The organism is Carboxylicivirga linearis, from assembly GCF_018271995.1.
Classification (GTDB): Bacteria; Bacteroidota; Bacteroidia; order Bacteroidales; family Marinilabiliaceae; genus Carboxylicivirga; species Carboxylicivirga linearis.
In genome coordinates this window covers 346029-780179 of the sequence record NZ_JAGUCO010000001.1, presented here as the reverse complement: position 1 = coordinate 780179, position 434151 = coordinate 346029, and the positions used below count along the sequence as shown (strand labels likewise).

The following is a 434151-nucleotide window of genomic DNA, read 5'->3' as shown; positions in this document are numbered from 1 at the left end:
TTTGGAACGTCCAAATCAAAAACCAATCTTTTTGAAGGTAAGGTATGTTAATTTGTGTTTCGGGATTAAACACGAGGTGGTTAGGGGCAAAAATAAAATGGACTTTTTTAAGAATCACTTACAATAAGAAATTCCACCACCTAAGAAAACAATAAAGACTATCCGCTGAGAATAGTCTTTACCTTTATTTGGCATCAGAAAATGCTTTATTAATGCTTGTGGTTATGATGATCGTTACCAGCACTATCAGCCTTGTGATCTTCTTCTTTTATTTCCACAGCTTTATATCCCAATTCTTCAAATGCTTTTTTCAATGCTTCTTTATTAGTCTTATCCTCTCTGTAATTGACAGTAACTTTTTGCCCTTCCAGATCAACCTTTAATCCTTTAACACCTTTCTCGAAAGGTATATTCTTATTGATTTTTTTTACACAGCCCTGACAATCCATTTCTACTTTAAATATAACTTCAGCTGTTTTTTTCTTATCCTTGGCATTAATATTAAATACCATCATTGCCATAAATACAATTACGAGTAACTTTTTCATTGTTATTGTTTTTATTTTATACCTATTCATCTCTATCAATAAAGAATCTCATTCCAAAATATATTCTTCGACCAAGTACTGGCCCCCAGGTTAATGAACTATCAAACTCATTACCAAAAGGATTATCACCAGCAATAATCGGGTTAGCCTGAGTGAAATTTGCCAGATTCTCAGCTCCTACATACACATTCCACTTTCTGAAAAACTTAGTTACCTGAGCATTCATAATCTGATAAGAATCGAACGAATCAGGGCGTTGGTTTCCTATGGAGTTTTCCTGAGTAGAAGGCACACGACCTCCTCCATTCATTTGTAATGTATAGTCAAACTGCCACTTTTTGAGCGGTGTGGCATAGGAAAGAGTAACCAATCCTTTGTAATCACTTATCAATGGACGTTTCATCAACTGGCCGTGGTAAGTAGTTTTTACATCGTTATATCGAAAAGCTCCAACCACATCCAATCCTTTTAATAATTCGTATTTTGCTTCGACCTGAAAATTATTGGCATACGAATCTCCATCCAGATTATAGAAACTTATGGAACGTGCGCTTATATCAGCATCAGCCACCAACTGATTAATAAAGTCGGTTCGATAATACTCCATATTAATAGTGAGCTCTTTTCCGTTTACAGGAATGTATTGAGTAACATTCGCTCCATAATTCCAGGCTTCTTCCATCTCGATGTCATCAGTAATATATATGTCGCGCGAACTAGCCAGCAGGTAACTATTCTCAGCTAGCACATTGGGGCTTCTGAAACCTTTACCTGCCGATGCTCTAAGAATTGTATTAGGCGTTATATTATACTTCAGATGTAATCGTGGAGTAAAAAGAGTTCCGTATAAGTTATGAAAATCTGATCGCACACCTGCAATCAATGTAAATTTCTCGGGCAATACATATGTATACTGAAAATATAAACCAGGTACCGATTCGCGTCGCGAATAATTAGTCATCAGTTCTGGATGTTGAAAATCTATTAACAAATCTTCGTCGAAATCATCCATTTGATACGACATACCGGTACTGAACTTATTATTCTCATTGCCTAAATACGATTGAAAAATCAGATTAAAGTACAAGGAGGTTTGAGCTGCATCATAAGTTTTAAGTCCATAAAACGAATTTTGGTCGTGCTTTGAGGCATTGGCAACAATAGCCAGACTGGTAAAGTCATCATCAAAAACATATCCTGATTTAAAGAAACCTTCCAATCTTTTGGTATCGATATTTATACCATACAAATCTGCCGACGGTACATCATCATCAAAATCCATCTGCCCCCCTAAACGTTCCTCTCCAATATATTTGAATCCTAACTGAGTAACCCATCCTTTTTTGTTATTATACTCCCACCGGTTCATCACATTCACCTGATTCAGCAGTGGCTCATCTCTAAATCCGTCATCATTCAAATCATTAGATATCATATCTTTTGAATAATGTGCCAGGACGGCCGTTTTTAGTTTATCATTAATATGGATAGAACCATGTGTATTGACCTCGGCACGTCCCATGTCTGTGCCAAACAAATTGAGATAAAACTTCTCGGCATTAACAGGCTTTTTATACTCTACATTAATCTGTCCTGTCAAGGCTTCGTATCCGTTAATTACACTTGATGTTCCTTTCGAAATTTGAATACCATCCATCCACGGACCAGGGATGTAAGTTAATCCGTAAGGAGTAGCCAAACCTCTGAAGTTGGGGATGTTCTCCGTCATCATTTGCACATAATTACCCGACAATCCTAAAAGCTGAATCTGCTTGGCCCCCGTTGCGGCATCGGAATAAGCCACATCAACCGATGCATTGGTTTCGAAACTCTCGCTAAGATTACAGCAAGCCGCTTTACACAACTCCTCACCAGTAACTTTAACTGTTGACATCGGATCAATGCGCGAGATATGAGTACCTGCCTTTCTTCCCGATACCTGAATTTCATCTAGCTCCTGGTCAGGTTGCAAAATAACCTCTACATAATCTCGACTAACGACATCTACTGTATCTGAAATATAACCTATATAACTAATTACCAATTGCCCTTTACCATTGACATACGGTAGGCTAAAGCTTCCATCTGCTTGTGTAATAGTTCCATTCTGAGTATTTAACCAATACACATTTGCTCCCACTAACTCAACAATACCATCTTTCTCCTTTGCGTTTACACTTCCTTTTAAAACATCAGAAACTTGTGCAAAAACACTACAAGAGAAGATGAGAGCCAACAGTCCCAATCTTATTCTTAACATGTTATTTGAAAATTATAAATACTTCAATTAATTTTTATTAATCTACCTTGCTGACTTCTAAATCTTAAAGTCAAATCTTTCTGAAGTATCTATAAAAGAAAAACGCAATTCTCCTCTAACGTTGGTTCGTCAGGCTCGTAGAGAACTACATTGTGGAAATTTCTATTTGAATGGTTAGTAACAAAATCAACTAAAACATTATCATCATACGTTGTGTAAGGTAAATGAAACATTGCAACCTTTAACTCTAACGACGAACTGATAATACTGTTTTCAAATGTTATTCTTTTTATATCCTCTTTACATGAAGTAGAAATATGACAACAGTCTCCAGGGTTTTGAAGGTGATAACTCTCGTGCTCGTCATTCGCCGAACAGCAAATGTGCTCGTGGTGATGATGCTCGATATGGAAATCGGAGAATGCAGTAATTAATTCGTTTGATTGACAGGTGTAGCAATGATGCTGAATAATACTATATCCAATCAATGATGGTAGCATTGTTAACAACAATGCCCAACCCATTACCTGATATTTTATTTTTCTGCTTTTCATAGCTCTTAGTCGACAACAAAAGAATAAATAATATCAGGTATTTACAAGGCTATATCAACTTTTAACATGGTAATAACAGTTAACTTCCCTAAAAATGAAGAAATTAATTTGTTTGCAAACGAAGTATAACAGCTACGTTATTGCTCAAAATCCCGACACTCAAATTCGCCAGTGTTCTGGTATTCATGCACACCATTTTACAGACAGGCTCTATTTCATCAAGTAAGCTTTATTATTTTTTATGCATGGTAGAGTTTTCTTGCAGGTACTATTTACCTTTGTACGCAATGAACTCAATATATATTTATAATCCTACCTGCGACATGGCAGTTGAAAATGGCACATTAAGCTATATGCCATCAACCCTACTCAGGAAATTTGAAGAAGATATCTCACCATTAGTATCATTGATGGCTTCGGCAAAGGATATATTAATAACCAATAATCAATCCTATACTGAATTTGTAGATTTCTGGAATGAAGCAGGATTTGAACAACCCACCTATATTAATTGGGAATCTATAAAGACTCTGAACAAAGATTACAACGTTTCTCCATGGGGCTGGAGTCCGGTAATTGCTCATCGATTAAGACAATTCGGAATAGAATATGATTTTAAACTGCCTGCAACACGACAATTATTCAGCAGACAAACCAGTTTGGATATAATAACTGAGTATATTCATCAACCCGCACCACAATACCCCATAAACTTTGTGCCAAAGTCTCCTATTAAAGTTGATAACATCTTAAAAGTCGAAGAATTATTAAAGCAGCATACTAAAGGTATTATTCTCAAAACTCTTTACAGTTCTTCGGGCAGAGGTTTGCTATTTATCAAGCAAAAAAAAGAAATTACTCAGAATAGGAATTGGATAGAAGCTAAAATTAAAGCCCATGGCTATGTTATTGCCGAGCCGATTTATAATAAAATACAGGATGCTTCGCTGCAGTTTGTAATTGAGAACAGCGAATATCAGTTTTTAGGCCTAAACTATTTCGACTCTGATGGTAAAGGAAAATTTGCCAAGGAACACATTGGAATTCCCGAAAACATAAAAGTGTTACTTCCTGAAAATGACGAATGGATTCAAGAAGCTGCTGATAGAGTAATTGCTTCAATGCAAGCATTAGATCTGCATAAGAAATATTCGGGCCCCGTTGGAGTGGATGCTATTTTTTTATTTGAGGATGATGAAAATGTACGATTTCACCCGATAATAGAGGCCAACCTCCGCTGCAATATGGGTTTGATTAACATGAAACTTAAAGATCGTATTGCCAAAAATAGTACTGGTTTCTGGCAAATTGATACATTCAAACCTGGAAAAGCCAGAGAATTCTTTACTCAACAAATGAAAGAATATCCACTAAAGATGAAGGATGGAAAGATTGTTGAAGGATTTATTCCCCTTAGTTCGTTTGGCCCCAATCAGCAATTTGCTGCCTGGGGAATTATTAAATAGACAATTAGAATTCTAGACTCTTAGACGATAGACTAAATGGGAGATTAATGACTTTGTAATTCGGGCACAATATACTGCTCAACACTTTTTTTGGCTTTCTTATAACCAATCTCCACTAGCTCATCTACTTTATCGTATTCCCACGATGAGAATTTTCGCAACTTTCTTGGTTCAATATAAAAATCGCAATAATTACGACTTAACTTAACATTTTGCTCCAAAGCCAAAGAGAAAGATCGCTCAGCTATAGCTCGTGCTCCTTTTACCTCATCAACAATACCGTTATGATTAACATTTACACCAATCACCCTATCGCAACGCCCTAACAAACACTCTGCAGGTAAGTTATTGAATAATCCGCCATCAATATATGTTTGACCATTGATATGCTGAGCCGGGAAAACAAAAGGAATGGATGCCGAGGCAATTACATACTCAAACAAATTAGGACCTCTACTAATTACTTCAACACGCGCAGTATTAAGATTAGATACAGCCACAAAAAACTTTTTTTTGAGCACTGAAAAATTATTCTCTTCAATCTTATTCTCAAATATTTCTTTTAATGGCTTAAGATTAAATAATCCAGCTCCCTTCAAATTAATTCCCAATATCTTATAAAACTTTTCTTCGCGAAGAATGGTATGCATCTCATCGGGGGAAAATCCTGCCGTATAAAACAAACCTACAATAGCTCCCATACTGGTGCCGGAAACAACTTCGGGGTAAATTCCATTCTCTTCCAAAGCCTTTAACACTCCAATGTGAGCAATGCCACGAGCGGCACCTCCACTTAGGGCAATGCCTACTTTGAATTCTTCTATCGATTTAAGCTGTTTCATTGTTGAGTTATTTATTTCTCAAAAATAGAAAATGATTCCATTTGACGCTACCTGCAATTTACTTTTTGGGTGATGTGTAAATATCCATCCACTGATAAGTCCCAAACCTCCACCGATAACCACATCCGAAAACCAGTGTTTGTTTTTATATATCCGTGCAAAAGCAACGGAGGCCGGCACCACATACAACCATCGACTATAAGTTTCGGCAAAGGGAGTAAAAGCCGCAAAGGCAAGTGAGGTATGGCCTGATGGCAACGATTTATAATGATCCTCGTTATCGAATGGATAAAACGAATAAGCTCCCTCATCCATAAAAGGACGTGCCCGACCAGCCGAGATTTTAATTACTTCGGTAGAAACAGCTGTAACTGCTATTGATTTTATTGCATTCCACGAAGTTTGGCGTAGCTTATCATCTTTAAAAACATAACCAGCTCCCCAGCTTAATCCAACCGCTGGCACAATAAACATTTTCTCACCAAAAACATTGGCTCCATTAGCAAAACCATCGGCAAATCCATTCTGATTATTTTGCAAAAAACGCTGCATAGATTCATCCAATGCAAAAGCCAGAACCGCGCTAGCTCCAACAATGGCCGATATTTTAGTAACATTTTTTCTGTAATAAATCAGATCCGACTCATAATTGCGTTTACTATTTTCCGGTCTGACCTGCGCTATACTATTCAAACTGAATAATACCAATACGAATAACAGCATTTGCTTCATAGCGCTAAGATAAGGTTTTAACACAATCTTATGTTTATTCTGATTATCCATTTAATTATTCCTTTTTGATTTTTGCAGTTGACGAAAGGTAAGCTCCTGTCTACCTCAAGTAAGATGCTGACAGTCTCAGGTACGCATCTGTCAGTGTAAATGTATTCATCTGCCTGTATCTGGCAACAAGCTGACACAGTAAGGTAAGCTCCTGTCTACATCAAGTATGACGCTGACAGTCTCAAGTAGGCATCTGTCAGTGTAAATGTATTCATCTGCCTGTATCTGGCAACAAGCTGACACTGTAAGGTAAGCTCCTGCCTACCTCAAGTATGACGCTGACAGTCTCAGGTACGCATCTGTCAGTGAAAAGTGTACTCCTGCCAATCTCATTCTTAATAATGAATTAACCTCATAGATGATCCATTCGAGTATTTTCGCTGTTTTGATATAATAAGAATGAAGAAAAAGGATTTCGGAGATGATTTTCAATGGGGAACAACAATAAGTGCATTTCAAAACGAAGGTTGCTCAGATGCTGATGGCAAAGGTTCTTCCATTTGGGACACCTTTACTTCGGATCCCAACAACATCAATAATAATGATGTAATCGGAGAAACCTCTTCGTTTTATACACTTTACGAACAGGATATTGCCACTGCCAAATCTTTAGGGCTGAATGTTTTTCGCTTTTCGATTAGTTGGCCGCGCATTATACCCGACGGAACGGGAGCGGTAAATTTGGACGGATTGGAGTTTTATCATAAAGTTATTGACATCTGTTTGAATTATGGATTAACACCTTACATCACCTTATATCACTGGGATTTACCTCAGGCAATTGAAAATAAAGGTGGCTGGACTAACCGAAATATTATTGAGTGGTTTGGTAGATATGTTAAGATATGTATTAACGAGTTTAAATACAAAGTGAGCAATTGGATTGTAATGAATGAACCCATGACATTTGTTGGATTAGGACATTTTATGGGTTATCATGCACCAGAAAGAAAAGGCGTGGCTACCTTTTTAAAAGCCGCCCATCATGTTGTGTTAAGTATTGCCGATGGAGGAAGAACCATACGAAAACTGCAGCCAGATTCTAATATTGGAATTGCTCTCTCATGTTCCTATGTCAAACCGCTTAACAAGCTCCCTAAACACAAAAGAGCTGCTAAACGTATTGAAGCCTTACTAAATCGATTCTTTCTGGAGCCTTTATTGGGAATGGGCTATCCTACCGATGTAATGCCGGTTTTAAATACTATCCGAACTTTTTTTAAACGAGGTGATGATGAAAAGATGGCTTTTGATTTCGACTTTATTGGCATTCAATATTATTTTAGGGTAGTTGCTAAGCATAGTCTGACCCCACCTGTTTTATTTGCCAACGAGGTGCATCCTACTCAGCGAAAAGCTAATTTAAATGCTATGAATCTGGATGTATACCCCAAAGGTTTATACCCTTTGCTTAAATTTTACAATTCGTATCCTCAAATAAAAAAAATCATCATAACCGAAAGTGGTGTTTGCTACCCTGATTTTTTAGTTGCCGGACATGTGCATGATGCCAGACGAATGAAGTATCATCAAAAGATATTAAAACAGGTTAGAAAAGCTCAAGACAAAAACATTCCTGTGAAGGGATATTTTGTTTGGACCTTGGTTGATAACTTCGAATGGAAAGAAGGTTTTGAACCTCGTTTTGGTTTGGTTCACAATGATTTTGAAACACAAAAGCGCACTATTAAAGATTCTGGTTTATGGTTTCAACAATTCCTGACATCCAAACAATAAAAAGAGGCAACCAGAATCTGATTACCTCTTATATTTTAACTTGCTCACATAAAAATCGTCAAGTAAAATTTTATTTCTTATAAATAAGCAATGCTGAATATACAGTTACTGTTTGATCTGAGTGTCCGTTAAATTTAATGTCAATCAACTGATCGGTAGTTATTCCTTCCTTCACAATGAATTTGTTGATTTGGTCGTCCAATGATTCATCAAAATCATCCGTACCAGTATATTGAAAATGCTTAGTAATAATATTGCTCATAAATTCATCAATTAAAATTCAACAATTATTTACTTCTACTACGAGCAGCCTGCATTTTAGATACACAAAAATCGTTATTTTTTGACCAAAGTATTCAGAGCTTATTGCTGTAGCTCCATCCATTCCATAAACTCCGAAAAAGGACCATTATTTTCGGTTAACCATGCCAATACTTTTTCTTTATAAACACAATTACTTATATAATACGAATACACATATTCATGTTCGTTATGAGTAAGAAGGTTAAAAAAATCAATATAAGTAATAGCAAAAAAATCAAGCTCTTCTACCTTCACTTCTTTCATCAGAGTAAATAAATCCTGAGTTTGATCTGCCATTCTTTTTAAACCTTCCGATTCATTTTTCTCTTCATCCATCATATAGGTTGCAGCTATAGTACCAACACCAAGCTCCAGAGCCGACATTCCCGCATTTGAACCATTTAATCCTACTGAAATAGCAATTGAATTTCCTTTGTGCATGGCTGAATGCGTCCATATATTTTGCAATTGATTGTAGGCATCTATACTTCTTTTACTGTCTTGTTCAAACAATAAAAAATAGTAAAGAGGTAACATACTTTTTAATCGTTCGCCTTTAACCTGCATAATAGAAGATAACAAAAGATGACTACTCATATGTAGTTTGTTCAACTGAATAGCTTTTTCCACACACTTTTCAGCTTCTTCTATTTGGTCTATTTTGTAATAAACAAGTGCCAGATTATAATGTAACAGGTACTCATTTGGATGTTCTTTTAATATTTTTTTATAGAATCGTATGGCGCCTTTGGTTTTACCGTTATAATCAAGAGCTGCTCCATATATGAGACAAGATTCTAAATAATAGGCCGACTTTTCTTTTATCACCTCAAAACTATAATAGATAGCATCATCCCAATTCTCTAATTGTAAATAAGCATAGGCCATTTCATATTTGGCTCTCAGGTTATTTTTATCTTTTGCTAATGCTTGATTATATTTGGTGAGTGCATCGTTGTACAAACCATGACTTTGTAATACAACGCCTTGTTCTATTAAGTTATCAACCTCTTCCTGCTGAGCAAAGGCAGAGCAGAATATCATCCAACCCAAAACTATTAAAGAAAATTTTTTCATGATGTAAGTATATGGTTTTCTTACATCTATTTCAATAAATAACACTTAAGATTAAGATATTTTAACAACCTCCTTTTTCGAATCAATTGTACATATATTTTGAATTTATACTGGCATAAATGTTTTTAGAACCGCTTCCACTTCACGAACAAAAACTGCTTTATTGGGCTTAGCGGGAGCGTACACATAACCTTCGAGCATAATTAGCTGATTGTTTTCAAAATCAACATAAAAATAATCTACAAAAGGACCACCCATAAAATCACCTTGTACTTTCCACAAACCTCTTAATTCAGTCCATCTTCGGCCGGCAAATTTACTTTTTCTCACTTGTACCGGAAATTCTTCTTCTGTTGTCATAAATGATCCGGGATATTCTCCGGGAACCTGTTCGTATAGCAACTTGTTTCGTAATTCAAGTAAAGCATTAGCATTTGTATCTTCAATAGAATCGAGTGAAAACTGATAAACAAAAACTCCCAGATGGCTATCTAATCTTTCGTTTACAATCCAGGTAAAGTTGTTGTCTTTCTTTTTAAGTTGATATCCTTTGGGGAAATGTAGACTAAAAGGATATTGGTTTTTTACCAGATTTACAACCGATGGTTCAAACACTCTATTGTATGAATTAACCAAAGCATCAATATCACCATTATAAAAAAAGCTTTTTATTTTGGGCCATTTTTGAACGAACAGATTTTCCAGATCTTTAGCATCTTTAGCTATTACCTCGGCTACTTGCTGATGTAAAGCCCATTCATTTCGTCTAAATTCAACTTTATTAGTTGAGACGTCGGGTCTGATAGAAACCAATAATATATTTCGGTATGTTCGAAAATGGCGTTGAAAGTCTGAAAATTCAATTCTGGTTCTTTTAAACATGGTTTCAGCCTGTGGTAAGGCAGGAAAAATATCTTCGAGCAAAACATCTATTGTATTGCCCACCTTTGAGTTCCAGTTATCATTATTTATTACTAACAAAACCTCTCCGGGAGCACCTAAAGGTCTTGGTTTAATATTACTAACTGTATTTTTACACGATACTGCTACAAACACCGAAGTGAAAAAAATAGCAATAGAAAGCAAGATTAAATTAGATTTTGAAAGATAATTACGCATGATTGAAGAGATTAAAAGTACCGCACAAGGAATCCTTTTTATGTGTTGCTATCACTTTAGGCACGGATTATTAATAAACTTATTATCCTTGTACGGTACTTGATTATATATAGGTTAAGGAATAGCTGAAGAAAGACATTCAACTATTGTAATTTAAAGTTTACAGGAACGGTATACGATACCTTAACAGGTTTTCCACCTTGCCTACCCGGTTTCCAGGCTGGCATGTTTTGAACTACTCTAATAGCTTCTTTCGATAAATTTGCATCAGGGCTTCGAAGAACCTTAACATCGGTAACACTACCATCCTTATCCACAACAAACCCAACGTACACTCTTCCTTCAATTCCTAATTCTGCACAAATAACCGGAAACCTGATATTTTCAGCAAAATACTTCATCAGGCCCTTCATTCCTCCGGGAGGTTCAGGCATTCTCTCTACAAAGATGTAAACCGAATTATCTTCAACAGGCTCGTCTGGTAGTTCAGGAATGTCAACCGGAACCTCGGGCCAATCTTCTGATGAAAAGTTCATCTCCCCGGCATTCGGATCATTATTATTTGTTTCTTTAATAATAGGTTCCAAAATCTTTTGTGGCTGAACTGGCTGGGGCTGTTTTTCTTCTAGTTTTATGTTCTCTGGTAAAATCAAGTCTTCTTCGTATGGATCTATTTGCCCAGCCAAATCTTCAGGAACTAAGACTTCTTCTGTGCTCCATTCAAATGCAGCAAGCGAAGCTGCCAAAGCAACAATTAAACCTATTTGAAAAAACATGGAACGCTTGCGTTCTAAATCGGCGTGTTTATATTTTTTTACTTTCATAATGCGAAGGTTTAAGAGTTAATAATGTTTCTGTCTTTCTTAAATCAATGCTTGTACCAGAACAGAATCCGTTCTTGAATACAACTACCTAAACAACTTCATACACCCTGTATACATGCACTTTATATTCATTTATATTTTATTTTGAGTATTTTTTAGTTGCAAACAAAAGTCTATTCACCCGCCCAATTGGGCGCTTTTATTACATCATTTTTATCCGGGTGATTAGAATCGCCCACTAACAATAAGACACAAAAAAGCCAGTGAGTCCTGATTGATCGACTTAAATCGGAAGTTTGCAGGGTCATTCAGGACAGACCGGCTTTTTGTTTTCTGAAAAAAACGAGATCGTTATCTCATTGAAAAATTAAGGAACAACAGTAATAATCTAATTAATTATTGTAATCTAAATCGTACGGGTACACTGTAAGTTACTTTTACAGGTCTCCCACACTGTTTACCGGGCTTCCAGTCAGGCATTAGCTTCACAACTCTTACCGCTTCTCTTTCTAAGTTGGCATCGCGTGCACTAGTTGCTTTTACATTGCTAACCTTACCTTTTTCGTCTATTACAAAGGATACTGTAACCATACCTTGTATGCCATTTTCCTGACAAATAACCGGGTACTTAACGTTTTTGGCCAAGAACTTCAATAAAGCTTGTTCGCCACCCGGAAATTCCGGTTTATCCTCTAATATGAAAAAAGGTATCGGATCTCCCGATTCTTCTTCGGATGAATCAAACTGACTAAGGTCGACTTCCAGTTCCTGATCCATTTCTGTATCTTCAATATCCAACTCTTCATCCAATTCCACATCATCATCAACTATCTCAATTATATCAGACATTTTTGGTGGTGGAGGTGGTGGAGGTGGTTTTACCTCTTCTTGTCGGGTAATAGGAGGAGCTTCTTCTTCAAGCACTTCTTCCTCTATCCATCCCGTATCGGCAGTTACCACATCAGAAGTTGTCCATTCAAATGCTACAAAAACGGCACTTAAGGTGACAATTAAACCTATCTGAAAAAACATGGACCTTTTTCGTTCGAGGTCAGCCTTTTTACTTTTTTTTACTTCCATAGGCAAATGATTTAAAGGTTATTATTTGCATCACTTGCGTAATATTTTAATTACTCCTGGCTCAATATCCCCAAGAAATGATGCGTTCATTTACTTATATCCAATTGCTGTACCAGTCCATCATCCCCAAATAAAACAGGCCCCACACATACTCCCTTTTAATCTATAATACTGCACCTTACAACATCTCAACAAAAATTTACAACTACTTTTTTCATTTCTGATGTACAGGAATCAATCCGCCCAATTGGGCGCAAACAATAGGGCGTTTTCGAAAAATGAGTACTTTTGTATGAGATCTAATTAGCTGTTATATATGCCGGAAGTAAAAGCGAACAATAGTCAGGATAGCGGATTACATTTGTTACATCAGGTTCTTGATGATTTTTCCGGTAGCATGAAAAACACCTTTTTTTATTTAGTTGCAGTGAATCGACAAAATATAATTGCAGCTTCTTATTCAAGTCAGAAAAATTCGGATTTAAATTTAACTAAGGGTAGAAACTGGAATCAGTTTGAGCAAAAAATCGATTGGAATGATTCGCCTCATCACAAAGGAATTGTTACCACAATTACAGCAGCATATAATATTATTAGTTGTCACCAACAAGATCATGAAGTACCTTTTAGTGTTTATTTAATTTCATCTCTTGATATTGACTTTACCTGGTTAAATTTTGCCAGTGCTGCTATTGAAAAGGCTATTCATGCTGAATTTCATGATGCAACCATGCAGCAAAAGATAGAAGACACCAATCAGTATACTTTTGCCATGATGAATGCTTTGCGTATTGGTATTTTATCAGTTAATACTAATGGTGAGATTCTTTATGCCAATAATTTAGCCTGCCGTTGGGTCAATATCAGACGAAGAGATTTGCTGACCATACCTATTCAAAAATTAGTATCGCAATGGAAAAATATTTTTAAGGTAGTTAGTTCCGGAGAAAAGTTTGTTAATGAAGAAGTAGCTATATCTACATCCGATGGCATAGCAAAATATAATGTCAGCGTTAGTCCGATTATGAATCAGGCACAATCAAAATTGATTGGTTTGGTACTGACTATTCGCAAGCTTGAAAATGTATATAACCTTGTTAACAAATATACCGGAATGCAGGCCCGGTTTACGTTTAACGATATTATTGCCAAAAGCAAGGTGATGCGTAAATTGGTTGAATATGCTAAAAATATAGCCAATAGTCCTTCAACCGTTTTAATTGAAGCGGAAAGCGGAACCGGTAAGGAAGTTTTTGCACAGAGTATGCATAATGCAAGCAGTAGAAAAGACCATGGATTTGTGGCTATTAACTGCGCTGCCATCAGCGAAAGCTTAATTGAAAGTGAGTTATTTGGTTACGACGACGGAGCTTTTACAGGAGCTAAAAAAGGAGGTCATCCCGGAAAGTTTGAGTTGGCAAATGGAGGTACTTTATTCCTGGATGAAATTGGTGATATGAAACCAGAACTGCAGGTAAAGCTATTACGAGCTATTCAGGAAAATGCCATTACGCGATTGGGAGGAAATAAAAACAGACCTGTTGATGTTCGGATTATTGCGGCTACCAATAAAAATTTAAAGAAAGAAGTGGAAGAAGGCCGGTTTAGATTGGACTTGTATTACAGGCTAAGCGTTATTCCTTTACGCATCCCTTCATTATCGGAACGGATGGAAGACTTACCCTCGCTCATACGTTTCTTTCTGAATAAAAAATCAATACATCTTCAAAAGAATGTTCCACAACTAAAGTATTCAACCCTACAACAGTTTCTTAATTATAACTGGCCAGGTAATATCAGAGAACTGGAGAATGCCATTGAGCAATATGTCAATTTAGACGGTAACATTGAGTTTGATCAATTAACATTGAACCAAAAGAAAGTTCAATCAGACGAACTTTATGTGTCTGATGATGATTCAAAATCGACTCTTTTAGGAACAGTTAAGGAAATGGAACGGCAGTTAATTACAAATACCTTAACGCATTTTAATTATAATGTTACTAAATCTGCAGAATCATTAGGAATCAGCAGAAACACATTGTATTTAAAAGCTAAATCATACAATATTCCCCTCGTCAAAGAGCGTCCTATTATCTGACATTGTCCTATATTAGTACGTTATTGATATTTATTTGTCCTACTTTAGGACATTATTACAGATATCATTTTTAGCAGCTCCACCTTAGCATTTCTTTTCTCCTTGATGTACTGATCATTACAACTATAGGCACACCTTTCGCAATAAAAAAAACATATATCTAATTCATAATAGATAAAAAGGCCGATTCACAATATTGTAATTCATCGTGGTAGAACATGTATTCAAGATAAAATAGCTATGAACTTACAACCCATATACACCGAAACCAACGATTGTAAAGATTGCTATAAGTGCATCAGAGAATGCCCTAACAAAGCAATTAAAGTTACCGATAACAAGGCATCTATTATCGATTCAATGTGCGTGTATTGTGGCCGCTGTGTATCCGTTTGTCCTACTCAAGCCAAGAAAGTTAGAGATGGTATTTCACGAGCCCGACTGTTAATCAAAAACAAAAAAGAGGTATACGTATCATTAGCTCCTTCATATATTGCTGAATATGGAACAAACTCTGAAGCGCTAATATCAGCTATTAAAAAATTAGGATTCAAAGGTGTATCTGAAACTGCCTTAGGCGCTCAGGAGGTTTCAAAACAAGTTCATCAGTTTTTAAATATCAGGCAGGGTGGTACTTATATCTCATCTGCCTGCCCTGTGGTTGTTGAGCTAATTCGCAAGCATTATCCTCAACACTCATTATCCATTACCCCTTTTATGTCGCCCATGTTAACTCATGCAAAGCAATTAAGGAATCTATACGGTAATGATATAGGCATTGTATTTATTGGTCCATGCATCGGTAAAAAATCGGAAGCTGATTCGGCTGCTCAATGCATAGATGTTGCTTTAACTTTTAAGGAGTTGAATAATTGGCTGGAGAAAGAAAAGATTTCCATAAATGATCAACTAAACTGTAATAGCGAAACCTTCATTCCACAAAAAGCGCAGCATGGAACCATCTATCCAATAGATGGTGGAATGATTGAGACCATCAACAAAAAGGAATCAGACACAAAGGCTGAATACATGTATTTTAGCGGACTTAAAAACATTAAAAACTTACTTGACAACCTGGATTCAGAAAAAAATGACGATCTGGTATTTCTGGAGTTGTTGGCTTGCGAAACAGGCTGTATTAATGGTCCCGGCATGTCTGATCAAAAGATTTCCATCAGTAAACAATTGTCTTTAAGAAATACCTGCAAACAAAGGAGTACTGAAGATATTGAAACTGTAGAAATTCAAGGTTTAAACATTGAAAGAGATTTCTTTAACATACCATCCTTTGACAAAAAAAGCTTCTCAGAAAAACAAATTAAAGAAGCTCTGCATACGATTGGTAAAACAGAAATTAGTGATGAGTTAAACTGCAGTGGATGCGGATACGACAGTTGCAGAGATTTTGCAAAAGCCATGTTGCAGAATCATGCCGAACCAGAAATGTGCGTATCGTATATGCGACATGTTGCACATCATAAAGCCACTATACTATTACAAAAAATTCCTTCAGGAGTTATTGTTTTAGACGATGCTTATCAAGTAGTTGAAATGAATGCAGGTTGTGCCCGTATTTTGGGTGAGGATATTCAACTATGTTACGATGCCAATCCAGGAATGAGAGGTGCTCATATTGATAAAATTGGATCCTTTGGGTCTTTGTTTAAAACGGCTTTACTTACCGGTAAAGAATATTACGAGATGCCTATTATAGAAAATGGTAAGCAACTTCAGCTATCCATCTTTAATGTTCAAAAGCACAAACTGGTTACCGGTATTCTGCAAAGTGTTGCTCAACCCGAATTTCAAAAAGATATTATCGAGAAAAGAACACGCGAGGTGATAAATAAAAATATGGAGACGGTACAAAAAATTGCCCTTTTATTAGGAGAGAATGCCTCTTATACCGACTCTTTATTGAATTCAATTCTAGAAACACAGGAAAAGAAAGATGCAGAATAAACATTTCTACATAGAATCAGAAACCTGTCAGGCTAATAAACACAAGCAAAATGTTTGTGGCGACTCATGCCAATCGCGCAAAATAAAGGATGAAGACCGGTTCATCACGGTTTTGTCTGATGGATTGGGATCCGGAATTAAAGCCAATGTTGTTTCAACCATGACAACCGGTATGGCATTACAGTTTACATCACAAAATAATTCATTGGAGCACGCCTCTGAATTTATAATGCGTACCCTACCGATTGATCCTGAGCGTAAAATGAGTTATTCAACATTTAGCATTATTGATATCAATTGTTCTGGCGAAGCTCATTTGGTTGAATATGATAATCCTGGTGTTCTTATTTACCGAGATGGACACTTTATAGATCTGACATATACAAATCTTAAAATAAACAGACCAGACCAGATAGAGGCCATAGTGAAAACTTCAAGGCTGAAGTTAGAGAAGGAAGATCGCATCGTTATTGTATCAGATGGCATTACCCAATCCGGAATGGGCACAAGAGTTCATCCATCAGGGTGGGGAGAGATAGGACTAAAAGAATTCATTACAAATACCATTGAAGATAAACCTGCGATATCAGCCCATCAACTGGCAAGTAAGATCTTAGATCGAGCCAAAGCCAATGATGCCAATCAATTAAAAGACGATGCTACTTGTCAGGTAGTTTACTGTCGCGAACCCAGAAAATTAGTATTAGCATCCGGGCCTCCATATTACAAAAACTACGATAGTGTGATGGCAGAAAGACTTGCCACCTTCGAGGGAAAGAAAATAATATGCGGAGGAACCACATCTAAAATAATATCGCGCGAATTAAACCGACCGGTAGAAGTAAAAATCAGCAACAATCAACTTGATTTACCTCCTGAAGCAAGTATGGAAGGTGTGGATTTAATTACCGAAGGAATTTTAACCTTGGGCAAAGTTTCTGCTCTTCTGGAGAAAACTAAATTAAATGTAGTTGAAGGCCATGGTCCCGCAGAGGATATGGTTCGGTTATTATTAACAAGCGATTCTATTCTAATATTGGCAGGAACTCAGATAAACAATGCGCATCAGGATCCTAATCTTCCTGTAGAACTCGAAATAAGAAGAAATGTAATTAAAAAGATAGCCCATACCCTTGAGAACAAGTTTTTAAAATCGGTAACTATCGAATACTTATAAATAGAACCAAAATCAACTTATATAACAAATGACCTATTTCAACAACGCTGTCAGAACCAAAAGGGAATTATTAATTCGATTGATTCAATTGCTTGATTCCAATCAACTGTTTGAACACATCGACCGAATTCCATTAGACATGCGCCCTAAAACCAAAGCTCCTATTCGGTGCTGCGTTCATAAAGATCGCGCCGTGATCAAATACAAATTAATGGCAGCAATGGGATTTAACATCAGCGATGAAGAAGATGAATTAACACCTTTACGCGATTATGCATTGAAGGCTATTGAAGGGATTGATTCAAACGGAGAATTTTTAACGGTTGTTGATGAGGCTTGTAGTTCGTGTGTGCAGGTAAATTACACTGTAAGTAATCTCTGTCAGGGATGTGAAGGTCGACCATGCCAGGTAAATTGTCCTAAAGATGCCATAACAGTTATTAATGGTAAAGCTAATATCGACCACCATAAATGCGTGAACTGTGGATTATGTCAGAAAGCATGCCCTTTTCATGCAATTGCCTACTTACCTGTTCCTTGTGAAGAATCATGTCCGGTAAAGGCTATTAGAAAAGATGAATATGGAATTGAGAAAATTGACTTCGACAAATGCATACATTGTGGTAAATGTATGACCTCGTGTCCGTTTGGTGCCATTGCTGAAAAATCTCAGATACTTCATTTCTATAATACTTTAAAATTAAAGAAACAAAAAATGGTTGCTTTGGTTGCTCCAGCTGTTTTAAGCCAGTACAAAGCATCGAGTAGTCAAATATTAGAAGCGATAAAGTCAATTGGTTTCGATAAAGTAGTTGAGGTAGCCGAAGGAGCTGAAGTTACTACCCAGGAGGAAACAAAAGAATTAATGGAAAACATAAATCAGCAAAAACCGTTTATGACAACCTCTTGCTGTCCTGCTTACGTTTCATTGGCTGAAAAGCATCTGCCTAAATTAAAAGAGCATATTAGCCACACTCCAACACCAATGTACTTTACGGCTAAACAAGCCAAGGAAACTTATCCTGATCATGCTACGGTATTTATCGGCCCTTGCCTGGCTAAAAGACAAGAAGCATATATTTCTGGTTTGGTTGATTTTGTTATCACAACTGAAGAATTAGGATCCATTTGGACGGCTTTGCAAATTGACCCGACCTCTTTTACTGATTCTGAAATAGTGAATCAACAACTGAAACCTCAAAACAGGGGATTTGCCGCTTCTGGAGGTGTGCATCAATCTATTCTGCTTAACCTCAATAAAGATGCACAAATTAGAACCCATATAATTAATGGATTAAATAAGAAAAGCATTAAGCTTTTAAAAGCTTACACAAAAAAAGAACCCAACTTCGATTTTATTGAAGTTATGGCTTGCGAAGGAGGCTGTATAAGTGGTCCGGGTAATATTGCTACTCATGGCTTCAGCCAAAACAATTTGCAGAAGGTGATGGATGAATTAGCTCCAGAGCCCGCAATGAAATAGTACAACATAGCCGTTGTTTATATACATTCCTAGGTTAGAAGAGCCCATTCGAGAAACGTTTCGAATGGGGCTTTTTTTTATTGCAGATCCCTTACTATTTCAATACCAAATTTCTTTATTTTACGTTTCATTGCATCACGGCTGATACCTAATAATGTAGCAGCTTTTGTCTGATTCAGATCCGTTTCTTTTAAAGCTTGCTCTATCAGTAGCTTCTCATTATCATCCAAATTAAGACCTCCAATCGGTACCGATTTATCTGTTTTTGCATGACTATCTTCTTTTATCAGAAAATCATCGGGTTGTAAAGTATCATTATCCGATAATATCATGGCTCGTTCAACCATATTCCGCAATTCACGTACATTACCAGGGTAGTGATATCGTTCCAATTTAGAAACCAACGCTTCGGAAATTCCAGGCTTAGTCTTTCCTTTCTTACGGGCAAAACTCTCTACAAAATGATTTAGTAATGGGCGGATATCTTCTCTCCTTTCACGAAGAGGAGGAATATTTATCTCAATAGTGTTGATCCGATGAAATAAATCAATTCTGAATTTATTGTCATCTATCAGTTGTTCAATATTTTTATTGGTCGCTGAAATAATACGAACATCTACAGGAATCTCTTGATTACTTCCCACTCTCTTTATTTTATTCTCTTCAATGGCTCTAAGTAATTTAGCCTGCAAGGAATAGGGCATATCAGCAATTTCATCTAAAAAAAGTGTTCCTTTATTTGCCAATTCAAAGTACCCTTTCTTTTCTTCTTTGGCATCGGTAAAAGCCCCTTTAACATGTCCAAAAAACTCACTCTCCAATAGGGTAGCAGGTATCGCAGAACTATTTACAGGTGCAAATACTTTCTTTTTACGCGGGCTTCCAAAATGAATAATTCGGGATATAATCTCTTTTCCTGTTCCATTCTCACCGGTCACTAACACATTAACATCGCCATCTTCAGCAGCTTTCAATGCCATTTTAAGAACTTGTTTGATTTGAGGACTATCGCCAATAAAATCCTTTTCAATCATACTTTCCAGTTCTTTTGAAACCAGTACTTCTCGATCTTCTGCTTCAGTCAGTTTAGATTGCATCATCAAGAACTTTTCGGTACGTTCAATGGCCAGCTGAATATCCATTATCTGAAATGGTTTGCGAATAAAATCTGAAGCCCCTTTACGCATTGCCTGAATAACCATGTCCATATCGCCATATCCACTTATCATGATAATTTCAAGATTGGGGTATTCAGCTTTTACTTTTTCCAAAATATCCAACCCATTCATACCGGGTAACATCACATCCAATATTAAAACTCCAGGTTTCTCTTCATGCAACTTTTCTAATCCTTCTTTAGGGGTATTAGCCGTGGTAACCTTAAAATTTCGTTTCTCCAGATGATATTTCAGCTTTTCAGTAATTCTTGATTCATCATCAAGAATCAACACTTTTAGTTCGTTCATAATTTGCATTCAGATAATTTTAATCCATTCGTTTTTTAAAGACTGGAAGTACAACAATCATTCGGGTTCCTTCTCCATGTTCGCTTTCGACCTCAATACGACCATTCATCTCTTTTATCAAACTATAAGAAATTGATAAGCCTAAGCCCGTTCCTTTGCCCAATTGCTTACTGGTAACAAAAGGTAAAAAAATATCAGTCTTCCGGTTTGCTGGTATACCTATTCCGTTATCAGCAATTTCGAGATAAACCTGTTTTTGATCAGTATGTGTTCTAATGGCAACCTCCATTTGTAGTTGTTCCTCCGCTAATCTCCTCTCTTCAACTGCATCACGGGCGTTAGATAAAAGATTATGAATAACCTGTTCCAACCTGTGAGGATTACCCAATACTAATGGAATTGAATCAATCAGATCAAGGCGCAATTTAATATGGTGATTGGCATATTGGTTTCCTATCATTGAAACAGCATTTCTTACACATTCACTAACATTAAATTCTTCTTCAACTTCATCTTTTTGCCCACTACTAAAAATTCGAATGTGATCAACAATTTGCCTTACTCTGACAATATCTTCGAAAATTTCTTCAACAGACTGATTGATAAATCCTTTATTTGGAGTAGATTCAGCTAACTCGTACTTAATACTTTCTGTTGACAAAGAGATATTTTGCATAGGTTGGTTAATCTCATGAGCTATTCCGGCAGCCAACTCTCCTAACGAAGTTAAACTAGATTGATGCATAATTATTTGCTGTTGCTCTTCCTGCTTTTTAAGAGCCTCTGCAATTCGTTTCTCAAGATTTTTATTTTCTTCTCTTTTTAAGTAATACCGATAATAAATAACGAAAACCAAGATTGAAATGATCAAAATTGTGGATCCAAACAACAATCTCCATCGCACCAAATTCTCTTTCTCTAACTCAAGCAGATAATTCTTGTTTTTAGCCTGAAGAATTTCATTTTCTTTTTTCTTTTCTTCCAGCTCCTGCAAACCCAATACATCTACAAAATTACTCACATTCTCCTCCATCATTAATGATTCCGACAACTTGGAGTACATTATTCGGTATTGATATGCTTTTTTAAAGTCCTTCAACTCTTCATAAATTTGTGAAAGAGCTAAATAGTTATCTCGTATTAAATCATTTGCTTTCTCAATACTTTGAGCCACCGCTAAGCTTTTCTTATGACTTTTAATCGCATTATTATAATCACCTCTTCGTGAATAAATCATCCCTATATTTAAAAGGCTCATGGCTGCCTCCCAATGTTCATTATTCTCTATTTGATATTTTAATACATTTTGATAGGATTTGAAGGACTCATCCAAATCGCCTTTATAGAAATAGGCATTAGCAATATTGCTTAATAGAATGGATTTGCTTCGGTGGTCACCTAATTCATTAAGGATTGATTCCATCCGATGATAATAAACCAATGCTGTATCATATTGCTCTTGATAGAAGAAAATCTCTGCTATCTCACCTAACAATATAACTCTATCACCCTGAGCATCTTCACCCTCACCATCTTCCACCAAATCTAGTGCTTGTTTATAATAGGAAAGAGCCATTCTGTAATCGGCAATATTCTTATAAACATCAGCCATTTTTTTATAGGTCTCAGCTATTTTAATCCAATCTTTGTCCTTAATATATAGATTTAGCGAACGTTTATAACTCTTTAACGCTTTCTCTGATTGCTTTAATCTGAAGTAAGTTGATGAGAGCATTGTGATACTTCTGTCATCACCAATATCTCGATATGAACTCAACGATTTACGGTAAGATGCTAGTAACTGTTCATAATCATTTACAAAATAATAACCCATACCCAGATTGTTATAGGCTTCAGCTTCTCCTCTTTTATCTTTCAATTGAAGGGCTAACTGCAATGCCTGCCTAGCATATTTAATAGCCATTTGCGGGTCGTTATACAAATAAGTTTTTGATAACTGATTGTAAATGTCAACCTGCTCTTTGGTTGAAGCATTTTTCAACCTGCTAAGTAACTCATTGGCTTGATCGTTTTGTGCAGTAATATGTGTTGAGACACAAAGGAAAAGTACAAACAGAAATAACTGAGGAATTCTGGTTTTTGGGATTACTAAATCCATTAAGAGCGATTAAAGATTAGCTTATTTTAGTATAAAAATAGCAAAATAAAATAAAGAATAAATCCCACCTATATCCATTACTTAATTAGCTTGATTTGGCTTAATGATTTAGATAGTATTAGGCCGACTTAACCTAAATATTATAAACCTCCTTATATTATTAATGTATAATTGATTATTGAATTTACAATTACCTTAGTAAGATCTGTGAGCTTTGACAAATTTTGCAGTGTTGATATCAAACTGTAACCATGACTTTTATCAAATAGAATAAATTGTTCGAAATTTCAACATAAACTATCAAACTATGTATCAATACATTTCACACCCAATACATTTTTAGGAAAATAATATTTAAAAATTAGCGATTTTTATCATTAATTATTTCGTCAAAGAACTTACATTTGTAATGTCAAATAAGATGACAATCAATAAACACGACTAAAAATAGAATTATCCTTTCTTATTAAAGTATTTTTTTTAAGAAATAGGACAAACAAAATATTAAGATTTTCTCCTGACAAAGGTTAGGTTAATAATGGTGATAAAGGTGTAGAGCTGGTTTTGGCGAACCGGCTCTATGTATTTCTAAACCACACGCTATCCACAAGTTCTTTCAGAAAGTCTCTTGAGTGATAATCTTCATCAACAATTACATCATCAAAAATAACAATATCAAGATCTATTTCGCGTGGCCCAAATTTAGGTCTTGAACGATCTCTACCCAATTTATTTTCAATCAACTTTAATTGATCTGTTAACTCACTTTCATTAAGATCTGTTGTAATTAAAACTGCACCATTACTAAAATCGGGTTGATCGGTAATACCAATTGGTTTTGTAACTTTAATTTCCGATAACTGATCAACATGTCCCACTTCAGACAACAAGATAATTGCCTGATGAATATTTTCATTTGGATTAATATTAGATCCTATTCCAAGAATAGCAGTATGCATAAACTATCTCGATTGTGACAAGGTCATTGAAACACTCTCAGAAAAACGTAAGGCATGTAACTTATCAATTTCTACTTCTGCATATTTAACCCTTTCGTTGGCCATTATACAATCCAATACCATCCTTCCCAGAGCTTCAATCAAATTAAACTGACTTTTTTCTACCTTATTAATGATTTCTTTTGTGATTGTGCGGTAATCTAAGGCATCTTCAGGCTTATCACTTTGCTCTTCTTTAGAAGTATCGTAATCTATTGTAATATTTATATTAACATCCTGACGTTTACCTATTTCATGAGGATTAAAACCCACACAGGTTCGAAGCAGTAAATTTTTTATTTTGAGTGTACTCATTAGCGTTTTTTGTATGTTTTAATCTAAAATACAAAAATTACAGTAAATGTTGACCTGAATCACAAAACAGTACTTGACCAGTGATGTTATTATTATCTAATATAAAATCAAGTGTTTTTAAAATCGAACTTAAATCAACAGGTATTTGTAATGGTGTTTTTTTCACCACTTCTTCAAAAACAGCATCTTCTTTACCCGCAACTGGCAATACCGGACCAGGGGCGATGGCATTTACTCTAACATTTGGAGCCCATTCAACAGCAGCCATTTTGGTAAATTCTGTGAGATTTTTTTTAGCTAACAAATAGGCACTATGCTCTGTATGATTATTTACAATGGCAGCATCCAGAAAATTAACTATTATAGTCTCCTTTACAATAGAAACTAGTTGTTTTGACATTAATAAAGGTGAATAATAATGTATAGCCGTCATTTCTTCTAAAAGGAGCTCTTCGGTTTTTTCTAATTTACCAGGTGAGTACTTACTTGCATTATTAATGAGCAAATCAATCTTCTTATGCTTTTTTAAAAGATCATCAATAAATTTTCTTGCATTTTTCCAATCACTCAAATTAAACGAAACAGCATCAAAAGACTGTGATGGATATTTACCATCAAGTAAATGAGCAAGTTCCTCTGCATCCTTGATACTTCTATTGGCATGAATTACTACATTCCAACCTCTTGAAGCCAGATACTCAACCATACTTTTCCCAACTCGCTTTGCTCCTCCTGTTATTAATGCTGTTTTCATCGTTAACAATAAATTAGTGATACCAATTTTTCCAGACCTGCTTTATCTATCTCATCAAATGATCCATATTCTTTACTATCTACATCCAATACTGCAACTGTTTCACCTTTTGCATTTTTTACAGGCACAACAATTTCTGAATTACTGGCCGATGAACATGCAATGTGTCCGGGAAATTCATGAACATTTTCAACAATAACTGTTTCCTCAGTATTTATTCCAGCCCAGCACACCCCTGTATCTTTCTTTAGTTTTAAGCAGGCCACTGGTCCTTGATAGGCACTCACTACTAAATTACCATCTACTAATTCATAGAAACCAGTCCAATAATAATAATTGAACTTGTGATGTAATAAAGCATTGATTGTAGCCATTCTGGATATTGGATATGGTGTTGCTTCAACCAAACCTTTTACCTGCTCATATATTCTTTCGTAGCGCTTTGCTTTTGAATCTTTCTTCATAGATATTTTACCCTTTTTTTGTTTAATAAAAAACCGATGAAAATTACTAATTAACATCGGCTTTGAAAAACAATTCTTATTAATGATATCTATTTATCTTTTAACATTTCCTGAAGTTTCTTTCTGGTAAAAAAGATTCTACTCTTCACTGTTCCTATTGGAAGATCCAGCTTCTCAGCAATCTCCTTATATTTAAATCCTTGCGTATGCATTTTAAATGGAATACGGAAATCATCATCTAACTTCTCAACCTTTGAAGACATTTCATTAACTGCATAAACATTCTCAGGAGTTTCCGATGCATAATTGTGTTTGTAAGCTACTCGTATTGCATCTTCAGTACTATCAAATGTATTACGTGTTTTCTGATCGCGACGATAATTGTTTATAAAGGTATTTTTCATGATTGTAAACACCCAAGCTTTGAAGTTGGTATTATTTACAAATTGATTTCTATAGGTTAAAGCTTTTAATGTTGTCTCCTGTAATAAATCACGGGCATCATCATCATTCGCAGTTAAGCTCAATGCAAAATATAGAAGCTTATCTTGAAGGCTTAACAATTGCTGGTCAAACTTTTTTGCGGTCATATCAATGAGTTTAATTTTACGTTCGTTTTGTTGAACAAATGTACGCAAAATATAAACGCATTGCAATATATTAAGACCTTTTTTTCTCTTTTAGGGAATAAAAAAAGTTAAACAAACTAACATTTAACCTTAATAATCTATTCCACAACATCTTAAACAAACAAAGAGGTTATCTCCAGATAACCTCTTTTAAGTCAAAACTATTTCTTAAATACTTTAATTACTTGATCAACGGTTTCATCACCTTTCATCTTGATACAATACAATCCGGATCCCCATGAGCCAGTTGGGATGTTAATTGATTTCATACCTAAAATCGAAGCAGAAGAATAAACACTTCTGCCAGAGAGATCTGTGATTTCAATGTCAGAAAATGGTAAAGACCAAGTAAGTGTAAGTTCATTTGAAAAAGGACTCAGTGCTTTGATACTTGATCCTTCATTGGCAATATCATCAACTCCTGTCATACCATCCGATATTTTTATGGTAATTTCAGTAGCTGTGCTCTGAAGTAATATTTCAGATTCACTACTAATTTGGGATTCTGTATCATAGGTAATATAGAGTATGCCTCCATCTTTACTCAATTGACAGGATGAGCCCCAATTAATGTTATCTGATGATACAGCAAACGGAGCGGAACATGTCACCGTGATATCTTCAGATAATAATGAAGCATCAATTCCTATTTCAGCAACCGGTTGGTTATTGATTAAATTAAAATCACTTAATAAGACAGTCTCCTTTTGTGATATGATAGATGGACTTCCAACAATTATTTTATCTAAAACAACACCATATGCATAATTGGCTTCAGCTTTAAAACCAATAAATAATTCTGAACTAAGCTCAGGTAGAGGAATATTTTCAATTTTCCATTCAGGAATTTCTTTAGTGTAGGTGGCCAATTGTTTCCATTCTCCGTCTGCGGATATTTTGTAATTAACAGTCAAAATATCCTGATCTCCTTCCCAAGATACTTGAGCATGAGCAAACGATAAAACTGGATTTGTCAATAAAGAGATGTCAAATTGAGGGGTTACAAGATATGTAGTATTACCTTCGTAATTCTCACTTCTGAATACCATATTGAAGGCTCCATCAAAGGCTTTATCTGGATTTTCATTCCCTGCGTATCCACCTGTTTGATTTACCCAACCAACAGAACCTGTTTCGTATTCTTGTGACCAGCATGAAGGGAAACCATATTCAAAACTTTCAGTATATGGGAAACTACTAAATGGTTTGCATTGCACATCTAATTCGAAATTTGCAGTTACAAAACAACCATTATCGTCAGTTACCACCAAAGTGAAGGTAAATACTCCTGATTCCATTGGAATACCTGAAATTTCTCCGGTTAATTGTTTAAGTTCTATCCCTAATGGAAGCTGTCCTTCAGTAATCTCATAATTAATCACCTCTGTGGTTGCGTTAAGAACTGTAATTACTGACGAATAAAACTCATCATAAGTTGCAGGCGTTAAAACAGCATTTTCAAACGTAACATCAGGACAGCTTGATGCCTTAGTGTTTATGTAATAGTCAGATGTTAAATCGTTTGATAATGTGATGCGCCCTGTTGAATGCCCTATAACTGTAGGTATAAAATGTACGTACAGCAAACCACCTTCTTTTGGTAGATTGGCGCTTTGCGTCCAATTAACTCCGTCTAATGAAATTTCAAAATTTCCTTCAATGGAAGCCGTAATTTCATTATCAAGATTATGGCCCTCAATACTGATTGTGGTAGCTGGTCCTGCACCTCCCAAATTAGTGGTTCCTTCTACAGTCACGTTTTGACTATCAAAGCTGATCCTTGGACTTGTTGGATTAAAGGCTGTACCTGCTAAAGTTTCAACCCCTAAATTCAGTGGATCAAGCCAGGTTTTCATTTGTGTTGTTGCATCTGTTCCAAATTGATCCCAATGGTACCATAATTTACCATAATAGTTGCTTCCTATAGAATTAGCACAAGATGAATTTCCACCAGTCAATGTTCCTATAATCAAGTGATTAGAATCAAACAAGGACGAACCGGAAGATCCTCCCTCTGTTACGGAATGACCATTTTCGGTTGCTACAAATTGCAGGTTCCAGTGAGCATCTGTTGCTCCTGTAACTTCTCCGGGCCATGTTCCAGTTTCATACGTTTCAAAAGTAGATATTTTTTTTATGTCTCCGGCAGGGTGATGAATACCAACACCAACTCCAGGATTTACTTCATTACGTCTATCCCAGCCATTATAATAAACACCCCATTCGGCCGGGATATCGTCTGCCAACTCAACAAGCAAGCCATCTGATCCTCCATCAATAGGGCTGGCTACTCTTAAATAGCAACCTGTTATTGTATATGTTTGAAGAGGTTCTTCATCTTCACATCCTGGCGATTCGTATCCGAACATAAACTGCCATCGGGCTAAGTCTTCCGTTGTAGCGCCTTCATAACAGTGGAAAGCAGAGATGACATAGGGAGTTAAATCTTGAGCAGTATTGTTAATTAAGTCTCCTGAACAAACGTACCATCCCGGGGCTGATCCAGTTGAAATATACATTGTCATTTGACAAACTCCGTTTTTCTCAGTTTGCCAATCGTTTCCTTCACTACAGTTTATATTGATCATACAAGCTTCTGATCCACCTATTTCTGTATTCACAGTGGCTCTTGGAAGATGCTTAATCACAACATTGTCGAAAACATAACCAATATTGTCTATTGAAATTACAGGAATTCCATCAAAATTGCCGTTATCTAATAGAACTTTATGGTTGTTAGTAGATACATATTCAATGATAATATCGTCGCCAACAACCATTTCTGTAGAGAAAGCCCCTGATTTCGGGTGTGTAGCATTAGTATATGCACCCAAAACATGGGTTCTATCAGCATTGTAAATATAAAGTTCTGCTGACTCTGGAATATAGAAATCATCATATGATAACAGAATGGCTAAGGCTCCTTCTGCTTTCAATCGCAATTGCCACATTTCACCACCATTACCCAATTGTGTCCATTCTCCAGAATTTTCCATATCAAATGAAACAGGTATGGCTCTGGCTATGCAGGGAGGATTATTGGACTCTTTTTTACGTAAAAGATTTTCTGCCTTAAGCTTCTCGACATTCAAATTAACTTGAATGTTATTGATTTCAGGCAACGCCTTTCCTTTTATAAAACTTGGAGGAGTCCCTCCAAAACTGATTTGCGAATAAGCCTGGTTTGAAATCATAAACAGAATCCAAAGGCCTATAAACAACTCTCTATAAAATTTCTTCATAAGTACAGGTTTTATGCCAACAAAAAATGCGGCTTTAAAGGTCTAATAGGCTGTAAAAATACAGCTACTTTAACAAATGAACAACTTCATTTGAATGAGTTCTTTAATTAATAACAAGAATGCTGATATGTTTTTGATACCTTAAGTCAGGCAGTGAGTGAAGTTTTTCAAAATTGGTGAGTGTTCGACTTATTTGAAAGAGAAATAAATTGGTCGTATTGACATTCAGCAAACAATCTATAAAAAAAGGATGCCTTACGACATCCTTTTCTTTATTTTAATTTATAATCGTCTCAGAATATCACAGTACTAGAAACAGACTTTCTTAATTGTTTTGAACTTCGTTTCCCTTGAATCTCAAAATTACTTATAGGTGCACTCGATTTTTCAACACTTACCAAATCACGAGCAATAAGATTATAAATTGGTACCATCATTGATGAGGCAGTTTCCATAACAGGTTCAAACATTACATCAGAATAACCATCAACCCAACCCCCAGCAGTCTCACTACGGATCAGATATCCAGTTGGAGCACTAGTTTCATCTGGCACAATATTACCTGACATATTAAATCTCATAACTAATGGTGCATCTGTATAATATGAACCTCCATCAAAAGTATAAAGAGTCATATCATAAACTGTTTCACCAGAAACAAAATCGTCTAAAACTTGTGGAGCAATCGATATCGTACTAGTAGCTTTATCATAAGTAGCAATCACATCACCTGAATATGCAATACCAGAAATAGCTAATGTACCAGCTTCTGTTCCTTCCGAGATCATCACATCAAAATCTGCATCAGGATCTCCAAATGGACTAACTCCTGACATAGTGAAAGCACCAATGAAATCATCTTTTGTATAAGAAACGGCCTCTAATGAATAAAAGAATTTCTCAGCAAATTCACCAACTATTGTACCATCAGCATAATGAAATACTAAACCAAGAGTATAAACTGTAACACCTTTTTCTGTTGTTTCAACTGATGATTCAATATCCTCACTTTGAGAAACAAAAACCTCTTGACCAAATACTTCAGCTCCTGTTGGTTGATTTTCGGGTATTTTCACACTACCTTCTTCTTCATAATAAAAAGCAAGTCCCTTTCCTCCAGCATACAAATCAGCAAGATAATATAGATTTTTATAATCACTATCAACATTATCGGGGTCGGCATCAATGGCTTTAGCAATAGTTTGATTCCACTCATCTCCATATGCAGCAGAAGCAAATTCACCTACCTCACCTTCTATAGTTTCATACTCAACATCATTATAGTCCTCAATTTTAAGATTTGCAGCAATATAAGCCTCTTTTGTTAGGTAGATATAAGTTGGAGTAGAACAAACACTTTCAGCACCATCATTATAATCAGCCATCTTAATATACAATGAACTAGCTGGAAATGTAATCACACCATCTGCTAATGTTCCTAAAGGATAGGATGAAAGATCATCTGATAAATTCCCATAAATTGATCCTATTGAAAACATTCCATATGACCATGCTACGCCTAAATCATGTGCGGACATAAATACATCTCCTGATGTACCTGAAGGATTATATATCTCAATAGTTGTATACCAATCTTGGCTTTCATCCATTTCACCTGGCCAAGTTGCATAATACCCATCATATATACCGTCTGCATCAGGTACAGCAACCCAATCATCACCATCCCATGCTCCAGAAGCTGGTTTATAAGCATTTTTAAAGCGGTAGCGAACAGATTCACCTAATTGTGCTTTTTCGGCTTCAACATACATAGGTACAATGCTTACTCCATAAAAAGTTGAGAAAGTACCATCTACATAAACCATTGGTTCTTCTATGGCTTCCCATTTTATACGAGAAACAGAAGTTTCAACATAAGGTATTGTTGAAGCATAAGGGTTTACAAAAGCATCACCTTCAACTGCCAATTTCAAATTATACGCAACACCTTCTGCCGCAGTCGGGAATGTAATTGTAAATTCTACATCGGTTTCTCCATCTGCAAAACTAATTGAACTAGGAACAACAAATATATCATCTGTATTCATTTCAACAACGATAGGTACATCAACACTACCTGTTGATACGGTACGAGATATTGTTAACGTCAATTCCTTTTCATCATTAGGCTCTAATTCAAATAAGGCCTGATTTGATGTTGGGAAATATACACCTTGACAGCCTTCTGGAGCAGAAGGACTAGGTGTAACTTTATCTTCCCATTCACTACACCCTACAAACAAAGTAGATAGTGCAAAAAGAAAAGCTATATATAATTTATTAAACTTCATATAATTAATATTTATAGTAAAACAAAATTAGTCAATATCAGCAACAGGCTCTGGAGCTGGTGCAGCAGGATTATTATCTCCATGACCGATTAATGGGTTGGCTTCTATTTCCGGTTCTGATATTCTCCATAAAAGTATATCACTATTTGATGGAATATTAAATATAACAGATGCATTAATAAAACCAGCACCTCTTCTGTCTACTCCTTTATTTAAACGCATTATATCAAACCAATTCATACCTTCACCCCATAACTCAACACGACGTTGATGATAAACTTCCTCTTGAATACCTTCAGGACTACTTGCATTACAAACATAACTAGGATCACGATAAGACTTCACAAACGTTTCTAATGCTCCTTTACCATCTCCTCCGCTCATCGCAAGAGCTTCAGCTTTGATAAGGTACATTTCCTCTATTCGCATTAATGGAACATCGTTGGAGTTTGTTGTTGTAGCAACTTCATTATTATAGGGAGCAAATTTCACATGTGTATATGGACGGTAACCAACTTCAACCATTTGAGCTGCTTGAGCTGCATTTAGATTAGCCGATTCACCATTTTCATCTAAAAACCATCCTTTACGAATATCAGTATCAGGAATAGTATTAAAAAGTTTTTTACTTATCTGTCTTCCACCATTATAATTACAGTACCCCCAGTTAAGAGATCCTAAATGTGAAATCCAGTTAACGATACCTGAAGTAACTACTCCATCTGTTTCATTAATAATGATACCCCACATCCAATTAGATTCGTTAACAGACATAAACGAAGGCTTACCTACATCTTCCATTGTACCTGGAGTTGCATCACTTGCATCTATGGCACTTTGAGCATCAGCAGCAGCCTCAGCGTAATTATGCATAGTCAGGTTGATACGAGCTCTTAACCCATAAGCAACTGCAAGACTAACATAACGCTTATCATCGCGTACAACAGGTTCTTCAGCTTCTTCCGCATCACTAAGTAGTGCAATAGCAGAATTAATATCAGCTAACATCAGATTATAAACCTCCTGAACAGTTGCTCGTGGAGCACCTGCAAGAGCTACCTCGTTAGCGTTTAAATGAGTAACAATAGGTACACATGGTTTTGCTTCGTTACCTTTATAGTTAAACTGATATAGTTGAGCTAGGTTCCAGTAGCTAAAAGCACGAACAGCTAATCCTTGAGCAAGATAAAACTGGGAAGGAGTTTCTTCCGTTTCCTCATCAATTGATCCAATTACGCTATTACAATTATAAATAATTGAATACATGTCATTCCATACAATCTGAGCTTCGTTAGAGTCGAACTCTCTATCAGAGAAATCAAGACTACTATTAGCCCAGTTGTATCCAATAACTTCCATTACCATATCTTCACCATTTGCATCAGTAAACATCATTACTGATGGATAACCGAAGTCATTATGGCGAGTTACATCACCAAGAGCTGTATAATTTGGTGCGTATTGTGTAAACTGAGCAAAAATTGAATTTACACTAGCTTTAGCTTTAGCAGGATCATTTGCATAAACCTCCTCTTTTGTACCTTGGGTAATCTCATCCCCTTCAGGTGCCGTATTTAAACTATCTTCACACCCATAAAAAAACATCAAAACAGGTGCTAATAGAGTATATAAATATTTTCTTTTCATATCAATCATTTAAAAATTAAAAGGATAAGTTAAGACCTCCTGATATTGTACGAATTGGTGTATAACGTGCTGTTGTAGCAGTGGTAAAACTCTGACGAGGATCTAAACCTTTTCGTTTTGTCCACAAAGCAACATTTTCTGCCGCTAAATAAATTCTAACTTTTGAAATATTCACTCGACTAATAAGATTATTCGGTAATGAATATCCAATTGTAATATTGTTAAGACTTAAATAATCTGAACTTGTTAACCAACGTGTCGATATAGAATTAGTATACCTATCATTAGCATTTAAACGAGGTACATCAGTTGTTTGATTTTCAGGTGTCCAGGCATTGTAAATATCTTTATGCCAATTCTGACCAGCACTACTTGAGTATCCTCCATGCATTAAACGTCTATAACCAGCGTCATAGATTTCACCACCTAACTGGTAAGAGGCCTGTACGGAAACATCAAAACCGTAAAAATCTAAAGACGTACCAAATCCACCATATACGGTTGGCAATAAATCATCAGAAGGCTTTTTATAAGTACTAGCTAAGGCATAATCAGCAGTTTCAAACTCGTCTCCGTTCTCGTCTAAAGCAATATACATAGCTTCTCCAGTCTCATCATTAACTCCAGCATACTCAACCAGATTCATACGGTACATTGATTGACCTTCTTCATAAATCCTTGTTCCATCAACAAAGCTTCCGTTAAGATCCGGATGTAGTTCATTAATTTTGTTCTTAATAAAGGTACCATTAGCATTAAAATTCCAATTTAAATTAGAAGTTTTAATAATGTCATAAGATAAAGCTACTTCTAAACCTGAATTTGTCATTGAGCCAATATTCATTGGAATTTCAGGAAAACCGGCACTAGGATTCACTGGCTTATAGTATAACATATCGGTTGATTTACGTCCAAAATACTCGACTGTACCTGATAACCTGTGAGCAAGAAAAGCAAAATCAACTCCTACATTATAAGTAGTTGATGTCTCCCATGTTAAATCTGGATTACCTTTATATGCTAGCGCTCCATCTGAGAAAACGCCATCTGCACCACCTACTTCAAATTGATCCATATAGGCATAATAATTACCTATAGCATCATTTCCTTGCTCTCCATAAGAAGCTTTCAATTTTAACATATTAATCCAAGACAGAGAACTCATAAATGACTCATTAGTAATCATCCAAGCTGCACTTGCCGAATAGAAATTACCCCAACGATTATCAGGATGAAAACGAGATGAAGCATCCCTTCTGTAAGCCACATTAAAGAAATAGGTGTCTCTTAATGAATAATTTACACGTCCAAAGATACCTTGAGTTGCATATTCATCCTTCTTACCACCTCCACGTAATTGGTCAATGGCATTACTTACATAATAAGATTCAGGATTGTATAGGTTTTGTCCAGAAGCAAAATTATACTCATAAGTATAATTATATCCATCATAACCAGCTGTAATATCTATCTGATTCTCATCTTGTATTGAGAATTGATAATTTGCAACATATTGTTGGTTAAATCCAACAGTCCTGTATGCTTGTTGCCAAGCGGTACCTCCATATGCGGCGCTCTGGCCCATATATGCATTTCCAAGATCATTATAGCGTGTATTATCTACATTCAAACCATAACGTGCATTTATCTTAAGACCTTCAATAGGAGAAATTTCTGCAAACCAACTAGAATTTACAACATCCATTATGTAGTCTCTCTTATTGTACTTAAGATCTCCTGCAGGGTTAGCAATAGACATAAATGGACGATCAAAATTAGTACTTACACCATCACCATAGTCATATAAATTACGACCATTATTCTGCAAAATTTGCATAGTCTCAGAATCTCTTACATATATTGGGTAAATTGGAGCAATGTAATTAGCAATAAAGAATGCATTTCCACTAGAACTAACTTCAGTTTGTTCTGAAGGATAGTTACTTTCTATGCTATTAATATTAACGTTAGCTCCCACTTTTAACCAATCATTAATCTTTTGATCACCTTTTAACCGTCCAGAAAAACGAGTGAATCCAGACCCATCGACAACACCATTATCATCTAAATATCCAAAAGACATATAGAAAGAGTTACTTTGTGAACCAGCAGAAATAGATAGATTATATTCCTGTCTAGGATTTGAAGTAAAAGTTTCATCAGCCCAATTATCAGGAGTATAATAGTACTGTCCATCACTATATCCCAAAGTCGCGTTAGGATTTAGTTTTCCATTAGCCCCAATCAGATTCTCTCCATCAGGAACGGTATAAACTTGATATCCTAATCCTCCATCACCATTTGAGGTAATAGTTTCATTAGCATAAATATTCGCTTCAACAGGCGTTAGATTCATACCTAATCCTGCATTATAAATTGACTCGTAAGCTCTCTCGTAATAATTCTGTGGACTAGTTAACACATCATAGTTTTCAAGAGCACGTGAGTTCATTCCGTACTTTGCATCAAAATTAACTACAACTCTACCTGCTTTACCTTTTTTAGTTGTGATCATGATAATACCATTGGCTCCTCGCGATCCATAAAGTGCAGTTGAGGCTGCATCTTTTAAAACAGTCATCGATTCGATATCAGATGAGTTAATTGATGATAAATCCCCATCAAATGGAACCCCATCTAAAACGTATAAAGGATCTGAGTCTGCATTAATAGAACCAACTCCCCTAATACGTATAGTTGCATCTGCACCAGGCTGACCATTATTACTAAGAACCTGAACTCCAGCAGCTGAACCTGCCAAAGCCTGCGATATATTAGAGACTTGGCGTTTCTCAATCGCTTCTGCATCAACTACTGCAGCAGATCCAGTATAAGATCCTTTTGTTGATGTACCATATGCAACCACAATTACTTCATCAATATCCTCAGCATCGCTAGACATTGAGACACTGATTGTTGATTGACCAGCAATTTCAACTTCTTGCGTAGTCATCCCTACAAACGAGAATACTAAAGTTGTTGCATCATTAGGAACGGCTAAACTGTATGTACCGTCAGGTTTTGTTACAGTACCAACAGTTGTTCCTTTTACAAAAACTGATACACCAGGTATAGCCATACCATCATTTGCATCAGTTACTTTACCGGTTATATTTGTAGTTTGGGCAAAAAGTGCCTGCAATCCCACAATAACCATAAACGAAAGCGCTAAAAGTACTTTCTTCATAGACTAAAGGTTTAAATTAATAAATAGGACAATTATTCAATTCTAATGTAAAAATAACAATCTGTATTAATTTTTAAAACTTTTTAACATTGTATTTTTACTTTACTTTCCTAACTAAGGACGAGAAACCTATAATAAACAACTCTTTTATGACATCTGTCATGTTTTTGCTACTTAAATTGTTAAAACTAGATATGTTATCTATTTTAACAACCGACCATTTGGTCCTCTCATTTTCAAGAAATTATAAAGAACGATGTTTATTAAAATAATACAAATTGTTATTTTCACTAATCCAAAGATATAACCTTTTTGAGAAAAAAAAGTTTTTAAAATTTTAGTACCCCTATTTTTCACAATACCTTTTGTGATTTTTTTTGAAAATTCCACAAAATAAAAGCTCAGAATCAACCTTTCAAGTAAATAAAATACATAAATCGATACTATACTATTAAGACGTATCCTATAGATAGAAATAAAAAACCCGATTGCGTTACAACCGGGTTTTGACGATATATAGATGTATAACATCTTACTTTTCAGGAATGTCCTGTAAAGTTTCAACTAGAAACTCCCAAAACTTTTCAACCGTTTCAATATTTACTTTTTCATCCGGAGAGTGAGGAAATCGTATGGTTGGCCCAAAAGAGATCATATCCCAATGTGGATATGCGCTACCTAGAATACCACATTCTAACCCTGCATGAATTGCTTTAATTTCCGGAATCTTTCCCCATTTCTTATTATAAACTTCCTGCATTGTTTTTAAAATGGGCGAATCCATATTAGGTTTCCAGCCAGGATATTGACCTCCGAAAGTTACTTCAGCACCTGCCAGACGGAATGTACTTTCAATTGACGACTCCACATCTTCCTTTGCGGTATCAACAGAACTTCGAATTAAGCATTTGGCTTCAATAACTCCATCACCAGACTTAACCGATGCCAGGTTAGTAGATGTTTCAACCAGACCTTCCATATCATTACTAAATCGAATAACCCCATTAGGACATGCCTGAACAGCATTTATTAAATCATCCTGCACTACTTCATTTATCACCCCCGAAGGTATATCCACTGCATCAGCCAAAAAGGAAATAGAAGGCTCAACACCTTTATACTCTTCTTTGTATATATCTTCAAATTCTTCTATCGATTCTAATAGCTCGTCAGCATTATCGGCAGGTAACGTTATTACTGCAAAAGCTTCACGTGGAATAGCGTTTCGTAAACTTCCTCCATCTATTGAAGCCAAACGGACATCAAGATTTGCGATTGCAAATTTTAAAAAGCGGATCATTAATTTATTAGCATTCCCTCTGCCTCTATTGATATCCAATCCCGAATGACCACCTTTTAATCCAGTTAGGTTTAACTTATATGCAACCGAACCTTCTGGAACAGCCTCTTCTGCATATTTAAACACAATATTAGCATCAGTTCCACCCGCACATCCAACATATAATTCACCTTCATCTTCCGAATCCATATTCAACAGAATATCACCTTGCAGTAACCCAGCTTTTAAAGCATTGGCTCCAGTCATTCCAGCTTCTTCATCCATTGTTATCAAAGCTTCAACCGGCCCATGTTGAATATCCGTTGCCTTCAGAACAGCCATTGCCGCTGCAACCCCAATACCATTATCAGCACCTAGAGTAGTTCCATTGGCAGTTACCCAGCCGTCTTCAATATATGTTTCAATCGGATCAGTTTCGAAATTATGCTGTTTATCGCTATTCTTTTGAGGCACCATATCAATATGCCCCTGCAGTATCACACCTTTTCTATTTTCCATCCCCGGCGTGGCAGGCTTTCTAATAATAACATTACCCACTTCATCACGAATGGTTTCAAATCCTAAATCTTTTCCAAAGTTTTCGATAAAATCAATGGCTTTTCCTTCTTTCTTTGATGGTCGGGGAATCTGAGTTAGCTGGTAAAAACTTTCCCATAATCCTTGTGGAGCTAACTTAGCTATTTCGTTACTCATAATAATCTATTTATTTGGGGGAGTATATTATTGAATATTGTTATAATTTCGCACTTCTTTTAATTGATTGCAAGGCACCTGTTTTTTCATCTAATTGTATGGAAACTCTTTCCTCTTCCAGGATGGTTGATGGCAAGCTAATTAATTGTCCATACTGTCCAAGATAAACTTCTTGCTCTTTAATCAATTGATTACGATCGATTAATTTCACAATGACCTTGCCAGGCTTACAGTAAAACAATCCGTTTCTTACTTCATCTTTTGAAGGAGGTAGCGGAGCATCAGGTATTTTAGGTTGCTCCTCAGCTTTTATTTCAATATATACAGGAGCTCCACTTACATCCATTTTATCAACTATACCTTTTACGGAAGAGAAGCGAAATAACACATCTGATTCGGCACTTAAACTACTTGGCTCCAGATCAAATATTTTAGTTTCCGTTACGTTCACTTTTTTTCCTACAAATAACTCTAAAAACGATTGCTCAAGATCATTTAACTCCTGTATCATTACTTCATACGCCTGTCCATCAGGAGGTAGTTGCTCAAAATCACTTGCCAATATTTTAAATCTACGCTTTCGTAACTTGTAAATAAAGTTGGCTGCTTCCTGTGCCATTGCTGCCGTTGATGTTTTTTCGAGTTGTTTGCCTAGCATTGCAACATCATTAAAATTAACATCATCAACATCTGGAAGAGGGATATAATCATATTTCTTTAACGCCGAAGACTGTTCTATAACTACATCTGAATTAATGCCATACAAAACACCATCACCAGTTAAATTAATCAAAGGTGCAACATTATTTCCTTCATAACTAATTGCGAATTGCTTTGAGGGATCAGGCAAACCATAAGATGAAATATCCACATCCTTTATTTTCCACTCTACTTTATCTTCGGTAACAACATCTGTTACATTTAACATCTTCTGCGAATACCTATAAAAAGGACCTACTTTAAAAATGGTTTTTTCTACGGTTACGGCCACCTTGAGATGGGTTGTTGGCAGGCTATATATAATATTGTTTGTCGTTGCATTCTGCATGGACGAAACAGCCTTAACATTAACTTTGGATGGAATAGTTTTCTCTCCGGCGCATGATGCCAACAGAGCTACTGTTGATAAAACAAACAAAAACTTCTTCATTCTTCAATAATTTTCAAAACAGTCTATTATCGATTAATACTATTAGGGAAGCGGTAAGCATCAAAGGTAAACGAAAAAAAATGAATCACCAAGGCTATTGACCAACTGCAACAACCCTCAAAACAGTTTATTCTACAACTTTATACTCAATGCAAAAATCTAAATGCAGCTTTTAAATGATTAATAATATCACTTGCAATCAACGATTCTACATAACCATCTTCTACGAAAATATCCGCAGCTAAACCATGAATATACACAGCTAAACGAGCAGCATCTATTGAAGGATACCCTTGAGCTAGAAAGGACAATACAATTCCAGTTAAAACATCTCCACTTCCTGCAGTAGCCATTCCTGGATTTCCTGTTGGATTAAAATAGCATTTTCCATCTTTATTTATTACAGCTGTATATGCGCCTTTTAATATTAAAACAATCTGTTTCTCTTTAGCCAATACAACAGCCTTTTGTAATCTTTCAGATGCATTAGCAGATTTACCAACTAAGCGATCAAACTCTCCGGGATGTGGAGTTAGAATCGCATTTTCAGGTAACAACTTCCAACTGCGCTCATCTTTACTTATTATATTGATGGCGTCCGCATCTAAAACCAGTGCTTTACTTCCCACCTCCTGCAACAATTCAAACAATGCTGTTATAGTATTTGGTTTTGTCCCTATTCCCGGGCCAATACCAATAGCTTTATAATCCTCAAGATCGGGATGCTCGGATATTAGAATATCGGATCGATCAATATTAACCATTGCTTCAGGAACGGAACTTTGCATAATTTCATACCCCAACCGAGGAATATGAGTGGTTAGCAATCCTACACCCGATCTTAAACAAGCTTTAGATGCCAAAACAGCAGCACCCATTTTTCCGTATGAACCTGCCAATAATAATGCATGACCGAAAGTACCTTTATGATCAAATTTATTTCTCGATTTTGATAACCTACTAATTTCGGTATGATCTGTTAAAAAAAATGGTGATTCGGCATCAACAATTGCTTTCTGGTCCAATCCAATATCCACAACTTCCCAATCACCTACAAACGAGTAATTATCAGCCAGCAAAAAAGCCAATTTAGGTAACTGAAAACTAATTGTATAATCAGCTTTAATGCAAGATTTTAAATTCTCATCTGTATTATACTCACAGTATAAACCCGAAGGCACATCAATGGACACAACCTTATTATCCATTTCATTTACTTCTGATATCAATTGGGCAAAAGCACCAGAAACCGGTTTATTTAATCCACTACCAAACAAACCATCAACAATCCATTCATTAGATTGCAAGTTTATTTTAGTTGATTTTTCAACTTCTGTTATTGAGCAATTAGTATTTCTTAATCGCTTAAAGTTAATCTCAGCATCAGGTGATAATTTACCACTTGAGCTCTTAACAAGAAAAATCCGCACCTCTCTCTCTTGTTGAATCAGCATTCTGGCCACAGCCAAAGCGTCGCCTCCATTATTACCTGGCCCTGCCAAAACAACCACAGGATCATTTGGACTCAACTCTGCAACTCTTTTAAAAAAAGCTTCCGCTGCTCGCTCCATTAAATCTATAGAGGCAATAGGTTCATTTTCAATCGTCGCCTTATCAACCCCTCTTATTTGTTGTGCTTCTAAAATTTTTGTCATTTTTTTAAAGAGAAATCCAATTTTATACTATTAAGAATGAGAAATCACATTATTTAAAATGATATTAATGACTACATTTGCCAATTCGAAAATTTAGAAAATAAAAAATAAACCAAATAAAATTGACATCAAATTAAGTAACATGAGTAATAAAGATAGAGCATTTTTCGGACACCCGTTAGGATTATCCACGCTTTTTGCTACCGAGTTTTGGGAACGTTTTAGTTATTATGGAATGAGAGGCTTCTTTGTCCTCTTTTTAACTGCTGAATTAGCAACAGGTGGATTTGGCCTTGATGAAACTGGTGCCTACGCCATTTATGGATTATTTACTTCTCTTGTATACCTAACCCCAATTGCCGGTGGTATTATTGCCGATAAACTTTGGGGACAAAGATTTTCAATATATGTAGGAGCCTTAATGATGGCCCTTGGTCAGTTTGCCATGGCTGCAGGCTCATACTATGGAAAGGTTACTCACACCGGTGAATTACAACATATTCAGCAATTTATGCTTTTTGCCGGATTAGGTCTTTTAATTTTAGGTAATGGATTCTTTAAACCTGTTATCTCAACTATGGTTGGAGGTTTATATCAGGAAGGCGATAACGAAAGAGATAATGGCTTCACCATTTTTTATATGGGTATTAACCTTGGAGCCTTAGTAACTAACTTTATTGGAGGAACTCTTGCCGAAAAAATTGGTTGGCACTGGGGATTTGTAGCTGCCGGTATGGGTATGGTTGCTTCAACAATCTGGTTCTTCATCCGTGAGACTTCAGTACAACAAAGAGAAACTGGTAAAAATATTGGATTACGTCCTAATGATGACGTAATGAACAAGAAAAGACTTAATGGCACCGACTGGGGTAAAATTGTAATGTACGCGTTGGGAATTAGTGCCATGATCTTGGTTATTGTATACGGTATTTTATCATTACCTAGCCTTGTTACCAACATTATTGCAATCTCGGCAGCTGTTATTGGATTTAGTTATTTAGGAGTGACTATTTACAAAGGTACCTCTGGCAAAACAGAATGGAGTCGTGTGGGTGTTATCTTAGTATTAGCACTATTCAACATAGCTTTCTGGTCGGGATTTGAGCAAGCTGGTACATCTTTTAATACTTTTGCCAAAGACCTTACCGACAGGGTTGTTTTTGGTTGGGAAATCCCTGCATCATGGTTTCAATCAGTAAATGCGCTATTTATTGTATTACTAGCACCAGTATTTACCATTGTGTGGGATAAATTATCAGCCAAAAAAATGAATCCTCGTACGCCTAACAAATTTGGGTTTTCATTGGTATTCTTATCAATAGGCTTCCTAATTATTGCTATTGCAAACGACTATGCAGCAACTTCATTAGTAAGTCCATTCTGGCTTGTATTGGTTTACCTTTTACATACTATGGGTGAACTTTGCATGTCGCCCGTTGGCTTATCAATGATAACCAAACTATCACCTCAAAAAATCACATCAGTAATGATGGGTACATGGTTTGCATCTATTGCTTTAGGTAACTACCTGGCAGCTGCTATGACCGCCTTTTGTAACTGGTTAGGCTTACCTACTTTCTATTTTATTGCTATCTATTCAATTATTTTGGCAGGTGTAGCATTTGCTGTTGCTCCAAAACTGAATAAAATGATGAAAGGAGTTCACTAGTAGCTCGTTTTAAAATATATCTCAGCCGGTTTGTTTATAACAAGCCGGCTTTATTATGCTTAAAACTGAATTATAGGATTAAGATTACATGTATTATAAAAAAAGCGACCGAGGCCGCTTTTTTTTATTCTTAATCGTGAAGGATAAGCATTGGATGCTCGGGATGCAATACCATTTGCCTGGTAGTACTAGGATGGAACAAACGTTCGAAGAAACTCTCGTTATGTCGGACTAATGTCACCATGTCAAAATCATGTTCATCCATGAATTTTAAAATACCTTTACTAACATTTTCCCCTTCAATAAAATTAAAATTCAAATCAACTCCCTCAAAGTGACCTGCAATTTTTTCTTCTGCATCTAAACGATTAACGTATTCATCTTCTAAAACATTGACAAAACTAATTCCGGCATCAAATTGATGTGCAATATCACGCAGTGGTTGAACAACATCATCCAATTTCACATCCTTTAAATCGGTTGCAAATACAATTTTTTCTGGTTTTTTAAACTTAGCATGTTTAGGAACAACTAACATGGCAGCTTCTACATTTTTAACCACCTCATAGGCATTGCTACCTAACAAGAAGTTTTCAAGCGCTGTTTCTCCTCTACATCCTAAAACAATCAACTCGGGTTTAAAATCAGAAACTTCATTTTTTACAACATCAAGCAAAGAACCAAATCGGGAAGCGAGTTCAATACGAGCATTCGGGAAGCGCCTGTGCAAAACAGACAATTCATTTTTTAAGCCTTTCAGGCTTTCCTGTGCCAACTCTTCTTTTACCTGCATAATATATGGGCTACCGCTAAACTCAAGATCGTAGGAATTTAATAAGTCGAAATAAACCTTTTCATTTTCAAACATCTTGAGAGCATAAATAGCGGCATTCCTGGCTGTATCTGAAAAGTCGGTCAATAATAAAATCCTTTTCATAATTCAAAACTTTTTCAATTTCAAAGTTTTTCTTGTACAATGGCCGCTGTTGGCTTAGGAAGACTCTCATTCGAACTTTTTCGATGAGCAATGACTGTAATATCAATAAAACGGTAAGAATAAAAAGGAATAATTCCTTTTTTGAGAACGTTACTTATATAGTATACGAATGATGCTGGATTTTGGTTAGAATTTTAATGTAAGATAATCCACATTTAATCAATATTAAATGCATTTTGATCAATTATGTGTAACTCAAATCCGTTGTACAGAGTAATTAACCCTTTAAGATACTTTCAGACTCAAGCGCCTAAGAACAAAGCGTCCCTCAAGATCCTGATCATCTACACTATGCCCTTCAATTCTATAAGGGTCACTTATTTCAGCAATTCTATCATCCAAACAATACTCAATCTCATATGGACTCTCTAAAACAGTATAGCAAACTCCTTTTAAAAGCAATTGATTATTATCCAATTCACCAGCCACTTCTATGTCAATCATAAATTGACCATCATCATAAATATACTCTGTATAAATCAAGGAACCGGTTATCTTATTTCCGTCTTGTTTCAACAGCGCATATCCCATATCAAATCCGGCTTCAAATTGCTCAAAAAAACTCCATTGCCCTGTCAGATCCATATTAAAATTTAATAGTTTATCAGGTTAAGATTTGTATTAAAGAACAACCTTAAACCAATCAATAAAAAAAAGAGCTGGCAAATATACCAACTCTTTTATAAAAAACACTTCTTACTAATATCTTAGATTATGCTCCTGGGATACCGCCCATACCAAATACCATGGCAAGAAGAGCAACTGTTTCGATAATACCCATAGCAGCAATATACATACCTGCACCTTGCTTATCATCAACTGCTAAGTTTGAACAGGCAGCAGCTCCTGCTTTTCCTTGCATAATAGCAGATGCAGCAATTGCAATACCAACAAATAAAGCAAAAACCATTTGGTTCATATAGCTATCAGGATTCAAATCCGCACCCATTAACGAATTCATAAAAATCATACCATAAATCACCTGACTTAAAGGCATACCAACCATTGCTAAAGCCAATGAAGGTAACTTCTTTTTATCCTTAATAGATTGCTTCCAAAGTCCCATTGCACCCATGGCAGCAATACCGGTTCCGATTGCTGAACCTACTCCTGCGATTCCTAAAGCGATGGCGTGACCACCAAATCCGTTTACTACTGTTAATAATGTCATCGTATTTAATTTTATTAGATTTTACTTATTTTTTAATTTAAATGGGTTGTAATCACTACCCGAAAACTCAACACTGGCATGGCCTGCATATTCCAACATATTTAAGCGAACACCATGAACCAGGACAGCCATTGCTGCAAGTGTCATATTTAATCCGTGCCCAAGAATAAGAACCAAAACAGCTCCAATTCCTGACGCTATGGTAGTGATACCATCACCAATGGCCATATCGTTAAAACTACTTGCCATCAAAACTGTAGATAACCCTACCGCATATAAACGGATATATGAAATAACATCTGAAAAACCATTTATTACATTCAAGGGTAAATTACCCAATGAAGACAAGATGCCTTTATAAATAGGATGGCCAGGGCTTGAAAACAGTGCTACCAAAACAGAACCTCCAGCAAATAACCACACCATATAATCGGGCCCTGGAATGGCCAATACCATTTGACTTACCAGAAAATAAAGCCCCCAGATAATAGCAATCCAACCCACCTGAGCAATAACCAATACAGTATTTAGGTATTTCCAACCTTTTTGTATATGACCAATGGTAAGATGAATAGCACCAATCATGAACATGAACTGCTGAATCTTCAGGTTATCTCCTCCGAAACTTGCCAATTGCTGCACTTTTAATTGACTTAAAAATGGAATATTTGCAATGGCTTCAGCTCCAAAGTAGGTTCCTGTAAGAACACCCCAGATCATAACGGATACCGAAAGCGTATAAAACAATCCGAACTCAATCTTCTTGGCAAAGCCTGTTTTCCAGTGAGCAAAAAGTGTCAAGGCGAAAAAGATCAGACCGTAACCAGCATCTCCAACCAATATACCTGTAAAGAAGGTAAAGAAGATTAAAAATACTTTTGACACATCGATCTCATCGTAACCAGGAACCAAGCCCATAAAGCTCATTACGGGCTTTATTTTGTGCGACCACGTTGGATTCTTCAACAAAGTTGGCACTTGATCATATTCATCAGGACGAGGTTCTTTAACCACATACCCCCAACCATTTTGATCAGCTACTTCAACTACACTTTCAACTTTATCTTCCGGAACAAATCCTTCCCAACAACGAACTTTATCATGAAAAGCAATTCCTCCATACTGAACGGTGCGTACTTTTAAACGACGCTCTCTTTCAGCTAATGCTTCTTTCAACAAATCATTCTGCTTACTAAGTTGAAATAGATGCCCCTTGCCTTCTTTCAATTGAGCTGTCTTTTCTGTGATGGCAAGTTCTATTTCCGCTTGAGAATACTTAGAAAATTCTATCTCACGAAAATTCAACGAAGCTTCTTTATCCTCAGAGATAAGCGCAACCTGATTTACACCATTGAACTGCCCTACCACCTTTACGTTTTGCTGATTATGGATAGTTTTCATATCCTTCTCAGACACTTCGTAAAGCTTTAGATACACTCCTTTATTATTGATGGCCTGAATGTCATCAAGCGAGATTTTTCCCCAGGTATCATACCATTCCTGCGCTTTGGTGTATTCAGCAATTTGCCTTTCAAGATGTTTATTCACCTTGTTGATATCTAAAACTTTATCCAACAACGCAATATCACCTCTCTCAATCTTTTTATAATTGCTTACATCAACCGATGCATTTGTTTCTTCTTCACAATTATCTAATATTGAGATGGCTTTCTCCAACTGCTTTATACGGTCCTGAACACGATCAATTGAATCATCCTTAGCGGGTTGAAATGGCTTAATATGCACTAATCCCAATTGCCCTAAAACAGTTAGATCTTCATCCATATCGTTAGTTGGATGAGACATAAAGAGCAATAGTTTTTTCATTTTTATAATCATACCATCACTCCTTCCTTTTGACTGGTTTTAACCACTTTTGCTGTTGCAATCGTCAAACGCTCGTCATCCTGCAATTTCTGACCAATCTTACGAATAGCCGTTTTTGCATTCGGGATACGTCTGTTTTCAAACAGTTTGATTCGGGCACGAACATCTAAAAGTTCTTCCTCCAGCAATCGTATCTGTTCTTCCAAACATTCAATTTCAGCCATCAACTGCAATTGCACCTGCATTAGTTCAATTGCATCATCCACCCATAAAGGAGTATCATCCTCAATGGGCTTTACATTAAAATCAACACCCTCGTATTGATCCACACGTACACCGGCTACATCAATATGCTTAGTAATGACTTTATTAACCGAAATAAATGATTTTATATCTACATGAGAATCACTCATTACAGCTACCCATGGCTCTGCAGCCTTATTGTTCTTATCTATTTCCTGACGGATCTCCTCAATTCGTTCAGCAATTGTATTAATTGTGGACATTAAGGATTTCTCCATGGCTTCGAACAATGGCAACATACGCAATGATACCTTCAGAATTTTCTTCTGACGGGCACGTTCTGTTTTTGTATATTTTATCTTTTGTCCTGCCATTATACCTCCTCCTTTTTAGGTGGATTAACAACGGATGCCAATACCTGCTTTCCTTGTTCTTTATCAAACGAATTCAAACGATTTAAAATCTGCAATCGCAGTTTGTAAACCATTACATCCGTTAGTGTAAACATTTCGCCAGCCAGTATAGTATCCAATTCCTCCCACTGCCACCGCATAATTAGCTTTTCGCGTTCTAACGGATTGGCATTTATAATAGCTTGTGGAAGACGCTGTAAACCGGGTGTTCGTTTTTGAGTTTTAGCTGCTCTTATTTCCGAAATATCATTTTGCATTTCGTTTAACATCACACTAATACTCTTTAAACCAACCTTCCCTTCCGAATCGGTTGCCTTATATATATCTACCGGTTCGAGTTTTTTAAAGTGCTTTGCCGACAGCTGACTTTTGGCATCCTGGGTAAACTCCTCCATCGTAATAGGAGGTACCTGGCCAAAACTCAACGAAGGCAAACTCGACATTAAATAAACCAAGTTTGACATACTTAGTCCTCCTGGCTTTGGGTTATGCGTTCAACCAAATCTTTGTTCAACAAAGCAAACATAGCTTGTTGAATGTCACTATCGCTCAAAACAAACTGAACGCCACTCTTATCGTTTGACTGCACCTCAATTTTAGCATCGCTATTAGCCAACGGTTTTAATTCAACTTGTTGTTTTAAACCTTCGCTGGTAATAAATGCCTCCATGCCTTTTAAAGTGTCGGCAGGTACAGATACTGTTTTGTTTCCTTCGATAGAAGCTACCACGGCTTTTACCAATTCTTGCAGGTATTGTTCCTGAGTAAACAAACTCTCAGTCAATCCTCCAAAAATAGATTCCATGTATTTAAGAACAGCCACTTTAGTTGCTTCAACCATATCGCGCGAAGCTTGTTTTAAAGCAGTTTGAGCATTTTTACCTGTTTGCTCTGCTTTTGTATTGGCTTCATCTATAATGGTCTTTTTTTGAGCTTCTGCATCAGAAATAATTGCTTCCGCTTGTTTTTTAGCCTCTTCAATAATGCGTTGCTTTTCAGCTTCTCCTGCATTAATTCCTTGCTCTTTTAGCTTGGCAACAATCCCTTCCAGATTTTCTTTATTATCGTTCATTTCTTTTTCTTTTAAATAGATAACCGCTTAATTCTTATCCCAATATTCTTCAATCAGTTTTTTACTGAGGCCTGTTTCTGTAGGTTCGAAATGGCGTTTAAGAATAGACCAACATTTATCTAAAGCTGCTTCCAGCTCGATAGGTTCACCAAATGGCTCTTCGATATTCTCGATAAAGTCGGTACGATAGCGCAATAATTTTTGAGAGTAAGGGTCATTAGCCGCTCCAACCTCTGATGCTTCAAAAGCTTTTTCGGCATCGGCCAATAAAGAAGCCATAGCGGTCATGATAGCACGATGGTCGCTACGTGTTTTACCATTCACCCCTTGTTTCAAACGAGAAAGCGAACGAGCTAATTTCAATTTACCTCCATCCAAGAAGAACTGACCTTCGGTAATATAACCGGTGTTATCAGGAACCGGATCTTCTAATGATTCCAAAGTGGTTGCTCCAATAATAGTAATAGACCCAGCACCTTCGATATCGGCAGCTACCTCATATCGTTTTGCCAGCTCTGAGTACAAGGATCCAGGATATCCCTGCAATGAAGGAATCATATCCTGATAGTTGGCAACATTACGTAAGATGTTCGACCAGTTTGTCATATCAGTTAAAAGTACCAATACGTCTTTTCCCTGATCACCAAACTCACGAGCCACACTCAAGGCAACATCGGGCAACATCAAACCTTTAATCTGCGAATCACCGGCAAGGTGAGTAAACATGATGGTTTTATCAATATTACCTGATTGCGATAATTGTTCTTTAAAATACTGATACTCATCAAACTTTAATCCAATACCAGCAAAGATGATAACGTCAGCCTGAGCTCCTTGTGCAATTTGCGACAATAAGCGATTATATGGCTCTGTTGGACCCGCAAAAATTGGAATCTTTTGCGATTTTACCAATGTATTGAAAACATCAATCATTGGAATACCTGTCCACAAAGCTTGTTTTGGTACGTTACGAACAGTAGGATTCAAAGTATCCAAACGAGTTGATACTTGTTTTTCGAAGATAACCTCTGGTCCGCCATCGGCAACTTCACCAGAACCATCGAAACTACGTCCTAACATTTTATTTGAAAACCCAGCAGTCAAAGGAATCTCGTGCATGCGAATTTTAGTTCGCGTACTTAAACCGGTAGTACCATTAAATACCTGAAATCGAGTTGAATCTTCTGTAATATTAATGGCTTTAGCAAATGATAAGCTTTGTCCTGAATCGGCTTCTAACAATTCAACCACGTGATTCAGCGCTACTCCAGGATTACCCTCAACAGAAATAAGAGCTTTACCTACTTCGCTTATCTTATTAATTTCTTTTCTTATCATACGGCGTATTCCTCCTGTAAAATAAATTTATTAACTGCGCCTGGCAACTGAGCTAATTGCTCTTCGGTGGTAGCTGAATAGTTCCAATCGCGCCACCACTGACGCAGCTCATCAAACTTCTGCTTGATTGACTCTTTTAATTGTTCATCATCCATTTCGCCAGCTTCAAAATCAATATTGCTGCTAATTAAATTCTGAACCGCTTCATTGATTACTTCTAAACGTTCGGGACGAGTACAAGCATCAACTTTGTCAAAAGCATCTTGCTGCATTACACAGAAGTCGATGGTTTGACCTTTTTGAAATTGTATATAATTTGAAACAGGTACTTTTTTCAAACCAATGGTACTAATGGTTTGATCAATATCGTTTGCTGTTCTTAATGCACTAATCATGTTCTGGCGATCTTTCCATGATACAAATCCGTTATAAACCGAAGTTGTATACACCAAAGGATCGATGGCTGGATATTTTTTAGCATCGGCACGATCCTGAGAAAGTCCCCAGAAACCACCGGTTGCATCCATTGTTGCCTGTGTTACCGGCTCCTGGAAGTTACCACCCGCTGGCGATACAGTACCAATAAAAGTTAATGAACCTTCGGTACCTAAATCATCACCTGCACGTTGGTACATACCCTTAATCTGATCTGGAATATCCATTGGGAAAGCCTCTGGTCCGGGAATATCACCCTGACGACCACTACGCTCGCGTAATGCCTGTGCCCAACGAGATGTTGAGTCAGCTAACATTACTACTTTTTTACCTTGATAACGGTAATATTCACCCACTGTTAATGCGATAAATACTGAAGCCTCACGAGCTGCTACAGGCATTGAACTGGTATTACCGAAAATACACATACGATTCATTAAAGACTCACCTGTTGTTGGATCTTCCAACTCTGCAAATTCTTTAAATACCTCAACCGCTTCACCGGCACGTTCACCACAGGCAGCCATAATAATAATGTCAGCTACAGCATATTTACAAAGCGAGTGCTGTAATACTGTTTTACCTGCTCCAAAAGGACCAGGGTTACCAACTGTACCTCCATATCCAACAGGAGCTAATAGATCAATAACTCGGGTTCCTGTAGAAATAGGTTTTGTTGGGATAGCACGCTCTTTAAATGGAATAGGCGCTTTTACCGGCTGACGAAAAGCTAATTTCAGCTCATGCTTATTACCTAGTTCATCAACCACAATAGCTACTTGCTGAGTGATGTTTACCGAACTCTTTTCGATAATGCTTTCAACCGTACAAGCACCAAAGCTAAATGGAACCAAAATTTTGTGGTCCACTTTTCCTTCAGGAACTGAACCTATAACATCGCCTCCAGAAACTGAATCACCAACTTTTACACTTGGAGTAAAGTCCCATAATGTCTCTTCGTTTAAGGCCGGGGCATTCATACCCGGTTTCAAATACGAATCTTCTTCACTTAGTTTATACAAGGGGTTTTGAAGTCCATCCCATACACTGGTTAAGAGTCCCGGCCCTAACAAAACGGACAAAGGTGTACCTTTAAATACGACCTCATCACCAATTTTGGCACCGGTTAAATCTTCAAAAACCTGCATTTCAACAATGCCAGCGTCGGCATTTTTCGGATCAGGTTGAATCTGCAAGACTTCTGCCTGAAGAAATTTCCCATCGACGGAAATCTCAGCAGTCTCCCCCATTATCACATCATCAAAGAATCGTGCCTTCACCAACGAATCCTGGATGGAAATAAGGGTTCCTGTCCTTTTTTTATTGATATCCTTCATAATTTATATTTTAAAAGCAGTTGTTTTAATCAACTGACTCCCCATTACTAATTAAAATCACAACACTACTCATTTCCAATACATTAAAAACAAACAAAAAAGTTAGAAACCATTATTTGCATTTTTATAAAATAGTAAATAAACAGGAGTTGCTTTTACGCATAATTCCCGGCAAATAAGAAAACTAATTCCATTTTGAAACATTTCTGAAATGTATGCAGGCAGATTAATAAACATCAATTGTTTTTTCATTGTTCTATCGAAGAATTCTTCAATAAACCACACCTTCTTTAGCTTTCTGCACTCCCTTAAAGAAATTCTTGTTATCTGACAACCGGAGCTCTTTATGCATAATTCTAAATTTTTTCAGTAGTGAAAATATACTAATTGATTTTATAGATTTGGATCTTATTTCAAGAGTAAATACTTCGTTATTCAGAAACACCGTTAAAAAATAATCGTGTTATTACATTCCGAAAAACGCGTCACAATGTATAGATTAATCCATTATTTCGGAAGTAAAAAACGCATTAAGAAGACAAAAAATGTTGTAAAACAGATTTTCGGGTGTTTAATACGTCAGAAATAATGGATTATCATTAAGTCAATCAAAACTAATAATTAAGACTCCCCATTACCTTTTTATAATGAAGGAGATTTACTTTGTAATTTACTTTAGAGTCGATAAAATCGGCATAAGCCCTTTGCCACTGCACTTGAGCATCCAAAACATCAGTCGTTGTAACTATACCTTCATTTAATCTATTAAGCTCCATTTGTAAATTTTCATCTGCTTGCTCTAATGATTCCTCGGTAAAATCAATCTTCACCAACGACTCGTTCACTTGATAAACACATTGTTGAATTTCGAGAATTAATCCTTCTTTCGCTTTATCATAAGTTAACTGTGCTTTCTGACTTTCCATATTTTTCATTTGCATCTTCACATGACGTTCACCCCAATGAAAAACAGGTATTGAAACACTCACACCTGCCACAAAAGCCATTTCTGTTTCGTCTTGTGCCTTATGGTTTGGATTTTGAAATCCATAATTGGCAAACGAAACCAGTTGAGGCAAATAATCTGATCGCACAGCCTTTCTGTCTTCTTCACTGATATTTACCTGATTTGCCAAAATCTGTAACTCATGGCGTTCTTCTGCTTTTTGTTCAATATCAGCAACCATAACCGGCGAGTCGCTGGCTATAACTACCGAATCTTCCACAACAATATCATCCAAAATACTTTTGCCCATGGTTTGATTTAATGCCATTTTGGCTAACGATATATTATTGTTCAGATTAATTACTGATAACTTAGCGTTATTTAGCTCAACTTTTACCTTCAATACTTCATTACCTGTTAACAAACCAACATCAGCCCAGTTCTGAGTTTGCGTTACTACTCCTTCAAGCATCTTAACAGCCTTGTTCAAAACATTCAGATTTTCTTTTAAAGAAACCAATGCCCAATATTGCTGATCAACCTGAAGAATGAGGTTTTCTTTTGTATTGGTAAGATTATGCTCTGCCATACCAACTCCATACTCCGACATTTTAACGTAATGCCTTAATTTACCACCCAAATAAAGTGGCAAACTTAAATCGACACCTCCACTATAATTGTTATGATATGTCAGGTTAGTTACTCCACCCGGATAATAAACTCCACTTGGCAAGCCTCCTAGCGTTGGCAATTCAAATCCTGGAATCTCCATTATCTGAGGTTTATTCATATAATTATAGGTAGCCGAAAAATCGAACTGCGGTAAGCGCCCTAATTTACTTAGTTTATGCGAAGCTTTGCTAATGGAGTAATCCGCTTCGGCTGTCTTCACATTCTGGCTGTGCTCCAAAGCCTTGTGTCGACAGCTATCGAGCGTTAGTACCTCCTGCCCCATTGCCACATAGGCAATGAAACAGAAAACTATTGTGAAACTATATTTTAACATTATGATTTTTAATTTATTGGAAACGTTGAATTTTCTGAGATGACTCATTAAATTTCTCTCTGATACACGATAACAGAAAAGTATTTTCCTGCTGAAGCAAATTTTCAAACCCCTCGAAATTATCAGCAGACTTAGTCATTTTTGCCGCTTCAATTTCAGCATAGTGCACATTTTCGAAACGTTGCACCAACGATTCTGAGCGTTCGTTCAACTCCTCGGGATTAAACACTCGATCGACCATATTATGCTTCGATAAAACATCAGGAAAAATCTTGTCCGACAGAAAATAAACATTGATTGGATTAATAGTTGCATTGATAAACTGCTTATGCATTGTACTTCCTTTGGGAATATTAACCATATCAACATTGTTATTGTCGAGATAAAAATCTTTGGATACAATTCTTAAATCAGCAATAAAACTAAAATTGAAAAGAAAAGCATTCATTGGTTTTACCAACATCGAAACAACCACTTTTTTCAATGCAAATAACTTCAACACCAACAAGTCGAAAACTCTAAAGCTTCGCAAAACCTTTTCTTCGTAATTTTTATCCTTAAAAAATGAGTGCCACACTTGTTGATAACTCTCCAATGAAAAATTAGGATGATCATTACTTATCACAACTGATTTGACAGTTTCATCTTTCGATACTTTATCGAGCATGTCGATTAATCCATCACGATACTCATAGGTTTTGCTCTCGAGAAAAAGACAATAATTCAATCGCAAGAAGAGAATACTCCCTTTTTGTTCTGATTGATAATATGGATTATTTAAAAATTGAGTCATGACTATTAATTGTTTTCAGGTTTGATTTTATAAAACAATACATACAACAGTGGCAATACCAATAATGTAAGGAATGTGGCGAACAGAAGACCAAAAATGATGGTTACTGCCATTGATCCATACATTGCATCGGTTATAAGCGGAAACATACCAAAGATGGTAGTCAACGCTGCCAACAGCACTGGACGCATACGACTAATAGCAGCATCTACCACTGCATCGTACGGTCTGCTATTTTCTTTATTCAGATTAAGGTTGATTTCATCCATCATTACAATGGCATTTTTCAGAACCATACCAATCAATCCTAAAAATCCGGTAATAGCCATAAATCCAAAGGCTTTACCTGTTAAAAACAAGCCGGCTGAAACACCTATAATTGAAAGTGGAATAATAGCCATTACAATCAACGACTGGCGAATACTATTAAACAACATCACCACAATAAGCACAATTAATAACATAGCAACAGGCATATATGTACCAGTGGCCTCATTGGCTTCCATCGAAGGTTTATACTCGCCATCCCACATGAAAGAATAGCCTGCCGGTAAAGGAATGGCTTCGATCTTAGCTCCAACCTTTGACATAAGAGTACTTCCACTCACTTCCGGATCCAATGGATCACACTGTACTGTAATGGCTCTTTGTCGGTTGTAACGCTGAATAACGCTATTTTCAAAATTGACTTTAATAGGATGATCAACTACGTCTTTTAAAGGAACCGGCTCATTGCTATTACGGCCCCAAACCATTGAATTGGCAATTCTTTCTAAGTTGTTTTGAGCCGATTCATCTGTTTTTAGAACAATCGGACGCATTACATCATTATCGCGATACAAACCAATTGGCAATCCGGCTGATGTTGCACTTAAAATAGCTCCACCTAAATCAGAACGGGTAATTCCGGCACGTGCAGCTTTAGCTTCGGCATATTGAGGCTCCCAAACCAAAACTTCGTTACGCCAATCGTTTGTAACATCTCCACACATGGGTTCTTCATGAAAAATCTTTTCTGCCTGATCGGCTAGATCCCTTAACACAGCAGGATCAGGACCAATAAAACGAGCTTCCACTTTGTACTCAATAGGAGGGCCACCAATGTATCCTTTAATACGTAAGCGAGCATTTGGATACTTTTGTGCTATGGTATTTTGGACGATATCATTAACTTCAGCAACCTCATCCAATTCATGTGTTTCAATCATTAACTGTCCAAAACCTGAATTGTAGTTCTGAGTTTGTGCACTCAGCATATATCGTGGTGGCGTTTGACCAATACTTGTGCTCACATTTTTTACCTGAGGAACACTATCCAATAAATAGGTTTCAATTTCTGACAGATCTTCAGATACTTTATAAAGATTACTTCCTTCGGGCAACCAATAATCAACCAAAGTATAGTTTTTTTCCAATGGCATAAAAAATGCCTTTTTAGTAAATCCGAAAGCAACTATTGAAATCACCAACATCAACATCAATGCGCCCAACGATAGTTTACGATACTTCAGAATTGTTTCCAACACATTTTTAAAAATGCGATACCCTTTTCCTCCGTATGGGTTGGTTACTTCCTTACCTGGTTTTAGAAATCGCTCACAAACTAACGGAGTTTGCGACATTGCAAATATCCAACTCAAACCTAACGAAATGGCCAGCACTTTAAATAAATCCTCATTAATTTCTCCGGCACTATTAGGTGCTAGAAACACAGGCAAGAATGCCAGGATAGCAATAAATGTTGCTCCCAGCAACGGCCAGGCAGTTGTTTTACCCACATTAACAATAGACTTTCGAAGATTTAACCCTCGTTGCAAAGCCACCAAAATACCATCGGTTACCACAATAGCATTATCAACCAACATTCCCATTGCAATAATAATGGCTGATAAAGAAGTTCGGTGTAAAGAAATATTGAAAGCCTTCATTGCCACCAAGGTTCCTAAAATGGCAAATAGCAATCCACTACTGATAAGAATACCAGATCGTAATCCCATTGATACCAATAGAATAATAATTACAATAGCAATGGATTCTATTAGATTTACAATGAATACATTGTTTGCATTTTCAACCTCACGTGCCTGATCATAAATAGTATGAAGCTCCAACCCAACCGGAAGCTGCTCTTCAACCAACTCTAATTTTGCATTAATATCTTCAGCCATTTCCAGCACATTTCCACCGTTAATGGTAGAAATTCCAATACCCACAGACTGCTGATTATTGAATCGCTGCATGCTTTGAACAGGTTCGATGTAAGATTTATTAACCTCCACTAAATCCTTCACATAGAACTGTACATCACCTACCTGAACGATTGTATTTTTTATATCATCAATGCTTTGAAAAGCGGTATTACCTGCTACACGTATATTAAGTGCATCTAACTGGATCGTTCCACTTGTAGCAACGGTTGACTGATTATTAATAGCCTGAATAATAACTCCAGGGTTTATGCCTAATTCAGATAGTTTCTCGTGGTTAATAATCAAATCCACACATTCCATTCTATCACCAAACAAAATGATTTTACCAATCTGATTAACGGTTAATAACTCACGTTTGATAAATCGGGCATAATCATTTAGTTCATCCTGCGAATAACCATCGCCTGTTAAGGCATAGAACATTCCATAAACATCGCCAAAATCGTCGATAACCATTGGAGCTTGGGCTCCCATTGGCAATTCGCCGCGTGCATCATTAATTTTCTTACGTAAAATATCCCATTCCTGAGGCATTTGATTAGCCCGCATGGATTCTTTTAAATCCAATTGAATGATGGACAAACCAGCATAAGAGCTAGAGTAAATCTCATCGATATTATCCATTTGTTGAGCAGCGCGTTCGAGTTTCTCTGTTACTTCCTGCTCTACTTCGTATTGCGATGCTCCCGGATACCGGGTAACAACCAATGCTGTTTTAATGGTGAACTCGGCATCTTCTAACTTACCTACTTTAAAGTAAGAAACAACACCACCGATCAACACCAATGCCAGAATAAAGTATACAAACACCCTATTCTTTAGTGTATATTCCGCTAAATTCATAGTATTTTTCTAGAGTTGACGTCCTTTATTCGTTTTTGAAAAGCCTTTATAAACTTTTACTTCCTCACCTTGCTGCAAATAATTGGCACCGGCACTTACAATTACCTCACCTTCACTTAAACCTTTATTTACGACTGCCTCGCTATCAGACAGTACACGATTAACGTGGATATTACGAAGTTCTACTTTTTGATTTTTTAATACCCAAACACAAGTATTACCAGCATGGGTAAATAAAGATGTTACAGGGATAACATTAGTATTCCCTTCATTTTCACCTTTGTTATACAACTCCAATAGCATGGATGTTCCAGCTCTTAACTTTAGTCCATTGGTATTTTCGATAACCACCGAAATAGGGTACGATTGCTTTGTAAAACCTGATTTAGAACCTAATTCCAGAAATTTGGCATCAAAACTTAGCGTATTGTCTGCTTCTTTAACTTTACAAACAAAGCGCGTATCATCTCCAATTTTAGCCACATCATCAGCCGAAATCCAGGCAGTAACTTTATAACTCGATAAATCGATAAAAGAAATAATAGGCTGACCAGGAACCACTTTCTGAAAATTCTCAACATAAACACGATCAATATATCCCGAATAAGGAGCTCTTAATTGAGTATCCTCAAATGCATGTTTTGCATCCTCGTAATTTCCTTTAGCCAGAATATAACGAGCCTCCATTTGATCAAACATACTTTGCGACACACTTTTGCGCTTTAATAGTTCTTTGTAGCGCTCATATTCTTTTTTCGAAAGTTTGTAATTCGATTCTGCTTTATCCAATCCAACACTAAAATCGCGCTGATCGATTGATGCCACAACATCTCCTTTCTTCACATAAGCTCCTACAATATTATTAAGAGTTACCAAAGGACCTCCCACCCGAAAAGCAAGATCAACACCTCTTCTTTCATTTAAAGTGGCAGGTAAAGTAAGCTTATTGCTGCTTTCGTTCAACGACACTACCTGCGCCACTTTAACACTCCTGATTTTCTCTTCTACTTTTTTTGAATGCGAACATCCTGCCCATAAAAAACTGGCCAGAATTAACATCAAACTAATCTTCTTCATTGAATTGAATTAATAAATGTATGTAATTAATAAATTGTCGACACTATACACAGTAAACTACTTTTGAATATTTAGTTTACTTTTAATCATAAAAAAATGGCATTCTGCCAATGAGTGATTTTTAAACCTGAATACCTTTAATAATGATTTCTAACTCGGGGAAAGCCTTGTTTTTAAATTCGATAGAGGATTTACAAAAGCTGATATTATAGGTTATTACACTTTGTATAAAAACAGCTACCATATTAACATCCAAATCCTTATTAATATAGCCTTGCTCCTGACCAAGAGTAAAAAAGGTAGCAAAAGACTGATTTAGTTTTTCTTTTTCTTTCTCAACAACGCAGCCAATTCGCGGATATTCCTTCACTATATGATTGGCATTTAACAGAACAAACTCATCAAACCCTCGGGTGATAAATTCACAAAAGCCATTTAAACGTTCGGGATAAGGAGAATCACCATGTAAAAAATCAGTTTTCTCCTTAATATCACTGGTAATGTTTTTCTCAGTAACCTTAAATAAAAGGTCCTCTTTATTGCCAATTATTTTATACAAAGTACGCTTTGATACACCAACAGCATCTGAAAGCTCGTCCATATTCCAACCCTTCACACCATGATTGATCAACAGCTCCTTTGTTGTTTCAAAAACACGGTTTTCTATATCTAAATCACCAACTTTAGCCATTTGTATACTATTTTAGTCTACTTAGTTTACTTTTTGAGACTACAATTTTAACAATTTAAATAATACTAAGTAAAAGTTTTGAGATATTTTTTTAAAAGAAGTTTGCTATTTATTGCAAAAACCCCGCCGCAGCGGGGTTTAGCAAAACATTAACCATAAAAACCAAATTCAAGCCATTTTTAACAAACGGCCGAACTATTCGCCTTCTTAACCACTTCGAAGGCGTTTTCTATTTGATCTATCAAATCCTGTGGATTTTCCAGTCCTATACTAAGTCTGACCAGTGATGGTGAAATACCTAACTTCACCCTGTCTTCCGGTGATACGTCTACGTGCGTCATTGTAGCAGGATGCTCTGCCAAGCTTTCGGTGGATCCTAAACTGACTGCTAATTTAAATAATTTCAAGTTATTCAGAAACAAAAACGCCTCTTTCTCGCCGCCAGTAATTTCAAAAGCAATCATCGAACCAGTTGAAAGGCACTGTCTATCGAAGATTTCCTTCAATTCAGAATCATTTTCCAGATAGCCAAGATAGTGTATTTTTTCCACCAATGGATGGTTCTTTAAATATTTTGCAATTATTTGTGCACTTTTAGCCTGAGCTTCCATCCTCACTTTCACTGTTTCAAGGCTACGTTGCAGTAACCAACTGGAGTTCGGATCCAACTGACTTCCGAAAAAAGTACGCATCCCCTTAATCTGGCTAATCAGTTGATCTGAACCTGTGCAGGCACCGGCAACCACATCACTGTGCCCGCCTATAAACTTAGTGGCTGAATATATAACTAAATCAGCTCCAAATTGCAATGGATGCTGAAATACGGGACCAAGAAAGGTGTTATCTACCGCCAAAACACATTTGCTATCTTTAGTACTGAAATACTTTGCTATTCGCGAAGTCATTTCTATATCAATAATTGAATTAGTTGGATTACCTGGCGTTTCAACATAGATCATAGAAGGTCGACGACCCGGATATGACTTTTCAACCCTCTCAATGATAGTTTCTTCTTTTTCTCCTTTCACAAAACCAACAACTCCTATATTAAATTGAGGTAAAACATGGTGTATAAAATGGTCTGTGCCTCCATATACGGGTGAAGAAAACAACAATACATCACCTGGTTTTACAAAGGTTAATATACTGGTTGAAATAGCTGCCATACCGCTTGAAAAAAAAGCACCAGCATCAGCTTCATCCCAGGCTGCCAGTCTTTTTTCCAAAATATTCATATTTGGATGATCTAAACGAGAATAGATCATACCCATTTCTTCACCTTCTTTTTTGTCACGCAATCCATACGCCAGCTCAAAAAAGTCCTTTCCCTCTTCGCAACTATTAAAAACAAAAGTTGATGTTTGATATATGGGGCATTTGGCAGCTCCCTGATGCTCATGAGCATTATAACCAAGACTCATCATCAAACTTTCCGGTTGTAATTTTCGCTTTTTCATAACTGAACTATTTTTTATCAAAGTTACCTATATCTAGTTCATTATACCATCTATATTCATTTATATAGTTTTAATTTCTATTTATTAATTATATATTAGTCATTTATTCTATGCAATTGCGATAAAATGATTAGAAAAGAAAAATATTCGGCTATACAGTTGGATGCTACTGACAAAAAACTGATTATGCTTCTTCAGAAAGATGCAAAAATGACGACCAAGCAACTGGCTCATCATCTCAATTTGAGTATCACACCGGTGTTTGAACGAATAAAGAGGTTGGAAAGAAACGGTGTGATTGAAAAATACGTTGCCATCATCAATAAGGAAAAAGTGGGTAAAGAGTTAATAGCCTTTTGCAATGTCTCGTTAAAGGAACATTCGCACGATATAATCCGCGACTTTGAAAAAAGTATCAGTGAGCTTCCTGAGGTATTGGAATGCCACCACATTGCCGGAATGTTCGACTATACCTTAAAGGTAGTAACAGAGGATATGGAAACTTACCATCACTTTGTGTATAACAAATTATCTTCGGTAAACAATGTTGGTAATGTACAAAGCTCATTTGTAATGCGCGAAATAAAAACCGGCACAGAACTTCATCTGGAATAAAGATTATTTCTTAATTGGAATCTGAAAATAGAAACATGAACCTATACCTTCCTGGGAAGAAAGTCCTATTGTTCCGCCTAACAACTCAACCAGATTTTTTGATATCGTTAAGCCCAATCCATTGCCTCTATATAAATTACTAACATCATTTTTTACTTTCAAAAAGCGTTCGAAAATAATCCGCTGATGTACCTCATCAATTCCAATACCTGTATCCTCAACAAAAAACCGAACATGACCATCAATTACAATATATCCAAGCTTAACATGACCATGAGAAGTAAACTTTAATGCATTATTAACCAAGTTTTTTAAAACTTGTTTTAAGCGAAAGGGGTCCGTTTGTATTGTTAATTCCGTATCAGGAATATCTAATTTAAGTTCGAGTTCATCTTTATCAACCAGATACTTAGAATTAAGGAAAGAATAAAACACCTCTGTTATTACACTATTCACAGAAAAACTTGATGCCTTGGTAATAATCTGCTCAGATTCAATCATTGATATATCAATAATATCGTTTAGAAGATTCAACAATTCATCACCATTAGATTTTATCATTTCGGCATAGTCAAGTCTTTCTTTCGGATTAAGAGAGGCATCGAGCAAAAGATCGGAGAAACCGATAATTGCATTCATTGGTGTACGAATCTCATGACTCATATTTGACAGAAATGCTGATTTTAACCTATCTGATTCTTCTGCAGCCAACTTCGCTTTCTCTAATTGGGCTGTACGTTCCTGTACCTTTTCCTCTAACGATTGAGCAAACTCTTCGAGCTGTTTTTTCTGCCTTGCAATTTCATCGCGCTGCTTATGAGCAATACTGCTTTGTATTTGAAGATCGTGCGTTTTTTCCTTTACTGTTTGCGCCAGTATTTCCTTTTCTTTTCGCACCTTATGTATGCGATACCTAACCAGGAAGAAAACACTAAGCAAAACTGAAAAGGACAACAAAGCAATAAACCAAGCTGTCTCCCAAAATGGAGGAGTCACTACAATCTCTATTTGTCTGATATTATCACATAAATATCCGTCAGAATTGGTTGAACGAACTTCCAACTGATAATTACCCGGCCTTAGATCCACAAAACTCAAGTGGCTTTCATTTTGTAATGGAATCCAGTTTTGAAAGCTAGGCTTAAGTCTATAGTAATACTCTATCTTTTGGGGATTTTTATAATCCAACGAAGCAAACTTTAAGGTTAAGAAGCGCTCATCGTGCGACAGTCTTATTCTTGATGCAGTTATCAAAGACGTTCTAATAAAAACATTCTCTCTTTCACGGGCGTCGCGTATTGAACCATCTTTACCGTACAAATACAGTCCTGTATAATATATTGGTGGTTCATATTTCGAAAGCTTCAAGCTATCAGGATGAAACCTATTAAACCCATTAATACCACCCATTAAATAACTTCCGTCGAATAATTCAATCGCCGCCGGATTAAATTCATAATCCTGCACACCATCACTACTGTCGAAATTTAAAATTTCACCGGTTGTCATATTTAACCTACTGATTCCCCGGTTTGTTGAGAACCATAAATTTTCTCCATTTTCAAATACAGAATATACAAAACCATTAAGCAATCCAGTATCTTCAGTATATTGTTTTGACACCTTTAGATCTCCATCAATACAATCGACTCCCTTATCTGTACTTATCCAGATTTTATTATTCAGCCCTTCTGATATTGTATTAACGCGGTTGGATAAAATTGAGTTTGGATTACCGTCCTCATGCTTGATAACAGTAAATTGATCTGCAGTATAATCGTATAAATTCAATCCATCTTCTGTTCCAATCCAAAGCCTACCCTGAGAATCACATTTTATATCCCAAATAGAGACACTACTTATCGAATGTTTTTTATTGCTCGGCTTATACACCTTAAATGTACCATTTTCTTCATCCATTCTGCACAATCCAAAATTGGTACCTACCCATAAACGATCCTGAGCATCGCGCTCCAAAGCAAATACATCATTACTTGGCAATGAAGTTGAGTCTCCCGGAATATTATTATACAGCTTCACCTTATCAAGTACAACATCATATTTTATTAAACCACTGGAGGAACCAATCCATACAATACCAATAGGATCACTCAAAATTCTCCAGATAGCATAATCTTTGCCATCCTTAAAAATATCGATATGTTCAAATCGATTTTCCTTCACATACCATTTAGTTACACCTTGAGAGGTACCAATCCATACATTACCCTGCACATCTTGTTCAAAAGCAAATACTGCATTTCCATAAACTGAACTTTCATCGGGTACGTTGTAATAATGTTGAAAGAAATTGGGTTGTAACGGCATTTTAACAACCCCAGAATTATGAGTTCCAATCCAAAGCAAATTGGTGTCATCAATAAACAAAGAGGTTACATAGTTTTCCGGGATTGAATAGGAATCAAATCTATTATTGACAAACTTTTCTTGCTTTCCGTTTTTATCAACATGTAATAATCCATTTTCTTTGGTTCCAATCCAAAAATCGTCATCAACCCCTTTTATAATTTGTGTAATATATTGTCCTTGGGCAATGGACGGTTCGTATTCACCTGTTTGTGTACAAACTTTAAAACAACCATTATCAGTTCCAACCATCAGATAGTTCTCTTCCAACTCCACAATACAATTAATAATATTGCTTTCAAGAGTTTTATCTTCAGATACTTTATTTAAAAAAAGTTGATGACCATGGTTCTTCCTTCCAATCTTTATTAATCCCTGACCAAAAGTTCCCAGCCATATTTCATTTGTAGAACTAACTAGTAACGAAAGAGGAGATGCATCTTTTATTTCACCATCTTCACATTGATAAGTTTGATAATTGGTGAATTTTGCCGAATCAGGATGAAATGCACTTAAGCCATATGAATTGGCCATCCAGACGGTTCCTTCATCATCAATTTCCAAGTCATATAGAAAATCGGATAGAATAGAATTGCTGTCTTGCTGAACCTTATAATTGGTGAAAGTTTCTTTAGATGGATCAAATACACTTAATCCTCCTGCCGTAGCAATATAAATCCTATCACGCTCAACATCCTCAACAATATCAGTAATAGTGCTATTTAAAAGACTATTACCCTTCACTCCTGCACCCCTGAAGACATTCACTTCTAGACCATCATAGCGATTTAACCCATCATTGGTTCCGAACCATATAAAACCTCTGTGATCTTTAAAAATCGAGAATATTGTATTTTGAGATAATCCCTCATTAACTGAAATATTGTCGAAGCTGTATTTCCTTTCCTGCGCCTGCACAGATAAGAAAAAACACCCCAATAAAATCAACAATTTTATTCGAATAGTAGCAAAATATTTATCAACAATAACTCTCAACTTCTTAACCAACAATTTATCTGTTATATAGACATTTAGATACAATAGTAATAAAAACGAAATTACTAACACTCTTTAGATACACAAATTTCCTAATCACATAATTCAATCCTTCTATCAAACAAATTCTCTTGACTAACGTTTCTTCTTTTTAAAACGAATTGCAATGGATATTATTAAACAACTTAATTGGCGCTATGCCACTAAACAATTTGATAGTTCTAAAAAACTAACAAACGATCAATTAAACCTGATTTTGGAAGCAACTAACTTATCAGCTTCTTCATATGGTTTGCAGCCTTATCAGATTATTGTAGTTGAAAACCAAGAAATACGAGAAAAACTTAAAGATGCAGCCTGGGGACAGCCACAACTAACCGATGCCTCTCAAATTATTATTTTTGCGGCCAAAACAAATTTAGAAGATAAGGATGTAGATGCCTTTATTCAGTTAGTTTCAGAAGTTCGTGGAGTACCTGTTGATTCGTTGGTTGATTATTCTTCTATGATGAAAGGATCAATGGCCAACTTATCAAATGATGAAAAAACAGTTTGGGCAGCAAAACAAACTTACATAGCATTAGGTCAACTATTAACAACCTGTGCTCTTAATAATATCGACACTTGTCCGATGGAAGGATTCAACCATGAAGAGTTTGATAATATTTTAGGACTGAAAGAAAAGAATCTGACATCCGTTGTAATGGCTGCCGTAGGATTCAGATCTGAAACAGATAAATACCAGCATCTGCCAAAGGTTCGAAAACCGATTAATGAAATGGTAATTACCTACTAAAAGAAAAGGACTCCTGTCCTTTTTTTATTTTATTCTCACCAACAAACAGTGAAGAATTAATTACATTTATGAGTTAAAAACTTTAATTATGAGAATAGAATACGACATCAAATTAGGTTTTAAAGATGTAATGTTTCGGCCCAAAAGGTCCACTTTAAAAAGTAGATCGCAAGTTAGTCTGGACAGAACATTTCTGTTTAGAAACAGCCAAAAGGAATGGACAGGTGTGCCTATTATGGCAGCCAATATGGATACCGTAGGGACCTTTGAGATGGCAATTAAATTGGCTGAAAAGAGAATTTTTACTGCTATTCATAAGCATTACACTTTTGAGGAATGGGATCAATTTTTAAAGACAGCCCCCAAGGACATTGAAAAATACATTGCTATAAGCACCGGAACCGGCCAACCAGATCTTGAAAAAATAAGTAAAGTAATTCAGGCTCACCCCCAAATGCAATTTATTTGTATTGATGTGGCCAATGGTTATTCAGAGCATTTTGTAGAATTTGTAAAGCAAACACGTGCACAATTTCCAACCATGACTATTCTGGCAGGCAATGTAGTTACCGGAGAAATGGTGGAAGAATTAATATTGGCCGGGGCTGATATTATTAAGGTAGGTATTGGACCCGGATCGGTATGTACCACGCGTATTAAAACAGGTGTTGGTTACCCACAACTTTCTGCTATTATCGAATGTGCTGATGCTGCTCATGGATTGGGAGGTCAAATAATTAGTGATGGAGGTTGTTCTTCTCCGGGAGATGTAGCCAAAGCTTTTGGTGCCGGCGCTGACTTTGTTATGCTAGGCGGAATGCTTGCAGGACACGATGAAAGTGGCGGTGAACTAGTAGAGCGAGATGGTAAAAAATACAAACAGTTTTATGGTATGAGTTCATCTACTGCTATGAAAAAACATGCTGGAGGCGTGGCCGAATATCGCGCCAGTGAAGGAAAAACTGTTGAAGTTGATTACCGCGGATCTGTCGAAAATACCGTACAAGATATTTTAGGTGGGGTACGCAGTACTTGCACATACGTTGGTGCTTCAAAACTTAAAGAACTGACTAAAAGAACTACATTTATTCGTGTTGCTGAGCAAGAAAACAGAGTTTATACAAAGTAATTGAATCGTTATCAGGCAGAAGATAATAGACAAGTAACTTTTAATTTCATTGTTTTATCTAGCATTGGGGTAGAATAATTACCTTTACCCCATGCCAATAGATATAACCATAACTCAATATTTGAACGATTTTGAAGACTGGCCTCTGATTGATGTTCGCTCACCCGGTGAGTTTATTAAAGGACATATCCCTGGTGCTATCAACATAGAGCTATTCAGCAACGATGAACGTGCTCATGTAGGAACTGTATATAAGCAACAGTCGCAACAAGCAGCCATTGACTTAGGGTATCAATATGTAAATCCTAAGCTACAATCATTCATTGATCGATCAAAAGCTATTGCTCCCAACAAAAAAGTAGTGGTTCACTGTTGGAGAGGCGGAATGCGAAGTCATGCTTTTGCACAACACCTGCAAGACAATGGATTTACTGAAGTGTATGTTATTGAAAAAGGCTATAAGGCTTTTCGAGGCATAGCTCTAAACTCATTTGATGAATACAAAATCAATGTATTAGGTGGCTATACCGGTAGTGGTAAAACTCATATTTTAAATGAACTAAAAGATCGAGGGGAGCAAGTACTGGATCTTGAGTTTATTGCAAAACATAAAGGCTCGGCCTTTGGTAGCATCGGATATGGACAACAACCCACAACCGAACAATTCGAAAACAATTTGTATTGGGAATGGCGCAATTTAAATACCAACCACCCTATTTGGATTGAGGACGAGAGTCCGAATATTGGTAATGTAAACATTCCGCAATACCTGTTTCAGAAAATGCGGGCAAATAAACTTCTGTTTATCGATATTTCAAAAGAAGAAAGGGCAAAGTTACTGGTAAATGAATATGCATTGGATAACAAACCTAAACTGGCCGATGCCATCCAACGAATAAGTAAACGCCTTGGCCCTCAAAGAACAAAAGAGGCTCTTGATTTTCTGGAACAAGACAATTTTTATAAAGTAGCATTGATTACTCTTGAATACTACGATAAATATTATTTAAAAGGATTGGCGAAAAGAGATGAAGATAAAATTGAGATTCTGAAACTTGAAGATACCGATTCAAAGCGAAATGCCCAAACCATACTTGAATACTATCAAAAACATTTATATGTTGGAATTTAAACTAACACAATACAGCCATGGTGCTGGCTGCGGATGTAAAATAGCACCTTCCGTTTTGAGTTCGATTTTAAAAAGCAATATACCTCCTGTAAGCAATGACAAATTAATAGTTGGGAATGATACCCGCGATGATGCTGCTGTTTATGACTTAGGAGATGGAACTGGCGTTATTAGCACAACCGACTTTTTTATGCCTATTGTGGATGATGCTTTTACTTTTGGTAAAATAGCGGCCACCAATGCCATCAGTGATATTTATGCCATGGGCGGAACTCCGCTGATGGCGATTGCTATATTAGGATGGCCGGTAGATAAATTGCCGCCCGAGGAAGCATCAAAGGTAATGGAAGGTGGTCGTCAGGCTTGTAAAGAAGCCGGAATTCCATTAGCAGGAGGACACAGCATTGATAGTCCCGAACCCATTTTTGGTTTAGCTGTAACTGGTCGCGTAGATTTAAACAAATTGAAAAGAAACGATACTGCCACCAAAGGATGTTTACTTTACCTAACAAAACCGTTGGGTGTTGGCATTTTAACCACTGCTCAAAAGCAAGGCAAGTTAAAAGAAGAACATGCTGATATAGCTCCTGATATTATGAGCCAACTCAATTCTATTGGAGAAGAACTGGCTAATATGGATGGCGTTGAAGCCATGACTGATGTAACCGGTTTCAGTCTGATTGGTCATTTGAGTGAAATGTGTGAAGGAAGTGGACTTTCAGCTGAAATTGAATTCGACAAGATTCCAAAATTGGATGTATTGGATGAATATATTGAACAAGGTTGTATGCCCGGAGGAACACATCGCAACTGGAATAGTTACGGTGAAAATGTAAACCTGAAATCACAATCTTATAAGTCGCTTGTATGTGATCCTCAAACAAGTGGAGGTTTACTATTGGCTGTTCGTCCTGAAAAGGCAGCAGATGTGGAAGCTCTGCTAATAAGCAAAGGAATTAAAGCTGAATCTTTTGGCGAACTTACCAAAACGAAAGAAAGCTTAATTACCGTGTATTAATATAGACTGTTAGACTTATAGAAACCAGACTTTAGATTGATTGATTTACATAGCGCTTACGATTATTGTACATCCTCTTTAAATTAATAGTAGTTTATCTCATATTTTAATAGTTAACCAATCTATTCTTTATAAAGACAGCATAGTAAACAGGCAGAAAGCAGAAGTATATTCACTTTTATTCTAAGCTTCCCCTTTTGCACTGACTTACTTTCGACTATTACGGAATGAGAATCGGAATAAAGCATCCATCAACCAAACTAACACACCTGTTAACACCAATAGTAAAGGTATTTGAAGGTATTTCATATCAAAATTAAAGATGGGTTGTTGGATATAGGGAATAGAAATAGTGGCAATAATGCCAAATAAAGTACCTATAGTAAAAAACACCCACGACAATCGTATATTTTTTAAAATACCCTGACGACTTTCCTCTTCTTTATAAACCGATTGCATCACACTATCTTCAAAATCAGCGAAGGGCATATTTAGTTTACTGTCACTTAACAACTCTTTAAACTTGTTTTCTTCCATCACAATATACTTTTAGCTTCGGTTTTTAAAATCGTATTCAACTCTACCTGAAAACGCTTTCGGGCGCGATGCAAAATCACTTTTATATTACTCAACGACCAGCCTGTTACTTCCTGCACTTCGCTCATTGCCATTTCCTGCAAATAAAATAAACGCAATGCCAGGCTTTCGTTAGCTGGCATCCGAATTAACACTTCATTGATATAGAACTTACGCTCATCATCAGTAAGTTTATCCATACTGTTTTCTTCCGTCTCCTTACCTACATCATCAATGCTATCAAAAGTATGCTTCCCTTCCTTCTCGGCTACCCTAAAGGCTTTATTAATAACGATGCGATACAACCATGTACTGAATTTTGAATCGCCTCTGAATTGTTTAATATTCTGAAAGACATTTAAAAAGGCTTCCTGAGCTACATCACGGGCTAAAAATTCATTTTTAACCACCGACATTGCAACAGAAAAGGCCATGTTTTGGTATTGCCGGATAATAAACCGGAATGCCTCCACATCGCCATTCTTAACCTTTTCGATATAAATATCTTCCATTAAAGAGCCTTGTTTTATTTTTTACGATCTACAAAATGAGCTAAGATCATACCTAAACCACCAAATAAAAGCATAGATGCAAAAACCAAGCCTGGTGCAACTTGATTTAATGAATCTTTTAATTCAGGTATTGAAATGATAAACAACCCCAACACTAAACCAAAACCTAATCCACTAAGCAACAATCCAAATTTCATCCATGGAAATCTAAAAGTCTTTTTGTCATTCCTTTTTCCATAGAAGTTATTTACATCTGCTCCTTTTTCGATTAAAGCTAATCGCTCAGTATTTCTTGCTTTGACATAAAAAAACCATGCCATAAATGCTCCTGCAAAAAAAGCAAGCCAAACAATACCAATCATGATATTTTCAACAATTCTTACACTTTCCATATTCTAGTATTTTAATGTTTTGCAGGTAAGAGACTATTAGAACGAAAAAGGTTACAAGCCCACCTAAACTTATTTAGATTTTTATATTTCCACTTATTACCAGGTATCCAACAACAGCAAAAAATAACCCCAGAGCACCATATAACCAGCGAGCACCCGTTCTCCCTAATGATTTTATAATAATCTGAGCTCTACGCTGTTTAAAATACCACTCCCAGTTAATAATAACTGCAATCACCAGGAAAAGACCAAAGGCAATCATTAAATAAAATACAAATGACATATTTTCCATATCCAGTTTTTATTTCAAAATTAAGCATAAAAAAAGGGATCAAAAACGATCCCTATGCATATAATACAATGTTAAATTAATTCACTGTAGCCAACCAATCCTGAGCCTGATCAAGTGTTTCAAACGAACGTAGATCGCGACCAGACAACTTCATGACGCCGTTATAAACAATACGTTGTAAACCACCAATACCCACAACAGCTCCTGCCTTAACAAAAGGCTTATTCCCTTTTAAGAAATCGGAAAACGCATTTTTGATTTCGTTATTAAAGTGCATTCCTTTAATATTGGTTAGTGTCAATACTGATTTTTCGGATTGGCTGCGAATATATTCCGCACTCGGTTGTATTAAACCGTCAACCTCTTCACGACTCCTCATATCTGAAAAGTCCATAAAGAAAAATGTTTTACCATTATAACTGATAAATTCTGGCTTTCTCATGTTAGATTTTTCTCAATTTATAAAATTTGGATTTACGAACAATAATATAAAAAAAGACACTTCACTCCAACATTAATTACTCTTCAACTTCTTCCGGAATTTTAAAAGAACCGATATTAGTTAATTGGTAATCGGACATTACAAATGCACTTTTATCATTTTTATTGATATCTGTTACTTCATAGGTCGATTTTTCTCCATCATTCAGATTAACATGCTCACTAGCCATCATAAAGCCATTAAACACTCCATTTGAATACATCGATGATTTAAAGATGGTAGTCATAAAATCCTCACTTTTCCAATCAACATCCTGTGTAATATATACCAAGCCTTCACTCTCTTCATCTTTATACTTATATTCATCACATTTATAGCCCAAGATGGTTTTAGTATTGCCTGTTTTGGTTAACCTCGGATCAAGATTATTCATATCCTCCGGCATTTCGTCTTCCTCTTCCTCATCACTTTCATCATACATCGAACCATCCACTAAACCATCTACTCCATAAATAATACCTGATTTTTCATCATCATTAAGAATAATACTCGCCTGATTTTTCATATCCATTATAATCAATCCTTTTTGCTGATCAGGATTTGATTCGGTCTCATTGGAAATAAATTCATAGGCAAAGGTTTGATCATCAGTATTGGTATAAATCTTTATATCTCCGTTACTCGAAGTTGTACCATCTTTATCTATGCTCTCGATGTGCATGGTAATGGATGAAGAAAAGGAATAACTATCATCAATATCCACCGGTTCACCGGCATATCCCATACCGGCCAGTTTCTCTGCCCACTTAGCAGACATATCAACATCGCTCTCTGACTGAGATTCGTCATCCTCAAAGGCTTCTTCAAAAAGCTGATCAAGCTTCTTATCCATTTCCTCTTCGGTTTTTTGTTCAGCTTTTTTCTCGGCTTTCTCAGCTGCTTTCTTAGCCATTTTTTCCAGAAAGGATTGCGATTGCACATTCTGTGTTGCAAATGCAGCTATTATCACTACAACTGTGATTATGTATTTTCTCATAATAAGGTGTATTTTTGAATCAATGCAAATTACCATCAATTTGCACCATAGTCAATCAAGCTGATTATCATTCATCAACGAAACCTTATTGTTAGCGGAAATTTTTCAAGAATAACAGCAAGCGAAGCTATATGCAAAGCAAATTACTTCATTGATTGCGTATACAGATAGTCCATCACACATTTTACTACTCCTTCGTAATCAGCAATACCTTCATCCACTTTGTTGGTTTTTAGGTAAGCATCATTAACCGCTGTGGCTACTTCTTCTACATTACGATTCATTAAAGCCATCCAGTGTTTGGAAACCTTGGTATAATCCTCTTTTACTTCCGGACGAAGATATGATACCGCTTCTTTAAAGCTGCCTATACGATGGGTTGCATAAGCGAAATATCTGAGTAAATACAAGTTGGCACTGTATTTCATTTGTTGATCATCGGAGTGAGTGCAAATATACCAGGCATAAAAGTTGGCTTCAGCTTCGGAGGTTATTCCGTATCGATGCGATAATTCGTGAGACAATACCAAAGGTAATTCAACCGGCAGAAGGTGTTTATTAATATGTACTTCACTGAAAAACGGACCGTAATAGCCCGAAATGGTGGCAGCTGCAAAAAAACGACTAAAAGTCATGCTTTTGGGGTTGGTCTTACAAAGGCGTGTATCAATCTTTAAAAACTTATGATGCTTAACGTATTCGTTTTCAATAATTGAAACCCATTGCCTTTTATCAATGGAATCAACTTGGGTATAACTCTGATTCACTTCATCAATCAACCATCGGAAAGTATTCATTAATTCTGTTGTATCGGCTTGTGCTTCCTCAAACGACAAACGCTCATTTAAGTCAGATCGATAATAATTAAAGCCCCACAACCAATAGAAAGCCATATAAGTCAATGCCAGGGAACTAATAATGAGACGAAGAGATTTGGCCCATTTAATTTTTCGAAACAATGGTAAAATCAATAAAGAAAGTAATCCAAGCGAAAGAAGAATGTAAAACAGATCGTCGAGAGAAAATGAAAACCAGCCACTAATCAAAGAAAGAAAAGATGCTATGAGTGGATAAATACCCGATGAATAAAACTGATTAGTAAGTTGTGGTGATGTGGCAGCTAATTCAGTTAGGATAAATGTAATCAAGGCTAATAATAAGATGAGTACAAAGGGTTTTGTTAGCCAGGTTTTGATTCTCATAGTTGCTATTTTGTAACAAAGATATGGATTTGTTTGAAGACAGAAGAGGGAAAAGTCCGGAGTCCGGAGCACGAAGTCCGATCGATATAAATCAGATGTTTTTTTAACTTTTGACTTTTAACTTGAATTCTTTTGATTTGGATCTAGCTACAGTCGTCCTTGCAGGACTCTATCCGTGATGAATCCCTTCACAGCAATTACGTACTGTGCTTGTACAGGCGTCCCTCCGGGACTGTTTAGATGTTGGCTGTTAGCTGCTGGCTACTAGCTGATAGCTCATTAACAGTTCGGCAATTCATCAGTGAAAAGCACTGAGTCCGAAGTCCGAATAAAAAAAAGTCCGCTAAGCAATTAACTTCCCACATCGGTCCTCAGTCTTCCGACCTGATACTACTCATCCACCCTTTGAAAATGAATATCCTTCAATTGATTCTTCAATTCTTTACCCACTCTAAAGCGAATATTCACATCTTTTATACAACGCCAGGTAACTTCTTCCTTCGAATCTACACAATCACTCTTCATATGCAGGCTGAAAGTACCCAACTCGCCCAGTTGAACCGTTCGGTTTTCAGTTAAAAGAGATGGTATAATATCGCTAAAGGCAGTTAGTACGCCAATAATATCAGCACGCGACACAGTCGACATTCTTGAAATTAATTTTGATAATTCATTCAAATCAACCTTACTTCTGTCACATGCTCTAGCATAGTAAACATCTTTTGTAATCCCAACCTTATCAACTACTTCTTGTTTAATAATCTTGTACTTTAAAGCCATAAGTAAGTATTTGTTTAAATACGGATAAGTATTTCATTAATTATTTAACCGGGGTTATAATCTATTTTAACCGGGTCTTTCATTTATATTAACCGGGTTATAATCTTTTTTAACCCCAGTTAATATTGCATGTAAATGCTTAACTAATTTAAGCTTCTTAACAGGAAAAAGCAAGCACATAAGCACTCTATTTCATAAAGGTCTCTTACTGCATTGGTTTAAAATTTAGATTAATAAACCAGTCTACCATCCACCGGCAGACCTTTGAGCTGAAGGCAATTGTAGTGAAACGAAAATCGTGAATACTTTTGAATTATAAATGCGAATCAGCAGTTGAACCCACTTTGGGGTTCCTTTATAATACGTTCATATTCCACGGGTTCCACCCGTGGCTATTCTTATTAAATCCTTTCAGGATTTGAAAATGTCTGAAGGACATTAACAATAATAGCCTCGTGCGGAGCGCGGGGTGACTATTTGACTAATGATAAAACCCCGAAAGTGGGTTGAACTTTACTATAAAACAATTTGAACTATTGATTCGCATTATAAAAATATATGAACAAAAAGTTGAAGCCATAGAAGCTTAAGTAAAGAATTCTATTATTCCTTTTTTAGAAAAACCTGCCTGTCGTCAGCCTACTCTTTTAATACTTTATTGTTCAAGATATACAGTGCTAATACATAACCTTCATTTTTCTTTTAAGTATTGTATTAAATGCCATCATACTGTTTAGCTATTCTTTTGATTTTTTTGCCTCAAGCCGGCAAGGCTTTTACTTTTTTTCAACAGTCAAAAAAAGTAAACAAAAAAGGCCGCGGCTGCATTAGTGCTGATCATTTGCTATTGTAGCTCTTAAGTGCGGCCGGGTGATCTCGGAGGCAAGCTCCGAGCTTCCCGGTCTTACTAATGAACTACTGCTATCTAATAATCATCCCTAATGAGGCCGAAAAAGAGTGTAGGGAAAAGAAGTGAATGATCTATTATTGCTCAATAAATATATCGGAAAATTTAGTTAACAATAATGTGTGAAAGAGTAGGTCGTCAGCCAGGGACATCAAAAATCTTTAGGTTTGAGGCGATTGCTGCGCACCGTTGACGAACTTATGGCTTCAGGTACAACTTCTCGTTTCTCAAAGCCACCATTCCGCTATGTTCGGACCCTGTCGTTGCCAACAGCGCACTTGGCTTCATATTGTCTTCCTTCCGATTAGGCAACTCAGTTTTCTTCCAAACTGACGGATTAGTTTGCATGCGAGGCAAACCAAAAAAGCAGATCCGATAGTCGAACCTGCTTTTTGTTTATGCTGTATAATTTGCTTTTATTTTTTCATAAAGAAATATACTTTTCGCTCCTGACTACTTGGAATACCAATTATATTATTCAGGTAATCGTTTTTAACAGTAAGTCCACCTTTTTGAACATATCCCTCACCCATTGGCATGCACTGACCCCACGAGCCACTTTGCTGGCAGTTTTCTATATCGGTAATGCGTGCAATGGTATGAACACCTACTGTAATAACACAGAAATGATAATCTTTGGCTGTTTCCAATGCTTCTGCTATGGTTTCTTTATTCAAATCCATCACTTTATCAGCCTGAGCTGCTGCCAATTCTTTGATGTCAGCTATGGGCGTTCCTTCCTGAATGGTAGTATTCTCAAATTTGATAATTCCGTCTAAAAATTCAGTAAGTGTTTCCACTTTGGTTTGGGCATTAACACTAACAGCTAACACTAAAAACAGAGCTGCTAATACATTAAGTCTTTTCATAGTAATTATTTTATGTTTGACGACTTAAATATATAATAGTTCAACAGATTTTTAGGCAGATGGCAGAAGAAAATAATTTATTAAACGCTATCATAAATTGTTTTTAGCCTTTAAATATTTTCGTTAACCAGGTTTTTAGGTGCCATAGATCCATTCATTTTCTCGGTTACAATATGTCCGTCAAAAAGGTTGATGGTGCGGTGTGCATACTCGGCATGTTCGGCAGAGTGAGTCACCATTACAACGGTGGTTCCTTCTTCGTTTAGCTGACGTAACAGATTCATTACTTCTGCTCCGTTTTTCGAATCCAAGTTACCTGTAGGCTCATCGGCTAATATCAATTTAGGATTGGCTACTACAGCACGAGCAAAGGCAACCCTTTGTTGCTGACCACCCGATAATTGTTGAGGAAAGTGTTTGGCACGATGAGCTATTTGCATACGCTCCATTACTTTTTGTACACGCTCTCTGCGCTCCTTGGCCGATAATTTCAGGTAGATCAAAGGCATCTCGATGTTTTCAAAAACGGTTAATTCATCAATCAGGTTAAAACTTTGGAATACAAATCCAATGTTTCCTTTACGTAAATCAGTACGCTGACGTTCTTTGAACTTCGAGATTTCCAAGCCATCAAAATACAATTCGCCTTCCGATGGATTATCCAGCAAGCCAATAATATTCAGCAAAGTTGATTTACCACAACCTGATGGTCCCATAATGGCAACAAATTCGCCTTTCTTCACATGAATATTCACATTATTTAAAGCCGTTGTTTCAACTTCCTCTGTTCTGAATATCTTTTGTAGATTCTTTGTTTGTAACATATTTGTGAGTTTTTTTTAATTTCTTTTTTAGGGTTCTTTATTCGTAACGTAGTGCTTCTATTGGGTTGCGTGTTGCTGCGCGCCAGCTTTGCCAGCTAATGGAGGCAATAGTAATTACCAAAACCATAAAGCCTGATAATAGATAAATCCACCAACTAACTTCTGTTTTAAAAGCAAAGCTTTCCAACCATTTCGACAAAGCATAATAAATTAAAGGTAATGCTAATACAAAAGCAATCAATACTTGAGTTATAATTGATTTATTTAAAAGCTTAACTATCTCTATAGCTCTAGCACCGTTAGCTTTTCTTACGCCTATTTCCTTCACTCTATATTCGCATGAATAGATAACCATACCCAGCGAACCTATCAATGCTATAAAAAGTGCAATAATACTGGCATAAATAATTAACCTTCCTTGCTTTTCGGATTGCAGGTACTGTTTGTTTAACGACTCGTCTAAAAAGAAATAGTTTATTGGAAACCTTTTTTCGAACTTGGAATAAGTTTCTTCGATATAGTTGATTGTTTGAGCCAAATTATTTCCAGACACTTTTAAACTCAAACAATTGTGACGAGTAGATGTTAACCAGAAACACATTGGTTGCACCTCTTCGTACAATGAAGCATACTTCATATCCTTCACCACACCAACAACATCGCCTTCAAAATCAAAACCAGGCATCTTCTTTCCAATGATATTTTCCTGCCAACCAAACTTTGTAACTGCTGCTTCATTAAATATAAAGTTATTTTCATCAGACTTTATATTAGATAAGAAGGATCGTCCATTCACAATTTCAAATCCCATGAAATTCAAATATCGTTCATCAACCGGCCAGGCTTTGTAGTTAACTATTTTACCGTCTATGCTACGTCCCCATCCCATTCCTACTTCTCCGGGAACAAATTGAGAATAAGCATAATCACTTATGTTAGGGTTTTTAAGTAGCTCATCAGCGAAAGTATCTTCACTTTTAGTTATATCACCGGTAGTTCGTAATACCAGTATATTTTCCTTCTCAAAACCCAAATCGTAGTTCTTAATAAAATCCAGTTGCTTGTAGATGAGAAGTACTCCTGCCAACAGAGTAATGGCAACCACATATTGCATTACCGGCAATATCTGTTTTGATGTACCTCTTTTGATAGATAAAGGAACCATTCCTTTTAATGCTTTAATTGGTTCAACCCTGTTGAGGACACCCGTAGATAATAAATACAATGCAACACCAAAAACGAATAGCAGTAGGTATAAAACTAACAACAACGAAAAATTAGAACTCATTTTAATTTCATACCCAAACAAATCGGGATACAGATGTAAAATATTTTGAGCAATCCCCAGTCCAATAATAAAGGCAACAGTTATTATAAAACCAGCAACAAAGGAATCGTATAGATAAATTTCATTTCGGGATCCTCCACTTATCTTTCTCAAACTAACATTCTTTATCCGTTTGGGTAAGTCCGCAAATGAAAAGTTCAGGTAATTAACAAAAGCCATAACCAACAGTAGTATAGATACTATCAATAGCGTATTAACCAGTTTAATATTACCATTACCAAATGCACTTTTGAAATGCAAATCAGATAAGGGTGTCAAGGATAACTGACGTATTTGTTCACCATCATCATCATAGCAATTATCTTGCATTTTATCCAACTGGTTTAATTTAGCGTTTACAGCATCAACATTTGCCCCATCGGCAAGCTTTACAAAGGAGAAGAAACTCCATTCACTCCATTCATTCACCCAATTGTATGTTATAAAACTGCAAAAGCCATCTTGCGCATAAAATGAACTATTCACAGGTAAATCTTCATAAACTGCTTCAACGGTAAGAGGTTCTCTGTAATTTTTAAGGATCTGCTTACCAATAGGGTCTTCATCACCAAATATTCTTGTGGCTGCAGATTGAGAAAGGATAATTTTATCCTTGCCATACAGAGGTGTTTTATTGCCTCTGATAATATTGAATGTAAAAAAACTGGTAAAGGTTGAATCAACGGAAAATAATGACAAATCAAATGTATTTTCAATATCACTCTTCTTTGAATACATTCCGTCCCAAGACTTTATAGTACAATGACTCTTGATATCGCCCAACTGATCTTCAACATAATCACCTAATGGATTGGGCAAAAAAGGATGCTTCCTTCCTTGATTTAAATTATTTATTTCTATCAAATAGATATTCTCAGACTTTTGATTATTTGAGTCGAAGGTGTATTCATTGTAGATGTATAAAGCCAGAATTATAAATACCCCAAATGAAATACTTAAACCAAGAAGGTTAAAGGCCTTAATTCGTTTGGATACGCGAAGGTTACTTTTGATAGTTTTTAATATATTCATTTAGTTCAGATTTTGTCATATTTAATTAAGGGAATTTTTATTCGTAACGTAAGGCATCTACAGGGTTTCGATTAGCAGCTGTAATAATTTTAAAACCCGTTGAAACCAACAGCATCATCAAAACTAAACAACCACTAATAATATATATATCGGCTGTTATAGGTATTTGATACGAAAAGGTTGTAAGGTATTGGTTACTTATAAAATACGATATGGGTGTAACAATAATAAATGCAATAGCAAAACGAAGCATCAAATTCTTCGAGAGCTTCCAATAGATGGTAGCTACCGATGCACCAAATATTTTGTTAATCCCTATTTGCTTTTTATTACGCTCAGCAATAAAATACGATAAACCAAAAAGCGACAGAAAAGCATTGAGAATAACAATTAACACGAAAATGTTGATTAATGTTACCGTTCTATAAAATGATTTAGCTCCTTGTGATGTTGAATCTTCGTACGATTTTAAGTTAATTGGATAATTGGGATTAGCTTCACGCAAAACATGTGTAATATGCTCATAGGCTTCTTTCTTTTTACCGGGATTGATGCGAAAAATAAGTCGGTTTGCCTTATTGCCAGCACGCCTTATAATTAAAGGAGTATCTTCAAATATAGGCGGCGCAGCCATATAATTACTTACTACCCCAATTACGGTATACATTTTATCCCATACCATCAATTGTTTACCTAAAGGTTCGTCCCATCCCATGTTACTAGCCATTAATTCATTTATCACAATTGAGTTGTCTTTATCTGTTTCACGATCGGACAAGAAAAAGCGCCCTTTATTCATACGAATATGAAACAGATTTAAAAAGTCGGCTTCGCAAACAAACATATTTGTCATTTGAGTATTATCTTCCATCTTCCAATTAGAAGTAAAACTGGCTTGCATAGCCGGCATATTCTGGCTCCAGGTTACAGATTCAATTGCCGTATTCAGTAATACTTCACTTTTTATTTTATTCAAATCGCCCCAATTATGGCCATTAATGCTTATTACATTATCAGCATTAAACCCAACCACCTCATCACGGTCTAAATATCCGGCTTGCTTATGGCTAACGATCATTAGCTGAATTAATAAAATTGCCACAACAAACTGAGAGGTTGACATTACATTGCGTATTCGGCTTTTACCTGTTGTGTCACCAAACGATGACCTCAATAATAACACGGGCTTGAATCTCGACATTAGCATTGAAGGATAGAATCCGGCCAGAAACACTGTGATGATAAAAAGAACAGCAATTAAACCCATCACTGTTGAATTAAAGAGTAAGGTTAAATCTGTATCCATCATCGAATTAAAATAGGGCAAACCTTGATATACAATTACCAGAGCCAGTCCAAACCCTAGCAATGTAACCACTGCAGTATCGGTCATAAACTGACTAAAAATATCTTTTGCTTTAGCGCCATTCGAAAGGCGTATACCTACTTCCTTTATGCGAGTGGTATACATTATGGATGACTGACTAACGTAATTTAATATGGATAGCATCAAGGATAATAATCCACCAATAAACAATATGTATAAATTGGCTTTATTATTTTCGAAAACACTGTTCAAGTGAAAGTCAGTGATAGGCATTAATGCAACCGTACAATCTTCAATTTTTGATGGAAATTTAAAATTAGTCGCAATCTTCTTGTTCAGCTTTTTTATATCTGTATGAGGAGTTACCAAACAGTAAATATCGTAATCGGTTGTAAGGTAACCTTCGGGATTGTTCAAAACCTGTTTAGCCAAATTCCACGATACAATAGCATCGGTTTTTAAATGTGTATTACCCGGTAGATCTTTAAAAACGCCAGCTACAGTCAGCATTACTTCATGACCATTTAAATTCGCCTTCAACAACTTGCCTACAGCATTATTTTTGCCAAAATATTTCTTTGCCATTGACTCCGATAGGCATAAAGACTCATCATCATCAGAATAAATCTGTCCTGAGATAAATTGATATGTAAAAATTTCCATGAATCTTTCCTGCGCCAATACAATATTTGATTCGGTTAAAGGCACATTATCTTTAAAAAAGATAGAAGGTAATTGAAAGCTACATACCCCATCTGTTATTTCGGGAAAGTTAGCTGGTAAATCAATGGCAGTTTGTGGAAAACTACTTGGCAATTCCGAGAAAGCACCAAAATTACCAAAGGTGATTACCTTCGCTATTTGCTCATATTTATCATGCCCTCTTTCGTATGTAAACTCATAGTATGAGAATAGTAAAGCAAAAAGAGCAGTACTTAATCCAATAGCTAAACCAACAATGTTAATAAAGCTGGGTATTTTATTTCTTTTGATGCTTCGGAAAGCACATAATATATACTGCCTCTTCATAATCTGCTACTTTATAAATCTATTTTAACTATGCCAAATCTTATACCTCAATTATAACACACTGAATATGTACTTGTTAAAAACTCAAATCATTTTTCAACTGTTGGAATATCCAACACTGGTGTATTTATTTCCTACAATATTGTATTTCATATTGTTGTGTCAGATCTTATTAAATGTCTTATTCGTAACGTAACACCTCCACCGAATTCCTCCCCCTAAATCCCCCAAGGGGGACTTTTGAGCCGGTTTATAATCGCTGTGTTTATTTTTTCAATTACATTATCTATATTATTTTCAACTTCTTGGTTACTAAACCGGATAACCTGTATATAAAAACGTTCCAATTCTACCGATCGTCCTCTATCATATTCTTTTTGACTCTCATGAATTTTACCATCTACTTCAATAACCAATCTTGCTTGATGACAATAAAAATCAGCAATGAAAATATCAATAGGATGCTGCCTTCAGAACCTTAAGTTTAAAACTTGTTTATTCTTTAACCTATCCCATGATAACTTTTCTGCACCTGTCATATTTTTTCTTAAAGCTTTTGCCTTTTCTAAAATACCTGGTTTTGCTCCGAAATACATTGTCTTATCAAGTTCATTCATTTTAGCTATTATTTAGTTTTTGTTCGGTTCTCCCCCTTGGGGGAGTTAGAGAGGTGACAAAAACGGTTACTCATACCTCAACGCCTCCACCGGATTCCTTGTGGCTGCCCGCCAGCTCTGCCAACTCACTGTTAACAGAGCAATTCCGAGGGCTAGAATGCCAGCCAGAGCAAAGATCCACCAACTCAGTTCAGTTTTATAAGCGAAATTCTGAAGCCAAAGATTCATAGAATAATAAGCGATGGGTGTAGCTATTACAAAAGCAATGGCAACCCATTTGATAAAGTCTTTGTTAAGCAGGGTAAGAATCTCTGATATTTTAGCACCGTTTACTTTGCGGATGCCGATTTCTTTTGTGCGAATTATCGAACAATGTATAATCTGTCCAAGTATCCCCAGGCAAGTGATTAATATTGTTATCAATGACAAATAAAGCACAGCTGTTCCATATCTTTCTTCTTTTTTATATAAGGAATCAAAATGATCATCATAAAACACTACCTCAAAAGGTTGATTAGGAATAATTTCATTCCAAACTTTCTTTAGTTGCCTAATCATTTCTGGTATATTCCCTTGGGACAACCGAACATTTAAAAAACAATGGTTTTCCTCTGCAAAAGCTATATAACAAGGCTCAATCAAGGAATGAAAAGAAGTAATACTAAAATCTTCTACCACACCAACTATTTTAAATCTTCCTTCTATCTTTTTGTTTAATTGCCAAAGATCATCCAACGTTTTACAGCCACTTTCCTTCATAAAAGATTCGTTAACCATACATAAAGTATCTTTTCCTGAATCCCAAAAATCACTTCCTTCAATACGTTTTATATTCATTGTATTAAGGAAATCTTTATCTCCATATATACCATTCAACAAAATTGTTTTCTCACCTATTTGCAATCTACTTGTGTTATTGATATACCCGGGAGCACCATTACTCCATGAACTATTCTTTACAAAAGCAAGTTGATTTACTTTATCTTTTAATACTTGAAACGAATTAAAAGTAGAAGGTAAATCTATTCTAACTAATTGTTCGGAATCAAAACCTAAAGAATGGTCCTTCATAAATTTTAGTTGCATATTAACCACAATCGCACAAGCTATTAAGATTATTGAAACAGCTAATTGAAAGGTGGTTAATATTGATTTATACGAAATTGATCCTTTAGAATATTCGGATACAAGGTTTCCATTTTTGGTCTTTCGGGTAGCACTTTTAACAGAAAAAAAAGATAATAATAGAATAATAAATAATATAACTCCTCCCCAAATTGCTATTAATGTAGGATTAAAAACCTGTTTTATATTAAGGTCTATTTTAAAAATACTATTTATTAATGGCAATTGAAATATAGCAAAAACAAAAGCCAGTAGTAAAGAAGCTCCTATCAAAAGCAATGACTCAGATAAAAAATACGAATAAAGGCTTCTTATTGAAATTCCATGAATCCGTTTTATAACAACAGCTTTCTTTGTTGACAACTGCATTGATAAAATAAAATGGATATAATTAATAAAAGCAACTAATAAAATAAGGATTGCAATACCCTCTAATAATATTATTAATTGCCTATTCCCTTTCTTATTATAATCACCGATTATCTTATCACTAAGATAGATATCTTGAATAGGCTGTAAAACAATTGGATCATCATGAATTGAATACTTTGCAAGAGTTTTATTTATAGCTTGCTCAACCTGCTTATAATCTACGTCATTACCCAGTTGTATAAAATGATTAATGGGATTAATACCCTTTCCATTTTTTCTTATTTTTCCAAAGCGCAAACCTGAATTCTCCGCATTCAATAATAAATCAGCCGAAAAGCTGCTTCCATCAGGCAAATCTTCTATTATAGCAGTTACTGTTAATTGAATCCCACCCATAAAGACTATCGATTCTCCTAAGGGTTCTTGATTTGGAAATAATTTGGCAGCTGTTGATTGAGTTAATACTACAGAATTCTCATTAGCAAAAGGCTCCTTGCCTGAACGCTTGACCGTTTTTATTGAAAACATTTTGAAAAAATCATTGGTCGTACTTACAAAAGATGAAGTTTTAATAAATGTTTTATTGGTTCGAAACATAAATGGCCACTTCCCCTTTTGCCTAACTGGACAAACCATCTCAATACCCGAGTAATGCTCTTTTAAAATATCATACAAATCATAGTCAAGGTCAGCATTCCTTTTGCCTGATGAGTTTTCTGTTATTCTGTATATATTTTTATAATTATCGTAACAGGTATCTATGTTATACTCTCGATTTACAAAAAGTAGAGTAGTAATAAACACTGAAAAACCAACAGCAAAACCAGCAATACCTATACTTGTCTTGACTTTTTGTTTCATTATTGTTCGAAATGCATATTTGAGATTCATTGGCAACATAAATTTGGATGACTTTATTAATTATTTATTCTTACCCTTACAGTTGTTTGTCTATTGGTTTTCGGTTCTCAAAGCTTACAAACTATACTCTGATATCCTCACTCTCTTTTACTCATACCTCAACACCTCCACCGGATTTTTCACAGCTGCTTTCCACGATTGATAGGAAACGGTAAGTAAGGCAATTGCTAAGGCAAATAATCCTGCTAAGGCAAATATCCACCAGCTAAGGTTGGTTTTATAGGCAAAATTCTCGAGCCACTTATTCATGGCAAACCAGGCTATGGGTGTTGCAATAACAAAAGCAATGGCTACCCATTTGATAAAGTCTTTGTTAAGCAGGGTAAGTATTTCGGATATTTTAGCTCCGTTTACTTTTCGGATGCCGATTTCTTTGGTGCGAGCAAAACTGACTAACAGAATCTGTCCCAAAATCCCCATACATGTTAACACAATGGCAATAATCGAAAAGAAAGAAACAGATCGCGCCAACCGCTCTTCTTTTTGGTACATAGCCTGAAACTGCTGATCGTAAAAAGTAAAATACATAGGTTCGTGTGGTAGAATTCTTTTCCATGCCTGCTCAATGCCTTTAAGCTGAAGTGATACATTACCGGGAGCCAACCTTACCGAAAGGGTTCCAAAAGGAACGTCAGCACGATACAATAAGGCGACAGGTTCAATGCCTGCATGCAACGATTGAGTATTAAAATCCTCAACAACACCCAGAACCTGATAACCTCCATTCCTACCTTGCTGATATATTTTATTCTCTGTGCTATTCCATCCAAAACGCTTATAAGCTTCCTCGTTAATTATACATGCACTGTTTTGATCTCCTCTATGAAATTTACGACCATCTTTCAGTTTAATTCCCATCGTTTCCAGATAATCGTCTGAGATTGTAATACAGTGCATCTTAAAATTATTTTCACCTTCACCACTTCCCATCCGAAGTTTCACGTGCCCGGGATATCCGTCACTTAATGTGCTACTTACCACAAATGGCAACTTCCCAATCTCCTCTTTTATGGTTGATGGAGACTCGTAGGTATAAGGTAAATCAAAACGTACAAGCTGCTCTTTATTAAAACCAAGATTGAAATGTTTTACATATTCAAGTTGTTTAAAAATGGTTAACACACTTGCAATAAGTATGATTGATGCGACCATCTGAAAAGTAAGCATGACTTGTCTTCCGATTTGTTTTCTGTTATGCTTACTGCTCCCTGCAAGGAAATCGATTATTTTAAAACGTGTAAACATATAAACAGGAGCCATACAATTCATTAAAACTACAAGTACAATTACACTAAGCATTAAAGCAACAGCCACTCCCGCATTCACATCAGCAAAATGAATCTCCTTGCCAAACAAGCTGGCTGAATGCGGCAAAATAAGTGCAGTAAGCAATATGGCAATACAAGCAGAAATAATAATTCCCAACGATACTTCAATGAAGGCCCCTAAAAACAGGTTTGTAGCATTGGCTCCATTAATCTTTTTTATACCAAATTCTTTAAGTTTACTGAATTGCCTTGAAATTGTAAAATTGATATAGTTAATGCTTGACAGAAGCAAAATCAAGATGCCAATAGCAAGAAAAACAGACAACACATTAGAGTTTCCTTTGGCATGTGCGTCCTTCATTTGAAGTTTTGAAAGGTAAATATCTTCAATATTTTGAAAAGCCAGACTATCAACATGAACACTAATATCTTTAATCGATGAATTGATTTTATTAGCAAGTTGCTCGGGAACAACAGATTTATTTAATATTACAAAATGGGGTGTCACATACCAACATTTACCATCGTTACATGACTGAGATAAACGGAATTCTTCGAAGTCAGTATTGATAATAAGTTGAGCTTGAAAACTAGCCATTCGAGGTAAGTCTTCTATTACTGCCGTAATTGTACCTTCAAAAAAGTCAGTTTTTAGCGTTCGCCCTAACGGATTTATGGAACCATACATTTGTTTGGCAACCGATTTGGTAATCACTATTGATTTATCGAAAGCAAAAGGTTTATCAGAAAGACAAGAAATCACTTTAACAGAAAAGATATCGAAAAAGTTATCTGTTGTTCCGATAATCTGGTCTAACCTGGCACTGACATCCAACTCAGCATCTTTTACCACAATTGGAAATCCACTACTATATTCCATAGGACAAGCATCTTCAATTTCAGGGTATTCCTTCCAAAGTTTCGGATACAAACTGTAATCCAGCATTTCGGTTTTATTTTTAGCATCATAAATACGATATATATTCTCTGAATTACTGAACACTTTATTTACCCTATGCTCCGATAAGAGAAAGAGCCCAATCAGAATACAGGCTGTAAACCCTATGGCGAAACCACCTATTATAAGTGATCCATTTAACTTATCGTTTAATAGATTTCGGATAGCCATTAAAAGTCGGAAACGTAACATTGGTATAGTTTTATAGGTTTGGTAATGTATTACACTTGCTCTAGCAAAGTAGCCACAGGTAAGTCACTCTTCTTCATACCATCTTCGATGCGAATAATACGTTTTCCGTATTGAGCAAATTCCTCGTTGTGCGTAACCTGAATAATGGTTATTCCTTCCTCTTCATTCAGCTTTTTCAACAGCTTCATAATTTCTTTTCCTTGGTCGGAATGAAGATTTCCCGTAGGCTCATCGGCTAAAAGTAATTTAGGCTTGCTAATTATTGCGCGGGCGATTCCTACCAACTGTTGCTGACCTCCTGATAGTTGAGCTGGAAACAGATCTTTTTTAGCCACCATATTAAATCGGTCGAGCAAATCGGCCACCATAGCTTTGCGTTCTTTCGATTTAACACCTTTATAAATCAATGGAGTCTCAATATTTTCAGCAACCGTCATTTCATCAATCAAATGAAAGGCCTGAAAAATAAATCCCACATAGTTCCGATGAAACTCTACTTTCTTTTTATCACTCAGTTTATGTGCTGGTTGATCCATAAAGAAATATTCGCCATCATCAGCCACATCCAGCATACCAATAATATTTAACAGGGTTGATTTACCAGCACCACTGGGGCCCATAATGGATACAAATTCGCCTTCGTTGATGTTCAGGCAAAAATCTTTTAACACATAACTGCGTTGAAACTTGTTATCGTAGTACTTGAAAATGTCGTTCAGTTGTATCATGGTTTTGGTTTTAAATTTTTATTTCAACAAACTCACTTAGCCTTCTCTTAGCTTCCGTTTACCCCTAAATTCCCCCAGGGGGACTTTTAATGCAGTGCATATAGTTTTTGTCTGGTTCTCCCCCTTGGGGGAGATAGAGGGGTGACAAAAATGGTTATTCATATCGCAAAGATTCCACCGGGTTACGAGATGCAATACGCGAATATTTTATCATTGCAATAATGGCCACCATTAATAAAATACCTATACTGCACAGCAAGAAGATCCACCACTGCAAAGGCATTTTTTGAGCAAACGATTCCATCCATTTGGTAAGTATAAACCATGCCAGTCCCAAACCGATCAGCAACGATGGCAAAACCAAATACTGAAGCTCCAGAATAAAGTTGACTATTAAATCTGAAATTGAAGCACCACTGATTCGTCGAATGGCCAGCTCTTTACTACGTCGGGTTGTTTCGGTAGAAGTATAGCCTATCAAACCAATAATAGTGATTAGAAATACCACCACATTACCTGCCAGCATACCATTTCGGAAACTTAATTGAGCCTGATAACCATTAAACTGCTCATCTTCCAGACTTCTTACAACGGCATCTTTATTAGGTAAAGCCATATCAACCACTTGCTTTATTTTATTTCTGATATTAGCTTCCATACCTGTTTTTGCCTGAACCAACAGTTTAAACTCCATCGAAGGATATTTCTCTTTTTGTCTGATGAATCCTTCTTCCGACTGATAAAAAAATACGGATGGTCGCTTATCCGGCTCTACAATAGAACCTATAATAAAATCGTCGAATACACCTTTAATAGTAGATCTTTGGTGTTCCGAAACCTTAATTTCTTTCCCAATTACACCATCTTCCCAATGATTGTGAATTTTTAATAACTCAGCACACTTCTTGCTAATAAACACATCATTGTTATTGATACCGCTTGTAGAAAAATCACGGCCATTGGTGACATCTATATCAAGAATGGATAAGTAGTTCTCATCAACACTATAAAAGTCGGCTATATTAAACAGATCTTTCTTGCCGTCTTGCGAGTAAATATTATTTCCTGATTGCTGATAAACCGGGACTTCTTCGCCCATACCCACCTTTTCAACTTCGGGTAATTTCCGAAGTTCATTCATTATCATATTCAGTTTACTTCCGTCAATTCCATTTGTCGAACAGTAATAAACACCTTGGGAACGATAACCATGATCGGCATTGATCATTTTATGATACTGAAGAGTTACCACAACCAGAAGAGTCAGGATAAAAGAAGCTCCAATAAATTGGAACGAAAGCAATCCTAACTTCCATTTATTCTTCTTTTGCTTGTAATTGCGAAATGCAGCAGATACTGGAATATTGGCAAAAAATCGCCCTGGAAAGTAACTCGATAAAAGAACAAAGATGATTAAAACTCCTACTATTGGCCACAATACATACTGGTTTAATGTTGCCTCTAAACTATGAGCCACTAAATTTTCGACAAGGGGTTTTACAGCCATTAAAATTACCAGAGCTGCAGACAGGGCTAATACAAAAAACACAAACGATTCGGTAAATATAATTTTTTTTAGGTCGTTGGCTGTGGCTCCGCAGGTTTTATAAACAGCCGAACTTTTAGCCCGATTAATCAAGCTACTAAAAGTTAGCAATACATAATTCATCAACGAAACAAACAACACTGCAAGTGCGATGGTACTTAAAATGATTACCATTCCCTGTATCCTACTCACATAAACTTTTTGAATAGGTATCAATGTATATTTCAGCAGTTCACCACCATGATCTTGCTCCAGTTTTATGATATCCTGATGTTTTTCCTGCATTTTTCGAATAGCTGGTGCCAGGTCTTTTGGATTAACGCCAGCATCTAGTTTTACACAACTGTAATACCGGTCGTTACCCAACCAATTGGTTGATCCATCCCAATCAAAAAACTGAGCAATCGACGACATTGATATTAACACATCGTACTTGTAATTACTGTTTTCAGGAAGAGCTTCAAACACGCCGGCAACTGTTAGTTGAACTCCCGGATATTTTCTAAACTCAATTACTTTACCAACCGCATCATCCCCCATCGAAGCCGCAATTTTACTTGAGATAATACAGTTCGAAGGTTTTAGCATCGCTTCCTTAGCATTACCTACCAACATATTGCGGGGAATAACATCGTACACATATTCGTCGGCCAGCACACACCGCCCTTTGTAACTTTTCTGATCGGCAGTATAAAAAATCAGGTTGCCAATCGAATTTAATCGTGTTGCCACTTCCACTCCTGGCACTTCATCCTTCATTCCCGGGGCAATTGCTCCACTGGTACGATCCCATACATCCATTTCAGCATTATCATCCGACAGTCTGGCATTGGATTGAACAACATAAACTCTACTAGCTTCGGGATAAAAACTATCGAAACTGTAATAATAAAAAACCTCAGAGAGCATTAATATCCCAAAAGCTAAACCGGCAGCTAATGAGATAATGCGAGTAATAGAGTGTTGCTGTTTTTGAAACAGATTTCGGAAGGCTATTTTTAATAGATACATATTATAGTTGTGAGTTCGTTGTTCGAGTTTAGTTTAAAATTACCACTTCATTATCGCCAAAAACTTCGTATCCCGAGGTAATCACTTCCTCGCCGGGTTGCAATCCATCCAATACTTCGAAGTATTTTGGATTCTGACGCCCAATGGTAATGGCTCGTTTATAAGCTGCCGTACGATCTTTATTCAACACAAATACCCACTGGCCACCTGTACTCTGAAAAAAGCTTCCGCGTGGAAGTAAAATAGCCTGAACAGGATCGCCTAACTGTAATTTAACGTAGCTGGTTTGCCCAATGCGCAAGGCTTTTTGCATGGTTTCGTCAAAGGTCAGATCCACTTCAAACTTACCTTCAACCACCTCGGCATATACTTTAGTTAGTTCTGCCTCAATATCGCCCGATGGAAACTGGCAACTTCCTTTCAATCCTTTATGAATGCGCGAAATATAGTGTTCGTCAACTTTGGCTTTTAGTTTAAAATCGTCGAGTACATTTACTTTTCCAACCCGCGTTCCATAATTGATCACCTGACCTTCTTCGAGATTTAAAGCAGCCAACTGGCCTGTTACCGGAGCTTTGATGGTGAGGTTATCCAATCGCTGACGAATAATGTCTTGATTTTCTTCCATACGCTCTGCAGAACTCTCCAATGTTTCAATTTGTATTTTTCGATAGATCGAATCGCGTTTAAAACTCTCTTTCAATAAAGTCATCTGACGTTCCGAAGCTTCAAAATCAGTCTTATCTTTTAAATATTCATCTTCTGATATTAATCCTTCGGCAAAGAAGTTTTTTGAATTGGTATACTTACGTTTCTGAAGAAATAAGTCGCCACCCAGCTTAACAATCTGGTTTTGCAATTCCATGGCATTCATTTCCATTTGCAAACGGGCAGTACGCAACTCGTTGATGGCACGTGCCACATTGGCTTCATTATTCGAAATCTCTAATATCAGGTTGGTATTACTCAAGCGGGCAATAGGATCACCCTTTTCAACCATTTTACCTTCTTCGAGCAAAATCGACTCAACTCGCCCCCCTTCAATGGCATCCAGATAAATGGTTTTAATGGGTTCAACAGTAGCTGTCACACTTATATAATCCTGAAAATCGCCTTGTTCAACTGATGAAATAGTTATACGATCACTTTCCATCTTCACACTACTTCTATGATCGGCAAAAGCAATAAAATAGATACAACACATTAAGAAAATGGCTACTCCGGTAATCCATTTTAAATTTTTCTTCCACCAAGGCTTTTGTTCGAGTTGTCTGTCCATTGTTCATTCGTATTTGAAAATAACATGCCAAACCTCGTGCCTTTATCTTAATTCACTGATATAATGCAAACTAATACCAATTACTATTTATCTTGTGTTGGATTTTCCAACACCTATGTATGTAATTCCAACAATAATGAAGTATTTTGTAAAAATTAGATAGTAAGTTAAACAGGCAAAAGGCAGAAATTTTGCTTTCAATCATTAAATAAAAAGCCCCCGCGGCTAGAGCGGTGAAAAAATAAAGATTGCTATGGTACAATAATAACTAAATATTAATTGGAATATTTACAGCATTTTGCTTTTTCTAATCAATCCGGTTATTCTTTAATACAGATTAAATATGCCTAAAAAAGAAGGAAGTATATTAATTGTTGATGATAATAAAGACCTTTTATTAGCCCTCAAACTATATTTAAATCCTCATTTCGAGAAAATCGTTACCGAGCATAATCCTAATCGGATTAAGGAACATTTATCGAAACATGCCTTCGACATTGTTTTGCTTGATATGAATTTTAAGACGGGCATCAACAATGGTAACGAGGGCCTTTTTTGGATGAATGAAATCAAACAAGCCGATTCTGAGATGGCTGTAGTATTTATTACCGGATACAGCGATGTTGAATTAGCTGTAAGAACCATCAAAAAAGGAGCTGCGGATTTTATCGAAAAATCATGGGATGAGCGTAAGATTCTGTCAACTCTTTTATCGGTTTATCAACTGCAGAAATCCAAGAAATCAATCACTCAGCTAAAGAAAAAGCAACAACATCTGAAAGAATGCATCAACGATCAGCAAGATGTTTTTATGGGTAACTCTGAAGCTATTCAACAAATTACTAAGGTTGTTCAGAAAGTAGCTCCAACAGATGTGAATGTATTGATATTAGGCGAAAACGGTACAGGAAAAGAAGTGATGGCCCGCCATATTCATCATCTTTCTGATAGACGTGACGAGATATTTGTTGCAGTTGATTTGGGCGCCATTCATGAGAACCTTTTTGAGAGTGAGCTATTCGGGCATAAAAAAGGAGCTTTTACCGATGCTAAAGAAGATAGAACAGGACGGTTTGAACTGGCTTCGGGCGGTACACTTTTCCTCGACGAGATTGGTAACTTATCATTAGCGGCACAAGCCAAGCTATTGGCTGCTTTGCAAAACAGAGAAATCACTCCTGTTGGAGGAACTCATCCCATCAAAGTTGATATCCGATTGATTTGTGCTACCAATATGCCGCTTGAAAAGATGGTTGCCGAAGGTAGTTTTCGCGAAGATTTGCTTTATCGCATCAACACTATTTCGGTTGAACTGCCTTCATTACGGAACAGAAAAGAAGACATTCCCGGACTGGCACATTTCTTTTTGAATAAGCAGTCGGACAAATACAAAAAAGGCAAAATGAGTTTTACTGCTGATGCCATTGAACTAATGCAGGATCAGGCCTGGCCGGGAAATATCCGTGAGTTACAGCATATAATTGAGAAAGCTGTTATTTTAGCTGATGATACCACCATCGATAAAGATGATCTTTTCTTAAGTGTCAATAACAATAAAGCACTAGACGAAAACCATTTTAACCTCATCGACCATGAAAAATTGCTAATTGAAAAAGCCATTAGAAACTGCAAAGGCAATATGAGTAAGGCTGCCAAAAAACTAGGCATTAATCGTTCAACATTGTACGATAAAATTAAGAAATATGACCTTTAGGCATTTTACATTCTCGGTTATAATTCAGTCGGTTTTGCTGGCATGCACACCTGTATTGATCTATGTGCTTACTTCCACCGAAATATTTCCAACAATTGGCTATTTACTGGCCATCATATACGTTCTGCAAATATGGAAACTGATTACAACCGTTCGAAAGACCAATCGCGAGCTGTCACATTTTATCGAATCGTTTGGTTTTGGCGACACTACTATCAGCTTTAAAACAACTGATAAGGATGCTTCGTTTCAGGACTTATTCCAATCGTTTAATAAGGTAGTAGCTGTGTTTCGTCAGCTAAAAATGGATAAGGAAAAAGAATATCTGTTCTTCGAAAATGCTTTACAAAACATTGATGTGGCGGTAATGGTAGCCAATCAACGCGGCGATGTGCTAATGAGCAACAAAGCCCTGCTCAAGCTTTTTAATTTTGAATATATCCATCGCATTGATAAGTTGAATCAGTTCAAAAATAACCTTTCGGGCGAACTGCTCCAACTTAAACCCGACGATCAGCAACTGATTGAATTTGTTGTTAACAATCAAATCAGGCAGGTAACGGTTACCTCGGTAATGATGATGCAGGATCAAACCGAATTGCGTTTGTTTGCTTTTCGCGATATTCACCGCGAAATTCAGCAAAAAGAGATGGAAAGCTGGCAAAAATTGATTCGTGTTTTAACCCATGAGGTAATGAATTCCTTAAGTCCTGTTAATATTTTATCGGCAAGCTTAAAGCAGCGTTTGGATGATTTAAACACTTGCTCCGATGAAGAAAAAACCGACTGGTTCGAAGCGCTGGATGTAATTCACTCGCGTAGTAAAGGACTTACCCGTTTTGTTGAAAATTACCGAAGCATTGCCGGACTGCATTCAGCAAAAATTACATCTACACAAATCTGCCTGTTATTGCATCGGGTTGAAGTACTTTTTCATTCCCAAATAATGGAACGAGGATTAACCATTGAAACCATCTGCAGCGATGATTTACAATTTAACCTCGACGAGAAACTGATAGAACAGGTTATAATCAACCTTTTCAAAAATAGTCTTGAAGCAGTAGATGACCAAACCGGTATAATTCAATTAAAAGTAGAAAAGAATAACCGCCAACTACTCATCAGTATTGAAGATAATGGAGTGGGTATTCCGCAAAGTGAAATTGATAAGGTTTGTATTCCGTTTTATACTACCCGCGAGAATGGTAATGGCATTGGCTTAGCTCTAACACAACAGGTGATGCGCCTACACAATGGTGAAATAAAGATTCAATCCAATCAGGGAGAAGGAACAAAGATTAGTTTGCATTTTTAGGTATTAGAGATTAGAAGCTAGAAATTAGTTTCAATTCAACTCCATTGTATTCTATCCCATTAATTTGCAAGCCTAAAACATGTTTATGCGGCAACTCTTTTTGCTCTAAATAAGAACAGACCTAAAGAAGCAAGCCCAACAAAACTTCCAATCCATAATCCAATGCTGGTATCAATGGCCATTCCGCCATTTTTAAAAGGAGCTACTAGTAGATACGAGCTGCAGATAGTGGTCATAAAGGTTGCCGGAACCGACATCAACCAGTGCCATTTGCCCACTTTGGCAAAATACATAGCACCCGTCCATAAAATCACAACCGCTAATATCTGGTTAGAAATACCCACATACTTCCAGATAGTATCAAAGTCGAATTGAGTTAAAAGATATCCGATCACAAACAAGGGAATACTTATAACCAATCGCTTAGAGATCTTTGCCTGATCGTAATTAAACACATCGGCAATAGTTAAGCGTGCACTTCTGAAAGCAGTATCACCGGTGGTTATCGGACAAGCAATCACACCGATAATAGCAAATATGGCGCCCACAGCTCCCAACCAAGCCACACTTATTTCGTTAACCACCCACGCTGCATTATGCGCTTTGGGTACCATGGCTTCATTTAAACCTTCAGGGCCTCCAAAAAATGTCATTCCTGCTGTAGCCCAAATCATGGCCACTATTCCTTCGGCAATCATGGCTCCATAAAAAACATACCGACCATGACTCTCTTTTTTGATGGTTCGGGCCATTAAAGGTGCTTGGGTAGAATGAAAACCACTGATGGCCCCACATGAAATGACAATAAACATCATGGGAAACAAAATATTTTCGGTAGGATTGGAATGGAAGTTAGCAAAGCTTTGTGTTGATAATTCGGGTAAATGAAGAGATCCGCTAAAACCACCCCAAAACATCGCTCCGCCAATTGCCAAAGCCATAATTAAAAGGGTAGCACCAAAGATTGGATAAATTCGTCCTATGATTTTATTGATAGGTAATAAAGTGGCGATTAAATAATATCCAAAAATGATGTATAGCCAAATTTCTTTCCCTCCTTTGGTAAAGGTCGACAACAACCCTGCAGGCCCGGTAACAAAGGCCACTCCCACAAATATGAGAAGTACAACAGTAAATATTCGTAAGAAGTTTTGAAATCCTTTCCCCAAATATTTACCGACAATTTCGGGGATACTGGCACCTCCGTTTCTAATGGACAACATACCTGACATGTAGTCGTGAACTGATCCCATAAAAATACATCCCAACACAATCCACACATAGGCCATGGGTCCGTATTTGGCACCCATAATAGCACCAAAGATTGGACCCAATCCGGCAATATTTAAAAATTGAATGGTAAACACTTTCCAGGTTGGCATGGGCGAAAAATCAACACCATCGGGCTTATCGATAGCCGGTGTTTTACGGTTATCATCAGCTCCAAAGAAACGCTCAATAAATTTTCCGTAAATAATAAATCCTAGTATTAAAGCCAGAATAGCACCTATAAATGTCCACATGATCAACTAAATAAAGAACTACAAATCTAGTATTTTATAGATTTCAAGCAATCAAAAAACAAATACTTAATGAACACCTCGCTTTTATTTTAGAGTATCCAACATCTTACTTTCTTAAATATTAATAGCAATAAAGTCACCTCTTTGAATATGAAATTAAACTTCTGCCTAATAACTAATAAACTCACTAGAAACATATCCTGTTTTATCTGTGTTTCCTTATCTTCGTTTCTGAATGATTAAATACACATCGTCATTGTTGTATTAAACGAATCTGCGATTTGTTTTTCACTCAAGTTGCAAGAATCTTGGCTTCGCTTTTTTCAATTCATTTCTTGTCTTGATACAAGAAACGAAACAAAGAAAATCAAGGCTACATTGTTGATGAAACTTGTTTAATCGTTGAATTTAAGTGCGGCCGGGTGATCTTCGAACAAGTTCTCAGCTTCCCGGTCTTACTAAAACTTCAACTTCTTAACAACTCTCATCCTCAATGAGGCCATTCTAGTACAACAAGACTAATATCAAATAAACATGCGCACCGTAATTTTACTGATTCTGATTCTTATTCCCATTCATATTTCGGCTGAAAACCTTGCCGATTTTCTATTGCCACAACCCAAAGAAATAAAGATTAAGGAAGGAAAACTTACTATCAAGAATGGAGACATCACCATTCATAATCCCAAATTTATTGGGCCAACCTTGCTACTTCAAAATAAACTGATTGAATCGGGTATTAGTGCTCAACTAAAAAGCTTTGCGTTGTATGAACCTACTAATATTCTTCAATTCAAAGATGATAATAGCATTTGCGGTCAAGGATACCACCTATCGATTAAACCTGATGGTATAGTCATACAATCCAGCTCTGAATCAGGCTTCTATTATGCATTGCTCACCTTAAATCAAATTGGTGATTATGCCAAAGCAATAGGTTATTGGCCATGCGTTGAAATAAAGGATGAACCAGATTTTCAACGTCGCGGACTCATGATTGATATCAGTCGAGATAAAGTGCCTACCATGCATACTTTGATGTCTTTAATCGATCAACTTGCTGGTTGGAAGATAAACGAAATACAATTGTACACCGAGCACACCTTTGCTTACAAGAATCATGAACTGGTGTGGAAAGATGCCAGCCCAATGACGCCTGAACAGATTCATCAACTGGATAAATTCTGTAAAGAGCGTTTCATTGACTTAGTGCCTAATCAAAACTCATTCGGCCATATGAACCGTTGGCTGAAACATCCCAAATATACTCATTTGGCAGAACTGGAAAAACCCGGCAAAACCATTTGGGGAATGCGCTCGAAAAACACTTTGAGCCCGATGGAAGACGGTTCGTTAAAATTAATGAGAGAATTGTATGCAGAGCTATTGCCCAATTTCAGCAGTCAGTATTTTAATGTTGGTTGCGACGAAACTGTTGAACTAGGTGTTGGTAAATCAAAACAGCTATGTAAGAAAATTGGCAAAGGACAAGTATATCTGAATTATCTTCTTGAATTAAAAAAAGAGGTTGATAAATATGGACGAACCACACAGTTTTGGGGTGATATCATTTTAAATCATCCCGAATTAATAAAATATTTACCCAAAGACATGGTGGCTTTAATTTGGGGATACGAAGCCAATCATCCATTTGATAAGCAATGTAAGAAATTTGAAGATGCTGGATTGGATTATTACGTATGCCCGGGAACCTCATCGTGGTTAAGTATTATTGGAAGAAACAAAAATGCTTTTGCCAATCTGTTAAATGCTGCCGAAAATGGTAAAAAGTATAATGCCAAAGGTTACCTGACAACCGACTGGGGCGATTATGGACACTGGCAGCCACTATCGGTTTCGTATCCATCGTTTGTTTATGGATCAGCCTTAAGCTGGAATGTTGCAGGTAGCAAAAACATGAATATTGCAAAGGCTACCTCGCGTTTTGCATTACAGGATGACTCGGGTTTTTCAGGTGAAGCATTGATTAATTTGGGCAATGCCTATTTAAAAAGTGGAGTCATTACCGACAACAGTAACGTATTTTATCAGATTCTACGCCGAAACAAGTATTCCATTAAAACTGATGGTAGACTTAAACGAATAAATGCCGCTCGTCTGATTGAAACAAAACAGTATATCAAAGATCAAATTGAACTCTTAAATCAAGCGAAAATCTCATCGTACGATGCTGCAATCATCAAACAGGAACTTCCCTTAGCATCAGACCTGGCCATTCATGCTTGTAATGTTGGTATTGCTAAAGCACAAACTAAAAGTGGTTATTTTAAAGATGTGCCCAATGAAAAGAAAGAAGAACTTAAACAAGAATTATCGAATATAATTGACCGCCATAAAAGGGTTTGGTTATTGCGGAACCGTGAAGGAGGACTGGATGATTCTGCGAATAAGATGAATTTGATCCTGAAATCGTATTAGAAAGATTGATCATATTATTTGACAACTTTACAGAACTGAATTAACTATTGACCAAAATCATGTATCATTTAATAATAATATTCGTACGCTTCTAATCATTTAAGTATTCTCAAGTTAATAGCTTGATTGCTTTTATAATTTTACTTATATTATTATAGCCTCACTTTTAATTTTAGAGGTAATATGAAATACTTTAAGGTACTTTGGACAAGTATACTCATTCTATCTTTCAATTGCATAACACCTTGTTATGTTAACGCTAGTAATGCCTCAAATTACAGATTCAATCATCTGAACAATAACGATGGGTTGTCTGACAATTCAATATTTACGATTTTTCAAGACAAAGATGGTTTCATTTGGTTAGGAACATCACACGGTTTAAACAGATACGATGGTTATTCAATAACTACCTTCATGGGCAACAATAAAAGTCCATATTCTTTATCTGAAAACAGAATTCAGGCTTTAACGCAAGATGATAAACAAAACCTTTGGATAGGAACTTCACAGGGGATTGATATACTGAACTTAAGAACAAAACAGATAGATAAACGAATCAATACTAAAACATACCCTAATTTGCCAGATAATAACATCCAGTTCTTACATATGGATTATAGGCATCGCATTTGGGTTGGAACTTCATTAGGTATTGTATTATATGATACATCAAAAGATACTGTTCAGCCTTTAATTCAAGAGAATTATCCTACATTGGATTTAAAAAACAATACTCCAAATTGCATTACCGAGGATAAAAACGGAAATATCTGGATGTCGTCTTCAAATGGCTTGTATCGTTACAACAACAATAATGAAATCTTGAGTCTTTTTAGATTTAAAGGAATTGAAAACGAGCATTTAAACAATATACAGACCATACATTTACAAGATAACCGCTTATGGATAGGAACGCATAGTGGAGAATTCTTTAGCATAAACACGAATTACCCGGTTCAACTCGAAAAGTCAGAAATTTTATCAATAGGTCCCAATGAAGAAATTCCTATCAATTGTATTTCAACTTTTGAGGACCAGGTTTGGATTGGGTCTGTTGGCCACGGCCTATTTATTCATAATCAAACAAATGCAATCACTAGTAGATATATATATGATATCAATAATGATGAATCAATAAGCTGGGATGTTATTCTTAGTTTATTTACCGATCAAAATGGATCGATGTGGATAGGTACTTATGGCAAAGGGTGTGATATATGGCATCCAACATTAAGAAAATTCAAAACCTATAAAAGCAGTTATGAAAATTCGATTGATTTTGAAAGCATTACCGCTATAACATGTGATTATAAGAATCGAATTTGGGTATCGGGGTATGGAAGAAAAAATAATCTTAATATTATTGATCAGTCGAAAAATGACATTACACGATTAAATGTTGTTCGAAACAAACATTTTAATGTCTTCGCAAGAGACCTGGAGTCTGATGGCAGGTTTATATGGGCCTGTCAAATGGAAGAAGACAAACAACTGCTAAAATTTGATGCTGAATCCATAAGGGTAGAAAAGATCATCACCTTAGCAAATGAAGATATTAAACCCATAGAACTAATTGATGACACCTTAAATCAAAAGCTATGGATCGGCACTTTCAATGGCATTACGTCATTCGATAAAAAGTCTAAAAAGATTGAGCATATTAATACCATTCAAGACCAACTAAATATTCCCAGAACCTTAAAAGTCTATTCAATTCTTCAAGAAGGAAAAGAAGTCCTTTGGCTTGGAACTGATAAAGGATTAATCAAATATAACCACATTCATCAAAAAGCCCAGATAGTACAAACAGAAGACCAAAGAGGTTACTATAGAGTGCTAGATATGGTTTGGTTAGATAACCATATTTGGCTGGCTTCGTCCATTGGTCTTCTTCGCTACAATACTAAAACAAACCACATTAAGTACATGGGAGATAATGATAAGCTATTATCAACCCTTACTTTAAGCATCATTCATGATTTAGTAGGTAATTTATGGATTGGCAGTAACCTGGGTATAATTAAGTTTAATCCAACAACAAAAAAAACCACTTTATACACCAAAGATGACGGGTTACAAAGTAATGATTTCTCTCAAGGGGTCAAGTACCTAGATTCAAAAGGTAATCTTTATTTTGGTGGAACAGATGGATTCAATAAAATAAATCCAACCGAATTAATTTCTAACACATTACCTCCTCCTGTGAAAATCACTAAACTTCTTATTCAGAATAAAGAAGTTATTTATGATCCTTTATCAGACAAACCTCAAAAGATTGAGAAAGCAATTGAATATTGCGATAAAGTGGAAATCAAACACTCTGATAATGTTGTTTCATTTGAGTTTTCAGCATTAAATTATATTCAAAGCGATAAGAATCAATATTTCTATAAGCTGGATGGTTTTGAGAAAAACTGGAATAATTCAGGTAACAGACGGTATGTTACTTATACCAATTTGCCACCAGGAACATTTAAGCTAAGAGTAAAAGCTTCGAATAACGATGGGGTGTGGAATGAAAAAGGCGCTGAATTAACTCTCGTTATCAATCCTCCGGTATATAAAACCTGGTGGTTTAGACTGTTATTTATTTCATTTTTAGTTTCTTTATTTATATTCTTCTACTATCTGCGGATTCGTTTATTGAAGAAAGAAGAGGAAAGGCTGAAGCGACAAGTTAAAGAAAGAACCTCATCTTTGCATCAGGCAAATAAAAAGCTGGAAGAGCAAAAAGAAGAAATTACCGCACAAAAAGAGCTTTTAGAACAAAAAAATGAAGAAATAATCACCCAAAACGAAACCTTGGAAGATCATCGTAATCATTTAGAAGAGCTGGTTTCGGTACGAACTAAGGAACTTGAAATAGCCAAAGACAAAGCGGAAGAATCTGATAAACTAAAAACAGCCTTTCTGGCCAATATGAGTCATGAAATTCGAACTCCAATGAATGCCATTATTGGCTTTTCTACCCTTTTACGTCAAGTGGGTTTTTCTGAAGATGATAAAAATAGTTTTATCGATCAGATTCAAACCAATGGAGAAAGTCTTTTGCACCTTATAGATGACATTATTGATCTGGCTAAAATTGAAGCAGGACAATTAAACCTGATATATAAAGAGTTTAATGTCAATGATGTATTACTCGATTTGCTTAATACCTTTCAACACGAAAAATTGAGGTTAAATAAAGCTGACCTTGATTTACGTCTGGTAAATGAATCTTCACCTGATCTGATACTAAACAGTGATCCATATCGACTAAAACAGGTTCTTACCAATCTGCTTAGCAATGCTGTAAAATATACCGATAAAGGAAAAATAGAATTTGGGTATCATAAATACGACGAACTGATTGAATTTTATGTGTCAGACACCGGAATAGGGATAGAACCCAAAAATTTCTCAGCTATTTTTAATCGATTCAATAAAGCTGCCGAGGAAAAAGGTCAGTTGTATAGTGGCACTGGCCTTGGACTGGCTATTTCAAAACAAATTATCGATAATCTGGGTGGTGACATGAGTGTTGAATCAATAGTAGGTAAAGGTTCAAGGTTTAGTTTTACCTTGCCTTTGTAAATAACTATTTAAGTACTTCAATTCGATCAAAGTTTTATATTGAACAAAGGTCCATCATTTTCTATTTAAGTATAATTGCATCAAGCTTAATGGTTGCACATGAAAATGTTTATCTTTGATCTCCTAACTTTGAAGCAATTTGATTCGACAAATAATACTTATACTGCTTTTAATTTTACCTTTCTTTTCTTATTCGCAAGAAAATCTGAAAATAAAAAAGGTGAAATTCAAAGGTAATTCGGCGTTCAATAATCTTAAACTTAAAGAACAAATAAGTTTAGAACCCACTTCTTTTTTTAAAGAAAAAATATTGAAAAAGGATGCCTCTTATTACTCAAAAAATATTTACGAAGATGATGTACAACGACTGATAAGGTTTTATCAGCACGAAGGATACCTTAACGTTCAGTTTGCCCCCCCCTCTTTTGAAATCACAAAAAAAAATAAGGTTATTCTAACCTTTAACATCAATGAAAAAGCTCCAATCATAGTTAAATCAATCGATTATCTAGTAGATTCTACCAAACAGTTATCGCAAGCTCTACCCCGCAAAGAACTTAGGAACATTCGACTTCAGTCAAATTTACGCGAAGAAAATATTTTCAAGGATGAATGGTGCCTGCAAGATCAGCAGCTCATCATCAATCAATTTAATGATATAGGTTATGCCTTTGCAAATGCTGACTTTGATATTTCGGTTGATACCACATCCAACTCCGCTGATATATTATGGCTGGTTGACAAAGGCACCTTAACGCATTTTGGCAAAACTACAATAACAGGTAATAACAGAGTCTCGGAAAAAAACATAAGAAAACAACTCATTTTTGAGGAAGGTGATGTATGGTCGAAGAGTGATATTGACTTAACACAGAAACGTATTTTTAATTTAGGTATGTTTCGGGTAAGCTCTTTAAAAACCTCCCCTTTGAAAGAAGAGAGAGACACCTTACCCATTCAGGTAATTTTAAAAGAGGCCCCAAAATACACAACTCGTTTTGGTGTTGGTTACGGTCGTGAGGATAAATTCAGAGTATTTGGAGAAGTACAACGCTTAGGTTTTATTACAGACATAGGCAGACTAAACGTTAGTGCTAAACACTCAGCGTTGGAACCTTATAATTTCGATTTAAAATTTACACAACCTGCTATTCTTTTTCCCATTAATTCAATAATTATTAATCCATATATTCAAAAACAAAACGAACCAGGATATAGTGTAGAAAAAGAAGGTTTCAATTTTACTTTTCTCCAAAACTTCTCAGATAATTTCAATTCTAATATTAACTTCTTTTTTGAGGATGTAACATTAGATACAACAAACATATCGTCATACGACCCCAGCCAGTTGCCTGAATCTGTTTATTTAAAATCAGGTATTTCGGTTGGTTTTAGCTTTTTCAATGGCGAACCTAAATTAAACCCAATCAATGGACACTCCATTGCTATTAACATTAAAACCAATGGATTGTATATTACCCGTGACATGCCTTTTTATCGAAGCTTATTGGAATACAAAAGATACTGGGGCTTGAACTATGGTCTTACTTTAGCGTTTAAAGGCAAACTGGGAACAGCAAAAGCCACAGACGGATCTGATATAGTACCGGCAGAAGAACGATTCTACGCTGGTGGTGCTCACTCCGTCAGAGGTTGGTCAAGAGCTAACTTAGGACCTAAAAATGCCAATGGCACACCTATTGGTGGTAAGAGTTTATTAGAAGGTAGTTTTGAGGCACGTGTTAATATAACTCCAAAACTAATTATTGCAACTTTTATTGATGCAGGTAATGTATGGGAACCATCATTTCATTACAGACTAAATGATTTGGGGTATGCATCGGGTTTGGGAATAAGATATGATACTCCAATTGGTCCGGCTGGAATTGATTTTGCTCGACCCATTTTTAACGCTGAGAAAAGGTGGCAGATTCATTTTAATATTGGTCATCCATTTTAATATATGATAAAAAAGAGCATTAAATATTTACTGTATGCGGTGGCATTATTGTTGTCTCTGCTTGTATTATTGGTGCTTTTTACTCAAACCCCCTGGTTTGATAAGATTGTAAAAAAACAAGCCATTCAAATAATCAACAACCAATTAAACGCATCCGTATCGATTGAGGAATTAAACAGCAACTATTATGATTTTATTAATTTATTAGGGGTTGAGCTTCGACAAGAAACAGATAGTACCTTAATTACTCAGGTTGATTCAATAAATCTGCAGTTCAATCTTTGGGCTCTATTCAATAAAACAATCGATATAAATTCAGTTAATATCATTGGCTTAAACGGACACTTTGAGCAAGATGAAAATGGTAAATGGAAAGTTGCTGATATTATACCTGCTTCATCCGATACAACTAAATCATCCACTCCATTTTCTTTTACCTTACAGATTGATGCAATTCATCTGATGAATTGGAATCTTACAACTGCTTCATCGATAAAACTCATTCCTGATAGTATACAAAATCTTAACCTGAATGCTTCATTACTATACCAACAAAATATGTTGGATATTCAACTTCAGCAACTGGAATTAACATCATCAAAACCTGACCTATCTGTTAAAAGCATAAAAGGTCATTATAAACAGACGGGTTCATTATTAAGTTTCGACAGTTTATGGATAGAAACCTCGGGTTCGTTATTTGAGGCAAAAGGTAGTTATGATTCAATAAATAACAGTAGTGCTCAATTCATTGCCAATCCAATCAATAACGATGAATTAAAGATATTTGTTCCTTCGGTACAAGTTCCTTCATCTCCTGATGCTGACATTGATTATCTGACTCAAAATGATACAACTTACCTGATTGTTGATTTATCTATTAACAGGGAAAAAATACAATTACAATCACAACTTCTGAATCTGGAAGATTTCTCAAAGCAAAGAACGAATCATATCCCTTTTAATGCAAATATTACTTTTGACAATGTACATCCAGAGAACTGGTGGTTAATGAATAAAACCAATGGCACTTTAAACGGAGCCATTAACCTTAAAGGCTCCCATCTTTTCGACTATAAAACATGGAATAAAATAGACGGAGATCTGACAGGATCAAGCTATTTAGACCATCATTTTCAGATTTTCAAATTTAATGCCCGGCAAAATAACGACAGCATCCAATCCGATTTAATTGCCCAGTCATACTTAGGTAAAGCTGAGGGCAGCATTGAATTGAACAACTATACTACCCATCCATCATACAGAGCTCTCTTAAGAATTGACAGTTTACTCTTAAACAAAATTATATCTGAAGATGCAGGAATAGCAAATGGTTACCTTTCTCTTGAAGGTCGCAACTTCAACATAGATAGCATTGATGCACAAAGTATAATAAGAGTTTATCCAAGCACAATCTATAATATCCCCATTGATTCTGCCAACATTAAGGCCGAACTGAGAAACAATCATCTGGAAATATCACATAGTGAGATATTTGTTCCGAACGGTACGGTTGATGCCGTTGGAGATTTTCAATTAACGTCAAAGCTATTAAATGCCGAAGTTGATTTTTCGTTTGACTCATTGCATTTTATACAACACTTCAACATACCTGAATTAATGTTTGATGAGGCTACAGGACAAATCTCTATTACCGGTAGTGTTGACTCTTTACAATCCAATGGTCAAATCCAGGTGTCGGAATTAAATGGTTTTTCAATATCAAGCAATAGAGTCAATGCTCTTTTTGATGCTCAATTTATTCAAAAACAAATTCAGGCTAATACATCCTTTCAAATACAATCTTTGAAAAACAGTAATATATTGGCAGATTCAATTTATGGAGATCTTAACTATCGTCAAGACAACCTATTAGCAGAGATCTTTGCAATAAAAGATAGCACAGATGCCAAAATTAAAACACAAATACATCTGACTGACACGATAGGAGTTAACCTAAATGAGGTTCGTATTAACACTCCAAAGGTTCGTTATTACACAACTGACACTTTTAACTTTATTCAATACTACAAAAACGAGATTACAATCAAGGATCTGGCTTTAAAAGATGAATTATCACCGCAGTTTGCGGTACGAGCACAAGGATCTTTCGGCGCCAATAAACCAGAAGATTTCCATTTACAGATTGATAATTTTGACCTGAATTCCATCAATCGATATAATCTAATTGATGAACAATTAGGTGGTATATTCTCAATTGATCTGAACCTAACAGGCGAACCACAAAATCCGGAATTAAAATCTTATTTTGACATTAAAAACGGACAATATGATAAAATTCAATTACCTTATATCAAAGGAGACCTTGGATTAAAGAATGATACTTTAGAAAGCAATATTTTCAATCCCCAGCAGAAGAATGTCTTTAAGCTAAGCTTTTTAACACCTGTTACAGCAAAATTCGACACTACAGGTTTCAACTTCGCAATGAGCGACTATTTTGAGGCTTTCCTTCAACTGGACTCGCTCAACATTGCCACCCAAACAGAAAATATAGCCCACATGGATGCCCAGGGAAGAATTGAGGCAAATATTCAGGCTAAGGGATCATATAATAAACCTCTTTTTTATGGCGACTTTAGTTTAATTGATGGGGGTTATAGTAATCCTAGCATAGGTATTGACTACAGAAATGCACAAATAGCCTTAAATTTTGATAGCAACCAGGTTGCTATTGATACGTTTATTGTAAAACGAGATAAAGGATATTTAACCATTACAGGTGAGGCCAGTTTTGATACAAGCTTTGTGAGTGGTCACATTCATAGCTCCACCCTCGAAGCTGATGCCAAGGACTTTTACGTAATAAAACATCGCGACTATTCGGCACTTATTGATGCCAAAAGCTTTTATCAAGACATTAATGATACCGCCAAGTTTGGAGGTCAGATAAAGGTACTCCGATCTGAATTTTACCTTCCTGCCTTCACCGAGACCGAAGAAAATAACACAGCTCGAGAAGTACCTTTATTGGTACAGGCTACCAGTTCTGTTGATTCGGTTACCAATTCAACCAGACAAATTAAATTAAAAAAGAAAGATGAAGAGGAATCTTCGCTATTCATTAAAAATCTGCAGGGGCGATTAGAACTGGAGATACCTCGCAACACCTGGCTTAGAAGCGAAGACATGAGTATTGAAATATGGGGAGATCTTGAGATAGAAAAAAGTAATCCGTATTTTGAATTATATGGTGAGGTTGGTATCAACCGGGGACACTATATTTTATATGGAAAAAAGCTCGTCATTAACGAAGGACAGTTGACCTTTCAAGGTGGAGAAAAAATCGATCCGATCCTTGATTTTCAGGCAACATACACCTATCGGGGTCCGGATAAAGAAAAAAGAAACCTGAAACTATTAGTTAGTGAGAAACTGTCTGAACCATCTATCGCATTTACTCTTGACGGTGTCTCAATTCCTGAAGGCGATGCTGTTAGTATTTTGATCTTTGGAAAAACAATGGATGAATTATCTTATTCAGGTCAGAATGGAATTGCCGGCTCTATTGGTACCGACATGTTGGCCAAAGCTGTAACTTCACAGCTGAGTAAAACATTAGGAACCCGTTTTAATCTTGACATGATTGAGGTAACAGCAACAGAGAACTGGCAAAGTGCTGCTTTTGTAGTGGGTAAATATGTCACCAACGATCTGTTTGTCATCTATCAGCGAGGCTTCGGAGAGACAGACGGTGATGAGATCACACCCGAGATGATCATACTTGAATATGAATTAAATAGAATTTTATTTGTGAGATTACAGAGCGGGAGTTCCAAAGAATCAGGTTTTGATGTAATTTTGAAGTTCGAATCTAAAAACGATTAAGGTGATGATTAATTTGCGCGAATTAAAAACCAAGCACAATGCCATTTGTAAAAAACTAGCTTCGAAACGTATTAAGGATAGCCTTGATATGATTGAAGAACTGGTTAAAGATGCACATGACGGTGACTTAATTGATACTCACTATAATCTGGAATTTACCTATAAGAATATGCTGCGCTATACGGTTGAAGGAATTACAGACCCTGAGCGTCAGAAAATATACAACCACCTTGTAAAAGATGTTTACAGCCTAGCTGATCGGGCCTATAGTAAACTAATGTTAAAGTACTCCAACGATTTCATTTATGAATTACGCCGCAATAATGCAACAACTCAATTAAGCAGTTTACTGGAGGAATTTACTCAGCTTTGGAGCAATGTTGAATTACAGAAAATTGTTAATTCAGAAGCGGAAAATGATCAGGAAATACTACACATTAGCCTTAGGCTTTTTCAGTACTTATGGAGTTCGCCTGAATTAAAGGAATCTGACATCGAGAAACTTAGACAATTTTTCTCTAATGAAACATATCCTTGGCACATAAAAAGCCAGCTTGTTGGTGGCATCAACCTGGCCCTTTTGAATTCCTTTATTCCTGAATACATGGATCTATTAATGGATTTGGCCAATCATAAAAATGATGTTATCAGTTCCAGAGCAATTACCACTATAATTATTGCCTTTGCAAAATATGATGCCCGATTACCATTAAATCCGCAATTACATTCTCGTTTTTCGATGTTGGTTGAAGAAAAAAAATGGAATACGCTGATTCAAAGTATCATCATTCAATTAATTAGAACCAGAGAAACAGAACGAATTTCGCAGAAGTTACATGACGAGATTTTACCTGAGGTAGTAAAAATGCAACCCAAATTAAAAGATAAGCTTGATTTGGAGAACATGCTTAGTGAGAATCTAACTGATGATAAAAACCCGGAATGGGAAGATTTTTTCAAAGATTCGCCCAATCTCATCTCAAAAATGGAAGAATTAACCCAATGGCAAATGGAAGGGGCTGACGTTTTCTTATCTACTTTCAAACACCTGAAGCATTTTTCTTTTTTCAATTCTTTTGCCAATTGGTTATTGCCATTTTATCCAACCCATCCCGAAATAAAAAAAGCACTGGATGCTGAAAGTGATGTATTTAAAAGTTCATCGCTGCTCGACAATTTATCAGATTCAAGATTTTTATGCAACTCTGATAAATACTCTTTAATGCTGAGCATACCACATATGCCATCGATGCAAAAAGACTTAATGGGGCAAATGTTTTCGGCAGAAATAGAGCAGATGGCCGAAATCAATAAAGATGAAAAAGCATTAAAAGCACACCAAGGCAAATTAATTGCTTCTAATCAGTTTATTCAGGATTTATACCGATTAGTAAAAGTACATCCACAACGTCATCAACTGGAAGACATATTTGCCCAACGGATGGACTTCCATAATAAGTGGTTCTTTAAGACGTTATTGACCGATAACGCTTCGCTAAGAGAACTGGCTGAGTATTATTTCAAAAAAGAATATTACGATGAAGCCAATGATATTTTTACAACTATTTACGAGAAAGATAAAACAGCCGTTGATATCATTCAAAAAATTGGCTTTGGTTATCAGAAACTGAATCAATTCGATAAAGCGTTGAACAAGTACCTGCAGGCCGATTTAATTGGAGCCGAAAGTGTTTGGAATAAAAAGAAAATTGCTCTTTGCTACCGTCATCTGAAAAACCAGGAAAAAGCATTACAATACTACAAAGAAGCTGAAAATATTGATCCTGAAAATCTTCCAACACAAGCATCCATTGGAAACTGTTACCTTGAACTGGAACAATATGAGGAGGCCCTTAAATACTATTTCAAAGTAGAATATCTTGATCCGGGTAATCACAAAGTTGGAAGAGCCATTGGTTGGTGTTCTTTTGTTTTAGGCAAGTTTGATCAGGCTGAGAAGTATTACAACAAGTTATTGGTTGCAGAAACCAACAAACACGATTTAATTAATCTGGGTCATACCCTTTGGTGTAAAAAGCTCCGAAAAGAAGCATTAGCCAGTTATCAAAAAAGCATTAAGCAACCCAAACATTCATTTCAAGAGTTTTTAGAAACATTCCAGGAAGACATTCCTCATTTATTAAACCACGGCATCGAAAAGCAAGATATTCCTTTAATGTTGGATCAAATCCGATACTCATTAGAAGACTAGTATGGCAAAAAAGAAAATAACTCACGAATTATATAGTTACGGAATTTACGATCGGTGGGAACGTCAGTCAAAAGACCTTCCAAAACTACTGGAAATCACAGATCGTATACCTATTAAAGATGATATAGAATTTGGCTACGTACTTAAAATTAAAGGTGCCAAAGGCAAAAAATTAGAATTTAAAATTGATCACCCCCCCTTTAAAAATGACAAAGGAGAAACGGAACCACCATTTACAGGTGAATACTACATTAATTCTAATACGTATGAATTTTTTCTTGGTGATACTGTGTGGGAGCCATTTGAGAATAAAGCAGGTGAATGGAGGCTCTACACTTGGATGGATGGAAAGCTGATTGCAGAGAAAAGACTAATCCTTTACATGGATTAATTCATAAGCACCATTATCAAAAACATTACAAATCCTAATAACGCGGCGATCAATACTACTTCAATTATCGAATAGATGAAGATCTTCCGCTTCAATTTCAGAGTTAAATCACTTTCCTTTTTCATTCTTTTCGATTCTTTTTTGGTCATAATTTACTTACAAACATAGTCGGCATTTTCCTAATTTGCACGCGCTTTAACAGTTATTAACGTTAGATTGACATTTTTTAACCGGTATAGGTTTCGATTTGTATTTACAAAATATTATATACAAAAAAGGTCCCACTTAAGCAGAACCTTCTAAATAGATATGATTTTCAATATTATACATTAAAACGGAAGTGCATAATATCACCATCCTGCACAACATATTCTTTTCCTTCAATACTCATCTTTCCTTTTTCCTTACATGCTTGTTCCGATCCTAATGTTACAAAATCTTCATATTTAATAACCTCGGCTCGAATAAAACCTTTTTCAAAATCGGTATGTATCACACCTGCTGCCTGTGGGGCCACATATCCTTTATGAAAAGTCCATGCTCTAACTTCCTTAACCCCAGCTGTAAAATAAGTTTGTAACTCTAAAAGGTTATAAGCTGATCGAATTAATTTAGCAACACCAGATTCTTTCAATCCCATGTCTTCTAAAAACTCCTGACGCTCTTCAAAAGTTTCCAGCTCAGCAATCTCCGATTCTGTTTTGGCAGCAATCATCAATATTTCAGCATTCTCATCTTTTACGGCCTCCTTTACTGCTTCAACGTGCTCATTCCCGTCAATTACCGAATCTTCATCCACATTACACACATACATTACTGGTTTATTTGTCAGTAAGTATAAGTCTTTAGTAACTTTTTCTTCGTGCTCGGTTAACTCAATTGTGCGAGCCGACTTACCATTTTCTAATGCTTCTTTGTATTTGTAAAGAACCTCTACTAATTTTTTTGCATCCTGATCTTTAGAAGCCTTAGCAGCTTTTTCTGTTTTTTGCAGACGAGCATCTATGGTCTCCAAATCTTTAAATTGAAGCTCCATATCGATAATCTCCTTATCACGAACCGGATCAACCGATCCATCAACATGCGTAACATTATCATCATTGAAACAACGAAGTACGTGTATAATGGCATCTGTTTCACGAATATTGGCAAGGAACTTATTACCTAATCCTTCTCCTTTACTGGCTCCTTTTACCAAACCGGCAATATCTACAATCTCAACTGTTGTTGGTTGAACACGCTGAGGCTTTACTAACTCTTCCAACTTTACTAATCGTTCGTCGGGAACCGTAATAACACCCACATTGGGTTCAATTGTACAAAACGGAAAGTTTGCCGATTGAGCTTTTGCATTCGACAAGCAATTAAATAAGGTTGATTTACCCACATTTGGTAAACCCACTATTCCACACTGTAATGCCATATGATGAAATTTACTTTGCTAAAATTCAGCCGCAAAAGTACTGCAATTTTCATTAGGTAAAAAACCTGAGCTGTAGAAAAATAAAAAAGGAATGCCCTTAATTGTGAACATTCCTTAAAAATATTGGGATAATTTGTTTCTTATTTCTCTGCTGTATGAAATTCATCAAACCTTCCGTTTTGAAGGAAATCGACACTTTTTTGAATTTCTTTATACATGATTTTATCTTCCTCAACAAAAGTTACATACTCGCGATATTGCGCTAAGAAACTCTCGAGATATTCAGACGTTTTAGCCGGACGACGAAACTCCATTGCCTGCGATGCATTAAACAATTCCATTGCTAAAACACGTTCAACATTGTCGGCAATTTTTAATGCTTTAGTAGCAGCATTCCCTCCCATACTCACATGATCTTCCTGCTCATTGGAAGATGGAATACTGTCAACCGAAGATGGCGTTGCCATTTGCTTATTTAAACTAACAATTGATGCTGCCGAATATTGAGGAATCATAAAACCACTGTTCAAACCAGGATTGGCAACCAAAAATTCAGGCAATCCGCGTTCTCCAGAAATTAAACGATAGGTACGACGCTCAGAGATACTACCAATCTCACTCATGGCAATTCCTAAAAAGTCCATTGCCAAAGCCAAAGGCTCACCATGGAAGTTACCTCCTGAAATAATCATATCATCTTCAGGAAAAACAATCGGATTATCAGTTACCGAATTAATTTCCGTTAATACCACTCCAGCCACATAGTTGATCGCATCCTTAATGGCTCCATGCACCTGAGGCACACATCGGAATGAATACGGATCCTGAACATGTTTTTTATCGCGGGTAATTAACTCACTTCCTTCCAAAATAGCTTTAACATTTCGAGCTGTCTCCATCTGCCCCTTATGCGGACGAATAGTATGCAACTGCGGGAAGTAAGGTTCAATACGTCCGTCAAAAGCATCCAATGATAAAGCTGCTATGATATCAGCATACTTCGACAGACGGAAAGCCTTCAACAAAGTATACACAGCATGCGAACTCATAAACTGAGTTCCGTTTAATAAAGCCAAACCTTCTTTAGCCCCCAGTTTAATAGGTTGCCATCCTTTTTCATTTAAAACATCAATGGCCGGACGTGTTTCGCCATTGTAATGCACATCTCCTTCACCAATCAATGGCAAAAACAAGTGAGCTAAAGGAGCCAAATCACCTGATGCTCCCAATGATCCTTGTTCAAACACAATCGGATAAATATCATTATTAAAGAAATCGATCAAACGATTAACAGTAGCCAGTTGCACACCTGATTTACCCAGGCTTAAAGCATGAATCTTCAGAATCAGCATTAACTTCACCACATCGCGTGGCACTTCGCGACCAATACCACAGGCATGGCTCTTCACCAGATTCTCTTGCAATCGGCTCAAATCATCTTTGGAAATTGAGATGCTATGCAAGGCACCAAAACCAGTATTGATACCATAAACCGGTCCATCTTCTTTGGCTATTTTATCATCAAGATACTTTTTACAAGTCTGAATCAATTCAACTGATTCATCAGACAATTTTAAATGATATCCTTCGGAAAGAATGGTTTCGATTACTTCGAAAGTTAAAGGCTTGGTTGAAATTTGATATATTTTACTCATAAGTGAAATTACAATACAATGATATTAATGAATCGATAGATTTGCGTTGAAAATATTTATCGGTATTCAACATGCAATTTAAGAAGTACCTGAATCAAGGGCAACGAATATCGCCACCAAAAGAGCTAATAATCAGATTACTGTTTTTTAAAATTCTACCCATAAAAAAGCGGATAAAGTAAATAAATACCTTATCCGCAAAAGTATGTAATTTCGTTTTTAGATGCTGATGACTTTTATCAATTCGTCAACACCCAATTTGCTTTGTTCACCTGTTTCCATATTCTTCAAAGTCACTACACCTTCTTGTCGTTCTTCCTCGCCAGAAAGCACAACAAAAGGAATTTCTTTTTTGTTGGCATAGTTCATCTGCTTCTTCATTTTGGCATTATCTGGGAATAATTCAGCGTTAATCCCTGCCTTACGAATTTGCGAAAGGATACCTAAGGCATACAACTCATCCTCACCTCCAAAATTCACAAACATAGCACGTGTTTTGGCTCCATCGGCTTTAGGGAATAATTCCAACTGGTTCATTACATCGTAAATACGATCGGCACCAAAAGAAATACCTACACCCGAAACATCTTTCAAACCGAAAATTCCGGTTAAATCATCGTAACGACCACCACCGGTAATACTTCCAATAGCAACATCTTTAGATTTTACTTCAAAAATAGCACCTGTATAATAGTTCAATCCGCGAGCCAATGTCAGATCCAACTCCACTTCCAAATCAAGATTTAAAACATCCAGATAATTCAAAACAGTCTCTAACTCATCTACACCTTTCAATCCAACCTCAGAAGCAGCTAGTACTTCACGCAATTTGGCAACCTTTTCTCTATTGGTTCCGCTCAACATGATGATTGGCTGTATGGTTTGAATAGCTTCTTCGGATAATCCTTTTGAAGCCAACTCTTCGTTTACTTTTTCCAAACCAATTTTATCCAACTTATCAATGGCAACGGTAATATCAACAATTTTATCAGAAGCATTGATGATTTCGGCAATACCAGAAAGTACTTTACGGTTATTCAGTTTTAACACTACATTGATGTTTAAAAGCTGATAAACCTCATCAACAATCTGAATCAACTCCACTTCATTCAGCAAGGAATTACTTCCAACTACATCCACATCGCACTGAAAAAATTCGCGATAACGACCTTTTTGAGGACGATCGGCTCTCCAAACAGGTTGAATCTGATAACGCTTAAAAGGAAAAGAGATCTCATTTTGATGCTGAACAACGTAACGAGCAAAAGGAACCGTTAAATCATATCGAAGTCCTTTTTCGCTCAATTGAGTTATCACCTTATTCGAAGCTTTTTCGGCCAGCAATCCAGCATCGGCTTTTTTTAGATAATCTCCCGAATTCAATATTTTGAATAATAATTTATCTCCTTCTTCACCATATTTACCTAATAAGGTTGATAGATTTTCCATGGCAGGAGTTTCAATAGGTAAGTATCCATACTTCTGAAAAACAGATTTTACCGTATCGAAAATGTAGTTACGTTTCACCATCTCCACAGGCGAAAAATCCCTGGTACCTTTAGGTATACTTGGTTTCTGAGCCATATTCTTGTTTCGTTATTATCGTAATTTATTGAGCTGCAAAGATACTAAAGCTTATCGAAACTTAATATTTAAGCGGAAAAGGTATTTAGATTTTTTTGAAATCTTAATAATCCAGACAATATCAACTACCTACAATTAGGTATTTATTATGCATAAATATCCTAATATATTTGAGTTATGTTAATTATAAACCCATTTATTATGAACAAACTTTTTACCCTTCTCGCATTATTCGGTATGCTTTCAATTGCATATTCAGAAAACAATACCACCGCAGCATATGATGGTGGTGACGGAACAGAAAATGATCCTTTTCAGATTGCCTCACTTGATCAACTTAGAACACTTTCTGAAACAGTTGCTGACTGGGATAAGCATTTTATCTTAACTTCCAACATCGATGCCAGTGCTAGTTCGACATGGAACAGTAGCAATGGTTTCTCGCCCATTGGTAATAAAACAAACAACTTCACTGGTTCGCTGAACGGACGGAATCATACGATTAGCGGATTAACTTGCAATGTACAATATACCGATTACCGGGCTTTATTCGGTTATATTATAAATGCCTCAATCATTAATGTTGGAATGAAAGACTGCAATGTAAAAGGCAAAGAATATACAGCTACTCTGGTAGGATATGCCAACCAGTCAATTATTAGTAACTGTCATGCAACAGGTGGATTAGTACAGGGCGCAAACGGCAATACCGTAGCAGGATTAATTGGGATGGCAACCACATACAGCGAGGTTACCTATTGTTACACTAACCTGGAGATTCAGACAGGATACGGTTATACAGGTGGCTTAATGGGAAGTTTGGTAGGTAGTTCATCTATGAGGTACTGTTTCTCTTTTAACAGCATAAACAGCACAGGAGGCTATGGAGCAAAATCATTTGGCGGATTGGTTGCTCAGAACCAGACTTCCACTATTGAAGATTGTTACTCACATGCCTCTGTTCATGGTTATCAATGGGTAGCAGCCTTTGCAGGTAGAAATTACTCAAACGAAACCACTTTTGCATCTATCTCCAACTGTTATGCCACAGGTAATGTGAGCGGAACTTACACAACTGCCGGCTTTATTGGCTCCAACGAAGGAGCATCAACAGCAACGAATTGTTATTTTGATACCGAAACAACAGGCCAAACAAATGCAATAGCAATCGACGAAAATTCCCAGACAGCATCAGGTTATGAAACCTCAATGTTTTCCGATGCTGATAATTTTCCCGGGTGGGATTTTGATGAAATATGGGTGATTAAAACTGTGACTGAATATGATGCTAACCCACGACCATACCTCCAATGGCAATTTGGTTATAATTTAAACTTCGTAGCTGATGGAAACGGAAGCATAAATGGAGAAACAATTCAGATTGTGCAACGTGCCGATAACGCATCAACTGTTGAAGCTATACCTGATGCTTCAAGTGAATTTATAGAATGGCAAGCTGAAGACGGCACTTCATATTCAACCGAAAATCCACTTACCATTCAAAATGTAACATCCAACTTAAATCTTACAGCTGTATTTTCAATCACTACTAATATTGAAACATCCTCAGGTACAGGTACACTAATCTATCCAAACCCAACTAAAGGAGACCTGTTTATCAAAGCTGAAGGAATCAAAAATGTAGAATTAATGAATCTCAACGGATCGGTTATAAACATTTTCAACATTAGCGAGAACCAAGATCACATAAACCTATCAGACTATGGAAAAGGTCTATACATTGTAAGAGTGACAACTACAAAGGGATCGTTTTCTAAAAAAATAATTGTCGAATAGAATTAATAAGGATAGGGTTAAATAGCAACCGCGTTGCACTAACAAATTACGTCAACGCGGTTGCATTACTTCCTAATCAGCAACAACTTGAATACCCATTTATAAATCCTTACATTTGAATAAAAGGACAATCTATGAAACCAAAACCTCAAGATCACTTTATGTTTGTCCATTCTCTTAAATTAATTCCGTTTTACTCTTTAAGAATAACACTATCGTTTGTATTCCTTGCTTTTATCCCCTTATTTATTTATGCTAATAATGCCGAAATAGACAGTTTACAATCAAAACTCAAGAATTGTACAAACGACTATGATCTAGCCCAAACCAACCTACATCTATCAAAACTTTATGAGCGAATTGACTTAAATCTTGGGAAAAAACATGCTCTGGAAGCTTTACACTATCAATCAAACGATTCGATTCTTGCCGAAACATATAATCAGCTTGGACGCAATTATTTTTATCGAACGCAACTTGATTCAGCCATCTATTATTTTGAAAAAACAAAAGACCTACTAACGAATATTGGGAACACAGAGCGTGCTTCTATTGTAGATATTAGTTTGGGTGCTATTTATTTGCGACAAGGCAATTACAACCTGACTATTGAAATATTAACTGAAAGTGCTACGTATTTCGAAGAAGTAGAGGATGACCTGAATGCTGCCAAATGTTACAGCAATATTGCCAGCGCAATGGCAGAGCTTGGAAAATATGATAAGGCTATTGAATTTAGCAATAAAGCTTTGAGCATTTTCAAAACAAATAACCTGACTCAATATCAACTCATAACTTTACCGAATCTTGCTGCGCAATATTATAAAGTTGGCGATACGGTTACTGCCATTAAATATAATTTGGAAGCCGAAGAACTAGCTAAAAAGCAAGATAATACACGATCGCTTTCAATCATTTATAATAATTTGGGAAGTATTTACCTGGATAAAGATCCTGAAAAAGCTAAATACTATTTGAATAAAACCATTGCTTTAAAAAAGCAATTAAACTTGGTAACAGGCTTGGAAGTTACCCTAGGAAATCTGGGATATATTCATTTAAAAAATAAAGAATTCACGAAAGCCTTACACTATTACAATCAGGTAGCTGAGAAAGTAAATGGTACACAACTGGTTTTTGCTTACGACCAAATCGCAAAATGTTATAAAGGATTAAATCAATTTGCAAAAGCACTGAACTATGCCGAACTCTCAAGAACTCTCAACGATAGTTTAATGAATGCTCATGACCAGAAAGTATTCAATGAAATTCAAACCAAGTACGAAACTCAAAAAGCAAAACGCGAGCTGTCTGAACTTCAGGTAACCAATCTAGAGATTGACATAGCGCGAAACCGAAATCGTATTTTTTTGTTTATTGTACTTGCCTTGCTCATTGTTTCTTTGCTCTTTGGATACATCCACCAAATATGGACTAAACGCAAGCAGTTACTCATCAAACAGGAGTTTAAAATTAAAGAACAGGAAGTAGAACAAATTCTCAAAAGACAAGAACTTCAAGGTATTGATGCCATTATTGACGCACAGGAAAAAGAAAGGAGCCGAATTGCCAACGATCTTCATGATAATCTGGGAAGTAAAATTGCCACTCTTAAATTATACATCGAGGGTATAAAAGCCTTGCCTGATGAGAGTATTGACCAGATAAAACCCGAACTTGACCACCTGCAATCTTTATCTGAGGATACTTATCAGGAAATCAGAAAAATTGCGCACAACAAAAATACTAATGCATTAATTGCCAAGGGGCTGATCACTGCAACTCAAACAATTGCAAACCAGATTTCAGAAAGCAATCAATTGCAAATTGAAGTTATTAATGTAGATGTTGATGATAAAATAAATATTAATTCAACCATTGAAATTCAGCTCTTCAGAATAATTCAGGAACTACTAACGAACGTCATCAAGCATGCCAAAGCATCAGAATGCATTATTCAATTCTCTATCGACGAAAATCAGCTGGTTTTAATACTGGAAGATAACGGAACAGGATTCGATATTAAAGAAATAAAAATAGGATATGGTCTTACAAATATCGAAAAGCGGATTGATAAACTAAACGGTCAGTTTAATATTGACTCTGCTAAAAACAATGGAACTACAGTAATATTAAAGGTGCCTTTATGAGTATAAAAGTTATCATTGCCGACGATCATCAGTTATTTATAGATGGCATAAAATCGATACTAGCCCCTGTCAACAACATTACCGTTATTGCAGAAGCGTGCAATGGATTTGAATTAATAAAACATCTCGAAAATGGATTAACGCCGAATCTTATCATTACAGATATTAGAATGCCTGTTATAGATGGCGTCTCCGCTACCAGAGCTTTATCTAAAGATTTTCCTGAGATACCTATTCTAGCTTTGTCAATGTATGATCAGAGTGCTGATGTTATTGAAATGCTGGATGCAGGAGCAAAAGGCTATATTACTAAGAATGTCGAACGAAATGAGCTCCTGACTGCCATAAAAACTGTTATTCGCGGCGAATATTACTTTAGTAAAAAACTACCTTTAAACGTTGAAGATTGGAAGAAACAAAGAGTGAATGCTGAGCTTGGGAAGCTTACCAAACGCGAGAACGAAATACTTGAGCTAATTGCAAAAGGAAGAAGTACTCTGGAAATTGCCCAGCAACTAAAAATTAGCAAATTCACCATTGACACTCATCGCAAAAACATTCATAAAAAACTTGGTATTAAGTCTAATGCAGGTTTAGTTAATTACGCATTAAAAGAATCTGATCTAAAAAGTTCCTTTGACCAATAGTCCTCACAAATTTTATCTAAAATTTCAGATGCGTGTTTAAACCAATAAAAGTAATAACTGTTAGCAAATGGATATTATTGCTATCAAATTCATTTGTCGGATATGAAGCAATAATATAACAAACTTAAATTCTATAAAATGGAAACAACAGACAAAGTACTGGACGCAATGAAGAAAGCAGCCAAACCCTTAAAAGCAGGTGAAATTGCAGAACTAAGTGGATTAGACAAGAAAGAAGTAGACAAAGCCATGAAAACATTAAAAGAAGAAGAGAAAATAGTTTCGCCAAAGCGTTGTTTTTGGGAACCTAAATAAGACATATTAAGCTTTGAAAAAAACATGCTTACGTTTTTAAAAAACGTAACTATGATTTAAAAAAACGTGCTTATGTTTTGGTTAAAACATAAGCGCGTTTTTTTCTTCCATGCCTTACCAATAAAAACAGGCATTTTATAAAAGTAACTTTTTCAGTTTTTCGTTATAAGAAAGTGCATCCATATCACCCTCTTTGGGTGCCCAGGTTGCAAAGTTTTTATCATCTAACGGAAAATATGGTCCATCTTTTACCTCATAAACAACTGTATCCGCTTCTAAAGCTATAATAGAGTGAAATACACCGGCATCAATATCGTATCCATAATTTCCCAATGAATGGTCAAGAATAGCAGATTCAGTAATCTCTCCTTCTGCGCTAAAAATAATTACTAATAAACGTCCTTTCAGAATAATAAAGGCCTCGCGCTTATCTGGATTTTCATGTTTATGAGGCTGCACATAGCTATCGGGCTGCAATACGTTTATCATTCTTTGCAATGGATCCTCCATTTCTTTATGAAAATTATAATTCTTTCTTCTTCTGTCATTATTCTTTGATTCAAGAATAACAGGCTTCAGTAATTGGTCATTAATAATCATACGTTAGTCATTGAGTTAAAAAATACACAGTAAAAATAGAAAGCTTCATCAATACATAAGCACCTTCTACAAAAGATACGTAAATATATAGCTTGTATTTGCGTACACATGAATAACTTTCGCAACAGATTTATTAACGAATGGTTAAGAAGATATTAATTGTAGATGACTCTCCTACCATAATTGCTTTTTTAAGTAATTTGGTTCGTGATAGCTATGAAAATGCTGAAATAGAAACAGCATCTGATGGCAGGGAAGCTTGTAAACAGGCCATTCGACATATGCCCGATTTAATTTTAATGGATTGCGAAATGCCAGTTATGTCCGGTATAGAGGCAGTTTCCAAACTTAAAAGTAATGAATTAACACTTGATATTCCTATTATACTGCTTTCTGCTGCTGACTCGCCAGAGGATATTAAAAATGCTTTTGAAGCCGGGGTAATATACTTTGTAAAAAAGCCTATTGATCCATCATACTTATTGACTCGTATACAATCAGCGCTTAACCTTTCTGCTCAAATTAAAGAACTTAAACAACAACGAAATCAACTCATTTTATCCAATCATATAAACGACACGATACTTCGCTCCATTCTTCCGGACCCTATTTTAAAACAAATTAAACAATACGGTTCGATACCACCCAAGTGTTATCGTAATACAGTAGTTATGTTTGTTGACATGGTCGATTTTACCTCTAAATCAGGTAAGATGTCACATGGTACATTACTGCGTGAACTACAAGATACTTTTAAAGAATTCGATAATGTCATTGAATCTGAAAGTTGTACACGCATAAAAACTATTGGAGATGCTTATATGGCCGTTTGTGGAATGTTCCATCAAACTGATAATGTAGAATTACGTGCTGTGCAGGCCGCGGTTAAAATACGAGAAGCTATAATTGAAAGAAATAAGACCAATCAAATTAAATGGGAAATAAAAATTGGGCTTTATAGCGGTGACGTCATATGTAGCTCAGTCAGCACTACCAATTTATCATTTGACATTTTTGGAGAAACCGTAAATATGGCTGCCCGCATGCAAGCTAGTTGCGAACCCATGCAAATAAATATTTCTGAGTCGATTCAAAAAAAAGTCAGTACTAATTACCATACCATTGCCCGATCGGCCAGAAAAGTAAAAGGTAAGGGAACCGTACCCATGTACTACATTCACAAGGAACTTAATTTGAAAGATAGCAATAAACAAAAAGGAGTTACTACGATGAGTAACCCCTTGATTCAGATGAATTAATCTTTCATCAGTTTCTTATATTTAATACGATGTGGAGTTACATCTCCCAACCTTCTCTTTTTATTTTCTTCATACTCTGTATAAGATCCTTCGAAGAAGTGAATTTTTGAATCACCCTCAAAGGCCATAATATGTGTAGCCACACGATCGAGGAACCAACGGTCATGGGAAATAACTACCGCACATCCGGCAAAGTCTTCTAAACCTTCTTCAAGAGCTCTTAAAGTGTTTACATCAATATCATTGGTTGGCTCATCAAGTAATAAAACATTACCCTCTTCTTTAAGAGCCATTGCCAAATGCAGTCTATTTCTTTCCCCTCCAGATAAAACCTCACATTTCTTTTGCTGATCTGTTCCTGAGAAATTAAAACGCGACAAATATGCTCTGGCATTTAACTCCTTACCTCCCATTTTTATGGTTTCTTCGCCTTTAGAAATCACCTCATATACAGTCTTACCAGGAACAATATCATCATGCGATTGATCGACATAACTTGTCTTAACGGTTTCACCAACTTCAAAAGTTCCTTCATCAGCCGTTTCCAATCCCATTATCAAACGGAACAATGTAGTTTTACCCGCACCATTGGGACCAATTACTCCAACAATACCATTTTTGGGCAAATTAAAATCTAAACCTTCGAATAGCAGACGATCGCCAAATCCCTTAGCCACACTTTGGGCATTTATTACTTTATCTCCCAAGCGAGGTCCGTTTGGAATGAAGATCTCCAACTTCTGCTCTTTCTCTTTAACATCTTCTTTAAGAAGGCTATCATAAGCATCTAAACGAGCCTTACTCTTTGCCTGGCGAGCTTTAGGAGTCATACGCACCCACTCAAGCTCTCTCTCTAACGTCTTTCTTCGCTTTGAAGCTTGCTTTTCTTCATTTGCTAAACGCTTTGTTTTCTGATCAAGCCAAGATGAATAATTTCCTTGCCATGGAATACCTTCTCCACGGTCTAATTCAAGAATCCAACCCGCCACATTATCCAGAAAGTAACGATCGTGAGTGATACCAATAACTGTTCCTTTATATTGCTGTAAATGTTGCTCTAACCACTGTACCGACTCTGCATCTAAATGGTTAGTTGGCTCATCAAGCAATAAAATATCAGGTTCTTGCAACAACAATCTGCATAAGGCCACCCGACGTCTTTCTCCTCCTGATAATACTCCAATCTTCTGATCTTCCGGTGGGCAACGAAGTGCATCCATTGCTCGATCTAACTTACTGTCCAGATTCCAGGCATCAAAATGATCGATTTTTTCTTGTAACGAAGCTTGTTCATCCATCAAAGATTGCATCTTATCCGGATCTTCTAGCACCTCAGGATCGGCAAATCGTTCGTTCACCGCTTCGTATGCCTTCAAAACATCTACAATTTCCTGAACTCCTTCCTGAACAACTTCTTTTACCGTTTTATTCTCATCCAATTGAGGCTCCTGTTCAAGATACCCAACCGAATATCCTGGCGAGAAGACCACTTCTCCTTCATAATTTTTTTCAACCCCTGCAATAATTTTCAAAAGAGTTGATTTACCTGAACCATTTAATCCGATAATACCAATTTTGGCTCCGTAAAAGAAAGACAGGTAAATATTATTTAAAACTTTTTTTTGTGGTGGGAATGTTTTACTAACTCCCACCATACTAAAAATGATTTTCTTATCGTCTGACATTATTTTAATGATTTATTTATCTCGACCCCATTTGTTTCAAGTCTCTATCCAATAGGCCATCAGGCTTCTTTTTATTAATCATATGGTAATCAAAATAATAGAAACGCGAATCAGCCGCTCCTACCAATATCTTATAGCAGCGCGCCTTGTACTTGGTTCCTTCAGGACCTACTTTGTGCAAAATTACAATATTTGGATCTTTTCTTTTCAGTGCTTGTTCCACCTCCTCCTGCGTTACCAATTTTACATCATATGGATAAAGGTTGTTTATTTTAGATAAGGTATTAACATTGGAAGCTAAATCATCTTTAACAAGATAAAGTGTTTTATCTTTTAAACTCTTAATGTTCTTATTGTAATATTTAAAAACATTTGCCTTAATTAAATCAGGCTGGGCTATCATTAAATTAACATGATCCTGTATAAAACGCACAAAAGCTTCCATCTTATAAGCATAGCTATCATCTTCCACTCTTAAATAAGATAATGGAATGGAGCATAAATCAGGTAAATCACGTACTTCCGTTTCGGATTTCCCCATCAGCAAACTAAGAAATGTATAGCGGGCCTTTGTTTTATCCATTGAGAAAGTTACCGTTGTTGATAACAAAAAAGAATAAGATGGATCACCTTTTTTATCTTCAAATTCTTGTTGAGATATAAAGTCATAATCCGTTACGGTCCACACATCTTCCATCACTTCTTTAATTTTAAAATTAAAGTCGCTCATTGGATTTGTATCCATCACTACCAGTGTTTTACTTTTTAAAAAAGCTTTATAGTCTTGTTCACTTGGCAAATGGTCTTTAGAGAAGGCACCGGTAAAAACCGAAGTAACCATCAAAACAAATAATGTAATCCTTTTCATTATTAATATCTTTAGTAATTTGAGTATTTTATAATCTACTGCAAAAACGGCCTGTAAGTTACACACAAAGTTATCTAAAATAATAGATGGACCGTGAAATATTTCAGGCTGGAAAACTGCTTTTAATTTTTAAGATTTAATTTCTTAATATGCAACAATTAAATACATTTGTTAGGGCTAAAGATTGTTTTTTATAAACTCAAATAAAGAGAATGAACAACCTTGCCACTAAAGTTTTTATATATAAGACCATACAACATACAGCATAAAAATGACATTATTAAATAAATTACTATCCTCTTTAATATTCGACCGAGACGATAAAATTGATATGGAAGAACAATCTCCTATATTAATGCGCAATCTGGTTTATTTTATTTTATTTTTGGTGGTTTTTATTGACGGAATATACACCTTACTTACAGATCAGACTTTTTATGCTATTCCGTTGCTTATTTTCAGTTTGATATTTGGTTTTCACTTCTTATATCTGGGTCGAAGAGCTCATTCTGTAGGAGTGAGAAATTCATTTGCCTTTTTTGCCCTGCTTATATTTTTATACCTTATCATTTTTGGTGGAAGTACCGGATTAGGAATTGTTTGGCTCGTACTCTTACCTGTTTTTTTATTCTCTCTGTTTGGTAAAAACAAAGGCACTATTATATCATTAACTTTTCTTATAATAGTTGCTGGCTATTTATTCGGACTAAGCACAATACTCCCGCTGGTTTATAAATATACCTTGCCCGAAAAAATAATATATTCAAGCATTCTGTTGGCGATGATATTAATTACATATGCCACCTATCATACCTTTTCTGAAGTAATTTTAAACAAGGAATTGAGAATGTTGAATTCTCAGAACTTTAATAAGACACAGGAGGAATTAATTTCGAAGCTTTCGCATCAAATTAGAACTCCTTTAAGCAATATTACGGGAATTATTGATATCCTTGAAAAAACTAATCTCAGCGATGATCAGCGTGATTATATAAATACTATTCACGCATCGTCAAATAATTTGGTTAATGTGGTCAACAGCATGGTAGCTGCCACTACTACTAATTTTAGTCAAATACCTGATGAAGAAATTAGTTTTAACCTTTATGCAACCATCAATAATACAATTAAATTATTTCAGGAAGAAAACGATAAAAAACAGTTTGACCTTTCTCTTTCTGCCGATATTCCAAATAGTGTAATTGGCAACAGCATTAAAGTAAAGCAAATTTTCCTGAATCTTTTAAATAGCATTCTCAAGTACAATAAATCGGAATCGAAACAAGTAACTATTGAGGTTACGCGTAAAGAAACACTACCGAATAAGTTGGTGCTTAAATTCAGAATTGTAAGTAATACAATCATTCCATTACCGAAAGATGAATTGAAAGAGGAGGCTTTTTACGCAAAAGAAATAATTCGTCTGAACACGAATAAGTATATAAATCTATTGGAATTGGGGATCACTCAAAAAATTATTGAGATGGATGGTAATCAGCTCGATATTTTCCCAGGTTCAGTTAATACTGCTTTTGAATTTACAGCTACTTTTAAAGAAAACTTAAAAAGCCAGTCGATCAATTCAATTGTTGAGCCTAGTAAGCAGAGTGGCAACTTCTTTAAGCCTAAAGTTGATATGGCTGATGCTAATATTTTATTGGTTGAGGATAATTTCTCAAATCAACAGATTATTATACTTTATATTAAAAATGAAGTTCAAAAAATTGAAGTCGCTTTTAATGGTAAAGAAGCACTGGATAAATTTGGGAAGACAAAATATGATCTGATTTTAATGGACGTACAAATGCCTATAATGGATGGTTTTAAAGCCACTCAAAAGATCAGGGAAATTGAAAAGAGTACGGGAACACATACACCCATTATAGCTGTAACTGCTAATGCATTTCCGGAAGATAAAGAAAAGTGTATGGCTGTTGGCATGGATGATTATATAAGTAAACCATTTCAACCAGAAGATTTAATTAAGAAAATTAAGCAACACCTTAGTTCATAGCAACTAAGTACTTTAAAATATCAAAAGGCTCCATAGTGAGCCTTTTTTCATTTCTTCAACTTCCTAATAAGAAGATTATAACTTAAGCCCCATCAAAAGCATATCATCTATTTGCTCATGCTCACTACCCATCCATTCTTCCATTTTTTGATGCAGAATAGCCTTTTGATCTTCTATTGGCAGCTTATGAATATTTAATAGCAAATGCCTGAATCGTCGATATTTAAACTTTTTACCATCCGGTCCTCCAAACTGATCTGCATAACCATCCGAAAACATATAGATAATATCATCTTTAGCTACAGGAATAACCTTTTTACTAAATAATTTATTGTCCTCCGACTTATATCCTATCGAAATCCGGTCACCTTTATAAACTACAATTTCATTGTCTCTGATAATGTATATCGGATTCATCGCTCCGGCAAATTCAACGACCTGCTGTTTCTTGTCATACACCACCAAAGTCATATCCATCCCGTCATTTACATCACGTTTAAGATTGCCTTCGCTGCCATTATTACTAAAGGTATGAACAACTTCTTCATTCAATTTATTAAGCACTGCTTCCGGACATTCAATCCCTTGTATCTCGATAATGTTTTTAATTAAGTCAAAACCAATAATCGACATAAAGGCACCTGGCACACCATGACCGGTACAATCCACTGCTGCCACAAATACTTTTCCGTTGCGTTCAAAAGTCCAGTAAAAGTCACCACTTACAATATCCTTTGGTCGATAATACACAAACGATTCAGGTATAATGGTCTTCACCATTTTCTCTGATGGAATCATCGCCTCCTGTATTCTTTTGGCATAACTTATACTATCTGTAAGACTTTGATGTATGCTGGAAATATCCTCTTTCTGTTTCTCTATCTTAATTTTATCTTCCGCATTTTCTCTAAGTACTTTATAGGCTTTCCTATATTTTCTAACCCGATAATTAATAAAGGTTTGTATTATAAAAAAACCAAAAATAAAATAGAAGACATACGCATAGTTCGACATCCAAAGTGGAGGATTGATAGTTATATGTAATTCAGTTGGTTCGTTATTCCAAACAAAATCACTATTAGCACCAGTAATTTTTAGCGTATACTTACCCGGTGAAAGATTAGAAAAATCAACATAATTACTACGTGTTATAGGCCTCCAATTATCATCATGCCCGTCAAGATATACCTTGTATGAGTTATATTGCGGATTGGTAAATTCCATGGCTGCATAATTTACATGCAGGATTGAATTACGACTATATTTAAATGTGATATCCTTAATATCTCCCTGATAGTTTTTAATTACATTACCTTTTTGAGTTAACTTAACGTTAGTAAGTATAACTTCAGGTCGAATAAGATTTTGCCTGATCGAATCCGGTTTAATAATCGTTAGCCCTTTGTCGCCGGAAAATAACAATTCTTTATTACCATTATTAAATGACGCTCCATTATTAAAAGTTACATTAGCAACTCCATCTTTTTCATTAAAGCGGAAGAAAGTCTGGTCGGTTATTAAAAAGGATATACCATTTCCGGAACTCATCCAGATTCTGTTATAACCATCTACCTCTAACGAATAAACTTTACTGGTTGTTAACTCATTATTATCTGCCCAAAATCCAGATTTCCTGGTCTTCTTATCAAAATAAGATAGCCCAGACTGAGTTCCAATGATAATTCTTTTCTCAGCATCCTGAACAAAAGACAGGATAATATTATGGCTAATAACCAATTCCTCACCAATTTTATTTCTGATACGGCTAAACTTCTCGTCAGCCAAATCAAAAATATTTACTCCATCATTGGTACCAATCCATATCCAGCCTTCATCATCTTCATAAAGGGCATTAATTTCATCACTACACAAGCTTCCTTCATTATCCTGATCAGCAAAATAACTCGTGAGTTTCTTCCCGTTGTATCTATACAGTCCAAATTGAGTTGCAAACCAGATATTACCCAATCCATCCTCTAGAATATCATTGGTTCGATTAATCGTTAACAGATTACGAAACTCATTACTATCTGTATAATCGAATTCCTGTATGTTAGACCAACCTCTTTTTAACACATAAATACCCCGATCAGTACCAAACCATAAAGTACCATTTCTATCTTTTAAAATTGATAATACCGAAGGATCGTTCTCATTACTGTAAATAGGAACAATGGGGTAATGTTTATAGTCCTTTTTATCTCTGTCGATACAATAAACTCCTTTATCATTTGTACCCAACCACAACTTATTATCCTCATCAACAAACACAGATTTAAAGTTATAGCTATCTAATGGATATTCTGATGTTTGTTTTGTTATTGATTTGAATTTTGCGGGCTTACGATCTACTTTAAATAATCCATCAGTTTTGGTTCCTAACCACATTAAGCCACTTTTATCAATCATAATGGCACTGATATTTTTTAACTCTTCATGCGCCCCATAGGTTAATGAAATCTCATCAAAACCAAGATCAATATTTTTTGAATATAATAACCCGTTAGAAGTTCCAACCCAGCAATCTTTCTCTTCTCTTTTTAAGCAATAAATCTCTCGACCCTTATTCCATGACGAATTTGTATATACTTTCCGGATTGTATTTTTTCTGGTGTTATACAACTTAATATCCGACATTGAAGAAAGCAACAAGCAACTATCATTTAGTTGAATTAAATCACTTATCTCTAAATCTTTCTTGCCTTGACCAAGACTAATCCGGTTAAATGTCTTACTGGCAACTTCAAACTGATGAATTCCATCTTTGGATCCAACCCATAATCTTTGATCATGAAAGGTTAAAGGATATGCTATTCCAGATCCGGATTTAAAAACAGATGAATAGTGCCCAAAGCTCTCGTAGTTTTCTAACGATTGATCTATCTTAAAAATGTAATTTCGTGTTTTAACCCATACCTGATCCTTCTGAGCCAACATTCCGTAAACACCACATTCTTTTAACGACAGAAACGGCTCTGATTCCATTCCAATATTGGTAAAAGAACCATCTTCTCTATTCCATCTGGCAATCCCACTATTTTTGGTTCCAATCCAGATATCTCCGTTATCTGTTTCAATAATACATTGAATTCTATTTCCAATAATGGAAGTTGTATCAATTGGATTATGACGATAGACTTCAAATTTATACCCATCGTACCTATTTAATCCATCAGACGTACCTACCCAAATAAATCCATAACTATCCTGATAAATGGCAGTTACATCACTATTAGATAATCCTTCGCTGATACAGTACTGCTTTACACTCCAGTCCTCTGCACCCAACAAACCATTTACAGAACTTAATAATAAAAGAACTGCGAACAATCTAAAAATTATCTTTTTGAATTTCAACAACATATAAATAGTTTGTTTTCCCACTCTATTTAGGTAAAAATAGTAAAAAACAGTTGATGTAAGTGATTATATTAAAAATTTCAGCTATGGCATAATTCAAATTCAAAAAAAGGCTTCTCTACATTCTTAAATGTAACTATTCTAAACAAAAAAAGAGGTGTATTAATCACCTCTTCTTTATAAAAAAAACAAAAAGTATTATTCCTGATAGTTGACTTTATTCATATACCATGCAAGATTTTGTGATTTGGGTCTTTCAATAGGTAATCCATACAACCTATCCCAAATAAGTTGTGTAAGCACTCCTAAAGCACGAGACACTCCAAATAATACGGTATAAATAGGATACTCTGTAATTCCATAGGATGATAGTAACGAACCGCTTATAGCATCCACATTTGGCCACGGATTTTTTACTTTACCGGTTGCGAGTAATATCTCAGGTACAACATTATATATTTTTTCAACTAACTGAATTAATGGAGCATCAGGCAAATATTTTTTTGCAAATTCAAGCTGAACAGTAAACCTTGGATCTGTTTTTCTTAACACGGCATGTCCATATCCAGGTATTACCTGCCCCTTGCTTAAAGTTTCTTTTGCATATTCACGAATTTGATCCTCTGATGGATTTTCTTCTCCAATTTCACGTAGCATCTTATGAATCCAATGCATTACATTTTGGTTTGCCATACCATGTAAAGGGCCAGCTAATCCATTCATTCCGGCCGAAAAGCTATAGTAAGGATTGGACAAGGCTGAACCAACCAAATGGGTAGCATGTGCAGACACATTACCCCCTTCATGATCAGCATGAATCATCATGTACAGCCGCATTAATCGTTTTACTTCCACTTCTTCGTACCCCATCATATGAGCTAAATTACCAGCCCAGTCCAATGCCGGATCTAATTCAATGTACTTCTCATTATGAAATACACGTCTGTAAATGTAAGATGCAATAACAGGTAGGCGAGCAATCAAATCCATCACTCCCTCATATGTAGGATCCCAATAATCCTTTTTATCCATCCCTGCCAAATAGGCTTTACGAAATTGCGATTCAGTTGACATGGCTAAAATAGCAGTGTTAAACTGAATCATTGGATGAGCATCTTTAGGCAATGCATTTATAACATCAAATACATGAGGTGGTATATTCATGGCACGTTGTGCCCATTGATTACTAATAAAATTTACATCATCCTTAGTTGGCAACTCACCTGTTAACATCAAATAAAAAAGTCCTTCTGGTAATGGCTCTCCATCGACTTGCATTTTAGGCAAGAGTTCTTGTAACTGCGGAATGGTATATCCTCTAAATCGAATTCCTTCTTCAGGATCCAATTTTGATGTACAAGTTAACAATGAAACCACCCCCTTCATTCCGGTAAGTACTTGACCTAAATTAACTTCCTGAATAGGTTGATCACCATATTCCTTAATGAGTCTTTTAACCGTTTCTGACTTAGGACGACCTATCTCAATAATTTTTTGCTTAATATGATCCATATTGTTACGCTGAGTATGTTAATAAAAGGGTTACCACTTAGTGAAGTCTACTAAAGGTATGTATTAAACACTTAATAAAGTCAATTGTTTAACGGTTACTTTGACAGACAAAACAGCTGAGATAATAATTTCGAGGCACAAAAAAAGGCTGCCTTAAAAGACAGCCTTTCATATATAATAAAGTTCCAGATTATTTCTTTTGAACTTTAGCATAACCGTAAACAGCAGTAGCACCTAATTCTTCTTCGATACGAAGTAGTTGGTTATACTTAGCCATACGGTCAGAACGGCTTAATGAACCTGTTTTGATTTGTCCACTATTAGTTGCAACAGCAATGTCAGCAATAGTAGAATCTTCAGTTTCACCTGAACGGTGAGAAGTTACTGAAGTAAATCCAGCACGGTGAGCCATTTCAATAGCGTTCAATGTTTCCGTTAAAGTACCAATTTGGTTTACTTTAATTAAGATTGAGTTAGCAGCACCTAATTCGATACCTTTTTTCAAGTAATCAACGTTAGTTACGAATAAGTCATCACCAACTAATTGACACTTGTCGCCAATAGCTGTGTTTAATGCTACCCATCCGTCCCAGTCATTTTCGTCCATACCGTCTTCAATAGAATCGATTGGGTATTTAGCAACTAGTTCAGCAAGGTAAGCAGCTTGTTCTTGTGAATTACGTTTTTGTCCGTTTGGCTCAAAAATACTGTAATCGTAAACTCCATCTTTGTAAAACTCAGAAGAAGCACAGTCCATAGCGATTGAAACATCACCACCATCTTCTTTACGACCTGGTTTATAACCAGCGTTAGTAATAGCAGTTAAGATAGAATCGATAGCCTCTTCAGTACCACCTAACATAGGAGCGAAACCACCTTCGTCACCTACTGCAGTAGAAAGACCTTTACCTTTTAATACTTTAGCTAAAGCATGGAATACTTCAGCACCCATACGTAAACCTTCACGGAAAGAAGATGCTCCAACAGGACGAATCATGAACTCCTGGAATGCGATAGTTGCATCAGAGTGAGATCCACCATTGATGATATTCATCATTGGAACAGGAAGAGTAACAGCGTTTGTTCCGCCAATATAACGATACAATGGCATTCCAAGGTACTCAGCAGCAGCACGAGCACAAGCTAAAGAAACACCTAAGATAGCATTCGCGCCTAATTTGCTTTTAGTTGAAGTGCCATCTAATTCTAACATTTTGTTATCGATTTGTACTTGCTCAAATACGCTCATTCCTTCAAGCTCAGGAGCAATTACATCGTTAACATTTTTTACTGCATTCAACACACCTTTTCCAAGGTAACGGCTTTTGTCGCCATCACGCATTTCTAATGCTTCGTGCTCACCAGTAGAAGCACCAGATGGTACAGCAGCACGACCAATAACTTCATTTTCAACAGTTACTTCTACTTCAACAGTAGGATTACCTCGTGAATCAAGGATTTCGCGGGCGTGAATGTTAGTAATTTGTCCCATAATTAATTCAATTTATGTATTGATAGAAAAATTCTAAAAAAAAAGGATAATGTCCTTCTCGACAATTATCCCCAAATTTACACCAAACAAACAAAAAAAGGAAAAACTTACGTCTTTCCTTTCTTTAAAAAATGTTATTCTTTTGTTTCAGCGTCAGTAGATTCAGAAGCTTGCTCTGCAGAAGGAGTTTCTTGAGCTGGAGCCTCAGTAACAGCAGCAGTAGTTGCAGCTGATTTACTACGTCCACGTCTTGTTCTCTTACCTTTTGCTGAGGCTTTCTTAGTTTCTAACATATTTTCGTTGTAGTCAACCAACTCGATGTAACACATTTCTGCGTTATCACCCAAACGGTTACCTAACTTTAAAATACGAGTGTAACCACCTGGACGGTCAGCTACTTTTTCTGCAACCTCAGTAAATAATTCTTTTACAGCATACTTATCTTTCAAATAAGAAAATACTGTACGTTGAGCATGTGTTTTTTCTTCAACAGTGCTCAAACCTTTAGTTTTAGTGATAAGAGGCTCAACATACATGCGCAATGCTTTAGCCTTTGCTACAGTAGTCTTGATTCTTTTATGAAGGATCAAAGACGAAGCCATATTAGCTAACATAGCTTTACGGTGTGCGCTCTTACGACCTAAATGATTAAATTTCTTTCTATGTCTCATCGCGATTATTCCTTGTCTAATTTATACTTTGCGGTATCCATTCCGAAAGTCAGTCCCATATTAAGCAATAGATCATCTAGCTCGGTTAAGGACTTCTTACCAAAGTTACGGAACTTAAGCAAGTCGTTACGGTTAAAAGTAACCAACTCACCCAATGTTTCTACATCGGCTGCTTTCAAACAATTTAAAGCACGTACCGACAGATCCATGTCCACTAATTTGGTCTTCAGAAGTTGACGCATATGCAATACTTCTTCATCGAATTCTTCATTGCCAAATTTCTCGTCAGAATCAAGAGTGATCTTTTCATCTGAGAATAGCATGAAGTGATAAATAAGAATTTTAGCTGCTTCCTTCAAGGCATCTTTTGGATGGATTGAACCATCTGACTCAATTTCAATCACCAACTTTTCGTAGTCTGTCTTTTGCTCTACACGATAGTTTTCAATCGCATATTTAACGTTACGAATAGGAGTGTAAATAGAATCAACAGCAATTACACCAAATTCAGCCTCAACAGGTTTATTTTCGTCTGCAACAACATATCCACGACCTTTATTGATAGTGATAGTCATTTGCAGATTTACTTCCGGATTCATTTTAGCAATAACCAACTCTGGGTTTAATACCTCAAAGTTTGTCATAAACTGGTTTAAATCACCTGCAGTAAATTCTTCTTTACCAGATATCGAAACATTTACAGTTTCCTGATCAGTTTCTTCAACCAGGCTTTTGAAGCGTACCTGTTTAAGGTTAAGAACGATTTCGGTAACATCATTAATTACTCCAGGAATACTAGAGAATTCGTGATCTACACCTTCGATCTTGACAGTAGTAATTGCGTATCCCTCTAAAGAGTTCAACAAAATTCTTCTTAAGGCGTTTCCAACGGTAATACCATATCCTGGCTCGAGCGGACGAAATTCAAATTTGCCGAATTTATCGTCGGCTTCCAGCATGATTACTTTATCTGGTTTTTGGAATGCTAATATTGCCATAAGAATTAATTATTTAGAATACAATTCAACTATCAACTGTTCTTTAATGTTTTCAGGAATTTCGCTTCTTTCAGGAACAGTTAAAAACTTACCTGATAAAGAGGTGCTATCCCATTCAATCCAAGAAAATTTATGCGCTCCAGAATTAGCCAATGATTCAGAAATAACTTCTAAAGATTTTGACTTTTCGCGGATTCCCACAATCTGATCAGCTTTAACCTGATAAGAAGGAATATTTACAATACCACCATCTACCACAATGTGACGATGAGATACTAATTGACGCGCTGCTGCACGAGTAGGGGCAATACCCATACGGAATACAACATTATCTAAACGCGATTCTAAAAGACCAAGTAACACTTCACCTGTTACACCTTTACTACGAGATGCTTTTTTGTATAGGTTACGGAATTGTTTTTCCAACACACCGTAAGTGTACTTAGCTTTTTGCTTTTCTTTTAACTGCAAACCATATTCACTTGTCTTTCTGCGACGGTTTGCACCATGTTGCCCAGGAGGAAAATTTCTTCTTTCGAAATTTTTATCCGGACCATAAATCGCTTCACCAAATTTACGAGCGATTTTTGTTTTTGGACCAATATATCTAGCCATTCTTCTAAATTTTTGACTTTAAATTTTTGACTTTAAATATTGAATATGGCAGCCGCTGATTATAGAGAGGATGTAATAATCATATAACCAATTCTTATTCAAAATTCTCCGTCAAAAACCTATGGTTAATAACTAGTGAGAAATTAAACTCTTCTACGTTTCGGTGGACGACAACCATTATGTGGCAATGGAGTAACATCAACTATTTCTGTTACTTCAATACCAGCAGCATGAATTGAACGCATTGCAGATTCACGACCATTACCTGGACCTTTCACATACACCTTTACTTTTCTTAATCCCAGGTCAAAAGCAACTTTTGAACAATCAGTAGCTGCCATTTGTGCTGCATAAGGGGTGTTCTTTTTAGAACCTCTAAATCCCATTTTACCGGCACTTGACCACGAGATAACCTGACCATTTGTATTAGTCAGCGAAATAATAATGTTGTTGAAAGATGAATGGATATGAGCCTGTCCCTGCGCTTCCACTTTAACGACTCTCTTCTTTTGAGATCCTGACTTCTTTGCCATATCTTACTTATTATTTAGTGGCTTTCTTTTTATTTGCAACAGTCTTCTTCTTACCCTTACGTGTACGAGCGTTGTTTTTAGTATGTTGTCCGCGTAATGGTAAACCAATACGGTGACGAATACCACGATAACAACCAATATCCATCAATCGCTTGATGTTTAGTTGTATTTCTGAACGCAATTCTCCCTCAATTTTATAAGTATTTGAGATTTGCTCACGAATAGCTTTCACTTGTTCGTCAGTCCAATCAGATACTTTTAAATTCGAGTCTACACCAACGGTAGAAAGAATTTCGTTAGCTCTGCTACGTCCAATACCGTAGATGTAAGTCAAAGCTATTTCACCTCTTTTATTAGAGGGTATATCTACTCCAGCAATCCTTGCCATAATATTATCCTTGACGTTGTTTAAACTTTGGATTCTTCTTATTAATCACGTATAAGCGCCCTTTGCGTTTTACGATTTTGCAATCGGCACTTCTCTTTTTTACAGATGCTCTAACCTTCATGATCAGTCACTTTACTATTTATATCTATAGGATATTCTTCCTTTTGTCAAATCATACGGAGACATCTCTACTTTTACTTTATCACCAGGTAAGATTTTAATGTAATGCATACGCATCTTTCCTGAGATATGTGCAGTAATGATATGTCCGTTCTCCAATTCCACTCTAAACATGGCATTGGACAAGGCTTCAATGATTGTACCGTCTTGTTCTATCGACGCTTGTTTCGCCATAATTATATAACTTTTTATTTTTCAGACCGCAAAGTTAATATTTCTTCTACAAATTTAAAACTAGAAAGTATATCTGCTTCACCTTTTCTTATTGCTACAGTATGTTCATAATGAGCTGAAACCTTCTTATCGGCTGTTCTAATGGTCCATCCATCGTTTTCTTGAATAATTTGACGTCGGCCTAAATTAATCATCGGTTCGATAGCAATTACCATACCAGCCTTTAATTTTGTTCCATTACCTCTACGTCCGTAATTAGGAACTTCAGGTGCTTCGTGCAAGTTTTGACCGATTCCATGCCCAACCATTTCACGAACAACAGAGTAACCTCTATCTTCGCTATATTTTTGTACGGCATGTCCAATATCACCTAAACGATTATTTTCAACAGCTTGCTCGATTCCTTTGTATAACGATTCTTTGGTCGCTTCTAATAATGCTTTTACTTCGGGAGCAACTTCTCCCACCATAAAAGTATAAGCTGAATCACCAAAAAAACCATTCTTTAAAACTCCACAATCAACAGACACAACATCACCTTCTTTTAAAGGTGTGTTATTAGGAATCCCATGCACTACTTGTTCGTTAACCGAAGTACATAATGAATTTGGAAATCCCTGGTAATTTAAAAAGGCAGGAGTACCTCCATTATCTCTAATGAAGGACTCCGCTATTTTATCTAGCTCTAACGTAGAAACTCCTGGTTTAATCACCTTAGCAATCTCACCCAACGTTTTTGCAACCATTTGGTTGCTTTCACGCATTAATTCTATTTCTTCGTCAGTCTTTAAATAAATCATTTCAATGATCGTAATTCTGCATTAATAAATAGCAGCTCCACCTCCGGATCTACCCATAATCCTACCTGTCTTTGTTAATCCGTCATAATGTCTCATTAACAAATGACTCTCAACTTGCTGCAATGTATCCAAAACTACACCTACTAAGATTAATAGAGATGTACCTCCGTAAAATTGTGCAAATCCTTGATCAACACCAGCCATCATTGCAAAAGCAGGTAAAATAGCCACAATAGCTAAGAGAACAGAACCAGGAAGAGTAATTTTTGACATTACTGAATCCAGGAACTCAACCGTTTTCTTTCCTGGCTTAACACCTGGAATGAAACCACCGTTGCGTTTCATATCTTCTGCCATTTGTGTAGGATTAATGGTTATTGCCGTATAGAAATACGTGAAGGCAATAATCATTACTGCAAAAATAAAGTTATACCAAAACCCGGTAAAATTAGCAAAAATTGCAGCAAAGCCTGTTGCTGTTTCACTATCAACAAATCCAGCAAATGTTACTGGTATAAACATGATAGCTTGAGCAAAAATAATTGGCATTACACCTGCAGCATTTACTTTTAACGGAATGTATTGACGAACTCCGCCATATTGCTTGTTACCTACAATTCTTTTCGCATACTGCACCGGAATACGGCGAGTACCTTGTACCAAAAGAATAGTACCAGCAAAAACAAAGAACAATACAACAAATTCTATTAGCAACATCACCAAACCACCGCTACCGCTTGAAGCTTCTAAACGTGATACGAATTCTGCAATCAGATTTTGAGGAAGTCGGGCAATAATACCAATCATAATGATTAATGAAATACCATTACCAATTCCTTTATCTGTAATACGTTCTCCTAACCACATCACGAACATTGTTCCGGCAGTTAAGATAATAATACTGGTTGCAAAGAATCCGAATCCATCCTCTACTATAGCACCTGCTGATTGAGCTCTAAGGTTGGCAATAAAACCAGGACCTTGAACAAGCAAAATAACAACTGTCAAATATCGTGTGATTTGATTAATCTTTCTTCGTCCACTTTCGCCTTCGCGTTGTAAACGTTGAAAGTAAGGTACTGCTATACCCATTAATTGTATCACAATTGAAGCAGAGATGTAAGGCATAATTCCTAATGCAAAAATAGAAGCATTAGAAAATGCACCTCCAGAAAACATATCAAGAAGTCCAAGTACTCCGTCTCTAGTTTGATCTTTTAGAGCCGCTAATTCAGTAGGATCAATCCCTGGCAGAACCACAAAGGAACCCAAACGGTAAATTAATAAATACAATAACGTTGTCAGGATTCGAGATTTTAACTCCTCAATTTTCCAGATGTTGCGGATGGTTTCGAATAGTTTCATTCAATTACAATTTTACTACGGTTCCTTGAGCAGCTTCGATAGCTTCGACAGCTGACTTTGAGAATGCGTGAGCTTTCACCTCTAATTTGGCTTTTAACTCACCATTACCTAAAATCTTTACTAAATCGTTTTTGCTAATCAGACCAGCTTCTCTCATTGATTCAGGTTCGATAACAGTAAGGCTGTTTTTTTCAGCCATTGCTTGAAGTACTTCTATGTTAATAGCTTTGTACTCTACGCGATTAATGTTTTTGAACCCGAATTTAGGAACCCTTCTCTGCAATGGCATCTGACCACCTTCAAAACCGAACTTACGTGAGTAACCTGAACGTGATTTCGCTCCTTTGTGTCCGCGTGTAGATGTTCCACCGCGTCCGGAACCTTGACCACGACCAATGCGTTTTGAAGCTTTCACTGAGCCTTTTGCAGGTCTTAAGTTATTTAAATTCATATTATTTTATCTAATTCGTTTGACCAAATTATCTTTCTACTGACACTAAGTGCAGCACTTTCTGAACCATTCCCTCAATTTGAGGCGTTGCTTCGTGTTCAACGGTTTGCTGAAGTTTTCTCAGCCCAAGGGCTGCCAAAGTATTTTTTTGTCTGGCAGTGGCCCCGATTTTACTCTTCACTTGAGTTACTTTTATCTTAGCCATTTTTCTCCTTTTTATCCGTTAAAAACTTTATCTAACGCTACACCTCTTACTTGCGCTACTTCAGCTGCATCACGTAATTCTGTTAATGCATGAATAGTTGCTTTTACAAGGTTATGAGGGTTTGACGAACCTTTTGATTTCGCCAATACGTCAGTTACACCAACACTCTCTAATACGGCACGCATTGCACCACCGGCTTTAACTCCGGTACCGTGTGAAGCAGGCTTCATAAATACGCTTGCTCCTCCGTAACGTGCATATTGCTCATGAGGAATAGTACCTTTGATAACTGGCACCTTCACTAGATTCTTCTTGGCAGCTTCAACACCTTTAGCGATAGCAGTCGTTACTTCACCGGCTTTACCAAGCCCCCATCCAACAACGCCGTTCTCGTTTCCAACCACTACAATGGCAGAAAAACTAAAGGTTCTACCACCCTTGGTTACTTTAGTTACCCTGTTGATAGCAACCAAACGATCTTTTAACTCAAGATCGTTATTGTTTCTTACTCTTTTGTTATTTCCAGCCATAGTTTGTTAGAATTTAAGCCCAGCTTCGCGAGCTGCATCAGCTAGTTGTTTAACTCTACCATGATATAAGTACCCGTTTCTGTCGAATACAACAGAAGTAATACCAGCTTTAGCTGCTACTTCAGCAATGTTTTTACCTACCATTGCAGCTTTTTCTGATTTATTTCCGTTTTGATCAGCGATTTCTTTAGCCAATGATGAAGACGCTGCTAAAGTTTTACCAGCAATATCATCAATTAACTGTACCGAAATCTGCTTGTTACTTCTGTAAACAGTCATGCGCGGGCGTTCAGCGGTTCCGCTAATTTTACTGCGAACACGCATTTTTATTTTTCGTCTTCTTTCTATTTTCGAAAAAGCCATAACTCCTAATTTAAATTACATTAAACTTTTGCAGATTTACCAGCCTTACGACGAATAACCTCGCCTTTGAAACGTACTCCTTTACCTTTATAAGGCTCAGGTTTACGCAATGACCGTATTTTCGCACATACTTGCCCCAGCAATTGCTTATCTGCAGATTCAAGAGTAATAATAGGATTGCTCTTTCTATCAGTAACCGCTTCTACTTTAATCTCAGAAGGCAACATTAAATGAATTGGGTGAGAATAACCCAATGCTAATTCCAACAATTGACCTTGGTTGGTAGCACGGTAACCTACACCTACTAATTCAAGTTGCTTTTTGTATCCTTCAGAAACACCAACTACCATGTTGTTAATCAATGAACGATATAAACCGTGCATTGAACGCATTTCTTTTTCATCGTTAGGACGTTCAACTGTTAAAGTTCCATCCTCAACTTTTACCTCTAACTCAGGGTGAATTTTTTCTACTAATTCGCCTTTGGGGCCTTTTACAGTAACTGCATTGTCTTTTACTGTTACGTTCACTCCTGAAGGTATGCTAATCGGCGCTTTTCCAATTCTTGACATAATTTCTTCTTTTTAATAAACGTAACACAATACTTCACCTCCGATTTTCTGTACTCGGGCTTCTTTATCTGTCATTACACCTCTAGACGTAGACAAAATAGCAATACCCAAGCCATTCAATACACGTGGAAGGTTTTTGTACCCTGCGTAAGAACGCAAACCAGGGGTACTAACCCTTTTAAGTGACTTGATGGCTGGAGTTTTAGTTTGAGGATCGTACTTTAATGCGATCTTTACTACTCCTTGCTTATCGTCATCGATAAATTTGTAATTCAAGATGTACCCTTTCTCGAAAAGAATTTTGGTCATCTCTCTCTTAAGGTTGGAGGCAGGTACCTCAACAACCCTGTGACCCGCCATAATGGCATTCCTGATTCTTGTCAGGAAATCTGCTATTGGATCTGTCATTATATAAAGATTAAATTGATCCCGCATAATGCGGGACAATATTTAACACTCTTACCAACTTGCTTTTTTAACGCCTGGAATTAAACCAGCAGAGGCCATTTCGCGGAACTGAATCCTTGAAAGACCGAACTGACGCATGTATCCTTTTGGACGACCCGTTAATTTACAACGGTTATGCATGCGAACAGGAGAAGCATTACGTGGAAGCTTCTGCAAACCCACGTAATCACCTTCTGCTTTTAATGCGGCACGTTTATCAGCGTATTTGGCAACCATTTTAGCTCTCTTTACTTCGCGAGCTTTCATTGATTCCTTAGCCATATAACTAGTTCTTTTTTACGTTTTTAAATGGCAGCCCAAACTCTTTTAAAAGAGCATAAGCTTCCTCATCGGTTTTTCCCGAGGTCACAAAGGTAATATTCATACCCAAAATTTTCGACACATTGTCGATATTTATTTCAGGAAAAATGATTTGTTCCTCAATACCTAAGGTATAATTTCCACGTCCGTCTAACTTACTGTTGATACCTTTGAAGTCGCGAATACGTGGCAAAGCCACGCGGATCAAGCGTTCCAAAAATTCATACATGTTCTCACGACGTAAAGTTACTCTAACACCGATAGGCATTTTTTTACGTAGCTTAAAGTTTGAGACGTCCTTCTTAGAAAGACAAGGTACAGCTTTCTGACCCGTAATTGTGGTCATCTCCTTAATTGCGTTCTCAACCATTTTCTTATCTGAAGTTGCTGCTCCGATACCTTGGTTGATAACGATTTTCTCCAATTTAGGAACTTGCATGATTGATTTATATCCAAACTGTTTCATTAAGTTTGGTACAACCTGCTCCTTGTATTGCTTGCTTAAACTAGGTGTATAACTCATTACTTGATCTCCTCCCCTGACTTTTTAGAATAACGAACTAATTTACCGTTATCGTTCAACTTTCGGCCAATACGAGTGGCTTTACCGGTTGAAGGATCTTTCACATTCAAATTTGAAATATGAATAGGGGCCTCCTTCTTGATTATACCTCCTTGCGGACTCTCAGCATTAGGCTTTGTATGTTTGCTCACCATGTTAACACCTTCAACAATGGCTCTCTGTTTCTCAGGAAATACCTCAAGTACTTTCCCTTCCTGGCCTTTGTTGACACCGGCATTAACAATTACGATGTCGCCTTTTTTAATATGCAATTTACCCATTGTTCTAAATCTCTTTGATGATTATAGTACTTCAGGCGCCAAGGATACAATTTTCATAAATCCGTCCCTTAGCTCACGGGCTACAGGGCCAAAAATACGAGTTCCTCTCATTTCACCGGCCTGATTTAGTAAAACGCAAGCGTTTTCATCAAAGCGGATGTAGGAACCATCTTGACGTCTAACTTCTTTTTTAGTGCGCACTACAACTGCTTTGGTTACGGTACCTTTTTTAAGGTCTCCACCAGCAATGGCGCTTTTTACAGTTACTACGATACGGTCGCCTACTCCGGCATAACGTTTCCTTGTTCCACCTAGAACTCGGATACATAATACTTCTTTGGCTCCACTGTTATCGGCAACTGAAAGTCTAGATTCTTGTTGTATCATGATTACTTCGCTCTTTCTAGAATTTCAACTAATCTCCAACGTTTTGTCTTACTTAACGGACGAGTTTCCATAATTTTTACAGTATCGCCGTTATTACAATCGTTGTTCTCATCGTGCGCGTGAAACTTCTTGGTCTTTTTCACAAACTTACCATAGATGGGGTGCTTCTCACGAATTTCCACAGACACAACGATGGACTTATCCATAGCGTTGCTGGCTACTAAACCAATACGCTCTTTTCTAAGATTTCTGCTTTCCATCTGTTAATTATTTTTCAGTTAGTTGCTTTTGACCCAACACAGTCGTCAAGCGCGCAATGTTTCTACGGGTATGTCTGATCTTCATTGGATTATCCAATGGCGAGGTAGCGTGATTTAACTCAAGCTGCTGTAAAGCTGCTTTTTCTGTTTCAATACGCTCTTGGATCTCGCTTACACTTAATTCTTTGATCTCTTGTACTTTCATCTCTCATTAAGCATTTGAAGATTCAACATAATCCCTTCTCACAACAAATTTTGTAGTTACCGGAAGTTTTTGCGCCGCTAAACGCAATGCTTCTTTTGCTACTTCGTAAGGTACTCCTTCGCATTCTAAAATGATACGTCCTGGAGTAACAGGGGCCACAAATCCCTCTGGACTACCCTTACCTTTACCCATCCTTACTTCGGCTGGCTTCTTGGTAATTGGTTTATCGGGGAATATTCTGATCCAGATCTGTCCCTGACGCTGCATGTAACGGGTTACCGCTACCCTTGCTGCTTCAATCTGACGACCTGTAATCCATTTACTCTGTAAAGACTTAATTCCGAAAGATCCGAAGGCTAATTCAGTGCCTCGTTGGGCATCGCCTTTCATACGACCTTTCTGCTGTCTTCTAAATTTAACTTTTTTCGGTTGTAACATCGTTACTTGTCAATTAAAGTGAAAGGATGATTACTTCTTATTTCTTCTGCGTGGACCTCTACCACCACGGTTTCCAGAAGGCTTGTCTTTAGTATTCAAGGCTGGAGATAGATCTGGCTTACCATAAATTTCTCCTTTACAAATGTATACCTTAATACCGATCAGACCCATTTTAGTCAATGCCTCTGCCTGAGCATAGTCAATGTCTGCACGTAATGTATGTAAAGGAGTACGTCCTTCTTTATACATTTCGGTACGGGCCATTTCAGCACCGTTCAAACGGCCTGAGATCTGTACTTTAATACCTTCAGCTCCCATTCGCATGGCAGAAGCAATAGCCATTTTAATGGCACGACGATATGCAATACGTCCTTCCACCTGACGAGCGATGTTGTTGGCTACGATAATTGCATCCAACTCTGGTCTTTTTACTTCAAAGATGTTAATTTGAACCTCTTTGTCAGTAATTTTCTTAAGCTCCTCTTTCAGCTTGTCAACTTCTTGTCCTCCCTTACCAATAATTATACCAGGACGTGCAGTGAAAACGGTAATAGTTACCAATTTCAACGTTCTTTCAATTACGATACGTGAGATACTAGCTTTAGCCAGACGCGCATTGAGGTACTTTCTTAGCTTGGAGTCTTCTAACAGCTTATCGCCGTAGTTATTTCCTCCATACCAGTTGGAATCCCATCCCTTGATGATTCCTAATCGGTTACTAATTGGATTAACTTTTTGTCCCATCTAGCTATTAGTTTTCTTGATTTTCATTAGATACTACTTTGCTTGCAACGCGTAATGTAACGTGGTTTGAACGTTTTCTGATACGGTGTGCACGACCCTGTGGAGCCGGACGTAAACGTTTCAAAATACGACCACTATCTACAGAGATTTCACTCACGTAAAGATTAGCGTCTTCGATGCGAACACCTTCGTTTTTCTCTTTCCAATTAGCAATAGCAGAAAGCAACAGTTTCTCAACTCTACCTGAAGCCTCTTTTGAAGAGAACTTCAACATATCTAGAGCAAGGTTCACCTCTTTACCTCGGATCATATCGGCAACAAGGCGCATTTTCCGCGGTGAAGTAGGTACATTGTTCAGCTTTGCGAAGTAATCGGTCTTCTTAGCTTCCTTTATTTTTTCAGCTCTTATTCTTTTTCTTGCACCCATTTTTTACTGTTTAAAGAATTTTAAATTGGCAGGCCAATTACTTTTTCTTATTACCACCATGACCGCGATATGTGCGGGTTGGGGCAAATTCGCCTAATTTGTGTCCTACCATATTTTCAGTAACATAAACCGGGATGAACTTATTACCGTTGTGTACAGCAATAGTGTGTCCTACAAAATCCGGAGATATCATAGAAGCGCGGGCCCAGGTCTTAATCACTGATTTCTTACCTGAATCGTTCTGTCCAAGAACTTTCTTTTCCAGCTTATAGTCGATAAATGGGCCTTTTTTTAATGATCTGCTCATAATTCGTTTAAATTAACCGGTTATTTTTTCCTTCTTTCAATGATGTATTGGTTTGAAGCCTTCTTCTTGTGACGAGTTTTATAACCCTTAGCCAATACCCCTGTACGAGATCTTGGGTGTCCTCCTGAAGAACGTCCTTCACCACCACCCATTGGGTGATCAACTGGGTTCATAGCTACACCACGTACGCGTGGACGGTTACCCAACCAACGGCTGCGACCAGCTTTACCTGAACGCTCTAATGCGTGATCTGAGTTACCAACCGCACCTAAAGTAGCACGACATGTTACCAATACCATTCTGGTTTCACCTGAAGGTAATTTTACAACGGCATATTTTCCTTCACGAGCAGCTAATTGCGCAAAAGTACCAGCACTACGTGCCATAATACCTCCTTGTCCCGGACGCAACTCGATGTTGTGGATAATGGATCCAAGTGGAATCTCGCTCAAAGGCAAGCTGTTACCGATCTCAGGAGCCACTCCTGAGCCTGAAGCAATTTCTTGCCCTACCTGCAACCCGTTAGGTGCAAGAATGTACCTTTTTTCTCCATCAGCGTATTCGAGCAATGCAATACGAGCACTACGGTTTGGATCGTACTGAATCGACTCTACTGTTGCATTAACACCGTCTTTGTCTCTTTTAAAGTCGATTACCCTATACCTCCTCTTGTGGCCGCCACCGATATTTCGGATGGTCATTTTTCCGGAGTTATTTCTACCTCCGGATTTTTTCAACGGCTTCAATAAGGACTTTTCTGGTGTGCTTGAGGTAATCGTATCAAACGCACCAATAACTTTGTGTCTCTGCCCCGGTGTCGTGGGCTTTAGTTTTCTTACTGCCATTTTTATTAGATATTGCTATAAAAATCTATCTGTTCTCCTTCAGCGAGTGTTACCACTGCTTTTTTGAAGGAATTTGTTCTACCAACAATAACTCCACTCTTAGTATAGCGCGATTTTTCTTTACCGGCATATACCATTGTATTGACAGATGTAACGGTTACGTTGTACAACTCTTCAACGGCGTCTTTGATCTGAAGCTTGTTAGCTCTCTTATCAACAACAAATCCGTAGCGGTTCAACTTCTCGCCAAGTTCTGTCATTTTTTCGGTTACAATCGGTTTAATAATAACTTTCATGACTAGCCTCCTTATACATTAAACAGTTTACCGAATTCTTCTACTGAGCTCTCCACTAACACCAAGCTTTTAGCTTTCATGATGTCATATGTGCTTAAATCAGCGATAGTAGCTACATCAGCACGTTGAATATTACGAGCCGAGCGGTAGATATTGTCGTTAGCTTCTTTCAATACCAACAATGAACGTTGTCCGTTCAACTTAAGATTAGCAACCATTGCTGCATATTCTTTAGTTTTTGGAGCTTCGAAGTTGAAGTCTTCCAAAACAGTGATCATTTGGTTTTGAGCTTTGTAAGCCAACGCAGATTTACGAGCTAACTGCTTTAATTTCTTGTTCAGCTTAAAGCCATAGTTACGTGGGCGAGGACCGAATACACGACCTCCACCTACGAATACAGGAGACTTAATGCTACCTGCACGCGCAGTACCTGTACCTTTTTGCTTTTTAATCTTTTTGGTACTTCCTGCTATTTCAGCACGTTCTTTCGACTTATGAGTCCCTTGACGATTATTAGCCAAGTATTGTTTTACATCTAGGTAAATGGCATGATCGCTGGGCTCAATTCCGAATACAGTTTCCGGTAACGTTACTTTACGTCCCGTATCTTTTCCTTCTATAGTTACTACGTTCAGTTCCATTACTTTTCAATAATTAGATATGAGCCTTTTGCTCCCGGAACAGAACCTTTAACCAAAATAAGGTTGTTCTCAGGAATCACTTTAATCACTTTAAGGTTTTCAACCTTTACTCTGTCACCACCGGTACGACCAGCCATGCGCATACCTTTGAATACTCTTGCAGGATATGACGCTGCACCAATAGATCCAGGAGCACGCAAACGATTGTGCTGTCCGTGAGTAGACTGACCTACTCCACCAAACCCGTGACGTTTAACTACACCTTGAAAACCTTTACCTTTTGAAATTCCGGTAATGTCTACAAAAGTGTCTTCTTCGAAATAATCAACACCTAAAGTATCACCTAATTTGAACTCTTGCTCAAATTCAGCGAACTCAACAACCTTACGCTTAGGCGTAGTGCTAGCCTTTTTGAAGTGACCAGCTTGAGGTTGATTGGTGCTTTTCTCTCTTTTTTCGTCAAACGCCAACTGTACAGCCTCGTAACCGTCGGTTTCCACAGTTTTAACCTGGGTAACCACGCAAGGGCCTGCTTCGATAACAGTGCATGGAACATTTTTTCCATCGGCACTGAAAACGGATGTCATTCCGATTTTCTTTCCAATTAGTCCTGGCATTGTTTAAACATTTAAGATTATCACACTTTAATTTCTACTTCTACACCACTAGGCAATTCAAGCTTCATCAATGCATCGATTGTTTTAGCTGTAGAGCTGTAAATATCAATCAAACGCTTGTATGATGATAATTGAAATTGCTCACGTGACTTCTTATTCACGAAAGTGGAGCGCAACACAGTAAAGATACGCTTGTGAGTAGGTAGCGGAATAGGACCGCTAACCACTGCACCTGTGCTCTTTACTGTCTTTACGATCTTCTCAGCTGACTTGTCAACCAAGTTGTGATCGTAAGATTTAAGTTTTATTCTAATTTTCTGACTCATAGTGGAGAACACTAATTCTTATAATAATTCTACTTTTCCTTTTGCTTCTTTTACTACTTCAACAGCAATGTTTTTAGGTACATCAGCGTACTGTAAAAACTCCATTGACGATGTAGCACGACCAGAAGAGATAGTACGTAACGCTGTTACATAACCAAACATCTCTGCCAATGGCACCTTAGCTTTCACTACACGTGCTCCGGCTTTTTCTTCCATTCCTTCTACCTGTCCACGACGCTTGTTAAAGTCACCGATGATATCACCCATGTACTCTTCTGGAGTAACTACTTCAACACGCATAATAGGCTCAAGTAAAACTGGATTAGCTTTTGCTGATGCAGCTTTAAATCCTTGACGAGCTGCAATCTCAAATGATAACTGATCCGAGTCAACCGCGTGGAATGAACCGTCGAAAAGAACTACTTTCAAATCTTCTACTTCGTTACCGGCTAATACACCGTTTAACATAGCATCTTTGAATCCTTTTTCAACAGATGGAATAAATTCTTTAGGAATATTACCACCTTTAATTTCATTGATAAATTGAAGTCCTGATTGACCTTCATCAACAGGTCCCATGCGGAACTGGATATCAGCAAACTTACCACGACCACCAGACTGCTTCTTGAAAACCTCGCGGTGTTCAACCTGACCAGTGATAGTTTCTTTGTAAGTTACCTGAGGAGCTCCTTGGTTACACTCAACTTTGAATTCACGCTTCAAACGGTCGATCAATACCTCAAGGTGAAGCTCACCCATACCTGAGATTACTGTTTGACCAGTTTCTTCGTTAGTTTGTACACGGAATGTTGGATCCTCTTCGGCCAATTTACCTAGTGCAACACCTAACTTATCCATATCTTTCTGGCTCAATGGCTCAACAGCAACACCAATTACTGGCTCTGGGAAGTCCATTGATTCTAAAACGATAGGATTTTTCTCGTCACAAAGAGTATCACCTGTACGAATATCTTTGAAACCAACACCGGCACAAATATCACCAGCACCAATCACCTCACGAGGTAACTGCTTGTTAGATTTCATTTGGAATAAACGTGAGATACGCTCTTTTTTGCTAGTACGAGTATTCAATACGTATGAACCTGCTTCAATTTTACCTGAATAGATACGCATAAAACACAAACGACCTACGAATGGGTCAGTTGCAATTTTAAATGCTAAAGCTGAAAGAGGTGCTTCGTCGTCAATCTCGTAAGATACAGTTTCTTCTGTTTTAGGATTTACTCCTTCGATAGCATCTACATCAAGCGGACTTGGTAGGTACTGAATAACTGCATCTAACAAACGCTGAACACCTTTGTTTTTAAATGCTGAACCACACATCATTGGAGTGATGGTTTGAGCAATAGTAGCTTTACGAATCACCTCAATCATCTCGTCGCGAGTAATTGACTCAGGATCTTCGAAATAACGCTCCATTAAAGCATCATCGTGCTCAGCAACAGCTTCGATTAATTTACCTCTCCACTCTTCAGCTTCATCAGCCAACTCAGCAGGAATATCTTGTAATTCGTAACGAGATCCTAATTGTTCGTCATCAAACCAAACAACTGCTTTATTCTCGATCAAATCAATTACTCCTTTGAAGTCGTCTTCTGCTCCGATAGGAATTTGAATAGGTACAGGATTTGCACCTAACATTTCACGCACCTGACGAACTACTTCGAAGAAGTTAGCTCCTGAACGGTCCATTTTATTAACGAAACCGATACGTGGTACATTATATTTATTAGCCTGACGCCATACAGTTTCAGACTGAGGCTCAACTCCACCTACTGCACAGAACAATGCAACTGCACCATCTAACACACGCAATGAACGCTCTACCTCAACAGTAAAGTCAACGTGTCCCGGAGTATCGATGATGTTAATTTTGTTTTCAACACCTTCGTGAATCCAGTTTGTGGTTACAGCGGCTGAAGTAATGGTAATACCACGCTCCTGCTCTTGCTCCATCCAGTCCATTGTAGCTGCTCCATCGTGTACCTCACCAATTTTGTGAGTGATACCAGTATAAAACAAAATACGCTCTGTGGTAGTTGTTTTACCAGCATCGATATGGGCCATAATCCCAATGTTTCTGGTCTTTTTAAGATCTGCCTTTCCCATGACAATTAAATCAAAAAATTAATGATTAAAATCTAAAGTGAGCAAAAGCACGGTTAGCTTCCGCCATTTTATGCATGTCTTCTTTCTTCTTGAAGGCTGCGCCTTCCATATTGTATGCAGCAACAATTTCAGCAGATAATTTTTCTGCCATTGATTTTCCGCTACGCTTACGTGCGAATAAAATCAAGTTTTTCATGCTGATGGACATTTTACGGGCAGGACGAATCTCCGTTGGAACCTGAAATGTAGCTCCACCAACACGACGGCTTTTAACCTCAACCGCAGGAGTAATATTTTCTAATGCTTTTTTGAAGATTTCCAATGCTGGCTTACCTTCTTTTTCAGCTTTGTCGGCAATACGATCCATTGCATCATAAAAAATACGGAATGCAGTAGACTTCTTACCATCCAACATCAGGTTGTTCACAAACTGTGTCACCTGAGTGTCGTTAAATCTTGGATCTGGAAGAATGATCCTCTTTTTTGGTTTACTTTTTCTCATCTTTCTCTTTGTTTACTTTGTTATCCCTTGGCTGTCGTTCCTAGTCTTCAACTTTTACATTTACTCAACCGGCAATTTCAATCCAAGTAAACAACTCACTACACAATTATTACTTCTTAGCAGCCTTTGGTCGTTTAGTACCATACTTAGAACGGCGCTGCGTACGACCGTCAACTCCTGATGCATCTAAAGCACCACGTACTAAGTGATAGCGCACACCCGGAAGATCTTTTACCCTACCTCCACGAACAAGTACAATACTGTGTTCCTGTAAGTTGTGTCCTTCTCCTGGAATGTAAGCGTTCACCTCTTTTCCGTTGGTTAAACGCACCCTTGCTACCTTTCTCATTGCTGAGTTAGGTTTCTTTGGTGTAGTGGTATACACCCTCACACACACGCCTCGTCGTTGAGGACATGCATCTAAAGCACGTGACTTACTTTTTTCCACCTGCTTGTTTCGTCCTTTTTTAACTAACTGATGAATTGTTGGCATAAAAATTAAAATATATTGTATTAAACAATCTTTTTTCTACTTAAAAACGGGCTTTAAAAGGTACACTTTGCCCTTAAAAACCCCACTGATTTTCAACTCCTTTGACGTTTTTAGACAAAAAAGCGCTGCAAAAGTACTAATTTTCAATTAAAAAAGTGCATCACAAGCTTTATTTTTTTTCAATTATTAGTCGAATTTCTACCTAAAAAACAATTTGTTAGAATTTTTAACACTCCATTTCGCTTAATGATCTCCTTGTCTCTCGTAATTTTCCGATTTAACTGATGCTTTGATTTTTGCAGTATTTTACTGCTCTAAACAACATTTGTACCACTTTTCTACTTTTACCCTTTTTAACTTTTTCGATTTTTCTTTTCATCCTTTGAAATTATTTGCATTACCTTTGCAGGCTGATAAAATGAGTGAATATGCTAAAAGTCAAGAACCTTTGACATAAGGATGGCAATGGTAAATAATACTTGACTGCAGTATTAATCAAAATCAAAACGCATGAAAGCATTTGTATTTCCTGGTCAGGGAGCCCAATACGTTGGGATGGGTAAAGATTTGTATGACAATTCTCCTGAAGCCAAAGATTTATTTGAAAAGGCAAACGAGATTTTAGGATTTCGTATTACCGACCTAATGTTTGAAGGTACTGATGAAGACCTTAAACAAACCAAGGTGACTCAACCTGCAATTTTTTTACACTCTGTAATATTAGCTAAAACACTTGGCGAAACATTCAAACCAGAGATGACTGCAGGTCACTCGTTAGGAGAATTTTCAGCATTGGTTTCAGCCGGAGCTATGAACTTCGAAGACGGATTAAAATTGGTTTCGCAACGCGCTTTAGCAATGCAAAAAGCCTGCGAAGCAGAACCTTCAACAATGGCAGCCATCGTGGGATTGGAAGACGCAGTGGTAGAAGAAGCTTGTGACAGCATTGAAGATGTTGTAGTAGCAGCTAATTATAACTGCCCGGGTCAATTAGTTATTTCAGGTTCGATTGCAGGTGTAGACAAAGCTTGCGAGGTACTTACTGAAAAAGGCGCTAAACGTGCATTAAAGTTACCTGTTGGTGGAGCATTCCACTCACCATTAATGGAACCTGCTCGTGCCGAATTAGCAGCCGCTATTGAAGCAACTGAGTTTAGCGCTCCTATCTGCCCTGTTTACCAGAATGTAAATGCAGCAGCAGTAACTGATCCTGCTACAATTAAAGAAAATTTGGTTGCTCAATTAACCGCACCTGTAAAATGGACTCAAACCGTTCAGAATATGATTGCTGATGGAGTATCATCTTTCACTGAAGTAGGTCCTGGAAAAGTTTTACAAGGATTAGTTAAAAAGGTAGACCGCAAAATGGAAACTACGGGTTACAGCACTTATCAGGGATAAAAAGCTATTAGCAGCTAGCTTTTAGCAATTAGGATAAATAAAAGGCAAAAGTGAATGATGGCACTTTTGCCTTTTTTATTTTAATCATCTAAAGTACTTAAATCGCCTTCATCCTCACCCAAAGCACGAGCCTTAAGTACACGGCGCATAATCTTTCCGCTACGTGTTTTAGGCAGGCTATCAACAAAAACAACTTCTTCGGGCTTGGCAATAGGCCCCATTGCTTTTGCTACATGATCAAGAATCTCTCTTTCTAATTCCTTACCCGGTTCTCTGCCTTCACGAAGAATAGCATATACATGAATACTGTTTCCTTTTAGTTCATGAGGCAAGGCTATAGCGGCAGCCTCAGCCACTGCCGGATGACTAACTACTGCACTCTCTATTTCAGCCGTTCCCAGTCGGTAACCACTTACCTTAATTACATCATCGCTACGACCAATTATCCAATAATAGTCATCTTCGTCTTTTTTTGCTGAATCTCCGGCATGATAATATTTCTTATCATCAAATCTCTTCCAATACGTTTCGTAATACCTGTCATCATCACCCATAATAGTACGTGCCATACCCGGCCAGGGATTTTTTATAACGAGTGCCCCTACTTCATTGGGAGCCACATCTTTTCCATTTTCATCAACAATACCCACTTCATGCCCAAAGAAAGGCTTGGTTGCCGAGCCTGGTTTTAATGGAGTAATGGGCAATGGCGTAATCACAAAACCGCCTGTTTCGGTTTGCCACCAGGTATCCATAATCGGACATTTACCATCGCCAATGGTTTCGTGATACCATTTCCAGGCTTCGGGATTGATGGGCTCACCCACAGATCCCAGTAAACGAAGAGAGCTAATATCATGTCTTTTCACCCACGACTCACCAAAGCGCATCAAACCACGAATAGCCGTTGGAGAAGTATACAAAATGCTAATACCGTATTTATCAATCATTCGCCACCATCTGTCGGGATAGGGATGATTAGGTGCACCTTCGTACATAAAAATTGTTGACCCATTAATAAGCGGACCATACACCATGTAACTATGACCGGTAATCCAGCCCGGATCGGCTGCACACCACCATCGATCTTCGGGTTTGACATCAAACACCATTCGATGAGTTGCCGAGGTATAAACACTATACCCTCCATGCGTATGCACCAAACCTTTAGGCTTGCCTGTTGATCCGGACGTATATAACAGAAAGAGCATATCTTCGGCATCCATCTCTTCGGTGGCACATTTATGACCTGAAATGGGCAATGATTTTAAATCGTGATACCAGTAATCACGATCGTTTTCCATGTACACATCTTCACCCGTTCTTTTCACTGTGATACAAACCTCCATGGTAGGGGACATCTCCATGGCTTTATTAACAATGGATTTTAATTTAGTAGGCTTACCTCTTCTGAATCCTCCATCAGCTGTAATTACTACACGACTTTTAGCTGCATTAATTCTTTCCGCCAAAGCTTCGTGACTAAATCCGCCATACACCACCGAATGAGCCGCCCCAATTTTAGCACAAGCCAGCATTGCAATGATCTGTTCCGGTATCTGAGGCATATAAATAGTAACAATATCACCTTTACGAACACCCATAGCTTTAAGAATATTGGCAAACTCACAAACCTCTCTGTTAAGAGCATGATACGAGAAAGTACGAACATCGCCGGGTTCGCCTTCCCAAATAAGAGCCAACTTATTTTTATTGGCTGTTTTTAAATGGCGGTCAAGGGCATTGTGTACTATATTGGTTTTTCCTCCCACAAACCATTTATAAAACGGATGATTGGAATTATCCAACACTTTATCCCAGGGTTTGTACCATTCGAGTTGTCGTGCCTCTTCTTCCCAAAAGCGTTCGCGATTTTCGATTGACGACTGATACAGGTCATCATATGATTTTACGGTGGCATATTCTACCACCTCTTTCGACGGATAATAAAAGTCTTCAGGATTCATCATACTCTTTCTATTTATGACTGATTAATAATCTTTTAACAAATCATCACAGAAAGAGTTTAACTAGCCATGTCAACTACTAAAGGAGGAATCCATACTTGACAATTGACTTACCCAACCCAACGGTAACATTTTATTTACTTATGAATGATGGCGGCCTTTTGCTTCTTTCCATCCATTAGAATTTCCAATGGCTCGGCAAAACGTACATGCTTAAAGTATTTTGTTTCTGATATCAAATCCTGCTTTTTCAATACATCAAAATTAACCATCTTATCCAAGCCATTCTGATGAATACTAAAATAGCCCACATTCATAGAGGTAACATTATGAAAGAAGTGAGATCCCAGCGAAGCATCTAACGGAAAGTTAGGTAATCCCATCTCCACAATCACCCTGGCATGCGATATTTGGGACCAATAAACAGGTATTCCGGTAAACCGATCGCGAGTACCCCATCGACCGGGACCAATCAACACATATTCTTTACCTTCTTTCTCGAAATACTTATTGAGCTCAGCCACTTCTTTACCCATTTCTTCGGTTTGGGTGCGATCAAACACATCAATATTCATATACACTACATCAGTAATATAATTGATATGCCCATTACCCATTCCTTTATTCGATTGAAGCAACAACCTTTCTTGAGGCACCTCATCAAAATTGATTTCCACATGGTTTTCAATGCGGATTAATGGTTTTATTTGCAATAGATATAAGGTAGGTAAGTTCCTTCGTCCGGCATCCATATCAACGGCAAACTCAATCTCAACGGGTGCCCCCATAGCTTGTTTAAAAAAACGGAGCAACATATCGAGTGTGGGTGCCAGGGGTATATAATCGTACTTGAGGATATTGGCAAAATTTAAGACCCGTGGGCCGCGCTTACTAAAATCGTTTACCATCCTATCGTAGTTCATGTCATACACCGAAGCACAATGTCTGAGGTTGCCATCTTCCTCGACTTCTTTAATACTGAGTTTAAGTATAGATGCATCTTCACCACCACTCTCCATATCTAGCTCTTCATCATCAAGATTAAGAGCATAGAAATATGATTGCGAATCCTTAATCTGATCCTGAATAGAATTTAACTCTAACTTAGGATGCTTGGGACAAAAACGATAAGCTTTTTCGCCACCCACTACATACTTACCCAACCCAACTCCCAACACTGCAAATCCATCTTCAGGTTTCATATACGAGAATGGATAGTAATTATACGATTGGGCCACACCACTTATGTGTGGATAATAACGATCACCCACTCGCTGGCCTACCACCTGTTGAATGATAACTGCCATCTTTTCTTCTTCAATCTTATAGTTTACAGCATCGAAATAGGCTTTGGCGGAATCGCTGAACATAGAAGCATAAACGAGCTTAATGGCTGTGCATAATTGCTTAAACCGAATATTGATATCTGAATTATTGTTGGGAACCATGTAGGTTGCATATACACCTGCAAAAGGCTGAAGCAAACTATCTTCAAACAATCCCGAAGAACGAATAGCTAAAGGACAAGTGACCTGCTCGAGGTACTGATAGAGCTTCTCATTGACTTCATCACTTAATTCAGCCTTCAGAAATAGTTTTTTAATCTCTTCATATTTCTGCTCGACAAAAGCCAGTGTATATAAATTGTTTTTTTCAATAAAATGTGTGAACTCATCTGCCCCGATAATGGCTGTTGCCGGAATACGAATATTAATATCTTGTACAATTTCATCGAAATCGATATTCTCGATAAAATTACTCAGAAATGCCATTCCTCTTCCCTTACCTCCAAACGAGCCTTCTCCGATACGTATTACATACCTACTACTTTTAACCAACGACTTCTCGAAGCTCACCACCCTCCCTCGTAAACGCTCGAGACGAACATCTTCAAAAACATCTAAAATAACCTGACGTAGTTTGGTGAAACTTTCAAAATCTTCTATACGATATGGACGAAGCCGTTTAGCAATAGTTATCTCACCCCTGGCCATCAACCAGGTTGATAAACCATTCCTACGGGCATGATACAACAATGACTCTGGCGGAACATCAGCCAGACACTGCACAAATTCTCTCAGGTTATGCGCCTCAGCCACCTTGGCACCCCGGCTATTGGTAAATACAAAATTACCAAAGCCCAGTCGTTGATGAATAAAGTTATAAATATCAAGGCTTAGACTATCGGAATTTTTATCGATAAACTCAGCATTAACCAATTTTGCTTTCTCTGCATTTTCAGGATCGGATGATTGTAGTAGCGAGGGTATCACAATTTTTGATTTCACATTTTTGATTAGCTCCACACCGGCATTTTCATCATCCAGGCCATTGCGCTTGTATTTTACATCGGAAATAAGGCAAATTAAATTATCGGTATACTTATCAACCACTTCTACCGCATCTTCGTAATTACTTACCAACAGTATTTTAGGACGAACACGCATTTTAAGCATTCGATGAATCTGTCCCAGACTTTCTTCTTCCAGAATAGCCTGTGTCTGACGCATTATAATAGAGTATAGTAAAGGCAGGTAACGGGTGTAATATTTCTGCGAATCCTCAACCAGCAGTATGATACGAACATCACCTACATGAACATCTTTGGCAACGTTTTTTTTATCTTCAACGTATTTAATCATAGCCAAAAAAACACGCGAATCACCGTTCCACACAAATACCCGTTCAATATTATCGATGTTACCACTGGCCTCATCAAAAAACTTAAGATCGGCATTGTTATTCACCAATAATAATATAGGCACCTCAGGCTCGGCTTCCTTTATTTGATGACTGATTTTTAAAGGCTGTTTCTTATCCAGTCCGGCCATTACAATCACCATCTCAAAGCTACGTTCTTTCAGCAGTAGCAATGCCTCATCGGCACTATTAACACTGGTAATTCGAGGGGCTGTAAAAAGGTTTAGCTGAAGATACTCGCCGGCTATCTTATCGAAGAAACGACCTTCGCGTACAATACTGTAGGCATCATAGTGATTGGCTACCAGCAGTATTTCGCGCACCTTAAAGGTCATTAATTCCTGAAAAATATCTTTATCCGTTACACGCCGGTTGTATATCTGCGATAATTCAAGCTCTTGGGTGGGTTCCATAAAAACACCTGATTCATTTGTTAGCAATACAGCAAATTAAACGAAAAAAACGAGCCTAAGAAATGATAAAGGTTACGCGAAGTGTTAATTATGAAAAGATTCTATCTTTGCCACTATAATGAAATAACCTAACCAATGAAATACCTTACTCTTATTATTGCATTGCTGATAAACATTTCTGTACTTGAAGCTCAACAACGAATTAAAGGAAAAATTATTAACAGCTATGATCACCCCATACCTTATGCTACTATTTCCGTTACTGGAACTAATAAGGGCTGCTACTCCAACACCGATGGTTGTTTTGAATTGATAAGCAATAAAGACAGCCTTGCCGTTAGTTGCATAGGATATATCTCGGAGCAAATTAAGATTGACGATTATAATGATACCTTATATGTAGTACTTCAAAAAAATGATATTGCCCTTAAGGAAGTGGTGGTAACATCGCAAAAAACAAAGCTTAAAAAGGTAAAAGACCAAGGTAAAATAGCCTGCTCTGTATGTGCTTCTAAAGGCATGGAAATAATTAGTTTTATTCCTGTACCCAAAGGAAGTACTCTGAATAACCTTACCTTTTATTGCAAAAGAACCCGCACCAAGCGAATAGCCGGATTGAGGCTTTACACCTATAACTATAAAAATGAGCCGGAAGAAATATTGATGACCGAAAACCTGGTGGTTGACATAGCTCCTTATTCCAATAAAATTTTGTTTGATGTTAAGAAGCTAAATATTGTAGTGCCCCAAAATGGACTTTATGCCGGACTGGTTTTTATGGATGCTAATACAGCAGAAATGAAGAAAAAAGACAAAACCAATCCGTATGTATATTTAAGCAGCAAGCATCTTACAAAGCAGACCTATATAAGAAAATACAATGATTCATTCAAACCCGAGAATTTCCCATGCTCTGTAAATAAAGAAAGGATCAGCAACCTGCAGTGTAGTTATAGTTATTATTGATAAACTATTAGCTATCAGCCAGCAGCCAATAGCTAATAGCTATTTTTTTTACAACATCCCTTTGGTACTGGGTAGTTGATCGTTGTATGGATCTTTGCGAATGGCGGCCCTGATGGCACGTGCCAGTGCTTTAAAAATACCTTCTATTTTATGATGCTCGTTGCCTCCTTCGGCCTTTATATTAAGGTTGCAGGCTGCCGCATCGGAAAAACTCTTGAAGAAATGATGAAACATCTCGGTAGGAGTATCGCCAATCATCTCGCGCTTAAATTCGGTTTCCCACACCAACCAGGGTCGTCCACCAAAATCGATGGCTACTTGCGCCAGACAATCATCCATAGGCAGGCAAAAACCATAACGCTCAATTCCACGTTTATCGCCCAAAGCCTTTTTAAAAGCCTCGCCCAACACAATGGCCGTATCTTCCATGGTATGATGTTCGTCGACATGTAAATCGCCCTTTACCTCAACCGTTAAATCACACCCCGAGTGACGACCTATCTGCTCCAACATATGATCGAAGAAATTCAATCCGGTTGATATATTGCACTTGCCCGATCCATCCAAATTAACAGCCACCTTTATGCTTGTTTCAGCAGTTGAACGCACCACTTCGGCACTTCTTTCTGATTTAAATAAAAAGGCAGCTACCTCATTCCATTGGTCAGTAAGCAAGGCACACACCTCTGTTAACCCAGCTTCGGCCAACATCTTATCTCCTGCTTCTTTACCTTGAAGTAAAATAGCTTTACAACCCAGATTCTTAGCCAGTTGCACATCGGTAATTCGATCTCCAATTACAAATGAACCTTCCAAATCGTAATCTCCTTCGATGTATTCAGTTAGCATTGCAGTTCCGGGCTTACGCGTAGGCGCATTCTCTTCGGGCAAGGTAGGATCGATATGCACCTTATCAAAGGTGATTCCTTCCCCCTCTAAAGCCTTCATCATCTTATTTTGAGCCGGCCAAAAGGTATCTTCCGGAAAAGAAGCCGTTCCCAATCCATCCTGATTGGTGACCATAGCCAGGTAGAAATCGAGTTGCTGAGCTATCTTTGATAAGTTTTGAAAAACACCAGGAAAATACTCCAGCTTCTCCAGACTATCGACCTGGTAATCTACGGGAGGTTCCACAATAAGGGTACCGTCCCGATCTATAAATAGTATTTTTTTCTTTTGCATTTAGATTAATTTTTAAATAGCTCAAGCACGAATTAGAAATTCGCGCTACCAACCTTACTTAATAATCTTGGTTTTCAACCACACTTCTAAATACTGAGTCCAATAAGCAACTGGCCTGTCGGCAGCAAATCCAAATCCATGACCTCCGGTAGGAAGAATCACTTTAGTAACATCGCCACCTTTTTCAAACAAGTTTTGGGCATATCGGTCTGAGTTTTCAACAGGCACAGCCCCATCGTTAATGGCATGAACCATTAGGGTAACCGGTGTTTTTTCAGTCACCTGGTTTTCTACCGAGAAATAATCAACCATACTAACGGCTGGATCTTTACCAATCAAATTCTCACGACTTCCCATGTGTGTGCATGCTTTATCCATGCTAATAACAGGGTACATCAATACCGAAAAATCAGGGCGAACCTCTTCTGATGTTCTTTTATCATCAACCGGATGAGTAAACAAGGTGGACACAGATGCAGCCAAATGTCCACCCGCCGAGAAACCAATTACACCCACTCTTGCCGGATTGATATTATATTCTTTGGCTTTGGATCGAACCAAATAAACCGCCTGCTGCGCATCCATCAATGGAACATAGCTTGAGTTTTCAAACAAATCATCATCGGGCAAACGATACTTCAACACAAAAGCCTCGAATCCTAGTTTATTAAACCATTCAGCTGCCATATACCCCTCGTGATCGATAGCCTCGCGAGCATATCCTCCACCGGGAATAATAATAATGGCTGGTTTGGCTTCCTTGCTTTTTACAGGGTAATGATAAAGCTGCGGAACAGTAACTCGCGAAACACGATTATTAACATCCTGCTCTTCTACCTGAACATCGTTATTAAAGGGTGCTTGACCCTCCCAAAGGTTGATTTTTTCTTTTTGACCGTACATTGTATTTGCACTCAACAGTAACACACTTAATAGAATTTGGATTTTCATTATTGAATTGGATTTAAAACTTATTTCTGATATGTTTTTAATGCTTTCATCAATAGCTTATTTTCATCAGCTGTCCCCACAGTAATTCGTAAACACCCGGCACATAATGCCACCGACGAACGATCGCGAATAATAATTTCCTCACCCACAAGATAATCATACAAACCTCGGGCATCATCCACTTTTACCAACAGATAATTGGCATCTGATGGATAAATCTTTTGTACGAATGAGAATTGCTGAAGATCGGAATTCATTTGTTCTCTTTCTTTCAGCAACGTTTCAACCCATTGCTGCTTATCATCTTCCTTATCCAAAAGTTCCGATGCTTTTTCCTGTGTAAGTATATTAATATTGTATGGATATTTTATATTACTCAGCACTTTTATCAACTCTTTCGAGGCAAAAGCCATCCCCAAACGTATACCTGCCATTCCCCATGCCTTGGAGAAAGTTTGTAATACAACAAAGTTTGAAAATTCGTCAATACGCTTCAATAAACTTTTCTCAGGTGCAAAATCGATGTAGGCCTCATCCAAAACAACAATACCATCGAACTCTTTGACAATAGCTACAATATCATCCTCTTTAAAACAGTTTCCTGTTGGATTATTGGGAGAACAAAGAAATAGTAATTTAGAATTATCATCTGCAGCGGTTAATAGCGCATCCACATCCAACTGAAAATCCTCGGTCAGCAACACTTTACGCACTTCTATATTGTTGATGTCGGCAGCCACCTGATACATTCCGTAAGTAGGATCGATACTTACCACATTATCCTTACCCGGTTCACAAAAAGCACGAAACAATAAATCGATGGGTTCATCGCTTCCGTTTCCTAAAAAGATCTGATCAGCATTTACACCTTTGATCGGTGCAATCTTTGCTTTCAGATTACGTTGGTATGGATCTGGGTAGCGATTGTATGGCTGATTAAATGGATTTTCATTGGCATCGAGATAAACCGAAGCTGCTCCGGTAAATTCATCACGAGCGGATGAATAGGGCTTAAGCCCTTTTATATTTGATCTTAAAAGCTCATCAAGCGTTTTCATTTTAACACAAGGATTAGAAGTTATTTCGATTCTTTGATTTTTTGAAGCCTAACAGTTACCGCATTTTTATGTGCATATAACTGTTCGGCTGCTGCCATAATTTCAATCGCGGGTCCTAGCTTCTGAATTCCTTTCTCAGATATTTTCTGATAGGTAATCTTCTTCATAAAACTCTCGGTACTTACCCCGCTATACGATTTGGCATATCCGTGTGTAGGCAATGTATGATTGGTTCCCGAAGCATAATCTCCTGCACTCTCAGGCGAATAATTACCTAAGAATATCGAACCAGCGTTCATTACTTTAGCACCGATCTCCTCATCATCTCTCATCGAAATAATCAAATGCTCTGGTGCATATTCGTTGCACATCTCCAACATCTCATCCACCGACTTTAATACAATCATTCGACTGTTGTCCAACGCTTTCTCAGCCACTTCTTTTCGCGATAATTGATTGAGTTGTTCGTCCAGTGCCTTTTCAACTTTATCCAATAAGGCTTCGTTGTTTGTTACCAATATCACCTGACTATCGGCACCATGCTCAGCCTGTGATAGAAGATCAGCTGCAATAAAAGCAGGCTCAGCACTCTCGTCAGCCATCACCATCACTTCCGAAGGTCCTGCAGGCATATCAATGGCCACATCCTTCAGACTTACCACTTGCTTGGCTGCTGTCACAAATCGGTTACCCGGACCAAATATCTTCGATACTGAAGGAACTGTTTCAGTACCATAAGCCATAGCTCCAATTGCCTGAATTCCACCCAACTTAAATATCTTAGTTACTCCAACCAGGTTGGCCGCATATAAAATAGCAGGATTGATCTTACCATCTTTACCAGCAGGAGTACACAAAACAACTTCTTTACATCCTGCAATTTTTGCTGGAATAGCCAACATTAAAACAGTTGAAAAAAGCGGAGCTGTTCCTCCTGGAATATACAATCCCACTTTCTCGATTGGCACAGCTTTTTGCCAGCATTGCACACCTGGCATGGTTTCAATCACTTTCACCTCGCGAAGCTGAGCCTGATGAAATGTTTCGATATTTTGCTTGGCTGTTAAGATAGCTTCTTTCAGGTCGCTACTAATATTGATACAAGCTTCATTAATTTCTGCTTGCGACACTTTAAAATCCTCCAGCTCAACGCCATCAAACATACGGGTATATTTAATTAAAGCCGCATCCTTGTTACGCTTCACATCTTCCAACACACCACGGGCTGTATCAAATAAGTCTTCCAATCCATTGTCAGGACGTTCGAGCAACTCTTCCCATGACTCCTTTGCGGGATATACTATTTTTTGCATCAGGTTAATTTTAAATCTTACAGAATCATTTTCTCAATAGGAATAACCAAGATACCTTCAGCACCTATACTTTTCAGCTGTCCGATGATCTCCCAAAATTTCTTTTCCTGAATTACCGAGTGCACAGAGCTCCATCCTTTATCAGCCAATGGCAAAACAGTAGGGCTTTTCATTCCAGGAAGCACATTTACAATCTCATCTACCTTATCATTTGGCACATTCATTAATATGTACTTATTAGAGTTGGCAGCCATCACCGAGTTAATTCGGAAAATAATTTCATCCAACAATTGTTGTTTCTCAGGGCTTAAATTAGGAGCAGAAACCAACAATGCCTCTGACTGCATCACAACTTCAACTTCTTTCAGTCGATTAGCCACTAAGGTACTACCCGAGCTCACAATATCAAAAATGCCATCAGCCAACCCAATTCCTGGTGCAATCTCAACCGATCCTGCAATTTCGTGAATATCGGCTTTGATATTTTGTTCTTTCAAGTATTTCTCCAGAATAACAGGATATGAAGTAGCAATTTTCTTACCTTCGAAGTACTTATTTCCTGGATATTCATCTGCCTTTGGAATAGCTAAAGACAAACGACATTTACTAAATCCCAAGCGCTTGGCAATAGTGAGATCAAAATTCTTTTCAGCCATTTCGTTTTCGCCAACAATACCTATATCAGCTACTGAATCAGCTACGGTTTGAGGGATATCATCATCGCGAAGATACAATACTTCAATGGGGAAGTTTGGAGAAGAAGCTACCAACTTACCACTTCCTGAATTAAATTTAATTCCGGCTTCTTTTAATAATTTCATTGAATCTTCGTTCAAACGTCCTTTTTTCTGTAATGCAATTCTGATTTTGGTTTCCATTATGGTAATGATTAATTAGTTTTTAAAATAAAAGGCTCACCCGATAACGGATAAGCCTTGTCTCTGATATTTTTATATAAGAATTCCGACTTATCCCTGAGGATTAGCATGAAAATGATGTACGCTATGATGATTCTTATTATTCATTCTAATATAAAATAAAAAAGGCTTACCATTTTGGTAAGCCTTGGATAAATATTGTTTAAAGTATACACACAACAATCACCGCCTACCGAGTTTGCAGGTTTAAATGATGATGATGATGGATACAATTTGTCATGTCTTTTAAATAATTTGAAGCAAATATAAAGGTATTAACATTAATTGCAAACAATTCTTTAAATTTTCCTACCTAATTATAAGCAAACTGCTTTAATCTATCTGCATTTTCACTTGCATATCGGGCATATTTCTGATCGGTTCCTTTAATATGATTTACCAACCACTGCTTCAAAAAGTTAGTTACTTCCAATGATAGAATCATTTTACCTTCGGTTAGTTTGGTATGAAACGACTGCGCTTTTTCAATAAAAGCTGCATGTTGTTGTTGATGGTCATCAAACTCAGGATAGCCAATTCGCTTCATATAATCTTCTTCTCTGGCAAAATGAGTTTTGGTGTAATCTAATAATCCAACTATTAATTCTTGCAGTTGAAATTTTGGCGAATTACTCTGAATTCCTTTGTAGAAATCATTAAGCAGATCAAATAGTTTTTTGTGTTCGTTGTCGATTTCAACATTGTTTACGGATAGTTCTTCTGTCCACATAGTCATATTCATTTCGGTTTAGGAACATCAAAAATAAACATTTTTTACACACTAAACGTTATTTCATTATTAAATTACTTTAATTCTTAATTAATTGTAAGTACTCTTCTTTAGCATCAAATTTTGAATGTGTAAAGGTTTCATTATATTTCGGCACAAATACAAAATTAACATGCAAGTTTTAAAACACGCTCCAAACTTTTTAACCAGTTTAAATGTATTGTGTGGTACCCTTGCCACTTTTCTGGCATTAAACGGGATGGTTGACAAAGCCATATGGTTTATTTTTATAGGTGCCTTATTTGATTTTAGTGACGGTTTCGCTGCCAGAGCTTTGAAGGCCTATAGTGAGATGGGAAAAGAACTGGATTCTTTAGCTGATTTGATCAGCTTTGGTATGGCTCCGGCTTCCATCTGGTCGGCCATCATAAGATTAAAAATCATGGGAAGCTTTAGTGTTCCTTTTTCTGAGATGCAAACACCAGAGCAGTTCTGGATTGTCAGTCCATTTATTTTGGTGATATTTTCAGCTCTTCGCCTCGCTAAATTTAATGTTGACACTCGTCAGACAGAAAACTTTCTGGGTTTAACAACTACGGCAACAGGAATATTCACAGCCTCTTTTGCTTATATGTTTCTGAATAAACCGGAATGGTTCGGATGGCTAAATCCAATTATCATTCTAATCCTAATTTTTATTTTCAGCCTACTGTTGGTAAGTGAGATATCAATGTTCTCATTGAAATTTAAAAATCTAAAATGGTCAGATAATAAAGAACGATTTATATTGTTGGGCTTTGCGCTCATCTCAATTGCCCTATTAGGACTGGGAGGAATTGCAGCAACCATCCTTTATTATATTATTGTTTCGATTATTAAATGGTTATTAGGATCTAAATCCTAATTAGATAATAAATAAAAACTCCCGAATCATTCGATTCAGGAGTTTCTTATATATCCTACTCTTTGTCTTCTTTCGCAATGGATCTATCGAACCATTGTAATCCCTTCAGTACTGCATAGTAACTAATAGCTATTGTTGCAGGAAGAGTTAAATACCATAATATCTGAGGTAAGTAATTCATATCACTTCTTTTATTCGTTAGTAAACATGTAAATCATCCGAAGACATCTCATCTTCGTCGATTGGTTTGTTATTGATAGCTCTCCAAACATACACTATGTATGCCAAAACAAATGGCACCAATAGTGATACATAACTCATGGCAGTCAATGTAAAATGACTTGAAGAAGAATTCTGTATCGTCAAAGAACTTTGCAAATCATATGTTGATGGATAAAAAGCTGTATTATTAAATCCAGCTAACATTAACAGACTTAAAACAGTTAATACAGTTCCTCCACCAGCTGACCAAATTCCCCTGGTACATTTATTAGTTAGAATAGATGCAATTAATCCAAATAAAACAGCAATTACACCTATAACCAACATAATCAATACAACAGGCATTGCTATCAGATTATGAAAGTATTTATAGGGTTCCATAAACACTTCTTGTGTTTGCGGATTTACAGCAAAACCATCTCTTAGTAATAACCAGATTAAAAAAGTTAGGAAAAATACAACAAATGGAATTCCATTGTACAACAAATGCTTGCGGGCACGTTTTTCTATTTCTTCATGCTGTACGCTATTTATAAAATAAAGTAATCCTAAAACACGTGCTAAAAAGAAAACAGCTAATCCTAACGACAAATTATGCAAATTAAAAGCCGCTTCCAAACCATGAGTTGTCAATTCCCATTGAGACTGATTCATATCATTAACCGAAAAAGCAGAACCTGTAAAGAAAGTGGCTACTGCTGTTCCAATAAAGATGGTTCCTATTAATCCATTAATAAACAGGAAGGTCTCAAAAGTTTTGGCTCCAAAAAAATTATTAGGTCTTGTTCTGAATTCGTATGACACTGCCTGCAGCACAAAAGCAAATAAAATAATAATCCATACCCAGTAGGCACCACCAAAACTGGTACTATAAAACAATGGGAACGAAGCAAAGAATGCTCCGCCAAAGGTTACCAGGGTAGTAAAAGTAAACTCCCATTTACGACCAAGGGTATTCACTAACATTGTTCTTTGCAAGTCTGTTTTACCTATAGTATAAATCAAGGTTTGACCTCCCTGCACAAACATGAGAAATACTAACAAGGCTCCCAACAGAGAGACTATAACCCACCAATATTGCTGTAAAGCTAAATGTGATAATTCTCCAAACATTATTTGTCTCCTCCTTCTTTAGGTCCGTTTTTAATTTGCTTTGTCATAATCTTAACTTCGGCAATAGCTAATCCAACAAAGGTGATGGTAAATAACCAGAAAGTGATCATCACTGAAGTAGAATCAATTTTTGATACAGCCGACATGGTTGGCATTAAATCCTGTATAACCCAAGGCTGACGACCAACCTCAGCCACAATCCAGCCTGCCTGGCTTGCAACATATGCCAAAGGAATGGTCCATAAAGCTGTATATAAAACAACTTTCTTATCCTCTATTTTATTTCGGGCAGTTAACCAAAGCAGCACTACAAAAAGCAGTAAAAAATGCATACCTAATCCAACCATTATATGAAAGGCATAAAACGACATTGAAATAGGCGGAACTATCTTAAAGGCATTTAATTCTAATTGCTCGGGATCAGGATCGTAATAATTTCCATAACCGAAGTATCGAAAATAATTATCAACCCATTCTTTATCATTGAATTTTGCTTTTAATCGAGCATATTCCTCCGGATCGCTGTTTTTTGATTCCTTAAAAGCCTTTAAGGTTTGTTGTGCTTCATAGCCTCGCCGTATCTTTTCTTTATAAGACATGATGTTGCGTACCTCATTCCCCAAAACCAAATCTTTAATTCCGGGAACAAAAGCATCAACCTTCAAAAAGGCCATGTATGATAACATATTGGGAATTTCAATTTTCACTAAAAAATCCGACTCCGAATCTTTATTCAGTGGATCATCAGGGGCTTTACCGAATAAGCCAACAGCAATTAGCGGTGCTTGCGTCTGACCTTCCATCAACGATTCCATGGCAGCAAATTTCATAGGTTGATTACGTGCAATCTCCCTGGCTGATCCATCACCGGTACCAATCAACATAGCTGATGAAATAATTCCAAATACCGATGCGATTACAATGCTTCGTTTCGCAAACAGAATATGCCTTTTCTTTAAAAGAAACCATGAACTAATACCCACCACAAAAATGGATGCTAGAACATACCCTGATGTGGTTGTATGCAAGAATTTATTAACAGCTGTTTCAGACAAGAAAACATCCCAGAAATTGACCATTTCGTTACGAGCCGTTTCAGGATTAAACTTCATTCCAACAGGATTCTGCATCCAGGCATTGGCCACTAAAATCCATAAGGCCGATAAGTTGGCTCCGATAGCCGTTAGCCAGGTGGCAACCAAATGGAATTTTTTGCTAACCTTTCCCCACCCAAAAAACATTACAGCTATAAAGGTACTCTCAAGGAAAAAAGCCATTATACCTTCAATTGCCAAAGGAGCTCCAAAAATATCACCTACAAACCATGAATAGTTTGACCAGTTGGTTCCAAACTCAAACTCCAGAATAATACCCGTTGCCACTCCAATGGCAAAGTTAATTCCGAATAGCTTCATCCAGAATTTGGTTATCCTTTTCCACTCCAAATCACCAGTGCGAACATAAATGCTTTCCATAAAAGCAACTATAAATCCTAATCCTAAAGTGAGAGGAACAAACAACCAATGAAACATGGCTGTTAATGCAAATTGCGCCCTTGACCAATTAACAAGGGTAAGATCAATGTTTTCAAGCATTGTAATATAATTTGTATTAATTATTAATCAATTCTTCTAATACATGGTTAGCTCTTTCTTCATCTGTCTGATACCTATTTTTCAGCGTGTCTCTGAAAAAAAACATTTTAAGTACAGCAAACATGATAAAAAGCTTAATTAAAATAATCACCCATAAATTTCGTCCCCATGCAGGCATACTTTTAAAACCGTCAATGTAAAACTGATATACCCTTTTTACCCAATACATATTTACCTTTAACTATAAAGTGTGAAATAAAATTAACACCCGGATTGTTACAATGTTTTAACTTACCCGGATAATACTATTAAATTTCTTTCGTCCTTTTTTCTGTATGATTATTCAAATTTAATTTGTTTTCCCTAATACAGAAAGAATTCGCTAATTGTATTTGCAAAAACAAAACACCTCCACATAAGTTTAAAAAATTAACACGTCTTAACACTTACTTTTCTTGTTGTATTTAAGATGCTTATGTCTTTTTTTGAATTCAAAATTGATTAACTCCATTAAAAAAAACTTAAACAAATTTGGTAGTTAATTAATTTTTGTTCACCTTTAATTTGTATTTGAGTATTTGATTACTTTTTTGCATTTTAATCTAACGAGATTGACTTTCAGTTGTATATATTATTTTTTTTTACTAAATTTTATGTTTTAGAAATTGCCAGCTGTTAAACACCCAAGCAGTTGTGTTGAGTAAAACAAGTTGTTAACGAAAATCCCAAAAAAATGACCGCAGAACAATTTAACAACCGTTTGTTGAACCTTCAACAAAAAATGTTTAGCTACGCCCTAAGCTTAACTGCCAACGAAGAAGATGCTCATGATCTTGTTCAGGAAACAAATTTTCGCGCACTATCATCTCGTGAAAAATTTGTTATGAATACCAATTTTTCTGCCTGGATGCACACAATCATGCGAAATTCATTTATCAACAATTATCGCCGTCGGTACAAGATGCGTCAGGCACCTATGTTAGTTGATGAGGTTAACTACCTATCTAACAAGTACTATACAGACGACACTCCAGATGTACTCCATTACACAGGTGAGATTCACAAACATATGAATAATCTAAACTCTGATTTTAAGCAACCGCTTAAAATGCATATGGAAGGTTATAAATACAAAGAAATTGCCGAAACGCTTGATATGCCTATCGGTACGGTTAAAAGCCGAATCTTTTTCGGACGTAAAAAATTACAGAAATTGATTGAATAATCGATTAATAATTGACTCTTAATATTTTTGGTAAAATAAAAGCGGGCTGACTACCCGCTTTATTTTTTTATTAAACTTTTATTATTAGACCCTTAAAATTGTTGTTTTTAAATTAAGAAACTGCTTCAACAGTTTTACCTGCTTCCTTAATTATTGACTTAATTGAGATATCTTCTCCCAATCCTTCCTGCATCCATGCATTAGGTGTTAAACATCCTATACGGAACAACCGTTCCACTTCATTAGCAAAATCTCCTGTTTTTAAATATTGCTCTACCTGAAACTGAATTAGGTGTCCAAATGCGTAGTTCGATAAGTAAATAGGACTATTAATCATATGCGAATAAATAGCCAGTATGGGCTCATCTTTCATCCCAAATACAGGGGCATAAAATTCATTCCAGATATCAACAGCCATTTTTATCACAGCTTCTTTTAGCTGATCAGCATTGGCTTCCGGATGATCATACAGCCACAACCACATTCTTTGGTCGAGCAATGACACTCCCATTATCTCAAAGGTATTCCAGAAATTATCTAATGTTTGTAATGCTTCTTTTTCAGGATTTTTATTATCAATTCCCAACAACTCGAGGTCTCGCTTCTGAAAGATAAAGGCTAAGGCCTCGGTAAAAGCAGTGTTAGGTACTCCATTAAGCATATAGTAATCCACATCATACAACGAGATGGTTTGTTCCACATTATGACCAAACTCATGTACTGCAATATTATAGCCTTTGTAATCCATACCTGTTGATGGAATTCGGGTACGTAAGTGAGCATTCTCACCTTTCATAGCGGCTCCCCACGCATGTCCCGAACCACGGGCAGCATCCACATCAATTCGATCAGACAAAAATTGAGCTTTCTCTTTTGTAAAACCTAATTTGACCAACATATTGGCTAAATCAGCATCCAAAGCCTGTGCATTCGGATAGCGTTTTTGTGTGATGGCATTCAGGTTTTCTTCATTGATATTGCTACGAGCTTTAAATCCATCATACCAAATGTCCCAGGGTTTTAAATCGCGATCTAAGCGTTCTTTTATTAATTCAGCCACTTTTTTCAACTCACCTGATGACATAAACTTCTTAAAAAGCTTTTCAGCATCTTTTTGTGTAATTTCCATACCACCTTCAAAAGCACGCTTGACAGCAGTATTCAAAGGCGAATATTCATCCATGGCTCGCATGGCATGAAAATTATTGATGATCTGTTGATAACGCTCATTTCCTTCAGGAGAAGCCTCAATTGCCTTGCCATCCAAATAAACAATGTTAGTAACCGGATCCCATTCATAGGTTGGATTATTAATTACTTTTTCAGGAATGGTTTGATCAATGATTCGCTTCATCACCGCATAAACCTTTCCTTGTACTTCAACACCATCTATTCCTTTACTGTATTGCGACTTAATTTCGTCGCGTAGGTTCCAGTGAGACAACAAAACCATATCATCAGGAAAGAAGCTATTACCGCTTTGATCGGTCAAATGCCCCATATGAATATTATAATTAGCAATATACATTTCAGATGCTGCAGATACCTCTGATACATTTTGCAGAATGGAAGCCGGTATACGAGCTGTAAACATATCGCCCAATCGAGCAAAAGCCCATTGCTGACGAGTCCAGTCTTCACCCAATTTTTCTTTCTCCTTCAAACTATAATATGGAAAATTCAAAGCTATTGTAAACGCAATTTTATTGCGATACATATCTTCAATTAAATGGGCATTAGCACTGTATCCGCCAAAAGCCTTATCTATGTCAAAAATTTCACCCATTGGCTCCTGAAGCGGACGTTGCAAATCAAGGCTGATTTTATTGAAATGTCCTCTCAGTATTTCAATATTACGACTGATCTTCTCAAATGTCAGAGCCTTTTCCTTGGTGTCTGCAATAAAATGATTTAAACAGTACGATTTAAATGCATCCTCTGTTCCATCAGTATTTCGCCACAACGAAGCAGCGTGCTCAACGCCTCTCTCAGCAACTGCTTTAACATCACCTCCATATTGAGTAATTAAAGCTTGTACAGTTGACTTAACCGTTGATTTCGAAATATTTGCCACTTCTTTCATTTCCTGATTTTTACTTTCGCGACAGCAAGCAGTCGTTAAAACAACAACCAGAGCCAAAAATGCGATCTTCTTCATAGTATTATTTTGTTTTAAATTTCCATTGCAAATAAATAGTTAGACATTAAACTTATAGAAATCAATTTTCTGCCTACTGTTAAACAACAACTATTCTATTTCAAAACTAGCTTTAAAAAATGACACAAATAAGGATATTTGTTAGCTAATTATACCTCCTGTTTCTTCCATCGCCCCCTTTTAAATAACCAGGCTGCAATGATAGTCATGCTCGATTCTGCAATAATGATGGCATAAAAAACTCCTGTTTGTTCCATTTTAACTGTCATAGCCAATAAATAAGCCAATGGTATTTCAATCAACCAGAAAGCAAAAACATTAATACGTGTTGGTGTTCGGGTATCACCAGCTCCATTAAAAGCCTGAATCATTACCATTCCTACTCCATAAAAAGTAAAGCCATATGCCACAATTCGCAGACATTCTATACCTGAATTTACCACCTCAACCTCATCGGTAAATAACCTTACAAACCATCCAGGAAATGCAATAAACAATACGCTCAGTACTCCAAGAAAAATAACATTAATACGTGCCACACCCCAAACAGCTTTTTCAGCTCTTTCTGGTTCGCGTGCTCCCAAATTCTGACCAACCAATGTTGATGCGGCATTACTCAAGCCCCACGATGGAAGCAAGGTAAAAATGATGATTCTAATTCCGATGGTATAACCGGCTAACACTTCACTTCCAAAATTGGAAATAATGCGTACCATAAAAATCCAGCTGGAAGTGGCAATTAATGACTGCGCAATGCCACCCAAAGAAATACTTATTAAATGACGAATGCGTTTCCATTCAATTATCAAAGGTATTCCTTTAAGACTAACACGTCCTTTTCCTCTGAATAATAAAAATAGTTGCACAATTACAGCAATTCCTCTACCGATATTAGTAGCCACAGCAGCTCCTGCAATTCCCATCTCAGGGAATGGTCCAATACCGAATATCAATAATGGATCGAGAATCATATTCAATCCGTTCGCAATCCAAAGAACCCACATAGCAATATTGGCATCGCCTGCTCCACGGAATATAGCATTGTTAATAAACAGAAGCATGATAACCAGGTTACCGCCAAACATGATACTGGTATACGAAGAGAGTTCCTCAACAATATTCTCAGAAGCCCCCATCAAATGCAGAAGATCTTTAGCGAAAACCATTCCTGGAATGGCAATCAAAAGGGACACAACTATACCTGTAATAATAGCTTGTAATCCTTCGTGGCCCGCCTCATCACCTTTCTTCTCGCCGATACGGCGGGAAACCAATGCGGTTGTTGCCATACTCAATCCAAACGAGATGGCATAAATAACCGTTAATATACTTTCGGTAATACCTACAGTTGCTACTGCGTCGGCACCTAATCGACCAACGAAATAGATATCAACTACGGCAAAAACCGATTCCATAATCATTTCGAGCACCATTGGAACAGCCAATAAAAACACAGCCTTTCCTAAAGGAATTTTAGTGTAATCCTGCTCCGATCCACCAAAAGCTTCTTTGAAATCTTTCCAAATGCTACTCAAACTTCTTTCCTTTAATTTCCTTGATAATATACTGATATTTTGCCTAGCCATCGTGTTTTAATTTTTGTTTAAATCTGAATTTTGAGCTTGATACTCTCTTCATAAATCCTTTTTCTGAATTGTTAAAACCCCAACATACGGGTACAGCAATCTGATAAACAACATGTGTCCTCATGGTAAATCCTCCTTTAATTAAAATTTGTTTGAAAAATTGAATAAATACTACAATGAGACCGACCTAACTAGAAGTTATAGTTGACGCAATTGGCCAGTTGAAACGATATGTATCTCATTGTTTTCACGATAGAGCAAAGATTGTGTAAAAAAATAAATAAGGCAATACCTAAAATGAAAATAAATGAAAGTTTTTGTATTTTGCTTCAATAAATTACATGGGCTATGATGAAGTGTATAGGAATATTCGGTGCTTTGCTTTTATTGTTGACAGCATGTGAAAGCAACAAAAAAATTGATAGAAAATTACATTTTAGCATTGATGACTTAACTGAAGTTTCGTTTGACAAAACAACGTATACCGAAACCATATATGTGCCCGTTTATACCGATGTGTATCATCTTGACCAATCAAGACTATTTCCGCTGACAATTACATTAAGTATGCGAAACACAAGCTTAACAGATACTATTAGTGTTTACACACTTGATTATTACAATAGCGAAGGTAATTTAAAGAAAAAACACATCGAAGACTCGAAAATGCTTCAACTTCATCCGCTACAATCATATGAACTGGTAATTAATAAAACAACCTATACGGGAGATACAGGAGCCAACTTTATAGTTAAGTGGGGTGGCGAAAAAGAGAAAAGTTCACTATTGACACAAGCCTTAATGATAAACACCAGTGGTCAACAGGGGCTGTCATTTATAACCGAAGGAAAAATTATTGATTCAAAAACCATAGAACCTTAACCTATTATGAACGATCAAAGCAAAACCATTGCTATAGTAAGCTACATTACCCTACTTGGGTGGATTATTGCACTTATCATGCGACAAAGTGAAAGACCTCAAAGTGAGATTGCCCGCTTTCACCTTCGTCAGGCTCTTGGTATAAACCTCATAGCCTTTGCCTTATCATCTGTACAATATTTCTTATCGGTTCTTTACTTAGGATTTTTTGGCGGGATATTAGGTTTTGCAGTCTTTATTCTATGGCTGATGGGTTTGTTGGCAGCCATTCAAGGACGATTCAGATACATTCCTTTTGTAGGAAGATGGTTTGATGAAACTTTTAATTTTATTCACTAACATTCTTTCTCATTCAGTTCCCGTATAACTAAGTATATTATTAACCGCTCCAGCCGCGGAGGCTTTTCATTTCTTGTCTTGATACAAGAAACGAAACAAAGAAAATCAAGGCTGCATTGGAGATTTGTCTTTTTTATTTGTTGAACCTAAGTGCGGCTGGGTGATCTTCGAACAAGTTCTCAGCTTCCCAGTCTTACTAATGTTCAACTTCAAAAAACTCCATATCTCCAATGAGGCCAACATGTATCAAGATTAAATACAACCTTTACAAAAACTGTTCACACCATCGATCGAACTGATCAACCTGCTTCTGCCCGTGTTTAGCCATTGATTTACGTATTTTTTCAACGCTTTTGGGTTGCATAAGATTTCCGCTCTTACTGAAGAATTTATCAGCAAAACAAATGATTTGTTCTTCAATAGATTGAGGCCTCATGTCTCGAAGTGGTAAAGGTAAATTTTGAGATTTGATATCTTCAACAGACAATCCGGTTCCGGTATGTCGTTCACAAACTAAAGCATGTAAAGTATACCCTTCTTTTTTCAATAATTCACGGCCCATATATCCATGACAGATATAAGGCTTATCTCCAACACAATGCAAATCGGGGGCATTGGTATAGAAGATCCCAATATCATGAAGCATGGAGGCCTCTTTAATAAATTGAATATCGGTTTTTAACTCAGGATGATTCTGAGCAATTGACAATGCCATTTTGGTAACAGCCATACTATGTTCAACCAAAACAGTCCACAACGGACTGCCAGGTTGATAGTATTTATCTATTATTTCTTGTGGATTCATGCGATTAGTTGAAAAGTCAGTGGTCAGTAGTTTATAGTATATACTACTCTCTACTGACTAAAAACTAACAAGCTACATTTTATTTGTGTCTACTCTTTAACTCGCGAGCTAAATCTTCGATACGATAGCCTTTGTAAGTAAGCAATACAATCAAGTGATAAAGAAGATCAGCACCTTCATATAGAAAATTCTCATCATCATTTGCCATGGCTCCAATCACTGTTTCTATGGCTTCTTCACCTACTTTTTGAGTTATCTTGCGAATACCTTTATTGAATAAATGAGTGGTGTACGAGCCTTCTGGCATTTCTTCTTTACGCTTATCAATAAAGTCCTGTAAGGTCTTCAGGAACAATAAATCATCTTGCTTATTTTCCTCTTCCCAACAAGTATCTGTTCCTTTATGACAAACTGGTCCAACTGGGTTTACTTTGATCAACAAAGTATCATCATCACAGTCAACAGCTATCGAAACCACATTCAAAAAGTTACCTGACTCTTCACCTTTTGTCCAAAGACGTTCTTTGGTTCGGCTATAAAAAGTAACTTTTCTTTCCTCCTTTGTTTTTTCGTAGGCTTCTTCATTCATAAATCCCAACATCAATACTTTGTTGGTGGTATTATCCTGAATAATTGCCGGCACAAGGCCGTTTCCCAGTTTTTGAAAATCTATTTTCATGTTTTACCTTTTAGCTATTAGCTACTAGCTGCTGGCTACTAGCTATGTATTACTTTAATTTTTTCATGAAGGATTGCAGCATTTTAGCTTCTTCTTCAATTAAATTCTCTAATATTTTAACAAACTCCTCTAAGTGTGAATACTGTAATTTAACAATTTCCAATTGTGTATCTAATTCAAAACAACTACCAAGTGCAATTTCAACATATCGATGATAATCCTTATCACTTCTTCTGCTACTTCCTTCAGCTATATTAGAAGGAATTGAAACAGAACACCTGTTCATCTGAGATACCAAATTAAACTTTTCGATATCTGGTAACTGAGCTGTTAAATCATAAGTTGCTTTAACAATCTCAATCCCCTTTTGCCAAATTTTAAGTTGCTTGTAGTTTTTCATAAAAAAAGCTAACAGCTAGTAGCCAGAAGCTAGCAGCTATTTCATAATCTTATCGGAATCCCCTCCCCATTCAAATACCTCTTCAAGTCAGGTATCGGAATCTCTTTAAAGTGAAAAATACTAGCTGCAAGTCCTGCATCAGCTTTACCCAATGTAAAAACATCTTTAAAGTGTTCCATTGCGCCTGCTCCACCCGAAGCAATAATTGGAATAGACAAGTCATCACTTAGTTTAGCCAAAGCTTCATTCGCGAAACCTGTTTTCACTCCATCATGATCCATACTGGTAAAAAGAATCTCACCTGCACCTCGATCTTCAGCTTCCTTAGCCCATGGAAAAAGTTTCTTTTCTGTTGGTATACGTCCACCGTTTACTGTAACAATCCAGTCATCTCCCTGATCATGTTTGGCATCAATGGCTGCCACCACAAACTGACTTCCAAAATTCTTTGCCAGATCATCAATCAATTGCGGATTTCGCACAGCTGAGGAATTAATGGAAATCTTATCTGCCCCAGCATTTAAAAGTGCATCAGCATCGCTCAACTCACTTATTCCGCCACCAACGGTAAACGGGATATTAATATTACGAGCAATACGCTTTACCAGATCAACAAAAGTCTTGCGCCCTTCGTGACTGGCAGTGATATCAAGAAAAACCAATTCATCAGCTCCTTGTTCAGCATACAATGCACCCAACTCAACAGGGTCTCCAACTTCTTTAATTTCTACAAACTTTACCCCTTTAACGGTTTGTCCGTTTTTTATATCGAGGCATGGTATAATACGTTTTGCAAGCATGTTTTTTTTAAGTTTTAAGTTCGACAGGCAGAGGGCAGAAGTTATTTAGATGACTGCTTAAGTTTATATATTAAACTTGATAACATCTTCTCAATCTCGATAGATAAATTGTTCACTTTATCAAAATCTTCCTTGACAATATATTCTAAACGTAAAGCGATCTCAATTTGTGTTTGAAGCTCATAAAGCGATCCAGAAGATATCTGTAGGAAACGTATGTAATCCTTTGTGTGATTTCTTCCATATCCTTCAGCGATATTTGAAGGAATTGATATTACGCATCTTCGAACTTGTTGAGTCAAACAATATAATTCTTCAGCAGGAAAATGTTTTGTCAGCTTATAAGTATCCTCAACCAGATCCATACCTTTTTGCCAAACAATTAAATCTCTATACGTTTTCATATTCTTAAGTTTAGTTACATCATCTACTGCCTTCTGCCTTACATTCTTCTGCCTATTTAAAGAAATCTTTGCAACTCTTTCAACCCAATTCGTCCCTCATAAATTGCTTTACCAAAAATAACTGCAGGCACATTGGCTTCGGCTAGCTTCTCTATATCTTCGATATTACTAACTCCTCCACTGGCTACAAGATACAAATCAGGAATTTCGGCCAGTATATCTTTGTATAAATCAATGGCAGGACCTTGCAGCATACCATCTTTACTAATATCAGTACAAATGACTTTTTGAATCCCCTTTGCTGAATAATCCTTTATGAATGGTATCAGTTCCTGATCGGTTTCTTCAATCCAACCTGTTACTGCTATTCTATTGTCTTTAGCATCCGCTCCCAGGATAATTTTCTCGCTTCCATATTGCTCAATCCATCCCTCAAATTCAGGACGATTTTTAACCGCGATACTACCTCCGGTAATCATCTGTGCTCCGCATTCAAAAGCAATTCTTAGATCTTCAGTGGTTTTCAAACCACCACCAAAATCAACCACCAGGTTTGTTTTGCCAGCTATATTCTCGAGCGTTTTATAGTTGATGATGTGTCCGGCTTTAGCTCCATCCAAATCTACTACATGCAAACGCTGAATGCCATTATCTTCAAACTCACGAGCTACTTCCAATGGATCTTCGTTATAAACCTTTTTGCTTGCGTAATCACCCTGACTCAATCGAACACATTTGCCTTCAATAATATCAATAGCAGGTATAATATCTATCTTCCCCATTTTTTACAGACTTAAGAAATTTGACAAAATACGCTCCCCAACCGATCCACTTTTCTCAGGATGGAACTGTGTTGCATAAAAATTATCCTTTTGAAGAGCCGAGCTATACTCAATTATGTATTTGGTTGTTGCAGCTGTATCAGGTCCTTTAGCCACATAAAAACTATGCACGAAATACACAAACTCGTTTTCCAAAGAATCATCAAACAGTGCACTATTCACATTATAGATAGAGTTCCAACCCATGTGCGGAATTTTAATGTTATCAGGATTTCCTTCTGGCAACTGAAACTTACGCACTTTTTCATCGAAGATACCCAGACAGTCAACATCTCCTTCTTCTGACCAACTACACATTAATTGCATACCTAAACAGATTCCAAAAACAGGTTGCTTCAGATTTACAATCAAATCATCCAGACCTGTTTCTCTAAGATATTTCATGGTTGTACTAGCTTCCCCAACACCGGGAAAAATAACCTTATCTGCACTTTTAATTACTTCTGGATCTGCCGATATCTCAGCCTCATATCCCAATCTGTTTAATGCATTTAAAACAGATCGGATATTACCGGCATTGTATTTTATAATAACGATTTTTTGAGAGTCCGAAGCTCCAAGTTCGGAGTCCGAAGTATGTTTTTCTGAATTTTCATTCATATTATTTCAATTTTGCTTTTAATCCCTTAAGCATTTTATCAATCTCTTCCAGCTTGTCAATAGCTTTGTTTAAATCATCTATTGTTAGGTACCCCACGTTCTTCGCAATTTCCAACTGAGTTTGCACTTCGTAATTTGAACCAATTGCAATGGAAAGAAACCTTGAAAAGTCACCGTCTGATTTTCTACCATACCCTTCAGCTATATTCGATGGAATAGAAACAGAGGCTCTTCTAATTTGATTTGTTAGACCAAATTTCTCTTCTTCAGGAAAAACAGTTGTGATATCATACACTTCTGTAACAAAATCGATCGACTTCTGCCAAACCATCAATTCTCTAAATGACTTCATAATATGTAGATTTGAGTTAGTATTTCATATCGGACTTCGGACTTTCTTCTACGGACTTATTTCAACTCCGCCCCAATCTTATCAACCAACTCACCAAACTCATCCTCATTAAAAAGCCTGGTCAGGAAAATTATTTTCCCATCACGATCAATCAGCACATTACGAGTAACACCCGCTTTTTTATCAGCATAAAGACCAAAAATATCAGCTCCGGGATCTAATCCCATATCATAAGTCACTTTGGTATCATTCTTTAATTCCAAAGCTTTTTTCACAGGTTCATCGCGATCAATGCCATAAAGTTTCAATCCTTTATCCTTATAGGCCTGCCAGATTTGCTTTTCGATATGCGGCATCTCTTTTCGGCAAACACCACACCAACTGGCAGTAAACTGAAGCATTACCACCTGTCCTTTCAGGTCGGACAGCTTTACTTTTGTACCATCAGTTAATTCCATTTCAAAATCAGGTGCTTTATCCCCAACTTTAACAATATAACCTCTGTCATCAGGCGATGACTGAGCAAATAGAGAAATACAAAAGACAGATAATAAGAATGATAAAATACTTTTCTTCATCGTTGGAATATTTTAGTATTAAGCAAAGATGATTGTTTTGTTTTTATATACCAGCGTTTTGCGATCAACATGTGCCTGAACAGCTTTTGAAAGCACAATTTTTTCAATGTCCTTACCTTTTTGAACCAAAGTCTGAACGGTATCATGATGCGTGATTCGCGTTACATCCTGTTCGATGATAGGTCCTGCATCTAAATCAGATGTTACATAATGACCGGTCGCTCCAATAATTTTCACACCTCTTGAATGGGCTGCATGGTATGGCTTAGCTCCGGCAAAAGCAGGTAAGAAAGAGTGGTGAATATTGATGATTCGATTAGGATATAACTCATTAAATTCAGATGAAAGAATCTGCATGTAACGCGCCAACACAATAAAATCAACTTTATTCTCTTCCAACAAACGAATCTGTTCTTTCTCAACTTCTTCCTTGGTATCTTTTGTTACGGGAAGATAATAATAGGGTAGCCCGAATTGTTTCGCTACTTTCTCCAGATCTTTATGATTACTGATAATTAAAGGGATCTCAACATTTAATTCACCTGCACTATAACGAGCCAGTAAATCATATAAACAGTGGGACGAACGGCTTACAAAAATAGCCATGCGTGGCACCTGATGCGAGAATTTCAATGACCAGACCATTTCCATTGGCCAAGCCAATTTCTCTTGAATCACATCTTTAATCTGTTCCGTTGGAATCTCAAATCCTTCCAAATCCCATTCCACACGCATAAAAAAACGATCCTCACTATAATCAGTATGCTGATCGAGATACACCACATTACCGTTGTAACGATGAATAAAATCTGTTACTTTCGCTACAATTCCTCTTTGATCAGGGCAATGTATCCGTAGAATAGCCGTTTCTCTCATTTAAATTCTATTGTTTAGTTGTTCATTAAAATAGTGTGTTAGTTTTTAGTCAGTAGGCAGTAGTTTATTTACATGCCGCTTAAAATTCATAATTGACTTTGATATTAATATCTCAACTAACTTAATTCACTAGTTATATATTATGATTCAAATCTATTTTTCAGAGGTATCTTTTATACCTTTTACAAAATCGTTGATTGACACTTTATCGGCTCCTTTTTCGGCTAATAGCTTTACAAAGGCGCTTCCCACAATAGCACCCGATGCATATTTACAGGCTGTGGTAAATGTTTCTTTATTACTGATACCAAAACCAATAATTCTTGGAGTTGATAATCCCAAATTATTAACCCGGTTGAAATATGCTAACTGTTGATCCGACAAACCACTTTTAGCTCCTGTTACCGCAGCTGACGAAACCATATAGATAAATCCATTACTATTGGCATCTATCAATTTAATACGCTCATCAGGAGTTTGTGGCGTGATTAAAAAGATGTTTGAAATATTAGCATCTTCAAAAAGTTGTTGATACTTATCGTTGTATTCATCAAATGGAAGATCTGGAAGAATCACCCCATCCACACCTACTTCTTTACATTTAGCAACAAAAGCCTCAACACCATATTTAAAAACAGGATTGAAATATCCCATCAGAACGATAGGCATATCAATGGTTTTACGCATATCTTTTATTTGCTCAAAAAGCTTTTTGATGCTCATCCCATTCTCCAATGCATCCTCACTACTTTTTTGGATGGTTGGTCCATCTGCCAAAGGATCGGAAAAAGGCATTCCTAACTCAACCAAATCGGTTCCTGCTTCCTGCAAAGCTTCCAAAACAGGCATCGTATCTTCCAAGTGAGGATAACCAGCAGTGAAATAGGCCGAAAATATATCTTTTTTCTCTTGTAAGAGTTTTTGTATTCTGTTCATGTTAATCTTAGTTGATTAGTTTTAAGTCAGTAGACATTAGTTTATTTACAGCTCGCACAACCACTTTAACTTTCACTCATCACAATTAAAAGCCAAATCGGTTCATATAAGTCTCCATATCTTTGTCACCACGACCTGAGATAGTGATCACAACGGCATCATCGGGTTTGAATTTCATCTTACCCAAAGCAGCCAGTGCATGCGACGACTCCAATGCAGGAATGATGCCTTCCAGCTGGGTTAATTCCAATGCTGAATCCAAAGCTTCCTGATCGGTTGCCGAAATGATAGTGGCTCTTTTGGTATCGTGAAGATGGGCATGGATCGGTCCAATTCCCGGATAATCCAAACCTGCAGAGATCGAATAAGGTTCTGTAATCTGACCATCATCACTTTGCATCAGAAAGGTTTTACTCCCATGAATAACCCCCAAATCGCCCATGGCTATGGTTGCAGCTGTTTCGCCTGAAGAGACTCCCATACCGGAAGCTTCTACAGCAACTAATTTAACCCGCTCATCATCCAGAAAATGATAGAACGATCCGGCGGCATTACTACCACCTCCCACACAGGCAATCACATAATCAGGATATTCTTTATCCGTTTTTTCTTTAATCTGCCAAGCAATCTCCTCACTTATGATAGCCTGCAACCGGGCTACCATATCAGGATAAGGATGCGGACCAACCACCGAACCAATCAAATAAAAAGTATCTTCCGGATTACAGATCCAATCGCGCATTGCCTCGTTGGTCGCATCTTTTAGGGTTTTACTACCCGATTGCGCTGCTTTTACTTCAGCGCCCAACATCTTCATACGGGCAACATTTGGCGCCTGGCGTTTAATGTCTACTTCGCCCATATAAACCACGCATTTTAAGCCCATCAAAGCACAAGCTGTAGCTGTTGCCACTCCATGCTGTCCTGCTCCTGTTTCGGCTATAATACGCTCTTTACCCATATGTTTGGCAATCAAAATCTGCCCCACAGTATTGTTGATTTTGTGAGCTCCCGTGTGATTTAGATCCTCGCGCTTTAGGTAAACATTTGTACCGTATTTCTCTGAAAGTCGCTTGGCAAGGTATAGTGGTGATGGACGCCCTACATAATCCTTCAACAATGATTTGTACTCTTTCTGAAACGCTTCAGAATTGATAATATCGAGATAAACCTTCTTCAGATTATCGATATTAGGTTGCAACATCTCAGGGATAAACGCTCCGCCAAAACGACCGTACATCCCATTTTCGTCAACTTGATATTTACTTTTATCACTCATAGTGAATTTCTTAATCGATCTTAACTAATTTTTCTCCTATTTCCGATTATTTACCCCCTGATAATTTCGTTTCGCTCTAGCCGCTGGGCTTTTCATTTCTTGTCTTGATACAAGAAACGAAACAAAGAAAATCAAGGCTGCATTAGCGATGATTTCTGATTTTCGAAGAGCTTAAGTGCGGCCGGGTAATCTTCGAACAAGTTCTCTGCTTCCCGGTCTTTCAAAAGCTCTTCATCACCTCATCTATCATCCCTAATGAGGCCGAACCAATACTTATCCGCTTTTCAAATCTATCGTTTCCTTCATCCCCTTTCTTAGTTCAGAAATAAACAATTTTAGCTTTTCAACATCTTTTAAAGCAGGCTCAATTTCAAAACAACTGTTGATATCGATAGCTTTTATATTGAGACCCTCTATCTCCAAAATAGAGGCTGCATCATCAGGCCCAATGCCTCCACTTAAAAAGATAGGGCGGGCATTATTATAATCTTTCAACAAGCGCCAGTCGAACTTCTTGCCACTGCCACCATATTCTTTGGTTGCTGTATCAAACAAAAAGTAATCAACAAAGTCTTCATACTTACGGGGTAATTCAAAATCAAAATTCTCATCTACCCTGAATACTTTAATAATTTCAACTCCACTCTGCTTTAATATATGGCACAACTCAGGTGACTCATCACCATGAAGCTGCAGAACATCCAACCCAAAACTGACTCTTTTCTCACGTATCTCGCGCTCCGATGCATTTACAAATACACCCACTTTTTTAACCGTGGACGGAAAATCTACAGTTGGGTATTCTGTTACAAAGCGAGGCGATTTAGGATAAAAGATAAACCCAAGATAATCCGGCAACAGCTTCAATACCTCCCTTATATTATCAGAATTGCGCATTCCGCAGATTTTTATTTGGGGCAGATGGATCATGGTTTATCGTTTAATGGCGTTACAGAAATCGATACAAGCCTGACCCGGATCATTGGTCTTCATGAAGTTTTCGCCAATCAGAAAACCATTAAACCCATTCTCGCGCAAGTAAAACACATCATCAGCTGAGTGAATCCCACTCTCCGAAATACGAATTTTATCTTTAGGTAATTGCTGAGCCAAAGCAACCGAATGCTTTAGATTCACCTCAAATGTTTTCAGGTTACGGTTGTTGATTCCAACTACATCAACATATTCATTTAGCCGTTCCAATTCGCTTTCGGCGTGTAGCTCCATCAGTACCTCCAAGCCTAATTCATGAGCGGCTGCTCCCAGTTCTTCTGCCTGTTGATTTGAAAGACAAGCGGCAATCAATAAAATGGCGCTTGCTCCTATTGATTTGGCTTCGTACATCTGATACGGATCCACCATAAAATCTTTTCTCAGGATGGGAATGGTAGTAACCGATCGGGCTTCCTTCAAGTCCTCAAATGTTCCTCCAAAAAAATCGGTATCGGTTAGAACAGACAATGCTGATGCTCCTGCTTTTTCGTAGGCGGTAACGACATCTTTTACCTGAGCCGTTCCGTTAATAAGCCCTTTCGATGGCGACTGACGCTTAAACTCGGTAATCACTCCCGATTTAGTTGGATCAGTCAAATAGGCTTTTAAAGAAGGAACCTTCAGGCCAAAAGCCTCTGACTGTTTCAATGCTTCTATCGAAACTTTAGCTTTGGCAGCTACTACTTCTTCCTTCTTTCTTATTATTATTTTATCAAGAATATTCATTGTACAAATTTATGACAGGCTCAACAGGGTTGACAATACTTCGGCAGCTTTACCATCACTTAAAGATTTTTTGGCATCCTCGATACACTGCTCCAGACTTCTTTCGGGATAATAACATTGAAGAGCCGATGCGGCATTGGCAATCACTACGCTATTCTGAGCCTTGGTTCCGTTACCTTCCAACACTTTAACAAAGATATCAGCAGCTTCCGGCACCGTATCTCCACCAAAGATATCTTCCGGCTTAACCGCTTCCATTCCAAAGTCATTAGGTGAATACAACTGTTCGCCATCTTGCGTGATAGCTTTAAAGTCGCCGGTCAATGATATTTCATCGTAACCATCCAATGAATGAATTATGCTATAATTCTTGTTGCCTTGTTGAAATATGTATTGATAGATCCGCGCTAGCTCCAGACTAAAAACACCTACCAGCTGATTCTGTGGAAAGGATGGATTCACCAGAGGTCCCAACATATTAAAGAACGTTTTTAGCCCCAACTCTCTGCGAATAGGTCCGACAGCTTTCATGGCAGGGTGAAACATAGGTGCATGCAAGAAACAAATATTGGCTTTATCAAGCTGCTCTTTCAATTTATCTTCTTCCGATGTAAACTGATAGCCCAAATGTTCCATCACATTGGATGATCCGCATGAAGAAGAAACACCATAGTTACCATGCTTGGCTACTTTAGCACCTGCTCCGGCAACAATCAATGACGAAAGAGTGGAAACATTAAAGGTATTTTTACCATCGCCACCAGTACCGCACATATCAATAGTGTTAAACTCCGAAAGATCAACTCTGTGACACAGCTCCAATAAAGCATCTCTGAATCCCGAAAGCTCATCAACCGTAACAGGGCGCATCATAAACACCGTAAGGAAGGTAACCACCTCCGACTGATTATATCTTTCGGCAGCAATATTCACCAACATTTCTTTGGCCTGACTACGCGATAATGTTTTATAGTTGAGTAACTCTTTTAATATGGTTTTAATCATTGGTTTAAAATTAGTTCGTTAGTTTTTAGGCTTGATTAAAAAGTGCTTAGTGATCAGTGCATGGTGCATAGAGGCACTTATCACCTGGCACTATGCACTCTATCACTATTTTTTCAACCAGTTACGAATCATTTGTTTTCCGTTCTCAGTTAATACCGATTCCGGGTGAAACTGAACTCCCCGCACATCATATTCTTTATGACATACCCCCATTATCTGTCCTTCTTCATCGCGCGAGGTAATGGTCAGCTCTGCCGGTAAATCTTCTTCGTTCACCACCCAGCTATGATATCTTCCTGCCATAAACTCATCGGGAATGGAGTCGAACAAATACTCATCGCGACTGGTAACTTTCACCTTAGTAGCCACACCGTGATACACCTTATTCAGATTGCGAATACTTCCGCCACAAACCTCACCAATAGCCTGACAACCTAAACACACGCCCAAAATACTTTTAGTTGACATATATGTTTTAATCAGCTCTTTTAATATACCCGCTTCATCAGGAATACCCGGGCCGGGCGATAACAGAATCTTATCATAGTTGGCAATCTCTGCAATTGATATTTCATCATTACGGTAAACATCCACCTTCTCATTCAAAATCTCCTCAACGTAATGGACCAGATTGTATGTAAACGAATCGTAATTATCCAGAATCAGAATCTTCATAATATATTGCTTAATGCTTCTGCTTTACTGCTTAGCTTAGTTATTCAATTAAAAATCTTGTGCCATTTCAATGGCTTTTTTCAATGCTCCGAGTTTATTATTGACTTCAGCCAACTCGTTTTCTTCTTTTGATTCGCTTACTACACCAGCACCGGCCTGGTAGAAAAGTGTATTGTTTTTACTCAGAAACGAGCGAATCATAATTGCTTGATTAAAGCTTCCGTCAAGACCAATATTACCGATGCAACCGCCGTAATAACCACGATTTTGATTTTCGATGGAATCAATCAACTGCATAGCCTTGTATTTAGGAGCACCGGATAAAGTACCTGCAGGAAAAGTATCAGCCATCACACGAGCAGCAATGGATCCTTCCTGAAGCTGTCCGCTTACATCCGACACCAAATGCAACACATGCGAGTAATACTGAACCTCTTTATACGTATTTACTTTTACCTTCTCGCAGTTGCGACTTAAATCGTTTCGGGCCAGATCAACCAACATCACATGTTCGGCATTTTCCTTTTCATCCTCACTTAGCTTAATGGCCAATTCCTGATCTTTCACATCATCACCGGTACGTTTGAACGTTCCTGCAATAGGATTGATAGTTGCCTCATTGTTTTGAATCACTAATTGAGCCTCAGGCGACGACCCGAATATCTTATACGATCCGTAATCGAAATAAAATAAATAAGGCGATGGATTAATGTTTCGTAAGGCACGGTATACATTAAATTCATCGCCTTTAAACGATTGTTTGAACTGACGCGATAACACAATCTGGAAAACGTCACCTCTAAAGCAGTGTTCTTTTCCTTTGGTCACCATCGCCATGTATTCTTCGTTGGTCAGGTTCGAAGTTTCGTTATTCGCTGGTTCGAAGTTGAAAGCCGGTATAGCTCTGTTATAAAAAGTATCAATCAATTCGTTGGCAGCCGATTCTTCACCTTCGTTTAGGTTTTCGATCAAATACAACTGATTACTAAAGTGGTTAAATGCAATAATATACTTGTAAAAAGTGTAGCGCATTTCAGGAATTTTATGCGCATCTAAAACAGGAGACTCAAAATCCAAAGTATCGAAATATTGCACCGCATCAAAGGTTGTGTATCCGAATAAACCATTCACTTTAACCGGGCAATCGTCCATCCTCACCTTGAAACTCTTAATAAATTCATCCAGCAACTGCGGTACATTATTATCCTTATCAATGGTAATGCTCTCCAGCTCTTTATGCGCCTCACCTAATAAAACTTTGCCTTTATCTGCAATAAAATCGTAGGTTGGATTAAAGCAAATAAATGACATGGAATTGGTATTTCCGTGATAATCACTACTCTCTAATAAGATAGTATTAGGATATTCATCGCGCAATTTCAGGTACAAGCTAACCGGGGTGGTAACATCAGCTACATTGGCCGGTATGGGAGTTGCTTTGCATGTTATATTTTTAAGTTCCATTGGTTTAGTTTTTCACAATTTAATTAAAAAAAAGAAGGCTTACCTGGAGTTAGGTAAGCCTTCTTGTGTTCGTTATACTGTATACGGCTATGGCCCTCAACTCCTTGTTGAAAGTATTAAATGGTGCCACCAGCCTGTATTTTTTGTAATCAAATTCATTATTTCCTTGTTGTTGAGATGCAAATATGAGAAATATATTTTGAATATTCCAAACAATCGATTCCATTTTTATCCGAAGCACCTCAAAAAACTTTTAAATTCATTATTAGAGCTGCAATTTAATGATAAAATATCATTCACAAATGCATTTTTATGATATAGATCAATCTCTGTTATGAACCTAAAATTACTGTCGAACTCTGGATATTAGTAACGAATTGCATCAGAATTAAAAATTATAGCACTAATATAATAAGGCGAGTGTAATTTTTATATTGGCGAGCTATGTTTTTGATCAGGCGAGCTGCCTATTTACTTAAGCGAGCTATGTATATAGGTAGGCGAGCTTAGCTCGCTCTATCATATTTGTGCCTCGCCTGGGTTTATTTACGACTCGCTCTAATAAATATCTTTCTCGCCTATGTAAAATTGTTACAATCCTAAGTGAAATAGTTGCTCGCTAAGCAAAATGTTCCATCATATTACTTTAATAATCTCAAAAGTTATTGTCCATCACCAATTCTTTTGTTTGCAATATGTAATTGTGGCTATAAAAGCGTAAAAAACCAAAAAGCCTGCAGTATTAACCACAAGCTTTTTCAATCAACCTAAAACACTATTATTATGGCTACTATATAATAATGAGAAAACTATGAAAATTTCACTTTTCCGGTATTTACATCATACATGGCTCCTACAATATCAATCTCTCCACTCTCGTATAACTCTTTCAATACTTTACTGTCATCCAGTAGTTTTTGGATAGTTATTTCTACATTTTTTTCTGCAACTTTATTTACAAATGTGAGATTCTCGGAACTACGGTCAACACCAAAGTTGGTGTGAATACTATCTACTGCTGGTTTTATTTTCTTAAGCAAAACAGATAAATTACCCAGTTGGGCATCATCGCACGCACCTTTAATGGCGCCACAGTTTGTGTGGCCCATCACAACTATTAACTTCGATCCACTTATTTTACAGGCAAATTCAAGACTACCTAAAATATCTTCATTCACAATATTACCTGCAATTCTAACATTGAAAACATCACCAATTCCCTGATCAAAAACAATTTCTGTTGGTATACGTGAGTCGATGCAACTTACAATTGCAGCAAACGGGTACTGAGCATCCGATGTTTCATTAATCTGTTGTATAAAATCACGGTTCAATACATTGCTCTCAACAAATCGCCTGTTTCCATCAATCAACATTTTAAGGGCCTCTGCAGAACTAATCTGCGACTGCGAATTTTTGGTTTGTGTCATTAAATTATTCATAACATTGGGATTTAATTAATTACTCATACTTAATGCCGATTCTACAATTCGTCGTTGATTACTAACGCCTCTTTTCTCCCGCTTCTTAATGGTAAGATCAATATCTCTGTACTCAGCGTTTGTTTCAAACTCTCTGATGATTTCAATTACATCCTGATCGATATTGATGGATTTAGAAGCATCTATCACAACTTTTGCTCCATTGGGTATTTCGCTAAGGGTATTCATAATACTGGCCTTATTGATAAAAGTAACATCCTGCGCCAGACTCAAATGGATGACTCCATTTTTCAGGTCATCTTCCGACTCAACCAAAAATGGCTTTTTGAAATTGTTATAAAGAATGTACATTACAGCTACAACCAATCCCATGATGATACCAATTAGCAAATCGGTAAAAATGATACCAACTATGGTAACCATGAAAGGAGCAAAATGCTCTTTACCCAGCTTATACATTTGCTTAAAAACAACAGGTTTGGCTAATTTATACCCCACTACAAAAAGTATAGCTGCCAGACTGGCCAAGGGGATTAAATTCAGAATTTTTGGAATAGCCATTGCACTAATTAACATGATGACACCATGAAAAATGGCTGACATCTTTGTCTGTCCGCCTGATTGTATGTTGGTTGAACTACGAACAATTACTTGTGTAATTGGTAATCCTCCTACTAAACCTGATAAAATATTACCTATTCCCTGTGCTTTCAATTCCAAATTAACAGGGGTAATTCTTTTATGGGGATCCAACTTATCGGTCGCTTCCAAACAAAGTAGGGTTTCAAGACTGGCAACTATGGCAATAGTTGCACCAATAATCCAAATATCTTTATTCAACCATTGGCTGAAATCGGGGAAGGTAAATTGACCCAAAAATCCAGTGAAACTTTCAGCAACCGGAATGGCTACCACTTGTTCTGCGCGTAATGCGAACGATTCAGAACCAGAGAAAATAAGATTGAGAATAATACCGAATATTACAACTACTAAAGGTCCCTGGATAATATTAAATAATCGAATGCGCTTCATAAACGGACGCTCCCATAGTATCAGCACAATCATTGAAACGATAGTAATAATAACAGCACCGGGACTAATCGCTCCCAGCATATGATATAACTCGGTAAGCGTATTGTGTCCATCGGGTTGTACAAAGGCTAAACTTCCTTCAAAATCTTTATCATACCCAAAGGCATGAGGTATTTGTTTGAGGATAATAATGATACCAATACCAGATAACATCCCTTTAATCACCGAAGACGGAAAGTAGTAACCTATTATTCCTGCCTTGGCAAATCCTAAAACAACTTGAATGATACCACTAATAACTACCGCTAAAAGAAACGTTTCAAAAGCTCCTAACTCACTTATGGCGGATAGAACAATAACAGCCAAACCTGCTGCAGGCCCACTTACACCTAACTGAGAACCACTAATGGCTCCTACCACAATTCCACCAATAATTCCTGAAATGATTCCTGAAAACAAGGGAGCTCCGGAAGCTAAGGCAATACCTAAACACAGAGGCACTGCAACAAGGAACACAACTATTGAAGCAGGAAAATCCTGTTTTAAGCTGCCCAGTAAACTGACATTCTTTTTTTCTTTCATAGACTATAATTTCACTGATTCAATGGATTAGAGAATACTAACTAATACTATCTATAATGATAGTATTACTATTACTCAAGAACACTTTACTTTAACGCTCCATTATCAATTTTGTTTTGCAGAAAAGATTATTTTTGCTTTAAACATACAATCCGAATGTCGATAGGAATTAAAATAAGCCTTAATCCAAAGCTATACCTGAGAGATCCTCAGGAAACCCCTTTGGGACAGAAAATAATAAAAAACAGCATCCTTCTGATAGATGAGATAGGTTTTGAATCATTTACTTTTAAGAAACTGGCAGGTAAAATCAAATCAACTGAGGCCTCTATTTACCGCTATTTCGAAAATAAACATCTATTACTTATATATTTGGTTTCGTGGTACTGGGAATGGTTAAGCTACTTAATTGACATCAATACGCTCAATATTGAATCAAGTAGAAAAAAACTAAACATCATTATTGATACCCTGGTTGAAGCCTATCGCGAAAATCCGGCCATTGAGTATGTCAACGAAAGTATTTTGCAAAGATTGGTGATTGCCGAAGGAGCTAAAGCCTATCATACCAAAGCAGTGGATAAGGATAACAAAGATGGTTTCTTTATAAATTTTAAAGAATTATCGGAGAAAATTGCAAAAGTAATTGAAGAGGTAGATCCGCAATTTAAGTATCCACATGCATTAGCCAGTAACCTGATTGAAATGGCAAACAACCATAGTTTTTTTGCAGTTCACCTGCCCCGACTGACAGACATTAAAATATCAGACGAAGATTACAGCCCGGTTAAGGAAATGTTATGCCATTTTGTATCAAAACTATTGAACAATGAAAAGCCGTGATAAATTAATTATCACGGCTATAAGACAGGTGTTCATTCTGTCGTTTATTCAACATCCCAGGTATCACCCGAGTGTATCAAATCATTAAAAGATTTAATCTTACTTATTTCCTGCACCTCCTCCAGCTGTGTTTCCACACACTGATCATAAACCGGTGCTTTTACTGCTCTAATCACGCCCAGTGCAACAGGAAAGTCGGGATACTCCATATCAGCCAGCTTCAGGTGTAAAGTTGTATCTTCACAATGAGCATCATGTACCAAAATATCACCTTCAGTAACTCCGTTTTCGCCAATGGTCACAACTTTTAGGTTCAAACCATCCAACAGCAATCCTTTATTTTTTTCCTTACCAAAAATCATGGGCTTGCCATGTTCCAGTTTGATGGTCCGATCTTCGGAATGCGCTTTATCGGTTATTGCATTGTGTGTTTTATCGTTATAGATTACACAGTTTTGTAAAACTTCAATTATTGAAGTCCCCTGATGACCGGCAGCTTCCTCCATCATTTCCACAGAGTGTTTTAAATCTTTATCAATGCAACGGGCAAAGAAATGGCCACGCGCACCTATACACAATTCACCTGGACGGAAAGGTGATTCAACTGTTCCGAAAGGTGATGTTTTAGAGATAAAACCCCGTTTTGAAGTAGGTGAATATTGTCCTTTTGTCAATCCATAAATCTGGTTATTAAAAAGAATCACATTCAAATCAACATTACGTCGAATGGTATGAATAAAGTGATTACCTCCAATAGCCAGTGCATCACCATCACCCGTAATTTGCCAAACCTTTAGTTTAGGATTGGCAACTTTAACTCCTGAGGCAATAGCCGAACCACGACCATGAATGGTATGAAAGCCATACGTTTCCATGTAATAAGGAAATCGGGATGAACATCCAATACCAGATATAACTGCAACATCTTCATTGGAATATCCAAGATTAGCCATTGCTTTTTGAACAGAATTCAGAATTGCATGATCACCACATCCCGGGCACCATTTAACACTCTGATCGCTTTTAAAATCGGTAAACTTTAATTGATTTTCTACTGACATCATCTATTCCTCCAGCAATGATTTAAAATGTTCTTTTAATTCAACCACCGTAAACGGTTGCCCTTGTATCTTATTAAATTTCTTGTATTCCAAATCAGGAAAATTCATTGTAAGATAATTGGCAAACTGGCCCATATTTAATTCACAAACCACAATCTTCTTATACCTTTTTAATACATCATAGGTATTTAAAGGAAGAGGTTTGATATAATTGAAATGCGCCAATGCAACATGATGGCCTTCATGCGTTAATTCCTCATATGCAGTAAAAAGGTGTCCAAAAGTACCACCCCAACCTACGATTAAAAGTTCTGCATCATCTTCACCTATCACTTCCAGTTCCGGAATATGATTAGCTACACGTTGCACTTTCTCTTCTCGTATTTCAACCATTTTCTGATGATTCATGGCATCATGAGAAACAGCTCCTGTTACAGCATCTTTCTCTAACCCACCCAAACGATGTTCAAACCCTTTAGTACCGGGAGTTGCCCAGTAACGTGACAGTGATTCCGGATCGCGTTGATACGCATTCCAATCTTTCATCCCTTCATCTACCTTAGGCACATTAATTTCGGGCCAATCAGCCAAATCCGGAATTAACCATGGTTGAGTACCGTTGGCAATAAATCCGTCGGTTAGTAAAATAACTGGTGTCATATGCTCTACTGCTACCTTGGCCGCATAAAAAGCATAATCAAAACTATTGGTCGGAGAGCTTGCTGCAATAACTACCACCGGACTTTCTCCATTACGTCCATATAAAGCCTGCATTAAATCAGACTGCTCTGTCTTTGTGGGCAAACCTGTTGACGGTCCTCCACGCTGCACATTTACAATAACAATTGGAAGTTCAGCCATCACTGCCAAACCAATGGCTTCACCTTTTAGCGCTAAACCGGGTCCTGAAGTGGTTGTGATGGCAAGACTACCAGCAAAACTGGCTCCTATTGCTGTACAAATACCGGCAATTTCATCTTCTGCCTGAAATACTTTAACGCCCAAATCTTTACGAGCACTTAACTCCTGTAATATTTCGGTAGCTGGAGTAATAGGATATGAACCTAAAAACAACTTCAGATTACTTTTTTCTGCAGCAGCCAGAAAACCCCAGGCAACGGCTGTATTACCGCTTAAGTTACGATATTTACCTTTCTTTATATCTGCCGGATGAATATGATACGAAGGTGTAACTGCCTGTATTATATTACCATAGTTATACCCATCATCCAATACCTTTAAATTGGCTTCAACAATTAAAGGATTCTTTTTAAACTTCTTTTGAATATATTCTTTTGTATGACCCAATGGGCGATCGAAGACCCAATAAACCAATCCTAAAGCATACATATTTTTGCTTCGCAGGATACTCTTATTATCAAGGCCCATATCCTTTAAACTCTCTTTGGTTAAAGTGGTAATGGGAGCCTTTACAATATGATAATCCCCTAATTTGTCTTCAATTATAGGATCATCAGTATGATATCCGGCTTTGACTAAATTTTTCTCATCACAGCTGTCAACATCCAGTATGATGGTTCCCCCGGGTTTCATCCATTTGGCATTTGCTTTTAAAGCCGCCGGATTCATAGCCACCAGAACATCGCAATAATCGCCTGGTGTGTAAACCTCTGAATGCCCAAAATGAATTTGAAATCCTGATACGCCGCTAATGGTTCCTTGTGGAGCCCTGATCTCAGCAGGATAATCGGGGAACGTGGAAATGTCATTTCCAAAAATTGCAGAAGTGTAGGAAAATAATGTTCCGGTTAGCTGCATTCCGTCACCGGAATCGCCAGAAAACCTTACAACTACCTCTTCTTTTTCGATAACTTTTGATCTTTTACCCATGATCGACAAGTTCTGATTTAAGTAACTCGGTTATTGTTATAATGTTATGCTCACGCCTTGTAATAACATTAATGCCTTCATCTAAGTTATAAATACATTAATTTCTTACAAAATTTACAGTAAAGGTATTGATAAGCACTTCTTCATTAAGTGACCTTTGTCATATTCGAGCGCTTTTTATAAACTGTTGTATAGCAGGTTTTGAACATTTATTCTTAATACCTCTTTCTTTTTTATTGAAATGCAACATTAGCCGCTCTTGAATGTAAATTCTTAAGCAGATGATTGTATTTTTGTACAATCTATTATTTAAAAACAAACACAAATTTTACATTATACAATGGCATTAATTAAAGAAGTAAGAGGATTTACTCCTAAAATGGGTAACAATGTTTATTTGGCAGAAAATGCAACTGTTATCGGAGATGTGGAGATTGGAGATGATTGCAGTATCTGGTTTAATGCAGTTTTACGTGGTGATGTTAACTCTATCCGCATTGGCAACAAAGTAAACATACAGGATGGATCGGTACTACATACCTTGTATCAGAAATCTACCATTGAAATTGGCGATAATGTTTCCATAGGCCATAATGTAACTATTCATGGAGCTAAAATCGAAGATAATGTTCTGGTTGGTATTGGGGCAACTGTTTTAGATCATGTAGTGGTAGGATCTAATTCTATTATTGCAGCCAACTCTTTGGTATTAACAGGCACAGTTATTGAGCCTAACAGTGTGTATGCTGGTGTTCCCGCCAAAAAGGTAAAGGACATTGAGCCTAATCAAACTAAAGAAATGATAAATAAAATTGCCAACAACTACTTAATGTATTCAGGTTGGTACAAGGAAGAATAAGCAATTAGAGTTTGGAAGATAGAAATTAGACTTAAACAGGCGACAATTATCTATAAACAATCATATCAATATAGCTGCCGGAGACCTTTTTCCGGTGGCTATAAATGTATTTTTTCGACGTTGATATCTCCATTAAAAAAGATGCCTGCCGTTTGCTTAAACTTCTCTGCACTTTCTGTGGTATAAAAATGAATCGTTCCGTTTTTTGAACATTTTGCATTCATCTCGGGATGACGGTTTAGATAATCTTTCAGGCTTTCTCCTACAATATCACCTTGCTCTATAATATTTACTCCTTCAGGCAAGTATTGCTTAATCTTAGGCACTAATAAAGGATAATGGGTACATCCTAAAATAATAGTATCAATTAGCGAATCTTTCTCCATTAAAACGTTTACATTCTTCTTGACAAAATAGTCGGCACCTTCACTTTTAAACTCATTATTTTCAACCAGAGGAACCCACATCGGACAGGCTTCCTGTGTAACTCTTATATTCGGAAAGAGCTTATGAATCTCCATCATATAAGATTCTGACTGTACCGTTCCTGTTGTACCTAAAACACCCATATGACCACTATTACACAACTCACCAACTTTCTCAACACTTGGGCGAATTACTCCTAACACACGCCTTTGCGGGTCAATTAATGGTAGGTCTTTCTGTTGAATATTTCGTAAAGCTTTTGCAGAAGCCGTATTACAAGCAAGAATAACAAGGTGTGCTCCCATATCAAACAATCGTCTTACAGCCTGAAGCGTGTATTCATAAACCACCTCAAAAGATCTTGTTCCATATGGGGTTCGAGCATTATCACCTAAATAAATATAGTCGTATTGCGGTAAGTGTTTTCTAATCTTATTCAAAACCGTTAATCCTCCATAACCTGAATCGAAAACTGCAATAGGACCCATTTTAGATATATTTATGTGATGTTTTAAAACTTAAAGATACAAAAGCGGGTGACTTATAAAAGTCACCCGCTTTGATACATTGCTAATATTTTTTATTGCGCCATTTTAGCTTTCACTAATTCAGAACAATCAATACTTTTATCAGAATGATAAACTACTACCTGAGAGCTGATATCAAAGATGTAAATTAACCCTTGCTCTTGTCCAACTTCATCTATGGCTGTTTGCAGTTTCTGAACAATAGGAGCTAATAGTTGCTGCTCTTTCTTATTGATTTCCTGCTGAGCCATTTGGCTGTATTGTTGCAAACGCTGGTCTTTATCCTGAATTTCTTTTTCTTTTGTAGCACGGATCAAATCAGGTAAACTATCCTTTTGAGTCATGTAATCGGTATACATTTTCTCTAATTCTGATTGCATAACCTGCAACTGATTTTGCAATTTTGTCGCTTCTCCTTGTAAAGTTTTATCAGCTTCTAATTTAGCTGGCAATTCAGTAAGTACTTTCTGAACATCGATATGTCCAAATTTCAACTCCTGAGCAAATGACTTTCCACCGAAAGCAAATGCTACTAATACGACGAATACTTTTACTAATTTCATATACTTATTATTTCTTAGTCATTTATTATTACTGGATGCCTAATTTAGCTTTAACCAAAGCCGTAACATCAATACTTTTTTCCGAATTAAAAACAGGTACTTTTGAGGATAAATCAAATATATATAAGAAACCTTCCTCGTCACCCACTTCTTCAATAGCAGCTTTTAGCTTTTGTACTATTGGAGCAGTCATCTCTTGTTGCTTAGCTTGCATTTGTTGTTGAGCCAACATGTAATAGTTTTGCACCTTTTGACTCATTTCGGCAAGTTCTTGCTCCTTTTGCTGACGCTCCGGTGGAGTTAATGCAGAGGCATTTTGCTGATATTCCTGTTGCTTTCCTTGCAATTCTTCCTGCATCACTGCAAGCTGATCTTCTTTTACTTTAAACTCAGATTCCATTTGAGTTTGCATTGCTTGTAACTCAGGCATCGCCGCCATCAATTCATTTGAATTTAAATGTCCAAATTTCATTGGCTGTTGGGCCTGAACTGTAAAAGCACTTAAGAAAACCAGTGTTAATATTCCTACAACCTTGTTCATTATTCTTAATTGTTAGTTCTTACAAGCATAAGAAAAGACAATAGGAAAAATAAACTCCTATCCGGCATTTTCTTATGAATCTATTTTTCTTTTTTACTCACTTTTATAACCAAGCTTCACCAAAACATCATCACTAATATCGTGTTTTGGATCCACATACATAATACCCATACCTGACGCCTTGTCAAATACAGCTACGTAATTATTATCTGCTGCAATTTCGGTAATTGCATTAAATATATCGTCTTGAATGGGTTTAACCAGCGATTCTCTTCGCTTAAACAATTCACCCTCTTGTCCGAAATATGATTGTTGAAGTTGCTTGGCTTGCTGTTCTTTTTCAACAATTTCATCCTCGCGCTTCGCTTTCATTTCACTTGATAGAAACACATTTTCGGTTTGATAGGCCTGATATAATTGCGATACTTCCTCATAACGTGATTCTATCTCTTTCTGCCATTTAGCAGAAAGCTGATTTAACTGTTCGTTAGCAGCTTCATAAGCAGGTATATTGCGAAGAATGTACTCTGAATCAACAAAAGCATACTTTTGCGCACTAACTAAAGTTGATACAAACAAAAGTGCTACTAATACAATGTTTTTCATAGTTATCATTTTTTTGGTTCTATCAAATCATCACAAAAATCAAACCAAACACATAACCAACTAATTATTAGAAACTTTGACCTATCACGAAGTGAAATTGACTTCCTCCTGCATTTTGTCGGTACGGACTATCATCAAATCCATATCCCCAGTCAATTCCCATCAGCCCAAATATAGGCAAGAAAATTCGTAAACCAACACCTGCTGATCGTTTCAATTCGAATGGGTTAAAATCTTCATATTGACTCCATGCATTACCCGCTTCTAAGAAACCTAATGCAAAAACAGTAGCTGAAGGTTGTAATGCCAATGGGTATCTTACTTCAAGTGATAACTTATTGTAAATATTACCGTCATATGATCCCTCAGTATTATACGGTGTTAGTGAGGAGTTTTCATAACCTCTTAAACCAATCGTTTCACTACCATACATACTATAACCCGACATACCATCACCACCTAAGATAAATTTCTCGAAAGGTGACTGTAGGTACTTATTATAATATCCAAGGAATCCCATTTCCATGCGGCCCATTACCACAAGCTTCTCAGCAGTATCGATTGGCTTGAAGACAGCTCCTTTGAAGGTCCACTTATGATATTCAATTCGTTGATATCTCTCTTCATCTGAAATATTCTGATTGGACCAGTCTTTATCAGAGAACATCGACCATGGCGGCGTAAATTCAACTCCTACAGAGAAGTCTGAACCTCTTCGGGTATAAATTGGATTATCAATGGAACGTCGACTTAAAACAACTTTAAAGTTTAAATTGTTGGAAATACCATTCTGCATAATAAAGTAATTCCAATCTAATAGGTCATAACGCTGGTAACTTGCCTCAGTATACAAAGTAAACCAGTCATCAGGCCATCTTAATCGCTTCCCAAAACCTACCGAAGCTCCGGTAATTTTCATGTGCTGTGTAATATCACTAGATCCACCGTATCCAGGGTAACTACTTCCGTAACCAGGGTAACCACCGTAACCGTACGACGGATTATAGTAACTACTACTTACACCTGTTTGAATAGAATGATAGATTGAGAGACTTAATGAATTAGGTTTTTTACCACCTAACCAAGGCTCAGTAAACGACATACTATATGATTGATAATACTTACCGTTTGTTTGAGCTCGTAAAGCCAATGTTTGTCCATCACCCGTTGGAAGAGGGCGCCATGCCTCTCCATTAAATATATTGCGTATTGAGAAGTTAGTAAATTTCAGACCTAATGAACCCACAAACATACCAGCTCCCCAACCACCAGAAAGTTCAATCTGGTCATTAGCCTTCTCTTCTAATTGATAAACCAGATCAACCGTTCCGTTATCCTGATTAGGTTGTACATCCGGTGAAATATTTTCAGGGTCGAAGTGCCCCAATTGAGCCAACTCACGAACCGTACGGATTAATTCGGACTTACTAAATAATTGCCCTGGTTTTGTTCTGATTTCACGACGAACAACATGCTCATGTGTTTTGGTATTACCTCTAATAATTACGTTATTGATAGAAGCTTGTTGTCCTTCATAAACCCTCATCTCCAAATCAATTGTATCACCCTTCACACTTATTTCAACCGGATTAATATTTGAGAACAAATAACCATTATCCATGTATTCGTTTTGAACGGCATCTTCATCATCCATTATACGTTCACCCAATAACTTCTGGTTGAATACATCACCTTTCTTTATTCTTAATTTATAAGAAAGATAATCGCTTGGATAAATTGTGTTACCTACCCATGAAATATCACCAAAATAATATTTGTTTCCCTCTTCGATCTTAATTTTTACATCAACCGTATTATCCTCAATATTACGAGTAACTTCTTCAGATACAATTCGGGCATCTCTATGTCCTATTTCATTATACTTATCGATTACCGCAGTCAGGTCTTCCTCATATTTTTCAGCAATAAATTTTTTGGTTCTGAAAAAATTAAGGATTTTCCCTTTTTCATTGGTCTTCTTCATGGCTTTATTCAACTTACCATCGGTAAGTACTTCATTACCTTCGAAAATCAATGAATTAACTTTTACTTTATCTTTTTTGTCGACATTAATCTCCAGCAAAACATGATTGGCTTTTGCCGGGTCATCCTTTTGAATGATATTTACTTCAGTATTATAAAATCCTTTATCAACAAAGTAATCTTTAATATATTTCTCAGCTTTATCAATTAAGAAAGGAGTTACCTGAGAACCTTTCATCATAGATACTTTCTCGCGAACCGTTTCAACTTCACTTTTCTTCAATCCAGTAAAAGTCATTTCAGATAAACGGGGACGTTCCTGAAGATATATCTCTAAATCAATCTTACGTCCTTCAATATGTTTGGCTCGAATCTTTACATCCGAAAAAAGTCCTTGGTCCCAGTATTTTCTGATTGCTTGCGAAATTTCATCTCCCGGAACCGGAATTTCTTGCCCTTCTCTTAATCCACTAAGCTTTGCTAGCATCTTTGGATCAAGATTCTGAATACCAACAACCTCAATACTAGAAATTTCGTAACGCTTAGGAGAACCTGAATAGGAAATATTGGGAACATCCTGCCCTATTGCAAATGTAGAAGACAAGAATAAAACAAAAACCAATAAATACTTATAGTGGTAAATACCTTTCATTTAATTCAACAGTTTGTTCGTTTAGGTTTTAGAAATATGTATTATTCCCTTTTTTTTCGAAAACAATACATTATTCTCCAACTTTTATTTTGTTATTTGATCACCTGTTTTGCCAAATCGTCTTTCGCGCCCCTGGTAATCGAGTATGGCTCTGTAAAAATCTTCTCTTCTGAAATCGGGCCATAATATATCGCAGAAATATAGCTCGGAATAAGCTAATTGCCAAAGCAAAAAGTTACTTATTCGTTGCTCTCCACTGGTTCTAATCATTAATTCCGGATCGGGAATATCTTTGGTTGACAAATAGGACCCAAACATTGCATCATCTAATTGAGTAAGATCAACCTTTTTGGCCTCCACATCTGAAACTATTGTTTTTACAGCTTCTAAAATCTCCCAACGTGAGCTATAACTTAAGGCCAGTGTAAGTGTTAAACCTGTATTCCCGGAAGTTTTATCAATACATTCATCCAAACGTTTTTGAACGCTTCCTGGCAAATTACTTTTACAACCAATTGCATTTAGCCTCACATTGTTTTTCATCAATGTTTTGGTCTCAGAGCTTATGGTTGTAACCAATAAACTCATAAGAGCATCAACCTCTGTTTTAGGTCTACTCCAGTTTTCGGTACTAAATGCATAAAGGGTCAAATATTCTATTCCCAACTCAGCCGAGGCCTCTGTTACTTCACGCACCGCAGTAACTCCATGTTTATGCCCAAAAACTCTGGCATTTCCTCTTTTTTTGGCCCACCGTCCGTTACCATCCATTATGACAGCAACGTGCTTAGGTAATCTATCTTTTATCAGTTGGTCTTTTACTGACATGTCAACTGTTCTGTTTTTAATAGCCTCCGTTACAGGTTGATTTACGCCTGAACATACTCACAGTTACGTATACTCCTGCAAACGAAACCCAATCATTATTATGTGTCCATGTGGTGTTGTCGCCATAAGGGTTACTTGGGTCAATTGCGCCAGGACCTTCATAATCAAGATCATCGACAAAGGTTTTGCGGAACGACCATTCTGCTCCAACTCTAACCCATTTGTTAACCTTATATTTTACACCAACACCGAAGGGCAAAGATAATATAAAAGTTGGTTTCGTAGTAAGATTTTCAGCATCCCCCGTTTTTCGACTATAAATCATTGTGCCTAAGCCCACTGACAGATATGGTGTGAAGTTGGTATTTGATATATATTTATGATCATATGATAAAAAATTAAACTCTACCTGAACAGTTGCATCTCCAATGGTATTACTAAACTCATATGTAGGCCTTCCATTCTGCTCTGCCGAGGGTCTTAAATCTTTATAATTTAAGCTTTCATCTGAATAATCTCCACTTATTCCTCCCATATATAATGACGCTTTAAAAGCCAAACGATCGCTATATGCATATCTGCCAACACCCCCCAATGCCAAACGAGGTTTATAGAATTGTTTGGACGGATTTAAATCTCCAAAATAATATGAAGTCCCAATAAAACCACCTAGCTCAAGTCTGTCTTGAGCAAATATATTTTGTCCAACAAGAAACAAAACGCCCAGTAGAAATATTACTGTGTTTTTTTTGCCTTTTCTTAAACTCAAATATACCCAAGGGTTAAAGTTCTTCACAAGTCGTTTTATAACTCCTGCCACAAATGTATTATTTAATTGATTATTTCAAAGGTTGTCTCAACCAAACCACTAATCACCTCAACTAATAAACGTTAATTTTCAATTTTATTGCCGATAAAGATAATTAATTACGCCTGTCGAGCCCCCACATTAGCTTATTACGCAGGGTGGTAAAGAAAGAATAATCGGGTAGTTTTATAACATTAATACTAAAATCTGCTTTTTTCACTTTTAGATGCACAGTATCTTCAAAAGCTTCACTGCGAGAATCCAATGCCGCCAGAAATTTCGTATCACGCCCTTCTACTTTTAAAGTTATTTCCACATTATTAGGAACAACCATAGGTCGTACCGTTAAATTATGTGGCGCAATAGGTGTGATAACAAAGTTATCGGCATCAGGGTGAATAATAGGACCTCCGACACTTAAAGAATAGGCTGTTGAACCGGTTGAAGTTGCAATAATCAAACCGTCGGCCCAATACGAATTCACAAACTCATCATTAATATAGGTATGAATAGTGATCATAGACGAACTGTCTCGCTTAACAATCGACAACTCGTTTAAAGCATATGGATTTTCCATAAAAAGCTGATTGTCGGTTTTAAGAGTAAGCAGATCTAACTGATGTACTTCATAATTACCGTTCAAAACCTCCTGAATGGTTGATTCCATTTTATTTTGCGACACATCAGCTAAAAAACCTAAGCGACCACTATTAATTCCAACAATAGGAATTTCTGTATTACGAACAAAACTTACTGCTTCCAAAAAAGTACCATCGCCTCCAATACTAAATACCTGATCAACTCCAACCAAGTCTGCAGTAGAATCGAAGAAGCCAACAATCTCGGGTTTCATTTTCACCTGAGCCAGCAAAAATTCATAAAAAGGCTTATAAATAATCACCTCTACATCATTACTCTTCAGTACATTAAAAAGCATTCTGCATGAATCGTAAAAGGATGTATTGAATTGCTTTCCAAAAACAGCGATTTTCATCTGTTCAGATTTATATAATTATTTATTCTATTATTTCAACTTGGGTTTAATGATTATAACCAAGCAAAATATTTATAAAGATAGTTATGCAATAATAACAAAGGTAAGTGAAAGCTTATAAATCGAGGTTAAAGTGAACAAAAAAACCATGGTACCCCAACTTATTTATAGAATAATTAAAACTGAATACCTTATCGTAAAAGGTTACCAGATCTAAACCTATACCATATCCATATTGCCAGCTATTTACCATATCATTGGCTGGATCAGGGTTACTTTGCCAGGCGTACCCTGTGTCGAAAAAGGCCTTTAAATAAAAAGCATAATGAATTTTAGCAAACTGAGTCAATGGCATAAAACCAATACTTTTTACCCTTGGTTCCAACAACGTAAATAATAGTTTATTCTGAATCATGCCATTTCTTACACCATCCATCACATATAACTCATAACCATTCATAAATGTCTTATATCCTAACCCCTGATTTAGAACATAAGGTAAAGCATCACTGGTTCCTATTCTTCCTTCTGCCACTCCTCCCCAGTGCCAACGCTTACCCAAAGCAGCATATTGCTGAATTAACAGGTGCAAACTCCAATCATCCAACTTATCGTTTAAAACCCCCAGCCCCAACTTCGTAGCATCCAACTGAAAGCCCGTCCCTTCGAGGGGGTAAACCTTGGAGTCTCGTTTATCGTATTTAAATTGATAAGACAAACTCAGGTATTCCATTTTTGAATCACCTTCTGTCAGGTAATTAGGATTTATATCAATGATTGAGTCAGACACATTATACCCTTCATATGTTAATTCCAATTTATGCCTTTGATATAAATCAGTTCGCAAGCCATAATTAACAGCCGACTTATAGTAGAATTGCGACATCTCATTATTCACAGATACAAATACAGGTCTGTTTTCAATGGTAACAAAGGGTATATTATTAAATGCTTTTGCATTCACTTCCATCCCCCATCCTGTTTTTCGCTTGTATTCCGGTGAATCAAATCGCAAGGAGAACTGCGTTGAGAACCCTAGTTTAATCCTTAATTTAAGCAGTTCCTTTCTTCCTCTGAAATTATCTCGTTTAAGATAAATGCCATAATTCATTCTTGACCAATCACCACTTTCTAAAAAAGAACTGAGGTTTCTATCGGTATGCTCAAATATTGGAAAAAACCACCAATACCATCGTTCATCCACTTTAATATGAAAGATAACAGTTCCGTCAAGCTGATTGCTATAGGTAATGGTAACAAAATTAAAAAGAGATGTATTTAGCAAATTATCTCTGCTACGAGTTATGAATTGTCCTAATTGATTTACCCATAAGGTATCACCCGTTACAAATTCCAGTTCATTCAATATGACACGCGGCTTTGTAACCTTGTTGCCTGAAATGATTATTTGCTTGACAAGGACACTATCTTTAGTTTCTGTTTTTCCGCTATTCGTTTCAAGCTTTCGCCCATAAGCTTCAAATGAACACGTTGCCAGTATAACCAGCCATACTATAACGACTATTTTCTGACCATCTTCATTTAATTGCATAGTAGCTTTTTGAATCACATACTCAGGTACTTCATAAGCGAATCGTAATTTCTTTTAACCGTTTCATCATGAGAATCATTACCTACATAGGTTGTTTTTACAGAATAACCATATCTGTCAAATGCAGTAAGTACAGGCTCTAAATCGGTTCTATTTAATTTTATTGCTATCGAGTACCTATCACCCTCCATCATTTGGCTAACGTATAAACTAAGTATTTTTGCATCCGCATCCTCAACCAGCCTTGCTATCTCCGACAAAGAATAATCTCTCAGCTGAAGCTCCAATTCAACAATACCGCCCGGGGTATGTGCTGCAATTAAATCTGCAAAACGCTGTAGCAATTGCTGCTGAGTAATTAATCCGAGATAATCTTCGTTGGCATCTAAAACCGGAACCACCGTCAGCTGCAATCTTGAAGCCAATTCTATAACGTCGTAAATATGCTGATATTCTAGAACATAAGGCTTAGCATAGGATAAGGGATGATTTCCCAGCGGTTCATTTGCTTTATTCAAATCATAAATGTCAACATCAGAGATTATACCTAAGAAAGCTTTGTTATTAACAATAGGCAAATGCGATACCCTGAACACTTCCATCCAATTGATTGCATCCAAACCTGTATCGGAGGTTTTAAGAGCCGGAACCACATCTGATATTAATTCTTTTGCTAACATACGATACTTTTAGAAATACTTTATAATTTTGCCATACAATTAAAACCCTATTAATGAATGGTTGTTTGTTTATTAAAAATACTTTCAATGTATTAAACAATCAACCCACACCATAGTTTATTAAGTTTTTTTAACCACCAAAAAGCGTTTATTCATCAATAATTCAGAAATGACGAAGCTGAGTGTTAATATTAATAAGATCGCAACGATAAGAAATTCACGTGGCGGCAACATGCCCAATGTATTAAAAGCGGCTGTTGATGTGCAGCAATTTGGAGCTGAAGGAGTAACCGTTCACCCACGTCCGGATGAACGCCATATACGCTATCAGGATGTAAATGACATACGTCCGATCATCACAACTGAGTTTAATATAGAAGGATATCCTTCTAAAGAATTTATTGATTTAGTGCTTAGCGTTCGACCTCATCAGGTAACCTTGGTGCCCGATCCTCCTGAAGCATTAACGTCTAATGCAGGATGGGATACCATTAACAATATGGGTTTTCTTCAGGATGTAATTGGCCAGTTTAGCGAAGCAGGTGTTCGTACATCAATATTTATTGATACTGACCTGGAGAATATTAGTAATGCGGTTAAAACCAATACTGATCGTATTGAGTTTTACACCGAACCTTATGCCACCAATTATCGCAAGGATAAAGAAGCGGCTATTGCTCCGTTTGTAGAGGCAGCCAACCTGGCAAATAAAATAGGTTTGAAAATTAATGCAGGTCACGATTTAAGTCTTGAGAACCTCAAGTACTTTAATGAAAAAATTCCTTTTCTTAAAGAAGTATCCATTGGTCATGCTCTGATCTGCGATGCCTTATATTACGGATTAGAACGAACAATTCATATGTACAAAGAGTTGTTAGTAAAATAATTTTACCATGAAACTCTTTTTCAGAGAATACGGATCGGATGGCCCCAAACTAATCATTTTACATGGTTTGTACGGGGCTTCTGACAATTGGGTTAGCATTGCCCGTCAACTGCAAAACGATTACCATGTTTACCTGATCGATCAGCGCAATCATGGTCAGTCACCACATGATTCAGAAATGAATTATACGGTTATGGCTGATGATTTACATGAGTTTTTTCTTGATAATAAAATTGAAAAAGCTCATTTAGCTGGCCATTCCATGGGAGGTAAAACAGTTATGCGATTTGCTTTAACCTACCCCGAGTTGATTGATAAGTTAGTTGTATTGGACATTGCGCCCAAATCATATGCTTCATACAGCAACTATGCACAAATTACCAATAATCATTCTCTGATAATAAAATCACTATTAAAATTAGAATACAAAGAAGCTAAAAGCCGTACTGACATTGACAAACAGTTAGCGCAATATCTACCATCAAAAACATTACGTCAGTTTTTATTGAAGAACATCGATCGCACAAAGGCAGGAGATTATCAATGGAGACTGAACTTACCTGTGCTAAAAGAGAATCTTGAAAATATTATGGATGGATTTTCAGATCTGGATCCAGAAGCCCACCATGTTGCTTTACCTTCCATATTTATCACAGGTGAAAAATCGGGTTATGTGATGGATGAAGACACTTTAATCATTCGAAAATACTTTAAGGATGCCGAAATTGTAACCATCCCCAATGCGGATCATTGGTTACATGCCGAACAACCTGAGCTACTTGTTAAAACGCTGGCTTATTTCCTTTTGGATTAATTAGCCAGTTCAATTGCATCCTCCTCAATCAGTGACTCTCCTTTAAGACGTAAAAACAGTTGAGCAGTAGCCAATACATCTTTTTCACAATACCTGGCTATACGTTCAATATCTTTTTCTTCGTAAAAAACCTGAGCCACCTGACTACCATCAATATCATCCTTAGGTGAAGGAATACCAAAAATAGTAGTTAAAAGGTTAAGGGAAGTGTAATGTTTATAATCGCCAAACTTCCATAAATCAAGCGTATCCAAAAACTTAACTTCCCATGGTTTCTTACCTGCAACATCCAGCACTTCGGGAAGTCCAACTCCACGGATTAACATTCGCCGGGCAATAAACGGAAAGTCAAATTCGCGCGCATTATGGCCGCAAATATTTCGGGTGGGCTTTGATGTAAAATGCTCCAACATTTCTTTAAACTCAATCAAGAGCTTTTTTTCATCATCACCAGCAAACGATTTCAACCTGAATATTCGCTGCCCATCTCTTTGAGCAATCGCCCCAACTGAAATACAAACAATTTTACCAAACTCAGCATAAATACCTGCCCTGCCATAAACTTCCTCAGCTGTTTCTTCTTCTTTTCGGAAATAAACTGATTTCTTTTCCCACAGTTCCTGCATGGCTGGACTCACTTGATCAAATGCGGGTTGATCCGGAACGGTTTCAATATCGAGAAACAAAATATCTTCCACACGAATATTATCAAGCATAGGCAAAGGGTTTAGTTAAAACATGATAAGTTTCTTTCTATAAAGTTAGTTAAAATATTAATAGCTATATGATTATTACCTCCCTGAGGCACAATTAAATCTGCATACCTCTTTGTTGGTTCAATAAATTGCAAGTGCATAGGCTTTACGGTCTCACCATACCGATCCAACACCTTATCGATAGTACGCCCGCGCTCTTCAATATCACGATGTATCACCCTTGCTAATCGGTCATCCGCCTCGGCGTCCACAAACACTTTCAAATCCATCAGACTCCTTAAACGTTCATTTCCTAATATTAGAATTCCTTCAACAATCACCACATCGCGAGGCAATACTGTAATAGTATCTTCAGAACGCGTACAGGTTAAATAAGAATACTTTGGCTGCTCAATAGCATTACCTTTTTTTAGTTCTGCCAGATGATCATACAATAAATCAAATTCAATCGCATCCGGATGGTCAAAATTCATTTTCTGACGTTCTTCCAACGGAATATGCTTATTATCTTTATAATATGAATCCTGAGGCAAAACAGCCACCTCATCTTTAGGTAATCGTTCAATTATTTTTCGAACTACGGTAGTTTTACCCGATCCAGTCCCTCCGGCAATACCAATTATCAGCATTTTTGTACTTTTGCTATAAAAAATTTAAGACTACAAAACTACTAAAAATAATGACTATGATTAAGCACATCGTTCTGTTTCAATTAAAACCATTTGAAAGCAAGGAAACTAAAGATGCTAAGCTTGCCGAAATTAAATCGGGTTTATTGGGATTAAAAGAGAAAGTAAGTGTATTGAAATCAATTGAAGTAGGATTAAACACAAATCAGGCAGAACAATTTGACATTGCTTTAACCACAACTTTTGACAGCATGGAAGATTTAGAAACCTATGCTAAACACCCCGATCATGTGGCAGTTGGTAAAATTGTGAGAGAGGTATTGGAAGCCAGATCTTGCGTGGATTACGAATTCTAAAAAAAGAAAAGCGCGTGATTATTCACGCGCTCTTTATTCTATTACTGCACTAAGCACAATATTTTTGCATGTTTTAGCTTTTAATCTATAGTCTTTAACCTTAAAAAACTACTGCCTTATAACTAACAAGCTATTTTTATAAACTATCTGAATAATAAGCTTTAGGTAATGTGCGAAGGTTATACTGATTAGCCATTACTTCACCGTAAGCTCCTGCTGAACGCAAAGCAATCAAGTCACCTCTTTTTGTTTTAGGCAAAGCAACGGCCTTTCCAAAACAATCACTTGATTCACAAATAGGTCCAACAACATCATATTTTTCTTCGTCCAATGACGAAGTCAGATTTTCAATTTTATGATAGGCCTGATATAATGCCGGACGAATCAGATCACTCATACCAGCATCAACAATGGCAAAATTAGTTTGTACTCCTTCTTTGATATAAAGCACTTTTGAAAGCAACGAAGCACATTGTCCAACCATTGATCGGCCTAACTCAAAATGCAACTCCTGCCCTGGCATTAGCTCCAACAACTCATTGAATAAAGCAAAATAACTTGCAAAATCAGGAATAGATTGTTCATCGGGTTGTTCGTAGTTAATTCCTAAACCTCCACCAACATTCACCACTTTAGGCATGATATGGTGAGAAACAAACCATTTTTGCAATTCATTAACGCGCAAACACAAATCTTTAAAAGAGTGTAAATCGGTAATTTGTGACCCAATATGAAAATGAATACCTTCCAGCTCAACATTTTTTAATTCAGAAAGAGTGTTAACCACTTTCTCTAAATCCCATTGATTAATACCGAATTTATTCTCATTCAAACCCGTGGTAATATAATGGTGTGTATTGGCATTTACATTTGGATTAATACGCAAAGCTACCTTTGCCACTTTCCCTTTCTTACCAGCCAACTCGTCAATAATTTCAAGCTCAGGAATAGATTCTACATTAAAACAAGCAATGTTGTTATCCAATCCAAGATTGATTTCCCAGTCGGATTTACCTACACCGGCAAAAACAATTCCTTTGGAAGCAAATCCACAATCCAAGGCCTTTTGCACTTCCTGTCCACTTACGCAATCAGCACCAAAACCTTTGCTTTCAATGGCTGTTAGAATACGATCATTAGCATTTGCTTTTACTGCATAATGCACTTTGTATCCATACTTACCCGATTCAGTTGCAACTGCGTCCAGAGTTGCATTCAACAACTCCATATCATAATAATAAAAAGGTGTATCTATCTTAGTCAGGGTCTCAACCGGAAAATTAAATTTCATTTCTCCTTTTAGTTAAATAAATTATCACTCAGCAGGTTTAAAGCCTTCTTTTTATCTTCTGCATTAATCAATAACGACACATTATAATTGCTTCCTCCGTATGATATCATTCGAATTGGCACATCTTTTAATGCATCAAATATTTGATTGGCATATCCTTTATTTTCGGCTACCAAATCTCCTACAACACAAACAATAACCTGATCAGTATCTACCTCAACAGTACCATACTTTTTCAAGTCATTCACAATTTCTTGTAGGTGCTTATCTTCATCAATGGTAACAGAAACTCCAACCTCCGATGTCGTAATCATATCGATTGGCGTTTTATAACTTTCAAAAATTTCAAATACTTTGCGCAAGAAACCGTAAGCCAACAACATGCGTCCCGACTTAATTTTAATTGCTGTAATTCCATCTTTTGCAGCAATAGCGGCCAGTCGTTCTTTTCGTTGATTTGACGAAATAAGTGTTCCCTTAGCCTGCGGTTGCATCGTATTCAATAAATGAACCGGAATATTAGCCAACTTTGCTGGCAAAACACTGGTTGGATGAAGAATTTTTGCTCCAAAATAAGCTAACTCAGCTGCTTCATCAAAAGATAATTCTTCAATAGATTTGGTATTTTCAACAAATCGGGGATCGTTATTGTGCATACCATCAATATCCGTCCAAATCTGAATTTCTTCGGCATTACAACCAGCTCCAATTAACGAAGCAGAATAGTCACTTCCTCCCCGTTGCAAGTTATCTACCTCACCAAAAGCATTACGGCAGATATATCCTTGAGTGATAAAAATATCAGCATCTTTATCCTGATCTAAAAGTGTCGTTAGATTTTCTTTGATGTAGCTATTATCTGGCTCATTGTTTTTATCAATCCTCATAAATTCCAGGGCTGGTAACAAAACAGAGTTTTTACCATTCTCCTGAAGATAAAAATGAAACATGGCGGTTGAAATTAATTCTCCCTGAGCCAAAATTGTTTTCTCTTCAAAAACGGTAAACATATCAATGGTGAAGGATTTGATATAATCAAAATGAGATTTGATTAGTTCTGAACCTTTCTGTTTGAACTCATCAGTTGAGTATAAATCCTTTACCTCAGCATAATACTTTTGTTCAAGCTCATTAATTAGTTCATTTGCACCGTCGTGGTTTTTCTTGTATAAATAATTAGTTATTTCAACCAAACTATTTGTTGTACCGGACATAGCCGATAAAACCACAATCTTTCTATGTTCGTCTGATATAAGATCAGCGACCTCCTTCATTCGTTGTGCAGAGCCTACTGATGTTCCACCAAATTTTAGTACTCTCATTGTTTTGCTATCTTAAAATTTTCGCTTTTAGTTAAATAAGCAATACAAAACTACAATATTTAGCTGTAAGATCTTTATTCATTTTGTTAATTATTTAACATTAAATGCAAATATTAACTATCTGAACGCATATTTAACCAAATACACACAAGAAAATCAACAGGCGAAAAAATCCTAACAATCAAAAAAATCCGGCCCTCACAGAACCGGATTCTATCTTTTCATATAAACCAAGTCTAAAGATGCACCTCTATTAATCGAGCTTTACCTTCAGGCTTAATATTAATCTCTTTCAAATCAGCCGGTATTAATACCGTTTCACCCATTAAAATAGTTTCTAACTCATCGCCATTATAAACAATTTCAGCCTTTCCTTCCACACACATGTAAATCAAAAATGAGTCTAAACCGTAAAAATCTTTCTTTACCGTTTGATCTAATTCTAAAACATTGGTTGTAAAGTAATCGCATTTAACAACCTCATTTACTTTGTTTGGATCAACCGTGTATTTTGTTTTGGGTTCAGCTACATAAGTATAATCAATGGCATCTAACGCTTCATCCGTATGCAACTCACGGGTATTACCTTTATCATCTTTTCGGTTAAAATCATAAATTCGGTAGGTCACATCAGATGTTTGCTGTATTTCAGCTAGTAGAATACCTTTACCAATAGCATGAACTCGACCGGCTGGAATGAAGAAAACATCACCCGGTGCCACCTCGTGAGAAGCCATTATTGATTCCAGTTCATTAGAATTCAACTTTGACACATACTCATCCCTGTTAAGTTCTTTACTAAAACCAGATATTAACTGAGCTCCCTTATCTGCTTGCATAACATACCACATCTCTGTTTTACCAAAAGAATTGTGTCGTTCCTTTGCCAATTCATCATCCGGATGCACTTGAATACTCAACACATTATTGGCATCAATAAATTTAATCAACAAAGGAAACTCTTCTCCAAACTTTTGAAAAACCTTATCTCCGACCAGGTCTCCCATATAAATCTCAATAATCTCCGACAATGAATTACCGGCCAGAAAACCATTTGACACAACAGACACATTGCCAGGCACACCTGAGATCTCCCAACTTTCACCTGCATTAGGCAGAGGCGAAATCTCTTTGTTTAACAACAATTCAAGTTTATGACCACCCCATATCTTATCTTTGAGTATGGACTGAAACTTGAGTGGATATAATTTACTCATCGCTTAAAAATCATTTTATGCAAAAATAGACTTCTTTATCTTTATTTGAAAAACATTGATAGAGAAACACTAAATACCGAGGCATTATTAACATCCATTAAGAATAGTGGATTTTATTATTGAAGAACTAGCTGTACCTTTGCACCAAAATTATTGAGAATGGAAGTATTAGAAGCGGCCTTTTTAAAAAGTAGCTCTACCGTAAAGCAATGTCCCAAACCCAACAAACCCGAATATGCCTTTATCGGTCGTTCCAATGTTGGTAAATCTTCGTTGATTAATAAGCTTTGCAAACGAAAAGCACTAGCCAAAACTTCTTCTACCCCAGGAAAAACTCAATTAATAAACCATTTCACCATTAATAATGACCAATGGTACCTGGTTGATCTACCGGGATACGGTTATGCCAAAGTTTCGAAAAAGCTTCGATCGGGATTTAGTAAAATCATACTTGATTATATTGGAAACCGCGAGAACATGATGTGTCTCTTTGTTCTCATCGATTCTCGTCTCCCGGCACAAAAAGCGGATGTTGATTTTATGAATCTGATGGTTGAAAATGGCATTCCTATCTCCATAATATTTACCAAAACAGATAAATTAAATCAAAAACAATACGCTGAGAATATGAAAGCCTATGAGCAAGAGCTCCTCAAATTATGGGAAGAACTTCCTCCGGTCTTTTATTCATCAGCCGTTAACGGAGAAGGAACGGATGAAATTCTCTCATTTATAGAAGATATCAACAACAAATGGTAAATCAAGTGTTGGCCTACACAATTTAAAATCAAAACAATTAAGTTTTTTTATGGCCTTGCCCATGTTAAGCAAATATGAATTTCTTACCTTTGCGGCAAATTGCAACATTCATCAATTAATCTGATAAACATCTTATTAAATGCCACCGAAAGCTCCAATTAAGATATTCTCGGGAACAGCTACGAAATATCTGGCAGAAAAGATCAGCCTTAGTTCGGGTCGCGAACTGGGAAGTCACAATTGCTTACGATTTAGTGACGGCGAATTTGCCACAGCTTACGAGGAGACCGTTCGCGGATCTCATGTATTCATCATCCAATCAACATTTCCACCTGCAGATAATTTAATGGAATTATTAATGTTGGTTGATGCAGCTAAAAGAGCTTCTGCCTATAAAATTGTGGCAGTTATGCCTTATTTCGGATATGCCCGTCAGGACAGAAAAGACCAACCTCGTGTATCAATTGGGGCTAAACTTGTAGCCGATATGCTAATGACAGCAGGTGTTGACCGTGTAATAACAATGGATTTACATGCCGATCAAATCCAGGGATTCTTTGATATCCCGGTTGATCATTTGTATGCTTCATCTATTTTTGTTCCGCACATTAAGCATATGAACCTTGAAAATTTGGTTATTGCTTCTCCGGATGTGGGAGGTACTAAAAGAGCCAATACATATGCTAAGTTTTTGGAAACACCAATGGTTATTTGTCATAAATCGCGTTCAAAAGCCAATGTGGTTGACTCAATGAGGATCATTGGTGATGTTACCGACAAAAACGTAATTATTGTTGATGACATGATTGATACAGCAGGCACAATGACCAAAGCAGCCGACATGATGATGGAGGCAGGTGCAAGAAGTGTTCGTGCCTTTACAACACATGCTGTTCTATCAGGTCCAGCTTATGAGCGTATCGAGAACTCATCATTAAAAGAATTGTATGTAACCGATTCTTTACCTTTAAAAAAGCAAAGCTCGAAGATTAAAGTTCTTTCTGTAGCACAGCTTTTTGCCGATACAATAGAAAAAGTATATAATTATCAATCAATAAGCAATCAATTCTTATTATAAAGTATTATCTTTGCAGCCGCTTATGGCGACGTGTGATGGGAAATTAAGCCAACACATAGTACTTAATTTTGAGTAGCACTTAAAAAAGAATTATGAAAACAATTGAAATCAAAGGTACTAAGCGTACTGACTTAGGTAAAAAAGCAACCAAGCAACTTCGTAGCGAAGACAAGGTACCATGTGTAATTTATGGTGGAGAAGAAATTATTCACTTTGCAGCTCCTGCTAAAGAATTCAAAAAAATTATTTACACTCCTAATGTATACATCATTAATATTGATGTGGATGGTAAAGTAGTTCCTTGTATTCTTCAGGACAAACAATTCCACCCTGTAGAAGAGCAAATTCTTCACCTTGACTTCTTACAAGTAAAAGAAGATAAGCCTGTAAACGTTGAAATTCCTGTTGAATTATCAGGTTTAGCTGAAGGTGTTAAAGCCGGTGGTAAATTACAGTTGGAGAAGCGTAAGCTAAAAGTTCGTGGTTTAGCTAAAGACCTTCCAGACACATTAAAAATTGACATTACTGAACTTGGATTAGGTAAAACTATTCAGGTAGGTGCATTGTCATACGACAACATCGAATTAACAACTGCTAAAAATGCAGTAGTTGTTGCCGTAAGACTTACAAGAGCAGCTCGTGCTGCACAGCAAGCATCAGCAGAGTAATTTTAATTACACAAAATACAAACCTCCATATTCTTATATGGAGGTTTTTTGTATTTAGTCTCTGCAAGAAAACTCCATTTTTCTCTTTACGTTTGCCTCTAAATTGGTCATTTACAAAAGTAAATTCCCAATTCATCAGCTTCACAAGACTCAAAAATAAAGCTTTCTTTATCAGAGTCTTTTTAATATCAACACTTTTATAAATAATGGCATTTTGTACTTTTGCACACATGCTAACTTTTATTAAATCCATATTTACATCAACTCAAAATAAAACAGAGGATCCGTCAATGAAATACTTAATTGTTGGACTTGGAAATATAGGGGATGAATACGCTCAAACCCGACATAACATAGGCTTCGACGTATTAGATGAATTAGCTCGTGAATATGATTTGCAATTTAAAGATGAGAGATATGGTGCTGTTTGCACCTATAAATTTAAATCGCGCCAGTTTATACTCTTAAAACCCAACACTTACGTCAACCTAAGTGGTAAGGCCGTTAATTATTGGCTGCAAAAGGAAAAGATTCCATTGAAAAATCTGTTGGTAATAGTGGATGATCTGGCTCTTCCTTTTGGATCATTAAGACTAAAAACAAAAGGTGGTGATGCAGGCCACAACGGATTAAAAAGCATACAGAGCATATTAGGAGGAACCAATTACTCACGATTAAGATTTGGTATCGGTAACGAATTTCAGAAAGGCCAACAAGTAGATTTTGTTTTAGGTCGATGGTCTGATGATGAGAACGAGACTTTAAAAGATCGAAAAAAACTAGCTATTGATATCATCAAAGCATTCGGTACTATTGGAGCCTCACAAACCATGAATCAATTCAATAATAAATAAAATGGATAACTCAGGAGTACGTATCGATAAATTTTTATGGGCCGTTCGACTGTTTAAAACCCGCAGTCTGGCTGCCGAAGCTTGTAAAAAAGGACGAGTTACAATTAGCAAACTGCCGGTTAAATCATCACGCATGGTGAAAACCGGAGATTTAATTGATATTCGTGTACCTCCTATTACACGAACATATAAAGTTTTAGATGTAGCTGAAAAACGAATGGGTGCAAAGTTAACTCCCGGATTTATTGAAGATGTTACTCCACCAGATCAAATAGAAATGCTTGAACTGGCCAGAATGGCTTCCAGTGCGCAGCGCAACAAAGGTCTTGGGCGACCAACCAAAAAAGACCGAAGAGATATAGAGAGATTACAGGAAGGTGATTGGGATTTTTAAAATATAGTAGATCATGATTGTAGCAAACCAAAAGAAACAAGAAAACATTATTGAATATGTTCTTTACATGTGGCAGATTGAGGATTTAATCAGAGCCAATAATGTAAGCATGGCCAACATTGATAAAAACATCATACCCAGTTACAATCAATCGGAAGATACTCTATTGGAAATCAGAGATTGGTGGGCTAACCTGACGGAAATGATGCAATTAGAGAATAAACAATCATCCGGTCATCTCCAGATTAACACTAACACCGTTAATGATATCAATCATTTACATATGAAGTTGATGAAAGCTCCCAATGAAGTTACCTACCAACACTTATTCAACAGCGTATTACCAACCATCCGAGAATTTGATCAAAAGTCGGGACAGAAATTATCCAATGATATTGAGATTTGCCTAACAGCCATTTACAGCACTTTTCTGCTTAAACTAAAAAAACAAGAGGTAAGTCCACAAACTGATCTTGCTGTCAAATCAATAAGTAAGTTTTTAGCTACATTGGCAAAAAAATATAAACAGGATGAAATGGGGAAGTTAGAGCTTTAACCTATTTCACAAGAGGTTCTTTTACCAAACCACCTGTATCTGTTATTGGCCATATAGCTATATAAACCATTCAGCCATCGCGAAGGAAGAATATTTAACACCTTGGAAAGCAACTTATAAACACCTCCCATATTATTTAAAATAAGAAGTACAGCATCTGCTCCTTTTACCAACTTTTGGTTCACATAGACAACAATCTCATTTCCATCTATTGCATTTGGAGTTGCTAATGAATCATCAATATAATCATCAATTTGCTGTATGGGCACATAAGTAAACCTTCTACCCGATTTTGTTTTCATCAATACACCCACCACACCAGAACACAATCTGCACCAACCATCATAAAAAATAGTGGTAACAGAAGATGTATTTGATGTTTTACTTTTCATTTTTAAAGACATGAAGAACAGCTATCCTCATTATTAGAATCGGATAAGCTGTTACTTATTTCTCCATCTGAATTTCTGGTATTCTCCGAATGAAAAAAACTACCTGCATCTGCAACAAAACCTTTATCAGAGAATATCTCATAAATAAAATCTTTGTCACTTATGCCTTTACAAAAAACTTTTGTCTTTTTCTTTGTCATAAGTTTCGATTTTAAGGTTAATAAATATGGATTCTCTTACCTAATCGATACAAGAAACCATTATGATTGCAATTGAGATATAAAAAGGCGGTGTATCAAAGAAACACCACCTCTACATAAAAGTTCAAACTATTATTACTTCTTCATAATTTAGCCTTACCCTTTATCAGACACATGCAAAATAGACATTTTTCTTTTCGTTAAACCATATTTCTAAATGCTTTTTCAGTGAGCTAGGTGGTTCTGTCAAGGACGGCGGAGGTACGAAGCCGTTTATATATCCTTGACAGATTCACAAAGCGAACTTTCTTTGCCATTTAGAATCTGGTGGTTATCTATTTGTTTTATGTATTGTAAAGGACTAATTCCACCCAAAGACTTATGTGGATGTGTCTCATTATAATCAGTCATCCATTCCCATGCTAAATGACGAACTTGGGATAAATCATTAAATAGATAAGCATCCAGTATATCTTCTCTAAAAAAGCAATTAAACCTTTCAATGTAGGCATTCTGAGTTGGGCTACCCGGTTGTATGTATTTCAACTTAATATCATTCCTACTAGCCCATTTTTGAAGCGCTTTGGAGATGAACTCTGGACCATTATCCACTCTTATCTCACGTGGCTTTCCACGCCAAAATATAACTTCTTTAAGCACCTTTATAACTCGCTCGCCAGGTAATGAAAAATCTGGCTCTATGGCTAATGCTTCACGATTAAAATCATCAATAATGTTTAAAACTCGAAAGCGTTTACCATATATAAGGCTGTCGCTCATAAAATCCATCGACCATGTATGGTTGATTCCTAGAGGTTGTGTCAATGGTTCTTTAATACGAGCTGGCAATCTTCTCTTGCGCTTCCGTCTCAGGTTTAATTTCATCAGGCGGTACACTCGTAAAACACGTTTGCGATTCCATACCAACCCTTCGTTCCGTATACGTCCATAGTACTCATCAAAGCCTCTATGTGGCCATTTTTCAGCCATAGCATTAAGCTTATCTATGACTTCAATGTCATCACGCTTACTTTGATAATACCACATAGAACGGTGCAGCCCTGTTAATCGGCACGCCCTGCCAATACTGATGGAGTAGGTCACCTGCAAGTATTCTGATCGTACTTTTTTATCACAGGGCTTTAAAACTTTTTTCCTAATAAATCTTTGAGCATAACATTATCAAGACTAATGTCTGCAAACATCTGTTTAAGCTTGCGGTTCTCCTCCTCAAGTTCTTTTAGACGTTTCAATTGGGAACTTTCCATGCCGGAATATTTCTTTCGCCAATTATAAAATGTAGCCTTTGATATGCCGTGTTCTCGACATAAACTTTGGGCATCTATGCCACTTTCAAATTCTTTCAGGATCTTTACGATCTGGCTCTCTGTAAATCGTACTTTTTTCATATTCTTTTAGACTGCTTAAAATTAATAATTTGTCTAATTCTAAACTGTCCGATTTTCAGGGAAGGCTACAATAACAACATCCCCTCTTCTAATTAAGTAGACATTATCAAATAAAATTATCCGGGCTGAAAGCCCAATTAAATTAAACCCAATGGCAACGCCTCTGGTAGATAATAAGTCTATTGAGTGGCGTCCTGTAAGGACAGTTTATTATCAATCAGTCCATAAATATCTATCATCATATACAATTCCATATTCATTAAGAAATAACAAATATTCATCCTTAAAACTATACTTCTTATGGTGTTCTTCCTGTTTTTGTATATAGTTCTTGGTCTTATCAAGTAATGATGGACTTACTGAAAAAGCTCCATATCCACCTTGCCATGCAAAATTTCTATAATGTAGCCCAAATGTTTTAACATGCCTACTGCTATGTCTTTTGATTTCCTCAAGAAGCTTTGCTAGTGCAATATTTTTCGACATAATACATAGAATGTGCAAATGATCTTCCATCCCATTAATTATAATTGGAAATGAATCATTGTCTTTTATTATAGATCCAATATAAGCAAAAAGTTCTTTCTTATTCTCACTTAGAATAATTGGACTATCATATTTAATATGAAAGACAATATGAATGAATAGTTTTGATAACGATTGAGACAATTTTAATTCTTTAGCTGTCCTTTCAGGACGAAATGATTTTTGTAATGTTTACTTACCCCAAGGCGCTGCCTTTGGGTTAAGTTAAGCTGCCACTGCGTGGCGAGTATAGTTTAGTACAATTTTCAATCTAAACTTATCGGCTCCATTTATTAACACCCTCCATACTTTTTTCAGTAATGCAATCTTCCTTCTCAAAGATTAGCCGTTATATAAGCTACAAGTCGGGCTTAAAGCCCAGTTCAAAACAGCCCGATGGCAAAAAGTTAATCCGGAATTACTTTTTCAACACTACATCAACTCTTCGATTAATACTTAAGCGAGCTTTCTTTGATGTAATATCCTGGGGTAAAATATCTTCTTCTCCTAAAGGATGAATAACAAAACGTTCTCTTTCAAGTCCTAAATCACGGACAAAAAACTGTAATATCCTTTCACAGCGTTTACGGCTAATCTCAATATTATTTTCTGATTTATCATACTCATCGGAATAACCATAAATATCAGCTTTCCACGATTTGTTCTTTGTCATATTCAAAGCCAGTGTTGCCAACTCAACCAATGACTCGTTATCCACTTCATTGTACTTTTCCAATTCAAAAAACACAGTTACCAGATTAGCTGTTCCATATACCTTTTGTGCACTATGAATAACTGTAATTGAATCTTTCTTGACCACTCTGCCTTCCTGATACTTTTTAAAATCTTCTTCCAGTACTCTTATCTCATTTTGCAGAGGATCGTTTTTAGGTGCTCCAAATACATTAAATCCATATCCCCTATAGGTCCATCGGCTATGCCTCTTATCCTTCTTTCCAATCTTATAACAGATGCTGATACTGGTACTCCAATATTTGTCATTTTGAGCACCCACTAAAATATTATCCAGTTTATCCTCCAATGATAATCGCATCGAAGTCTCAAAAGCCAAATCAAAACTGCGATTTAAACGATATTGAACCCCTGCTCCAATGGGGACAACAAACTCCTTTGCACGTGCAATCTTCTTTGTTGGATCATCCTTATCGTACCCTAAAACAATATAACCATCCTCCTCATTTGCCTCACCAAAATCTCCAAAATGAACAAACTCATCTGTATCGTTATATCTTACTCTAGTTCTGAAGGCTGTTAATCCAAATCCCAATTTAAAATAAAAGTTCCATTTATCATTGAGTGGTCCCGGTAATAGTAGTAATTGGTTAATATAGGTTTGACTATTTAAGGAAAATTCCATGATATTTCCTTCACTGTAGAACGTGCTTCCACCAGCAACAAAATCACCAGAAAGAAACTGCAGGTCAAAAGCCCAGGCCGGCACTAACTGCTTAGCCACTGTAATATTAGGCCCAAATTTCCAATGCATTGGAAATACTTTATAATTGGCCAAATCGTTATACATGATTAAAGGTCCGTAACCTAAAGAAACCGACCATGTATTAAATGGCTTTTCAGCGCTGTAGCGCATATGTTCAAATATCACCCGATTATCGGTTGAGTACTGACCATTAGCCCAATGTCCGAAAACAAATAACACAGCCGCCAACAATATTTTAATGTAACTACGGCTCATATTATTCAACAATTACAAACATATCTACCCTGCGATTGACCAAATGCAAGCCATAAGGCTGCAATTGTTTTGTATCTGATAACATTTCACTTTCACCTCTTGGATCAATCTGGAAGCGCTCTGCCGGTAACTTAAATTGATTTACCAATGTATTCAAGACTGAGTTACAACGGCGCTTACTTAATGCAAGGTTATATTCTTCCGAACCACGTTCATCGCAATACCCAACAATACGAATTCTGATTTCTTCATTAGCCTTCATTACCCTTGCCAATTTAGCCAGGGTTCGTTCTGACCTCCTATCAATATCTGACTTATCAAAATCAAAAAATACCGATTCTGAAATACCTTCCTGATAGATAATTGACTCTGTGTAGATAGTTGTTGTATCAGAGGCCAAAGAATCCTGAGCCGCCAGATATTCGATTTCAGACCTTATAGAATCTAAACGCACAGCCAAAGGATCATTCTGGCGTAATCGTTTATACTCCATATTGAAGTCTTTGTATGTCCAGGCTGCATGTCGCTTATTTTTCTTTCCTATTTTGTAAGTTAAGTTAACTGACGTGTACATGTAACTGTCATTATCGGCTCCACTTAAATTAACATCCAAATTATCAGCTGACATACTTCTCATCAGAACTTCTGCCCCAATATCAAAACTTTTATTGATGCGATACTTAACACCTAATCCAAAGGGAATGACAATTTCATTGTGCCGATCTATCTCTTTATCAGGCGCTCCCTCCCCATTACGCGCATAGCCAATAGCAAGATAGTCTTCCCGATCCCAACCATAAGCATCTGGGTAGCCCAGATTATAGTCATATACATGTTTTACCCTTAACACCTGACCTGGTATTAACTGCTCAACAGTTCCATCCGGATTGGTATAAGAGCCATTGGTTAGGCGATATTGTTTACTTCTGAAATAGGTTAAACCAAATCCAACCTTTCCATAAATATTCCACTTGTCATTTATTGGTCCAAATATGGCAAACTGATTGATTGAGAAAGTTAGATTTAAAGAAAAATCAAGTAAGTCACCCTTGAAATAGCGAGTGTTCTTTTGGCCATACATATCCGCCATCATAAACTGAGCATCTAATCCCCATGGGCGATTAAACTGCTTACTCAGCATTATGGTTGGGCCCATTTTCCAGTCATTCTTAGGAAATACGGTATAATCAATTACATCAACATAGTAAATTACCGGACCATACCCAAGCGTCACCGCCCAGGTATTATATTTATTTTCTTTACGGTATATCTGTTCTTCATCGAGGTTGGCAAAATCAATCTGTGCAATAGATGAGAAGCTGAGTGAACTCAGTAACCATATACAAATAAGGGTTGAAAAACGGTTCATATGCAATTATTTAGCACTAACAAGTAAAGCTAAAGCTTTTACTCACGTCATAAAACCATTCTTAATTAGAATTTTTACTAAAGTGGTGAAAAATTACACTAACATTAATTCATTTTCAATTGAAGCTTTGTTACCCTAATCGTTTCTTAATCGATATTGCTTCGTTAGTTCTTCGCATCCTATTGATCGAAAGATGATCGAACAATCTACGAACAAACACCGAAGAAGATTCGAAGGAGGTCCGAAGACAAATCGAAGAATACTCTCCTGGATACCGAAGAAATCAGAGGTTCAGGCAAAAAAAAGCCCCTTCGGGGTGAATGGGCTTGATAAGCATTAGAATAATAAACTATTTTGTAATTGATTCTAAATAATATTGATACATCAATCTAATTCCTTCTTCCAAATCAACTTTATGTTTCCAACCCAGATTATGAAGTTTAGATGGATCAGTCAATTTACGCATGGTACCATCCGGTTTAGAAGAATCAAAACAAATATTGCCACTAAATCCAATTGTTTCTTTAATAATTTTTGCCAATCCACTAATCTTTAGTTCCTTACCAGTACCAATATTAATATGTGTATTTCTAATTTCATTAGCTCTTTCTTTGGAAAAACTTTGCTCAATCACATCACTAAAATCACGATTCTCCATGATGAAAATACATGCATCAGCCATGTCTTCACTCCATAGAAATTCACGCATCGGTTTCCCACTACCCCATAATGCCAGACTTACTTCTCCTGTTTGCTCATTATTAGAAATCCCATATTTATTTAAAATACCAATCATCTCATTTTCTGAAACATTACCATCGACATCTTCTATAGGGCGAGCATTTAAATCAGCTCTGATAGCATCCCAATTGCTTTCCTCAAGGCAATTTGACAAATGAATTTTACGCACCATTGCCGGTAATACATGTGAAGTCTCTAGGTTAAAATTATCATTTGGACCATACAGATTTGTTGGCATTACAGATATAAAATTAGTCCCGTATTGAAGATTATAACTTTCACACATCTTTAATCCGGCTATTTTTGCAATAGCATATGGCTCATTGGTATATTCCAATGTATCGGTAAGCAGACAATCTTCCGGCATAGGCTGCGGTGCATTCTTTGGGTAAATGCAGGTAGAACCGAGAAATAAGAGTTTCTTTACACCATGCAAATACGATTGATGAATCACATTATTCTGAATCTGCATATTTGCATAAATAAAATCACCTCTATAAGTATTATTGGCTACAATACCTCCAACTTTTGCTGCAGCAAGAATAACATACTCAGGTTTTTCTATTTCAAAAAAGTCTGCTACAGATTTTTGATCAGTTAAATCCAGTTCTCGGTGAGTACGAAATATCAGATTAGTATAACCTTGTTCTATTAAATTCTTTAAGATGGCAGACCCTACCAAACCACGATGACCTGCAATATATATTTTTGAATCTTTATTCATTTTTTCCATAACTAAAAAAGCAGACCATAATACGATCTGCTTTACCTATTAATTATTGTACTAACACTCTTTCCTTACTCGAAATAATTTAAAGTCTGATATCCTCCGGCTTTAAGATAGGCATCTTTTTGCATTAGTTTAATATCCGACTGCATCATATCTTCAACTAAGCCTTTAAGATCATATTCAGGCTCCCATCCAAGAACTGTTTTAGATTTTGTTGGATCTCCAATTAACAAATCCACTTCTGTCGGACGGAAATATTGAGGATCTACTTCAACTATTTCAGACTGTGAAGCAATTTTTTCTTTGATATTAGCCAGGTATTGTTCACCTACTTTTTCACAGAAAATATTTTCATCAACAGATGCAATATATCCTTTTTCATCAGCATCTTCACCTTTAAAGATGATCTCCAATCCTGCTTCTGCTCCTGCCATTTTGATAAAATCACGAATAGTGGTTGTAATACCTGTTGCAATTACATAATCATCCGGCTGATCTTGCTGCAAGATTAAGTGCATAGCCTTGATATAATCTTTTGCATGTCCCCAGTCACGTTTACTTGATAGGTTACCCATATAAACTTTTTCCTGCATGCTTAAAGCAATACGACTCATAGCCCGTGTTACCTTACGGGTAACAAAAGTCTCTCCTCGCACCGGACTTTCATGATTAAATAAGATACCGTTTGATGCATGCATATTATATGCTTCACGGTAATTTACTGTAATCCAGTATGCATACATTTTAGCCACAGCATATGGCGAACGTGGGTAAAACGGTGTTGTCTCAGACTGAGGTACCGCTTGTACTAAACCATATAACTCAGAAGTTGAAGCCTGATAAATACGAGTTTTTTCAGTTAGGCCTAACAAACGTACTGCCTCTAAAATACGCAAAGTACCAATACCATCCGCATTAGCTGTATATTCAGGAGTATCAAAGCTTACTTTAACATGACTCATAGCCGCCAGATTATAAATCTCATCTGGTTGAACCTCCTGAATGATCCGAGTCAGGTTCATTGAATCTGTTAAATCACCATAATGAAGAACCAGATTGCGATTCTCCACATGAGGATCCTGGTATAAATGATCAATCCTATCAGTATTAAACATCGAAGAACGACGCTTTAAACCATGTACAATATATCCTTTTTTTAATAAAAACTCAGTCAGATATGCACCATCCTGACCTGTAATACCTGTTATAAATGCAACTTTTTGATTTGCCATTTTATTCTAAAGTTCTAAAATATTTTTCAATTATTATAGTAAAAATAAAAATCATATTCCCAATTATATATCTCTTCCACATTCGTTTGGGTTCTTTAATCAAACGGTAAAACCATTCTAATCCTAGATTTATCATCCAGTTTGGAGCTCTTTTGATCGTTCCTGCATAAAAATCAAACACTGCACCTATACATCCAATATGCCCTACATCTAAATCATCATAATGTTTATAAGCCCATTTTTCTTGTTTCGGGGCAGTTAAACCAATAAAAAGTACATCCGGTTGAAAGGAATTTATTTTTTCCACCATGACACCATTATCTTCCTTTGTAAATTCAGGCTTATATGGAGGTGAATATGTTTCAATACTAATATTTGGAAATTCAATAGAAGCTCTTTTCTTTATCTTATCCAATGTTTCAACTGTACTCCCTAAGAAAAAGCATTTGCCGCCCTTTTCCTGTAATCGCTTCATTTCATAATAAAACAAATCAGCTCCGGCAATTTTAGTTAATTTCTGTCCTTTTAACCATTTAAAAGCCCAAACAACACTGACCCCATCAGGTATTAACACCTGACTCTTTTGCAACGCTTGGCGAAATACATCATCTTTCTTACTAACATTATAAGAATGTGCATTTATTGTTGATATCAACATTTTCTTCGAACTCAAACTAACAAGTAAACCGTTAAATACATCAAATGACTTTAACATTATTAATCTTTTTGCAGTACTATTTCTAAAATTTCACAAAGACGATTTTCAAATTGATCAATAGTATAATGAGTATGAAATTTTTCATAACCTTTTTTTCCCATACTCTTTCTTAATTCAGGATTTGTTATTAGTACTTCCAATTTATTAGCTAAAGCCAGTGAATCATTTTTAGTAACAATAAACCCTGTTATACTTTCTTCTATAATATCAGGTATTCCTCCTTCATTTGTTGAAATAACAGGTAAAGAATGTTGCATAGCTTCCAACAAAACTAATGGAAAACATTCATTTGCATAGAATGTTGGAAATGCAAAGATATCTGCTATACAAAATGCTAATTCTTTATCTGCACCATATCTCTTTCCAAGATATTCCACCTGATTCTGTAATTCAAACTGATTGACTTTCTGTGTTAATTGATCACTAGAAATATCTCCTTCACCACCGATAAATGTTCCTTTAAAAACAATCCCCTTTCTTTTAAGAATAGCCATCGCTCTAAGCAGCACATATACCCCTTTTGACTCAATTAAATTGGATAGAAACAATATATTAATTATTTCCTTGTCTTTTATCTCTTCTACTTTAAATGGTTTCTGAGGAATACCATTGGGAAGAATATCTACATTTTTCTCAGGTACAAAAGTCTGAACATCTTTATACAGTTTTTTTGCTAGAAGAATTACATTACTTCCATTAAAAACAAATCGGTAAAAGAAACTATGAAAAGGATAATCTTCATTTCTACGTATTCCCTTATTGTGCATATGGTAAATACGTTTTACACCGAATAATTTAAGTAAACTAATCAATAGTACATCACGATAGAATGCGGCTCCTGTCGAAGTTAATGCTAAATAACACAATTGAGGGCGATGTAATATTAACTCTCTTAATAGATTAATAATAGTTACAATCATCCCTAATAGTTTACTTAAACTGACTTTTCCTGAATCATCTACTCTTTTTGATGCCAGTAAATTAATATATCGTGTTGAAAACTTATTGTTTATAAGATCACTCCCTTTGATATATTGACCTACCAGCGAAGAACCATGAACAGGAGGTGGGAGGTGGAGGAGAAATAGGACTTTTTCTTTCGCTACCATATCTTTCCTAATAGCCTGTTTTTTATCGAAAATTTATTTCGAAATTGTTTAGCTAAATTCTTATCAACTCCATCAAATTCCTCAAATTCAAACTCTTGTTGGTCACCGTCATCAAGTAATGTATTAAAGCGAGTTGTCTTTTTAGTATGGGTCGCTGAAGCTCCAAACCCAATACTCTCAATTTTCGATTTCTTAGGGAAAACTGTATACGTTTTAGATTGAAATTGATTAAAACACCATCTAATTGCCCATGAATCAATTTTTCCGTTCATCTGTTTCCATAACATGTATGGGAGGTCCGACCCCCCCTTCATAAATTTAATTTGCTTCAATGGACTGCGTAATATAATATTATAATCTTTTACATCCCAATCTATTTTATTCCATCTATCTTTCCAAGTTGCCCATCCCCATGATGACGCCCTATATCCAAAATAGTAATCCCTTTCGTACGTCTTTAAACCGGGCAGATCTAGCGTATAACCTGAAATGGAAAAAATATTATTAGAATTCACATAAAATTCAATAGCCTGATTCATGAAAGTTAAAAAATTCCGTGAAGTTAATAAATCATCTTCCAAAACAATTGCTGAATCGTTTTCTTTTAATACCATTGATACACCAGAAATTACAGATTCTGCTAACCCTTTATTAATATCACTTTCATAAACCACTACTTCAGCAAAACCATCAATATTTTTTAATAAATTTCTTACCTCTTTTACTTGATTAATATCGCTTTCTCCTTTATATCCGTCTGAAAAAATATAAAGCTTCGATTTTTTGGATAGAAAATTATTTTTTAAGGCACAAATAGTTTGTTTAACCTCTTCGGGTCGATTATAGGTAAACAGGCAAATAGGAGCAAGCATTAAACTATAAATTAATTATTTGGTTAATTACTTTTTTATTATAAAGGATTCCTGCAAAGAACATAAAAAACCACGTCTGTTGCTGAAATAGTATTGAATTATTTGTCAAATTAGTAATTACAAATACAAACAAATGGACAATTGTTATGAATAGAATTTTATAAGAAAATTCATTTTTCCTTAGTAAATTAAAATCAAACATCATTTGTCCAAGGTTAATTAGCCTATCAAAAATTATAAAAATAATTATCAAGAATAAAAGTAATCCAATAACTCCAGTTGAGACAAGAACAAACAAATATCCATTATGGGCATTATGACTTAACTTACTATATTTATATACATATTCTTCATCCTGTAATAAATGAGTTCCAACAATTTTGTTTATTCCATTCTCTTTAAAAAATCCATCTAACACTGATAACCAAATTACATTTCTACCTTGAGTATTTTCCCCTGAAAAAAGTTCTTCTTCACTAAAACTAACCTTCAGTGTATCAGCAGAAGCTATATGCTCAAAATATAATTTTAAGAAAAGCAATGAAATGAATATAAAAATTGGTACTACATACAATAATTTTCTTCTAAGATTATTGAAGATAGAATTTGGAATAACTCTTAAACAAATTAAAAAAAAGAATGAAAGCAAATGAATTCTAGCATTAGTAATAATTATAAGGTATAAAGAGATTATGGTCAACAAAAACAAATACATCTTCTTGATATTATCGATTATAGCAAATGAAAGAAATATTACAATAGAAAGAGCCATATCCGTTTTAAAATAGTATAATCCAACAAATGTATTTTTATCACCCCAATTCTGATATGAAGCAGGAATAAACGAAAGAAAGAAGAATGTGATTAAACCTATAATAGAAAAATTACATATTTTTTTTAAAAAAATTTCTAAATCACCTTTATATTGAGTTCCATAATAAAACATTATGAATGAGAAGGCGATTTTAAAAATTAATTTTGTTGACCCAGTACTTATATCTCTACAATATGAGACAATAAATAGCAACAAGAAAATCAACACCATATACTTCAGAATCTGTCCCAGCAGACTTTTCCTAATTTTTCCTCTTTTTATTTGCCTTAAAAATGGTATTAATAATATAATATTGACAGATATATTAACAGGTTTTATAAACCAAAGTATATCTGCTAGGATTCTTAAGATTAAAATCATTATAATTAGGAACTAATTTCTGCAGTTTTTGATACAATCTCAAGATCAATACTTTTAAACTCCGATGCTAAAAGCGAAAAAGTAGAACCTTGTGAAGCATATATCTTAAGGGAATTACTTAGTAAAATAAATTCTACAAAAGCATCTGTAATTCCTTCTTTAGAATTACGAGATAAATTTGACTCAGGTATAACCAAACTACTAGAATATTTTTCTTTAAGATATTGTTTGGTTGATGAACTATCTGTGCAAACTAAAATTTTTGTGTTTTTAAGAATAGCTTTTTCAATTACAGCTTCAAATAAATGGAGTGGTGAATTTTCAATAGAGATACTATTATCTGTTCTACGAATATGTACAGCAATAAATTTCCCCCCAATGTTCTCTTTAATAAACTTATCTACTTTGTCTTGAACTTTAATTTGAGGAACGAAAAGATTAAGTGTTTTATTTGAATAATTATAAAATTTTCTACAAGTTATTAACCAGTTTTTAGATTTATGTGATTTCATCAAATAATTACAGAATTTTTCTGATTCTATATCAAAGTAGCCTTTCTCAAATTTAGACTTAAGCATATAGTCAGTTAATAACAATGTCTTTTTTAACCATGAATATATTGTATAATGAGACGATATATGTATCAGCGCTCTCCATAAGATATTATTCTTTTTTGATATAATCTCTACATTCGGAATACTGCAAAGTAAATCATCATAACTACTATTAAGTTCGGGTCTATTTATCCAAAATACTTTCAATTTAAAATTGTATTCTTTTGAAAACTCAATTGCGGATGCAATTACCCGTAAACGGTTAGCTAAACCACCAAAAGGAACAAGATAGATTATTTTCATTTCTAATTAATTGTGTCTAATCTCGTTAATAAATTATATAAAATAATTGAAGATACTACTCGCTATTTATTATTTGGATTTTAATTTCTTAATCCAATTAACGGTCGATTCTGGAAGAATAAATTTTGTAAATAACGAGAGATAGTAGTTAAACACTTTCTTTATTAACCAATAAGATCTTAAAATCACATTGATATCTTTTGTTATATAGAAATTCTCTTTATAAACTTTTAACAAGTTATCTGCAGAAGCCCCCCCTGTACATAAATAATTAGAAATAACAATAGGGCGAAATAAATAATGGGCTCCATTTTTATAAATCTTTCTAAAGAAATCATAATCAGCAATAAGCCTATATTTAAGGTTAAAGGGATATTTTATTAACCATTCTCGCTTAGTAAGAGTTGCTTGGTGACAAAATGGCATAGTTTTATACATCTTGCCAATAGGCATTGGATTTATCTCTTTTTTGAAGGTTACATAGTCATTCATGTATTTACCATAAATTACATCACAATCTTTACTTTTATCAAAATCGAGTATTTCTTTAATAGTGTCATTCGAAAATAAGGTATCTCCAGCATTAAGAAACATTATGAACTCACCAGATGTATATTTACAGCCCTTATTCATCGCATCATAAATACCTTTATCGGGTTCACTAATCAAAATATCAATCTTAACATTAGATTCTTTTATTACTTCTAATGTATTATCATTACTATTTCCATCAATTACAATATATTCTATATAAGGATAAGTCTGCTTTGATACACTCTTTAAAGTAGTCAAAACTCTCTCAGAGTCATTGTAAACCACTGTAATTATAGATACTTTCGGAGAATCAGATAATATTCGTTTCATCGAAATTCTTTTTAAGATATTCATCAACCCCTTTCTCAGAGGTAAAGAAGTTTAGATTTTCAAGAAGCCATTTCTCTTCTTTTTCCCACCATTTAAATTGTTTTAGCTTTTCAATAACCTCAATTGAAAATCGAAATTTTATATGACGCGCAGGTATTCCCCCAACAATCGAATAGGGAGATACATCTTTATTAACAACAGCACCAGCTGCAATTATGGCACCATTCCCAATAGTTACGTCGTCTAAAATAGTAACATTGCTTCCAATCCATACATCATTTCCGATGACGACTCTTCCTATCTCTTCAAAATGATTTTCTTTTACAAAGCTTATCTGAGATTGTTTACGATTTGAATAGAAGGCAGGATAAGTTGATAAATAATTTATCGGATGTTTTCCTAAACCGATTTTGCAATTGGCACCTATAGAGCAAAAACTACCAATGGTGGCATTTGATATAATTGTATTTTGAGAAACATATACATGACTTCCAACACTGCAATTACGCACTTCAACATTATCATAGAAGGTATTATACATACCTAATATTGTTCCACCTATATGGACATTGTAATGAATTTTTAAATTCTTATATCTATGGCGCCATAATAACTTGCATCCATTGTAGAAACTTCTACACCATATTAAAATTGGATTTTTTAAGAACAAAATAAATAATCCTCTAATCATAAATTAAACTTATCATTTATAATCCTCAATTGAGTTTCTGTGAGTTTACTTTTCCACTCACTCTTTCCAGATCTCACAAAAGAAATATTTTTATTCGTTGAATTAAAAAAAGAATTTGCTTCCGTTTCCTTCTCATTTTTCTTCATTTCAGCAAAACTTGATGCATTAACAGCATTCATAATATCTTTCTCGTTATAATCAAAATTGCAGAAATCCAGGATTTTCTTGAAGCCTTCATAAGTATCCTCCTTTAATTCTTCATAAGTAATTGTCAGAATTTTTTCGGGAAATTTTTTTGCAGCACTTAACCAACCATTAACATGATCCGACCAAAGCCCAAATGGGACATCTCCTTTTATAAAAGATTGAAAAAAAGAATCAAAACTCTCTTCTTTAATAACAGAAAACTTTTGACACCAATAATAATATGAGATAACTACATCCCTAGGATCACGATAAATGTATACTACTTTTGGTAATCTTGCATCATAAGGCTCATGACTCTTAATAACTCGTGGGGACGATAATCCATCGATTTCTTTTTTAGATGTCATATATATATCAGGTACTTTGGAATTAATATCCAGAAAGCTTACTCCGTCATTATATAGTAGATTGCCAAATAGAAACCGCAACCAAGTATTACCCGACTTAGGATAGGAAACCAGATAAATATCATCCGGTCTAATTGTAAGGTATTTACCAGGCACCTTGTAATTAAGTATTCGTTTGACTATGAGCTTTATATTCGGAATAATTTTCATCTTATTTGTTAATTAATTATTTTAAATATGGAATTGTATAGATATTCACCTGTTGTTTAACAATAATGACTTTTATAATGTTTTCTAAAATAACAGTAACTGCTGTTGCAATAGCAGCCCCTGTCGCACCATATAGAGGAATTAAAAAGTAGTTTAACATTAGATTGGTAACTGCTGATACTAATGTAATATAACCAACAATTTTTTCGTGACCTGTCATTATTAATATTATCCCTGTTGCACCGGTTCCAATATTAAATAGTTGGCCTATAGAAATAATAACCAAAGGCCAATAGGCAGCACTAAATTCTTCACCCCATAATTTTAATATATATTCTCCTCCAAGAAAAAATATGAGTAATCCTACACCTCCGATAACTATCAATCCTTTAGTCACCTGTTGAACCATAGTTTGTAAAGTCTGCAATTTCCCTTGTGAATTTAATGCTGCAATTTTTGGAGTGAGAGTTGAAGCTGTAAGAATATGAAAAAAACTTGTTAAAAGCCCCAAGCCTGCTGCTACACTATAAAACCCTACCTGACGAGCATTACTTAGCCAACCAAGCATTACAGTATCAGCATTACTTGCTATCAAAGTTGTAGCAGATACAATTAGTAATGGCATGGCAACTTTTATCATCGGATGGATTCTAGGGATTCGTTTTCCTTCAAATTTAAATAATTTCTTCCAGTAGCTTCCAACAGCAATAGTTACCACAATACGACTAATAGCAAATAATATAGCAACACGGACTACTGTTATCTCTATTTCTAATGCTAGAAGTGTTACTAAGCCAATTACCACGACCCCAGAACTTAATGTATCATTTACCACACTACTTTGCCATATCTTCCTGAAACCGTTAATTCCTGAGGCAAAAATTCGTGAAAGAACTTGAGGTACAACTACAGATAAAGCAACAATCAAAGGTATATCAAGAGAAGGCTCTTGGAAAAAATTTTTATTAACCCAAGGTGTTAATATAATAAATATTATACTAATAACTAAAGCCAAGGGAATATTGACTAAATAAGCTGTATAAATTGTATTGGCTACATGATGCCAATCTTTTCTTTCAAAGGCTATTGCTACTTCCTTTAAAATTACATTATTCATACCTATCATAGCCAGAACAATTACAATGGCCACAATCCGATTAGCTAGATTAATAATCCCTAGACCTTCAGGACCAATTTTATGACCAAGAATGATACTAATGCCAAATGTAGCTGACATACCTATAATCTTGACAAGCATGGAAGCTGAAGATTTTTTTATTACTTCTAGCGTATGAATATCTAACTTATTGCCAATGGCATTTATTTTATATATTATCTTATTTACCAAGTCTAATTTATTACCGTTTTAATTTTTCTTCAGAATAACCAAACCTTAGGATTATTTTAATGGATAGATTTCATTTTCTCCTAAATAGTTTAATACAATGTTAGGATGAAGATCTTTATCGAAAGACTTTAAAATAAGGTTAGCATTATTAGGAATCTGATATTCAATATCAAAACCGGGGATATGTGATATTTTTCCGTCTTCGCCTAATTTATATAATTCCGGACGGTTTGTTCTACAGTATTCAATATCGGCATTCATATATACCAAATGGAAGCGATCCTTTCCTACAATTTGGGCACATTGACTACGAATATCCTCATCATGTGATATAAATGAACAGATAACAATAATTCCCTGATCATTTAAAATTTTAGCAATATGAGAAACTCGCCGTAAATGCTCAGCCCGGTCAGAAGGGGAAAAATCAAGTTCCCTATTTAACCCGGAACGAAGAGTACTTCCATCCAATAAAACAACAGTTGCACCAGATTGGAAGAGCTGTTTTTCCAAACTAAAAGCCAACTTATTTTTACCGGAACCATGCAGACCAGTTATCCAAATAGTAGCACCCTTTTGATTATATCTTTTTTGATATTCGCTTTGCTGTACTAATCCAATTCCCTTTTCAATTTTTACTTCTTCCTCTGATGTTATTTTAGAAGGTAGATATTCTGACTCAATTTTATCTATTATCATACCCACAGCAACCGTATTATTTGTCATTGTGTCGATAAGTATAAAAGAGCCTGTAGCTTTATTTTTCTTATACGGATCAAAGAAAATAGGTTTGGCAGTCGTAATTACTGTCCGACCAATTTCATTTAACTTAAGTTGGTCAACTTCTGAATGCTCCAGAGTATTAACATCTGTTTTATATCTAATCTGGTCTATTCTGGCTCTTACTGTATTGGATGTCTGTTTTAGGAAAAACTGTGCATTAGGATCCATGTTCTTTTCATCCATCCAAACCAGCATCGCTTCAAAATGACGCTCTTTTCTGGGCACATTATCAGGGTGAACTAACATCTCACCACGTGAAATATCAATTTCATCTTCGAGCTCAATAGTAATAGCCTGTGGTGCAAATGCCTTTTCCAATTCCCCATCGTAAGTAGGTATAGATTTGACACGAGATTGTTTACCAGATGGCAATGCTACAACCGAATCTCCCTTTTCAACAACCCCTGAAACAACAACTCCTGAAAATCCTCTAAAATATCTGTCGGGGCGTAAAACATTTTGCACTGGATAACGAAAATCATTTAGATTTCGATCACTACCTACATGAACAGTTTCCAGAAATTCAAGCAAACTTTTCCCGTGATACCAAGGTGTTTTATCCGATAAATCAACAACATTATCCCCTTTTAAAGCTGAAAGAGGTATTGCATGAAAATCCGGAATATCCAATTGAGTGATAAATCGAGTATAATCGGCGCAAATATTATCAAAAACCTGCTGATCAAAATCAACCAGATCCATTTTATTTACGGCTAAAACGATATGCTTAATTCCAAGCAAAGAGGCTAAAAAGGTGTGACGACGGGTTTGCGTTATTACACCTTTTGTTGCATCAACCAGTATGATTGCTAAATTGGCCGTTGATCCACCCGTAATCATATTACGAGTATATTGCTCGTGTCCCGGAGTATCAGCGATAATGAACTTCCTTTTATTTGTTGCAAAATAGCGATACGCAACATCAATAGTAATTCCCTGTTCCCGTTCTGCTTTTAGTCCATCTAAAAGCAATGCATAATCTATTTCTTCCCCGGCATGGCCAATTCGTTTACTATCCCTCTCTAAGGCTGACAGCTGATCTTCATACAGCATCTTACTATCGAACATTAGACGCCCAATCAGGGTTGATTTTCCATCATCCACGGATCCTGCTGTTAATAATCGAAGTAGATCTTTTTTTTGATCCTGATCTAAGAACTCCTGTATATCGAGTTTATTATTTGTCATTTTCTATACTAATGCTTGTAAATGGTTAAATTAGGCACCTATCCGCTATATAATTAAGAACGTTACCTTCTACTAAAAATAACCTTCTCTCTTCTTTTGTTCCATACTCCCATCCTGATCAAAATCTATAACGCGAGTAGTACGTTCCGACTGAGTAGCAGTCATCATTTCTTCTACAATCTTCTCAATAGTATCTGCTTCAGATTCAACCGCACCGGTTAATGGATAACAACCTAAAGTTCTAAACCGAACCATTCGCATTTCAGCTTTATTTCTTAACTCTTCAGGCATCCGTTCGTCATCCACCATAATTAGGTTTCCATCTACTTCAACTACCGGCCGTTCTTTTGCGTAATACAGTGGAACGATTGGAATATTTTCTAAACGAATATATTGCCAGATATCCAATTCTGTCCAGTTACTAATTGGAAAAACACGAATACTCTCTCCTTTATGTACTTTTGCATTATATATATTCCACAATTCAGGTCTCTGATTTTTGGGATCCCATTGATGAAACCTGTCCCGAAATGAAAAAATTCGTTCTTTAGCTCGTGATTTTTCTTCATCACGCCTCGCCCCTCCAAAAGCTGCATCAAATTTATATTTATCCAGTCCCTCTAATAAAGCCTGTGTTTTCATTACATCAGTGTGAACTTTACTGCCATGAGTAAAAGGACCAACTCCACTTTCAAATCCTTGCTTATTGTAATGAACTATTAAGTCCCATCCATTATCTTTTGCATATTGATCACGAAAATCAATCATTTCCTGAAACTTCCATTTGGAGTCAATGTGCATCAGTGGAAAAGGAACTTTACCAGGAAAGAAAGCTTTTTCTGCTAACCGAGCCATCACTGAAGAATCTTTTCCTATTGAATAAAGCATTACAGGATTTTCGAATTCAGCGGCAACTTCACGAATAATGTGTATAGCCTCGGCTTCTAATTCCCTTAAATTGGATAATGAATAGTTATCAGACATTATTATTTTTTTATACTGTTGTAACCTAATTTTTTGACAAATCAATCTTTAAAGTATTGAAATCGGATCAAATTTGATTTCCGGTAGTATTTTCTTCAACATTTCTCTAACCGTCTCTTCCATATTAGCATTTGTATTATCAACTGTAATAAAAGGTTTATCCGGTTGTTCAAATGGAGATGAGATCCCTGTAAAATTCTTAATTTCACCCTTACGAGCCTTTTTATATAACCCTTTAGGATCTCTTTGTTCACAAACCTCCAATGGAGTATTAACAAACACTTCAAGAAAGTCTTCATCACCAATTATTTCACGCGCTAATGAACGCATTTTATTGGTTGGACTTATGAATGCACAAATTAAAATAATACCACAATTCATAAATAACTTGGAAACTTCAGCTATTCTCCGGATATTTTCTAATCGATCTTCCTCAGTAAAAATTAAATTTTTATTAATCCCTGATCGAACATTATCTCCATCTAGTATCTGACAGAAATAATTTAGCTCAAATAATTGTTCTTCCAACAAGCTGGCTAAAGTTGTTTTACCCGATCCAGAAAGACCTGTAAACCAAATGACTTTCCCCTTTTGTTTTAGATAGATCTCTTTGGCTTGCCTGTCTTTTATTTTATCAAACGTAGTGTATATGTGGTTATCCATAATTGTAAGTATATTCTTCTTTACCATAATTAATACCTAGACTAACATAATTACTATCCAATAGTCAACTCAACAAAAAATCGATTATTCTATCCATTTAGTTTTAACTTCTGCCAATAATGTTTTTCCATAAACAATTCCAATGCCACTAGCTCCACCAAGAAAAACAAAAACTACCATTATCAACCCTCTTTTTGGTGCAGCCTTTTCATTCGGCACTGTCACTTTCTGAATAGTATTAAATGTCGGAGTATCTTCTGTTACCTTAATCTTTGCTTGCTCAAGTTGCTTGGCTAATTCATTGTAGATATTAAATTTCAATTGGTAATCTGAAGACAACCTTTCATACTGGGCTTTTATATATGCTGAAGTAATATTTTTATTCTGATCGGTATATTTAGCTAATTCTTCCTGAGCCAGATAAAACTCTTTTTCCTTCTCAGCAAATCGTTCTACTACAAAATTCAAATCTTTTTGAGCGTTGCTGATTTTATAATCCGTGACATACTTTTGCAATAAATCCTGGGCACTTTTAGCTACCTGGGCAGCTGAATAAGCTTCCGGCATTTTTGCAGAGATACTTACATATCCAACTTTATCATCTACCTCTAAACTTAGAATATCCCCAATTAATTGTTTGATTTTATATTCATCCTCTGTTAACGTTTCGACACCTATCTCAATTTCACCACCTAATTCTGATTCTTTTTTAGGTAAAATCGCATTTTTAATAACTCCCGGTAATCCTATGGTATATTTCTTTATACTACTAACAACTGAAGGTGATTTTATTTCTTTAAAATATTCAAAAAAAGATACTTCTTGTTCAATATCAGAAACCTTTATTTTTGTTGCCATTAGTTCTTTACAGAAAGAAGTTCCTGCAATTACTTGAGGATAGATAGCAGGAGAGATCTCTGCACTTTGCCCGCCACTTCCTAAGCTAATTCCGGCCATTGCAGCCAAGCCACTTAAGCTACCACCTGAAGCTTTGGCATCAGATACCTGAGGCACAAAAATACAACTGGCAACATACTCTTTGGGTGAGAAGATTGCAACAAACAAACCTATAATAGTAAAAACTATAACTGATTTAATAATGATTCTACGTCCATCCCATATAGTCTTAGCAATGGCAATTAAGTCAATTTCATCATCTTCTATTTCGGGGGATATATGTTTTTGTTCCATGGTTTTATATTAGTTTGTTAGTTATTGAGGCAGAAGGTAGAAGTTTGGTATGTTGGTACTCATTTTTAGTATTAAAACCTCTCCTCTGATCCTCTCCTTGAGGAGAGGAAGCCATTCTCATCACTAATTCCTCGTCCAAACTATCCTCAATACTTGCTTGAGTTTGACTTCTACTCTTCTTAGGAGAGGGTTGGGATGAGGTTGTTATATTTTATCTATGGAACGGTTCTTTATCTACATTAAGTTTATAAAGAACCGTTCCCTATCACTATTTTATTTTAAAATATTAGCTAATGAGGTAATACTAATCGCCAAACCGGTAATAGCAGAACCAATTGCTACCCATTGCCCAACGCCCACATTTGATTCAGGTCGCTGTGGCACCATTATCTCACTGCCGGGTTCAACTTTAGGATAACGTTTGAATAAAACATAGTTTTTTGTAGTTTTTGAGATACCATTGGCACTTACTACATAGACGCTACTTCTTTTAGGTCTGATATCAAATCCACCAGCCTGTTTTATAAAGAATTTAGCCCTTTTACCATTTTTATAGGTCATGGAGATAGGGTTCATCACGTTACCGGAAATCTTAACTGTTCTAATTTCTCTTGGTATATAAATTTTATCACCTGCTGCCAGTAATAAGTCATCTGAACTACCCGGATTATTTAAAATTTTATCCAGTCTGATACCCACTTGTTCATGCTGTTCCATTTCTAGGCCTAACAATGAATCTCTTTCAATCATCAATTGACGTTGAACTCTTTCTTGCTCTGTAAGTTTAACTTCACGTTGAAGCATAGCTCCTTTAGAATAAGCGAGAGGTGTTAATCCTCCACTTCTGTTAATCAAATCAGAGATTCGTTCCTTTCTGTTATCCAAACTATAGGTTCCTGTTCGCATTACCTCTCCTGTAATGATAACACTACCACCTTCACGAATACCAGGTGCTTTTCTTACATTAATTACATCATAGGGTTCTATTTTAAAATCCTGATCCGCATCAGAAAGTTGCAGATCTCTACTTACATTAAATGTAAATATATGCCCCAATTGATTGGTATATTCTTGTCCCTCGTCAAAAGAAAGACGACGGGATATTTCAATTTCATTAATATCTGCATCATTTTGAAAACCACCAGTTATAAAAATTACATCCGCTAATGTCATATTAGAAGCAAAAGGCAGCTCACCAGGATTATTCACAAATCCTTTAACAGTAATAAGCTCCTCTTCTTTCATATCCTGAACACTTCTGATGGTTACTTCATCTTCTCTTTGTAGCTGAGTATTCCAACTTCCTTCAAGAACATCATTTAATCTAAAGGAGATATTTTGATATGATCCATCTTCATTTAGACGTGTAATAATGCCTCTTTGCATATATACTTCAGGTATAAAACCTTCCGCTTTATCGATCAGGTCTGTTAACATCATACCCTCAGATAATTCATAGCTACCGGGGCGAAATACTGCACCTGATATGGTAACTCTATTCTCATATCTATTCAATAATTGACCCGATATTATTTCATCTCCATTTTCCAGGATAAAGCTATCAAAATCAGCTTTGGCCACATCCTTGTACTTTAACTCGCTATCGGTCTTTCTGATTACTGTTAGATTTTTTTGAAAGGCATTGTTCTCAAATCCTCCAGCCAATTCAATTATATCCGCAATAGTTGTTTCTTCTAATGTTTCGAAATAACCGCTTCGTTTAAACGATCCGGACAAATGAACTTTACTTCTGTAACTCGGCACATAAATAATATCATTTTCCTTCAGGTTAAGATTATCAATAACTTCTCCTCTAAGAAGAAACTCATAAACATCAATTGTTTCGATACTTTTTCCATCACGAAGGATCTGAATGCTGCGAAATGATCCATTTCTATTGGGGCCACCTGAGAGATATAATACATTGTAGGCTGCGGCAGTTGCAGGAACCGTATAAGTACCCGGTACATTCACTTCCCCAACAACATTTACTTTTATTGAGCGTAATGCTCCCAAACTGACTTCGGCATAAGTATTAGGATTTTGACCTTTCATCCCCTGATAAATACCAGTTAAATGCTTTTCTATTTTTTTAGAAACTGATTCAAACGTCTGTCCAAATACGTTTACAGGACCAATATCCGGTATATTAATAGTTCCTTCTTTACTAACTTGCAACTGATAAGTAGCTTGCGAAGCACCCCAAACAGTAATCACCACTTCATCCCCAATACCTAATATATAGTTCTTAGGAGTAGGAATATTAACAGATGGTTCAAAGGTTAAATTCTTTGTATTAAACAGACTATAACCAAAAGTCTCATCCGCATCATTCAATTCAAATGATTGTTTCTTAGATAACGAGTTACCTTTCGTACTATCATCATTTATCGTTTGATAGTTAGCACCCCCGTTTGTTGAACCAATGCCTACACTTCCATTACGTGCTTGTCGAATGCGCTGCATTACTTCATTTATCTGAGCAGAAGATGCTCCCTTCATCCTTGCTACTGCAATGGCTTCTTCATCAGAAAGTCCTCTTTTCTCAATCTCATTTACAATTTGATTGATTTGACTATCAGAAAGTTCTTTTACATTTACACTTGAAGGATCAATTTGTTGCGCTCTTACAACATTGCCTAACGAACATATTACAGTTACAAATACTATTAAAAAATACTTCATTTGAATTTTGTTTTCAAAAAACGCTTGAATCTATTCTAAATCTATGGATTTTCGATCTATTTTTTTTGCTTTCTCACACAGCTTCGCCACCTTAGTCACATAAATGTGACTAAATAATACGTGAAAACACAAATATCGCTGCGTAAATGCCGCAAAAATATGCTTAAAATTTATATTTTGTATTGTTTTAGATTAAAAATTTGAACGTTTAACCCTTTTTTACATTATCACGTAATTCCACCAACACTCTCTCATTTTAAACGCATCTTTTGAAAGTCGATATAATCATAATTCAGTATGATGATCTGTACGCATTATTCAATATTTTGGTTGCAAATAAAAACATAGATCTATTTTAAATTAGATACTACAAGATTGATTAAAAATCAATACAACTACACTTTTTTTAATAAAAAAGCCTCTCCAATTACTGAAGAGGCTCGTAAGTTCGTGATTTCTAACTTTTAATTCTCATTGAATTTTTTCAATCCATCTAGCAACCAATTTTTATATCGCTCAACATCCGGATCGTATGCAACTGGTTTATTTAATGTATTTTCTTCTTCATCAACAATTACATAGTATGGTTGTCCTTGCTGCTGATAACGCTCAAATTGAAACTCAGCCCATTTCTGTCCAACTGTTCTTATTTTTTTACCTGTAACTTCAGATACATATACTTCATCTAATTTCTTTCTGTCATCAACATACAGAGAAACTAATATATAATCATTGGTAAGTATTGACTTAACAGACTGATTTGACCATACAGCATCCTCCATCTTCCGGCAATTAGTACATCCTAAACCGGTAAAATCGAGCAACATAGGCTTATTGACTTTTTTTGAGTATGCCAAAGCTGTTTCGTAATCATCAAAAGCCGGTATCCCCTGAGGTCCGGGATGCATACCTTCTGGTAAACCGAATGCATGAGAGTCAGCACCAGTAATAATACCCGGAGTTTCGTTACCAACGCCATAAGGCGATTCTGCATAATTCTTTGGAGGAGGAAAACCACTAATCAAACTAACCGGCGCACCCCATAAACCAGGAATTAGATAGATAGTAAAACTAAATACAACCAACGCCATCATAAAACGTGATACCGGCACATGATTCATTGGTGAATCGTGTGGCAATTTTATTTTCCCCATTAAATAGAATCCCATGGCAGCAAAAATAGCAATCCAGATGGCTATAAAAACCTCACGTTCCAGAATGTGCCATCCCATCGTCATATCGGCAATCGATAAAAACTTGAATGCAAATGCTAATTCAAGAAAACCCAGTATAACTTTAACTGAATTCAACCAGCCGCCAGACTTAGGAAGAGAATTTAAATAACCCGGGAAGGCTGCAAATAAAGCAAACGGCAACGCCAATGCTAAAGAAAATCCAAGCATACCAATAATTGGTCCCATATAACCACCGGTGGCAGCTTTGACCAGCAATGATCCAACTATAGGACCGGTACAGCTAAATGAAACTAAAGCCAATGTAAAAGCCATAAAGAAAATACCTATTATACCTCCTTTGTCTTCATTTTTTGTAGTGAAGTTCACCCAGGAACTAGGCATAACTATTTCGAAGGCTCCAAAGAAAGAAGCCGCAAATACAACCAGCAACAAGAAAAAGAACAGATTAAACCACACATTGGTAGACAAGGCATTTAAGGCACTCGCTCCAAAAATGGCCGAAACAGCAACTCCTAAAATCACATAGATAGCAATAATAGAAAGTCCATAAGTGATAGCATTTCTGATACCGGCAGCTTTCGTGGCACTTTGCTTAGTAAAAAAACTAACGGTCATAGGTATCATTGGAAAAACACATGGAGTTAATAAAGCAGCCAAACCACCACCAAATGCCAATAGAAATATTGCCCAATACGATTCTTCTTCCTCTTCAGTGGTTGCCATTGATTCTTCTGCCTCAGCAGCATCTTGAGATTGGACCGTTTCTTTACTATTAGTTTGTCCTACCTGAAGTTCGAAATCAACCATCTCGGGAGGCATGCAAGTTTCGTCGTTACATATCATTGACTCAACATATCCCTTTATCAGAACATTATTTTGTTCTTTTAATTGAACAACACGAGAAAACTTCACATTACCTTCAAACCATTGCATTTCTGCACCAAAGGTTTCATCATAGTGTTTTGTTGGTTCAGGTGATTCATTAATACCATCTAAAATGGTATAAGCATCACTTTCCTCAATTTCAATATAGGTTGGAATAGCGGTACCTTCAGGCAAAACAGATGAATACACATGCCACCCATTATCAACGGTTGCTTCGCAAATTACCTCCACCTTATTATCTTCCAACATTTTAGTTGAAAACTGCCAAGAAATATGTTGCTCCATCTGCGCAAGTAGACCACTTACAACAGTCAACATCATTACCAATGTTAAAAATGTTCTTCTCATATTTTTATATGTGCTTATTTTTCTTTCAATTCCTTATAATCAAATCTAAACCTTCTAAACATATAACACCAAAAACTACAAATTTCTTGCCATTATATTTACATTTCTATATGTGTGTATGTGTTTCGATTCATTTAAACAAAATTACTGATACACACAAAAGCGTTCTTTAGCATTGAAAAACAAAGATATCACTTTGAATGCTTTAAAAATAAGAATTTTATCAATCCCATTAATGACACCAGAATTCTTTAGACAAGGTTAACATGTTATAATTAAGACACCAAAGAGAATAAAAAGGGTGAATGCATTAACAATATTTTAACATGATTTATATCACTGCCAAATATTCAGTAGAGTATTATATTGATACAATTCCTGATATTCTGTCTGGTTTCAAGTTTTTCGCAGAAAAAATGGCACAAAAAAAGGTTGACCTAAGAAAGGTCAACCTCGTTATCTTCATTATCTACAATCTTGTATTCCAAAAAGCCTAGAGAGTCGGAAGGAAACACCTTTAATCCATGCGTATATTTAAATTTCCATCTTAATACTGTTGACGGAAAACCTCTTTTAAGGTAAGCATACACCATGGGGTGAACCTTCAGGATCAACTTTTTCATTTTAAGTGCTTGCACAGCTTTTTTAACAGCATCTTCTAATACTTTTGGCCAAAAAATAGAAGGCTGAATAGTTCCTTTACCATTACAGGTAGGACACCCTTCTGTTGTTTGAATATGCATTTCAGGTCTTACACGTTGGCGGGTAATCTGCATCAAGCCAAATTTACTTAATGGTAAAATATTGTGCTTGGTTCGATCAGACGCCATGGCCTGTTTCATTTTTTCGAAAACCTTCTGACGGTTTTCATTATTCTGCATATCAATAAAGTCAACAACAATAATTCCACCCATATCTCTCAACCTCAACTGACGAGCAATTTCGTCAGCGGCTGCCAGATTTACCTCAAGAGCATTATTCTCTTGATTGGAGGCAGATTTTGAACGGTTTCCACTATTAACATCAATTACATGAAGGGCTTCGGTATGTTCTATAATAAGGTACGCACCGCTTTTAAACGATACTGTTGTTCCGAACAAGGCCTTTATTTGACGATGAATTTGAAACTGGTCAAAAATAGGCGCTCCACCCTTATAGTGCTTTACAATTTTTTGCCGATCGGGGGCTATTAACCCCACATAATTTTTTATTTCACTGCAGACCCCTTCATCATTTACAAAAATTGAATTAAATGATGGGTTAAGAATATCTCTTAACAAAGCAGAGGTTCTGCCAATTTCACCAATAACCAGCCCTGGTGCTTTTACGTCTTTTATTTTGGCGGTATTTTCTTCCCACCTTTTTACTAATGTACGTAATTCTTTATCCAGTTCGGCAGCCTGTTTTCCTTCAGCAACGGTGCGAATTATAACTCCAAAGTTTTTGGACTTAATACTCGTAACTAGATGCTTGAGGCGATTTCTTTCTTCTGCTGAAGAAATTTTTTGGCTTACCGACACTTTGTCGGAGAAGGGTAATAGTACCAGGTTTCTTCCTGCTATTGATAGTTCTGATGTTAAACGTGGCCCTTTTGTTGAAATGGGCTCCTTGGCCACCTGGACCAAAACATTTTGTCCTGCTGTTAAAACTTCCGGAATGGTACCATTTTTATTAATGTCCTGTTCCGGTTTAAGCTTGTGCAATGCAACTACTCCTTTTTTATTGGAAGCAATATTCAAAAATTTCTGTAGGGAACGAAATTGTGGTCCAAGATCTAGATAATGTAAAAAGGCATCCTTTTCATATCCTACATCAATAAATGCTGCATTCAAACCGGGCATAATTTTCTTTACTCTACCCAGATAAATATCTCCAACAGCAAACTGAACATTACTTTTCTCCTTACGGAGTTCTACCAAACGCTTATCTTCCAATAAAGCCATTGAAAGATGCTCAGGAGTAACATCTACAAACAGTTCTGCATTCACTATATGATCGCAATTTATTTCAAAGATCGTTGTATATAAATACAAACAACAAACAGAAAGTGTAACACTTTCTGTTTGCTAATTTTTTAGACTAAAGAAAATTATTTCTTCTTCTTATGACGATTTTTTCTTAGTCTCTTTTTACGCTTATGCGTAGCCATCTTATGTCTTTTACGCTTTTTTCCACTTGGCATGGCTGTACGTTTTAATTGGTTATACTTACTTTACGTTATTCTTCACTTTAGTCACGAAGCTTTTTGAAGGCTTGAATGATGGGATAAAGTGTTCTGGAATGATAATAGTAGTATTTTTAGAAATATTACGTGCAGTTTTTTCTGCTCTTTTCTTCACTACGAAAGACCCAAAACCTCTCAAATACACATTTTTACCTTTTACCAATGAACCTTTAATAGTGTCCATGAAGGCTTCTACAGTCTTCTGAACAGTAACCTTCTCGATTCCAGTATTTTTCGAAATTTCGTTTACAATATCAGCCTTTGTCATTTTCTCTTAAAATTATTTAATTATCAATTATTTACAGCTAATTCTCTAAAATTCAGATTGCAAAGATAAATGAAATCTCAATAAAAAAAAACAAAACCATTATTTTTGCTTAAAATTTTAATAATGACTGATTTCGGAACCCGCTTGCTAGAATGGTATCATAACAATTACAGAAGCCTTCCCTGGCGCCAAACCACTGACCCTTATAAAATTTGGATATCTGAAATCATTCTTCAGCAAACACGTGTTGCACAAGGAATGGATTACTACCATCGTTTTATTGACAATTTCCCTAACGTACAATCTCTTGCAGCCGCTAAAGAGGATCAGGTATTACGTTTATGGCAAGGTTTGGGATATTACTCTCGAGCTCGCAATTTACATTATGCAGCTAAAACAATTGTTGAAAAACACAATGCCAAATTTCCAAACACATATAAAGAGATACTACAATTAAAAGGAGTAGGACCATATACAGCTGCTGCTATAGCTTCGTTTGCTTTCAAACTTCCCTATGCTGTTTTAGATGGTAATGTTTATCGTTTCCTGGCTCGATTAAAAGGGATTGACACACCTATTGATTCAAATGAAGGCAAAAAACGATTTACAGAATTGGCCAATGTATTATTAAATAAAAAAGATCCGGCCCATCATAATCAAGCCATGATGGAGATGGGAGCCATCATTTGCAAGGCTCAATCACCCGAGTGCGATCAATGCCCGTTTCAATCCAATTGTGCTGCTTTTCAAACCGGCCAAATAAACTTCTTGCCTGTAAAAAGTAAGAAAATTCTACAACGTCATCGTTACTTTCACTACTTTCTTGTACATCCAGAGAAAGACAATGTGCTAATCCAGCAACGCAACGCAAAAGACATTTGGCAAAACCTATATCAGCTACCATTATTGGAAGCCGACAAAAAGTTATCGGTTAATCACTTAAAGAAAACAACGAATGCAGAAGTTAAACTACTCAAAGAAACCAAACATATTTTAAGTCATCAGGTTATTCATTCTCGCTTTTTCAGTACGTCAGTTCAGGCCCTAACCAAATTAGGAATTGATAACTACCAAAAAATTAAAACTCAAAATTGCATTGAATATGCTTTTCCTCAGTTGGTTGTAAACTTTTTTAACGAACAGCAAATGCCTGGTTACAAAAATGAGTAGCGTTTGTTTTAAAATGAAAGTTTTGTACTTTTAAATTCTAAAATTTAATAAATATATAATGTCGGTTAACAAAGTAATTTTAGTAGGCAACGTAGGTAAAGATCCGGAAGTCAGACATTTTGAAGACGATGGTGCAGTTGCCAATTTCCCTGTTGCAACTTCAGAACGAGGCTACACAACACGAAACGGACAAGAAATTCCGGAGCGTACAGAGTGGCATAATGTGGTTGCATGGAGAGGTTTGGCTAAAATCGTTGAGAACTATGTAAAAAAAGGAACTCAGGTTTATATTGAAGGTAAACTTAGGACAAGATCGTGGGACGACAAAGACGGTAATAAGAGATATACAACTGAAGTTTACGCTGATAACCTACAATTATTAGGCCGACGCGGCGATAATCCAGGTAGTTCTGCTCCAGGCAGCAGTCAACAGCCTTCTTCTCCGCAATCACAGCCGATCTCTGCTCCTCCTCAAAACGATGACTTTTTGAAGGAAGATGAAACCGATGATCTGCCATTTTAGTTCTATTTAAATTATTATTGATTGGAAGCAGATAGTATTCCCCTGATAATGCAGGCAAGCGCAGGCGTGCACTTTTTACCTTTAACGGTAGGTACTGCGTTTGCCATCATCTTAAATCTCTTTTTTCTTTTGTCTTCAGGACTCATCTCAGGATCCGAGGTTGCTTATTTTTCTCTAGAACCTATTGATCTGGATAAATTAAAAGAGAAAAAATCGAGAAAGAACAAACTAATACTGGAACACTTAGTGGACAAAGAAACTTTATTGGCCACTATTTTAATTGGTAATAACTTTGTTAATGTAGCTATTGTTATACTAACGTCGTATATAACCAGTCAGTTAATTGTCTTTAACGGCAATACCCTCATTCAAATTATTATTGAAATTGTTTTTATTACTTCAATAATATTGTTTTTTGGTGAGATTCTTCCTAAGGTATATGCATCAAAATCACCTGTTACTTTTGCCGGATTAATGGCTTTTCCTTTATGGGTCTTAACAAAAATACTTAGTCCACTTAGTTTCTTATTAACGAAATCAACAGGTTTTGTTAATCGCAGGCTTACCCGAAGATTAAAGAATCTTTCGATGGATGATATTTCTCATGCTTTGGAGTTAACAGGTAATGACATAACAGACGAAAAGGAGATTCTGGAAGGCATCGTTAAGTTTGGTAACATCAATGTGGTTGAAATTATGACGGCCCGTGTAGATGTGATTGATGTGGAAATTAAGAGCGAATTTAGCAAAGTACTTCAAACCATTATTGATTCAGGTTATTCGCGCATACCTGTTTTTGAGGATACGCCTGACAATGTTAAAGGTATATTATATGTAAAAGATTTGCTTTCGCATTTAGATAATGACAACACCTTTGAATGGCAAAGTCTGATTCGGGAAGCTTATTACGTGCCCGAAACCAAGATGCTAAATGATCTGCTGGAAGAATTCCAGGCCAAGAAAATTCATATGGCTATTGTGGTTGATGAATATGGAGGCACATCAGGAATTGCTACTTTAGAGGATATCCTGGAAGAGATTGTTGGAGATATCAACGATGAGCTGGACGATGAAGAGGATTTTTATACTATTCTTCCTGATGGAACCTATAGCTTTGAAGGGAAAACACAAATCAACGATTTCCATAAAGTCACTGATACAGATGAAGAATATTTCAATGAGGTAAGAGGTGAAGCCGAAACGCTGGCCGGACTAATATTGGAATTAAAAGGTGAGATTCCTCAAAAAAACGAAAAAATTACTTATAAGAATTTCATCTTCACAGTAATATCCGTTGACAACCGCAGAATTAAAAGATTGAAATTTGAGTTGAAAAAGGAGAAGAAGAAATGAGAAAAAACTGGATAGATTCACTTAAATTATCAGTTGTGCTAATGTTGTTTATAGCAACTATGTTATCATGCAGAGGACATCAGTCACCTAAACCGAGAGGATACTTTCGAATTGAGTTTCCTGAACATAGCTATCAGCAGTTCGATACCACTTTCCCGTATAGATTTGAATACCCAAAGTATTCGAAGATTGTTATGGACACATTACCTGGTGCGGAAGCCTATTGGTGCAACATTGCATTCCCATCGTTAAACGGACAAATTCATTTAAGCTACAAAACAGTTGGCGATCAGTTTTACGAACTTTTGGAAGACAGCCGTAATTTGGCTTACAAACACTCCATAAAAGCGGATGCTATTAACGAACGATTCTTTGAAAATCCTGACAAACAGGTTATGGGTATTTTGTATGAAATCAAAGGTAATGCAGCTTCACCATTTCAGTTTTTTGTAACGGATAGCACCGAACATTTTTTACGTGGCTCATTATATTTTAATACGGTGCCCAATAAAGATTCATTGGCTCCGGTGATTGAGTTTGTAAAAGCAGATATTGAGCACATTATTGAGAGTATTGAATGGAAATAAGATTGTAATGCCGCTTGAAAGAATCATAGAAAAATCTGAAAAAGAAAAGGTTGCAATCTGGCATTTAACTGAATCTCTGGATGATTTATTGCAGTTGATTAACTTATCGAAAAAAGATCAGGAAACTCTGAAAGAATTTCGTTTGGATAAAAGAAAACAAGAGTGGATCTGTTCAAGAATTCTGATTCAGCACTTATTAGGTGAATATCCTCAAATAGAATATACGGATAACGGCAAACCCTTTCTTTCGAATCAATCAAATCATATCAGTATTTCTCATGCTTCGGGCTATGTAGCAGTTAGCATTTCTGATTTCCCTACAGCCCTAGATATTGAAATTTGCTCACCTCGCGTTGAAAAAGCAGCCTCCAGATTTGTTCATACTGACGAATGGCTGTTTATTACTGATGAGGAACGAGTAAATTTTCTTACCTTGATTTGGTCAGCCAAAGAGACATTGTATAAGTACTTTGATGAATGGGGCGTGGTTTTTAAAGAACATTTCAGAATAAAATCATTTGAAATTTCTTCAAAGGGTCAGTTTAAATCACATTGCAAGTATAAACAACACAACAAAGATCTGGTTCTCGATTATGAGATTACTCCCAATTACGCGCTGGTCTATCATTTAAATGACTAAAATGATTTATAAACAGATATCAGAAAACCATAAGCAAAATATAAAACAATTAGCGTTGTTAATCGATCCGGATAAGTTCAGTGATGAGCAAATGCGATCTTTATCCGAAATATTAGAGCGAGTAACTCCTGACTTATTGTTGGTTGGAGGCAGCCTTGTCAGTACTGATACTTTTACTTTTATTGAACAGCTTAAAAAGCATATAAACCTTCCGGTAGTTCTTTATCCTGGCTCTTCAACCCAATATGCATCCAATGTAGATGCCATTTTATTTTTATCATTGTTATCCGGTCGTAATTCTGAATATCTAATCAGTCATCATGTGGCAAGTGCCCCATTGATTAAAGCTAATAATACCGAGGTCATCTCAACAGGCTATTTACTGATTGATGGAGGCTGCACAACATCTGTTCAGTATATTAGCCAGACACAGCCCATACCTGCCAATAAAAATGACATTGCCATTGCCACTGCTTTGGCGGGGCAATTCCTTGGCATGAAACTTATATACATGGATGCCGGAAGCGGAGCTATTCAGCCCATACCGGCAAATATGATTTCGGCAGTGAAGCATCAATTAGATATACCACTAATGATAGGCGGCGGATTAAATACTGCAGCCAAAGTAAAAGACGCATGCTCAGCAGGTGCTGACATAATTGTTATTGGCAATGCCTTTGAAAAAGACCTTTCACTAATTGAAGAATTCAGCGATATAGTCAGGTCTTTTAATCAATAAGCTCCTAAATCAATCATTGGTTTTTCACCCATAACATGCTGCGATATCAATTTCCCTGTTATTGGAGCCAGACTCATTCCCATCATAGCATGCCCGGATGCCACAAATAGATTTTTGTATGATTTAAAGCCTCCAATGTATGGTATACCTGTGGGCGACAAGGGCCGTAGCCCTTCCCAAACAACTTGCTCTTTAGCTACCTTTGGTTTTATTGATGGTATTGCTGCACAGGTTTGATTTAACATGGATTGTATCCGTTGCATTCGTAATTCCCCTACTCTTCCTCCAAACTCCATTCCGCTGCCTAATCTTACCTTATTACCCAAAGGAGTTATTGCAACTTTAGCTTCAGATAATATTGCAGGAATCTTTAAAGGTAATTCAGCAGAAGGTAAATCAATGCTATAGCCTTTACCGGCAATTATTGGCAAAGAAATTCCAAGTGAGCGCACAAGGGCTGATGTTTGCACTCCGGTAGCCAAAATATAATCGTCAGCTTTATACTTCTTACTTCTTGTTTGAACACCATCAATTTTGCCTTTATTCACTATTATTTTTTCAGTCTTTGTTCCATAATGAAAAATAACTCCGGCTTCTTCAAGCCATGATTTCAACCATCTCATATGATGTTCAGGCGAAACATTTCCATCACTATCATAAAAAACCGCCCCTTTAATATCAACTTTAACATTAGGCTCCAAGGCAACAACTTCCGAAGCACTCATCATCTGCGTTTTAATGCCAAGGCTCTGTGCTTTTTCTGACAAATGACCTTCTTCATCCAATCCTTTTTGAGTAGTTGCCATCATCAATAATCCTTTATGATGATAGTTACTCTGTTGCCTCGAAATCTTATTCAACTCTTTGTATAACTTATGACTTTCAGCATTCAATTGATAAAGAATAGGAATCCCTTGATTTACCTTATTTTTATTCGCTGCCTGAATAAACCTAAAAAACCAACTTGCATTTTTTATATTTCTGGCCAAAGGAAGATAAACCGGACTTGTACGATCAAACATTAACTTAAGCCCCTGTTGCAACATAGCAGGCGAGGCCATAGGCAGAAAGTGACTGGGAACAATCAGACCACAATTTCCATAGGAACATCCACTTTCATCTTCACGCTCATTTGCGTCTATAACTTCTACTTCACACCCTCTCTCATTTAAATAATAAGCACAATGAAGACCGATTACTCCAGCTCCAATTATGAGTACCTTTTTTTTCATAGACTATAATTTACCAACTACCCTAAAACCAAAAGCATACGGATCATCTTCGTCATCAATAATAATGTGATTGTATCCGGTAATCTTTGCCCATCCTTCAATGCCCGGAACTATTGCGTCGAATTCTCCTATTTTCTGATCAGATTCTACTGTTCCAATAAACTGACTACCTATCACGCTTTCATGCAAAAAAGAAGAACCTACTTCCAGCCTTCCTTGCGAATACCATTGAGCCATCCGTGCAGAAGTACCCGTTCCGCATGGACACCGATCAATAGCTTTCTCACCGTAAAAGACCGCATTTCGGGCATCTGCCTCTTCACTCATCGTATTACCCGTCCACAGCACATGGCTTAAGCCACTAATCTTCTCGTTTTGTGGATGCACGAAACTATATTTCTCATTAAGTAACCGTCTAATCTCGCCGCTAAACGAGATTAATTCATCAGCACTGTAATGATGCATTCCAGAGAAATTTTCTTGCTCATCAACAATGGCGTAAAAATTACCTCCATAAGCTACATCTACGGTCAACTCACCCAAATCAGGACTAATAATGGTTAATCCTTTTTTATATAGAAAAGAAGGAACATTAATAATTTTAACTGAAATAACCTTTCCTTTATCATTCTGCTTATATTTTGCCAACACCAGACCAGCAGGAGTTTCTAACCTTAATTCACCTGGTGTATTTGGGGTGATTAAGCCTTCTTCAATAGCAATGGTGACCGTACCAATGGTGCCATGACCACACATAGGCAAACAACCACTGGTTTCGATAAACAAAATACCAGCATCGTTCTGAGGGTTTTCCGGCGGAAAGATGATACTGCCGGACATTTGTTCATGACCACGTGGCTCGAACATTAAACCAGTTCGTATCCAGTCATATTCATTTTGAAAATGCTCACGTTTTTCAAAAATGCTTTTCCCCTTTAAGTTAGGAACTCCACCTGCAACTACTCTAACAGGATTACCGCAGGTATGTCCGTCGATACAAAAAAATGATTTTCTCGCCATAAGCTTATGGTTATTAGGTTTAGAGAATTATTTAAATAGCATTTTTAGTCCAGCTATTATCAACTAATCGCCAAACATCAAGCGGATTGCTATTTTGCAATTCTTTGGGTAGTAATTGATCAGGAAAATCCTGATAGCACACTGGTCTTACAAATCGTTTGATTGCACCTACTCCAACTGATGTAAATCGCGAGTCACTGGATGCCGGAAACGGCCCTCCGTGTTGCATTGCAGCACCTACCTCTACACCTGTTGGCACTCCATTTAGCAATAACCTTCCGCATTTTTCAACCAACAAATCAATTAGCTCCTGATTCTTAGTTAATTCTTCATCTTTAGCCTGAAGAGTTGCTGTTAACTGCCCTTTTAAACTGGCAACAACATCTTTTACTTCTTTTGTATCATCACAAACAACAAGCAAGCTAAAAGGTCCAAAAACCTCTTCATGCAAATGTGGATTCTTCATGAAATCGGCAGCAGAAACCGTTGCTATGGCCGGACGCACAACATTCGGTTCAACCTCATCACCTTTGGCAATAGTAGTAACCGTTTCATGCGACATCACCTGATCGGCATTCACAAGATAGTTGCGTAATACACCAGGGCTGAACATTTGAGCCCCGGTTGCTTCATTTATATTATTCGACAAAGCATCAACAAACTCATTAAATCCTTCTGTTTTGATTGTAATCAATAACCCCGGGTTGGTACAAAACTGGCCGGCTCCCATATTTACAGAAGCAACCAATTTTGAGGCAATGTCTGAATAGTTATTTTTCAATGCATTCTCTAATATTACAACCGGATTTACACTGCCCATTTCAGCAAAAACAGGAATGGGCTCTTCCCGCTCAGAAGCTAGTTTAACCAATGCCAAACCTCCATTGCCCGAACCTGTAAATCCAACAGCTTTTGCCTTTGGGTGCTGTACCAAAAACTTTCCTGATTCAATTCCATCATCTTGCACCAGAGCAAAAACCCCATATGGTAAATCGTTCTTTTTAATAGCCTTTTGAATGGCCGAAGCAACCAGATCACTGGTCTTTGGATGTGCCGGATGACCTTTCACTACCACAGGATTACCTGCAGCTAAAGCAGAAGCAGTATCGCCACCTGCAACCGAAAAGGCCAATGGAAAATTACCAGCTCCAAAAACTACCACTGGTCCCATTGGAATAAGCATCTTTCTCAAATCGGGTTTAGGCAATGGCTCTCGATTGGCATCACCAATATCAATTACCGCCTCTTTCCACGATCCTTCTTCAACCAAATCAGCAAACTTATTTAATTGCCCTACCGTTCTTCCTCTTTCCCCAACCACTCTTGCTTCTGGTAAGTTCGTTTCTTCAATAACAGTTTGGATAAGCTCATCGCCCAGATTAACAATCTCCTCTCCTATATTTCGCAGAAATTGAGCTTTTTGCTTTCCGGAGATATGCTTATAAACTTCGAAAGCTTCAGCAGCTTCCATCATAACTTTATGAACACTTTCTTCAATAGCTTTCATAAATTAAACTTTTAATAATTAATAGCTTGGTCTATTCTCTAAAGCCACTTCAATGGTTTGAGTTATCTTCTCTCTTTCAACTCCGGTAATCATTTTCCGTGGCGCACGCACAAACTCAGTTCCAATACCGGTATATACCTCACAAAGCTTAATGTATTGCACCAGCTTCGAATGGATATCCATTTCAAGCAAAGGCATAAACCAGCGATATAATTCAACAGCTTCCTCTACTTTCCCTTGCTTTGCTAACTCAAATAACACAACAGTTTCTTTTGGAAAGGCACAAACCAGTCCGGCCACCAATCCATCAGCACCAAGCAATAAAGCTTCCAAACATAGCGTATCAACTCCGCCCATAATTTTAAAGCGATTACCAAACGCATTTTTCATACGCGTTATGTTTGTTAGATCGCGCGTTGACTCCTTAACTGCTTCAATATTTTCAACATCCTGCAGCTGCTTAAACATTTCTACTGTGATTTCAATTTTATAATCAACCGGGTTGTTATAAAGTAGTATTGGTAAAGAGGTTGAAGCTGCAACTTCTTTAAAATAGGCTACCGTCTCATCACCATCGGCCTTGTACAACAGAGGTGGCAATAACATTAATCCATCAGCACCGGCCTCTTCTGCTTTTTTAGCTGCTTCAATGGCCCGTACTGTGCTCGATTCGGCTATATTCATAATTACAGGCACCTTTGATCTATATGGTTGAAGTGCCTCTACTAATTGCAATTTTTCATCGGCACTTAAGGTACTTGATTCTCCTAATGATCCTCCAAGAATAATTCCTGAAACACCTGATTCTATTTGAAATTCAACATTTTTCACAAATGCAGGAATATCAAGATCTCCATTTTCTTTAAACTTTGTTGTTACAGCAGGGTAAACACCTGTCCAGCTTGGTCTCATACAAATAGTTTTAATGATTAATACTATCACAAACATATCAGATAATATCATCCTTTTATATTCTTATTTTAACCATTTTTTGAACTATTTATTCTACTTTTATAATAGATGAATTAATTTAAGGTAATATTAGAGTAAAATAGAAATTATGAAGGCCATACGTTTTGTTATTCCAAAAACCGGAGGTAATTCTTTTCGTCACCAGATAGATAAAGGAGTAACATTTTACGATAACATACACTATCATCCTGAACATCAGATTACATTAATTATAAAAGGAGAAGGAACGAGCTTTATTGGCAATCATATTGAACGATTTAAGCCCGGTGACTTATTTATGATTGGCAAGAATGTTCCCCACGTATCACGCTGCGATGAAGCTTACTACAAACCTGATTCTGAACTAACAGTTTATAGCATTTCATTATTCTTTAAAGATGAGTCATTTGGCCATCAGTTTTTTGAAATACCGGAAATGGCACATATCAAGAGGTTGTTATCTCAGGCTTCCAAAGGATTAAGACTTGAAGGCTCCGACAAAGAAAAGGTATCGCAGTTAATAAAAGACTGCCAGAACCTGGATGGATTTGATCGCTTTCATACATTTATGAGTATTTTAAATATTTTTGCACAATCATCAGATACCCGAACTTTGTCCTCCATTAGTTATATTTCTCCATCGAAACAAACTGATAACGAAAGGATAAATGTGGTATTTCAATACTTATCTAAAAACTTTAAGGAAAACATTGAATTACAAGACGTATCGGAAGTAGCCAATATGACACCCAACTCATTTTGCCGTTATTTCAAACAAAGAACAGGAAAACCCTATACTACATTCTTAAATGAAATGAGAATTGAATATGCAGGTAGCTTAATAGCAGCAACAAATGATAATTTTGGAAGTATTGCCATCCAAAGTGGTTATAACAGTATCTCTTACTTCAATCGTCAGTTTAAAAACATTACAAAGCTTACACCTTTGCAATACCGAAAAAAATATTATCGTAAAGCATAACTTACCCCCTTTTGTAAAAAATAAGGCAAAAAAGATTTTTTTCTTGTAACTTATGTCTGCAACACAACGAATAAATTCACATATGGATTTAAGAAAATATAAAGTTCCCGAAATTGTATACGGGGATAAATCTATTGAACTGGTAGCAAAATATGCTAAAAATTATAACGCAGAAAAGATAATGGTTGTTACCGACCAGGGGGTTATTGATGCCGGGTGGATAAAAGTAATTGAAGACATACTAAACGACAACTATCTTAAATATATTATTTATAAAAACGTTACTCCCAACCCTAAGGACTATGAGGTTAACGAAGGGGCCCAAAGCTATATACAAGAAAAATGTAACCTACTAATTGCGGTGGGTGGAGGATCTGTTTTAGATTGTGCTAAAGGAATTGGAATTGTTTGCACAAATAAAAAGGATATTAACGAGTTTGAAGGCGTTGACAATATTCGTATACCTATGCCGCCCCTCATTTGTGTACCCACTACCGCCGGTTCTGCTGCGGATATTTCTCAGTTTGCTATAATTTTAAATACTCCCAAAAGAAAAAAGATTGCTATCATAAGTAAAGCCTTAGTTCCTGATGTATCTATAATAGATGGCATTACTACCACTACAATGAGCAAGGAGCTTACAGCCAATACAGGAATGGATGCTCTGGTACATAGTATTGAAGCCTATGTGTCAAATGCCAGTTCTTTATTAACCAACATACATGCCTTAGAGGCAATTAATCTAATCAATAACAACCTAATTAATGCAGTAAATGAACCATACAATATGATGGCTCGCAATAACATGATGATGGGTTGCACATTGGCCGGCATTGCCTTTTCGAATGCAAGTTTAGGGATTGTACATGCTATGGCACATAGTTTAGGAGGTTTAAAAGATTTGCCTCATGGAGAATGTAATGCTATTCTTTTGGAACATTGCATTGATTTTAATTTTGAAAGTTGTCCGGATAAATACAAGGATGTTTACATTGCAATGGGAGGAGATCCTTCCATGGAGTCATCAGAAGTTAAAAAACATTTGACTGAAAAAATAAATCAATTAAGTAATTCAATAGGCATTGCTGATTCGTTTGAACACTATCATATTCAACATCACGAGTTAGAAGAAATAGCAATCAATGCATACAACGACCCATGTATTGTTACCAATCCTCGTAACGCCGAAGTGGAGGATATTAAAATGATCTTCGAAAAGCTAATTAAATAAATGTAGATCATTCTATCATTAACCTTACACAAACATGAGCGGACAAAAAGATAATAAGGAGTTAATAAGGAGAAAGGTAATTGGTCTTGGAGAGGATTCTGTCAGTAAAAGCTACTACCCTCAGTTACAACAAAATATTAACGAATTACAGCTTCAAACTAAAGCTCTTGAAGCCAAAACAATTGAACTAAATAACACCATAAAAGATCTTGAGGCAACCAAGGCATTATTAGCCGAAAGTGAGAATAAGTTCAGGGCATTATTTGAAAATGCCAACGATGCTATTTTTATCTATACCACCAGTAATATTTGTGTAGAATGTAATTCCAAAGCCCTTGAACTCTTACAATTATCAAATAAAGAAGATGTGCTTGGCACAACACCCATTGACATATCCCCTAATCATCAGGCCAATGGCAGACTTTCAGTAAAAGAACTGGAACAACACAGAAATAAAGTTTTAAACGGTCACTCACATATATTTGAATGGACAGTAAGAAAAAAAGATAATAGTATTGTGTATTGCGAGGTATCATTGAGTGGCATCAATATAAATGATGAGAAATTTGTACAGGCAATTGTAAGAGACATAACCGAATTTAAAAAACTGGAACGAAACTTCAGTATGGCCACCATCAGAACAGAAGAGAGGGAGAGAATGCGTTTTTCTAAGGAGCTACATGATGGTATCGGTCCTATTTTATCAACCATTAAGCTGTATCTTCAATGGCTCAGTGACACAGACAACCAGGAGCATATAGAAATTATTAAGAAAAAAATTAACGAAAGCATTAACGAGGCTACCAAATCAATTAAAGAAGTATCACATAATTTAAGTCCACATGTACTAAGCAATTATGGTCTTATTGAAGCATTAAATATATTTGTAAACCGTATTAACGAATCAGGGAAACTGAACATTACCTTAAAACACAACGTAAAAGGAAGGCTCAATAAAGATCTGGAGATAATGTTTTATAGGGTATGTACTGAACTTATTAACAACACAATTAAACATGCCAATGCAATTAATGCCAAACTAAAATTTAAACAAGAGGGTGACGATATCCATTTTACTTATTCTGATAACGGAATTGGCTTACCTCAAAATTCACAAAAAACACCCGATCCTGGCATTGGACTCTATAACATTATTAACCGGGTAAAAAGCGTTGGTGGCATTTGTAACTTCAACTACCCCAAACACAAAGGTTTTAAAATAAAAATATTTGCAAACAATAATATCCTCATTGATGAGGATACAAAATCGAATTAACCTCATAATATAGAATGAAAGAAAGTTTGCCCCAAATAGTAATTGTTGACGATCACGATTTATTCAGAGATGGAGTAAAAACACTCCTCGAACTTAATTCTGTGGGACAGGTTATTGCAGAGGCTTCAGATGGTTTAGAATTTATTGATACACTAAAGCAAGGCACTCCGGATATAGTGTTAATGGATATTGAAATGCCAAACATGAATGGCATTGAGGCTTTACAAAAAGCAATGGAGATCACCCCTTCCTTAAAGGTTCTTGTTATTTCAATGTTTACCGACCACCAATATTACTACGATATAATGACCTCGGGCGCTAAAGGGTTTATCTTTAAAACAGCCAATAAAGACGAACTGATAAACGCCATAAAATCGGTTTTAAAAGGAGGCACCTACTTTTCTTCTTCATTATTACAGGAAATGATTATAAAGTATCAAAACGAGAAAAACGAAAACAATACCAAAGAAGAAGTTCAGCTAAACGAAAAAGAAATTGAAATTATATCGTTCATGGTTGATGGACTATCAGCTAAAGAGATAGCTGAAAAAACACACCTATCGCCCAAAACAGTCTCTAACTATAAAACTCTGATGCTTGAAAAAACTGGCTGCAAAAACGCTGTAAGCCTTGTTGTATATGCCATAAAACATCAACTAATCGAAATTTAATTCTTATCAGATCTCGTACGAATATAGTTTACCCTCACCCCACTTATGGAAAACCCTATTCTAACAATGGGTAATTTTACCCTATAAATTCCTATAATTCCCCTCTTATATTACAACATCTATACATCTACTTTTACATCATGAAAGAAAATTAAAACGAGTTGTATAATTCTGTTCGTTTTAACAGATCCAAAAATGTGGGTAAGATGAAATTAATAGTGGTAGATGATAATAAAAGTTTTCTGGAAGCTGTGACATTCTTTCTTGAGGAGAAATTACACTTTAACGTTATTGATAAATTCAACTCCGGCATTGAACTACTTGATAGCTATAAACTAAATCAGGTAGATATTATTTTGCTGGATATTGAAATGCCGGATATGGATGGTTTTGAAGTTGCCAAAAGGCTGCTGTATAAGTACCATCATCTTAAAATTGTGGCTGTAACCAATCATACTGATAAAGTTTTTTTGAATGACTTAATAAGTTCCGGCTTTAAAGGCTTTGTGCCTAAAAACACGGTGTTTGATCATATGTCAAAAACACTTAATCAGGTATACAACAACGAATACTCTTTTCCAAACTACCTAAAAATTAAAAACCTATAAACATCATTACATAAACCAGGGGAGGAGAATATTATGAAGTTTTTAAACAACATAAAGATTGGGGTTAGACTAAACATTGTTTTGGGCTTAGCTATGGTAGTAATATTTGGAACGCTAACTTTTTATACTGTTACAACACAAAAAGTGGCAATTTTGAATGATGCCCATAGCCGATTATCAGAACAAGTGGATGATATTTCGAAGTTTCTGGATAATGAAATCAAATTAAATCAGGAACAAGTAAACATTGGTCTTCACTATGTAGAAAGTTACTTCTCTAATTTAGGAGAATTAAAAGTGGATGGTAAGAACCAGATAGATTTCAATGCCACCAACCAGATTACAAAAGACCAAAAGTATGTAAGTCTTGATAAATGGACTATTAACGGAGAAACTATTCAAGGTGAAAATTCCATAGTGGATGCTATAAAAGATAAAATTGGAGGTACAGCAACCATTTTTCAAAGAATTGAAGATGGATACCTTCGTATATCAACCAACGTAATTAACAACGAAGGTAAAAGAGCCATTGGCACTTATATACCTGATAGTTCACCAGTGGCACAAACCATTAGCTCAGGAAAAGCTTTTTTCGGTCGTGCTTTTGTTGTTAACGACTGGTACCTTACAGGATATAGCCCTATTATTATCAACGACGAAGTACAGGGAATTTTATACTTTGGTGTTAATGAAAAAGATTTGGGTGGACTAAAAGAATTGTTTTACGCCAAAACCTATTACAATAATGGTTATCCGTTTTTATTGGAATCAGACGGCGAAATACTTATTCACAAATCATTAGAAGGAACAAATCTTTCCGACCAACCTATTTATGAAGCCATTAAAGCTTCAAAAGAACAAGTAGGAAGGTTGGAAACCACCTGGGAAAATGAAGATGTTGAGATCTATTACGAGTACATTGAATCAATTGACTCGTATGTTATTGCCCTTGTTTACCATGATGATTTAATGCAACCGGTTACCATGGCTCGTCGCTCTATATTATTGGCTATGTTCGTATCGCTTGTACTGTTCTTCTTAATAAATACTTACTTAAGTAATAACATTAGTAAAGGACTTAACAAAGGCGTTGATTTAGCCAAAGCATTATCTGAGGGCGACTTAAGCTATCAGATTGATCTAAATCAAAAAGATGAAGTTGGTATTCTGGCTGATGCATTAAGCAAAATGTCGTATAAACTAAAGGAGATCATAACCAGCGTTCAACAGGGAGCCAATAATGTATCCGAAGCCAGTAGTCAATTGAGCACTGCTTCTGAACAAATATCTCAAGGGGCCTCCGAGCAAGCCTCCTCATCAGAAGAAGTATCCTCATCAATGGAAGAAATGGTTGCCAATATTGAGCAAAACAATTACAACTCAAAGCAGGCGACAGAAACAGTGCAAGCTACTGCTAAAAGTATTCAAACGGGCTACGAAACGGCTAAAGATGCTGCCCATTCGATGGTTGACATTGCTGAAAAAATTCAAATTATCAACGATATAGCTATGCAAACCAACATACTGGCACTAAATGCAGCAGTAGAATCTGCCAGAGCAGGTGAACATGGTAGAGGATTTGCCGTAGTGGCTGCTGAAGTACGTAAACTTGCTGAAAGAAGTAAGGTTGCAGCAGAGGAGATTTTAACCGTTTCTAATAACGGCGTTGAAAAAGCACAGGTGGCCGGAAAACAACTGAGCCTGGTTATTCCTGAAATAGAAAAAGCAGTGGGATTAGTAAACGAAATAGCTGCAGCATCGCATGAGCAAAATCAGGGATCGGAACAGATTAATTCTGCTATTCAAGAGCTGAGTAATATTACCCAGCAAAACGCTGCATCGAGCGAGGAGATGGCAACCGGATCAGAAGAACTGGCTAGTCAGGCTGAACAACTGAGTGAAATAATCTCATTTTTTAAAATATAATATCCAGAAATAAAATCTACAGTTAGGCAAATTGAAACTTGCCATTGATTTGGGGTGAGGGTGATTTTAGGGAAGAAGGAGATGGCTGATGCGATACGCATTGGCCATCGTTTTTTTATTGGGTTGGCAGTGTATTTAAGAATTTGATAGCAGATATGAACCCATCCACATTAAAAACAAAGTCATTCATCTACAATCAATACACGTTTATCATTTTACCAATTAAAATAGTGTTACAAAACTTCAGTATTGACATTAACTAATAAACATAAGTGCTATTTAAAATTATTAACACCCCATAAAATCCCTTTTTTTTATAACCTAAATCAGTTGTATAATGAACAACACAGAAAATCGAGTATCAGCGGAACTCACCATTGAAGTTCGAGAAGAAATCAAAACTTTATTGAATAATGTAATTGAAAAGATGCCTTTCCTGCAGGGCTTATCTGCTGATGATAGAAAACGCTTGCCAAAAATGGATAGCAGAAACAAAGATTTTGTAGTTGATGCGGTTAATGCCATCAAAAGCGATACCAACATCCTTCCCGCTTACATCAAACCCGATGAGATGACAAAAGATTTGGAACTTTATGAAGCATTGGAGGAAATTCTGGTGCCGTTAACTTATTTATACGATAAAGTACGCGACACGCAAATGCTGGCCGGATCAGAGGCCTACTCAACTTCTCTTTTGGTTTATAACATGGCCAAAACAGCAGGTAAAGCCGGCGTACCGGGTGCACAAAGCATTTACAACCAATTAAAAGAACGGTTTAGCCGTAACGGAGGTAAAGGCCAAACAGAATCTTAATCAATACAGATAATACCAACTGGTCTGCTAATAAATGATGGTTGATTACCGGGGAGGGGTACTTCGGAAGTACCCCTCCCCTCATAAAAAATAAACTCACTTACACATTTTGTAAACTCACCAACGGAATTGATTAACCGACGCACCAAAAACCTTAACCCAGGTGCTTCCAATGGTAATTCTTGCTCAACTTAAGTTAACTAAATAGCAAAAAACACAAATAACCCTGCGAAAAATATCAACATAGGTACTTCCATTACAAACCTATTTATCTTTTGTGCGAACCGATTGTCAGAAACCGCCTGCTTGTTTATCTAAAATGCTAAGCCATCAGCTGCTAATGCCCCCCAATGAATAAAAGTTGCCCAATGACTTATGAAAACTGCCCATAGATTCATCAAAATTGCCCTGTGATTATAAACTCATCCTATGGCTTTAATGGTGAAAGAGCAGGAGTATATTAATACATATTACTTACCGATTAAATTTATATTCGAATAGCTATTAGAACCAGGATCACCCCACCCGAAACAAAGTTTCGAACTTGGGATTGTCAGCGATAGTTGCGAGCATGGCGGAATGGTGGCTTAGAGGAACCAGAAGTTGGACCTGAAGCCTTAAATTCGTCAACGTTGCGCAGCAATCGCCTCAATGCGAAAGATTTTTGATTCCCCTGGCTGACGACAGGCAGGTTTTCTAAAAAAGAAATATAAATAACTCTTTCCACGAGCTGTGTTGCTGAGGTTGGAGTGACGAGATAACAATATTTGTTGAAAGTTTATTGCAGTATTCAATATCCGTTTTATAAATCTCAAACTTGAATTAAAGAATCAAATTTCTTTAAGTGAATCTATGACTGTTCTGCAACAATATAAATTGATCCATTATTCTTCAAAACTTCATTATCAAAATGAAACAAATACTTATTTTTATGCCAATAGTAATTTATAACACATCAAACAATGTCAGCAAAAAAAATATTCATCTTTCTTATAGTCAGCCTCCTATTTAGTTCGACATACGCCAAAGTAACTGAAATACCCTATACACAACTACCCACCGGACAGCTGGTTGTTGAGCTCACAATAGATGGCATAGATTTACCTCAACTATTTATTGTGGAAACATCGGGAGGTAACTTCCTGCGAAGCGATATGAACTACCGATTAAGCACTTTAGGCCTTGACACCTTAAAAAAGGGCTATAAGTTTGCTCATATAAAAATGGGTGATCGTACCATTGAGAAGGTTAAATTTGAAACTAAAAATAAGCTGGGCAAAAGAAGTGAATACTCATTTCCCAATGCCGTATTAGGAACCATTGGTTCACAACTGTTCAAAGATTTGAGCGTTCAGTTCGACTTTCAGAAGAAAGTAATTCGCATTGCCGACACCAAAGAAGAACTTAATATACCTGAAGGAACTAATTACATTCCTTTTAGCCAAAGTTTCTTAAATCATATCCCTATTATTGAAATTCAACCCTGGCAATACATGACTCAGCGCCTCGAAGTGGAAGTATCTGTACCATTAGGCATTGTTCTTGCTTGGAATGGACCGGCACTGGAAGTGCGTTACCGAAATAATACCAATATGCAATCGTACAAGGTGAAATTAGACGATGTAAAAACCATTACCATTACCGAACAGTTTGTAAAAACCATCGACTTCGATCATTCTTTTTCTATATACAATGCACCCATTACCTTCAGTGATGATGTAAAACCTTTATTAGGTTATCAGTTCCTTAATCAATTTTTAGTAACATTTGATTATGACAAAGGAAAACTATACCTCGATCCGCAAACGAAAGAGGCAAAAGCACTGTTTGAATCTGAAAAAAAATAATAACCTATGTTGGATATAAAATGGATTAAGGCAATACCTCTTTTAAGGGTTTGCCTTCACATCCATTTGGGAAAGGTATTTCAAGAAAAGATGAAATAGTTGGTGCAACATCAGTCATAGATACTTTCTCATAAATATTTCTACGCCCCACTTTCCATCCATAAAACACCAATGGTACGGTTGATGAAGTCCAGTGTCGATGCACCGGGTCCTGCCCCTCTATTTCTTCGTTCCATCCGGGCTGAAGTCTGATTAATAAATCACCTGATCGCTTGGGATGATAATTCAACTTCAGGCTCTCTAAAGCAGCTAAATCAGATGTTGAAGCCATCAGCTCATTGGCTGGTAATGCATAGGCAACACCTTCCACCTGCATTAAAAACTTTGCCGATTGCGCTAAAATCTCTTTTTTCGATATTTTCGATTGCTCCAGTAACTCATGATTTAAATAGATCTGTCCATCATGATAAGCTTTCACCCAACTACCTTGTCCGTGCAAAGCCATCAGATACAAATTAAGTAAAGAAGCTGCCTTTTTACCGCTAAATAATCCGGTTGGTATTCCTGCCCTTCCATTCTCGCCAACTGATCGAACCGGAGCAGAAATAGCCGAAGTTATTATTAGAGTATTTTCCAGTCCTACCTCATCATCCAATATTTGAAGCATATCAGCAATCTCTTTATCCAGTCGCAAAAGCATGTCTTCTGTTTCGGCCTCAAAGGCAGCTGCCGATGGACGATGAACAGATTTACTGGTAAACTGAACGGTTAATATATCGGTCACATCATCTTTTCCATATCCACCATTTAATACCTGGCTAACTGTAAAATCACGGATTAATTTATTACCATAAGGTGATTCCAACACTTTTTGATATGCTTTTTTATCCTTCCCTTTCTTTAATGAATATAAAAAGGTATGTCCCTGAGGTAATTCATCGGTATAATAAAGTAACTGATGGTATTCATTTAAATCAGCAACAGGTCCCCATTGACGCTCGGCAAATACATCCAGTAATTTCTTCTGGTTAAATTCCTGAACCCAATCCGGCAGACTAACGTTTGATGTGTCAGCATTCAATTTCATATCGCCTGTAATAGCATCCGGATAATAAAGATAATCTGAAGAATGCCCGGCAGTCCAAACCAAAAAATCGGTATTAAAGCCAATGGAAGTTACTTTTGACTGTCCATTATACATCCATTTCAGTTCATCTGTAAAAGTTGAAGCCAACATATTTTTTGATGAAGGTAAAATTCCCTTATCTGTGTCAGCCCCGTCAGCTTTTACTCTTGAATACCGTAACGGCTCAAACCAGGTATCAGAAATAATACCATGTGTGGCCGGATAAGCCCCACTGTATAATGTTGAAAGGTTACACCCGGCATACACCGAACCAGCCGGGAAAGATGCATTTCGATAAAAGGCTCCTCCGTCAATTATTCGATTAAAACCATCATTTGTGAATTTATCTCTGAAAGCCACCAACTGATCTGTACTCAGTTCGTCAATCAAAAAAAACACTACCAACTTAGGCTTAGGCGAAGCAATACGATGTTGAGCCACTGCAGTATGCGCAAAATGCAATAGGATGAATATAATAATGGGGAGTTTTATTCTTGTCATTATGATTTTATTTGAAGGCCAAATATAACCATAGCAACAACTAAATAAAAAGGATCAAGTACTAAGAAACGCTTTTTTTATAAGATATCACATCAACGTTCTCTACATAGATAATACCTCCGCAACCTGCCTTATCAACCAACTTTGATATTATTTCAGCAAAATCATAGATCCTTTCCTCCCGGTCGACCATTTCTATAATTATAGGTAGATTCTCCGATATAGAAAAAACCTTGGTATTATTAACTATATCATCAGCTCCATAAGATAACATGCCCTTATACATAGTAGCCCCTGCTATTTTGTATTTTTTGGCGGCAAACAATATCGCTTCGTGCAGTGCACGCTGGTACACTACGCCATCTTCACTAACAATAATTTTTAGCTTTTTTGCTTCTCCATCTAGTACCATAAGTGTGCTTGGTTTGTTTTATGAATAAAGTCAAATTACGACTTAATACTTACAATTTCAATAAAAACTCTACCTCATTAAAAAATCATAAGCAAATTGTACTCATCACTTTTTCATATTGGTTTTTTATACCGATAATAAATAAGATAGGAAGCTTTCAGTTTGTGATGCTTTTACTTGATCGTTTGCTAATAATTGCTAATTTTACAGGTACCCTTATTTATTACCTAAGAAAATTAGTTACAAACTCTTAAATCAAGTTTTATGAAAGTATATCAAGCTGATCAAATTAAAAACTTAGCGCTGCTTGGTAGTAGCGGCTCGGGTAAAACCACCCTTGCAGAAGCAATGCTATACGAAGGTGGTGTCATCAGCCGACGCGGCGACGTCGGTAGTAACAATACTGTATCTGATTATCACCGGGTTGAGCATGAATATGGCTACTCGGTTTTTTCGTCTGTATTATTTACCGAATACCAGGGACGTAAATTTAATATTCTTGATTGCCCCGGTTCCGATGATTTCATTGGTGGAGCTATCACATCATTAAATGTTACCGATACAGCTCTTATGCTTCTTAATGCCACTCAAGGTGTTGAAGTAGGTACCGAAAACCTGTTCAGATATACCGAACAATACAACAAACCTTTAATTTTTGTAATGAATCAGCTTGACCATGAAAAGGCCAATTATGATCAAACGCTGGAAAATGCTATTGAGGTTTTTGGCAATAAGGTTGTTGTAGTTCAGTACCCAGTAACTGCAGGCACTGGTTTCAACGCTGTAGTTGATGTTTTAAAAATGAAGATGTATCAATGGGGACCTGATGGTGGCGAACCTGAAATTTTAGACATTCCAGCTGACCAAAAAGAAAAAGCTGACGAATTACACAATGCTTTAGTTGAAGCTGCCGCCGAAAATGACGAACCTTTAATGGAGCTTTACTTCGAAGAAGGAACCTTAAACGAAGATCAAATGCGTCAGGGAATACGCAAAGGCTTAATTGCCCGCGACATGTTCCCCGTTTTTTGTGTTTCTGCGGAGAAAGATATGGGAGGTCGACGACTGATGGAATTCCTGGGGAACGTAGTTCCTAATGTATCCGACATGCCTGCTCCGGTTACTAAAGATGGTGTTGAAGTAAGTTGTGATCCAAACGGACCCACTTCATTATTTATCTTTAAAACGTCTGTTGAGCCTCATCTGGGTGAGGTATCATTCTTTAAAGTAATGTCGGGTAAAGTATCAGAAGGCATGGACTTGGTAAATGCCAATAAAAATGCAAAAGAACGCATTGCTCAGCTAAACTGCGTGGCGGGTAATAACCGACATAAAGTAACAGAACTGGTTGCTGGTGACATTGGTGTTACCGTTAAGTTAAAAGAAACGCATACCAATCATACCTTAAACGAAAAAGGCTGCGATTATCTATTCGAACCTATACATTATCCAAATCCTAAATACCGATCTGCCATTAAAGCAGTAAGTGAAAGTGATGATGAAAAATTAGGAGAAGTTCTGCAGCGCATGCACGAGGAAGATCCTACTTTAGTTATTGAATATTCAAAAGAATTAAAACAAATAATAGTATTTGGCCAGGGTGAATTCCACCTGAATACCATGAAGTGGCGTATTGAAAATAACGATAAGATTAATATCGAGTTTTTATCTCCTCGCATCCCTTATCGCGAAACCATTACCAAAGTTGCTCGTGCCGACTATCGCCATAAAAAACAATCAGGTGGTGCCGGACAGTTTGGTGAAGTACACATGATTATAGAGCCATATTACGAAGGTATGGATACTCCGGCTACCATGAAGATAGATGGTCAGGAAATTAAGTTGAACGTGCGTGATACAGATGAGATTAAATTGCATTGGGGAGGTAAATTGGTTTATAATAACTGTATTGTAGGCGGATCTATTGATGCACGTTTTATGCCAGCCATTTTAAAAGGTATTATGGAAAAAATGGAAGAAGGTCCTCTTACCGGATCTTACGCCCGTGATATACGTGTATTTGTTTATGATGGAAAAATGCATCCTGTTGATTCAAACGAAATATCATTTAAACTGGCCGGACGTAATGCATTTAGCCAGGCATTTAAAACAGCAGGGCCTAAAATTATGGAACCTGTATACAACGTAGAAGTAAAAGTTCCGAGCGATCGAATGGGTGATGTTATGAGTGATCTTCAGGGACGCCGTGCTATGATTGAAGGTATGTCGAGCGAAAAAGGCTTTGAAGTAATTAAAGCAAAAGTACCTTTAAAAGAGATGAATAAATATTCTACCTCCTTAAGCAGTATTACAGGAGGTCGTGCTTTTTACACCATGGAATTTGCTAATTACGATAAAGTTCCGCCAGAAGTACAAGCTGAACTAATTAAAGCATTTGAAAAAGAACAGGTAGAAGCTTAATTTAAAATTCAATACAAAAAACAAAAGAGGTTGATGAAAATCAACCTCTTTTCTATTATTAAATTATTCTATCAGTCTTTGGTAATAATTAAGTGAATAGCTCCTTCTCGGGTAATTTTCTCACCCTCATTGAAGCCTTCTGCCTCAATATCGTAAAAGTAAACTCCCGGCTCTGCTTTTCTGTTTCCTATCCTTCCATTCCATCCTTCAGCCGGATCAGTACTGGTATATACTTTGCGCCCCCATCTATTATAAATAACAATCCGATACTTTTTAATAGAACGATAGAGCACCTTAAATTCATCATTTTTACCTGGACTACTAAATGGTGTAAAGGCATCCGGTACTTTCAAAATAATTTCTTTCACCGTAAAAATCTCTGGGCCAATCTGATCTTCACATCCCGAATCAGAGTTCATCACCCAAAGAGTAACCGGAAACTCACCAGCGTCCTGAAAAGTAAAGATGGGATCAGGCACATAATCTTTTCCCGATTCACCAAAGGTCCACTCCCAATCGGTTACATTCCCTAATGATTCATCAGTATATCTCACCACCATCGGCGCTGAACCTTCATTAGCTTCGTTTTCTGGTGTATCTTCCGACTCAAAACTAAAAGCAGCTTCAACAGCAATTGCTTCATATAATAAACTTTCTGTAACAGGAGTGATAACAGCTACAAACTTTTGCCCTATAGTAACTGAATATTCGGTATCCTCAGTAGGTGCTGCAATTGATTTCGACACTACCGTTTCTCCATCCATCTCACCTGTTGGTACCGAAGTCCAATTATATCCATAATCGATTAACTCAGAATCGCCATCATCCTTGTGATTGTAATATACCAAAGCCTTATTACTAACATAGGCTGTTAATCTCAAGTTATTACATGTTTCTGAATCGGATGGTATGCCAATAGAATCGATCACAGCCTCAGGAACAAAATTCCAGCAATAATAATTAGATACAGTACCGCTCGCATTTACTTCAACCCTATATCCTTTTTCAGACACTGAAAGTAAGGCATCGCCTCCGGTTTGCTCCAATACATCAAAAGCACCGGTTGATACATTGTATGAATACCAGTTATAAGTTGCTCCGGTAGTGACTGGCGCGTTTAACCGAGCATCAGACATAGATGAGAAGAAAAAAACCGGATCATTCTCACCATTTGGGTAGTCAGTTTCTTCGGAATAAAGAGCATTGGAAGTAATCTGCTGTCCTGTCACTAATTGAGGCAGAACACAAATAAGTACTATTAAAATCTGTTGTATTTGATTCATGTATCAAGTGGATAACTTCAAAATTTGAAGTGTGATTCAACAAGTCAAAACTATAATATTTCTTTCAAACGGTAAAAAACAACTTCTTATTACAGCCAAAAGCCATTTTCATTCATTAAAAATACAATCCTTTCTAAAAATAGTCATATCATCCCAATTATCTCAAATGATCTTCTATTTTTGCAAAATCATCAATCATCATAAAAGTTTATTGTGCAGAATTATTTAGACGAGTTAAATGAGGCACAACGCTCAGCAGTGGTCGAAACAGAAGGACCATCCTTAGTAATTGCAGGTGCCGGATCGGGAAAAACAAGGGTATTAACCTATCGGATTGCTCATTTGTTGCAGCAAGAGGTGAAACCGTACCGTATTTTAGCTCTGACATTTACCAATAAAGCTGCGCGAGAGATGAAAGAGCGTATTGCCACTGTGGTTGGTCAACACAATGCCTCCAGCCTTTGGATGGGTACTTTTCACTCCATTTTTGCCAGAATATTACGTTTTGAATCTAAACATCTCGGCTATCCATCTTCGTTTACCATCTACGACACTACCGATTCTAAAAATCTGGTTAAAAGCATTGTCAAAAAGATGAAATTAAACGAAAAGGCATATAAGCCGGGTAGTGTTCTCTCTCGTATTTCATCTGCCAAAAACGATTTGGTTACTCCTGTTGCCTATGCACGTGATGCCAACAGAATAAGCGCCGACAAAGCATCACAAATGCCAATGGTTTATGAAATTTATTCGCAATATATGCGCGAATGCTATAAGTCAGGCGTGATGGATTTTGATGATTTATTATTGAATACCAATATTTTATTTCGCGATTTTCCGGATATCTTACAAAAATACCAGCATCAGTATGATTATATAATGGTGGATGAGTATCAGGATACCAACTTTTCGCAATACTTGATTATTAAAAAACTGGCTGAAAATCATAAGAACATATGTGTGGTTGGTGACGATGCGCAGAGTATTTATAGTTTCCGAGGTGCGAAAATTGAAAACATTCTGAACTTCAGAAATGATTATCCGGGTTATAAAATATTTAAGCTGGAACAAAATTATCGTTCGTCGCAAAACATTGTAAATGCCGCCAATAGCATCATTGATAAAAACCAGGGACAGATTCAAAAAAATGTTTTTTCCGAAAATCAGATAGGTAATCCCATTAGAGTTTTAAAGGCCTATTCTGATGTTGAAGAAGGTTTTTTGATTACCAATGATATTTACGAGAAGCGGATGAAGTACCAGCAAGAGTTTAAAGACTTTGCTATTCTTTACAGAACCAATGCTCAATCAAGGGTTTTTGAGGAAGCGCTTCGGAAAAAGAATTTACCCTATAAAATATACGGAGGCTTATCTTTTTATCAGCGCAAGGAAATTAAAGACCTTCTGGCCTATTTCAGACTGACTGTTAATCCGGCCGACCAGGAAGCATTAAAAAGAGTAATTAATTACCCTGCCCGAGGCATTGGTAAAACCACCATGGATAAAGTAACGGCCGCAGCCGATGCTTCAGGAAAAACCATCTGGGAGATATTACTTAATGCGAGTGCTACTCAGCTAAATGTAAATGCCGGAACCCTAAAGAAATTGCACGCCTTTGTTGCCTTAATCGCAAGATTTGCAGCCCAGCTCGAACAACTATCAGCCTACGAATTGGCAGCCGACATTGCATCGGCCAGTGGTATAATGCATGATTTACATGGAGATAAATCCATTGAAGGCCAGGGTAGAATTGATAACATCAATGAATTATTAAATGGTATTAAAGATTTTAGTACCACCAAACAAGAAGAAGGGATTACGCCCAGCCTTGTAACCTTTCTTGAAGAAGTATCCCTATTAACGGATCAGGATAATGAAGGGGAAGACGACATTAATAAAATAACCCTGATGACTATTCACTCTGCTAAGGGGCTTGAATTCAAGAACGTTTATATTGTTGGAGTTGAAGAAGGTTTGTTTCCTTCGCTTCAATCTGTTGACAGCGAAAAAGCTCTGGAAGAAGAAAGACGTTTATTTTATGTTGCTGTTACACGGGCTGAAGAAAATGCAACCATATCATTTGCCCGATCAAGGTACAAATACGGTGAATTAACCTATAGTCGTCCAAGTCGGTTTATTGGAGATATCGACCAAAGCTATCTGGAAGTGAATGCTGAAGATATAACTTCAGTGCAGCCTAAAAATAACACCGCTTCTATTCCTCGCAACTTTAGAAAAGTTGGCAACCAACCGTCTGACAGACCTAATATCAAAATGAATTATTCAGGCAGCCCAACCAAGCCTAAAATAAATCTTAATTTTAATGCTGCTACTCCCGATCAGATAGTACCCGGAGTAAAGGTTGAGCATGAACGATTTGGGCGCGGAAAAGTTATCAATGTGGAAGGATTGGAACCAAATCGAAAAGCAACGGTAGCATTTGAAAATGCAGGACAAAAACAATTATTACTCAAATTTGCCAAACTTAAAATTTTGACTTAGTTTTGTGTCATCAGTTACCTGTCACTTAGATAATAGTGTAACCTACCTCCATAAGGAATAATTAATAAGAAACTTTTTCCTGAAACACCAACCATTGGGGAGTATAAAAAAATTGTAGAAGAATTTCAGAATACATGGATTACAATTCGAATCGTAAAACCCTGGCAATGCCGGAATACGGGCGTCATATTCAGAAGATGATCGACCATGCTGTTACCATTGAAGATCGTGAAGAACGAACTAAATGTGCAAAAACCATAATTGGTATTATGGGTAACATGTTTCCGCATCTGAGAGATGTGAATGACTTCAAACACAAACTTTGGGACCATTTGGCCATAATGTCTGACTTTAAATTAGACATTGATTTTCCATATGATCTACCAGAAAAAGAAACTCTCAATGCTAAACCGGACAAGGTTCCTTACCGAAATAACAAGATCAGTTATATGCATTATGGCGAGTTAATTGAACAAATGATCGCCAAAGCCATCGAATTTGAGGATGAGGAGCAGAAAGAGAAGCTTATTCTTTTAATTGCTGGTCACATGAAGAAATCATTGTACCACTGGAATCACGATTCTGTTACTGATGATCGAATCTTTAACGACTTGTCAAGACTTTCTAACGGTAAATTAACGGTTAGTGAAGGAACTAAATTACCAGAGATAAGAGACAACTTCCAAAACAGAAGCAGAACAAACAAAAAACGCAATAACGATAAAAAATAAGTATTTTTATTGCGAAATTAAAACTCCCCTTGAATGAATTGCTTTGAAATAGAGGGTGGTATTCGTTTAAATGGCGAAATCACTCCCCAAGGTGCAAAAAACGAAGCCTTACAGGTCATCTGCGCCGTGTTACTAACTTCCGAAAAAGTTACTATTTCTAACATCCCTGACATTGTGGATGTAAACAACCTGATTGATTTATTACATGTAATGGGTGTGAAGACTAACAGAGTCACACGCAATTCTTGTGAATTTCAGGCCGACAATGTAAATCTGGAATTTCTTCAAAGCAAAGAATTTAAAAAAAGAGCCTCTTCTCTCAGAGGATCTATTATGATAATGGGGCCACTTTTGGCCCGTTTTGGGAAAGCCTATTTCCCTAAACCCGGAGGAGATAAAATCGGTCGCCGAAGACTAGACACTCACTTTATTGGTTTTGAAAAACTGGGAGCCAAATTTAATTTCGATGCTCAGGATATCTTTTATACCGTAGAAGCTTCAGAAATGAAAGGTACCTACATGTTACTTGATGAAGCTTCAGTAACCGGTACTGCCAATATTGTAATGGCCGCAGCCCTCACTCCTGGAAAAACCACAATCTATAACGCAGCTTGCGAACCATACCTACAGCAGTTATGCAGAATGTTGGTATCAATGGGAGCCAAAATTGAAGGCATAGGATCTAATTTATTGCACATTGAAGGTGTAAAACAAATGAATGGCTGCCAGCACCAAATTTTACCTGATATGATTGAGGTAGGTAGCTTTATTGGAATGGCTGCCATGACTGGATCAGAAATTACCATTAAAGATGCCGGCATTAAACACCTTGGTGTTATCCCAATGGCTTTTGAGCGTATGGGAATTAAAATGGAGATTAAAGGAGACGACATTCATATTCCAGCTCAGGAGAGTTACGAGATTGATACTTTCATTGATGGCTCAATCATGACCATTGCTGACGCACCATGGCCAGGCTTAACACCAGACCTATTAAGTGTATTTCTGGTTATTGCTACACAGGCAAAAGGAAGTGTACTTATCCATCAAAAAATGTTTGAAAGTCGCTTATTCTTTGTTGATAAGCTTATTGATATGGGTGCCCGCATTATTTTATGTGATCCTCACAGAGCAACTGTTATTGGTTTAAACAAAGAAAATATGCTTCGCGGAGCTAAGTTGACCTCACCCGATATTCGTGCAGGAGTTGCCTTATTAATAGCAGCTTTATCCGCAAAAGGTAAAAGCACAATACAAAACATTGAACAGATTGACAGAGGGTACCAAAACATCGATATTAGGTTACAAAAGTTAGGAGCAAAAATCAAACGAGTAGAAGTTCACTAATAAATTACTCTGCCTAATCGCTACCTTTTTTAACATTTTTTATATACTTAATAAGGTTAAAATCATCCTATTTAGAATGATTCCAGCTTTATTTTACCCCTAAAAACACCCTTATCAACTTATATACTACATTGACTACATGATATTTAACTCATCAAAGGTCTCATAATATAAAAATATAAACCATAAATCCTAGCTGTTTTTTCTTGTCCATTTTTGTAACCCTAAATAACTTTGCATCCGCATTTAAGCCACTAATCACATTTAACGGCATGTTCATCTAAAAACTACAACATCGCATTCTTTTTTTTTTGAAACTTTAACTCGATTTTAATCAAAACAAATTCATATGAAGGAGCTAAAAATAATATTAGCTACTGTGTTTGTGGGCGTAACGTTTTTGTCGTTCATTGATGACAGGAACAACGCAGAGGTAGGTTTAGACATCGGAAACGAGGCACCTGCTATCAAAACACAAACTATTGATGGAGCAAATTTTGATCTGGGTGATTTTAAAGGGAAAATGGTAATTCTTAATTTTTGGGCGTCATATCACGCACAATCACGTATGAATAACTACCAACTCACACAGATTAATCAGCAATTTAACGATGTATCTTTTCAGAATGGAGAAGATCTTGTGATTATAAACATTTCTCTGGATCGTTTTAAATCACCTATGAATCTAGCCATTCATCAAGATGAAATTGTTGATTTCATGCACATCTGCGATTATTCCGGAAAAGAAGGTAACATCGCACAAAAATACCACATCAACGAACCCGTTAACATTCTGTTAGACGGTGAAGGACGCATTCTGGCCAAAGATACAGGCTTGTCTAAAATTGAAAAATCGCTTAACTTCCTTGCAGCGATTTAATCACTAAAAGTAACATCATGGAAAAAAAAATACAACACTCCATTGGAGCTGTAATACTAATGGCTGTGCTTTTTTCTTTTAATGTTAACGCTCAAAAAAAAGGCATTAACATTGGAGATAAGGCACCCAATATTAAAATGAAATCAGTAAATGGCGAAACCATCTCGCTTTCTGATCTCAAAGGCCAAATGGTATTGATTGATTTCTGGGCAAGCTGGTGTAAACCATGTAGATATGAGAACCCTACTGTGGTAAAAGCTTACAATGCGTATAAATCTGAAACATTTAAAAACGGTGAAGGCTTTACTATTTTCAGTGTATCTTTGGATAAAAATGAGGATGCATGGAAGCAGGCAATTAAAGATGATAAGTTAGCTTGGTCGTATCATGTATGTGATTTTAATGGCTGGCAAACCCGAACAGCGGTAATGTATGGAGTGAGAGGCATCCCAAGTAATTTTTTAATTAATGGCGACGGTATAATTGTTGCAAAAAACCTAAGGGGCCCTGCTTTACAAGCACAATTAAGTCAGCAAGTTAAATAAACTGACAACATAACATCTCCTTTAAGGCAATACTCTTTCAGAGCATTGCCTTTTTGTCATTATTACAGACAGTTGAACTGCACATTAGAAAAAACTGTCAATTTGACCAACAAAAACGGGTTGGCAGAATATTTGTGTAAATTTGCGCGCGAGTACATTTTCGAAATGTATTCATCTTGATATAGAATAAATAAAAAATATATACATGGTAAAGAAGTCATCAAAAAAACAGGATGCGGAGAAGGCTAAAGAAGTAGAAGAAACAGTTGAGCCTACTAACGAGCAAGCGCAAGAAACTGAGGAAACAGTTGAGGAGAACACAACGGATGATGTGGAAGAAACAAAAGAAGACGAATCTCCTGAGCAAAGTGAAGAAGAGAAACTTGCTGAAAAAGTAAATGAACTGAACGACAAATACGTTCGTTTAAGTGCTGAGTTTGACAACTACCGACGCAGAACTCTAAAGGAGAAGATGGAATTAAGTAAATCAGCAGGCGAAGGCTTATTACTTTCCTTACTTCCGGTGGTTGATGATTTTGATCGCGCCTTGGCTCATATTGATGAAGCCAAAGATATTGACGCTTTAAAAGAAGGTATTAAGCTAATTTACAACAAGTTTAACGAATACCTAAAACAACAAGGCATCAAAGAAATTGAAGCAAAAGAAAAAGATTTTGACACCGACCTGCACGAAGCTGTCACTAAAATTCCTGCTCCTACAGAGGATATGAAAGGAAAAGTGATTGATTGCATTGAAAAAGGATACACATTAAACGAAAAGGTGATTCGTTTTTCAAAAGTTGTTGTAGGGGAATAAACAAAAAAGCAAATGTCAAAAAGAGATTATTACGAAATATTAGAGGTATCGAAAAGTGCAAGTGCGGATGAGATAAAAAAGGCTTACCGTAAAAAAGCTATTAAATACCACCCGGATAAAAATCAGGGAGATAAAGCTGCTGAAGAAAAGTTTAAAGAAGCTGCTGAGGCATACGAAGTATTATCCAGTCCTGAAAAACGTCAACGCTATGATCAATTTGGTCATGCTGGTGTTGGTGGAGCTGCCGGAGGTGGTTTCGGTGGTGGAGGCATGTCAATGGATGACATTTTCTCTCACTTTGGAGATATTTTCGGTGGAGGCTTTGGTGGATTCAGTGGTTTTGGTGGATTCGGCGGATCATCCAGAGGTGGCAGACGTGTTAACAAAGGATCTAACCTTCGTGTAAAAGTTAAACTGAACCTGGAGGAGATTGCCAACGGTGCCGAAAAGAAAATTAAAGTTAAGAAATACGTTCAGTGTAAATCATGTGGCGGTAACGGTGCTGCAGATAGTTCATCATACAGCAACTGTTCTACTTGTCATGGTACAGGTCAGGTAACAAGAATATCAAATACTATACTTGGTCAGATGCAAACCTCATCCACTTGTCCTACATGTGGAGGTGACGGTAAAAACATCACCAATAAATGTGCTCCTTGTGCCGGAGAAGGTATTGTGCGCGATGAAGAAGTCATCAGTCTGAATATTCCTGCTGGTGTTGAAGAAGGCATGCAACTTTCTGTATCAGGTAAAGGTAATGCAGCCCGCAGAGGTGGCGTTAATGGCGATTTACTTGTTCTGATAGAAGAAGAAAAACATCCTGAATTAGTAAGGGATGGTAATAACTTAATTTACAGCCTTAACATTAGTATTCCGGATGCTATATTAGGCACTCCTGTTGAAATACCAACGGTTGAAGGTAAAGTTAAAGTTAAGATTGAACCCGGAACACAACCCGGGAAAATTCTACGCTTAAGAGGAAAAGGATTACCAGAAGTAAACAGCTACGGAAGAGGCGACCTGCTTGTTCAGATTCAGGTTTTTATTCCGAAGAATATTTCTAAAGATGACCGCAAAGCCATTGAGAAATTACAGACTTCTGAAAGCTTCGATCCTTCCAACGGCGGAGGAGAAAGTTTCTTCAGCAGGATGAAAAATATGTTTGAATAACATACCAATACTAAAGAGCCCACTGCGGCTCTTTTTTTTGCCTTTTTCTAAACTACTTTAATCAATACTTTCGTACATCATTTATACTTTTCTTCTCATAATCATTGATCACAAAACAACCTTATCACCTCATTATTAACACCCTGATTATTCATCAACAACATACTATTTTGACAAAAAAAGTAACATTTCTTTATCAAAACCATGAAACCTTCGAATAGGCTCATCGTTACATCCTTCATAAGTAATTAATTGAGATTAAAAATTAAACACCTTTTTGAAATATTACATTTTATGAGAGTAGTTTGGACAAGCTTGCTATTGCTTGGAGTAATGGCCAGCTGCATCGGGGATGAATTTAATGTAGACAAGTTATCGGACGAAATGGAATTAACGTCTGGTATTGCTTTACCATTGGCGAGAGCCAGTATAACAGTTGGAGATATTTTATCGGAAGAAACCGACTTTGTAAAATATTACAAAGATGAAGATGGCAATGAACGAATCATGTTATTTCAGGACAGTGATTCTGTATCTCACATTGGTTTAAATGACTTTTTAAAAATTTCAGGTCAGGACTTTAATATACCTGTACCTTATAGCTCATTCCAATATCAACAAGAGATCACCCAAAATATAAATATACCTTTTAATATATCAAATGCACAACTTAGCACTATAGGAGCATCGTATGATATTGTTTTCACTTTCTCACAATTAAACGATCCAATTACTGTTACAATTGATTTTCAATCATTAACTGAAGGCACTAACCCTTTAGAAGTTGAGTTAAGTGGAAACGGAACCGTTAGTCATTCTGTCAGTCAAAAGTTACAGCTAACCAACAATGAATTACCATTAAAAGTTACCATTAGGCCAAGTAATGGCAGTACCTCTTATTCTCACATTGGAAACATTAATGTATCGCTGGAAAATATAAGTTTAACCTATGCTCGCGGGCAGATAGATGAAATAGCTATTGATATAGACAACGGTAACCACCAATTTGATTTTGATGTTTTCGACAACTTACCTGATGGAATTGAATTTGACGATCCAAGATTTAAGATTCTTGTAAATAACTCAACACCATTAGAAGGTATATTTAATACCAACATTACTGGAAAAGTTGACAACAACGAATCGTTACAGCTTAACACTCCTAATAATTTGTTTTTCTCCTCCTGTCCGGAGAATGAAGAATATAACTCTGATACCATTGTAATTGATAAAAACAATTCAAACATTAAAGATTTTCTGTATGAGGTCCCTTCTGAATTCGTTTATAAAGGAGATATGCTGCTGCGTCCAGATGCCAATCATACAGGCGAAATTGAATTAGATGAAGCAAGTAGAATTTATATGGGATATCAGGTAGAAGTCCCCTTAAAAATTATAGTGAATTCTACGATGGATGCAGACACTATTGATCTGGAAGATTTCGATTTCATCGAGGATTTAACGAAAGCTAAAATCGAGTTCTTTAGCCTTAATGGCTTTCCTTTTCAGGCGGGTGCCCTACTCCATTTCTACAATACTGAAACAATGTCAATTTCCGAAACAATTGAATCGAATATTATAGCAGCAGCCATAGTAGATGAGAATGGTATTGTAACAGAAAAAAAAGAACACACTCAAGCCATTGAATTAACTCCTGAGCAGATTAACAAACTGACCGAAGCAGATAAGGTTATTATGCAACTTATGTTGCGCACTTCAAACTACGAACAGAATCAACCTGTGGTATTATTAACAGACAATGAATTGTCGCTGCAGGTATCGATCAAAGGAGAAGTAAATTACTAGTAACCATTTCAGAAAAAGAATCATCAATGAAAAGTTTATATATTTCACTGCTATTGCTATTTATTAGCACAGTAGTTCTGGCACAAGATAATGCCCTGGTGTTTTTAAAAGGCATACCACAGTCAACGCAAGTTAACCCGGCATTCAGACCATTCAAAGGAAATTACTTGTCACTCCCTGCTTTAGGAAGTGTCAAAATTAATACTCAAAATACCGGTTTCGCCTGGTCAGACATTATTACACCGGGTACAGGATTACAATCTGATTCTCTAATAGTAAACCTTGACAAAGTTTCTGCAAGTCTACAGGACAACAACATTTTAGCTACCGAGGGTTCAATACAAATTATTGGCTTTGGGTTTTCAAGCGAAAAAGCAGCCATTACATTTGATTTAAACAGTCGTTTTAAGAGCAAAGTCAATTATCCGTCAAGTATACTTAATCTGAGATATGGGAATTGGGATTACGACAATGATCGACCCATTAACCACAGCCTGTCTAACATGTACATGAACACATTGGCCTACACCGAAGCAGCTCTGGGATATAGCAGATACATTGGTGATTATTTTAGTGTTGGTATTCGAGTAAAATATTTGTTCGGTATTGGTAACCTCGAAAGTGAAAAATTTAATGTTGAGATGCAGACATACGAGAACTCAACCGTTGAAATTAAAAACGATGTAGCCATCCGAACTTCAATGCCAATAATCATTTCATACGATGAAGATGGCTACGTTAATTCAATTAATTTTGATGAGAATGTTGACAGGGGTACCTTTTTCACCAATGATAACCGCGGCTGGGGATTTGACATTGGGGCAACCTATCAGCCAAACTCAAGATTAACGATTGGTGCGGCAATTAACGATCTAGGTTTCATTAAGTGGAAATCCAACACCCAAACTTTTTATTCAGAAGGTGAATTCATATACGATGGAATGGATATATCCGATGAAATAATTAATGAAGGAAGTGATAACGACGACTACTGGGATGAACTGGCAGAAGATTTTGAGAACTCTTTTAAAGTAACGGATGAATCCTCCACTTACAAAACAGGAATTATGGCATCAGTTAATATTACGGCTCAATACGAACCCCGTCAATGGTTAACCTTAGGAAATATAACCAAAAGTTACATTATCAATGGTGAATGGATTCCTGAAACGACTGTAGCAGCCGGATTACATGCTGGTCATTTCGTATCATCAGTACTTACCTATTCAATAATGAAGAATGCACCTGCTAATATTGGTGCAGGAGTTATGCTAAAAGGTGGGCCTATTCAATTATACTGCATGACAGATCATTTAAACTCGGTATTAAGTCCTCAAAATTCAAAATACCTGAATGTTAGACTTGGAATTAACCTTATTTATTAAACGAAAATTCTACAGATAAGATAAAAATGTAACAAATAGATTAGTTTGTACACTCATAAATAAATTTCATATTATTTGATTTCAAATCGTCTATTTGTTACATTTAAATATGTTTGCCAAGTTTTTTAAAAATATACCTTATGAATATCGGTTAGCCGGTACTTTTTTTGTTATTGGTTTAGTATGGCTGATTACAACCGACAACCTGTTATTAATTGCAATGGATGACAAGCAACTACTTGTTAACGTATTAATTTACAAAGAATGGTTTTCGATTATAGCTGGTACTATTGTCATTTTCTTACTTACAAAATACCTTATAAAAAAGGTGCAAAATGCTAATACCAAAGCAGAAAAACATGAACTTTTACAAACAGAATTCATAAAAAACATATCTCATGAGCTTCGCACACCTATGAATGCCATTATTGGTTTTTCGGAATTGACCATGTCATTAGAAAACACCAACGATGAGACCAAGGAATACCTAAAGATAATTGAAAAAAGCTCGAAAGAACTGCTAACAGTTGTAACAGATTTAGTAGACACATCACTACTTTCTTCAGGAGCAATGAACGTTAATCCTGCAGATTTTGAGATTCAACCATTTATTAAAACCGTTTATAGTTACTTCACTCCAATCATGGGGCAAAATGTTCGTTTGGAGCTATTTAATAATGGTTCACAGAATGGAGTAACAATCTTCTCCGACGAAGAGAAGTTAAGACGAATTTTTCATAACCTGGTTAATAATGCTATTAAGTATACTTATAAAGGTAAAATAGTTATTGGCTATCAACTCAAAGAAGATCAGATCATTTTCTTTGTTGAAGACACAGGAGTAGGTATCAAAAAAGAGCTCCATCAGAACTTATTTAAGAAGTTTAAACAAATAGAGATTGAAAGACTTAATCGATCAGGCGGCAGCGGATTAGGTCTATCCATCTGTAAAGAAATGATTGAACTTTTAGACGGCAAAATATGGCTGGAATCTCAGAGTGGTAAAGGCAGCACTTTCTACTTTTCTATCCCCAAAAAATACATTCGTGAATAATGAACAATATCAGTCTTTTCTTCTTTGGTAATAAAAAAGAAATTCTTCAAAGAAGATTATGAGTTTAAAGACTGACATTCTTATTGTAGGTCAGGGATTAGCTGGCACACTACTATCCTATCAGTTATACAAGAATAAGATTCACCATCTGGTAATTGATAAACCCAGCAGCAATTCTGCGTCAAAAGTAGCGGCTGGCCTAATTAATCCTATCGGAATTAAACGAATGGTTAAATCTTGGAATGTTGACCTATTTTTGCCCTATGCCCATAGCTTATATCAGGAAATGGAACAATTCCTTGAAGCATCCTTCTTTCATCCTAAATTAATGGATAAGATATATGGTGAGAAAGATAAACAGTTCTGGCAACACCGACTGGGAAAAGGCCTCTTGCATGATTACATTGACCCCGATCCTAAAAATGATCTTCTTTCAAAGAACATACTAGCACCCTATGGATACGGACAAATAAAAAAAGGGGCACGGCTTGACATGCTAACTTTTTTAAAAGCTTACAGATCCTTCTTAAATAAATCAAAACTGTTAATAGAGGACGATTTTAATGATAAAGATCTTCAAATTTTCGACAAAAGTGTGCATTGGAAAAACATTGAGGCCAGCAAAGTTATTTTCTGTCGTGGAGAAAAAGACAGTTTAAGTCCTATATTTACTTTGCTTAATTTCAGAAATACCAAAGGCGAATTACTGGATATTGAATTACCTAACTTAAAACTAAAAAACATACTTTTAAAAGGAATTTTTATTCTTCCCGTTGAAAAGGACCTATACAAAATGGGGGCTACTTTCGAACACGAATGGAACAACTTGAATCCAACACCAAATAAGAAACAAGAATTACTGGATAAATGGGCTTCCATTTCAACGCTTCAGCCAAAAATAATACAACATCTAACCGGTATCAGACCCACCATGCACGATAGAAGACCCGTCTTGGGTTTTCTTCCTGAAAACCCTTCGATTGGGATTTTTAATGGCCTAGGTTCACGTGGTTCTTTACTGGCTCCATATCTTTCCCATCAATTTGCATTACTTCTAAAGGAAAAAACCGACCAAATATTTAAGGAAGTGAAAGTTGAAAGATATTTCAAACAGTCAAATTAATAGTTGCTTAACTATTAATAATCACCTCTACTCCTCTAATATTCCTTCTTAAGAAAAAGGAGTTCCTGGCAATGACTATAATTCTCTTTTCTTACTGACAATCTTTTTATATATTTGATATGTCCCATAACCAATTTATATAAACGCATTAAACATGAGTGAACATTTTAACAAGGTTAGAGACTACCTCCTTGACCTTGAATACCGCATTGTGTCGGAAGATGCAACAGAAGAATTATTTGTTGTTGAAAAAGAAGAAGACGGCATTTCAAATGTTATTGTCGATTGTGAAGACTCAATCCTAATTATCGAAGGTTTACTTTTTGAGCTCTCTAAAGGTTCAGAAGATATTTACAAATCACTACTGGTAATGAACCGTCAGATAGTGCATGGTGCCTTTGTACTGGATGATGAAGGAAAGAAAGTGATCTTTCGCGACACCCTTCAACTCGAAAATCTTGACTTAAACGAGTTAGAAGGAAGTTTAAATTCACTAAAACTTTTATTGTCTGAGTATTCAGATGAGTTAATCGAATTTTCAAAAGCTTAAAAAACAAATTCAGAAATGGGAATTTTCAATAGAATATTTAATGTAGGTAAGGCTGAAGCTCATGCTATGGTTGATAAATTGGAAGATCCAATAAAAATGACCGAGCAGGGCATACGCGACCTAAAGAAAGATCTTGATAAGAGCCTTCAGGCTTTGGCTGAAGTAAAAGCCATGTCGATCAGAAGCAAAAAAGATTTGAACGACAGTAAATCAATGGCTAAGAATTATGAGCAAAAAGCCATCCTTCTAATTCAAAAAGCTGAAAAAGGAGAATTAGAAGTTGCTGAAGCCGACCGGTTGGCAACCGAATCGCTTTCGAAAAAAGAAGAGGCTTTGGAAGCTGCAAAAAGAGCTCAGGAAGAAGTAACACGCTTTGATAATAACATTGCCACACTTGATAAAAACGTAAAAAAGCTGAAAAGTACCATATCCAGCTATGAAAATGAGCTGAGGACTTTAAAAGCTCGTGCAAGAGTAAGTAGTGCCACCCAAAAAATCAATAAACAATTAAGTGGTATTGACAGTTCGGGTACGGTTTCGATGCTTGAGAAGATGAAAGAAAAAGTAGCTCAGCAAGAAGCTCTTTCGGAAGCATATGGCGAAATAAGTTTGGAAAACAGAAGTTTGGATGACGAAATAGATGATGTTCTTTCAGAAAAGAATGTTAAGGCATCTAATTCGCTGGAAGAATTGAAAGCCAAACTAAAAAACAAGAGTGAATAACATACCCTCTACTTTAACTTATGGGATTATTTGATCGATTCAAAAAGAAACAAGAACCACATTACGATAGCACCAACATTCAGGTTAACGATCTGGATGTTGGCTTTGTTTTCGAATACGACCTATCTACCTGGGTAGTGGATGCCATTATGGAATACGACTGGGGCAATAATTATTTCACTCGCGAATTTCAGATTAATAATGGTTCTGAAACCCGTTTTCTGGGGATTGAAGAAGATGACGAATTGGAAATATCATTCATGGAGAAAGTAAAAGTAAGAAAGTTACAGGATGACCTTACTGATACTCTAATCTCACGTCAGCAACCCCCTAAGAAAATTACCTACAAAGGCATTACTTATCACCTCGAAAAGGAAGCTCCCGGGTATTTCCATAATATCACTAAAGGTACTGAGTGGGAAGAATTTCGCTCCTGGGACTTCGAAGATGAAACAGGAGAACACCTGCTATGCATAGAACAGTGGGATGAGAAAGAATTTGAAGCTTCCATCGGGAAAAGTGTTAAACCATTTGAAATCTCAAATATTTTACCGGGAGAAGACTAACCCCAAACATCTTAATTATGAACAACGGAATTGCAAAAGTTATAATAGCAGTAATACTGGGATTTATCGTTTTACGATCCTGCAATAACTGCACCAACCGATCCAGAAGAGTTGATACCGTAAGTAGTACATGGCAAAAAACACCGGTTGATAAATTAATTACCAAACTAAACAACGAACAGAATTATTCCATTATCCTTTTGGATATGGATTCGAGGAGTAACAAATACTATCACATGTACAATGTGATTATTGAACATCCTGACACAGTATTGTCAAGCACCACTGATTGGGAAGAAGTACCTGATGTGTTCTTTTCTGCCAATGTGGACAATATGGGTATGGAAATTGTATCAAAAAAAGATGGCAAATTAAGCAAACAAGCTAGTCCGGCCGGCTATAATCATTATGTTGGCAATCCTAAATATGGTCATTGGGAACAACGTAACGGCAACTCTTTCTGGGCTTTCTACGGTCAGTATGCATTTATGTCGTCAATGTTTAATATGATGACTTATCCTGCTCGTCGCTCCTATTACGACGATTACTATCGGGGTGGCTACTATGGATCCCGTCCATACTACGGACCTTCAGGAAGAACTGTATACGGAACCAACACCTATACTTCGTCAGGTACAGGCAAAAACAGTACCTGGGGCAACAAACCCTCATCTTTTAAACAAAATGTGAGAAGCCAGGTGCAACGATCAGCTTCAGCTAAAAGCTCAAGAAGCTACTCATCTGGTTCAAGCTACTCAAATAAAACCAGTCGTAGTTCAAGTCGTTACAGCAGTTCTTCATCAAGAAGCAGAAGTGGAGGATTTGGCAAATAATACTAACTCAACCTATTAAGACATGACATTTTCAGAAATATCAATCATCTTATACGATGCAGTAATTTATATAGCAGTTGGTTTTGCCGTATTCTTCATTGGGAAACTGGTCTACCAATTGGTTCACAAAGATTTTAATATAAAAGAAGAACTTGTTGAAAAGGATAATCTGGCATTCTCATTTGCCCATGTTGGATATTTCATCGGTTTATTAGCTGCCATTGGCAGTGCAATAGTTGGACCGTCGAGAGGCTTACTACTCGACATCCAGGACATTGCTATTTATGGAATATTAGCCATCATATTGCTTAACATCTCTATATGGCTCAATGATAAAATCATCCTGCGCAAGTTTTCAGTTAAAAAGGAGATTATTGAGGATCGTAATTCAGGAACCGGAGTGATTGAAGGTGCTATCTCAGTAGCTTCGGGTCTGATTATTTTCGGTGCTGTTACCGGAGAGAGTGGAACTTTGATTCAGGGCATAACATCAGCTGTGGTGTTTTGGTTGGCTGGTCAGATAGCACTTTTTATCACTGCAGCTGTCTATCAGTTCATCACCCCTTACGATGTACACGAGCATATTGAAAAAGACAATGTTGCTGTGGGGGTTGGTTTTGCAGGAGCGTTAATTGCCATTGCCAATTTAATTCGCCATGCTTTAATGGGCGATTTTGAAGGATGGGGATATACCTTTTCAGAAGCCGGTTTTGAACTTGCTTTAGGTATTATTTTACTTCCGGTAATGCGTTTCTTAACCGATAAGATTCTTTTACCTGGACAGCGCCTGACAGATGAAATTATTAACCAGGAACATCCTAATGTGGGAGCTGCCATTATTGAAGCCTTTGCATATATTGGCGGCTCTATATTGATAACCTGGTGTTTATAAAATAACATTTCTGATATAAGAACACGAAGAAAATAGGCTGACTATATCTTCGTGTTTTTGTGTTTCTCTATTATATGTTCAAAATCCGTAATAAATACTCTGCCATACTTTTGGCCGCTATTTTTGCTACAGGATTCAGCGGTATTATAGCTGAATATCTACTATCAACCTTAGCAACCTATTTTCTGGGCGATTCAATCCTGCAATGGACAATGATTGTCTCTACCATGATGTTTTCCATGGGCCTAGGTAGTCGTATTAGTAAATCGTTTAAAAGAAACCTAACCGAAAAGTTTCTTATCCTAGAATTTGCATTATCACTGGTAGTTTCTTTCGCCCCCATGATAGTGTATACCGTTTCAGCTTTTACCAGTTCATTAGCGGTTGTCATTTATGGTTTTTCCATACTAATTGGAACCTTGATAGGTATGGAAATTCCATTGGTTATGCGTATTAATGATGAATATGAATCGCTGAGGGTAAATATTTCCAATGTTTTGGAAAAAGACTACTATGGAAGCTTAATTGGAGGCATCTTCTTTGTGGTTTTGGGCTTACCATTTTTAGGTTTAACGTACCTGCCTTTTTTCTTAGGGACTGTTAATTTTGGAGTAGCCATTGGTGTTTTTATAACGCTAAAAAAACTGGTTGATGATCGATACAAAAAGTACATCAACATATCCATATGGGTAGTAACCATAGTAATCATTTCGGGAGTAGTCACTTCTGATCCTATCATCAAATACGGTGAACAAATAAAATACAAAGACAAGGTCATCTATTCAGAGCAAAGTCAATATCAAAAAATTGTTATCACCCAATGGGAGAATGAATACTGGTTATACTTAAATAGCAATCAACAGCTTTGCACCATGGATGAAGTGATGTACCACGAACCATTGGTTCATCCTGTTATGACCCTACACCCTAACCCTCAAAGAATACTAATTTTAGGGGGAGGCGATGGTTGTGCAGCTCGTGAAGTATTGAAATATTCATCTGTTGAAAATATTCGTTTGGTTGATTTGGATCCTGCCATGACACGCCTGGGTCAGGAACATCCCATACTAACCAAAATGAATAAAGGGGCGTTAACCAATCCCAAAGTTGAAGTAATCAATTCCGACGGATATCATTATCTAACAAGAAACAAAGATTTTTACGACATCATTATCATTGACCTTCCTGATCCACGAACTGTTGAATTAGGTAGATTGTATTCTGTTGAGTTTTATAATGTATGTTATAAGCACCTTCGTCCAGGAGGATTAATTATAACTCAGGCCGGAAGTCCATACTTTGCAACAAAAGCTTTTAAGTGCATTGTAAAAACAATGACAGAGGCAGGTTTTAAAACCTTACCGTTACACAACCAGGTTATTACATTAGGAGAATGGGGTTGGTCGATGGGAATTAAAACCGAGCGGGATCTGGATTTAAAGAAAGAAGCTCAGGCTTTAGAATTTAAGAATATAGAAACTCAATGGCTTAATCATGAATCGATGCAATTGATAACCTCCTTTGGAAAAGATATTTTTCCGGGACAGACCGATCCTGTTAAAGTTAATCGAATTCACGATCCTGTGCTATACAAATACTACTTAAAAGGAAACTGGGACTTATATTAAAGCAAACGCAAAATGACACAAATTAAAGCAGTTGATCTGCCACCCAGAATTTTTAATATAAAAGGTTGGATTCATTTAACTCAACCTTCAGATTTAATATCGGCTTTTAATTCTGCCTTAAAGAAGAGTGGTTTTAAAATATTAAACTACACCGACCATGAATTCCCATTAAATGGCTTTACTGCTTTTTGGTTATTAGCGGAATCACACCTGGCCATTCACACATTTACTAATAGTGGATGGTCGTACATTGAACTGAGCAGTTGCAATAAAGAAAAGACAGTGAATTTTATAACTTTATGCAACCAAAGCAGTTTTTCGTTTAAGTGGGAAAACGAAATGGAAGAATTAAATTGTACAACAGAAGTTAAAACCAATTAGAATATCAACTATATGAAGAAAAAGGCAGGATTGGTTATAGGTTTTATTGTCTATCTGTTTTTAATTTATCTAATCTCGGTACTGGAACGTACCGATCCTAATGCCAATATTCAATCGTTAACAGATGCTCTTTGGTATGCAATAGTAACTTTAACAACAGTTGGGTATGGCGATTTTTATCCGGTTACTCCTTTTGGAAAAATAGTTGGACTATTTGTAATTTTAGGTAGCCTTGGTGTAATAGGTTACTTTATTGGTGAAATAAGCAGCAGAATAAATACATATATGGAAAAGAAGAAAAACGGTTTTTTCGGAACAGATTTCGAGGATCATTATATGATTATTGGATGGAATAGCTTTGGTAAAAAAGTGGCAGATCAAATCTTTCCTACCGGACACAACATTGCATTTATTACCAATTCAAAAAGTGATTTGGAATTGATAAAAGACCTCTACCAACATGATCAGTGTTTTGCTATGTTTGCCGATTACAATAACATGGATGCCTACAAAAAGGCTAATATTGAAAAATCAAAAGCTGTGTTTATCAATTTTAATGAAGATACCGAAACACTTGTTTTTGTTTTAAATCTACAAAGAGAATTTCCGAACTTAAATATCATTGTCAACTGCAGCAACCCCGATTTAAAGGAAACATTAATTAATACTGGAATTAAACATGTTGTTTCGAGAAGCGAAGTTGCCTCTCGTTTAGTTGCCAGTTATTTATTTGAACCACACGTAGCTGAATACACCGAAGACCTAATTTCAACCAGCATTGACATGGAAGATCAGGATATTCAACAGTTCAAAGTGAATGAACAAAACCCATATTTAGGGATGAAATATTTTGATGCTTTTGTTCAAATGAAAAAAGATATCAATGTAATTCTTATCGGTTTGGTTATCGATAATAAAGTAGTTAAGAATCCTTCCGACGATCAAATCATTGATAAGAATCAATACCTTATTATTATCTCAATTGGCCAAAGCAAACAACAACTTGAAAAAATATTTGGAGTAAAAGAAGGACTGTAAAAATTGTTTCTGCTATTAAAACAGGCCATTTTGCAAACAATTTAGACAAACAGATAACTTTCATACACCAACTTGCAATTTTGTTCAACAAAATTCCTTAAATAATATAACAATTGAGCCAAACAATATCCTATCCGATGGGATATAAATAAAATCAAACCGCCGTATTGCCTTGAATATATACTACTTACACCCACTCTCTAATAAATACATCTCTCTAAAGGGTAAATCTAATAATTAATTTTTTTTCTTTAAAACGTGTTACGATTTGAAAGTTCTGCAATTAACAGGTAGAGAATAAAACTACTAACTACAGAACTATGAAGATTCGCAACGAAGTACTAGACAAATTGGTCGAGAACGGTACCAAGGCATGGACAGACATTGAACTCAACATCTCTAACAAAATTAAAGTTTTACAAAAAATCAACAATCGCTTATCATACCTAGCAGAACCAGAAGAAGAAAACAAAGTAAAAATTGAGATTATCAGACAAAGTTGTAAGAAAATAAGAAACCAGTACCCTGGATATGCACAAGAGGTTGATCATATTATCAATCAATTTGAGCACCACTTACGCTTTGATAACATGGCTGTTTTACCATTTAAACAGCTTGATACTTTGACTTATAAAATATTTATCAAGCAAAACTTATTTGCTTATACAGGATAATCACCAAAACACCAAACTACCTGAAAAGGAGAGATTTCCAACACTCTCCTTTTCTTTTTTCTTCTATTATTCTTTGACCAGAACTTATCTATCTAATCTTTTGCACTTTCAATCCGTAAGATATCCTACATTTAATCTAACTTTGTGGTATTATTTATCAGCATGAGTAGAGATCGTAAACCACATATTGGGATTTTTGGAAGACGCAATAATGGTAAAAGTTCCATCATTAATAAACTTGCCGAACAAGAAGTGGCTATTGTATCAAACATTGCAGGAACCACTACCGATCCGGTTAAAAAATCATTTGAGATAACAGGCTTTGGTCCGGTGATTCTAATAGACACAGCAGGTATAGATGACATTGGAGAACTGGGAGCACAAAGAGTAAAAAAAACCACTCAGGCAATACAACTCATTGATCTTGCTATTTTAGTTGTAGCCAATAACCAATGGGATCAACCAGAAAAAGACCTAATAGAGGCATTTAAAAAACAGAACACCCCATTTATCATTATTCACAATAAAATTGATATTGAAGCTCCCTCTTCTGAATGGAACTTTATGGCAGATAAGCTGGGAGCAAGTGCTATACTCTCTTTTTCAAGCATAACATCTTCAATCGAACCACTGGTAAAAACCATAAAGAAAGCCATTCCTGAATCTGCTTACACAACACCCTCATTGATTGGCGATTTAATTTCGTATGGTGACATTGTGTTATTAATTACTCCAATTGATATCGAAGCTCCGGAAGGAAGACTTATTCTACCCCAGGTACAAGCTATTAGAGATATACTTGATAACGATGCTATTTGCATTGTATTAAAAGAAAGAGAAGTTGATTCATTTTTAAAAAGAACACAAATAAAACCTGCATTGGCTATTACCGACAGTCAATTATTTTTAAAGGCTGACGCATCTGTCCCTAAAGATATCCCATTAACCGGTTTTAGCATCTTACTGGCTCATTTTAAAGGTGATTTTGAAAGCTATTTACAAGGAACACCAAAAATTGATGATCTTAAAAACGGTGATAAAATTCTTCTGCTTGAATCCTGCTCTCATCATGTTGCATGCGACGATATTGGAAGAGTAAAAATTCCAAGATGGATTTCAGCATATACAGGTAAAGATCTAACATTTGATGTAGTAGCAGGTCTCGATAAAATAGAAAAGCCAATTGAAGAATATTCATTGGTAATTCAATGTGGTGGTTGTATGATAACCCGCAAACAATTACACAATAGGCTTAATCTGGCTAAAGAAGCCCATATTCCTATTACTAACTATGGCATGACTATTGCTTATGTCCAAGGAATTTACCAGCGTGCTGTTGCTCCCTTTATTCAGAGCGGTCACTCTGTTAAACCAGATTATTTATAGTACTGTTACTATTTTAAATTAAAATCGAAGAAACAATAATACCAAGTTGTTTTTTCTATATTTGTTCGATTACAACGCAATTGAGGAGTTATGATTTGTAATGCAGGAGAGAATACCGCAATAGTGTGTGGACAAAGTTCCATTAACTACAAACAACTTAATAAGAAAGTTGCCAATTTTAAGTACCAAATAAAAGATTTACCCGCAGAGCGTATTGCCATTTTTTCTGAGAATCAGCTTGGATGGATTTATGCTTTCTATGCAGGATGGCACCATGGTGCAACCATGATACCTATTGACTTTATGTCAACCACTGACGAGGTTGCATATATTATAAAGGACTGTTATCCTGAAATTATCTTTACCTCAAAAGATAAAAAGGCTGATCTGGAAAAAGCGATTGAAAATTCAGGAATCCATACCAAAGTATTTGTTATTGAAGAATGTGATAAGCAATCAGCACCGGACGACTATGTTTTAGACAAGATGCAAACGCAGGATAATAAAACAGCCGTTATTATCTATACTTCAGGTACAACTGGCAGTCCAAAGGGCGTTATGCTTTCATTCAAAAACCTACTGTCTAATATTGACGCAGTATCCAATGGGGTAAAAATATATTCTGATAAGGAAGTGGTGATGATGCTACTACCTCTACATCATATATTCCCTTTAATGGGAACAATGATGGTTCCGTTATTTGTTGGAGCAAAAATTGCAATGTCCCCATCAATGGCATCGGATGATATTTTACAAACACTTAAAGACAATAAGGTTAGTATTATTATTGGGGTACCACGTTTATATGCCGCAATTCGCAAAGGAATTCGTACCAAAATTGACAATAGTTTGATAGCCAAATCATTGTTTTCATTAGCTGAGAAACTCAATTCCGAAAAATTCTCCCGTACTGTATTTAAATCGGTTCATGCTAAATTTGGCGGAGCTGTGAAATTTATGGTTTCAGGTGGAGCTGCTTTAGATCCGGAAGTGGGAAATGATTACAAAACACTGGGCTTTGAGGTATTGGAAGGATATGGCATGACAGAAACTGCTCCAATGATTAGCTTTACTCGTCCGGGTAAAGTAAAAATTGGTAGCCCGGGCCAAGTTTTACCTTGTGCACATGTTGAAATAAAAGATGGAGAAATTACAGTACAAGGTGATAATGTAATGCAAGGTTATTTTAACCGTCCTGATGAAACCGCTGAGGTTTTAAAAGATGGATGGTTACATACCGGTGATTTAGGCCGCTTAGATGAGAATGGTTATTTATATATTACCGGAAGAAAGAAAGAGATTATAGTATTATCTAATGGTAAGAATATTAACCCTTCAGAAATAGAGGCCAAAATTGAAAACATGGCCGCCTGCGTTTCTGATATTGGAGTATTTGCCGATAAAGATCAGTTAAGAGCAATAATAGTTCCTAATAAGGCTGAATTAAACAATCAAGACGAAGAGGGCATTTATAATACTTTAAAATGGGAAGTAATTGACAAATACAATCAGTCTGTTGCTCCATACAAAAAGATTACTGCTTTTACGATCTATCATTCTGAATTACCTCGCACAAGATTAGGTAAGCTTCAGCGCTTTATGCTTCAGGAACTGGCAAATGAAAACAAGGTTGCTCAAAAAGAAGAGGTAACTGAAGAAATATCATTAAAAGAATACCAGGTGATAAGCGACTTCATCGCAAATGAAAAGAATTGCGATGTTCGTCCGGGGCATCATCTGGAAATGGATTTGGGAATGGACTCCCTTGATAAAGTAGGTTTGCAGGTATTTTTACAATCCACTTTTGGTGTTGAGATGGAAGTTAATGAATTGGTTGAATTTCCATCCGTACTAAAACTTAGTGAATTTGTTGCTTCAAAGCGTACCCGCCTTTCAATTGAAAAAATTAACTGGTCAAACATTCTTAAGGAAAAAGTAAATCTTCAACTTCCAAAAACCTGGCTTACAGGCACTCTTTTTGTTAAGTTTTCGAAGTATTTCTTCCGTTTGTATTTCCGTTTTAAGGGCAAAGGGATGAAAAATATACCTGAGGGGCCGTGTATTATTGCACCTAATCACCAGAGTTTTTTCGATGGTTTGTTTGTAGCCTCATTTTTAAAGAAGCAAACAATCAGAAACACCTACTTCTATGCCAAAGAGAAGCATGTTAACTCTAAATTTCTGAAATACATTGCCAATCGCCACCATGTGATCATCATGGATTTGAATAAAGACCTTAAAGAATCTATTCAAAAGATGGGTGAAGCGTTAAAAAAGAAGAAAAACCTGATCATTTTCCCTGAAGGAACAAGATCGTTTGATGGCACTTTAGGTGAATTTAAAAAGACGTTTGCCATTTTAAGCAAGGAGTTAAACGTACCCATTGTTCCGGTATCAATTAAAGGGGCTAAAGATGCTTTACCCAAAGGTTCAAAGTTTCCTAAACCCTGGAGAAAAGTAAGTGTTGAATTTCTTAAACCCGTATATCCGGAACAATCATCTTACGAGATGTTAACCAACCTTGTTCACCAAAAAATATCGGTTAATCAGAAAGGATAAATAAAAAGAGCTGGCCTAAGAGTCAGCTTTTTTATTTAACGGCAGTTTAAAATAGAAAGTGGACCCCTCATTCTCAACAGATTTCACCCAAATATCTCCTCCCAAAATATCTACCAGTTTTTTACAGATAGCTAATCCCAGACCAGTACCTTTTTGCTTCATCTGATCATCATACTCAGCCTGTAGAAATCTTTCAAATACCTTATCAATAAAATCTTGAGGTATTCCAATTCCCGTATCCTTTATATAAAAATTAATCCAATTATCTTCAATACCATACCCAACACTCACTGTTCCATTTAAAGTAAATTTAAGTGCATTATTTACAAGGTTGGTAAGGATCTGACGAACTTTCATTTCGTCTGTAATCAAAATTTGATTCTCAGATTCATTCGGGAACTCATATTTAATTTCATTGTGATTCTGACGGGCCAGTGGCTGAAAAAATATTCCAATATCCTTGATTAGATCATTCACTTTTACTTTTGCTTCCAAAATATTGATCTGTCCCGTTTCAATTCGCGAAATTTCAAGTACATCATTAATAATATCCAATAACTGATGTCCACTACTTATAATCACATCCAGATAATCCATCCGGGTTTTCTCGTCGCAATCTGCTGCTCTAATCAATTCAGCAAATCCTAATATCCCATTCATTGGTGTTCGAATCTCGTGACTCATATTAGCTAAGAAAGAACTCTTTAGCATATCACTCTCCTCTGCCTTTTCCTTAGCTTCTAAAAGCTCCTTATTCTTCCTTTTAAGCTCATTGGCAGCACGTTGCCTCTCTCTCAAATCACGCACAATCGATAAGTAATAATTAGCATGTGGCCTTTTGGAGTTCATTTCAACCAGAATAACCTGACCATCTTTACCAATAATATCTCTTTCAAATATTACAGATTGCCCCTCATTTAATATATCAAATCTAAGCGGCTTGGTTTTCAACGATTCAGGTGAAAATATTTTTTTAATATGAAATCCCAATATATCCTCTCGCTCATATCCCGTCATTTTAAGAAATGCATCGTTGACCTCAATCATCTGACCATTGAGATTACCAATTAATATGCCATCTCCCGCATTTTCAAAAACTTCCCTAAACTTACTCTCACTGTCTTTTAAAGCCTGCTCTGCAATTTTCCTATCTGTAATATCTCTAAGAGCAGCTACTCGTACAATCCGACCTTCATACTCACAATTCTTTCCTGTAATTTCAACATCAAAAATAGATCCATCTTTTCTCAGACCAACCACCTCATATGGATAAGTAACACCATTTTTAATGTTATCCATTACAATTTCTTTCGACTCATCGGTAAAAATCTCTAAGGCGTGCATGCCTACCAGTTCACCCGGTGCATAACCAAACATTTCACAACCGACATTATTCACAACAAGGCCCAAACCTTTATCATGAATAAAGATCCCTTCGTGTGCAGCATCAGATAAAGCTTTAAATCTCGATTCACTCTCTTTAAGTTGCTGAATAAGATTCTCTTCTTCTCTATTATCCAATAAGGTCTTTAATCTTTTGACTTCTTCCTGTAGTTCTTCGTATGTAGGCTCTTGCTCCATTCAGGATTGAAAAATTATCGTTATCTCTAATATATAAATTTATTAGCTAAATTTATTAATCTATAACCAAAAGATAACGTTACAAGCCTACTTTATGCCAATAAAAAATCGAGTTCATCATTTAATGATCCTACCTTTTCATTAGTTGGGATCCAACATCCTTTTTCAATCAGGTATTTTTTTAATAATAAAAAGTAGGTTAACGGAAACTCATCCTTTTGCCATTTTTGTTCGTAATTTAATAACCCCAAACGCTTAATGAACCGATCCAACTTATGAATGATTGCATAGTAAAAATCTGGCATATCCATTTCTCCTTCAACAATCAATGAACCTGTTGACTCATCAAAAACATCTTCATAATGAATAAGCTTAACAGCCACATTAGCGCCATCCTCTGTTGATATAACCCACCTTAAGCAATCTGCTTCATCGTACCAATCTACCCAGCTTACATTCTCTTCACCCCAAATATGAGAGGGCTCAAAAATAAGCTTCGCCATACCTTTAAGAAGCTCAAAAAGAGGATTTCCGCTATTGGTAACTTCATATTCAATTTCTTTGCTATTAAAAATGACTTTACCTGCAGCTTTACCTCCTGACTTCAATTCATATGAAAAATCAAAAGTCACTTTTAAGCCATTGTCATGTTCATAATTAGTACCGGGATGTGATGATTGATTGAGTAGGTTAGTTTTCACAATTCTTCAGATTTTGAGGCGTTTGGGTTGAATTCTGATGTTAAATATAAAAAAGATGTTTGAGAATCAATGCTTAATGCATTATTTTTCATCAAGAAAAGTTAACAATATCATTTAAACTATAGCCCTGACGCTTAAGAGACTCCGGTTTCATCAATTCCTGTAACGCTTCATCTTTTATAAGTTTTAGCTTCTTATTAGCTTCAAAAATTGAAAGGCCTTCTTTTTTCATCAATTTAGCTATACTGGTTGACTGATGATAACCAATATAGGGAATTAAAGCTGTACTAATAGCCGGATTATCGTAGATACCATCGTCCATTGATATAACTTCCAGCCCTTTCATAAGATTACTTAACAGAGTTGCATTGGCATCAATCAACAGTTGAATCGATTCCAGTAAAGCATCACCAATAACAGGTAAGTAGGCATTTAATTCCAAGCATCCCTGACCACAAAGATTGGATATCAACACATCGTTTGCATACACTTTATGCACCGAACTGATCACAAATTCAGGAATCACCGGATTAATTTTTCCGGGCATTATAGAACTTCCAACTTGCCTCTGTGGGATTTCTAAATGGCTGGTGGCGGAAAGATCTGAAGCCAACAAGCGTAAATCATTCACCATCTTCTCAAGGTTGACAGCATGTGCTTTTAAGGTAGCATGAACTTCTACATAACTGTCGAGATTTGAGGTTGTATCGCTCAAATTTTCACCTCGCGTAACAGGTAAGCCTGTAATTACCTGCAACTCATTCACCACATGCATTATAAAAAAACGAGGTATGCTTAACCCTGTTCCTGTAGCTCCTCCACCCAAATTAACCTCCTTAATTCGCTCAGCACACTTCGAAACCCGCCACCAATCTCTTGATAAAGCATTGTTATACGAACTGAACAACTTATCGTAGGTAGATGGTACAGCCTTTTGCATCTGTGTAAAGCCATGCCGCAGAACATCTCTACACTCTCTTTCCAGCTTTTCAACCTGGTTGCGATGTGCGTTAATATTCTCTTCCAACTGATCCAGCATAACCATTGTTGCCACTTTTAAAGCTGTTGGCACCGTATCGTTGGTTGATTGAAATACATTGGCATGCTCAAAAGGATCTACTTTCTGATAATCTCCAGGCTTACAACCCAGTTTCATCAAAGCCACATTAGAGATTATTTCGTTGATATTCATATTAACAGAAGTACCTGCGCCGCCTTGCACAGCCGGCACTATAAACTGTTTATAATAATCTCCTTGGGCTATTTCAAATGCAGCCTCTTCCAAAGCATTTATTATTGACGAATCAAAAAAAGTGATTGGTAGTTTTTGTTGTTGATACTTTTCTCCGGCCGCCTCTTTAAATCTGGCATACGTTCTGTAGCAGGCTAACTTTACTTTACCCATGGCTTTGAACCATTCCAATTGAAATGGTTTTTGATTAGGAAAGTTCTCTTGAGCCCTTAACGAATGAATCCCGTATAAGGCATCAGATGGTAAAGTTAATTCACCCAGAAAATCACTTTCCTTTCTCATGAGTAATAAAATTACATTGGACGGGCATATGCTTTCACATCCTCCTCGGTAATGCTACTTTGCCCAAGTATTATCAAACGCTCAATCACATTTCTAAATTCGCGAATATTACCTGTCCAGTTAATATCCTGAAGTTCTTTAACAGCCTCTTCGGTAAAAGATTTTAGAGGCATTCCTAACTCCGCACAAATAATATTATTGAAGTGCTCTGTTAACAACGGTATATCCTCTTTTCGATCATTTAATGCCGGAACATGTATAAGGATAACACTTAAACGGTGATATAAATCCTCTCGGAAATTATTGTTGGCAATTTCCTCTTTCAGGTTTTTATTGGTAGCCGCCAAAACACGAACATCTACTTTTATATCCTTATCGCTTCCAACTCTACTGATAATATTTTCTTGTAGAGCACGAAGCACTTTTGCCTGAGCAGGTAAACTCATATCCCCTATTTCATCCAGGAAGATTGTACCACCGTTAGCCTGCTCAAATTTACCTTTACGCTGCTTGTGTGCAGATGTAAACGCACCTTTCTCATGACCAAACAACTCACTTTCGATCAACTCAGATGGTATTGCCGCACAATTCACCTCAATAAAAGGCATGGAAGCACGGTTGCTTTTTTCGTGTAACCAACGAGCCACTAACTCCTTACCTGTTCCGTTTTCACCCGTAATTAAAACCCGAGCATCAGTAGGAGCCACTTTATCAATCATATCTTTCACCTTAGCAATCGGCTCAGACTCTCCAATCATTTCGAAAGTCTTGCTCACCTTACGCTTCAACACTTTGGTTTCGGTAACTAAATCTTTCTTTTCAATAGCATTTCTAATGGTAACCAACAGGCGATTTAAATCGAGAGGTTTTTCAATAAAATCGTATGCACCTTTTTTAATTGCTTCTACAGCAGTATCAATATTACCATGCCCTGAAATCATTATTACCGGTGCGTCATTTTCGTGATTGATGATTTTATCCAACACTTCCATACCATCCATATTAGGCATTTTTATGTCGCATAAAACCACATCGTATTTATTGGCACTGTACATTTCTACTCCCTCTTCGCCATGCTCTGCCAATTCAACGGTATGACTTTCGTATTCTAATATATCTTTTAAGGTATTTCTAATGCTACGTTGATCGTCGATCACTAATATCTTAGCCATGCTGTGTTATTATAACTTATTTCTTAAAATCTGATAAATGGTTCCTTCCTTAAGCGCAAATGCACATTGCCAGAAGGTTTTTATATTAAACTCGTGAACGATGAAGTTAATAAAAATACTTGCTAAAACAATCATCTCCACCCTGTGCAAGTCCATCCGTTCCATTTTTTCTCTTTCGGCATGTGTCGATTTCAAAAACTTCTGATGTAATTCTTCCACAAAATTCAAAGGGACATGGTAAGTGAGAATTTTCTTCATGTCTAAATGCGGATGATGGATAGCAGCAATCATACCTGCGATGGTATCAAAAGAACCCGAAGAACCAATTAAGGTTTCGCAAGGATATTTTTCAAATGCTTCATATAGTAGTGCGAGCTCTTTTTTTATATACTTCTCAACTTCCATTACTTCTTGTTCTGATATTGGATCGGATGGTTGAAAACGATCCAGTAAACGCGCCATCCCCAAATCAAAACTATGTTTCCACAAAACACCATTTTTATTGGCAATAATAAACTCATTGGATCCACCTCCAATATCTAATATCATCACTCTTTCATCGCCAATAGGAACAACCTGCTTAACTCCATCAAAAATAAGCTGAGCCTCTTTTTGACCATCGATTACATTAATATCCAACCCACATTCATCCTTTGCCTTTTGAACAAATTCTTGTCCGTTAGAAGCGCTTCGGATTGCAGCCGTAGCAATGCAAACCACCTTTTCAACATGATAAGGCTCCATGGTTTTCTGGTGCGTTTTTAAAGCAAGAATTCCACGATCCATTGCCTCGGGCAATATTTTTCGATCGTTGATTCCACCTTTCCCCAGCTTTGCAGGGTACTTACTTTCGTGTAATATCTGATAAGATTCCTGCCCATCTTGTTCAACAATTAGCAGGTTAATAGTATTCGTTCCTAAATCAAGAATTGCTATTCGCATAAAAAACAATTTGAGCAGGCTAAAATACTAAATTGAAAGAAAAAAGCCGGGATAACCCGGCTTTCTGTGTATATTATTTTCCTGAATATTTAAACCACTTCCAAAGTTCACCGTAGGATACCTTCTTACCATACATTAAAATTCCAGTACGATAGATTCTTCCGGCAAACCAGGTGGTAAAAATAAAAGTACCTGTTAATATTGCCATTGATAATAACATTTCCCAGATTGGCGGTTCAAAAGGCATTCGTGCCATCATTACAATGGGAGAAGTAAAAGGAATCATTGAAAACCAAAATGCCAGATCACCTGCCGGATTTCGGAAAGCCGCCATGGCAACATAAATTGATAAGATGAGCGGCATCATAACGGGCATTACAAATTGCTGACTATCGGCTTCGCTATCCAAAGCTGCCCCAAGAGCTGCAAACAAACTGGCATACAACAAATATCCACCCACAAAATAGAATACGAAGGCAAATAATATTCCAACCAGATTAATGGCTTTTATTTTACTTGTTACATCTGTAAAGCTTTTTTGAAACTCTGTTAATTCAGCTTGCGCTTCTTCACTATTTAAAGCCTCTACATTTTCAATTTGACTATCCATTCGGGTAGGAACTTTACCTCCATCAAAAACGAAAGCCGAAATACCAAAATACAGCATTACCGTGAGTACCACCCAGATAGCAAACTGAGTAAGCGCAACCATGGCAATACCAATTATTTTACCCATCATTAACTGAAATGGCTTCACTGAAGAAACAATCACCTCAACAATTCTATTCGTCTTCTCTTCAATAACACCACGCATTACCTGGGTACCATACAGCAGAACAAAGAAATATACCAACATAGCAAAAACCAACGCTGCCATAATGGTTATAAACTGAGAACTTTCCTTCTCGCTTCCGTCTTCACCCAACTTTATAGTTTTAACATTGACTCTTACATTGTTTACTTCTTGAATTATAGCATCTAAACCACTGATATTATAACTCGATAGTTTCTTTTCTTCAAGTATTTGTTCCAATTTTCTTGAAATATGATCCTTTACATCAATGGTTATTTGTGCATCAGAATAAATAGTAACTGCATCAGGATGCTCCAATAAATCTTTCTCAATAAATAAATAGGCGTAATAACCTTCTTCTTTATAATCGGATGCTACTTCTTTCTGATTACTATTTTGCAGCCAGTCAAATTTGAGAAACTCAGTATCCGTAATACTTTGAGCATATTCACCGGTTTGATCGACTATAGCAATACGCTTTTCGGTGGTATCTTCCATGGACGAAAACCAAGCTGGCAAAACCATCATGGCCCCAAACAATATAGGGCCAATAATACTCATCACCACAAAACTTTTTTTACGCACCCTTGTAAGGTACTCGCGCTGTATAATAAGTGAAATTTTACTCATGACTAATTGTTAACGGGTTTAGTTTGGTTACTTTGTTCTACAACCTTAATAAAGATATCATTCATTGATGGAAGTAATTCCTGCATACCGTGAATCTGAACATGATCAACCAATCGACTAATCATATTATTAACCGTTCCATCTTCAGGCATTTGAATCATAGCTGTACTCATTCGATGATTTTGCAACACACTCTGAATAAGATAATCTTTTCCAAGATATTGATCCAAGATATCGGAGTCTCCAGAGAAATCTAATTTAATAAGGTTGTCTTTGTATTCTTGTTTAATATCATCAACCTGACCATCTAAAATGGTTTTTGATTTATTAATTAAGGTAATATGATCGCAAATCTCCTCGACTGAGCCCATATTATGCGTACTAAATAAGATTGTTGCTCCCTTTTCTTTCTGAGCAATAATTTCTTGTTTTAGAATATTTGCATTGATGGGATCAAAACCACTGAAAGGCTCATCAAAAATAAGAAGTTTAGGTTCATGTAAAACGGTTACAACAAATTGGATTTTTTGCTGCATCCCTTTCGACAACTCTTCCACTTTTTTATCCCACCATGCCTGAATCTCGAATTTCTCGAACCAATACTTTAGTTTTTTAATGGCATCGTTTCGTGATAGACCTTTTAATCGAGCAAGGTAAATAGCCTGCTCTCCCACTTTCATTTTTTTGTATAATCCTCTTTCTTCGGGCAGGTATCCGATACGATGTACATCTTCTGGTTTTAATTTATGACCATTGATAAGTATTTCTCCTGCATCAGGACCTGTAATTTGATTGATAATGCGAATTAAGGTTGTTTTTCCTGCTCCATTAGGACCTAACAATCCGTATATAGATCCTTCAGGCACTTGCAAATCCACATGATCAAGAGCAAGATGTGCAGCATATTGCTTTACCACCTTATTAGCTTCTAAAAACATCATAGGTTACTGTTAAGTTATTAGTTTAAACCAACCGTGAAGATACATTTTTTCAGAAGCTTAAAAAAGAAATACTTTTGGGTTATACTTATTCGAAGGTTAGCAGTGTAATCTTTTTAAAATCACCATACAACTTTATGAGTATTAATCTAACTGCAGATTTAGACTTACAAGCACCACCGAATTAAATTTTAATATTTTACTTGTATCTTAAACTATTTATAACTTACTTCGACCTGTACTTAAGGCAAATACCAAGTAAATAAATAACTATGCAAGTCCCTACAGCATAGTAAAGTTAGAATTCCTACCGAATAAGTAATTCATACATTATCAAAGCAATTTGCTTATTGATGAGGTATGCCAATTTTCAATTTGTTCAAAACAAAAACTTAAAACAATGAAAATCAAACTATTTTCGTATAGCTCAATAAGCTTGCTATTTTTATTTATTGCCTTATTTGTTAACCATTGCATTACTGATTGTGGAATTTACGAACAGCAAACAAGCATAGTTTTGGTAGTTGAGGTGATTATTTTCCTGATATTAACTTTAATGTTTCCATTAATGTTAATTATAAAATGTTCTATAGAATCTATTGTAGCAAGTTACAAGAAAAGGTGCGTAGCAAACGAATTTTCCATTAAAGATCTAATGGGTGTTATACTGGCAACCTACGGCGTGTATGCCATAACTCGCATCATCTTACTTTTACTTTAAGTATTTATCAAAACCATCCCGATCCAAGTTGTTCTCTAAATGGCCATGGAATGGAAGCCATAATTAGAAGAAAACCAATTAGGTTAGCCCAAAATAATCGCTTGTGACTTTTATAATTTGTATATGACTTTGATTTTATTTGCCCGATGGTAATAACAGCTATTGCAACCATCATTAATAAAGGATGTTCCAGTGTGAAAAAGCGAATAATTGCACCTCCAAACAAGCTAGGATCAAATACTACTTTAGGGCTTATAAAAAACAAAACGGCTCCAATCAAAAACTGAATATGTACCAATGACATTGAAGCAATGGCCACCTTCTTATGAATATTAGAGAATTTAGTTCTTCCTATCCAACCTATTAAACTTTGAATGATAACTGCCAATAGTAAAATGATTACTATATATCTTAAACCACTGTGGGCGTGTAATAGTCCTGTATACATATAGTTTGTTTTTTGATTACAACATACAGAATATTGAAAAGTTTATTTCTTGTTTGTTTTCTTCAGTAAATTTATCTTACTTTGACTCTCAAAGTTCATTGTAATGAAAGAAACTAATCCAACTATTCAAGACATAAAGGCAATACGCCAAATGATGGAAGATTCGTCAAAATTCCTATCTCTTAGCGGACTTTCTGGTGTTGCCGCCGGGTTGACAGCCATTATTGGAGCGGCTATTGCTTACTACTTTGTCCTTGACAAAGGCACCATTATTTACGACGAAAGAATGGTTGACTTATATAGCAACAATACATTATCAATACGTCTTGGATTATTCACAACCGCTGTTGTTGTTTTTATTGTTGCCGTTACTCTGGCATGGTGGTTGAGTTACCGAAAAGCTAAAAAAGCAAAGGTTTCATTTTGGACACATACTGCCAAAAAGGTGATGTGGAGCATGGTAAGTACTTTAACCGTTGGTGGCCTTTTTAGCTTAATTCTTATTTATCATGAGAATATTAGATTAGTAGCTTCCGTTATGCTTATTTTCTATGGTTTAGCCTTAATCATGGCTTCGCGCTACACACAGCGCGACATTCAATATTTGGGCTACACTGAAATACTATTAGGATTAGCTGCGGGATTATTTCTTAATTTTGGCTTAATATTCTGGACATTGGGTTTTGGAGTATTTCATATTATTTATGGAATAGTAATGTACCTTAAGTACGATCGATGAAAGAGATTATAGCAGGACTAAATAAAAATTTTGAAAATCGTGTCAGACTGGGAATAATGTCAGCTCTGATGGTGAATGACGTACTTGATTTTAACGCATTAAAAGAGTTATTGGGTGTCACTGACGGAAATTTAGCCAGTCACTTAAAAGCATTAGAGAAACATGAACTTATTTTGGTATCAAAGCGATTTATTGGACGAAAACCTAATACCACTTACGAAGCAACCGAATACGGAAGGTTAGCTTTTAAAAAACACCTGACTGCACTTGAGCAATTACTAGGTAATACATAATTTTTTTTAATCATTTACTTTGTTTTTCAAAGTACTTTAATACGATCTTATGGAAGTAAAACTAAAAACCACCGGAACAGAACAATGGTATCAGACCATAACGTTCAAGCTAGTAACAGTTGGCTTACTTATTTTAATTTTGCTTATACCATTAAGCATGGTTAAATCTGTAATAAGAGAAAGGGAGCAAACAGACCAACAGGTTGAGACCGAAATAATGGAACAATGGGGTGGCCCCCAAATCATATCAGGCCCAATACTTCATTTACCAGTTTACTACTATACTCAGGATAAAAATGGACATATAAAAAAAACTAAAAAATGGCTGCATATCATGCCTGATGACTTAAATACCGAAGGGTATATTGAACCTCACAAACGGCATCGTGGTATTTATGAGACAGTTATTTTTAATAGCCAACTTTCTATAAATGGCAACTTCGATTCGTTAAATAAACTTACTATCGATGCCGATGAGGTTGACTGGAATAAAGGGTTTATTTCTCTAGCAATAACCGACAACAGAGGAATTAAAGGCAAGGTTGATTTTAAAATAAACAATCAGCTGTTCGAGCCTGAGGCAGGATTAATATCTACTGATCTGGCCACTTCCGGCATGTCGGTAAAGTACCCGATTGATCCTCAGCTCATTTCAGAAAAGATCAACTTCAACATAACCATAGATATTAGTGGAGCAAAAGCTATTTCGTTTAATCCGATCGGCAAGAAAACAAACATCAATCTAGTTTCAAGTTGGAAAGATCCAAGCTTCAATGGTTCATTCCTACCAACTAAAAGCCAAATCTCCGACAAAGGCTTCGAAGCCAATTGGACAATTACTCATTTAAATCGAAATTTCCCACAGTACTGGATCGGCACCAAACATTCAATCAATGAAAATCAGCTTGGAGTAGAATTATATGTTCCTGTAAATCATTATCAAAAATCATTAAGATCAGCAAAGTATGGAATTCTTATTATCTGTCTTACATTATTGGTTTTCCTTTTTATTGAATTGGTTAAAAAGAAAACAATCCAACTCTTACAATATATGTTGGTGGGCCTGGCTTTGGTTTTGTTTTTTTCTATCCTCACCGCGTTAAGTGAATTCCTGGGATTCGCATGGGCATATTTAGCAGCTTCTGCCTCTATCATACTAATGGTAACACTTTATTCATACGGAGTACTAAAAGATAAGGCACAAGCATTATGGGTAGCGGCACTATTAATAGTGCTTTATACTTTCTTATTTGTATTACTTCAGTTAAACGACTTTGCCTTTTTAGCAGGAAATATTGGATTATTTGTTGCACTTGCCTTTATCATGAAAGCCTCTACAAAAATAAAAAGCACCAATTCTTCCCAATTGAATTAGTGCCTGATTCCCGATAATTAAATTTGAATGGGCCCTTCGGGGCCTATTCTCTGCTAATTAACCAATATGATTTCACTCTTTTAGCAAAAGCACCTGAACACTCAGCAAAGATTTTACCCAACAAAGGCCACAACTCATCCGTTATATGCCTTCTTTCGTTAGTGATACTTTTAATTAAACTCTGTTTCTCTTCCTCACTTAATATTTGTTCAGGGGCTTCTTCTATAATTACAATAGTTTCAGCCAAATTGTGATCATTACCTAATAACTCAGAAGCTGCACTTAATGAGGAAGAATAAGTAATAAAGTAGTCAGGCCAAACAGCCTCCATCAATAACATTTGATTATAAAGGTATTTAACTTTTTTGCGCAACTGGTGCAAAGCTTCGTCATCTAAATTTAGCTGGGCAGCCTTCATTTTATCCAGGCATCTTTTATACGCATGTATAACACCATTATGAATAGTATGCGGACCAAGATTCGAAAGAGGATATTCCTTTATAACCTTTAATTGTTCTTTACACTGATTTATAATTGAATCCATTACAGAATTTTCAACGAGCTGCTTCATTTCTCGTTCTTTTTGTTCATTTAAATAGCCCACAAAGCGAATAAAGCTTTCCTCTGTAATTACCAATTCTTCAGCCTCAAAGCAAGTTGCTAAATACGAAATAATAACGTGCATGTCGCGAAGGCGTGACAACTTAGCAGCTGATTCTTTATATTTAGTATTTTCACTTAAGAACAACTCCTCTCCAATGTCGTACCTTATTAAGCGCAATAAAGCACGTAGCCTTTTGAACGATTTTCTAATTTCATGAACGGAAACATCCATACCCACCGGAATGCGAGCCTGTTGTTTAATATACATTAGCTGTTCACTTGCCACCCTTACAACACCTTCGCCCAACTCTTCTTCGTTATCTATTATAAATCTATATGTAGCCATACCTTCAGTTTTATACTTCAAACTACTAATTAATTTATTGAAATTCAACTACAATTTCGGTTCTACGCTAATTTTCCTAACTTTCAGGCATATTGTTCCTCTTTTATTTATAATAGTCCTAAGTACTTTATCATGAATAAACTGATAATATGCACTTTATTAATTATCTTTTCGCTACCTGCATCATTTGCTCAAACCATAAATAATAGCGGGAATAATATTCTTTTTGACGAAGTGAATCCTTTAGAGATATCGTTACAGACCAACTTTACGCAACTCTTAAGGAGCAAAAACGATAAAGAAGTCTATTTTAGTGGCGAATGCATCATACATTGGTCTGAAACTTTTAAAACTCAACAAATGTTGAGAATTAAAGCTCGCGGCTATCACCGAAGGTTAAGTTGTTATTTCCCTCCTTTGATGCTGAATTTTAAACCCGATTCATTACTAACAGCCGACGGATCATATGGTAAAATTAAACTGGTTACGCATTGCCAGAAGTCCAAGATATACAAAGACTACATTTTAAAAGAATATTTAATTTATAAGCTATATGAGATAATAAGTCCTTATAGCTTAAAAACCCGCTTGGTAGAAGTTGACTACATAGATAGTGGCAAAAGAGGCAAACATGCTAAAAGCATAGGTTTTTTGATTGAGCCCATAAAAGCCATGTGCCGAAGAATGAATTGCATTGAACTAGAAAGCAATTCATTTAATCTTAATGAGGTAAACGAATTAGAGGCTGATAGAGTAGCACTATTTATGTATATGGTTGGCAATACGGATTGGAGGATTAAAAGCGGTCATAACATTAAATTTATCAAACCTAATAATTTCAAAATACTGGAAGTTAACCCGGTACCATACGACTTTGATCATGCAGGTTTTATCAACACATCCTATGCAAGCCCATCAGAATGGTCAGTTGCTGAAACCGTAACAGAAAGAGACTTTTTAGGTAAATGTAGAATTAACAATCAAAATTATTACCAGATAATTACAGACTTTCTAGACAAAGAGGAGCTCATTTATCAAACCATATTAGAATTCGAATGGCTTGAACAAAAAAAGAAGAAGTCGCTTATAAAATATATCGATTCTTTTTATGCCGAATTAAGAAAAACGGATCGATTCGTAAAAACCTTAAACAACACATGCATGGAGGAATATTAAGCGATGGAAAACAAAACAATTAGTATTTTAGGATGTGGGTGGCTAGGATACCCCTTAGCCTTAAATCTGCAAAGCAGTGGATGGAAAGTTAAAGGTTCTTCAACATCAGAAAGTAAACAAAAAACCCTTTCGCAACACCAAATTGAACCGTATCAAATTAATTTAAACAATAGTATTGAAGATATCCCCAATTCTTTTTTCGATTCGGAATATTTGGTAATTAATATACCACCAAGCAAACTAGATGATGCGCTTAATCAATACAAAAAACTTGGTTCAATCATAAAAAGTAGCCCTATCCAGAAAGTACTTTTTATAAGTTCAACTTCTGCTTATGATTCAGACAATCGTAATGCAATTGAGGATGATACTGAGACCTTGCCGGATAATTATAATCAAACAATAAGTTTTGAGCGGATTTTTCAAGGTTTAAATAAGTCAGTTACCATTCTTCGTTTAGCTGGCTTAGTAGGACCAAGAAGACATCCGGGAAGGTTCTTCGCCACGGGTAAAAGCTTGTCAAATCCTAATATGCCTGTTAACCTTATTCACTTAAACGATTGCATTGGTATTATAAAACAAATACTTGAAAGAGATAGCTGGAATGAAATATACAATGGCTGTGCAGATACACATCCAAGCAAAAGAGAGTTTTACACAAAAGCCACTCTTAAACTTGGCTCTACCATTAATATTAACGAATCAGATGCGATTGTTGATGGAAAGAAAGTCAGCAATAAGAAGATTAAATCTTTCTTAAATTATCAATTTGAATACCCCGACTTATTGTCGATGTTGGATTACGACTGTTTTTAACTGAGTTCTAAAAAAAATACCGCCAAGAATATAACTCTTACCTTATAAAGAAGAAAAGGGCTGTATCTCGTTAGATACAGCCTCTTTCCCTTTCAATTATAGTAAAACAACGCAACGTCTAGTAATTGTATGAGCTTTGACCGTGCTCATGAATATCAAGTCCTTCACGCTCTTCTTGTTCAGAAACTCTAAGTCCCATAGTATATTTAAGACCGTTAAATAATATTAGTCCTAAACCAAAGGCCCAAGCTCCGATAGAAACAACTCCTAATGCTTGTACTCCAAGTAGTGAGAAACCACCACCATAAAATACTCCACCATCTTTTGCAAAGAAACCTACCATTAAGGTACCAACAGCACCAACAACACCGTGCACTGAAACAGCACCTACTGGATCATCAATTTTAAGTTTTTGGTCAATAAATTCAATTGAGAATACTACAACAAAACCAGCAATAGCTCCAATTGCAATAGCTCCTTCTGGCGAAACAGCATCACAACCTGCAGTAATACCAACTAATCCAGCCAAAGCACCGTTCAATGTCATTGACAAATCAGGCTTACCATAACGGAACCATGTAACAAACATTGTTACAGCAGCACCTGCAGCAGCGGCAAGGTTAGTAGTAATTACGATTAAGGCAACAGCATAAGCGTTATCTCCACTAATAGCTAACTGCGATCCAGGGTTAAATCCGAACCATCCTAACCAAAGAATGAATACACCTAATGCACCCAATACCATATTATGACCAGGGATTGCATTTGCTTTACCGTTGTATTTTCCAATACGAGGTCCGATAGTCCAAGCACCAGCTAAAGCAGCCCATCCACCAACAGAGTGTACCACTGTAGATCCAGCAAAGTCATGGAAGCCAAGCTCACTTAACCATCCACCACCCCAAACCCAGTGACCTGAGATAGGATAAATAATAGTTGTAATAATTAATGAGAATACTAAATAAGTACTAAATTTAGTTCTTTCAGCCATAGCTCCTGAAACGATTGTAGCTGCAGTAGCTGCAAATACTGTCTGAAAGAATAAATTGTGTAAATCATCAGGCTTATCATAGAAAAGATCAAAAGCTCCAAAAAATGCTCCTTCTCCACCATACATGATGCTATATCCAATAATGTAGAAAACCAATGAACCTATTGAAAAGTCCATAAAGTTCTTCATAATAATGTTACCAACGTTCTTAGCTCTGGTAAAACCTGCTTCTACCATTGCAAATCCAGCCTGCATAAAAAAGACCAAAATACCGGCTAGCAGGATCCATAATATATCTAATGCTCCGTTTGCGTCCATAATTTCTTAGTTTTAATGTGTTCTGTTTTGTGGTTTATTACTTTTCATAAAGGGTTTCAGGACCCGACTCTCCAGTTCTGATTCTATAGGTATCAGCAACATCAAATACGAAAACTCTACCGTCACCTATCTCACCAGTTTTAGCAGCTGAAATAATAGTTTGAACTGTTTTATCTGCATTCTCGTCCCTAACAATGATTGATAAAAGACGACGTTCGATAATACTAGTATCGTAAAGAGTACCTCTATATAAGTGTCCTTCGCGAGCCACTCCGGTTCCTCTTACATCCCAGTATGAGAAAAAAGTAATATCCTGTTCCTCTAAAGCAGCTTTAACTGCTTCAAAACGTGACAAACGGATAACTGCTTCAATTTTTTTCATGGCGTTATTTTTTATGGTTCATGTTTGTCTTAAAAAGGTAATAGAGCATCCTGGTGGCGTGTGATAAAGGTGTAGTTGATTGTGAACGTTAAATTTTGTTCGGATGCTCTATTACTTTCATAGATTTGGAATATATTTTTTTTTTACAGGCAACCAATCAATTATATACTAGTTGCCTTAATCTTTTTATGTATTAGAATGAATAAATAGCTGCTAGTAAGAATTGAGTAGCCGACTTGGTTGGTTCATTATCGCTATCATAAAACCATTCTTCACTTGCACTATCAAATCTTAATTCTGTTGAGAATGTAAGTGGACCAGCATAGTAGTTTAATGTAAAAGTGTTTGATAAAACATTAGAACCATCATAAGTCATATCACCTATTTCAGTATCCTTCAACATAAAGTACTCACCTCTGTAACCTAAAGCAACCTTATCTGAGAATGAATATTGTGGATATAAGGCGATACCTGAAAATCCACCTTTTTCATCACTACCATCATTAAGTTCATAAGTAGCAGTTGCTGCGTTAACTCCTAAATAAAATGCATCTGATAACTGGAAACCTGCTGTTAAATCAATTTCAGTAGATTTTCCAGGTGCACCCATATAAATGGCGTCATCATTATAACCATGGATAGCGTTTAAATAAATATCCATACCATCTGCTGGCGAATAATATACTTGAGCACCTATATCAGACACTCCATTAAAATCGGTATAAATGTTCCAGTCGTTAAATAATCCTACCATTAAACCAAAATTATCGGCTAGTGCAAAATCAGCTTTAATACCTGCATTTTGGAAAGGACCACTCGTAAACAAATAAGAGGTAGAATAGTTAAAATTAGCTGCTGGCGAAATTACTTCATATCCAACAAATGTTCCCATATAACCAGCTGTTAGTGAAACTACATCACTTAATGCATAGCTTACATACAAGTTTTGAATATTAAAGCTACCGTACTCACCTTGAACTAACGATTGTGCTTGTCCTCTCGGACCGAAAGAGATCTCACCAACAAAAGAAGCCTTACCTACGGTTTGTGATAGACCTAAATCAATCATACCAATTGATACCGAGTTTTGATCTGATGCAAAACTTGTTGGTATTTGTGATTCACCTGAGAAATCGTACTTAAAATAAGTATCTACCGAACCAGAAATCTCTAATCCTGGCTTTTCTTCTTCTTGAGCTGTTGCAAAAAAACCTAGTGCAAGCCCCAAAACAATAGTGCTAAAAATTTTTTTCATCGGAATGTGGTTAATTAAATAGTTAATATTTGCCTTATTAATTATTTGTTGATTGGGGGAGTTAAACGTTAAAATGTACTTTTTTAAAATTTTACCCTCACTTCTGAGGGGTGTGCACTGCAAATATATCTGAAAAAAAAATTCATATCCTAATTTTTCAGGGGTAAATTTTATTTTTTTTGCTTTTTTATTTTTTCCACCCCTAAAAAACAGGGGTTGACAACACATATTTAATGTCATATATTATTTAACCCCCTTTTAAAATAGGGATCGTTTCAAAAAAAAGTATTTTTTTGGCTAAAGAGCCAATAATTCAACGAGGTAAGAAAACATGCGAAAAGTCATAATTTTCAGCCGATCGCTTACAAATAGTTGGAGATTGATGTTGAAATTCGTACTTTTGCTTACGATTATTCACAAGGAAATGCTTGTCACTTTCTAAATGAAAGATGTTTTATAAGTATTACGACAGAGAGATTGAATTACCTTTCAGGGGATTAGTAGTTGAGTAACTCTCCATAATGATGATAGTATGATGCAGAAAAGATTTCCAAAACCTCAGGGTTTGTACAACCCGGCCAATGAACGTGACAATTGCGGAATTGGATTTGTTGCTAATATTAAAGGACAACAAACCAATGATATCGTTAAACGTGGTTTAGAGGTATTAACTAATATGACCCACCGTGGTGCAGAGAGCTCTGACAATAAATCAGGTGATGGTGCGGGTATATTAATGCAGGTTCCACACGACTTTTGTAAAACCTGTGGTTACAACCTTCCGGAAAGAGGTAAATACGGAACGGGGTTGATATTTTTACCAACCGACGAAAAAGAAGCTCACCATTGCCACCAAATACTTGACAAATTTATTCTTGCTGAAGGTCTCGAACTTATTGGTTACCGTGATGTACCGGTTGATAGCAGTGTAATTGGGGAAATTGCCCAAAGTACAGAACCTGTTATCCGTCAGATATTTGTTAAAGGAAACTACGAACAGGATTTATTGGAAAGAAAGCTTTATCTAACGCGTAAGCAGGCAGAAAACGCAATTTATCAGTCCGACTTAAAAGAAAAGGAAGCTTTCTATATACCAAGTTTATCATCAAAGATATTTATATATAAAGGGATGCTTACCCCCGAGCAGTTGGGACAGTATTATCTTGATTTAAAAGATCCAAATGTTAAGAGTGCTATTTCGTTAGTTCACTCACGCTTTAGTACTAATACATTCCCAACATGGGATTTAGCACAACCTTTCCGTATTATGGCCCATAATGGTGAGATAAACACCATTAAAGGTAACCGTTTATGGATGCAAGCTAGAGAAAGTTTATTAGAATCAGATTTATTTGGTGATGACCTGAAAAAAATATTCCCGGTAATAGAACCAAACAAGAGTGACTCTGCCTCTTTAGATAACGTTTTGGAGTTCCTTTTCTTAACAGGTCGTACTCTTCCTCATGCTCTTAGTATGATGATTCCGGAATCGTGGAACAGTAAAAACCCAATTCCTAAAAGTTTAAAGGCTTATTACGAGTATCACTCAACCATAATGGAACCATGGGATGGTCCTGCTTCTATTGTATTTTCTGATGGTAGATATATTGGAGGTACACTTGACCGTAATGGATTGCGCCCTTCACGATATGTCATCACTAAAGACGATATGATTGTGATGGGTTCTGAAGTAGGGGTACAAACTTTCCCTGCTGAAGACATTAAAGAAAAAGGTCGTTTAAGACCTGGTAAACTTTTATTAGTTGATACTCAATTAGGAATTATTATTCCTGATGAAGAAATAAAATTACAACTTTCAAAGCGTCACCCTTACGAGAACTGGTTGAAAGAAAACCGAATCAGATTGCGTGAGATTGAATCCAGCAATCCGGTAAAATCACAGCTAGGTGACAAATTTGACACTTATATTAAAGCATTTGGTTATAATAAGGAAGACTTTGAACATCTGATTGCACCAATGGCAACAACAGGAGGTGAACCTATTGGATCAATGGGTAATGACACTCCAATTGCAGCATTATCAGATAAGCCACAACGTCTTTTCTCTTATTTCCGACAGTTATTTGCTCAGGTTACCAACCCACCAATCGATCCAATTCGTGAAGGTTTGGTAATGGCCTTAACAAATTATATAGGCTCTGTTTCAAAAAATTTATTGAGCGAAGAACCATCACAATGCCGTTCAATTAAATTTGAGAGTCCGATCATGACTAATAATGATCTGGCTAAGATTAAGGATTTCCGTCGCGAAGAATTTACTCATGTTACCATTCCAATGGTATATAAGGTAAAAGATGGAAAAAAAGGTCTTGAAAAAGCAATTGATTCTATTTGTGCCGCTGCTGAAAAAGCAGTTGACGATGGCAACAACTATATTATTTTAAGTGATAAGGATATTGATGCCGACCATGCAGCTGTTCCTTCTTTACTTGCAGTTGCCACCACTCACCACCACTTAATTAAAACCAAAAAGCGTATGCAGGTTGGTTTAATAGTGGAAACAGGTGAAGCTAGAGAAGTAATGCATTTTGCATTGTTATTAGGATATGGAGCATCCGTAATTAACCCTTATGTATGTTTTGGTGTTCTGGATAACCTGACTTCTACTGGCAAAATCGATATTGATTTCCCGGAAGCGCGTAGAAATTATATCAAAGCCGTTGACAAAGGTTTGCTCAAGATATTCTCAAAAATGGGTATCAGTACGCTTAGAAGTTATCATGGAGCTCAGATATTTGAAGCATTGGGAATTTCTGAGGAAGTTATCAACAAATGTTTTGTTGGAACACCTTCGAAAATTGGAGGTATTGGATTTGAAGAAATTGCCAAAGAAAGCGCTCTAGATCATGCAAAAGCCTTTGCTCCAACTTTCAACAAAAATCCTTTTGACACAAAAGGAAGTTATGCGTATCGTAAGTACGGTGAAAAGCATGGATGGAACCCCGAAACAATTGGGTTATTACAGTGGGCTACATCGCAAAATGATTATTCGAAATACAAAGAATATAGTCAACGCGTAGCAGAGGACAATCAAACACCTTTGTTTTTGCGAGGATTGATGAGACTTAAAAAAGGGAAATCAATCGACATTAGCGAGGTTGAACCGGTAGAAGCTATCATGAAGCGCTTTGTAACCGGAGCAATGTCTTATGGTTCGATTTCACGCGAAGCTCATGAAGCAATGGCTAGAGCTATGAATACTGTAGGAGGACGAAGCAACACCGGAGAAGGTGGTGAGGACGCCCAACGTTTCAAAAGCGATGCACGTAGTTCCATCAAACAAATTGCCAGTGGACGATTTGGTGTAACCAACAACTACCTGGTTAATGCTGATGAACTTCAGATAAAAATTGCTCAGGGAGCTAAACCTGGTGAAGGTGGCCAGCTACCAGGATTTAAAGTGGATAAAATTATTGCACGCCTGCGTAATTCAACACCTGGTATTACCTTAATTTCACCTCCTCCTCATCACGATATTTATTCAATTGAGGATTTGGCACAGCTAATTTACGATCTTAAAAACACCAATCCTGCTGCCCGTATCAGTGTTAAGCTGGTATCGGAAGATGGAGTTGGAACCGTTGCTGCAGGTGTTGCTAAAGCACATGCCGACTTAATTGTAATTAGCGGTACAGAAGGTGGAACAGGGGCAAGCCCAACAAGTTCGATTAAACATGCTGGTTTACCAGTTGAGATTGGATTGTCCGAAGCTCAGCAAACTTTAGTAATGAATAACCTTAGAGGTAGGGTTAAAATTCAAACCGACGGTCAGCTAAAAACTGGTTTAGACGTAGTGAAGATGGCTATGCTGGGAGCTGAAGAATACGGTTTTGCTACTTCTGCTCTGGTAACCTTAGGCTGTATAATGATGCGTAAGTGTCACTTAAATACATGTCCTGCGGGTATTGCTACACAAGATGAAGCATTAAGAAAACGCTTTATTGGTAAATACAAGTACGTTGTTAACTTCTTTAACTTTATTGCACAGGAAGTTCGTGAAATATTAGCTGAATTAGGCTATAAATCATTAGATGATATCATTGGACGAACTGATTTACTAGAGCAAGACAAAGAAGTAAGTAACTGGAAATCTAAAGGTGTTGATTTAAGTAAAGTATTGTATTTCCCTGAAGAAGGAAAAACATATCCACTTAGAAATACTACCACTCAGGATCATAAGATTGATGAAGTACTTGACCGTAGTTTAATTAAATTAGCTCAACCGGCTTTATTGAATCAACAAAAAGTATGGATTGCTAATGATATTAACAACATCGATCGTACTGTAGGTGCAATGCTTTCTGGTGAGGTTTCTAAAAAATATGGTGAAGAAGGATTACCCAAAAATACTATTAACTGTACCTTCAAAGGATCTGCCGGACAAAGTTTTGGTGCATTCTTAACCAAAGGAGTAAGTTTTAAACTTGAAGGTGATGCCAATGATTACATGGGTAAAGGTTTGTCGGGAGGTAAAATCATTGTAGTTCCTCCGCACGGTACAAGCTTTAAACCTGAAGAGAATATCATTATTGGTAACACTGTACTATATGGTGCTACCCAAGGATTTGTTTATGTAAGAGGTGTAGCCGGCGAACGCTTTGCTGTTCGTAACTCAGGTGCTTATGCTGTTGTTGAAGGAGTAGGAGATCACTGTTGCGAATACATGACTGGCGGACGAGTTGCTGTTTTGGGTAAAACAGGACGTAATTTTGCTGCAGGTATGAGTGGAGGTATAGCCTACGTGCTTGATGAAGAAGGTAACTTTGACTATTACTGTAATAAAGGATTGGTAGATCTGACACCCGTCGAAGATCATGCTGACATTAAAGAATTACAGTTTATGCTTAACAAACATTTGCTACATACTAATAGTGAAAAAGCTCAGGATATATTAGTGAACTGGACTCAGTACTTACCTAAATTCATTAAGGTTATTCCGTTTGAATACAAAAAAGTACTTCAGGAACAAAAAATTAAAGAGCTTGAACAAAAGTTGCGTGAAACAGAAGACGCTCCATTTATTAGAGAATAGTATTTAAAGAATAATTAAGAGCAAACCGGGAATTGAGAACGAGTGAGGTTCAATGGAACCCATCCCGGTTTTTCTTTTAAAAAGAGAGATTATGGCAGATCCTAGAGGTTTCATAAATATACCACGAAAAGAAGGGGGAAATCGCCCCATTAGTGAGCGTGTTGACGACTATGGCGAAGTTGAGCAAACGCTTAATCAAGAAGATCGCGTCCTTCAGGCATCACGTTGTATGGATTGCGGTATTCCATTTTGTCACTGGGCTTGTCCGGTAGGAAGTAAAATTCCGGAATGGCAAGACGCAGTTTATAAGGGAGAATGGAAATTAGCCAGCGAAATCCTTCATTCAACTAACAGTTTTCCGGAATTCACTGGTCGTATTTGTCCAAACCCATGTGAAAAATCATGTGTTTTGGCTATTCATAAAGAAGCAGTCACCATCCGCGAAAACGAAGCTTCAATTGTTGAGAAAGCTTTTAAGGAAGGATATGTTCAACCTAATATCCCTGCAAAAAGAACAGGTAAGAAAGTAGCTGTTGTTGGATCAGGACCAGCAGGTATGTCAGCTGCTGATTTATTGAATCAGGCAGGACACACTGTTACCTTATTTGAAAAAGACGATGCCATTGGAGGTTTATTACGATATGGTATCCCAGACTTTAAGTTAAACAAAAAAGTTATCGACCGTCGTCTGGCTATTTTTGAGAAGGAAGGTATTATTTTCAAAACAAGTACAGCTGTTGGCCAGGATATAACTGGTGAAGAACTACTAAAAGATTTTGATGCTGTTGTTTTAACAATTGGCGCCATGAAACCACGAGATTTACCTGTGGAAGGTCGTGAATTGAGCGGGGTTCATTTTGCAATGGACTTTTTGAAACAACAGAATAAGGTTAACCGAGGTGAGCAATTTACAAATGGAGAAAGACTTATTGCCACTGGTAAAAATGTGTTGGTGATTGGAGGTGGTGATACTGGTAGCGACTGTATTGGTACTTCTATTCGCCAAAAAGCCAAATCGGTTACACAAATTGAAATATTACCCAAGCCTCCTAAAGAGCGTGCAGATGGAAACCCTTGGCCATACTGGCCAACCGTGTTAAAAACATCTACCTCACATGAAGAAGGTTGTGAAAGACGCTGGAGCCTGAACACCAAACGTTTTATTGGTGAAGAAGGTAAGCTAAAACAAGTGGAATTGGTTGAAGTTGAGTGGACCAAAGATGAAAATGGCCAATGGAAAATGAATGAAAAGCCGGAAACCGCTGAAGTTATAGATGTGGAATTGGTTCTTCTTTCAATGGGTTTTGTTAGTCCAGTTCACGAAGGTATTGTAAACGAATTCGGACTTGATTTAGATGGCCGTGGCAATATCAAAATTGATGGCAACTATCAAACCAGTAAAGATAAAGTATTTGCTGCGGGTGATGCTTCCAACGGAGCCAGCCTGGTAGTTACAGCTATTGCTAAAGGTCGTGAAGCGGCAGAGAAAGTACATGAATTTTTAAGCTAAGTCAATCGTTGCTTCTTTGAAGCAATGAATAAATCTCTAAGAATTATCGATTAGGGTTGTTACTGAAAAGCCGGGTTTTCTGAAAAGATTACCCGGCCTTTTTATTATCTCACTTTATTTATTAAACATCCAACAAGCTGGTTTTAAACTCTGGCACAATCCTTTTCTTACTAGCCACTTCATATGCATGCGACAATTGTATTAGCCTACTTTCGGTCCATGCTTTTCCAAAAAATGAAACTCCTATTGGCAATCCTTTAATATCACCGGCGGGAACAGTAACGCTCGGATAACCCGAAATTGCAGCCAATTGTGAACTTCCTCCTCCAAAGTTATCGCCGTTAACAAAGTCTATCACCCATGCTGCACCATTAGTTGGCGCCATTAAAGCATCTAATTTATTACTATCAATCAGCTTATCTATTCCTTTATTTTGCGATAGCTCACGACACTTCTTTATTGCATCCATATATTTTTCATCATCAAGGCCATTTGTTTGATCCGACATCTCCATAATTTCCTGCTCGAACCATGGCATTTCAGCTTTTGAATTCTTTTTATTAAAAGCAATCAAATCGCTCAGTGATTTATAAGGCAGTTCTGGATGAGCAGCCAAATATTTATTAACCCCGTCCTTAAATTCACATAACAATACAGTCCACTCGTATTGTCCCAGGCTATTTAGTTCATCACCCATATCAACCTCAACTACATCAGCTCCTTTATCTTTAAGTGTAGAAACTACCTCATCCATAATTGCCGATACACGCTTATCAAACCCTGCCAAACTTTTTAAGTATCCAATTCTTGATCCCTGAAGGGCATATTCATCAAAATTGAGGTAGATACCAAAATTATCGGGTTGTTTCTGTGTTGCTGCATCATCATTATCTTTAGCAACTAAGGCACGTAACAACAACGCTGCATCTTTTACACTTTTACCCATAGGTCCGGCAGTATCCTGACTTTCAGAAATGGGAATTATTCCACTTCGAGACCATGTACCAACAGTAGGTTTAATCCCTACAATACCATTAATACCAGATGGACATACTATAGAACCATCCGTTTCTGTACCTATTGCTATTGGGGCAAAGTTAGCTGATACTGCAACAGCAGATCCGGAAGAAGATCCACAAGGAGTACGATCTAACACATACGGGTTACGAGTTTGACCTCCTCTGCCGCTCCATCCGCTGCTTGAATTGGTAGATCTGAAGTTAGCCCACTCACTCAGGTTAGTCTTCCCTAATAAAACCATCCCTGCTTCACGTAACTTCTCTATAATAAATGCATCCTTTGAAGCGCTATGGTCGATAAATGCCAATGATCCGGCAGAGGTTATCATCTTATCACCTGTATTTATATTATCTTTTATCAAAACGGGTATTCCGTGTAATGGCCCTCTCACTTTTCCTTCTTGTCGCTCCTTATCCAAAACTTCGGCAATAGCAACAGCATCCGGATTAATCTCAACCACGGCATTCGTTTTTAAATGGTCAATGGTTTTAATTCTATTTATATACAAATTAGTAATCTGCTTTGAAGTGAATTCTCCCTTTTGCATCTTAACCTGAAGCTCCTGCACACTAATCTCATCAAGTTCGAAACTACTCTGCAAATCTCCATCTATTGGCTCTGATACTTTTTTCCCACCAGGCTTACACGCATTTACACCTAATGCAACTCCTGCCAATAACGAGTTAAGAATAAAATGTCTTCTTTTCATAGTATATGATTGGATATTAAATTTGTATTTTGGCTTATAGTTTAGACACCTTTGGCCCTCACATAAATATGTAGATAAAATTAATTAAAACTTACAACAATTACATAGTTAGCTTCTGAACTACACAACCATAAACAACCTATTGATCAAACTTTTTAATGTCTGGCATACGTGTTTTCGACCTCTCCTTTGTCATATTATCAGAGTGAGAAAAAACCTTAAAATTCAAATCTTGAAAATAATACCCAAAATAAAAACTATCCTTTTCATAGCTACCATTTTACTTTCAGCATGTAGCAAAGAAGAAGATAACGATCAGTTCAGTACCTTAGGCGCTCCTAAGGATAAGCAAAACATTATACAAGCAGGAATTTCCCTTGCATCAGAAACAAATGGTCTGGCGCAAACAGATTTTGCAAACCTATGTTTAAACCTTGCTGGTTATATGCAAGTTGATGTGAGTAACCATCAGAATCTGGTTCACTCAATTGCTGAAATAGGCACAAAAATGGTTGATAAAACCTTCATTCAAACACAATTTGAAGAACTGTTAACATTGACCACCAATAGCTGCAATGATATAGGAGTCATTTGGAATGAGGGTTATGGAATATGGGAATGGGACCTTAAGTTAAATGATTTTATACAAACATCGGCTGATGGTGAAGATATCACCTTTCTATTTCCTTCTGACAGTAATCATACAGATAATAATGTCACTTTAAGACTGTATGATTTTACCAGCTACAATGGTAATTTTTCTGGTAAAGGTGACGTATTAGAAGATGGTACTATATTAAATGAGATTTTAAAAAGTCTGTACCTTGATATAAAAGTGGAAGATAAGCTAATCGCATCAAGCAATATTATAATGGACTTTTCCGACTCTGGTAATATTGAAAATATTAACCTCACATTCAATCCTATTCCTTACTCCTTCCAAATTGAAATGTCAGCGTTTAATGGTAATGCTTCGTGGCGATATACCTTGCTTAACGATATTAATTTGGTTTTTGAGCAATATATTGCTGGAATCTATGAAGGTGACTTTGAAAACAAACCCGTTATTAACGACATATACTCATCAACTCAAATTGGTGATATAAAAATAATAGCAGAAGTAAACAGCGCCGATTTACTAAATGACATCTCAGTTATTGAAACCAAAAAGCTTGCAAGTAAAGAATTAGCCAACCAAACAGCTAATGTTGTAAACGACAATTCTATTCTCAGCATTCGCTATGCAAATAACACAATAATTGCCAATGGAAATGCAGTTGCCCGTTTACTTGAGGAAGAGACCGGTGAGTGGATAGTTGATATAGCATTCCAATTTAGTGATGAATCGACAGAATACATCACCGATTTAATTAAATACACCTATTTATTTGAAGACAATCTGGATTTGATATTGAAAAAAACCGAAAACAGACTCCAATAGACTCTTGATGCCGTAGTTTATATAACTTGAAAATGCAAAGAGGCAAGCCATTATGTTTGCCTCTTCTGTTGTGTTTAAGCCTCCATTAACTCTCCACTTTCCTTAAAGTCATCCTTTTTTTTAGACCATAATAAATAAAGAACACCACCTCTTGCAATTAAGAAAATGAAAATGGCAAACAAAGGATTGATAAGTGCCATTTTTAATCCGCCTGCTAATAAGCTGGGAGTTAATTCGCCGTGTGCCGAAACATTATCGAATGCCATAATTAATCCAAAAGTTCTGCCTAAAAATCCCCATGCAAGAACAAACCATCCCAATGATTTTATTAAAGCAATTGATTTTCCGTTGGAGGATTTTGAGATTGCTGCCTTAACGATCATCACTACAATAACAATCATTAATAGTAAAAGCGGATAGGTAAAAAAAGGACCGCCATCGTTTAATTTGCCAATAAATCCAGTCATAAGAATTAAGTTTAAATGAATACTGATTCAAATGTAATTGGCTTTTCAACACCAAAAATTTATTAGCGATAAGCATCAGTTTCATTCTGCTATTTAACACAAAACCAATCGTTATTGGATTTACATTTCTAATTCAGGTAAAAACGACTCTTAATTTGGTATTTGGTCGATAAAAGCCAATTAAAAGTACAAAAAACCTTAATATTGTATGAATGAGAAATTCCCTAAACATATCATTCAAAACTATTGCACTGCATTTTATCTTTTGGATTGGTGTTTGGTTTTTCTATTACTATTTTTTTAGCTACAACTCTGAAGACAAAGTCTACATCACCTGGTTTTCGAGCTGTTTACTACCGTTAACTATGGGAGTTACCTATTTTATGGAACGATACTTAATTCCTCGGTTCCTGTTGACCAAGAAATACCAATTATTTGCACTGTACTCTTTCTACACATTTGTTGTTTCATCGTATCTGATTGTTTTGGCATTGTATGGTTGCCTGATTTTTCTTCTTCAGTTTAATGTTTCAGTAATGCCTCCTATGAGTAAGAACTTCTTGTTTATACTTATGTTGGTGTATTTAATTGTGGGCATAATTAGTTTTATTCACATTCTCAACAACAACTTTAAGACCGATGCCCGAAACAAAGAATTGGAGAATAAAATTTTAGCCACTCAACTTCAGCTTAGAGAACAGGAATTACAATATCTAAAACAACAAATTCATCCTCATTTCTTATTCAACACCCTTAATACTATATATGGATTAGCTATTAAAAAATCGGAGCACACTCCTGAAGTTATCCTCCGTCTATCTAACCTTCTGGATTATATTTTATACCAGGTTCACCAGCCAAAAGTGTCATTAAAAGAAGAGATAGCCCATATAGAAGAATACATTGAATTAGAGCGCATACGATTTAAAGATCATTTAAAAGTGAACTTTACAAGCTCTGTAAATGGAGAAAACATAAAAACAGCTCCCATGTTATTAATTCCGTTTATCGAAAATGCATTTAAACATGGCGAAATGATTGATGGTTTTCTATCCATTGATGTGAATATTGAAGTGAAAGAATCGAGACTAAGCTTTAGCATTGCAAACACTATAAGAGAAATAAACAAAAACACTAAACAAGGAATAGGTATTGAAAACATAAAGAAACGACTTGATTTACATTACCAGAACAACTACGAATTAACCATTCTGTCTCAACCACAATGGTATAAAGTTGAACTAATAATAAAAGATCTTAATCAGTTTACTCATGAGTAAAAAAATAAACTGTCTGATAGTAGATGACGAAACAACAGCTCGCGATATACTTGAAAGTCATTTAAGTAAGATTGACCAAATGAACATTGTTGCATCTTGCAAAAATGCCCTGGAAGCATTTCAACAAATCACCAATCAATCTATAGATCTTATATTTCTGGACATTAATATGCCCGAGATTTCGGGGCTTGACTTTGCCAAGGCCATCAACCACAACAGCAAAGTAATTTTTACAACTGCCTATCGAGAATATGCCCTGGATGGTTTCGACCTGAAAGCAGTGGATTATTTATTAAAACCCATTGCTTTTGAGAGACTGTTACAGTCGGTACAAAAATATCTGGATGAAACACCTAAAATTGAAAAAGCATCCATAGAAGACATTCAAACAGATACAAATGATTTTATCTTCGTCCGCTCTGATAGAAAAATGGTAAAGGTGAATTTTGATGACATTTTGTTTATTGAGAGCATCAGCGATTACATTAAAATTCACCTGACTGACCAGACTATCATAACCCGAGAAACCATCAGCAACATTGAAGTAAAATTACCATCGAAGAATTTTATTCGCACTCACCGTTCGTTTATAGTTGCCATTAATCAAATTAGCTCGTTCACTCATGAAACGATAGATATTAACAAACATCAGATACCTATAAGCCGGAGCTTTAAAAACGAAGTGATTGAACGATTAGAATCTCTTTAAGCAACCAACTACATAACAACTAGTTTCTGTTTGGCGATTATTTTATTATCACTGAATAAACTAACAAAATAAATTCCAGCAGCAGAAATTCCTTCCATAACAAAAGGAAAACTATCAGGCAGATAGCTACTCACCAAATCCCCCTTAATGTTAACCACTTCTAATTTCATATCTTTCTGACTACTTCCTTCTGATGCATAATCAACATTAACTATACTATTACACGATACTGGATTTGGAAAAACCTTATAATCAACTACCTCTATATTATTTACCATAGTAGAATTATCGTCTTGCAAAGCAGCTATTTCATCGGCTGTAAGAGCAATATCATATACATACACATCGTCAATAGTTCCTTTAAAATCAACATTATCATTAGCCACTCCAGTATCCCACCATTGAGTGCGACCAATATAGTTTCTATCATCAGAACTAATATGGGTTAACTCATAAGGTTCATGGCTAATCGAAGTACTATTAGCAACTAAAACACCATTCAAATAAATTTTGGTTGATTTTGTTTTAGCATCAAAGGTCATAGCTACTTTAGCCTCCGAACCAATTGTCAATGCTTGAGAAGCATTTATTAAAGTAGTTGAGTTTCCATTATATTTATATCCGGCAGCAAATCCACTGGCTCTTAAAAAATAACTATTCGTACTGGCTGATCCAAAATCGAAAATTCGTGGCAAATTATTTAAAGCATCGGGAGTTAAGGTAACTAAAAAAGAGAAGCTCCGGATATCCTTTAATATTCCCTCAGGAGCTACTGCATAACCATTTGTTGAAAACCCATAAGACGTATTAGATGTCAGATCAAGAGCTCCATTGATTTGAGCCCGGCCATAAACAACTGCATCTAAACCATTACCTGATTGATCTTTTACAAAGCGAGTAGAATTTTGTGTGTATTGATCTTCACTCTCAAAGGTATAGTTCAAGAGTAAATTATTATCAATATCACGAGGACTTACCTCAATATCAAATTGCTTACTTGTACCATTAATAGTTGCTGTTAAAGTTACAGAAGTAGAACTTGTTGGTAGATTTACAATACCGGAATTAGCAATTACAGAAGTATTACTTGATGTCCAACTAATGCTGTTACCCGAATTTGTTGAAGTTGACAAAACAATATCAGTATAAACATTGGCAGGTACAGATAAATCGTCTAACTCTATATCAGTTAACATACTTCCATCGAGCATATACGATAAGCTTGTTTGGGTAAGCTCTCTCACTTCTTCCTGATTTAAAGCTCTGTTATAAATATTGCAATCTTCTATCCAACCATTAAATCCTCCCAAACTAACTTCACTTAAGGCTAATCCCTCAACTTCAACAACCTGATCAATCAAGCCGTTTCTAAAAATAGTAAGAACATTATCAGAATAAGTTAAGGTAATGTTGAAATATTCCAATTTTGTTGGAGTATACCACTGACCACCCGTTCCTCTATTGGTTGTTTGCCAAACATCGGATGTACCCAACAGATTTGAACTGTTATATGTTTGCCCATCTATCAGAAGGTAAGGTTTTGTACTTATATCATCTAAACCATACTCAAGGGTTCCAATTGATAATATCTTTCCTTTATATGATTCGGAATACAGATAAGGCGATAAAGAAACAGAGAAAGATGAAGTTGATTCAACCGATAAGGTAGCTTGTGTATCTTCAGTAACTACCAGAACACCATCCTTAGTTGTTGCTGTACCTGATACGGCACCATCAAAAGATTCGCTAAGTACCAATCCATTTGCTAAATCAACAGCTCCTGTATACAACTCGTAATCACTATTGATACCTGTTGGATACCCCTGAGGGCGCGATGAACTCACAATCCAATCGTAATAATTACCATGCATCCAGGTAAGTTTTAATGGGCTATCACCAGCGTTGGTAACTACATAGGGGCGAATATTATTCAGGTTTGAATTGCTTGTAATCTGCTCTGAAGAACTAACTTCACCATCCGAATCAAGTGTGTATTTAACTAACTCATACGTATCTCCGGATGTTCCACTCACAGGCTGCGAACAATATACAATATTAGGAGCACTATCATCAATAGCCATACCACCGCTATAACAAAGTTCTAAACCTGGGGTTTGATGGAAGTGCCCTCCTCCATTGGCTAGAAAGGTTTTTCTCCATTCACTACCGGTCCATTTGGCATAGTAATAATCATGTGACGATTTATCGTAGCTAATCTGCACCATTCCAATAACCGGATTTCCATCCGTATCAGATGTTGTTTGCCAAACCCAGTCTCTTTTATTCGATGGACTGTCGACAACTGCGTTGGGATAGCTTGTAGGAAAAGAAGTTTGATTAACACCCAATGCACCATTAGCAATAGTACTCATTGTATTTCCTGCAATATCTTTAAGTTGTTTAGTATTTACATCTACATAACTATAAAATACATAGTTGGGATATTCATTATCAGGATGACCTAAAGTAAAAGTCAGATTTATTTTATCCTTACCGTTAGAATCGTACTTACAATATGGGCGGGCGGCAGTAGACTGAACCATTTGATAAGGTCCCCAATCAAATGTTGCTTGATCGTTTTCATCAGGCATGGTTAAACGTCCGATAGTAGGATGCCAATTAATACCTCGCCAGCACAGATAGATATGATCCGGATCGTCGCTTAAAATAAATGGTGACGGATAGGTTGTATTGTATTGTGTGTTCAATCTTACCTCGTCGCCTAATGAAGTAATATCTCCGGGCTTGGTTGAAATACGATAATAGAAACAGGCCTCATCTGTATGACGAGAGTAAAAAATCATCACCCGCTCATCAGGCAAAATCAAAAATGATGGATTGTCATGATCATCGGGTTGAAAATAAGAGCGAATCAACACTTCGTTGGTAACACCTGTAAGAAAGTTGTGTTGTGTGGCTTTAATGTTTCCGTGTACATCAATATACCCAATGTATGTGCTATTGATGGTTCCTTCTTCATTTTCGTAATGCAAGGCTCTTGGATCGGCAAACCAACACCAGGCCCCTTCGTCAGTTACTACATTTCCTTCGTTAACTTGTGCCTGAATTATTTTAGGAAACAAAATTAAAGAAACGGCCAATACAACTATACTTTTAACAAACTTATGCCCCAAGGTTTTCATATGGATTTGATTCTGTTTTACTATTATTTGTGGATTCATTACTGATGATTATTTTTCTATGTCAGATTAAGTTTATCTATCAACTTCAAAATTACAATTCATTACCTCTCTGTCCTTGTCAGAATTTCAAAAAATGGTATAACAAAATGAATTTTTAGAATATAAAATCAATTAAGCAATCCATTCCCTTTAGGCACGATATTTGATACTTTGCACCTGCAATTTCAGAGATGAAGAAAGGTCGATTACATACAGGTCTCAGACTTACCCTATGGTTAGTAATTGTGATGTTGATTAACAACATGCTCAACATCCATAATAAAAACATGGGAGCAAACGACAACTTCAATGAAGTTCAAAGTTTTCTGGAATTAGCAATGCTTATGGTAGATGCCGATAATGAAATTGCCGACATGGAAGATGAAGACAGTGGTTCTGTTTCGCTATTTAAAGCTTGGTTTTGTCATTCACTTCCTCAAATAGAGTTTTTCTCACTTACCGAAAAAATCACACATAGCAACTATGTTTGCAATTACCAATCTCCCACTCAAAAAATCAGCACACCACCTCCCCGATTATCCTAAACACATCAACAACCCAACTTTTCCTTTTTAGGCTTTATGATATACGGAGCCTGACAATCCTTTAGTGATAATAATTAATTAATTACAATGAAATTAAAATACATTGCACTGCTTATTAGTGCGCTTTTCTTTAGCATGTCTAATGCCCAAGAAGACATTACATCCGTAGACACCCTATCAAAAAAAGGGGCTGTATCAGAACTGAAATACATAAAACAATCGGGTTTTGCCAATGCATCATCAAAAATATTCAGTGCCGACCGACGCTTCACCATTAGTGGTTTTGGAGAGGTGAATTATGTAAATTACGACAGCCCTGTTGCCAATAAAAGCGATAAAGAGATAGAACAATATTACTCGAACCTTTACCGTGGTGGTTTTTATTTTGGGTATCGATTCAGTGATAAATTTATTGCCATGTCGGAAGTGCAAATGGAGTACCTGCACGATGGAACCCGTGAAGGACACTTTGAGGCCAACCTTGAAATATCGTTTGATTATTTACTTCACAAAAATTTCAATATAAGGGTTGGTAACTACCCGCTTAACCTTGGCTGGGTTAACGTTAACGAAGAACCCATTGCGTTTTACACAGTAAATCGCCCCGAAGTAGAACGCACCATTATTCCAACTCAATGGTTGGAGCAAGGAGTTCTGTTTTATGGACAGGTAGTAGGCGAAACCGAATACCAGTTTGGTATAACAAAAGGATTAAGAGGGGCAGACTTCACCTCCGGAACCTGGATCCGCAACGGACGTTATACAGACTGGACTGAATGGCCACCTACCGTTGCATTTAATGGAAAACTAGCCTATGGTCATGAAGACAGAACCATGTTGGCTCTGGCCGGATATTATGGTGATGCATCAGGAGCTTATCGCTTTGAAGAAGGTGACTTTGCGGGTGAGCGCTTAAATTCAAACCTAGGGTTGATGACCATTACAGCGGCCCATAACATTGGTGACTTTACACTTTTTGGTTTATACTCTAAAGGATGGTTAAGCGGAACCGAACAGATTTTCCAAATCAATAACGAAATAGTGGGAGCCGAAACAGTAGGGTATTACCTTGAAGGTCGTTACGACATTATGCCATTTGTCAAACCCGGCTCAACCTGGAAACTACCATTGTTTGTACGCTACGAAAGCATGAACACTCACCAGAAGATTGACGACAACTTAAAACCATTAATTGGCGAAGAGGGCGTTACTGCCGACTTAAAAGATCTAGAGATTTTATCAGTAGGATTAAATGTTAGACCTAAAAAGAACTGGACGTTTAAAGCCAATTATCAGTTTAGAAATAATCGATACGCTGATGCGCCTAAAGAAGGAAACCAATTTGAGTTAGGAGTTGGATTTATATTCTAGATTCTACCAATAACACATCTGGTTTCAAATTTGAACACCTGAAAACCACTGCTAAAGCTTTGCCTTTGGTGGTGGTTTTCTTTTATATAATCATCCTCAACCAATCTAAAATAACTTGTTGTGCTTATGGTTGAAAGATTTATCTTTGCAGCTCGAAAAATGTAAAGTATGATTTCAGTTGATGGATTAACCGTAGAGTTTGGTGCAAGTACCTTGTTTAAAGACATTTCGTTTGTGATTAACGAAAAAGACAGGATTGCTTTGATGGGGAAGAATGGCGCCGGTAAATCAACCCTGCTGAAAATATTGGCAGGAGCCCGTGAGGCTAATAAAGGAAAAGTATCTGTTCCTAAAGACAAGGTGGTAGCTTACCTTCCACAGCATTTGATGACTGAAGATAACCGCACCGTATTTGAAGAGGCATCGCAGGCATTTGCCGAAATTCAGGCAATGGCAAAACGTATTGAAGAAATCAATGCTGAGCTGACTACCCGCACCGACTATGAATCGGACGAATACATGCAATTGATTGAAGACGTATCAACCCTTAGCGAGAAATATTACTCCATTGAAGAAACCAATTACGATGCTAAAATTGAGCAAATATTACTGGGCTTAGGTTTTACCCGCGATGATTTCAATGCTCCAACCAGTCAATTTAGTGGAGGATGGCGTATGCGTATTGAGTTAGCCAAAATTCTACTTCAAAATCCTGACCTTATACTGTTGGATGAGCCTACCAACCACCTCGACATTGAGTCGATTCAGTGGCTCGAAGAGTTTTTGATCAATTGCGGAAAGGCTGTTGTTATCATCTCCCACGACCGTGCTTTTGTGGATAACATCACCACACGCACCATTGAAGTAACCATGGGGCGCATATACGATTATAAAGTTAACTACTCACAATATTTAGTTCTTCGTCAGGATCGTCGCGAGCATCAACTCAAAGCCTACGAAGAACAACAAAAGATGATTGCTGAAAATCAGGCATTCATTGAGCGTTTTAAAGGAACCTATTCCAAAACACTTCAGGTTCAGTCGCGCGTTAAAATGCTCGAAAAACTAGAATTGGTTGAAGTAGATGAAGAAGACACTTCAGCTTTGCGATTAAAGTTTCCTCCGGCTCCTCGATCAGGTTCTTACCCTGTAATTGCGACCGAAGTAGGTAAAAGTTACGATGAACATCTGGTATTTAAAGATGCCTCATTAACCATTGAGCGAGGCGAAAAAGTAGCTTTTGTTGGTAAAAACGGCGAAGGTAAATCAACATTGGTTAAAGCCATTATGGACGAAATAAAGTTTGATGGCGAATTGCAACTGGGACACAATACCATGATTGGCTATTTTGCCCAAAATCAGGCTTCGCTGATGGATGAAGATTTAACTGTCTTCCAGACCATCGACGATATTGCTGTGGGCGATGTACGTACTAAAGTAAAAGATTTGTTGGGTGCTTTTATGTTTGGTGGAGAGGAATCAACCAAGAAGGTGAAAGTACTTTCGGGTGGTGAACGTACCAGATTGGCAATGATCAAATTGTTGCTCGAACCTGTTAACCTTTTGATTCTGGATGAGCCTACCAACCATCTGGATATGAAAACCAAGGATATCTTAAAAAGTGCCTTACAGGCTTATGACGGCACTTTAATTCTGGTATCACACGACCGTGATTTCCTTGACGGATTGGTATCGAAGGTTTATGAGTTTGGTAACAAAAAAGTAAAAGAGCACCTAAGCGATATTAAAGGCTTCCTGCACACCAAAAAGATGGAGCATCTGAATGAATTGGAAGCTGTAAAAGCATAATATAAAAACCTAACAGGTTTAATCGCATCTTGCAAACAAACCTGTTAGGTGTAATATCTTACTTACGTTGTTCTAAGCCTAATTCTCTGGCTGAGATCTCACGCATCTCCACCTTACGAACTTTACCCGTTACAGTTGTTGGAAACTCATCCACAAACTTCCAGTAATGTGGTATTTTATAAGTAGCAATTTGCCCCTTGCAATAATTCACCAAATCTTCTTCCGTAATTCGCGATCCATCTTTCAACACCACCCAGGCCATAACCTGCTCGCCGTATTTCGAATCAGGGACACCAATTACTTGTACATCTTTTATCTCATCATGATTATGCAAGTACTCCTCAATCTCGAAAGGCGAAACATTTTCGCCGCCACGTATGATTAAGTCCTTGATACGCCCCACTATTTTCACATAACCGTCGTCATCCATCTCAGCCAAATCACCGGTGTGCATCCATCGCCCTTCATCAATTACTGATGCAGTAGCTTCGGGATTATTCCAGTATTTCAGCATAACTGAATACCCACGTGTGCAGAATTCACCTTTTTCACCTCGCGAAACTACCTTACTGGTTTCAGGATCAATAATCTTAATTTCTAAATGAGGATGTACCTTACCAACCGTGGCACATCGACGATATTCGGTATCATCCACAAAAGTTTGGGTACTAACCGGCGATGTTTCAGTCATACCATAGCAAATACCAATCTCCTTCATATTCATCTTCTCACGAACGGCCTTCATAGCCGATTCTGGACAAGAGGCTCCAGCCATAATTCCGGTACGAAGACTCGAAAAATCGTATTTATCAAAATCAGGATGATTTAGTTCAGCTATAAACATAGCAGGCACCCCATACAGTGAAGTACATTTTTCATCCTGAACCGTTTGCATCACTACTTCCGGATCAAAAGCTTCACCTGTTAGCACCATACACGATCCGTGGGTGATACATGCCAGATTAGCCAGCACCATGCCAAAGCAATGATACAGTGGCACCGGAATACATACCTTATCTTTCTCGGTGTAACTTAAACGCTCACCAATAAAAAAACCATTATTAAGTATGTTATGGTGCGAAAGCGTTGCACCTTTTGGGAAACCAGTTGTTCCGGAAGTATACTGTATGTTAATCGGTTCATCAAATTGAAGACTTTTTTCCAGCTCCTGCAATTGCTCATCCGAAACTTTCTTTCCAGCTTCCAGCATCGAATCCCAATCGTGATCAATTACCACAATATGCTTCAGATGAATACACGAAGGTCGTACCTCATTTAATATATCAATATAATTAGTCTTGCGAAATCCCCTCGACATAATCAGCAGACTAATTTCTGACTGCTTAAGAGCGTATTTCAACTCAGCGGCTTTGTATGCCGGATTCACATTAACCATAATCACCCCGATACGAGTAGTGGCAAATTGTACCAACACCCATTCATATCGGTTTGGAGACCAGATACCAACCCTGTCACCCTTCTTAACTCCAAATGAAAGAATTCCTTTAGCCACTTCTTCCACTTGTTGCCAAAATTCTTTGTACGTAGCATGATAGTTTTGATAGGGTACTACTAAGGCTTCATTATCAGGATATTTATCAACGGTTTGCTTTAATTGTTGCGAGATGGTGATACCCAGCAATGGAGTAGAAGATATACCATTGTCATACGATAATTTATTCACTTTTCCTGGTTTTTGGTTGTAATTCGAAATCAATGAAGATAGTTTTATTTCGAATTAGTGCGTTTTAGCCTCACAAAATTAAAAGAATAATTTTCGCCTCAAATAAAAATGTCCGAAAAAGATATGTTCTCAACAGGCAAAATAATCGAAACTATTAGGGCAATACAGGTGTAGCGTATCATGAAAAAGTGAGGTGCGTACCTTGGTAAGAGTGACATGCGTACCTTGTAAGAGTGACGTGCGTACCTCGTAAAAGTGACGTGCGTACCTCGTAAAAGCGAAGTGCCTTTCATCAAAAAAAAGGCCGCACCCAAAACGGGTGCAGCTCTTTGAATAATCTATAAATACTCTGTTAGAGTTTCTTTAATCCTTTTAATTCTGATTTTTCAACAACCTCAGTAATACTTACAGCATAACCTCCGCCCGGAGCACAATACTGGCTCAGTTTTGACTTACTTGTAACCACGTACTTTTTAATTTGGTACGATTGAGGATTATTTTTATAGTGTGCATCTTTTGTATCGGCATAAACCGTTGCCACATATTTCTTACCTGGAGTAAGAAAGTTGAAAGCTACTTTTGATACACGTCCATCATCGCCGTTTGTACTACCAACAAACCAGTTATCAGCCCCTTTTTCTTTACGGGCATAAGTGATATATTTTCCCGGTTCAGCTTCCGGCACTTTGGTTTCATCCCAGTCAAGAGGTACATCTTTTATAAACTGAAATGCATCCATATATTTCTCATATGTCTCTGGTAAATCAGCAGCCATTTGCAAAGGACTGTACATGGTAACATACAATGCCAACTGACGAGCAATGGTAGTATTCACCCATGAGTGATTATCAGGATTGTACTTACTAACATCCGGTTCAAATATACCTGGAGTATAATCCATCGGGCCTCCAATTAATCGGGTAAATGGTAAAATGGTTGTGTGATAAGGTTTACTTCCACCAAAAGCTTCATATTCTGTTCCGCGAGCCGACTCGTTACCAATTAAGTTAGGATATGTACGACATAACCCGGTTGGACGAACAGCCTCATGGGCATTTACCATAATTTTGTAATCAGCTGCTTTTTTTACCGCATATAAATAATGGTTAACCATCCATTGACCATAATGCGTTTCTCCCCGTGGTATAATATCACCAACATAACCGCTCTTGACCGAATTATAATTGTTATCAACCATAAACTGGTAAGCCTCATCCATATGACGTTCGTAGTTACGTACCGAACTTGAAGTCTCGTGATGCATCATCAGGCGCACTCCTTTGCTTTTGGCATAGTCACGAAGCATTTCTACATCAAAATCGGGATAAGGTGTTACAAAGTCAAACACATAATCTTTTGATTTACCAAACCAATCTTCCCAACCTATGTTCCATCCTTCAACCAAAACAGCATCAAAGCCATGTTCAGCGGCAAAATCGATATGATTTTTTACATGCTCGTTGTTCGCGGCATGTTTTCCATTAGGAGTTGCATTTGAAAAATCAGTCTCTCCAATTTTCACACTAGGTAAATCGGAGTATGCCCACGAACTTTTACCAGTAATCATTTCCCACCAAACACCAATGTATTTAACCGGCTCAATCCAGTCTGTTTCTTCGTAAGCACAAGGCTCATTCAGGTTAAGCGTTAAGGTCGAAAGTAGTATATCAGCTGCTTCGTCACCGGCAATCACCGTGCGCCAAGGCGTTGTGCAAGGTGCTTGCATATAACCTTTCTTGCCTTGGGCATCGGGCGTTAAGAACGACTCAAAAATCATATTCTTATCATCTAATTCAAGATGCATACAAGCATAGTCTATTAAAGCAGCCTCATGTAAATTAAGGTATAGACCATCATCAGTTTTCAGCATTAAAGCAGTTTGAACACCCGTTTCAGAGAATTGTGTTTGTGAAGCATTATCTGTAATGGCACCTTCCATCAAACCTCTTATTTCCGACATTTTTGAGATGGTGTAATCATACTCTTGTGTATCAAAGTCACCTGGAATCCAGTAGGCTGTATGATCACCTGCCATTGCAAACTGAGTATGTTCTTCCTTTATTACAAAGTAAGTCAGGTTTTCCTGCTCAGGAAATTCATATCGAAATCCTAAACCATCATTAAACAATCGAAAACGAATAATCATTTTACGATTTGTTTCTTCTTGATTGACAGTAACCGCCAGTTCATTATAGTGATTACGAATCTCTTTGTACTCACCCCATACCGGTTGCCATGTTTCATCAAAGGCAGATGTCTTACTATCAACCATTGTAAATCCATCAAGCAAATCAGGAGCATCAAATAATTCAAATCCCAAATGACTTTCTTTCACAAGCTCTTTCCCTTTAAAATCGAGTTTATAACTTGGTTTTCCATCAATTAGCTGGAATTGCATTTTAAAATTCCCATCTGGTGAGTTCAGACTTTGTCCATACATCACCGAAGCAAATAATACCATGTTGATAAGGAATAGTAATTTTTTCATTGCACTGTATTTATTTCCGATTTATATTCTTAGCATCAATCAACGAATTTATTCAAATTAGATTACGAGAAGATTACTTAAGGACAAACAACCAAATATTATCGACAATCGACACAAAGTAAGGAATTGGCTGACCAAAATCAACTTCCTTTTACTCGTTTATTAATGCTGAGTTCGATAAACTCTCTCATTTAACAATAAAGCAATCAACAATCCTTATTAAAGGATGCCAATCACTGCAATCACTAGCCTTCAAAATTATAAATTTGATAAAATGAATCTTTTCGTTTACTAACACCGTAATATCAATGTTAAATTTTAATGCCCTTTGTTAATTAATATTTATGTTTGTATAGTATGACTTATAATGTTCTTATGTAGCCATTTGAGGAGTTCTTGGTTACACATTATAACTAAACTTTTGGGGATGAAAGTGAAATTTCTTTGGACGTTTTTGGCCCTCTGGGCCCTATCTTATATAAGCCTATTTGCTCAGCCTACCGCAACTATTGTGAGTGCAGATACTGACTCTTGCGAATCTGGAAGAGCTGAGCTAAAAATCTTATTTGAAGGAGAAGCTCCGTTCGGTATTGTCTATGTTATTACTAATAAAGAAACGAATGGAGCCAGATATCAGCTGGAACTTAATCAGGATATTTTTGAAAATGATTTAGAAAATGGCGTGTGGACAACGTCTACCTTAACCATGTCTGATACTTCGGAAATTACATTGATTGAAGTTTTTGATAATACCATTAATTCAGCCGACTGGAAATATTCCCCAAGCGATGATGGATATGGATCAACAGATGTTTCCGGATCCATGACAATGAACATTAATGCAATGCCTACTCCCAACGCAGGCGATTTTACTCCCCAATGTGGATATGTAGCACCTCTAAATGCAACTCTCAGTGACCCTAACCACATTATGTATTGGGATGATGTTACCGGAGGTGGTTTTAATAACAACTCCATCCCCAATGCCATTTTCACTAGTGAAACAGCTGACACATATACGCTAACTCTCACTGAAGAAAACGGTGCATGTAAAGCTACAGATGAGATTGTTGTTGATTTATGGGGTTCACCGGAAGCAACCATCAGTGGTAATCAGATTATTTGCTCAAACGATGGGGTTAATTACCAACTGGAAGTTAATACTGTAATTAAAAACGGTACTTCACCATATAGGTATACCATTTCTGATGGCCAAGATGAACAAACCAGAACTAATATATTAGCTTCTGATCTTATTTCTATTCAAGCTACACAAGAAACCACTTGGAATTTAACCGAAGTTATTGACCAAAGAGGTTGCGCGGCACATATCGACAGCTTACATGGTGAAGCCATTGTTGTTGACAATAAACCCACTCCCAATGCCGGTTTGGATGCTAACTGGTGCAACGCAGATTTAACTAAAGGTTATACTTTAAATGCAATTATAGATAAAGGAAGTGGAGAATGGCTACCAACAACTGGTATCACATTCGACGATGCAATTTCAACCAACGCTGTTGCCACTGCCGATGGTTTTGGAACCTATACCCTCTCATGGCAGGAAACAAATGAAGGTTGCAGCGATATTGCAACTGTTGATATAACTTTTATTAATCCGCCAACACTAGCTCTGGCAAAAGGCGATACGGCCATTTGTGAAGGAGCAAATGCTGTACTACGAACTCAAACAACCAGTGAATATTATCCTCTAACACTTAACTATACTGACGATGACTATCAGGAAGTTTCATTAGGTAATTCATACACCGAAACAATACTCAATCCTGTTGAAGTTGGATTAAACTCCTACCAGCTTGCAAAGCTGACCGACAACTTGGGTTGCTCTTCAGATTTAAGTGAGGAATTTTCGGTAGAGGTTGATTTTATTCCGAAATCAGTACCCGGGGATTATTATCCTGAATGCGGTAATGAAATTATTCTTAATGCTAATCTGGACGATGAAGAACAAGGAACCTGGTCTTCACTTTACGGAGAGTTTTCTGATATTAATTCGCAGTCTTCAACCTTCACAATTGACAGAAACAATCAAGAAGTACAGGAAACGCATACCTTAAGTTGGCGTGTAGAGAATGTGAACAATGCCAATTGCGTATCGACACAAACGGTTGATATAACCTTTAATAAATTACCCGAAAATGTGTTTGCCGGTGATAACCAGACTCTATATTTAATTGATTCAATAAGCCTTAATCCAACCGGATGGGAAGAAGGTATGATTGGCTGGTGGGAAAGCTCCTCTCAAAATGTTATTATGCAAACATTACCCGACGGAAGCGGACGAGCTATAGAAATTCCGGAAGGAGAGACTTATCTTACCTGGAATGTTAGTAGCAGTGATGATTGTGTTGTAAGTGATGAGTTCGTCATAACCCAAAAACTATTAACTGCCCCAAATGGATTTTCACCAAATGCTATTTCAAACAATGAATTTATAATTGGCGGAGCTGAACATTTAGACGATACACAATTATATGTCTTCAACCGGAATGGAATGTTAGTGTATGATGAAACTAAATACGGCTCTAACGGATGGTGGAAAGGCTTTGATAACAATGGAAAATTACTACCAGCAGACACCTATTATTATACATTTACCGGAATAACAAAAGACACTAAAGAACTTCAGACTAAGAAAGATTTTCTGGTAATAAAATACTAAACAGCAAAGCACAATGAAAAGAATAACCCAACTGATACTCATTTTTCTGACCATTCCAACAGTTGCTGCTTTTGCTCAAAAAGATCTGGTGATGAGTCAATATATGCACAATCGCTATGCTGTTAATTCTGCGTTTGCCGGAAACAGAGAAGCTATTTCATTATTTGGTTCATACCGACAAAAATGGGTTGGTTTTAATGGTGCTCCAAGCGAACAATACTTAAGCGGACATGCACCCTTAAAGAATAAAAAAGTGGCTTTAGGTTTTGATGTCTTCAATCAGGAGTATGGAGTAACAAGGCAAACAGGAGCTTCCCTTTCATATACCTACCGAATATTGATGGATGATAATAAAAGGTTAAGCTTTGGCTTAAATGCCGGTTTTGTTAATTATAACTCAAACTGGACCTCCGTAAAAACCTTAGACCCTGATTTAGGTAACATTTTCTCTTCCAACGAGAGTGCTGGCTCACCAATGGTAGGCTTGGGTATTGCCTGGTATAACAATCACTTCTTTGCCGGAATATCTGTACCTAACTTCATCTATTTTGACATTGGAAAATCTGAAACGGAAGGATTTGCTCCCGATAAATCAGATTACATAGCAACTGCCGGATATCTGTTCAACTTATCAGAACACTTCGATATTCAACCAAGTGTTTTAACCCAATATAATCCACAATTCAAACCTATAATTGATGCAAATGTTACAGCCATTTATAATAAAATGATTTGGCTGGGAGCATCATTCAGAAATAACAAGGATATTGTAGGATTAATAGGTTATCAGATTACCAATCAAATGCGCTTTGCTTATAGCTTCGACTATTCGGCTGGTAGTTATTTAAAATCATACAACAACGGAACTCACGAGATTTCAATACAGTTTGATTTTGGATATAAAATTAGTACTCCAAACCCTAAATTTTTCTAATCCACTTGCAATGAAAGTAATATATTTAACCATATCTCTACTAATAGCAATAACTTCAGGTGCAGTGGCTCAGGATGTTCAAATACAGAAACTTCCTTTTAGCAGTAGCTCTAACAACGAAATGTCTCCTTTTCTGAGGGATTCAATTCTATATTATAGTTCAAACCAACCTGTAAGTTTTTTGAAACGTTATTACGACGACAACAAACAACTACTTTACCACATCTTCAGTGCCCAATTAAATGCCGATTCAACATTTACTAAACCGGTACGTTTTGAAAAAGATTTTCTTTCTCCTTTTAATACCGGGTCAATAACTTTCTCAGAAGATGGAAATGTGATGTTTGTTGGTCAGAACCATTACGACACCTATAAAAGAAGTCAAAGAAGTCGATCGGGTAATTTGATGGGCGTATACCAGTCCGAGATGGGCAATAGAGGATGGTCGCGAAAAAACAATCTACCTTTTAACTCACGTCGGAATTACAATACTGCTCAACCAACCATAAGCTCAGATGGACAATTTCTGTTTTTTATATCAGATATGGAAGAAGGTTATGGTAAAACAGATATTTATTACTCTGAAAAAATAAACGAAGAATGGGGACCTGCAATAAATATGGGAGACAAAATTAACACCAGTGAATCGGAACTCTTTCCCTTCTATCATTCAAGTGGCAAGCTTTATTTTGCTTCCAATGGTCATGGTGGCAAAGGAGGTCTGGATTTGTTTTACTCCCTTCAAACGGAAGAAGGATGGAGTACTCCAATAGCTTTAGATGATGATATAAATACCGAAGCAAATGATTTCAGTTGCTTTATTTCTGAAGATGAACAATGGGGATTTTTTGGCTCCGACAGAGATGGAACCGATAACCTTTACCGATTCGATCGTTTGTTTCCCATATTTGAAGCATGTGAATTACAGCAGGAAGATAGCTATTGCTTCGAATTTTATGACGATATGACACTAGAAGCAGATGATACCGAAGGACCTTATAAATACCAATGGACTTTTAACAACACAGATAAAGCCATGGGCGATACCGTCTTGTATTGTTTTAAAGGTCCGGGAGAATACAGTGTAAAACTAAGTATGATAGATACATCTATTGGTGAAGAGATCTTCGCTTTATCGGAATACACCATTGATGTAACCAGGATTGAGCAGATTTACATTACTGCTCAGGAAGATATTAAAATAAATCAGGAAATCACCTTTGATGTTACTGAATCTCACCTTGGTGACTTTACTCCAAAAGAATTTTATTGGGATATGGGTGATGGAACTTTACTAAAAGGTGAAACAATTCATCATATATTTCGAACAAAAGGAAAGTACCTTATTAAGTGTGGTGCTATATCAACTAAACACCCCCTATTAAAAATGTGTTCAATTAAAGAAATAATTGTAAGCGATTAATTATGTCCAAATTACTCAAACTACTCCTGCCACTTTTACTGACAAGTATTTTATCTAAGGCGCAACCTGTGCCTGGAACCGATGAGAATATTCCTAATCTGGTCACATTTGGATCAGAAGGAGAAACCTATTGGGGAGATGATAACTTTTGTCAGATTATCTTTTTTGCCGTACCTGAGAATTTTAATAGCCCTATCTATATCCGCGTATTCGATCCGGATACCGGAGGAGATAATGATGAGGTTCAAGGCGAATGGAATACCCGAACTAGATTTAGCGTATACGGTGGTAAAGGAAGTTGTTCTAATCAAGATGCCCGTGATGGTAACCTAGATGGTGATTACGACAGTGGTTCAGAGCTGGACTCTAAAATATTTGGCAACGATCCTGAATATAACCTTAACTGGTATACATTTGGCCCTTACAATCCAAGCGAAGGTGAGTATTTACCTGAAGACGGAGGTTATATATTTAAAGTAATTATTGAAGGTATATCGGGCGATGATGGAAATATGTATCGGCTATTTTTAAGTAATAACGCCAACGACAATCATGAGGTTGAAGGGGCATTTGCCTATTACTTCAAGTACAAATTCAGAATGCATGATGATGTAACACAAACATCTCATATTTATCCTTACCTTAATGATACTTCGACGGTTTACATTAAACAATCAAATTTTGACTGGGACAAAGATGGTATTATTCTGGTGCGGTCTGTTGCCAGACCTGGGTCTCCAATGAAAATCTCTGCCGATGATGATTGGGCGGAAAGTAACTTTAAGATTAAAAAAGAAGAATATTTTTCTTCTCTGGATATACGCATGGTAAAAAATAAAAGTGCTCATATAAGAAACAACAATGTGGTTATCCGCTTAGAGAACCAGGATGGTAAAGGACTTAAACTATACAGTGTTCCTATTGGAGGCGTACCTAAATACATCCCAAAACCAACTCATAGAAAAGTAAAGGCCCAATAATATGTTAGAAAAATTCTTATCAGTAAAGCATTGTATATTAATCCTCTTCCTTACTATTGTTTTACCAGGTAATCTCATTGGTCAATCCTTTGATTTTAAAAGCTACAATAGTGAAATTGGCTTGCCTCAAAACTATGTATATAGTCTAAAGCAAGGAAATAATGGCTATTTATGGATAGCTACAGGAGAGGGTTTGGTACGATACGATGGGTTTGAATTTAAAGTATATACAGAAGAGGATTCATTAGCAGATGCATTTGTAAATACACTCTTTATAGATCATAAAGGATCATTATGGTGTGGACATAAAAATGGAAACCTTTCGTACATAAAAGATGGTGTCTTTCATAAAATTATATTGAAAGAAACCAATCAAAAAATCAATGCTATTGATGAGGATGAGGAAAATAACATTTGGGCAATAGAACAGCGCAAAGGTTTAATTAAAGTCGACAAAGATTATAATGTTACCACCTACTTTGGACGAAAGAAATATAAGATACGGAACTATTATTCACTAGCTGCCATCAACAAAACCAACTTTTTAATAGGTACTAGCGAAGGTTTGTATCACGTTATTTTTGAAGATGAAACTTATAACAAGGTAGAAGTATCAAAGGTTGAAGGTATTCCGGAAACAAGAATAAACACTATTGTTGAAAGTAAAAGCAGAAATGGTCAGTATTGGATTGGTACCGATGATAACGGTTTTTATCAATATCAAACAGGAAGTGACGAAACGGAACACATGACCGATAACAAGCTGTGTTTAAAGTTCAATATTGAAAAAGAAACTGTTAATGATATCTATGAAGATCAGGATGGTAATTTATTGCTGGCTACCAAAAAGAATGGAGTAATAAAACTTTTCTATAATTCCACTCAAGACGTCTACACTGAATCAATGAACTTCTCTACCATTAACGGTTTGGAAGTAAATTATATCACTAAGATATTAAGTGACAGAGAAGGTAGCTATTGGTTTGGAACCTACGGAGGTGGAGTAGCCAACCTAGTAAATCAATATTTTATCTTCTACAACCTGGAGGAAATTGGCTTTAAAAGTCAGAAGGTTCACTCTATATTAAAGTCAGGCAATCAGTTATGGCTAGGATTAGACAATGGTCTGATTAAACATGATCCATTATGCTTTACTGATTTCGAATTTTATGACCCGGCTCTTGGTGTTCCGCGTGATAAGATAACTCAACTTTATGAAGATAAAAAAGGAATAATTTGGGCTGCAACAGCAAATAAAGGCTTGTATTATCGCAGCCCAAACGAGCTTAGGTTTAAACCCTATTCTTACACCAAATCTGAATCAGGTAAAAAAATTAACGATCTTTTAGGTATCGACTCTCTTATATATCTTGCTACAAGCGAAGGACTATATCAGTTAAATACAGACAAACACAGTCAGAAATTTTATGATATGGGTAGTGGTTTATCTCACAATACTATCAATTTCATTTATCAAGACTCTGATGGAATCATATGGGTAGGCACAAAGGATAACGGAATTTGCAGTATCTCAGAAGATAAGATCGAACGCCATAAGTTAATGCAAGCAGCTGTTAATGTAGTTGATATGACAGAGGACGTGCATGGAAACAAATGGCTGGCTACTAAAAACAAAGGAATCATCTATTATTCTGTTGATAGCATGAGAACCATCACCATTAAAGATGGTCTTAAAAAGAATTATTGCTATAACATTGAATGTGATAGTCAAAATCGTTTATGGGTTTGTCATCATGTTGGACTAAGTTGTGTGGACCTGAATTCTAATAAAATTCGGATTTTTGATCACAACAATTCAATGGATGCTGAATTTAATCAAGTAACAAAGGCGCAAGATGGGTCTCTTTGGTTCGCTTCAAATAAGGGAGCTATTAACTATAATCCTTTAATGGATTCGAAAAATAATGTGGCTCCTCTTTTAAATATTACTGCATTAAAAATTGATGACGAACACTATGCAACAGAAGAAGAAATTAATCTACCATACCCATACGGTAAAAGGTACTATAATCTAAGACTCGATTTTAGAGCAATAAGTTTTATAAATCCAGAAGGTGTTTCTTATGAATTTAAAATTGATGATGTTGGAGATAGTGACAAAGACAAGGAATGGACGCAACTTGGAGACATTAACTTTAAAGAAATTGATTATCTGCGGGAAGGAAAACATAAGATACGAATACGAGCTTATAATGCAGATGGAGTAGGCACAGGAACTCCATTAACTGTTAATATTACCGTAGCTAATCCATTTTGGTATAACCCTTGGCTAATTGCGTTGGCTTTTTTATTACTTGGTTATTTAGTTTATTTACTCATCAAGTTCAGAGAACGAAAGTTAAAACAACAAAAACAAATATTACAGCGTGAGGTCGATTCTCAAACCATTGTACTAAGAGAACAGAAGGAGGAAATTGAGCGTAAAAACAGAGATATAACAGATAGTATCAATTATGCCAAAAAGATTCAATCTTCTATTCTACCACCAATGAATGATTTAATGAATGTACTTCCTGAATCTTTCATTTACTTTTCACCCCGTGATATTGTTAGTGGTGATTTCTATTGGTTTAACAGAAGTGGTGATTATCTGATTATTTGTTGCGCCGATTGCACAGGACATGGTGTTCCTGGAGCATTTATGTCCATGATTGGAACTACCATCCTTAATGATATCTTCCGCTTACCCGAGATTAACTCTCCTGCAAGTGTACTTGAGAAACTTGATGAAGAAATTAAAAAACTTCTTCAAAAGAGTGAAGAGACCCAAAGTAAGGACGGTATGGACATATCAGTTGTAGAAGTTCATATACCAACACGCAAAATAAGATTAGCATCAGCTAAGCGTCCAATATACCTCATTATCAATAACGAATTGAATATTTATAAAGGTAATCGAAGGAGTATAGGAGACAGCTATCAGGATAGTGGTAAGAATGCTTTTGTAAACATTGAGTACAACTGTTCAATAGGTGATCAAATTTACCTGTTTTCGGATGGTTATCCTGATCAGTTTGGAGGCCCGTTAGGTAAAAAATTCATGAAGGTTGGAGTTCGTAATTTGGTTGAAGAAATTCATGAATTACCTTCTGATCAACAATACCAAAAAGTAAAATCAAACTTTGAAAACTGGAAAGGTGAATTAGAGCAAATTGATGATGTTCTTTTTATGGGAATAAAATTATAGAAGAATACAGGTTTAAAACAAAAGAGCAAGGTTGTTATCTCCCTTGCTCTTTTTATTTTATTCTTTCCTTTTTTAAAATTACTGCAATCTAAATCGTGCAATCATATTTGTCAGCTCGCGAACATGACTATCTAGCTCTGTTGAACTGGATGCTAATTCCTCGGAAGCAGCAGCATTTGACTGAGTCACATGATTTAATTCACTAACAGCATTATTCACCTCTTGAGCTCCAATAGCCTGTTCTTTACTGGCTTCTGAAATCTCCTGAATCATTGAAGTAGTTTTAGTAACATCATCCAATACCCCTCTTAACTTTTCACCAGCGCTAGAAGAATCCATCACACCTTGATCTATTAACGAACTAATAGCATCAGATGCATCTTTGCTTCGTTCAGCCAACTTTCGGACTTCAGCAGCTACAACCGCAAATCCACGCCCTTCTTCACCGGCACGAGACGCCTCAACAGCAGCATTTAAAGCCAAAATATTAGTCTGCTGAGCAATTTCTTTGATCGCCACAATTTTCTCAGCAACCTTATTCATTATAGCCTCACAGTTACTTGATGCTTCGGTACCTTCGCGTATACTCACCGCCATAGCTAAGGCTATCTGCTCTACCTGTAAACTAAAATCTTTATTTAGATTTATAATTGAACCCATTTCTTCCATTGAAGCCGATACTTCTTCAGTAGAAGATGCTTGTTCACTTGCTCCTGAAGAAATATCGTGAGAAGTTGTATTCATTTGCCCACTGGCTGTAACCAAAGCATCAGAACTCACTTTAATCTGATTAATCAATTGCCCAATTCCATTTACCATTTCATTCAAGGCGACTATTAAGTCACCTATTTCATCTTTTTGGTTCACTTCCAGTTTCTGACTTAAATCACCCTCAGCAATTTGCTGTGCGAATACCACGCCTTTATTAATACCTTTAACAAGAAAGGAGGAGATAAAAAAGGCTAAAAACAATCCTACTCCTAATGAAGTAAGCAAAATAATCAGTGAAATTAAACCTGTAGATTTAGCTGCCTTTACCATTTCATCTTCTGATAGAATATGATCCTTTGAAATGGCAATGGATTTATCAAATAACTTACCCAAGGTATCGAGTTGTAACAAGGTATTTGTATAGAAAATACCATTTGCTTCTTTAGACTTTGCTAACTTATTATTGGTTTGTTGAATCAACCCATTAAGTTTTGATAAAACTCTGTCAGCCGCCTGTTGCGTATTGTTTTTAAAGTAAGCTTGAGCACCCTGATAATTTCCTGCACTTATCAGCCGTTGCAAAGACCTGGAGGAGTTATGTAACATTCGATGTGGTTCATCCAACTCTTTAAATGCTTTCATTAGTAAAGAATCCTTTGCCAATATCTGCTCTGTGTCAGGCTGAGATAACCACGTACCTAAACCACATTTTGTATGATCAGTTTGAACTCCTAAACGTGATTGCTGGTTTAAAATGGCTTTCTCAACATTTAATAACCAAAACAAATGATCAGCTTTAGCCTTATTTAAAGCTATTGCTAAATTAAGATCTACATGCTGATGCAGTGATTCAATTGAAATAGCAGATTGATGAAGTTTCATGTGAGGTTCTTCAAACTTCGCCAACGTACCTGCTAACTCAGGCACCAGTTGTTCTGCATGTTTTCTACCTTCACCATAGTACCAATGTCCAAAATCGCATAAATGATGATCTGTCTGAACTCCTAATCCGGTGGCTTCCGGACTGGTTAAAAATTCACTTACTTGTTTGGCCCATAATAGATGCTGTGTATAGCGGGTTTCCAATTCAGCCCGCAACTTGTTTCCATCAATTACCTGATTGGCATCTCCAACAATGCCAAAAATTCCTAAGTTAGCGACTAATCCCACTAAGCAGAGTAAAAACAAGACCAACCCAAAACTCACTAAAAGCTTGAGTTTAATCTTCATATTATTCCACAATTTCATATGATTTAGATTTGGTTATACAATCTAAAATTTAGGAAAATATCGTTTAGAAACAAAATGAATAATACACAATCAAAAGACTGTCATGCATCTGTAAATCATAATTATACCAAATCCATATATTATTTCAGCAAATCTATATCTCTCTTATGCTAATCTACACACTACAACAATGACTAATGTTGGATTACAAATATTTCTTCAATACATTCCAAACCTACCTACAATAACTTTATTATACTTATTGTTTATCTGAAAGTTTATCAACATTAAATTCCATTCTTCAATAATTTATTGTAGAAGCTAATTTCTACACAATAACCTGTTGATATAAGCCTGATTTTGCCATAAATTATTGTTCGAAAAACAGTCAACAAAATGAATGATTTAACTACTATTTTAGGCATCAGCGTTTTTGACCGCACAAAAGAGGCAGGTCACGTACAAACACTTCTTACAAGATATGGTTGCTCTATTAAAACAAGGCTTGGATTACATGAAGTAACTGAAGACTTCTGCAGTCATAGTGGACTCATAATACTTGAGCTTTTTGGCGATCCTAAAGAACAAGAAAAACTTGAACAGAAACTTACTGTTATTCCAGGAGTTGAAGTTCAAAAGATGATATTCAACTTAAAAGGTTAAAATACCATACTATTAAAGGTCATAAATAGTCTTTGCTTTTGATCGATTACGTCGAAGGTTTTCATACTTATATTGGCGGATAACCTCCTGAAATACAGGAGCGAAATCCTCACCTGGAGAAGGAGAAGGTGATAATCGGAGCTTTCCTTCCGGATCAATTATATAATAAACGGGAAGTGCTTTTATATCATAATCCAGCACTACTTTAGGCATTAAACCATAATGCAGAAAATCCCACTTATACTTGTTGTCTTTAACCATCTTTTCGGCATTTGTAGGATCTTCATCTAAAATGATGGTAACCAGTTTCACATCTCGCCTCATTTTTTTTGCAATTACATTTAATAACTGCAAGTCTTGTTTACAAGCATGATTCTCGGTGTGGATAAAACTTAGGTATACAAAATGGCCTTCGTAATCACTTAACGATTTTTCTTTACCATCCAATCGATATAAAGTAAATCCTGGGGCTCTGGTTCCCGCCCGTAACCAATTTACTTTTTTGTGTAGTCCTTTTGCCAGATTTTTAATTTCTTTGGAACAACCAACCTTCTCGGCATTATTAAATAGATTAATAATCTGAACTTCATTATACCTACCTGTATAAAAGGCATCATATAATCCTTTCAATAAAACAACTTCAGCCAATTCAGGATTAGTAAACAATGGATCAGTCTGCAAAATAGTTGATAAAGTATCGAACCCTACCTGATTAGTAAAAGCACCTTTAAGGGAATCACCAATAGAAGTTGAAAAGTAAGAAGTGAAAAAGCTTTTAAAAACAGTATTAAGAGCTGTTTTAAAACTTGGCAAGTTAGTTTCTACATCATTATTTGTAAACACCTCCTCAATAACTCTCCTTTTTTGACGTTTATATGCAAGTGTTTTAAGTTCGGCATATGCATACTCTTTATATTTATAGAAATAGCTGCCTACATTAGCTGGATATAAACTATCTAATTCATTAATGATTGAGTTTGCCTTTTTTACGTTACCCCTCGAAAAAATACTCATTGCATTTTCATCATACAGCTGCTGAAAAGCATAATCAAATTCGATAATTGTTCGGTTCAAAGCTTGCGCTTCTTTATTAGCAATACCAATCACCACATCTTCAGGAATAAAAAAAGGATTGAAACGTTCGGCATCAGTTCTTGGCTGAAACGGTGGTAAAATAAGCTCGTAACTCTGACCAGGTTCTAAATAAATATTCCCTCTGAAACGCCCTACATCTAACGAGGCATAGGTTATTTCATTAATTTCAATAACTTCATAAAAAGCTCCTTCCTTATCAACTTTGATTGTATGAAGATCTCTCATCTCAGAAGAAATAGGATTGATCATGGTTTCCAATACCAGACTGTAGTTAGCATATTCTGGTGCTTTACCTTTTATAACTACATTTTTTTGCGCTATGGCTTGAACAGCACAAATTAGTATGGCTGAAACTATTAAAGAAGCTTTATTCACCCTACAGGTATTTTTCAATATTTATTTGAATAGCTTTTGGTAAGAACTGTCCTGCATCGCCGCCATGCTTAATAATATCACGAACAATAGAACTGTTAACCGGAGTATGCTCGGGAGTGGTAAGTAAAAACACAGAGTCGAAACCACTCATTGTTTTATTTACCTGTGCTATGGCACGCTCATACTCAAAGTCAGCCGCCGTGCGAATTCCTCTAAGAATATGTGTACACTCCATATCTTTAGCAAACTCAACAGTTAGGCCTTCATATTTCTCAACTACTACTCTATTGTCATTCTTAAAAACATCGCGAATCCATTGCATTCTGTCTTCTACCGGGAAGAAATCCTTTTTGTTAGAATTATAGCCCACTGCAATTATAACTTTCTCGAATAGGCTCAATCCTCTACGCACAACATCCTCGTGCCCAACAGTAAAAGGATCGAAAGATCCAGGAAATATAGCTGTTCTTTTCATTGTATGAAATTTCAATGGTTCATAAGCTTGCAAAATATGGAAAAATACCAACGCTGTGCAAGAAATTACTCCTTTAATCTAACTACCAGAATTTAATCTTAACTGTTGCAAATACCGACATACGCAATAGCAACCAACCGCCACTAAATCGCGAAATATTGGTGTCGCCATATGTTCTTTCTCTATAACGAATAGGCAAATCAACAATCTTAAGGTTCAATTTATACGCACCAAAAAGCAAATCAAAATCGCCATACGGATCAAAATCACCAAAGAACTTTCGGTTTTTTGCCAACTTCAGATAATCCCTGCGAAACATCACTTTTGTGCCACATAAGGTATCTTTAATCGGTCGCTCTAAAATCCATGTGAAAAATCGACTAAAAAAGTGATTTCCCATTGAGTTTAGCGTACGCATTGCATTTTTTTCCATGGGATATACCAGGCGAACCCCATTTATAAACTCACCTTTTCCTTTGGTTATTGCCTTATAAAATTTAGGTAAATCTTCAGGAGGCATCGTCAGGTCTGCGTCCAGTATCATCAAAATATCACCTTCAGCAACTGAATATCCTTTACGAACAGCATCTCCCTTCCCTTTTCCATCTTGCTGCATTATTTTAATACGGTGAGTATCCTTATATTTTTCAGCTACTTGTTGTATGGTCTCCCAGGTATCGTCCGTTGAATTTCCTTCTACAAAAACAAACTCGGTGAATTTTCCCATGGAAGGAGTTCGCAGAATGGCATCTTCAATATTTCCACTCTCATTCCTAGCTGGAACTACCACGGATACAGAATAACGTTGATCAACCTCCTCTTCAGTCAATTGCTTAGGCAATGGTCGGGCAAAAACAAACTGATTCAACCCTAAATTCTGAAGTAATGGTAACCGCGACAGAATTCGATTAAACAAAGTAGAAAGGATAGGAATACGATATGGTAAAAACATACTTCTATTACTCTTGTAGGCATCAAAGTCTGATAAATAAAGTAAATTCATTATATCGCCATTCGATAACCAGTTTTGAACAGGCGTATGCTTTTTTACGCCTAAGAATTCCGCAAATCGAATCACAGGTTCCCATAAACGATTATAATAGGTTACTATAATCCGGGTTTTTTCATGACAAACTTTCTTCAGCTGATTAAATACATGTTCAATATCGTCTAAAACTCCAATTAAGTTGGAGAGGATAATCACATCGAATTTTTTGTCCAGATCAATATTCTCGGCTTCCATCAATTCAAATCGTAATTCCGGAAACTGTTCTTTTGCCTTGCTCAGAATCGGTTCACAGAAATCAATCCCAACTTTTTCTTTCCCGTTTATTGATGCAAGCAACTCTCCAGATCCGCATCCAATTTCGAGAACCGTATTACCTTCCTGAATATAATAGTTACAATATCGTGTAATGGAATCCCAGTAATAGGATCTTCTTTTGCGATATTTAACCCAATTATCGGCCCTTGACTCAAAATATTTAATACGTTCCGGATTTGCTCTCATCTTTTATTTTACCAGTTACTTTGGTTAATACATTTCATTGTAATATTCTCTATTGACTGGCTCTCGCATCCAGCTGCTCTTGAGTTAACAACCTGTCGTAATGTATTTCAAATAAATATGCAGGTTCTTGTTCCCCAATCCTATGTTTCACAGTAAATACCTGTGGATATTTCTGTGCTATGTAATACATATATCGTTGAACGGTGTTTATGGTTTGCTTATTGTAAACAGCTGGATTTTTGCGTAAGCTGGCCATCACCATATGAGTTACTTTTTTATCCTTCAGCATCTGCAATAATTTATCCGGATCCTGCGTATCAAATCGATAAATACCATAAAACTTTCGCCCATTTGCATACAACCGTGCCATGTTAGGTTTTCGAACGGCTACATAAGCATTTTCAGGTAAATTCTCATCAATAAATTTAGCCATAGACAAATAGTTGACCCAATCATCGGTATAGCCTAATAGCTTATCTCCTTTTACATTCTTACGTAAAGTCATCAGATCAACCTTATCAAACGAAATAACAAAAGATGAAAAAGTTGAAAACACCACTAAACCAACTAAAGCATACCCCAATAACTTGATTTTAAAAATCTTCGCAATTTGATTGAATGAATAAAGAATCAACACTAACATAAATGGAAAAAATGGAATAATTAGTCTGTACTGATCCCATATTCTTTGCAGCACAACAAAGGTGATTCCTAACATTACCGCAACATAAATAGCTGAGAAAAGAAGGTATTTGTTGTTTTTTAATGTCTTTAAAAACCCGAAAATAAATAAAGCATAAAGCAAAATAGTTGCTAAAGCATTATAAGAACTTGATAGTGCATCTTTTAAACCTGTCATTTTGAGCAGGTTCTTACCTAAATATAAATTTGAATTATCAACAAATCGCATAAGGTAGCCACCAAAGGTTTCCAAACCTTGCGACTTATCGTATGGATGTTTATAAATTAATGTACTTGCCTGATCTCCTTCCATCAAAGCCGCATCCCAAATCAATGATTTAAGCAATAAAAAGCCCAAAAAGATAATAACTGTGCCGGACAAGACTCCACCTACCTTTTTATAGTTTTTATTAATGATATAAAATACTAACACCGCAATTAAAGCCCCAATACCAATGGTGCGTGTTAAATAACCAGCAACTATTAATCCGGCTAATAGAAGTAACCTTTTCCAATTAAAATTATTTTCTTCATCAAAATCCTTAAACAATACAAGAAAAACCAAAATTTGCAAAGCCAGAAATAAGGCTTCGCTATATGTTTGACTGGAAAAGAAGATGAAATAACTACTAACACTCAACATCAACATTGTTGTAAAAATCATCCAGTACGGGATCCGATCCTTAAAAATCTTATAAAAACCATACATAGAAATCAACATCAGCGCAAAAGAAGTAAATTTTAATACACCGATCTTAATTCCGAAAACACCGATAAATAACGATAGAAACAATGGATATACCGGCCCTTGAAAAGAGGGATATGTACCTTCCTGCAAGAAGTTAACAGCACGCATTATATAAGTACTATCATCGCCGCCAATGCTTACCCGAAGGTTGAAAAGTAACAACGACATTATGGAGAAAAGACCTAATAATATTGTTAAAATGATAGTTGATTTGGTTTTACAGAAATTTTCAAATTTATCTATAAAATCGATTTGCTCTTCTTTCTGTTTCTTCATTTTTTAAGGTACTGAAACGTTAAGATTATTCTATATCTTTTTTAATAAAAGTATTTACAAACAGCACATTTCCCAAATCGCCATATTCTATTAATCTACTTTGGTCTTCTTTAACCTGATCCGGTGTAAAACCTGCAATGGTCAAATCCGCATCTGAACTATGCTTGACAATAGCTTCCTGAATAGTTTGATTCTCTTCCAAAGCTAAGAAACTTACATTGGATGGAGAAATTGGCAAACGACCTCCCTGAATCAGCTCCAGAAGACGCGCCCGCTGCTTTTCAACCTGACTTTGCGGAAAGGTAGCAAAAATCTTAATCACTGCATTACGCCAGTCGGGATGTCCGGAAATGATATATGCAAGCAGGATCATAAGATTGGCATTACGAAAGTCTTTGGCTGTAATCCAAACATGTATTTCTCGCCTATAACCAAATCCTTTATATGATGAATTTAGCACACAAACATCAAATCCAGTAGCCTGAAACAAGTGATAGTTATCTAAAGCATAAGTTAATGACTCAGGATTACTGCGTGAGAACTCAAACAAAATCAGATTATTTCCCTTTCCACTTATTCCGGTTAATTGAATAACCTGTGCAATAGCCGATGTATAAGATGGGCTAATAATAGTATCGAGATAAAGCCTGCTCTTACTTCCTTCTGACTGATTTATTAAACGAGATAGCACCTTGGTTGATTCATGATGAGTTTCTTTAGTTAGAAATCCCTTTATAAAATGAATATAGGTACCGAATCCATGTTTATAACAAATCCATCTCAACATATCAAAAGCCGACTGACGTTTGAAAGAGTCTTCTGAAACACAAATAGCAAAAGGTCGCCAGTGCGATTGCTTTTCTTCCTTATTGGCGCGCTGTACAAATATTTGAATTTGTCTGCTCAACTGAAACACAACTCCTTTAAACAGCTTCTCCAAACCTTGCTTTTCAGGACGGGCAATGGTAATTAAATGATAGGTAACAGCCATAATTAAAGCCGATAAAGCTGCATAAGCCCAATTCATTTTAAACATCAACCAAAAAGAAAGCAGAGCTCCAAATAGTGAAAATATCCATTTATTGTATTTAAAAGTTGGACGATACGAAGGATCGGCTGCAAAATGTTCCAAAAATGAGATTAAACAAATAGCACCATAAGTAGCCATAAAGAACATGGCAATAATTTGAGCTACAAAATCAACATCTCCAATAACTATAAAAAAGTAGGCTATAAAAATAGTAATGATGCTACCATTAATTGGTTCATTATCTGCTTTTCGCCCTTGAGCCATCCAATTATTTAAATTATTGAAAGGTAAAATGGAATCATATCCGATGGCCTGCAAGGTACGAGGTGCAACTAATAACGATCCTATTGCTGAAGATAAAGACGCGGCTGCTAATCCTATAGGAATGATTGGTCCCCAAACAGCTATTCGAGACATTATCAGCTGATCTGAAGCCAAATCTTCAACCGAAGCAGAAACCGATAATTTAATGGCCACCGCAACATACACCAACATCCCCACCAAAGTTGCCAATAAAGTACCTCTTGGAATTGATTTTTTCGGATCCTTTAAATCTCCCGACAGGCCAAGACCTGCTGCCATTCCGGTAAAAGCAGGAAAGATAATCGTAAAAACAAAGAAGAATGAATCATGTCCTTCTACCGTTTCATTTAATGCTATTGTATGATGTCCGTTAATAGGATTACCAGCAAGAAAAAAGAAGATAGATACAAATAGCAAGGCTACCACTCCATACAAAGCCTTCATTCCAATGTTAGCCCCTCTTAACAGTGCTATTAAAGCCAATATAGTCATTAAGAAAAGGGTAACAATTCGCTTAATGGTAGAAGGATCAAGATCAATATTCAACAAAGGTATTAATGGATCAAAAGCCTCACCGAACGCAATCACATAAAATGCCACACTTATAGCCTGCGAGAGATAAAGAGCAAATCCAATGGCACCACCAATATTCAAACCAAATGACCGGGAAATAATATAATATGCACCTCCCCCCTGCACACGTTGATTAGTTGCTATTTCGGCGACTGCCAAAGCTGTTGGAACAGTTACAATATGACCTATTATTATAATGCCGATCACACCTCCTAAACCAACATGAGCCACAGCATATCCAAATCGTAAGAATAAGATAGCTCCTAATATTGTTGAAATAGCTGTCATGAAAACAGCCACAGAACCGAAACCGGCATTAGGATTTGTGAGAGATTTTTGCATAAAAACGTTGTTTACAACAAACCTAGCATTTTTAAATAATTTGGGCAACAACTCTTTATGTAAAACAAAGCTGACATCTTGCTATTTTGCGAATCAACCTGACAATTTTATCTTTGCCTCGATTGTCAAATATTCAAATCGCCACTCAATGAATAAAAAGTCTGATATGATGCCATTGCCGCGTCAAATTATTATTGGAATTCAGTTTCTATTTGTTGCTTTTGGAGCAACCGTTCTTGTCCCCCTTTTGGTTGGCATTGATCCTTCAATAGCTCTTCTTTCTGCGGGAATCGGAACCCTATTATTTCATTTAATAACCAAAGGGCAGGTGCCAGTCTTTCTGGGAAGTAGTTTTGCTTTTATTGCCCCTATAGTTGAGGCTACCAAGCAATTTGGTTTACCTGGAACACTTTCGGGCTTAATAGCGGTTGGTGCTGTTTACATTCTTATGTCTGCTTTAATTAAGCTATGGGGACGAGGATTTATTGAACGCATTTTTCCTTCTGTTGTAGTTGGTCCGGTAATTATGGTTATTGGATTATCACTGGCACCCGAAGCAGTTAAGATGGCCAAAACAGATTGGACTCTGGCTATCGTTGCTCTCTTAACAGCAATTATTGTTGTTATATACACAAAAGGGTTAATTAAACTGATTCCTATTTTTATGGGAATATTAGTTGGTTATATTTTAGCTCTGGCATTAGGTAAAATTGATTTTACTCCAATCAAAGAAGCTGCCTGGTTCTCATTACCTCCTTTTACAGCACCTGTTTGGAGTTGGAAGGCTATTATTTATATGATTCCGGTTGCCATAGCCCCACTTATCGAACATGTTGGAGACATGTATGCTATAGGTGCTGTTGCTGAAAAGAATTTTATTAAAAAACCAGGACTTCATCGCACCATGCTGGGCGATGGAATTGCAACTTCATTGGCGGCATTAATGGGAAGTGTTCCCAATACCACTTATTCAGAAGTAACGGGAGCTATTAGCCTGACGAAAATTACCAATCCGCGTGTATTGCGCATTGCAGCAATTACAGCCATTGTATTTTCATTAATTGGTAAGGTGAGTGGATTTCTTAAGTCTATTCCTTCGGCCGTTTTAGGCGGTATTATGCTATTACTATTCGGTATGATTGCCAGCGTGGGTATTAGAACGCTCGTTGAGTCCAAAGCCAAATTAACATCCACTCGGAATCAGGTGATTGTTTCCATCATCTTAACCATTGGTATTGGAGGAGCAGTAATAAATATTGGTAACTTCTCGCTTGCAGGAATAGGTTTAGCCTCATTATCGGGCGTAATTTTAAACTTAATTTTACCTGATAAGTCAAAACCTATCAAGATAAAAAAATAGAAACGATCACATATTTTATTTAATGCCTGGAATTCATTCCGGGCATTTTTATTTAAAAAAACTTGATTATTTAAATTTATTGCAATAATATAGTGATATCAATTTAATATCACTATGAAAACTGAAAAAACAATCAATGCAAATAGTGGTTACACCATGTTAATCATACTTGCACTTTTATTGATCGGCCTTGTATTTGGCTTTATTAGCGGAATAATTTTCGCTTGGGTATTGATCCTTCCAATTGTTTTAATTCTTCCCGGTTTCTTTATTGTTAACCCCAATGGCTCTAAAGTCCTAGTACTTTTTGGAGCCTACAAAGGAACTGTAAAGGACAATGGATTCTTCTGGGCTAATCCATTTTTATCAAAGCAACGCATCTCATTACGGGCTCGTAATTTCGACAGCGAAAGAGTAAAGGTTAATGATAAAATCGGAAACCCAATCTTAATCAATGTCATTTTGGTTTGGAGAGTTAGAGATACCTATAAAGCAGCTTTTGAGGTTGATCAATACGAAGAATTTGTTCGCGTTCAAACCGATGCAGCTGTTCGCAAGCTGGCAGGCTCATATCCCTATGACAATTTTGATGATGAGCAAGCTGACATTACCTTACGATCCGGTATGGATGAAGTTAATGAAGCCCTTGAAAACGAAATCACCGAACGATTAGCCATTGCCGGTATTGAAGTAATGGAAGCCCGTATCGGCTATTTGGCATATGCACCTGAGATTGCCAGTTCGATGTTAAAGCGCCAGCAGGCAGTAGCCATTGTTGCAGCCCGCAAAAAAATTGTGGAAGGCGCTGTGGGCATGGTTGAAGATGCACTAAGTCAACTAACGGAAGATAACATAGTGGATTTTGACGAAGATAAAAAAGCCTCCATGGTAAGCAACCTGATGGTTGTATTGTGTGGCGATAAAGAAGCAACACCTGTTATTAACACAGGTACATTACATTCATAATAATTTATGGCAAAAAAGAAGTCCTTTGTATTAAGAGTAGATCCTGAAACGTATGACCAAATTGAAAAATGGGCAGCAGATGAGTTCAGAAGTGTGAATGGGCAGTTAGAGTGGATAATTCACAAGGCCTTGAAAGATGCCAAACGCATCAAAACAAAACGCATAAATAATATATCTGATCAAAAAGAATAAGATAAAAAAATAGGCTGCCCGATGGACAGCCTATTTCTATTTTTTTTCGAAAAAGTTCTTCTGAATTACTCAGCTTTTGGCTCTTCAGTAGCTTCTTCAGATCCTTCAGCTTCTGCCTCAGGAGCCTCCTCACCAGCAGCTTCTGCAGCGGCAGCTTTCGCAGCAGCTTCAGCTTCAGCAGCCAAATCAGCTTTTTGCTTAGCAAGAGCTTCTGCTCTCTCAGCGTTAATTTTAGTCTCACGCTCCAAAGTAGCTTTGTCAGCGTCAGCTTTAGCGCTAGCTAAACCATCTTTTTTAGCTTGGATTTTTCCTTCTTTCTCAGATAACCAAGCATTGAAGCGTTTCTCAGCTTCAGCCTCATCGAAAGCACCTTTTTTAACACCATCTAATAAGTGCTTTTTCATCATCACACCTTTGTACGAAAGAATCGCACGAGCAGTGTCAGTTGGTTGAGCACCGTTTGAAAGCCAAGTAAGAGCTTTGTCAAAGTTCAAATTAATTGTAGCAGGATTTGTGTTCGGATTGTAAGAACCAATTCTTTCAATGAACTTTCCATCACGTGGAGCTCTGCTATCTGCAACTACAATGTGGTAGTATGCATACCTTTTACGTCCATGACGTGCCAGTCTAATTTTTACAGGCATAGTATTTCGTTTTATTATTAAACAATTGCAAAAACTCGTTTTGCGGCTGCAAAGATACGCCATAAAAAATTAACCACAAAGCCCTCATTCACAATAATTCATTGCAATTATAAATTTAAACACTTTTTGTGAAAAACATGTTGATGAAATACCCGTATGAATACTTCCCTTTCCCATTCAAAAACGTAACTTCGCACATTGGGTTTTTACACCCTTTAGGTTGGATATAATAAAGTGTAGTTGCATGTTTTTTCTAGTTTTTGATACCGAAACCACTGGTTTACCAAAGAAGTTTAAAGCTCCATTAACTGATTTTGATAATTGGCCAAGAATGATACAATTGGCCTGGCAATGTCACGATCTGGAAGGAAACCTGTTATTTGCAAAAAACCATGTAATTACGCCCGATGGATTTACCATTCCGGAAGATGTTATTGCCGTTCATGGCATCAGCAATGAAATAGCTAAGGAAAAAGGTATTCCACTGAAAGAAGCTTTAGTTGATTTTATTGCCGATGTAAAACAAGCTAAGTTTATCATTGGTCATAATGTTGAATTCGACATTAACATAGTTGGATCAGAGCTGCTTCGTTGCGAGATGGAGGAGATAATGACCACTGCTCCCAGCCTTTGTACCAAAGATGAGAGTACCGACTATTGTGGCCTGCGTAACAAAAGTGGCACCATCAAACCTCCTACCCTAACAGAGCTTCACATCAAGCTTTTTAACGAACCATTTCCCGAAGCACATAATGCTGCAGCAGATGTTGAATATACCACTCGCTGTTTTCTTGAATTAGTTCGTGTTGGAGCAATTCCACCAGAAAAACTAAAGATGACAGGCAACCAGGTGGATGCCTTCAAACAAAATAACCCTGCCCCGATTAAACCGGCAGGAATCGAATATGAATCGTTTAAAGAGAATACTTTTGACGACATATCAATTGAAGAGGAAGAGCGAAAGCTAAAAGAAGCCGCTGCCAATGCCGGTTCTCAACCATTTGTACATCTACATGTCCATTCTCAATATTCTATTTTAGATGGAGCAGCCAAAACAGCTGATCTGGCAGCCAAAGCAGCAGCTGATAATATGCCAGCTGTAGCCCTTACCGATCACGGAAGCATGTTCGGGAGCAAAGAGTTTCACGTTGCATGTGGCAAGGCAGATGTTAAACCAATTATAGGAGTTGAAGCCTATGTCGCCAAGAGAGGACACCTTCGAAAAGATGACAAAACAGATGCTAGTGGACATCACCTCATTTTACTGGCTAAGGATTACAAAGGATACCAGAACTTACTTAAGATGACTTCCATCGCACATACAGATGGAATGTACTATAAGCCGCGTATCGACAAAGATCTTCTGACCAAGCATAACCAAGGTGTAATTGCATTAAGCGCCTGCCTGGGTGGTGAAGTTGCCCAAAATATTATGGCCGGAAATTTCGACAAAGCCAAAGAAACCATCCTTTGGTATAAAAATGTTTTTGGTGATGATTATTACCTTGAACTCATGCGCCATAAAAATGACGACCCTCGTCTTCGTATTGACATTTGGGAAAATCAGGTAAAAGTGAATAAGATGCTTCGTCAATTTGCAGAAGAATTGGACGTAAAGCTTGTGGCAACCAACGATGTTCACTTTGTTGAACCGGATCATGCAGAGGCTCATGATGTATTGGTTTGTTTAAGTACTGGTCGTGATTACGATGACCCAACAAGAATGCGATACACCAAGCAAGAGTGGTTCAAGACGACACAGGAGATGAACGAGCTATTTGCCGATATACCCGAAGCCTTAGCCAATACAATTGAGATCGCTAATAAAGTTGAAAAGTTTGAGCTGAATGCCAACCCTATCATGCCTCCTTTCGATATTCCGGAAGATTTTGGAACAATGGAAGGATATGCTGAAAAATATAGTGAAGAAGATCTGATAAAAGAATTTGGTGAAGACAGATACGAAAAATTAGGTGGTTACGACAAGGTTCTCCCTATTAAACTAGAAGCCGACTATCTGGAGCACTTAACTTTTGAAGGGTGCAAAATCCGTTACGGAGAAAATCCGGAACAACACGTAACAGACCGGCTTAAGTTTGAGCTTGAGACAATCAAAACTATGGGATTCCCAGGATATTTCCTTATCGTACAGGATTTTATCAACTGGGCTAAAGATAATGGTGTACTGGTGGGGCCAGGTCGTGGATCGGCAGCAGGAGCTGCCGTAGCCTATTGCGTTGCCATTACCGATGTGGATCCGATTAAATATGATTTGCTGTTTGAGCGTTTCCTGAATCCCGATCGTATATCAATGCCCGATGTCGACATCGACTTTGATGATGATGGACGACAGGCTGTTCTTGATTATGTGACCGAAAAATATGGGCATGATAAAGTAGCTCATATCTGTACTTTCGGTACTATGGCAACCAAAAGTTCTATCAAAGACGTTGCCCGTGTACTTCGATTGGATTTGGCCGAAGCCAACCGATTGGCCAAGATGGTGCCTGAAGCTCCTAAAATGAGTTTCAAAAAAGCATTTAAAGAAGAACCTGACCTATTAAAAGAAAAGGATTCTCCGAATCCACTGATTGCAAAAACAATGCAATTTGCTGAGGCTTTAGAAGGTTCTGTTCGTCAAACAGGTGTACATGCCTGTGGAGTACTGATTGGGAAAAACCCATTAGATGAGCACCTTCCAGTAATGCCAACCAAGGGAGAGGAATTGTTAACCACGCAATACGATGGTCGATTTGTAGAAGATATCGGACTTCTGAAAATGGACTTCCTAGGATTGAAAACCCTTTCAATCATCAAAGAAGTACTGGGTAATATCAAACTCTCAAAAGGAATTGATGTAGATATCAACCATGTTGATTTGGAAGACGAAGAAACGTTTCAACTTTTTAGTCGCGGAGAAACAACGGCCATCTTCCAGTTTGAGTCGCCGGGTATGAAAAAGCACCTTCGTGCGCTTCAGCCCAACCGTTTTGAGGATTTGGTTGCCATGAACGCCCTGTACCGACCGGGTCCAATGGAATACATTCCTTCGTTTATTGCCCGTAAACATGGCAAGGAAGAAATTGTATATGATCATCCAATGATGGAACCCTACCTAAAAGACACCTACGGAATTACGGTTTATCAGGAGCAGGTGATGCTTCAGTCAAGGGCTCTGGGTGGATTTACCCGTGGTGATTCTGACTCATTACGTAAGGCAATGGGTAAGAAAATCATTACCATGATGGATAAACTGAAAGAGAAGTTTATCGATGGTTGCCTAAACAGTGAAGAGTTTATGCAGGCATGCAAAGATGGTAAAACCACTAATAAAGATGCGAAAAAGCTAATTGACAAAATATGGGGTGACTGGGAAGCATTTGCCAGTTATGCCTTTAACAAATCTCACTCGGTTTGTTATGCTTATGTGGCTTATCAAACAGGATACTTAAAAGCGCACTACCCGGCTGAGTTTATGGCGGGTGTATTAAGCCGTAACCTAAGCGACATTACCAAAATCACCAACTTCATGGAGGAATGTCGCCACATGGGGATGGATGTATTAGGGCCTGATGTAAACGAAAGTTACCGTAAATTTACAGTAAACAAAGAAGGCGCTATTCGCTTTGGAATGGCCGGTATTAAAGGTGTTGGAGAAGGTGCTGTTGAAGCCATTATTAAAGAACGCGAAGAAAACGGTCCATTTAAAGATATCTACGACTTTGTTGAACGCTTACCATTAACAACCGTAAATAAAAAGAACATTGAAGCATTGGCTTACTCAGGTGCATTCGACAATTTGGGAGAATATCACCGGGCACAGTTCTTTGTTCCTCTACCCAATGAAGAAACTTTATTTATCGAGAACTTGATACGATACGGAAACCGTTATCAGGCCGATTTAGCCTCCTCACAAAACTCTTTGTTTGGAGCCATGGGAAGTGCTGTTGAAATTAAAAAGCCAGACCTTCCGGTTTGCGAACCATTTTCTAACATTGAAAAACTAAACAAAGAAAAAGACTACATCGGCATCTACCTTTCAGCACATCCGCTGGATGATTATAAGTTGGAAATAACACATTTCATTCATAATGACTTAAAGCAATTAGATAATCTTGAAAACCTGAAAGGAAGAGATATTGCTGTTGCCGGTATGGTAGTTAATATGAGACGAGGAACCACTAAGAAGGGAAATCCATTTGGAATTATGACTTTGGAGGATTATAGTGGATCGTATGAATTTGCCTTTTTTGGAAATGATTTTACGGATTACATGCCCTACCTTGAAATTGGTTATTTTATCATGATTAAAGGTCGTGTGCAGGAGCGTAGATATAATAAAGAGGAATTAGAAGTTAAAATCAATCACATTTCCTTCCTGAGTGAGCTACGCGAGAAGATGGTTAATACCATTACGCTGAAGGTTCCGTTAAAGTCCATCACACAAGATTTAATTACTGAGATGTCGGCTCTTTTGCATAAAAATGAGGGTAATGTAACCTTGAAATTTCAAGTTATTGATAACGAAAGCAAGAATACAGTACAACTACTATCCAGAAGTATGCGCATTGATTTAACAGATGAATTAGTCAGGTATATTGAAGAACATCCTGATGTTACAATGAACATTGCATAGAAACAGATGTTCTTATTTGTACATTAGGCACATAAGGAAAAAAAGTATATTTTTGGAATGAAAGAACTTATTTTTGATAACTTTGGGCTTTCATACTTATTTTAGAATAGTTAAAATTATTAATCATATTTAAGAAAACAGATTTGCTATGTTGATTGAAGTTACTGATGCGAATTTTGAAGAGGTTGTCTTAAAATCAGACAAGCCTGTTTTGGTTGATTTCTGGGCTGAATGGTGTGGTCCATGTCGTATGATCACTCCTATAGTGAAAGAATTGGCTGAAGAATATGCAGAAACTGCAGTAATCACCAAAATGGATGTTGATAACAACCCTGAAACTTCAGTGAAGTTTGGTATCCGCAACATCCCAACCATATTATTTTTTAAAAATGGTGAGGTTGTTGACAAACAAGTTGGTGCAAGCCCTAAAACTATCCTGGCATCTAAATTAGACGCCTTGGTATAGTATGACATAAAATAATATTGGGCTGTCAAAATATGACAGCCTTTTTTATATCTACACAAGACAAAAATTTGTTATGAAAAAACTATCTTACATTTTAGCACTAAGCATATTTGTTCTTTCCAGCTGCCAGTTTTTTGCTCCGGAAACACAAACAAATACAAGCGGAGGTAAAAATCCTGATGGAACCGTTGTTAAAAAAACTAATTTCAATAACGATCCTTCAGCTCCGGTTCAGTGGGAAGTAACCTATAAACTAGTGGACGATGGTCCGGCATTAAAGCATGGATTAGCCAAAAGATATTATAAAACTGGTAAACTAGCTGAAACTTTCACCTACGTTAACAATAAAAAAGAAGGACTAAGAACCACCTATCACGGAAACGGTAAAGTTTACAAAGAACAGATGTACAAAAACAACCTGTTAGATGGTATTTGTAAGCGTTACGACAGAGATGGCAATATGGTAGCTGAATATCCTTACAAAGCTGGATTACCAGGAGTTGGATTGGTTGAATATACCAACTTAGGCGTAAAACGCGATGCTCCGGTTTTATCTATTAAAAAGCAAGATAACTTAAGAACCAAAGGTAATTATATTATCACTTGCTCTTTAACTGGTGAAAATGCAGATCGTGTTAAATCTGTTGATTTCTACCACGGACAATTAATTGAGGGTAAGTATTATCACAAAAACTTAACACCTCTTCGTCCTATTTCTGATACTAAAGGACAATTAACCATTAATGTTCCAAGAGGATCATCATTAAATAAAACACTAAACTTTGTTGCTGTAGCCAAAACTCATGATGGATTGCTTTATATCTTACAAAAGAAAGTAGCTCTTGATGTACGCGGTGTATAAACAAAGCTGAAGATAAAATTTAAAGCGTCCATATGGGCGCTTTTTTATGCTTATAATTATCGCAATGCGCTATTCTTTGCAACTTCAATTTTACCGCTGCTACATGCGGATTTTAGGATCCTTTCGCGTGGTATAAACCAAAAGCTGCAGAAAATAAACTTCAGGTTCTATCTTGTCGTATTTCTAATGAACGCGATACAATTGCGCTCTAGCGTTTTTTTTAATGGATATAACAAAAAAATCCCGACCAAAAGGCCAGGATTATATATTGTTATTACTTTATTGTCGTCAATAACTTTACCCCAATATCATACCTACAATAGTGGCAGACAACAGAGATGCCAGCGTACCAGCCAACAAGGCTCTGAAGCCAAACTTAGATAAAAATTCTCTTTTATTAGGAGCCAGGCCACCAATTCCTCCAATTTGAATTCCAATAGATGCAAAATTGGCAAATCCACATAGCATATAGGTTGCCATTAAAATAGATTTTGAATTAGTAAGAATCCCGGTTGTTTTAAACTCAGCCAAACTGGTATAACCAACAAACTCACTGGCTATTAATTTTTCTCCTAACAACTGTCCTACAGAAGCAATATCTTGCGAAGGCACTCCAATCAGCCACATTAAAGGAGCTAGACCGTAGCCCAAAATAAATTCAAGGTTAAAATGCTGGTACTGTCCATTCGTCATTTCTGCAATAGCAGCATTAATATTTGTCCATTGCCCTACCTTATCAAATCCATAATTAATAAGGGCAATAAAAGCAAAAAACACCAATAACATAGCGCCTACATTAGCAGCTAATTTTAATCCTTCGGTAGTACCATTACTCATTGCATCCAATATATTACTACCAATCTTATCCATCGATATTTTAACCTCTGATTCAATATCATCGGTTTGTGGAACCAATACTTTCGCTACCACGATGGCCCCCGGAGCTGCCATAACCGATGCTGTCAATAAGTGCTTAGCAAACATCAAGCGCTGAACCGGATCATCTCCACCCAAAAAGCCAATGTAAGCTGCCAGTACACCACCGGCAACAGTCGCCATTCCGCCTACCATCACCAAAAACATTTCGGAAGTATTCATTTTTGGCAGATAAGCTTTAATCATTAATGGTGCTTCTGTTTGTCCTAAAAAGATATTACCTGCTACAGATAAACTCTCAGCACCGGACAGTCTTAATGCTCGTGTCATCAGCCAGGCTAAAGCCCAAACAATTTTTTGTATCACACCTAAATAAAACAACACACTTGTTAAGGCTGAGAAAAATATAATAGTAGGTAAAATCTGAAAAGCAAAAATATAGCCAAACGAGGATGAATCCATCAGGTCGCCCAACAAGAATTCAGCTCCTACTTTGGTAAAATCCAGAACCAAGGTGAAAAGCTTGCCAAAAAATTCAAAAATACTTTGTACAAAAGGTACATATAACACACAAACAGCAAGCAAAACCTGAATAACCAAACCTATTCCAACCACTTTCCACGAAATGGCTTTTCGGTTAATACTAAAAATCCAGGCTATTCCTATTATGGCAGCCATACCTAACAATCCCCGCAGGATAGTAACAAAACTAAAAGAAGAAGTTGGATCAACAACCGTTTGTAAAGCAGGTTGCTGAGCTGAAACCAACTGCATTGCCACAAGTGCTAACAACGTAAAAAGTAGTTTCTTCATCGGAAGACTTTATAAATGTAAAAAGGGTGAATGATTCACCCTGTCAATTTTCAATTCGTAAAAATATATCTTAATTATTCCTCTCTGGAATTAATTTCATCTCTTATTTCTGAAGCCCGTTCGTAATCTTCACCCTCAATAGCTTCCTGCAATAGTCGCTTCAACTCTTCGGTACTCTTTTCTTTATACTTCTCGATTGATACAGGTTTTGAAGCTGATGTCTTTTTAACCGGCTGTTCTTCTTTATTCTCAAAGTCAAGAACAATACCCGCTTTTTCAATTATATCCTCATAAGTATAAATCGGACATTCAAATCTCAAAGCTAAGGCAACAGCATCAGATGTTCTGGAATCGATATGTAAAATCTCATCACCTCTTTTACAAACCAATTCTGAATAGAATATGCCTTCTTCTAATTTGTAAATTACCACCTCCTGAATCTCTATTTCAAAAGACTTTGAAAAATTCAGAAAAAGATCATGCGTTAATGGACGTGGCGGTTCCAACCCTTCTAATTTTATGGCTATCGATTGAGCTTCAACACCACCTATAATAATAGGTATTCGTCTTTCTCCTTCTTCCTCGGCCAACACCAAAGCATATGCTCCCGATTGCGTTTGACTATATGATAATCCTAAAATATTGAGTTTTACCTTTTTATTACTCATAAAACATTTGTTTCTTCACCTGAAAAACCACTAAACAGGATGAATTCTAAAATTAAAATGGTATACCAAAACAAATATAGCAATTAGTTTTAAACATTAAAGGCGCTAACTTTTGATTTAAAAATGACATACTTGTGTTTAAATATTATAAAATTCTTATTTTCAGCACAACTAAAGTTTTTTTGTTTGTGCGGCGTAATTATTTTTTATACTTTTGCACTCCATTGAATCTTGTGGGGTAGAAAAAGTGGCCAAAAGTGTTAAAGCCCACCTCCTGGATAAAACCATAAATAATTGGTGATTATGTACGCAGTAGTTGATATTGCTGGACAGCAATTCAAAGTTGAAAAAGACAGAAAGATCTTTGTGCATCGATTGAGTGCAGAGGAAGGAAGCTCTGTAGAATTTGAAAAAGTACTTTTGTTAGACAATGAAGGAGACGTTAAGATTGGTGCTCCTGTTTTGGATGGCGCTAAAGTAACGGCTAAAGTTCTATCTCACGTTAAGGGAGATAAAGTAATCGTTTTCAAAAAGAAAAGAAGAAAAGGTTACAAAAAGAAGAACGGACACCGTCAGTACTTCACACAAATTCAAATTGAAGAAATCGTAGGTTGATAATTTTAAAAAATTAGAATAAGATGGCACATAAGAAAGGCGTCGGTAGTTCGAAGAACGGTAGAGAGTCGGAAAGTAAACGACTTGGCGTAAAAATTTATGGCGGTCAAGCTGCCAAAGCTGGTAACATTTTAGTTCGCCAGCGTGGAACTCAGCACCACCCAGGTGAAAATGTGGGTATGGGTAAAGACCACACTTTATTCGCTTTGATTAACGGTAAAGTTGAGTTTCGTAAGAAAAGAAACAACAGATCTTACGTTTCAGTAGTTCCTTTTGCTGAATAAGATCACTGAAAACACAATTAAATCTCCTGTTTTTGTTACTTTCGTGATGAATTCAGGAGATTTTTTTATCCAATTAATTGAAAAAGTATGTTGACCTTAAAATTCATTCAAGACCATAAGGATGAAGTCATCGAACGACTTAAAATAAAACGTTTTGATGCCACTGATATAGTTGAAGAAATTATACGACTTGATAATGAACGCAAAGCTACACAAGTGCAGGTAGAATCATTTCAGTCGGAAATGAATAGTTTATCCAAAGAAATAGGACAGCTATTTAAGAGTGGTAAGGCAGAAGAAGCTAATCAGGCAAAAGCCAAAACGGGCGAATTAAAAGAAAGCATCAAAGAATTGGATAATAAGCTTTCCGAAACAACCGCTCAGTTAAACGATCAGTTGGTACAATTACCTAACCTACCCAATGAAATTGTTCCCGAAGGTAAGGGTGAGGAAGATAATGTGGAAGTTAAACGAGGTGGCGAATTTCCTCAACTTAACAACGCTGAACCTCATTGGGATTTAATTAAGAAATACGACCTGATTGATTTTGAATTAGGTACTAAAATAACCGGAGCCGGTTTCCCGGTTTACAAAGGCAAAGGTGCTCGTCTACAACGTGCTTTAATCAATTTCTTTTTAGACGAAGCTGACAAAGCAGGATACCTTGAAGTACTGCCTCCTTTGGTGGTTAACGAAGATTCTGGTTTTGGTACAGGCCAGCTGCCCGACAAAGAAGGTCAGATGTACCACGTTACTGCTGATAACTTATACTTAATTCCAACGGCTGAGGTACCCGTGACCAACATCTATCGCGATGTAATTTTAAAGGCTTCGGAAATGCCGATTAAAAATTGTGCTTACTCTGCTTGTTTCCGTCGCGAAGCAGGATCGTGGGGAGCTCATGTACGTGGTTTAAATCGTTTACACCAATTCGATAAAGTTGAGATTGTACAAGTAGCACATCCTTCTAAATCATACGAAGTATTGGATCAGATGGTAGCGCATGTGCAAACGTTGGTTGAAAAACTGGAGTTGCCCTGGAGAATCCTTCGCTTATGTGGTGGCGACATTAGTTTTACATCTGCTTTAACCTATGACTTTGAGGTGTATTCAGCAGCTCAGGAACGTTGGTTGGAAGTTAGTTCTGTTTCTAACTTCGAAAGCTATCAGGCTAATCGATTGAAACTTCGCTTTAAAGAAGAAGGAGAAAAGAAAGCTCAATTGGCCCACACTTTAAACGGAAGCGCGCTAGCATTGCCTCGCATTATGGCCGCATTGCTTGAAAACAATCAAACAGAAGAAGGCATTCGCATACCAAAAGCATTGGTGCCTTACACTGGGTTTGATATCATTAAATAATATATATACAGGCGGAACTTAACCATTCCGCCTTTACTATTCTCTTATGTTTATATTCAACACTACTTTTTCGGTAGAAAATAATTCAATTGAAAACTGGCGTTCGTGGATGGATCGTAATTACTTACCCACCATGCAAGACATGATTAAAGGGATCAGGGTTGAATTATACGAGGTGATGGCCGTAGTACACGAAGAAAGCACCAACTTCTCATGTCAGTTACTTTGCAAATCGCCCGAGGAGTTAGAGACCATCAATAAATACAATACTATTTTGATGGATAATTTAAAAGGTCATTTAGGCGAAAAATGCCTTCACTTCAGCTCTATACTTAAAGAAATTTAGATTGTCGCAAGAACGTATTATATTAGGTATTGATCCCGGCACCACTGTTATGGGGTATGGAGTTCTTAAGGTTGAAGGAAAATCGGCCTCAGTGATTACTCTAGGGGTACTGGAATTACAGAAATACACTGATCATTACCTTAAACTTCAAAAGATATTCGAAAGGGTTGTTGGACTGGTTGACAGCTATCATCCGGATGAGCTGGCTATTGAAGCTCCTTTTTACGGTAAAAACGTTCAATCGATGCTTAAGTTGGGAAGAGCCCAGGGAGTAGCAATGGCTGCAGCGTTATCTCGTTCAGTCCCTATTTTTGAATATGCCCCGCTTAAAATAAAACAAGCCATTACGGGTAACGGTAGAGCTTCTAAAGAGCAAGTTGCAATCTTACTAAAACAAATGCTTAAACTAAAAGAAATACCAGAGTACCTGGATGCTACAGATGGTTTAGCAGCGGCATATTGTCATTTTCTTCAGAATCAGAAAGTAAAGCTTTCCGGTGGTGTAAAAAGCTGGAAAGAGTTCATCAATAAAAACCCCGGGCGGGTAAAAAAATAGGGTTGCTCCATAGAAACAACCCTTCATATCTTAAGTGAAATGCTCTAGAGAGCTCCCTTTATTTTCTCTGCAATTGCAATAAACTCTTCCTGTGTAAACTTCAGTTTAGGCTTTGAGAAACTTAGATCCGTTTCTGCCTGTAAAGGAACCAGGTGAATATGTGCATGAGGTACTTCAAGACCTAACACTGCTATTCCAACTCTTTTACATTCAATTACCTTCTTTTGAGCTACAGCTATTTTTTTTGCAAAAACCATCATATCGGCCAATAACTGATCATCTAAATCAAATAAATAATCCGTTTCTTGTTTAGGAATAACCAAAGTATGGCCTTCCGACAAGGGATTAATATCTAAAAACGCAAAAAAGCGATCGTCCTCAGCTATTTTATAGCAAGGTATTTCTCCGTTAATAATTTTTGTAAAGATGGTTGGCATGGCAAAGACAGTTTATAATGAAATTTCAATTATCTCAAAAGTCATTAACCCTGAAGGCACCTTAATTTCTACTTCATCACCTACTTTTTTACCCAATAAACCTTTGGCTATAGGTGTCTCAATCGAAATTTTACCTTCTTTAAGGTTAGCTTCGCTTTCAGGTACCAAAGTATAAGTCATGGTTGCATTATTCTTAAGGTTTTTAATTTTCACCTTATTCAATAATTGCACCTTTGAAGTATCTAACTTTGATTCATCTAAAATACGGCTATTGGCAATAGTATCTTTCAACTTGGCGATACGCATTTCCAGTAAGCCTTGCGCTTCTTTCGCAGCATCGTACTCAGCATTCTCAGATAAGTCACCTTTATCTCTTGCTTCAGCAATTTGCTTAGAGATAGATGGACGTTCAACTGTTTCTAACTGGTGCAACTCTTCTTTAAGTTTCTTTAAACCTGATTCGGTTACATATTGTATTGACATTTTTCCTCTTTTTTAAAAATTTTCAGCATTACCTAAAAAAACAAAAGAATCCCGATTACATCAGAACTCTTTCGTACAAATATACGAAAGTTTACTTCAACCACAAATAAATTTATTTACAGCAACTTTTTTAATCACCTATAATACAGATCATTGTCATTGATAGGGACGATTGAGTATTTCGGAGTAAATAACAGCCTTACGCATGTCCACCTCATCGGTATCAAAAACAAATCCTTCATACTCATCATCAGTATTGATAACTTTTAAAGGTTCGGTTTTTTTGGGCGTAACGGTACGGTTGACTTTCTTTGAAAATGTTTGTTCAACTGGTTTTGTTTTTACTTGCACCGGCTTTTCAACCACTGGCTGTGGTTCCGGTCGTTTAGGTTTAGCAAACATTTCCCTCAGCTCCTCCATCAAAGGCTCTTCTTCAGCCATTGGATCATACGGACTGGATTTGTCAGATTCAGGCATGGGAGGTTTATTTTTTGATTGTTGTGCTTTTCGGATAACACTAAAAACCAAAGCTCCTAACATCACTAATATGTAAAGAATGTCGCCAAAATCTTCCATAACTTATAAATTAACTTAGATACCAATCCGCTTCAACAGCTTAACTAATTAGTAAAGGTATGTATTTATTCTATCTATAATAAATAAACCAAGGTTAAATTTAAGAGGGTTTCAATGAATCTCAAAATTAATCCTGTTTTTTCACTACTCCTAAAGTATTTTGTGCTGATTTAAAGCATAAAAAGTAACTTTGTACGTTCAATAAGAGTAAACAATTATAAGATGAGAAAGTTTTGGATAATCAGCTTGATAACAATAGTCTTTTTAGGCTGTAAGAAAGACACTTACAACCCCATTCCAAATATTACTTTTTATGGAACTATTAACCTCGATTTACCACAGTATAATTATACTTCGTTTACCGTAACACGTTCAGCAAGCGGTCAAATATTCGGACATAACGGAGTTGTGGTTTTAAAATTATCCAACTACGATATTTATGCATATGACCTGATGTGCCCACATGAACACGATTCTCCGGGATACTTTTTTACCAAGCTTGCAACAAAAGGTGACATAGAAGTTGTTTGCCCCCAATGCGAAAGTCATTTTAATTTAGGAGCTAATGGTGCACCCATCGAGGGGCCGGCTCAACATCCTTTACGACAATATCAAACCAGTTTAAATGGTTCTACTCTAACCATTAGAAACGGGTACTAATAAAAAAGCTCATCACAAGATGAGCTTTTACTTTTATATTTCAGATCAATCTTAATATCTGTAGTGTTCTGGTTTATACGGACCATCAGCACTAATACCTAAATAAGCTGCCTGATCGTCGCTCAAACGAGTTAATTTAACCCCTAATTTAGCAAGGTGTAAACGCGCTACTTCCTCATCTAAATGCTTTGGTAAAGTATATACACCTACCTCATAATCATTTTGCCACAACTCTAATTGTGCCAAAGTTTGGTTAGTAAATGAGTTACTCATTACAAAACTTGGGTGACCTGTTGCATTACCTAAGTTAACCAAACGACCACGCGACAACAATATTATGCTATGTCCGTCAGGAAAACGGAATTGATCTACCTGAGGTTTGATATTAATCTCTTCAATTCCAGGGAAAGTCTCAAGTTTTTCAACCTGAATCTCGTTATCGAAGTGACCGATATTACAAACAATAGCCTGATCTTTCATCCCTTTCATGTGATCGATAGTGATCACATCTTTGTTTCCGGTAGTAGTAACATAAATATCACCTTCAATCAAAGCATCTTCAACGGTTGATACTTCATATCCTTCCATGGCAGCCTGCAACGCACAGATCGGGTCAATTTCGGTAACAATTACACGAGCTCCAAACCCACGCATACTTTGCGCACATCCTTTACCTACATCACCGTAACCACATACCACAACTGTTTTACCAGCAACCATTACATCAGTACCTCGCTTGATACCATCAGCTAAGCTCTCACGACAACCATATAAGTTATCAAACTTCGACTTAGTTACCGAATCGTTAACATTGATAGCAGGGAAAAGCAATTCTCCTTTTTCCATCATCTGGTACAGACGATGCACTCCAGTAGTTGTTTCTTCACTAACTCCTTTCAATCCTTTAGCCACATTATTCCAACGCTGAGGATCAGCTTCAAAAGTACGTTTCACCAAAGCAATCAACTCTCTGAAATCTTCGCCTTCGTTGCTATAATCGGCATCAAGGAATGAAGCATCCTGCAATGCCTGCGCTCCTTTGTGAATCATTAAAGTAGCATCACCACCATCATCAACAATCAAATCCGGCCCTACACCATTACCAAAATCCAAGGCACGCTCGGTACACCACCAGTACTCTTGTAATGTTTCACCTTTCCAGGCAAATACCGGCACTCCGGCTTTGGCAATCGCAGCAGCAGCATGATCCTGCGTACTATATATATTACAGCTACACCATCTTACTGATGCACCTAAATCAACCAATGTTTCAATTAAAACGGCTGTTTGAATAGTCATATGTAACGATCCCATTACACGTGCACCTTTCAAAGGCTTCTCTTTACCATATTTTTCACGAAGTGCCATTAAACCAGGCATCTCCTTTTCTGCTATTTCAATTTCTTTACGGCCATACTCAGCCTGACTAAGGTCAGCTACCTTATAGTCAACTTTATCTGTTACAATATCTGCCATCGTTCTGTTTTTAGGATTGCAAAATTACAAAATAAATGCGAATTAACTATTTAGAAACAAGATATGAAGCGGTTTAAAATATGAGTTTTAACATGCGCTCCGTTTATTGTACAATTGATCGAATAGTTTGTTCATCCAATTTTAGTTGCCCAATTAAAGCGTCCACATTTTCAAACTTCATCTCATCTCTTACTCTTTGTATAAATTCAACCTGAATTTCTTCAGAATAGATATCACGGTTAAAATCAAAAATATGTACTTCCAGTGATCGGTGATCTACATTGTGGTTAACGGTAGGTCGATATCCAATATTCAACATTCCTCCAAAACGTTTACCTTCCACATGCACATAACAAGCATACACTCCATCGGGAGGAATCAATTTAAAGGATTCATTCACTTCAATGTTAGCAGTTGGGTAACCAATTCTTCTTCCTAATTTCTGACCACCCATCACTCTTCCGCTTAGTAAATAAGGATAGCCTAATATCTGATTGGCTTTACTAATATTTCCAGCCAACAGATGATTTCGAATATCTGTTGAACTGGTTTTTAATCCCGCTGTTTTTACCGCTTCTACCTTAGAAATACCGAAGCCATACTTTTGCGCTAACTCGGTATATTTCTCAAATCGTGATTCCCTGTCTTTTCCAAACCGGTGATTAAAGCCCATCAATAAATGTTGAATACCAATCTTCTGAACCAGAAACTCATTAATAAATTCTTCTGATGTAAGATTTGATAGTTCCTTGGTAAAAGGGATGAGCAGCAGATGATCAATACCCAGCTGACTGAATAAAATAGTACGTTCTTCGGGGGAAGTTAAAAATCGCAGTTCATCTTTATCTTGATTTAAAACCATACGTGGATGTGGCCAAAATGTAATAACTACGGCTTCACCTTGTAATGATTTTGCTTTGTCAACCAACTGAGCCAGTAACTGACGATGCCCGGAATGTACTCCATCAAACATACCTATAGTAACAACTGGTCGCGTAGCTTTAAATGTTGATAAATCGGAATGGACTTTCACTTGTATTCTTTTTGGCAAAAGTAGCAAAAATCAATGGCAAGCAGGTAATATTCTACTTTCAATATGGTTATCGCATCTAAGCGTTTAAAAATCTAACACTTCTTTTAATTTCTTGTAGCCGGTACGACTCACTTTTAACTTACAGTCATCATTAATCACAGCTAACTGAGTGTCTTTGTTATATGGTTCAAGCCGTTTAATTTTTTCAGCATTCACAAGGTAACTACGATGAATGCGTATAAAATTCTCTGTTGGCAAATGATTCTCGAAATACTTCATCGTTTTCGCCTTCAGAAAATGACCACTGTTAGTATAAATCATCACATAATCATCCTGAGCCTCCAAATACAATATATCATCCAATGGAATTACTTCTAATTTGCTTCCTTTCTTCACCACAATACGTTCCAACTTTTCCTCGGCTTGGTCTTGCATCGTTTGTATTTGCTGATTATTGTAATTTTCACCAACCTCAAGTTTCTGCAGCACCTTTTGAACAGCATTAGCAAACCTCTTTTCATTAAAAGGTTTTAATAAATAATCAACGGCATTTAGTTCGAATGCCTTTAAAGCATATTGATCGTAGGCAGTGGTAAAAACAACATGAACAGGGTCATCAATAACTTCCATCAACTCCAACCCGTTTACTTTGGGCATTTGAATATCAAGAAACATTAAATCCGGTTGATGCTCCCTAACAGCCTTCAATGCTTCAAAACCATTGGAACACTCTTCAACCACTTCAATATTCGCCCACGGCTTCAGGTACGATTTAATAATATTCCGCGCCAACGGTTCGTCATCAATAATTAAAGCTTTATATTTTGTACTCATTGGCTTATTCTTTCGACAAATGGGTATTCTGTGGTATTCTTAGGGCCACTTCAAAATAACCATTTTCTTTGTTAATAGTCAATAAATCAGTTCTACCATATATAAGCTGCAGACGATCTTTTACATTAAGCAGCCCCACACCTTCACCTTTTTTTGATTTAAGAGCACCTTCATCATAGTTGTTAACCACACTGATCTCAAGATCACCTTCTAAACATCGACAAAAAGTACGAACCTCAACCGGCTCAATACTTTCGTAAACCCCATATTTAATAGCATTTTCGTATAAGGGTTGAAGAATCATAACCGGCAACAACATGTTTAAACAGGATGATGGCACATCAGATGTGGTGATAAGCCTTTCTTGAAACCTCACCTTTTCAATCTGAAGATACCTTTCAACATTTTCCAATTCAGCGCTGAGGGGCAAGAGTACCTGTTCATTTTTCTTTAACGAATATCGTAGAAATTCTGACAGCTTATTTATCATCTCTCTGGCATCATCTGTATTGATAATGGTTAACGCACTTATGCTATTCAGACTATTAAATAAAAAATGAGGATTCATTTGTGACTTTAAAGCTTTCAATTCAGTTTCTCGTAATAGGCGGTTCAACTTTTCCTGACTTCTGTTCTTTTCATCCAACTCATTAAAGAACTTAAACATATAATAAATCAGTACAAACAACATATATTGAAATGCCCCCACTATACCTCGCACAATATTGGCTCTGTTATTAAAAAGCACATTCACCTCATCCTTATCCAATACAAATTGAAGCAATGATTTTCCGAGTATGAACCAAACAAATACAATTACAATACCGGCAATAAAAAACTGCATGAAAGTATTCCACTGACCTTTTCCTTTATCGATATACAATACCGGATACCAAATACTAAGACCAATAAAAAACATCAGAACATTAAACACCAGACCATCGGCCAATACTGCTTTTAACTCCAGAGAATATATCCACCAATTAATGGCCACATGAAGAATTGTAAATAATCCCCAAACCAATATGTACAACCGGAATACTTTCTTCTCACTTACGATTGGATGAATCATCGAAAACTTTACTTTATTTATTACAGACAGTTGCTTATGAAGTAAGCTGCATCAGTTTAGAAAACAGATAATCAGAAATTACGTAATTCACCTCCACCAAAAATAGCCACTCCTTTTATCAATAAAATTTTTGAAGGATCTGTTACGGTTTCGTTATAGTAAGTTCTCTTATCGGCAAAACCTCCAAAAATTGATACTACTTCGGTTTTAACATTCCAGCCACGTGGCACAATTAGTTTGGCTCCTCCAAAAATAGTTACCATTTCAATAACAGCACCTTGTTCAGCCATCTGGCAGCGTTCCAGGTTAATTTCACTTCCCCCAAACACAGCCGTTATTTTGCCACCTTTAAAATTATTGGATTCAATTTGACTAACTCCTCCTCCAAACACATTCACCTCATCAATAATCTCATCAGAAGTGGCACTTATGTTTTGATGTTCAATTAATGGCTTTTTCCGAAAATAGATACTTAAACCTATCAGAACTACTAACAAAGGCCAAAACTTAAAGATATCGTGAAAATCAACATAAGGAAATAAATCCGGAGCTATAAAAAAACCACCAATTGCCAATAAAATAATGGCTGCAGTATATTCTCTTTTCACCAAATTAAACAATCCAATTCCAACCAAAATCATAGGCCACGAGAATAGTACATCACTGACCCGATATGGTAAAACGTCCAACGTTCCTAACAATAAAACTAAACCCACAATAATTAAAAATAAACCGACCGATCCTCTATGAAGCTTTCTATTAGGATGATCTTCTCTTTTTGTAAACTCTTTCATGATATTTTTTTAATTGTTGATACTAAATTATCAGGTTGTTACGTTATAAAAAAGAGATAATCGGCCAACCGCGAAATTATCACGGTGAATTACGAAAGGGGTAAAAATATTCTTTCATTTTAGTTGGCAATTCCTTAATTTTAATCGTCAATTATAGTACATATGGAAACCTTGGACTACCCAAAATCATCAAATACCCTGTCAATAGCCGGGCTTGCTCTCTCCGTTATGGCCTTTGTAATCGCATTAATACCTTGTTTTGGTATGATTGCGTTTGTGCCTGCCTTACTGGGGTTGGTCTTCGCTTTAATTGGATTGGCTCAGAATGAGAAACATCGCACACCTAAAAGCATTGCCATTGTTGGTATTGTAATGAGTACAACAACATTGTTAATCGCCGGTGCCTGGACTGGCATCATATCTTCATTATCCAGCCATGCTGATGAACGTATTGAAAAGCATGTAGAACATATAATTGAAGATATAAAAGAAGACATTAAGGATGCCAACATACATATTCAAATAGAAGAGCATAGTTTAAGTGAAGAAGAAATTGATCAAATAAGAGAAGAAGCTGAAAAAGCCGGGGAAGTAGCTCAGGAAATTGTTACGAAACTACTGAAAGGAATAAAGTCAATTGACATTAAATCGAATAACAAAAGCATTACTATTAAAGTCCCCCGAGAAGAACTGAGTTCGGAAGAGATAGAAGAATTAGAACACGAGCTTGAAAAGCTTGAAGAAGATATGCAACAAATTGTTGACGATTTTTCTATAACTCTTGAACTTAAAAAGAATGAAGAAAAGTAGTAATCTTGAAGATTGGAAAATCTTTCAATTTTTTTTACTGATTGGGCTTAGTCTAGGCTTAATATTTCCACTATTAAGCCACAATGGAGTAACACAAATCAATTGCCCACTTGAGCACCTTAGCTCCCAGCCTTGTCCTTCATGTGGTTTATCCAGAGCCTGGCACCTTTTGTACAATGGAGATTTTGAAGGAGCCATGGAAGCCAATCATAATGCATACTCACTATTAATGCTACTCATTCTTCAATTAATATGGCGAGGATGGTTAATTGTAAAGGCTACTGCCGGCAAACCTATCATTATCTGGGATATTATTATTACCCTATCATCAGTAGTATTATTAGCAGGCCAATACCTGGCTGACCTGCTTCATTTTATTGTAACCAGCTATACATAATTACTTTTCCTCACGATTGTACAAAAAGGCTCGCCACCTCTCTTCAGGTAAATCTGCTTCTTCCAACGCAGCTCTCGACAAGCTGAAAAACAAATCTGATAAACGATTAATAAAAAGCAAAATGGATCGCTCAACCTTATGATTTGTATGCAAACTTATCAATTTACGTTCTCCTCTTCGTAATTGAGTTCGAACCACATGGCATAAAGCTGATATTTCGTCACCCCCAGGTAAAATAAAATAATCTGATTTACTGCTTAATGAGTTTTCTATTTCATCAATCCAATCTTCACAAAAAACATCCATCCCTTCAGGCAGCGGCATTTGATTCTTCTCTCTCATATCTTCTGGAGTAGCCAAATGCGACATGGTATTCATCAATTCAACCTGAATACGGTGCAGTTTATCTTGCCAGCTATGATTAGGATCCATTTTGGTTCGTAATAAACCAATAAAAGAGTTTACTTCATCGAATGTTCCATAAGTATCAACTCGTATATCATCTTTGCTTACCCTTACACCTCCTAAAAGACCAGTTTGGCCGCGGTCACCGGTTTTAGTATATATCTTCATAATTACTTTAATATTTTCTATTGTCTACTGAATGCAAACAACAGATCCGATGAAATGTTGAGATGAAAATGATTTCTTCAACAATTACAAGATCCTATTGTTATGGTATCAAAATGTACAAGAATGACTAAACTCGCTGATTTAAGAGATGAATATAGAAAAGGCTCCTTAAGCAGAGCTGATTTAAAAAACGATCCGTTTGAACAATTTACTTTTTGGATGCATCAGGCTATTGAAAGTAAATGCCTGCATCCAAGCGCAATGAGTCTGGCCACAGTAGACAAAGATGGAATGCCAAATGTAAGGATTGTATTGCTTAAAGATGCGAGCAAAGATGGATTTATTTTCTACACCAATTATCATAGCATTAAAGGTAATGAGCTGGAAATAAATAAAGTTGCATGCCTTAATTTTTTCTGGAGCGAATTGGAACGACAAGTAAGAATTAGTGGCACTATAACTAAGACTACAGAAGAGCAATCCGATAGCTATTTTCAATCGCGCCCGAGAGAAAGTCAATTAGGGGCACTTGCATCACCACAAAGTAAAATTGTGGAAAGTGAAGATTACCTGGCAGAGAGATATAAAATGTTACAGGACCAATATAAAGGCCAGTCCGTTCCGAGACCAGAACACTGGGGCGGATATATTCTGAATCCTACTCGAATTGAATTCTGGCAAGGCCGTACTAACCGTTTACACGACCGTTTTGTTTATACAAAACAAGCCGATTCATGGAATATAAATCGACTAGCTCCTTAATATTTCTGATAGATTATGGTCTGATTTTCTGTAATCGTTTATTTAACCTTCGTAGTTTGAAGTTTTCGAAGTAATGTATAATTCTTCTTAACACATCAAAATACAGAGTTATGTAGAAAATAACGATCCCCAGCCACATAACTATAGTATTAAAGATGGGAGTTTCTATTTTAATTCCCATCACTCTTTTTGAAGCAGAATAAAAATGTGCTCTTCCCCAATTGGATACAGGTTCTTTAAATATCGGATTACGTTTTTGAATAATATAGCGATCAGAGACTTCAACCTGCTGCAGTTCCCTTTTATTCAGAACCAATTCCTCTAACGCTTCATTCTGATAGGTCTTTTTAAAATCGAGAAATTCATTTACCGAACCATATTGGGCAATCAGCTCTTCATACTTTTTATCCTTTTGCTTTTTAGCTGTTCGGTACTTTGTATGAAAGGCCTTCTTTTCAGAAGTTAGAAAATTATTAATACGCTCATACATTTCCTCAGAATAGGAAATATTACCACTGGTAAAGAATGATATAGTTGGAAAGTGTGATATGGGACGCTTGGCTAATTCCCTAACTTCAGAGATTAGCAGCTGCGATCGGTTATGTAAAGCCTCTGTTTTCTGGTCATTCAGTAGGCTTTTGCACTGGTCATTAATATCCAGTAACTCAGGAATAAGCACATTTCCCTTGAAAGACGCATTACTAGCCTCTTTTTCAATATCGAAAAACAATGTCTCATAATCGTTATTCATATATTGATTTACAGCCAATGCTTCATATGCCCATCTCGAAGTCATTAAATCACCAATCCGAGGCACATATTCTTCTGAAGCAATTGTTCGATGTAGTTTATCAAACCCAACAATAACACCGCTAAACAGCAGCTGAGGCACTAATATTAAAGGTATTAATATATAAATGGTAACTACTGAATTTAACCCACTACTAATATTCAATCCTACCATATTAGCAAAACAAGCGGTACTAAATAAAATTATCCAATAGCTGAATGTTAATCCTTCAATCTCAAGAATGCTATTACCAATCAACACAAAACTAAGCGTTTGAATAGCAGACATGATAAACATCACAACCACCTTAGCATTTAAAAAGCTTGAACGACTTAAATTAAGAAATGCCTCTCGTTGTAATAACCTTTTATCTTTAAATATCTCCTCAGCACTTACCGTCAATCCAAGAAACAACGACACCACAACCGCCATAAACAAATAGGCTGGCAGGTTTACATTTTTACTAAACAGATAAACATTCAAATTACCATCGTCACCACTAATATACTTGGTAAAGAAGCCAAGAATTAATGCAAGAATAGGAGCCTCAAGCAAGTTGATGAAAATGTATTGCTTATTCTTAATTTTAGATAGAACATCGCGTTTAAAATAAATTTTAAACTGCTCTATGCGTCCTGGTATGTTATATAGGTTAGGTGGTAACTTTTCTTTTTTATCAGCTAAAGGCTTTGCTTTCCACTCGAACTTGCTTTCAAATTTCTCAAGGTACTGCTCATACCATTCTTCGGGCGATACCTTACGCTGGCGAATTAATTTACCATTCGGATTCACCATACGTGCTTCAATAATCCGCAATGGCTGCTCGGTATGAATATTACCACAAGCATAGCATTCACTCTCTTCAGGATTAACGTAATGAGCCATCTGCTTAAAATAAGTGATGGCATTGGTTGGATTACCGTTATAGATTATTCGTCCACCTTTATCAATAATCAACAACTTATCAAGCAATTTATATAAATCACTACTGGGTTGATGAATATTTATTATTACCAATCGACCTTTTAATGCCTGGCGTTTAAGCAATACCATTACTTTCTCTGAGTCCATCGATGATAATCCCGATGTTGGCTCATCAACAAACAAAATAGATGGCTCGCGAATCAACTCCAGTGCAATATTCAATCGCTTACGTTGCCCACCACTCAATATTTTGTTTAAAGGAGAACCCACCACCAAGTCACGAGCCTCTACCAAGTCAAAATCATGCAAGGCTCTTTCTACAACCTCAGTAATCTCATCTTCGGTAAAATGACTAAAACACAATCGAGCATTATAGAATAAGTTCTCAAATACTGTAAGTTCCTCTTTTAATAAATCATCCTGAGGCACATACCCGATAACACCTTCCAGTGCTTCAGGTTCCTTATGCAAATCATATCCGTTAACGGTAATTTTACCCTTATCCAAACTTAGCTGGCCATTCAACACATTAAGAAGTGTTGACTTACCGGTTCCACTGCCTCCCATCACACCAACCAATTGACCGGAACGACCGGTAAAACTAAAAGGGTGGATTCCAATTTGGTTGTAGTTGAATTTATAAGATACATCTATTGCCCTGTATACAATACGCCCTCTGTCGGCTCTGGCAATAAATTTCTGGGCGATGGTACCGTAATAAACTGGTGCAATACGGGATGTTTTAATTACAGAACCGGGTGAAATGGCCGTAGCTCTGTTTTGCTCAACCTTATGACCATTTAAATAAAGGTTTCTGTTTCCTGAATATCGGAATATAAATTGATTGGTTGACTTTATGTGCAACACCCAAACAAACACCTGCTGTTTAGGGTTATGAATATGCTTTATTCTTTCGTCGGGCTTTTCGTTCTGACCGCTAATTAGTAATACATTCTCTTTTTGGTTAACCGCTAATGGATGATCAACAACAAATTGCTTCAGATTGTCATACTCATCATTGGCCAGCTTGAGATTCTCCGCCAGTTGATCGGTAAATAATTCTTCTGCATCGGATACAATTTCATCACGCATAATGAAATTGAGCATATTACTAACCAATAAGAATTTGGTTGTTAATTCCAATTCCTGATTCAGCTCATCACAAATAGCTTTCAGCTTATCCATGTTATAGGAAGTCTGCTTATCGCGGGCTGCCTGATCATGGCTATATGAATTAGCATGGTATTTTTTAATGTAGAAATTATAACGCTCCAAGGCCATCTCAACATAATCGTTGTTGAGGTTACGCGACAAAAAGTTTTTGACCGCAACAACGCCTTTGCCTGTTTCCTGCTCTTCTTTCTGATCAGTCAACAATGCAAAGATTTGCATCAGTGCCTCAAGCAATAATTCACTCATTTACCTGGAATTTGATTTTAAATGAAAGTCAATTGACTTTTTCATAAACAAAAAAAGGGAAACCATACGGCTTCCCCAAATATCTTTCAGCCTGATTAGATTACGAAATGAATTTTTCGCGAACTACAGCAACATTTTCTTTAATTGCAGTTAACTGATCTTCAGTAATACTACCAGTATCAATACTATTATATATTTCGTGCAGAATCTTCAAATTCTCGATAACTTCCTGAACATCCTCATCAGCATTCTGCTTCAACAGAGTCATCAACTTATTCAATGGCTCTTTCTGGTTCATAATAATCACCACCATTTCTTTATTATTGAAGGTATCCTCCGAGATGTGAGTTGAAATGTAAAGAGCCTCAACCCAGCTACCAGCTAACACCAATAGAGAAACCGACTCGCGATCATTCTTATTTAAATACTCATAAGTATCGTAAAACGAATTCGTAATTAAGTCAACCAACTCATCTTTATTATCAAGATTTGCTTCAATCATTTGCAACAAATCTTTATCAAGAGCTGGAGCAATATCCAATTCTTCAATCAAGCTTTTTGAAGCATTCATAAAATCAACAGTCTCTTGTTTTTGATTGTATGTACTTGCATAACTAAGATCAGCGCTATAAACACCCAAATTCAAGGCCTGACTTTTTTCTGTTAAATACTTTTCAACATTTGAAACGGGATTACTTAACGAAAGAATATAGGCAGCTTCAATGCGATTAAGCATTTCAGTAACCTGGAATGATGTTGGCAAAGGATATACAAATTCTCTAACCTCTTTTTCAACATTTTCTTTTTTAATCTCAGGAGCACTGCTCGTTGAAGATGATTTACTCCCCATGTTGCATGAAGCAAATATAACAGTGGTTGCAATAATCAATGATACTACCGGAAAAATGCTTTTCATTATTTTAGGTCTTTATAATTTTCACAAATATAATCGAAATTAAAAATAATTTGTTTTGATATGTTTTATTTTTGCTACTATTTATAATTAATCTGATTTTTTTTGGCTTGCTTCTTTGTAATTCCTCGCTACTTACTCAAAAAGAGGATTGACAGATTAACGAACATAAGAATTGATTTGACTGAGAATATTATGCTGTCAGCCAAAACTGATAAAGTTATACTAAAAGCATTTTTTATAATTCGCCGACACTAAAAAGCATTCCCAACAAAATACTGACAAACACCTGGATTACAACGACCTGAATTATTTAAAGAATAATTCTCACCTTACTTGTTGCCCCCTGCGAGATATGAGGACAATTCCATATTCCTGTTCAATAAACTGGAAATAATGATATAATCGAAAGTTAAAATCCAATCCATAATCTACATTGCTTTCGTAAGGTATACTTGTTTGGTAGAAATCTCCAAACCTTAACGGATTTGTATGTCTTATATTCCATTCAACACAGTACTGTATATTCCACTGCCTGTAATAATCATTAGAATAAAAGTTCTTGGGATAAGGTTGCGAAGCCAGATAGGTTTCAAACCGAGGATCCATAACTATTAATTCATATTCGGTACTATCTTCCGAAACAGCCACCTCAGCCTTCGATTGATTATTGATGTTTTTTGTGGAAGAACAAGCAACAAATAATCCAATTGCGAAAATTAAAAATAAATTTTTACTCATTGTTTCGATCATTGGTTACAAGCAATTTACAACAAAAAACATTCCAACTACCAATATCTGTTCATAAACTTCTTCAACCAAAACCATATCATTATAATTGCTCGCCAATTTAATAAGCTAATATGGCCTGAATAAAAAAAGAAAAAGGCCATTTCAAAACGAAACAGCCTTTATATTTAATTATTTACTAAAGAGTTATACTACTCCCATTTAGTATTTTTCATATCACCCGAAGTTAAAAATTCGATGTGCATTTTAAATGCAGCATTTAATGCTTGCGGAGTTTGCGGTGCACCTTCGGTTAATTTTAAGTATCCTCTTAAAACATCCTTATAATCAGGGTGAACACAATTTTCAATAATTGCTTCTGCACGCTGACGTGGAGACTTTCCTCTTAAATCGGCAACTCCCTGCTCGGTAATAATAACTTTTACAGAGTGCTCAGAGTGATCCTGATGCGATACCAAAGGAACAATAGCTGAAATAGCTCCACCTTTAGCCACAGAAGGACAAGTAAATACTGACAAGAACGAGTTACGTGTAAAGTCGCCCGAACCGCCAATACCATTCATCATTTTAGTACCCAATACGTGAGTAGAGTTAATGTTACCAAAAATATCGGCCTCAATAGCTGTATTAATGGTAATTAAACCTAACTGACGAACTAACTCAGGGTTATTAGAAATTTCCTGTGGACGAAGAACTAATTTATCTTTAAAGAAATCGTAATCCTCGTAAATACCCTCTAATACCGGAGGTGAAACAGTTAAAGAACAACCCGAAGCAAAAGTAATTTCGCCTTTACGCATTAATTCAATTACCGATTCCTGAATTACCTCAGTATACATTTTAAACGGAGGAATTTCAGGATTTGAGCCTAACGAACCTAATACTGCATTTGCAATGTTACCAACGCCCGATTGAATTGGCAAAAACTCTTTTGGTATAATGCCTTTTCCAATTTCTCCGGCTAAGAAAGAGGCTACGTTATCTCCAATCTTTTGAGTTACCTCGTCAACTGGAGCAAAGCCACCTGTCTCATCAGGAGCATCATTTTCAACAATACCCATAATTTTGGCAGGATCAATTCTTAACACAGGATCACCAATACGCATTTCAGGCGTGTGAACAGGAATTGATTTTCTGTAAGGAGGATCTAACGGTTCGTAAATATCATGAAGCCCCTTAATTTTTGCAGGGTGCTTTTTATTTAATTCAATAATAACTCTCTTAGCCAAACGAGCGGCAGTAGGTGAGATACCAACACCCGAAGTTAAAACAACCTCTCCGTTTGGAGAAATATCAGCAGCTTCGATAACAGCCACATCAATATCGCCAAAAAAGCCGTAACGCATCTCCTGAGCTAAAGCAGACAAGTGCATATCAAAGTACTCAACACCACCGCTATTTATTGAATTTCGTAAGTCTTTGTTTGACTGATATGGAGTACGGAATTTAACAGCATTAGCACGAGCTAATGAACCGTCAAGCGAGTCGCCTGTTGATGCACCTGAGATGACACCAATTTTAAATTCTCTGCCTGCAGCATGTTCAGCTTCTGCTCTTGCTGCAATTGCTTTAGGTACAACTTTAGGTGACCCTGCCGGAGTAAAACCGCTAAAGGCCACAGTTGCATCATGGTAGATATATGATGCAGCTTCTTCTGGAGTTAATATTTTAAATGACATATACTGAAAAAAAATTTTCCGCAAAGATAACTGATGCTTGAAATAATCCATATTAAAATGGATACTTTATAAGGAAAAGTGTTGTATAGCAGGGAAATTTGTCAGCGTTAAGTTATTGTTTAGGCAAAACTGTAAGCAAACACTTGCCTCTCTTTTCTGCGATTCTATCCCTGCACCTTGCAATTGCACCACACATAACATGGCTAATTAATTGATTATATAAACACTACTTCAGAAAAGAAAGTCATCCGGATTTACGCAAACCTTGTCTCGTTCAGAAAATTACCTTTGCGTATTTACGCATGACTATCTTAATGTAAAAAGGATGCTTTGCGTAAATACGTAAGGATTGATTTTTACAATCCTTAACACATACATAAATAAGAAAACCCCCTTTTCTCAAGAATTGGAGCTTTGCGTAAACATGCACGGCATAATCGTATACTTATGGCTATCCTATAATTTTATTGAATACCCGAAATAACATTCACCTTCAAACCAAATTATATTTATAAACAATACCTTCAGAATTTACTTTAATGTTTAGCTCTTGATTTGGGGCTTCAAATGTGAAATGGTATTTTTGAAAACTATGAATAATATGACGGGAGAAGAGTTTGAACTGGAATGGGATAAACTAATACTAAGGCTGAGCAAACAATTTAATGTAACAGCCGAATATGAATTTATCCTTTTTATGATGGGTATTCAGGAAATGGGTATCGGTTTTCGCGAATTTAGTAAAACCGAAAAAATGGATTTGATTAATGTGGCTCGTTGTCGCATTCTGGCCCGACAAGGCTATATTAAAGAAACGGGCACTGATCCCGAAGGATGGCCAATTTTTGAGGCAAGTAGTAAATTAAAATCCATGATGCCCTCTTACCAAAACCAACTAATAAAAAAAGGCATTATCGAGTATTTTAAAGATGTAGAATTCACAAACTAAATAACATGAATAAATTCATTGCCCTAATAGCTATAGCAATCACTTTTGCAGCATGCTCTCCTAAATTAAAACCCAACCAGGTATTATTAAAAACAAACAAAGGAGATATATTGGTTGAACTATACGACGAAACACCTAAGCACCGCGATAACTTTAAAAAGTTAGCCAGCGAAGGCTTTTACGATCAATTACTGTTTCATCGTGTTATCAATGAATTTATGATTCAGGGAGGTGATCCGGAATCGAAAAATGCGTTTCGCGGTAAAGAATTAGGTAACGGAGGCCCTGGTTACACAATTGATGCGGAGATTGATTACCCAAAGTATTTTCATAAGAAAGGAGCTTTAGCCGCAGCCAGAATGGGTGATAATGTGAATCCAGAGAAAAAATCCTCGGGATCGCAGTTTTACATTGTACAAGGAAAAGTTTTTAATGATGATGATTTTGAAAAGGTTGAAAAACGACTAAAATCGATGCAAAAACAAAGTATCTTTTATCAAACACTGGAAGTATACAAAGATACATTAATGAGCTTGCGTCAGGCAGGTGATCAAGCGGCTGTTATGGATTTGCAAATGAAGATAAATGACATTGTGGAAGAAAAACTGGCCAATGCTCCTGACGTTAACATTCCTGAAAATGTAAAGGAAGTGTATAGAACAGTTGGAGGCGTTCCGCACCTGGATGGTAACTACACCGTTTTTGGTGAAGTAGTAAAAGGCTTTAATGTGATTGATTCTATTGCCGCCGTTAAATGCGATGAAAATGACCGCCCGCTGCAAAATATAATTATTAAAAAAGTGATTACCGGAAATTAAAAACATTTCAACTATGAATAACCCCCTTGGAAGAAAGTACCTGGCTATTCTGTTAGTTTTATTACTGGGTGGCATTAATATACTATCGCAAGAACCTGTTTTCTATGTTACCATATCAACCAATATGGGCAATATGAAGGTTAAACTATATAACGAAACACCCAATCACCGCGACAATTTCTTGAAGCTCGCCGGTGAGAAGCATTTCGATGGAACATTGTTTTACCGCGTAGTAAAAGGTTTTGTTATTCAAGGGGGATCATCCGACTCTAGAAATGCAGCTCCAGGACGTGCCATCGGTTATGGTAAAGCAATCAACATTGATTCTGAATTCGACGATGAGTGCTTTCATAAAAAAGGAGCCATATGTGCTCCTCGCCAGCCCGAGGATGTTAACCATTTTAAGATGTCGGACATTTCGCAGTTTTACATTGTACAAGGCCGAAAATACACCAACGAGGAACTTGATCTGATTGAAAAAGCAACAAACAATCCTATTAAGATCGAATTAAAAAAGCAGTTTTATGTGCCTCACAAAGAAGAATTAGCTCGCTTAAAAACAGAAGATCCAAAAGCATTTAATAAGTTGCTGCGCGAGATAAAAGATAAAATTGCCTTCCACTACAGCATTTCCAATAAAAAAGAATTTACGGAAGAACAACGTCAGGCATACACAACAATTGGCGGAACACCTGAGTTAGATGGAGAGTATACTGTATTTGGCGAAGTGGTTGAAGGATTAGATGTAATACGTAAGATTGCAGCAATGGATGTAGACAAAGCCAATAGACCCTACACTGATGTGAAAATTAAGGTAACTGTCGAAAAACTGTAATTCTATGTATCGCTTCCTGCTGATTGCCATACTATCAACAATGATTATCGCTTGTCAGTCCGGCCAAGATAAATCTTCGAAAGACAAAAAATCGACCTTTAAAGGATCATACAAAGACAATGTTCAGGGAATTGTCAGCCTGCGTACTTTTGATCATTACACACGTAGGATTGATGATGGCTTTGGTTTTTATGTGGCTCCCAATCTGGTAGTAACCAATTTAAGTTTTGTAAAAGGGGCTTACAAAGTAAAAAGTTCCCCGCTCGATATAGAAGATTTCTCATCGGTTCATGGCTATGTATCATACGATTTAGATCGTGATCTCGTTCTTTTAAAGGTAAACCGAAAAAACCTCAACTACATTCACTTAAAAGAAGCTGAAAGCAATCCGGATACTATTTATAGTTTATTCCGTAAAAACAGGAAGTTGTATGCTACCAACGGTCTGATTAAAAATACTGTAATTACCGATACTATCTCTTATGCTTTAGCTGATATTAATGCCCGTTTTGGGGAGCCTGTTTTTGCAGATAATCATCGTCCGGTGGGAATCGTGCAAGGGAAAGATTCTCTCAAGACAATTTTAATGGCAGAATGGATTGATAAACTCCTAAAAAATAAAAGCAAAAATTCTGAATCAACCTGGAACCTGCGTGATAAAACCAATAAAGTATACATTTCACACAATAAGGTTAAAGGATTTAAAATCATCACCAATAAAGGTAACATTGAAATAGCTCTATCGGATAAAACACCCAAATACCGCGATAACTTTATAAAACTGGTCAGCGATCATTTTTACGATAGCTTGCTGGTTCATCGCGTTATCAAAGATTTTCTGATTCAAACAGGTGCCTCCGACACCAAATACGCTAAAAAAGATGATGTGGTTGGGTGGCAAGGGCCAGGCTACACGCTTCCTATGAATATAGTACCCGGTTTATTTCATAAACGTGGCATGATAGCGGCATCAAAACTGCCGGCAGACAGAAATAAAAACAACCGAAGCGATGGTTCGCAGTTTTATATCATATCCGGTCGTATTTTTACGGAGTTGGAATTAGATGATCTGGAAAAAGAAAAAGGAATAAAATATACTCCCGAACAACGGCAGGCGTACACTACAATTGGCGGAGCTCCATATTTAGATGGCGATTACACCGTTTTTGGCTGGGTCACTAAAGGAATGGATGTGGTTGACCAACTGGCTGCCTCAAAAACATATGCCATCGACAGACCTATTGATGAGATAAGAATTAAAACCATTGAGATATTGAAAAAATAAAGCAAAAGAAACAAAAATGGTTTTAAAGGCTGCCCTAAACCAATGCTTTTATTAATTTTGCAACTCGCTTTTATAAAGTAAATAAAGAAACATGTTAGATAAGATTAATCAATTAGTTGAGGAGATAAAAGGCTTAGCTGCACAATCGGCAGAAGAGGCTGAGCAACTGAGAATAAAATATTTGAGTAAAAAAGGTTTGGTTTCCCAATTATTTGATGAGTTTAAAACCATACCTAATGAGCAGAAGCGTGAAGTTGGTAAGGTATTGAACGTCTTAAAAACGCAAGCTCTCGATAAAATCAACGAATTAAAGGATGGTTTTGCTGCATCTGCAAACAGCGAAGTAGGAACAGATCTTACTTTACCCGGAACTTCATCCGAATTAGGTAGTCGTCATCCATTGTCGATTGTCAAAAACGAAATTGTAGAGATATTTGCCCGTTTAGGATTTAACGTAGCAGAAGGACCGGAAATTGAAGATGATTACCATGTGTTTACAGCACTTAATTTCCCACCCGAACATCCAGCCAGAGATATGCAGGATACATTTTTTATTGCTACTAATCCGGATGTTTTGTTGCGCACACATACTTCCTCAGTGCAGGTTCGTGTGATGGAAAAAACACAACCGCCAATCCGTGCAATATTCCCAGGAAGGGTATTCCGTAACGAAGCCATTTCAGCTCGTGCACACTGTATTTTCCACCAGGTTGAAGGTTTATATATCGATGAAAATGTTTCGTTTGCCGATTTGAAACAGACCTTGCTTTATTTTGCCAAGGAGATGTTTGGTCCTGAAACTAAAATCAGACTTCGTCCATCTTATTTCCCATTTACTGAACCATCTGCGGAGATGGATATTTCATGTTCATTATGTGGAGGCAAAGGATGTAATGTTTGTAAATACACCGGCTGGGTTGAAATTTTAGGATGTGGAATGGTTGATCCAGAAGTATTAAAAGCCAGCAATATCGACAGCGAAAAATATACAGGATTTGCCTTTGGTATGGGTATCGAACGTATTACAATGCTGAAATACCAGATCAAAGATATTCGATTATTCTTTGAGAATGATAAACGATTTTTAGATCAATTTAAATCAGCTCAGATTTAAATTCTGATATAACGAACACAAAAAATCCCGCTAGCTGCGGGATTTTTTTATGACATTTCTCATCTAAGAGATGTTTAAAAACATATTTTTTACTATTCTACAATCCTTATTTCGGTAGTTAGTGGAATAGCTTTTTTATAAAGTGCCGATACTCCGCAGTATTTTTCTTCCGATAAACTAACTGCTTTTTGCAATTTATCCATTGGTAAATCTTTACCCTTGAACTGATAAATCACATGCATTTTTTCGTAATACTTAGGATGTTCTTCGGTCATATCACCTTCCACAATCACTTGTAGGTCTTCAAATTCCACTCGCATTTTCTTTAAAATACTTACAACATCCATACCTGTACATCCGGCCAACGCAGTTAACATAAGAGGCTTAGGTCGTGGTCCTTTATCTTCTCCACCATTTTCAGTTCCGGCATCTAGCACTAATTTGTGACCAAACAATTCTGTTTCCCATGACATGTTGCCGGTCCATTTTAAATTTACTGAGCTTTTCATATATTCAAAGTTTTAGATATTTGCATGTACTGCAAATATAATCTCTTTTTATATCTTTGTGTAGTTTTATGACATTTATCACTTTTTATAATCTTTAAGTTGTTCTTGTTATGAAAAGCATACAAAATGTGCCTTTTAATGAAGATATTGACCTTCTTTCTTATGACATCTTTCATGGATTGAGCGAAGAAGAGTTAGAGATGTTATCGCAGTCAATGAGTTGTACTCATCATAAACGCGGCAATATTCTATATCACGAGGGTAGCCGAATTAACGGCACCTACATGGTGATTAAGGGAATATTAAAGATTTACAAAACCGGTTTTGATGGTAAAGAGCAAATAATACGCTTTGCCAAAGATGGTGATTTGATAGGGTTTCGTTCAATCATTAGTGATGAATTAGCCTGTACAACTTCCAAAGTGGTAAATGATGCAGTATTGTGCTACCTTCCGGGAGATTTACTTACCAATTTAATAAAGGTAAATCCCGAATTTGCCATGTCGCTAATGAAATTGACATGTCGCGAATTAGGTGAATCAAACAAATTTCTTACTGATATTGCGCAAAAAACAGTAAGGGAGAGACTTGCCGAAGTATTATTACTTTTAATGGACACCTTTGATTTGGATGAAGATAATATGCTTCAGATTTCTCTAACAAGGGAAGAGTTAGCTAACATGGTAGGGACTGCTACCGAATCGGTTATTCGATTATTATCAGAGTTTAAAACAGATAAACTCATTGAATTAAACGGCCGAAGAATTAAGCTTTTAGACATCCCCAAACTAATTAAGATTGGAAATGTCTACATCTAGTTAAAAAAATAAAAGGCTGATTCATTGAATCAGCCTTTATATTATACTTATTTCTTCAGTTCAATCTTTAATGGTGGTATATCAAAATCTTTCCCACCTCTTGCAATTCCACTTGAGATAATTTCTCCATCACCTGCATCTCCTAATTTCGAATTAAGTGCAGCTAATATCGAAGATCCGGTTGGCGTACACAATTCCACTTCAAGAGGCCCCATCTGACCGGGAATCTCAAACATATCGAATATAATTTTAGTGGCCGGAGCGGGTACTGGTAAATGTCCATGTGAGAATGTAATGTGGCCGCCTCCCCAATTAACCGGATGACTTAAAACAGCCTCAGTTGGAGCTTTTAACAACTGTAACCCATACGCAGCACCTGTTATATCTATTAATATATCCTGAGCCTCATGCAAATAGGCATCTTCATGCGGATGCTCATGCGTATGGCCATGATGATGATCATGATCGTGATGAGTATGAGCATGTATATGATCGGTCAAAAAAGTATTTTCCTTATGAGCTTTTATTTCAGCTTTTACCAAAACATCCAGCGCTTTAAAACCAAAATCACGATAAACTCCTTCGATATTTAAATCATCAAATATATGTTCGAGCAAATGATAAGCTTTATGCCCCGATAAATGCCCATGATGATGCTCCACTTGCATCTTTAATCTTTTGGCACCATCAGCAGAATTTTCAATTTCAATTTGAGCATTTCCAATCTTTCGTCCAGCCAAAAGCATGGCATCAATCATCAATTTTTCATCTGCACCCGCCGATATCAGTGCAGCAGCAAACATATCCCCAGCGATACCACCGGTAGGATCAATTACTAATTGCATATTCTGTTGTTATATAAATTATAAAACTATTTCCTCATCTTCAGCATCCAATCCTCTATTTATAAAATCGTTCAATGGCTTAACCGTTTTTATCGCTTTGCTTAAGATACTTCGCCCTTGCTTCCCGGTCATATCATTATCCGCAATTGAATGTGAAACTATGTATGACTTGTATTTGAGTAGATCAATATCACTAAAATCTTTTGGAAAACCTTTCGGCGCCATTTTTAATTTATCCTGATATAACTCAGGGTAGATCGATACAAAATCTTTGTCTTCAATAATCTCCTTAAATTCATCTGTGAAATTATATACCTCCTTACGAACTTTTTTTAATTCTTCTGATGGAGGACAATAAATGCCACCCGCTATGAATGACTGCCCAGGTTCAACATGTATATAATATCCTCCTCGCGGACTTTTTCGTCCCCCCCTAACTATATAAGCACCCATATTGGTTTTATAAGGAGTTTTATCCTTTGCAAAACGAGTGTCGCGATAAATTCGGAAGATACAATCCTTAGGTTCAATAAGTCCTATACTATCATCAATTGTATTAATTAAATCAATTATTCCCTTTATAGAATTTTCAAACGATAACTTAGCATCTTGATACCACGGCTTATTCTCAGTAAACCATTCTCTATTATTATTGTCTTTTAGCTGCTTAAGAAACTCATAGACTATCGGCTCTATCATGATATATATTTTAAAGAAATGAAAAGTAATGAAATACTAATTATCAACAAAACAAAGATTGTTAGGATTTACTCTTGTTTCATTATTAATAGCAGTGTACTTTTGAATGTATCCATTTTTGAATATTAATCGATAATACATGTTAAGATACGCGATTATAGTTGCCGGAGGTAGCGGAACAAGGATGGGAAGTGAGATTCCTAAACAGTTTTTGAAAATAAACGGTCTACCTGTATTAATGCACACCATCAACACTTTTTTTGATTTTGACAATCAAATAAAAATCGTTCTTGTTCTGCCGACCAATCAGGTTGATTATTGGCGTGAATTATGCTCCACATATAAATTTCAAATAAAACATCACATTACAACCGGCGGTAATACTAGGTTTGAAAGTGTTAAAAATGGATTGCAGATTGTAGACACCCCTTCTTTGATAGCCATTCATGATGGAGTAAGACCTTTTGTTTCACCTGACACTCTGAAACGCTGTTATCATCATGCAGAAGTATTAGGAAATGCGATTCCTGTCTTAGATGCCTTTGAGTCGGTTCGTCAGGTTGATGAAGAAAAAAGCCGTGCGTTAGACAGAAGTACTATAAAGTTGGTACAAACCCCACAGGTTTTTAAATCGGAATTATTGATAAACGCCTACAGTCAAGATTTCAGCCCATTATTTACAGATGATGCATCGGTAGTAGAAACATATGGTGAAACCATACATTTAGTAGCTGGAAACAGAGAGAATATTAAAATCACAACACCATCTGATATGGTTCTTGGTGAGGCATTTATAAAATCAGGTTATAAGGATTATTCAGATGACAATGATAATCTATTGAGCTAAGTTCTCAACCAAACCAGAAATTCAAATACTTAATTAATGTTACCCAAATTTAAACAGATATAAATTGCTTCACTTTTATATTGATGGCATAATAATTGTTTAAAGAAGGATGTAATACTAAGTTTTGCTTTATAAGCAATCTCAATTCTTTACTTATTACAACTCCCAAAAATGGTTCGACTTTCCCCGGTCGAACCATTTATCTTTTTAAAGCTATTTCAATATAAAAATTTATTTCTCCAACGAAGCCTGAAATTTTTCAATTATAGGTCGTGCCTTTGCTTCATCATCTTTTTGAATATACAAATCAATGGTTGTATAAGATCCACCTACAAAACCAGCTGAGTTTCCAGATTCATAATCATTCCTGATTAAAGATGTAATGCCATTATCTTCTAAAATATTTTTCAGATGAGTTACGGTCAGTTCTGTATTACTAAATACATGAACCATATCACTTGTATCATTCATAGCTTTACGTATTAAATTGAACCTTTATTAAAGATAAACTAAAATACTTAATAAATAAACCCATTTTCTGATACAAAAAAGAGTTGCTCAAATGAACAACTCTTTTAATGATATATTGAGTAAGCTTACTTACTTTTTTCAATTAATCCGATGAACTCATCGAATAAAAATTCCGTATCAGTTGGTCCACTTGAAGCTTCCGGGTGAAACTGAGTAGAAAAGAAAGGCTTGCTCTTATGACGAACGCCTTCATTTGTTTTGTCATTTACATTAACAAACAATGGCTCCCAGTCACTTGATAAACTTTCGTTATCAATAGCAAAACCATGGTTTTGACTTGTAATGTAACAAGTATCAGTTCCAACTTTTATTACTGGGTGATTATGCGCTCTATGACCATACTTTAACTTGTAAGTACTTGCACCAGATGCAATACCCAACAATTGATTACCCAGACAAATACCAAATATTGGCTTGCCAATTTCCATGGCTTTCTGAATATGTTTTACTGTATCAGGACACATTTGTGGATCACCTGGTCCATTAGATAACATTACACCATCATAGTCATCCTGAGTAAAGTCATAATCCCATGGTACAACTGTCACAGTAGTATCGCGTTTTAGCAAACAGCGCAAAATATTGTATTTTGCACCGGTATCTACCAAAACCACTTTATTCTTACCTGTACCGTATACTTTCTTCTCCTTTACACTAACCTTTGCAACCAGATTCTCTTTGTTAGGATCAACAAAATCAATCGTTTCGTTTTCGATTTCAATCTTTCCTAACATCGATCCTTTTTCGCGCAAAATTTTTGTCAAGGCACGTGTATCGATATCAAAAATACCTGGAACCTCGTTTTGCATCAACCATTCACGCAGGCTATTTTCAGCATTCCAATGGCTATACTCAAATGAGTAATCCGAAATAATTAATCCTGAAATGTGAATTCGATCTGATTCATAGAACTTTGGTATTCCGTTCTCTTTGTCATCCTTCGGCACTCCGTAGTTTCCAATAAGTGGATATGTGGCCACCAAAATCTGCCCTTCATATGAGGGATCCGTTAAACTTTCAGGATATCCGGTCATGGCAGTATTAAAAACTACCTCGCCGGCAACCGATTTATGATACCCAAATGATTTTCCTTCGAAGACTGTTCCGTCTTCCAACACTAATTTAATCTTTTGTAATTCTGGCATACCTCTTGACAAATAAGTCGTTTGCTTTCAATAATACAGAAAAAATGCATTTATCTACTCTCTGATAAATGCATGCATATCACTTCGTTTTTATGCGGTACAAATGTAATAATTATTTGTGGGTTTGGCCAATATTAAATTTATAAATGTATAAATATTAGTGTAGACTATTTTTACTGCATATATATACAAAAAGAAGGGCTGTCCAATCTCCCCCTTGGAACAGCCCTTCATACCCAATCAACAAAATTTCTTATCTATGATCCATCTCTAAATATGGAATATACTCTAATACATTTTTGTAAGCCGGTCTGATAATACGTTTGCTTGATCCACAAACTTCCTCCAAACGATGAGCACACCAACCTGCAATTCGAGATACAGCAAAGATTGGTGTATAAATCTCTTTTGGAATATTTAAGCAGTCGTATACAAACCCACTGTAAAAGTCTACATTAGCACAAATTACCTTAGCATTTTCACCTTTAAATTTATAAAATACCTCAGGTGCCAATTTTTCAATTGATGCATAAAGATTAAACTCATCCAATCGGCCTTTCTCTTCAGCCAACGCCTTGGCTTTTTCTTTCAACAATACTGCTCTAGGATCTGAATACGTATAAATAGCATGACCAATACCATATATTTTACCTGTATTATCAAATGCCTTTTTATTTAATATCTTCATTAAATATTCAGCTACTTCCTGCTCATCTGACCAATTAGAAACATTAGCTTTAATGTTTTCCATCATATCCATTACCTTCAGGTTTGCACCACCATGTAATCCGCCCTTTAACGAACCCAAGGCAGCCGCTATAGCAGAATAAGTATCCGTTTGAGCGGAACTTACAACCCGGGTAGTAAATGATGAATTATTACCACCACCATGTTCAGCATGAATTACCAATGATAGATCAAGCAAGTCTGCCTCCAGCTTTGTATAGTTTTCTCCTTTCAACATATAAAGAAAATTCTCAGCAGCACTTAACTCTGGTTGAGGATGACGTATCACCAATGATTTTCTCTGATATGAGTGGCGCATACCAAAGTATGAATATGCCACTATAACCGGAAACTTAGCAATTAAACTGATTGACTGCTTAATTAAATTAATTGGAGATAAATCTTCGGCTTCCTCATCAGCCGTATATAATCCTAACACTGAACGAGCCAGCATATTCATGATATCACGACCTCGTAACGAAAGAATCATATTTTTTGAGAAGAAGGGAGGAAGATCGCGCTCTGCTACTAGTAAATCATCAAAGGTTTTCAGATCAGCTGATGTTGGAAGGTGACCTGAAAGCAGTAAATAAGCAGTTTCTTCAAATCCATGTCGCCCTGCACTTTGAAATCCTTTAACAAGGTCTTTCAATTCAACACCACGATAATACAAGCGTCCTTCACGAGGAACTAATTTACCGTCCATCTTGTCATATCCAACAACATCACCTATTGTTGTTAAGCCAACAAGTACTCCTGAGAAATCAGCATTTCGTAATCCCCTTTTTACATTAAACTTGTCAAAAAGTTCTTTATCAATATCGCTCGATTTAACAGCACCTTCAGCTAATTTATCATATAATGACATAGACTATGTTTTATTTTCAACGTACCAGTTTCTCAACAGCATTAGCTACTTCATTGAAACTGAATTCACTTATTACTAATTCTTTCTTACTCTTAATCTCACTGGTACAAAGGTTACCTATGGAACCTTCGTGCGTATGTTTTACTTTATAATCCGTTTTGAAAGCTCCTTTTTGAATTTGCTCGCCTACTTGCTTATAGGCATCCCTGAAAGGAACTCCTTGTAATACCAACTTATTTACTTCTTCAACACTAAATGCAAGCTGGTATTTTTCATCTTTCATTACATCCTGAGTTACCTTAATGTTTTTAATAGCAAAAGTGGCTATTTCTAAACAATCAATTAACTCATCAAATGCAGGAAGAAATTGTTCTTTTATCAATTGTAAATCTCTGAAATATCCTGTTGGCAAATTGGCTGTAATCATACCAATACTCTCAGGCAATGCTTGCAATCTATTACAGCGTGCTCTCAACAGCTCAAAAACATCAGGATTTTTTTTGTGAGGCATAATGCTCGATCCTGTTGTTAACTCATCTGGTAATTTTAAGAAGCCAAAATTCTGACTTGTATATAAACAACCATCTATAGCCAGCTTTCCAACTGTTGTAGCGATAGATGATAATGCGTATGCAACTGTACGTTCAGTTTTACCTCTTCCCATCTGCGCATAAACCACATTATAGTTCAAGTCGTCAAATCCCAACAACTGCGTTGTTAATTTTCGATCTAACGGAAAAGATGAACCATAACCAGCAGCGGCACCCAATGGATTCTGATTAGCCGTTTTCCATGCTGCCTGCAACATATGCAAGTCATCAACCAAGCTCTCGGCAAAAGCACCAAACCATAATCCAAATGATGATGGCATAGCCACTTGCAAATGAGTATAGCCAGGAATCAACACATCTTTATGCTCTTCACTTTTTGCCTGAAGAACATCAAACAGGTTGTTAACTGCTATAACCACATCGTGTATCCGATGTCTGATGTATAACTTCAAATCCAAAAGCACCTGATCATTTCTTGATCGACCACTGTGGACTTTCTTACCAATATCTCCCAGTTTACGTGTCAATAAAAGTTCTACTTGTGAGTGTACATCCTCAATCCCATCTTCAATCTCGAACTCGCCATTTTCAGATTTGATGTATAATGCCTTTAATTCAGGTATTAATTGATCTAAATCTGATTTACTTAACAGTCCAACACTCTCAAGCATCGTAATGTGTGCAATGGTTCCCATTATATCAAAAGGAGCAAGCAACACATCTAATTCACGATCGCGTCCCACCGTGAATTCTTCTATCTTTTTATTTACCGAAATACCTTTATCCCATAACTTCATAAGTCATACCAATTTAAGAGGTAGATAAAAAGTGAAGAGGTTCGAAATAATCATTACTGATTGAAAACAATCAGAGCGTATTTATTTCGATTCGTCAAATATATTCACTTTTTTCTACTAATTAAAATCAATTATGCATTTTTAATGACTTTTGTCATAATTTGTAATGCTTTTAAACTATCAATCCGTCTAATAATTTAATATATATTTTAACTCCTTCACGAATTTCATTTAAAAGAATGTATTCATCCGGAGTATGTGATCTTGCCGAATCACCGGGTCCCATCTTTATTGTTGTAAAATCCATTACTGCCTGATCGGATGTTGTAGGAGAACCATAATATTCTCTTCCCATTTCTATTCCTCTTTTCACAAAAGGATGATCCATCGAAATGGATGAGCTATTTAAACGATAGGATCGTGCAATCACATCACATTTCACATTATTCTGAATGATCTGATGTAGTTCTTTATTGCTATAACATTCATTTAGCCTGATATCAACCACAAACCTACAACTATCAGGTACCACATTGTGCTGGCTACCACTTTGAATTTGAGTAACAGTCATTTTTACAGCACCCAAATGCGGTGATACTTTTTCGAACTGATGATTTTTAAACCATTCTATATCAGGTAATGCTTTGTATAATGCATTATCACCCTCGTTACGCGCAGCATGCCCCGTTTTACCGTGAGCCTCACAATCGAGTACCATCAAACCTTTTTCGGCTACAGCCATATGCATTTGAGTAGGTTCTCCAACCACTCCCAAATCAATCTTACCTAACTCACTTAAAATAGAAGCTACCCCTTTTTGCCCTGACACTTCTTCCTCTGCCGTAGCAGCAAATACCAGGTTGTATTTTTGTTCAGTATCCTTTAACGTTAAAAAAGTTGCCATCAACGAAACCAGTGGTCCTCCTGCATCGTTGCTTCCCAATCCAGTAAGTCTATCACCTTCAATAGTTGCCTGAAAAGGATCGTATGTCCATTTTTTAGATGGCTTAACAGTATCGAGATGAGAATTCAACAGTATGGTAGGTTTTGCAGAATCGTACTTTTGCGCCCAACACCACACATTATTCCCCTGGCGATTTACTTTTAGCCCTTTTGAACTAAGATAATCAGCCATCATCTCAGAAACGCCTTCTTCCTCTCTGCTAAAAGATTGAACCTGAATTAACTTTTTCAACAGATCGATAGCCTCTATTGTATTTTGTTCTAATAGAGTCATATACTATTATAGTTTTAAGTTGGTTCCTTGTGAAAAACCATTTTTCAATCCATCTGTATTTGAGATAACAATCTTATCTACACCTCTTTTTAATGCAGCAAATCCATTATCTAATTTTGGAATCATTCCGTCAGAAATAATACCTTCAGCTTTATACTCCTGAAACAACTCGGTATCTAAAGTATCAATCACTGAATTATCATCCTCCGGATCTTTTAAAACTCCTTTCTTTTCAAAACAAAAAGCAAGTTGAACCTTATAATCCATAGCCAAAGCTTTGGCCAGCTCAGATGCCATGGTATCGGCGTTGGTATTTAACAATTGCCCTTTCCCATCATGTGTAATGGGGGCTACCACAGGAACAACATCATTGTTAATCAGATCGAGTAACTGCTCAACATTCACTCCAACAACATCTCCCACATAACCATAGTCAATATCTTTCACCTCACGTTTTTTTGCTCTAACAACATCCAGATCGGCACCACACAAACCAACTGCAGATTTATTTAATGATTGCAACTGAGCAACAATATTCTTATTCACCAGCCCTGCATACACCATCACCACAACCTTTAATGTTTCAGCATCGGTAATGCGTCTGCCATCTACCATTTGAGTTTCTATTCCTAAAGCTTCAGAAATTGCAGTAGCCGACCTTCCGCCACCATGCACAAGAATTTTCTTACCCGCAATATTTGAAAAATCATTAATAAATGAGGTAAGTGTTTCAGGATTCTCAACCACTTTACCGCCTACCTTTACTATGGTTAAACGTTCTTGCATTATCTATTTATTTAAACTTTCGAGCATTCTTTTGATTACAACCTGCGCAGAAACAACCCTGTTGGCAGCCTCTTCTACAACAATACTATTTTCGCTATCGATAACACCATCTGTAACAATCATATTCCTTCGAACAGGTAAACAATGCATAAATTTGGCATTATTGGTTAGAGCCATTTTTTCTTCATCCACCGTCCAGCTCTTATCTTTTGATAAAATTTTTCCGTAATCATTATACGACGCCCAGTTTTTAGCATAAATAAAATCAGCTCCTTCAAAGGCTTTTTTCTGATCGTATTCTACGGTTACTCCATCGCTGAATTCAGGGGCCAACTCATAACCTTTAGGATGCGTAACTACCAATTCAACATCAGCTACTTTCATCCATTCAACAAAAGAGTTGGGAACTGCCTGAGGTAAAGCACGAGGATGTGGCGCCCATGTTAAAACAACCTTAGGTTTATCTTTTGATTTATGTTCTTCGATAGTATATAAATCGGCAAATGCCTGCAACGGATGACGTGTTGCGCTTTCCATACTAATCACAGGAACACCGGCATGATCGATAAACTGGCTTAGAATTCGTTCTTCGTAATCAGCATCTCTATCTTCAAAAGAAGCAAATGAGCGGACTGCAATGATATCGCAATATCTTCCGATTACAGGAACCGCTTCGCGCAAATGTTCCGGTTTATCGCCATCCATCACAACGCCAAACTCAGTCTCCAACTTCCAGCCGTCGTTATTTACGTCCAGTACAATTACATTCATTCCCAAATTCATGGCTGCTTTTTGAGTACTCAAACGAGTTCGCAAACTTGAATTAAAGAAAATCAACACAATGGTTTTATTCTTTCCCAATGTATCCCATGCATATGGATTTTTCTTTACTTCTGCTGCCTCTTTCAAAGCCTGACTCAAATCTCCTATGTCATCAACAGTCAAATAACGTTTCATCCCTGTGTTTTTAATTAGTTCGTTAGTCAGAAGGCAGTAGTCTGTAGTTATTTACAAAACGCACCTTTCTACCTTGAGGAACTTTTACATTTATACTATAATTTAATCTCTTATATGTCCTTCTCCTCTGACAATCCATTTATAGCTTGTTAGTTCTTTTAAAGCCATAGGACCGCGCGCGTGAAGTTTTTGCGTGCTGATACCAATTTCAGCACCTAAACCAAACTGGGCTCCATCGGTAAATGCCGTACTTGTATTTACGTAAACAACGGCAGCATCCACCTCATTCAAATATCTTTGAATCCGTCCTTCATCCTGCGAAATAATAGCCTCACTATGCTTAGAACTAAACTTATATACATGATCTAAGGCATCATCGAATTTATCAACTGTTTTTATCGACATTTTATACGATAGAAATTCAGTTCCAAAATCCTCTTCTGTGGCTTTCTTTAATAAAGCATCAGGATAAAGTCCTTCTAACTTTTTGTAAGATAATTCATCAGCAAAAATTTCTACATTTTCTTTTGCCATTGAATGAACTAAAACAGGCAAATCATTCAGTCTGCTTTTATGAAGAACCAAACAATCCAAAGCATTACAAACACTTACACGTCTGGTTTTTGCATTGAAGATAACCTTTTGTCCAATATTTAAATCGGCAAACTCATCAAAATAGGTATGTACTATTCCAGCACCTGTTTCAATTACAGGAATGCTAGCATTTTCGCGCACATGATTTATCAAGCCCTGTGATCCACGGGGAATTAGAACATCCACAAAACCGTCGGCCTTCAGTAATTCCTCAGTTGCCTTACGATCGGCCGGCAACAATTGAAGAATATCAGGGTTAACGCCATGATCACGAAGTACATTGTGTATCACTTTCACCAGTTCCAAATTACTGTATTCAGCATCACTACCTCCTTTTAAAACACATGCATTACCCGAACGCAGGCAGAGTGCAAATACATCCACAGTAACATTAGGGCGCGACTCATATATAATTCCAATAACACCAAGTGGAACTCTCTTCTTCTCGAGCTTAAGACCATTGGGTAATAATTTTTCTTCCAGAACCTCCCCAACAGGCACAGGTAATTTAGCCACACTCTCCAGATCACTGGCAATATTTTCCAACCTTTCTGATGTCAGTTTCAAACGATCGTAACGCGGATCATTGGGATCCATTCTGTCAAGATCCTGCTTATTAGCATTGAGAATATTAGTTTCTTCCACCAACAAAGCCTTACTCAAGGATAACAATATTGCTTCAGATTCTTTATCACCTAATGTTGCCATGCTTCGGGCAGCATCTTTTACCTTTTGGAAATAATTTTCATACATAGCTTAAGACTTTTGGGTCTCGTTAATGAGTTCCGGGTACAAATACAAATAATCGTAATGAACCAGCGGTTTATATTTTTTATCATTTAAATGCTCTTCAGCCTTCTTAATATCATAGGCTGCTTTTCCTATTCCTATGGTTTCGTTTTGCTCATTTTTTATTCGCAACAAATCGCCTTTTTTAAAGCTACCGTTGAATGATACCACTCCGGCCAGTAGCAAACTATTTGCCTTTGGAGCATACAATGCATTGCAAGCGCCCTCGTTAATCTTCACTTCAGCTTTTGCAAATCCATCGGAATACGCCATCCATTGCTTAATGGCCGGTTTTGGTTCCGAAGCTTCAAAGTGAGTATGTTCCAACGAATCATCTCCTTTTAACAAGTCTATCAACACATTATCACGCGTACCGTTTGCTATATGAACACCAATACCTGATGTTGCTGTTTTTTTGGCGATATTACATTTTGTGAGCATACCTCCTCTACCAAAATCAGACTTGGTAGTAGAAATATATTTACCTAAATCTTCATCCTTTTTTGAAATAAGCCTTATTACTTTCGATTCAGGATCTTCAGGATGTCCGTTGTAGATACCATTTATATTAGAAAGGATAATCAAACCTTTACACCCCATCATTGATGCCATCATTCCACTCAACTCATCATTATCAGTGAACATCAATGCTGTTACCGAAACAGCATCATTCTCATTTACAATGGGTAAAATATTATTTTGCCAAAGAGCACTTACACAATTCTTCATGTTTAAGTAATGGTCTCTGGTTCTAAAATCTTGTTTTGTCACCAATACCTGACCCACTTGAATACCATGCCTGGCAAACAAATCGGAATAAATATTGGTTAATTTAACCTGTCCTACCGAAGATAAAACCTGGCGTTGAGAAACCCTATCGAGTTTCTTATCCATTTGAATCAATCCTCTTGCCGAAGCCACAGCACCCGATGAAACCAATACAATTTTCTTACCCGAATGATGCAAGGCTGCAATCTGATCAACCAAATGACTTACTCTGTCATGATTCAATCCACCGGTATTATTGGCTAAAACATTAGACCCTATTTTTATGGTTAGCTTGGAATACATTATTTCTTGCTACTCTCAATCTTATTATACGATGTTAACAACCCTTTTATTAGAGATGAACTAAAACCTTGATGTTCCATCTCATTCAATCCTGAAATAGTAACGCCTCGCGGAGTAGTTACTTTGTCTATTTCGTCTTCCGGGTGATTTCCTTTCTGAATAAGCAAGTCAGCTGCACCTTTTACTGTTTGTGCAGCAATTTGTAAAGCCAGTTGAGAACCAAAGCCAATTTCTATACCGCCTTGTGTAGCTGCGCGAATAAAACGCATTGCATAGGCTATACCACAAGCTGCCAATACTGTTGACGCAGCCATCAACTCCTCTGGAACAATTAAGGCTTGTCCCATTTGTTTAAAAAGGGTTATTACGGTATCTTCTTGTTTTTGATTGGCATTGTATGACGAAACACATGTCATTGATTCACCAATCTCAATAGCAGTATTGGGCATTGCCCTGAAGATAGGCAATTTCATACCACAGTATTGCTCTATTTCTTGCGAAGAAACACCAGTAGCTAAAGAAATAATTATAGTATTATCGGTTAAGCTCGAAGTAATTTCTTTAATAACCTCTTCTATCTGATAAGGCTTTACGGCCAGAAAAACGACATCAGCCCCTGTTGTTGCAGACAAATTATCATCTGTTATAACAACTCCTTTTTCAGCAAAGCTTTCTAACAACTTAACACGTCGTCTTGTAATGGTTAGTTGTGAAGGCTTTAACAACCCTTTGTCTAATATTCCTCTGGCTATTGCAGAACCTAAGTTACCTCCACCAATAATGGTTAATTTAGCTACTTCCATGTTGCGATTATTTGCGAATCCTCAGTGTTAATTTATAATTGAAAACCTCTTTAGAGATTATAAATTTACACAAAACTCCCAAATAATCGGCTATGAATTAATCAGGGTAATTTAAGTTAACCTTAATCCTTGTCGCGACATCCTTCTTCAACGTCTACTTCAATATGCGACCAGTTTTCACCTGACTTAATCCTATACAACTGCATTTCACTAATACCAAATTGCTTAGCTATTAGTTTCAGGCGAGTTTTTCGATTAGGATCCAAAATCTTCTTCTTTAAAAGCATCACCTGAGTGGCAGATAATTTATGACCTTGTTGAGTTTTACGTCCTTTTTGCTTTTCTCTAGCTTCTAATACTAATGGATTACCTTGCTGATGAGCAAACATTTCGCTCTTAGTAGCCCATTGTAGGTTTTCAACGTAATTATTTGATTTATTGTAATCTTTATGAATTACAGATTGTTTGTCATCTGAATTATTAGGAATAAAAAGCTCGGCTACAAGCTTATGAATATAGTATGTTTTTGATTTACCGTAAGGGCGTAATGGAAGAGTTGGGTACCCCCGTAACGTACCTCCTTTTATTTGATCGCCTTCGTCAATATTATCAATAAAACTAATTATTCTTCCGTAATTTGAAATTGCATAACGCTTCTTCAACGCGCCTTCATCAAATGGTATTTCTTTCCACTCTTCGTTCCAGTATGACTTAATCATTTCAATTTAATAAAGTTAACCACTATCCATAGCTTCACCCAGACTACTCATAAAATAGTCTACATGACTCCCCTGTAGTGTAAGAGGAGGTAATAACCTCATAGTATTTGTGCCGGAAACGCCAGTAAAAATATGATTTTTTCTTAACAATCCCATTCTTATAGGGCTAACCTGATCATTAAGTTCAGCCCCAATCATTAATCCAACTCCTCTAACTTCCTTAAACTTATTTATTTTGATAAGTTGATCTTTTAATATTTTTCCTTGATTAAAACTATTTGCAATGAGTTTTTCGTCTTTTATTACTTCTAAAACAGCTAAGGATGCAGCACAAGCAAGATGATTTCCTCCAAAGGTGGTACCTAAAAGGCCATAACTTGCTTCAATTTCCGGTGAAATTAGAACTCCTCCAACCGGAAAACCATTTCCCATACCCTTGGCCATTGTAACCATATCAGGCTTTATGTTGGTATATTGAAAAGCAAAAAACTTACCACTTCTTCCATATCCAGATTGAATCTCATCTAGTATTAATAAGGTGCCATATTGCTTACATAATTTTTCCAATCCTTCCATAAAGTCAGCATCAGGTACAACAATTCCCCCAATACCTTGAATTCCTTCAATGATTACAGCTGCCACATCCTTTTTTGAAAGGACTTTTTCAACTGAATCCAAATCATTTAGTGATAAAATTTCTTTTTGATGATCAGCATTGAAAGGTGCAATAATTTTTGGATTGTCGGTAATAGCAACAGCACCTGAAGTTCGTCCATGAAAGCCTTTCTCAAATGCAACTATTTTGCTTCGACCTGTTTTGAATGAAGCTAATTTCAATGCATTCTCGTTAGCTTCGGCACCAGAATTACATAAAAACAATTGATAGTCGGGCATTTCAGATGCCTCCCCCAGTTTTTCAGCCAATTCTTTTTGCAATGGATTTTGAACTGAATTACTGTAAAAACCAATTTTATTTACCTGATCTGAAATACGCTGAATATAATGAGGATGACTGTGCCCGATAGAAATAACGGCATGACCACCATATAGGTCGAGATACTTCGTACCTTGATCATCCCAAACATAGCAATCCTGACCTTTTACAGGAGTGATATCAAACAACGGATAAACGTCGAATAGTTTCATAGTACTGTATTTTATGCTGAATAAACAGTATTACTTAATGGAAAATAATAGGAACGGTGTGGATGTAGTACCACAGACTCGTTAGTCTGCAGTACTGGCAAGTAAGGAGTCGTACTCTATACAAAGAAGAATGAACACCTAAAAATTTAAACCAAATAAACCTGTCTAAAATGCGACGGGTTTGAGGAGTAGCCCCTTTACTTCATCCAAACCAAAAAGAATATTCATATTTTGAACCGCCTGACCTGATGCCCCTTTGAGCAAGTTATCGATCACGCTGACGATATGAATTTTATTATTATGCTTTTTAACTTGTACCACTGCTTTATTGGTATTTACTACCATTTTCACATCCGGACTTTTATCAGTAACAATTGTAAACGGATGAGATTCGTAGTACTTTTTATAAAGTTCCTTTGCATCTTCTTCGCTTAAATTGCAATCTAAATAAACCGATGCTAAAATTCCTCGAGGGAAATTACCTCGCATGGGTACAAAATTTATTTCTTTATCAAATGCTGGTTGCAACTGCACCATGGTTTCACCTATTTCGCCTAAATGTTGATGCGAAAATGATTTATAAACCGATGCATTATTGTTACGCCAGCTAAAATGCGTTGTTGCTGAAGGTGCCTGACCTGCTCCCGTTGAACCAGTAACAGCATGTATATGCACTTCGTCTAATAGTCCTTCGGCAGCCAATGGGAGCAAAGCCAGTTGTATAGCTGTTGCAAAGCAGCCCGGGTTAGCAATTTTATCGGAATTTTCGATTTGGGCTTTATTGCATTCAGGTAAACCATATACAAAACCGTCAGCATCTTTATTCAGGCGAAAATCATTACTTAAATCGATAATCTTGCCTTTGTAAGTTTCAGGCATGGCTTCTACAAAAGACTTTGAACGTCCGTGCCCCATACATAAAAACAATACATCAGCCTTATCGTAATCAACATCAGCAACAAAATTCATTTCAATATCGCCAATCAAATCAGCATGAATGCTACAAACATCCAACCCAGCCTGACTGGCACTTTGAATAAAACTGATTTCTGCCTGCGGATGATGAACCAGTATACGAATCAACTCACCGGCTGTATAACCGGCTCCACCTATTATGCCAACTTTAATCTTCTGCATCCTCTAAATTAAGCTCTCCTTTATTAACTGCGTTGTAAATTTTCATTGGTGTGGCCAACATGGTTGTAAACCCTTCTACATCACTGGCTGTCCATGCCTTGTTCATCTCACCATATTCACCAAACACGCTACTCATCAAATCATGATCAGACTCAATTCCAACTACTTCAAATCGATAAGGTTTTAACTTGATAATTACCTTACCTGTAACATTACGTTGGGTACTCTCAAGAAATTTCTCAATATCGCGCATGGATGGTTCCAGATATTGCGACTCGTGCAAAAACATTCCGTACCAGTTACCCAACTGTTCTTTCCAATGCATTTGCCATTTAGTTAATGTATGCTTCTCAAGAACATGGTGTGCCTTAATAATTACCAAAGGAGCAGCTGCCTCAAAACCAACACGACCTTTGATACCCACAATAGTATCACCCACATGCATATCTCGTCCAACAGCGTATGATGCAGCTAAACCTTCGATGGTTTTTATGGCTTCTATTTTATCAGTAAATGCTTCACCATTTACTTTAGTGATCTCTCCTTTTTCGAAATTAATTGTAAGGGTTTCTTCACCCTCTTTCTGCAATTGACTTGGATATGCTTCATCAGGAAGGGTTTGATTAGATGTTAAAGTTTCTTTACCACCCACACTGGTTCCCCAAAGTCCTTTATTAATGGAATACTCCATTTTAGTCCAATCGCGGTTGATGCCTCTCTTTTTCAGGAAGTCAATCTCTTGCTCACGCGACAGCTGTAGATTACGAATAGGAGCAATAACTTTAATTTCAGGAGCTAACACCTGAAAAGTCAAGTCAAATCGAATTTGATCATTACCCGCTCCGGTACTACCGTGAGCAATATATTTAGCACCAATTTTACGCGCATATTCAACAATTGCCAATGCCTGAAAAATACGTTCTGAGCTAACAGATAAAGGATAAGTATTATTTTTTAGCACATTGCCATATATCATATAACGAATACAGCGCTGATAATAGCGGTTGGTCACATCCAAAGCGGTATGTTCAGTTACACCTAATTCATAGGCTTTACTTTCGATATCCTTTAATTCATTTTCAGAAAAACCACCGGTATTGGCCAAAGCCGAATATACATCCAGTTGTTTTTCTTCGGTTAGGTACTTTACACAAAACGATGTATCTAACCCTCCACTATACGCTAATACTACTTTATCCTTCATCTTTTTACTGTTAGCTTTCCTTTATCACAATTATAAAAGAGCCATTGCTCTCTTGAACTTACTTAGAACGTTATCCTTATTATTATTTTTATTTTTTTTCAAATGCATAACCGATTCGCGAACCGATTGCCAACGGCTTTTTATACTTTTTGATTTCTGCTTTTCATCATAAGCAGATTTCATTTTTTCAGGATCAAAAAGCATTCCTGTACATAAGCAGTGTTTCCGTTCGGTTCGTAACAATATGTCGTAATTAACACAGGTCTGACAGCCTTTCCAGAACATTTCATCATCAGTTAATTCCGAAAATGTTACGGGTCTGTAACCCAAATCTGAATTAATTTTCATCACTGCTAATCCGGTTGTTAAACCAAACAATTTAGCTTGCGGGTAGCGACTTCTAGATAGATCAAAAGCCTTACTTTTAATGGCTTTAGCCAATCCCTTTCCTCTATATTCATCAACCACTATCAAACCTGAGTTTGCAACGAATTTTTCATGTCCCCATGTTTCGATGTAACAGAAACCGGCAAACTCGCCGTTGTACAGAGCCAAAATCGCCTTCCCCTCTTCAATCTTCTTCAGAATATAATCCGGACTACGTCTGGCAATACCAGTACCCCTAACCTTTGCAGCTTCTGCAATGGTATCCAGAATAATATCCACATACGCGGCATGTTCTTTTTGTGCGACAAAAATATTGAACTCCATTGTCTTACTATCTGTTCTGTTTTTCTATAAAGTTTTTTCTTTTAAACCTGGCATAAACAGCGACAGTGCGTTGATTACGTCTGTTTTACTAACCCCTTCACGACTGATAAGCAATATAGTATCATCACCCGCTATGGTTCCTAATATTTCGTACGGTCCATGACTATCAATTACCGACGCAATGCCATTGGCAAAACCTGGTCGTGTTTTAATAATAGCCATATGACCAGAAAATTCAATTGATTCAACTCCACTAACCGGAAATTCTTCATTCACCGGAAAAGGATTTTCTGCCTTTTGTGAAACCTCAGGTATTACATATTTATATCCTGTTTCCACATCAGGTACCTTAGCAACCTTTAGGTATTTTAAATCACGAGATAATGTAGCCTGAGTAAGCTTAAAACCTTCCTCTTCCAACAAACTAACCAGCTCTTCCTGCGAACTAATTTTTCGCGAGCTAATCAGATGTTTAATAGCCATTAATCTTTGTGCTTTTATTTTCATTCTTCGTTAAATGTATATTTATTCGGTGTCGATGCAAATTTATTCATTTATTATTAATTTCAAAGCTGTTTTTTATAAAATTTATGTATTTTTGCATGACAATTTTAATTGAAAACCATAATAAAAAGGTGGTCAAGTGACTTTAACACTACTGAATACAGGCACTCTATCGATATTTTCATACATATCATTTCTATTCATCTTCTCTATTTTCTTTATTATTCATCAAAAATTAACCTCAAATTTTAAGCTTGAGGCTTTTTTTTGTATAAAAAATGAATTTTTTCCATCAAGATTGAGAAGTAGAAATAAATATTGATAGACAGGAAGTGTTAAAATAAATTAGAATAATAAGTAGCTAGCAAACAATAAACTGCATTGTAAAATGAAGAAGAACGTCAAGAAGGTCGTTGTACTGGGTTCAGGAGCGCTGAAAATCGGAGAAGCAGGAGAATTTGATTATTCAGGATCGCAAGCGTTAAAAGCCCTAAAAGAAGAAGGTATTGAAACAGTGTTGATCAACCCCAACATTGCAACCGTGCAAACTTCAGAAGGTATCGCTGATAAAATCTATTATCTACCTGTTACACCGTACTTCGTTGAAGAAGTGATGAAGAAAGAAAAGCCCGAAGGTATTCTTTTAGCTTTTGGAGGACAAACTGCTTTAAATTGTGGTACTAAACTATATGAAGCAGGAACCTTAGAAAAATACAACGTAGAAGTATTAGGAACACCTGTTCAATCGATTATCGATACGGAAGACCGCGAAATTTTCGCTAATAAGCTTAAAGAGATAGATGTAAAAACACCTATTAGTATTGCGGTAACTAACGTTGAAGATGCACTTAAAGCATCTGATGAAATTGGTTTTCCAATCATTGTTCGCGCTGCCTATACATTGGGAGGTATGGGTTCAGGCTTCTGCCAGAATAAAGAAGAACTGGTTGAGCGTGCTGAAAACGCTTTTTCTTATTCAAACCAGATTTTGGTTGAAGAATCATTAAAAGGATGGAAAGAGGTTGAGTACGAGGTTGTACGTGATGCATATAATAACTGTATCACTGTTTGTAACATGGAAAACTTCGACCCACTTGGAATTCATACAGGTGAGAGTATTGTAGTAGCTCCATCACAAACCTTATCCAATTCCGAATATCATAAACTTAGAGAACTGGCCATAAAAATTATTCGCCACATTGGTATTGTTGGTGAGTGTAATGTTCAGTATGCATTAGATCCATATTCCGAAGATTATCGTGTAATTGAGGTAAATGCACGTTTATCTCGCTCTAGTGCTTTGGCATCAAAAGCTACCGGTTATCCATTGGCATTTATTGCAGCTAAATTAGGTTTAGGTTACAGTTTGCATGAGTTGAAAAACTCGGTTACTAAAACCACTACCGCTTTCTTTGAACCTGCTCTTGACTATATTGTTTGTAAAATTCCTCGCTGGGATTTAGGTAAGTTTACGGGCGTTTCGAAGCAAATCGGATCCAGCATGAAGAGTGTGGGTGAGATTATGGCTATTGGACGTAGCTTTGAAGAAGCCATTCAGAAAGGACTTCGTATGGTGGGACAAGGCATGCACGGTTTTGTTGCCAACCAACCACTAAAAAATAAAGACATCAAAGAAGAATTGGCTGAACCAACAGACCAAAGGGTGTTCGCCATTTCTGAAGCTCTTCAGGAAGGAATGACTGTTGATGAGATTCATGAGTTGACGCGCATCGACAAATGGTTTCTTGAGAAGCTTAAAAATATAACAGACCAGAAAGAATTATTGGAGAAACACAATACATTAGAGTCTCTTCCTACAGAAGAACTTTTGAATGCTAAGAAAATGGGTTACTCCGATTTCCAGGTTTCTCGATTGGTTCTTAAAACCGACGGTATAGATATGGAAGATGGTCTGCTTAAAGTTCGTGAGTATCGCAAAGCCAATGGCATTTTACCAGTTGTGAAGCAGATTGATACAATGGCTGGTGAGTTCCCTGCTCAAATCAATTACTTGTACTTGACTTACAGCGGATCGGTTCATGACATTGATTATGAAAACGATGGTAAATCTGTTATTGTATTAGGATCGGGTGCATATCGTATTGGTTCTTCGGTTGAGTTTGACTGGTGTAGTGTTAACGCACTTAATACTATCAACAAAGAGAATTACCGCTCTATAATGATTAACTACAACCCCGAAACGGTAAGTACTGATTACGATATGTGTAGCCGTCTTTACTTTGACGAGTTGACTCAAGAGCGCGTGATGGATATTATTGACCTGGAAACACCTAAAGGAGTTATTGTTTCCGTGGGGGGTCAGATTCCAAACAACCTGGCAATGAAACTTCACCGCCAGAATGTACCTATTTTAGGAACTTCTCCTGAGGATATAGATAATGCCGAGAATCGTCAAAAATTCTCAAGCTTGTTGGATGATCTTGGAGTTGACCAACCTCGTTGGAGCGAATTAACTTCAATAGAAGACATCTTTACTTTTGTTGATGAAGTTGGATTCCCGGTATTGGTTCGTCCTTCATACGTGCTTTCGGGTGCTGCTATGAATGTGGTTTCAAACAAGGATGAATTGGAACACTTCCTTACTTTAGCTGCCAACGTATCAAAAGAATTCCCTGTTGTTGTTTCTGAATTTATTGAAGAAGCTAAGGAGATTGAGATTGATGCCGTAGCCAATAAAGGTGAAGTGATAGCTTATGCAATAAGCGAGCACATTGAGTTCGCAGGAGTTCACTCGGGTGATGCAACCATCGTTTTCCCTCCTCAGAAATTGTATGTTGAAACCATCAGAAGAGTTAAGAGAATTGCTCGTGAGATTGCTAAAGGATTAAATATTACTGGTCCTTTCAACATGCAGCTTTTGGCAAAAGACAATGATATAAAAGTAATTGAGTGTAACCTTCGTGCTTCACGAAGCTTTCCGTTTGTTTCGAAAGTATTAAAGGTAAACTTGATTGATATGGCTACACGTGCTATGTTAGGTTTACAGGTTGATAAATTAACCAAGAGTTCTTTCGAACTGGATTACGTAGGAATTAAAGCTCCTCAGTTTTCTTTTGCCCGTCTGCAAAAAGCCGACCCTGTGTTAGGTGTTGACATGTCATCAACAGGTGAAGTAGGATGTATTGGAGATAACTTCTACGATGCTGTTCTTCAGTCGATGCTATCGGTTGGATATAGAGTACCAGAGAAGAATGTGTTAATCTCATCTGGTCCTGCTCGTTCAAAACTGGAATTACTTAAGAGTGCGGCTTTATTGAAAGAGCGTGGTTACAACTTGTTCGCAACAGGTGGAACCCACAAGTTCTTTGAAGAAAACGGCATTGAAACCACTTTGGTATACTGGCCAAACCAAGATCAGAAGCCAAATGTGATTGATTTAATTCGCGAGAAGAAGATTGATTTGGTTATCAACATTCCTAAAAACTTATCGAAAGATGAGTTGAAGAATGGATATCAAATTCGTCGTGATGCAATTGACTTTAACATTCCATTGATTACCAATGCCCGTTTAGCAAGTGCATTTATCTATTCATTCTGTAAGTTTGGACAAGATCAAATAAGCATCAAACACTGGGAAGAGTACAAATAGAAATACATTTTTTTACCACTATATCAAAGGGACTGAGCAACATCAGTCCCTTTTTATTTTACTGAACTTTCAAAATTGGCATTAGATTTGATATTTCAGCAATGGAAAGAATAAAACTCATTATTTGGGCAAGATGAATGCAACCAATACAAAAAGAGAAAGAATAGATGTGAAAATAAAATGGAAACTTGGAAAACCAGATTTTTCACTTATTGCCAGAGTTTTATTAATCGTTGGGATATTATTACTAATATTTGTTTAATAGAATTAACGGTTAAATAAAAAAGCAGTATTAAGCCACAAACGCCTAATACTGCTTTTATTTTTGTGGTATATCTCTCTGTAAATAACTTCTACTATAATTTAATCTCAATCAATAAAAATGAACGCCCGTTAACGGATACCGACGAATCACCTAACAACACTTTTTCTCCTGTAATTACATTGGTTCCTGAAACAGCACTTCCAATCACCTCTTCTTTATAATGAGTTAAATCAATCTGCTTTTTCTCGGCATTCTTATTCATAACAAGCATAACAGCCTTTTCATTGGTATATCTAAAAACCGTATAAATACCAGAACCTGATGCCGGTGCAAAATGCTTTAGGTACCCCTCATGCACTTCTTTACTTCCTTTTCGCCAGTTCAATAACGTTTTAACGAAATCCTGCGCTTCTTTAGCATCGCCAGTTAAATTTTGTCCGGTAAAGGCATTTACCTCATCGCCAGTCCAGCCACCAGGAAAGTCAGAACGAATCTCACCATGAGAATCCGAATTAGGATTCGTCATTAATATTTCTGTTCCATAGTAAATTTGAGGAATTCCACGGGTTACAGCAATGTAGGCCATACCCATTTTAAATAGATCAAAATCTTCATTTATCTGAGTATAAAAACGACTCATATCGTGGTTATCGGGGAAAGTCACCAGTTGAGTAGGATCAGCATATAAGAAATCATCAGCCAAAGTTGAATACAATCGAATTAAACCTTGCCCCCAGTTTTTATCATCTTCGTTCATTGCTTTCACCAATGCTTCCTGCAAGGGAAAGTCAAACACACCCGGAAGACAAGAAACATATCCATCGGTATTGTGCTTTCCTTTTTGCCAGTAGGAAACGATTGCCGGATTAACCGACCATTCTTCACCCACCATATTAAAATGCGGATATTCAGTCATCACCCTTTTTGTCCATTCAGCCATAAAATCTTTATCGGGGTATGGATAAGTATCCATTCTGATGCCATCTAAATCAGCATATTCAATCCACCAAATAGTATTATAAATAAGGTAATCGGCCATTAAAGGGTTTCGTTGATTCAAGTCAGGCATCGACTCTACAAACCAACCGTCGGCATGCATCTTTTTATCGTAGTCAGAAGCATAAGGATCCACATTCGTTTCGCGTAAATGAGTGGTTGGCTTCCATCCATCCTGAAAGTTTAACCAATCAGAAGTTGGTAAATCGCTCATCCACCAATGCTCCGATCCACAGTGATTCAAAATCATATCAATAATAATTTTGATCCCTCTTTTCTTGGCTTCCTGAACCATTCTTAAATAATCATCATTGGTACCATATCGAGCATCAGTATTATAAAAGTCAGTTATAGCATAGCCATGATAAGAAGTACGAGTCATATTGTTTTCCATCACCGGATTGAGCCACAAAGCCGTAAATCCCATATCATCGATATAATCAAGATGATTGATGATTCCTTCCAAATCGCCACCATGACGACCATTTAAATCACTACGGTTGGCTTGCTCTGTAAACCCTTCCACATTATCGTTTTCGGGATTTCCATTGGCGAAACGATCGGGAGTAATCAGGTAGATAACATCAGAGGTATTGTATCCCTTACGCTGAGCAGAACCTTCGCGTCGTTCTTTTAACTCGTAGTTATAGCTAAGAACCTTTTTCCCTTTACGGGTAAAGTTTATATCAAATGTTCCGGCATTAGCAGTTTTATCAATGTTTAAATACAGGAAAAGATAATTAGGTGATTCAACCAATACAGAGCGTTCTAGTTGAACCCCCGGATAATTGATTTCCGGACGAAGCTCTGAAATATTCTCTCCATAAACCATTATCTGTAGTTCGGTGTTTTTCATGCCCGTCCACCAAAAGGATGGCTCCACACGGTCAATTTTATTTTTTGCGACAACATTAAATCCAAGAAATAACATCATCAACAGAAGAAAACCTGATTTTTGCATAATATTTATATCTAATTAGTGTTTAGTCAGAAGACAATAAGCTGATGTACTTTTTACACCCAACTACCAGGTAACAATTTAATTTCCGATAGTTTATCTGCAATGTCAAATAAAGTTGGCCAGAACAGCATCTGCAATTTTAATGGACGAATAACACAAACTCAATTATAAACAACCGAGTTAACACCTCATGCCATCTATACCTTTCAATAAGGTTTTCGTCCTGAAAAGGATGGTCTGTAGCTATTAAGTTTGTAATTTGCTGTCCAAACCATTTTTTTGAATGCAAATAGTAAAAACAAATACGGGATGGATAGCCCAAATAGTAAATAACCGTGTGGTTCAACACATTAGTTACTGGGTGTTGTTTATTGTGTTCTTTGCTTTTGCATGGGGTACATACGACAATAATTTTGCTAAGACTATATTGATTGAAATAATCAATCTTCCGGCTAAGATATTGTTGGTATACACCATTTTATATTTTCTTTTTCCGCGCTATTTGTACAAGGGAAAAATCTGGAAGTTTATTATTTCATTCCTGATTATTCTTTTTATCGCTTCTTTTATTCAACGCATTACCGACTATTACATCATCGTTGAAAACTTTTTCCCGATGTGGGATAATGTTAGTATACTCAGCATTTCGCAATTGGTAAGGGCAGCTGTAAATTTTGGTGCCGTGCTGGCCATACCCATGACAGTGAAATTTATGGACTATCTGGCCAAAGTAAAACAGCACGAACAAGCTCTAATCAATGATAAACTCGAAGCAGAATTGATTTTTTTGAAAAACCAGGTACATCCGCATTTTCTGTTTAATACACTCAATAGTCTTTATTCATTAATTCTAAAAAAATCAGATCAATCGCTGGAAGTTGTATTGAAACTTTCGGGACTGCTAAGATATATGTTATACGAAACCAATGCTCCTGAGGTAAGTCTTGATAAGGAATTGGAGAGCATTAAGAATTATCTTGAACTGGAACAGATACGCTATGGCAAACGTGTGGAATTAAGTTTTAATGTTTGGGGCGATTTTAGTTCGCACCGAATAGCACCTATGCTTTTACTTCCTTTTATCGAAAACAGTTTTAAGCACAGTACCAAAGGCTTTTCGGGTATTGCCATGATTGCTATTGAAATAGGCTGTAAAGGGCACGAGCTGATTTTGAAAGTTGAAAACAGTAAACCTTCTGGCAACGAAAAAAGTGAGTTAGCCAGTGGAATAGGACTGCATAATGTAAAACGACGACTGGATATTCTGTATCCAAATCAACACCAGCTGAAGATTGAAGATGAAAATGAATCATTTTTAGTGATTTTAAAGATGAACCTGAAAAACTAAGCCGATGGATACAATCAAGTGTTTAATTGTGGATGATGAAGATTTGGCTATTGATGTGCTGGAAGAATATGTGAGTAGGATAGATTATCTTGAATTAGCAGGATCGTGTAGAAATGCAATGGAGGCAATGGCGTTTTTAAATGAGCATAAGGTCGATCTTGTTTTTTTAGATATACAAATGCCTGGACTTACAGGTTTGCAACTTCTTAAGAACATAACAGACCGACCTGAGGTTATATTGACCACAGCCTACTCGGAATATGCGTTGGAAGGATTTGAACTGCAAGTATTGGATTATCTGATTAAACCCATTCCTTTCGATCGCTTTGTTAAAGCTATCAATCGATTTTTTCAGGTACGAAAATCTCCCATTACACTTAGCGAATCATCACAATCCTCAACAAACAACGAGGCTTTTATCTTTGTAAAATCAGATAAGATGATGGTTAAAATTTTGCTTCGCGAAATTACGTATGTTGAAAGCTTGAGAAATTACGTGGCTATCAACATGAATAATGGTAAGATTATTAAAACCATGAATACCATCAGTAATATTGAAGAGAAACTGCCCGAAACCAACTTTTTAAGGGTGCATCGTTCCTTCATCATTGCCATTGATAAAATTGATAGTTTTACTTCGGGTAGTTTTAAAATTAATTCTGAAATCATCCCCATTGGCCGGCAATACAAAGAATTAGTTAAAAACCGACTGGAACAAAACAGTATTGATTAGCCCTTACTAATAATATTTACACAATAATGTATTTGCCAAAGGCTCCAATTCATTTGCCAAAGCCATCAACACAAATGCCGAAGCCATTAATGCATTTGCCAAGGCCGTAAATACATCTGCCAAAGCGGTAAATGTATTTGCCAAAGCCACCAACGCATTTGCCAAGACCTTAAATGTATTTGCCAAAGCCATTAATACATTTGCCAACACTAAAAATGTATTTGCCAAATATGAAAAACAATTGCCTAAAACGGCTTACCAAGTGCCTCTACAGGCTTACTAATTATAGTTTATCTGGAAATTAGAGATAATACCAAAGTTTGATTTGCCCGATGGCATGAGCTTTCCTGATTGGCCTGGTTTTTTAAATGAAAACCCGCACTTTTTAAATAGTCTTTTCATTCCACTGCTTTTCGGAACGTATAAAAATATTCGCTTGGGATTCAGCTGAAAAGTATATTCAATTGCTCTTGACAGCCATTGATCGGCAATATCCTGATGCTTTCGATTATTACCAACTCCAAAATTCTTGATCTCAATTTGATTATCGGCACTAATAACAAAATCGAATGTGCCAATTACTTCATTATCGTATATACCAATGTAAAAATGAACTTCCGGCACTGATAAATAGGTAGTAATAATTTTGTAATTAGAGGTTACCTCAAAATCACCCAATGATTGAATAAAACCGTTATTGTATAACGAGTGTGTATCAAGTGAATTATTCTTTATCCGATGGATTGATATTTTATGGGTTGCCCCTTCCTGGCGAATAAACTTCTTCTTATCGGTTAACTCAAGTAGGTTGATTTGATTATCTGCTTTCATATATCGTTGCTTTACAAGCACATGAAATAGCAATTATTAAACCATCAACTTAAATATGATGTTAACAAAGCGTAAAAAAGTCTAATACCGATTTATATATCTCAATAAAACAACCGATTATTAATCTACCAACTCCCAACCTTTAGTGCTGGCTGAGCGGAATACTGCGTCCATTACTTTTTGATTCAATATGGCATCATCGGTAGTAAACGGTAATGGTTTTTTATTGATAATTGAATCGGCAAAGGCTTCAAACATCAACCCATACTGATCCACAGGATCAAAACTTACCTCTCTTACTCCAATTCCGGTAGTAACAGTAACTTTAGCCGGCACATCGGAATAGGTATTAAAAGGCAGATGAACAATTATATTTCCGGCTGTTCCAACAATATCCACTTTTTGATATCCATCAGAAGCAGTACCAACATGTAACGACGCTCTAGTTCCACCAAAATCAAGTAAAGCCGATGAGAGCATATCGGTTTTAAAGTCTGGATGTTTCGTTACATGACTCACTACCTGATCGGGCTCTTTATCCAAAATAAACCTTGGTACCGATATGGCATAGCATCCAATATCTCTAATTGCACCACCTCCATACTCTAAAATATTTCTGATGTTATTAGGCGAGGGATTATTGTATGAAAAAGAAGTATGTATATAGTTTATCTTTCCAATGTTATTGGTTCTGATTACATCCCTGACGAACTGCCATTGCGGATGAAATTTATACATGAATGCCTCTGTTAAAGCCACTCCTTTTCGCTGAGTATATTCCAAAACATCTTCAGCCTCGGCTGTATTCATACAAAGTGGTTTCTCGCATAAAATATGTTTTCCTGCGTCTGCTGATTTCTTAATCCACTCAGCATGCATATGATTGGGTAACGGAATATAAACCGCATCAATATTACTATCGGCCAGCAAAGCTTCGTAACTACCGTAATGATTTGCAATAGAAAATTCTTTGGCCACCTCTTGTGCTTTAATATCAGATCGAGATGCTATACCATACAACTCTACATTATCAAGTTGCATAACCGGAAGCACTACTCGTTTAATAAAATGATTAGATGCACCTAAAACACCAATTTTTAATTTTTGCATATTACTCAACTCTATAGTTATACAAATAATTGTTTGCTCCTGCCACAATTAAGTTAAACTTTACTGATGACGACTTTAAAAAACCAATACTAAACCTTGATTTGCCAATTAACGGAAATCCTTTATACAAAGAACCATCATTGTTGATCAGGTATATTTTATTCCCATCCAGTTCAGATACACCCAACTTAGTGTTTTGAGATGAGAATTGATAGAGATCAACATTTAAGTTGATTTCAGAATCAAACTTCTTATCAAACGTTTTTTTGAATTGATGATTAAACATCGTTACCCTTTGAGGTTCTGATATCACATAATTTTCTTTACCGCCTTGATAAAATACGGATAATTTATGGTTCGTGTCAACACTTCCAATACCGGTACTTGAAACAGCTCCTGTCTTAAGGCTAATCTTCTTGATTTGTCCATCCTGAGAAATAGTTACCAATTCGTCGTTGGAACTGTTTTTATTCAATAGATAGAATGGTGTATTAATATTGGAAACAAAATCATTTTTAATCGGAACGCGAATATCACCTCTTCTATTCAATATGTAGTTCCTGCGATTATCAGATACCACAATGTAATCTTTATTGTTACTTCTGAAATGCTGAACAGGCTTCTGAATGATTCCTTCTGCTCCGTTAAAATCCCAGCCTGTAATGATATTACCCTTTTTATTGTAAAGATTTATCTTTTTGTTTTGGCAAGCTACAAATATCCGGTAGTTATCATTGTTATCATAGTCAACAACTGTTAAACCATTAGTTGCCTTTGAGGGCAATGTTACCGGAAAATTAGCAACATGATTTCCATTGCGGTCGAGTATATAAATTTTTGAAGGCGTGTTAAAAATATATTGCAGTTTATTGTTTCTATAATAATCTACCTGAGTGATTTCTCCAAGGATAGGTTCATTCAAAGGTTTTTTCCATAACATCCGGCCACTGTTACTCATCAGATACAGGTTGTATTTGGCATCCTGAATAACCACCTCTTTTTCGTTCGTATAATGATTTTTAACCAATGTTGGTTTTGTAATTGCCAGTGTATCTAATAAACTTTGCCAGATAGTTTGAGGTTCTGATGTTTTATTGGGCAAGTGCTGAAGATAAATAGTTGAATATATCATATTACCTGTACCACTCAGCTGACAACCAACCCCATAAAAGTTAGACAGTGCCTCTGATTGATTCCGTTTCAGATCTTTCCAAAGAGGCTGGAAGAATTGATTGGTAGTATGAGGTAACGCTTCGGTTTTAGCAAAAACAAAGACATTATCTTTTGATGAAAAATTATCGAGAAACTGTTGATGTGTTTTATTGTATTTAAGGGTTTTGTTTAAAATATTACTATACAAAAACTGCTCTAACTGCTTAGATTTTTCTGCAACAATCAAATGGTTTTTATAGAATGTAAAATATCTATCTGGAATATCACAAAACAACGAACCCAACAACATTTCAAAGACAGGATCATCATAGCTTTTATAAATATGATAGCTCAAACCATCATCTGGCTTATAAATGGTTGCAGGAGACGCAGAACTACCTGCCTTATTTAGGAGTTCCTTTAAAGTTTTCTCTCCTTCCGATTGACTATTTAACGACAATACCAGAATACCTTTATCAGATTGGGTTGTACCTTCATATGCCAGAGCAATCTCACCGGATAAAATGGAAAATAAAGGACTGGTAAAGTCAGTATTTTTCTTCTTTTCGATTTTTGCAATCGGATAAGCTTTATTGTTTTTCTGATAGTAAGAAGTGATTCTGTTTTTTATCTCTTCTCCACTTTTAAAAGTCAGTGTAATATATGCATTGGTATTGCTGGGTAAATACTGAAGAATATTCTTTTTTGACGACTTGGTTCCTTTTAACAAAGTGGGATAAACACCTTCAGACTCTTCTGTTAAAAAGCCATTCAAAAGTATACCGTCATTTTTAATTTCAAGATCTAACTCTCCCCACTCTGATTGCGTTCTTAACTGTTTTAAACGCCTTTCGAACTTAGGATTAACTATGGGCACGAGTACATCCGGTAGTGTTTGGAAATTAATATAAATATTGCAATTAGCTCCAACCCCGGCAGTTTTACTAACGTTTTTAAATTCCTTAGAACTTGTCCAATCATCATCAGAACCTATTTGTCTCAGGCTTGTCTCAAGCAACAACCCCGACTCACTTATAAAAACTACACCTTCGTTTATACAAACAAAAATTCCACTGTTCGATTCGTTATATTTTATCTCATATATCTTTGAGGAGCTGTACTTTCTTTCGTTTACGGAGCAGTTAGTTGGCGGTAACTTCTCGATATATTCACGAATAGCAATAGCTTCTTTCTTGTTTTGTAACTCTAGTAAATACAGTGTTTCAACACTATTTTTGCCTTGACTGTGAAGAGATATATAAATAGGATGTTTCGAAAGTCCAAGCGATGCAAACTCCTCTGATTGATTTAAAGAATCAATACCAAACAAAGGAGCAAAGGCTTGATTTAATATTGAGGAGCTAAATAGTTCTTCAGAAAAATCAATCTCTTCGACTATCTGTTTTCTAAGGTAATCAATATTCTTTGCTTTAATTATAACAGCGGCACTGTTAGGAATTAAACCGATTGAACTCTCATTATGATCAAAGTTTTTTAAACGAGTTAGTTGAAAAAGAATGTAAATTAAAATGCTGATTGCAACTGCAAAAACAATGTACAAATGCTGTTTTCTCATTTAGCTAAATTATCAAAATATTTGACCCCCAATAGTTATTACAAAACTAAAAGAGCTATAGAAGATAGCCAAACAAAAGCTCAAAAACTCACTTTAACGTACAATCATTATTTTAGTTGTTTGTACTTCAGTTCCATCTTCTGCAGAAATATAAGCAATATACACACCTGATTTTACTTTTTCACCATTAAAATTTCTTCCGTTCCAATAAGCTCTGCCTCCTAGCGATCGTGTTTCATAAACTAACTTCCCACTAACAGTTGTAATTTTAATATTACTATCCTTAACCAAACCCGTAATGGTAATTTCTCCCGAAAAGTCTTCTCTCACCGGATTTGGAAATGCATAAACTGAATTTAAAGTCCCCTCTCCTTCCGTTGCTTTTCCTTTGTATGATACGATACCTTTGTTGGTAGCTATAAACACCTCTCCACTCTGAGGATCAATAGCTACATCCCTTACATAATCTGATGGTAATGGCGAATTATCAGTATTAAATATTTCATATGTGGTTATTCCATCATCTGACACAAGAAATAATCCAGAGTTTTGTGTTCCAATCCACTTTCGATTTGCGCCATCTACCTCAATGCATGTCACATTTTCGTTCTCTAAAAGGTAGTCTGCCTGATTAGTACCATCATTTCTTGGCACTTTAATTCTGCTGGCTATTGGATAGTTCTCGCTAAAAATGGCCCAAGGGCGATAATAAACAACAACTCCTTTATCGGTACCTAACCAGATGTAACCATTTTTATCTTCAGCTATGCAGTATATCTGTTTCGTAATTTCTTTTGGCGATTCATCCCAAATTTTAAGTTGACCCACATTTCGGGAATCAGATTCAACGGAACTGCTTAAGGCTCCTCTATATTGATCGTCAGACTCATCTAGTAATGTTCCGTTCGTATTTAATACAAAAAGCCCTTTCCTATCAGTCCTCGGAATAATCACCCATAAATAATCATCTTTAGATATTAGAAATTTGTCTGTACTATGCAGGTTATTTAATGTTTCATAAGTAAAAGAATGCCATTTAGAAGTATCTTGACCCTCGCGCACAACTATTCCTTCTGACACTTCACTATTTGACATCCATAAATTCCCTTGACTGTCTGTAGCAATACCCCCAATCCTAACATAGTTCTGATTTCCATTTGGAAAAATATTCTGAAGATTACTATTAGAATGATTATAGTGATTGATTACTTCACCTTCTTTTATTACAAATATTCCTCCACCCCATGACGACATATATACAATATCATCATCATTAGAAGCTTGACATATTCTTATCAGATCACGCCATAAGTAGTTATTGTCAACAACCTGATTCTTGTAGTGTGTCCAATTTTCATTTCTAAAGAAAGAGTACTCGGCCATTGTATTAGTGTTGTTATACTCTGAATTGAGTGCACCTGCAACCGAATATAACCCATGTGGAGAGAACAGAATTTCAAAAGCACTATTTGAATAAGGCCCGTTAGGCAAAATAAATTGCTCATTATCCCCTTCCTTAATCACAAGCCCTTTAACATTATCAGCTATTAAATAACTCTGTCTTTGATCGGAAAAGAAACAATGATTAAGGCGGATAGTAGTATCTTCAATTTCTGGATTAGAATAACTATTAATTGTTTCTATCAAAGTTATATCTGAATCATACTTACTAATTGTATTCGTTTCAGCAATTATAAAATAATCATTCCCAGACTCAATATTCTTAAACCTAGTAGAACTTTTTACAATTTGCCAATTATCTTCTTTGCCTTTAAAAACCTGGTATTGGCTACTGTTATTTTTTGATACTGCTACTATATCATCATCCAAAATAGTAACAGCAACATATTCATCAGATGAATTTCCAACATCTGTCCAGGATTGATAATAGGCAATTAATGGGTCATTTAGATCTGCCATTAATAAACCCCTTTCTGTGGCTGCATATATGTCATTACCAAGTACAGCACATTCACTAATGAGTAGGTTTGAAGATTCAATTCCCAAATAATAAGTGTCTGCTATTTCTAATTTGAGAATATCTATAACAAGTATACCAAAATCAGTACTGCAATATACTTTATCTCCCGCCTTTTCAAAGTGATTTATTTGTTTACTCCCTTGTAACTGCTTATTCTTTAAATCCGGAATATTAATAACCCCATTCATTGAGAAAATATCAATATTACCATTCTCATAACCTATAATAAATCTATCATCACCAATACTTGCAAATGCAGATATATCAACATCACTCAAACCTGTAACAATATTCTGTTTAGATGTCAGTCCATTAATATAGTCATAAACAATAAGTCCTGTTTCGTTCGCTGCAATAATATAATTCTCACTTTCAGCAACATGAGCACTTCCTCTACATGAAAAATGATCGCGCCAATTATTATTCCATTGTGCCTCTACTGACGAAGTTAAACCAAGTAATAAAAGACCTATTACAATAATGTTTTTCATTGTTTCTTCTTAAGAAATTCAACTAGTTTATAAACAGCCTTTGCTCTATGGCTAATTTTATTTTTATCGGCTAAAGACATTTCTGCAAATGATAACGAATAACCATCTGGCTGAAATATTGGATCATATCCAAAACCATCCTTACCTGTTTTTTCTGTTAAAATTTGCCCTTCAACAACACCTTCAAAAAGATATTTCTGGTCATCAATTATTAATGCCATAACAGTCCTGAATTTTGCTTTTCGATTGGTTTCGGACTTCATTAATTCCAACACTTTTGCCATATTATCTTCAGCTTCTCTCTGAGGTCCTGCATAGCGAGCAGAATAAACTCCTGGCTCCCCATTTAATGCATCAATTTCAAGCCCGGTATCATCTGCAAAGCAATTAATACTATATTTATCATAGATATATTCTGCCTTCTGCAAAGCATTTCCTTCCAGTGTTTCCCTTGTTTCTGGAATATCATCGAAACAATTAATATCCGAAAGGTTTTTCAACTGGATTTTTTCTCCAACAGCTGCCTGTATTTCCTTTAACTTGTTATTATTATTTGTAGCAAAAACTAGTTCCATGAGATTTTATATAGAAGAATAACGAATAAAAGGGTAAAACTATTTTATTTCAATGCAAAAATAAACAGGCGACTCAAAAATTAAGTCGCCTGTTTCAATATTTTAATTACTCATTTTATCAACCAAAACCTCCATACCCATACTTCATCAAGTCTGTTCTAGGGTTGATAACTAAAACCGGTATTTGGCTATTATTAGCAATAATATACTGCTCATATGCACCTAAGACATAATCGTGAAACGAAATATCTCTGGTAGTCATTATTAATACCATATCCGCATCAATCTTCTCAGCGTACTGAATTGTTTCCTGCGAAAATGATGATTCACCTTCAGAGAGCGTTAATTCATAATCAATATTCTTTTCCTCCATAAAACGTTTTGAGAAAACTACGTTTGCCTTTGTTCTGCTATCTAAAATTCCTTCTTTTGAAGCAGTAGCGAATATATGCGTTTTCGTATCAAACATTTTATTGATAAAATCAACCCACTTAAGCTTTTCCTTGTTTTCGGTTTTATAATCAATTGGGAATACAACCTTATTATACTGATCATGTTTTGGCGGTGCCTGAACCACTAAATAAGGGATCTGAGAGCCAACTATCACTTTTAAAGCCCAACTTCCTGTAAGCTTTTGCAAGCCCTTCATTCCGTGAGTCCCCATCACCACAAGCAAACAATTAAGTTCCTCAACCACTTCGTTAATAGTCTTAAAAATGGTACCTTCTCTAACAAGTGTTTTTGGTAAGACTCCCCATTTACTTTTTATACTTTCTGCCCTTTCCATCAATTGCTTTTCTTGTTCAGAAACCATAGTATCTTTCTTAACAATATGCAATAATAGAATGTCTGCATCTAACTGTTTACTAACTAATATAGCATGCTCCACAGCATTATTAGCTATCTCCGTAAAATCAAACGGAACAAGAATTGTGTTTTTTGATGTCTCCATAAAAACGTGTGATGAATGTTCTGCAATTCAGGAATAAATATAGTACTTTTGAATTTAATAGCAAGTAGAGGGAATTAATCTATTTATATATATTAATGGAGTTCAAGAGAGTGCAAAGTTTAAATAAATTTATTTTTTTTAATTCCTTCGGATTCACCTTACTTTTTTTTCTTGCTATCCTTCCAAGCAGAATTTGGGCGCAAAACCATAAACCGCAATTGAAAATTTTGCTTGAGGATTCATCTCAAAACCTTACACTGGACGCTTCAAGCGATAGTCTAATTACTATTTCAGGCAATTCATTTTCATTGTATTGGAATGAACCTAAAGAGGATTGGAATCTTACCCGATACAGATTAATTCCTAAAAATATTAATTGGACGAAATGGAAAAAAAAATCTGGCCAAACCTATTTTAATGTTGCTGATGGGCAATATATTTTCCAGATACAACAGGCAAATGGGAACGAAATGGAGCTGCACATCTTGGTCGATAATCCTTTTTGGACTGCTACATTAACAGGTTATATAATTCTTGTATCCATCACTCTTCTTTTGGTAACATTTCTAATTTTCTTTTATCGACAAAAGATTAAGGCTACAACTCGTCAGGTTGAATTAAGATTAAAGAAAGAATACCGGATGAAATTTAAAGCCGGGCAAGAGAAGAGTGGAGAATTAGCCAATGCCGTTAAATCACAAGGACGTGTCCGTTCAAGAAAATATCAAAAAGTAACCGTTCTTTTTGCCGATATACAAGGGTTCACAAAAATTGTTGAACACATCAATCCGGAAAAACTTATTGATGAACTAGACCGTTTCTTCATTTATTTTGATGAAGTAGTTGAAAAATATCACATCGAAAAAATTAAAACTATTGGTGATGCCTACATGTGCGCTGGAGGCTTACCTAATAAAAATCGTACCAACCCTATTGAAGTTGCGCTTGCCGGATTGGAAATGCAGCGATTTATGGAAGAAAGCAAAAAGAAACATAGTGGCGAATACGGATATTGGGAATTACGCGTTGGTATTCATACCGGCCCGGTAATTTCGGGCGAAATAGGAAGAAAAAATGTATCCTTCGATATTTGGGGAGATACTGTAAACATAGCCTCCAGAATGGAATCATCAGGCACCGTAGGCATGATAAATGTTACCGGTATAACTTATCAATTAATAAAAGAATTTTTTATTTGCGAATATCGGGGTAAAATGCCGATTAAATACAAAGGAGAGACAGATATGTATTATGTGAGGAAGATTAAACCTGAACTATCTGAAGATGAATTAGGAATAGAACCTAATAGCAAATTCTTTATAAAACTTCAACATATTAGGTTTGGTGATTTGGAAGAACATATAATGAATAAATTGGATTCTGAATTACTGGATGAACTGCATTATCACAATAAGAAGCATACACAGGATGTTCTAACACAAATTGAAATAATTGGAAGAAGTGAGAACGTTTCAGAGGAAGACCTTCTCCTGTTAAAAACAGCGGCACTTTTACATGACATAGGATTTATTTTCGAGTATAACAATCACGAGGACAATAGCATTGCCTTTGCAAAGGAAATACTTCCGAAATATAATTACATCGATTATCAGATTCAGCAGATTATTGAGCTTATTGATGTAACAAAAGTTGGTAAAAGACCACGCAACTTCATGGAAAAGATAATGAAAGACGCTGATCTCGATTATCTGGGACGCGCAGACTTCATTCCCGTATCTGAGAGTTTATACCGTGAACTAAACATTCATAGTAAAGAAATGAACCTGGAAGAGTGGAATAAGATGCAGTTTGAATTTATATCAAACCATACCTATTACACTAATACAGCCCGTAACCTAAGACAAGTAAATAAAGAAAGACAACTTCAAAAACTAAAGGAACTAATTGAACTATAATTATGGGGTTCTTTTTACTCAGAAATTATCTATATTTGTTTAACGTTAAATTTTAGAATTAGAAAAATGGCTAAAAATTTTGAACCCGAAAACAAGTTGCCAAACATGATTGGACCCGGGACTAAGATAAAAGGGGACATTGAAACAAACGGCGACATAAAAATTGATGGTGCGGTTGAAGGCAATGTTGTTTCAAAAGGTAGGGTTTTAATTGGACAAAACGGAGTGGTTAATGGAGAAGTTAAATGTACCAATTGCGACATATACGGTACATTTGATGGCAAAATATTAGTCTCAGAATTATTATCACTCAAATCATCCAGTAAATTAACTGGTGATGTAAAAACAGGTAAATTATCTATTGAGCCAGGAGCCATCTTTACCGGAACATGTGACATGACGGGTAATACACCTGCCTCAGTTTCTACTAAACCAGATGCAAAAAAGTAAACCAAAAAAAAGAATAGTAAAGTTTACGCTTATTTACATATTGGCAGCAGCTTTCAGCTTCCTGCTTAATCACTTGGCAGACAAACATCTGCAAGTTGGTGCTGAGAAGATAATAGAATCCTCTTTATTTTTGGGAGGTGTTTATCTTCTTTTTTATTTTCTGTTCATTTTTACTCAAAAAAAAATACCCGAACAGATTGCTCCTATCTTTTTGGTAATGTTACTTTTAAAGTCTGGACTAGTGATTGCTTTTCTGTTCATTTTTTTAAATCCAATGGATGAAGAAAACAAAAAAGAAACACTTTTGTTCTTTAAAACGTATTTTGTTTTGTTGGTAACTGATTTAGCCATCAAAGTACAGTTAATGAAACAATAATTTGAAAATTCCACACTGCTTAATGCGACATACAAAACAGGTTTTAATTCTAATAGCTATCTTCTTTAGCTCATTGGTTACATATGCATCTGATAAGCATTCTGAGGAGATCGAAGAAGAGTTTGATGCCATGGAAATGATAAATCATCATATTGCTGATGCTCATGAATGGCATGTTATTTCGTATGCTAAGCAAAGTGGAGAAGAAGTTCATATCGCCATCCCCTTACCAATTATAATCTTTCATGATGGAAAATTAAGAGTATTTATGTCATCCGCTTTTCACCATGGAGAAGAGTTAGTGCACAAAGGAGATGATTACTACAAGTTATATCACGAAAAGATATACATAACAGACGCAGATGGTGCAATACATTACGATGAAAATCATGATGTTTTAAACGAAAAACCTTGGGATTTCTCAATTACTAAGAACGTAGCCTCCATGTTTATGAGTGCTGTTATTATTTTGTTATTATTTATTTTAGCAGCACGAAGATATGGACCTGAGCCAAAGGCTCCCAAAGGGTTACAGTCGTTTTTAGAGCCACTGATTCTTTTTGTACGAGAAGACATTGGGATAGCACAAATTGGTAAAGAAAAATATGAACGCTACATGCCATACTTATTAACGGTATTTTTCTTCATTTGGATAAATAACCTTATTGGGCTGGTTCCGTTTTTCCCTGGAGGTAGTAACCTTACCGGAAACATATCGGTTACCATGCTGTTGGCATTAATAACCTTTTTAGTTACTAATTTCAGTGGCACCAAAAGTTATTGGCAGCATATTTTTTGGATGCCGGGAGTACCTGCTCCAATACGCATTCTTCTGTCGGCGATTGAATTCATTGGAATTTTAACAAAGCCCTTTGCATTGATGATTCGTTTGATGGCTAACATCACTGCAGGACACATCATAATTTTGAGTTTGTTTTCACTCATTTTTGTTATGAAATCATTGGCCATTGCGCCTGTATCTATTTTAATGTCGTTAATGATGTTTATGCTTGAGTTGCTAGTGGCAGCTTTACAGGCTTATATATTTACATTGCTTTCGGCATTATTTATTGGCATGGCCGTACATGAAGAAGAACATTAATTAGTTATATAGTCATTTAAAAATTTAGAATATGGAAGGTTTGTCATTGACAGCAATAGGATTAGGTTTGATAATTATCGGAGCCGCTTATGGTATTAGTAGACTAGCTTCAAGTGCTTTAGAATCGATGGCTCGTCAACCCGAAATTAGTTCAAAGATTCAAACAGCAATGATTATTGCAGCAGCACTTATTGAAGGTGTAGCGCTATTTGCTATTGTTGTTGCCTTGATGAAAGGATAAACAAAAGCATTATGGGATTATTAACGCCTGATCCCGGTTTAATCTTTTGGACAGCCATTACGTTTGGCATTTTAGTTTTCTTGTTGAAGAAATTTGCATGGAAACCTATTTTGCATGCTTTGAAAACTCGAGAAGAAACCATTGAATTCTCATTAGCTGCTGCAGCAAAAGCAAAGGCTGAAATTGAGGATTTAAATGTTGAAAAAGAAAAAATTCTTGCCGAGGCAAAATCAGAACGTGATAGTTTAATAAAAGAAGCCAGGGAATTAAAGCAAAATATTGTGGATGATGCCAAAAACAAAGCTCAGGAAGAAGCTGACAAGATTTTGGAATCAGCACGTCAATTGCTAGAAAGAGAAAAGAGTGAAGCTATCCGCGATATGAAGAAACAGGTAGCTGAACTGTCTGTTGACATAGCTGGGAAGTTATTAGAACAGGAATTGGAATCTACCGATAAGCAGAAAGCCATTATTGAAAGGTATCTGCAAGAAGTAAACTTTAACTAGAATCGGGGTAATTACAGAGTAAATATGAATAGGAGTTTAATAGCCAATAGGTATGCAAAAGCTTTGTTTAGGTTAGCATATGAGCAAGAAAACCTTGAACAGGTTAATAACGACATTCGCTTATTGCAAGGTTATTGTAACGAAGCTGAAGGATTCATGGAATTATTAATCAGCCCTGTTATTAAGCCTCAACAAAAAAAAGAAGCTTTACACTCTGTATTAGAAAATAAAGTTGAATCATCAACCATGTCGTTTATTGATTTGTTGATTACTAATAATAGGGAATCTTTACTTGAAGATATAAACAGAGGATTCATTAGCTTGTATAAACAAGAAAAAGGCATTAAATCTGTAACACTATACACTGCCGTAGAAATGGATCAACTACAATTAGAAACATTAAATAAGTTCCTTCAGAAACAGTTTAATGCTCCTGTTGAAATTACTCTAAAAGTAAATCCTGAATTATTAGGGGGATTCAAACTTACCATAGATGGTAAAATGGCAGATGCCAGCCTGAGTTCGAAGTTAAAGAATATGAAGAAGCAATTACTCAGTTAAACGTAAACTAAATTAATTTTCGATGGATACGATAAAACCGGCAGAAGTATCGGATTTATTAAAAAAACAGATTGCGGGCTTTCAAACAGCCACTGATTTGGAAGAAGTGGGAACTGTTTTGCAAGTGGGTGACGGTATTGCCCGTGTTTTTGGTCTAACCAATGTAAAATCTAACGAATTGGTTGAGCTGGATTCATGCATGGGTGTAGTACTAAATCTTGAGCAAGACAATGTAGGTATTGTTTTATTTGGCTCTTCGCAGGATGTAAAAGAAGGTGATTTAGTGAAACGTACCGGACGCATTGCTTCCATCAGAGCTGGCGAGGGAATGTTAGGGCGTGTAATCAATGCAATTGGCGAACCCATTGATGGAAAGGGTCCAATTAGCGG

At 36.6% G+C, this 434151-nt stretch carries 383 protein-coding genes (1 of these 383 cut by a window edge); 133 read left to right on the top strand and 250 right to left on the bottom strand.

Annotated features, from left to right (window positions below):
* Positions 1-209: 209 nt before the first annotated feature.
* From KEM10_RS03400 to KEM10_RS03390, 3 genes are all read right to left on the bottom strand, one after another.
* Positions 210-548: a heavy-metal-associated domain-containing protein gene (locus tag KEM10_RS03400; protein WP_212213495.1), complete on the bottom strand. Its 339-nt coding sequence runs from the start codon at positions 546-548 to the stop codon at positions 210-212.
* Positions 549-570: 22 nt separating this feature from the next.
* Positions 571-2808: a TonB-dependent receptor plug domain-containing protein gene (locus KEM10_RS03395; protein WP_212213492.1), complete on the bottom strand. Its 2238-nt coding sequence runs from the start codon at positions 2806-2808 to the stop codon at positions 571-573.
* 89 nt (positions 2809-2897) lie between these two features.
* A complete protein-coding gene (locus tag KEM10_RS03390) occupies positions 2898-3362 on the bottom strand; it encodes a hypothetical protein (RefSeq protein WP_212213489.1) in 465 nt (154 codons plus the stop codon).
* A gap of 287 nt (positions 3363-3649) precedes the next feature.
* On the opposite strand from KEM10_RS03390, the gene KEM10_RS03385 reads away from it, so the two are divergent.
* Positions 3650-4828 carry a hypothetical protein gene (locus tag KEM10_RS03385; RefSeq protein WP_212213485.1) on the top strand — a complete coding sequence of 393 codons (1179 nt, stop codon included), beginning with the start codon at positions 3650-3652 and terminating at the stop codon, positions 4826-4828.
* A 44-nt stretch (positions 4829-4872) separates the two neighbouring features.
* Here KEM10_RS03385 and KEM10_RS03380 read toward each other — a convergent pair whose 3' ends face one another.
* Together KEM10_RS03380 and KEM10_RS03375 are read right to left on the bottom strand one after the other, a co-directional pair.
* On the bottom strand, positions 4873-5670 hold the full coding sequence (locus KEM10_RS03380) for a patatin-like phospholipase family protein (protein WP_212213483.1): 798 nt from the start codon (positions 5668-5670) through the stop codon (positions 4873-4875).
* Between the two features lie 18 nt (positions 5671-5688).
* A complete protein-coding gene (locus KEM10_RS03375) occupies positions 5689-6402 on the bottom strand; it encodes a phosphatase PAP2 family protein (RefSeq protein ID WP_212213481.1) in 714 nt (237 codons plus the stop codon).
* 450 nt (positions 6403-6852) lie between these two features.
* On the opposite strand from KEM10_RS03375, the gene KEM10_RS03370 reads away from it, so the two are divergent.
* Positions 6853-8190: a glycoside hydrolase family 1 protein gene (locus KEM10_RS03370; protein ID WP_212213480.1), complete on the top strand. Its 1338-nt coding sequence runs from the start codon at positions 6853-6855 to the stop codon at positions 8188-8190.
* Positions 8191-8260: 70 nt separating this feature from the next.
* Here KEM10_RS03370 and KEM10_RS03365 read toward each other — a convergent pair whose 3' ends face one another.
* The 5 genes from KEM10_RS03365 to KEM10_RS03345 all read right to left on the bottom strand — a co-directional run bounded on the left by KEM10_RS03365 (position 8261) and on the right by KEM10_RS03345 (position 12593).
* On the bottom strand, positions 8261-8452 hold the full coding sequence (locus tag KEM10_RS03365) for a sporulation protein Cse60 (protein ID WP_212213478.1): 192 nt from the start codon (positions 8450-8452) through the stop codon (positions 8261-8263).
* A gap of 101 nt (positions 8453-8553) precedes the next feature.
* Positions 8554-9570 (bottom strand): tetratricopeptide repeat protein, encoded by a 1017-nt coding sequence (locus KEM10_RS03360; RefSeq protein ID WP_212213477.1) that lies wholly within the window; start codon positions 9568-9570, stop codon positions 8554-8556.
* 105 nt (positions 9571-9675) lie between these two features.
* Positions 9676-10689, bottom strand: coding sequence for a DUF4837 family protein (locus KEM10_RS03355; protein ID WP_212213475.1), 1014 nt, complete (start codon positions 10687-10689; stop codon positions 9676-9678).
* A 143-nt stretch (positions 10690-10832) separates the two neighbouring features.
* Positions 10833-11513: an energy transducer TonB gene (locus tag KEM10_RS03350; protein WP_212213472.1), complete on the bottom strand. Its 681-nt coding sequence runs from the start codon at positions 11511-11513 to the stop codon at positions 10833-10835.
* Positions 11514-11909: 396 nt separating this feature from the next.
* Complete coding sequence (locus KEM10_RS03345) at positions 11910-12593, bottom strand: energy transducer TonB (protein ID WP_212213471.1); 684 nt, start codon at positions 12591-12593, stop codon at positions 11910-11912.
* A 316-nt stretch (positions 12594-12909) separates the two neighbouring features.
* Between KEM10_RS03345 and KEM10_RS03340 the strand changes: the two genes are divergently transcribed.
* From KEM10_RS03340 to KEM10_RS03325, 4 genes are all read left to right on the top strand, one after another.
* The gene (locus tag KEM10_RS03340; protein WP_212213469.1) at positions 12910-14694 is read left to right on the top strand and encodes a sigma-54 interaction domain-containing protein; all 1785 of its coding nucleotides are present in this window, start codon (positions 12910-12912) and stop codon (positions 14692-14694) included.
* A gap of 240 nt (positions 14695-14934) precedes the next feature.
* Positions 14935-16656 (top strand): [Fe-Fe] hydrogenase large subunit C-terminal domain-containing protein, encoded by a 1722-nt coding sequence (locus tag KEM10_RS03335; RefSeq protein WP_212213468.1) that lies wholly within the window; start codon positions 14935-14937, stop codon positions 16654-16656.
* Positions 16646-17833, top strand: a complete 1188-nt coding sequence (locus tag KEM10_RS03330) for a SpoIIE family protein phosphatase (RefSeq protein WP_212213466.1) — start codon at positions 16646-16648, stop codon at positions 17831-17833. Before KEM10_RS03335 ends, KEM10_RS03330 begins: the two co-directional genes overlap by 11 nt.
* Before the next feature lie 28 nt (positions 17834-17861).
* A complete protein-coding gene (locus KEM10_RS03325; protein WP_212213465.1) occupies positions 17862-19316 on the top strand; it encodes a monomeric [FeFe] hydrogenase in 1455 nt (484 codons plus the stop codon).
* A gap of 77 nt (positions 19317-19393) precedes the next feature.
* On the opposite strand, the gene KEM10_RS03320 is transcribed toward KEM10_RS03325, so the two are convergent.
* The 14 genes from KEM10_RS03320 to KEM10_RS03255 all read right to left on the bottom strand — a co-directional run bounded on the left by KEM10_RS03320 (position 19394) and on the right by KEM10_RS03255 (position 41226).
* Positions 19394-20782, bottom strand: coding sequence for a sigma-54-dependent transcriptional regulator (locus KEM10_RS03320; protein WP_212213464.1), 1389 nt, complete (start codon positions 20780-20782; stop codon positions 19394-19396).
* A gap of 19 nt (positions 20783-20801) precedes the next feature.
* Positions 20802-22901: a tetratricopeptide repeat protein gene (locus KEM10_RS03315; protein WP_212213462.1), complete on the bottom strand. Its 2100-nt coding sequence runs from the start codon at positions 22899-22901 to the stop codon at positions 20802-20804.
* A 578-nt stretch (positions 22902-23479) separates the two neighbouring features.
* Positions 23480-23860, bottom strand: a complete 381-nt coding sequence (gene folK / locus KEM10_RS03310; protein WP_212213460.1) for a 2-amino-4-hydroxy-6-hydroxymethyldihydropteridine diphosphokinase — start codon at positions 23858-23860, stop codon at positions 23480-23482.
* A gap of 3 nt (positions 23861-23863) precedes the next feature.
* Positions 23864-24214 carry a FolB domain-containing protein gene (locus KEM10_RS03305; RefSeq protein ID WP_212213458.1) on the bottom strand — a complete coding sequence of 117 codons (351 nt, stop codon included), beginning with the start codon at positions 24212-24214 and terminating at the stop codon, positions 23864-23866.
* A gap of 37 nt (positions 24215-24251) precedes the next feature.
* Positions 24252-24968 (bottom strand): SDR family NAD(P)-dependent oxidoreductase, encoded by a 717-nt coding sequence (locus tag KEM10_RS03300; protein WP_212213456.1) that lies wholly within the window; start codon positions 24966-24968, stop codon positions 24252-24254.
* A gap of 2 nt (positions 24969-24970) precedes the next feature.
* On the bottom strand, positions 24971-25432 hold the full coding sequence (locus KEM10_RS03295; protein ID WP_212213453.1) for a GAF domain-containing protein: 462 nt from the start codon (positions 25430-25432) through the stop codon (positions 24971-24973).
* An 89-nt stretch (positions 25433-25521) separates the two neighbouring features.
* Positions 25522-26022, bottom strand: a complete 501-nt coding sequence (locus tag KEM10_RS03290; RefSeq protein WP_212213450.1) for an RNA polymerase sigma factor — start codon at positions 26020-26022, stop codon at positions 25522-25524.
* Between the two features lie 200 nt (positions 26023-26222).
* Positions 26223-29303: a putative Ig domain-containing protein gene (locus KEM10_RS03285; RefSeq protein WP_212213448.1), complete on the bottom strand. Its 3081-nt coding sequence runs from the start codon at positions 29301-29303 to the stop codon at positions 26223-26225.
* Between the two features lie 293 nt (positions 29304-29596).
* Complete coding sequence (locus tag KEM10_RS03280) at positions 29597-31594, bottom strand: hypothetical protein (protein ID WP_212213446.1); 1998 nt, start codon at positions 31592-31594, stop codon at positions 29597-29599.
* 27 nt (positions 31595-31621) lie between these two features.
* Positions 31622-33241 carry a RagB/SusD family nutrient uptake outer membrane protein gene (locus KEM10_RS03275; protein ID WP_212213444.1) on the bottom strand — a complete coding sequence of 540 codons (1620 nt, stop codon included), beginning with the start codon at positions 33239-33241 and terminating at the stop codon, positions 31622-31624.
* Between the two features lie 16 nt (positions 33242-33257).
* Complete coding sequence (locus tag KEM10_RS03270; protein WP_212213442.1) at positions 33258-36428, bottom strand: SusC/RagA family TonB-linked outer membrane protein; 3171 nt, start codon at positions 36426-36428, stop codon at positions 33258-33260.
* Positions 36429-36960: 532 nt separating this feature from the next.
* Positions 36961-38421, bottom strand: a complete 1461-nt coding sequence (locus KEM10_RS03265; RefSeq protein WP_212213441.1) for an aminoacyl-histidine dipeptidase — start codon at positions 38419-38421, stop codon at positions 36961-36963.
* Between the two features lie 40 nt (positions 38422-38461).
* On the bottom strand, positions 38462-39571 hold the full coding sequence (locus KEM10_RS03260; protein WP_212213440.1) for a DUF4831 family protein: 1110 nt from the start codon (positions 39569-39571) through the stop codon (positions 38462-38464).
* A gap of 146 nt (positions 39572-39717) precedes the next feature.
* Positions 39718-41226 carry an NAD(P)H-hydrate dehydratase gene (locus tag KEM10_RS03255; protein WP_212213438.1) on the bottom strand — a complete coding sequence of 503 codons (1509 nt, stop codon included), beginning with the start codon at positions 41224-41226 and terminating at the stop codon, positions 39718-39720.
* 142 nt (positions 41227-41368) lie between these two features.
* Here KEM10_RS03255 and KEM10_RS03250 point away from each other — a divergent pair, with 142 nt between their 5' ends.
* Positions 41369-42895 (top strand): peptide MFS transporter, encoded by a 1527-nt coding sequence (locus KEM10_RS03250; protein WP_212213437.1) that lies wholly within the window; start codon positions 41369-41371, stop codon positions 42893-42895.
* A 130-nt stretch (positions 42896-43025) separates the two neighbouring features.
* Here KEM10_RS03250 and KEM10_RS03245 read toward each other — a convergent pair whose 3' ends face one another.
* The 15 genes from KEM10_RS03245 to KEM10_RS03175 all read right to left on the bottom strand — a co-directional run bounded on the left by KEM10_RS03245 (position 43026) and on the right by KEM10_RS03175 (position 60751).
* Positions 43026-43832, bottom strand: coding sequence for a universal stress protein (locus KEM10_RS03245; protein ID WP_212213436.1), 807 nt, complete (start codon positions 43830-43832; stop codon positions 43026-43028).
* Positions 43833-44117: 285 nt separating this feature from the next.
* Complete coding sequence (locus KEM10_RS03240) at positions 44118-44477, bottom strand: hypothetical protein (protein WP_212213435.1); 360 nt, start codon at positions 44475-44477, stop codon at positions 44118-44120.
* A 127-nt stretch (positions 44478-44604) separates the two neighbouring features.
* A complete protein-coding gene (locus KEM10_RS03235) occupies positions 44605-45063 on the bottom strand; it encodes a hypothetical protein (RefSeq protein WP_212213434.1) in 459 nt (152 codons plus the stop codon).
* A gap of 21 nt (positions 45064-45084) precedes the next feature.
* Positions 45085-46890 carry a V-type ATP synthase subunit I gene (locus KEM10_RS03230; protein WP_212213432.1) on the bottom strand — a complete coding sequence of 602 codons (1806 nt, stop codon included), beginning with the start codon at positions 46888-46890 and terminating at the stop codon, positions 45085-45087.
* Between the two features lie 8 nt (positions 46891-46898).
* Entirely contained in the window at positions 46899-47507 is a 609-nt protein-coding gene (locus KEM10_RS03225; RefSeq protein WP_212213430.1) for a V-type ATP synthase subunit D, read from the bottom strand.
* The gene (locus KEM10_RS03220) at positions 47507-48010 is read right to left on the bottom strand and encodes a DUF2764 family protein (protein ID WP_212213428.1); all 504 of its coding nucleotides are present in this window, start codon (positions 48008-48010) and stop codon (positions 47507-47509) included. The genes KEM10_RS03225 and KEM10_RS03220 overlap by 1 nt, the downstream gene beginning before the upstream one ends.
* Before the next feature lie 2 nt (positions 48011-48012).
* Positions 48013-48618, bottom strand: a complete 606-nt coding sequence (locus KEM10_RS03215) for a hypothetical protein (protein WP_212213425.1) — start codon at positions 48616-48618, stop codon at positions 48013-48015.
* A 27-nt stretch (positions 48619-48645) separates the two neighbouring features.
* Complete coding sequence (locus tag KEM10_RS03210; protein WP_212213422.1) at positions 48646-49956, bottom strand: V-type ATP synthase subunit B; 1311 nt, start codon at positions 49954-49956, stop codon at positions 48646-48648.
* On the bottom strand, positions 49953-51728 hold the full coding sequence (locus tag KEM10_RS03205) for a V-type ATP synthase subunit A (RefSeq protein WP_212213419.1): 1776 nt from the start codon (positions 51726-51728) through the stop codon (positions 49953-49955). The genes KEM10_RS03210 and KEM10_RS03205 overlap by 4 nt, the downstream gene beginning before the upstream one ends.
* Before the next feature lie 614 nt (positions 51729-52342).
* Positions 52343-53680, bottom strand: a complete 1338-nt coding sequence (locus tag KEM10_RS03200) for a TolC family protein (protein ID WP_212213416.1) — start codon at positions 53678-53680, stop codon at positions 52343-52345.
* A gap of 13 nt (positions 53681-53693) precedes the next feature.
* Positions 53694-54473 (bottom strand): hypothetical protein, encoded by a 780-nt coding sequence (locus KEM10_RS03195; RefSeq protein ID WP_212213413.1) that lies wholly within the window; start codon positions 54471-54473, stop codon positions 53694-53696.
* A 5-nt stretch (positions 54474-54478) separates the two neighbouring features.
* Positions 54479-57526, bottom strand: a complete 3048-nt coding sequence (locus KEM10_RS03190; protein WP_212213410.1) for an efflux RND transporter permease subunit — start codon at positions 57524-57526, stop codon at positions 54479-54481.
* A 9-nt stretch (positions 57527-57535) separates the two neighbouring features.
* Complete coding sequence (locus KEM10_RS03185) at positions 57536-58603, bottom strand: efflux RND transporter periplasmic adaptor subunit (RefSeq protein WP_212213407.1); 1068 nt, start codon at positions 58601-58603, stop codon at positions 57536-57538.
* A gap of 121 nt (positions 58604-58724) precedes the next feature.
* Positions 58725-59294, bottom strand: a complete 570-nt coding sequence (locus KEM10_RS03180; RefSeq protein WP_212213404.1) for a TetR/AcrR family transcriptional regulator — start codon at positions 59292-59294, stop codon at positions 58725-58727.
* A gap of 179 nt (positions 59295-59473) precedes the next feature.
* Entirely contained in the window at positions 59474-60751 is a 1278-nt protein-coding gene (locus tag KEM10_RS03175) for a cystathionine gamma-synthase family protein (RefSeq protein WP_212213401.1), read from the bottom strand.
* 126 nt (positions 60752-60877) lie between these two features.
* Here KEM10_RS03175 and KEM10_RS03170 point away from each other — a divergent pair, with 126 nt between their 5' ends.
* Positions 60878-61366 carry an Lrp/AsnC family transcriptional regulator gene (locus tag KEM10_RS03170; protein WP_212213398.1) on the top strand — a complete coding sequence of 163 codons (489 nt, stop codon included), beginning with the start codon at positions 60878-60880 and terminating at the stop codon, positions 61364-61366.
* Between the two features lie 3 nt (positions 61367-61369).
* On the opposite strand, the gene KEM10_RS03165 is transcribed toward KEM10_RS03170, so the two are convergent.
* Positions 61370-64801: a two-component regulator propeller domain-containing protein gene (locus KEM10_RS03165; protein WP_212213395.1), complete on the bottom strand. Its 3432-nt coding sequence runs from the start codon at positions 64799-64801 to the stop codon at positions 61370-61372.
* 94 nt (positions 64802-64895) lie between these two features.
* On the opposite strand from KEM10_RS03165, the gene KEM10_RS03160 reads away from it, so the two are divergent.
* The 4 genes from KEM10_RS03160 to selD all read left to right on the top strand — a co-directional run bounded on the left by KEM10_RS03160 (position 64896) and on the right by selD (position 68804).
* Entirely contained in the window at positions 64896-65525 is a 630-nt protein-coding gene (locus tag KEM10_RS03160) for an NAD(P)H-dependent oxidoreductase (RefSeq protein WP_212213392.1), read from the top strand.
* Positions 65526-65613: 88 nt separating this feature from the next.
* Positions 65614-66654 (top strand): GMP reductase, encoded by a 1041-nt coding sequence (guaC, locus tag KEM10_RS03155; protein WP_212213389.1) that lies wholly within the window; start codon positions 65614-65616, stop codon positions 66652-66654.
* Positions 66655-66745: 91 nt separating this feature from the next.
* Positions 66746-67786, top strand: a complete 1041-nt coding sequence (mnmH, locus tag KEM10_RS03150; RefSeq protein ID WP_212213385.1) for a tRNA 2-selenouridine(34) synthase MnmH — start codon at positions 66746-66748, stop codon at positions 67784-67786.
* Positions 67773-68804: a selenide, water dikinase SelD gene (selD, locus tag KEM10_RS03145; RefSeq protein ID WP_212213381.1), complete on the top strand. Its 1032-nt coding sequence runs from the start codon at positions 67773-67775 to the stop codon at positions 68802-68804. Before mnmH ends, selD begins: the two co-directional genes overlap by 14 nt.
* Positions 68805-69011: 207 nt before the next feature.
* Here selD and KEM10_RS03140 read toward each other — a convergent pair whose 3' ends face one another.
* The 19 genes from KEM10_RS03140 to KEM10_RS03055 form a co-directional block, all read right to left on the bottom strand.
* Positions 69012-69341 carry a hypothetical protein gene (locus KEM10_RS03140; protein ID WP_212213377.1) on the bottom strand — a complete coding sequence of 110 codons (330 nt, stop codon included), beginning with the start codon at positions 69339-69341 and terminating at the stop codon, positions 69012-69014.
* The gene (locus KEM10_RS03135) at positions 69341-69892 is read right to left on the bottom strand and encodes an RNA polymerase sigma factor (RefSeq protein ID WP_212213374.1); all 552 of its coding nucleotides are present in this window, start codon (positions 69890-69892) and stop codon (positions 69341-69343) included. Before KEM10_RS03135 ends, KEM10_RS03140 begins: the two co-directional genes overlap by 1 nt.
* A 14-nt stretch (positions 69893-69906) precedes the next feature.
* Entirely contained in the window at positions 69907-70284 is a 378-nt protein-coding gene (locus KEM10_RS03130) for a DUF6249 domain-containing protein (protein ID WP_212213371.1), read from the bottom strand.
* A 73-nt stretch (positions 70285-70357) separates the two neighbouring features.
* Entirely contained in the window at positions 70358-70576 is a 219-nt protein-coding gene (locus KEM10_RS03125; protein ID WP_212213368.1) for an Imm17 family immunity protein, read from the bottom strand.
* A gap of 76 nt (positions 70577-70652) precedes the next feature.
* Positions 70653-71018, bottom strand: coding sequence for a hypothetical protein (locus tag KEM10_RS03120; RefSeq protein ID WP_212213365.1), 366 nt, complete (start codon positions 71016-71018; stop codon positions 70653-70655).
* Positions 71019-71094: 76 nt separating this feature from the next.
* Entirely contained in the window at positions 71095-72054 is a 960-nt protein-coding gene (locus KEM10_RS03115; protein WP_212213362.1) for a hypothetical protein, read from the bottom strand.
* Between the two features lie 143 nt (positions 72055-72197).
* Positions 72198-73256, bottom strand: coding sequence for a DUF3810 domain-containing protein (locus tag KEM10_RS03110; protein ID WP_212213359.1), 1059 nt, complete (start codon positions 73254-73256; stop codon positions 72198-72200).
* Positions 73257-73646: 390 nt separating this feature from the next.
* Positions 73647-74036: an HU family DNA-binding protein gene (locus KEM10_RS03105; RefSeq protein WP_212213356.1), complete on the bottom strand. Its 390-nt coding sequence runs from the start codon at positions 74034-74036 to the stop codon at positions 73647-73649.
* 1323 nt (positions 74037-75359) lie between these two features.
* On the bottom strand, positions 75360-75812 hold the full coding sequence (locus KEM10_RS03100) for a hypothetical protein (RefSeq protein WP_212213353.1): 453 nt from the start codon (positions 75810-75812) through the stop codon (positions 75360-75362).
* A 110-nt stretch (positions 75813-75922) separates the two neighbouring features.
* Complete coding sequence (locus KEM10_RS03095) at positions 75923-76636, bottom strand: ABC transporter ATP-binding protein (RefSeq protein WP_212213350.1); 714 nt, start codon at positions 76634-76636, stop codon at positions 75923-75925.
* Between the two features lie 37 nt (positions 76637-76673).
* On the bottom strand, positions 76674-78995 hold the full coding sequence (locus KEM10_RS03090) for an ABC transporter permease (protein ID WP_212213347.1): 2322 nt from the start codon (positions 78993-78995) through the stop codon (positions 76674-76676).
* Positions 78996-79032: 37 nt separating this feature from the next.
* Complete coding sequence (locus KEM10_RS03085; protein WP_212213344.1) at positions 79033-81351, bottom strand: ABC transporter permease; 2319 nt, start codon at positions 81349-81351, stop codon at positions 79033-79035.
* Positions 81352-81569: 218 nt separating this feature from the next.
* A complete protein-coding gene (locus tag KEM10_RS24235; RefSeq protein WP_317196620.1) occupies positions 81570-81809 on the bottom strand; it encodes an endonuclease domain-containing protein in 240 nt (79 codons plus the stop codon).
* A 12-nt stretch (positions 81810-81821) separates the two neighbouring features.
* Positions 81822-81968 (bottom strand): DUF559 domain-containing protein, encoded by a 147-nt coding sequence (locus KEM10_RS24230; protein WP_244825497.1) that lies wholly within the window; start codon positions 81966-81968, stop codon positions 81822-81824.
* Positions 81969-82034: 66 nt separating this feature from the next.
* Entirely contained in the window at positions 82035-84326 is a 2292-nt protein-coding gene (locus KEM10_RS03075; RefSeq protein ID WP_212213341.1) for an ABC transporter permease, read from the bottom strand.
* Between the two features lie 147 nt (positions 84327-84473).
* Entirely contained in the window at positions 84474-86804 is a 2331-nt protein-coding gene (locus KEM10_RS03070) for an ABC transporter permease (RefSeq protein WP_212213338.1), read from the bottom strand.
* 29 nt (positions 86805-86833) lie between these two features.
* Entirely contained in the window at positions 86834-87532 is a 699-nt protein-coding gene (locus KEM10_RS03065; RefSeq protein WP_212213335.1) for an ABC transporter ATP-binding protein, read from the bottom strand.
* A 154-nt stretch (positions 87533-87686) separates the two neighbouring features.
* Positions 87687-90089, bottom strand: a complete 2403-nt coding sequence (locus KEM10_RS03060) for an ABC transporter permease (protein ID WP_212213332.1) — start codon at positions 90087-90089, stop codon at positions 87687-87689.
* Between the two features lie 28 nt (positions 90090-90117).
* Positions 90118-91368 carry an efflux RND transporter periplasmic adaptor subunit gene (locus tag KEM10_RS03055; RefSeq protein WP_212213329.1) on the bottom strand — a complete coding sequence of 417 codons (1251 nt, stop codon included), beginning with the start codon at positions 91366-91368 and terminating at the stop codon, positions 90118-90120.
* Positions 91369-91711: 343 nt separating this feature from the next.
* On the opposite strand from KEM10_RS03055, the gene KEM10_RS03050 reads away from it, so the two are divergent.
* Together KEM10_RS03050 and KEM10_RS03045 are read left to right on the top strand one after the other, a co-directional pair.
* Complete coding sequence (locus KEM10_RS03050) at positions 91712-93082, top strand: sigma-54-dependent transcriptional regulator (RefSeq protein ID WP_212213326.1); 1371 nt, start codon at positions 91712-91714, stop codon at positions 93080-93082.
* Positions 93072-94397, top strand: a complete 1326-nt coding sequence (locus tag KEM10_RS03045) for a sensor histidine kinase (RefSeq protein WP_212213323.1) — start codon at positions 93072-93074, stop codon at positions 94395-94397. Before KEM10_RS03050 ends, KEM10_RS03045 begins: the two co-directional genes overlap by 11 nt.
* Before the next feature lie 83 nt (positions 94398-94480).
* Here the strand turns inward: KEM10_RS03045 and KEM10_RS03040 are convergent, their stop codons facing one another.
* A complete protein-coding gene (locus tag KEM10_RS03040; RefSeq protein WP_212213320.1) occupies positions 94481-95920 on the bottom strand; it encodes a carbon starvation CstA family protein in 1440 nt (479 codons plus the stop codon).
* A 534-nt stretch (positions 95921-96454) separates the two neighbouring features.
* Between KEM10_RS03040 and KEM10_RS03035 the strand changes: the two genes are divergently transcribed.
* The 6 genes from KEM10_RS03035 to KEM10_RS03010 all read left to right on the top strand — a co-directional run bounded on the left by KEM10_RS03035 (position 96455) and on the right by KEM10_RS03010 (position 110350).
* On the top strand, positions 96455-98359 hold the full coding sequence (locus KEM10_RS03035; protein WP_212213317.1) for a beta-N-acetylhexosaminidase: 1905 nt from the start codon (positions 96455-96457) through the stop codon (positions 98357-98359).
* A gap of 183 nt (positions 98360-98542) precedes the next feature.
* On the top strand, positions 98543-101938 hold the full coding sequence (locus KEM10_RS03030; RefSeq protein WP_212213314.1) for a two-component regulator propeller domain-containing protein: 3396 nt from the start codon (positions 98543-98545) through the stop codon (positions 101936-101938).
* Between the two features lie 220 nt (positions 101939-102158).
* Complete coding sequence (locus KEM10_RS03025; RefSeq protein ID WP_212213311.1) at positions 102159-103898, top strand: BamA/OMP85 family outer membrane protein; 1740 nt, start codon at positions 102159-102161, stop codon at positions 103896-103898.
* Positions 103899-103901: 3 nt separating this feature from the next.
* Complete coding sequence (locus KEM10_RS03020) at positions 103902-107747, top strand: translocation/assembly module TamB domain-containing protein (protein ID WP_212213307.1); 3846 nt, start codon at positions 103902-103904, stop codon at positions 107745-107747.
* 4 nt (positions 107748-107751) lie between these two features.
* Entirely contained in the window at positions 107752-109959 is a 2208-nt protein-coding gene (locus KEM10_RS03015) for a tetratricopeptide repeat protein (RefSeq protein WP_244825519.1), read from the top strand.
* 1 nt (position 109960) lies between these two features.
* The gene (locus tag KEM10_RS03010; protein ID WP_212213302.1) at positions 109961-110350 is read left to right on the top strand and encodes a DUF3859 domain-containing protein; all 390 of its coding nucleotides are present in this window, start codon (positions 109961-109963) and stop codon (positions 110348-110350) included.
* 322 nt (positions 110351-110672) lie between these two features.
* Here the strand turns inward: KEM10_RS03010 and ychF are convergent, their stop codons facing one another.
* The 3 genes from ychF to hisS form a co-directional block, all read right to left on the bottom strand.
* The gene (gene ychF, locus KEM10_RS03005) at positions 110673-111773 is read right to left on the bottom strand and encodes a redox-regulated ATPase YchF (RefSeq protein WP_212213300.1); all 1101 of its coding nucleotides are present in this window, start codon (positions 111771-111773) and stop codon (positions 110673-110675) included.
* Between the two features lie 140 nt (positions 111774-111913).
* Positions 111914-113428: a histidine ammonia-lyase gene (gene hutH / locus KEM10_RS03000; RefSeq protein WP_212213298.1), complete on the bottom strand. Its 1515-nt coding sequence runs from the start codon at positions 113426-113428 to the stop codon at positions 111914-111916.
* A gap of 219 nt (positions 113429-113647) precedes the next feature.
* Positions 113648-115012 (bottom strand): histidine--tRNA ligase, encoded by a 1365-nt coding sequence (gene hisS / locus KEM10_RS02995; protein ID WP_212213296.1) that lies wholly within the window; start codon positions 115010-115012, stop codon positions 113648-113650.
* A gap of 201 nt (positions 115013-115213) precedes the next feature.
* Here hisS and KEM10_RS02990 point away from each other — a divergent pair, with 201 nt between their 5' ends.
* From KEM10_RS02990 to KEM10_RS02975, 4 genes are all read left to right on the top strand, one after another.
* Positions 115214-116809 (top strand): T9SS type A sorting domain-containing protein, encoded by a 1596-nt coding sequence (locus KEM10_RS02990; protein WP_212213294.1) that lies wholly within the window; start codon positions 115214-115216, stop codon positions 116807-116809.
* A gap of 134 nt (positions 116810-116943) precedes the next feature.
* Complete coding sequence (locus tag KEM10_RS02985) at positions 116944-118959, top strand: tetratricopeptide repeat-containing sensor histidine kinase (RefSeq protein WP_212213293.1); 2016 nt, start codon at positions 116944-116946, stop codon at positions 118957-118959.
* A complete protein-coding gene (locus KEM10_RS02980) occupies positions 118956-119606 on the top strand; it encodes a response regulator (RefSeq protein ID WP_212213290.1) in 651 nt (216 codons plus the stop codon). Before KEM10_RS02985 ends, KEM10_RS02980 begins: the two co-directional genes overlap by 4 nt.
* 138 nt (positions 119607-119744) lie before the next feature.
* Complete coding sequence (locus KEM10_RS02975) at positions 119745-119921, top strand: transcriptional regulator (protein WP_212213288.1); 177 nt, start codon at positions 119745-119747, stop codon at positions 119919-119921.
* A 135-nt stretch (positions 119922-120056) separates the two neighbouring features.
* On the opposite strand, the gene KEM10_RS02970 is transcribed toward KEM10_RS02975, so the two are convergent.
* The gene (locus KEM10_RS02970) at positions 120057-120521 is read right to left on the bottom strand and encodes a WbuC family cupin fold metalloprotein (RefSeq protein ID WP_212213285.1); all 465 of its coding nucleotides are present in this window, start codon (positions 120519-120521) and stop codon (positions 120057-120059) included.
* 140 nt (positions 120522-120661) lie between these two features.
* On the opposite strand from KEM10_RS02970, the gene KEM10_RS02965 reads away from it, so the two are divergent.
* Positions 120662-121780, top strand: a complete 1119-nt coding sequence (locus KEM10_RS02965; RefSeq protein WP_212213282.1) for an adenylate/guanylate cyclase domain-containing protein — start codon at positions 120662-120664, stop codon at positions 121778-121780.
* Here the strand turns inward: KEM10_RS02965 and ettA are convergent.
* On the bottom strand, positions 121777-123465 hold the full coding sequence (gene ettA / locus KEM10_RS02960) for an energy-dependent translational throttle protein EttA (RefSeq protein WP_212213279.1): 1689 nt from the start codon (positions 123463-123465) through the stop codon (positions 121777-121779). The two genes, KEM10_RS02965 and ettA, sit on opposite strands and share 4 nt — an antisense overlap.
* Positions 123466-123481: 16 nt before the next feature.
* Positions 123482-124333 carry a hypothetical protein gene (locus tag KEM10_RS02955; RefSeq protein WP_212213276.1) on the bottom strand — a complete coding sequence of 284 codons (852 nt, stop codon included), beginning with the start codon at positions 124331-124333 and terminating at the stop codon, positions 123482-123484.
* A 271-nt stretch (positions 124334-124604) separates the two neighbouring features.
* On the opposite strand from KEM10_RS02955, the gene KEM10_RS02950 reads away from it, so the two are divergent.
* Positions 124605-126347, top strand: a complete 1743-nt coding sequence (locus KEM10_RS02950; RefSeq protein ID WP_244825492.1) for a response regulator — start codon at positions 124605-124607, stop codon at positions 126345-126347.
* Positions 126348-126422: 75 nt separating this feature from the next.
* On the opposite strand, the gene KEM10_RS02945 is transcribed toward KEM10_RS02950, so the two are convergent.
* From KEM10_RS02945 to rpsL, 36 genes are all read right to left on the bottom strand, one after another.
* Positions 126423-129677 carry a ligand-binding sensor domain-containing protein gene (locus KEM10_RS02945; RefSeq protein ID WP_212213274.1) on the bottom strand — a complete coding sequence of 1085 codons (3255 nt, stop codon included), beginning with the start codon at positions 129675-129677 and terminating at the stop codon, positions 126423-126425.
* A 228-nt stretch (positions 129678-129905) separates the two neighbouring features.
* On the bottom strand, positions 129906-131219 hold the full coding sequence (locus KEM10_RS02940; RefSeq protein WP_212213271.1) for a citrate (Si)-synthase: 1314 nt from the start codon (positions 131217-131219) through the stop codon (positions 129906-129908).
* Positions 131220-131409: 190 nt separating this feature from the next.
* Positions 131410-132711 (bottom strand): phosphopyruvate hydratase, encoded by a 1302-nt coding sequence (gene eno / locus KEM10_RS02935; RefSeq protein WP_212213269.1) that lies wholly within the window; start codon positions 132709-132711, stop codon positions 131410-131412.
* A gap of 134 nt (positions 132712-132845) precedes the next feature.
* Entirely contained in the window at positions 132846-133382 is a 537-nt protein-coding gene (gene rplQ / locus KEM10_RS02930) for a 50S ribosomal protein L17 (RefSeq protein WP_212213267.1), read from the bottom strand.
* 5 nt (positions 133383-133387) lie between these two features.
* Entirely contained in the window at positions 133388-134380 is a 993-nt protein-coding gene (locus KEM10_RS02925; RefSeq protein WP_212213265.1) for a DNA-directed RNA polymerase subunit alpha, read from the bottom strand.
* 9 nt (positions 134381-134389) lie between these two features.
* Positions 134390-134995 (bottom strand): 30S ribosomal protein S4, encoded by a 606-nt coding sequence (rpsD, locus tag KEM10_RS02920; protein ID WP_212213263.1) that lies wholly within the window; start codon positions 134993-134995, stop codon positions 134390-134392.
* Positions 134996-135138: 143 nt separating this feature from the next.
* Entirely contained in the window at positions 135139-135528 is a 390-nt protein-coding gene (gene rpsK, locus KEM10_RS02915) for a 30S ribosomal protein S11 (protein WP_212213261.1), read from the bottom strand.
* Positions 135529-135538: 10 nt separating this feature from the next.
* Positions 135539-135916 (bottom strand): 30S ribosomal protein S13, encoded by a 378-nt coding sequence (gene rpsM / locus KEM10_RS02910; RefSeq protein WP_212213258.1) that lies wholly within the window; start codon positions 135914-135916, stop codon positions 135539-135541.
* A gap of 4 nt (positions 135917-135920) precedes the next feature.
* A complete protein-coding gene (ykgO, locus tag KEM10_RS02905) occupies positions 135921-136037 on the bottom strand; it encodes a type B 50S ribosomal protein L36 (RefSeq protein WP_071792536.1) in 117 nt (38 codons plus the stop codon).
* Between the two features lie 14 nt (positions 136038-136051).
* Positions 136052-136270, bottom strand: a complete 219-nt coding sequence (gene infA, locus KEM10_RS02900; protein WP_143303625.1) for a translation initiation factor IF-1 — start codon at positions 136268-136270, stop codon at positions 136052-136054.
* Between the two features lie 14 nt (positions 136271-136284).
* Positions 136285-137070, bottom strand: a complete 786-nt coding sequence (gene map, locus KEM10_RS02895) for a type I methionyl aminopeptidase (protein WP_212213256.1) — start codon at positions 137068-137070, stop codon at positions 136285-136287.
* Positions 137071-137091: 21 nt separating this feature from the next.
* Positions 137092-138435, bottom strand: coding sequence for a preprotein translocase subunit SecY (gene secY, locus KEM10_RS02890; protein WP_212213252.1), 1344 nt, complete (start codon positions 138433-138435; stop codon positions 137092-137094).
* Positions 138436-138439: 4 nt separating this feature from the next.
* Positions 138440-138886 carry a 50S ribosomal protein L15 gene (gene rplO / locus KEM10_RS02885; protein WP_212213249.1) on the bottom strand — a complete coding sequence of 149 codons (447 nt, stop codon included), beginning with the start codon at positions 138884-138886 and terminating at the stop codon, positions 138440-138442.
* Between the two features lie 28 nt (positions 138887-138914).
* The gene (gene rpmD / locus KEM10_RS02880) at positions 138915-139091 is read right to left on the bottom strand and encodes a 50S ribosomal protein L30 (protein ID WP_212213247.1); all 177 of its coding nucleotides are present in this window, start codon (positions 139089-139091) and stop codon (positions 138915-138917) included.
* Positions 139092-139102: 11 nt separating this feature from the next.
* Positions 139103-139621: a 30S ribosomal protein S5 gene (gene rpsE / locus KEM10_RS02875; RefSeq protein WP_212213244.1), complete on the bottom strand. Its 519-nt coding sequence runs from the start codon at positions 139619-139621 to the stop codon at positions 139103-139105.
* A gap of 6 nt (positions 139622-139627) precedes the next feature.
* Positions 139628-139984 (bottom strand): 50S ribosomal protein L18, encoded by a 357-nt coding sequence (rplR, locus tag KEM10_RS02870; protein ID WP_212213241.1) that lies wholly within the window; start codon positions 139982-139984, stop codon positions 139628-139630.
* 20 nt (positions 139985-140004) lie between these two features.
* A complete protein-coding gene (gene rplF / locus KEM10_RS02865; RefSeq protein ID WP_212213238.1) occupies positions 140005-140556 on the bottom strand; it encodes a 50S ribosomal protein L6 in 552 nt (183 codons plus the stop codon).
* Between the two features lie 12 nt (positions 140557-140568).
* Complete coding sequence (gene rpsH, locus KEM10_RS02860) at positions 140569-140964, bottom strand: 30S ribosomal protein S8 (RefSeq protein WP_212213235.1); 396 nt, start codon at positions 140962-140964, stop codon at positions 140569-140571.
* 51 nt (positions 140965-141015) lie between these two features.
* Positions 141016-141285: a 30S ribosomal protein S14 gene (gene rpsN, locus KEM10_RS02855; RefSeq protein WP_212213232.1), complete on the bottom strand. Its 270-nt coding sequence runs from the start codon at positions 141283-141285 to the stop codon at positions 141016-141018.
* A gap of 4 nt (positions 141286-141289) precedes the next feature.
* On the bottom strand, positions 141290-141847 hold the full coding sequence (gene rplE / locus KEM10_RS02850) for a 50S ribosomal protein L5 (protein ID WP_212213229.1): 558 nt from the start codon (positions 141845-141847) through the stop codon (positions 141290-141292).
* The gene (gene rplX / locus KEM10_RS02845; RefSeq protein WP_449508522.1) at positions 141847-142167 is read right to left on the bottom strand and encodes a 50S ribosomal protein L24; all 321 of its coding nucleotides are present in this window, start codon (positions 142165-142167) and stop codon (positions 141847-141849) included. The genes rplE and rplX overlap by 1 nt, the downstream gene beginning before the upstream one ends.
* Positions 142168-142188: 21 nt before the next feature.
* Positions 142189-142554 (bottom strand): 50S ribosomal protein L14, encoded by a 366-nt coding sequence (gene rplN / locus KEM10_RS02840; RefSeq protein ID WP_212213226.1) that lies wholly within the window; start codon positions 142552-142554, stop codon positions 142189-142191.
* A gap of 2 nt (positions 142555-142556) precedes the next feature.
* Entirely contained in the window at positions 142557-142814 is a 258-nt protein-coding gene (rpsQ, locus tag KEM10_RS02835; RefSeq protein ID WP_212213223.1) for a 30S ribosomal protein S17, read from the bottom strand.
* Between the two features lie 7 nt (positions 142815-142821).
* Positions 142822-143019, bottom strand: coding sequence for a 50S ribosomal protein L29 (gene rpmC / locus KEM10_RS02830; RefSeq protein WP_212213219.1), 198 nt, complete (start codon positions 143017-143019; stop codon positions 142822-142824).
* Between the two features lie 6 nt (positions 143020-143025).
* Positions 143026-143457, bottom strand: a complete 432-nt coding sequence (gene rplP / locus KEM10_RS02825) for a 50S ribosomal protein L16 (RefSeq protein WP_212213216.1) — start codon at positions 143455-143457, stop codon at positions 143026-143028.
* A 30-nt stretch (positions 143458-143487) separates the two neighbouring features.
* Complete coding sequence (gene rpsC, locus KEM10_RS02820; RefSeq protein WP_212213214.1) at positions 143488-144201, bottom strand: 30S ribosomal protein S3; 714 nt, start codon at positions 144199-144201, stop codon at positions 143488-143490.
* A gap of 7 nt (positions 144202-144208) precedes the next feature.
* Positions 144209-144628 carry a 50S ribosomal protein L22 gene (rplV, locus tag KEM10_RS02815; RefSeq protein ID WP_212213212.1) on the bottom strand — a complete coding sequence of 140 codons (420 nt, stop codon included), beginning with the start codon at positions 144626-144628 and terminating at the stop codon, positions 144209-144211.
* Between the two features lie 37 nt (positions 144629-144665).
* Entirely contained in the window at positions 144666-144935 is a 270-nt protein-coding gene (rpsS, locus tag KEM10_RS02810) for a 30S ribosomal protein S19 (RefSeq protein WP_212213210.1), read from the bottom strand.
* Positions 144936-144955: 20 nt separating this feature from the next.
* On the bottom strand, positions 144956-145780 hold the full coding sequence (gene rplB, locus KEM10_RS02805; RefSeq protein WP_212213208.1) for a 50S ribosomal protein L2: 825 nt from the start codon (positions 145778-145780) through the stop codon (positions 144956-144958).
* A gap of 5 nt (positions 145781-145785) precedes the next feature.
* Complete coding sequence (rplW, locus tag KEM10_RS02800) at positions 145786-146076, bottom strand: 50S ribosomal protein L23 (RefSeq protein ID WP_212213205.1); 291 nt, start codon at positions 146074-146076, stop codon at positions 145786-145788.
* An 11-nt stretch (positions 146077-146087) separates the two neighbouring features.
* Positions 146088-146717 carry a 50S ribosomal protein L4 gene (gene rplD / locus KEM10_RS02795; RefSeq protein ID WP_212213201.1) on the bottom strand — a complete coding sequence of 210 codons (630 nt, stop codon included), beginning with the start codon at positions 146715-146717 and terminating at the stop codon, positions 146088-146090.
* Entirely contained in the window at positions 146717-147334 is a 618-nt protein-coding gene (rplC, locus tag KEM10_RS02790; protein WP_212213198.1) for a 50S ribosomal protein L3, read from the bottom strand. Before rplC ends, rplD begins: the two co-directional genes overlap by 1 nt.
* 20 nt (positions 147335-147354) lie before the next feature.
* Positions 147355-147672, bottom strand: coding sequence for a 30S ribosomal protein S10 (rpsJ, locus tag KEM10_RS02785; RefSeq protein WP_449508521.1), 318 nt, complete (start codon positions 147670-147672; stop codon positions 147355-147357).
* Positions 147673-147678: 6 nt separating this feature from the next.
* Entirely contained in the window at positions 147679-149790 is a 2112-nt protein-coding gene (gene fusA, locus KEM10_RS02780) for an elongation factor G (protein WP_212213194.1), read from the bottom strand.
* A 25-nt stretch (positions 149791-149815) separates the two neighbouring features.
* Positions 149816-150292 (bottom strand): 30S ribosomal protein S7, encoded by a 477-nt coding sequence (rpsG, locus tag KEM10_RS02775; protein ID WP_212213192.1) that lies wholly within the window; start codon positions 150290-150292, stop codon positions 149816-149818.
* 109 nt (positions 150293-150401) lie between these two features.
* Positions 150402-150785 carry a 30S ribosomal protein S12 gene (gene rpsL, locus KEM10_RS02770; RefSeq protein ID WP_212213189.1) on the bottom strand — a complete coding sequence of 128 codons (384 nt, stop codon included), beginning with the start codon at positions 150783-150785 and terminating at the stop codon, positions 150402-150404.
* A gap of 510 nt (positions 150786-151295) precedes the next feature.
* On the opposite strand from rpsL, the gene fabD reads away from it, so the two are divergent.
* Positions 151296-152186: an ACP S-malonyltransferase gene (gene fabD / locus KEM10_RS02765; RefSeq protein ID WP_212213186.1), complete on the top strand. Its 891-nt coding sequence runs from the start codon at positions 151296-151298 to the stop codon at positions 152184-152186.
* A gap of 80 nt (positions 152187-152266) precedes the next feature.
* On the opposite strand, the gene acs is transcribed toward fabD, so the two are convergent.
* Together acs and KEM10_RS02755 are read right to left on the bottom strand one after the other, a co-directional pair.
* On the bottom strand, positions 152267-154156 hold the full coding sequence (gene acs / locus KEM10_RS02760) for an acetate--CoA ligase (protein WP_212213183.1): 1890 nt from the start codon (positions 154154-154156) through the stop codon (positions 152267-152269).
* A 134-nt stretch (positions 154157-154290) separates the two neighbouring features.
* Positions 154291-157266, bottom strand: a complete 2976-nt coding sequence (locus KEM10_RS02755) for a PEP/pyruvate-binding domain-containing protein (RefSeq protein ID WP_212213180.1) — start codon at positions 157264-157266, stop codon at positions 154291-154293.
* A 135-nt stretch (positions 157267-157401) separates the two neighbouring features.
* Here KEM10_RS02755 and KEM10_RS02750 point away from each other — a divergent pair, with 135 nt between their 5' ends.
* Positions 157402-158232: a carboxypeptidase-like regulatory domain-containing protein gene (locus KEM10_RS02750; protein WP_212213177.1), complete on the top strand. Its 831-nt coding sequence runs from the start codon at positions 157402-157404 to the stop codon at positions 158230-158232.
* Between the two features lie 48 nt (positions 158233-158280).
* Here KEM10_RS02750 and hisB read toward each other — a convergent pair whose 3' ends face one another.
* From hisB to KEM10_RS02720, 6 genes are all read right to left on the bottom strand, one after another.
* On the bottom strand, positions 158281-159414 hold the full coding sequence (hisB, locus tag KEM10_RS02745) for a bifunctional histidinol-phosphatase/imidazoleglycerol-phosphate dehydratase HisB (protein WP_212213174.1): 1134 nt from the start codon (positions 159412-159414) through the stop codon (positions 158281-158283).
* Between the two features lie 54 nt (positions 159415-159468).
* The gene (locus tag KEM10_RS02740) at positions 159469-160365 is read right to left on the bottom strand and encodes an alpha/beta hydrolase (RefSeq protein ID WP_212213172.1); all 897 of its coding nucleotides are present in this window, start codon (positions 160363-160365) and stop codon (positions 159469-159471) included.
* Between the two features lie 20 nt (positions 160366-160385).
* Positions 160386-161423, bottom strand: coding sequence for a histidinol-phosphate transaminase (hisC, locus tag KEM10_RS02735; RefSeq protein WP_212213167.1), 1038 nt, complete (start codon positions 161421-161423; stop codon positions 160386-160388).
* A gap of 20 nt (positions 161424-161443) precedes the next feature.
* Positions 161444-162736, bottom strand: coding sequence for a histidinol dehydrogenase (gene hisD / locus KEM10_RS02730; protein WP_212213164.1), 1293 nt, complete (start codon positions 162734-162736; stop codon positions 161444-161446).
* Between the two features lie 17 nt (positions 162737-162753).
* Positions 162754-163614 carry an ATP phosphoribosyltransferase gene (gene hisG, locus KEM10_RS02725; protein ID WP_212213161.1) on the bottom strand — a complete coding sequence of 287 codons (861 nt, stop codon included), beginning with the start codon at positions 163612-163614 and terminating at the stop codon, positions 162754-162756.
* A gap of 352 nt (positions 163615-163966) precedes the next feature.
* The gene (locus KEM10_RS02720) at positions 163967-164389 is read right to left on the bottom strand and encodes a bacteriohemerythrin (protein ID WP_244825490.1); all 423 of its coding nucleotides are present in this window, start codon (positions 164387-164389) and stop codon (positions 163967-163969) included.
* A 166-nt stretch (positions 164390-164555) separates the two neighbouring features.
* Here KEM10_RS02720 and KEM10_RS02715 point away from each other — a divergent pair, with 166 nt between their 5' ends.
* Positions 164556-165287: a CDP-alcohol phosphatidyltransferase family protein gene (locus KEM10_RS02715; RefSeq protein ID WP_244825488.1), complete on the top strand. Its 732-nt coding sequence runs from the start codon at positions 164556-164558 to the stop codon at positions 165285-165287.
* A 55-nt stretch (positions 165288-165342) separates the two neighbouring features.
* On the opposite strand, the gene KEM10_RS24500 is transcribed toward KEM10_RS02715, so the two are convergent.
* Genes KEM10_RS24500 through KEM10_RS02700 form a run of 4 tightly spaced genes read right to left on the bottom strand, consistent with a single transcriptional unit; the run spans position 165343 to position 168446 of the window.
* The gene (locus KEM10_RS24500) at positions 165343-165468 is read right to left on the bottom strand and encodes a hypothetical protein (RefSeq protein WP_262897910.1); all 126 of its coding nucleotides are present in this window, start codon (positions 165466-165468) and stop codon (positions 165343-165345) included.
* Positions 165469-165485: 17 nt separating this feature from the next.
* A complete protein-coding gene (gene cydB / locus KEM10_RS02710) occupies positions 165486-166622 on the bottom strand; it encodes a cytochrome d ubiquinol oxidase subunit II (RefSeq protein ID WP_212213155.1) in 1137 nt (378 codons plus the stop codon).
* Complete coding sequence (locus tag KEM10_RS02705) at positions 166622-168217, bottom strand: cytochrome ubiquinol oxidase subunit I (RefSeq protein ID WP_244825487.1); 1596 nt, start codon at positions 168215-168217, stop codon at positions 166622-166624. The genes cydB and KEM10_RS02705 overlap by 1 nt, the downstream gene beginning before the upstream one ends.
* Before the next feature lie 16 nt (positions 168218-168233).
* Entirely contained in the window at positions 168234-168446 is a 213-nt protein-coding gene (locus KEM10_RS02700) for a DUF4492 domain-containing protein (RefSeq protein WP_212213153.1), read from the bottom strand.
* A gap of 504 nt (positions 168447-168950) precedes the next feature.
* On the opposite strand from KEM10_RS02700, the gene KEM10_RS02695 reads away from it, so the two are divergent.
* Positions 168951-169442, top strand: a complete 492-nt coding sequence (locus tag KEM10_RS02695; protein WP_212213151.1) for a sigma-70 family RNA polymerase sigma factor — start codon at positions 168951-168953, stop codon at positions 169440-169442.
* Between the two features lie 112 nt (positions 169443-169554).
* Here KEM10_RS02695 and KEM10_RS02690 read toward each other — a convergent pair whose 3' ends face one another.
* Positions 169555-171600, bottom strand: a complete 2046-nt coding sequence (locus KEM10_RS02690) for a hypothetical protein (RefSeq protein WP_212213149.1) — start codon at positions 171598-171600, stop codon at positions 169555-169557.
* Between the two features lie 149 nt (positions 171601-171749).
* Positions 171750-173186 carry an MATE family efflux transporter gene (locus KEM10_RS02685; protein ID WP_212213147.1) on the bottom strand — a complete coding sequence of 479 codons (1437 nt, stop codon included), beginning with the start codon at positions 173184-173186 and terminating at the stop codon, positions 171750-171752.
* Positions 173187-173534: 348 nt separating this feature from the next.
* On the opposite strand from KEM10_RS02685, the gene KEM10_RS02680 reads away from it, so the two are divergent.
* Together KEM10_RS02680 and KEM10_RS02675 are read left to right on the top strand one after the other, a co-directional pair.
* Entirely contained in the window at positions 173535-174068 is a 534-nt protein-coding gene (locus tag KEM10_RS02680) for a DUF3124 domain-containing protein (protein WP_212213145.1), read from the top strand.
* 6 nt (positions 174069-174074) lie between these two features.
* On the top strand, positions 174075-174407 hold the full coding sequence (locus tag KEM10_RS02675; RefSeq protein ID WP_212213143.1) for a hypothetical protein: 333 nt from the start codon (positions 174075-174077) through the stop codon (positions 174405-174407).
* A gap of 265 nt (positions 174408-174672) precedes the next feature.
* Here the strand turns inward: KEM10_RS02675 and KEM10_RS02670 are convergent, their stop codons facing one another.
* From KEM10_RS02670 to KEM10_RS02580, 19 genes are all read right to left on the bottom strand, one after another.
* Complete coding sequence (locus KEM10_RS02670) at positions 174673-175212, bottom strand: HD domain-containing protein (RefSeq protein WP_212213140.1); 540 nt, start codon at positions 175210-175212, stop codon at positions 174673-174675.
* Positions 175213-175291: 79 nt separating this feature from the next.
* On the bottom strand, positions 175292-175891 hold the full coding sequence (gene hisIE, locus KEM10_RS02665; protein ID WP_212213137.1) for a bifunctional phosphoribosyl-AMP cyclohydrolase/phosphoribosyl-ATP diphosphatase HisIE: 600 nt from the start codon (positions 175889-175891) through the stop codon (positions 175292-175294).
* Positions 175892-175940: 49 nt separating this feature from the next.
* Positions 175941-176291, bottom strand: coding sequence for a four helix bundle protein (locus KEM10_RS02660; RefSeq protein ID WP_212213135.1), 351 nt, complete (start codon positions 176289-176291; stop codon positions 175941-175943).
* 41 nt (positions 176292-176332) lie between these two features.
* A complete protein-coding gene (gene hisF / locus KEM10_RS02655; protein ID WP_212213133.1) occupies positions 176333-177091 on the bottom strand; it encodes an imidazole glycerol phosphate synthase subunit HisF in 759 nt (252 codons plus the stop codon).
* A 41-nt stretch (positions 177092-177132) separates the two neighbouring features.
* Complete coding sequence (locus KEM10_RS02650) at positions 177133-177495, bottom strand: four helix bundle protein (protein WP_212213131.1); 363 nt, start codon at positions 177493-177495, stop codon at positions 177133-177135.
* A 56-nt stretch (positions 177496-177551) separates the two neighbouring features.
* Positions 177552-178277, bottom strand: a complete 726-nt coding sequence (gene hisA / locus KEM10_RS02645; protein ID WP_212213129.1) for a 1-(5-phosphoribosyl)-5-[(5-phosphoribosylamino)methylideneamino]imidazole-4-carboxamide isomerase — start codon at positions 178275-178277, stop codon at positions 177552-177554.
* A gap of 3 nt (positions 178278-178280) precedes the next feature.
* The gene (gene hisH / locus KEM10_RS02640; protein WP_212213127.1) at positions 178281-178937 is read right to left on the bottom strand and encodes an imidazole glycerol phosphate synthase subunit HisH; all 657 of its coding nucleotides are present in this window, start codon (positions 178935-178937) and stop codon (positions 178281-178283) included.
* Between the two features lies 1 nt (position 178938).
* Positions 178939-179289, bottom strand: coding sequence for a four helix bundle protein (locus KEM10_RS02635; RefSeq protein WP_212213124.1), 351 nt, complete (start codon positions 179287-179289; stop codon positions 178939-178941).
* Positions 179290-179345: 56 nt separating this feature from the next.
* Positions 179346-179867: a peroxiredoxin family protein gene (locus KEM10_RS02630; protein ID WP_212213121.1), complete on the bottom strand. Its 522-nt coding sequence runs from the start codon at positions 179865-179867 to the stop codon at positions 179346-179348.
* An 18-nt stretch (positions 179868-179885) separates the two neighbouring features.
* Complete coding sequence (gene purU, locus KEM10_RS02625; RefSeq protein WP_212213118.1) at positions 179886-180743, bottom strand: formyltetrahydrofolate deformylase; 858 nt, start codon at positions 180741-180743, stop codon at positions 179886-179888.
* 153 nt (positions 180744-180896) lie between these two features.
* Positions 180897-181679, bottom strand: a complete 783-nt coding sequence (trpA, locus tag KEM10_RS02620; protein WP_212213115.1) for a tryptophan synthase subunit alpha — start codon at positions 181677-181679, stop codon at positions 180897-180899.
* Positions 181680-181764: 85 nt separating this feature from the next.
* The gene (gene trpB, locus KEM10_RS02615; RefSeq protein ID WP_212213112.1) at positions 181765-182958 is read right to left on the bottom strand and encodes a tryptophan synthase subunit beta; all 1194 of its coding nucleotides are present in this window, start codon (positions 182956-182958) and stop codon (positions 181765-181767) included.
* A gap of 273 nt (positions 182959-183231) precedes the next feature.
* A complete protein-coding gene (locus KEM10_RS02610; protein WP_212213110.1) occupies positions 183232-183855 on the bottom strand; it encodes a phosphoribosylanthranilate isomerase in 624 nt (207 codons plus the stop codon).
* Positions 183856-183891: 36 nt separating this feature from the next.
* Positions 183892-184677 carry an indole-3-glycerol phosphate synthase TrpC gene (gene trpC, locus KEM10_RS02605; RefSeq protein ID WP_212213107.1) on the bottom strand — a complete coding sequence of 262 codons (786 nt, stop codon included), beginning with the start codon at positions 184675-184677 and terminating at the stop codon, positions 183892-183894.
* A gap of 9 nt (positions 184678-184686) precedes the next feature.
* Positions 184687-185682 carry an anthranilate phosphoribosyltransferase gene (trpD, locus tag KEM10_RS02600; protein ID WP_212213105.1) on the bottom strand — a complete coding sequence of 332 codons (996 nt, stop codon included), beginning with the start codon at positions 185680-185682 and terminating at the stop codon, positions 184687-184689.
* A gap of 105 nt (positions 185683-185787) precedes the next feature.
* Positions 185788-186357: an anthranilate synthase component II gene (locus tag KEM10_RS02595; protein WP_212213103.1), complete on the bottom strand. Its 570-nt coding sequence runs from the start codon at positions 186355-186357 to the stop codon at positions 185788-185790.
* A gap of 48 nt (positions 186358-186405) precedes the next feature.
* Positions 186406-187821: an anthranilate synthase component I family protein gene (locus KEM10_RS02590; protein WP_212213101.1), complete on the bottom strand. Its 1416-nt coding sequence runs from the start codon at positions 187819-187821 to the stop codon at positions 186406-186408.
* Between the two features lie 809 nt (positions 187822-188630).
* On the bottom strand, positions 188631-189263 hold the full coding sequence (locus KEM10_RS02585) for a carbonic anhydrase family protein (RefSeq protein ID WP_212213099.1): 633 nt from the start codon (positions 189261-189263) through the stop codon (positions 188631-188633).
* Positions 189264-189278: 15 nt separating this feature from the next.
* Positions 189279-190877, bottom strand: coding sequence for a SulP family inorganic anion transporter (locus tag KEM10_RS02580; protein ID WP_212213097.1), 1599 nt, complete (start codon positions 190875-190877; stop codon positions 189279-189281).
* A gap of 156 nt (positions 190878-191033) precedes the next feature.
* Between KEM10_RS02580 and KEM10_RS02575 the strand changes: the two genes are divergently transcribed.
* Positions 191034-191720 (top strand): TetR/AcrR family transcriptional regulator, encoded by a 687-nt coding sequence (locus tag KEM10_RS02575; protein WP_212213094.1) that lies wholly within the window; start codon positions 191034-191036, stop codon positions 191718-191720.
* A gap of 44 nt (positions 191721-191764) precedes the next feature.
* On the opposite strand, the gene KEM10_RS02570 is transcribed toward KEM10_RS02575, so the two are convergent.
* Together KEM10_RS02570 and KEM10_RS02565 are read right to left on the bottom strand one after the other, a co-directional pair.
* Positions 191765-192781, bottom strand: coding sequence for a 2-oxoacid:ferredoxin oxidoreductase subunit beta (locus KEM10_RS02570; protein ID WP_212213090.1), 1017 nt, complete (start codon positions 192779-192781; stop codon positions 191765-191767).
* Between the two features lie 3 nt (positions 192782-192784).
* Positions 192785-194632 (bottom strand): 2-oxoacid:acceptor oxidoreductase subunit alpha, encoded by a 1848-nt coding sequence (locus tag KEM10_RS02565; protein WP_212213088.1) that lies wholly within the window; start codon positions 194630-194632, stop codon positions 192785-192787.
* A gap of 340 nt (positions 194633-194972) precedes the next feature.
* Here KEM10_RS02565 and KEM10_RS02560 point away from each other — a divergent pair, with 340 nt between their 5' ends.
* A complete protein-coding gene (locus tag KEM10_RS02560) occupies positions 194973-195491 on the top strand; it encodes a gamma carbonic anhydrase family protein (RefSeq protein WP_212213085.1) in 519 nt (172 codons plus the stop codon).
* Positions 195492-195589: 98 nt separating this feature from the next.
* Here the strand turns inward: KEM10_RS02560 and murI are convergent, their stop codons facing one another.
* From murI to KEM10_RS02510, 10 genes are all read right to left on the bottom strand, one after another.
* Entirely contained in the window at positions 195590-196405 is an 816-nt protein-coding gene (murI, locus tag KEM10_RS02555; protein WP_212213083.1) for a glutamate racemase, read from the bottom strand.
* A 92-nt stretch (positions 196406-196497) separates the two neighbouring features.
* On the bottom strand, positions 196498-197007 hold the full coding sequence (locus KEM10_RS02550; protein ID WP_212213081.1) for an OmpH family outer membrane protein: 510 nt from the start codon (positions 197005-197007) through the stop codon (positions 196498-196500).
* A gap of 28 nt (positions 197008-197035) precedes the next feature.
* Positions 197036-197548, bottom strand: coding sequence for an OmpH family outer membrane protein (locus KEM10_RS02545; RefSeq protein ID WP_212213079.1), 513 nt, complete (start codon positions 197546-197548; stop codon positions 197036-197038).
* A 93-nt stretch (positions 197549-197641) separates the two neighbouring features.
* Positions 197642-198154: an OmpH family outer membrane protein gene (locus tag KEM10_RS02540; RefSeq protein ID WP_212213077.1), complete on the bottom strand. Its 513-nt coding sequence runs from the start codon at positions 198152-198154 to the stop codon at positions 197642-197644.
* A gap of 67 nt (positions 198155-198221) precedes the next feature.
* A complete protein-coding gene (gene bamA, locus KEM10_RS02535) occupies positions 198222-200789 on the bottom strand; it encodes an outer membrane protein assembly factor BamA (protein ID WP_212213075.1) in 2568 nt (855 codons plus the stop codon).
* An 84-nt stretch (positions 200790-200873) separates the two neighbouring features.
* Positions 200874-201617 carry an isoprenyl transferase gene (locus KEM10_RS02530; protein WP_212213073.1) on the bottom strand — a complete coding sequence of 248 codons (744 nt, stop codon included), beginning with the start codon at positions 201615-201617 and terminating at the stop codon, positions 200874-200876.
* Between the two features lie 16 nt (positions 201618-201633).
* Complete coding sequence (gene porG, locus KEM10_RS02525) at positions 201634-202437, bottom strand: type IX secretion system protein PorG (RefSeq protein WP_212213070.1); 804 nt, start codon at positions 202435-202437, stop codon at positions 201634-201636.
* A 103-nt stretch (positions 202438-202540) separates the two neighbouring features.
* Positions 202541-203419, bottom strand: coding sequence for an NAD kinase (locus KEM10_RS02520; protein WP_212213068.1), 879 nt, complete (start codon positions 203417-203419; stop codon positions 202541-202543).
* Between the two features lie 115 nt (positions 203420-203534).
* Positions 203535-204971, bottom strand: a complete 1437-nt coding sequence (locus KEM10_RS02515; RefSeq protein WP_212213064.1) for a POTRA domain-containing protein — start codon at positions 204969-204971, stop codon at positions 203535-203537.
* Positions 204972-204985: 14 nt separating this feature from the next.
* Positions 204986-205651, bottom strand: coding sequence for a CBS domain-containing protein (locus KEM10_RS02510; protein WP_212213061.1), 666 nt, complete (start codon positions 205649-205651; stop codon positions 204986-204988).
* A gap of 169 nt (positions 205652-205820) precedes the next feature.
* Here KEM10_RS02510 and KEM10_RS02505 point away from each other — a divergent pair, with 169 nt between their 5' ends.
* Both KEM10_RS02505 and KEM10_RS02500 read left to right on the top strand, forming a co-directional pair.
* Positions 205821-206537: a pyridoxine 5'-phosphate synthase gene (locus KEM10_RS02505; RefSeq protein WP_212213058.1), complete on the top strand. Its 717-nt coding sequence runs from the start codon at positions 205821-205823 to the stop codon at positions 206535-206537.
* A gap of 7 nt (positions 206538-206544) precedes the next feature.
* A complete protein-coding gene (locus KEM10_RS02500) occupies positions 206545-207351 on the top strand; it encodes an alpha/beta fold hydrolase (protein ID WP_212213055.1) in 807 nt (268 codons plus the stop codon).
* On the opposite strand, the gene KEM10_RS02495 is transcribed toward KEM10_RS02500, so the two are convergent.
* Both KEM10_RS02495 and udk read right to left on the bottom strand, forming a co-directional pair.
* Positions 207348-208067, bottom strand: a complete 720-nt coding sequence (locus tag KEM10_RS02495) for a 3'-5' exonuclease (protein ID WP_212213052.1) — start codon at positions 208065-208067, stop codon at positions 207348-207350. The genes KEM10_RS02500 and KEM10_RS02495 overlap by 4 nt on opposite strands.
* Positions 208068-208078: 11 nt before the next feature.
* Complete coding sequence (gene udk, locus KEM10_RS02490; protein ID WP_212213050.1) at positions 208079-208696, bottom strand: uridine kinase; 618 nt, start codon at positions 208694-208696, stop codon at positions 208079-208081.
* A 56-nt stretch (positions 208697-208752) separates the two neighbouring features.
* Here udk and KEM10_RS02485 point away from each other — a divergent pair, with 56 nt between their 5' ends.
* Positions 208753-209052, top strand: a complete 300-nt coding sequence (locus tag KEM10_RS02485; protein WP_212213048.1) for a Dabb family protein — start codon at positions 208753-208755, stop codon at positions 209050-209052.
* A gap of 136 nt (positions 209053-209188) precedes the next feature.
* Here the strand turns inward: KEM10_RS02485 and lysA are convergent, their stop codons facing one another.
* From lysA to KEM10_RS02470, 3 genes are all read right to left on the bottom strand, one after another.
* Positions 209189-210343: a diaminopimelate decarboxylase gene (gene lysA, locus KEM10_RS02480; RefSeq protein WP_212213046.1), complete on the bottom strand. Its 1155-nt coding sequence runs from the start codon at positions 210341-210343 to the stop codon at positions 209189-209191.
* A gap of 8 nt (positions 210344-210351) precedes the next feature.
* The gene (locus tag KEM10_RS02475) at positions 210352-211665 is read right to left on the bottom strand and encodes an aspartate kinase (RefSeq protein ID WP_212213044.1); all 1314 of its coding nucleotides are present in this window, start codon (positions 211663-211665) and stop codon (positions 210352-210354) included.
* A 236-nt stretch (positions 211666-211901) separates the two neighbouring features.
* A complete protein-coding gene (locus KEM10_RS02470; RefSeq protein WP_212213043.1) occupies positions 211902-212882 on the bottom strand; it encodes a type I phosphomannose isomerase catalytic subunit in 981 nt (326 codons plus the stop codon).
* A gap of 159 nt (positions 212883-213041) precedes the next feature.
* Between KEM10_RS02470 and yihA the strand changes: the two genes are divergently transcribed.
* From yihA to KEM10_RS02440, 6 genes are all read left to right on the top strand, one after another.
* Positions 213042-213641: a ribosome biogenesis GTP-binding protein YihA/YsxC gene (yihA, locus tag KEM10_RS02465; RefSeq protein ID WP_212213042.1), complete on the top strand. Its 600-nt coding sequence runs from the start codon at positions 213042-213044 to the stop codon at positions 213639-213641.
* A 139-nt stretch (positions 213642-213780) separates the two neighbouring features.
* Positions 213781-214719, top strand: coding sequence for a ribose-phosphate pyrophosphokinase (locus KEM10_RS02460; protein ID WP_212213041.1), 939 nt, complete (start codon positions 213781-213783; stop codon positions 214717-214719).
* Positions 214720-214811: 92 nt separating this feature from the next.
* Positions 214812-215387, top strand: coding sequence for a 50S ribosomal protein L25/general stress protein Ctc (locus KEM10_RS02455; protein ID WP_212213039.1), 576 nt, complete (start codon positions 214812-214814; stop codon positions 215385-215387).
* Positions 215388-215677: 290 nt separating this feature from the next.
* Entirely contained in the window at positions 215678-216241 is a 564-nt protein-coding gene (gene pth, locus KEM10_RS02450) for an aminoacyl-tRNA hydrolase (RefSeq protein WP_212213037.1), read from the top strand.
* A 1-nt stretch (position 216242) separates the two neighbouring features.
* Positions 216243-216635 carry an RNA-binding S4 domain-containing protein gene (locus KEM10_RS02445; protein WP_212213035.1) on the top strand — a complete coding sequence of 131 codons (393 nt, stop codon included), beginning with the start codon at positions 216243-216245 and terminating at the stop codon, positions 216633-216635.
* Between the two features lie 13 nt (positions 216636-216648).
* On the top strand, positions 216649-217191 hold the full coding sequence (locus KEM10_RS02440) for a DUF4924 family protein (RefSeq protein WP_212213032.1): 543 nt from the start codon (positions 216649-216651) through the stop codon (positions 217189-217191).
* Here KEM10_RS02440 and KEM10_RS02435 read toward each other — a convergent pair.
* The 25 genes from KEM10_RS02435 to KEM10_RS02315 all read right to left on the bottom strand — a co-directional run bounded on the left by KEM10_RS02435 (position 217188) and on the right by KEM10_RS02315 (position 246336).
* A complete protein-coding gene (locus tag KEM10_RS02435; protein ID WP_212213029.1) occupies positions 217188-217583 on the bottom strand; it encodes a thiol-disulfide oxidoreductase DCC family protein in 396 nt (131 codons plus the stop codon). The genes KEM10_RS02440 and KEM10_RS02435 overlap by 4 nt on opposite strands.
* A 2-nt stretch (positions 217584-217585) precedes the next feature.
* On the bottom strand, positions 217586-217783 hold the full coding sequence (locus KEM10_RS02430) for a hypothetical protein (protein WP_212213026.1): 198 nt from the start codon (positions 217781-217783) through the stop codon (positions 217586-217588).
* A gap of 273 nt (positions 217784-218056) precedes the next feature.
* A protein-coding gene (locus KEM10_RS02425) for an IS3 family transposase (RefSeq protein WP_212213024.1) occupies positions 218057-219192 on the bottom strand; the annotation gives its coding sequence in 2 pieces (ribosomal slippage) (positions 218057-218940 and positions 218940-219192; 1137 coding nt in all).
* Positions 219193-219405: 213 nt separating this feature from the next.
* Complete coding sequence (locus tag KEM10_RS02420) at positions 219406-219861, bottom strand: transposase (RefSeq protein WP_212213020.1); 456 nt, start codon at positions 219859-219861, stop codon at positions 219406-219408.
* Between the two features lie 274 nt (positions 219862-220135).
* On the bottom strand, positions 220136-221431 hold the full coding sequence (locus KEM10_RS02415) for an OmpA family protein (protein ID WP_212213017.1): 1296 nt from the start codon (positions 221429-221431) through the stop codon (positions 220136-220138).
* 1 nt (position 221432) lies between these two features.
* Positions 221433-222800, bottom strand: coding sequence for an OmpA family protein (locus tag KEM10_RS02410; RefSeq protein ID WP_212213014.1), 1368 nt, complete (start codon positions 222798-222800; stop codon positions 221433-221435).
* Positions 222801-223149: 349 nt separating this feature from the next.
* Positions 223150-224265, bottom strand: a complete 1116-nt coding sequence (locus tag KEM10_RS02405) for a GDP-L-fucose synthase family protein (RefSeq protein ID WP_212213011.1) — start codon at positions 224263-224265, stop codon at positions 223150-223152.
* A gap of 74 nt (positions 224266-224339) precedes the next feature.
* A complete protein-coding gene (gene gmd, locus KEM10_RS02400) occupies positions 224340-225503 on the bottom strand; it encodes a GDP-mannose 4,6-dehydratase (protein ID WP_212213008.1) in 1164 nt (387 codons plus the stop codon).
* Position 225504: 1 nt separating this feature from the next.
* On the bottom strand, positions 225505-226218 hold the full coding sequence (locus KEM10_RS02395; protein WP_244825484.1) for a WecB/TagA/CpsF family glycosyltransferase: 714 nt from the start codon (positions 226216-226218) through the stop codon (positions 225505-225507).
* 2 nt (positions 226219-226220) lie between these two features.
* The gene (locus KEM10_RS02390) at positions 226221-227330 is read right to left on the bottom strand and encodes a glycosyltransferase family 4 protein (RefSeq protein ID WP_212213003.1); all 1110 of its coding nucleotides are present in this window, start codon (positions 227328-227330) and stop codon (positions 226221-226223) included.
* Positions 227324-228202, bottom strand: coding sequence for a sugar transferase (locus tag KEM10_RS02385; protein ID WP_212213000.1), 879 nt, complete (start codon positions 228200-228202; stop codon positions 227324-227326). The genes KEM10_RS02390 and KEM10_RS02385 overlap by 7 nt, the downstream gene beginning before the upstream one ends.
* A 4-nt stretch (positions 228203-228206) precedes the next feature.
* Complete coding sequence (locus KEM10_RS02380; protein WP_212212997.1) at positions 228207-229397, bottom strand: O-antigen ligase family protein; 1191 nt, start codon at positions 229395-229397, stop codon at positions 228207-228209.
* 5 nt (positions 229398-229402) lie between these two features.
* On the bottom strand, positions 229403-230254 hold the full coding sequence (locus KEM10_RS02375; protein ID WP_212212994.1) for an O-fucosyltransferase family protein: 852 nt from the start codon (positions 230252-230254) through the stop codon (positions 229403-229405).
* A 69-nt stretch (positions 230255-230323) separates the two neighbouring features.
* On the bottom strand, positions 230324-231118 hold the full coding sequence (locus KEM10_RS02370; protein ID WP_212212991.1) for a glycosyltransferase family 2 protein: 795 nt from the start codon (positions 231116-231118) through the stop codon (positions 230324-230326).
* Positions 231099-231809 (bottom strand): CatB-related O-acetyltransferase, encoded by a 711-nt coding sequence (locus tag KEM10_RS02365; RefSeq protein WP_212212988.1) that lies wholly within the window; start codon positions 231807-231809, stop codon positions 231099-231101. The genes KEM10_RS02370 and KEM10_RS02365 overlap by 20 nt, the downstream gene beginning before the upstream one ends.
* A complete protein-coding gene (locus tag KEM10_RS02360; RefSeq protein WP_212212985.1) occupies positions 231806-232573 on the bottom strand; it encodes a sulfotransferase domain-containing protein in 768 nt (255 codons plus the stop codon). The genes KEM10_RS02365 and KEM10_RS02360 overlap by 4 nt, the downstream gene beginning before the upstream one ends.
* Positions 232574-232589: 16 nt before the next feature.
* On the bottom strand, positions 232590-233921 hold the full coding sequence (locus tag KEM10_RS02355) for an oligosaccharide flippase family protein (RefSeq protein WP_212212983.1): 1332 nt from the start codon (positions 233919-233921) through the stop codon (positions 232590-232592).
* A 51-nt stretch (positions 233922-233972) separates the two neighbouring features.
* The gene (gene cysN, locus KEM10_RS02350) at positions 233973-235892 is read right to left on the bottom strand and encodes a sulfate adenylyltransferase subunit CysN (RefSeq protein ID WP_212212981.1); all 1920 of its coding nucleotides are present in this window, start codon (positions 235890-235892) and stop codon (positions 233973-233975) included.
* Positions 235893-235964: 72 nt separating this feature from the next.
* Positions 235965-236876: a sulfate adenylyltransferase subunit CysD gene (cysD, locus tag KEM10_RS02345; protein WP_212212979.1), complete on the bottom strand. Its 912-nt coding sequence runs from the start codon at positions 236874-236876 to the stop codon at positions 235965-235967.
* Positions 236877-236924: 48 nt separating this feature from the next.
* Entirely contained in the window at positions 236925-237539 is a 615-nt protein-coding gene (cysC, locus tag KEM10_RS02340; RefSeq protein WP_212212976.1) for an adenylyl-sulfate kinase, read from the bottom strand.
* Between the two features lie 84 nt (positions 237540-237623).
* Positions 237624-238730 (bottom strand): Wzz/FepE/Etk N-terminal domain-containing protein, encoded by a 1107-nt coding sequence (locus KEM10_RS02335; RefSeq protein ID WP_212212974.1) that lies wholly within the window; start codon positions 238728-238730, stop codon positions 237624-237626.
* 273 nt (positions 238731-239003) lie between these two features.
* Entirely contained in the window at positions 239004-241415 is a 2412-nt protein-coding gene (locus tag KEM10_RS02330) for an SLBB domain-containing protein (RefSeq protein WP_212212972.1), read from the bottom strand.
* Between the two features lie 464 nt (positions 241416-241879).
* A complete protein-coding gene (locus KEM10_RS02325) occupies positions 241880-243844 on the bottom strand; it encodes a protein-disulfide reductase DsbD family protein (protein ID WP_212212968.1) in 1965 nt (654 codons plus the stop codon).
* Positions 243845-244281: 437 nt separating this feature from the next.
* Complete coding sequence (locus KEM10_RS02320) at positions 244282-245832, bottom strand: Rne/Rng family ribonuclease (RefSeq protein ID WP_212212965.1); 1551 nt, start codon at positions 245830-245832, stop codon at positions 244282-244284.
* Between the two features lie 219 nt (positions 245833-246051).
* Entirely contained in the window at positions 246052-246336 is a 285-nt protein-coding gene (locus tag KEM10_RS02315) for an HU family DNA-binding protein (RefSeq protein WP_212212960.1), read from the bottom strand.
* 123 nt (positions 246337-246459) lie between these two features.
* On the opposite strand from KEM10_RS02315, the gene mutY reads away from it, so the two are divergent.
* Genes mutY through KEM10_RS02285 form a run of 6 tightly spaced genes read left to right on the top strand, consistent with a single transcriptional unit; the run spans position 246460 to position 251348 of the window.
* Positions 246460-247506, top strand: coding sequence for an A/G-specific adenine glycosylase (mutY, locus tag KEM10_RS02310; protein WP_212212957.1), 1047 nt, complete (start codon positions 246460-246462; stop codon positions 247504-247506).
* A gap of 58 nt (positions 247507-247564) precedes the next feature.
* Positions 247565-248029 carry a single-stranded DNA-binding protein gene (locus KEM10_RS02305; protein ID WP_212212955.1) on the top strand — a complete coding sequence of 155 codons (465 nt, stop codon included), beginning with the start codon at positions 247565-247567 and terminating at the stop codon, positions 248027-248029.
* A gap of 21 nt (positions 248030-248050) precedes the next feature.
* On the top strand, positions 248051-249382 hold the full coding sequence (gene gldE / locus KEM10_RS02300) for a gliding motility-associated protein GldE (protein WP_244825482.1): 1332 nt from the start codon (positions 248051-248053) through the stop codon (positions 249380-249382).
* Positions 249379-249969, top strand: coding sequence for a gliding motility lipoprotein GldD (gene gldD, locus KEM10_RS02295; protein WP_212212952.1), 591 nt, complete (start codon positions 249379-249381; stop codon positions 249967-249969). The genes gldE and gldD overlap by 4 nt, the downstream gene beginning before the upstream one ends.
* Positions 249970-249976: 7 nt before the next feature.
* Entirely contained in the window at positions 249977-250609 is a 633-nt protein-coding gene (locus tag KEM10_RS02290; RefSeq protein ID WP_212212948.1) for a 4'-phosphopantetheinyl transferase family protein, read from the top strand.
* 1 nt (position 250610) lies between these two features.
* On the top strand, positions 250611-251348 hold the full coding sequence (locus KEM10_RS02285) for a geranylgeranylglyceryl/heptaprenylglyceryl phosphate synthase (protein WP_212212944.1): 738 nt from the start codon (positions 250611-250613) through the stop codon (positions 251346-251348).
* Here the strand turns inward: KEM10_RS02285 and KEM10_RS02280 are convergent.
* From KEM10_RS02280 to KEM10_RS02265, 4 genes are read right to left on the bottom strand one after another with little or no spacing between them, the layout of a single operon-like run.
* Positions 251342-252580 carry an NAD(P)/FAD-dependent oxidoreductase gene (locus KEM10_RS02280; RefSeq protein ID WP_212212941.1) on the bottom strand — a complete coding sequence of 413 codons (1239 nt, stop codon included), beginning with the start codon at positions 252578-252580 and terminating at the stop codon, positions 251342-251344. The genes KEM10_RS02285 and KEM10_RS02280 overlap by 7 nt on opposite strands.
* Positions 252581-252583: 3 nt before the next feature.
* Entirely contained in the window at positions 252584-253600 is a 1017-nt protein-coding gene (locus tag KEM10_RS02275; protein WP_212212938.1) for a 4-hydroxyproline epimerase, read from the bottom strand.
* 31 nt (positions 253601-253631) lie between these two features.
* Complete coding sequence (locus KEM10_RS02270; RefSeq protein WP_212212935.1) at positions 253632-255107, bottom strand: aldehyde dehydrogenase (NADP(+)); 1476 nt, start codon at positions 255105-255107, stop codon at positions 253632-253634.
* 18 nt (positions 255108-255125) lie between these two features.
* Positions 255126-256019 carry a dihydrodipicolinate synthase family protein gene (locus KEM10_RS02265; protein ID WP_212212932.1) on the bottom strand — a complete coding sequence of 298 codons (894 nt, stop codon included), beginning with the start codon at positions 256017-256019 and terminating at the stop codon, positions 255126-255128.
* A 148-nt stretch (positions 256020-256167) separates the two neighbouring features.
* Between KEM10_RS02265 and KEM10_RS02260 the strand changes: the two genes are divergently transcribed.
* From KEM10_RS02260 to KEM10_RS02225, 8 genes are all read left to right on the top strand, one after another.
* Entirely contained in the window at positions 256168-257040 is an 873-nt protein-coding gene (locus KEM10_RS02260) for an AraC family transcriptional regulator (protein ID WP_212212929.1), read from the top strand.
* Positions 257041-257122: 82 nt separating this feature from the next.
* A complete protein-coding gene (ercA, locus tag KEM10_RS02255; protein ID WP_212212926.1) occupies positions 257123-258271 on the top strand; it encodes an alcohol dehydrogenase-like regulatory protein ErcA in 1149 nt (382 codons plus the stop codon).
* 34 nt (positions 258272-258305) lie between these two features.
* Entirely contained in the window at positions 258306-259547 is a 1242-nt protein-coding gene (locus KEM10_RS02250) for a PAS domain-containing sensor histidine kinase (protein ID WP_212212924.1), read from the top strand.
* A gap of 14 nt (positions 259548-259561) precedes the next feature.
* Positions 259562-260218: a response regulator transcription factor gene (locus tag KEM10_RS02245; protein ID WP_212212922.1), complete on the top strand. Its 657-nt coding sequence runs from the start codon at positions 259562-259564 to the stop codon at positions 260216-260218.
* A 206-nt stretch (positions 260219-260424) separates the two neighbouring features.
* Positions 260425-260826 carry a response regulator gene (locus KEM10_RS02240; protein WP_212212920.1) on the top strand — a complete coding sequence of 134 codons (402 nt, stop codon included), beginning with the start codon at positions 260425-260427 and terminating at the stop codon, positions 260824-260826.
* A 93-nt stretch (positions 260827-260919) separates the two neighbouring features.
* Positions 260920-262752 (top strand): methyl-accepting chemotaxis protein, encoded by a 1833-nt coding sequence (locus KEM10_RS02235; RefSeq protein WP_212212918.1) that lies wholly within the window; start codon positions 260920-260922, stop codon positions 262750-262752.
* A 337-nt stretch (positions 262753-263089) separates the two neighbouring features.
* Positions 263090-263566, top strand: a complete 477-nt coding sequence (locus KEM10_RS02230) for a hypothetical protein (protein WP_212212916.1) — start codon at positions 263090-263092, stop codon at positions 263564-263566.
* 962 nt (positions 263567-264528) lie between these two features.
* Positions 264529-265413 (top strand): hypothetical protein, encoded by an 885-nt coding sequence (locus tag KEM10_RS02225; protein WP_212212914.1) that lies wholly within the window; start codon positions 264529-264531, stop codon positions 265411-265413.
* Positions 265414-265438: 25 nt separating this feature from the next.
* On the opposite strand, the gene KEM10_RS02220 is transcribed toward KEM10_RS02225, so the two are convergent.
* Positions 265439-267040: an alkaline phosphatase family protein gene (locus KEM10_RS02220; RefSeq protein ID WP_212212911.1), complete on the bottom strand. Its 1602-nt coding sequence runs from the start codon at positions 267038-267040 to the stop codon at positions 265439-265441.
* 61 nt (positions 267041-267101) lie between these two features.
* Complete coding sequence (locus KEM10_RS02215; RefSeq protein WP_212212908.1) at positions 267102-267452, bottom strand: DUF190 domain-containing protein; 351 nt, start codon at positions 267450-267452, stop codon at positions 267102-267104.
* A gap of 264 nt (positions 267453-267716) precedes the next feature.
* Between KEM10_RS02215 and KEM10_RS02210 the strand changes: the two genes are divergently transcribed.
* Positions 267717-269873: an elongation factor G gene (locus KEM10_RS02210; RefSeq protein ID WP_212212905.1), complete on the top strand. Its 2157-nt coding sequence runs from the start codon at positions 267717-267719 to the stop codon at positions 269871-269873.
* Positions 269874-269944: 71 nt separating this feature from the next.
* On the opposite strand, the gene KEM10_RS02205 is transcribed toward KEM10_RS02210, so the two are convergent.
* Positions 269945-271156, bottom strand: coding sequence for a T9SS type B sorting domain-containing protein (locus KEM10_RS02205; protein WP_212212901.1), 1212 nt, complete (start codon positions 271154-271156; stop codon positions 269945-269947).
* Positions 271157-271369: 213 nt separating this feature from the next.
* Between KEM10_RS02205 and KEM10_RS24720 the strand changes: the two genes are divergently transcribed.
* The 22 genes from KEM10_RS24720 to KEM10_RS02095 all read left to right on the top strand — a co-directional run bounded on the left by KEM10_RS24720 (position 271370) and on the right by KEM10_RS02095 (position 295746).
* Entirely contained in the window at positions 271370-273658 is a 2289-nt protein-coding gene (locus tag KEM10_RS24720) for an ATP-dependent helicase (protein ID WP_212212898.1), read from the top strand.
* Between the two features lie 134 nt (positions 273659-273792).
* On the top strand, positions 273793-274389 hold the full coding sequence (locus KEM10_RS02195) for a DUF4290 domain-containing protein (protein ID WP_212212895.1): 597 nt from the start codon (positions 273793-273795) through the stop codon (positions 274387-274389).
* 33 nt (positions 274390-274422) lie between these two features.
* On the top strand, positions 274423-275736 hold the full coding sequence (gene murA / locus KEM10_RS02190) for a UDP-N-acetylglucosamine 1-carboxyvinyltransferase (RefSeq protein WP_212212892.1): 1314 nt from the start codon (positions 274423-274425) through the stop codon (positions 275734-275736).
* 349 nt (positions 275737-276085) lie between these two features.
* On the top strand, positions 276086-276616 hold the full coding sequence (locus tag KEM10_RS02185) for a TlpA family protein disulfide reductase (RefSeq protein WP_212212889.1): 531 nt from the start codon (positions 276086-276088) through the stop codon (positions 276614-276616).
* A 17-nt stretch (positions 276617-276633) separates the two neighbouring features.
* Positions 276634-277161, top strand: a complete 528-nt coding sequence (locus tag KEM10_RS02180; RefSeq protein ID WP_212212887.1) for a TlpA family protein disulfide reductase — start codon at positions 276634-276636, stop codon at positions 277159-277161.
* Positions 277162-277366: 205 nt separating this feature from the next.
* Complete coding sequence (locus KEM10_RS02175) at positions 277367-277978, top strand: nucleotide exchange factor GrpE (protein ID WP_212212885.1); 612 nt, start codon at positions 277367-277369, stop codon at positions 277976-277978.
* Positions 277979-277990: 12 nt separating this feature from the next.
* Entirely contained in the window at positions 277991-279148 is a 1158-nt protein-coding gene (gene dnaJ, locus KEM10_RS02170) for a molecular chaperone DnaJ (protein ID WP_212212883.1), read from the top strand.
* 294 nt (positions 279149-279442) lie between these two features.
* Positions 279443-280954: a hypothetical protein gene (locus tag KEM10_RS02165; protein ID WP_212212881.1), complete on the top strand. Its 1512-nt coding sequence runs from the start codon at positions 279443-279445 to the stop codon at positions 280952-280954.
* Positions 280955-280980: 26 nt separating this feature from the next.
* Entirely contained in the window at positions 280981-282339 is a 1359-nt protein-coding gene (locus tag KEM10_RS02160) for a DUF5723 family protein (RefSeq protein ID WP_212212879.1), read from the top strand.
* Positions 282340-282448: 109 nt separating this feature from the next.
* The gene (locus KEM10_RS02155) at positions 282449-283393 is read left to right on the top strand and encodes a sensor histidine kinase (RefSeq protein ID WP_212212877.1); all 945 of its coding nucleotides are present in this window, start codon (positions 282449-282451) and stop codon (positions 283391-283393) included.
* A gap of 58 nt (positions 283394-283451) precedes the next feature.
* Positions 283452-284516, top strand: a complete 1065-nt coding sequence (locus tag KEM10_RS02150; RefSeq protein WP_212212874.1) for an NAD(P)/FAD-dependent oxidoreductase — start codon at positions 283452-283454, stop codon at positions 284514-284516.
* A 154-nt stretch (positions 284517-284670) separates the two neighbouring features.
* Complete coding sequence (locus KEM10_RS02145) at positions 284671-285066, top strand: YbjN domain-containing protein (RefSeq protein ID WP_212212871.1); 396 nt, start codon at positions 284671-284673, stop codon at positions 285064-285066.
* A 15-nt stretch (positions 285067-285081) separates the two neighbouring features.
* Positions 285082-285789, top strand: a complete 708-nt coding sequence (locus tag KEM10_RS02140; protein WP_212212867.1) for a PspA/IM30 family protein — start codon at positions 285082-285084, stop codon at positions 285787-285789.
* Positions 285790-285809: 20 nt separating this feature from the next.
* The gene (locus tag KEM10_RS02135) at positions 285810-286355 is read left to right on the top strand and encodes a DUF4178 domain-containing protein (protein WP_212212864.1); all 546 of its coding nucleotides are present in this window, start codon (positions 285810-285812) and stop codon (positions 286353-286355) included.
* Positions 286356-286372: 17 nt separating this feature from the next.
* Complete coding sequence (locus KEM10_RS02130; RefSeq protein WP_212212861.1) at positions 286373-287188, top strand: hypothetical protein; 816 nt, start codon at positions 286373-286375, stop codon at positions 287186-287188.
* 22 nt (positions 287189-287210) lie between these two features.
* Positions 287211-288080 (top strand): DUF350 domain-containing protein, encoded by an 870-nt coding sequence (locus KEM10_RS02125; RefSeq protein ID WP_212212858.1) that lies wholly within the window; start codon positions 287211-287213, stop codon positions 288078-288080.
* Between the two features lie 74 nt (positions 288081-288154).
* Positions 288155-289708 (top strand): polyamine aminopropyltransferase, encoded by a 1554-nt coding sequence (locus tag KEM10_RS02120; protein ID WP_212212854.1) that lies wholly within the window; start codon positions 288155-288157, stop codon positions 289706-289708.
* A 12-nt stretch (positions 289709-289720) separates the two neighbouring features.
* Entirely contained in the window at positions 289721-290089 is a 369-nt protein-coding gene (locus KEM10_RS02115) for an S-adenosylmethionine decarboxylase (protein ID WP_212212851.1), read from the top strand.
* A 12-nt stretch (positions 290090-290101) separates the two neighbouring features.
* Positions 290102-291127, top strand: coding sequence for a potassium channel family protein (locus KEM10_RS02110; RefSeq protein WP_212212848.1), 1026 nt, complete (start codon positions 290102-290104; stop codon positions 291125-291127).
* Between the two features lie 320 nt (positions 291128-291447).
* On the top strand, positions 291448-291801 hold the full coding sequence (locus KEM10_RS02105; protein ID WP_212212845.1) for a hypothetical protein: 354 nt from the start codon (positions 291448-291450) through the stop codon (positions 291799-291801).
* 162 nt (positions 291802-291963) lie between these two features.
* The gene (gene hydF / locus KEM10_RS02100) at positions 291964-293187 is read left to right on the top strand and encodes a [FeFe] hydrogenase H-cluster maturation GTPase HydF (protein WP_212212842.1); all 1224 of its coding nucleotides are present in this window, start codon (positions 291964-291966) and stop codon (positions 293185-293187) included.
* A gap of 90 nt (positions 293188-293277) precedes the next feature.
* On the top strand, positions 293278-295746 hold the full coding sequence (locus KEM10_RS02095) for an AMP-binding protein (protein WP_212212840.1): 2469 nt from the start codon (positions 293278-293280) through the stop codon (positions 295744-295746).
* A 15-nt stretch (positions 295747-295761) separates the two neighbouring features.
* Here the strand turns inward: KEM10_RS02095 and KEM10_RS02090 are convergent, their stop codons facing one another.
* The 7 genes from KEM10_RS02090 to KEM10_RS02060 form a co-directional block, all read right to left on the bottom strand.
* Positions 295762-297327, bottom strand: coding sequence for a PAS domain-containing hybrid sensor histidine kinase/response regulator (locus KEM10_RS02090; protein ID WP_212212837.1), 1566 nt, complete (start codon positions 297325-297327; stop codon positions 295762-295764).
* Between the two features lie 92 nt (positions 297328-297419).
* Complete coding sequence (locus tag KEM10_RS02085; protein ID WP_212212834.1) at positions 297420-298028, bottom strand: hypothetical protein; 609 nt, start codon at positions 298026-298028, stop codon at positions 297420-297422.
* Positions 298029-298119: 91 nt separating this feature from the next.
* Entirely contained in the window at positions 298120-299562 is a 1443-nt protein-coding gene (locus KEM10_RS02080; RefSeq protein ID WP_212212831.1) for a lyase family protein, read from the bottom strand.
* Between the two features lie 11 nt (positions 299563-299573).
* A complete protein-coding gene (locus tag KEM10_RS02075; protein ID WP_212212828.1) occupies positions 299574-300734 on the bottom strand; it encodes a sigma-54-dependent transcriptional regulator in 1161 nt (386 codons plus the stop codon).
* Between the two features lie 9 nt (positions 300735-300743).
* Positions 300744-301676, bottom strand: coding sequence for a Ppx/GppA phosphatase family protein (locus KEM10_RS02070; protein WP_244825479.1), 933 nt, complete (start codon positions 301674-301676; stop codon positions 300744-300746).
* A gap of 73 nt (positions 301677-301749) precedes the next feature.
* Positions 301750-303099, bottom strand: a complete 1350-nt coding sequence (locus KEM10_RS02065; protein ID WP_212212824.1) for an ABC transporter permease — start codon at positions 303097-303099, stop codon at positions 301750-301752.
* A gap of 2 nt (positions 303100-303101) precedes the next feature.
* Positions 303102-304040 carry an ABC transporter ATP-binding protein gene (locus KEM10_RS02060; protein ID WP_212212821.1) on the bottom strand — a complete coding sequence of 313 codons (939 nt, stop codon included), beginning with the start codon at positions 304038-304040 and terminating at the stop codon, positions 303102-303104.
* 397 nt (positions 304041-304437) lie between these two features.
* Between KEM10_RS02060 and KEM10_RS02055 the strand changes: the two genes are divergently transcribed.
* Positions 304438-304758 carry a hypothetical protein gene (locus KEM10_RS02055; protein ID WP_212212818.1) on the top strand — a complete coding sequence of 107 codons (321 nt, stop codon included), beginning with the start codon at positions 304438-304440 and terminating at the stop codon, positions 304756-304758.
* 7 nt (positions 304759-304765) lie between these two features.
* Here KEM10_RS02055 and KEM10_RS02050 read toward each other — a convergent pair whose 3' ends face one another.
* On the bottom strand, positions 304766-305206 hold the full coding sequence (locus tag KEM10_RS02050) for a hypothetical protein (protein ID WP_212212815.1): 441 nt from the start codon (positions 305204-305206) through the stop codon (positions 304766-304768).
* A 103-nt stretch (positions 305207-305309) separates the two neighbouring features.
* Here KEM10_RS02050 and KEM10_RS02045 point away from each other — a divergent pair, with 103 nt between their 5' ends.
* The 3 genes from KEM10_RS02045 to creD are packed head-to-tail and all read left to right on the top strand — an operon-like array spanning position 305310 to position 307613.
* Entirely contained in the window at positions 305310-305945 is a 636-nt protein-coding gene (locus KEM10_RS02045) for a hypothetical protein (protein ID WP_212212812.1), read from the top strand.
* Positions 305942-306238 carry a winged helix-turn-helix domain-containing protein gene (locus tag KEM10_RS02040; RefSeq protein WP_212212809.1) on the top strand — a complete coding sequence of 99 codons (297 nt, stop codon included), beginning with the start codon at positions 305942-305944 and terminating at the stop codon, positions 306236-306238. The genes KEM10_RS02045 and KEM10_RS02040 overlap by 4 nt, the downstream gene beginning before the upstream one ends.
* A gap of 49 nt (positions 306239-306287) precedes the next feature.
* A complete protein-coding gene (gene creD / locus KEM10_RS02035; protein WP_212212806.1) occupies positions 306288-307613 on the top strand; it encodes a cell envelope integrity protein CreD in 1326 nt (441 codons plus the stop codon).
* A gap of 43 nt (positions 307614-307656) precedes the next feature.
* On the opposite strand, the gene KEM10_RS02030 is transcribed toward creD, so the two are convergent.
* Positions 307657-308562, bottom strand: a complete 906-nt coding sequence (locus tag KEM10_RS02030; protein ID WP_212212802.1) for a CHAD domain-containing protein — start codon at positions 308560-308562, stop codon at positions 307657-307659.
* 132 nt (positions 308563-308694) lie between these two features.
* On the opposite strand from KEM10_RS02030, the gene KEM10_RS02025 reads away from it, so the two are divergent.
* Positions 308695-309738 carry a hypothetical protein gene (locus tag KEM10_RS02025; protein ID WP_212212799.1) on the top strand — a complete coding sequence of 348 codons (1044 nt, stop codon included), beginning with the start codon at positions 308695-308697 and terminating at the stop codon, positions 309736-309738.
* 3 nt (positions 309739-309741) lie between these two features.
* On the top strand, positions 309742-310554 hold the full coding sequence (locus KEM10_RS02020) for an NAD(P)-binding domain-containing protein (protein WP_212212796.1): 813 nt from the start codon (positions 309742-309744) through the stop codon (positions 310552-310554).
* 118 nt (positions 310555-310672) lie between these two features.
* Here KEM10_RS02020 and KEM10_RS02015 read toward each other — a convergent pair whose 3' ends face one another.
* The 3 genes from KEM10_RS02015 to KEM10_RS02005 all read right to left on the bottom strand — a co-directional run bounded on the left by KEM10_RS02015 (position 310673) and on the right by KEM10_RS02005 (position 313500).
* Entirely contained in the window at positions 310673-311863 is a 1191-nt protein-coding gene (locus KEM10_RS02015) for an ammonium transporter (RefSeq protein ID WP_212212794.1), read from the bottom strand.
* A 37-nt stretch (positions 311864-311900) separates the two neighbouring features.
* A complete protein-coding gene (locus KEM10_RS02010) occupies positions 311901-312245 on the bottom strand; it encodes a P-II family nitrogen regulator (protein WP_212212791.1) in 345 nt (114 codons plus the stop codon).
* Positions 312246-312438: 193 nt separating this feature from the next.
* Positions 312439-313500, bottom strand: coding sequence for an outer membrane beta-barrel protein (locus KEM10_RS02005; protein WP_212212790.1), 1062 nt, complete (start codon positions 313498-313500; stop codon positions 312439-312441).
* 532 nt (positions 313501-314032) lie between these two features.
* Here KEM10_RS02005 and gltB point away from each other — a divergent pair.
* Both gltB and KEM10_RS01995 read left to right on the top strand, forming a co-directional pair.
* A complete protein-coding gene (gene gltB / locus KEM10_RS02000) occupies positions 314033-318553 on the top strand; it encodes a glutamate synthase large subunit (RefSeq protein WP_244825477.1) in 4521 nt (1506 codons plus the stop codon).
* Positions 318554-318644: 91 nt separating this feature from the next.
* Positions 318645-320063: a glutamate synthase subunit beta gene (locus KEM10_RS01995; protein WP_212212788.1), complete on the top strand. Its 1419-nt coding sequence runs from the start codon at positions 318645-318647 to the stop codon at positions 320061-320063.
* A gap of 121 nt (positions 320064-320184) precedes the next feature.
* Here KEM10_RS01995 and KEM10_RS01990 read toward each other — a convergent pair whose 3' ends face one another.
* On the bottom strand, positions 320185-321792 hold the full coding sequence (locus tag KEM10_RS01990) for an amidase (protein WP_212212786.1): 1608 nt from the start codon (positions 321790-321792) through the stop codon (positions 320185-320187).
* A gap of 232 nt (positions 321793-322024) precedes the next feature.
* On the opposite strand from KEM10_RS01990, the gene KEM10_RS01985 reads away from it, so the two are divergent.
* Positions 322025-323233: a hypothetical protein gene (locus tag KEM10_RS01985; RefSeq protein WP_212212784.1), complete on the top strand. Its 1209-nt coding sequence runs from the start codon at positions 322025-322027 to the stop codon at positions 323231-323233.
* Between the two features lie 74 nt (positions 323234-323307).
* Here KEM10_RS01985 and KEM10_RS01980 read toward each other — a convergent pair whose 3' ends face one another.
* Positions 323308-323700 carry a MotA/TolQ/ExbB proton channel family protein gene (locus KEM10_RS01980; RefSeq protein ID WP_212212780.1) on the bottom strand — a complete coding sequence of 131 codons (393 nt, stop codon included), beginning with the start codon at positions 323698-323700 and terminating at the stop codon, positions 323308-323310.
* Between the two features lie 212 nt (positions 323701-323912).
* Between KEM10_RS01980 and KEM10_RS01975 the strand changes: the two genes are divergently transcribed.
* Entirely contained in the window at positions 323913-324980 is a 1068-nt protein-coding gene (locus KEM10_RS01975) for a sensor histidine kinase (RefSeq protein ID WP_212212778.1), read from the top strand.
* Entirely contained in the window at positions 324973-325689 is a 717-nt protein-coding gene (locus KEM10_RS01970; RefSeq protein WP_212212776.1) for a LytR/AlgR family response regulator transcription factor, read from the top strand. Before KEM10_RS01975 ends, KEM10_RS01970 begins: the two co-directional genes overlap by 8 nt.
* A gap of 8 nt (positions 325690-325697) precedes the next feature.
* On the opposite strand, the gene KEM10_RS01965 is transcribed toward KEM10_RS01970, so the two are convergent.
* Positions 325698-328832, bottom strand: coding sequence for a BNR-4 repeat-containing protein (locus KEM10_RS01965; protein ID WP_212212774.1), 3135 nt, complete (start codon positions 328830-328832; stop codon positions 325698-325700).
* 230 nt (positions 328833-329062) lie between these two features.
* Between KEM10_RS01965 and KEM10_RS01960 the strand changes: the two genes are divergently transcribed.
* The 3 genes from KEM10_RS01960 to KEM10_RS01950 all read left to right on the top strand — a co-directional run bounded on the left by KEM10_RS01960 (position 329063) and on the right by KEM10_RS01950 (position 332596).
* Positions 329063-329416: a hypothetical protein gene (locus KEM10_RS01960; RefSeq protein ID WP_212212772.1), complete on the top strand. Its 354-nt coding sequence runs from the start codon at positions 329063-329065 to the stop codon at positions 329414-329416.
* Positions 329417-329503: 87 nt separating this feature from the next.
* Positions 329504-330787, top strand: a complete 1284-nt coding sequence (locus tag KEM10_RS01955; protein ID WP_212212771.1) for a porin family protein — start codon at positions 329504-329506, stop codon at positions 330785-330787.
* A 168-nt stretch (positions 330788-330955) separates the two neighbouring features.
* A complete protein-coding gene (locus KEM10_RS01950; protein ID WP_212212770.1) occupies positions 330956-332596 on the top strand; it encodes an ABC-F family ATP-binding cassette domain-containing protein in 1641 nt (546 codons plus the stop codon).
* Between the two features lie 58 nt (positions 332597-332654).
* On the opposite strand, the gene KEM10_RS01945 is transcribed toward KEM10_RS01950, so the two are convergent.
* On the bottom strand, positions 332655-334280 hold the full coding sequence (locus KEM10_RS01945; protein ID WP_212212768.1) for an AMP-binding protein: 1626 nt from the start codon (positions 334278-334280) through the stop codon (positions 332655-332657).
* 352 nt (positions 334281-334632) lie between these two features.
* A complete protein-coding gene (locus KEM10_RS01940; protein WP_212212766.1) occupies positions 334633-336768 on the bottom strand; it encodes a glycoside hydrolase family 97 protein in 2136 nt (711 codons plus the stop codon).
* A gap of 427 nt (positions 336769-337195) precedes the next feature.
* On the opposite strand from KEM10_RS01940, the gene KEM10_RS01935 reads away from it, so the two are divergent.
* From KEM10_RS01935 to KEM10_RS01915, 5 genes are read left to right on the top strand one after another with little or no spacing between them, the layout of a single operon-like run.
* Complete coding sequence (locus KEM10_RS01935; protein ID WP_212212764.1) at positions 337196-339451, top strand: T9SS type B sorting domain-containing protein; 2256 nt, start codon at positions 337196-337198, stop codon at positions 339449-339451.
* Positions 339452-339464: 13 nt separating this feature from the next.
* Positions 339465-340385 carry a PorP/SprF family type IX secretion system membrane protein gene (locus KEM10_RS01930; RefSeq protein WP_212212762.1) on the top strand — a complete coding sequence of 307 codons (921 nt, stop codon included), beginning with the start codon at positions 339465-339467 and terminating at the stop codon, positions 340383-340385.
* Between the two features lie 10 nt (positions 340386-340395).
* Positions 340396-341808 (top strand): PKD domain-containing protein, encoded by a 1413-nt coding sequence (locus tag KEM10_RS01925; RefSeq protein ID WP_212212760.1) that lies wholly within the window; start codon positions 340396-340398, stop codon positions 341806-341808.
* Positions 341809-341810: 2 nt separating this feature from the next.
* Positions 341811-342788, top strand: coding sequence for a hypothetical protein (locus KEM10_RS01920; protein WP_212212757.1), 978 nt, complete (start codon positions 341811-341813; stop codon positions 342786-342788).
* 1 nt (position 342789) lies between these two features.
* Positions 342790-345996: a ligand-binding sensor domain-containing protein gene (locus KEM10_RS01915; RefSeq protein ID WP_212212754.1), complete on the top strand. Its 3207-nt coding sequence runs from the start codon at positions 342790-342792 to the stop codon at positions 345994-345996.
* A 78-nt stretch (positions 345997-346074) separates the two neighbouring features.
* Here the strand turns inward: KEM10_RS01915 and KEM10_RS01910 are convergent, their stop codons facing one another.
* Positions 346075-347955 carry a methyl-accepting chemotaxis protein gene (locus KEM10_RS01910; RefSeq protein ID WP_212212753.1) on the bottom strand — a complete coding sequence of 627 codons (1881 nt, stop codon included), beginning with the start codon at positions 347953-347955 and terminating at the stop codon, positions 346075-346077.
* A 378-nt stretch (positions 347956-348333) separates the two neighbouring features.
* On the opposite strand from KEM10_RS01910, the gene KEM10_RS01905 reads away from it, so the two are divergent.
* A complete protein-coding gene (locus KEM10_RS01905) occupies positions 348334-348600 on the top strand; it encodes a hypothetical protein (protein ID WP_212212751.1) in 267 nt (88 codons plus the stop codon).
* A gap of 12 nt (positions 348601-348612) precedes the next feature.
* On the opposite strand, the gene KEM10_RS01900 is transcribed toward KEM10_RS01905, so the two are convergent.
* From KEM10_RS01900 to KEM10_RS01880, 5 genes are all read right to left on the bottom strand, one after another.
* On the bottom strand, positions 348613-350070 hold the full coding sequence (locus KEM10_RS01900; RefSeq protein ID WP_212212749.1) for a TlpA family protein disulfide reductase: 1458 nt from the start codon (positions 350068-350070) through the stop codon (positions 348613-348615).
* Between the two features lies 1 nt (position 350071).
* Complete coding sequence (gene coaD / locus KEM10_RS01895; protein ID WP_212212746.1) at positions 350072-350545, bottom strand: pantetheine-phosphate adenylyltransferase; 474 nt, start codon at positions 350543-350545, stop codon at positions 350072-350074.
* Between the two features lie 82 nt (positions 350546-350627).
* Positions 350628-352055, bottom strand: coding sequence for a bifunctional class I SAM-dependent methyltransferase/glycosyltransferase family 2 protein (locus KEM10_RS01890; protein ID WP_212212744.1), 1428 nt, complete (start codon positions 352053-352055; stop codon positions 350628-350630).
* Between the two features lie 49 nt (positions 352056-352104).
* A complete protein-coding gene (locus KEM10_RS01885; RefSeq protein WP_212212741.1) occupies positions 352105-353760 on the bottom strand; it encodes a glycosyltransferase family 39 protein in 1656 nt (551 codons plus the stop codon).
* Between the two features lie 25 nt (positions 353761-353785).
* The gene (locus KEM10_RS01880; protein ID WP_212212738.1) at positions 353786-356008 is read right to left on the bottom strand and encodes an APC family permease; all 2223 of its coding nucleotides are present in this window, start codon (positions 356006-356008) and stop codon (positions 353786-353788) included.
* Positions 356009-356156: 148 nt separating this feature from the next.
* Between KEM10_RS01880 and KEM10_RS01875 the strand changes: the two genes are divergently transcribed.
* The 3 genes from KEM10_RS01875 (at position 356157) to KEM10_RS01865 (ending at position 358526) form a co-directional block, all read left to right on the top strand.
* The gene (locus KEM10_RS01875) at positions 356157-357368 is read left to right on the top strand and encodes a uracil-xanthine permease family protein (RefSeq protein ID WP_244825475.1); all 1212 of its coding nucleotides are present in this window, start codon (positions 356157-356159) and stop codon (positions 357366-357368) included.
* A gap of 114 nt (positions 357369-357482) precedes the next feature.
* On the top strand, positions 357483-358334 hold the full coding sequence (locus KEM10_RS01870) for an SPFH domain-containing protein (protein WP_212212735.1): 852 nt from the start codon (positions 357483-357485) through the stop codon (positions 358332-358334).
* Positions 358335-358340: 6 nt separating this feature from the next.
* Positions 358341-358526 carry an Arc family DNA-binding protein gene (locus KEM10_RS01865; RefSeq protein ID WP_212212732.1) on the top strand — a complete coding sequence of 62 codons (186 nt, stop codon included), beginning with the start codon at positions 358341-358343 and terminating at the stop codon, positions 358524-358526.
* Positions 358527-358591: 65 nt separating this feature from the next.
* Here the strand turns inward: KEM10_RS01865 and KEM10_RS01860 are convergent, their stop codons facing one another.
* On the bottom strand, positions 358592-359170 hold the full coding sequence (locus KEM10_RS01860; protein ID WP_212212729.1) for a 30S ribosomal protein S16: 579 nt from the start codon (positions 359168-359170) through the stop codon (positions 358592-358594).
* 244 nt (positions 359171-359414) lie between these two features.
* On the opposite strand from KEM10_RS01860, the gene dnaE reads away from it, so the two are divergent.
* From dnaE to KEM10_RS01845, 3 genes are all read left to right on the top strand, one after another.
* Positions 359415-363806 (top strand): DNA polymerase III subunit alpha, encoded by a 4392-nt coding sequence (dnaE, locus tag KEM10_RS01855; protein WP_212212727.1) that lies wholly within the window; start codon positions 359415-359417, stop codon positions 363804-363806.
* A 148-nt stretch (positions 363807-363954) separates the two neighbouring features.
* Positions 363955-364272, top strand: coding sequence for a thioredoxin (trxA, locus tag KEM10_RS01850; RefSeq protein ID WP_212212723.1), 318 nt, complete (start codon positions 363955-363957; stop codon positions 364270-364272).
* Positions 364273-364345: 73 nt separating this feature from the next.
* Positions 364346-365134 (top strand): toxin-antitoxin system YwqK family antitoxin, encoded by a 789-nt coding sequence (locus KEM10_RS01845; protein WP_212212721.1) that lies wholly within the window; start codon positions 364346-364348, stop codon positions 365132-365134.
* A 297-nt stretch (positions 365135-365431) separates the two neighbouring features.
* On the opposite strand, the gene KEM10_RS01840 is transcribed toward KEM10_RS01845, so the two are convergent.
* Positions 365432-366823 (bottom strand): NupC/NupG family nucleoside CNT transporter, encoded by a 1392-nt coding sequence (locus tag KEM10_RS01840; RefSeq protein ID WP_212212718.1) that lies wholly within the window; start codon positions 366821-366823, stop codon positions 365432-365434.
* Positions 366824-366897: 74 nt separating this feature from the next.
* Entirely contained in the window at positions 366898-367491 is a 594-nt protein-coding gene (locus tag KEM10_RS01835; RefSeq protein ID WP_212212715.1) for a bifunctional nuclease family protein, read from the bottom strand.
* A 303-nt stretch (positions 367492-367794) separates the two neighbouring features.
* Here KEM10_RS01835 and rplU point away from each other — a divergent pair, with 303 nt between their 5' ends.
* The 5 genes from rplU to ruvC all read left to right on the top strand — a co-directional run bounded on the left by rplU (position 367795) and on the right by ruvC (position 370651).
* Positions 367795-368106, top strand: a complete 312-nt coding sequence (rplU, locus tag KEM10_RS01830; RefSeq protein WP_212212712.1) for a 50S ribosomal protein L21 — start codon at positions 367795-367797, stop codon at positions 368104-368106.
* 23 nt (positions 368107-368129) lie between these two features.
* On the top strand, positions 368130-368390 hold the full coding sequence (rpmA, locus tag KEM10_RS01825) for a 50S ribosomal protein L27 (RefSeq protein WP_212212709.1): 261 nt from the start codon (positions 368130-368132) through the stop codon (positions 368388-368390).
* An 87-nt stretch (positions 368391-368477) separates the two neighbouring features.
* Positions 368478-369749, top strand: coding sequence for a serine--tRNA ligase (gene serS, locus KEM10_RS01820; protein ID WP_212212705.1), 1272 nt, complete (start codon positions 368478-368480; stop codon positions 369747-369749).
* Positions 369750-369795: 46 nt separating this feature from the next.
* Positions 369796-370095 (top strand): DUF4286 family protein, encoded by a 300-nt coding sequence (locus KEM10_RS01815; protein WP_212212702.1) that lies wholly within the window; start codon positions 369796-369798, stop codon positions 370093-370095.
* A gap of 1 nt (position 370096) precedes the next feature.
* Entirely contained in the window at positions 370097-370651 is a 555-nt protein-coding gene (gene ruvC, locus KEM10_RS01810) for a crossover junction endodeoxyribonuclease RuvC (protein WP_244825473.1), read from the top strand.
* 44 nt (positions 370652-370695) lie between these two features.
* On the opposite strand, the gene KEM10_RS01805 is transcribed toward ruvC, so the two are convergent.
* From KEM10_RS01805 to KEM10_RS01795, 3 genes are all read right to left on the bottom strand, one after another.
* Positions 370696-371088 (bottom strand): HIT family protein, encoded by a 393-nt coding sequence (locus tag KEM10_RS01805; protein ID WP_212212699.1) that lies wholly within the window; start codon positions 371086-371088, stop codon positions 370696-370698.
* Between the two features lie 12 nt (positions 371089-371100).
* Entirely contained in the window at positions 371101-371571 is a 471-nt protein-coding gene (greA, locus tag KEM10_RS01800; RefSeq protein WP_212212695.1) for a transcription elongation factor GreA, read from the bottom strand.
* Between the two features lie 156 nt (positions 371572-371727).
* A complete protein-coding gene (locus KEM10_RS01795) occupies positions 371728-372147 on the bottom strand; it encodes a hypothetical protein (RefSeq protein WP_212212692.1) in 420 nt (139 codons plus the stop codon).
* A 222-nt stretch (positions 372148-372369) separates the two neighbouring features.
* Here KEM10_RS01795 and KEM10_RS01790 point away from each other — a divergent pair, with 222 nt between their 5' ends.
* Positions 372370-372807: a Rieske (2Fe-2S) protein gene (locus KEM10_RS01790; RefSeq protein WP_212212690.1), complete on the top strand. Its 438-nt coding sequence runs from the start codon at positions 372370-372372 to the stop codon at positions 372805-372807.
* A 51-nt stretch (positions 372808-372858) separates the two neighbouring features.
* On the opposite strand, the gene ahcY is transcribed toward KEM10_RS01790, so the two are convergent.
* From ahcY to KEM10_RS01765, 5 genes are all read right to left on the bottom strand, one after another.
* Positions 372859-374283, bottom strand: coding sequence for an adenosylhomocysteinase (gene ahcY, locus KEM10_RS01785; protein ID WP_212212688.1), 1425 nt, complete (start codon positions 374281-374283; stop codon positions 372859-372861).
* 103 nt (positions 374284-374386) lie between these two features.
* Positions 374387-375316, bottom strand: coding sequence for a bifunctional riboflavin kinase/FAD synthetase (locus KEM10_RS01780; RefSeq protein ID WP_317196610.1), 930 nt, complete (start codon positions 375314-375316; stop codon positions 374387-374389).
* Between the two features lie 84 nt (positions 375317-375400).
* The gene (locus KEM10_RS01775; RefSeq protein ID WP_212212686.1) at positions 375401-376150 is read right to left on the bottom strand and encodes a LytR/AlgR family response regulator transcription factor; all 750 of its coding nucleotides are present in this window, start codon (positions 376148-376150) and stop codon (positions 375401-375403) included.
* Between the two features lie 4 nt (positions 376151-376154).
* The gene (locus KEM10_RS01770; RefSeq protein WP_212212683.1) at positions 376155-377222 is read right to left on the bottom strand and encodes a sensor histidine kinase; all 1068 of its coding nucleotides are present in this window, start codon (positions 377220-377222) and stop codon (positions 376155-376157) included.
* Between the two features lie 71 nt (positions 377223-377293).
* A complete protein-coding gene (locus tag KEM10_RS01765; protein ID WP_212212681.1) occupies positions 377294-378016 on the bottom strand; it encodes a LiaF transmembrane domain-containing protein in 723 nt (240 codons plus the stop codon).
* Between the two features lie 162 nt (positions 378017-378178).
* On the opposite strand from KEM10_RS01765, the gene KEM10_RS01760 reads away from it, so the two are divergent.
* Together KEM10_RS01760 and KEM10_RS01755 are read left to right on the top strand one after the other, a co-directional pair.
* On the top strand, positions 378179-378826 hold the full coding sequence (locus tag KEM10_RS01760; protein WP_212212679.1) for an EI24 domain-containing protein: 648 nt from the start codon (positions 378179-378181) through the stop codon (positions 378824-378826).
* Complete coding sequence (locus KEM10_RS01755) at positions 378813-379223, top strand: DUF2752 domain-containing protein (protein WP_212212677.1); 411 nt, start codon at positions 378813-378815, stop codon at positions 379221-379223. Before KEM10_RS01760 ends, KEM10_RS01755 begins: the two co-directional genes overlap by 14 nt.
* On the opposite strand, the gene KEM10_RS01750 is transcribed toward KEM10_RS01755, so the two are convergent.
* On the bottom strand, positions 379224-379796 hold the full coding sequence (locus tag KEM10_RS01750) for a cob(I)yrinic acid a,c-diamide adenosyltransferase (RefSeq protein WP_212212674.1): 573 nt from the start codon (positions 379794-379796) through the stop codon (positions 379224-379226).
* 123 nt (positions 379797-379919) lie between these two features.
* Here KEM10_RS01750 and pdxH point away from each other — a divergent pair, with 123 nt between their 5' ends.
* The gene (gene pdxH, locus KEM10_RS01745) at positions 379920-380558 is read left to right on the top strand and encodes a pyridoxamine 5'-phosphate oxidase (RefSeq protein ID WP_212212671.1); all 639 of its coding nucleotides are present in this window, start codon (positions 379920-379922) and stop codon (positions 380556-380558) included.
* A 13-nt stretch (positions 380559-380571) separates the two neighbouring features.
* Here the strand turns inward: pdxH and KEM10_RS01740 are convergent, their stop codons facing one another.
* From KEM10_RS01740 to KEM10_RS01725, 4 genes are all read right to left on the bottom strand, one after another.
* Complete coding sequence (locus KEM10_RS01740) at positions 380572-383691, bottom strand: ATP-binding cassette domain-containing protein (RefSeq protein ID WP_244825465.1); 3120 nt, start codon at positions 383689-383691, stop codon at positions 380572-380574.
* A 100-nt stretch (positions 383692-383791) separates the two neighbouring features.
* A complete protein-coding gene (locus KEM10_RS01735; protein WP_212212668.1) occupies positions 383792-384607 on the bottom strand; it encodes a hypothetical protein in 816 nt (271 codons plus the stop codon).
* 324 nt (positions 384608-384931) lie between these two features.
* Positions 384932-385345, bottom strand: a complete 414-nt coding sequence (locus KEM10_RS01730) for a DUF6146 family protein (RefSeq protein ID WP_212212665.1) — start codon at positions 385343-385345, stop codon at positions 384932-384934.
* 200 nt (positions 385346-385545) lie between these two features.
* Complete coding sequence (locus KEM10_RS01725) at positions 385546-387033, bottom strand: succinate CoA transferase (protein ID WP_212212662.1); 1488 nt, start codon at positions 387031-387033, stop codon at positions 385546-385548.
* Positions 387034-387625: 592 nt separating this feature from the next.
* On the opposite strand from KEM10_RS01725, the gene KEM10_RS01720 reads away from it, so the two are divergent.
* From KEM10_RS01720 to pheS, 5 genes are all read left to right on the top strand, one after another.
* Complete coding sequence (locus KEM10_RS01720) at positions 387626-387982, top strand: hypothetical protein (RefSeq protein WP_244825463.1); 357 nt, start codon at positions 387626-387628, stop codon at positions 387980-387982.
* Between the two features lie 5 nt (positions 387983-387987).
* Positions 387988-388800, top strand: a complete 813-nt coding sequence (locus KEM10_RS01715) for a peptidylprolyl isomerase (protein ID WP_212212659.1) — start codon at positions 387988-387990, stop codon at positions 388798-388800.
* A gap of 13 nt (positions 388801-388813) precedes the next feature.
* On the top strand, positions 388814-389635 hold the full coding sequence (locus KEM10_RS01710) for a peptidylprolyl isomerase (RefSeq protein ID WP_212212656.1): 822 nt from the start codon (positions 388814-388816) through the stop codon (positions 389633-389635).
* Between the two features lie 4 nt (positions 389636-389639).
* Positions 389640-390920, top strand: a complete 1281-nt coding sequence (locus KEM10_RS01705; protein WP_212212653.1) for a peptidylprolyl isomerase — start codon at positions 389640-389642, stop codon at positions 390918-390920.
* A 91-nt stretch (positions 390921-391011) separates the two neighbouring features.
* Positions 391012-392034, top strand: coding sequence for a phenylalanine--tRNA ligase subunit alpha (pheS, locus tag KEM10_RS01700; protein ID WP_244825461.1), 1023 nt, complete (start codon positions 391012-391014; stop codon positions 392032-392034).
* 92 nt (positions 392035-392126) lie between these two features.
* Here pheS and KEM10_RS01695 read toward each other — a convergent pair whose 3' ends face one another.
* Positions 392127-392543 (bottom strand): OsmC family protein, encoded by a 417-nt coding sequence (locus KEM10_RS01695; RefSeq protein ID WP_212212650.1) that lies wholly within the window; start codon positions 392541-392543, stop codon positions 392127-392129.
* Positions 392544-392653: 110 nt separating this feature from the next.
* On the opposite strand from KEM10_RS01695, the gene KEM10_RS01690 reads away from it, so the two are divergent.
* Complete coding sequence (locus KEM10_RS01690) at positions 392654-393361, top strand: Crp/Fnr family transcriptional regulator (protein WP_212212648.1); 708 nt, start codon at positions 392654-392656, stop codon at positions 393359-393361.
* A 47-nt stretch (positions 393362-393408) separates the two neighbouring features.
* On the opposite strand, the gene larC is transcribed toward KEM10_RS01690, so the two are convergent.
* Together larC and KEM10_RS01680 are read right to left on the bottom strand one after the other, a co-directional pair.
* Positions 393409-394206: a nickel insertion protein gene (larC, locus tag KEM10_RS01685; RefSeq protein WP_212212645.1), complete on the bottom strand. Its 798-nt coding sequence runs from the start codon at positions 394204-394206 to the stop codon at positions 393409-393411.
* A gap of 18 nt (positions 394207-394224) precedes the next feature.
* Positions 394225-394905 (bottom strand): DUF2461 domain-containing protein, encoded by a 681-nt coding sequence (locus tag KEM10_RS01680; RefSeq protein ID WP_212212642.1) that lies wholly within the window; start codon positions 394903-394905, stop codon positions 394225-394227.
* Positions 394906-395044: 139 nt separating this feature from the next.
* On the opposite strand from KEM10_RS01680, the gene KEM10_RS01675 reads away from it, so the two are divergent.
* Positions 395045-395752: a 2-C-methyl-D-erythritol 4-phosphate cytidylyltransferase gene (locus KEM10_RS01675; protein ID WP_212212639.1), complete on the top strand. Its 708-nt coding sequence runs from the start codon at positions 395045-395047 to the stop codon at positions 395750-395752.
* A 231-nt stretch (positions 395753-395983) separates the two neighbouring features.
* Here KEM10_RS01675 and KEM10_RS01670 read toward each other — a convergent pair whose 3' ends face one another.
* The 16 genes from KEM10_RS01670 to KEM10_RS01595 all read right to left on the bottom strand — a co-directional run bounded on the left by KEM10_RS01670 (position 395984) and on the right by KEM10_RS01595 (position 412031).
* Positions 395984-396223 (bottom strand): putative signal transducing protein, encoded by a 240-nt coding sequence (locus KEM10_RS01670; RefSeq protein ID WP_212212637.1) that lies wholly within the window; start codon positions 396221-396223, stop codon positions 395984-395986.
* A 125-nt stretch (positions 396224-396348) separates the two neighbouring features.
* Positions 396349-397428 (bottom strand): glutamine-hydrolyzing carbamoyl-phosphate synthase small subunit, encoded by a 1080-nt coding sequence (gene carA / locus KEM10_RS01665; protein ID WP_212212635.1) that lies wholly within the window; start codon positions 397426-397428, stop codon positions 396349-396351.
* A gap of 253 nt (positions 397429-397681) precedes the next feature.
* A complete protein-coding gene (locus tag KEM10_RS01660; RefSeq protein WP_212212634.1) occupies positions 397682-399022 on the bottom strand; it encodes a citrate/2-methylcitrate synthase in 1341 nt (446 codons plus the stop codon).
* Positions 399023-399038: 16 nt separating this feature from the next.
* Positions 399039-400370, bottom strand: a complete 1332-nt coding sequence (gene argH / locus KEM10_RS01655; protein WP_212212633.1) for an argininosuccinate lyase — start codon at positions 400368-400370, stop codon at positions 399039-399041.
* Positions 400371-400542: 172 nt separating this feature from the next.
* Positions 400543-401607: a M20 family metallo-hydrolase gene (locus KEM10_RS01650; RefSeq protein ID WP_212212632.1), complete on the bottom strand. Its 1065-nt coding sequence runs from the start codon at positions 401605-401607 to the stop codon at positions 400543-400545.
* 6 nt (positions 401608-401613) lie between these two features.
* A complete protein-coding gene (gene argB / locus KEM10_RS01645) occupies positions 401614-402393 on the bottom strand; it encodes an acetylglutamate kinase (RefSeq protein WP_212212631.1) in 780 nt (259 codons plus the stop codon).
* A gap of 3 nt (positions 402394-402396) precedes the next feature.
* The gene (locus tag KEM10_RS01640; protein ID WP_212212630.1) at positions 402397-403350 is read right to left on the bottom strand and encodes an N-acetylornithine carbamoyltransferase; all 954 of its coding nucleotides are present in this window, start codon (positions 403348-403350) and stop codon (positions 402397-402399) included.
* A 102-nt stretch (positions 403351-403452) separates the two neighbouring features.
* Positions 403453-404697, bottom strand: a complete 1245-nt coding sequence (locus tag KEM10_RS01635; RefSeq protein ID WP_212212629.1) for a glutamate-5-semialdehyde dehydrogenase — start codon at positions 404695-404697, stop codon at positions 403453-403455.
* 3 nt (positions 404698-404700) lie between these two features.
* Positions 404701-405804 carry a glutamate 5-kinase gene (gene proB, locus KEM10_RS01630; RefSeq protein ID WP_212212628.1) on the bottom strand — a complete coding sequence of 368 codons (1104 nt, stop codon included), beginning with the start codon at positions 405802-405804 and terminating at the stop codon, positions 404701-404703.
* Positions 405804-406607 (bottom strand): pyrroline-5-carboxylate reductase, encoded by an 804-nt coding sequence (gene proC, locus KEM10_RS01625; RefSeq protein WP_212212624.1) that lies wholly within the window; start codon positions 406605-406607, stop codon positions 405804-405806. Before proC ends, proB begins: the two co-directional genes overlap by 1 nt.
* 122 nt (positions 406608-406729) lie before the next feature.
* Positions 406730-407326, bottom strand: a complete 597-nt coding sequence (locus KEM10_RS01620) for an NUMOD4 domain-containing protein (RefSeq protein ID WP_212212621.1) — start codon at positions 407324-407326, stop codon at positions 406730-406732.
* A 15-nt stretch (positions 407327-407341) separates the two neighbouring features.
* On the bottom strand, positions 407342-408472 hold the full coding sequence (locus KEM10_RS01615) for an aspartate aminotransferase family protein (RefSeq protein WP_212212617.1): 1131 nt from the start codon (positions 408470-408472) through the stop codon (positions 407342-407344).
* Between the two features lie 165 nt (positions 408473-408637).
* Positions 408638-409609, bottom strand: a complete 972-nt coding sequence (gene argC / locus KEM10_RS01610; protein WP_212212614.1) for an N-acetyl-gamma-glutamyl-phosphate reductase — start codon at positions 409607-409609, stop codon at positions 408638-408640.
* Positions 409596-410813, bottom strand: coding sequence for an argininosuccinate synthase (locus KEM10_RS01605; protein ID WP_212212611.1), 1218 nt, complete (start codon positions 410811-410813; stop codon positions 409596-409598). The genes argC and KEM10_RS01605 overlap by 14 nt, the downstream gene beginning before the upstream one ends.
* A 30-nt stretch (positions 410814-410843) precedes the next feature.
* Entirely contained in the window at positions 410844-411524 is a 681-nt protein-coding gene (locus KEM10_RS01600) for a GNAT family N-acetyltransferase (RefSeq protein ID WP_212212608.1), read from the bottom strand.
* 24 nt (positions 411525-411548) lie between these two features.
* Positions 411549-412031 (bottom strand): arginine repressor, encoded by a 483-nt coding sequence (locus KEM10_RS01595; protein WP_212212605.1) that lies wholly within the window; start codon positions 412029-412031, stop codon positions 411549-411551.
* Between the two features lie 385 nt (positions 412032-412416).
* On the opposite strand from KEM10_RS01595, the gene carB reads away from it, so the two are divergent.
* Positions 412417-415638 (top strand): carbamoyl-phosphate synthase (glutamine-hydrolyzing) large subunit, encoded by a 3222-nt coding sequence (carB, locus tag KEM10_RS01590; RefSeq protein ID WP_212212602.1) that lies wholly within the window; start codon positions 412417-412419, stop codon positions 415636-415638.
* A gap of 356 nt (positions 415639-415994) precedes the next feature.
* On the opposite strand, the gene KEM10_RS01585 is transcribed toward carB, so the two are convergent.
* Complete coding sequence (locus KEM10_RS01585; protein ID WP_212212599.1) at positions 415995-417860, bottom strand: glycoside hydrolase family 13 protein; 1866 nt, start codon at positions 417858-417860, stop codon at positions 415995-415997.
* Between the two features lie 283 nt (positions 417861-418143).
* Between KEM10_RS01585 and KEM10_RS01580 the strand changes: the two genes are divergently transcribed.
* On the top strand, positions 418144-419208 hold the full coding sequence (locus KEM10_RS01580; protein WP_212212596.1) for a sensor histidine kinase: 1065 nt from the start codon (positions 418144-418146) through the stop codon (positions 419206-419208).
* A 4-nt stretch (positions 419209-419212) separates the two neighbouring features.
* On the top strand, positions 419213-419941 hold the full coding sequence (locus KEM10_RS01575; protein ID WP_212212593.1) for a LytR/AlgR family response regulator transcription factor: 729 nt from the start codon (positions 419213-419215) through the stop codon (positions 419939-419941).
* A gap of 6 nt (positions 419942-419947) precedes the next feature.
* Here KEM10_RS01575 and KEM10_RS01570 read toward each other — a convergent pair whose 3' ends face one another.
* The 7 genes from KEM10_RS01570 to KEM10_RS01540 form a co-directional block, all read right to left on the bottom strand.
* Positions 419948-420169, bottom strand: coding sequence for a hypothetical protein (locus KEM10_RS01570; RefSeq protein ID WP_212212590.1), 222 nt, complete (start codon positions 420167-420169; stop codon positions 419948-419950).
* 51 nt (positions 420170-420220) lie between these two features.
* Positions 420221-420772, bottom strand: a complete 552-nt coding sequence (locus KEM10_RS01565) for a GNAT family N-acetyltransferase (protein ID WP_212212587.1) — start codon at positions 420770-420772, stop codon at positions 420221-420223.
* A gap of 120 nt (positions 420773-420892) precedes the next feature.
* Entirely contained in the window at positions 420893-421882 is a 990-nt protein-coding gene (locus tag KEM10_RS01560; RefSeq protein ID WP_212212584.1) for a Gfo/Idh/MocA family protein, read from the bottom strand.
* Between the two features lies 1 nt (position 421883).
* Entirely contained in the window at positions 421884-424610 is a 2727-nt protein-coding gene (locus tag KEM10_RS01555; protein ID WP_212212581.1) for a DUF3352 domain-containing protein, read from the bottom strand.
* A 93-nt stretch (positions 424611-424703) separates the two neighbouring features.
* Complete coding sequence (gene porZ / locus KEM10_RS01550; RefSeq protein WP_212212578.1) at positions 424704-427082, bottom strand: type IX secretion system anionic LPS delivery protein PorZ; 2379 nt, start codon at positions 427080-427082, stop codon at positions 424704-424706.
* On the bottom strand, positions 427079-427657 hold the full coding sequence (locus KEM10_RS01545; protein WP_212212576.1) for a non-canonical purine NTP diphosphatase: 579 nt from the start codon (positions 427655-427657) through the stop codon (positions 427079-427081). Before KEM10_RS01545 ends, porZ begins: the two co-directional genes overlap by 4 nt.
* A gap of 118 nt (positions 427658-427775) precedes the next feature.
* Positions 427776-428609, bottom strand: coding sequence for a universal stress protein (locus KEM10_RS01540; protein ID WP_212212573.1), 834 nt, complete (start codon positions 428607-428609; stop codon positions 427776-427778).
* A gap of 218 nt (positions 428610-428827) precedes the next feature.
* Here KEM10_RS01540 and KEM10_RS01535 point away from each other — a divergent pair, with 218 nt between their 5' ends.
* The 8 genes from KEM10_RS01535 to atpA all read left to right on the top strand — a co-directional run.
* Entirely contained in the window at positions 428828-430525 is a 1698-nt protein-coding gene (locus tag KEM10_RS01535) for an adenylate/guanylate cyclase domain-containing protein (protein WP_244825459.1), read from the top strand.
* A gap of 66 nt (positions 430526-430591) precedes the next feature.
* Complete coding sequence (locus KEM10_RS01530) at positions 430592-430975, top strand: bactofilin family protein (protein WP_212212570.1); 384 nt, start codon at positions 430592-430594, stop codon at positions 430973-430975.
* A complete protein-coding gene (locus KEM10_RS01525) occupies positions 430962-431351 on the top strand; it encodes a hypothetical protein (RefSeq protein ID WP_212212567.1) in 390 nt (129 codons plus the stop codon). Before KEM10_RS01530 ends, KEM10_RS01525 begins: the two co-directional genes overlap by 14 nt.
* Positions 431352-431373: 22 nt before the next feature.
* Positions 431374-432453 (top strand): F0F1 ATP synthase subunit A, encoded by a 1080-nt coding sequence (atpB, locus tag KEM10_RS01520; RefSeq protein ID WP_212212564.1) that lies wholly within the window; start codon positions 431374-431376, stop codon positions 432451-432453.
* A 31-nt stretch (positions 432454-432484) separates the two neighbouring features.
* Positions 432485-432694: an ATP synthase F0 subunit C gene (gene atpE, locus KEM10_RS01515; RefSeq protein WP_212212561.1), complete on the top strand. Its 210-nt coding sequence runs from the start codon at positions 432485-432487 to the stop codon at positions 432692-432694.
* Positions 432695-432705: 11 nt separating this feature from the next.
* Positions 432706-433200, top strand: coding sequence for a F0F1 ATP synthase subunit B (gene atpF / locus KEM10_RS01510; RefSeq protein ID WP_212212558.1), 495 nt, complete (start codon positions 432706-432708; stop codon positions 433198-433200).
* 24 nt (positions 433201-433224) lie between these two features.
* Entirely contained in the window at positions 433225-433761 is a 537-nt protein-coding gene (gene atpH, locus KEM10_RS01505; protein ID WP_212212555.1) for an ATP synthase F1 subunit delta, read from the top strand.
* A gap of 22 nt (positions 433762-433783) precedes the next feature.
* Positions 433784-434151, top strand: partial view of a F0F1 ATP synthase subunit alpha gene (gene atpA / locus KEM10_RS01500; protein WP_212212552.1) — the 5' portion only. It continues 1213 nt past the right edge of the window; the window shows 368 of its 1581 coding nt (coding positions 1-368); its start codon is at positions 433784-433786; its stop codon lies off the right edge, out of view.

What these genes read in the sequence shown, in the direction of transcription:
- map (WP_212213256.1), bottom strand. Translation starts at nt 137,070, where the DNA reads ATGATTTATTTAAAGACTGACGAAGAAATAGAATTAATGCGTGAAAGC.
- KEM10_RS02145 (WP_212212871.1), top strand. Translation starts at nt 284,671, where the DNA reads ATGAGTGAACATTTTAACAAGGTTAGAGACTACCTCCTTGACCTTGAA.
- KEM10_RS02165 (WP_212212881.1), top strand. Translation starts at nt 279,443, where the DNA reads ATGAGAGTAGTTTGGACAAGCTTGCTATTGCTTGGAGTAATGGCCAGC.
- KEM10_RS01635 (WP_212212629.1), bottom strand. Translation starts at nt 404,697, where the DNA reads ATGTATGAAAATTATTTCCAAAAGGTAAAAGATGCTGCCCGAAGCATG.
- hisA (WP_212213129.1), bottom strand. Translation starts at nt 178,277, where the DNA reads ATGGGGAAGATAGATATTATACCTGCTATTGATATTATTGAAGGCAAA.
- KEM10_RS02530 (WP_212213073.1), bottom strand. Translation starts at nt 201,617, where the DNA reads ATGTCAGTAAAAGACCAACTGATAAAAGATAGATTACCTAAGCACGTT.
- KEM10_RS02435 (WP_212213029.1), bottom strand. Translation starts at nt 217,583, where the DNA reads ATGAAAAGTAAAACATCAAATACATCTTCTGTTACCACTATTTTTTAT.
- rplN (WP_212213226.1), bottom strand. Translation starts at nt 142,554, where the DNA reads ATGATACAACAAGAATCTAGACTTTCAGTTGCCGATAACAGTGGAGCC.
- dnaJ (WP_212212883.1), top strand. Translation starts at nt 277,991, where the DNA reads ATGTCAAAAAGAGATTATTACGAAATATTAGAGGTATCGAAAAGTGCA.
- trpD (WP_212213105.1), bottom strand. Translation starts at nt 185,682, where the DNA reads ATGATTAAAACCATATTAAAAGAGTTACTCAACTATAAAACATTATCG.
- KEM10_RS01930 (WP_212212762.1), top strand. Translation starts at nt 339,465, where the DNA reads ATGAAAAGAATAACCCAACTGATACTCATTTTTCTGACCATTCCAACA.
- KEM10_RS01870 (WP_212212735.1), top strand. Translation starts at nt 357,483, where the DNA reads ATGAAAACTGAAAAAACAATCAATGCAAATAGTGGTTACACCATGTTA.
- KEM10_RS03055 (WP_212213329.1), bottom strand. Translation starts at nt 91,368, where the DNA reads ATGGACAGACAACTCGAACAAAAGCCTTGGTGGAAGAAAAATTTAAAA.
- hisD (WP_212213164.1), bottom strand. Translation starts at nt 162,736, where the DNA reads ATGCAAAAAATAGTATATCCCGCAAAGGAGTCATGGGAAGAGTTGCTC.
- KEM10_RS03365 (WP_212213478.1), bottom strand. Translation starts at nt 8,452, where the DNA reads ATGAGCAATATTATTACTAAGCATTTTCAATATACTGGTACGGATGAT.
- hisIE (WP_212213137.1), bottom strand. Translation starts at nt 175,891, where the DNA reads ATGAAAATAGATTTTCAAAAACTGGGAAACGGCCTTGTGCCGGCAATT.
- KEM10_RS01885 (WP_212212741.1), bottom strand. Translation starts at nt 353,760, where the DNA reads ATGAAGAAACAGAAAGAAGAGCAAATCGATTTTATAGATAAATTTGAA.
- KEM10_RS03305 (WP_212213458.1), bottom strand. Translation starts at nt 24,214, where the DNA reads ATGAGTACACTCAAAATAAAAAATTTACTGCTTCGAACCTGTGTGGGT.
- KEM10_RS02505 (WP_212213058.1), top strand. Translation starts at nt 205,821, where the DNA reads ATGACGAAGCTGAGTGTTAATATTAATAAGATCGCAACGATAAGAAAT.
- KEM10_RS01615 (WP_212212617.1), bottom strand. Translation starts at nt 408,472, where the DNA reads ATGAAACTATTCGACGTTTATCCGTTGTTTGATATCACTCCTGTAAAA.
- KEM10_RS03255 (WP_212213438.1), bottom strand. Translation starts at nt 41,226, where the DNA reads ATGACAAAAATTTTAGAAGCACAACAAATAAGAGGGGTTGATAAGGCG.
- KEM10_RS03185 (WP_212213407.1), bottom strand. Translation starts at nt 58,603, where the DNA reads ATGAAGAAGATTAGTTTGATGTTAATTCTGGCCAGTTTTTTATGGGCA.
- KEM10_RS01600 (WP_212212608.1), bottom strand. Translation starts at nt 411,524, where the DNA reads ATGGAGTTCAATATTTTTGTCGCACAAAAAGAACATGCCGCGTATGTG.
- rplV (WP_212213212.1), bottom strand. Translation starts at nt 144,628, where the DNA reads ATGGGTGCAAGAAAAAGAATAAGAGCTGAAAAAATAAAGGAAGCTAAG.
- KEM10_RS02950 (WP_244825492.1), top strand. Translation starts at nt 124,605, where the DNA reads ATGACATTATTAAATAAATTACTATCCTCTTTAATATTCGACCGAGAC.
- rplO (WP_212213249.1), bottom strand. Translation starts at nt 138,886, where the DNA reads ATGAATTTAAATAACTTAAGACCTGCAAAAGGCTCAGTGAAAGCTTCA.
- rpsD (WP_212213263.1), bottom strand. Translation starts at nt 134,995, where the DNA reads ATGGCTAGATATATTGGTCCAAAAACAAAAATCGCTCGTAAATTTGGT.
- acs (WP_212213183.1), bottom strand. Translation starts at nt 154,156, where the DNA reads ATGATGAATCCTGAAGACTTTTATTATCCGTCGAAAGAGGTGGTAGAA.
- KEM10_RS02475 (WP_212213044.1), bottom strand. Translation starts at nt 211,665, where the DNA reads ATGAGAGTACTAAAATTTGGTGGAACATCAGTAGGCTCTGCACAACGA.
- KEM10_RS02015 (WP_212212794.1), bottom strand. Translation starts at nt 311,863, where the DNA reads ATGGACGCAAACGGAGCATTAGATATATTATGGATCCTGCTAGCCGGT.
- KEM10_RS02545 (WP_212213079.1), bottom strand. Translation starts at nt 197,548, where the DNA reads ATGAACAAGGTTGTAGGAATATTAACACTGGTTTTCTTAAGTGCTTTT.
- KEM10_RS24500 (WP_262897910.1), bottom strand. Translation starts at nt 165,468, where the DNA reads ATGAATTACTTACCTCAGATATTATGGTATTTAACTCTTCCTGCAACA.
- rplB (WP_212213208.1), bottom strand. Translation starts at nt 145,780, where the DNA reads ATGGCAGTAAGAAAACTAAAGCCCACGACACCGGGGCAGAGACACAAA.
- KEM10_RS01970 (WP_212212776.1), top strand. Translation starts at nt 324,973, where the DNA reads ATGAGTAAAAAAATAAACTGTCTGATAGTAGATGACGAAACAACAGCT.
- KEM10_RS02395 (WP_244825484.1), bottom strand. Translation starts at nt 226,218, where the DNA reads ATGTTAAAGTCATTTGATGTATTTAACGGTTTACTTGTTAGTTTGAGT.
- KEM10_RS02095 (WP_212212840.1), top strand. Translation starts at nt 293,278, where the DNA reads ATGATTTGTAATGCAGGAGAGAATACCGCAATAGTGTGTGGACAAAGT.
- KEM10_RS02180 (WP_212212887.1), top strand. Translation starts at nt 276,634, where the DNA reads ATGGAAAAAAAAATACAACACTCCATTGGAGCTGTAATACTAATGGCT.
- rpsL (WP_212213189.1), bottom strand. Translation starts at nt 150,785, where the DNA reads ATGCCAACAATTCATCAGTTAGTTAAAAAAGGACGAAACAAGCAGGTG.
- ychF (WP_212213300.1), bottom strand. Translation starts at nt 111,773, where the DNA reads ATGGCATTACAGTGTGGAATAGTGGGTTTACCAAATGTGGGTAAATCA.
- KEM10_RS01530 (WP_212212570.1), top strand. Translation starts at nt 430,592, where the DNA reads ATGGCTAAAAATTTTGAACCCGAAAACAAGTTGCCAAACATGATTGGA.
- KEM10_RS02695 (WP_212213151.1), top strand. Translation starts at nt 168,951, where the DNA reads ATGACCGCAGAACAATTTAACAACCGTTTGTTGAACCTTCAACAAAAA.
- KEM10_RS03200 (WP_212213416.1), bottom strand. Translation starts at nt 53,680, where the DNA reads ATGTTAAAATATAGTTTCACAATAGTTTTCTGTTTCATTGCCTATGTG.
- KEM10_RS01660 (WP_212212634.1), bottom strand. Translation starts at nt 399,022, where the DNA reads ATGTCATTATATGATAAATTAGCTGAAGGTGCTGTTAAATCGAGCGAT.
- mnmH (WP_212213385.1), top strand. Translation starts at nt 66,746, where the DNA reads ATGCCAATAGATATAACCATAACTCAATATTTGAACGATTTTGAAGAC.
- KEM10_RS01935 (WP_212212764.1), top strand. Translation starts at nt 337,196, where the DNA reads ATGAAAGTGAAATTTCTTTGGACGTTTTTGGCCCTCTGGGCCCTATCT.
- selD (WP_212213381.1), top strand. Translation starts at nt 67,773, where the DNA reads ATGTTGGAATTTAAACTAACACAATACAGCCATGGTGCTGGCTGCGGA.
- KEM10_RS02550 (WP_212213081.1), bottom strand. Translation starts at nt 197,007, where the DNA reads ATGAAATTAGTAAAAGTATTCGTCGTATTAGTAGCATTTGCTTTCGGT.
- KEM10_RS03160 (WP_212213392.1), top strand. Translation starts at nt 64,896, where the DNA reads ATGGATATTATTAAACAACTTAATTGGCGCTATGCCACTAAACAATTT.
- hutH (WP_212213298.1), bottom strand. Translation starts at nt 113,428, where the DNA reads ATGAGTAAAATATATCAAATTTCAACCAAGCCTTTAACTTTCGAAGTA.
- KEM10_RS03045 (WP_212213323.1), top strand. Translation starts at nt 93,072, where the DNA reads ATGACCTTTAGGCATTTTACATTCTCGGTTATAATTCAGTCGGTTTTG.
- KEM10_RS03170 (WP_212213398.1), top strand. Translation starts at nt 60,878, where the DNA reads ATGATTAGAAAAGAAAAATATTCGGCTATACAGTTGGATGCTACTGAC.
- KEM10_RS01815 (WP_212212702.1), top strand. Translation starts at nt 369,796, where the DNA reads ATGTTTATATTCAACACTACTTTTTCGGTAGAAAATAATTCAATTGAA.
- argB (WP_212212631.1), bottom strand. Translation starts at nt 402,393, where the DNA reads ATGCAAGAACGTTTAACCATAGTAAAGGTAGGCGGTAAAGTGGTTGAG.
- KEM10_RS03395 (WP_212213492.1), bottom strand. Translation starts at nt 2,808, where the DNA reads ATGTTAAGAATAAGATTGGGACTGTTGGCTCTCATCTTCTCTTGTAGT.
- KEM10_RS02025 (WP_212212799.1), top strand. Translation starts at nt 308,695, where the DNA reads ATGAATAAACTGATAATATGCACTTTATTAATTATCTTTTCGCTACCT.
- KEM10_RS02675 (WP_212213143.1), top strand. Translation starts at nt 174,075, where the DNA reads ATGAACGATCAAAGCAAAACCATTGCTATAGTAAGCTACATTACCCTA.
- rpsN (WP_212213232.1), bottom strand. Translation starts at nt 141,285, where the DNA reads ATGGCTAAGGAATCAATGAAAGCTCGCGAAGTAAAGAGAGCTAAAATG.
- KEM10_RS02925 (WP_212213265.1), bottom strand. Translation starts at nt 134,380, where the DNA reads ATGGCAATATTAGCATTCCAAAAACCAGATAAAGTAATCATGCTGGAA.
- porZ (WP_212212578.1), bottom strand. Translation starts at nt 427,082, where the DNA reads ATGAAAAACATTATTGTAATAGGTCTTTTATTACTTGGTTTAACTTCG.
- pdxH (WP_212212671.1), top strand. Translation starts at nt 379,920, where the DNA reads ATGACTAAACTCGCTGATTTAAGAGATGAATATAGAAAAGGCTCCTTA.
- KEM10_RS02055 (WP_212212818.1), top strand. Translation starts at nt 304,438, where the DNA reads ATGAAAATCAAACTATTTTCGTATAGCTCAATAAGCTTGCTATTTTTA.
- KEM10_RS02495 (WP_212213052.1), bottom strand. Translation starts at nt 208,067, where the DNA reads ATGCTTGATAATATTCGTGTGGAAGATATTTTGTTTCTCGATATTGAA.
- folK (WP_212213460.1), bottom strand. Translation starts at nt 23,860, where the DNA reads ATGCATACTGCTATTCTTGGAATAGGATCTAATATTAATCCAAATGAA.
- KEM10_RS01575 (WP_212212593.1), top strand. Translation starts at nt 419,213, where the DNA reads ATGGATACAATCAAGTGTTTAATTGTGGATGATGAAGATTTGGCTATT.
- gldD (WP_212212952.1), top strand. Translation starts at nt 249,379, where the DNA reads ATGAGAAAAAACTGGATAGATTCACTTAAATTATCAGTTGTGCTAATG.
- KEM10_RS02660 (WP_212213135.1), bottom strand. Translation starts at nt 176,291, where the DNA reads ATGAAAAACTACAAGCAACTTAAAATTTGGCAAAAGGGGATTGAGATT.
- KEM10_RS02270 (WP_212212935.1), bottom strand. Translation starts at nt 255,107, where the DNA reads ATGAAAGCTATTGAAGAAAGTGTTCATAAAGTTATGATGGAAGCTGCT.
- rplE (WP_212213229.1), bottom strand. Translation starts at nt 141,847, where the DNA reads ATGAGTTATACACCTAGTTTAAGCAAGCAATACAAGGAGCAGGTTGTA.
- KEM10_RS02120 (WP_212212854.1), top strand. Translation starts at nt 288,155, where the DNA reads ATGTTCAAAATCCGTAATAAATACTCTGCCATACTTTTGGCCGCTATT.
- KEM10_RS01765 (WP_212212681.1), bottom strand. Translation starts at nt 378,016, where the DNA reads ATGAAAGAGTTTACAAAAAGAGAAGATCATCCTAATAGAAAGCTTCAT.
- KEM10_RS01620 (WP_212212621.1), bottom strand. Translation starts at nt 407,326, where the DNA reads ATGATTAAGTCATACTGGAACGAAGAGTGGAAAGAAATACCATTTGAT.
- KEM10_RS02225 (WP_212212914.1), top strand. Translation starts at nt 264,529, where the DNA reads ATGTCAGCAAAAAAAATATTCATCTTTCTTATAGTCAGCCTCCTATTT.
- KEM10_RS03115 (WP_212213362.1), bottom strand. Translation starts at nt 72,054, where the DNA reads ATGAGAAAATACATAATCACAGTTGTAGTGATAATAGCTGCATTTGCA.
- rpmC (WP_212213219.1), bottom strand. Translation starts at nt 143,019, where the DNA reads ATGAAAGTACAAGAGATCAAAGAATTAAGTGTAAGCGAGATCCAAGAG.
- argH (WP_212212633.1), bottom strand. Translation starts at nt 400,370, where the DNA reads ATGAAGTTATGGGATAAAGGTATTTCGGTAAATAAAAAGATAGAAGAA.
- ercA (WP_212212926.1), top strand. Translation starts at nt 257,123, where the DNA reads ATGGATTTAAGAAAATATAAAGTTCCCGAAATTGTATACGGGGATAAA.
- KEM10_RS03295 (WP_212213453.1), bottom strand. Translation starts at nt 25,432, where the DNA reads ATGAAGAAAGATTCAAAAGCAAAGCGCTACGAAAGAATATATGAGCAG.
- KEM10_RS02220 (WP_212212911.1), bottom strand. Translation starts at nt 267,040, where the DNA reads ATGACAAGAATAAAACTCCCCATTATTATATTCATCCTATTGCATTTT.
- KEM10_RS01960 (WP_212212772.1), top strand. Translation starts at nt 329,063, where the DNA reads ATGAAGAAAGGTCGATTACATACAGGTCTCAGACTTACCCTATGGTTA.
- guaC (WP_212213389.1), top strand. Translation starts at nt 65,614, where the DNA reads ATGAGAATAGAATACGACATCAAATTAGGTTTTAAAGATGTAATGTTT.
- KEM10_RS24230 (WP_244825497.1), bottom strand. Translation starts at nt 81,968, where the DNA reads ATGAATGAACTTGATAAGACAATGTATTTCGGAGCAAAACCAGGTATT.
- KEM10_RS02130 (WP_212212861.1), top strand. Translation starts at nt 286,373, where the DNA reads ATGAACAACGGAATTGCAAAAGTTATAATAGCAGTAATACTGGGATTT.
- KEM10_RS02700 (WP_212213153.1), bottom strand. Translation starts at nt 168,446, where the DNA reads ATGTATTGGGTAAAAAGGGTATATCAGTTTTACATTGACGGTTTTAAA.
- KEM10_RS02635 (WP_212213124.1), bottom strand. Translation starts at nt 179,289, where the DNA reads ATGAAGTCATTTAGAGAATTGATGGTTTGGCAGAAGTCGATCGATTTT.
- KEM10_RS03275 (WP_212213444.1), bottom strand. Translation starts at nt 33,241, where the DNA reads ATGAAAAGAAAATATTTATATACTCTATTAGCACCTGTTTTGATGTTT.
- KEM10_RS02115 (WP_212212851.1), top strand. Translation starts at nt 289,721, where the DNA reads ATGACACAAATTAAAGCAGTTGATCTGCCACCCAGAATTTTTAATATA.
- KEM10_RS01650 (WP_212212632.1), bottom strand. Translation starts at nt 401,607, where the DNA reads ATGACTCTATTAGAACAAAATACAATAGAGGCTATCGATCTGTTGAAA.
- creD (WP_212212806.1), top strand. Translation starts at nt 306,288, where the DNA reads ATGGAAGTAAAACTAAAAACCACCGGAACAGAACAATGGTATCAGACC.
- KEM10_RS03010 (WP_212213302.1), top strand. Translation starts at nt 109,961, where the DNA reads ATGGCAAAAAAGAAAATAACTCACGAATTATATAGTTACGGAATTTAC.
- KEM10_RS03125 (WP_212213368.1), bottom strand. Translation starts at nt 70,576, where the DNA reads ATGGAAAATATGTCATTTGTATTTTATTTAATGATTGCCTTTGGTCTT.
- KEM10_RS01915 (WP_212212754.1), top strand. Translation starts at nt 342,790, where the DNA reads ATGTTAGAAAAATTCTTATCAGTAAAGCATTGTATATTAATCCTCTTC.
- KEM10_RS01680 (WP_212212642.1), bottom strand. Translation starts at nt 394,905, where the DNA reads ATGATAGAGCCGATAGTCTATGAGTTTCTTAAGCAGCTAAAAGACAAT.
- KEM10_RS01715 (WP_212212659.1), top strand. Translation starts at nt 387,988, where the DNA reads ATGAATAAATTCATTGCCCTAATAGCTATAGCAATCACTTTTGCAGCA.
- KEM10_RS02040 (WP_212212809.1), top strand. Translation starts at nt 305,942, where the DNA reads ATGAAAGAGATTATAGCAGGACTAAATAAAAATTTTGAAAATCGTGTC.
- KEM10_RS01690 (WP_212212648.1), top strand. Translation starts at nt 392,654, where the DNA reads ATGAAAAGCATACAAAATGTGCCTTTTAATGAAGATATTGACCTTCTT.
- KEM10_RS01860 (WP_212212729.1), bottom strand. Translation starts at nt 359,170, where the DNA reads ATGCCTGTAAAAATTAGACTGGCACGTCATGGACGTAAAAGGTATGCA.
- KEM10_RS03240 (WP_212213435.1), bottom strand. Translation starts at nt 44,477, where the DNA reads ATGGATCTGACAGGGCAATGGAGTTTTTTTGAGCAATTTGAAGCCGGA.
- cysC (WP_212212976.1), bottom strand. Translation starts at nt 237,539, where the DNA reads ATGGATAACCACATATACACTACGTTTGATAAAATAAAAGACAGGCAA.
- carA (WP_212212635.1), bottom strand. Translation starts at nt 397,428, where the DNA reads ATGCCAGAATTACAAAAGATTAAATTAGTGTTGGAAGACGGAACAGTC.
- KEM10_RS02390 (WP_212213003.1), bottom strand. Translation starts at nt 227,330, where the DNA reads ATGGTAGCGAAAGAAAAAGTCCTATTTCTCCTCCACCTCCCACCTCCT.
- cydB (WP_212213155.1), bottom strand. Translation starts at nt 166,622, where the DNA reads ATGTTTGGAGAATTATCACATTTAGCTTTACAGCAATATTGGTGGGTT.
- KEM10_RS01910 (WP_212212753.1), bottom strand. Translation starts at nt 347,955, where the DNA reads ATGAAATTGTGGAATAATATGAAGATTAAACTCAAGCTTTTAGTGAGT.
- KEM10_RS02240 (WP_212212920.1), top strand. Translation starts at nt 260,425, where the DNA reads ATGAAATTAATAGTGGTAGATGATAATAAAAGTTTTCTGGAAGCTGTG.
- rpsG (WP_212213192.1), bottom strand. Translation starts at nt 150,292, where the DNA reads ATGAGAAAAAGTAAACCAAAAAAGAGGATCATTCTTCCAGATCCAAGA.
- KEM10_RS01595 (WP_212212605.1), bottom strand. Translation starts at nt 412,031, where the DNA reads ATGAAAATAAAAGCACAAAGATTAATGGCTATTAAACATCTGATTAGC.
- rplC (WP_212213198.1), bottom strand. Translation starts at nt 147,334, where the DNA reads ATGCCAGGACTAATTGGAAAGAAAATCGGAATGACATCCGTTTTCAGT.
- KEM10_RS02065 (WP_212212824.1), bottom strand. Translation starts at nt 303,099, where the DNA reads ATGAGTAAAATTTCACTTATTATACAGCGCGAGTACCTTACAAGGGTG.
- KEM10_RS02940 (WP_212213271.1), bottom strand. Translation starts at nt 131,219, where the DNA reads ATGGATCATATTAAGCAAAAAATTATTGAGATAGGTCGTCCTAAGTCA.
- KEM10_RS01545 (WP_212212576.1), bottom strand. Translation starts at nt 427,657, where the DNA reads ATGGAACTAGTTTTTGCTACAAATAATAATAACAAGTTAAAGGAAATA.
- KEM10_RS02500 (WP_212213055.1), top strand. Translation starts at nt 206,545, where the DNA reads ATGAAACTCTTTTTCAGAGAATACGGATCGGATGGCCCCAAACTAATC.
- KEM10_RS02045 (WP_212212812.1), top strand. Translation starts at nt 305,310, where the DNA reads ATGAAAGAAACTAATCCAACTATTCAAGACATAAAGGCAATACGCCAA.
- rplR (WP_212213241.1), bottom strand. Translation starts at nt 139,984, where the DNA reads ATGGCTTTTTCGAAAATAGAAAGAAGACGAAAAATAAAAATGCGTGTT.
- KEM10_RS02720 (WP_244825490.1), bottom strand. Translation starts at nt 164,389, where the DNA reads ATGACTATGTGGACAGAAGAACTATCCGTAAACAATGTTGAAATCGAC.
- KEM10_RS02150 (WP_212212874.1), top strand. Translation starts at nt 283,452, where the DNA reads ATGAGTTTAAAGACTGACATTCTTATTGTAGGTCAGGGATTAGCTGGC.
- carB (WP_212212602.1), top strand. Translation starts at nt 412,417, where the DNA reads ATGAAGAAGAACGTCAAGAAGGTCGTTGTACTGGGTTCAGGAGCGCTG.
- KEM10_RS02290 (WP_212212948.1), top strand. Translation starts at nt 249,977, where the DNA reads ATGCCGCTTGAAAGAATCATAGAAAAATCTGAAAAAGAAAAGGTTGCA.
- KEM10_RS03210 (WP_212213422.1), bottom strand. Translation starts at nt 49,956, where the DNA reads ATGATAAGAAAAGAAATTAATAAGATAAGCGAAGTAGGTAAAGCTCTT.
- KEM10_RS02560 (WP_212213085.1), top strand. Translation starts at nt 194,973, where the DNA reads ATGGCATTAATTAAAGAAGTAAGAGGATTTACTCCTAAAATGGGTAAC.
- KEM10_RS02315 (WP_212212960.1), bottom strand. Translation starts at nt 246,336, where the DNA reads ATGACAAAGGCTGATATTGTAAACGAAATTTCGAAAAATACTGGAATC.
- KEM10_RS03245 (WP_212213436.1), bottom strand. Translation starts at nt 43,832, where the DNA reads ATGAAAAGGATTTTATTATTGACCGACTTTTCAGATACAGCCAGGAAT.
- KEM10_RS02385 (WP_212213000.1), bottom strand. Translation starts at nt 228,202, where the DNA reads ATGCTTGCTCCTATTTGCCTGTTTACCTATAATCGACCCGAAGAGGTT.
- proB (WP_212212628.1), bottom strand. Translation starts at nt 405,804, where the DNA reads ATGTATTCCAAGCTAACCATAAAAATAGGGTCTAATGTTTTAGCCAAT.
- KEM10_RS02125 (WP_212212858.1), top strand. Translation starts at nt 287,211, where the DNA reads ATGACATTTTCAGAAATATCAATCATCTTATACGATGCAGTAATTTAT.
- KEM10_RS03105 (WP_212213356.1), bottom strand. Translation starts at nt 74,036, where the DNA reads ATGGCTTTAAAGTACAAGATTATTAAACAAGAAGTAGTTGATAAGGTT.
- KEM10_RS01710 (WP_212212656.1), top strand. Translation starts at nt 388,814, where the DNA reads ATGAATAACCCCCTTGGAAGAAAGTACCTGGCTATTCTGTTAGTTTTA.
- KEM10_RS02260 (WP_212212929.1), top strand. Translation starts at nt 256,168, where the DNA reads ATGAAGGCCATACGTTTTGTTATTCCAAAAACCGGAGGTAATTCTTTT.
- fabD (WP_212213186.1), top strand. Translation starts at nt 151,296, where the DNA reads ATGAAAGCATTTGTATTTCCTGGTCAGGGAGCCCAATACGTTGGGATG.
- KEM10_RS02185 (WP_212212889.1), top strand. Translation starts at nt 276,086, where the DNA reads ATGAAGGAGCTAAAAATAATATTAGCTACTGTGTTTGTGGGCGTAACG.
- KEM10_RS01565 (WP_212212587.1), bottom strand. Translation starts at nt 420,772, where the DNA reads ATGAAAGCAGATAATCAAATCAACCTACTTGAGTTAACCGATAAGAAG.
- trxA (WP_212212723.1), top strand. Translation starts at nt 363,955, where the DNA reads ATGTTGATTGAAGTTACTGATGCGAATTTTGAAGAGGTTGTCTTAAAA.
- KEM10_RS03235 (WP_212213434.1), bottom strand. Translation starts at nt 45,063, where the DNA reads ATGACATTATTAACAGTAGTAAACGGATTTGGTGGTCACGCCATCGCT.
- purU (WP_212213118.1), bottom strand. Translation starts at nt 180,743, where the DNA reads ATGAGAGAAACGGCTATTCTACGGATACATTGCCCTGATCAAAGAGGA.
- KEM10_RS03085 (WP_212213344.1), bottom strand. Translation starts at nt 81,351, where the DNA reads ATGAAGAGGCAGTATATATTATGTGCTTTCCGAAGCATCAAAAGAAAT.
- KEM10_RS02280 (WP_212212941.1), bottom strand. Translation starts at nt 252,580, where the DNA reads ATGAAAAAAAAGGTACTCATAATTGGAGCTGGAGTAATCGGTCTTCAT.
- KEM10_RS03335 (WP_212213468.1), top strand. Translation starts at nt 14,935, where the DNA reads ATGAACTTACAACCCATATACACCGAAACCAACGATTGTAAAGATTGC.
- KEM10_RS02750 (WP_212213177.1), top strand. Translation starts at nt 157,402, where the DNA reads ATGAAATACCTTACTCTTATTATTGCATTGCTGATAAACATTTCTGTA.
- rplX (WP_449508522.1), bottom strand. Translation starts at nt 142,167, where the DNA reads ATGGGTAAATTGCATATTAAAAAAGGCGACATCGTAATTGTTAATGCC.
- KEM10_RS03090 (WP_212213347.1), bottom strand. Translation starts at nt 78,995, where the DNA reads ATGAATATATTAAAAACTATCAAAAGTAACCTTCGCGTATCCAAACGA.
- rpsE (WP_212213244.1), bottom strand. Translation starts at nt 139,621, where the DNA reads ATGGCTGGAAATAACAAAAGAGTAAGAAACAATAACGATCTTGAGTTA.
- KEM10_RS02755 (WP_212213180.1), bottom strand. Translation starts at nt 157,266, where the DNA reads ATGGAACCCACCCAAGAGCTTGAATTATCGCAGATATACAACCGGCGT.
- KEM10_RS03220 (WP_212213428.1), bottom strand. Translation starts at nt 48,010, where the DNA reads ATGTCAAACTTGGTTTATTTAATGTCGAGTTTGCCTTCGTTGAGTTTT.
- KEM10_RS02980 (WP_212213290.1), top strand. Translation starts at nt 118,956, where the DNA reads ATGAGTATAAAAGTTATCATTGCCGACGATCATCAGTTATTTATAGAT.
- KEM10_RS03385 (WP_212213485.1), top strand. Translation starts at nt 3,650, where the DNA reads ATGAACTCAATATATATTTATAATCCTACCTGCGACATGGCAGTTGAA.
- KEM10_RS02565 (WP_212213088.1), bottom strand. Translation starts at nt 194,632, where the DNA reads ATGGGTAAAAGATCAAAAGTTATCGAAAAAGAAGAGGTAGTTGTAAGG.
- KEM10_RS01965 (WP_212212774.1), bottom strand. Translation starts at nt 328,832, where the DNA reads ATGAAAACCTTGGGGCATAAGTTTGTTAAAAGTATAGTTGTATTGGCC.
- KEM10_RS02360 (WP_212212985.1), bottom strand. Translation starts at nt 232,573, where the DNA reads ATGAAAATTATTCCGAATATAAAGCTCATAGTCAAACGAATACTTAAT.
- KEM10_RS03190 (WP_212213410.1), bottom strand. Translation starts at nt 57,526, where the DNA reads ATGAATTTAGCGGAATATACACTAAAGAATAGGGTGTTTGTATACTTT.
- KEM10_RS02330 (WP_212212972.1), bottom strand. Translation starts at nt 241,415, where the DNA reads ATGAAGTATTTTTTAATAGTATTTGTAACTGTAATATGTTCGTTAGGC.
- KEM10_RS01790 (WP_212212690.1), top strand. Translation starts at nt 372,370, where the DNA reads ATGAGAAAGTTTTGGATAATCAGCTTGATAACAATAGTCTTTTTAGGC.
- KEM10_RS01540 (WP_212212573.1), bottom strand. Translation starts at nt 428,609, where the DNA reads ATGGAGACATCAAAAAACACAATTCTTGTTCCGTTTGATTTTACGGAG.
- KEM10_RS03100 (WP_212213353.1), bottom strand. Translation starts at nt 75,812, where the DNA reads ATGAAAAGACTTAATGTATTAGCAGCTCTGTTTTTAGTGTTAGCTGTT.
- KEM10_RS01995 (WP_212212788.1), top strand. Translation starts at nt 318,645, where the DNA reads ATGGCAGATCCTAGAGGTTTCATAAATATACCACGAAAAGAAGGGGGA.
- hydF (WP_212212842.1), top strand. Translation starts at nt 291,964, where the DNA reads ATGAGTAGAGATCGTAAACCACATATTGGGATTTTTGGAAGACGCAAT.
- KEM10_RS03285 (WP_212213448.1), bottom strand. Translation starts at nt 29,303, where the DNA reads ATGAAGAAATTTTATAGAGAGTTGTTTATAGGCCTTTGGATTCTGTTT.
- rplQ (WP_212213267.1), bottom strand. Translation starts at nt 133,382, where the DNA reads ATGAGACATAGAAAGAAATTTAATCATTTAGGTCGTAAGAGCGCACAC.
- KEM10_RS03030 (WP_212213314.1), top strand. Translation starts at nt 98,543, where the DNA reads ATGAAATACTTTAAGGTACTTTGGACAAGTATACTCATTCTATCTTTC.
- KEM10_RS02205 (WP_212212901.1), bottom strand. Translation starts at nt 271,156, where the DNA reads ATGAATCAAATACAACAGATTTTAATAGTACTTATTTGTGTTCTGCCT.
- KEM10_RS01865 (WP_212212732.1), top strand. Translation starts at nt 358,341, where the DNA reads ATGGCAAAAAAGAAGTCCTTTGTATTAAGAGTAGATCCTGAAACGTAT.
- KEM10_RS02485 (WP_212213048.1), top strand. Translation starts at nt 208,753, where the DNA reads ATGATTAAGCACATCGTTCTGTTTCAATTAAAACCATTTGAAAGCAAG.
- KEM10_RS01740 (WP_244825465.1), bottom strand. Translation starts at nt 383,691, where the DNA reads ATGAGTGAATTATTGCTTGAGGCACTGATGCAAATCTTTGCATTGTTG.
- KEM10_RS02245 (WP_212212922.1), top strand. Translation starts at nt 259,562, where the DNA reads ATGAAAGAAAGTTTGCCCCAAATAGTAATTGTTGACGATCACGATTTA.
- KEM10_RS01730 (WP_212212665.1), bottom strand. Translation starts at nt 385,345, where the DNA reads ATGAGTAAAAATTTATTTTTAATTTTCGCAATTGGATTATTTGTTGCT.
- secY (WP_212213252.1), bottom strand. Translation starts at nt 138,435, where the DNA reads ATGAAACTATTCGAAACCATCCGCAACATCTGGAAAATTGAGGAGTTA.
- KEM10_RS03020 (WP_212213307.1), top strand. Translation starts at nt 103,902, where the DNA reads ATGATAAAAAAGAGCATTAAATATTTACTGTATGCGGTGGCATTATTG.
- KEM10_RS01940 (WP_212212766.1), bottom strand. Translation starts at nt 336,768, where the DNA reads ATGAAAAAATTACTATTCCTTATCAACATGGTATTATTTGCTTCGGTG.
- KEM10_RS01925 (WP_212212760.1), top strand. Translation starts at nt 340,396, where the DNA reads ATGAAAGTAATATATTTAACCATATCTCTACTAATAGCAATAACTTCA.
- KEM10_RS01560 (WP_212212584.1), bottom strand. Translation starts at nt 421,882, where the DNA reads ATGCAAAAATTAAAAATTGGTGTTTTAGGTGCATCTAATCATTTTATT.
- KEM10_RS02445 (WP_212213035.1), top strand. Translation starts at nt 216,243, where the DNA reads ATGGATAACTCAGGAGTACGTATCGATAAATTTTTATGGGCCGTTCGA.
- KEM10_RS01770 (WP_212212683.1), bottom strand. Translation starts at nt 377,222, where the DNA reads ATGATTCATCCAATCGTAAGTGAGAAGAAAGTATTCCGGTTGTACATA.
- ahcY (WP_212212688.1), bottom strand. Translation starts at nt 374,283, where the DNA reads ATGGCAGATATTGTAACAGATAAAGTTGACTATAAGGTAGCTGACCTT.
- KEM10_RS02520 (WP_212213068.1), bottom strand. Translation starts at nt 203,419, where the DNA reads ATGAAAATCGCTGTTTTTGGAAAGCAATTCAATACATCCTTTTACGAT.
- KEM10_RS01725 (WP_212212662.1), bottom strand. Translation starts at nt 387,033, where the DNA reads ATGTCATTTAAAATATTAACTCCAGAAGAAGCTGCATCATATATCTAC.
- KEM10_RS01605 (WP_212212611.1), bottom strand. Translation starts at nt 410,813, where the DNA reads ATGAAGGATAAAGTAGTATTAGCGTATAGTGGAGGGTTAGATACATCG.
- KEM10_RS02335 (WP_212212974.1), bottom strand. Translation starts at nt 238,730, where the DNA reads ATGGAACAAAAACATATATCCCCCGAAATAGAAGATGATGAAATTGAC.
- trpB (WP_212213112.1), bottom strand. Translation starts at nt 182,958, where the DNA reads ATGAGTGATAAAAGTAAATATCAAGTTGACGAAAATGGGATGTACGGT.
- KEM10_RS02715 (WP_244825488.1), top strand. Translation starts at nt 164,556, where the DNA reads ATGCAAGTTTTAAAACACGCTCCAAACTTTTTAACCAGTTTAAATGTA.
- KEM10_RS03070 (WP_212213338.1), bottom strand. Translation starts at nt 86,804, where the DNA reads ATGTTACGTTTCCGACTTTTAATGGCTATCCGAAATCTATTAAACGAT.
- KEM10_RS03230 (WP_212213432.1), bottom strand. Translation starts at nt 46,890, where the DNA reads ATGAAAAAACTATTGCTCTTTATGTCTCATCCAACTAACGATATGGAT.
- KEM10_RS02070 (WP_244825479.1), bottom strand. Translation starts at nt 301,676, where the DNA reads ATGCGAATAGCAATTCTTGATTTAGGAACGAATACTATTAACCTGCTA.
- KEM10_RS02235 (WP_212212918.1), top strand. Translation starts at nt 260,920, where the DNA reads ATGGTAGTAATATTTGGAACGCTAACTTTTTATACTGTTACAACACAA.
- KEM10_RS02370 (WP_212212991.1), bottom strand. Translation starts at nt 231,118, where the DNA reads ATGAAACGAATATTATCTGATTCTCCGAAAGTATCTATAATTACAGTG.
- KEM10_RS01755 (WP_212212677.1), top strand. Translation starts at nt 378,813, where the DNA reads ATGAAGAAAAGTAGTAATCTTGAAGATTGGAAAATCTTTCAATTTTTT.
- KEM10_RS03390 (WP_212213489.1), bottom strand. Translation starts at nt 3,362, where the DNA reads ATGAAAAGCAGAAAAATAAAATATCAGGTAATGGGTTGGGCATTGTTG.
- KEM10_RS03175 (WP_212213401.1), bottom strand. Translation starts at nt 60,751, where the DNA reads ATGAAAAAGCGAAAATTACAACCGGAAAGTTTGATGATGAGTCTTGGT.
- infA (WP_143303625.1), bottom strand. Translation starts at nt 136,270, where the DNA reads ATGGCGAAACAAGCGTCGATAGAACAAGACGGTACAATCATTGAAGCC.
- KEM10_RS03215 (WP_212213425.1), bottom strand. Translation starts at nt 48,618, where the DNA reads ATGAACGATAATAAAGAAAATCTGGAAGGGATTGTTGCCAAGCTAAAA.
- hisC (WP_212213167.1), bottom strand. Translation starts at nt 161,423, where the DNA reads ATGAAAACGCTTGATGAGCTTTTAAGATCAAATATAAAAGGGCTTAAG.
- KEM10_RS03400 (WP_212213495.1), bottom strand. Translation starts at nt 548, where the DNA reads ATGAAAAAGTTACTCGTAATTGTATTTATGGCAATGATGGTATTTAAT.
- KEM10_RS03350 (WP_212213472.1), bottom strand. Translation starts at nt 11,513, where the DNA reads ATGAAAGTAAAAAAATATAAACACGCCGATTTAGAACGCAAGCGTTCC.
- KEM10_RS02440 (WP_212213032.1), top strand. Translation starts at nt 216,649, where the DNA reads ATGATTGTAGCAAACCAAAAGAAACAAGAAAACATTATTGAATATGTT.
- bamA (WP_212213075.1), bottom strand. Translation starts at nt 200,789, where the DNA reads ATGAAAGGTATTTACCACTATAAGTATTTATTGGTTTTTGTTTTATTC.
- KEM10_RS01845 (WP_212212721.1), top strand. Translation starts at nt 364,346, where the DNA reads ATGAAAAAACTATCTTACATTTTAGCACTAAGCATATTTGTTCTTTCC.
- rpmD (WP_212213247.1), bottom strand. Translation starts at nt 139,091, where the DNA reads ATGGCTAAGATAAAAGTAACTCAAGTGAAGAGTAAAATCGGGGCCACT.
- rplF (WP_212213238.1), bottom strand. Translation starts at nt 140,556, where the DNA reads ATGTCAAGAATTGGAAAAGCGCCGATTAGCATACCTTCAGGAGTGAAC.
- murI (WP_212213083.1), bottom strand. Translation starts at nt 196,405, where the DNA reads ATGGGTCCTATTGCAGTTTTCGATTCAGGTTATGGAGGATTAACGGTT.
- KEM10_RS03330 (WP_212213466.1), top strand. Translation starts at nt 16,646, where the DNA reads ATGCAGAATAAACATTTCTACATAGAATCAGAAACCTGTCAGGCTAAT.
- KEM10_RS01905 (WP_212212751.1), top strand. Translation starts at nt 348,334, where the DNA reads ATGAATGATTTAACTACTATTTTAGGCATCAGCGTTTTTGACCGCACA.
- dnaE (WP_212212727.1), top strand. Translation starts at nt 359,415, where the DNA reads ATGTTTTTTCTAGTTTTTGATACCGAAACCACTGGTTTACCAAAGAAG.
- KEM10_RS02060 (WP_212212821.1), bottom strand. Translation starts at nt 304,040, where the DNA reads ATGATGTTTTTAGAAGCTAATAAGGTGGTAAAGCAATATGCTGCACAT.
- cysN (WP_212212981.1), bottom strand. Translation starts at nt 235,892, where the DNA reads ATGACAAATAATAAACTCGATATACAGGAGTTCTTAGATCAGGATCAA.
- KEM10_RS03095 (WP_212213350.1), bottom strand. Translation starts at nt 76,636, where the DNA reads ATGTTACAAACAAAGAATCTACAAAAGATATTCAGAACAGAGGAAGTT.
- KEM10_RS03035 (WP_212213317.1), top strand. Translation starts at nt 96,455, where the DNA reads ATGCGCACCGTAATTTTACTGATTCTGATTCTTATTCCCATTCATATT.
- KEM10_RS02230 (WP_212212916.1), top strand. Translation starts at nt 263,090, where the DNA reads ATGAACAACACAGAAAATCGAGTATCAGCGGAACTCACCATTGAAGTT.
- KEM10_RS03135 (WP_212213374.1), bottom strand. Translation starts at nt 69,892, where the DNA reads ATGGAAGATATTTATATCGAAAAGGTTAAGAATGGCGATGTGGAGGCA.
- KEM10_RS02080 (WP_212212831.1), bottom strand. Translation starts at nt 299,562, where the DNA reads ATGAGAAAGGAAAGTGATTTTCTGGGTGAATTAACTTTACCATCTGAT.
- KEM10_RS01525 (WP_212212567.1), top strand. Translation starts at nt 430,962, where the DNA reads ATGCAAAAAAGTAAACCAAAAAAAAGAATAGTAAAGTTTACGCTTATT.
- KEM10_RS02580 (WP_212213097.1), bottom strand. Translation starts at nt 190,877, where the DNA reads ATGAAAGAAAAAAAGAATGTCAGTTTACTGGGCAGCTTAAAACAGGAT.
- KEM10_RS01760 (WP_212212679.1), top strand. Translation starts at nt 378,179, where the DNA reads ATGGAAACCTTGGACTACCCAAAATCATCAAATACCCTGTCAATAGCC.
- KEM10_RS02540 (WP_212213077.1), bottom strand. Translation starts at nt 198,154, where the DNA reads ATGAAAAACATTGTATTAGTAGCACTTTTGTTTGTATCAACTTTAGTT.
- KEM10_RS03370 (WP_212213480.1), top strand. Translation starts at nt 6,853, where the DNA reads ATGAAGAAAAAGGATTTCGGAGATGATTTTCAATGGGGAACAACAATA.
- KEM10_RS02460 (WP_212213041.1), top strand. Translation starts at nt 213,781, where the DNA reads ATGCCACCGAAAGCTCCAATTAAGATATTCTCGGGAACAGCTACGAAA.
- atpB (WP_212212564.1), top strand. Translation starts at nt 431,374, where the DNA reads ATGCGACATACAAAACAGGTTTTAATTCTAATAGCTATCTTCTTTAGC.
- KEM10_RS03015 (WP_244825519.1), top strand. Translation starts at nt 107,752, where the DNA reads ATGATTAATTTGCGCGAATTAAAAACCAAGCACAATGCCATTTGTAAA.
- KEM10_RS01640 (WP_212212630.1), bottom strand. Translation starts at nt 403,350, where the DNA reads ATGAAACGTTATTTGACTGTTGATGACATAGGAGATTTGAGTCAGGCT.
- KEM10_RS02415 (WP_212213017.1), bottom strand. Translation starts at nt 221,431, where the DNA reads ATGAGCCGTAGTTACATTAAAATATTGTTGGCGGCTGTGTTATTTGTT.
- KEM10_RS03260 (WP_212213440.1), bottom strand. Translation starts at nt 39,571, where the DNA reads ATGAAGAAGTTTTTGTTTGTTTTATCAACAGTAGCTCTGTTGGCATCA.
- KEM10_RS02650 (WP_212213131.1), bottom strand. Translation starts at nt 177,495, where the DNA reads ATGAAAACGTATAGAGATTTAATTGTTTGGCAAAAAGGTATGGATCTG.
- KEM10_RS03270 (WP_212213442.1), bottom strand. Translation starts at nt 36,428, where the DNA reads ATGAAGAAAGTACTTTTAGCGCTTTCGTTTATGGTTATTGTGGGATTG.
- KEM10_RS02075 (WP_212212828.1), bottom strand. Translation starts at nt 300,734, where the DNA reads ATGGCTAAGATATTAGTGATCGACGATCAACGTAGCATTAGAAATACC.
- KEM10_RS02305 (WP_212212955.1), top strand. Translation starts at nt 247,565, where the DNA reads ATGTCGGTTAACAAAGTAATTTTAGTAGGCAACGTAGGTAAAGATCCG.
- fusA (WP_212213194.1), bottom strand. Translation starts at nt 149,790, where the DNA reads ATGGGAAAGGCAGATCTTAAAAAGACCAGAAACATTGGGATTATGGCC.
- hisB (WP_212213174.1), bottom strand. Translation starts at nt 159,414, where the DNA reads ATGCAAAAGAAAAAAATACTATTTATAGATCGGGACGGTACCCTTATT.
- KEM10_RS01705 (WP_212212653.1), top strand. Translation starts at nt 389,640, where the DNA reads ATGTATCGCTTCCTGCTGATTGCCATACTATCAACAATGATTATCGCT.
- KEM10_RS01695 (WP_212212650.1), bottom strand. Translation starts at nt 392,543, where the DNA reads ATGAAAAGCTCAGTAAATTTAAAATGGACCGGCAACATGTCATGGGAA.
- KEM10_RS03075 (WP_212213341.1), bottom strand. Translation starts at nt 84,326, where the DNA reads ATGAAACAAAAAGTCAAGACAAGTATAGGTATTGCTGGTTTTGCTGTT.
- rpsC (WP_212213214.1), bottom strand. Translation starts at nt 144,201, where the DNA reads ATGGGACAAAAAGTTAATCCAATTAGTAACCGATTAGGAATCATCAAG.
- KEM10_RS01875 (WP_244825475.1), top strand. Translation starts at nt 356,157, where the DNA reads ATGAATAAAAAGTCTGATATGATGCCATTGCCGCGTCAAATTATTATT.
- atpH (WP_212212555.1), top strand. Translation starts at nt 433,225, where the DNA reads ATGAATAGGAGTTTAATAGCCAATAGGTATGCAAAAGCTTTGTTTAGG.
- gltB (WP_244825477.1), top strand. Translation starts at nt 314,033, where the DNA reads ATGATGCAGAAAAGATTTCCAAAACCTCAGGGTTTGTACAACCCGGCC.
- KEM10_RS01585 (WP_212212599.1), bottom strand. Translation starts at nt 417,860, where the DNA reads ATGCAAAAATCAGGTTTTCTTCTGTTGATGATGTTATTTCTTGGATTT.
- KEM10_RS01795 (WP_212212692.1), bottom strand. Translation starts at nt 372,147, where the DNA reads ATGGAAGATTTTGGCGACATTCTTTACATATTAGTGATGTTAGGAGCT.
- KEM10_RS02375 (WP_212212994.1), bottom strand. Translation starts at nt 230,254, where the DNA reads ATGAAAATAATCTATCTTGTTCCTTTTGGTGGTTTAGCTAACCGTTTA.
- KEM10_RS01805 (WP_212212699.1), bottom strand. Translation starts at nt 371,088, where the DNA reads ATGCCAACCATCTTTACAAAAATTATTAACGGAGAAATACCTTGCTAT.
- KEM10_RS03120 (WP_212213365.1), bottom strand. Translation starts at nt 71,018, where the DNA reads ATGAGAAAGCCAGAATTTATCAGTTATAATGGTAAAACATTTTTCTTT.
- KEM10_RS03315 (WP_212213462.1), bottom strand. Translation starts at nt 22,901, where the DNA reads ATGGATTTAGTAATCCCAAAAACCAGAATTCCTCAGTTATTTCTGTTT.
- rplW (WP_212213205.1), bottom strand. Translation starts at nt 146,076, where the DNA reads ATGAAAGTTATTATTAAACCGATTGTAACCGAAAAAATGACAGAACTT.
- eno (WP_212213269.1), bottom strand. Translation starts at nt 132,711, where the DNA reads ATGGGACAAATTACTAACATTCACGCCCGCGAAATCCTTGATTCACGA.
- KEM10_RS02250 (WP_212212924.1), top strand. Translation starts at nt 258,306, where the DNA reads ATGAGCGGACAAAAAGATAATAAGGAGTTAATAAGGAGAAAGGTAATT.
- KEM10_RS03180 (WP_212213404.1), bottom strand. Translation starts at nt 59,294, where the DNA reads ATGGCTAAAGTTGGTGATTTAGATATAGAAAACCGTGTTTTTGAAACA.
- KEM10_RS02685 (WP_212213147.1), bottom strand. Translation starts at nt 173,186, where the DNA reads ATGGCTAGGCAAAATATCAGTATATTATCAAGGAAATTAAAGGAAAGA.
- coaD (WP_212212746.1), bottom strand. Translation starts at nt 350,545, where the DNA reads ATGAAAAGAACAGCTATATTTCCTGGATCTTTCGATCCTTTTACTGTT.
- KEM10_RS03250 (WP_212213437.1), top strand. Translation starts at nt 41,369, where the DNA reads ATGAGTAATAAAGATAGAGCATTTTTCGGACACCCGTTAGGATTATCC.
- KEM10_RS03050 (WP_212213326.1), top strand. Translation starts at nt 91,712, where the DNA reads ATGCCTAAAAAAGAAGGAAGTATATTAATTGTTGATGATAATAAAGAC.
- KEM10_RS02020 (WP_212212796.1), top strand. Translation starts at nt 309,742, where the DNA reads ATGGAAAACAAAACAATTAGTATTTTAGGATGTGGGTGGCTAGGATAC.
- KEM10_RS02705 (WP_244825487.1), bottom strand. Translation starts at nt 168,217, where the DNA reads ATGCTTGAAAACATTGATCTTACCCTTGTTAATTGGTCAAGGGCGCAA.
- KEM10_RS01980 (WP_212212780.1), bottom strand. Translation starts at nt 323,700, where the DNA reads ATGACTGGATTTATTGGCAAATTAAACGATGGCGGTCCTTTTTTTACC.
- hisS (WP_212213296.1), bottom strand. Translation starts at nt 115,012, where the DNA reads ATGGCTCAGAAACCAAGTATACCTAAAGGTACCAGGGATTTTTCGCCT.
- gmd (WP_212213008.1), bottom strand. Translation starts at nt 225,503, where the DNA reads ATGGCAAATCAAAAAGTTGCATTTATAACAGGTATTACAGGTCAGGAT.
- KEM10_RS03325 (WP_212213465.1), top strand. Translation starts at nt 17,862, where the DNA reads ATGACCTATTTCAACAACGCTGTCAGAACCAAAAGGGAATTATTAATT.
- argC (WP_212212614.1), bottom strand. Translation starts at nt 409,609, where the DNA reads ATGCAGAAGATTAAAGTTGGCATAATAGGTGGAGCCGGTTATACAGCC.
- KEM10_RS01670 (WP_212212637.1), bottom strand. Translation starts at nt 396,223, where the DNA reads ATGAATGATACAAGTGATATGGTTCATGTATTTAGTAATACAGAACTG.
- KEM10_RS01775 (WP_212212686.1), bottom strand. Translation starts at nt 376,150, where the DNA reads ATGAGTACAAAATATAAAGCTTTAATTATTGATGACGAACCGTTGGCG.
- KEM10_RS03265 (WP_212213441.1), bottom strand. Translation starts at nt 38,421, where the DNA reads ATGAGTAACGAAATAGCTAAGTTAGCTCCACAAGGATTATGGGAAAGT.
- rpsH (WP_212213235.1), bottom strand. Translation starts at nt 140,964, where the DNA reads ATGACAGATCCAATAGCAGATTTCCTGACAAGAATCAGGAATGCCATT.
- KEM10_RS02515 (WP_212213064.1), bottom strand. Translation starts at nt 204,971, where the DNA reads ATGCAATTAAATGAAGATGGTCAGAAAATAGTCGTTATAGTATGGCTG.
- rpsK (WP_212213261.1), bottom strand. Translation starts at nt 135,528, where the DNA reads ATGGCAAAGAAGTCAGGATCTCAAAAGAAGAGAGTCGTTAAAGTGGAA.
- ettA (WP_212213279.1), bottom strand. Translation starts at nt 123,465, where the DNA reads ATGTCAGACGATAAGAAAATCATTTTTAGTATGGTGGGAGTTAGTAAA.
- KEM10_RS03040 (WP_212213320.1), bottom strand. Translation starts at nt 95,920, where the DNA reads ATGTGGACATTTATAGGTGCTATTCTGGCTTTAATACTAGGATTTATT.
- KEM10_RS01840 (WP_212212718.1), bottom strand. Translation starts at nt 366,823, where the DNA reads ATGAAGAAACTACTTTTTACGTTGTTAGCACTTGTGGCAATGCAGTTG.
- KEM10_RS01580 (WP_212212596.1), top strand. Translation starts at nt 418,144, where the DNA reads ATGCAAATAGTAAAAACAAATACGGGATGGATAGCCCAAATAGTAAAT.
- KEM10_RS02030 (WP_212212802.1), bottom strand. Translation starts at nt 308,562, where the DNA reads ATGGCTACATATAGATTTATAATAGATAACGAAGAAGAGTTGGGCGAA.
- rplU (WP_212212712.1), top strand. Translation starts at nt 367,795, where the DNA reads ATGTACGCAGTAGTTGATATTGCTGGACAGCAATTCAAAGTTGAAAAA.
- KEM10_RS02590 (WP_212213101.1), bottom strand. Translation starts at nt 187,821, where the DNA reads ATGGAACTTAAAAATATAACATGCAAAGCAACTCCCATACCGGCCAAT.
- KEM10_RS03380 (WP_212213483.1), bottom strand. Translation starts at nt 5,670, where the DNA reads ATGAAACAGCTTAAATCGATAGAAGAATTCAAAGTAGGCATTGCCCTA.
- KEM10_RS01955 (WP_212212771.1), top strand. Translation starts at nt 329,504, where the DNA reads ATGAAATTAAAATACATTGCACTGCTTATTAGTGCGCTTTTCTTTAGC.
- KEM10_RS02050 (WP_212212815.1), bottom strand. Translation starts at nt 305,206, where the DNA reads ATGTATACAGGACTATTACACGCCCACAGTGGTTTAAGATATATAGTA.
- hisG (WP_212213161.1), bottom strand. Translation starts at nt 163,614, where the DNA reads ATGGAAACCAAAATCAGAATTGCATTACAGAAAAAAGGACGTTTGAAC.
- lysA (WP_212213046.1), bottom strand. Translation starts at nt 210,343, where the DNA reads ATGAAATTTAATTTTCCGGTTGAGACCCTGACTAAGATAGATACACCT.
- KEM10_RS02985 (WP_212213293.1), top strand. Translation starts at nt 116,944, where the DNA reads ATGAAACCAAAACCTCAAGATCACTTTATGTTTGTCCATTCTCTTAAA.
- KEM10_RS02160 (WP_212212879.1), top strand. Translation starts at nt 280,981, where the DNA reads ATGAAAAGTTTATATATTTCACTGCTATTGCTATTTATTAGCACAGTA.
- atpE (WP_212212561.1), top strand. Translation starts at nt 432,485, where the DNA reads ATGGAAGGTTTGTCATTGACAGCAATAGGATTAGGTTTGATAATTATC.
- ykgO (WP_071792536.1), bottom strand. Translation starts at nt 136,037, where the DNA reads ATGAAGGTTAGAGCATCTGTAAAAAAGAGAAGTGCCGATTGCAAAATC.
- rpsS (WP_212213210.1), bottom strand. Translation starts at nt 144,935, where the DNA reads ATGAGCAGATCATTAAAAAAAGGCCCATTTATCGACTATAAGCTGGAA.
- proC (WP_212212624.1), bottom strand. Translation starts at nt 406,607, where the DNA reads ATGGAAGTAGCTAAATTAACCATTATTGGTGGAGGTAACTTAGGTTCT.
- hisH (WP_212213127.1), bottom strand. Translation starts at nt 178,937, where the DNA reads ATGAATGAAAATTCAGAAAAACATACTTCGGACTCCGAACTTGGAGCT.
- KEM10_RS02265 (WP_212212932.1), bottom strand. Translation starts at nt 256,019, where the DNA reads ATGAGACCAAGCTGGACAGGTGTTTACCCTGCTGTAACAACAAAGTTT.
- pheS (WP_244825461.1), top strand. Translation starts at nt 391,012, where the DNA reads ATGTTAGATAAGATTAATCAATTAGTTGAGGAGATAAAAGGCTTAGCT.
- KEM10_RS02575 (WP_212213094.1), top strand. Translation starts at nt 191,034, where the DNA reads ATGTCGATAGGAATTAAAATAAGCCTTAATCCAAAGCTATACCTGAGA.
- pth (WP_212213037.1), top strand. Translation starts at nt 215,678, where the DNA reads ATGAAATACTTAATTGTTGGACTTGGAAATATAGGGGATGAATACGCT.
- KEM10_RS03225 (WP_212213430.1), bottom strand. Translation starts at nt 47,507, where the DNA reads ATGGCAGGACAAAAGATAAAATATACAAAAACAGAACGTGCCCGTCAG.
- KEM10_RS01835 (WP_212212715.1), bottom strand. Translation starts at nt 367,491, where the DNA reads ATGAGTAATAAAAAGGTAAAACTCAATATTTTAGGATTATCATATAGT.
- KEM10_RS02570 (WP_212213090.1), bottom strand. Translation starts at nt 192,781, where the DNA reads ATGTCAGTAGAAAATCAATTAAAGTTTACCGATTTTAAAAGCGATCAG.
- KEM10_RS01920 (WP_212212757.1), top strand. Translation starts at nt 341,811, where the DNA reads ATGTCCAAATTACTCAAACTACTCCTGCCACTTTTACTGACAAGTATT.
- trpA (WP_212213115.1), bottom strand. Translation starts at nt 181,679, where the DNA reads ATGAACAGAATACAAAAACTCTTACAAGAGAAAAAAGATATATTTTCG.
- larC (WP_212212645.1), bottom strand. Translation starts at nt 394,206, where the DNA reads ATGCAATTAGTAATTGATCCTACCGGTGGTATCGCTGGGGATATGTTT.
- KEM10_RS02005 (WP_212212790.1), bottom strand. Translation starts at nt 313,500, where the DNA reads ATGAAAAAAATTTTTAGCACTATTGTTTTGGGGCTTGCACTAGGTTTT.
- KEM10_RS03130 (WP_212213371.1), bottom strand. Translation starts at nt 70,284, where the DNA reads ATGGAAAGTGTAAGAATTGTTGAAAATATCATGATTGGTATTGTTTGG.
- rpsM (WP_212213258.1), bottom strand. Translation starts at nt 135,916, where the DNA reads ATGGCAAGGATTGCTGGAGTAGATATACCCTCTAATAAAAGAGGTGAA.
- KEM10_RS01720 (WP_244825463.1), top strand. Translation starts at nt 387,626, where the DNA reads ATGAATAATATGACGGGAGAAGAGTTTGAACTGGAATGGGATAAACTA.
- KEM10_RS03110 (WP_212213359.1), bottom strand. Translation starts at nt 73,256, where the DNA reads ATGAGAATCAAAACCTGGCTAACAAAACCCTTTGTACTCATCTTATTA.
- KEM10_RS02215 (WP_212212908.1), bottom strand. Translation starts at nt 267,452, where the DNA reads ATGGTACTAGATGGAGAAGCAAAAAAGCTAAAAATTATTGTTAGTGAA.
- KEM10_RS02325 (WP_212212968.1), bottom strand. Translation starts at nt 243,844, where the DNA reads ATGAGAAGAACATTTTTAACATTGGTAATGATGTTGACTGTTGTAAGT.
- KEM10_RS02140 (WP_212212867.1), top strand. Translation starts at nt 285,082, where the DNA reads ATGGGAATTTTCAATAGAATATTTAATGTAGGTAAGGCTGAAGCTCAT.
- KEM10_RS02110 (WP_212212848.1), top strand. Translation starts at nt 290,102, where the DNA reads ATGAAGAAAAAGGCAGGATTGGTTATAGGTTTTATTGTCTATCTGTTT.
- KEM10_RS01735 (WP_212212668.1), bottom strand. Translation starts at nt 384,607, where the DNA reads ATGAAAAGCATTTTTCCGGTAGTATCATTGATTATTGCAACCACTGTT.
- KEM10_RS01555 (WP_212212581.1), bottom strand. Translation starts at nt 424,610, where the DNA reads ATGAGAAAACAGCATTTGTACATTGTTTTTGCAGTTGCAATCAGCATT.
- KEM10_RS03345 (WP_212213471.1), bottom strand. Translation starts at nt 12,593, where the DNA reads ATGGAAGTAAAAAAAAGTAAAAAGGCTGACCTCGAACGAAAAAGGTCC.
- KEM10_RS03195 (WP_212213413.1), bottom strand. Translation starts at nt 54,473, where the DNA reads ATGACTCAATTTTTAAATAATCCATATTATCAATCAGAACAAAAAGGG.
- KEM10_RS02285 (WP_212212944.1), top strand. Translation starts at nt 250,611, where the DNA reads ATGATTTATAAACAGATATCAGAAAACCATAAGCAAAATATAAAACAA.
- KEM10_RS02740 (WP_212213172.1), bottom strand. Translation starts at nt 160,365, where the DNA reads ATGAAAATCCAAATTCTATTAAGTGTGTTACTGTTGAGTGCAAATACA.
- yihA (WP_212213042.1), top strand. Translation starts at nt 213,042, where the DNA reads ATGGAAGTATTAGAAGCGGCCTTTTTAAAAAGTAGCTCTACCGTAAAG.
- KEM10_RS03280 (WP_212213446.1), bottom strand. Translation starts at nt 31,594, where the DNA reads ATGAAGTTTAATAAATTATATATAGCTTTTCTTTTTGCACTATCTACT.
- KEM10_RS03205 (WP_212213419.1), bottom strand. Translation starts at nt 51,728, where the DNA reads ATGAAGGATATCAATAAAAAAAGGACAGGAACCCTTATTTCCATCCAG.
- KEM10_RS02610 (WP_212213110.1), bottom strand. Translation starts at nt 183,855, where the DNA reads ATGCGCAATTCTGATAATATAAGGGAGGTATTGAAGCTGTTGCCGGAT.
- murA (WP_212212892.1), top strand. Translation starts at nt 274,423, where the DNA reads ATGAATTGCTTTGAAATAGAGGGTGGTATTCGTTTAAATGGCGAAATC.
- KEM10_RS02975 (WP_212213288.1), top strand. Translation starts at nt 119,745, where the DNA reads ATGGAAACAACAGACAAAGTACTGGACGCAATGAAGAAAGCAGCCAAA.
- KEM10_RS02455 (WP_212213039.1), top strand. Translation starts at nt 214,812, where the DNA reads ATGAAAACAATTGAAATCAAAGGTACTAAGCGTACTGACTTAGGTAAA.
- KEM10_RS02595 (WP_212213103.1), bottom strand. Translation starts at nt 186,357, where the DNA reads ATGAAGATTCTGATTCTGGATAATTACGATTCGTTTACATACAATCTG.
- KEM10_RS02135 (WP_212212864.1), top strand. Translation starts at nt 285,810, where the DNA reads ATGGGATTATTTGATCGATTCAAAAAGAAACAAGAACCACATTACGAT.
- KEM10_RS03320 (WP_212213464.1), bottom strand. Translation starts at nt 20,782, where the DNA reads ATGAACGAACTAAAAGTGTTGATTCTTGATGATGAATCAAGAATTACT.
- KEM10_RS03060 (WP_212213332.1), bottom strand. Translation starts at nt 90,089, where the DNA reads ATGTATCTATTAAAAATAGCCTTCCGAAATCTGTTTCAAAAACAGCAA.
- KEM10_RS02405 (WP_212213011.1), bottom strand. Translation starts at nt 224,265, where the DNA reads ATGAATAAAGATTCAAAAATATATATTGCAGGTCATCGTGGTTTGGTA.
- trpC (WP_212213107.1), bottom strand. Translation starts at nt 184,677, where the DNA reads ATGAATATTCTTGATAAAATAATAATAAGAAAGAAGGAAGAAGTAGTA.
- KEM10_RS01975 (WP_212212778.1), top strand. Translation starts at nt 323,913, where the DNA reads ATGAGAAATTCCCTAAACATATCATTCAAAACTATTGCACTGCATTTT.
- KEM10_RS02275 (WP_212212938.1), bottom strand. Translation starts at nt 253,600, where the DNA reads ATGGCGAGAAAATCATTTTTTTGTATCGACGGACATACCTGCGGTAAT.
- KEM10_RS02175 (WP_212212885.1), top strand. Translation starts at nt 277,367, where the DNA reads ATGGTAAAGAAGTCATCAAAAAAACAGGATGCGGAGAAGGCTAAAGAA.
- KEM10_RS01890 (WP_212212744.1), bottom strand. Translation starts at nt 352,055, where the DNA reads ATGAGAGCAAATCCGGAACGTATTAAATATTTTGAGTCAAGGGCCGAT.
- KEM10_RS03065 (WP_212213335.1), bottom strand. Translation starts at nt 87,532, where the DNA reads ATGATACAACTGAACGACATTTTCAAGTACTACGATAACAAGTTTCAA.
- KEM10_RS02470 (WP_212213043.1), bottom strand. Translation starts at nt 212,882, where the DNA reads ATGAGTAAATTATATCCACTCAAGTTTCAGTCCATACTCAAAGATAAG.
- KEM10_RS02365 (WP_212212988.1), bottom strand. Translation starts at nt 231,809, where the DNA reads ATGATTAGAGGATTATTTATTTTGTTCTTAAAAAATCCAATTTTAATA.
- serS (WP_212212705.1), top strand. Translation starts at nt 368,478, where the DNA reads ATGTTGACCTTAAAATTCATTCAAGACCATAAGGATGAAGTCATCGAA.
- cysD (WP_212212979.1), bottom strand. Translation starts at nt 236,876, where the DNA reads ATGTCTGATAACTATTCATTATCCAATTTAAGGGAATTAGAAGCCGAG.
- KEM10_RS02990 (WP_212213294.1), top strand. Translation starts at nt 115,214, where the DNA reads ATGAACAAACTTTTTACCCTTCTCGCATTATTCGGTATGCTTTCAATT.
- KEM10_RS02195 (WP_212212895.1), top strand. Translation starts at nt 273,793, where the DNA reads ATGGATTACAATTCGAATCGTAAAACCCTGGCAATGCCGGAATACGGG.
- KEM10_RS02970 (WP_212213285.1), bottom strand. Translation starts at nt 120,521, where the DNA reads ATGATTATTAATGACCAATTACTGAAGCCTGTTATTCTTGAATCAAAG.
- KEM10_RS02210 (WP_212212905.1), top strand. Translation starts at nt 267,717, where the DNA reads ATGAAAGTATATCAAGCTGATCAAATTAAAAACTTAGCGCTGCTTGGT.
- rplD (WP_212213201.1), bottom strand. Translation starts at nt 146,717, where the DNA reads ATGGAACTGAACGTAGTAACTATAGAAGGAAAAGATACGGGACGTAAA.
- rpmA (WP_212212709.1), top strand. Translation starts at nt 368,130, where the DNA reads ATGGCACATAAGAAAGGCGTCGGTAGTTCGAAGAACGGTAGAGAGTCG.
- KEM10_RS02965 (WP_212213282.1), top strand. Translation starts at nt 120,662, where the DNA reads ATGGTTAAGAAGATATTAATTGTAGATGACTCTCCTACCATAATTGCT.
- KEM10_RS03340 (WP_212213469.1), top strand. Translation starts at nt 12,910, where the DNA reads ATGCCGGAAGTAAAAGCGAACAATAGTCAGGATAGCGGATTACATTTG.
- KEM10_RS02155 (WP_212212877.1), top strand. Translation starts at nt 282,449, where the DNA reads ATGTTTGCCAAGTTTTTTAAAAATATACCTTATGAATATCGGTTAGCC.
- rplP (WP_212213216.1), bottom strand. Translation starts at nt 143,457, where the DNA reads ATGTTACAACCGAAAAAAGTTAAATTTAGAAGACAGCAGAAAGGTCGT.
- KEM10_RS02630 (WP_212213121.1), bottom strand. Translation starts at nt 179,867, where the DNA reads ATGAAGAAAAGTATTTTATCATTCTTATTATCTGTCTTTTGTATTTCT.
- KEM10_RS02090 (WP_212212837.1), bottom strand. Translation starts at nt 297,327, where the DNA reads ATGGAGCAAGAGCCTACATACGAAGAACTACAGGAAGAAGTCAAAAGA.
- KEM10_RS01675 (WP_212212639.1), top strand. Translation starts at nt 395,045, where the DNA reads ATGTTAAGATACGCGATTATAGTTGCCGGAGGTAGCGGAACAAGGATG.
- KEM10_RS01950 (WP_212212770.1), top strand. Translation starts at nt 330,956, where the DNA reads ATGATTTCAGTTGATGGATTAACCGTAGAGTTTGGTGCAAGTACCTTG.
- KEM10_RS03290 (WP_212213450.1), bottom strand. Translation starts at nt 26,022, where the DNA reads ATGACCGCAAAAAAGTTTGACCAGCAATTGTTAAGCCTTCAAGATAAG.
- KEM10_RS02955 (WP_212213276.1), bottom strand. Translation starts at nt 124,333, where the DNA reads ATGAAAAGGATTACATTATTTGTTTTGATGGTTACTTCGGTTTTTACC.
- hisF (WP_212213133.1), bottom strand. Translation starts at nt 177,091, where the DNA reads ATGCTTGCAAAACGTATTATACCATGCCTCGATATAAAAAACGGACAA.
- KEM10_RS03375 (WP_212213481.1), bottom strand. Translation starts at nt 6,402, where the DNA reads ATGAAGCAAATGCTGTTATTCGTATTGGTATTATTCAGTTTGAATAGT.
- mutY (WP_212212957.1), top strand. Translation starts at nt 246,460, where the DNA reads ATGACTGATTTCGGAACCCGCTTGCTAGAATGGTATCATAACAATTAC.
- atpF (WP_212212558.1), top strand. Translation starts at nt 432,706, where the DNA reads ATGGGATTATTAACGCCTGATCCCGGTTTAATCTTTTGGACAGCCATT.
- KEM10_RS01880 (WP_212212738.1), bottom strand. Translation starts at nt 356,008, where the DNA reads ATGCAAAAATCTCTCACAAATCCTAATGCCGGTTTCGGTTCTGTGGCT.
- KEM10_RS02105 (WP_212212845.1), top strand. Translation starts at nt 291,448, where the DNA reads ATGAAGATTCGCAACGAAGTACTAGACAAATTGGTCGAGAACGGTACC.
- KEM10_RS02010 (WP_212212791.1), bottom strand. Translation starts at nt 312,245, where the DNA reads ATGAAAAAAATTGAAGCAGTTATCCGTTTGTCACGTTTTGAAGCAGTT.
- KEM10_RS01750 (WP_212212674.1), bottom strand. Translation starts at nt 379,796, where the DNA reads ATGAAGATATATACTAAAACCGGTGACCGCGGCCAAACTGGTCTTTTA.
- KEM10_RS02380 (WP_212212997.1), bottom strand. Translation starts at nt 229,397, where the DNA reads ATGATTTTAATCTTAAGAATCCTAGCAGATATACTTTGGTTTATAAAA.
- KEM10_RS03360 (WP_212213477.1), bottom strand. Translation starts at nt 9,570, where the DNA reads ATGAAAAAATTTTCTTTAATAGTTTTGGGTTGGATGATATTCTGCTCT.
- KEM10_RS02510 (WP_212213061.1), bottom strand. Translation starts at nt 205,651, where the DNA reads ATGTTAGCAAAAGAATTAATATCAGATGTGGTTCCGGCTCTTAAAACC.
- KEM10_RS02585 (WP_212213099.1), bottom strand. Translation starts at nt 189,263, where the DNA reads ATGAATAATTTAATGACACAAACCAAAAATTCGCAGTCGCAGATTAGT.
- KEM10_RS01990 (WP_212212786.1), bottom strand. Translation starts at nt 321,792, where the DNA reads ATGAAAAGAAGACATTTTATTCTTAACTCGTTATTGGCAGGAGTTGCA.
- KEM10_RS02680 (WP_212213145.1), top strand. Translation starts at nt 173,535, where the DNA reads ATGATGAAGTGTATAGGAATATTCGGTGCTTTGCTTTTATTGTTGACA.
- udk (WP_212213050.1), bottom strand. Translation starts at nt 208,696, where the DNA reads ATGCTGATAATTGGTATTGCCGGAGGGACTGGATCGGGTAAAACTACC.
- KEM10_RS03300 (WP_212213456.1), bottom strand. Translation starts at nt 24,968, where the DNA reads ATGAAAACAGCATTAATAACAGGAGGAGCAAAGCGAGTTGGGAAAAGT.
- KEM10_RS02690 (WP_212213149.1), bottom strand. Translation starts at nt 171,600, where the DNA reads ATGAAGAAGATCGCATTTTTGGCTCTGGTTGTTGTTTTAACGACTGCT.
- KEM10_RS02670 (WP_212213140.1), bottom strand. Translation starts at nt 175,212, where the DNA reads ATGAATCCACAAGAAATAATAGATAAATACTATCAACCTGGCAGTCCG.
- KEM10_RS03355 (WP_212213475.1), bottom strand. Translation starts at nt 10,689, where the DNA reads ATGCGTAATTATCTTTCAAAATCTAATTTAATCTTGCTTTCTATTGCT.
- KEM10_RS02410 (WP_212213014.1), bottom strand. Translation starts at nt 222,800, where the DNA reads ATGAACCGTTTTTCAACCCTTATTTGTATATGGTTACTGAGTTCACTC.
- KEM10_RS02430 (WP_212213026.1), bottom strand. Translation starts at nt 217,783, where the DNA reads ATGACAAAGAAAAAGACAAAAGTTTTTTGTAAAGGCATAAGTGACAAA.
- rpsQ (WP_212213223.1), bottom strand. Translation starts at nt 142,814, where the DNA reads ATGGAAAGCAGAAATCTTAGAAAAGAGCGTATTGGTTTAGTAGCCAGC.
- greA (WP_212212695.1), bottom strand. Translation starts at nt 371,571, where the DNA reads ATGTCAATACAATATGTAACCGAATCAGGTTTAAAGAAACTTAAAGAA.
- KEM10_RS03140 (WP_212213377.1), bottom strand. Translation starts at nt 69,341, where the DNA reads ATGGAAGAAAACAAGTTTAAAGAGTTGTTAAGTGACAGTAAACTAAAT.